General features: G+C 72.9%; 382 protein-coding genes, 4 tRNA genes, 1 other RNA gene, 7 pseudogenes and 1 riboswitch (2 of these 395 only partly in view). Of the genes and pseudogenes, 203 read left to right on the top strand and 191 right to left on the bottom strand.

Features of this window, described 5'->3' with window-relative positions:
* A protein-coding gene (locus tag CFP65_RS42120; protein WP_158702197.1) for a toxin glutamine deamidase domain-containing protein crosses the window boundary here: on the bottom strand, window positions 1-2,494 show its 5' portion. 536 nt of this gene lie to the left of the window's left edge; 2,494 of the gene's 3,030 nt are visible here — the first part of the coding sequence; its start codon is at window positions 2,492-2,494; the stop codon falls past the left edge of the window.
* Window positions 2,495-2,644: 150 nt separating this feature from the next.
* Window positions 2,645-2,974, bottom strand: a complete 330-nt coding sequence (locus CFP65_RS16140) for a WXG100 family type VII secretion target (RefSeq protein WP_104816756.1) — start codon at window positions 2,972-2,974, stop codon at window positions 2,645-2,647.
* A 154-nt stretch (window positions 2,975-3,128) separates the two neighbouring features.
* Here CFP65_RS16140 and CFP65_RS16145 point away from each other — a divergent pair, with 154 nt between their 5' ends.
* Window positions 3,129-4,043 (top strand): hypothetical protein, encoded by a 915-nt coding sequence (locus tag CFP65_RS16145; protein WP_254552418.1) that lies wholly within the window; start codon window positions 3,129-3,131, stop codon window positions 4,041-4,043.
* Window positions 4,044-4,071: 28 nt separating this feature from the next.
* Here CFP65_RS16145 and CFP65_RS16150 read toward each other — a convergent pair whose 3' ends face one another.
* Together CFP65_RS16150 and CFP65_RS16155 are read right to left on the bottom strand one after the other, a co-directional pair.
* Window positions 4,072-5,241 (bottom strand): NADH-quinone oxidoreductase subunit D, encoded by a 1,170-nt coding sequence (locus CFP65_RS16150; protein ID WP_371682535.1) that lies wholly within the window; start codon window positions 5,239-5,241, stop codon window positions 4,072-4,074.
* Between the two features lie 5 nt (window positions 5,242-5,246).
* Window positions 5,247-6,275 carry an SAM-dependent methyltransferase gene (locus tag CFP65_RS16155; RefSeq protein WP_104816758.1) on the bottom strand — a complete coding sequence of 343 codons (1,029 nt, stop codon included), beginning with the start codon at window positions 6,273-6,275 and terminating at the stop codon, window positions 5,247-5,249.
* Window positions 6,276-6,369: 94 nt separating this feature from the next.
* On the opposite strand from CFP65_RS16155, the gene CFP65_RS16160 reads away from it, so the two are divergent.
* The 18 genes and pseudogenes from CFP65_RS16160 (at window position 6,370) to CFP65_RS16240 (ending at window position 27,047) form a co-directional block, all read left to right on the top strand.
* The gene (locus tag CFP65_RS16160; RefSeq protein WP_104816759.1) at window positions 6,370-7,581 is read left to right on the top strand and encodes a sensor histidine kinase; all 1,212 of its coding nucleotides are present in this window, start codon (window positions 6,370-6,372) and stop codon (window positions 7,579-7,581) included.
* Window positions 7,582-7,677: 96 nt separating this feature from the next.
* Window positions 7,678-8,361: a response regulator transcription factor gene (locus tag CFP65_RS16165; protein ID WP_104816760.1), complete on the top strand. Its 684-nt coding sequence runs from the start codon at window positions 7,678-7,680 to the stop codon at window positions 8,359-8,361.
* A 153-nt stretch (window positions 8,362-8,514) separates the two neighbouring features.
* Window positions 8,515-9,729 carry a sensor histidine kinase gene (locus CFP65_RS16170; RefSeq protein WP_104816761.1) on the top strand — a complete coding sequence of 405 codons (1,215 nt, stop codon included), beginning with the start codon at window positions 8,515-8,517 and terminating at the stop codon, window positions 9,727-9,729.
* 170 nt (window positions 9,730-9,899) lie between these two features.
* Window positions 9,900-10,820: a Rossmann-like and DUF2520 domain-containing protein gene (locus tag CFP65_RS16175; protein ID WP_254552419.1), complete on the top strand. Its 921-nt coding sequence runs from the start codon at window positions 9,900-9,902 to the stop codon at window positions 10,818-10,820.
* Window positions 10,820-11,710 (top strand): pantoate--beta-alanine ligase, encoded by an 891-nt coding sequence (gene panC / locus CFP65_RS16180; protein WP_104816762.1) that lies wholly within the window; start codon window positions 10,820-10,822, stop codon window positions 11,708-11,710. The genes CFP65_RS16175 and panC overlap by 1 nt, the downstream gene beginning before the upstream one ends.
* Before the next feature lie 56 nt (window positions 11,711-11,766).
* Window positions 11,767-12,261 (top strand): aspartate 1-decarboxylase, encoded by a 495-nt coding sequence (gene panD / locus CFP65_RS16185; RefSeq protein WP_104820921.1) that lies wholly within the window; start codon window positions 11,767-11,769, stop codon window positions 12,259-12,261.
* A 16-nt stretch (window positions 12,262-12,277) separates the two neighbouring features.
* A complete protein-coding gene (locus tag CFP65_RS16190; protein WP_104816763.1) occupies window positions 12,278-13,954 on the top strand; it encodes an L-aspartate oxidase in 1,677 nt (558 codons plus the stop codon).
* 4 nt (window positions 13,955-13,958) lie between these two features.
* On the top strand, window positions 13,959-14,921 hold the full coding sequence (nadC, locus tag CFP65_RS16195; RefSeq protein WP_104816764.1) for a carboxylating nicotinate-nucleotide diphosphorylase: 963 nt from the start codon (window positions 13,959-13,961) through the stop codon (window positions 14,919-14,921).
* Window positions 14,922-14,947: 26 nt separating this feature from the next.
* Window positions 14,948-15,733, top strand: coding sequence for a type III pantothenate kinase (locus CFP65_RS16200; RefSeq protein ID WP_104816765.1), 786 nt, complete (start codon window positions 14,948-14,950; stop codon window positions 15,731-15,733).
* A 115-nt stretch (window positions 15,734-15,848) separates the two neighbouring features.
* Window positions 15,849-16,526, top strand: a complete 678-nt coding sequence (locus tag CFP65_RS16205; protein WP_104816766.1) for a hypothetical protein — start codon at window positions 15,849-15,851, stop codon at window positions 16,524-16,526.
* Between the two features lie 118 nt (window positions 16,527-16,644).
* Window positions 16,645-18,030, top strand: coding sequence for a hypothetical protein (locus CFP65_RS16210; protein WP_104816767.1), 1,386 nt, complete (start codon window positions 16,645-16,647; stop codon window positions 18,028-18,030).
* Window positions 18,031-18,123: 93 nt separating this feature from the next.
* Window positions 18,124-19,656: pseudogene (gene lysX, locus CFP65_RS16215) on the top strand (bifunctional lysylphosphatidylglycerol synthetase/lysine--tRNA ligase LysX); the annotation flags it as partial.
* Window positions 19,653-19,808, top strand: coding sequence for a hypothetical protein (locus CFP65_RS39750; RefSeq protein WP_168219603.1), 156 nt, complete (start codon window positions 19,653-19,655; stop codon window positions 19,806-19,808). The pseudogene lysX and the gene CFP65_RS39750, both read left to right, overlap by 4 nt.
* A 115-nt stretch (window positions 19,809-19,923) precedes the next feature.
* A complete protein-coding gene (locus tag CFP65_RS16220; protein WP_104816769.1) occupies window positions 19,924-20,334 on the top strand; it encodes a BlaI/MecI/CopY family transcriptional regulator in 411 nt (136 codons plus the stop codon).
* A gap of 11 nt (window positions 20,335-20,345) precedes the next feature.
* Window positions 20,346-20,882: an amino-acid N-acetyltransferase gene (locus CFP65_RS16225; protein ID WP_104816770.1), complete on the top strand. Its 537-nt coding sequence runs from the start codon at window positions 20,346-20,348 to the stop codon at window positions 20,880-20,882.
* A 92-nt stretch (window positions 20,883-20,974) separates the two neighbouring features.
* A complete protein-coding gene (locus CFP65_RS16230; RefSeq protein WP_104816771.1) occupies window positions 20,975-21,328 on the top strand; it encodes an Lsr2 family protein in 354 nt (117 codons plus the stop codon).
* Window positions 21,329-21,813: 485 nt separating this feature from the next.
* Window positions 21,814-24,330, top strand: coding sequence for an ATP-dependent Clp protease ATP-binding subunit (locus CFP65_RS16235; RefSeq protein WP_104816772.1), 2,517 nt, complete (start codon window positions 21,814-21,816; stop codon window positions 24,328-24,330).
* A 434-nt stretch (window positions 24,331-24,764) separates the two neighbouring features.
* Window positions 24,765-27,047 carry an immune inhibitor A domain-containing protein gene (locus CFP65_RS16240; protein ID WP_104820922.1) on the top strand — a complete coding sequence of 761 codons (2,283 nt, stop codon included), beginning with the start codon at window positions 24,765-24,767 and terminating at the stop codon, window positions 27,045-27,047.
* Window positions 27,048-27,114: 67 nt separating this feature from the next.
* Here CFP65_RS16240 and CFP65_RS16245 read toward each other — a convergent pair whose 3' ends face one another.
* The 3 genes from CFP65_RS16245 to CFP65_RS16255 all read right to left on the bottom strand — a co-directional run bounded on the left by CFP65_RS16245 (window position 27,115) and on the right by CFP65_RS16255 (window position 31,648).
* Window positions 27,115-30,030: an NACHT domain-containing protein gene (locus CFP65_RS16245; protein WP_104816773.1), complete on the bottom strand. Its 2,916-nt coding sequence runs from the start codon at window positions 30,028-30,030 to the stop codon at window positions 27,115-27,117.
* Complete coding sequence (locus CFP65_RS16250) at window positions 30,030-30,344, bottom strand: trypco2 family protein (RefSeq protein WP_104816774.1); 315 nt, start codon at window positions 30,342-30,344, stop codon at window positions 30,030-30,032. The genes CFP65_RS16245 and CFP65_RS16250 overlap by 1 nt, the downstream gene beginning before the upstream one ends.
* Before the next feature lie 62 nt (window positions 30,345-30,406).
* Window positions 30,407-31,648 (bottom strand): low specificity L-threonine aldolase, encoded by a 1,242-nt coding sequence (locus CFP65_RS16255; RefSeq protein WP_371682423.1) that lies wholly within the window; start codon window positions 31,646-31,648, stop codon window positions 30,407-30,409.
* A 139-nt stretch (window positions 31,649-31,787) separates the two neighbouring features.
* On the opposite strand from CFP65_RS16255, the gene CFP65_RS16265 reads away from it, so the two are divergent.
* Together CFP65_RS16265 and CFP65_RS16270 are read left to right on the top strand one after the other, a co-directional pair.
* Window positions 31,788-32,246: a VOC family protein gene (locus tag CFP65_RS16265; protein WP_217368164.1), complete on the top strand. Its 459-nt coding sequence runs from the start codon at window positions 31,788-31,790 to the stop codon at window positions 32,244-32,246.
* 120 nt (window positions 32,247-32,366) lie between these two features.
* Entirely contained in the window at window positions 32,367-33,134 is a 768-nt protein-coding gene (locus CFP65_RS16270; RefSeq protein ID WP_104816776.1) for an alpha/beta hydrolase, read from the top strand.
* 45 nt (window positions 33,135-33,179) lie between these two features.
* Here CFP65_RS16270 and CFP65_RS16275 read toward each other — a convergent pair whose 3' ends face one another.
* Window positions 33,180-34,730, bottom strand: coding sequence for an aldehyde dehydrogenase family protein (locus CFP65_RS16275; RefSeq protein WP_104816777.1), 1,551 nt, complete (start codon window positions 34,728-34,730; stop codon window positions 33,180-33,182).
* Between the two features lie 302 nt (window positions 34,731-35,032).
* Between CFP65_RS16275 and CFP65_RS40195 the strand changes: the two genes are divergently transcribed.
* A complete protein-coding gene (locus CFP65_RS40195) occupies window positions 35,033-35,845 on the top strand; it encodes a M23 family metallopeptidase (protein ID WP_158702198.1) in 813 nt (270 codons plus the stop codon).
* A 27-nt stretch (window positions 35,846-35,872) separates the two neighbouring features.
* Here the strand turns inward: CFP65_RS40195 and CFP65_RS16285 are convergent, their stop codons facing one another.
* Complete coding sequence (locus tag CFP65_RS16285; protein WP_104816778.1) at window positions 35,873-36,493, bottom strand: TetR/AcrR family transcriptional regulator; 621 nt, start codon at window positions 36,491-36,493, stop codon at window positions 35,873-35,875.
* Between the two features lie 248 nt (window positions 36,494-36,741).
* On the opposite strand from CFP65_RS16285, the gene CFP65_RS16290 reads away from it, so the two are divergent.
* Window positions 36,742-38,343: an MDR family MFS transporter gene (locus tag CFP65_RS16290; protein ID WP_104816779.1), complete on the top strand. Its 1,602-nt coding sequence runs from the start codon at window positions 36,742-36,744 to the stop codon at window positions 38,341-38,343.
* 71 nt (window positions 38,344-38,414) lie between these two features.
* On the opposite strand, the gene CFP65_RS16295 is transcribed toward CFP65_RS16290, so the two are convergent.
* Entirely contained in the window at window positions 38,415-39,134 is a 720-nt protein-coding gene (locus CFP65_RS16295; RefSeq protein ID WP_104816780.1) for an SDR family oxidoreductase, read from the bottom strand.
* A gap of 58 nt (window positions 39,135-39,192) precedes the next feature.
* On the opposite strand from CFP65_RS16295, the gene CFP65_RS16300 reads away from it, so the two are divergent.
* Window positions 39,193-39,780: a TetR/AcrR family transcriptional regulator gene (locus tag CFP65_RS16300; protein WP_104816781.1), complete on the top strand. Its 588-nt coding sequence runs from the start codon at window positions 39,193-39,195 to the stop codon at window positions 39,778-39,780.
* Between the two features lie 276 nt (window positions 39,781-40,056).
* On the opposite strand, the gene CFP65_RS16305 is transcribed toward CFP65_RS16300, so the two are convergent.
* Window positions 40,057-40,950, bottom strand: coding sequence for an A/G-specific adenine glycosylase (locus CFP65_RS16305; protein WP_104816782.1), 894 nt, complete (start codon window positions 40,948-40,950; stop codon window positions 40,057-40,059).
* A 240-nt stretch (window positions 40,951-41,190) separates the two neighbouring features.
* Between CFP65_RS16305 and CFP65_RS16310 the strand changes: the two genes are divergently transcribed.
* On the top strand, window positions 41,191-42,069 hold the full coding sequence (locus CFP65_RS16310) for a hypothetical protein (RefSeq protein WP_158702199.1): 879 nt from the start codon (window positions 41,191-41,193) through the stop codon (window positions 42,067-42,069).
* Between the two features lie 507 nt (window positions 42,070-42,576).
* On the opposite strand, the gene disA is transcribed toward CFP65_RS16310, so the two are convergent.
* Together disA and radA are read right to left on the bottom strand one after the other, a co-directional pair.
* Window positions 42,577-43,635 (bottom strand): DNA integrity scanning diadenylate cyclase DisA, encoded by a 1,059-nt coding sequence (gene disA, locus CFP65_RS16315; RefSeq protein ID WP_104820924.1) that lies wholly within the window; start codon window positions 43,633-43,635, stop codon window positions 42,577-42,579.
* 172 nt (window positions 43,636-43,807) lie between these two features.
* On the bottom strand, window positions 43,808-45,373 hold the full coding sequence (gene radA, locus CFP65_RS16320; RefSeq protein ID WP_104816784.1) for a DNA repair protein RadA: 1,566 nt from the start codon (window positions 45,371-45,373) through the stop codon (window positions 43,808-43,810).
* Window positions 45,374-45,519: 146 nt separating this feature from the next.
* Here radA and CFP65_RS42125 point away from each other — a divergent pair, with 146 nt between their 5' ends.
* Both CFP65_RS42125 and CFP65_RS16330 read left to right on the top strand, forming a co-directional pair.
* Window positions 45,520-47,622 (top strand): sigma-70 family RNA polymerase sigma factor, encoded by a 2,103-nt coding sequence (locus tag CFP65_RS42125; RefSeq protein WP_158702200.1) that lies wholly within the window; start codon window positions 45,520-45,522, stop codon window positions 47,620-47,622.
* A 236-nt stretch (window positions 47,623-47,858) separates the two neighbouring features.
* A complete protein-coding gene (locus CFP65_RS16330; RefSeq protein WP_104816786.1) occupies window positions 47,859-48,851 on the top strand; it encodes an SDR family oxidoreductase in 993 nt (330 codons plus the stop codon).
* A gap of 91 nt (window positions 48,852-48,942) precedes the next feature.
* Here CFP65_RS16330 and CFP65_RS16335 read toward each other — a convergent pair whose 3' ends face one another.
* Window positions 48,943-50,262, bottom strand: coding sequence for a DUF1254 domain-containing protein (locus CFP65_RS16335; RefSeq protein ID WP_104816787.1), 1,320 nt, complete (start codon window positions 50,260-50,262; stop codon window positions 48,943-48,945).
* A gap of 160 nt (window positions 50,263-50,422) precedes the next feature.
* On the opposite strand from CFP65_RS16335, the gene CFP65_RS16340 reads away from it, so the two are divergent.
* On the top strand, window positions 50,423-51,430 hold the full coding sequence (locus CFP65_RS16340; RefSeq protein WP_104816788.1) for an NAD-dependent epimerase/dehydratase family protein: 1,008 nt from the start codon (window positions 50,423-50,425) through the stop codon (window positions 51,428-51,430).
* A gap of 43 nt (window positions 51,431-51,473) precedes the next feature.
* Here CFP65_RS16340 and CFP65_RS16345 read toward each other — a convergent pair whose 3' ends face one another.
* The 3 genes from CFP65_RS16345 to CFP65_RS16355 all read right to left on the bottom strand — a co-directional run bounded on the left by CFP65_RS16345 (window position 51,474) and on the right by CFP65_RS16355 (window position 55,071).
* Entirely contained in the window at window positions 51,474-52,232 is a 759-nt protein-coding gene (locus CFP65_RS16345) for a DUF4239 domain-containing protein (protein ID WP_104816789.1), read from the bottom strand.
* Window positions 52,233-52,418: 186 nt separating this feature from the next.
* Window positions 52,419-53,468 carry a family 2 encapsulin nanocompartment cargo protein polyprenyl transferase gene (locus CFP65_RS16350; protein ID WP_371682424.1) on the bottom strand — a complete coding sequence of 350 codons (1,050 nt, stop codon included), beginning with the start codon at window positions 53,466-53,468 and terminating at the stop codon, window positions 52,419-52,421.
* A gap of 175 nt (window positions 53,469-53,643) precedes the next feature.
* Window positions 53,644-55,071, bottom strand: coding sequence for a family 2B encapsulin nanocompartment shell protein (locus CFP65_RS16355; RefSeq protein ID WP_104816791.1), 1,428 nt, complete (start codon window positions 55,069-55,071; stop codon window positions 53,644-53,646).
* Window positions 55,072-55,372: 301 nt separating this feature from the next.
* Here CFP65_RS16355 and CFP65_RS16360 point away from each other — a divergent pair, with 301 nt between their 5' ends.
* Window positions 55,373-56,410 (top strand): ATP-grasp domain-containing protein, encoded by a 1,038-nt coding sequence (locus CFP65_RS16360; protein ID WP_104816792.1) that lies wholly within the window; start codon window positions 55,373-55,375, stop codon window positions 56,408-56,410.
* Window positions 56,411-56,433: 23 nt separating this feature from the next.
* Here CFP65_RS16360 and CFP65_RS16365 read toward each other — a convergent pair whose 3' ends face one another.
* The gene (locus tag CFP65_RS16365) at window positions 56,434-56,979 is read right to left on the bottom strand and encodes a methylated-DNA--[protein]-cysteine S-methyltransferase (RefSeq protein ID WP_104816793.1); all 546 of its coding nucleotides are present in this window, start codon (window positions 56,977-56,979) and stop codon (window positions 56,434-56,436) included.
* A gap of 72 nt (window positions 56,980-57,051) precedes the next feature.
* Entirely contained in the window at window positions 57,052-57,285 is a 234-nt protein-coding gene (locus CFP65_RS16370; RefSeq protein WP_104816794.1) for a hypothetical protein, read from the bottom strand.
* A gap of 290 nt (window positions 57,286-57,575) precedes the next feature.
* On the opposite strand from CFP65_RS16370, the gene CFP65_RS16375 reads away from it, so the two are divergent.
* A complete protein-coding gene (locus tag CFP65_RS16375; RefSeq protein ID WP_104816795.1) occupies window positions 57,576-58,112 on the top strand; it encodes a hypothetical protein in 537 nt (178 codons plus the stop codon).
* Between the two features lie 103 nt (window positions 58,113-58,215).
* Here the strand turns inward: CFP65_RS16375 and CFP65_RS16380 are convergent, their stop codons facing one another.
* On the bottom strand, window positions 58,216-58,818 hold the full coding sequence (locus CFP65_RS16380) for a superoxide dismutase (RefSeq protein WP_104816796.1): 603 nt from the start codon (window positions 58,816-58,818) through the stop codon (window positions 58,216-58,218).
* Between the two features lie 253 nt (window positions 58,819-59,071).
* On the opposite strand from CFP65_RS16380, the gene tsaD reads away from it, so the two are divergent.
* On the top strand, window positions 59,072-60,124 hold the full coding sequence (gene tsaD / locus CFP65_RS16385) for a tRNA (adenosine(37)-N6)-threonylcarbamoyltransferase complex transferase subunit TsaD (RefSeq protein WP_104816797.1): 1,053 nt from the start codon (window positions 59,072-59,074) through the stop codon (window positions 60,122-60,124).
* Between the two features lie 15 nt (window positions 60,125-60,139).
* On the opposite strand, the gene CFP65_RS42130 is transcribed toward tsaD, so the two are convergent.
* Together CFP65_RS42130 and CFP65_RS16395 are read right to left on the bottom strand one after the other, a co-directional pair.
* Window positions 60,140-61,384, bottom strand: a complete 1,245-nt coding sequence (locus tag CFP65_RS42130) for a transposase (protein ID WP_305778255.1) — start codon at window positions 61,382-61,384, stop codon at window positions 60,140-60,142.
* A 184-nt stretch (window positions 61,385-61,568) separates the two neighbouring features.
* On the bottom strand, window positions 61,569-62,234 hold the full coding sequence (locus CFP65_RS16395) for an SDR family NAD(P)-dependent oxidoreductase (RefSeq protein ID WP_158702201.1): 666 nt from the start codon (window positions 62,232-62,234) through the stop codon (window positions 61,569-61,571).
* Between the two features lie 473 nt (window positions 62,235-62,707).
* Between CFP65_RS16395 and CFP65_RS16400 the strand changes: the two genes are divergently transcribed.
* Window positions 62,708-63,691, top strand: coding sequence for a LuxR C-terminal-related transcriptional regulator (locus CFP65_RS16400; RefSeq protein WP_104816799.1), 984 nt, complete (start codon window positions 62,708-62,710; stop codon window positions 63,689-63,691).
* A 133-nt stretch (window positions 63,692-63,824) separates the two neighbouring features.
* On the opposite strand, the gene CFP65_RS16405 is transcribed toward CFP65_RS16400, so the two are convergent.
* Together CFP65_RS16405 and CFP65_RS16410 are read right to left on the bottom strand one after the other, a co-directional pair.
* A complete protein-coding gene (locus CFP65_RS16405) occupies window positions 63,825-64,064 on the bottom strand; it encodes a hypothetical protein (protein ID WP_104816800.1) in 240 nt (79 codons plus the stop codon).
* Between the two features lie 400 nt (window positions 64,065-64,464).
* On the bottom strand, window positions 64,465-65,397 hold the full coding sequence (locus tag CFP65_RS16410; RefSeq protein ID WP_104816801.1) for a carbohydrate kinase: 933 nt from the start codon (window positions 65,395-65,397) through the stop codon (window positions 64,465-64,467).
* Between the two features lie 170 nt (window positions 65,398-65,567).
* Here CFP65_RS16410 and CFP65_RS16415 point away from each other — a divergent pair, with 170 nt between their 5' ends.
* A complete protein-coding gene (locus tag CFP65_RS16415; RefSeq protein WP_104816802.1) occupies window positions 65,568-66,389 on the top strand; it encodes a hypothetical protein in 822 nt (273 codons plus the stop codon).
* A 14-nt stretch (window positions 66,390-66,403) separates the two neighbouring features.
* On the opposite strand, the gene CFP65_RS16420 is transcribed toward CFP65_RS16415, so the two are convergent.
* Window positions 66,404-66,736, bottom strand: a complete 333-nt coding sequence (locus CFP65_RS16420) for a Nif11-like leader peptide family natural product precursor (RefSeq protein ID WP_104816803.1) — start codon at window positions 66,734-66,736, stop codon at window positions 66,404-66,406.
* A gap of 213 nt (window positions 66,737-66,949) precedes the next feature.
* On the bottom strand, window positions 66,950-69,193 hold the full coding sequence (gene glgX / locus CFP65_RS16425; protein ID WP_104820926.1) for a glycogen debranching protein GlgX: 2,244 nt from the start codon (window positions 69,191-69,193) through the stop codon (window positions 66,950-66,952).
* 367 nt (window positions 69,194-69,560) lie between these two features.
* Between glgX and CFP65_RS16430 the strand changes: the two genes are divergently transcribed.
* Complete coding sequence (locus CFP65_RS16430) at window positions 69,561-70,091, top strand: hypothetical protein (RefSeq protein ID WP_104816804.1); 531 nt, start codon at window positions 69,561-69,563, stop codon at window positions 70,089-70,091.
* Window positions 70,092-70,231: 140 nt separating this feature from the next.
* Here CFP65_RS16430 and glgA read toward each other — a convergent pair whose 3' ends face one another.
* Both glgA and CFP65_RS38955 read right to left on the bottom strand, forming a co-directional pair.
* Complete coding sequence (gene glgA, locus CFP65_RS16435) at window positions 70,232-71,437, bottom strand: glycogen synthase (protein WP_104816805.1); 1,206 nt, start codon at window positions 71,435-71,437, stop codon at window positions 70,232-70,234.
* 39 nt (window positions 71,438-71,476) lie between these two features.
* A complete protein-coding gene (locus CFP65_RS38955; RefSeq protein WP_158702202.1) occupies window positions 71,477-71,647 on the bottom strand; it encodes a hypothetical protein in 171 nt (56 codons plus the stop codon).
* Between the two features lie 319 nt (window positions 71,648-71,966).
* Here CFP65_RS38955 and CFP65_RS42135 point away from each other — a divergent pair, with 319 nt between their 5' ends.
* The 4 genes from CFP65_RS42135 to CFP65_RS16455 all read left to right on the top strand — a co-directional run bounded on the left by CFP65_RS42135 (window position 71,967) and on the right by CFP65_RS16455 (window position 76,365).
* Window positions 71,967-73,322, top strand: coding sequence for a tetratricopeptide repeat protein (locus CFP65_RS42135; RefSeq protein ID WP_104816806.1), 1,356 nt, complete (start codon window positions 71,967-71,969; stop codon window positions 73,320-73,322).
* Between the two features lie 67 nt (window positions 73,323-73,389).
* Window positions 73,390-74,751, top strand: coding sequence for a helix-turn-helix transcriptional regulator (locus CFP65_RS16445; protein ID WP_104816807.1), 1,362 nt, complete (start codon window positions 73,390-73,392; stop codon window positions 74,749-74,751).
* Between the two features lie 84 nt (window positions 74,752-74,835).
* Entirely contained in the window at window positions 74,836-75,333 is a 498-nt protein-coding gene (locus CFP65_RS16450) for a GNAT family N-acetyltransferase (protein ID WP_104816808.1), read from the top strand.
* A gap of 99 nt (window positions 75,334-75,432) precedes the next feature.
* Window positions 75,433-76,365, top strand: coding sequence for a 2-dehydropantoate 2-reductase (locus CFP65_RS16455; RefSeq protein ID WP_104820927.1), 933 nt, complete (start codon window positions 75,433-75,435; stop codon window positions 76,363-76,365).
* 210 nt (window positions 76,366-76,575) lie between these two features.
* Here CFP65_RS16455 and CFP65_RS16460 read toward each other — a convergent pair whose 3' ends face one another.
* The 3 genes from CFP65_RS16460 to CFP65_RS16470 form a co-directional block, all read right to left on the bottom strand.
* Window positions 76,576-77,217 carry an RraA family protein gene (locus tag CFP65_RS16460; RefSeq protein WP_104820928.1) on the bottom strand — a complete coding sequence of 214 codons (642 nt, stop codon included), beginning with the start codon at window positions 77,215-77,217 and terminating at the stop codon, window positions 76,576-76,578.
* 84 nt (window positions 77,218-77,301) lie between these two features.
* On the bottom strand, window positions 77,302-78,075 hold the full coding sequence (locus CFP65_RS16465) for a formate/nitrite transporter family protein (protein ID WP_158702203.1): 774 nt from the start codon (window positions 78,073-78,075) through the stop codon (window positions 77,302-77,304).
* 223 nt (window positions 78,076-78,298) lie between these two features.
* Entirely contained in the window at window positions 78,299-79,243 is a 945-nt protein-coding gene (locus CFP65_RS16470; protein WP_104816810.1) for an SDR family oxidoreductase, read from the bottom strand.
* 119 nt (window positions 79,244-79,362) lie between these two features.
* Between CFP65_RS16470 and CFP65_RS16475 the strand changes: the two genes are divergently transcribed.
* Both CFP65_RS16475 and CFP65_RS16480 read left to right on the top strand, forming a co-directional pair.
* Window positions 79,363-79,929, top strand: coding sequence for a TetR/AcrR family transcriptional regulator (locus CFP65_RS16475; RefSeq protein WP_104816811.1), 567 nt, complete (start codon window positions 79,363-79,365; stop codon window positions 79,927-79,929).
* 37 nt (window positions 79,930-79,966) lie between these two features.
* Complete coding sequence (locus CFP65_RS16480) at window positions 79,967-80,449, top strand: nuclear transport factor 2 family protein (RefSeq protein WP_104816812.1); 483 nt, start codon at window positions 79,967-79,969, stop codon at window positions 80,447-80,449.
* A 61-nt stretch (window positions 80,450-80,510) separates the two neighbouring features.
* On the opposite strand, the gene CFP65_RS16485 is transcribed toward CFP65_RS16480, so the two are convergent.
* Window positions 80,511-80,587 (bottom strand) — tRNA-Thr (locus CFP65_RS16485).
* Between the two features lie 289 nt (window positions 80,588-80,876).
* Here CFP65_RS16485 and CFP65_RS16490 point away from each other — a divergent pair.
* The 3 genes from CFP65_RS16490 (at window position 80,877) to CFP65_RS16500 (ending at window position 83,394) form a co-directional block, all read left to right on the top strand.
* A complete protein-coding gene (locus CFP65_RS16490; protein ID WP_104816813.1) occupies window positions 80,877-81,968 on the top strand; it encodes an ABC transporter ATP-binding protein in 1,092 nt (363 codons plus the stop codon).
* Window positions 81,969-82,130: 162 nt separating this feature from the next.
* Entirely contained in the window at window positions 82,131-82,568 is a 438-nt protein-coding gene (locus tag CFP65_RS16495; RefSeq protein ID WP_104816814.1) for a hypothetical protein, read from the top strand.
* A 55-nt stretch (window positions 82,569-82,623) separates the two neighbouring features.
* Window positions 82,624-83,394: a nucleotidyltransferase family protein gene (locus CFP65_RS16500; RefSeq protein ID WP_104816815.1), complete on the top strand. Its 771-nt coding sequence runs from the start codon at window positions 82,624-82,626 to the stop codon at window positions 83,392-83,394.
* Window positions 83,395-83,478: 84 nt separating this feature from the next.
* Here CFP65_RS16500 and CFP65_RS16505 read toward each other — a convergent pair whose 3' ends face one another.
* The 7 genes from CFP65_RS16505 to CFP65_RS16535 form a co-directional block, all read right to left on the bottom strand.
* Window positions 83,479-85,116: a DoxX family membrane protein gene (locus tag CFP65_RS16505; protein ID WP_104816816.1), complete on the bottom strand. Its 1,638-nt coding sequence runs from the start codon at window positions 85,114-85,116 to the stop codon at window positions 83,479-83,481.
* A 155-nt stretch (window positions 85,117-85,271) separates the two neighbouring features.
* A complete protein-coding gene (gene rlmB / locus CFP65_RS16510) occupies window positions 85,272-86,270 on the bottom strand; it encodes a 23S rRNA (guanosine(2251)-2'-O)-methyltransferase RlmB (RefSeq protein ID WP_104816817.1) in 999 nt (332 codons plus the stop codon).
* Window positions 86,271-86,385: 115 nt separating this feature from the next.
* Window positions 86,386-87,780 (bottom strand): cysteine--tRNA ligase, encoded by a 1,395-nt coding sequence (gene cysS, locus CFP65_RS16515; protein ID WP_104816818.1) that lies wholly within the window; start codon window positions 87,778-87,780, stop codon window positions 86,386-86,388.
* An 81-nt stretch (window positions 87,781-87,861) separates the two neighbouring features.
* Window positions 87,862-88,254 (bottom strand): PPOX class F420-dependent oxidoreductase, encoded by a 393-nt coding sequence (locus CFP65_RS16520; RefSeq protein ID WP_104816819.1) that lies wholly within the window; start codon window positions 88,252-88,254, stop codon window positions 87,862-87,864.
* Window positions 88,255-88,365: 111 nt separating this feature from the next.
* Complete coding sequence (ispF, locus tag CFP65_RS16525) at window positions 88,366-88,920, bottom strand: 2-C-methyl-D-erythritol 2,4-cyclodiphosphate synthase (RefSeq protein ID WP_254552420.1); 555 nt, start codon at window positions 88,918-88,920, stop codon at window positions 88,366-88,368.
* Complete coding sequence (ispD, locus tag CFP65_RS16530) at window positions 88,910-89,692, bottom strand: 2-C-methyl-D-erythritol 4-phosphate cytidylyltransferase (protein WP_104816820.1); 783 nt, start codon at window positions 89,690-89,692, stop codon at window positions 88,910-88,912. Before ispD ends, ispF begins: the two co-directional genes overlap by 11 nt.
* A gap of 273 nt (window positions 89,693-89,965) precedes the next feature.
* Window positions 89,966-90,448, bottom strand: a complete 483-nt coding sequence (locus tag CFP65_RS16535) for a CarD family transcriptional regulator (protein WP_030255707.1) — start codon at window positions 90,446-90,448, stop codon at window positions 89,966-89,968.
* 488 nt (window positions 90,449-90,936) lie between these two features.
* Here CFP65_RS16535 and CFP65_RS16540 point away from each other — a divergent pair, with 488 nt between their 5' ends.
* Window positions 90,937-91,641: a DUF461 domain-containing protein gene (locus tag CFP65_RS16540; protein WP_104816821.1), complete on the top strand. Its 705-nt coding sequence runs from the start codon at window positions 90,937-90,939 to the stop codon at window positions 91,639-91,641.
* A gap of 69 nt (window positions 91,642-91,710) precedes the next feature.
* On the opposite strand, the gene CFP65_RS16545 is transcribed toward CFP65_RS16540, so the two are convergent.
* Window positions 91,711-92,406 (bottom strand): response regulator transcription factor, encoded by a 696-nt coding sequence (locus CFP65_RS16545; protein WP_104816822.1) that lies wholly within the window; start codon window positions 92,404-92,406, stop codon window positions 91,711-91,713.
* Window positions 92,403-93,710 (bottom strand): cell wall metabolism sensor histidine kinase WalK, encoded by a 1,308-nt coding sequence (locus CFP65_RS16550; RefSeq protein WP_104816823.1) that lies wholly within the window; start codon window positions 93,708-93,710, stop codon window positions 92,403-92,405. Before CFP65_RS16550 ends, CFP65_RS16545 begins: the two co-directional genes overlap by 4 nt.
* 257 nt (window positions 93,711-93,967) lie before the next feature.
* Here CFP65_RS16550 and phoU point away from each other — a divergent pair, with 257 nt between their 5' ends.
* Both phoU and CFP65_RS39755 read left to right on the top strand, forming a co-directional pair.
* A complete protein-coding gene (gene phoU, locus CFP65_RS16555; RefSeq protein ID WP_104816824.1) occupies window positions 93,968-94,645 on the top strand; it encodes a phosphate signaling complex protein PhoU in 678 nt (225 codons plus the stop codon).
* A 186-nt stretch (window positions 94,646-94,831) separates the two neighbouring features.
* Window positions 94,832-94,978, top strand: coding sequence for a hypothetical protein (locus CFP65_RS39755; protein ID WP_168219604.1), 147 nt, complete (start codon window positions 94,832-94,834; stop codon window positions 94,976-94,978).
* Between the two features lie 86 nt (window positions 94,979-95,064).
* On the opposite strand, the gene CFP65_RS16560 is transcribed toward CFP65_RS39755, so the two are convergent.
* Window positions 95,065-95,823: a phosphoglyceromutase gene (locus CFP65_RS16560; protein WP_104816825.1), complete on the bottom strand. Its 759-nt coding sequence runs from the start codon at window positions 95,821-95,823 to the stop codon at window positions 95,065-95,067.
* A 177-nt stretch (window positions 95,824-96,000) separates the two neighbouring features.
* Here CFP65_RS16560 and CFP65_RS38960 point away from each other — a divergent pair, with 177 nt between their 5' ends.
* A complete protein-coding gene (locus CFP65_RS38960; protein ID WP_158702204.1) occupies window positions 96,001-96,174 on the top strand; it encodes a hypothetical protein in 174 nt (57 codons plus the stop codon).
* A 30-nt stretch (window positions 96,175-96,204) separates the two neighbouring features.
* Window positions 96,205-97,926 carry a recombinase family protein gene (locus CFP65_RS16565; RefSeq protein ID WP_104816826.1) on the top strand — a complete coding sequence of 574 codons (1,722 nt, stop codon included), beginning with the start codon at window positions 96,205-96,207 and terminating at the stop codon, window positions 97,924-97,926.
* 61 nt (window positions 97,927-97,987) lie between these two features.
* Here CFP65_RS16565 and CFP65_RS16570 read toward each other — a convergent pair whose 3' ends face one another.
* Both CFP65_RS16570 and CFP65_RS16575 read right to left on the bottom strand, forming a co-directional pair.
* Window positions 97,988-98,173 (bottom strand): hypothetical protein, encoded by a 186-nt coding sequence (locus tag CFP65_RS16570; protein WP_104816827.1) that lies wholly within the window; start codon window positions 98,171-98,173, stop codon window positions 97,988-97,990.
* Window positions 98,174-98,290: 117 nt separating this feature from the next.
* Window positions 98,291-98,686 carry a hypothetical protein gene (locus CFP65_RS16575; protein WP_104816828.1) on the bottom strand — a complete coding sequence of 132 codons (396 nt, stop codon included), beginning with the start codon at window positions 98,684-98,686 and terminating at the stop codon, window positions 98,291-98,293.
* 213 nt (window positions 98,687-98,899) lie between these two features.
* Between CFP65_RS16575 and CFP65_RS38965 the strand changes: the two genes are divergently transcribed.
* The 36 genes from CFP65_RS38965 to CFP65_RS16740 all read left to right on the top strand — a co-directional run bounded on the left by CFP65_RS38965 (window position 98,900) and on the right by CFP65_RS16740 (window position 125,431).
* Complete coding sequence (locus tag CFP65_RS38965) at window positions 98,900-99,082, top strand: hypothetical protein (protein ID WP_158702205.1); 183 nt, start codon at window positions 98,900-98,902, stop codon at window positions 99,080-99,082.
* Window positions 99,079-99,381 carry a hypothetical protein gene (locus tag CFP65_RS16580; RefSeq protein ID WP_104816829.1) on the top strand — a complete coding sequence of 101 codons (303 nt, stop codon included), beginning with the start codon at window positions 99,079-99,081 and terminating at the stop codon, window positions 99,379-99,381. The genes CFP65_RS38965 and CFP65_RS16580 overlap by 4 nt, the downstream gene beginning before the upstream one ends.
* Window positions 99,378-99,809, top strand: coding sequence for a hypothetical protein (locus CFP65_RS16585; RefSeq protein ID WP_104816830.1), 432 nt, complete (start codon window positions 99,378-99,380; stop codon window positions 99,807-99,809). Before CFP65_RS16580 ends, CFP65_RS16585 begins: the two co-directional genes overlap by 4 nt.
* On the top strand, window positions 99,806-100,021 hold the full coding sequence (locus tag CFP65_RS16590; RefSeq protein WP_104816831.1) for a hypothetical protein: 216 nt from the start codon (window positions 99,806-99,808) through the stop codon (window positions 100,019-100,021). The genes CFP65_RS16585 and CFP65_RS16590 overlap by 4 nt, the downstream gene beginning before the upstream one ends.
* A complete protein-coding gene (locus CFP65_RS16595) occupies window positions 100,018-100,689 on the top strand; it encodes a hypothetical protein (protein ID WP_158702206.1) in 672 nt (223 codons plus the stop codon). Before CFP65_RS16590 ends, CFP65_RS16595 begins: the two co-directional genes overlap by 4 nt.
* Window positions 100,686-101,747 (top strand): DNA cytosine methyltransferase, encoded by a 1,062-nt coding sequence (locus tag CFP65_RS16600; protein ID WP_104816833.1) that lies wholly within the window; start codon window positions 100,686-100,688, stop codon window positions 101,745-101,747. The genes CFP65_RS16595 and CFP65_RS16600 overlap by 4 nt, the downstream gene beginning before the upstream one ends.
* 57 nt (window positions 101,748-101,804) lie before the next feature.
* A complete protein-coding gene (locus CFP65_RS16605) occupies window positions 101,805-102,725 on the top strand; it encodes a helix-turn-helix domain-containing protein (RefSeq protein WP_104816834.1) in 921 nt (306 codons plus the stop codon).
* Complete coding sequence (locus CFP65_RS16610; RefSeq protein WP_104816835.1) at window positions 102,725-103,411, top strand: hypothetical protein; 687 nt, start codon at window positions 102,725-102,727, stop codon at window positions 103,409-103,411. The genes CFP65_RS16605 and CFP65_RS16610 overlap by 1 nt, the downstream gene beginning before the upstream one ends.
* Complete coding sequence (locus tag CFP65_RS16615) at window positions 103,408-103,794, top strand: hypothetical protein (RefSeq protein WP_104816836.1); 387 nt, start codon at window positions 103,408-103,410, stop codon at window positions 103,792-103,794. Before CFP65_RS16610 ends, CFP65_RS16615 begins: the two co-directional genes overlap by 4 nt.
* Window positions 103,791-104,192, top strand: a complete 402-nt coding sequence (locus CFP65_RS16620; RefSeq protein WP_104816837.1) for a hypothetical protein — start codon at window positions 103,791-103,793, stop codon at window positions 104,190-104,192. The genes CFP65_RS16615 and CFP65_RS16620 overlap by 4 nt, the downstream gene beginning before the upstream one ends.
* 85 nt (window positions 104,193-104,277) lie before the next feature.
* Window positions 104,278-105,111: a hypothetical protein gene (locus CFP65_RS16625; protein WP_104816838.1), complete on the top strand. Its 834-nt coding sequence runs from the start codon at window positions 104,278-104,280 to the stop codon at window positions 105,109-105,111.
* Between the two features lie 117 nt (window positions 105,112-105,228).
* Window positions 105,229-105,597, top strand: a complete 369-nt coding sequence (locus CFP65_RS16630; protein WP_104816839.1) for a hypothetical protein — start codon at window positions 105,229-105,231, stop codon at window positions 105,595-105,597.
* A gap of 151 nt (window positions 105,598-105,748) precedes the next feature.
* Window positions 105,749-106,063 (top strand): HNH endonuclease, encoded by a 315-nt coding sequence (locus tag CFP65_RS16635; protein ID WP_254552421.1) that lies wholly within the window; start codon window positions 105,749-105,751, stop codon window positions 106,061-106,063.
* A 212-nt stretch (window positions 106,064-106,275) separates the two neighbouring features.
* The gene (locus tag CFP65_RS16640; RefSeq protein ID WP_104816841.1) at window positions 106,276-106,767 is read left to right on the top strand and encodes a P27 family phage terminase small subunit; all 492 of its coding nucleotides are present in this window, start codon (window positions 106,276-106,278) and stop codon (window positions 106,765-106,767) included.
* Window positions 106,736-108,307 (top strand): terminase TerL endonuclease subunit, encoded by a 1,572-nt coding sequence (locus tag CFP65_RS16645; protein WP_104816842.1) that lies wholly within the window; start codon window positions 106,736-106,738, stop codon window positions 108,305-108,307. Before CFP65_RS16640 ends, CFP65_RS16645 begins: the two co-directional genes overlap by 32 nt.
* A 19-nt stretch (window positions 108,308-108,326) precedes the next feature.
* The gene (locus tag CFP65_RS39760) at window positions 108,327-108,482 is read left to right on the top strand and encodes a hypothetical protein (protein ID WP_168219605.1); all 156 of its coding nucleotides are present in this window, start codon (window positions 108,327-108,329) and stop codon (window positions 108,480-108,482) included.
* A 146-nt stretch (window positions 108,483-108,628) separates the two neighbouring features.
* Window positions 108,629-109,756 (top strand): phage portal protein, encoded by a 1,128-nt coding sequence (locus CFP65_RS16650; protein WP_254552422.1) that lies wholly within the window; start codon window positions 108,629-108,631, stop codon window positions 109,754-109,756.
* Window positions 109,756-110,445 carry an HK97 family phage prohead protease gene (locus tag CFP65_RS16655; protein WP_104816844.1) on the top strand — a complete coding sequence of 230 codons (690 nt, stop codon included), beginning with the start codon at window positions 109,756-109,758 and terminating at the stop codon, window positions 110,443-110,445. The genes CFP65_RS16650 and CFP65_RS16655 overlap by 1 nt, the downstream gene beginning before the upstream one ends.
* Window positions 110,446-110,561: 116 nt before the next feature.
* Window positions 110,562-111,920 carry a phage major capsid protein gene (locus tag CFP65_RS16660; RefSeq protein WP_104816845.1) on the top strand — a complete coding sequence of 453 codons (1,359 nt, stop codon included), beginning with the start codon at window positions 110,562-110,564 and terminating at the stop codon, window positions 111,918-111,920.
* Window positions 111,921-111,995: 75 nt separating this feature from the next.
* Window positions 111,996-112,331 carry a hypothetical protein gene (locus tag CFP65_RS16665; RefSeq protein ID WP_104816846.1) on the top strand — a complete coding sequence of 112 codons (336 nt, stop codon included), beginning with the start codon at window positions 111,996-111,998 and terminating at the stop codon, window positions 112,329-112,331.
* Window positions 112,332-112,336: 5 nt separating this feature from the next.
* Entirely contained in the window at window positions 112,337-112,864 is a 528-nt protein-coding gene (locus tag CFP65_RS16670) for a hypothetical protein (protein WP_104816847.1), read from the top strand.
* Window positions 112,865-112,879: 15 nt separating this feature from the next.
* On the top strand, window positions 112,880-113,764 hold the full coding sequence (locus CFP65_RS16675) for a hypothetical protein (protein ID WP_104816848.1): 885 nt from the start codon (window positions 112,880-112,882) through the stop codon (window positions 113,762-113,764).
* Window positions 113,764-114,246 (top strand): hypothetical protein, encoded by a 483-nt coding sequence (locus CFP65_RS16680; protein WP_104816849.1) that lies wholly within the window; start codon window positions 113,764-113,766, stop codon window positions 114,244-114,246. Before CFP65_RS16675 ends, CFP65_RS16680 begins: the two co-directional genes overlap by 1 nt.
* A gap of 10 nt (window positions 114,247-114,256) precedes the next feature.
* Window positions 114,257-114,478, top strand: coding sequence for a hypothetical protein (locus CFP65_RS16685; protein WP_104816850.1), 222 nt, complete (start codon window positions 114,257-114,259; stop codon window positions 114,476-114,478).
* A gap of 19 nt (window positions 114,479-114,497) precedes the next feature.
* Window positions 114,498-115,445, top strand: coding sequence for a phage tail tube protein (locus CFP65_RS16690; RefSeq protein WP_254552423.1), 948 nt, complete (start codon window positions 114,498-114,500; stop codon window positions 115,443-115,445).
* Window positions 115,446-115,455: 10 nt separating this feature from the next.
* Complete coding sequence (locus CFP65_RS16695; RefSeq protein ID WP_104816852.1) at window positions 115,456-115,911, top strand: hypothetical protein; 456 nt, start codon at window positions 115,456-115,458, stop codon at window positions 115,909-115,911.
* A gap of 41 nt (window positions 115,912-115,952) precedes the next feature.
* Window positions 115,953-116,111 (top strand): hypothetical protein, encoded by a 159-nt coding sequence (locus CFP65_RS39765; protein WP_168219606.1) that lies wholly within the window; start codon window positions 115,953-115,955, stop codon window positions 116,109-116,111.
* Window positions 116,104-116,601: a hypothetical protein gene (locus tag CFP65_RS16700; RefSeq protein WP_104816853.1), complete on the top strand. Its 498-nt coding sequence runs from the start codon at window positions 116,104-116,106 to the stop codon at window positions 116,599-116,601. Before CFP65_RS39765 ends, CFP65_RS16700 begins: the two co-directional genes overlap by 8 nt.
* Window positions 116,602-116,625: 24 nt before the next feature.
* Entirely contained in the window at window positions 116,626-119,217 is a 2,592-nt protein-coding gene (locus tag CFP65_RS16705) for a phage tail tape measure protein (protein WP_104816854.1), read from the top strand.
* Between the two features lie 19 nt (window positions 119,218-119,236).
* A complete protein-coding gene (locus CFP65_RS16710) occupies window positions 119,237-122,680 on the top strand; it encodes a hypothetical protein (RefSeq protein WP_104816855.1) in 3,444 nt (1,147 codons plus the stop codon).
* A gap of 14 nt (window positions 122,681-122,694) precedes the next feature.
* A complete protein-coding gene (locus CFP65_RS16715; RefSeq protein ID WP_104816856.1) occupies window positions 122,695-123,231 on the top strand; it encodes a hypothetical protein in 537 nt (178 codons plus the stop codon).
* Window positions 123,224-123,505, top strand: coding sequence for a hypothetical protein (locus tag CFP65_RS16720; RefSeq protein WP_104816857.1), 282 nt, complete (start codon window positions 123,224-123,226; stop codon window positions 123,503-123,505). Before CFP65_RS16715 ends, CFP65_RS16720 begins: the two co-directional genes overlap by 8 nt.
* A gap of 95 nt (window positions 123,506-123,600) precedes the next feature.
* Window positions 123,601-124,122 carry a hypothetical protein gene (locus CFP65_RS16725; RefSeq protein ID WP_104816858.1) on the top strand — a complete coding sequence of 174 codons (522 nt, stop codon included), beginning with the start codon at window positions 123,601-123,603 and terminating at the stop codon, window positions 124,120-124,122.
* Window positions 124,119-124,844 (top strand): peptidoglycan-binding protein, encoded by a 726-nt coding sequence (locus CFP65_RS40200; RefSeq protein WP_217368165.1) that lies wholly within the window; start codon window positions 124,119-124,121, stop codon window positions 124,842-124,844. Before CFP65_RS16725 ends, CFP65_RS40200 begins: the two co-directional genes overlap by 4 nt.
* A gap of 21 nt (window positions 124,845-124,865) precedes the next feature.
* Window positions 124,866-125,120 carry a hypothetical protein gene (locus tag CFP65_RS16735; RefSeq protein ID WP_104816859.1) on the top strand — a complete coding sequence of 85 codons (255 nt, stop codon included), beginning with the start codon at window positions 124,866-124,868 and terminating at the stop codon, window positions 125,118-125,120.
* Window positions 125,117-125,431, top strand: coding sequence for a hypothetical protein (locus CFP65_RS16740; RefSeq protein ID WP_104816860.1), 315 nt, complete (start codon window positions 125,117-125,119; stop codon window positions 125,429-125,431). Before CFP65_RS16735 ends, CFP65_RS16740 begins: the two co-directional genes overlap by 4 nt.
* Before the next feature lie 60 nt (window positions 125,432-125,491).
* On the opposite strand, the gene CFP65_RS16745 is transcribed toward CFP65_RS16740, so the two are convergent.
* On the bottom strand, window positions 125,492-126,802 hold the full coding sequence (locus tag CFP65_RS16745) for a transcriptional regulator (protein ID WP_371682536.1): 1,311 nt from the start codon (window positions 126,800-126,802) through the stop codon (window positions 125,492-125,494).
* 181 nt (window positions 126,803-126,983) lie between these two features.
* Here CFP65_RS16745 and CFP65_RS16750 point away from each other — a divergent pair, with 181 nt between their 5' ends.
* The 5 genes from CFP65_RS16750 (at window position 126,984) to CFP65_RS16775 (ending at window position 130,256) form a co-directional block, all read left to right on the top strand.
* Entirely contained in the window at window positions 126,984-127,517 is a 534-nt protein-coding gene (locus CFP65_RS16750; protein WP_104816862.1) for a hypothetical protein, read from the top strand.
* A complete protein-coding gene (locus tag CFP65_RS16755) occupies window positions 127,517-127,888 on the top strand; it encodes a hypothetical protein (protein WP_104816863.1) in 372 nt (123 codons plus the stop codon). Before CFP65_RS16750 ends, CFP65_RS16755 begins: the two co-directional genes overlap by 1 nt.
* A 23-nt stretch (window positions 127,889-127,911) precedes the next feature.
* Window positions 127,912-128,109 (top strand): hypothetical protein, encoded by a 198-nt coding sequence (locus tag CFP65_RS16760; RefSeq protein ID WP_104816864.1) that lies wholly within the window; start codon window positions 127,912-127,914, stop codon window positions 128,107-128,109.
* 476 nt (window positions 128,110-128,585) lie between these two features.
* Window positions 128,586-129,098 carry an NUDIX domain-containing protein gene (locus tag CFP65_RS16770; RefSeq protein ID WP_104816865.1) on the top strand — a complete coding sequence of 171 codons (513 nt, stop codon included), beginning with the start codon at window positions 128,586-128,588 and terminating at the stop codon, window positions 129,096-129,098.
* A 183-nt stretch (window positions 129,099-129,281) separates the two neighbouring features.
* Window positions 129,282-130,256, top strand: a complete 975-nt coding sequence (locus CFP65_RS16775) for a hypothetical protein (RefSeq protein ID WP_104816866.1) — start codon at window positions 129,282-129,284, stop codon at window positions 130,254-130,256.
* Here CFP65_RS16775 and hemC read toward each other — a convergent pair.
* On the bottom strand, window positions 130,253-131,188 hold the full coding sequence (hemC, locus tag CFP65_RS16780) for a hydroxymethylbilane synthase (protein ID WP_104816867.1): 936 nt from the start codon (window positions 131,186-131,188) through the stop codon (window positions 130,253-130,255). The two genes, CFP65_RS16775 and hemC, sit on opposite strands and share 4 nt — an antisense overlap.
* An 80-nt stretch (window positions 131,189-131,268) precedes the next feature.
* Window positions 131,269-131,511, bottom strand: a complete 243-nt coding sequence (locus CFP65_RS16785) for a GntR family transcriptional regulator (RefSeq protein WP_104816868.1) — start codon at window positions 131,509-131,511, stop codon at window positions 131,269-131,271.
* Between the two features lie 403 nt (window positions 131,512-131,914).
* Here CFP65_RS16785 and CFP65_RS38970 point away from each other — a divergent pair, with 403 nt between their 5' ends.
* Complete coding sequence (locus CFP65_RS38970) at window positions 131,915-132,163, top strand: hypothetical protein (RefSeq protein WP_158702207.1); 249 nt, start codon at window positions 131,915-131,917, stop codon at window positions 132,161-132,163.
* Window positions 132,164-132,551: 388 nt separating this feature from the next.
* Window positions 132,552-133,766: an MFS transporter gene (locus CFP65_RS16795; protein WP_104816870.1), complete on the top strand. Its 1,215-nt coding sequence runs from the start codon at window positions 132,552-132,554 to the stop codon at window positions 133,764-133,766.
* Here CFP65_RS16795 and CFP65_RS16800 read toward each other — a convergent pair.
* Together CFP65_RS16800 and mshA are read right to left on the bottom strand one after the other, a co-directional pair.
* Window positions 133,763-134,320 (bottom strand): YbjN domain-containing protein, encoded by a 558-nt coding sequence (locus CFP65_RS16800; protein WP_104816871.1) that lies wholly within the window; start codon window positions 134,318-134,320, stop codon window positions 133,763-133,765. The two genes, CFP65_RS16795 and CFP65_RS16800, sit on opposite strands and share 4 nt — an antisense overlap.
* Window positions 134,321-134,514: 194 nt before the next feature.
* A complete protein-coding gene (gene mshA, locus CFP65_RS16805; RefSeq protein WP_254552983.1) occupies window positions 134,515-135,822 on the bottom strand; it encodes a D-inositol-3-phosphate glycosyltransferase in 1,308 nt (435 codons plus the stop codon).
* Window positions 135,823-136,364: 542 nt separating this feature from the next.
* On the opposite strand from mshA, the gene CFP65_RS16810 reads away from it, so the two are divergent.
* A complete protein-coding gene (locus CFP65_RS16810; RefSeq protein WP_104816872.1) occupies window positions 136,365-137,189 on the top strand; it encodes an SAM-dependent methyltransferase in 825 nt (274 codons plus the stop codon).
* 200 nt (window positions 137,190-137,389) lie between these two features.
* Here the strand turns inward: CFP65_RS16810 and CFP65_RS16815 are convergent, their stop codons facing one another.
* A complete protein-coding gene (locus CFP65_RS16815) occupies window positions 137,390-137,935 on the bottom strand; it encodes an O-acetyl-ADP-ribose deacetylase (protein WP_104816873.1) in 546 nt (181 codons plus the stop codon).
* 227 nt (window positions 137,936-138,162) lie between these two features.
* Here CFP65_RS16815 and CFP65_RS42510 point away from each other — a divergent pair, with 227 nt between their 5' ends.
* Window positions 138,163-140,307 carry a SpoIIE family protein phosphatase gene (locus CFP65_RS42510; RefSeq protein WP_371682425.1) on the top strand — a complete coding sequence of 715 codons (2,145 nt, stop codon included), beginning with the start codon at window positions 138,163-138,165 and terminating at the stop codon, window positions 140,305-140,307.
* Between the two features lie 95 nt (window positions 140,308-140,402).
* Here CFP65_RS42510 and CFP65_RS16825 read toward each other — a convergent pair whose 3' ends face one another.
* The 4 genes from CFP65_RS16825 to CFP65_RS16840 form a co-directional block, all read right to left on the bottom strand.
* Window positions 140,403-140,732 carry a DUF2516 family protein gene (locus tag CFP65_RS16825; RefSeq protein WP_371682537.1) on the bottom strand — a complete coding sequence of 110 codons (330 nt, stop codon included), beginning with the start codon at window positions 140,730-140,732 and terminating at the stop codon, window positions 140,403-140,405.
* Window positions 140,733-140,900: 168 nt separating this feature from the next.
* Complete coding sequence (locus CFP65_RS16830) at window positions 140,901-141,428, bottom strand: hypothetical protein (RefSeq protein WP_104816874.1); 528 nt, start codon at window positions 141,426-141,428, stop codon at window positions 140,901-140,903.
* 153 nt (window positions 141,429-141,581) lie between these two features.
* A complete protein-coding gene (locus tag CFP65_RS16835; RefSeq protein WP_104816875.1) occupies window positions 141,582-141,983 on the bottom strand; it encodes a helix-turn-helix domain-containing protein in 402 nt (133 codons plus the stop codon).
* 122 nt (window positions 141,984-142,105) lie between these two features.
* Complete coding sequence (locus CFP65_RS16840) at window positions 142,106-143,107, bottom strand: alpha/beta hydrolase (RefSeq protein ID WP_254552425.1); 1,002 nt, start codon at window positions 143,105-143,107, stop codon at window positions 142,106-142,108.
* 406 nt (window positions 143,108-143,513) lie between these two features.
* Between CFP65_RS16840 and CFP65_RS38975 the strand changes: the two genes are divergently transcribed.
* Complete coding sequence (locus tag CFP65_RS38975; RefSeq protein WP_158702208.1) at window positions 143,514-143,675, top strand: hypothetical protein; 162 nt, start codon at window positions 143,514-143,516, stop codon at window positions 143,673-143,675.
* Between the two features lie 22 nt (window positions 143,676-143,697).
* On the opposite strand, the gene CFP65_RS16845 is transcribed toward CFP65_RS38975, so the two are convergent.
* From CFP65_RS16845 to CFP65_RS16855, 3 genes are read right to left on the bottom strand one after another with little or no spacing between them, the layout of a single operon-like run.
* Window positions 143,698-144,180 carry a GNAT family N-acetyltransferase gene (locus tag CFP65_RS16845; RefSeq protein WP_104816876.1) on the bottom strand — a complete coding sequence of 161 codons (483 nt, stop codon included), beginning with the start codon at window positions 144,178-144,180 and terminating at the stop codon, window positions 143,698-143,700.
* Between the two features lie 53 nt (window positions 144,181-144,233).
* The gene (locus tag CFP65_RS16850; protein ID WP_104816877.1) at window positions 144,234-144,434 is read right to left on the bottom strand and encodes a hypothetical protein; all 201 of its coding nucleotides are present in this window, start codon (window positions 144,432-144,434) and stop codon (window positions 144,234-144,236) included.
* Window positions 144,431-147,865, bottom strand: a complete 3,435-nt coding sequence (locus CFP65_RS16855) for a DEAD/DEAH box helicase (protein ID WP_104816878.1) — start codon at window positions 147,863-147,865, stop codon at window positions 144,431-144,433. Before CFP65_RS16855 ends, CFP65_RS16850 begins: the two co-directional genes overlap by 4 nt.
* A 253-nt stretch (window positions 147,866-148,118) precedes the next feature.
* On the opposite strand from CFP65_RS16855, the gene CFP65_RS16860 reads away from it, so the two are divergent.
* Complete coding sequence (locus CFP65_RS16860) at window positions 148,119-148,730, top strand: YceI family protein (protein ID WP_104816879.1); 612 nt, start codon at window positions 148,119-148,121, stop codon at window positions 148,728-148,730.
* A gap of 109 nt (window positions 148,731-148,839) precedes the next feature.
* Here CFP65_RS16860 and CFP65_RS16865 read toward each other — a convergent pair whose 3' ends face one another.
* Both CFP65_RS16865 and CFP65_RS16870 read right to left on the bottom strand, forming a co-directional pair.
* Window positions 148,840-151,647 (bottom strand): right-handed parallel beta-helix repeat-containing protein, encoded by a 2,808-nt coding sequence (locus CFP65_RS16865; RefSeq protein ID WP_158702209.1) that lies wholly within the window; start codon window positions 151,645-151,647, stop codon window positions 148,840-148,842.
* A 208-nt stretch (window positions 151,648-151,855) separates the two neighbouring features.
* Complete coding sequence (locus CFP65_RS16870; RefSeq protein WP_104816881.1) at window positions 151,856-152,818, bottom strand: LysR family transcriptional regulator; 963 nt, start codon at window positions 152,816-152,818, stop codon at window positions 151,856-151,858.
* A gap of 197 nt (window positions 152,819-153,015) precedes the next feature.
* Here CFP65_RS16870 and CFP65_RS42515 point away from each other — a divergent pair, with 197 nt between their 5' ends.
* A complete protein-coding gene (locus tag CFP65_RS42515; RefSeq protein WP_371682426.1) occupies window positions 153,016-154,326 on the top strand; it encodes an MFS transporter in 1,311 nt (436 codons plus the stop codon).
* A gap of 32 nt (window positions 154,327-154,358) precedes the next feature.
* On the opposite strand, the pseudogene CFP65_RS40980 reads toward CFP65_RS42515, so the two are convergent.
* Window positions 154,359-154,730: pseudogene (locus CFP65_RS40980) on the bottom strand (N-acetyltransferase family protein); the annotation flags it as partial.
* A gap of 206 nt (window positions 154,731-154,936) precedes the next feature.
* On the opposite strand from CFP65_RS40980, the gene CFP65_RS16885 reads away from it, so the two are divergent.
* On the top strand, window positions 154,937-155,749 hold the full coding sequence (locus tag CFP65_RS16885) for a TetR/AcrR family transcriptional regulator (RefSeq protein WP_104816882.1): 813 nt from the start codon (window positions 154,937-154,939) through the stop codon (window positions 155,747-155,749).
* Window positions 155,750-155,834: 85 nt separating this feature from the next.
* On the opposite strand, the gene CFP65_RS16890 is transcribed toward CFP65_RS16885, so the two are convergent.
* Entirely contained in the window at window positions 155,835-157,118 is a 1,284-nt protein-coding gene (locus CFP65_RS16890; protein ID WP_104816883.1) for a GNAT family N-acetyltransferase, read from the bottom strand.
* Between the two features lie 129 nt (window positions 157,119-157,247).
* Here CFP65_RS16890 and CFP65_RS16895 point away from each other — a divergent pair, with 129 nt between their 5' ends.
* Complete coding sequence (locus CFP65_RS16895; RefSeq protein ID WP_104816884.1) at window positions 157,248-157,670, top strand: DNA-binding protein; 423 nt, start codon at window positions 157,248-157,250, stop codon at window positions 157,668-157,670.
* A 47-nt stretch (window positions 157,671-157,717) separates the two neighbouring features.
* Here the strand turns inward: CFP65_RS16895 and CFP65_RS16900 are convergent, their stop codons facing one another.
* The gene (locus CFP65_RS16900; RefSeq protein ID WP_104816885.1) at window positions 157,718-158,593 is read right to left on the bottom strand and encodes an AraC family transcriptional regulator; all 876 of its coding nucleotides are present in this window, start codon (window positions 158,591-158,593) and stop codon (window positions 157,718-157,720) included.
* A 140-nt stretch (window positions 158,594-158,733) separates the two neighbouring features.
* Between CFP65_RS16900 and CFP65_RS16905 the strand changes: the two genes are divergently transcribed.
* Entirely contained in the window at window positions 158,734-158,934 is a 201-nt protein-coding gene (locus CFP65_RS16905; protein ID WP_104816886.1) for a hypothetical protein, read from the top strand.
* 25 nt (window positions 158,935-158,959) lie between these two features.
* Here the strand turns inward: CFP65_RS16905 and CFP65_RS16910 are convergent, their stop codons facing one another.
* Entirely contained in the window at window positions 158,960-160,024 is a 1,065-nt protein-coding gene (locus CFP65_RS16910; protein ID WP_104816887.1) for a trans-acting enoyl reductase family protein, read from the bottom strand.
* A 116-nt stretch (window positions 160,025-160,140) separates the two neighbouring features.
* Between CFP65_RS16910 and CFP65_RS16915 the strand changes: the two genes are divergently transcribed.
* A complete protein-coding gene (locus tag CFP65_RS16915; RefSeq protein ID WP_104816888.1) occupies window positions 160,141-161,133 on the top strand; it encodes a helix-turn-helix domain-containing protein in 993 nt (330 codons plus the stop codon).
* On the opposite strand, the gene CFP65_RS41810 is transcribed toward CFP65_RS16915, so the two are convergent.
* From CFP65_RS41810 to CFP65_RS16945, 6 genes are all read right to left on the bottom strand, one after another.
* Window positions 161,118-162,377, bottom strand: a complete 1,260-nt coding sequence (locus CFP65_RS41810) for a C40 family peptidase (RefSeq protein ID WP_104816889.1) — start codon at window positions 162,375-162,377, stop codon at window positions 161,118-161,120. The two genes, CFP65_RS16915 and CFP65_RS41810, sit on opposite strands and share 16 nt — an antisense overlap.
* Window positions 162,378-162,562: 185 nt before the next feature.
* On the bottom strand, window positions 162,563-163,624 hold the full coding sequence (locus CFP65_RS16925) for a hypothetical protein (RefSeq protein WP_174805542.1): 1,062 nt from the start codon (window positions 163,622-163,624) through the stop codon (window positions 162,563-162,565).
* 48 nt (window positions 163,625-163,672) lie between these two features.
* Window positions 163,673-165,385, bottom strand: coding sequence for a threonine/serine exporter family protein (locus CFP65_RS16930; RefSeq protein ID WP_104820937.1), 1,713 nt, complete (start codon window positions 165,383-165,385; stop codon window positions 163,673-163,675).
* Window positions 165,386-165,685: 300 nt separating this feature from the next.
* Window positions 165,686-166,324, bottom strand: coding sequence for a DedA family protein (locus tag CFP65_RS16935; protein ID WP_217368166.1), 639 nt, complete (start codon window positions 166,322-166,324; stop codon window positions 165,686-165,688).
* Window positions 166,325-166,962: 638 nt separating this feature from the next.
* A complete protein-coding gene (locus tag CFP65_RS38980) occupies window positions 166,963-169,500 on the bottom strand; it encodes a tetratricopeptide repeat protein (RefSeq protein WP_158702210.1) in 2,538 nt (845 codons plus the stop codon).
* The gene (locus tag CFP65_RS16945; protein WP_104816890.1) at window positions 169,497-171,419 is read right to left on the bottom strand and encodes an ATP-binding protein; all 1,923 of its coding nucleotides are present in this window, start codon (window positions 171,417-171,419) and stop codon (window positions 169,497-169,499) included. Before CFP65_RS16945 ends, CFP65_RS38980 begins: the two co-directional genes overlap by 4 nt.
* Window positions 171,420-171,783: 364 nt before the next feature.
* Between CFP65_RS16945 and CFP65_RS16950 the strand changes: the two genes are divergently transcribed.
* Complete coding sequence (locus tag CFP65_RS16950; protein ID WP_104816891.1) at window positions 171,784-172,101, top strand: hypothetical protein; 318 nt, start codon at window positions 171,784-171,786, stop codon at window positions 172,099-172,101.
* A 66-nt stretch (window positions 172,102-172,167) separates the two neighbouring features.
* Here CFP65_RS16950 and CFP65_RS16955 read toward each other — a convergent pair whose 3' ends face one another.
* The gene (locus CFP65_RS16955) at window positions 172,168-173,355 is read right to left on the bottom strand and encodes a TetR/AcrR family transcriptional regulator (protein WP_158702211.1); all 1,188 of its coding nucleotides are present in this window, start codon (window positions 173,353-173,355) and stop codon (window positions 172,168-172,170) included.
* A gap of 158 nt (window positions 173,356-173,513) precedes the next feature.
* Between CFP65_RS16955 and CFP65_RS16960 the strand changes: the two genes are divergently transcribed.
* Window positions 173,514-174,671, top strand: coding sequence for an acyl-CoA dehydrogenase family protein (locus CFP65_RS16960; RefSeq protein WP_104816893.1), 1,158 nt, complete (start codon window positions 173,514-173,516; stop codon window positions 174,669-174,671).
* A gap of 5 nt (window positions 174,672-174,676) precedes the next feature.
* Complete coding sequence (locus CFP65_RS16965; RefSeq protein ID WP_104816894.1) at window positions 174,677-176,329, top strand: class I adenylate-forming enzyme family protein; 1,653 nt, start codon at window positions 174,677-174,679, stop codon at window positions 176,327-176,329.
* Window positions 176,330-176,460: 131 nt separating this feature from the next.
* Here CFP65_RS16965 and CFP65_RS16970 read toward each other — a convergent pair whose 3' ends face one another.
* Entirely contained in the window at window positions 176,461-177,540 is a 1,080-nt protein-coding gene (locus CFP65_RS16970; RefSeq protein WP_158702018.1) for an IS630 family transposase, read from the bottom strand.
* 71 nt (window positions 177,541-177,611) lie between these two features.
* Here CFP65_RS16970 and CFP65_RS16975 point away from each other — a divergent pair, with 71 nt between their 5' ends.
* The gene (locus CFP65_RS16975; protein WP_254552218.1) at window positions 177,612-177,917 is read left to right on the top strand and encodes a hypothetical protein; all 306 of its coding nucleotides are present in this window, start codon (window positions 177,612-177,614) and stop codon (window positions 177,915-177,917) included.
* A 57-nt stretch (window positions 177,918-177,974) separates the two neighbouring features.
* Here CFP65_RS16975 and CFP65_RS16980 read toward each other — a convergent pair.
* A pseudogene (locus tag CFP65_RS16980) lies at window positions 177,975-178,978 on the bottom strand (IS5 family transposase).
* A 185-nt stretch (window positions 178,979-179,163) separates the two neighbouring features.
* On the opposite strand from CFP65_RS16980, the gene CFP65_RS16985 reads away from it, so the two are divergent.
* Window positions 179,164-179,385 carry a hypothetical protein gene (locus CFP65_RS16985; protein ID WP_104816895.1) on the top strand — a complete coding sequence of 74 codons (222 nt, stop codon included), beginning with the start codon at window positions 179,164-179,166 and terminating at the stop codon, window positions 179,383-179,385.
* Window positions 179,386-179,418: 33 nt separating this feature from the next.
* Here the strand turns inward: CFP65_RS16985 and CFP65_RS16990 are convergent, their stop codons facing one another.
* The 4 genes from CFP65_RS16990 to CFP65_RS41815 all read right to left on the bottom strand — a co-directional run bounded on the left by CFP65_RS16990 (window position 179,419) and on the right by CFP65_RS41815 (window position 182,667).
* Window positions 179,419-179,688, bottom strand: coding sequence for a hypothetical protein (locus CFP65_RS16990; RefSeq protein ID WP_104816896.1), 270 nt, complete (start codon window positions 179,686-179,688; stop codon window positions 179,419-179,421).
* Between the two features lie 83 nt (window positions 179,689-179,771).
* The gene (locus CFP65_RS16995) at window positions 179,772-180,437 is read right to left on the bottom strand and encodes a TetR/AcrR family transcriptional regulator (RefSeq protein WP_104816897.1); all 666 of its coding nucleotides are present in this window, start codon (window positions 180,435-180,437) and stop codon (window positions 179,772-179,774) included.
* Window positions 180,434-181,906: an MFS transporter gene (locus CFP65_RS17000; protein WP_104816898.1), complete on the bottom strand. Its 1,473-nt coding sequence runs from the start codon at window positions 181,904-181,906 to the stop codon at window positions 180,434-180,436. Before CFP65_RS17000 ends, CFP65_RS16995 begins: the two co-directional genes overlap by 4 nt.
* A 161-nt stretch (window positions 181,907-182,067) precedes the next feature.
* Entirely contained in the window at window positions 182,068-182,667 is a 600-nt protein-coding gene (locus tag CFP65_RS41815; RefSeq protein WP_104816899.1) for a TetR/AcrR family transcriptional regulator, read from the bottom strand.
* A 110-nt stretch (window positions 182,668-182,777) separates the two neighbouring features.
* Here CFP65_RS41815 and CFP65_RS17010 point away from each other — a divergent pair, with 110 nt between their 5' ends.
* From CFP65_RS17010 to CFP65_RS17030, 4 genes are all read left to right on the top strand, one after another.
* Window positions 182,778-184,352, top strand: coding sequence for an MFS transporter (locus CFP65_RS17010; protein WP_104816900.1), 1,575 nt, complete (start codon window positions 182,778-182,780; stop codon window positions 184,350-184,352).
* Between the two features lie 596 nt (window positions 184,353-184,948).
* A complete protein-coding gene (tatA, locus tag CFP65_RS17015) occupies window positions 184,949-185,224 on the top strand; it encodes a Sec-independent protein translocase subunit TatA (protein ID WP_104816901.1) in 276 nt (91 codons plus the stop codon).
* A 431-nt stretch (window positions 185,225-185,655) separates the two neighbouring features.
* Window positions 185,656-186,951: a hypothetical protein gene (locus tag CFP65_RS17020; RefSeq protein ID WP_174805543.1), complete on the top strand. Its 1,296-nt coding sequence runs from the start codon at window positions 185,656-185,658 to the stop codon at window positions 186,949-186,951.
* A 227-nt stretch (window positions 186,952-187,178) separates the two neighbouring features.
* A complete protein-coding gene (locus CFP65_RS17030) occupies window positions 187,179-187,631 on the top strand; it encodes a potassium channel family protein (RefSeq protein WP_168219608.1) in 453 nt (150 codons plus the stop codon).
* 307 nt (window positions 187,632-187,938) lie between these two features.
* On the opposite strand, the gene CFP65_RS17035 is transcribed toward CFP65_RS17030, so the two are convergent.
* The 3 genes from CFP65_RS17035 to CFP65_RS17045 form a co-directional block, all read right to left on the bottom strand.
* Window positions 187,939-189,621, bottom strand: a complete 1,683-nt coding sequence (locus CFP65_RS17035; RefSeq protein WP_104816903.1) for a protein kinase — start codon at window positions 189,619-189,621, stop codon at window positions 187,939-187,941.
* 403 nt (window positions 189,622-190,024) lie between these two features.
* Complete coding sequence (locus tag CFP65_RS17040) at window positions 190,025-191,176, bottom strand: hypothetical protein (RefSeq protein ID WP_104816904.1); 1,152 nt, start codon at window positions 191,174-191,176, stop codon at window positions 190,025-190,027.
* Window positions 191,173-192,027 carry an RNA polymerase sigma factor gene (locus tag CFP65_RS17045; RefSeq protein ID WP_104816905.1) on the bottom strand — a complete coding sequence of 285 codons (855 nt, stop codon included), beginning with the start codon at window positions 192,025-192,027 and terminating at the stop codon, window positions 191,173-191,175. Before CFP65_RS17045 ends, CFP65_RS17040 begins: the two co-directional genes overlap by 4 nt.
* A 205-nt stretch (window positions 192,028-192,232) precedes the next feature.
* Between CFP65_RS17045 and CFP65_RS17050 the strand changes: the two genes are divergently transcribed.
* Both CFP65_RS17050 and CFP65_RS17055 read left to right on the top strand, forming a co-directional pair.
* Window positions 192,233-192,961 (top strand): hypothetical protein, encoded by a 729-nt coding sequence (locus CFP65_RS17050; protein WP_104816906.1) that lies wholly within the window; start codon window positions 192,233-192,235, stop codon window positions 192,959-192,961.
* 40 nt (window positions 192,962-193,001) lie between these two features.
* Complete coding sequence (locus CFP65_RS17055) at window positions 193,002-193,712, top strand: tyrosine-protein phosphatase (RefSeq protein WP_254552428.1); 711 nt, start codon at window positions 193,002-193,004, stop codon at window positions 193,710-193,712.
* Window positions 193,713-193,764: 52 nt separating this feature from the next.
* Here the strand turns inward: CFP65_RS17055 and CFP65_RS17060 are convergent, their stop codons facing one another.
* On the bottom strand, window positions 193,765-194,337 hold the full coding sequence (locus tag CFP65_RS17060; RefSeq protein WP_104816907.1) for a GNAT family N-acetyltransferase: 573 nt from the start codon (window positions 194,335-194,337) through the stop codon (window positions 193,765-193,767).
* Window positions 194,338-194,474: 137 nt separating this feature from the next.
* Here CFP65_RS17060 and CFP65_RS17065 point away from each other — a divergent pair, with 137 nt between their 5' ends.
* Entirely contained in the window at window positions 194,475-195,122 is a 648-nt protein-coding gene (locus tag CFP65_RS17065) for a class I SAM-dependent methyltransferase (protein ID WP_254552429.1), read from the top strand.
* Between the two features lie 78 nt (window positions 195,123-195,200).
* Here CFP65_RS17065 and CFP65_RS17070 read toward each other — a convergent pair whose 3' ends face one another.
* Window positions 195,201-195,680, bottom strand: coding sequence for an NUDIX hydrolase (locus CFP65_RS17070; protein ID WP_104816909.1), 480 nt, complete (start codon window positions 195,678-195,680; stop codon window positions 195,201-195,203).
* 92 nt (window positions 195,681-195,772) lie between these two features.
* Window positions 195,773-196,051, bottom strand: coding sequence for a hypothetical protein (locus tag CFP65_RS17075; RefSeq protein ID WP_104816910.1), 279 nt, complete (start codon window positions 196,049-196,051; stop codon window positions 195,773-195,775).
* 235 nt (window positions 196,052-196,286) lie between these two features.
* Between CFP65_RS17075 and CFP65_RS17080 the strand changes: the two genes are divergently transcribed.
* Complete coding sequence (locus tag CFP65_RS17080) at window positions 196,287-198,635, top strand: lysylphosphatidylglycerol synthase transmembrane domain-containing protein (RefSeq protein ID WP_104816911.1); 2,349 nt, start codon at window positions 196,287-196,289, stop codon at window positions 198,633-198,635.
* A 3-nt stretch (window positions 198,636-198,638) separates the two neighbouring features.
* Here CFP65_RS17080 and CFP65_RS17085 read toward each other — a convergent pair whose 3' ends face one another.
* Window positions 198,639-199,589: a YafY family protein gene (locus tag CFP65_RS17085; RefSeq protein ID WP_104816912.1), complete on the bottom strand. Its 951-nt coding sequence runs from the start codon at window positions 199,587-199,589 to the stop codon at window positions 198,639-198,641.
* Window positions 199,590-199,687: 98 nt separating this feature from the next.
* On the opposite strand from CFP65_RS17085, the gene CFP65_RS17090 reads away from it, so the two are divergent.
* Window positions 199,688-201,139 carry an MFS transporter gene (locus CFP65_RS17090; RefSeq protein WP_104816913.1) on the top strand — a complete coding sequence of 484 codons (1,452 nt, stop codon included), beginning with the start codon at window positions 199,688-199,690 and terminating at the stop codon, window positions 201,137-201,139.
* On the opposite strand, the gene CFP65_RS38985 is transcribed toward CFP65_RS17090, so the two are convergent.
* The 6 genes from CFP65_RS38985 to CFP65_RS17115 all read right to left on the bottom strand — a co-directional run bounded on the left by CFP65_RS38985 (window position 201,136) and on the right by CFP65_RS17115 (window position 208,146).
* Window positions 201,136-201,303 (bottom strand): hypothetical protein, encoded by a 168-nt coding sequence (locus CFP65_RS38985; RefSeq protein WP_158702212.1) that lies wholly within the window; start codon window positions 201,301-201,303, stop codon window positions 201,136-201,138. The two genes, CFP65_RS17090 and CFP65_RS38985, sit on opposite strands and share 4 nt — an antisense overlap.
* 142 nt (window positions 201,304-201,445) lie before the next feature.
* The gene (locus tag CFP65_RS17095; RefSeq protein ID WP_104816914.1) at window positions 201,446-202,135 is read right to left on the bottom strand and encodes a 4'-phosphopantetheinyl transferase superfamily protein; all 690 of its coding nucleotides are present in this window, start codon (window positions 202,133-202,135) and stop codon (window positions 201,446-201,448) included.
* A gap of 110 nt (window positions 202,136-202,245) precedes the next feature.
* Window positions 202,246-203,886, bottom strand: a complete 1,641-nt coding sequence (locus tag CFP65_RS17100) for an NRAMP family divalent metal transporter (RefSeq protein ID WP_104816915.1) — start codon at window positions 203,884-203,886, stop codon at window positions 202,246-202,248.
* A 323-nt stretch (window positions 203,887-204,209) separates the two neighbouring features.
* Window positions 204,210-204,387: riboswitch (M-box (ykoK) riboswitch) on the bottom strand.
* A gap of 59 nt (window positions 204,388-204,446) precedes the next feature.
* On the bottom strand, window positions 204,447-205,259 hold the full coding sequence (locus CFP65_RS17105) for a pentapeptide repeat-containing protein (protein ID WP_104816916.1): 813 nt from the start codon (window positions 205,257-205,259) through the stop codon (window positions 204,447-204,449).
* Between the two features lie 137 nt (window positions 205,260-205,396).
* Window positions 205,397-207,358, bottom strand: a complete 1,962-nt coding sequence (locus tag CFP65_RS17110; RefSeq protein WP_104816917.1) for an ABC transporter permease — start codon at window positions 207,356-207,358, stop codon at window positions 205,397-205,399.
* Window positions 207,355-208,146 carry an ABC transporter ATP-binding protein gene (locus tag CFP65_RS17115; RefSeq protein ID WP_104816918.1) on the bottom strand — a complete coding sequence of 264 codons (792 nt, stop codon included), beginning with the start codon at window positions 208,144-208,146 and terminating at the stop codon, window positions 207,355-207,357. Before CFP65_RS17115 ends, CFP65_RS17110 begins: the two co-directional genes overlap by 4 nt.
* Window positions 208,147-208,356: 210 nt before the next feature.
* On the opposite strand from CFP65_RS17115, the pseudogene CFP65_RS17120 reads away from it, so the two are divergent.
* Window positions 208,357-209,142 (top strand): annotated as a pseudogene (locus CFP65_RS17120) (IS5 family transposase).
* Between the two features lie 313 nt (window positions 209,143-209,455).
* On the opposite strand, the gene CFP65_RS17125 reads toward CFP65_RS17120, so the two are convergent.
* Together CFP65_RS17125 and CFP65_RS17135 are read right to left on the bottom strand one after the other, a co-directional pair.
* Window positions 209,456-210,721, bottom strand: coding sequence for a transposase (locus CFP65_RS17125; RefSeq protein WP_104816919.1), 1,266 nt, complete (start codon window positions 210,719-210,721; stop codon window positions 209,456-209,458).
* A gap of 1,366 nt (window positions 210,722-212,087) precedes the next feature.
* The gene (locus CFP65_RS17135; RefSeq protein ID WP_104816921.1) at window positions 212,088-219,437 is read right to left on the bottom strand and encodes a ricin-type beta-trefoil lectin domain protein; all 7,350 of its coding nucleotides are present in this window, start codon (window positions 219,435-219,437) and stop codon (window positions 212,088-212,090) included.
* 418 nt (window positions 219,438-219,855) lie between these two features.
* Between CFP65_RS17135 and CFP65_RS17140 the strand changes: the two genes are divergently transcribed.
* A complete protein-coding gene (locus tag CFP65_RS17140) occupies window positions 219,856-222,936 on the top strand; it encodes a VCBS repeat-containing protein (RefSeq protein WP_104816922.1) in 3,081 nt (1,026 codons plus the stop codon).
* Window positions 222,937-223,043: 107 nt separating this feature from the next.
* Here CFP65_RS17140 and CFP65_RS17145 read toward each other — a convergent pair whose 3' ends face one another.
* Complete coding sequence (locus CFP65_RS17145; protein WP_104816923.1) at window positions 223,044-223,652, bottom strand: LysE family translocator; 609 nt, start codon at window positions 223,650-223,652, stop codon at window positions 223,044-223,046.
* A gap of 60 nt (window positions 223,653-223,712) precedes the next feature.
* Here CFP65_RS17145 and CFP65_RS17150 point away from each other — a divergent pair, with 60 nt between their 5' ends.
* Window positions 223,713-224,312: a phosphoribosylanthranilate isomerase gene (locus tag CFP65_RS17150; RefSeq protein ID WP_104816924.1), complete on the top strand. Its 600-nt coding sequence runs from the start codon at window positions 223,713-223,715 to the stop codon at window positions 224,310-224,312.
* Between the two features lie 316 nt (window positions 224,313-224,628).
* Window positions 224,629-225,516: a LysR family transcriptional regulator gene (locus CFP65_RS17155; RefSeq protein WP_174805545.1), complete on the top strand. Its 888-nt coding sequence runs from the start codon at window positions 224,629-224,631 to the stop codon at window positions 225,514-225,516.
* 129 nt (window positions 225,517-225,645) lie between these two features.
* Here the strand turns inward: CFP65_RS17155 and CFP65_RS17160 are convergent, their stop codons facing one another.
* Both CFP65_RS17160 and CFP65_RS17165 read right to left on the bottom strand, forming a co-directional pair.
* Entirely contained in the window at window positions 225,646-226,284 is a 639-nt protein-coding gene (locus CFP65_RS17160) for a disulfide bond formation protein DsbA (RefSeq protein WP_104816925.1), read from the bottom strand.
* Window positions 226,285-226,560: 276 nt separating this feature from the next.
* Entirely contained in the window at window positions 226,561-227,490 is a 930-nt protein-coding gene (locus CFP65_RS17165; protein ID WP_104816926.1) for a helix-turn-helix transcriptional regulator, read from the bottom strand.
* 197 nt (window positions 227,491-227,687) lie between these two features.
* On the opposite strand from CFP65_RS17165, the gene CFP65_RS38990 reads away from it, so the two are divergent.
* The 3 genes from CFP65_RS38990 (at window position 227,688) to CFP65_RS17175 (ending at window position 232,438) form a co-directional block, all read left to right on the top strand.
* A complete protein-coding gene (locus CFP65_RS38990; RefSeq protein WP_158702214.1) occupies window positions 227,688-227,903 on the top strand; it encodes a hypothetical protein in 216 nt (71 codons plus the stop codon).
* A gap of 41 nt (window positions 227,904-227,944) precedes the next feature.
* Window positions 227,945-229,066: an MFS transporter gene (locus CFP65_RS38995; protein WP_158702215.1), complete on the top strand. Its 1,122-nt coding sequence runs from the start codon at window positions 227,945-227,947 to the stop codon at window positions 229,064-229,066.
* A 357-nt stretch (window positions 229,067-229,423) separates the two neighbouring features.
* Window positions 229,424-232,438 (top strand): NB-ARC domain-containing protein, encoded by a 3,015-nt coding sequence (locus CFP65_RS17175; RefSeq protein WP_104816927.1) that lies wholly within the window; start codon window positions 229,424-229,426, stop codon window positions 232,436-232,438.
* 121 nt (window positions 232,439-232,559) lie between these two features.
* Here the strand turns inward: CFP65_RS17175 and serA are convergent, their stop codons facing one another.
* The 3 genes from serA to CFP65_RS17190 form a co-directional block, all read right to left on the bottom strand.
* The gene (gene serA / locus CFP65_RS17180) at window positions 232,560-234,179 is read right to left on the bottom strand and encodes a phosphoglycerate dehydrogenase (protein WP_104816928.1); all 1,620 of its coding nucleotides are present in this window, start codon (window positions 234,177-234,179) and stop codon (window positions 232,560-232,562) included.
* A 150-nt stretch (window positions 234,180-234,329) separates the two neighbouring features.
* Window positions 234,330-236,789, bottom strand: a complete 2,460-nt coding sequence (locus CFP65_RS17185) for an ABC transporter permease (RefSeq protein WP_104816929.1) — start codon at window positions 236,787-236,789, stop codon at window positions 234,330-234,332.
* Window positions 236,783-237,535 carry an ABC transporter ATP-binding protein gene (locus CFP65_RS17190; protein WP_254552430.1) on the bottom strand — a complete coding sequence of 251 codons (753 nt, stop codon included), beginning with the start codon at window positions 237,533-237,535 and terminating at the stop codon, window positions 236,783-236,785. Before CFP65_RS17190 ends, CFP65_RS17185 begins: the two co-directional genes overlap by 7 nt.
* 289 nt (window positions 237,536-237,824) lie before the next feature.
* On the opposite strand from CFP65_RS17190, the gene CFP65_RS17195 reads away from it, so the two are divergent.
* The 14 genes from CFP65_RS17195 to CFP65_RS17260 all read left to right on the top strand — a co-directional run bounded on the left by CFP65_RS17195 (window position 237,825) and on the right by CFP65_RS17260 (window position 281,154).
* Window positions 237,825-238,613 carry a 4'-phosphopantetheinyl transferase superfamily protein gene (locus tag CFP65_RS17195; protein ID WP_104816931.1) on the top strand — a complete coding sequence of 263 codons (789 nt, stop codon included), beginning with the start codon at window positions 237,825-237,827 and terminating at the stop codon, window positions 238,611-238,613.
* A gap of 95 nt (window positions 238,614-238,708) precedes the next feature.
* Window positions 238,709-238,921, top strand: coding sequence for an MbtH family NRPS accessory protein (locus tag CFP65_RS17200; protein WP_104816932.1), 213 nt, complete (start codon window positions 238,709-238,711; stop codon window positions 238,919-238,921).
* Between the two features lie 143 nt (window positions 238,922-239,064).
* A complete protein-coding gene (locus tag CFP65_RS17205; protein ID WP_104816933.1) occupies window positions 239,065-244,056 on the top strand; it encodes a non-ribosomal peptide synthetase in 4,992 nt (1,663 codons plus the stop codon).
* The gene (locus CFP65_RS17210) at window positions 244,053-264,290 is read left to right on the top strand and encodes a non-ribosomal peptide synthetase (protein ID WP_104816934.1); all 20,238 of its coding nucleotides are present in this window, start codon (window positions 244,053-244,055) and stop codon (window positions 264,288-264,290) included. Before CFP65_RS17205 ends, CFP65_RS17210 begins: the two co-directional genes overlap by 4 nt.
* Window positions 264,291-264,381: 91 nt before the next feature.
* Entirely contained in the window at window positions 264,382-265,347 is a 966-nt protein-coding gene (locus tag CFP65_RS17215; RefSeq protein ID WP_104816935.1) for an ornithine carbamoyltransferase, read from the top strand.
* Complete coding sequence (locus CFP65_RS17220; protein WP_104816936.1) at window positions 265,344-266,606, top strand: MFS transporter; 1,263 nt, start codon at window positions 265,344-265,346, stop codon at window positions 266,604-266,606. The genes CFP65_RS17215 and CFP65_RS17220 overlap by 4 nt, the downstream gene beginning before the upstream one ends.
* A 195-nt stretch (window positions 266,607-266,801) precedes the next feature.
* Window positions 266,802-267,767, top strand: coding sequence for a TauD/TfdA family dioxygenase (locus tag CFP65_RS17225; RefSeq protein WP_104816937.1), 966 nt, complete (start codon window positions 266,802-266,804; stop codon window positions 267,765-267,767).
* Complete coding sequence (locus CFP65_RS17230; protein ID WP_104816938.1) at window positions 267,764-268,720, top strand: TauD/TfdA family dioxygenase; 957 nt, start codon at window positions 267,764-267,766, stop codon at window positions 268,718-268,720. Before CFP65_RS17225 ends, CFP65_RS17230 begins: the two co-directional genes overlap by 4 nt.
* A 13-nt stretch (window positions 268,721-268,733) precedes the next feature.
* Window positions 268,734-269,531, top strand: coding sequence for a thioesterase II family protein (locus CFP65_RS17235; RefSeq protein ID WP_104816939.1), 798 nt, complete (start codon window positions 268,734-268,736; stop codon window positions 269,529-269,531).
* A 1-nt stretch (window position 269,532) separates the two neighbouring features.
* Window positions 269,533-275,508, top strand: coding sequence for a non-ribosomal peptide synthetase (locus CFP65_RS17240; RefSeq protein WP_104816940.1), 5,976 nt, complete (start codon window positions 269,533-269,535; stop codon window positions 275,506-275,508).
* Window positions 275,509-275,560: 52 nt separating this feature from the next.
* Entirely contained in the window at window positions 275,561-277,354 is a 1,794-nt protein-coding gene (locus CFP65_RS17245) for a fatty acyl-AMP ligase (RefSeq protein ID WP_158702216.1), read from the top strand.
* Entirely contained in the window at window positions 277,351-279,093 is a 1,743-nt protein-coding gene (locus CFP65_RS17250; protein ID WP_104816942.1) for an acyl-CoA dehydrogenase family protein, read from the top strand. The genes CFP65_RS17245 and CFP65_RS17250 overlap by 4 nt, the downstream gene beginning before the upstream one ends.
* Window positions 279,083-280,816, top strand: coding sequence for an acyl-CoA dehydrogenase (locus CFP65_RS17255; protein ID WP_104816943.1), 1,734 nt, complete (start codon window positions 279,083-279,085; stop codon window positions 280,814-280,816). Before CFP65_RS17250 ends, CFP65_RS17255 begins: the two co-directional genes overlap by 11 nt.
* Before the next feature lie 65 nt (window positions 280,817-280,881).
* Window positions 280,882-281,154 carry an acyl carrier protein gene (locus tag CFP65_RS17260; RefSeq protein ID WP_104816944.1) on the top strand — a complete coding sequence of 91 codons (273 nt, stop codon included), beginning with the start codon at window positions 280,882-280,884 and terminating at the stop codon, window positions 281,152-281,154.
* A gap of 57 nt (window positions 281,155-281,211) precedes the next feature.
* On the opposite strand, the gene CFP65_RS17265 is transcribed toward CFP65_RS17260, so the two are convergent.
* A complete protein-coding gene (locus CFP65_RS17265; protein WP_104816945.1) occupies window positions 281,212-281,973 on the bottom strand; it encodes an AfsR/SARP family transcriptional regulator in 762 nt (253 codons plus the stop codon).
* Window positions 281,974-282,227: 254 nt separating this feature from the next.
* Between CFP65_RS17265 and CFP65_RS17270 the strand changes: the two genes are divergently transcribed.
* The 6 genes from CFP65_RS17270 (at window position 282,228) to CFP65_RS17295 (ending at window position 289,117) form a co-directional block, all read left to right on the top strand.
* Complete coding sequence (locus CFP65_RS17270) at window positions 282,228-282,683, top strand: hypothetical protein (RefSeq protein WP_217368167.1); 456 nt, start codon at window positions 282,228-282,230, stop codon at window positions 282,681-282,683.
* Window positions 282,684-282,849: 166 nt separating this feature from the next.
* Window positions 282,850-285,861, top strand: a complete 3,012-nt coding sequence (locus tag CFP65_RS17275) for an AfsR/SARP family transcriptional regulator (protein ID WP_104816947.1) — start codon at window positions 282,850-282,852, stop codon at window positions 285,859-285,861.
* A 197-nt stretch (window positions 285,862-286,058) separates the two neighbouring features.
* Window positions 286,059-287,093 carry a 2,3-diaminopropionate biosynthesis protein SbnB gene (gene sbnB / locus CFP65_RS17280; RefSeq protein WP_104816948.1) on the top strand — a complete coding sequence of 345 codons (1,035 nt, stop codon included), beginning with the start codon at window positions 286,059-286,061 and terminating at the stop codon, window positions 287,091-287,093.
* A 46-nt stretch (window positions 287,094-287,139) separates the two neighbouring features.
* The gene (gene sbnA / locus CFP65_RS17285; protein WP_104816949.1) at window positions 287,140-288,108 is read left to right on the top strand and encodes a 2,3-diaminopropionate biosynthesis protein SbnA; all 969 of its coding nucleotides are present in this window, start codon (window positions 287,140-287,142) and stop codon (window positions 288,106-288,108) included.
* Window positions 288,109-288,209: 101 nt separating this feature from the next.
* A complete protein-coding gene (locus tag CFP65_RS17290; RefSeq protein WP_104816950.1) occupies window positions 288,210-288,791 on the top strand; it encodes a YbaK/EbsC family protein in 582 nt (193 codons plus the stop codon).
* 119 nt (window positions 288,792-288,910) lie between these two features.
* On the top strand, window positions 288,911-289,117 hold the full coding sequence (locus CFP65_RS17295) for a hypothetical protein (protein WP_104816951.1): 207 nt from the start codon (window positions 288,911-288,913) through the stop codon (window positions 289,115-289,117).
* 139 nt (window positions 289,118-289,256) lie between these two features.
* On the opposite strand, the gene CFP65_RS17300 is transcribed toward CFP65_RS17295, so the two are convergent.
* The 13 genes from CFP65_RS17300 to CFP65_RS17360 all read right to left on the bottom strand — a co-directional run bounded on the left by CFP65_RS17300 (window position 289,257) and on the right by CFP65_RS17360 (window position 307,328).
* Window positions 289,257-289,330 (bottom strand) — tRNA-Thr (locus CFP65_RS17300).
* 90 nt (window positions 289,331-289,420) lie between these two features.
* Window positions 289,421-290,083 (bottom strand): leucine efflux protein LeuE, encoded by a 663-nt coding sequence (leuE, locus tag CFP65_RS17305; RefSeq protein ID WP_104816952.1) that lies wholly within the window; start codon window positions 290,081-290,083, stop codon window positions 289,421-289,423.
* A gap of 99 nt (window positions 290,084-290,182) precedes the next feature.
* Complete coding sequence (locus tag CFP65_RS17310; RefSeq protein ID WP_104816953.1) at window positions 290,183-291,778, bottom strand: alpha/beta hydrolase; 1,596 nt, start codon at window positions 291,776-291,778, stop codon at window positions 290,183-290,185.
* Between the two features lie 158 nt (window positions 291,779-291,936).
* Window positions 291,937-293,064, bottom strand: coding sequence for a hypothetical protein (locus CFP65_RS17315; RefSeq protein WP_104816954.1), 1,128 nt, complete (start codon window positions 293,062-293,064; stop codon window positions 291,937-291,939).
* Between the two features lie 214 nt (window positions 293,065-293,278).
* The gene (locus tag CFP65_RS17320) at window positions 293,279-294,478 is read right to left on the bottom strand and encodes a DNA polymerase III subunit delta' (protein ID WP_104816955.1); all 1,200 of its coding nucleotides are present in this window, start codon (window positions 294,476-294,478) and stop codon (window positions 293,279-293,281) included.
* Window positions 294,479-294,771: 293 nt separating this feature from the next.
* On the bottom strand, window positions 294,772-298,104 hold the full coding sequence (tmk, locus tag CFP65_RS17325) for a dTMP kinase (protein ID WP_104816956.1): 3,333 nt from the start codon (window positions 298,102-298,104) through the stop codon (window positions 294,772-294,774).
* Window positions 298,105-298,261: 157 nt separating this feature from the next.
* Window positions 298,262-301,174 carry a type I DNA topoisomerase gene (topA, locus tag CFP65_RS17330; protein ID WP_104816957.1) on the bottom strand — a complete coding sequence of 971 codons (2,913 nt, stop codon included), beginning with the start codon at window positions 301,172-301,174 and terminating at the stop codon, window positions 298,262-298,264.
* A 744-nt stretch (window positions 301,175-301,918) separates the two neighbouring features.
* Window positions 301,919-302,416, bottom strand: coding sequence for a DUF3592 domain-containing protein (locus CFP65_RS17335; RefSeq protein WP_158702217.1), 498 nt, complete (start codon window positions 302,414-302,416; stop codon window positions 301,919-301,921).
* A 331-nt stretch (window positions 302,417-302,747) separates the two neighbouring features.
* Window positions 302,748-304,301, bottom strand: a complete 1,554-nt coding sequence (locus tag CFP65_RS17340; RefSeq protein WP_104820943.1) for a methyltransferase — start codon at window positions 304,299-304,301, stop codon at window positions 302,748-302,750.
* Window positions 304,302-304,542: 241 nt separating this feature from the next.
* On the bottom strand, window positions 304,543-305,307 hold the full coding sequence (locus tag CFP65_RS17345; RefSeq protein WP_104816959.1) for a hypothetical protein: 765 nt from the start codon (window positions 305,305-305,307) through the stop codon (window positions 304,543-304,545).
* 369 nt (window positions 305,308-305,676) lie between these two features.
* Window positions 305,677-306,045, bottom strand: a complete 369-nt coding sequence (locus CFP65_RS17350) for a cyclophilin-like fold protein (RefSeq protein WP_104816960.1) — start codon at window positions 306,043-306,045, stop codon at window positions 305,677-305,679.
* 172 nt (window positions 306,046-306,217) lie between these two features.
* Window positions 306,218-306,637 (bottom strand): ATP-binding protein, encoded by a 420-nt coding sequence (locus tag CFP65_RS17355; RefSeq protein ID WP_104816961.1) that lies wholly within the window; start codon window positions 306,635-306,637, stop codon window positions 306,218-306,220.
* Window positions 306,638-306,986: 349 nt separating this feature from the next.
* The gene (locus CFP65_RS17360) at window positions 306,987-307,328 is read right to left on the bottom strand and encodes an STAS domain-containing protein (protein ID WP_104816962.1); all 342 of its coding nucleotides are present in this window, start codon (window positions 307,326-307,328) and stop codon (window positions 306,987-306,989) included.
* A gap of 219 nt (window positions 307,329-307,547) precedes the next feature.
* On the opposite strand from CFP65_RS17360, the gene CFP65_RS17365 reads away from it, so the two are divergent.
* On the top strand, window positions 307,548-310,055 hold the full coding sequence (locus CFP65_RS17365) for a DEAD/DEAH box helicase (protein ID WP_371682427.1): 2,508 nt from the start codon (window positions 307,548-307,550) through the stop codon (window positions 310,053-310,055).
* Between the two features lie 180 nt (window positions 310,056-310,235).
* On the opposite strand, the pseudogene CFP65_RS41000 reads toward CFP65_RS17365, so the two are convergent.
* The 8 genes and pseudogenes from CFP65_RS41000 to ssd all read right to left on the bottom strand — a co-directional run.
* Window positions 310,236-310,655, bottom strand: a pseudogene (locus CFP65_RS41000) (Rv3654c family TadE-like protein); the annotation flags it as partial.
* Window positions 310,656-310,707: 52 nt separating this feature from the next.
* Entirely contained in the window at window positions 310,708-311,061 is a 354-nt protein-coding gene (locus tag CFP65_RS17375) for a TadE family type IV pilus minor pilin (RefSeq protein WP_254552431.1), read from the bottom strand.
* A 163-nt stretch (window positions 311,062-311,224) separates the two neighbouring features.
* Window positions 311,225-311,407, bottom strand: coding sequence for a DUF4244 domain-containing protein (locus tag CFP65_RS41005; RefSeq protein WP_256387310.1), 183 nt, complete (start codon window positions 311,405-311,407; stop codon window positions 311,225-311,227).
* Between the two features lie 255 nt (window positions 311,408-311,662).
* Window positions 311,663-312,178 (bottom strand): type II secretion system F family protein, encoded by a 516-nt coding sequence (locus CFP65_RS40205; protein WP_158702218.1) that lies wholly within the window; start codon window positions 312,176-312,178, stop codon window positions 311,663-311,665.
* A gap of 290 nt (window positions 312,179-312,468) precedes the next feature.
* Window positions 312,469-313,575 (bottom strand): type II secretion system F family protein, encoded by a 1,107-nt coding sequence (locus CFP65_RS17390; protein ID WP_254552432.1) that lies wholly within the window; start codon window positions 313,573-313,575, stop codon window positions 312,469-312,471.
* Window positions 313,576-313,709: 134 nt separating this feature from the next.
* Window positions 313,710-313,841, bottom strand: coding sequence for a hypothetical protein (locus tag CFP65_RS41820; RefSeq protein WP_256387276.1), 132 nt, complete (start codon window positions 313,839-313,841; stop codon window positions 313,710-313,712).
* Window positions 313,841-315,058 carry a TadA family conjugal transfer-associated ATPase gene (locus CFP65_RS17395; protein WP_254553002.1) on the bottom strand — a complete coding sequence of 406 codons (1,218 nt, stop codon included), beginning with the start codon at window positions 315,056-315,058 and terminating at the stop codon, window positions 313,841-313,843. Before CFP65_RS17395 ends, CFP65_RS41820 begins: the two co-directional genes overlap by 1 nt.
* 140 nt (window positions 315,059-315,198) lie before the next feature.
* Window positions 315,199-316,317 carry a septum site-determining protein Ssd gene (ssd, locus tag CFP65_RS17400; protein WP_104816966.1) on the bottom strand — a complete coding sequence of 373 codons (1,119 nt, stop codon included), beginning with the start codon at window positions 316,315-316,317 and terminating at the stop codon, window positions 315,199-315,201.
* Between the two features lie 810 nt (window positions 316,318-317,127).
* Here ssd and CFP65_RS17405 point away from each other — a divergent pair.
* Window positions 317,128-317,970, top strand: coding sequence for an HAD family phosphatase (locus CFP65_RS17405; RefSeq protein ID WP_104820947.1), 843 nt, complete (start codon window positions 317,128-317,130; stop codon window positions 317,968-317,970).
* A gap of 562 nt (window positions 317,971-318,532) precedes the next feature.
* On the opposite strand, the gene CFP65_RS41010 is transcribed toward CFP65_RS17405, so the two are convergent.
* Window positions 318,533-319,615 carry an oxidoreductase gene (locus CFP65_RS41010; protein ID WP_254552433.1) on the bottom strand — a complete coding sequence of 361 codons (1,083 nt, stop codon included), beginning with the start codon at window positions 319,613-319,615 and terminating at the stop codon, window positions 318,533-318,535.
* A gap of 271 nt (window positions 319,616-319,886) precedes the next feature.
* Here CFP65_RS41010 and CFP65_RS17420 point away from each other — a divergent pair, with 271 nt between their 5' ends.
* Window positions 319,887-320,873 (top strand): ATP-binding protein, encoded by a 987-nt coding sequence (locus tag CFP65_RS17420; RefSeq protein WP_104816967.1) that lies wholly within the window; start codon window positions 319,887-319,889, stop codon window positions 320,871-320,873.
* A gap of 466 nt (window positions 320,874-321,339) precedes the next feature.
* Window positions 321,340-323,697 (top strand): SulP family inorganic anion transporter, encoded by a 2,358-nt coding sequence (locus tag CFP65_RS17425; protein WP_104816968.1) that lies wholly within the window; start codon window positions 321,340-321,342, stop codon window positions 323,695-323,697.
* Window positions 323,698-323,757: 60 nt separating this feature from the next.
* Here CFP65_RS17425 and CFP65_RS17430 read toward each other — a convergent pair whose 3' ends face one another.
* Window positions 323,758-324,222, bottom strand: a complete 465-nt coding sequence (locus CFP65_RS17430; protein ID WP_371682428.1) for a hypothetical protein — start codon at window positions 324,220-324,222, stop codon at window positions 323,758-323,760.
* Between the two features lie 528 nt (window positions 324,223-324,750).
* Here CFP65_RS17430 and acs point away from each other — a divergent pair.
* Window positions 324,751-326,706, top strand: a complete 1,956-nt coding sequence (gene acs / locus CFP65_RS17435) for an acetate--CoA ligase (RefSeq protein ID WP_104816970.1) — start codon at window positions 324,751-324,753, stop codon at window positions 326,704-326,706.
* Between the two features lie 178 nt (window positions 326,707-326,884).
* On the opposite strand, the gene CFP65_RS17440 is transcribed toward acs, so the two are convergent.
* A complete protein-coding gene (locus tag CFP65_RS17440) occupies window positions 326,885-327,946 on the bottom strand; it encodes a serine hydrolase (protein WP_104816971.1) in 1,062 nt (353 codons plus the stop codon).
* A gap of 450 nt (window positions 327,947-328,396) precedes the next feature.
* Between CFP65_RS17440 and CFP65_RS17445 the strand changes: the two genes are divergently transcribed.
* The 6 genes from CFP65_RS17445 to CFP65_RS39005 all read left to right on the top strand — a co-directional run bounded on the left by CFP65_RS17445 (window position 328,397) and on the right by CFP65_RS39005 (window position 334,708).
* On the top strand, window positions 328,397-329,911 hold the full coding sequence (locus CFP65_RS17445) for a sensor domain-containing protein (RefSeq protein ID WP_104816972.1): 1,515 nt from the start codon (window positions 328,397-328,399) through the stop codon (window positions 329,909-329,911).
* A gap of 142 nt (window positions 329,912-330,053) precedes the next feature.
* Window positions 330,054-330,698 carry a response regulator transcription factor gene (locus CFP65_RS17450; RefSeq protein WP_104816973.1) on the top strand — a complete coding sequence of 215 codons (645 nt, stop codon included), beginning with the start codon at window positions 330,054-330,056 and terminating at the stop codon, window positions 330,696-330,698.
* Window positions 330,699-330,981: 283 nt separating this feature from the next.
* The gene (gene nhaA / locus CFP65_RS17455; RefSeq protein WP_104816974.1) at window positions 330,982-332,277 is read left to right on the top strand and encodes a Na+/H+ antiporter NhaA; all 1,296 of its coding nucleotides are present in this window, start codon (window positions 330,982-330,984) and stop codon (window positions 332,275-332,277) included.
* 252 nt (window positions 332,278-332,529) lie between these two features.
* Window positions 332,530-333,006: a phage holin family protein gene (locus CFP65_RS17460; protein WP_104816975.1), complete on the top strand. Its 477-nt coding sequence runs from the start codon at window positions 332,530-332,532 to the stop codon at window positions 333,004-333,006.
* A gap of 186 nt (window positions 333,007-333,192) precedes the next feature.
* Window positions 333,193-334,248 (top strand): alpha/beta fold hydrolase, encoded by a 1,056-nt coding sequence (locus CFP65_RS17465; protein WP_104816976.1) that lies wholly within the window; start codon window positions 333,193-333,195, stop codon window positions 334,246-334,248.
* Between the two features lie 211 nt (window positions 334,249-334,459).
* Window positions 334,460-334,708, top strand: coding sequence for a hypothetical protein (locus CFP65_RS39005; protein WP_158702220.1), 249 nt, complete (start codon window positions 334,460-334,462; stop codon window positions 334,706-334,708).
* 172 nt (window positions 334,709-334,880) lie between these two features.
* Here the strand turns inward: CFP65_RS39005 and CFP65_RS17470 are convergent, their stop codons facing one another.
* From CFP65_RS17470 to nth, 4 genes are all read right to left on the bottom strand, one after another.
* On the bottom strand, window positions 334,881-335,582 hold the full coding sequence (locus tag CFP65_RS17470) for a metal-dependent hydrolase (protein ID WP_168219609.1): 702 nt from the start codon (window positions 335,580-335,582) through the stop codon (window positions 334,881-334,883).
* A 154-nt stretch (window positions 335,583-335,736) separates the two neighbouring features.
* Window positions 335,737-336,921 (bottom strand): MarP family serine protease, encoded by a 1,185-nt coding sequence (locus CFP65_RS17475; protein WP_104816977.1) that lies wholly within the window; start codon window positions 336,919-336,921, stop codon window positions 335,737-335,739.
* 160 nt (window positions 336,922-337,081) lie between these two features.
* Entirely contained in the window at window positions 337,082-337,804 is a 723-nt protein-coding gene (locus CFP65_RS17480; RefSeq protein ID WP_371682429.1) for a CoA pyrophosphatase, read from the bottom strand.
* A gap of 99 nt (window positions 337,805-337,903) precedes the next feature.
* On the bottom strand, window positions 337,904-338,731 hold the full coding sequence (nth, locus tag CFP65_RS17485; RefSeq protein ID WP_104816979.1) for an endonuclease III: 828 nt from the start codon (window positions 338,729-338,731) through the stop codon (window positions 337,904-337,906).
* 237 nt (window positions 338,732-338,968) lie between these two features.
* On the opposite strand from nth, the gene CFP65_RS17490 reads away from it, so the two are divergent.
* From CFP65_RS17490 to CFP65_RS17500, 3 genes are read left to right on the top strand one after another with little or no spacing between them, the layout of a single operon-like run.
* The gene (locus tag CFP65_RS17490; protein WP_104816980.1) at window positions 338,969-339,568 is read left to right on the top strand and encodes a dihydrofolate reductase family protein; all 600 of its coding nucleotides are present in this window, start codon (window positions 338,969-338,971) and stop codon (window positions 339,566-339,568) included.
* 29 nt (window positions 339,569-339,597) lie between these two features.
* Window positions 339,598-340,395 carry an alpha/beta fold hydrolase gene (locus tag CFP65_RS17495; RefSeq protein WP_104820949.1) on the top strand — a complete coding sequence of 266 codons (798 nt, stop codon included), beginning with the start codon at window positions 339,598-339,600 and terminating at the stop codon, window positions 340,393-340,395.
* A gap of 58 nt (window positions 340,396-340,453) precedes the next feature.
* Window positions 340,454-340,699: a GNAT family N-acetyltransferase gene (locus CFP65_RS17500; protein ID WP_104816981.1), complete on the top strand. Its 246-nt coding sequence runs from the start codon at window positions 340,454-340,456 to the stop codon at window positions 340,697-340,699.
* Between the two features lie 387 nt (window positions 340,700-341,086).
* Here the strand turns inward: CFP65_RS17500 and CFP65_RS42520 are convergent.
* The 15 genes and pseudogenes from CFP65_RS42520 to CFP65_RS17570 form a co-directional block, all read right to left on the bottom strand.
* Window positions 341,087-341,590: pseudogene (locus CFP65_RS42520) on the bottom strand (trypsin-like peptidase domain-containing protein); the annotation flags it as partial.
* 10 nt (window positions 341,591-341,600) lie between these two features.
* Window positions 341,601-341,930, bottom strand: a pseudogene (locus tag CFP65_RS41015) (CU044_2847 family protein); the annotation flags it as partial.
* Window positions 341,931-342,304: 374 nt separating this feature from the next.
* Window positions 342,305-343,135: an ABC transporter permease gene (locus CFP65_RS17510; RefSeq protein WP_158702221.1), complete on the bottom strand. Its 831-nt coding sequence runs from the start codon at window positions 343,133-343,135 to the stop codon at window positions 342,305-342,307.
* A 5-nt stretch (window positions 343,136-343,140) separates the two neighbouring features.
* Window positions 343,141-343,908 (bottom strand): ABC transporter permease, encoded by a 768-nt coding sequence (locus CFP65_RS17515; RefSeq protein ID WP_158702222.1) that lies wholly within the window; start codon window positions 343,906-343,908, stop codon window positions 343,141-343,143.
* Entirely contained in the window at window positions 343,905-344,894 is a 990-nt protein-coding gene (locus tag CFP65_RS17520) for an ABC transporter ATP-binding protein (RefSeq protein WP_104816984.1), read from the bottom strand. Before CFP65_RS17520 ends, CFP65_RS17515 begins: the two co-directional genes overlap by 4 nt.
* Window positions 344,894-346,111 (bottom strand): hypothetical protein, encoded by a 1,218-nt coding sequence (locus CFP65_RS17525; protein ID WP_158702223.1) that lies wholly within the window; start codon window positions 346,109-346,111, stop codon window positions 344,894-344,896. Before CFP65_RS17525 ends, CFP65_RS17520 begins: the two co-directional genes overlap by 1 nt.
* Entirely contained in the window at window positions 346,108-347,016 is a 909-nt protein-coding gene (locus tag CFP65_RS17530; RefSeq protein ID WP_104816986.1) for a hypothetical protein, read from the bottom strand. The genes CFP65_RS17525 and CFP65_RS17530 overlap by 4 nt, the downstream gene beginning before the upstream one ends.
* Window positions 347,013-348,251: a pitrilysin family protein gene (locus tag CFP65_RS17535; protein WP_104816987.1), complete on the bottom strand. Its 1,239-nt coding sequence runs from the start codon at window positions 348,249-348,251 to the stop codon at window positions 347,013-347,015. The genes CFP65_RS17530 and CFP65_RS17535 overlap by 4 nt, the downstream gene beginning before the upstream one ends.
* A 327-nt stretch (window positions 348,252-348,578) precedes the next feature.
* Window positions 348,579-349,262, bottom strand: coding sequence for a 2OG-Fe(II) oxygenase (locus tag CFP65_RS17540; protein WP_104816988.1), 684 nt, complete (start codon window positions 349,260-349,262; stop codon window positions 348,579-348,581).
* An 82-nt stretch (window positions 349,263-349,344) separates the two neighbouring features.
* A complete protein-coding gene (locus CFP65_RS17545; RefSeq protein ID WP_104816989.1) occupies window positions 349,345-350,298 on the bottom strand; it encodes a helix-turn-helix domain-containing protein in 954 nt (317 codons plus the stop codon).
* 361 nt (window positions 350,299-350,659) lie between these two features.
* The gene (gene truD / locus CFP65_RS17550; RefSeq protein ID WP_104816990.1) at window positions 350,660-351,730 is read right to left on the bottom strand and encodes a tRNA pseudouridine(13) synthase TruD; all 1,071 of its coding nucleotides are present in this window, start codon (window positions 351,728-351,730) and stop codon (window positions 350,660-350,662) included.
* Window positions 351,731-351,883: 153 nt separating this feature from the next.
* Window positions 351,884-352,573: a 2OG-Fe(II) oxygenase gene (locus CFP65_RS17555; RefSeq protein ID WP_158702224.1), complete on the bottom strand. Its 690-nt coding sequence runs from the start codon at window positions 352,571-352,573 to the stop codon at window positions 351,884-351,886.
* A gap of 11 nt (window positions 352,574-352,584) precedes the next feature.
* Window positions 352,585-353,229, bottom strand: coding sequence for a hypothetical protein (locus tag CFP65_RS17560; RefSeq protein WP_104816992.1), 645 nt, complete (start codon window positions 353,227-353,229; stop codon window positions 352,585-352,587).
* On the bottom strand, window positions 353,223-354,455 hold the full coding sequence (locus CFP65_RS17565) for a histidinol-phosphate transaminase (RefSeq protein WP_104816993.1): 1,233 nt from the start codon (window positions 354,453-354,455) through the stop codon (window positions 353,223-353,225). The genes CFP65_RS17560 and CFP65_RS17565 overlap by 7 nt, the downstream gene beginning before the upstream one ends.
* Window positions 354,442-355,785 carry a radical SAM protein gene (locus CFP65_RS17570; RefSeq protein WP_104816994.1) on the bottom strand — a complete coding sequence of 448 codons (1,344 nt, stop codon included), beginning with the start codon at window positions 355,783-355,785 and terminating at the stop codon, window positions 354,442-354,444. Before CFP65_RS17570 ends, CFP65_RS17565 begins: the two co-directional genes overlap by 14 nt.
* A gap of 177 nt (window positions 355,786-355,962) precedes the next feature.
* Between CFP65_RS17570 and CFP65_RS17575 the strand changes: the two genes are divergently transcribed.
* On the top strand, window positions 355,963-357,372 hold the full coding sequence (locus tag CFP65_RS17575; protein WP_104816995.1) for a hypothetical protein: 1,410 nt from the start codon (window positions 355,963-355,965) through the stop codon (window positions 357,370-357,372).
* 126 nt (window positions 357,373-357,498) lie between these two features.
* On the opposite strand, the gene CFP65_RS17580 is transcribed toward CFP65_RS17575, so the two are convergent.
* The gene (locus CFP65_RS17580; RefSeq protein ID WP_104816996.1) at window positions 357,499-358,119 is read right to left on the bottom strand and encodes a 2OG-Fe(II) oxygenase; all 621 of its coding nucleotides are present in this window, start codon (window positions 358,117-358,119) and stop codon (window positions 357,499-357,501) included.
* A 42-nt stretch (window positions 358,120-358,161) separates the two neighbouring features.
* Window positions 358,162-358,914: an SDR family oxidoreductase gene (locus CFP65_RS17585; RefSeq protein ID WP_104816997.1), complete on the bottom strand. Its 753-nt coding sequence runs from the start codon at window positions 358,912-358,914 to the stop codon at window positions 358,162-358,164.
* 253 nt (window positions 358,915-359,167) lie between these two features.
* On the opposite strand from CFP65_RS17585, the gene CFP65_RS17590 reads away from it, so the two are divergent.
* The 11 genes from CFP65_RS17590 (at window position 359,168) to CFP65_RS17640 (ending at window position 376,039) form a co-directional block, all read left to right on the top strand.
* The gene (locus tag CFP65_RS17590; protein ID WP_104816998.1) at window positions 359,168-360,352 is read left to right on the top strand and encodes a hypothetical protein; all 1,185 of its coding nucleotides are present in this window, start codon (window positions 359,168-359,170) and stop codon (window positions 360,350-360,352) included.
* Entirely contained in the window at window positions 360,349-361,080 is a 732-nt protein-coding gene (locus tag CFP65_RS17595) for a tyrosine-protein phosphatase (RefSeq protein WP_104816999.1), read from the top strand. The genes CFP65_RS17590 and CFP65_RS17595 overlap by 4 nt, the downstream gene beginning before the upstream one ends.
* Complete coding sequence (locus CFP65_RS17600; RefSeq protein ID WP_104817000.1) at window positions 361,077-362,210, top strand: GNAT family N-acetyltransferase; 1,134 nt, start codon at window positions 361,077-361,079, stop codon at window positions 362,208-362,210. The genes CFP65_RS17595 and CFP65_RS17600 overlap by 4 nt, the downstream gene beginning before the upstream one ends.
* A gap of 217 nt (window positions 362,211-362,427) precedes the next feature.
* Window positions 362,428-363,462: a helix-turn-helix transcriptional regulator gene (locus CFP65_RS17605; RefSeq protein ID WP_158702225.1), complete on the top strand. Its 1,035-nt coding sequence runs from the start codon at window positions 362,428-362,430 to the stop codon at window positions 363,460-363,462.
* A gap of 67 nt (window positions 363,463-363,529) precedes the next feature.
* Window positions 363,530-366,427 (top strand): helix-turn-helix transcriptional regulator, encoded by a 2,898-nt coding sequence (locus tag CFP65_RS17610; protein WP_104817002.1) that lies wholly within the window; start codon window positions 363,530-363,532, stop codon window positions 366,425-366,427.
* A 298-nt stretch (window positions 366,428-366,725) separates the two neighbouring features.
* A complete protein-coding gene (locus CFP65_RS17615) occupies window positions 366,726-368,546 on the top strand; it encodes a putative Ig domain-containing protein (RefSeq protein WP_305778274.1) in 1,821 nt (606 codons plus the stop codon).
* Between the two features lie 428 nt (window positions 368,547-368,974).
* Window positions 368,975-370,318 carry a nucleotide sugar dehydrogenase gene (locus CFP65_RS17620; protein WP_104817004.1) on the top strand — a complete coding sequence of 448 codons (1,344 nt, stop codon included), beginning with the start codon at window positions 368,975-368,977 and terminating at the stop codon, window positions 370,316-370,318.
* Between the two features lie 386 nt (window positions 370,319-370,704).
* Window positions 370,705-372,090 carry a glycosyltransferase gene (locus CFP65_RS17625; RefSeq protein ID WP_104820950.1) on the top strand — a complete coding sequence of 462 codons (1,386 nt, stop codon included), beginning with the start codon at window positions 370,705-370,707 and terminating at the stop codon, window positions 372,088-372,090.
* Between the two features lie 100 nt (window positions 372,091-372,190).
* Complete coding sequence (locus tag CFP65_RS17630; RefSeq protein WP_254552435.1) at window positions 372,191-374,293, top strand: polysaccharide deacetylase family protein; 2,103 nt, start codon at window positions 372,191-372,193, stop codon at window positions 374,291-374,293.
* Window positions 374,290-375,165: a hypothetical protein gene (locus CFP65_RS17635; RefSeq protein ID WP_104817005.1), complete on the top strand. Its 876-nt coding sequence runs from the start codon at window positions 374,290-374,292 to the stop codon at window positions 375,163-375,165. The genes CFP65_RS17630 and CFP65_RS17635 overlap by 4 nt, the downstream gene beginning before the upstream one ends.
* A 199-nt stretch (window positions 375,166-375,364) precedes the next feature.
* The gene (locus CFP65_RS17640) at window positions 375,365-376,039 is read left to right on the top strand and encodes a Crp/Fnr family transcriptional regulator (protein WP_104817006.1); all 675 of its coding nucleotides are present in this window, start codon (window positions 375,365-375,367) and stop codon (window positions 376,037-376,039) included.
* Window positions 376,040-376,151: 112 nt separating this feature from the next.
* On the opposite strand, the gene CFP65_RS17645 is transcribed toward CFP65_RS17640, so the two are convergent.
* From CFP65_RS17645 to CFP65_RS17660, 5 genes are all read right to left on the bottom strand, one after another.
* Window positions 376,152-376,979: an MBL fold metallo-hydrolase gene (locus CFP65_RS17645; RefSeq protein WP_254552436.1), complete on the bottom strand. Its 828-nt coding sequence runs from the start codon at window positions 376,977-376,979 to the stop codon at window positions 376,152-376,154.
* On the bottom strand, window positions 376,976-377,146 hold the full coding sequence (locus CFP65_RS39010) for a hypothetical protein (RefSeq protein ID WP_158702226.1): 171 nt from the start codon (window positions 377,144-377,146) through the stop codon (window positions 376,976-376,978). The genes CFP65_RS17645 and CFP65_RS39010 overlap by 4 nt, the downstream gene beginning before the upstream one ends.
* A 26-nt stretch (window positions 377,147-377,172) precedes the next feature.
* Complete coding sequence (locus tag CFP65_RS17650; RefSeq protein WP_254552437.1) at window positions 377,173-378,078, bottom strand: NUDIX hydrolase; 906 nt, start codon at window positions 378,076-378,078, stop codon at window positions 377,173-377,175.
* A 187-nt stretch (window positions 378,079-378,265) separates the two neighbouring features.
* On the bottom strand, window positions 378,266-378,727 hold the full coding sequence (locus CFP65_RS17655; RefSeq protein ID WP_104817008.1) for a RidA family protein: 462 nt from the start codon (window positions 378,725-378,727) through the stop codon (window positions 378,266-378,268).
* Complete coding sequence (locus tag CFP65_RS17660) at window positions 378,727-378,885, bottom strand: DUF4177 domain-containing protein (RefSeq protein WP_100889483.1); 159 nt, start codon at window positions 378,883-378,885, stop codon at window positions 378,727-378,729. Before CFP65_RS17660 ends, CFP65_RS17655 begins: the two co-directional genes overlap by 1 nt.
* Before the next feature lie 328 nt (window positions 378,886-379,213).
* Here CFP65_RS17660 and CFP65_RS17665 point away from each other — a divergent pair, with 328 nt between their 5' ends.
* Together CFP65_RS17665 and CFP65_RS17670 are read left to right on the top strand one after the other, a co-directional pair.
* Complete coding sequence (locus CFP65_RS17665; RefSeq protein WP_104817009.1) at window positions 379,214-380,230, top strand: ArsA-related P-loop ATPase; 1,017 nt, start codon at window positions 379,214-379,216, stop codon at window positions 380,228-380,230.
* A complete protein-coding gene (locus CFP65_RS17670) occupies window positions 380,227-381,393 on the top strand; it encodes an ArsA family ATPase (protein WP_104817010.1) in 1,167 nt (388 codons plus the stop codon). The genes CFP65_RS17665 and CFP65_RS17670 overlap by 4 nt, the downstream gene beginning before the upstream one ends.
* A 95-nt stretch (window positions 381,394-381,488) precedes the next feature.
* Here the strand turns inward: CFP65_RS17670 and CFP65_RS17675 are convergent, their stop codons facing one another.
* Window positions 381,489-381,812 carry a WhiB family transcriptional regulator gene (locus CFP65_RS17675; RefSeq protein ID WP_174805546.1) on the bottom strand — a complete coding sequence of 108 codons (324 nt, stop codon included), beginning with the start codon at window positions 381,810-381,812 and terminating at the stop codon, window positions 381,489-381,491.
* 400 nt (window positions 381,813-382,212) lie between these two features.
* Here CFP65_RS17675 and CFP65_RS17680 point away from each other — a divergent pair, with 400 nt between their 5' ends.
* Window positions 382,213-384,459 (top strand): transglycosylase domain-containing protein, encoded by a 2,247-nt coding sequence (locus CFP65_RS17680; RefSeq protein ID WP_104817012.1) that lies wholly within the window; start codon window positions 382,213-382,215, stop codon window positions 384,457-384,459.
* Between the two features lie 150 nt (window positions 384,460-384,609).
* Here the strand turns inward: CFP65_RS17680 and CFP65_RS17685 are convergent, their stop codons facing one another.
* Window positions 384,610-385,065 (bottom strand): GatB/YqeY domain-containing protein, encoded by a 456-nt coding sequence (locus CFP65_RS17685; RefSeq protein WP_104817013.1) that lies wholly within the window; start codon window positions 385,063-385,065, stop codon window positions 384,610-384,612.
* A 246-nt stretch (window positions 385,066-385,311) separates the two neighbouring features.
* Here CFP65_RS17685 and CFP65_RS17690 point away from each other — a divergent pair, with 246 nt between their 5' ends.
* From CFP65_RS17690 to dacB, 3 genes are all read left to right on the top strand, one after another.
* Window positions 385,312-386,253, top strand: coding sequence for a metallophosphoesterase (locus CFP65_RS17690; protein WP_104817014.1), 942 nt, complete (start codon window positions 385,312-385,314; stop codon window positions 386,251-386,253).
* Between the two features lie 100 nt (window positions 386,254-386,353).
* A tRNA-Pro gene (locus CFP65_RS17695) sits at window positions 386,354-386,427 on the top strand.
* A gap of 376 nt (window positions 386,428-386,803) precedes the next feature.
* Window positions 386,804-388,366, top strand: coding sequence for a D-alanyl-D-alanine carboxypeptidase/D-alanyl-D-alanine-endopeptidase (gene dacB / locus CFP65_RS17700; RefSeq protein ID WP_254552438.1), 1,563 nt, complete (start codon window positions 386,804-386,806; stop codon window positions 388,364-388,366).
* Between the two features lie 57 nt (window positions 388,367-388,423).
* On the opposite strand, the gene CFP65_RS17705 is transcribed toward dacB, so the two are convergent.
* Entirely contained in the window at window positions 388,424-389,326 is a 903-nt protein-coding gene (locus CFP65_RS17705; protein ID WP_254552439.1) for a sigma-70 family RNA polymerase sigma factor, read from the bottom strand.
* Window positions 389,327-389,557: 231 nt separating this feature from the next.
* Here CFP65_RS17705 and CFP65_RS17710 point away from each other — a divergent pair, with 231 nt between their 5' ends.
* A complete protein-coding gene (locus tag CFP65_RS17710; RefSeq protein ID WP_158702227.1) occupies window positions 389,558-390,904 on the top strand; it encodes a glycosyltransferase 87 family protein in 1,347 nt (448 codons plus the stop codon).
* 248 nt (window positions 390,905-391,152) lie between these two features.
* Here the strand turns inward: CFP65_RS17710 and CFP65_RS17715 are convergent, their stop codons facing one another.
* Complete coding sequence (locus CFP65_RS17715; protein WP_104820954.1) at window positions 391,153-392,001, bottom strand: DUF3626 domain-containing protein; 849 nt, start codon at window positions 391,999-392,001, stop codon at window positions 391,153-391,155.
* A 174-nt stretch (window positions 392,002-392,175) separates the two neighbouring features.
* On the opposite strand from CFP65_RS17715, the gene CFP65_RS17720 reads away from it, so the two are divergent.
* Together CFP65_RS17720 and CFP65_RS17725 are read left to right on the top strand one after the other, a co-directional pair.
* Entirely contained in the window at window positions 392,176-393,315 is a 1,140-nt protein-coding gene (locus tag CFP65_RS17720; protein ID WP_104817017.1) for a nitrous oxide reductase family maturation protein NosD, read from the top strand.
* A 57-nt stretch (window positions 393,316-393,372) separates the two neighbouring features.
* Window positions 393,373-394,422: a methyltransferase gene (locus CFP65_RS17725; protein WP_254552440.1), complete on the top strand. Its 1,050-nt coding sequence runs from the start codon at window positions 393,373-393,375 to the stop codon at window positions 394,420-394,422.
* Window positions 394,423-394,487: 65 nt separating this feature from the next.
* Here CFP65_RS17725 and CFP65_RS17730 read toward each other — a convergent pair whose 3' ends face one another.
* Genes CFP65_RS17730 through CFP65_RS17760 form a run of 7 tightly spaced genes read right to left on the bottom strand, consistent with a single transcriptional unit; the run spans window position 394,488 to window position 399,627 of the window.
* Window positions 394,488-394,808, bottom strand: coding sequence for a TcmI family type II polyketide cyclase (locus CFP65_RS17730; protein ID WP_104817018.1), 321 nt, complete (start codon window positions 394,806-394,808; stop codon window positions 394,488-394,490).
* Between the two features lie 6 nt (window positions 394,809-394,814).
* A complete protein-coding gene (locus CFP65_RS17735) occupies window positions 394,815-395,270 on the bottom strand; it encodes an SRPBCC family protein (protein ID WP_104817019.1) in 456 nt (151 codons plus the stop codon).
* A 1-nt stretch (window position 395,271) separates the two neighbouring features.
* Window positions 395,272-395,514, bottom strand: coding sequence for an acyl carrier protein (locus tag CFP65_RS17740; RefSeq protein WP_104817020.1), 243 nt, complete (start codon window positions 395,512-395,514; stop codon window positions 395,272-395,274).
* Window positions 395,515-395,550: 36 nt separating this feature from the next.
* Window positions 395,551-396,792: a beta-ketoacyl synthase N-terminal-like domain-containing protein gene (locus tag CFP65_RS17745; RefSeq protein ID WP_104817021.1), complete on the bottom strand. Its 1,242-nt coding sequence runs from the start codon at window positions 396,790-396,792 to the stop codon at window positions 395,551-395,553.
* Window positions 396,789-398,054 carry a beta-ketoacyl synthase gene (locus tag CFP65_RS17750; RefSeq protein WP_104817022.1) on the bottom strand — a complete coding sequence of 422 codons (1,266 nt, stop codon included), beginning with the start codon at window positions 398,052-398,054 and terminating at the stop codon, window positions 396,789-396,791. The genes CFP65_RS17745 and CFP65_RS17750 overlap by 4 nt, the downstream gene beginning before the upstream one ends.
* Window positions 398,051-398,491 (bottom strand): cupin domain-containing protein, encoded by a 441-nt coding sequence (locus CFP65_RS17755; protein ID WP_104817023.1) that lies wholly within the window; start codon window positions 398,489-398,491, stop codon window positions 398,051-398,053. Before CFP65_RS17755 ends, CFP65_RS17750 begins: the two co-directional genes overlap by 4 nt.
* Window positions 398,492-398,523: 32 nt before the next feature.
* A complete protein-coding gene (locus tag CFP65_RS17760) occupies window positions 398,524-399,627 on the bottom strand; it encodes a SchA/CurD-like domain-containing protein (RefSeq protein ID WP_104817024.1) in 1,104 nt (367 codons plus the stop codon).
* Window positions 399,628-399,876: 249 nt separating this feature from the next.
* Here CFP65_RS17760 and CFP65_RS17765 point away from each other — a divergent pair, with 249 nt between their 5' ends.
* The gene (locus tag CFP65_RS17765; protein WP_104820956.1) at window positions 399,877-401,373 is read left to right on the top strand and encodes an FAD-dependent monooxygenase; all 1,497 of its coding nucleotides are present in this window, start codon (window positions 399,877-399,879) and stop codon (window positions 401,371-401,373) included.
* Here the strand turns inward: CFP65_RS17765 and CFP65_RS41825 are convergent, their stop codons facing one another.
* Window positions 401,374-404,112, bottom strand: coding sequence for an AAA family ATPase (locus CFP65_RS41825; protein ID WP_104817025.1), 2,739 nt, complete (start codon window positions 404,110-404,112; stop codon window positions 401,374-401,376). It abuts the gene before it with no gap.
* A 114-nt stretch (window positions 404,113-404,226) separates the two neighbouring features.
* Between CFP65_RS41825 and CFP65_RS17775 the strand changes: the two genes are divergently transcribed.
* Both CFP65_RS17775 and CFP65_RS17780 read left to right on the top strand, forming a co-directional pair.
* Complete coding sequence (locus CFP65_RS17775) at window positions 404,227-404,589, top strand: nuclear transport factor 2 family protein (RefSeq protein ID WP_104817026.1); 363 nt, start codon at window positions 404,227-404,229, stop codon at window positions 404,587-404,589.
* Window positions 404,590-404,615: 26 nt separating this feature from the next.
* Complete coding sequence (locus CFP65_RS17780; RefSeq protein WP_104817027.1) at window positions 404,616-406,442, top strand: prolyl oligopeptidase family serine peptidase; 1,827 nt, start codon at window positions 404,616-404,618, stop codon at window positions 406,440-406,442.
* 5 nt (window positions 406,443-406,447) lie between these two features.
* On the opposite strand, the gene CFP65_RS17785 is transcribed toward CFP65_RS17780, so the two are convergent.
* From CFP65_RS17785 to ffs, 10 genes are all read right to left on the bottom strand, one after another.
* Window positions 406,448-407,221 carry an SURF1 family protein gene (locus CFP65_RS17785; protein WP_104820957.1) on the bottom strand — a complete coding sequence of 258 codons (774 nt, stop codon included), beginning with the start codon at window positions 407,219-407,221 and terminating at the stop codon, window positions 406,448-406,450.
* Window positions 407,222-407,283: 62 nt separating this feature from the next.
* A complete protein-coding gene (locus CFP65_RS17790; protein ID WP_104817028.1) occupies window positions 407,284-408,393 on the bottom strand; it encodes a hypothetical protein in 1,110 nt (369 codons plus the stop codon).
* Entirely contained in the window at window positions 408,386-409,009 is a 624-nt protein-coding gene (locus CFP65_RS17795) for a SigE family RNA polymerase sigma factor (protein WP_371682430.1), read from the bottom strand. Before CFP65_RS17795 ends, CFP65_RS17790 begins: the two co-directional genes overlap by 8 nt.
* A 208-nt stretch (window positions 409,010-409,217) precedes the next feature.
* Window positions 409,218-410,498 (bottom strand): aspartate kinase, encoded by a 1,281-nt coding sequence (locus tag CFP65_RS17800; protein ID WP_104817029.1) that lies wholly within the window; start codon window positions 410,496-410,498, stop codon window positions 409,218-409,220.
* Between the two features lie 326 nt (window positions 410,499-410,824).
* A complete protein-coding gene (locus tag CFP65_RS17805) occupies window positions 410,825-411,469 on the bottom strand; it encodes a DUF5063 domain-containing protein (protein ID WP_104817030.1) in 645 nt (214 codons plus the stop codon).
* Window positions 411,462-412,061 carry a recombination mediator RecR gene (gene recR / locus CFP65_RS17810; protein WP_104817031.1) on the bottom strand — a complete coding sequence of 200 codons (600 nt, stop codon included), beginning with the start codon at window positions 412,059-412,061 and terminating at the stop codon, window positions 411,462-411,464. Before recR ends, CFP65_RS17805 begins: the two co-directional genes overlap by 8 nt.
* A 200-nt stretch (window positions 412,062-412,261) precedes the next feature.
* A complete protein-coding gene (locus tag CFP65_RS17815; protein WP_104817032.1) occupies window positions 412,262-412,591 on the bottom strand; it encodes a YbaB/EbfC family nucleoid-associated protein in 330 nt (109 codons plus the stop codon).
* Between the two features lie 104 nt (window positions 412,592-412,695).
* The gene (locus CFP65_RS40000) at window positions 412,696-413,193 is read right to left on the bottom strand and encodes an N-acetyltransferase (protein ID WP_174805547.1); all 498 of its coding nucleotides are present in this window, start codon (window positions 413,191-413,193) and stop codon (window positions 412,696-412,698) included.
* Between the two features lie 24 nt (window positions 413,194-413,217).
* Complete coding sequence (locus CFP65_RS17825; RefSeq protein WP_104817033.1) at window positions 413,218-415,569, bottom strand: DNA polymerase III subunit gamma and tau; 2,352 nt, start codon at window positions 415,567-415,569, stop codon at window positions 413,218-413,220.
* 61 nt (window positions 415,570-415,630) lie between these two features.
* An RNA gene (gene ffs / locus CFP65_RS17830) (signal recognition particle sRNA small type) lies at window positions 415,631-415,727 on the bottom strand.
* A 130-nt stretch (window positions 415,728-415,857) separates the two neighbouring features.
* Here ffs and CFP65_RS17835 point away from each other — a divergent pair.
* The 3 genes from CFP65_RS17835 to CFP65_RS17845 all read left to right on the top strand — a co-directional run bounded on the left by CFP65_RS17835 (window position 415,858) and on the right by CFP65_RS17845 (window position 416,764).
* A tRNA-Ser gene (locus CFP65_RS17835) sits at window positions 415,858-415,942 on the top strand.
* A gap of 127 nt (window positions 415,943-416,069) precedes the next feature.
* Window positions 416,070-416,348, top strand: coding sequence for a CopG family transcriptional regulator (locus CFP65_RS17840; protein ID WP_104817034.1), 279 nt, complete (start codon window positions 416,070-416,072; stop codon window positions 416,346-416,348).
* The gene (locus tag CFP65_RS17845; RefSeq protein WP_104817035.1) at window positions 416,345-416,764 is read left to right on the top strand and encodes a hypothetical protein; all 420 of its coding nucleotides are present in this window, start codon (window positions 416,345-416,347) and stop codon (window positions 416,762-416,764) included. The genes CFP65_RS17840 and CFP65_RS17845 overlap by 4 nt, the downstream gene beginning before the upstream one ends.
* Window positions 416,765-416,970: 206 nt before the next feature.
* Here CFP65_RS17845 and CFP65_RS17850 read toward each other — a convergent pair whose 3' ends face one another.
* The 3 genes from CFP65_RS17850 to CFP65_RS17860 all read right to left on the bottom strand — a co-directional run bounded on the left by CFP65_RS17850 (window position 416,971) and on the right by CFP65_RS17860 (window position 419,589).
* Window positions 416,971-417,684 (bottom strand): DsbA family protein, encoded by a 714-nt coding sequence (locus CFP65_RS17850; protein ID WP_104817036.1) that lies wholly within the window; start codon window positions 417,682-417,684, stop codon window positions 416,971-416,973.
* A 90-nt stretch (window positions 417,685-417,774) separates the two neighbouring features.
* Window positions 417,775-418,791: an RNA polymerase subunit sigma-70 gene (locus tag CFP65_RS17855; protein ID WP_305778256.1), complete on the bottom strand. Its 1,017-nt coding sequence runs from the start codon at window positions 418,789-418,791 to the stop codon at window positions 417,775-417,777.
* Between the two features lie 57 nt (window positions 418,792-418,848).
* A complete protein-coding gene (locus CFP65_RS17860) occupies window positions 418,849-419,589 on the bottom strand; it encodes an SDR family oxidoreductase (protein WP_104817038.1) in 741 nt (246 codons plus the stop codon).
* A 232-nt stretch (window positions 419,590-419,821) separates the two neighbouring features.
* Between CFP65_RS17860 and CFP65_RS17865 the strand changes: the two genes are divergently transcribed.
* Window positions 419,822-421,846 (top strand): SMI1/KNR4 family protein, encoded by a 2,025-nt coding sequence (locus CFP65_RS17865; protein ID WP_104817039.1) that lies wholly within the window; start codon window positions 419,822-419,824, stop codon window positions 421,844-421,846.
* Between the two features lie 42 nt (window positions 421,847-421,888).
* Here the strand turns inward: CFP65_RS17865 and aspA are convergent, their stop codons facing one another.
* From aspA to CFP65_RS17885, 4 genes are read right to left on the bottom strand one after another with little or no spacing between them, the layout of a single operon-like run.
* A complete protein-coding gene (aspA, locus tag CFP65_RS17870) occupies window positions 421,889-423,301 on the bottom strand; it encodes an aspartate ammonia-lyase (RefSeq protein ID WP_104817040.1) in 1,413 nt (470 codons plus the stop codon).
* Window positions 423,302-423,341: 40 nt separating this feature from the next.
* Window positions 423,342-424,385: an asparaginase gene (locus CFP65_RS17875; protein WP_104820959.1), complete on the bottom strand. Its 1,044-nt coding sequence runs from the start codon at window positions 424,383-424,385 to the stop codon at window positions 423,342-423,344.
* 11 nt (window positions 424,386-424,396) lie between these two features.
* Window positions 424,397-425,854, bottom strand: coding sequence for an amino acid permease (locus CFP65_RS17880; protein ID WP_104817041.1), 1,458 nt, complete (start codon window positions 425,852-425,854; stop codon window positions 424,397-424,399).
* On the bottom strand, window positions 425,851-426,528 hold the full coding sequence (locus CFP65_RS17885) for a FadR/GntR family transcriptional regulator (protein WP_104817042.1): 678 nt from the start codon (window positions 426,526-426,528) through the stop codon (window positions 425,851-425,853). Before CFP65_RS17885 ends, CFP65_RS17880 begins: the two co-directional genes overlap by 4 nt.
* Window positions 426,529-426,755: 227 nt before the next feature.
* On the opposite strand from CFP65_RS17885, the gene CFP65_RS17890 reads away from it, so the two are divergent.
* Entirely contained in the window at window positions 426,756-429,227 is a 2,472-nt protein-coding gene (locus tag CFP65_RS17890; RefSeq protein WP_104817043.1) for a right-handed parallel beta-helix repeat-containing protein, read from the top strand.
* Window positions 429,228-429,284: 57 nt separating this feature from the next.
* Here CFP65_RS17890 and CFP65_RS17895 read toward each other — a convergent pair whose 3' ends face one another.
* Window positions 429,285-429,602: a helix-turn-helix transcriptional regulator gene (locus CFP65_RS17895; RefSeq protein ID WP_174805549.1), complete on the bottom strand. Its 318-nt coding sequence runs from the start codon at window positions 429,600-429,602 to the stop codon at window positions 429,285-429,287.
* A gap of 86 nt (window positions 429,603-429,688) precedes the next feature.
* On the opposite strand from CFP65_RS17895, the gene CFP65_RS17900 reads away from it, so the two are divergent.
* From CFP65_RS17900 to CFP65_RS17910, 3 genes are all read left to right on the top strand, one after another.
* Window positions 429,689-430,039 (top strand): VOC family protein, encoded by a 351-nt coding sequence (locus CFP65_RS17900; RefSeq protein WP_104817044.1) that lies wholly within the window; start codon window positions 429,689-429,691, stop codon window positions 430,037-430,039.
* 218 nt (window positions 430,040-430,257) lie between these two features.
* A complete protein-coding gene (locus CFP65_RS17905; protein ID WP_104817045.1) occupies window positions 430,258-431,217 on the top strand; it encodes an LPXTG cell wall anchor domain-containing protein in 960 nt (319 codons plus the stop codon).
* A gap of 176 nt (window positions 431,218-431,393) precedes the next feature.
* On the top strand, window positions 431,394-431,828 hold the full coding sequence (locus tag CFP65_RS17910) for a DUF1772 domain-containing protein (protein ID WP_104817046.1): 435 nt from the start codon (window positions 431,394-431,396) through the stop codon (window positions 431,826-431,828).
* Between the two features lie 115 nt (window positions 431,829-431,943).
* Here CFP65_RS17910 and CFP65_RS17915 read toward each other — a convergent pair whose 3' ends face one another.
* Complete coding sequence (locus tag CFP65_RS17915; protein ID WP_104817047.1) at window positions 431,944-432,669, bottom strand: TetR/AcrR family transcriptional regulator; 726 nt, start codon at window positions 432,667-432,669, stop codon at window positions 431,944-431,946.
* Window positions 432,670-432,776: 107 nt separating this feature from the next.
* Between CFP65_RS17915 and CFP65_RS17920 the strand changes: the two genes are divergently transcribed.
* Together CFP65_RS17920 and CFP65_RS17925 are read left to right on the top strand one after the other, a co-directional pair.
* Window positions 432,777-433,856 (top strand): alpha/beta fold hydrolase, encoded by a 1,080-nt coding sequence (locus CFP65_RS17920; protein ID WP_104817048.1) that lies wholly within the window; start codon window positions 432,777-432,779, stop codon window positions 433,854-433,856.
* A gap of 73 nt (window positions 433,857-433,929) precedes the next feature.
* A complete protein-coding gene (locus CFP65_RS17925; RefSeq protein ID WP_254552442.1) occupies window positions 433,930-435,159 on the top strand; it encodes a metallophosphoesterase in 1,230 nt (409 codons plus the stop codon).
* Here the strand turns inward: CFP65_RS17925 and CFP65_RS17930 are convergent.
* Window positions 435,143-435,808, bottom strand: a complete 666-nt coding sequence (locus CFP65_RS17930) for a response regulator transcription factor (protein WP_104817049.1) — start codon at window positions 435,806-435,808, stop codon at window positions 435,143-435,145. The two genes, CFP65_RS17925 and CFP65_RS17930, sit on opposite strands and share 17 nt — an antisense overlap.
* The gene (locus CFP65_RS17935) at window positions 435,809-437,086 is read right to left on the bottom strand and encodes a sensor histidine kinase (protein WP_104817050.1); all 1,278 of its coding nucleotides are present in this window, start codon (window positions 437,084-437,086) and stop codon (window positions 435,809-435,811) included. It abuts the gene before it with no gap.
* 135 nt (window positions 437,087-437,221) lie between these two features.
* Here CFP65_RS17935 and CFP65_RS17940 point away from each other — a divergent pair, with 135 nt between their 5' ends.
* Both CFP65_RS17940 and CFP65_RS17945 read left to right on the top strand, forming a co-directional pair.
* Complete coding sequence (locus CFP65_RS17940; protein ID WP_104817051.1) at window positions 437,222-437,989, top strand: ABC transporter ATP-binding protein; 768 nt, start codon at window positions 437,222-437,224, stop codon at window positions 437,987-437,989.
* Entirely contained in the window at window positions 437,986-440,319 is a 2,334-nt protein-coding gene (locus CFP65_RS17945; RefSeq protein ID WP_104817052.1) for an FtsX-like permease family protein, read from the top strand. Before CFP65_RS17940 ends, CFP65_RS17945 begins: the two co-directional genes overlap by 4 nt.
* A gap of 67 nt (window positions 440,320-440,386) precedes the next feature.
* On the opposite strand, the gene CFP65_RS17950 is transcribed toward CFP65_RS17945, so the two are convergent.
* The gene (locus CFP65_RS17950) at window positions 440,387-441,223 is read right to left on the bottom strand and encodes a helix-turn-helix transcriptional regulator (RefSeq protein ID WP_104817053.1); all 837 of its coding nucleotides are present in this window, start codon (window positions 441,221-441,223) and stop codon (window positions 440,387-440,389) included.
* Window positions 441,224-441,375: 152 nt separating this feature from the next.
* Between CFP65_RS17950 and CFP65_RS17955 the strand changes: the two genes are divergently transcribed.
* The 3 genes from CFP65_RS17955 (at window position 441,376) to CFP65_RS17965 (ending at window position 443,942) form a co-directional block, all read left to right on the top strand.
* A complete protein-coding gene (locus CFP65_RS17955; protein WP_104817054.1) occupies window positions 441,376-442,137 on the top strand; it encodes an SDR family oxidoreductase in 762 nt (253 codons plus the stop codon).
* A 106-nt stretch (window positions 442,138-442,243) separates the two neighbouring features.
* A complete protein-coding gene (locus CFP65_RS17960; protein WP_104817055.1) occupies window positions 442,244-443,059 on the top strand; it encodes an aldolase in 816 nt (271 codons plus the stop codon).
* 121 nt (window positions 443,060-443,180) lie between these two features.
* Window positions 443,181-443,942 carry a MerR family transcriptional regulator gene (locus CFP65_RS17965; protein WP_104817056.1) on the top strand — a complete coding sequence of 254 codons (762 nt, stop codon included), beginning with the start codon at window positions 443,181-443,183 and terminating at the stop codon, window positions 443,940-443,942.
* 51 nt (window positions 443,943-443,993) lie between these two features.
* Here CFP65_RS17965 and CFP65_RS17970 read toward each other — a convergent pair whose 3' ends face one another.
* The gene (locus tag CFP65_RS17970) at window positions 443,994-444,851 is read right to left on the bottom strand and encodes a helix-turn-helix transcriptional regulator (RefSeq protein WP_174805550.1); all 858 of its coding nucleotides are present in this window, start codon (window positions 444,849-444,851) and stop codon (window positions 443,994-443,996) included.
* A 128-nt stretch (window positions 444,852-444,979) separates the two neighbouring features.
* Here CFP65_RS17970 and CFP65_RS17975 point away from each other — a divergent pair, with 128 nt between their 5' ends.
* Together CFP65_RS17975 and CFP65_RS17980 are read left to right on the top strand one after the other, a co-directional pair.
* Window positions 444,980-445,864: an alpha/beta fold hydrolase gene (locus CFP65_RS17975; RefSeq protein WP_104817058.1), complete on the top strand. Its 885-nt coding sequence runs from the start codon at window positions 444,980-444,982 to the stop codon at window positions 445,862-445,864.
* Window positions 445,865-446,025: 161 nt separating this feature from the next.
* On the top strand, window positions 446,026-446,802 hold the full coding sequence (locus CFP65_RS17980) for a hypothetical protein (protein WP_104817059.1): 777 nt from the start codon (window positions 446,026-446,028) through the stop codon (window positions 446,800-446,802).
* A gap of 62 nt (window positions 446,803-446,864) precedes the next feature.
* Here CFP65_RS17980 and CFP65_RS17985 read toward each other — a convergent pair whose 3' ends face one another.
* The 4 genes from CFP65_RS17985 to CFP65_RS18000 form a co-directional block, all read right to left on the bottom strand.
* The gene (locus CFP65_RS17985; RefSeq protein ID WP_371682431.1) at window positions 446,865-447,755 is read right to left on the bottom strand and encodes a GNAT family N-acetyltransferase; all 891 of its coding nucleotides are present in this window, start codon (window positions 447,753-447,755) and stop codon (window positions 446,865-446,867) included.
* A 311-nt stretch (window positions 447,756-448,066) separates the two neighbouring features.
* Window positions 448,067-448,717: a TetR/AcrR family transcriptional regulator gene (locus CFP65_RS17990; protein ID WP_104817060.1), complete on the bottom strand. Its 651-nt coding sequence runs from the start codon at window positions 448,715-448,717 to the stop codon at window positions 448,067-448,069.
* Between the two features lie 128 nt (window positions 448,718-448,845).
* Window positions 448,846-450,489 (bottom strand): alpha/beta hydrolase, encoded by a 1,644-nt coding sequence (locus tag CFP65_RS17995; RefSeq protein WP_104817061.1) that lies wholly within the window; start codon window positions 450,487-450,489, stop codon window positions 448,846-448,848.
* 144 nt (window positions 450,490-450,633) lie between these two features.
* A complete protein-coding gene (locus tag CFP65_RS18000; protein WP_104820963.1) occupies window positions 450,634-451,146 on the bottom strand; it encodes a DinB family protein in 513 nt (170 codons plus the stop codon).
* A gap of 135 nt (window positions 451,147-451,281) precedes the next feature.
* Between CFP65_RS18000 and CFP65_RS18005 the strand changes: the two genes are divergently transcribed.
* The gene (locus CFP65_RS18005; RefSeq protein ID WP_104817062.1) at window positions 451,282-451,872 is read left to right on the top strand and encodes an HhH-GPD-type base excision DNA repair protein; all 591 of its coding nucleotides are present in this window, start codon (window positions 451,282-451,284) and stop codon (window positions 451,870-451,872) included.
* A gap of 132 nt (window positions 451,873-452,004) precedes the next feature.
* Here CFP65_RS18005 and CFP65_RS18010 read toward each other — a convergent pair whose 3' ends face one another.
* Window positions 452,005-452,823: an SDR family NAD(P)-dependent oxidoreductase gene (locus tag CFP65_RS18010; protein WP_104817063.1), complete on the bottom strand. Its 819-nt coding sequence runs from the start codon at window positions 452,821-452,823 to the stop codon at window positions 452,005-452,007.
* Window positions 452,824-453,047: 224 nt separating this feature from the next.
* A complete protein-coding gene (gene pyrB, locus CFP65_RS18015; RefSeq protein WP_104817064.1) occupies window positions 453,048-454,094 on the bottom strand; it encodes an aspartate carbamoyltransferase in 1,047 nt (348 codons plus the stop codon).
* Between the two features lie 274 nt (window positions 454,095-454,368).
* Between pyrB and CFP65_RS18020 the strand changes: the two genes are divergently transcribed.
* The 3 genes from CFP65_RS18020 (at window position 454,369) to CFP65_RS18030 (ending at window position 457,094) form a co-directional block, all read left to right on the top strand.
* Entirely contained in the window at window positions 454,369-455,139 is a 771-nt protein-coding gene (locus CFP65_RS18020; RefSeq protein ID WP_104817065.1) for a rhomboid family intramembrane serine protease, read from the top strand.
* 138 nt (window positions 455,140-455,277) lie between these two features.
* The gene (locus CFP65_RS18025; protein ID WP_104817066.1) at window positions 455,278-456,450 is read left to right on the top strand and encodes a hypothetical protein; all 1,173 of its coding nucleotides are present in this window, start codon (window positions 455,278-455,280) and stop codon (window positions 456,448-456,450) included.
* Between the two features lie 119 nt (window positions 456,451-456,569).
* On the top strand, window positions 456,570-457,094 hold the full coding sequence (locus tag CFP65_RS18030; protein ID WP_104817067.1) for a hypothetical protein: 525 nt from the start codon (window positions 456,570-456,572) through the stop codon (window positions 457,092-457,094).
* An 87-nt stretch (window positions 457,095-457,181) separates the two neighbouring features.
* Here the strand turns inward: CFP65_RS18030 and CFP65_RS18035 are convergent, their stop codons facing one another.
* Entirely contained in the window at window positions 457,182-458,846 is a 1,665-nt protein-coding gene (locus tag CFP65_RS18035) for a helicase HerA-like domain-containing protein (RefSeq protein ID WP_104817068.1), read from the bottom strand.
* 170 nt (window positions 458,847-459,016) lie between these two features.
* Between CFP65_RS18035 and CFP65_RS18040 the strand changes: the two genes are divergently transcribed.
* A complete protein-coding gene (locus CFP65_RS18040) occupies window positions 459,017-459,313 on the top strand; it encodes a type II toxin-antitoxin system VapB family antitoxin (protein ID WP_104817069.1) in 297 nt (98 codons plus the stop codon).
* Window positions 459,314-459,551: 238 nt separating this feature from the next.
* Window positions 459,552-460,328, top strand: a complete 777-nt coding sequence (locus tag CFP65_RS18045) for a LytR C-terminal domain-containing protein (RefSeq protein ID WP_158702228.1) — start codon at window positions 459,552-459,554, stop codon at window positions 460,326-460,328.
* A 102-nt stretch (window positions 460,329-460,430) separates the two neighbouring features.
* Here the strand turns inward: CFP65_RS18045 and upp are convergent, their stop codons facing one another.
* Window positions 460,431-461,066: a uracil phosphoribosyltransferase gene (gene upp, locus CFP65_RS18050; protein WP_104817071.1), complete on the bottom strand. Its 636-nt coding sequence runs from the start codon at window positions 461,064-461,066 to the stop codon at window positions 460,431-460,433.
* Between the two features lie 162 nt (window positions 461,067-461,228).
* Here upp and CFP65_RS18055 point away from each other — a divergent pair, with 162 nt between their 5' ends.
* Window positions 461,229-461,373: the 5' portion of a hypothetical protein gene (locus tag CFP65_RS18055; RefSeq protein WP_104817072.1), read on the top strand. 80 nt of this gene lie beyond the right edge of the window; 145 of the gene's 225 nt are visible here — the first part of the coding sequence; its start codon is at window positions 461,229-461,231; the stop codon falls past the right edge of the window.

Consider the following 461,373-nt stretch of genomic DNA (forward strand, 5'->3'; position numbering starts at 1 on the left):
TGGCGCGGCCGCTCTCGCGCGGGCCGCCACCGTTGATCGCCTCGGCCCAGTCGCCCGCGCGCGGGTCCGGGTGTACGGCGTAGGAGCCGTCGGCCGCACGCGGCACCCGCCGCTCCACCTCGCGCTGGTGCGCCGGGTCGACCGGCCCGAGCCCGCCGGGCAGGCCGTACGGACGGCTGTCCGTGCTCCGCTCGCGCTTCTCCACGGGCGGCGGCGGGGCCGGGCGGGTGTACGCCTGCACCACCAGGTACGCGGCCGAGACCTGCCCGGGCTCCACCGGGGCGCTCCAGGCGCCGGCCGGGGCGTCGGGCCGACGCCCCGGCAGCGGCTGGTCGGCGTAGCCCCGGAGCGGGCCGGGCGCCGAGGTGCCCAGGCCCGGGGCGGCGACCGGCCTGGCCACGCCCGGGCGGGCGTCCTGCACCGGGAGGCCGACCACGGCGCCGGTGGTGCTGGTGGCACCCGGGGTGCCGGTGCCGCCCGCGCTGCCCGCGCTGCCCGCGACCGGGCCGAGTGGCACCGCACCGCTGCTGCCCGCGCCGCTGCTGCCCGGGGCGCCAGCAGCGCCGGGGGCACCGGCGGCACCCGGCGCACCGGCCGGGGGCGCACCGGGGGTGACCGGGCCGCCGGCCACGGGCGCGCCGGTCACCGGAGCGCCGGCGACCGGGCCGGCCCCGACGCCGGCCACCGGGCCGGTGGCGATCGGCGCGCTCAGCGGGCCGCCGGTGACGGGCGTACCGACCGGGCCTCCGGAGACCGGCAGACCGCCGCCGACCGGGCCGCCGCCGAGCGAGACGCCGCCCGACTGGCTGCCGCCCGGGTCGGGCCGGTAGCCGCCGCCGGCCGGGCCGGAGGCGTCCACCGAGCTCCACGGGTCGCCGGCGGCCGGCGGCGCGCTGGGCGCGGGCGGCAGCGGGGCCGTCCCGAGCGAGTCGGTGTGCACGCTCGGCGGGCCGGCCGGGGCCGGCGGGTCGGGCAGCGGGTGGCTCGGGCCCTGGTAGCCGCCACCACCGCCACCGCCCACGCCGCCCGCGCCGTAGCCGCCGCCGTAGTCGCCGCCACCGCGGTGGCCGCCGCCGTACGAGCCGCCGCCTCCGCCACCGCCGCCGCTGGTGGCCACGGTGGGCGTGGGGGTGGTGTCCAGGGTCGGGGCCGGGGTGGTGGTGAGGTCGACCTGGGCGGGGCCGAGGCCCAGGTGCAGGCCGTTGCCGGGCTTGGTCGACAGGCCGGTGGGGCCGGTGGGGGTGGTGGTGCTCTTGGTGGTCAGGTCGGTCAGGGGGTCGACCGGCGGGGTGCCGTTCGGGTCGGTCAGCGGCAGCTGGTTGCCCTGCTGGTCGAACCGGGGCTTGCCGGCGAGCCCGGGCGGGGTGGGGTTGGTCGGGCCGGTGCCGGTGGGGCCGATGCCGTACGGGTCGGTGCCGCTGACGGGCTTGCCGGTGGCGTCGAAGAGCTGCGGCTTGCCGTCCTTGCCGAGCAGCGGCTTGCCCTGGGCGTCGAGGTCGAGGGTGAGGCCGGTGCCGCCCACCGCGCCGTCGGTGCCGACCAGCACGGGCTTGCCGTCCGGGCCGGTCAGCGGCTTACCGGTGGTGTCCAGCGCGACCCCGGCCACCGGGTTGCCCTGGCGGTCGGTCAGTTCTATCTGGCCCGAGGAGTCGAGCACGGGCTTGCCGTTCTGCCCGACCGCCACGGTGATCCCGGCCACGCCGGGCACGGCCGTGCCGTTCTGGTCCAGGAAGACCGGCTGGCCCTGGGCGTCGGTGCGCACGGTGCCGTCGCGGCGCAGCGCCACGTGCAGGGTCTGCATCCCGGCCACCCCGAGGGCGCCGCTCTTGACCCCGGTGGTCAACACGCTCTTGGCCGGCAGGTCGCCGGCCCGGGCGTCCACCTTCAACTGCCCCGTGCCGAGCCGCTCCAGGGCGATGACGGCGGGCTCCTTGAGGGCGGCCCGCAGCTCGTGCTCCAGCCGGTCGGCCAGCCCGTCCAGCAGCGCGCCGACGTGCAGCTTGGCCACCTCGGTCTCGGCCGCCTCGCCCACGTCGGCGACCACGCCGGTGACGGCCTTGGCCACGCTGCCGAGCACCCCGCCGCCGAGCGCCTGCTTGGCCTTGTCACCCAGCGAGTCGGTGGCCTTGAGCTGGTCGGCCAGCGAGTGCAGCGCGGCGACGATGCCGGCCTTGCACTCGTCCACCGCCACGGCGGCGTCGTCGAAGGCCTTGGCCAGCAGCTCGGCCGCCGCCCGGGCGTCGTCCAGGTGGCCCCGGCCGCCGTCGGCGAAGGCCCGCCAGTGGTCGGCGAAGGCGTCCACCGAGCTGCCGGAGTTCTCGGAGGTGACGCGCTGGGCCGAATCCTGGCCGCGGCGGCCGAGCCGCTCGGCCTCGGCGCCGAAGTCGCGCCAGAGGGCGGCGGCCCGGCGCAGCCCGTCCTCGTCCGCCTCGGGCCACTTGTGGCTGGTCTTCGCCATCACCGGGACGAGGTCCTCGGGCAAACTCCGGGACACGTGAGTCCCCCTTCGGGTTCGACGGTTGGTACGAGGGGCGGCGCCGCGCTCCGGCGGCCACGCCGAACGCGGGCCTCGGGCATCAGCCGAGACGCGCCAGGCGCGGGGGCAGTTGCAGCGCGCCGCCCCGGTGGTCGGGGTGGGGCGGGGTCAGCGGGTCAGGCCCGCGGTGATCTCGTCCTCGGTGCCGCTGGTGCTGTCGGCCATCGCATGCAGGCCGGAACCGACCACGCGGAGCTGGTCCGCCAGTCCGTTCAACCCGGCCACCAGCTGGGGCTGCGCCTCCTGCCAGGCCGCGCCGAAGCCGTGGCCCGGGGCGTCCGTGCCCCAGGGCGTGCCGAGGTCCGCGAAGCCCTGCTCCAGGGTCATCGCGGCCCGGTTGAAATCGTTCGAGATGGACTCGAACTCCTTGCCCTCACCGTGCAGTTCCCAGGGCTTGAGGAGGAATCCGCCGCCCCCGCCCACCGCGTTCGCCGCCATCCGTGCACTCCCCCGTCATCGTCCGTCCGGCGGCGCCATCCTAGGCCCCGCCCCCGGGGGCGCCGCAGGGGTGGCGCCTCTTTCTCACGGCAGCTTCACGACCTGCCCCGACGGGCACCGCCCGACCGCCACCCACAGGCCATACCCTTACCGGGTGGCAGCAGAGACCCCGAAGCCCCTGAAGAAGTCCAACAGCGGCAAGAACAGCAAGAGCACCACCGGCGCCAAGGGCACCAAGGCTCCCAAGAAGCAGAAGAACCCGGTCGACCTGGGCATGCCGGCCCCGCTCCCCGAGGTCGGGCTCGACTTCGCCCGGGCCTGGGTGGAGTTCGCCGACCCGGCCGACGAGGAGCAGGTCTTCCGCTGCGACCTGACCTGGCTGACCTCGCGCTGGGGCTGCATCTTCGGCAAGGGCTGCCACGGGATCCGGCCCGGGCGCGGCGAGTCGGACGGGTGCTGCACGCTCGGCGCGCACTACTCGGACGAGGAGGACGAGCAGCGGGTGGCCTCCCACGCGGCCCGCCTCACCCCGGCCGACTGGGAGCTCTTCGAGCACGGCACCGACGCCAAGGGCCGGATCAAGCTCGACGGCGGCATCACCATGTTCGACGAGGACGGCGACCGCCAGACCCGCCGGGTCGACGGCGCCTGCCTCTTCCTCAACCGCCCCGGCTTCGCCGGCGGCGCCGGCTGCGCCCTGCACTCGCTCGCCCTGCGCGAGGGCAAGGAGCCCCTGGAGACCAAGCCCGACGTCTGCTGGCAGCTCCCGGTCCGCCGCACCTACGACTGGATCGACCGCCCCGACGACACCCGCTACCTCCAGGTCACCATCGGCGAGTACGACCGCCGAGGCTGGGGCCCCGGCGGCCACGACCTCCACTGGTGGTGCACCAGCTCCCCCGAGGCCCACAACGGCCCCGACCCGGTCTACGTCTCCTACCGCCCCGAGCTCACCGAACTCATGGGCCCCGAGGGCTACGCCGTCCTCGCCGACCTCTGCGCCCAGCGCATGGCCTCGGGCAGCGACCGCACCCACGCCCCCCACCCGGCCGACGGCTTCGACGCCTGACCCGGCCGGCGGGGGGCCGGCCCGGGGCCTACTTGTCGATGTCGCCGACCACGAAGAACATCGAGCCGAGGATGGCGACCATGTCGGCGACCAGGGTGCCGGGGAGCAGCTCGGTCAGGGCCTGGATGTTGTTGTAGGAGGCCGAGCGGAGCTTGAGGCGCCAGGGGGTCTTCTCGCCGCGGGAGACGAGGTAGTAGCCGTTGATGCCGAGGGGGTTCTCGGTCCAGGCGTAGGTGGCGCCCTCGGGGGCCTTGAGCACCTTGGGGAGGCGGAGGTTGACCGGGCCGGGGGCGAGGGTGGCGAGCTTGTCGAGGCAGGCGTCGGCCAGGTCGAGGGAGTTGGCGGTCTGCTCGATCAGGCACTCGAAGCGGGCCAGGCAGTCGCCCTCCTCGCGGGTGACCACGGTGAGCACCTCGCGCAGCTCCGGCGAGCCGTACGCGAGGTAGGGCTCGTCCCGCCGCAGGTCGAAGTCGACCCCGCTGGCGCGGGCGATCGGGCCGCTGACCCCGTACGCGTGCACGTGCGCGGCGGAGAGCACGCCGACCCCGGCGGTGCGGCCGCGGAAGATCTCGTTGCCGAGCACCAGGTCCTCGAAGACCGGCAGCTGGGCGCGGACGGTGGCCACGGCGGCCCGGACGCGGGCCAGCCAGCCGGCCGGGACGTCCTCCTTGAGGCCGCCGACCCGGTTGAACATGTAGTGCATCCGGCCGCCGGAGGCCTCCTCCAGCACGTGCTGGAGCTCCTCGCGGCCGTTGAAGGCGTGGAAGACCGGGGTGATCCCGCCGAGCTCCAGCGGGTAGGAGCCGAGGAACATCAGGTGGTTGAGCACCCGGTTGAGCTCGGCCAGCATGGTGCGGATCCAGACCGCCCGCTCGGGCACCTCCATGCCGAGCATCCGCTCGACCGAGAGCACCACGCCCAGCTCGTTGGCGAAGGCGGAGAGCCAGTCGTGCCGGTTGGCCAGCATGATGATCTGCCGGTAGTCCCGGGCCTCGAAGAGCTTCTCGGCGCCCCGGTGCATGTACCCGATCACGGGCTCGGCCGCGAGGATCCGCTCGCCGTCCAGCACCAGCTTGAGCCGCAGCACACCGTGGGTGGACGGGTGCTGCGGGCCGATGTTGAGCACCATGTCGGTGGTGCCCAGCTCGCCCGTCACGTTGTCGGCCCCGGCGCCGATGCCGACCGTGGTCTCCCTGATGAGGCTCATGAGGGGAGAGTCTGCCACCCATCGAGCCCCCGCAGGGCTTCCGGTACCGGCATTCGGACCGTCTGTGTCAACCACCGGAAGCCGCCGAGCCCGGCCGGATCGGTCAGCTCGGCCGACTCCCCCGCGCCGCCGAGCGCGCGCAGGTACGCCACCGGGTCGGTGGAGGCCAGCTCGAGCGGCGGGCGCCCGCCGTCCACGCCGAGCGCCCGCAGCGCCGCACGCTGCGTCGTCCACAGGCTGTGGAGACCGGGCGCCGCCGCCGAGTCCAGTGCCACGTGCGCCGTCACGTCGCAGGAGCCGTCCGGCACGGGCTCCACCTCGCGGCCCGCGCGGAAGCCGGCCAGGGTGCCGAAGAGCGGACGGTCGGCCCGGGTGTGCGCGTAGTCCACGGCCACGGCCAGGCCGCGCTCAAGCCCGGCCACAGCGCCGCGCCAGGCGGCGTCCCGGCTGCGGCCGAGCTCGACCCGGGCGCCGGGCTCCTCGGCGGGCCACCAGCGGGCGGCCCACTCGGCGTCCGCCCCGGCCACCGGCGCGGCCAGCCGCTCCTCCCCGGCGGGGGTCACCTCCACCAGCCGGAGCACCCCGTCCTCGTCCACCTCGGCGATGTCCAGCGGCACGTTGTCCAGCCACTCGTTGGCGAAGAGCAGCCCGGCGAAGCCGGTGGGCACCCGGTCCGTCCACTCCACCTCGGCCGGCACCCCGGCCGGCCGCTCGGCCACCTCGACAGCCACCGGCCGCAGCCGGCCGCCCAGGTCGCCCCGGTCGTCCAGGCCGCCGACCGCCGCCAGCACCCCGGTGAGCAGCTCGCCCCGCCCGGCCCCCACGTCGACCAGGGTGATCACCTCGGGTCGGCCGAGCTCCCGGTCCACCTCGCGCAGGAGGCGGGCGACCGCCCCGGCGTAGTGCGGGGAGGCGTGCACGGAGGTGCGGAAGTGGCCCACCGGGCCCTCCGGCCTGCGGTAGAAGCCGCTGTCGGGCGCGTACAGGGCCTGTTCCATCGCGGTCTGCCACCGCTGCCAGCTCATGCCCGGACGGTACCGCCCTCTCCACCTTGGGGAGTAGGCCGGATCGCCCTCGCGGCGGACCTGGAAGCCCCCCCGCGCTGCCTACGCTTGTACTGTGCATCGACTCAACGCCTGGCTCCGCCGTCACCCCATGGTGGTCGACTCCGCCTGGGCCTTGCTCGTGCTCTTCTTCGGGGCGCTCTCCGACATCGACCAGGGCGGCTCCTGGCAGCTCGGGGCCGGCCTGCTGGTCTCGCTCGCCGTGGCCGCCCTGATGGTGGTGCGCCGCAAGTACCCGAACCTGACCACCGCCGTCGGGGTGGCGCTCGGCCTCTCCCAGATCGCCTTCAACATCATCCCGGGCGCCTCCAGCATCGCCTACCTGGTCTTCGCGTACACCGCCGCCGCCTTCGGCGCCCCCTGGGCCTCCCGGATCGCGCTCGGCGTCGGGCTGACGGCCGGGCCGCTGACGGTCTGGCGGTTCTTCTACGTCGAGGAGGACCCGGCGGGCAGCAGCCCGCACGGACTGGCCCAGTCGGCCTTCCTCGCGGCCCTGCTCTCCACCCCCTTCGTGCTCTGCTGGGCCTGGGGCCGGCTGACCCGCGTCCGCCGGGCCTACCTGGTGGAGCTGGAGGACCGCGCGGCCCGGCTGGAGCGCGAGCGGGACGCCCAGGCCAAGGTGGCCGTGGCCGCCGAGCGGGCCCGGATCGCCCGCGAGCTGCACGACGTGGTCGCGCACAACGTCTCGGTGATGATCGTCCAGGCCGACGGCGCCGCGTACGTGATGGACAACTCGCCCCAGCAGGCCAAGGAAGCGCTGGGCACCATCGCCGCCACCGGGCGCCAGGCGCTGGTCGAGATGCGCCGCCTGCTGGGCGTGCTGCGCACCGCCGACACCGCCGACGAGTACGTGCCGCAGCCCGGCGTCGAGGAGCTGCCCGACCTGCTGGAGCAGGTCCGCACGGCCGGTCTGCCGGTCTCCTTCTCCACCACCGGCGAGGCCCGCGACCTGCCGCGCGGCGTGGAGCTGACGGTCTACCGGATCGTCCAGGAGGCGCTCACCAACGTGCGCAAGCACGGCGGCCCCGACGTGCGGGCCAACGTGGCCGTCGACTTCCGCGACCGCGAGCTGGAGGTGCTGATCGAGGACGACGGCCGCGGCTCCACCGCGGAGCAGCTCGCCGCGGGCGGCACGGACGGCCTCGGCCACGGCCTGATCGGCATGCGCGAGCGGGTCGGCATGGTCAGCGGCAGCCTCGACGTGGGCCAACGCCCCGGCGGCGGCTTCCGCATCCGCGCCGTGATGCCCCTCAAATCCGGCAAATGAGCGCCATCGCCAGGGGCGCGGGGAACTGCGCGGCCCACCCCGCACGTCGCCGCAGCTGAAAAGCCTCGATCCGCTTGCACTATCCAGGAGCCCCAATTGACCATCCGCGTCATGCTCGTCGACGACCAGGAACTGCTCCGCACCGGCTTCCGGATGGTGCTCCAGTCCCAGGGGGACATCGAGATCGCCGCCGAGGCCGGCGACGGGCAGGAGGCGCTCGCCGTCCTGGAGCGCGCCGAGGTGGACGTGATCCTGATGGACGTCCGGATGCCCCGGCTGGACGGCGTCCAGGCCACCCGCCGGATCTGCCTCACCGAGGACGGCCTGCCCCGCGAGGGGGCCCCGCACGTGCTCATCCTGACCACCTTCGACCTGGACGAGTACGCCTTCGCCGCGCTCAAGGCCGGGGCCAGCGGCTTCCTGCTCAAGGACGTGCCGCCCACCGAGCTGGTCGCGGCCATCCGGGCCGTGCACGGCGGGGACGCCGTGGTCGCCCCGACCACCACCCGCCGGATGATCGACCGCTTCGCCCAGGTGCTGCCCACCTCCCGCGAGACGCCCGGCGCCGCCACCCTGGCCCCGCTCACCGAGCGCGAGCGGGAGGTCTTCCTGCTGGTGGCCCAGGGCCTCTCCAACGGCGAGATCGCCGCCCGGCTCACCCTCTCCGAGGCCACTGTGAAGACCCACGTCGGCCGGATCCTGGCCAAGCTCGGGCTGCGCGACCGCGTCCAGGCCGTGGTGCTCGCCTACGAGGCGGGGCTGGTCCGGGCCGGGGAGTGAGGGCCGGATGCTGACGGGGTGCAGCCGCCCGGCTACGGAACTCGGGGCTTTCCGGGCGAATCGGACTGATGTACCGTCCCGTGAGTTCCCCTTCCGACGGCCGGGCTCCGCACTCCGACGGCCGAGCCCCGCGCCAAGACCCCGGGATGTCCCATGACGGCTGTGCCCCCGGCCGCCCCGCAGGTCCGCTTCCTCCGCCTCCTCGGCCGGATCCTCTGGCGGCCGAACTCCCGCTGGCACCAGCGCGCGGTGGACCTGCTGCTGGTGCTCCCCGCCGGGCTGGACGCCGCCCTCAACTACCCGCCGCCCCGCGACTGGAGCTTCTGGGCCTCGCTCGCGGCGGCCGGCGTGCTGCTGCTGCGCCGGCGGCTGCCGCTCTGCGTGCTGCTCGCCACCCTGCCCGGCCTGTACGCCGGCCGGGCGCTGATCGCGGCCATGGTCGCGGTCTACACGGTGGCCCGCTCGGCCCGGCCGACCTGGCAGAAGGTGCTGGCGGCCGCGCTGGTGGTGACCGGCTCCTTCATACCCTGGCCGATCAGCGACATCACCAAGATGACCGCGAGCGACATCTGCCAGCAGCTGATCTACGCCGTGATGCTGGGCGCCGGCCCGGTCTGGCTCGGGCTGCTGGCTCAGACCCGCAAGGACCTCTCCGACCGGGTGGCCGAGCTGGCCGCCGTCCGCGACCAGGAGCGGGCGCTGCACGCGGCGGCCGTGCTGGCCAAGGAGCGGGCCCGGATCGCCCGCGAGATGCACGACGTGGTCTCGCACCAGGCCGGGCTGATCGCCGTCCAGGCCGGCGCGCTGGAGGTCACCTCCCAGGACGCCCGGGTCAAGCAGGTCGCGGGCACCCTGCGCGGGCTGGCCGTGGCCACCCTGGAGGAGCTGCGGTCGATGATCCTGGTCCTGCGGGCGGCCGGCGCCGGCCCCACCGAGCTGGCCCCGCAGCCCCGGCTGGCCGATCTTGCCTCGCTGGTCGCCGCCTCCGAGGTGGACGCGTCCCTGCGGATCGACCTGGCCGGCCGCACCGTCCCCGAGCCGGTCGAGCGGGCCGCCTACCGCACCGTCCAGGAGGCCCTGACCAACGTGCGCAAGCACGCCCCCGGCGCCCTCACCTCGGTGACCGTCGAGGCCGACGAATGCAGTTTGAACGTCGCCGTCCGCAACGGAGTCCCGACCGTCGAGGCCCCGGCCGTGCCGCTGCCCGGCGGCCGCCACGGGATCGTCGGCCTGCGGGAGCGGGCGGCCCTGCTGGACGGCGAACTGACGGCTCAGCCGAGGCACGACGGCGGGTTCGACGTACTCCTCCGCGTTCCGTTGCAACCGGTTAGGGGCGCGGGGAACGGCGCGGCCAGCCCGGCACGCTGAAGCAGTCTTACGCCGAGAACCACTTGCACTGTCCGTTGCTGGTGCAACTGACTGCCGACGGGAGATGACGAGTCCGCTGCTCCCGACCTCGCGCAGTTCCCCGCGCCCCCGGTGGTGCTCCGGGTAGTGCTGCTGAAGGCCGTCCGGAAACTGCCCGTAGACTTCAAGCCGTGAGCTTCCTGGATCCCTTCGCCGACCCCAGTGATCCCGGGAACCGGCCCGCGCGGCTGGCCGTCGGAGTCGTCGGCACCGGCCGGGTCGGCCCGGCGCTCGGCGCCGCGCTCCAGCTGGCCGGCCACCGGGTGGTCGCGGCCTCCGGGGTGTCGGCGGCCTCCCGGCGACGGGCCGAGGCGCTGCTGCCCGGGGTGCGGCTGGTGACTCCCCCGCAGGTGCTGGCCGCCGCCGACCTGGTGCTGCTGACCGTGCCGGACGACGCGCTGCCGGAGCTGGTGGCCGGGCTGGCCGCCACGGGCGCGGTGCGGCCGGGGCAGATCGTGGTGCACACCTCGGGCGCCCACGGCGTCCGCGTCCTGGAGCCCGCCGTACGGGAAGGGGCGCTGCCCCTGGCGCTGCACCCCGCGATGACCTTCACCGGCACCTCCGTGGACCTGGCCCGGCTGGCCGGCTGCCCGTTCGGGGTGACGGCGCCGGAGGAGCTGCGGCCGGTGGCCGAGGCGCTGGTGGTGGAGATGGGCGGCGAGCCGGAGTGGGTGCCGGAGGAAGTGCGGGCGCTCTACCACACGGCCCTCGCCCACGGCGCGAACCACCTGGTCACCCTGGTGGCCCAGGCCCTGGAGCTGCTGCGCACCGCGGGCGTCGCCGAGCCCGGCCGGCTGCTCGGCCCGCTGCTCGGCGCGGCGCTGGACAACAGCCTGCGCTCGGGCGACGCCGCGCTGACCGGCCCGGTCGCCCGGGGCGACGCGGGCACGGTGCGCCGGCACCTGGCGGAGCTGGGCCCCGCCGCTGCGGACATCGGCCAGGCGTACCGGGCGATGGCCAGGGCCACGGCCCAGCGGGCGGTCCGCAACGGATCGCTCAAGGAAGAGGCGGCGGCGGCGCTGCTGGACGTACTCAACGAGGAGACCCCCTGATGGCACGCGGCAGCAAGCCCGCCCCCAAGCCCCGCAAGACGGTGCTGACCCACACCATCGCCGACTTCGAGCCGGCCTTCTGGCCGGACGAGCAGCCGGTGGACAACGCCGTGGTGATGACCATGGGCGCGCTGCACGAGGGCCACGCCGCGCTGATCCGGGCCGCCCGCAAGCAGGTCGGCAAGGACGGCCGGGTCGCCGTGACGGTCTTCGTCAACCCGCTCCAGTTCGACGACGCCGCGGACCTGGAGCGCTACCCCAAGACGCTGGCCGCCGACGTCCGGGTCGCCGAGGAGAACGGCGCGGACGTGGTCTTCGCCCCGCTGCCGGAGGAGATGTACCCGAACGGCACCCCGGTGGTCCGCCTGAGCGCGGGCCCGATGGGCGAGCGGTTCGAGGGCGCCGCCCGGCCCGGGCACTTCGACGGGATGCTCACCGTCGTCGCCAAGCTGCTGCACATCACCGACCCGGACTTCGCCTTCTTCGGCGAGAAGGACGCCCAGCAGCTGGCCCTGATCCAGCGCATGGTGGCCGACCTCGACTTCGACGTGGAGATCGTCGGGGTGCCGACCGTCCGCGAGGAGGACGGCCTGGCCCTCTCCTCCCGCAACCGCTTCCTCTCCGAGGCCGAGCGCACCCAGGCGCTGGCTCTCTCCCGCGCGCTGTTCGCCGGGCGGGACGCCGCCGCCAAGGGCCCGCAGGCCGTCCGCGAGGCCGCCGCCGCCGTGCTCGACGGCGCCCAGGGCCTCTCCCTCGACTACCTCGCCCTGATCGACCCGGACGCCTTCACCGAGGCGCCGGACGACTTCCAGGGCGAGGCCGTGCTGGCCGTGGCCGCGAAGGTGGGCGCCACCCGCCTGATCGACAACGTCCGCATGATCGTCCGATAACACTCCAAAAAACCGTCGAAGTACGGCATGCACTCACTCCCGGAGGCGTGACCAAGATGCTCCGCACCATGATGAAGTCCAAGATCCACCGTGCCACCGTCACCCAGGCCGACCTGCACTACGTCGGCTCGGTGACGGTGGACCAGGACCTGCTCGACGCGGCCGACCTGCTGCCCGGCGAGCTGGTCCACATCGTCGACGTCACCAACGGCGCCCGCCTGGAGACGTACACCATCGCCGGGGAGCGCGGCTCCGGCGTGATCGGCATCAACGGCGCCGCCGCCCACCTGGTGCACCCGGGCGACCTGGTGATCCTGATCGCCTACGGCCAGATGGAGACGGCCGAGGCGAAGGGCTACGTGCCGAGCGTGGTCTTCGTGGACGCCGACAACAGGATCACCGGCACCGGCGGCGACCCCGCCGAGACGCCCGAGGGCAGCGGCCTGCGCCGCGGTGACCTGACAGAGGGCGGCCCGGCTTCCGGTGGAGGGGCCACCGAATCCAAGGCGTACGGTGACCTGGACACCGCGGCCCTCACCGCGGCGCGCTGAAGGAGCCACTGAAAAGATGTCCGTCTCACATCGCCTGACCGCTCCGGCCCCCGGCTGGACCACCACCACCGACGTGGTCGTGGTCGGCTCCGGCGTCGCCGGTCTCACCGTCGCGCTCAATCTCCGCCAGGCCGGCCTGCGGGCCGTGGTGGTCACCAAGGCGATGCTCGACGACGGGTCCACCCGCTGGGCCCAGGGTGGCGTGGCCGCCGCCCTGGGCGAGGGGGACACCCCCGAGCAGCACCTGGCCGACACCCTGGTCGCGGGCGCCGGGCTCTGTGACGAGGAGGCCGTGCGCACCCTGGTCACCGAGGGCCCGGACGCGGTGCGGCACCTGATCGCCACCGGCGCCGCCTTCGACAAGGGCGCCGACGGCGAGATCCTGCTGACCCGCGAGGGCGGCCACCACCGGCGCCGGATCGTGCACGCGGGCGGCGACGCCACCGGGGCCGAGATATCCCGCGCGCTGGTCGCCGCCGTCCGCTCCGACCCCGGCCTGGAGCTGATCGAGCACGCGCTGGTGCTCGACCTGCTCACCGACGCCGAGGGCCACGCCGCCGGCCTGACCCTGCACGTGATGGGCGAGGGCCAGCGGGACGGCGTGGGCGCCATCCGGGCCAAGGCCGTGGTGCTGGCCACCGGCGGCATGGGCCAGGTCTTCTCGGCCACCACCAACCCGGCCGTCTCCACCGGCGACGGCGTGGCGCTGGCGCTGCGCGCCGGGGCCGAGGTCACCGACCTGGAGTTCGTCCAGTTCCACCCCACCGTGCTCTGGCTCGGGCCGGAGGCCGAGGGCCAGCAGCCGCTGGTCTCCGAGGCCGTCCGGGGCGAGGGCGCGCACCTGGTGGACGCGGACGGCGTCCGCTTCATGGTCGGCCAGCACGAGCTCGCCGAGCTCGCCCCCCGGGACATCGTCGCCAAGGCGATCACCCGGCGGATGGCGGAGCTCGACGCCCAGCACATGTACCTGGACGGGCGGCACTTCGGCGCCGAGATGTGGGAGCAGCGCTTCCCCACCATCCTCGCCTCCTGCCGCTCGCACGGCATCGACCCGGTCACCGAGCCGATCCCGGTCGCCCCGGCCGCGCACTACGCCTCCGGCGGGGTCCGCACCGACCTGCGCGGGCGCACCAGCGTGCCCGGGCTGTACGCCTGCGGCGAGGTGGCCTGCACCGGGGTGCACGGCGCCAACCGGCTCGCCTCCAACTCGCTGCTCGAGGGCCTGGTCTTCGCGGAGCAGATCGCCGCCGACCTGATCGCCCGGCACCGCGCGGGCGAGCTGCCCGAGCGCACCGTGGACGTGGCCGGGGCCCGGGCGGCCCGCAGCGTGCCGCTGCTCGCCCCGGAGGCCCGGGCCCGGATCCAGTGCCTGATGTCCACCGGCGCCGGCGTCATCCGCTCGGCCGCCTCGATGGCCACCACCGCCGCCGGCCTGGCCGAGCTCGCCGCGCAGGCCCACGCGCACGCGGCCGAGGAGAAGCCGGCCGACCCCCGGGTGGAGACCTGGGAGGCCACCAACCTCCACCTGGTCGCCACCGCCCTGGTCACCGCCGCCGCCCAGCGCGAGGAGACCCGGGGCTGCCACTGGCGCGAGGACTTCCCCGAGCGGGACGACGCGCAGTGGCAGCGCCACCTGATCACCACTCTCGCCGTCGCCACCGGCACCCCTGTCAGCACCCCCGAGGAGCAGTAGAACCATGACCCACGTCCACGAGGAACTCCCCATGGCCGACGGCTGCGGCGACGGCTGCGCCTGCGGGGACGCCGAGGCGTACGAGACCGGCCTGGACCCCGCGCTGGCCGAGCTCCTGGAGGAGGCCGGGCTCGACCCGGTCGAGGTCGAGGACATCGCCACCCTGGCGCTGGCCGAGGACCTGGCCGGCGGCGAGGACGTCACCTCCACCGCCACCGTCCCGGCGGAGGCCGTGGCCACCGCCGACTTCACCGCCCGCGAGGCCGGCGTGGTGGCCGGCCTGCGGATCGCCGAGGCCGTGGTCTCGCTGGTCTGCGAGGAGGAGTTCGAGGTCGAGCGGCACGTGGAGGACGGCGCGAAGGTCGAGGCCGGCCAGGTGCTGCTCTCGGTGCGCAGCCGCACCCGCGACCTGCTGACCGCCGAGCGCAGCACGCTCAACCTGCTCTGCCACCTCTCCGGCATCGCCACCGCCACCCGCGCCTGGGCCGACGAGCTGGCCGGCACCAAGGCCGTGGTCCGGGACACCCGCAAGACCACCCCGGGCCTGCGCGCGCTGCAGAAGTACGCCGTCCGCGCGGGCGGTGGCGCCAACCACCGGATGTCGCTCTCCGACGCCGCGCTGGTCAAGGACAACCACGTGATCGCGGCCGGCGGCGTCGCCGAGGCGTTCAAGGCCGTCAAGGCCGCCTACCCCGACCTGCCGGTCGAGGTGGAGGTGGACACCATCGAGCAGATCACCCCCGTCCTGGAGGCCGGGGCCGACCTGATCCTGCTGGACAACTTCACCGTCGAGCAGCTGCGCGAGGCCGTCGCCCTGGTGGCCGGCCGGGCGAAGCTGGAGGCCTCCGGCGGGCTGACCCTGGCCACCGCCCGGGCCGTCGCCGAGACTGGTGTCGACTACCTCGCGGTCGGTGCGCTGACCCACTCCTCGCCGATCCTGGACATCGGCCTGGACCTCCGTTCCTGACCGTCCGCTTCACCAGAAAGCAGCCCATGCTCCTCACCATCGACGTCGGCAACACTCAGACCACGCTCGGCCTGTTCGACGGTGAGGAGATCGTCGAGCACTGGCGGATCTCCACCGATCCGCGCCGCACGGCGGACGAACTGGCGGTGCTGATGCAGGGCCTGATGGGGTCGCACCCCATCATCTCCGCCGAGGACCAGGTCTCCGGGCTGGCGATCTGCTCCTCGGTGCCCGCCGTGCTCCACGAGCTCCGCGAGGTGACGCGCCGTTACTACGGCGACGTGCCCGCGGTGATCGTGGAGCCCGGCGTGAAGACCGGGGTGCACGTCCTCATGGACAACCCCAAGGAGGTCGGCGCCGACCGGATCGTCAACGCGCTGGCCGCCAACCACCTCTACGGCGGCCCGTGCATCGTGGTCGACTTCGGCACCGCCACCACCTTCGACGCGATCAACGAGCGCGGCGACTACGTGGGCGGGGCGATCGCCCCGGGCATCGAGATCTCGGTGGAGGCGCTCGGCCTGCGCGGTGCGCAGCTGCGCAAGATCGAGCTGGCCCGGCCGCGGAACGTGATCGGCAAGAACACCGTCGAGGGCATGCAGTCCGGCATCCTGTACGGCTTCGCCGGGCAGGTGGACGGCCTGGTCGAGCGGATGGCCAAGGAGCTCGCCAAGGACCCGGAGGACGTCCAGGTGATCGCCACCGGCGGGCTGGCCCCGCTGGTGCTCGGCGAGGCGAGCGCGATCGACGTGCACGAGCCCTGGCTCACCCTGATCGGCCTGCGCCTGGTCTACGAGCGCAACAAGGGCTGATCGCCCCCCAGCTGACGGCCGGTCATTGCTCCGCCCTGCGTACGGTTATCGGCCAATCGGGACAAACACGGCCACAATCGTCATAAATCGGACGTACGCCACGTACTGTCAGGTCATGCCTACGCCACACGGATCGCGCGGCGGCATGGCCTTCAGCGCCGACGAAGTCCGGGTGCTGCGCCGTGCTCTCGCCCAAGCCCTGTACCCCGTCCACGCCCCGCACGCGGCCGCCGTCGCCACCCTCTGGGCGGAGGACGTCCAGGAGGCGCTGCGCCTCGCCGAAGCCGTGGACGAGGCCGTCCACGAGGGCGGGCGGCTGCGCACCTTCCTGCTCGCCGACCTGGCCCGCTACCGCGCCGCCCTGCCGGGCAGCGCGATCGGCTACCTGGAGCGCCTGGAGGAGGCCGTCGCCGACGGCTACCTGCCCGGCCCCGAGGACCTCGCCGCCCTGCGGGCCCTCGCCCGCCTCCCCTGCGGCAGCACCGAGCGCTCCCGCCGCTCCCGCCTGGCCGGCCGCTGCCACGCCCTCGCCGAGGCCGAGGTCCGCGAGCGCCTCGCCCTCGGCTCGGGCCAGCGCCACCTCACCGCCGTGCCCAGCCCGGCCACCGAGCCCTTCCCCGCAGACCCCATCCCGACGATCGCAGGAGGACGGCCCCCCATGAGCTCCACCGACACCCCGAAGCCCCCGCAGCCCCCGGCCCGCCCCCAACCCCGCCGGATGCCCACCCCCGCCGAACTCTTCGGCCGCCGCCGCCCCGACCCGGACCCCGAGCCCGAACTCGCCACCGGCTGACCACCCCCGACCGGGGAGGCCGTACCGGGCCTCCCCGTACAACCTTCTGCCGTCCCACGGGTCCTACCGAGCGCGGCCGCACCATCGGCGGTCCGCGACCGACCGACCACGGGGACCCATGGACACCAAGCCACGCTCACGACTCGCCCGCGCCGCTGCAGCCGCCCTCGCCGCCGGACTGCTGACTGCTGCGACCCCGGCCCTCGCGGCCGACCAACCGGGCAGCCCCGACCTGATGATCACCAGCCTCGACGGGGACAACCCCTGGCGACCGATCAGCGCCACCCCTGGGGTCGCTTTCGCTCCGGTCGCGAAGTTCACCAACAAGGGCTCGGCGGCGGCCCCCCAGGTCGTCGTCGAGGCGTTCATCGCCGCCGGCCTCGACTTCGCGCAGCGTTACGCCAACTGCGAGTACGCCACCGAGGGGGGTGGCTACCCCGGCACACTGGCCCTCTGCACCGTCGACTCTCCCATCGAGCCCGGCGGTTCGGCCGCACTGGACGGCCTGACTCTCGTCCCAGCAACCACCGCGACGTCCACCGGCGGCAAGGTGACGATCGGTTCCGCCGAGTCCGCGACCGCCGGAGAGTGGCGCCGGACCCACCACTTCGAGCGCGGCACCGGCCCCCGCCTCACCGTCGGCCGTCCCGAGGGTGCCCCCGCGACGACCCAGGTGGGGAACGGGGGCTACTACCCCCGCGAGTTCTCCGTGGCGGTCGACAACAGCGCCGACTACGCGGCCTCGGCCGAGTGGACCCCGGCAGCAGACGGACGGCGGGGCCGGGTCACGGTGGGGCTGCGCAATGACGGCCCCGGCATCGTGGTCCCCGATCTCGACCGCTACCCCTCGGGTTTCCTCGGCGCTGTCAGCCTCACCCTGCCCCAGGGCGTCGAAGTGACGAAACTCCCCGACAACTGCGGTCCGTTCTTGGACACCGGCCTCCAACCCGTGCCGCACAGGTACCACTGCGCGGTCCCGTGGAAGACCCGGCTCGGGGTCGGCGCCACCAAGAACTACGACATCGAGGTCGCGCTCTCCTCCGGCTTCACCCGTGCCTCGGCAGCCGTCAGCCTGGAGGACGACTACCACGACGGCGAGCACCAGCACCCCGACCTGATGTGGTGGGACAAGAACCCCGGCAACGACCGGATCACGCTGCTGCTCGGCGACCAGGCCGCGACCACGACACCCACCCCGGGCCCGCGTCCCACCGCCACGGCTTCTCCCACCGGCACCGTGGCACCCACCACCGGCACGACGCCCACCCGCAGCACGACGCCCACCCGCCCGGCGGCACCCACCACGCCCGCCGCGGCCACCGCGCCCGCCCCGACCACCAGCTCGGCGGCGTCCGTGGCCCCGACCACTCCGGTGCAGGGCCTCGCCTCCACCGGCGGCGGCTCGGGCATGGGCACCACGGCCGCCCTCGGCGGCGGTGCCCTCGCCCTCGGCGGCCTGCTGGCCGTCTGGGCAGCCCGCCGCCGGCGCGGCGCGCACCGCTAGCGAGCACCGATGCCCCGCCACCGGTAATCCTGTGGCGGGGCCCGGTGTAACGGTGGCTACCCTGGTGGGGTGAGCGATCAGAATCCTGCCCTTGCGACCGACGACCTCCCCGAGCAGATGCGCGTCCGGCGCGAGAAGCTGGACAAGCTCCGGGCGGCCGGAGTCGACCCGTACCCGGTCGGCTTCCCCCGGACCAGCACCATCGCGGACCTCCGCGCCAAGCACCCCGACCTGGAGCCGGACACCGCCACCGGCGAGCGCGTCGGCATCACCGGCCGGGTGATCCTGGCCCGCACCGGCGGCAAGCTCTGCTTCGCCACCCTGCGGGACGGCTCCGGCGACCTCCAGGTGATGCTCTCCCTGGACAAGCTGGGCGAGGAGCGGCTGGCCGAGTGGAAGTCGGCGATCGACCTGGGCGACCAGGTGGGCGTCGAGGGCGAGGTGATCACCTCCCGCCGCGGCGAGCTGAGCGTCATGGTCGACCGCTGGGAGCTCACCGCCAAGTGCCTCCGGCCGCTGCCGGACAAGCACAAGGGCCTGACCGACCCGGAGGCTCGGGTCCGCCAGCGGTACGTGGACCTGATCGTCAACCCGGAGGCCCGGGAGATCCTGTACCTGCGCTCCAAGGTAGTCCGCTCGATCCGCCGCACCTACGAGGAGCGCGGCTACATCGAGGTCGAGACCCCGATGCTGCAGCCGGTGCACGGCGGCGCCAACGCCCGCCCGTTCACCACGCACATCAACGCGTACGACATCGACCTCTTCCTGCGGATCGCCCCGGAGCTCTACCTCAAGCGCCTGGTGGTCGGCGGCGCCGAGAAGGTCTTCGAGATCAACCGCAACTTCCGCAACGAGGGCGCGGACTCGACCCACAACCCCGAGTTCACCTCGCTGGAGTCCTACGAGGCGTACGGGGACTACAACACCCAGGCCGAGCTGATCCGCGAGACGATCATCAACGCCGCGCGGGACGCGCTGGGCACCACCGTGGTGCGCGGCATCGGCCCGGACGGCGCGGAGCACGAGATCGACCTGGCCGAGCCCTGGGCCGAGGTCAGCGTCTACCCCGGCATCTCGGGCCACCTCGGCACCGAGATCACTCCGGACACCACGGTGGAGGAGCTCCGCAAGCTCGCCGACGCCGCGGGCGTGCCGTGGGAGAAGGAGTGGGGCCACGGCCAGATCGTGCTGGAGATGGTCGAGCGCCTGCTCGAGCACAACGCGATCAAGCCGACCTTCATCAAGGACTACCCGACCGAGGTCTCCCCGCTCACCCGCCAGCACCGCTCGGTCGCGGGCGTGGCCGAGAAGTGGGACCTGGTCATCTTCGGCACCGAGATCGGCACCGCCTACTCCGAGCTGGTCGACCCGGTCGAGCAGCGCGCCCGGCTGACCGCCCAGTCGCTGCTGGCGGCCGGCGGCGACGTCGAGGCGATGCAGGTGGACGAGGACTTCCTCCGCGCCCTGGAGTACGCGATGCCGCCCACCGGCGGCCTCGGCCTGGGCGTCGACCGCCTCATCATGCTGCTCACCGGCAAGAACATCCGCGAGACGGTGCTCTTCCCGATCGTCAAGCCCGAGGCCAAGGCCGCGGCCAAGGCCGCCGAGACCGAGGAGTCCGAATGAGCTACATCTCCGCGATCGTCCCGCCGCTGGTGATGGCGATCGGTTTCGGCTTCCTGGTGCGGGCCATCATCCGCAGCCAGGGCGGGGCCCAGAAGGGCAAGGAGGACGCCGCCGCCGAGGCGATGGCCCGCACCGCCCGGGCCGCCGAATAGCGGCCGCAAACCCACGGAACGCCCCGCGCGCCGTCGCCCCCACCCGGGGCGGCGGCGCGCCGGTTTGCCCGCAGAAGCAAATTTTGTCCGAATCATTCCCTATCCTGGCCGGACTATGGTGCGGCAACTCGGAGAACTCGAGAACGAGGTCATGACCAGGGTGTGGCAGTGGAACCGCCCGGTCACCGTTCGCGAGGTTCTGGACGATCTGCGGACGGAACGCGATATCGCCTACACCACCGTGATGACGGTGCTGGACAAGCTCCACAGAAAGGGCTGGCTCCGCCGCGAGCAGGCCGGCCGGGCCTATCGCTATGAGGCGGTCTCCTCCCGGGAGGCTTACACCGCCGCCTTGATGAACGAAGCCTGGGCCACGAGCGACAATCCCGCCGCCGCCCTGGTGCACTTCTTCGGCATGATGTCCCCGGAGCAGCGCGAGGCGCTTCGGGACGCCCTGCGGGTGGTGCCCGAGCAAGTCGACGGATCCGGGGATACCGGCGAGACTTCCGAGCCGCCCACGCGATAGCGTCACGGCCCATGGAGGTCACCATCCGCCGGGCGCGGACCACGGACGTGCGGGCAGTGCGGCGCCTGATCGACAGCTACTCGCGGGACGGCATTCTGCTGGACAAGCCCACGGTCGCGTTGTTCGAATCCGTACAGGAGTTCTGGGTCGCCGAGCGCGACGACAACGGCGTGGTGGTGGCCTGCGGCGCACTCCACGTGATGTGGGAGGACCTGGCCGAGGTCCGCACGCTCGCCGTCGACCCGGCCTGCCACGGCCTGGGCCTGGGCCACCAGCTGTTGGAGAAGCTGGTGCAGACCGCGCGCTGGCTGGGCGTCCGTCGGATTTTCTGCTTGACGTTCGAGGTGGCCTTCTTCGCGAAACACGGTTTCGTCGAGATCGGCGAGCTCTACGAAACCGACGATGGTACGACAGACCCGGCGGCGATCGCTACGGATGTCTATGCGGAACTTCTGCGCTCGTACGACGAGGGCGTGGCGGAGTTCCTGGACCTGGAGCGGGTGAAGCCCAACACGCTGGGCAACTCGCGCATGCTGCTGCACCTCTGAGCGGCCCGTTGCCACCGAGGGTTTGTGTTTTCCGGAAAAAGACGCTTTGCTTTCCTCAAGGCATTGGGTCGTTTACGCGGAAAGGGAAGCCCGTGGCTCAGAGGGTGCAGGTCATTCTTGAAGACGATCTCGACGGCGGTTCGGCGGACGAGACGGTGACGTTCGCCCTCGACGGCGTTGCCTACGAGATCGACCTCACGAGCGAGAACGCGGACAAGCTCCGTGGTCTGCTCACTCCGTACGTGGACAAGGGCCGCAAGCAGAGCGGCCGGCTCACCAGCGCCCGCCGGGCGCCGGCCGGGCGCGGCGCGGGCCGCAGCGCCGCCGGTGCGGCGGACACCGCCAAGATCCGTTCCTGGGCGAAGGAGAACGGCTTCGAGGTCAACGACCGCGGCCGCGTGCCCAGCACCGTCCGCGAGGCGTACGAGCGCGCCAACGCCTCCTGACGGGAGCGGTCGGCGTTCGGGGCGTGAGGGAGGCATCCCCACGCCCCGCGGGCGTTCCCGGGCCCGGGCGGCCCGCGGGGCTGCTCCTCGGGCGGCTCCCCCGTGGGACTCTCGGCGGGACTCCTCGGCGGGACTTCTCGCCAGGCGAACAAGGCTGCCGGTGAAACTACGGGAATCTCGCCGCGATACCAGGTATGAATGCAGGTGGGCAGGGTCGTCGGCACTGTCCGAACCGCACTGCGCGTCCTCCTTCCCACGCCGCCGTCGGGCCTTGTTCGCCGTTGGCGTAGCGGAATCGGGTGCTTCGGCCCCCGTGGTGGGAACACCGTCTCCCAGCATCAGGTTGGGAATGGTGTCGGCTGGTCGCGCAGCAGTTTCTCCCACGCGAGTGGGGCCCATGCCGCGCCGCAAGCGGGACTAGCATGCGGGAGGACAGGGCGGGGACAGTCCCCGAACTGGCCGACCGCTCTGAGGAGCGATAAACGATGTTCGAGAGGTTCACCGACCGCGCGCGGCGGGTTGTCGTCCTGGCTCAGGAAGAAGCCCGGATGCTCAACCACAACTACATCGGCACCGAGCACATCCTCCTGGGCCTGATCCACGAGGGTGAGGGTGTCGCCGCAAAGGCCCTGGAGAGCCTCGGGATTTCTCTTGAGGCGGTCCGCCAGCAGGTCGAGGAGATCATCGGCCAGGGCCAGCAGGCCCCCTCCGGCCACATCCCCTTCACCCCGCGGGCCAAGAAGGTGCTGGAGCTCTCGCTCCGCGAGGCCCTCCAGCTGGGCCACAACTACATCGGCACCGAGCACATCCTGCTCGGCCTGATCCGCGAGGGCGAGGGCGTCGCCGCCCAGGTGCTCGTGAAGCTCGGCGCCGACCTCAACCGGGTGCGCCAGCAGGTCATCCAGCTGCTCTCCGGCTACCAGAGCGGCTCCAAGGAGTCGGCCACCGCCGGCGGCCCCGCCGAGGGCACCCCCTCCACCTCGCTGGTGCTCGACCAGTTCGGCCGCAATCTGACGCAGGCCGCCCGCGAGGCCAAGCTCGACCCGGTGATCGGGCGCGAGAAGGAGATCGAGCGGGTCATGCAGGTGCTGTCCCGCCGCACCAAGAACAACCCCGTGCTGATCGGCGAGCCCGGCGTCGGCAAGACGGCCGTGGTCGAGGGCCTGGCCCAGGCCATCGTCAAGGGCGAGGTGCCCGAGACGCTGAAGGACAAGCAGCTCTACACGCTCGACCTCGGCGCCCTGGTGGCCGGCTCCCGCTACCGCGGTGACTTCGAGGAGCGCCTGAAGAAGGTGCTCAAGGAGATCCGCACCCGCGGCGACATCATCCTGTTCATCGACGAGCTGCACACCCTGGTCGGCGCGGGCGCCGCCGAGGGCGCGATCGACGCCGCCTCCATCCTCAAGCCGATGCTGGCCCGCGGTGAGCTCCAGACCATCGGTGCCACCACGCTGGACGAGTACCGCAAGCACCTGGAGAAGGACGCCGCCCTCGAGCGCCGCTTCCAGCCGATCCAGGTCGCGGAGCCCTCGCTGCCGCACACCATCGAGATCCTCAAGGGCCTGCGCGACCGGTACGAGGCCCACCACCGGGTCTCGATCACCGACGCCGCCCTGGTCGCCGCCGCCACCCTGGCCGACCGGTACATCTCGGACCGCTTCCTGCCGGACAAGGCGATCGACCTGATCGACGAGGCCGGCTCCCGGATGCGCATCCGCCGGATGACCGCGCCGCCGGACCTGCGCGAGTTCGACGAGAAGATCGCCGACGTCCGCCGCGAGAAGGAGAGCGCGATCGACGCGCAGGACTTCGAGAAGGCCGCGTCGCTGCGCGACGACGAGAAGCAGCTCCTGCAGGCCAAGGCCAAGCGCGAGAAGGAGTGGAAGGCCGGCGACATGGACGTCGTCGCGGAGGTGGACGAGGAGCTCATCGCCGAGGTCCTGGCCACCGCCACCGGCATCCCGGTCTTCAAGCTCACCGAGGAGGAGACCTCGCGTCTGCTCCGCATGGAGGACGAGCTGCACAAGCGCGTCATCGGCCAGAAGGACGCCATCAAGGCGCTCTCCCAGGCCATCCGGCGCACCCGTGCGGGCCTCAAGGACCCGAAGCGTCCCGGTGGTTCGTTCATCTTCGCCGGCCCGTCCGGCGTCGGTAAGACCGAGCTCTCCAAGACGCTCGCCGAGTTCCTCTTCGGCGACGAGGACGCCCTGATCGCCCTCGACATGTCGGAGTTCAGCGAGAAGCACACCGTCTCGCGGCTCTTCGGCTCGCCCCCCGGCTACGTCGGGTACGAGGAGGGCGGCCAGCTCACCGAGAAGGTGCGCCGCAAGCCGTTCTCGGTCGTCCTCTTCGACGAGGTCGAGAAGGCCCACCCGGACATCTTCAACTCGCTGCTGCAGATCCTGGAGGACGGTCGCCTGACCGACTCCCAGGGCCGGGTCGTGGACTTCAAGAACACCGTCATCATCATGACGACCAACCTCGGCACCCGGGACATCTCCAAGGGCTTCAACCTGGGGTTCGCGGCCACGGGTGACAGCACCACCGGGTACGAGCGGATGAAGGCGAAGGTCGGCGAGGAGCTCAAGCAGCACTTCCGCCCCGAGTTCCTCAACCGCGTCGACGACATCGTGGTGTTCCACCAGCTGTCCGAGGAAGACATCATCCAGATCGTCGACCTCATGATCGACAAGGTGGACAGCCGCCTCAAGGACAAGGACATGGGCCTGGAGCTCAGCGTCGAGGCGAAGAAGCTGCTCGCCAAGCGCGGCTACGACCCGATCCTCGGTGCCCGTCCGCTGCGCCGCACCATCCAGCGCGAGATCGAGGACCACCTCTCCGAGAAGATCCTCTTCGGCGAGCTGCGCTCCGGCCAGATCGTCGTGGTGGGCGTCGAGGGCGAGGGCAAGGAAGCGAAGTTCACCTTCCGCGGCGAGGAGAAGTCCCCGGTGGCCGACAGCCCCGCGGCCGTCACCACCGCCGGCCCGGATCTCACCAAGTAACACCGCAAGCGCACAGAAAGGCCCAGGGCCCCGGCACTCCGCCGGGGCCCTGGGCCTTTTCCGTCCGCTTTTGGTTTACCTGGCGTCACATTTACCTGGCCATGGCGGTGTGATGAACCGCACGGGGATCCCCGCCGTTCGGCGGGTAGCCAGGCTGGTTCGAACACGACGCAGGCCCTGTTTGCCACACCCTGGCATGCTCTTGACTGAAAATCAGATGAGAAGTTGGCGCGGAGGATAGCGCCGTGACCATGTCATGGTCAAGGTCTTTCTTTTTTACCCTCTCTTGGATCGAATGTCCTCCACCTGTCTTTCATTGGTTCACCGGCTACGGCTAACAGCCGTGCCGGTATGGGGAGGACGTCACCACCTTGAAGATATCCACGAGGAGTGTCGCGGCGTCCGCCGCCGTGGCAGTCATCGCCTCGCTCGGCATGATCCCGGCATCGGCCACCGCCGCCCCGGCCACCGTTGCCGCGCACGACCCGGCCGGTCCGGCCAGCCAGGTCGACTACGACCTGCCCGGCCCGCTGACCGCCACGGTCAAGGCCCAGCAGGAAGAGGCCACCAAGCAGCTGCTGAACGGCACCGCCAAGATCGAAGAGCACGGCGGCGGCACCAGCATCAAGCTCGGTCCTGAGAAGTACGTGGAGCTGGCACGCCAGCGCACCGACAAGATCTTCACGATTCTCGTCGACTTCGGCGACCAGGTGGACAACACCACCAAGACCGCCGACGGCAAGGTCAAGTACGGCGGCACCCCCGGCCCGGCGCACAACCAGATCGCCAAGCCGGACCCGGCCACCAACAACTCGACCGCCTGGCGGGCCGATTACAACCAGGCCCACTACCAGGACCTGTACTTCAGCCCCGACAAGCCCTCGATGAAGACCTTCTACGAGCGCCAGTCCTCGGGCCGGTACTCCGTCGACGGCCAGGTCACCGACTGGGTCCGGGTGCCGTGGAACGAGGCCCGCTACGGCTCGGACTACTGCGGCAGCCACGTCTGCAACAACGCGCAGGACCTGATCCGCGACGGCATCAACGCCTGGGTCGCCGACCAGAAGGCCAAGGGCCAGACGGACGCTCAGATCAAGGCCACGCTCTCCCAGTACGACCAGTACGACCGGTACGACTACAACCACAACGGCAACTTCAACGAGCCGGACGGTTACATCGACCACTTCCAGATCGTGCACGCCGGTGAGGACGAGTCGGCCGGTGGCGGCGCGCAGGGCACCGACGCGCTCTGGGCCCACCGCTCCTACGTCTACGCCGCCCAGGCCGGTCAGACCGGCCCCGAGGGCAACAAGCTCGGCGGTACCCCGGCCGGCAACACCGGCATCTGGATCGGCGACTACACCATGCAGCCCGAGAACGGCGGCCTCGGTGTCTTCGCCCACGAGTACGGCCACGACCTCGGTCTGCCGGACCTGTACGACACCTCCGGCAGCGGCATCGACAACTCGGTCGGCTTCTGGTCGCTGATGTCGTCGGGCTCCTGGCTCGGCGAGGGCAAGAACGAGATCGGCGACATGCCGAACGACTTCGACGTGTGGAGCAAGCTGAAGCTCGGCTGGCTCAACTTCGCCACCGCCACGGCGGGCAAGACCTCGACCCACACCCTCGGCCCGGTGGAGTACAACACCGACAAGCCGCAGGCCCTGGTCGTCAACCTGCCCAAGAAGACGGTCACCACCACCATCAACACCCCGTTCGCGGGCACCGGTGAGTGGTGGAGCGGTTCCGCGGACAACCTCAACGTCACGCTGACCCGCGACCTCGACCTGACCGGCAAGACCGCGGCGACCCTGTCCGCCAAGGGCTGGTACGACCTCGAGCAGGACTACGACTACGGCTACGCCGAGGTCTCCACCGACGGCGGCGCCCACTGGACCGCCATCGACGGCACCTTCAACGGCAAGGCCATCGCGAAGGACGCGGCCGGCCAGCCGGCGCTGACCGGCTCCTCCGCCGGCCAGTGGGGCGACCTGTCGTACTCGCTGAACGCCTACGCCGGCAAGGCCGTCAAGGTCCGCTTCCACAACACCACCGACGGTGGCGTGCACAACCCCGGCTTCGCCCTGGACAACATCTCGGTGACCGCCGACGGTTCGGCCGTCTTCTCCGACGACGCCGAGAAGGGCGCCAACGGCTGGACCGCCAGCGGCTTCTCGATCATCTCGGGCAAGTTCTCGAAGGACTACGACCAGTACTACCTGGCGGAGAACCGCCAGTACGTCTCCTTCGACTCGACCCTGAAGACCGGCCCGTACAACTTTGGCTTCGCCTCGAAGCCGAACTGGGTGGAGCACTACGCCAACCAGAACGGCCTGCTGATCTGGCTCTGGGACACCTCCCAGTCCGACAACAACGTCACCAACCACCCGGGCAGCGGCCTGATCCTCCCGATCGACTCGCACCCGACCCCGCTCAAGTGGGGCGACGGCACCTTCATGCGCCCGCGCCTCCAGGGCTACGACTCCCCCTTCGGCTTCGAGAAGACGGACGGCCTCAAGCTCCACAAGGCCGACCAGCTCACCTCGATCTACCCGTCGGGCGGCGTCCGTTCCTTCAACGACCACACCGTGTCGTACTGGAACGCGGCCACCCCGTACAGCAGCGTCAAGGTCCCGGACACCCACACCGCCATCACGGTGCTGTGGGAGAGCCTGGACAAGATGGAGACCACCGTCCAGGTGAAGGTCATTCGCTGACCCCGTCTCACATCTGACGTACCGTGGCCCCCGGTGGAGTTCGCTCCGCCGGGGGCCGCTTCTTTCGCTACGCGAGGTCGAGTTCGATACCGTGCCGCTCGGCGAAGACGGTGTACGCCACATTGGTGGCGGGGTCGTCGGTGGTGACGACCAGACGCACCAGGTTCGGGAACTGCCGGTGGATGAGCTCCGGCGGACACCGCCCGTCGACACCGCCGACCACGAGCCGTTCGACGTACGGGCTCAGCTCTCGATCCCCCCAGGCGGCCAGTCTGCTGGCGCCCACTTCCAGCTCACGCAGGCTGGTGGCTTCCGGCAGACCATCCAACGTGCCCACCCCGGAGCAACTCAGGATGTCCAGCACCCGCAGCGCGGGCCAGCCGGCCAGCGGGGTGAGGTCGACCGGGGCACGCATCCCCAGCAACGCCAGCTCCGTCACGCTCCCCGCCAGGGCTGCCCACTGCGCGCTGTCCGCTACCCCATCGCCGTACAGGAGCACCCGGTGCACCGGGGACAGTTCCCCGACCTCGGACAGCTGGGTAGCGGAACTGACCTCCAATCGCAGCCGGGACAGGTCGACGCGACTGAGCACCCGACGGGCGAACTCCCGGTGGTCGAAGGCGTCCCACTGCCGCACGATGCCGCCGGCGGGGAATCCGGAATCGGCGGCTTCCGCCAAGAGATCCAGCGCCTGGGGCCCACCCACCAGACCGGCGACGTCGAAGGCGATCGCTCGCGGGCCACCCGCGCGAAGTGCCTCCCGCAGGATCGGGATCATGTCCTCCCCGACCAGGGCGAACAGTTCCCCCGCCAGGTCGAGCAGGGCCATGGACCGCCACCCGTCCGCGACCCCGGCGAGTACCACCTCCCGTGTCTCGGAGCCGATCTCCGGTGCGTACGGGAGGCAGCTCCCCGCCATCAGGTGCAGTCGCGCGCGGAAGCCCTCGTCCGGCCCCGCCTCGGCCACCCGCAGGATCTCGTTCAACAGGCTGTCCCGGTCGGACTTTCCGCAGTGGCCGACCGTCAAGCGGATCACGTCGTGCCACTGCTCGTCCCAGGCACGGGAGGCCAGCACACCGAAGTCCCGTTCCTCCTTGAACTCGATGGCCGCCAGGTAGTCCTGGAAGGTGCGGTGGACGAACTGGAAGGTGTCGACACTGGTCTGGGCGAGCAGGCCGGTGCGGTTGAGCAGGTGGAGGTAGACCTGTTCGGCATTGCCCTGTCGCGCGACGCTGGGCAGGTCCCGCAACGCCTTCTCGATGTTGAAGACGGCGTCCTCCCGAGTTGCCTCGGCCTTGCTGTTGCGGACCATCCAGTTGGCCAGCCGGCGCAAGATCGCGATCTGCTCCTCTTCGGAGAGCCGAAGCTGCTCGGGGCCGTCCACCCGCCGGGTCTCGTCCCGCTTGACCAGCATCATGGTCATCGCGTCCCGGTAGATCTCCATCCGCCGCTGCGGCAGCACCCCGGCCGATTCACGATTCAGCGCACAGAGCATTGCACAGAGCAGTGGACTGTCCGCCAACTGGTTCAGCTCCGAGGACCGTTGGAGCGCGCGCAGCAGGCCTGCCTGATCCTGCTCGATCTCCCGGCGCCAGGCGGCCGCCTCCTCCGGGGTGTGGCGGGCGGCCAGGGTCTCGGCCAGGGCCGCCCGGTGCCAGCGCTCGATGAAGAGCGTCCGGTCGGTGTCGTTCATCGGCCGCAGGGAGAGCTCGGTGAAGTCGAGGTGGTCGAGCCAGCCCGGCGGCACGGCGGCCGGACGCACCGTCGCCACTGTCCACAGCTGTGGATAGTGGTCGAGTAAGCGCTCCAGCCACTCCAGAGCCTCGTCCCGCTGGGCGGCCGGCACCTCGTCCAGACCGTCCACCAGCAGCAGGGCCCGGCCGCTGCCCAGCACCCGGTGCGCCCAGCCCACCGGCTGGCGGTCCGCGCACATCCGGTCGTCCAACCGTAGGAACTCCTCCGGCCTCGGCTGCATCACGCCCTGCCGGAAGAGCTTGCGCAGTTGGAGCACCAGCGGCACCCGGTGGTTGAGCTCCGCGAGCTCGGGGCCCATCGTGCCCGCGGCGGCGTGCACGGCCAGCCACTGGACCAGCGTGGTCTTGCCGGAGCCGGCCTGGCCGCGCAGCAGCACCCGGCGGCGACCGGCCAGCAGGTGCTCGACCCGGCCGGAGCCCACGTGGTGGCGGGCCTCGGTGCGGGCGGCTTCAAGGCTGAGGTACGCGGTGTCGAGCTCCCAGCCCCGGCGGTTGGACTGGCGGAGGCCGAAGATGCGGATCCGGCCGTAGTCGGCGCGGACGGCCTCGGCGTGCTCGCGCTCGAAGGCGGCGTCGGCCAGGTTGGTGGCGGTGATCCGTTCGACCCTGGGCATGGCGGCGAGGTGGGCGTCGAAGGCGGCGGCCAGCGGTGGCGAGGTGAGGATGCGGTGAGCCGGGACGACGGTCAGCTGGGAGCTGCCCCAGGTGCTCGGCTCGTAGTCGCTGATCACCACACCGAGCAGGTTGTCGTCACGCAGCAGGACGGCCCCGGAGAGCCCGGCCCAGGGGGAGCCGGCGTCGGCGCCGACGGGCGGGTGCTGGTCGAGGGAGAGCAGGTGGCGGCGGCTGTTGAGGCCGCTGCCGGGGGTGAGGGAGCCGAACGCCTGGAAGCTGTCCAGATCGGCGCTGCGCCGGCTGGCCGCCGGATACCCGGTGAGGTGGCAGCCGGCCAGCGGTTCCAGGCCGTCGATGCTGACCCATCGGAGTTCGTCGAACTCCGTCGCCGGATGCACGATCGGCTTCTGCGCGAGGAGCAGAGCGACATCCAGCCCCATGTCCCGGCTGACCACCCGGCAGATCTGCCAGCCCGTACCGCCCGGCGAGGCCACCTCCGCCGTGCCCAGGCCGCCGAGCGGATGGGCCGCCGTCAGGACGAGCCTCGGCGTCAGCAGGAACCCGCTGCCCTGCTGCGCCGCCCGGACGGCGACCACCCGTTCCGGGACGGGCATCAGAAGCCGTCCCGGCTACCGAGGTCGGAGTTGCCGATCTCCACCGAGCCGCCGGTGCCGGCGTCCTTCGGGGTGAGCGTGACGGAGATCTTGTGGGCCCGCTGGTGGGCCAGCCCGGCCTCGGCTTCGGCCGACCAGACCAGGGCCTTGATGCCGCCCTTGACCCTGGCGTCCCGCTTCAGCTCGACGGTGAACTCCAGCTTCACCTCGCCCACTTCGAACCGCAGCGGCTGCCCCTCCCCCGCCTCCGCCGCAGCCACCAACTGCCGCCGCACGGCCTCGACCGCGTCCGCCAGCTCGATCCCACTCTCCACGAAGCACCCCCAACCGGCGTCCCCATGGCCGCCGTTCGGGGACGAGCCTAGATCGGAGGGGCCTACAGCAGGGCGAGAAAGCGGGTCATGGCATCGCGGATCTGCTCCTCCGTCCACTCCAGGGCGGGGCCGCAGACGGTGATCTCGGTCATCGAGAGGCCGGGGAGGGGGCTGGGGAGCCAGAGGTTGAAGAGGCTGAGGCCCTGCTCCTCGGCGAGGCGGAGGTTGGCCTGGTTGAGGCGGTCGGCCGGGTACGGCAGCCAGTACTGGAACTGGTGGGTGTGCGGCAGCTCGGGGTGGACGCGGGAGCCGGGGGTGGCGGCCAGGGCCCGGGCGACCAGGGGGGCGTGGTCCAGGTAGGAGTCGAGGAGGGGGAGCTCGCGGTCCAGGCCGGCCAGGGCGCTGAGCACGGTGGGCCACTGCTGGAAGAGCTTGCCGCCGTAGCGGTGGCGCCAGAGGCGGGCCGAGGCGGCGAACTCCTCGTCGCCCGCGAGGGCGGCGCCGCTGAAGCCGCCGAGGGTCTTGTAGAAGGAGACGTAGACGGAGTCGGCGAGGGCGGCGATCTCGGGGAGGGAGTGGCCCAAGTGGCGGGCGGATTCCCAGAGTCTGGCGCCGTCGAAGTGGACGGCGGCGCCGCGCTCGCGGGCTGCGGCCACCGTCGCGGTCAGCTCGTCCCAGCTGGGCAGCACGAACCCGGCCTCGCGGAGCGGGAGTTCGAGCAGGATGGCGTCGAACAGCTCGGCCACGGCGTGGAGTTCGGCGGCGCTGGGCAGCCGGGGCTCGGTGGTCGGCCAGAGGGCGGTGAGGCCGCTGAGCCGGGCGTAGGCGCGGCCCTCGTGCAGCTCGGGGTGGGCGAGCGGGTGGAGGGCGACCGTACCGGTGCGGGTGGCCCAGTGGCGGAGGGCGACCTGCTGGGCCATCGTCCCGGTGGGGAAGAAGACGGCGGCGGGCTTGCCGAGCAGCCCGGCCACCCGCTGCTCCAGCGCGGCCACGATGCCGTCACCGTAGAAGTCGGGCGCCTGATCGAGCCCCTCCCCCTCGGCGAGCTCCGCAAGCAGCTCGCGCATGGTCTGCGGCCGGGGCCCGGTGAGCAGCCGGGTGGCGCCCCGACGCGCGGCGAACCGGCGCTCCCGCGTGACGGCGGGGTCGGCGGGGCCAGCGGGGCCAGCAGGAGCGGCGGGAGCGACTCCCGTGGAGGCGGCCGCGGGGACGGTGGGACCGGCCGGGGCGGACGAGGCGGGCGAGGCGGGCGAGGCGGGCGGGGCGAGGACGGGGGGCGTGGGGGCGTTCTGGGTCTCGGTCACCCCCTGATCGTGTGCCCCGTGGGCGCGCAACGCCAGGCGTGCGCTGGTCGGAGCGGTTTCGCGCCGGAGCTGAGCGGGTGCGCGGCGCTGCGGCGGCAAGCGGCCCGGGCCTGTCGGTGCTGCGGGCTACCTTGGCCGGATGGACGAGTACGCGGTGCCCGTGCTGCCGAGCCGGGATCTGGACGAGACACGCGAGTTCTACGCCCGGCTGGGCTTCGAGCCCCCGGTGCCGGCCTTCGACGGCTACCTGATCCTGCGCCGCGGGACGGTCGAGCTGCACTTCCGGTACGCCCCGGAGACCGACCCGTTCACCACCGCGAGCAGCTGCTACCTCCAGGTGCGGGACGCTGACGCACTGCACCGCACCTGGGCGGCGGTCGGCGTGCCCACCGAGGAGGCGACGGGCAGCCGGCTGCTGCCACCCGTGGGCACCCCGTACCGGATGCGGGAGTTCGCCCTGGTCGACCGCAGTGGCAACCTGCTGCGGATCGGCAGCCCACGACCTGACGACTCCTCAAAAAAGCCTGGCCATGCCGATGATCGGGCTGATAGTTTTCCGTTCGACCGCGACACCGTCGAAGGAGGTGAGACCCCATGACCGCAGTACGCACGTGGGTGCTCCCCCTCTCGTCCCGGTCCGGCGACGCGCAGAGCTGACTGACGGCACTGTCGCCCGGGAGCACCCCGCCACCGCAGGTACTCCCGAAAGGCCACTGCCATGTCTCCCACTTCTTCTTCGCTCCTCTTCGGCTCCCACTCCGTCGCGAACGGCGTGGTCGAGCGTGACTTCACCGTGGGCGGCGTCCCCGGTGTCCTCTGGTCCCCCGCCGGTTACGAGGCCCACGAGCCCGCTCCGCTGGTGCTGATGGCGCACGGCGGCGGCAACGACAAGAAGCACCCCGCGATGTCCGGCCGGGCCGGGCTGCTGGTGCGCGACTGCGGCTTCCACGTCGCCGTGCTGGACGCGCCCGGTCACGGTGACCGGCCCCGCACCGAGCACGACGAGCGCGAGGTGGCCGAGCTGTTCCGGGCCCGGGCGGCCGGCGAGCCGGAGGGCCCGGTGGTGGTCCGGTACAACGCCCACCTGGCAGACCAGGCGGTGCCCGAGTACCGGGCGCTGCTGGACGCGCTGCAGGAGCTGCCGGAGATCGGCCCCGGCGGGCCGGTCGGGTGGTTCGGCATCAACATGGGCACCGCGATCGGCATCCCGTTCGTGGCCGAGGAGCCCCGGATCACGGCGGCGGTCTTCGGCCAGCACTGGCCGCAGCTGCTGGCCGGGCCGGCCGCGCGGATCACCGTCCCGGTCGAGTTCGACATGCAGTGGGACGACGAGCACATCACCCGCGAGGAGGCGCTCGCGCTGTTCGACGCCTTCGGCTCCGCCGAGAAGTCGCTGCACGCCAACTCCGGCCTGCACAAGCAGCTGCCCCGGTTCGAGGCCGAGAGCGCGGTCCGCTTCCTGGCCCGCCACCTCACGAAGGGGTGACCCGGCGGGGCGGCTCGGACCCGAGCCGCCCCGCGGCGGACGGCGCTACCTCGGCGGGTAGAGCGAGTAGGACGGGAAGTTGCCGTAGAGCTTCTCCTCCGCACCGTCCGGGCCGTAGCTGACGGCCCGGACCAGCAGGTCGCCGCCGACGAAGGCGCCCTTCCAGGAGGCGCCGAGCCCGCCGAAGACCTCCTCGCGGTCGCCCCGGCTGCGCGGCTTGTTGATGCCGATCTTGAAGGCCAGCAGGTCGGGGGCGATCCGGTCGGCGAAGGCGAGGTCGTCGGTGGCCAGCGAGGCGACCAGCGAACCGTTGCCCGCGTTCATCGCGGCGAGCAGCTCGGCCTCGGTGTCGACCAGCGCGATCGAGTCGAGCGGGCCGAACGGCTCGGAGTGCTGGAGCGCCCAGCTGGTGGGCGGGTCGAGCAGGGCGGCGGGGGCGAGGTAGGCGTCCGTGGACTGCCCGGGCAGGAAGGCCCCGGCGGCGAGGTCGCCGACGTACAGCGGGACGGCCCGGGCGGTGACGGCGGCGGCGAAGTGGCCGCGCAGTTCGGCGGCCTTGGTCGCGTGGATCACCGGCCCGAAGTCCAGCTCGGGCAGCGGGTCGGCCGGGTCGGCCACGGCCAGCGGGTGGCCGAAGCGCAAGCCGTCGAGCACGCCGAGGTAGGTCTCCAGGAAGGCCGGGAAGAGCGAGCGCTGCACGACGTACCGGGGGTACGCGGTGCAGCGCTGCTTGGCGTACTCGAAGCCCTTGCGCAGGTGGGCGGCGAGGGTCGGCCAGTCGGAGAAGTCCCAGACGCCCCAGGTGTTGAGGCCCTCCTGCTCCAGGAAGTGCCGGCGGTTCAGGTCGGCCAGCGCGGTGGCGGCCTTGCGGCCGTTGGCCCGGCCGCCGACGAAGGCCAGCGCGCCCAGGCCCTCGGCCCGGATCAGCGCGTCGGCGATCCTGCCGCCCTGCCCGGAGAGCAGGGTGACGGGCAGCCCGGCCCGCCGCATCACCGCGTGCGCCAGGGTCAGGCAGTGGAAGCCGCCCTGGGAGGGGGTCTTGGCCACCACCGCGTTGCCCGCGAGCAGCTGCACCAGCTCGGCGTGCACCTGCACGCTCATCGGGTAGTTCCAGCTGGCGATGTTGGAGACCGGGCCGGGCAGCGGGCTGCGGCCGGCCAGCTGCCGGTCGATCTGCTCGAGGTACCAGCGGACGCCGTCCAGCGCCCGGTCCACGTCGGCGCAGGCCAGCCGCCAGGGCTTGCCGATCTCCCAGACCAGCAGCAGGGCCAGCAGGTCGCGCTGCTCGGCCAGCCCCTCCACCGCCGCGGCCACCCGGGCCTTGCGCTCCTCCATCGGCTGCTTGCCCCAGGCCGCGTGCTCCTGGATCGCGAAGGCCACGGCGGCCTGCGCCTCGTCCATCTCCACCCGGGGCGGGCCGGGGATGGGCGTGCCGTCCAGCGGGGTGGTGTGCTCGCCGGGCGTGCCGACGGCCCGCCACTCACCGCGGACGAGGTTGAGCAGGCGGTCGGCGGCGAACGCCTCGGGGGCGGCGCGCAGGCAGCGCGCGTACGTCTCGGACCAGGATGTGCCGGGCTTGAGCTGAAGTGCCGTCATCGGTAGTCCTCCGGTCGGGGAAGGTCCGTCCAGCCTGGCACGCGGGGCCTTGATCCCGGCAGTACGCCGCTCGAACCGGAGGCCCTTCCAGCTCAACGCCGTTGATACGACCGGCCTACTGTCCGTTGATCGGGTGGTTGCTCCATCAGCTTGAAGTTCATACGGCACGATCCCTACACGCCGGGCCGACTACGCGGTTTTCCGATGACCGGCAGTGACCGTTGCTTCGGGTTATCCCCGGCCCGGCGAGCCCCGTGCGGCTCGGCCCCGTGCCGTCCCGATCCACGAGGTGCTGTCACTTGATGCCTTCCGCCGGCTCCCCCACCCGGGCCCCGCTGCGCTCCCTGCTCCGCCCGGCCGCCGCCTGGGTCCGCGACCGGAGTGCGGTGGTCGCCTGCGGCGGGGCCGCGACCCTGGCCTTCGGCGCGCTGCTGCTGCCGGGCTCCGCCTCCGCGCAGACCGTCCGACCCGCCGCCCTCGGCAGCGCCCCGCCCGGCTCCGCCGCCGCCCCGGTCGCACACCCGGTCCGCCCCGAGCCGCCGGCCCTGGTCCAGGTCGCCGCCCCGGCCGCTCCGGTGGCCCGTCAGGTCGCCGCCCCGCCGCCCGAGGCGGTGGCCCCGGCCCCGGGCGCGCCCCTCGCGGCCCCCGCCCCGCCCCCGCCCCCGGCCGCGCCGCCGGCTCCGGCGCCCGCACCGCCGGCCGCGCCCTCCTGGTACTCCCCTGCGCCGGGTGCCCCGATGAGCAACCCGTACGGCACCGAGAACTCCGAGTACCTGGCCGGCTACCACACCGGGGTCGACTTCGCGGTGGACAGCGGCACCCCGCTGCGGGCCGTCGCGGCGGCCACCGTGGTCTCGGCGGGCTGGGGCGGCGCGTACGGGCAGGAGGTGGTGCTGCAACTGCCCGACGGCTACTACGCCGAATACGCCCACCTCTCCGAGCTGGCCGTCGGACCGGGCGAGGACGTGACCGCCGGTCAGCAGATCGGCCGCTCCGGCAGCACCGGCCACTCCACCGGCCCGCACCTGCACTTCGAGATCCGCAGCGCCAACCAGTACGGCGCGGTGACCGACCCGATCGCCTACCTCAGCGCCCGCGGCGTCAGCGACTTCTGACGACCAGGCGGATCGCCGGGGCCGACCTCAGACCGACTCGATCTGCCCGGCGATCTCCAGGGCCACCACCAGCGCGGCGGCCATCGCCTCCGCCTCCTGCGCCTCGGCGGGCAGCGGGCCGACGGCCGCCGCCGGGGTGCAGACCGGATCCTGCTCGTCCTGCTTGAGCAGGAAGAACGCCGAGTTGATGGCGAACAGCGACATGGTGGCGCGGAGCCGGTCCTGGAAGCCCGCCCCGGGGCCGTGCACCAGGCGGATCATCGCCAGCATCCGCTCCTTGAACTCCAGCCCGGCCGGCGAACCGCGCAGCGCGGGCTGGTTCTCGTGGAAGAAGCGCAGCAGCGGCGCCCGCTCGGCCATGCCGGCGGCGAACCGCCGCACCAGCTCGTCGCGGAGCTCCGGCGACCAGTCCTTGCCCTCGCCCCAGGCGATCGCCTCGTCGATGGGCGCGGCCATGCTCTGCACGATGCCGTGGACGATGTCGTCCTTGGTCTTGAAGTGGTAGTACAGCGCGGCCTTGGTCACCCCGAGGCGGTCGGCGATCTCCCGCAGGGAGGTCTTCTCGTAGCCCTGGGAAGCGAACAGCTCCAGAGCCACGTCGATGATCCGCGCCCTGGTGTCGCTGCGGGGGCTCTGCGTCGTACTCATGGCTAGCTGGCCTGCCTCGTGACTACGTCGGGGACTGCTACGGGTCGGTGCGGGGGTGGTACGGAGTGCATTCTCCCTGCCCAGCAGCCCGGTACCGAAACTGGCTTGACGCCCACCTTACGGACAACTTACCGTGCCACCGGACGATTAACTAGCCGGTCGTCAAGTAAGTGAGCGCGAGGCCCATCCGCAGCCGCCCACTCCGCGACCACGCAGACCGGCAACACGCGCACCACGGGAGACCCACCATGTCGCAACAGCAGGTCGAGACTCCGGCGGAGAACCCGCCGGCCGGAGCCGACGGAGCGCTCGACCCGACCCCGCGGTCGCCGCGCGAGATCCGCCTGGTGATGATCGGGCTGGTGGTCACCATGCTGCTGGCCATGCTCGACAACCTGATCGTCGGCACCGCGATGCCGACCATCGTCGGCGACCTGGGCGGCGCCGAGCACCTCTCCTGGGTGGTCACCGCCTACACCCTGGCGACCGCCGCCTCCACCCCGATCTGGGGCAAGATCGGCGACCTCTACGGCCGCAAGGGCACCTTCCTCACCTCGATCGTGATCTTCCTGGTCGGCTCCGCGCTGGCCGGTCTCTCCCAGTCGATGACCCAGCTGATCGGCTTCCGCGCCCTCCAGGGCCTGGGCGCCGGCGGCCTGATGGTCGGCGTCATGTCGATCATGGGCGCGCTGGTCCCGCCGCGTGACCGCGGCAAGTACCAGGGCATGTTCGCCGCGGTGATGGCGCTCGCCACCATCGGCGGCCCGCTGGTCGGCGGCTTCATCACCGACCACCTGAGCTGGCACTGGACCTTCTACATCAACCTGCCGCTGGGCGTCATCGCGCTGGCCGTGGTGGTCGTCACCCTGAAGCTCCCGAAGGTCCGCTCCACCGCGAAGATCGACTACTTCGGCGCGCTGCTGCTCACCACCGGCATCACCTCGCTGGTCCTGATCACCACCTGGGGCGGCCAGCAGTACGCCTGGGGCTCGAAGACGATCCTCGGCCTAATGGCGCTGGCCGCCGCCTCGCTGATCGCCTTCTGCTACGTGGAGCAGCGGGTCGAGGAGCCGATGCTCCCGCTGGGCCTGTTCAAGAACCTCAACTTCACCCTGGTCTCGATCATCGGCTTCATCGTCGGTTTCGCGATGTTCGGTGCGGTCACCTTCCTCCCGCTCTACCAGCAGACCGTGCAGGGCGCCTCGGCGACCAACTCCGGCCTGCTGCTGATGCCGATGATGTTCGGCATGCTGGTGGTCTCGCTGGCCGTCGGCCAGGCCGTCACCAAGACCGGCAAGTACCGGATCTACCCGATCATCGGCACCGCGGTGATGGCCGGCGGCAGCCTGCTGCTCTCCACCCTGGGCACGGACACCACCCGGTTCACCTCGGCCTGCTACATGATCGTGCTGGGCGCCGGCATGGGCTTCCTGATGCAGATCACCATGCTGGTGGCGCAGAACAGCGCCGAGCTCAAGGACATGGGCGTGGCCAGCTCCACCGCCACCCTCTTCCGCACCATCGGCGGCTCCTTCGGTGTCGCGCTGTTCGGCGCGATCTTCAACAACCGGGTGACCTCGACCATGTCGGCCCTGCCGAAGGACCCGGCCCAGGCCGGTGCCTCGCACTCGGAGAAGCTGACCCAGATGGGCCCGGCCGAGCTGCGCAAGCTCCCCGCCCAGGTCCAGGACCTCTACCACCACGCCGTCTCCAACGGCATCCACACCGTCTTCCTCTGGGGTGCGGCGATCAGCCTGATCGCGGTGGCCGCGGCCCTGTTCATGAAGGAGATCCCGCTGCGGGGCGGCCCGGGCCAGGCCAAGCCGGAGCAGCACCTCGAAGCGGTCTGACCTCCGGTCGGGTCCACCCCCGGCACTGCCCCGCGACGCCGCTGCGTCGCGGGGCAGTGCCGTTCCCGCCGTCAGGCGAGGGAGACCAGGCGGGCGCCGCCGTCGGCCTCAATGACGGTGCCGGTGAGGTTGGCGTTGGTGGCGGCCAGGGCCACCACCTCGGCGACCTCCTCGGGGGTGGCCACCCGGCGGGCGGGCAGCGCCCGGGCAGCCTGGGCGAAGTACGCCTCGCGGGCCTCCGCCGGGAGGCCGCTCCACCACGGGGTGTCGACCAGGCCCGGCGAGACGGCGTTGACCCGCAGCGGTGCCAACTCCACCGCGAGCGGCCGGACCAGCGCCTCGACGGCCCCGTTCACCGCCGCGAGGCCGGCCGTGCCGGGGATCGCAGCGCGGGCGCTGATCGCGCTGACCAGGGTGATCGAGCCGGTCGGCGCCAGGTGCGGCAGCGCCGCCTGGACGGTGGTCAGGTGCCCCCAGAACTTCCCCTCGAAGGCCCGGCGGAGCTGCTCCAGATCCAGCTCGGCCACCGGCCCGGCCCCCTCGCTGCTGCTCAGGCTGACCACCAGCCAGTCCAGCGTCCCGATCCCCTCGATCACCCCGGCGATCGCCTCCCGGTCACCGCCGTCGGCCCGGTGCCCGACCAGCCCGGGATCGCTCACGGCCACGGCGGCCAGCCGGTCGGCACTGCGGCCGGCGATGTGCACGGTGGCACCGAGGGCCTGCAGCCGACGGGCGGTGGCCAGGCCGATGCCCGAGGTGCCGCCGACGACCAGTGCGGTCTTCCCACTCATTCGAACTCCCCATTTCGAACCGTGACGTCTCGTCTCGATTCAAGCTAACATCACTGCCATGAACGGACAACCGGCTTCCCCCCAGCCGCCCCGCCCCGGCCGCAAGCGCAGCGAGGAGAGCCGGCTGGCGATCCTGGCGGCGGCCTTCGACCTGATCGGCGAGGTCGGCTACGGCAGCCTGACCGTCGAGGGCATCGCCGTCCGGTCGGGCACCGGCAAACAGACGATCTACCGCTGGTGGCCCTCCAAGGCCGACGTCCTGCTCGACGCCTTGGCCACCAAGGCGGAGCTGTACGTGCCAATCCCCGACACCGGGAGCTACCCGGCCGACCTCCGGGCCTTCCTGACCGCCAGCTTCGCGCTGATCCGGCACCCGCAGATCATCGAGGGCCTACGGGCGCTGATGGCCGAGGCCCAGCTGGATCCCGCCTTCGGCGAACGCTTCCGGGAGTCGTTCCTCCAGCCCCGGCGCGAGGCGCTCGGCGCTGTCCTGCAGCGCGCCCAGCAGCGGGGCGAGCTGCCCGACGGCCTCTCGGCCGACACCATCACGGACATCGTCTTCGGCACGATCTGGTACCGGCTGCTCGCCATCCGCAAGCCGTTCGACGCCCAGCTCGTCGAGGAGCTCACCAGCGCACTGACCTGACCGAAAGGGGCCCGGGCCGGTTGCACTTTCAGGGGCGCGGGGAACTGCGCGGGTGCGGAAGAGTCCGGCCTGCGGCCTCCCGCTTCGCGCCGTTCCCCGCGCCCCTGGACAGTGCAACCGGCTCGATGCGATAGCCGGCAGGTCGGCTTCTTCCGCACGCGCGCAGTTCCCCGCGCCCCTAGGTGGTGCCACTGGCCCGATGTGACAAGTGGCAGGTCGGCTTCTTCCGACCCCGCGCCGTTCCCCGCGCCCCCGATGGTCGCCGCCCCTGGTGGTTCACCTGGGCAGGCGGTAGACCCCCGGGGCCACGGGCTCGACCAGGCCGTCCGTGACGAGGCCGTCGAGGGCTCGGGCGCGTTGGACGGGGTCGGGCCAGACTGCGTCGAGGTGGGACTGGGGGACTTCGCCGTGGGCGTCGCGGAGGACGGCGAGGAGTTTGCCGCGGACCTGGCGGTCGGTGCCCTCGTAGGTCTGGCCGCGGCGGGCCGGGCCCTCGTACGGGGGGCAGCCGGCGGCCTGCCAGGCGCAGTGGCGGCGGAGCGGGCACTCGCCGCACTTGGGGCTGCGGGCCGTGCAGACCAGGGCGCCCAGCTCCATCACGCCGACGGCCCAGGTGGCGGCGGTCTCGGACTCGGTGGGGAGCAGGCCGGTCGCGGTGCGGCGCTCGGCCGCGGTGGTGGCCTGGGCGGGGTACTCGACGCCGGTCACGGCGCGGGCGAAGACCCGGCGGACGTTGGTGTCGAGGACCACGTGGCGCTGGCGGTAGGCGAAGGAGGCCACGGCGGCGGCCGTGTACTCGCCGACGCCGGGGAGGGCCAGGAGGGCGGCGTGGTCCTCGGGGACGCGGCCGTCGTGCCGTTCGGTGATCGCCACGGCGGCGGCGTGCAGCCGCAGGGCGCGGCGGGGGTAGCCGAGCCGGCCCCACATCCGAACGGCCTCGCCGGGGGCGTCGGCGGCCAGGGCGGCGGGGGTGGGCCACTTGGCGAGCCAGGCCTCGTAGGCGGGGAGCACCCGCTTGACCGGGGTCTGCTGGAGCATGAACTCGCTCACCATGACCGCCCAGGGGGTGGCCTCGGCGGTGCGCCACGGGAGATCGCGGGCGTTCGCCTCGTACCAGTCCAGGACGGTCGAGTGGAGCAGCGGGGCGGGGGCAGAGGTGATGGCAACCATGGCCCTTCGATCCTCCCACGCCCGACCACCCACCCGAGCCCGGGTCCGCTCACCCCACCCGAGCCCCACCCGAGCCCCATCCGAACACCCGCCCGGCCGTCCGATCCGGTGCTCGGCGGGCACCCGGAGGTGGTTCGTCCACCTCCCCCATCCGGAGCAAATGGCGGATCATGTGAAAGAAGCGGCGGCAGAGAGGTGTTGATGCGTCAAGGGGCGCACACAGTCTCGTAGAGTTTGCGCGTGCCCTCTCTGCGTCAACCCGTGGGACCGCTGCCGGCTTCGATCTACTGGCGGCGGCGCATCGTCGTGCTCGCCGCACTGCTCGCCGTGCTCGCGCTGATCCTCTGGCTGACCTCGGGTCAGAACGGTTCGGGCGGCAAGTCGGACAAGGCGGCGCTCCCCGCCCCGGTCCAGTCGATCACCCCGGGCGCGACCCCGAGCGGGCCCGCGATCACCAGCCGCCCCGGCGGCGGTTCGGGCGGCGGCGGCACGGGTGCCACCGGCGGCGGCTCCGGCGGCGAGGTGAGCCTCAACGGCGGCACCGGCGCGGGCGGTGGCGGTACGAGCGGTGGCGGCACCGGCAGCGGGGGCAGCAGCTCCGGCGGCAGCGGTACCGGCGGTGGGGGTACGGGCAGTGGCGGTACGGGCGGCGGCTCGGGCGGTTCGGCTGCGGCTCCGCCGGCCACCAACACGGCCGAGGTGATGGCCCTTCCGGTCTGCACCGCCTCGCAGGTGACGCTGGAGCTGGCGCCCTCGCAGAACGCGTACGAGAGCAAGGACAAGCCCAAGCTGCTGCTGACCGTCCGCAACACCTCCACCGCCAACTGCCGGGTGGACCTGGGTCGGACGGCCTCGACCATCGTGGTGACCTCGACCGCGAACGAGCGGATCTGGTCCTCGGGCGACTGCCCGGCGGACCGTCAGAGCACCTGGGTGCAGCTCGCGGCCGACACCGGGCTGACCGAGACCTTCAGCTGGGACCGCAGCCGCAGCAAGCCGCAGTGCGCGACCACCGACGGCAGCGCCGCCCCGGCCGGGAACTACCTCGTGCAGGCTTCGCTCAACGGCCCGGCCGGCGGCCCGGCGACCGCCCGGACCTCGATCCGCCTCGAAGGCTGACCCGGAGGTCGGCCCGGAGGCCGATCCTGAGGCCGGCTCCAAGGCCGGGGCGACGGCAGGCTGGCCAGACAACTGACGCCCCGCCGGAGCACACCGGCGGGGCACTCCGGCGATTTCCGGACAACCTTCGGTTGGTATGAGTACCGACAGGCGGATGCACCGGTCACGCCACCGTGAGAACCGGCGCACTGATCGTCACACAGGCGGCGATGGAGAGACCGGAATGCCCGGTTCATCCGCATTTCAGACGGGCCGGATGGCCGGCGGATGGCCGGAGAACGACGACCCGAAAGACACCTTGTCGCTGGCCCGTCAGAACGAGCACCCTGGTCTCAGCAGCTCGGCAGGCCGCCCCACCGGCCGGCCGGGAAGCCGACGTCTGACGCTCCGGCCCCACCCGGACGTCAGGCGTAGGACCTTTTCCGGCCACCCAGCCCGGCTACCCGAGCCCCGCCGTCCGAGCCCGCCCGACCGGTCACACGGATCGGGCCCGGCCGGGCCGCAGCCTCAGACGTAGCGCTCCAGGATGGACGATTCTGCGAGCCGGGAGAGCCCCTCGCGCACCGAGCGGGCCCGCGTCTCGCCGACGCCCTCGACGGTCTGGAGGTCGTCGATGCTGGCCGCGAGCAGCTTCTGCAGGCCGCCGAAGTGCTCGACCAGGCGCTCGATCACGGTGTTCGGCAGGCGCGGGATCTTGGCCAGCAGGCGGTAACCGCGCGGCGAGACGGCCGCGTCCAGCGACTCCGGGGTGCCGGAGTAACCCATCGCCTTGGCCACCGTCTGCAGGTCGAGCAGCTCCGCGTGGGTGAGCGCCTCCAGGTCGGCCAGCACCTCCGGGACCGTCCGGCCGCGCTTGGCCGCCCGCTCGGGGAAGTAGTCGCGGGCGACCAGCTCGCGCTCGGGCTCGACGCCCTGGATCAGCTCGTCCAGCTGGAGGGCGAGCAGGCGGCCGTCGGTGCCCAGTTCGAGCACGTAACCCGCGATCTCGGTGGCGATCAGCCGGACCATCTCCAGGCGCTGGGCCACGGCGGTGACGTCCCGGACGGTGACCAGGTCCTCGATCTCCAGCGCGGAGAGGGTGCCGGCCACCTCGTCCAGGCGGAGCTTGTATCGCTCCAGGGTGGCCAGCGCCTGGTTGGCCCGGGAGAGGACGGTGGTGGAGTCCTCCAGGACGCGACGGGTGCCGTTCACGTACATCGCGATCAGCCGCATCGAGTGCGAGACGGCGACCACCGGGAATCCGGTCTGCCGGTTGACCCGCTCGGCGGTGCGGTGGCGGGTGCCGGTCTCGTCGGTGGGGATGGTCGAGTCGGGCATCAGGTGCACGCCGGCCCGGACGATCTTGGTGATGTCCTTGTCGAGCACCACCGCGCCGTCGAGCTTGCACAGCTCGCGCAGGCGCGTGGCGGTGAACTCCACGTCAAGGACGAAGCCCCCGGTGCAGATCGACTCGACCGTCTTGTCGAAGCCGAGCACGATCAGACCACCCGTGTTGGCGCGCAGGACGCGCTCCAGGCCGTCCCGCAGGCCGGTGCCCGGGGCGATGGCACTGAGGGAGGCCCGCAGCAGGGCCTCTTCGCGGGAGGACTTGTCCCCCCGGTCGCTGGCTGCCACGTGACTCCTCCGGTCGACCCGGACCGTGTGGCGTGGCGCCCGACGGTCTGTCGCTGCATTACTGCACTTCATGCCAATTAGACAGGGGAAAGTCTAACTGTGTGCGGCAACAACAAGGTCTGGGTCAGAGCAGTTCGTCAGAGTCGAGTGGCTCCCAGCCTTCCATGAGCTCCTCCGCGTGGGCCGGAACGGGCCGCTCGGCGGCCCGACGGGCCAGCTCCAGGGCCCGGGCCGGCGCGTCCGAACGGCCAGGCGCGGCCGGCTCGGCGGCAGCCCCCCGGGGCTCACCGGCCGCCCCGCGCGGCTTGGCGGCAGCGCGGCGGCGGCCCGGGATGGCCCGCAGTGCCTCGCCGATGTCGGCCACCTCGACCACCTTCATGCCCGGCGGCACCTTGCCCGGATCGGGCGGCACCAGCGCGTGGGTGAAGCCCAGCCGGTGCGCCTCGGCCAGCCGCCGCTGCACACCCGTCACCCGCCGCACCTCACCGGCCAGGCCGACCTCGCCGATCGCCACCAGATTGCTCGGCAGCGGCGTGTCGGTCGAGGAACTGGCCACCGCCAGGGCCACCGCGAGGTCGGCGGAGGGCTCGGAGAGCTTCACCCCGCCGACGGTGGCGGTGTAGATGTCCTGCTTGCCCAGCTTGACCCCGCCGTGCCGCTCGACCACGGCCAGGATCATCGCGATCCGGGGCGATTCGAGGCCCGAGGTCGTCCGGCGCGGGGAGGGGATCTGCGAATCCACCATCAGCGCCTGCACCTCGGCCACCAGCGGGCGCTTGCCCTCCAGAGTGACCGTCAGGCAGGTGCCGGGCACCGGCTTGTCACGGCGGGTCAGGAAGAGGCCCGAAGGGTCAGCCAGGCCGATGATGCCCTCGTCGTGCAGCTCGAAGCAGCCGACCTCGTCGGTGGCGCCGTACCGGTTCTTGACGCCCCGGATGATGCGCAGCCGGGCGTGTCGGTCTCCCTCGAAGCTGAGCACCACGTCGACCAGGTGCTCCAGCAGGCGCGGGCCGGCGATCTGGCCGTCCTTGGTGACGTGGCCGACCAGCAGGGTGGCCATCCCGCGCTCCTTGGAGGCCCGGATCAGCGCCCCCGCCACCTCGCGGACCTGGGCCGGGCCGCCGGGCGCGCCGTCCAGCTCGGCGGAGGCGATGGTCTGCACCGAGTCGAGGATGAGCAGCCCCGGGCTCACCTGGTCGATATGGCCGAGCACGGCGCCCAGATCCTGCTCGGCGGCCAGGTAGAGGTGGTCGGAGAGCGCGTTGATCCGGTCCGCCCGGAGGCGGACCTGGCCGGCCGACTCCTCGCCGGTCACGTACAGCGTGCGGTGCCGGTCACTGGCGGCCTTGGCCGCCACGTCCAGCAGCAGGGTGGACTTGCCGACGCCGGGCTCGCCGGCCAGCAGCACCACGGCCCCCGGCACCAGCCCACCGCCGAGCACCCGGTCGAGCTCCGGCACCCCGGTGGAGCGGGCGGTGGCCACCTGCCCGTCGATCTGCCCGATCGGCTTGGCCGGCGAGCTGACCGGCCCGGCCGCGGTGGTCCGGATCGGGACGGCGCCGTACTCCTCGACCGTGCCCCAGGCGTTGCACTCCGGGCAGCGGCCGACCCACTTGGGCAGCTGGTTGCCGCACTCCGTGCAGCGGTACGCCGGGCGGGGCTTGGCGGTGGTCTTGGTACGGGCAGCCATGGCGCCAACCGTAGCGGGTGCCACCGACAGTGCCCGCCCCTCCGCTACCACGGCCCGGCAGCCGAACGACGGTCTTGTTACCCGAAAGAAGTACAACGGCCGGGAACCGCCCGGACGGCGGCGGTGCCCTCTCTACCGTCGGGCGAATGACCACCGGACTTTCACCCCAGGAACCCCCCACCTCCCGGGCGGCGAACGTCGGCCAGGACGCCTTGCGGGGTTATGACCACCACGTGGACGGGCTGTTCACGTACTGCCTCTCGGTGCTCTGCGAGCACGAAGCGGCGGCCGCCGCCGTCCGGGAGGTGCACGCGCTGGTGCTGCGGCACGGCGACCGGCTGGCCGACCCCGTGCTGCTGCGGGCCTGGCTCTACTCGCTGGCCCGGTACTGCTGCCTGCGGCGGCTCGGGCCGGGCGGAGCCCCGGCCGCGACGGGGAAGCCGACCCGGCCACCGGCCCGGCTCCCGGCCGAACTCCTGGCCGAACGGCAGCGTGAGCTGGCCTCGCTGGCCTGGCCGGAGGCGGCGGGCACCTCGCCGGAGCAGCGGGAGGCGCTGGAGCTGGCCGTCCGGCACCGGCTGCGGCCGGCGGAGATCGCCGCCGTGCTCGGCCTCCCGGGCGAGGCGGCCGGGGCGCTGCTGGCGGCGGCGGGCGTGGAGGTCGGGCGGACCCGGGCCGCGCTGCTGGTGCTCGGGGTGGGCAACTGCCCGGTGCTGGCCGAGCTCGGCGGGGTCGGCGCGGAGAGCTGGCGGGGGTGGGTGCTCGGGCCCGCCCTGCGGCGGGAGCTGGTGCGGCACGTCGCCGAGTGTCCGACCTGCCGGGGCACCGCCGACCGGGTCGCGGGCGGTCCCGCCGGCCGGCCCGGGCTCACCGACCTGTCCGGGCTGCCGATGCTGCCCGCGCCGGCCGCGCTGCGGCTGGCGGGGTTGGGCGACGCGGTCTCGGACGGCGGGGCGGGCCTGGGTGCCCCGGGGTATCCGGCGGGGAGCGGCTCTGCGGGGGACGGCTCTACAGGGGACGGCGCCCCGGCCGTGGGCGGGAACGCGGCGAGCGGGAACGCAGGCGGTGGGGCTCCAGCGGGCGGTGGGGCTCCAGCGGGCGGTGGGACTCCAGCGGGAAGTGGGGCTCCAGCGGGGCGGGGCATGCGAGGACGGGCCACGGCGGGGCCGGCGGAGGGCGCGGCGTCGGCGGGTCGGACCGGACCGGGGCGGCGGGCCCGGCGGGAGAGTGCCGGGGCGGTGTTCCACGCCGGGGCGGCGGCCGGGCGGCGGGCGGCCGGACGACGCGGGGCCCGGGAGGAGCGGGTGGAGCCGCCGGAGGTGCGGTTCGACCAGAGCGGGTTCCCCCGGCACCGGGCACCCGGGCGGGCGCTGCGGCCCGGCCCGGCCGTCCGGCAGCGGGTGGTGACCACAGGAGTGGTGGCCGCCGTGCTCACGGCTCCGGTGGTGGCGCTCTGGGTCGCGCACCGGGGTGGGGGCGCGAGTTCGACCATCTCCTCCGTCCGGGTCGACCTGCCGCGGCCGGCCGAGCCGCGGCCGGTCGCCTCCGGCGCGCCCGTCCGGTCCGGCACGGGGGCGCTGCCCCTGCAACTGGCCGCGGCGGCGCCTGAAGAAACGTTGCTGCCGCCCATCCACGCGGCCGTGTCCGTGGCCTCGGCTCCCGGCGCACCGGACGGTGCCGTCACGACCACCCCGGCACCGAACAGCGGTGCCCCCGCACCCGACCCCGGCCAACTGATGGTCGAGGCCAACGACTACGCGGGCCGCACCGTCCTCACTCTCACCAACACCGGTGGCAGCCCGCTCGACTGGCACGCCCTCAGCGATGCCGGTTGGCTCCGGCTCAGCCGCGACTCGGGCACCCTGGAGCCGGGCCAGCGGATCACCGTCACCGTCACCGTCGACGAGGCGAGCGCCCCGCAGGCCCAGTGGACGGCCCACCTCACCCTGCCCCCCTCCCAGGCCGTGGTCACCCTCACCGGCGGCCCCACCCGCCGCGGCGGCGGCCCGCCGACCGTCCCGCCGCCGAGCGAAACCCCCACCCCCACGCCCACGCCCACCCCCACCCCGACGCCGCCTCCGAGCAGTCCCTCCCCCACCGGCAACCCTGCCGGCAGCAGCCCGAGCCCGACGCCGACCCAGGCCCCGTCCCCGGAGCCGACCACCACCACCCCGAGCACGGAGCCCTCCCCCACCCCGACGGCCACCTCGCCGTCGCCCTCACCCACGGGCACCCCGACGGCCGGCTGACCGGACCGGCGGACCGCTCGACCGATTCGTGTCCGTCCCTGCCGTGGCGCGGACGGAAAACCCCTGGTGAGCGGCGAACCTCCGCCACTACAGTGCCCGACGTCGACTGCGACCGGGGGAGGTGGGGTTATGGGTGCCGTGAGCGAGCTTCGCCATGCCCTCATCCGGGTCGCCGTCCGAGGCGGTTCCATGCCGCCGCGACCCGGGCCCCGCCATGCCTTCCGGAGTCGCACATCATGCGCAGTACCCCTTCTCGACCGCTGAGTCTGCTCGTCCTCGGCGGTACCCGTTTCCTGGGCCGCGCCCTCGTCGAGGCCGCACTGGCCGACGGCCACCAGGTGACCTTGTTCAACCGCGGTCGTACCAACCCCGGGCTGTTCCCCGGGGTCGAGACCGTCATCGGCGATCGCACCGAAGACCTGTCAGCGCTGTCCCGGCGCCGTTGGGACGCCGTGGTCGACGTGGCCGGCTACGACCCCCAGGTGGTCGGCCTGTCAGTCGATGCCCTGCGCGGCCGGGTGGGGCGGTACGTCTTCGTCTCGTCCCTGTCCGTCCTCGCGGACCAGAGCACGCCGCAGGACGAGGACGGCGCACTGCTCGTCCTCCGTGCGGGCATGCCGCCCGAGGACGCGTACGGGGCCCGCAAGGCCGCCAGCGAACGGCTGGTGCGTGACGCGTTCGCGGAGCGGGCGTCCATCGTCCGCCTGGGCATGATCGTCGGGCCGCACGATCCGACGGACCGCTTCGCCTACTGGCCGCGCCGCTTCGCCCGCGGCGGGCGCGTGCTGCTTCCCGGCGACCCGACGGATGCCGCCCAGTTCATCGATGTCCGGGACGTCGCCGACTGGATCGTCGGGTGCGTGAGCAAGGAGCGGGGCGGCGTCTTCAACGTGACCGGGCCGACGATCGCCTTCGGCACGTTCTTCGACGCGTGCCGCGCGGCGGCCGGCACACCGGCCGAGACGGTCTGGGTGCCGAGCGAGCGGCTGCTCGCGGCCGGAGCCGATCCCTGGATGGGGGTTCCGATGTGGATCGCCGACCCGGCGTGCGCAGCCATCAACCGGGTCGACGTCTCACGCGCACTGACCGCCGGTCTGACGCTCCGTCCGCTCGCACGGACCCTGGCGGACACGCTCGCCTGGGACAAGGCGCGCGGCAGCCTGCCCCCGGGCCAGGAGGGGCTCAGCGCGGTGGAGGAGCGCCGCCTCCTGGGAGCCCTGACGCACTGACCGCGGCGATCCGAGGGCCGGCCGCCCGTCCGGGACCGGCCCTCACCGGCCCCGGGTGCTCCGCCGACGCACGCGCACCCGGCGATCCGTCTCAGTCCACCGTGGTCAGCGGCGGGAGCTGCCAGCGGCCGTCCAGGGCGGCCGGGCGGGGGCCGTAGATGCGGAGCAGGACGGTGAAGGGGCCGGGCGGGGTGGGGAGCCAGTTGGCGGCCTCGGCCGGGCTGGTCGGCGGGTGGGGTTGGAGGTGGAGGGTGAGGGAGCCGTCGGGGGCGTGGGCGAGGCCGGGGGTGCGGCTGCCGACGGCGTAGCGGGCGGCGGGGTTGGGGACGAGGAGGCGGTCGGGCAGGCGGTAGACGGTGACGGACCAGAAGTGGCGGGCCGGCGGGAGGCCGTCGGCGGGGAAGTGCAGGGTGTGGCGGCGGCTGCCGTCCGGCGGGCGGTGGCCGAGGTCGTCGGCGAGCCAGCCGCCGTACCAGGCCTCCTCGGCGGGGAGGCCGTAGAGGCCGAGGTACGCGCCCATCGCGCGGGCCAGGTAGTCGTCGCCGAGCTGGACGCGGGTGCCGAAGAGGCCGACCGAATCGGTCTGGCCGGCGGCGGCCTCGGTGAGGGTGGCCCGGGCGTCGGCGATGCCCTCCCGGAGGGCCTCGCGCAGCTCCAGCGGGAGCGCGGCCGGCTCGAAGTCGCCGCTGCCGATGCCGAGTTCGGCGAGCCGGCGGCGGAGGTCGGCCTCGGTGGGCAGCGGCGGGAAGAAGCCGAGCAGGAAGTCGAGGAGGACGAACCAGTCCAGGGTCTCCCGGATCTCCTCGCGCCAGACCGGCCAGACCGGGTCCGGTGCGGCGGGTGGCGGTGCGGTGGCGAGCACCGCGCTGAGCGGCCGGAGGGTGCAGCCGCGCTGGAGCTCCTCGACGGCGGGCACGTCCGCCTCGCCCGCCAGGTAGGTGCGACCGATCACGCCGACCAGCTGGGTCTCGGCGCGCAGCACGCCGTCGAAGCCCTGCCGTCCGTCGCCGGTGAAGCGGGGGCCGGCGATCAGGTAGCGGCCGGGCCCGGGGCCGGTGGTCCGGGCCCCGATGAAGCCGACGTACGCGGTGTCGAGGTCGTGCACCGAGAGCAGGTGGTAGCGGTCGCCAAAGTCGGGCACGTCCAGCACCCAGGGCTCGGCCCGCAGGTCGAGCCAGGCCCAGGAGTACGGGGTGTCGGTGCTGGGGGCGATCACGTCGGCGTTGGCCGAGCTGAACGGCTCGGGGTAGTGCCGGAAGACGCCGAACCCGCCGACGTAACGCGGATCCGCCTCGTCGAGGGCCTGGGAGTAGAGGGTGCGGTAGTTCTCCAGGAGCGGGTACCCCCAGATCCACGCCTCGGCGGCGGTCTTGCGGACGGTCGCCGGATCGACGAGGGCCGGGTTGCCCATGGCGCTGCACTCCCCTGTTGCCGGGTATCTTGCCCGTCATTCTGGGGGTGACGCCGCGTCAACCTGGGGAGACGCACCGTCAGCTCCCCCGTCGGCGACCCGGCTCTGCCCTGGGCAGAGGTACTGGCGTGCGAGCGGTGGAGCGGGGAAGCCTTGCCCCATGGACTTCCTCATCCTCGGCGGCTCGAACTTCCTCGGGCGCGCCTACGTGGCACAGGCGCTGGAGCGCGGGCACCGGGTCACCACCTTCAACCGGGGCGTCACCGGCCCCGACCTGCCCGGGGTGGAGGCCGTCCGGGGCGATCGCCACCGTGCCGACGACCTGGCCCGGCTGGTCGCCGGCCGGCGCTGGGACACCGTGGTGGACACCTCCGGCCAGCAGCCGGCCGCCGTCGGGCTGGCCGCCCGGGTGCTGCGGCCGCACGTGCGGCACTACGGGTTCGTCTCCTCGATCCACGCCTTCGCCGACTGGGGCAAGGTGCGGCTGGACGAGGGCTCCACGCTGCACGAGTGCCCGGCCGACACCCCGCCGGACCAGCCGGCCGGCAACCACCTCAAGGCCGGGTGCGAGCGGGCGGTGCTGGCGGAGTTCGGGGCGACCGACACGCTGATCCTCAACTGCGGTCTGCTGATCGGGCCGCACGAGAGCCTGGGCCGGCTGCTCTGGTGGCTGGAGCGGATCGCCGCGGGCGGGCCGGTGGTCGCCCCCGGGCAGCCGGGGCGGGGCATCCAGCTGATCGACGCCCGGGATTTCGCGGCCTTCGGCCTCGACCTGGCCGAACGGGCCGAGACCGGCCGCTACCTGACCACGGCCCCGATCGACAGCTCCACCATGGGCGAGCTGATCGAGGCCTGCATCCGGGCCACCGGCTCCGACGCCCGGCCGGTCTGGCTGGACGACTCGGCCCTGCTGGCCGGGGCGGTCGCCCCCTGGACGGAGCTGCCGTTCTGGCTGCCGGACCAGCCCGACTACACCGCGATCTGGCGCGGCGACACCTCCCGGGCGATCGCGGCCGGGCTGCGCTGCCGCCCGCTGGCCGAGTCCGTGCGGGACACCTGGGCCTGGCTGGCCGAACGCGGCCCCCGCAGCACGCCGTACCTCCAGGGCACCCTGCCGATCGGGCTGGGCGCCGAGAAGGAGCGGGCGCTGCTGGAGGCCGCGCACTGAGCCGACCGGACGGGGTCGGCGGGGTGGTGAACGGACCGATGGGTTAGCGGGGTGGTGGCAGGCGATGCAGGAAGACGTCGAAGGCCGTCGGCTCCACGGCCGTCACCCCCCTGAACGGGAAGTCCATCTCCTTGATCACCAGGAGCGAGATCACCACCAACCCGCTCATGGCCAGCACCATCAGGGTGTGCGAGAGGGTGTTGGAGAGGCCGAACAGGAAGGTGAAGCCGACGGTGAGCGCCGCGCCGGCGATCAGCGCGTCCCAGAGCAGTGGCGGCACCTCGTCGTCGATCTGGTTGAGCCGGGCCCGGCGTTCGGAGGCCAGGTTCTCCAGGTTGGCGACGGCGTGCTCGTAGAGCACCTGCTGCTGCGCGGTGGTCGGGTTGAAGGAGAACACGTCGGAGCGGATCTTGTAGATCAGGTCGGTGGCCTCGGGGCTGGACTGGTGACTGCTCATCAGCTCCCACTCCTTGTCCTTGACCAGGTTGGCGTACGCGAGGGTCTGCTTCTCCAGGTCGGGGCCGAGCGGGGCCGGTAGCTGCCGGGAGATCCAGTAGACGCCGGCCAGTGAGTCGGCCTCCTTGAAGGTGGTCTGCCGTGCCTTGTCGTTGTTCTCCCAGACCGCGATCACCACGAAGGCGAGCAGCACGGCGTAGAGCACGCCGACGGCGGCGAAGATGAACCCGGCGACCTCGTTGTGGCGTTCGCGGACGGGGTGGGGGACGAAGCGCTGGAGCAGGTAGAGCAGTGCGGCGAGCGCCGCGAGGACCGCGACCAGGATGCCGATGTCCTGCCACGTCATGAAGTGGCCTTTCTGACTGCGGTACGGGTTTCTGACGGCGGTGCGAGGCCACGCCGTCGGTACGGCGAGGCCGTCCGGGCATGGCTGCGCCGGGGCCGGGGCGTCGATCGGGACGGCCGGGCCATCGGAAGGCGCGGTGGGGCCGCCGACTGGAGCGGTGGGGTCGTCACCCGGGGCGGCGGGATCTCAGCTGGAGCGGCGGGTGATCAGTTCGGCGAGGGCGAGCAGCTGCTCGGCGTCGGCCGGGTCCTGGACCGCCTCGGTGAGGTGGCCGATCGCGGCGGCCATCCGCTCGCAGGATTCGGCCTGGGCCCAGGCACGGCCGCCGGCGGCGTCCACCGCCTCGGCGGCGAGGAGCAACTCCTGCGGGGTGAGCGGTGCTTGGCTTGCGTAGAGCTCGGCAAGCCGGGCGCCGGCCGGGGTGCCGGATTCGAGGGCGAAGACCACCGGGAGGGACTTCTTGCGGGCGGCCAGATCGGCGCCCACCGGCTTGCCGGTGACGGCCGGGTCGCCCCAGATGCCGATCAGGTCGTCGATCAGTTGGAAGGCCAGGCCGATCTCCCGGCCGAACGCCTCCAGGGCGTCGGCCGCGCGCTCGTCGCCACCGCCGTAGAGCGCGCCGACGGCGCAGGCGCAGCCGAGCAGGGCGCCGGTCTTGGCCTCGGCCATCGCGAGCACCTCGGCGAGGGTCACGTCGCCGCGCTGCTCGAAGGCGCAGTCCTCGCGCTGGCCCTCGCAGAGCTCGACCACGCAGTCGGCCAGCCGGCGGACGGCGGCCGGGGCGGCGGGGTGCGGGTCCTCGGCGAGGACCCGCAGGGCCAGCGAGTGCATCGCGTCGCCGGCGAGGATGGCCTCGGTGGTGCTGAACGCCTTCCAGGCCGTGGGGCGGTGCCGCCGCACGGGGTCGTGGTCGATCACGTCGTCGTGCAGCAGCGTGAAGTTGTGCACCAGCTCGACGGCCACGGCGGGGCGGACGGCCGCCTCCGGCCCGCCGCCGACGGCCCGCGCGGCGGCGAAGACCAGCGCGGGCCGCACGGCCTTGCCGGCCCCGCCCGCCACCGGGGTGCCGTCCGGCTCCCACCAGCCGAAGTGGTAGCCCGAGACCAGCCGCATCGCGCCGGGCATGCCGCCCACCGCCGCGCGCAGGGCCGGATCGACCACCGCCTTGGTGGTGGCCAGCACCTCCGCCGCCCCGTGACCGGTCTGCCGCTCACGCTCCAATGCGAACATTCCCATGTGCATTCCTCCCCCAGAACGACCCGGGCCGCAGAGATGCCCGGGCTGAAAACACGGCGGAGCGCGGCGACGGCTGCCGGGTGAACAAGCCCGGCCGCCTCGCCGCACTCCGCCGCTGCATTCCACTCGCCCTCAGGGGCGAACGGATTTACGAATTGCGCTCGCGCTCGGTCGGTCAATCCCGCGGGCGGGCGACGTCCACGTTCTCCAGGACACCGATCGCGTCGGGTACCAGAATGGCGGCCGAGTAGTAGGCGCTGACCAGGTAGGAAATGATCGCCTTCTCGTTGATGCCCATGAACCGGACCGAGAGGCTGGGCTGGTACTCGTCCGGGATGCCGGTCTGGTGGAGGCCGATGACGCCCTGGTTGTCGGCGCCGGTACGCAGGGCCAGGATCGAGCTGGTGTGGCCGTCGACGATCGGGATCTTGTTGCAGGAGAAGATCGGCACCCCGCGCCAGCCGGGCACCGAGGTGCCCTGCACGTCGACCGGGGTCGGGTAGAGGCCGCGCTTGGAGCACTCCCGGCCGAAGGCGGCGATCGCCTTCGGGTGCGCCAGGAAGAACTTGGTGCCCCGGCGGCGGCTGAGCAGGTCGTCCATGTCGTCCGGGGTGGGCGGGCCGGAGTGGGTCTGGATCCGCTGGTCGTAGTCCGCGTTCTGCAGCAGGCCGAACTCGGCGTTGTTGACCAGCTCGTACTCCTGGCGCTCGCGCAGCGCCTCGATGGTGAGCCGCAACTGCTGCTCGATCTGGTTCATCGGCTGGTTGTAGAGGTCGGCGACCCGGCTGTGCACCTGGAGCACCGTCTGCGCGACGCTGAGCTCGTACTCGCGGGGGGCGAGCTCGTAGTCGACGAAGGTGCCGGGCAGCTCGTGCTCGCCCTCGTGGCCGGCCGAGAGCTCGATCTCGGCCTCACCGTGCTTGTTCTGCGCCTGGCGGGTGCCCGAGAGGTACGCGAGCACCTGGTCGCGCAGCTCCGGGGAGCGGTCGGCGAGCTGCTGGAAGGCGGCCCAGGGCAGCGAGAGCAGGGTGCCGGCCGTGGCGGCCTTGACCGAGTAGTCCCACAGGGCGTCGGGCTGCTCCAGGGCCTCGTCGCCCATGTGGTCGCCGTCGGCGAGCACGCCGAGCACGGTGGAGACGCCGTACTTGCCGGTGCCGATCCGGTTGACCTTGCCGTGCGCGATCAGCACCACGTCGGAGACCGGCTGGCCCGCCTCGGCCAGCACCTCGCCGGCGGCGAACTCGCGCTGGGTGAAGCGGCCGGCCAGCTCGGCGAGCAGCGCGTCGTCCTCGAACCCGCGCAGCACCGGCAGCTCGCGCAGCGAGGGCGGGACGATCCGCACCTCCTGGCCCGTCTTGACGAAGCTCACCCGGCCGCGGCCGACGGCGTAGCTGAGCCGCCGGTTGACCCGGTAGGTGCCGCCCGAGACCTGCACCCACGGCAGCTGCTTGAGCAGCCAACGCGAGCTGATGCCTTGCATCTGCGGCTCGGACTTGGTCGTGGTGGCCAGATTCCGCGCGCCCGCGGTGCCGAGGCTCGTCTGCTGGCGGCCCTCCGGCTGCCCGCCCTGGGCCGGAATACCAGTGCTGGTCTCGGTCGACATGAAAAGCCCTCCCCAACGAGGCATGGGGTAACCGCCCCCACGCCGTTACCGTCCATTGCAAGGTCCATCGTGGGGGTGTCGGGACAGAACTGGCAATCACTCATTCGAGTGGTCGAATATGCCAGACAATTAGCACGAGCAGTTCATTTGAACGAATACTTTTCACTCAAGCGATCGAATGCACCGGAAAGGCCCTGCTCACTCCTTCCCGGCCGCCCAGCGCGCCACACCGCCACTCGAACACCTCTCGCCCCGGGCACCCCCGTGCCGCGCCCCCTCCGGTGACCGCTAAGGTGCCCCCGTGAACGCCCCCGTCCGGGTGTGGCTGAACCGCACCTACGCCGAGAACGTCTTCTTCGTCGACCAGCTCCGCACCGCCCCGCGGCCGGTCGAGATCCACGCCACGCACGTGGATCCGGATTCGCCGGTGCTGGCCGCCGCCGACGTCGGCGCGCTGGAACCGGACGGGCTCGACGGGGCCGCCTACGTCGAGTACGCGCTCGACCACTGCCGCCGGTACGGCATCGACGTCTTCCTCCCCCGGCTGCACCAACTCGCCGTCGCCCTGGCCCGGTCCGAGTTCGAGGCGGTCGGCACCAGGCTGGTCTGCCCGCCCGCCGCCGCGATCGCCGTCTTCGCCGACAAGGCCGACGGCTACCAGGCGATGGCCGCCGCCGGGCTGCCGGTGCCGCCCTGGTACCGCGTCCGCACCGCCGACGAACTCCTGGCCGCCGTCGAGGAATTGGAGGCATCAGGGGAGCGCGCCTGCCTCAAGCCGGCCACCGGGGCGGGCGGCGAGGGCTTCCGGGTGCTCACCCGGGAGCCGTTCGGGCTGGGCCAGTTGGCCGGCCTGCCCGGCGCCGCCGTCCAACTCGACCTGGTGCTGGCAGCGTTGGCCGCCGCACCTGGCGCCGCCGACCTGCTGGTGATGCCCTACCTGGCGGGCCCGGAGGTCTCGGTGGACTGCCTCGGCGCCCCCGACGGCACCCCGCTGGCCGCCGTCGGCCGGAGCAAGACCAGCCGCCGCCGCAGCTTCACCCTCGCCCCCGAATACCTCGACCCCGCCCGGGAGTTGGTGGCCCACTTCGGGGTCTCCTACCTGAGCAACGTGCAGTTCCGCCACCACCACGGCCGGCCCGTCCTGCTGGACGTCAACACCCGGCCCTCCGGCGGGCTGCACCAGCTGCGGCTCTGCGGGCTGAACCTGCCCTGGGCGGCCGTGGCCCAGGCCCTCGGCGAGCCCGCCGGGCCGCTGACGGCCGTGCTGCCCGACGGGCAGGACTACACCCTGGTCTCGGGCGTCCGCCCGGTGCTCCCCCGGCTGGCCGCCGCAGTCTGACCCGGTGGGCCGCACCGGCGGGCTCAGGCCGGGCCCGTCCAGTCCAGGGTGGGGGGCAGCACGCCCTCCAGGGTGAGCAGCCAACGCTTGGTCTCCAGGCCGAGCGGCCCGCCGAAGAAGCCGCCCAGGCCGTCGGCGGCGACCACCCGGTGGCAGGGCACCAGCAGGGCCAGCGGGTTGGCGTGCATCATCTGCCCGACGGCCCGGGCGGCCTGCCCGCCGGTGTCGTTCAGGTCCTCGAACGCACCGCTCAGCGCCGCCAGCCGGCCGTAGGTGACGGTCTCGCCGTACGGCACCTCGGCGTGCAGGGTCTGCAGCACGGTGCGGTGCGGGCCGCTGGCCGACCGCCAGTCGATCGGCAGCTCGAGCCCCCGGCTGCGGCCGGCGAAGTACTCCGCCACCCGCTGCCGGACCACCCCGGCCCGCCACTCGTCCGTGCACTCCGGGCCCTCGACCACCCGGCCGGGCTCCACCTCGAAGGAGGCGGCCGCCACGCCCACCGCCGTCACCCCGAACCACACCGCCCCGCTGGGCAGCGGAGTCTCGACCCGCAGCCAAGAGATCGCCATACCCGGCACGCTACCTCGCCCCACCGACGCCCCGGGGCTGATCCGGAGACTCGGCGGAGACGGCCGGGTGGGTCAGAGGTGGTCCCGGAGGTAGTCGGCCATCCGAGCCGTCCAATCCGCGAGCTGGGCGCGCTCGCACGGCTCCGGCCCGCAGAGGGTGGCGATCTGCTCGGCCGAGAGCCGGCCGCCGCCGGTGGTGGTCATCAGGGAGGAGAGTTCGCGCAACATGGTGGCCAGCCGTTCGGCGTCCCGGTGGCGGAGCATCACCAAGGCGTCGGTGTGGCCGATCGTGACTGAACCTGGCATCACGGCCTCCTAAGAGCCGAGTACGACCCCCGGTCCACCGTACGACCGCCTCCCCGCCGGAGCGACCCGCGACCCGGCAGCCCGATCCCGGTGGCCCTCCGGCCGACGGTCCCGGCGACCCCCAGCCCGACGGCCCGCGCCCCGGCGACCCGGGCCGGACGGCGGCCGGTGCCCCGGACGGCCGACACGCACCGCCGTGTCTCCCGACCCGGGCGGCGGACGGCCCGGTGACGGACGAGGATCGAACCAGGACATAACGTCACAAGCTGCCCACCCTCCGAGGAGATCGGATGCCCCTCACCACTCCGGCCGCCGAGCGGCCGACACTCACCGCCGACAGCTCCGGCCTGGTCGCCGAGATCGAGGCCTACCTCGCCTCGCTGCCCGGGCCGGCCCGCCTCGCGGTGCCGTACGTCTGCCCGCTGGGGTCGACCCGACGGCCCTGGCACGCGGGGTACCCGGTGCCTCGGCGGACGGCGCTCGACCGGGTGTTGCGGCGGCCGGCCCGGCCGGTGCGGGTCAGCGTGGCCGGGCACCTGGAGCTCACCTCGCGCTACCTGGCCGGGCACGGCTGGCTGCAGGGGGCGATGTGGGACCAGGAGGGCCGGGTCTGCCTGCTCGGCGCACAGGCGGCCGTGGTCGCGTACGGCTACGGCACGCCGGTGGAGGCGCGCCGCGCCCGGGTGCAGGTGATGGAGGTGCTGCACGCCACCGGCCGCCCGGCGGCCTCGCCGGACGAGTACAACGACGCGCCCGGGACGCGGCTGGCCGACGTGCACCGGCTGCTGGCGGACGCGGCCGCCCGGGCCCGCGGGCTGGGCATCTGACCGCCTGCTCTCCACCGGACTCCGCCGCACTCCAACGGACTCCAACGGACTCCACGGCACGGCGCCGCCCGGGTGCTGCCGGGCGGCACCGCGCCGGGCCGGGTCAGACGCCCTGGACCGCCGCGAAGCGGGCCGAGACGTCCGTCCAGTTCACGACGTCCCACAGCTTCTCGACGTAGTCGGGCCGGACGTTGCGGTACTGCAGGTAGTAGGCGTGCTCCCAGGCGTCGAAGACCAGCAGCGGGGTGGTGCCCATGCCGACGTTGCCGTGGTGGTCGTAGACCTGCTCGACCACCAGGCGCCGCCCGAGCGGCTCCCAGGCGAGCACGCCCCAGCCGCTGCCCTGGACGCCGGTGGTGGCGGCGGTCAGCTGACCTCGCAGGGCCTCGAAGCCGCCGAGGTGCTCCTCGATCGCCTCGGCCAGCGCGCCCTCGGGGCGGTCGCCGCCCTCCGGGGAGAGGTTCTCCCAGAAGATCGAGTGCAGCACGTGGCCGGAGAGGTGGAAGGCGAAGGTCTTCTCCAGGCCGACCAGATTGCCGTACTGACCCTTGTCGCGGGCCTCGGCCAGCTGCTCCAGGGTGTCGTTGGCGCCCTTCACGTAGGCCGCGTGGTGCTTGGAGTGGTGGAGCTCCAGGATCTCCGCGCTCATCGCGCGCTCCAGCGCGGAGTAGTCGTAGGCGAGGTCGGGGAGCGAGTACGTGCCCATCGGAGGCACCTTTCGGTGGTCGGGGACGATCTTGTCCGGACCACCTTATTGCGAGTCAGTTGCAATAGCGAGAGTATTGCTTCAGCATGTCAGAAGCGGGGCTGTGCCCTGTCGGTCGGCGGGCCGCTCCAGCGGCGCACTCGCCCTTCCTGACACACGGTCGTCTTCCCAACCGGCACCCGCCGGGACACCGGGGCCGGCCCCGCCGGAACGTAGGGCGGCACGGGCGGCACGGGCGGGAAGGACGGGAGGGGTGGCAGGGGTGTCGACGGTGGTCCTGGGGATCGAGTCCTCCTGCGACGAGACCGGCGCGGGGCTGGTCCGGGACGGGCGGCTGCTCGGGCACGCCGTGGCGTCGAGCATGGCCGAGCACGCCCGCTACGGCGGGGTGGTGCCCGAGATCGCCGCCCGGGCGCACGTGCACGCCGTCGCGCCGGTGGTCACCGAGGCGCTGGACCGGGCCGGGCTGGGCCTGGCGGAGGTGGGCGCCGTGGCCGTGACGGCCGGGCCCGGCCTCTCCGGGGCGCTGCAGGTCGGTCTGGCCGCGGCCAAGGGGTACGCCTTCGCGCTCGGGGTGCCGCTCTACGGGGTGCACCACCTGGCCGGGCACGTGGCCGTGGACACCCTGGCGCACGGGCCGCTGCCCGACCCCTGCGTGGTGCTGATCGTCTCCGGCGGACACACCTCGCTGCTGCTGGTCCGCGACCTGGCCCGCGACCGGATCGTCCACCTCGGCGACACCCGGGACGACGCGGCCGGCGAGTGCTTCGACAAGACCGCCCGGATCCTCGGCCTGCCCTACCCCGGCGGGCCCGCGATCGACCGCACCGCCCGGGCCGGCGACCCGGCCGCCGTCCGGCTGCCCCGCCCGCTCAGCGGGCCGGGCGAGGACCCGTACGGCTTCTCCTTCTCCGGGCTGAAGACCGCCGCCGCCCGCCTGCTGGAGCGCCCCGAACCGCCCGCCACGGCCGATCTCGCGGCCGGCCTCCAGGAGGCCGTGGCCGACGTGCTCACCCGCAAGGCCGTCCGGGCCTGCCTCGACCACGGCGTCGGCACCCTGGTGGTGGTCGGCGGCGTGGCGGCCAACTCCCGGGTCCGCGAGCTGGCCGAGCAGCGCTGCGCGGCCGCCGGGCTCACCCTGCGGGTGCCGCCGCGCGAACTCTGCACCGACAACGGAGCGATGATCGCCGCCGTCGGCGACCTGCTGCACCGCGCGGGCGCCCCGGCCGCGCCCTTCGACCTGGCGATCGACCCCTCGGCGCCGCTGGAGTACGCGGCGCTCGGCCGACCCGCCGCCAGGCGGTAGCCCGTCAGGCGGTCGCTACGCCGAGGCGTACTCGGCCGGGGCGTCGTCGAGGACCCGGACGGCGTGCGCCACCGAGGCGAGGGTGGTGTGGCGGTGCCAGCCCTCGAAGGAGCGGCCGACGAACCCGCGCAGGCCGACCTCCTCGCCGACCACCGCCGCGTCCCGCTCGACCCGGCGGGCCAGCTTGGCCAGCCGCAGGAGCTTGCCGGGCGGGGCCGTCAGGTCGGTGAGCCAGAAGTCGGTGGGCCAGGCCCGGTTGTCGCTCCACTCGCCGATCAGGGTGAGGGTGCGGCGGCCGTTCACGTACGGGCCGCCCCAGCTCGGCCGGTGCCGGCCCTGGCGGGCGGCCACCGCCTGGGCCCGGTCGGGGGTCCGCCCGTGCGGGCGCTGCACCCGCACCGCGGCCACCCGGGTGGTGCGGGCCCGGCCCTCCACCGGGTCCCACCACTGCACCGGCCGGAGCAGGGTCCGCACGGCGGCGGCGCTCACCAGGCCCTGGGCCGAGCAGCGTTGGCCGATCCGCTCGGGCAGCACCGAATCGGCGGCGGTGAGCAGGGCGGCCGGGCCGACCCGGGCCAGGAAGGGCAGGCCGGCCGAGGCGCAGGCCTCCAGTACGGGGGTGGCGTCCTCCTCGCCGATCTCCAGGATCACCGGCCGCCGGGGCAGGCCCCAGCCGTCCGCCACCTCCAGCACCACTCGGCCTGCGCACTCGCCGGGGGTGTTCGCGCCCAGCCGCTCGGGGATCTTGGCCCGGCTGCGCCGGTCCTGGTCGGCCAGCCAGCCGGCCGGCAGGTGCAGCCCCCAGTTGACCGGGCTGGAGAGGTGCCGGGAGGCGAGCCAGAGCCCGAAGGACTGCTGGCTGTTGACCAGCCGGCCGGATTCCGGGTCGACCCGCCGGGCCACCCCGACGGTGTGCTCGCCGGCCTTGGGCACCACCATCGAGCGGAGCACCCAGGCGGCGGGCGTGACGGTCAGCTGGAGGTGCCGGGCCAGCGCCTCGCGGACCGGCCGCCAATCCCAGGTGGAGCTGCTGATGAAGTGGTGCATGCTCTGGCCCTCGCCGCCGGGGCCGAGTTGGAGCGCGATGTTGCGCATCGACTTCCGCCCCTCGGCGAGCAGCAGGCCACGGGCGTAACGCTCGCCCTTGGTGCGCTGGTCACTGCGCTGCATCGAGGAGAACACCTCCTCGCAGAGCGCGCCGAGCGAACGCTCGAGCTCGGACTGCGAACGGCTGTCCCGTACCAGACCACCTGTGCTCATGGGAGTCCTGCCTTCTTCTTCTCGGTCCGACAGCCGTCGTTCGAGCGGGCATTCCCCGGGCGGGGAATCGGCCAGTTATTTCTTGTAGTGGCCACATCAATCAACGAATTTCACGAACTCCCCGAGCGCGAAGCGGAGTTCGGTGGAGGCGGCGGCTACCGGTGGCGAGAACGGGCGGCTCCGGTCAGCCCCAAAGCCCGTCCTGGCATATCCCGTCCACCTCGGCGTCCGGTTCGACCGCCGGAATGCCGAGCAGCAGCAGGACGGCGTTGGCGACGGCGTGGTGCGCCGAGGCGGGCAGCTGCGGATCGGCCCAGCCGTTCGGCAGCGGGTACGGGAGCGGCACGGTGTCGATCCGCACCTGGGCCAGTGCCTCCAGCGGTGGCGCGGCCGGCCCGGCCAGCTGGATCAGCCGGCCGCCCCGGCAGGCCGTCGCCAGCACGTCGAGCAGCGCCATCCTCAACTGCGCCCGCTCCTCGCCTCCTTGGCCCGTTTCGCCCGCTGCCTCGCCCGCCGAGACCGCCCCGGCCGCCGTGGTCGGTCCGGCCGCCGCGGCCGATTCGGGCAGCAGGTTGACCAGCAGGTCGAGCGGCCCGAGATCGTGGGTCACGTCGGCCAGCAGTTGCTCCATGCTGCCCCGGTCGGCCAGGTCGACCTGGTACGGCAGCGCCGTCAGGCCGAGACCGGAGAGCTCCTTGCTGAGGTACGCGGCGCTGCCGCCGTCCGCGACCGTGACGATCGCGACGCTGGCTCCCGCCGCCGACAGGCGGCTGCTGACGATCCTTCCGGGCCCGCTCGCCCCGTCGATGACGAGGGCGGTGAGCTGAGCCAGGGGCGGGGAGACGGACACAGGTGGTGCTCCGATCAAAGGCTGTCGTTGTGGGGCACGGACGGTGACGCGTCCGGTTCGAGTCTTGCCGAAGTGGGCTGCCGTGAAAGGCGATCGGCGAGCGGATGCCCGACCGTTGGAGGGGACCGACCGAGCACCGGCGCACTCCCGCGCTACCTTTCCCGCCGGTACACCGCCGTCGCCACTCAATCGGAGTCCACACACCTAGAGAACCACTGTGGATCGCCGGTGTCCGCGTCCTGCCTCGTCAAGAACCTGCCGCGCAGACTCCTGCCAAACGGCCCCGGCGGAACCCGGCTTCCCGAGCCCGCCGGATCACAGCTGTGGTGGATCCGTGCTGTTCACAACTCCGTGATGGGCCTTGCACATTCGACGGATGGCCGAATGTTCGATTAGTGGTAGCCAACCGCTCGGCCAGCACCGCTAAAGTAAGGGCCCGCGCAGTGACGTTTGCGGAACTGGGGGGATTCCAGATGTCCGACGGTGCTGAACTGGACCAGAGATCGCTCGCCGTCTACCGAGCGGTACTGCTGCACAGAGAAGCCGACACCACCGCCCTGGCGAAGCGGCTCGATCTCCCCGAGTCCCAGGTGCGCGAGACGGTTTCCCGCCTGATCGACCTCGCCCTGCTCGCGCCCTCCTGGGAGCACCCCGGCCGGCTGCGCGCCGTGAGCCCGACGCTCGGGCTCGAGGTGCTGCTCCAGCGCGAACAGCAGGAGTTGGCCCAGCGTCAGCACCGGATCGAGCAGAACCGGGCCGCCCTCGCCTCGCTCGCCGCCGAGTACACGGCGCAGAGCCAGGCCGGTGGCCTGGAGGACACCGAGTTGCTGCGCGGCATCGACCAGATCCGCACCCGGCTGGAGACGCTGGCCGAGAGCTGCCTGCACGAATCCCTGGCGTTCCACCCGGACGGCGCCCTGCCGGTCGAATCCATCGAAGCCTCAAGACCGCTGAACGAAAGGGCACTTGCCCGAGGAGTGCGATTCCGCACCATCTACCTGGACAGCGTCGCCCGGGATCGCACCACCCGCGAGCACGCGAAGTGGATGGCCGAACGCGGCAGTGAGATCCGCACCTCGCCCACGCTCCCGATGCGGCTGCTGGTCATCGACGGCACGACGGCGGTGGTCGCCGGGCCTCGTCACCTGGAGCAGCCGACCGCGCTGATCCTGCACAGTCTGGTGGTCGTGCAGGCCATCCGGGCGCTCTTCGAGGCGTACTGGGAGCACGCGACCCCGATGGGACGACCGGTGGTACCGGTCAACGGCGGGCTCACCCCGCAGGAACGCGAACTGTTGAGGCTGCTCGCCTCCGGGCTCACCGACGACGCGGTGGCACGCGCACTGGGCATCGGCGTCCGCACCGAACGGCGGATCGTCGCCGAGCTGATGGAGCGCCTCGACGCCTCCAGCCGATTCGAGGCCGGGGTCAAAGCAGCTCGTCTGAACTGGATTTGAGAGTCAGTCGGGAATGCTGGGGATTTTCTCAGTTTGAAAAACCCTGCGCGCTCCGGACCAGGCGGCTGCCATTCAAACCCACGGCCTTAGGTTACGGGCGAGTTTCGCAGGTCTGTCCGGCTGCTGCGATCGGTCATGCCTGGGGTGCGGCGGGCGGGGTCGGGGTCGGCGACGGGGCCACCTTCGGCCAGGTGAAGTCCACCGGCGCGATCGGGTTCGGTGCGGGCCAGGTGAAGTCCGAACCGACCGCGACCTGCGGCGGAGCCGTGGGCACGGCCTGGGCGGGGACACCGCCGGCCAGTCCGATGACGGCGGCCGAGACGATCGCACCGATCGTGGCGGAGACGGCGGCGACACGCAGCTGAAGAGACATCCTGCTACTCCAAGTCGACGGGGGACGGCTTGAGTTGGAAGAGTCCGGAGATTTCTTTGTCAGGTTTCTCCGGCGTGCAACCAGGACACCACCGCGCCCCCCGCCGTGTCCGCATCCGGAGCGGCCAGGAAGCTGCCCCGCAGACTCCTGCCAAAGCGGGCTCGAACCACCCACAACACCCCCGCCGCACCGGACCGTACGCGGAGCAAGGGCCCCCGCCCTGACCAGCCCCGATACGCCGTACGCGCAGTGCCTCCCCCACTCCGCCCCGCCTCTCCCGCCTTGGCAGCTCGCTGCCTGCCGCCGGCTGGCAGAGAGCTGCCGGACGGGCCCGCCGGGAGCCGTCGGCAGCCCCCTGCCGGTCCAACCGCCGCAGGCTCCCGGGGGGGCGGCCCGGGGTTCAGCCGGCCGGGAGTTCCGCGCGGTTCGGCGGGTTGGCCCCGGGGCGGGAGACGGTGAGGGCGGCGGCGCGGGCCGCGTGGCCGAGGACGGCGGTCAGGTCGGCCTCGGTGAGGGCGGCCAGGGCCGGGCGGGCGAGCGGACCGAGCAGGCCGCGGGTGGCCAGGGCGTCGAGCGTGGCGGCCATGAACGCGTCCCCGGCGCCGACGGTGTCCGCCACCTCGGCCGGGGCCGCCGGCACCTCAGCCCTGGCGCCACCCCGGGTGTGGCCCTCCGCTCCCTCGGCGCCCCGGGTGAGCAGCACCAACCCGACCCCCGACTCCAGCCAGCGGCCGGCCACCTCGCCGAGCGAGCGCCCCGGGTACAGCCAGGCCACGTCCTCGTCGCTGGCCTTCACCACCCCGGCCAGCGCCACCCACCGCTCCACCGCCGACACCGCCGCGGCCGGCTCCCCCAGCAGGGCCGGCCGCACGTTCGGGTCGTAACTGACCGAGGCCCCGCCCGCCAGCCGCTCCGCCAGCGCCCGGGCCCGCTCCCCGCCCGGCGCCAACAGCGCTGCCACCGAGCCCACATGCACATGCGAGGGACGCAACTCGCCGAGCCGGGGCGGCAGCTGTGCCGCGTCGAGCGTCCAGTGCACGTCCAGCTGGTAGGCGGGCTTCCCGGCACCGTCCAGCGTCACCACGGCCGAGGAGGTGCGCTGACCGGGCCCGCCGGCCGCCAGCACCTCCACACCACCGCCCGCCAGGTGCCCGGCGATCAACCGCCCACCCGGATCCTGCCCCAGCTCGGTGAGCAGCGCGGTGGCCCGGCCGAGCCGGGCCAGCCCGTACGCGACATTGGCGGGGCTGCCGCCGGGGTACGTGACCTCGGGCTCACCGGGCCGCCGGACGATGTCCGCGACGCTCTCGCCGATCACCAGGAACTCGCTCATCCCGCCAGCCTGCCACAGCGGGCCGAGAGCGCCCCGGGCCTCGTCAGGTGCGGGCCGCACCCGCCTCGGCACCCGTGTGGTCGGATCCCTGGCCCGAATCGAGCAGGACACGACAGAATGTGCACCTCGGAGTACGAAAGGCGGCTCCGGAGCACCATGGAGGGCCTGCCGTGTCCGTACCCACCGACCAGCCGGGCCCGACCCCACCCGACACCCCGTCGGGCACCGAGAGCAGCCGCGACCTCCTGGTGCGGCTGCGGGAGGGCGCGGCGGCGGCCCCCTCGGCGGAGGCCGCGACGCACCTGCTCGGCCTGGTGGCCCGGGAGCTGACGGCGCTGGTGGGCCGCTACGACCGCGAAGCGTTGATCACCTGGCGGGAGTTGGGGCGGCAGACCTGCCTCGCCGGGGAGACCTCGGCGGCCGTGCACCTGCTCGGCCAGGTGCTCACCGATCTGGCCCAGGCGCTCGGCCCGACCGACCCGGACACCCTCACCGCCCACCTGGAGCTCGCCACCGCCCTCGGCGAGGACGGCGACCCCCGGACGGCCGCCCAGCGGCTCGGCGAGCTGCTGCCGGTGCTGCACGCCGCCTTCGGCCCGGCCGACCCCCGCACCCTCGCCACCCGCTGCCGGCTCGCGGTCAACACCGGCCGGCTCGGCGAAACGGCCGCCGCCTACGCCCAGTTGCACGCCCTGGTCGCCGACCTGCAGCAGCACCTCCCGCCCGAGCACCCGCTGCTCGCCGAGGCCCGCTCGGCCCTCGGCCGGGTGGCCGCCGCCGGGGGCGGCACCCCGGGCGCACCCGCCACCCGGATCGAGATCCTCGCCCTGGTCCACCGCCTGCTGGTCTGGGACTTCGACACCGACGAGGAGGCCACCGCCTGCCTCGACCACCTCGGCCGGCTCACCGGCAAGCGCCACCTCACCGAACGCCTCACCGCCCTCCCCGACAACCTCACCCCGGAGGAGGCCGCCACCGCCCTGCTCGCCTGAGACCCCGCGGAGCCTCAGGCGGTCTGGCCGTCCTCGACCAGGAGGCGGTGCAGCTCGATCTCGGTGAAGCGGCCGGCCACCTTGTCGACCAGGTACTCGAGGTAGGTGGTGCCCCAGCGGTCGCGCCAGAGGCTGCCGATGCCGTCGCCGCCCTCGGCCTCCTTGAGCAGCACGACGGCCATCTCCAGCGCGAGCACCCCGGAGAGGATGTCCTCCGCCGTGAAGTCGTACCCTTCGCTCAGGGCGAGCCGGGAGAGACTGTGCAGATCCCGGTGGCGGTACCGCCGGAGCATCGCGTCGTCGTCCTGGAGCGCGAGCAGGAACTCGGCGAAACTCTGCTGGGACATTACGGTGTCTCCCTTCTCGTCCTACTGCGGTCTTCTCGTCCTACTGCGGTCTTCTCGTCCTACTGCGGTCTTTCGCCCTGCTGCGGTCCACTGCGGGTCCATGCGGTCTGCTGGGGGCCTGGTACGGCCGCACCTGACACGAGATCAGGTCCATGACAAGGGTGGCCCATTCGGCTATTGACGCCCTGTAGCTCCCACATACCCCCGACCGCTTCAGTCGGAGTCGAGCGGGGCATCGGCCGCCACCAGGACGACGATGCTGTGACCCTCGGCCACGTAGCCGAGCCCCTCCACCGGGGCCTCCGAGCCCGGCGGGAGGATGTCCTCCGGCGCGGGCCTCGCGGTGTCGACCAGTCGTAGCCAGGCGCCCCCGCGATCGGCGGGCAGCTCGAACTCCTGGGCCTTGTCAGACATATTGAGGATCAGGTGCAGATCCGGCCGGCCGCCTCGACCGGCCAGCGTTAAGGCCAGCACCCGGGCCTCCGGGTCGTCCCAGCCGGGCTTGCCCAAGCGGGTGCCGTGCCAGACCGCCTCCGACGGCCCGTCGGTCGGCCGAGCCGGCGCACCAGCCGCCCGCACCTCGCCACGTCGCACCGCGGCGGCCTGACTCGCCGCCCGCTCGACGGCCGCGCACTGCGGGTAGAACTGGGCCCGCGACAGCGCCTCGTGCCGCCGCCGCAGCGCGATCATCTCCCGGACGAAGCGCCGCAGGTCCTCCTCCTTGGCGGCCTGGTCCCAGTCCAGCCAGGAGGTCTCGTTCGGCTGGCAGTCGGCGTTGTTGTTGCCGCCCTGGCTGTTGCGGAACTCGTCTCCGGCCAGCAGCATCGGCACGCCCCGGCTGAGCAGCAGCAGCGCCAGGAGGTTGCGGACCTGCCGGGCCCGCAGCCGCTCGACGGCCGGGTCCTCGGTCGGGCCCTCGATGCCGCAGTTCCAGCTGAAGTTCTCGGCCGCGCCGTCCACCCCCGCCTGGCCGTTGGCCAGGTTGTGGCGATGGTCGTAGCTGACCAGGTCGTTGAGCGTGAAGCCCTCGTGGCAAGTCACGAAGTTGACGCTGTTGGTGGGCAGTTGGCCTTGGCCGCGGAACACGTCGGGCGAGCCGCCGAGCCGGTGCGCGAGACTGCGCAGCAGCCCGCCCTCGCCGCGGACGAACCGCCGCACGTCGTCCCGGTACGGCCCGTTCCACTGCAGCCAGCGCTTCCCGGGGAAGTGGCCCACCTGGTAGATCCCGCCGCCGTCCCAGGGCTCGGCGATGATCTTCGCCTCGGTGAGCACGCTGGACAGCTCCACCGCCCAGAGCACCGGCGGCACCTCCAGCTCGGAGCCGCCGTCCCCGCGCGCCAACTCCGAGGCCAGGCCGAACCGGAAGCCGTCCACGTGGTGCTCGGTCACCCAGTACTCCAGGCACTCGATCACCAGCTTGGCCACCGCCGGGTGGTTGGCGTTGATCGCGTTGCCCCGCCCGGTGAAGTCCATGTAGCGGCGGCGGTCCTGCGGCCACAGGTGGTAGTAGGTCTCGTTCGCCTGGCCCCGGAAGCTGATCGTCGGCCCGTTCTCGTCGCCCTCCGAGGTGTGGGTGAAGGTCACGTCGAGGATCACCTCGATGCCGGCCCGGTGCAGCGCCTTGACCATGTCGCGGAACTCGGTGACGTGGGTGCCCGCGAGCGGGTCCGAGCAGTAGCCGGTGTGCGGGGCGAAGAACCCGAACGGGGCGTAGCCCCAGTAGTCGTGCAGCGGGGCGCCGTCCGGCCCGGTGCGCAGCACCCGGCGCTCGTCGAAGTCGAAGACCGGCATCAGCTGCACGGCGGTCACGCCGAGCTCGAGCAGGTGCGGGATCTTCTCGACCACGGCCGAGAAGGTGCCCGGGTGGACGGTGCGGGAGGTCGGCGAGGCGGTGAAGCCGCCCACGTGCAGCTCATAGAGGACGGTCTCGGTGAGCGGGGTGCGCGGGGGCTGCACGCCCTCCCAGTCGTAGCCGGCCAGGTCGACCACGGTGCTGCGCATCGAGGACGCGCAGTTGTCCTCCGGGCCGACCGCCCGCAGCCGGTCCCAGAGCGTGTTGACGTTGGCCCGGGCGTAGGGGTCGAGCAGCACCTTGCGCGGCGCGAACCGGGTGCCCGACTCCCGCGCCGGGCCGGGGCCGTCCATCCGGTACGCGTAGACCTGGCCGGGGCGCAGCCCGGCGACGTGGCAGTGCCAGAAGTGGAAGGTGCGGTGGCGCTCCGGGTCGAGCGTGATCACCCGGCTCGGCGCCGGGGCGTCGTGCGCGTCGAAGAGCAGCAGCTCCACCGAGCTCGCGTGCTGCGAGAAGACCGAGAAGTTCACCCCGCCCGCATCGGGGACGGCACCCAGCGGCTGGGGCCGACCGGGCAGCACCGAGGGCAACGCCGCCTGCCCGAACAGCCCACCGGAAGCACCGGCCGGACGGCCCGGGGCATCCGGCCGACTGTACCTACGCATCGTCATCCTGGTGCCTTTTCCGTTCACGCGATCGCAGCGACCCCTGGAGCCAACCTCACCTGCGGCCTTTCGCACAACTACTGCCATGTGCTGCGTCACCTAGGACCGGCCGTCGCGAACACACTGTCGAGTCACAGTTCAACTCTTCATATGACTTTCAGTCAAGTCATTAGTCAATCGAGAGCGCAGGCCGAACCCGACGGCACCCCCGGCCGGAGGACCGGAGATCGGGCGGTTTCAGCTCCGTGGGAGATATGCGTGACTCATGACGAAAGGGGCCGACATAAGATCCATCCCGGGTGTCAGAATCCTGCGACGCAACGTCGCCCCTTGATCACCTAGTGCGCTATCTTCGACTGTCGGGCCCATGGCCGCCTGGTGGCCGGGGGCCCTGATCGCCAAGGACGTGACCCCGGCCTGCTCGGGGGCATCGGGGGGGGACATGCGAGGGGAAGCGCTACGCGCTGCATTCTTCGATCTGGCGTTGATCTCGTGGGAATCGTTCGAGGCCGCGAGAGCCGCCATTGATCTACATCGGAGTTCGGGGGACCTCCTGGTGCTGATGGTGCCGCATTCTGCCGTGCACCTGTCAACCGACCCGGAAGCGCCTTCCGGTGGCGGCACCCATGCCGTCAGTGACCTCCTGGCAGGGGGTGAGGATTGTCTTCGGATAACCGTGAGCCCGGACGAGGAGCGCGCCTGCACCGTCGTGGAAGCGATGATGAAACTGGGCGTCGACGCCTTCCGCTGTTTCGGCTACGCGGATCACCGCGAAGCCCTGCGCACGCTCAGCGTGGTCGGCAATCCCCGCATCCTGGGCGGCGATCCGGACCTCATGGAATATGCCCGCGCCCAGGGCTGGCCGGTGTTTTCCGCCGCCGCTTCCGCGGCCGGCTGATCACGGTGAGCTGACGCTGCGTCACCGAGCGCGGTCGACCGGCGACCCATCGTACTCGAACGCCGTTTGACAGCGCGAGGTTGACTGCGGCGGGCCCGGGTGGGCCCGCCGCAGCCGACGGCGTCAACCGACTCGCCGACCTACCGGTCGGCGGTGAGGTGCTGGTACACGGCCAGCGTGCGCTCCGCCGCGCCGTCCCAGGAGAAGTCCTGGACGGCCCGCCGCCGGCCCGCCTCGCCGAGCCGAGCCGCCAACTCCGGGTCGTCCAGCAGGACGTTGACCGAGTGCGCCAGGTCGAAGGCGAACCGCTCGCGGTCCACCGGCTCGCCGCTGCCGTCCTCGTGCTGCTCGTAGCGGACCAGCAGCCCGGTGTCGCCGTGCTCGACGAACTCGGGGATGCTGCCGACCGCCGTCGCCACCACGGGCGTGCCGCAGGCCATCGCCTTGAGGTTGACGGCCCCGGTCGCCTCGCGCACCGAAGGGCAGGCGAACAGGGTGGCGTGCGCCAGGAGTTGGCGCATGCCGAGCTGGTCGAGGGTGCTGTTGATCCGGAAGACCCCCGCCCGCCGCCGGCTCAACTCGTCGATCAGCTCGTCGACCTCGCGGGCGACCTCGGGGCTCTTCGGCTGCTCGCAGCAGAGCACCAGCTGGGCGTCCGGACGGAACAGGAAGGCCGCGCGGAGCAGGTGCGGCAAGCCTTTGCGCCTGGTCACCGGGCCGGCGAACATGACGATCGGCTTGGCCGGGTCGATCCCGAAACGGTCCAGCACGGCCGCCCCGTGATCCGGCCACCAGAGCTCGGTGTCGACACCGGGACGGATCACGTGCGTCCGCTCCCGGGCGACCTCGGGGTAGAGCGCGAGGATGGTCTCCCGGGTGGCGTCCGACTCGGCGATCAACGCGTCCGCCTCGTGGGCGGAGGCCCGCTCCATCCACCCGGAGAGCGCGTGCCGCCCGTCCGGCCGCTCCTCGGCGGCCTCGGACTCGTGGCCGGCCCCGAGCAACTCCTTGTCCTGCATGGTCATCACGTGCGGAATCCCGTAAAGCCGCCCGGCGACGTGACCCGCCGCGTTGGTGGCCCAGGTGTGACTGTGCACCAGATCGGCGTCGAAGCAGTCGTCGGCCATCCCCAGCCCCGCGCCCAGGAACTGGAAGGCGCTGTAGCCCTGCTCATGGCCCTCCGGCCCCCGGTAGGCGTACGTGTCGGGCTCCGCCCGCTCGGTGTGGAAACACCGGACCCTGACCCTGATCCGGCGACGCAGCGCCCGGGTCAGCTCGACGGTGTGGCCGCCCGCCTCCCCGCGCGTCTGGGAGGGGTAGTCCCTCGTGAGGAGTTCGACGCGCATCTCGCGTTCCCTTTCTGGCTCAAGCGACCTGCCGGTCCGTCAGCAGCAGCCCTGCTTGCCGTTCTCCGGGGTCGGGCTCGGAGAAGTCACCACGGTGGTCGTGGTGGTGGTGCTCGCCCCGTCAGCCAGCGCGGAGGCCCCCGAAGCGGTGACGGCGAGACCGCTGACGGCGATGGCGACGGCGGCGACGGAGATGGCGATCTTCTTCATGGCTACTGGCTCGACCTTCTGCTGCTCGACTGCGGTTGACAGCTAGAGTCAATCGGCTTTGACAGTGCTTGTCAATCAACTTCACTCAGTCGGTTTACAAGCTGGTTGACCGATGCTGTCCGAGGCGCCCTCGCCCTACTGCCCCTTGCCCCGAGCGGGACGAAGGGGGCAGCTCACCGCCGTCCGACCCGGTGGAGGTCACTTAACAAAGAGCCCCACTCCCCCTTGGCTACGCCTGGTAGATTCTGTAAAAACGACAGTCAAGCGGGTACACCCGAGGCTGGCCGTCAGGGTCACAGGACAGGTTGACCGGAGAACCATGGAGCAGACACAGAGCGGCACCAACGGCATCGGGCAGCGCCTGCGCGAACTACGTCAGCGGAAGGGCCTCAACCAACAGGACCTGGCCTCCGCCGATCTCTCGATCAGCTACGTCTCGCTGATCGAGAACGGCAAGCGGGTGCCGTCTGCTGCCGTCCTCCAGACGCTCGCCGAACGTGTCGGCTGTTCGGTCGAGTACCTGAAGACCGGGCGGGACGACGCCAAGGTCCACGAGCTGGAGCTGAAGATCGCCTTCGGCGACATGGCGATGCGCAACGGCTCCAACGGCGAGGCGCTCCAGTCCTACAGCGAGGCGCTGGCCGCCGCGCCGTTCCTCAGCCCGGAGAAGGTCCGCCGGGCCCGGATCGGCCAAGCCCTCTCCTTCGAGAAGCTGGGCCGGCTGGAGCCGGCCATCCAGCTGCTGACCACCCTCTTCCAGGACCCGGCCACCGTGCCCGGCTCCGCCGAGTGGGCCCAGCTGGCCGTGGCGCTCTGCCGGTGCCACCGCGACGCCGGCGACCACCTGCTGAGCGTCGAGATCGGCGAGCGCGCCATGCGCACCCTCGACGATCTCGGGCTCGACCTGACCGACGACCACATCCAGGTGGGCTCGACCCTGCTCAACTGCTACCAGCGCCGGGGCGACCTGACCCAGGCCCACATCCTGGCCAACCGCCTGATCAGCTCGGCCGAGGGCACCGGCTCCCGGGTGGCCCGGGGCGTCGTCTACTGGAACGCCGCGCTGGTCGCCAGCGAGAAGGGCCACAGCAAAGAGGCGCTCGCCCTCGCCGAGCGCGCGCTGATCCTGCTCGCCGAGACGGACAACGTGCGGCACCAGGCCCTGCTCAAGGAGGTCTACGCCGGCCTGCTGCTGGAGCTGGAAACCCCTGACCTGGACCGGGCCCGGACCCTCCTGGACGAGGCCCACGTGGTGCTCCTGGAGGTCGGCACGGCCTCCGAGCAGGCCAACAGCGAGGCCCTGCTCGCCCAGGCCGCGCTCCAGATGGGTGATTCGCTGCAGGCCGCCACGCACGCCAGCCGGGCGCTCGGGCTGATGCGCAACGACCCGCAGGACGAGGCCGCCCTGCTCCGCGTCCTGCTGGCCAACGCCCAGCACCAGGCCGGGGACGTGGGCAGCGCCGAGACCACGCTGCGGGCCGTCGTCCGTCAGCTCCAACAGATCCCGTCCACCCACACCACCGCCAGGGCCTGGCGCAACGCGGGTGACCTCTGGAAGCTGCTCGGCCGCCTCACCGAGGCCATGGACGCCTACGAGAAGGCACTCGGCCAAGCCGGTGTCCGCGGTCTCCCGGCGCCCACCCCCGTTCCCCGCTTCGTCAACGAACTCAGCTGAGCCCGGTGGCCGTTCGGCGCCCGCCGAAGGGCCACCGACCGAAGCCGACCGGAGGGACGAGGGGCGGATGGACGGCAACACCGCCGGCGAGCCCGGCACCGGCGGCGAGCCCGCCAGAACCACCGGCATCGGCGAGCGCCTGCGCGAGCTGCGCCGGCGCAAGGGCCTGAGCCGGCAGGACCTCGCCTCGGCGGACCTGTCGGCCGAGGCGGTGGGGCAGGTCGAGGACGGCACGCACGTGCCGTCGGCCACCATGCTCCGACGCCTCGCCGAACTGGTCGGCTGCTCGGTGGAGTACCTCAGGACCGGGCAGGACGAGGCCGCCGCCCAGGAGCGCGAGTTGAAGCTCGCCTTCGGCGACCTGGCGCTGCGCAACGGGGGTGACGGCGCAGCGCTGCGAGCGTACAGCGAGGCCCTGGCCGCCGCGCCGTTCCTGACGGCGCAGCAGGTGCGGCGGGCCCGGACGGGCCAGGCCTTCGCCTTCGAGAAGCTGGGGCGGCTGGAGACCGCAGTGCAGCTGTTCACCGCGCTCCTCGACGCCCCGGAGACCGTGCCCGGTTCGGCCGACTGGAGCCGACTGACGGTGGCCCTCTGCCGCTGCCACCGCAACGCGGGGCAGCCGGCCTTGGGCATCGAGATCGGCGAGCAGGCCCTGCGCACCCTCGACGAACTCGGCCTGCCGGTCACCGACGACCACCTGAAGCTCGGCTCGACGGTGCTGAGCTGCTACCGGCGGGCGGGCGACCTCTCCTCGGCGCAGCAGCTCGCCAAACGGCTGATCAGGACGGCGGAGGCCACCGGTTCCCGCGTCTCGCGGGGCGTCGTGTACTGGAACGCGGCGACGGTGACCGCTGCCCGCGGACGCGTCCAGGAGGCACTCGACCTGGCCGAGCTGGCGCTGGCGCTGCTGGCCGAGAGCGACGACGCCCGCCACCTGGCCCTGCTCAAGTCCATGTACGCCTACCTCCTGCTGGAGGCCGGCCCGCCCGCCCCCGCCCGGGCGAAGGCCCTGCTGGAGGAGGCCCATCCCGTCGTCATGGAGACGGGGACGGCCTTCGAGCGGGCCAACTGCGAGGCGCTGCTGGCCCGGGCGGCGTTCCAGCTGGGCGAGACGGAGCTGGCGATCGTCCACGCCGACCGTGCGCTCGACCTCTTCCGCGGCGAGGCCCCGGACGAGGTGGCCGCGGTCAAGGTGCTGTCGGCGCACGCCCGGTACCGGGCCGGTGACGGTCCGGCGGCCGAGGCCCTGCTCGCCGAGTCCCTCACGGAGCTTGACCGGCTGCCCACGACCGACACCACGACCCGCACCTGGCGGGAGGCGGGCGACCTCTGGAAGCTCCTGGGCCGGCTGCCCGAGGCGCTGGACGCCTACGACCGCGCCTTCGCCCAGCTCGGCATGCCCGGCCTCGCCCCCACCCGCGAAGGCTGACCCGGCCGTTGTGGAGCACCGGTCACCCCGGACCGCACCGAAACGGCCTGGTGCCGGCGCCCGGACTTGCCGCATGATCCCGTCATGACGACCAGTGAGCAGGTTTTCGAGCGGCCCGGGGCGGTGGCCGGCCTCGGTGTGCGGGCCGCCCGGGGTGAGGACTTCGGGCAGTGGCGCGAGCTGTACCGGGGGTACGCGGAGTTCTACCGCGTCGCGCAGACGGAGGAGCAGGCGGCGCTGGTCTGGTCCTGGGTGCAGGACCCGGGGCACGAGGTGAACGCCCTGGTCGTCGAGGACGCGGACGGCCGGCTGCTCGGGCTCGCGCACTACCGGACCTTCGCCCGCCCGCTGTCGGCGAGCACCGGCTGCTTCCTCGACGACCTGTTCGTCGCCCCCGCCGCGCGGGGCACCGGCGCCGCCGACCTGCTGCTCGGGCGCCTCGGCGAGCTGGCCGCCGAGCACGGCTGGAGCGTGGTGCGGTGGATCACCGCCGACGACAACCACCGGGCCCGGGGCAAGTACGACCAGGTCGCCACCCGGACGATGTGGATCACCTACGACATGCCGCCGGCCGTCGGCTGAGCCCACCCCGGGCGGGCGGAATACCGCCCGCCCCCGGCCGGTTCACGCTGCGGGAGCGGCGGTTCGACGACAGCGGTACGGGGAGAGGGCGGCGTGGCGATGCGGATCCTGGTCGTGGGGGCGGGAGCCACCGGGGGTTACTACGGCGGCCGGCTGGCGCTGGCCGGGCGGTCGGTGGACTTCCTGGTGCGGCCCGGCCGGGCGGCGGTGCTGCGCGAGCGCGGCCTGCGGCTGGTCGGGTACGGCGAGCCGGGCGAGCTGCGGCCCAGCCTGGTGCTGCCCGGGCAGCTGGACGGCCCGTACGACCTGGTGCTGCTCTCGGTGAAGGCGCCCGCCCTGGCCGGGGCGATCGCCGATCTGGCCCCCGCGGTCGGGCCGGGCACAGCGGTGCTGCCCTTCCTCAACGGGATGGCCCACCTGGACGCCCTGGCCAAGGAGTTCGGCCCGCAGGCCGTGCTCGGCGGGGTGGTCAAGGTGCTCGGCACCCTGGACGACACCGGCGATGTCCGGGTGCTCGGCCCGCTCCCCGGCGGGGCCGCCGCCACCATGACCTTCGGCGAGCTCGACGGCGGCCTGACGCCCCGGATCGAGCTGGTCCGCCGGGAGCTCGCCGTGCCCGGCTTCGAGCTGGACGTCTCGCCCGACATCCGCACCGCGATGTGGCACAAGTGGGCCTTCATCAGCACGCTCGGCGCCCTCACCACCCTGATGCGCGGCTCGGTCGGCGAGATCGCCTCGGCCGGCGGGGCCTGGCTCGGCCCCGCGATCCTGGCCGAGGCGGCGGCGGTGGCCGAGGCCGCCGGCCACCCGCTGCCGGACGCCCTGCTCGTCGGCATCGCCCACGGCCTGCGCAGCACCGACTCCCCCGACACCGCCTCGCTCTACCGCGACACGGCCGCCGGCCTGCCGACCGAGGCCGAGCACATCCTCGGCGACCTCACCGCCCGGGCCCGCGCCCTCGGCGTCCCGACCCCACTGCTCGACCTCGCCACCCTCCAACTCCGGGTCCACGAGGGCCGCCTGGCCGGCTAGCCGGGAGCCCGGGGCGAAGCTGCGGGGCATGAACGCGCCGGGTGCGGACGCGCCGAGGGCACACGGGCCGGGTGCGGACGCGCCGGGTACGGACGCGGCGGGTACGGACGCGCCGAGGGCACACGGGCCGGGTGCGGACGCGCCGGGTACGGACGCGGCGGGTACGGACGCGCCGAGGGCACACGGGCCGGCGGTGGGCCTGTCGGGGTGTCAGCCCTCGAAGCCCACGGCGGCCAGGGCCTGCTCGATCTTCGCGCGGTGGGCCGCCTCCCAGTCGTCCAGGGTCTCGGCGGCCTCCTTGGCCAGGCGGGTGCGGGCGGCGGCCAGGATCTCCTCGCGGCGGGCCGCGGGGACCACCACCACGCCCTCCTCGTCGGCCACCACGATGTCGCCGGGGCCGACCAGCACGCCGCCGCAGCGCACCTGGGTGCCGTGCTCGCCCAGCGCCGCCTTGCTGCCGGGGATCGGGATGGCGCCCCGGGCGAAGACCGGGAAGCCGGCCTCGCGGGCCTCGGCCACGTCGCGGATCAGCCCGTCCAGGACGAAGGCCGTGACGCCCCGGCGCTGGGCCACGGCGCAGACGTTGCCGCCGGCCAGCGCGTAGTCCAGGTCACCGGATTCGGCCACGATCACCGCACCGGGCTCGGCCCGGTAGATCGCGGCGTGCAGCATCAGATTGTCCCCGGGCGGGCACTTGACCGTGAAGGCCGGCCCGGCCACCCGGGCCGACCCGGCCCAGAGCGGCCGGATCCCGATGTCCATCACCTGGGCCCGGCCGAGCAGATCGGCCAGCGTGGTGGTCGGGACGTCCTGGTAGCGGAGGTCCTGCCGGTCGTCGGTGTCGAGTGCCATCGCGGAGACGTCCTTCACGGGTGGTGTCCGAACAACTGCCGGTACAGACGCTAACCCCCGGCGGCGTGACCCGGCAGGCCGGCCCTACGCCGGCCGGGCCGGGCGGCCGGCCACCCAGTAGGCGAGCCCGACCAGCACGGCGCCGCCGACCGCGTTGCCCGGCACCACGTACAGCAGGGTGCGCAGCAGGCCGCCGACGCTCGCCGACCCGTCGAGCACGCCCAGCGCGTAGAGGGCCATGTCGGCCACGCAGTGCTCGAAGCCAACCGCGACGAAGACCAGCACCGGCAGCCAGAGCACCAGCGCCTTCGCCCCGTCCCCCTCGACCCGGCCGAACATCCAGACCGCCAGGCAGACCAGGAAGTTGCAGAGCACCCCGCGCCAGAACAGCTCCCCGCCGCCGAGCGCCTCCTTGCCGTGCACCAGCTCCGCCAGCATCCGCTGCGCCGCCGGCGCGGCCAGCACTCCGGAGGCGTGCACCAGGGCCGCGAAGCCGAACGCCCCGGCCAGGTTGCCCAGCAGCGAGAAGCCCCAGCTGCCGGCCAGGTCGCGCCGGCCCGTGCGGCCGGCGAGGGCGCCGACCGTCATCACCAGCACGTTGCTGGTGAACAGCTGCGCCCCGGCGAACATCACCATGGTCAGCGCGATCGGGAAGACCGCCCCCTCGACCAGCTTCACCCAGGGCGAGTGGCCCGCCACCAGCGGCGAGACGGCCGCGAGCAGCAGCACCTCGCCCACCCCGATGAACGCCCCCGCGAGCATCGAGGAGACCAGCATCCGTCCGGGGCTGCGCAGTTCGGCGGCCTTGCGGACGGCGGTCTCCGCCGTGGCGTCGAGACTCTCAGCTACACCGATCACGACCCCGACGCTACTGCGGCCGCACCGGCCGCCACCCCCGACGAACGCCCCCTCCGCCAGGGACTTGGGTCACTTCCACGGCCCGTGGACGACGGCCCCGTGGGCGAGAGGCCCGTGGACGAGGGGCCTGTCGGCGAGGGGCCGCGAGGTCGGCGAAGGTGGGGTGGCGGCGGTGGGCACCGCCGCCCGCACCCCGGCGGCCGTCCGCCACCGGGCCGCCTGCTCAGCTGACGGCTGCCGCGCCGGCCGCGAAGTAGTGGCCCGCGTCGAGGTCGGCGATCAGGCCCGGGTGGGTCGGCGCCCAGCCGAGCAGCTCGCGGGTGCGGTCGGCGGCGACCGGGTTGTCCAGGCCGATGAAGGGGGCCAGGAACCCGAAGTACTCCGCCGTCCGCTCGGCCGGGACGGCCTCGGCCTTCAGCCCCAGGCCCCGCCCGATCGCCTCGGCGATCTCCCGATGGGTCACGCCCGTGTCCCCGACGGCGTGCAGCCTGGAGCCGGCCGGGGCCTGCTCCAGGGCGAGCCGGAACACCCGGACGGCGTCCAGGGTGTGGCAGGCGGGCCAGCGGTTGGCGCCCTCGCCCGGGTACCCCGCGTACCCCGCGGCCCGGGCAAAGCCGATCAGCGCGGGCGTGAAGCCGTGCCGGTCCAGGTCGCTGTGCACCAGCGGCGGCAGCCGCACCGCCGAGGAGCGCACACCGGCCCCGGCCATCGCGACCACCAGGTTCTCGGTGTCGGCCCGGGGCCCGGCCGGGGCGGCCTCCTCCTCCGTGCTCGGCCGCTCCGCCCGGCCGCCGGAGCCGCCGGAGCCGCCGAGCGCGAGCGTCAGCGTGCCGGAGGCGATGACCAACGGCCGGCCGGAGCCGGCCAGCGCCTCGCCGAGCGCCGTGACCGCCCGCCGGTCGGCCGCGACGGCGTCCAGGAAGCCGCCGGTGCGCATCTCCTCGTGCTTGAACGCCAGGTGGACGACACCGTCGGCGGCCGAGGCGGCGGCGCGCAGACCGTCGAGGTCGTCGAGGTCGCCCCGGCGCACCTCGGCGCCGAGCGCGGCGACGGCGGCCGCCGAGGAGTCGGAGCGGGCCAGGCCGGTGACGCGGTGCCCGGCGGCGAGCAGCTCCGGGACGAGGACGGAACCCAGGTGACCGGAAGCACCGGTGACGAAGACGTGCATGCGAGAGACCTCCCGGACGCGTTCGGCCACCCGCCAGTGGACGGGGCGGCCGAGCTGATGTCACTTGATGACGTCACTCTACGCCTGATGTCATCAAGTGTCATCACTATGATGAGGGCATGGGTAGATGGGAGCCGAACGCGCGAGGCCGGCTGGGGCAGGCCGCGATGGAGCTGTACGCCGAGCGCGGCTTCGACCAGACCACCGTCGCGGAGATCGCCGAACGGGCCGGCCTGACCGCCCGGACCTTCTTCCGCCACTACGCCGACAAACGCGACGTGCTGTTCGGCGGCACGGCGCCGCTCACCGCCGCGGTGACCGGCGCCGTGGCCGCGGCCCCGGCCGGGGCGCGGCCCTTCGCCGTGGTCGGCCTGGCCGTGGAGGCCGCCGCCGAGCTGATCCAGCAGGCGCCCGAGCAGGTGGTGCTGCGCCAGGCGATCATCGACGCCCACCCCGAGCTGCGGGAGCGCGAGCTGGTCAAACTCGCCGACCTCGCCACCGCCCTCGCCGTCGCGCTCACCGACCGCGGCCTCGACCCCTGGCCCGCCCGCCTCGCCGCCGAGGCCGGGCTGGCCGCCTTCCGGGTCGCCTTCGCCCGCTGGATCGCCGACTCCGCCGCCGGCCCGCTGACGCTCGCCGTCCGCAACTCCTTCGAAGACCTGACGGCCACCGTCACCCCGGCATAGGTTGCGATCACCAGCCGATCCGAACCGGAGGACCCGCATGTCCGACTCACCGTCAGCTGACGCATCCTCAGTACAGCTGCTCACCGACCGCGTTGCCGTGATCGAGACGGTGGACGCGATCTTCGACACCTGTGACGCCAAGGACTGGGCCGCCAACCAGGCGCTCTTCGCCGACAAGGTCACCGTCGACTTCACCAGCCTGGCCGGCGGCGAGCCCGCCGAGGTCACCGCCGCCCAGCTGGTGGACGGCTGGCGGGCCGGCCTGCACGCGAAGAAGCAGAGCTTCCACCTGGTCGGCCACCACCGCGTCACCCTCGACGGCGACACCGCCGAGGTCCACGCCAAGGGCTACGCCCACAACCTGCTCGCCGCCGAGCTCGGCGGCGGCATGTGGGAGGTCTGGGGCAACTACGCCTTCACCCTCACCCGCACCCCGGGCGGCTGGAAGGCCACCGCGATGACCTTCACCGCCCAGCACACCCGCGGCGACGAGGCCGTCCGCACCCACCTGCTGCCCTGAGCCCCGCAGGAACGAGCTCGGCCCCGCGCCTACCCGAGGCGCGGGGCCGAGCGTCGTGCCGTGGAGCCCCCTGTCGGATTCGAACCGACGACCACCTGTTTACAAGACAGGTGCTCTGGCCAGCTGAGCTAAGGAGGCACGGTGACCGTCCGCGGCGGACCACGGCGGCACCGGAGCGCAGTCTACCGGGCTGGGGCGGGGTGGTGCAGGCAGATCCCGCGGAGTGATCGCCGGGGCGGGGCGGCCGGTCGTGACCGGAACGATGCCGAAAAACCGGGAGCGGGGGCTGACAAGGCCCGGGGCGGGAGGTAGCGTCGCGGGGAGCTGTCGTCTGCAGTGGTACAGACCACTCGCGGGCGGCGGTGGACAATCCCACCCTTTACTCGGATCGTCCGGCACGTTCCTGCCGGTGAAGGAGAGCACAGCCATGGCTTCTGTCACGTTCGACAAGGCGACCCGCCTCTACCCGGGCGGCACCAAGCCCGCCGTGGACGCCCTGGAGCTGCACGTCGAGGACGGCGAGTTCCTCGTCCTCGTCGGCCCCTCGGGCTGCGGCAAGTCGACCAGCCTCCGCATGCTGGCCGGCCTGGAGGACGTCAACGGCGGCGCCATCCGGATCGGTGACCGCGACGTCACCCACCTGCCGCCGAAGGACCGGGACATCGCGATGGTGTTCCAGAACTACGCGCTCTACCCGCACATGACCGTCGCCGACAACATGGGCTTCGCCCTGAAGATCGCCGGCGTCAACAAGAGCGAGATCCGCGCCAAGGTGGAGGAGGCCGCGAAGATCCTCGACCTCACCCAGTACCTGGACCGCAAGCCCAAGGCCCTCTCCGGTGGCCAGCGCCAGCGCGTCGCGATGGGCCGCGCGATCGTCCGCGAGCCGCAGGTCTTCCTGATGGACGAGCCGCTGTCGAACCTCGACGCCAAGCTCCGCGTCTCGACCCGCACCCAGATCGCCAGCCTGCAGCGCCGCCTGGGCATCACCACGGTCTACGTCACCCACGACCAGGTCGAGGCCATGACCATGGGCGACCGCGTCGCGGTGCTCAAGGACGGTCTGCTCCAGCAGGTCGACAGCCCGCGCAACATGTACGACCGCCCGGCCAACCTCTTCGTGGCCGGCTTCATCGGCTCGCCCGCGATGAACCTGGTCGAGGTCCCGCTGGTCGACGGCGGCGTGAAGTTCGGCGGCTCGGTCATCAACGTCTCCCGCGAGGAGCTGGCCGGGGCCGGCGCCGACAAGACCGTGACGGTCGGCATCCGTCCGGAGCACTTCGAGATCGTCCCGGCGGGTGGCGTCGAGGGCGTCGCGGTGACGGTCAACGTGGTCGAGGAGCTCGGCGCCGACGGCTTCGTCTACGGCACCACCAAGATCGGCGGCGAGGACAAGGACATCGTCGTGCGCGTGCACGGCCGCCAGATCCCGGAGAAGGGCGCGACCGTCCACGTCGTCCCGACCGGCGGCGAGACCCACGTCTTCTCCACCAGCACCGGCGCCCGCCTCAGCGCCTGACGCAGGCCGGGTCGCGGGGTGCACGGACGAGACCGTGCACCCCGCGACCCGCAGCGGCGTTCACCCGTACGTCAACACGGTGGAGGGATAAACCGGGACACGCCTCACTCAATGGTGTAACGGAGTGCATCCGGGGCCCCACCCACCGCTACTCTCCTGAGCGTGAACCAGCTCGTACGCCGCATCGGCCAGACCGTCGCCCTCACGCTGCCCGTGGTCCTGGTGACCACCGGTACCCTCGCCGTCACCCGCGTCCCGTGGGCACCGCCGACCGGGCTCGACCAGCAGGTGGTCGCCGCCTCCAGCGGGGCCGGCACCATCGGCCGCACCACCACCCCGAGCAACACCCAGGGCCTCGCCCCGCAGGACGCCCTCCGGGTGGACGCGATGGACGAGCTGCGCGACCACAACCCGGGCACCGCCCTCGACCTGGTCGAGCGCACCATGCGCGAGAACCCCGCCCTCACCCCGTACTGCACCTCGATCGTGGCCGACCTCGGCCGCGCCGCCGTGCGCAAGTACCAGGGCGACGTGCAGCGGGCCCGCTCCTTCGCCCGCCCGGTCTGCGACGGCTCCTTCGCCAACGGCGTGACCGGCTGACCGGTCCTCGCCGAGCGGCCCGGCCGCGGCCCGCGGGGACCCTATTGTTCTCGCTATGACCGATTCGACGAGCCCGACCAGCCGTCCCGCCACCGCCCCCCCGGCCGTCACCCAGGCGGTGATCCTGGCCGGCGGCCAGGGCTCCAGGCTGCGCCCGTACACCGACGACCGCCCGAAGCCGCTGGTCGAGATCCCCGGCACGGGGACGCCGATCGTCGGGCACCAGCTCGCCTGGCTCGCCGAGGAGGGCGTCACCGACGCCGTGATCTCCTGCGGCCACCTGGCCGAGGTGCTCCAGGAGTGGCTCGACAAGACCGACCTGCCGCTCAACGTCCGCACGGTCGTCGAGACCGAGCCGCTCGGCCGGGGCGGCGGGCTCAAGCACGCCTCCCGGGCGCTGCCCCGCCCCGAGGAGCCCTGGTACGCCACCAACGGCGACATCTGGACCCGCTTCTCGCTGCGCGACATGGCCGCCTTCCACCACGAGCGGGACGCCGTGGCGACGCTGGCCCTGGCCCGGCCCCGGATCCCCTGGGGCGCCGTGGAGACCGACCAGTTCGGCAACGTCCTCGACTTCATCGAGGCCCCGCCCTCGCCCTTCCTGATCAACGCCGGCCTGTACGTCTTCGGCCCGGCCTTCCGCGAGCTGCTGCCGGACGTGGGCGACCACGAGCGCACCACCTTCCCCCAGCTCGCCCGCAGCAAGCAGCTGGCCGGCTACCAGCTCCCGCAGGGCTGCTACTGGCGCGCGATCGACACCGCCAAGGACCTCACCGAGGCCGCCAAGGAGCTCGCCTCCGGCGCCGGCCGCGCCACCGTGGCCTGACCAGGAGTCAGAAGGACCGAGGCTCAGAACGACCGAAGGGCTGGACGCCTGAGCGTCCAGCCCTTCTCGGTGCCTACGGCCGGGTCAGACCGCCCCGGCCGGGTGGGCGGGCCCCTCCGGGGCCGCCAGGCCCAGCAGCGGGGCGCTGCCGAGCACTCCGCCGATCAGCCCGGGGCTGCTCGGCGAGCCGGGCTTGCTGGGCGAGGTGCTGCCCGGCGAGCCGGTGTGGCCGGAGCCCGAGGAGCCGGTGGTGCTGCCCGAGGAGGTGGAGCCGGTGGAGGAGGAGCCGGAGCTCTTCTCCGCCTTGGGGCTCTGGTGCGCCTTCGGGCTGTGGCTGGCGCTCGGGCTGGGCGAGGCCGCCGGGGAGGGCGGCGCGCTGGGCGTGGCCGAGGGGGCGGTGCTCGGGGTGGCCGACTGGGACGGCCCGTTGCTCGGCCAGACCGGGGAGCCGTAGTCGGTCGGCGGCTTGGCCGGGCCGGGGCTGGTCCGCCCGCCGGTGCGGACGGCCGCACCGAGCATCGACCCGGTCAGCATGGTGAGCCCCACCACCACGGTGGTGACGACCAGGCCGCGCCGCAGCACCCGCCGCCGGAGCGCGGCCGGAGCGCCGTCCCCGTACCGGCGCCAGGCCTCCAGCGCGATCCGCCCGTCCAGCGAGCCGAACGGCGCGCCGGCGATCAGCAGCGGGCTCCAGGCCGCCAGGAAGATCAGGTCGGGGGTGTCGTAGACCGGCACCGTCCGCCAGCTGACGGTGAAGAGCAGCGCGGCCGAGAGCAGCATCGCCGCCCCGGCGGCCACCCGCTGCCAGAGGCCGAGGATCGACAGCACGCCGACCACGACCTCGGTGAAGGCCACGCCGAGCCCCGCCCCGACCGGGTGGGCCATGGCGAAGTCCAGCAGCGGCTGGGCCACCCGCCAGGGGTGCAGCGAGCCGAGCCAGCGCATCATCGAGCCGCGGTCGCCGCCGTCGAAGTACACCGGGTCGCACAGCTTGCTGAACCCGGCGTAGACCGAGAGCGAGCCGAGCACCACCCGCAGCGGCAGCAGCACCAGGCCCAGGTCGACCTTCCGACCGGGGTACCAGGCGTGCTTGGAGTCGCCGGCCGTGACCTCCGGCAGCTCCCCGCTGGGCGCCCAGGGCTCCGCCCCGGGGCGCCGCCCGCCGACCGGCGCGAGCGTGCCGGCCGGCTCGGCCGGATCGCCCGGGGGCGGCCCGGACTGCCGGGGCACGGCCTGGCCGCGCCCGGGCGCGGCCGGGGCCTGCGCCGGGAGCTGCTGGGTGTCCTCCAGGCCGACCGGCGCGGCGGGCGCGGGCACGGTGCCCCGCCGGACGGCCTCGAGCAGCTGGGTGGCCGCGAGGTCGCCGGGGGCCGCCTGCCCGGTCCAGGTGACGGTGGTGACCCGGCCCTTGCGCCGCGGCGTGCCCAGGGCGGTGCCCGCGACACCGGCCAGCGCGGGCAGCTGGGCGCTGTCCACCACCACCTGCGGGGTGACCAGCGGCCGGGCGGCGAAGCTCTGCATGCCGTACGGGTCGCCGAAGGCGGCACCGGCCGGGGCGTCGATCAGCGGGGCCACCGGGGTGGCGAGCCTGATCTTGAAGCTGGCCTGGGTGCTGCTCAGCTTCGCCGGGTCGGACGGGACCTTGACCGTGTTGAGGCCGGGGTCGGAGTCTATCCCCGCCGGGCCGCCCCGCCCGGGGCGCCGAGGTGTTCTGGTGTCCACACCCGTCTAACCGGGTGACGCCCGGTTAGGACACTCTCCCGGGTGGATTCCCGGCGGAGATTGAAGTGATCATGCGCAAACCGAACGAGACCGACCGAGCCTGACCAGGCCCGATCGGTCTCGCTTCGGATTGCGCTCCCGGATGTGCTCCGGGATCAGTCGCGGGCGGCGGCCCGCAGGCGGGCGGCCTCGTACAGCACGATGCCCGCCGCGACACCGGCGTTGAGCGACTCGGTCAGCCCGGACATCGGGATCCGGACCCGCATGTCGCAGGTCTCGGCGACGAGCCGGGAGAGGCCCTTGCCCTCGGAGCCGGCCACGATCACGACCGGCCCGGCCAGCAGCTCCAGGTCGCCGATCTCGGCCTCGCCGTCGGCGGCCAGGCCGACGACCATCAGACCGGCCTTCTGGTACGACTCCAGGGTGCGGGTCAGGTTGGTGGCCCGGGCCACGGGGAGGCGGGCGGCGGCGCCGGAGGAGGTCTTCCAGGCACCGGCGGTCATGCCGGCCGCGCGGCGCTCGGGGATGACCACGCCGTGCGCGCCGAAGGCGGCGGCCGAACGGACCACGGCACCGAGGTTGCGCGAGTCGGTGACCCCGTCGAGGGCGATGATCAGCGCGTCCTCGTTGTTGTCGGCCGCGTCGGCGATCAGGTCGTCCGGGTGCGCGTACTCGTACGGCGGCACCTGGAGCACCAGGCCCTGGTGGTTCATGTTGCCGGTCATGTTGTCCAGCTGGACGCGCGGCGCCTCCATCAGCGGGACACCGCGCTCGGTGGCCGCCTGGAGGGCCTCCCGGGTGCGGTCGTCGGTGTCGATGAACTGCTGGACGTACAGGGCGGTGGCGGGCACGTCGCCGCGCAGCGCCTCGACCACCGAGTTGCGGCCGAAGACCAGCTCGGCCGAGCCCGCGCCACCGCGGCCGCCGCGGCCGCCGGCGCCGGCGCGCCGCATGCCGGCCCGCGACTTGGCGTCCATCTCGCGCTTGACGGCCGCGTTGGCCTGGCGCTGCTTGATGTGGCCCTTGCGCGCGGAGGCCGGCGGCGTCGGGCCCTTGCCCTGGAGCGCCTTCCGGCTGTGGCCGCCCGTCCCGACACTCGCGCCCTTCTTCGATCCGGGGTTGCGTCGGTTCCTACGCTGGCTGTTGCCGGCCATGCCTGTACTTCCTGTCTGTCCGTCACACCCGACGACCGGACGGCCTCAGGCATGCTCTGCGTCATGCGGATGGGCCGCACCTACCGGTGCGGCCCACCCTCACCCCTGTGCGGGGTTACTGGTTGTTGATCGTCCAGCGCGAGCCGGACGGGGTGTCCTCGATCACCAGACCGGCCGCGGTGAGCTGGTCCCGGATGGCGTCCGAGGTGGCGAAGTCCTTGCGGGCCCGGGCCGCCTGGCGCTGCTCCAGCACCAGCCGGACCAGCGAGTCGACCACGCCGTGCAGGTCGTCGCCCTTGGCCGCGCCCGCCCACTGCTCGTCCAACGGGTCGAGACCCAGTACACCGAGCATCGCACGGACCTCGGCCAGACGCGCCACCGCGTTCTCCTTGTCGCCCGCGGTCAGGGCGCTGTTGCCCTGGCGGACGGCGGTGTGCACCACGGCCAGCGCCTGCGGCACGCCGAAGTCGTCGTCCATCGCCTCGGCGAAGGCCAACGGCACCTCGGGCGCCGCGTCCACCGCGCCGCACTGCTCGACCACGCGCTGGATGAAGCCCTCGATCCGGGCGAAGGCCGTCTCGGCCTCGCCCAGCGACTCCTCGCTGTACTCGATCATCGAGCGGTAGTGCGGGGCCGAGAGGTAGTAGCGCAGCACGATCGGGCGCCAGCGCTGCAGCATCTCGGAGACGAGCACCGAGTTGCCGAGCGACTTGCTCATCTTCTCGCCGCTCAGGGTGACCCAGGCGTTGTGCACCCAGAAGTTCGAGAACTCGTCGCCGAAGGCCTTCGACTGCGCGATCTCGTTCTCGTGGTGCGGGAAGATCAGGTCGAGCCCGCCGCCGTGGATGTCGAAGGCGGAGCCGAGGTACTTGTGCGCCATGGCCGAGCACTCCAGGTGCCAGCCCGGGCGGCCGCGGCCCCACGGGGTCTCCCAGCTGGGCTCCCCCTCCTTGGCCCGCTTCCACATCGCGAAGTCGCGCGGGTCGCGCTTGCCCGTCTCGCCCGCGCTCGACGGCTGGCGCAGGTTGTCCAGCTCCTGGTTGGAGAGCTCCAGGTAGTCCGGGTAGGTGGTGACCGCGAAGTAGACGTTGCCGTCCGCCTCGTAGGCGTGCCCCTTCTCGATGAGCGTGCGCATCATCTCGATCATCTCGGGCACGTGCCCGGTGGCCCGGGGCTCCACCGAGGGCCGCAGGCAGCCGAGCTGGTCGTAGCCCTCGTTGAAGGCGATCTCGTTGGTGTACGCGATCTGCCACCACGGCACGCCGGTGTCGTGGCTCTTGGCGATCACCTTGTCGTCGATGTCCGTGACGTTCCGGACGAAGGTGACCTGGTAGCCGCGGTAGGCGAACCACCGGCGCATCACGTCGAAGTTGAGGTTGGACCGGATGTGTCCGATGTGCGGGGCCGCCTGGACGGTCGCGCCACACAGGTACATGGAGACACAGCCCGGTACAAGCGGGACGAAGTCGCGTACCTGGCGGGTGTTGGTGTCGTACAGGCGAAGGCTCACAGCGTCAAGCGTAGTGGGCCCCGGGGGGTGCCCCGCCACCTTTTCCGGGGCGGGGCACCGACTTCTTCCCTTTACCGGTCGTCAGTTCATGCCGACGACCTTGCGCGGAGTGACCCGGCAGACCACCCGGACGTCCTCGGGCCCGTCGTTCTGGTAGTCGTGGCCCAGGTACTTGCGGGAGAGCTCGTCGATCAGCTCCCGGCCGCCCTCGGTGGTCATCTCCACCTCGCCGCGCACCTCCACGTAGGTGTAGGGCGTCTCCGGCGGGTTGACCACGACCGAGACCCGCGGGTCCCGCGCCATGTTGAGGTGCTTGCGGCGGCCTTGGACGGTGGAGAACAGCACGTCCTCCCCGTCCCGCTTGACCCAGACCACGGAGGCCTGCGGGCTGCCGTCCGGCTGGATGGTGGAGACCACCACGAAGCTCTTGTCGTCGAGCAGTGCCTTCGCCTTGTCGGAGAGTTGCGCGGCCATGCGGGTGCCCTCTTCCACTCGGGCCGGCCCGGCGGCCGGCGGGTTCCGCCGACCACGCTAGCCACTGGGGGCCCACTGGCCGAGGGGCCGCGCCGCTCCCCCGAAAAGCCGTCAGACCTCGTACACCAGCGCGGTGGCCAGCGCGGCCAGCCCCTCCGCCCGGCCGGTCAGGCCCAGGCCGTCGGTGGTGGTGCCGGAGACCGCGACCGGCGCGCCGACGGCCGCCGAGAGCACGGCCTGGGCCTCCTCCCGGCGCTTGCCGACCTTCGGGCGGACCCCGATCACCTGGACCGAGACGTTGCCGATCTCGAAGCCCGCCGCGCGGACGATCCGGGCCGCCTCAGCCAGCAGCGTCACGCCGGAGGCCCCGGCCCACTCGGGGCGGTCGGTGCCGAAGTGCGCACCCAGGTCACCGATCCCGGCGGCCGAGAAGAGCGCGTCGCAGGCCGCGTGCGCGACCACGTCGGCGTCCGAGTGCCCGGCCAGGCCGTACTCGGCCCCGGGCCACTCCAGGCCGGCCACCCAGAGCGGGCGCCCGGCCTCGAAGGCGTGCACGTCGGTGCCGATCCCCACCCGCGGGAGCGGCCCACGGGGAATCGGCGGGGTGCTCCCCGGCGTGTCGGCCGGCGCGTCGGTCGGGGTGTCGGTCGGGGTGTCAGAAGCCATCGGAAGCCCTCCTCCGGGCGAGCACGGCCTCGGCGAGCACGAGGTCGAGCGGACGGGTCACCTTGAACGCCTCCTCGTGGCCGGGCACCACGACCACCTGGCCGCCGTAGTGCTCGACCAGGCCGGCGTCGTCGGTGACCGGCGGCAGGGTGCCGACGGCCTCGTCGACCAGCGCCTTCTCGTGCACCTCGCCGAGCGTGGCGCGGCGGAAGCCCTGCGGGGTCTGCACCGCGCGCAGGCTCGCCCGGTCGGGCGTGTCGAGCACCGGCTCGGGCGCGCCGGGCTGCGGCACCACGCGCTTGACGGTGTCGGCCAGCGGCACGCCCGGCACCACGGCCTGCGCCCCGGCCCGGACGGCGGCGGCCACCGCGTCCACCACGTCCACCGGCACCAGCGGGCGGGCGGCGTCGTGCACCAGCACCACCTCGAACTCGGCCGGCACCGCGGCCAGCCCGAGCCGCACCGACTCCTGGCGGGTCGCCCCGCCGGCCACCACCCGGATGTCCTTGCCGTCCAGACCGTGGCTGTCCAGCAGCGCGGCGACCTCCGCCACGCCGTCGGCGGGGGCCGCCACCACGACCAGCCCGACCGCCCGGCTGCGGGCCAGCGCCCGGACGGCGTGCACCAGCAGCGGCACGCCCCCCAGTTCCCGCAGGGCCTTCGGGGCGCCCGGCCCCAGCCGCTCCCCTCGCCCGGCGGCGGGGACGACGGCTGCTGCGACTGCTGCTGAGGCGTTCAGGTTTCGCTCCTTCGGCGAGGTGGGTATGGCCATCTGTGCGTCACCCCGGGCCCCTTCCAACCCCCGTGGCGCGCGGGCAGTACGTCACAGGTGCGGGTGAGCCCGGTCAGCGGTGGGCCCGGCGAGCCCTCGGAGCGCACGGCACGGCTCCCGGGCAGCCGCCCGGGTATGCCGAAGCGCCCGGCATGACGACCCGTCACCTGACCTTACGCGACCAGGTGACGCACCGGCATCGGGCGCCTAGGCATGATGATGAAAAGCGTGGACCGAAGCCCCCTCAGCGGGCGCTCCGGCCGGTACGCGGACTCAGGAGGCCAAGACCTCGTCGAGCAGCGTCTCCGCCTTGTCCTCGTTGGTGTTCTCAGCGAGCGCGAGCTCGCTGACCAGGATCTGCCGAGCCTTGGCGAGCATGCGCTTCTCGCCGGCCGACAGGCCGCGCTCACGCTCACGACGCCACAGGTCGCGGACGACCTCGGCGACCTTGATGACGTCGCCGGAGGCCAGCTTCTCCAGGTTCGCCTTGTACCGGCGGGACCAGTTGGTGGGCTCCTCGGTGTACGGTGCACGAAGCACCTCGAAGACCCGGTCCAGACCGTCTTGGCCTACTACGTCACGCACGCCGACGAACTCGGCGTTCTCAGCGGGCACGCGGAGCGTCAAGTCTCCCTGCTGCACCTTCAGCACCAGGTAGGTCTTGTCCACACCCTTGATCTGGCGAATTTCGATGGCCTCGATCAGTGCGGCCCCGTGATGGGGGTAGACCACCGTGTCGCCAACCTTGAACGTCATGTGACAGGACCCCTTCCGTGGCTTTCCAGAATAACACGCTTTTCAGTGTGTCCGAAGGGCGTTTTCGCAGGTCAGGGCCGGTCTCGGGGCTTGACAACCACCCCCATGGCGTGCTGCGGCCAAGGCCTCGCGAAGGCTTCCCGCAGGTGGGAGGTGGTACGGACACCTGACGAAACCTCTGGAAAGACTGCCGAAACCATGATTTGATCTTGAGTTTTTGCTCCACCCTCCGGCTGGATCCGGCCTCGATCGTTATCCGACCGCGTGACGGTGCTCACCCGACCCCTTCCGGCCCACCCGCCCCGGCAGCCGCGGCCGCCCGTCCGGGTACGTACCGGGACAGCCGTTCGAGTACGGCCCGGGCGCCGTCCGAGCGCCGTCCGGGGGCTCGGTGCGCGACACGGGGCCACCCCGTGAGAGCCGGATATGTGCGGTCGGTAACCTGAGCCGTGACCACCCGACCTGAGATCCAAGGAGAAGCCGCCGCCGTGAGCCGCAGCCTTCGACGCGGCGCCCTCGCCGCCATCGTTCTCGCCGCGATCGTCCCGCTTTCCGCCTGTGCCGCCGGGAACACCCCCGACACCCTCCAGGTCAAGCCGGACAACGCCGCCACCTCGATCGGCAACACCCTCAAGCTCAACAACATCGTGGTGGTGACCAAGGCCGACGCCGTCGCCGAGCAGCCCGGCCCGGCCAACGTCACGGTCAACATCAGCAACCAGGGCTCCACCCCGGAGACGCTGAAGTCGATCGCCCTGGGCGGGGGCGCGAGCGCGACCTTCACCGACGCCAAGGGCGCCACCGTGCCCGAGATCGTCATCCCGGCCGGCGGCTCGGTGCTGCTCGGCGGCCCGGACCAGCCGGAGGCGCACCTGGCCACCGCCGCGGTCAAGGTCGGCGGCTTCACCGACGCCACCTTCACCTTCGGCACCGCCGGCAAGGTCACCTCGGCCGCCCAGGTCTACTCGGCCAAGGGCCCGTGGGAGGCCTTCGGCCCGGCCGCCGCGCCGACCGGCCTGCCCACCCTCGCCGGTGCCTCGGCCTCCGCTTCGGCCTCGGCCTCGGCCGGTGCCACCGCGGGCGCCTCGGCCACCCCGGGCGCCACCCCGAGCGGCTCGGCCTCGGCCACCGCCGGTGCGACCGGCACCCCGGGCGCCACCCCGAGCGGCTCGGCCAGCCCGAGCGCGCACTGACGCAGCGCATGCGGAGGGCCCCCGCCGGTCACGACCGGCGGGGGCCCTCCTGTGCGCTCGGGACGCGGTCTACGGCTCGAACTTGTAGCCGAGGCCGCGCACGGTGACCAGGTAGCGCGGGGCGCCCGGGTCCGGCTCGATCTTGGCCCGCAGGCGCTTCACGTGCACGTCCAGGGTCTTGGTGTCACCGACGTAGTCGGCGCCCCAGACCCGGTCGATCAGCTGCATCCGGGTGAGCACCCGGCCCGCGTTGCGCAGCAGCATCTCCAGCAGGTCGAACTCCTTGAGCGGCAGGTCGACCTTGGCGCCGTCCACCGTCACCACGTGGCGGTCGACGTCCATCCGGACCGGGCCGGCCTCGAGCGCGCCGGGGCCGCCGCCGTCGCCCGCGCCGCCGCCGTCCTCGCCGCGGCGCCGCAGCACCGCGCGGATCCGGGCCACCAGCTCACGGGTGGAGTAGGGCTTGGTGACGTAGTCGTCCGCCCCTATCTCCAGGCCGACCACCTTGTCGATCTCGCTGTCCTTGGCGGTCACCATGATGACCGGGACGTTGGAGCGCACGCGCAGCTGACGGCAGACCTCGGTGCCCGGCAGGCCCGGCAGCATCAGGTCGAGCAGGACCAGGTCGGCGCCGTTGCGCTCGAACTGCTCCAGCGCGTCGGGGCCGGTGGCGGCGATGGCCACCTCGAAGCCCTCCTTGCGGAGCATGTACGAGAGGGCGTCGCTGAACGACTCCTCGTCCTCGACCACCAGTACTCGGGTCACGGTCTAGCCTCCGGGGCAGGAAGGGGTGTGCCATCTAGGGGTGACACAGCTAGGGGTGATGCTGCTTGCGTGGCTCCGGGCTGCTCCGGCGCCGGGGCCTGCCCGGCGGGGAGTCGCACGGTGAAGGTGGAACCCTGGCCCTCGACGCTCCAGACCGAGACGGTGCCGCCGTGCGAGGCGGCCACGTGCTTGACGATCGAGAGGCCGAGGCCGGTGCCACCGGTGGCGCGCGAGCGGGCCGGGTCGACCCGGTAGAACCGCTCGAAGATGCGCTCCCGGTCCTTCTCCGAGATGCCGATGCCCTGGTCGGTCACCGATATCTCGATCAGCTCGCCGTCGGCCTCGCCGAGTGCGGCGGCGCTGGAGATCCGTCGGGTGGCGATGGCCACCCGGGTCCGGGGCGGGCTGTAGTTGACGGCGTTCTCCACCAGGTTGCCCAGCGCGGCGGCCAGCTGGCCGCGGTTGCCGTGCAGGTAGAGCCCGCCGATGCCGCCGGCCGCGATCAGGATCTGCTTGGCGGCGGCGGGCTGGCGGCAGCGGTCGATGGCCTCGGCGATCAGCTCGTCCACCGGGACGGGCTCCGGGTCCATCAGCAGCTGGTCGTCCTGGACGCGGGAGAGGTCGATGATCTCCTGCACCAGGCTGGCCAGCCGGGTGGCCTCGATCTGCATCCGGCCGGCGAAGCGCTGCACCGCCTCCGGGTCGTCGGAGGCGTCGGCCACCGCCTCGGAGAGCAGCGAGAGCGCGCCCACCGGGGTCTTGAGCTCGTGGCTGACGTTCGCCACGAAGTCACGGCGGACGGCCTCGATCCGGCGGCGCTCGGTGAGGTCCTCGACCAGCACCAGCACCAGCCGGGAGCCCAGCGGGGCGACCCGGACGGAGACGGCCAGCGGGTCGGCGGCGCGGGCCGCGCCGGGGCGCGGCACCTCCAGCTCGACCTGGCGGATCTCGCCGTCCCGCCGGGTGGCCCGGGCCAGCCCGAGCATCTGCTCGACGGCCATCGCGCCGCCCCGCACCAGGCCCATCGCGTACGCCGCCGAGCTGGCCTTGACCACCTCGTCGGCCTCGCCGAGCACGATCGCGCAGGAGCGCAGCACCGAGAGCACGGTGTCCACCCCGGGCGGCAGCGGCGGCTCCTGGGCGGGCGCGGCGCTCAGCCCGCTCCGGGCACCACCGCCGGTGCCGTTGTTCTTGCCGCCCCTTGCCTGCTCGCGCTCGCTCCACCGGAAGGCGATGGCAGCCGTGAGGCCTACACCGAGCCCGGCTATGGCGCAGGCAGCGGCGGCGGCCACGTTCACGTCCATACGGCCAGCGTAAGCGCAACGCGGTGGGCCGCCCCCAGGGTGTGATCAAGGCATCCGCCGGGCGTTGCCGAGAATTCACCTTCAGGTTCCCGCTCATTAACTGTGCGGGTCGTCCGTGGTCGCCCGAACGGACCAGTCTGGTGGACATCAGCCCGTGTGGGCAGGGTGGAGCGTACGATTCGCGCCACCCGCAGCGAAGTGGTCATACGAGATGACCGGTCGGCACCGCCACCGACACAGCTTCTGAGGAGAACAGCATGCGCGACGTGTACCACGAGGAACTCGACTCGATCAGCGACAGCCTGGTCGAGATGGCCCGCCTGGTCGGCTCCGCCATGGGCCGCGCCACCACCGCGCTGTTGGACGCCGACCTCGCCCTGGCGGAGAGCGTGATCGCGGCCGATGCCAAGGTCAACGCGCTCCACCACGACCTGGAGAACCGCGCGATCGATCTGCTGGCCCGCCAGCAGCCGGTCGCCACCGACCTGCGCATCGTGGTCACCTCGCTCCGGATGAGCGCCGACCTCGAGCGCTGCGGCGACCTCGCCCGGCACGTGGCCAAGGTCGCCCGGCTGCGCTTCCCCGAGACGGCCGTCCCGGCCGACCTGCACCCGATCGTCCTGGAGATGGGCCAGCTCGCCCAGCGCCTGGTGGCCAAGGCCGGCCAGGTCATCGCCACCAAGGACGTGGACGCCGCCCTGGAGCTGGAGCGGGACGACGACGCGATCGACGCGCTGCACCGCGAGCTCTTCTCCCACCTGCTGGACGACCGCTGGCAGCACGGCATCGAGACCGCCGTGGACGTCACCCTGGTCGGCCGGTACTACGAGCGCTTCGCCGACCACGCGGTCTCGGTGGCCAAGCGCGTGGTCTTCCTGGTCACCGGCGAGCACGCGGGCGACTTCGTCGCCGCCCAGGACGCCGCCGCGGAGTGACCACCGGCCACGACCGGCTGCCGGTCTCCGGTTGAAACCCGCACTCCGTGCGCCCTCGGTGGTCCGCCACCGGGGGCGCACGGGGCGTGTAGCGGCCCGCACCCGCGCGCCCGTTGACGCCTCATCAGCGGCGGGATTCACTCGAAGCATGGGCACCGCCGCGTGCCTGGATCGAGGAGGACCGCCATGCAGGAAACCCCGGACACCACGGCCGTCGCCGCCGTCGAACCTCCCGCACCCCGCCTGCTGCCACTGCTCGCCGCCGGCTGCGGGTGCGGTCCGGGTTGCGGCTGCGGCTGCCAGGCGGGCGCGCCCTGCCAGTGCGGCGGCTGACGGCCCCCAGCCGGCCCGGCGGCTGACCCCGGGACCGACGACGGCCCCTCGCCCGTGCGGGCGAGGGGCCGTTCCGGCAAGAGGAGTTACTTCTTGCCCTGGTTCTTGACCGCCTCGATCGCGGCGGCGGCGGCCTCCGCGTCGAGGTAGCGGCCGCCCTTGGCGAGCGGCTTGAAGTCGGCGTCGAGCTCGTAGACGAGCGGGATGCCGGTCGGGATGTTCAGGCCCGCGATGTCCTCGTCGGAGATGCCGTCGAGGTGCTTGACCAGAGCGCGCAGGCTGTTGCCGTGCGCCGTGACCAGGACGGTCTTGCCGGCCGCCAGGTCCGGGACGATCGAGTCGTACCAGTACGGCAGCATGCGCTCGACGACGTCCTTGAGGCACTCGGTGCGCGGACGCAGCTCGCTCGGGATGTCGGCGTAGCGGGCTTCACCGGCCTGCGAGTACTCGTTGTCGTCGGCCAGCACCGGCGGCGGGGTGTCGTACGAGCGGCGCCACAGCTGGAACTGCTCCTCGCCGAACTCGGCCAGGGTCTGGGCCTTGTCCTTGCCCTGGAGCGCACCGTAGTGGCGCTCGTTCAGCCGCCAGCTGCGGTTGACCGGGATCCAGTGACGGTCGGCCTTGTCCAGGGCGATCTGCGAGGTGCGGATGGCGCGGCGCAGCAGCGAGGTGTGCACCACGTCCGGGAAGAAGCCCTCGGAGGCGAGCAGCTCGCCGCCGCGCGCGGCCTCCTTCTCGCCCTTCTCGTTGAGGTCGACGTCGACCCAGCCGGTGAAGAGGTTCTTCTGGTTCCACTGGCTCTCGCCGTGGCGGAGCAGGATCAGTCGGTAGGTCGTGTCAGCCATGCGCCCCAGCTTAGTGGAGGCCGAAATCGGGTGGCCGGGCCGTAGGTCCCTGAGTAAGCTGCGCGCTGGCACCCAGCCTCTTACCTGCGGTGCCGTCACCGCTGAGCGCCCCGCAGCATGCCGCTGAGCGCCTCGCACCGTTCCGTTCAGCGGACCACCACCCCGGGGGAGCACCGCATGCCCAGGCCAGCACCGTCCGAGACCGGCTCCGCCCCCCGTGCCGGAGGGCGGCTGCGGGCGAGCGTGCTGGAGGCGGTCGGCGGGCTGCCGAGCTCGTTCTGGTGGCTCTTCGTCTCCACGCTGGTGAACCGGATCGGCGGGTTCGTCCTCACCTTCGTAACCCTTGCTTAAACCGTACGATCGGATGATCAAGGGGGAGCTATGACTTCAACGACCGTTGCGGATGTGCGGGCCGCCGATCCCGCCAACCCGTACGCCGGACTCCGGGGCGGAAGCTACGCCCGCAAGAGCGCCTACCAGGGGAAGAAGGCGCGTAAGGGCGAGTCCGTGCGCGAGCAGCTCGACGCGAACAACCTTGACGCCGGGAGGCTCGGCGTCAACGTGGTCGAGGAGTTCATCGACGACGACCGCTCGGCATCCCGGCACGGCGCCAACGCCGAGCGCGAAGACTTCGAGCGCATGATCGAGTGGATCGAGACCGGACGGCTCGACATCGCGTTCGCTTGGGCATCGACTCGCTTGCAGCGCGACCTCGCGGTGTACGTGCGACTCCGTGACGCCTGCGCCAAGCACGGTGTGCTCTGGTGCGTCGGTGGCAAGGTCTACGACCTGACCAACAAAGACGACCGGTTCCGGACGGCGATCGACGCGGTGATCGGCGAGCGGGAGGTCGACGAGCTTCGGGCGAACGTCATGCGGTCGCTTCGGGCGAACGCGGTGGCCGGCAAGCCGCACGGCAAGAGGACCTACGGATACCGCCGCGTCTACGACGAGCACACCGGTGCCTTCCTGCGCGTCGAGAAGGAGCCGGCCGAGGCCAAGATCGTTAAGGAGATCAGCGAGCGAGTGGCGGGGGGCGAGGCGTACCTGCGGATCGCCCGCGACCTCGACCGTCGCGGAGTCCAGCCGCCGGCGCCCGAATGGACCTGGCAGCAGGTCAAGCGGCTCGCCGAGTGGCACGAGGGCTTGCCGAAGAACAAGGAACTCGCGCCGGCCACGATCCAGCGGATCAAGGATCATGCCGACCTACAGGCGGAGGCGCAGGAGCGGCTCGCCGCTGGCGAGGAGGCGCTCGACATCTCCCGCGACTTCAACGCTCGCGGGGTGCCGATCATCATGTGCCGGTGGCAGCCGCCGACCATCGTCGAGTTCGCCCAGCACACCCGGTACCTCGGCGTGCGGACCCACCACGGCGAGGTGACCGCCGAGGAGGCGTGGCCGGCGGTCGTGGACAAGGCGACCCATGCGCGGTGCGTGATGACCATCAAGTCACGCAAGGGCAAGCGGCGTTGGAACACCCGGCCCGGCGCGACCAAGCGTTGGCTGTCGGGCTCGATGATGTGCGATGTGTGCAGTCAGCCTGTCGGCTCGGACCTCAAGGACACCGGGCCTAGGTATGGCTGCGTCCAACCTGGGCAAGGCGACGAGAAGGGGTACCACGTCAGCGCGAAGACCGAGGATGTCGACCCGTTCGTATTGGGCAAGTTGCTGGACTGGCTCGCCAATCCGGCGTTCATCGCGGCGTTCACGCAGGGCGACGGGGAACTCGTCAAGCAGATCGAGGAGGCCGAGGCCGAGGCCGCGTTGCTGTCGGCGCAGCTCGACGAATTCATCGCCGAGGCGGGGGCCGGCCGCCTGTCCGCGCGCGCCCTGGTGGCCGTCGAGGCCGACTATCTGCCCAAGATCGAGGAGGCCAAGCGGAAGGCGCAGGCGCTGCGGGCGCCGTCCGTGGTCCGCGACTTCGCTGGCGCGACCCGTGAGGATCTCGAAAAGGCTTGGCCTGCGCTCAAGTTGGAGCAGCAGCGGTTGATCGCCGCGACGTTGCTCGACGTTCGCCTCAAGCCGCGCGGCAACAGCGGCAAGCGCCTTGAGGTGCACGAGTACGTGAGCGTCGAACCGCGTCGCATGCAGCTCGCCGCGTAGGCGGAAGCCGAAAGGGCCGGACAGCGTCTGCTGTCCGGCCCTTTCGCTATGCGTGGACGCCTCACGAGTCGCCGCCCCCGCCCGGTCCTGGGCAGCCGTCTGCCAGCCCGTTGAGCGCCGTCTCGATCGCGGCGGCGCCGGTCGCCGTGATGTGCCGGTCGTCGACCGTGAGCACGAGGTTCTCGTCGGTGGCTCTGACGACGGCCGGGGCTCCGGAGTCCAGTCGGGTACGGCGGACCTTGATCATTCGGTGTACTTCCCCCTTTGGAGCATGGCGCAGACTCGATTCGTACACAGTTTCGAACCGAGCTTCGTCACAGTACCTCCCGGACCGGCGCAGGTCACCCGCGTTCTGGTCAAGTTTTCAACTGGACGAACCTCCAGAGCCGGCCGCCCAGTTGCGCAGCAGTTCCTCGACCTTCGGCATGTCCGCCGGGCGCAGTCCGGGAACATGGGCGACGACGACAGCGGCCCCGGGGGTGGTTGCATCGAAGGGGTCGCCGGCCGTCAGGCCGATGTACTGCTCGGCGGCGGCGGCCTGTACCTCGCGGACATCCTTACCGAGGGCGGCGGCGACGGCCCGCACGATCCATGGCGAGATCTTGACCTGCTCGGCATGGGCAATCTTCCAGAGCGCGTTGTGCGTGAGCTGCTGGCCCGTCTTGGGGTCGATCGCCGTCTCTGCGAGCTTGCGGTAGGTCACCTCTTCGCCCGTGGTCGCTTCGCGCACCATCTCGGCGAACGGGGTGGATTCCCACATCGTTTCTCATCTCCGTTCGTGTCGCGTTACGCGAACAGCTCTATTGAAGCGCACATGCCGCTGGTTCAACCACTTGGGATATGCGTTGACGCGCACTATCGGCCGTCCTAGCGTGGATCTTGTCTCGAAACGAAGACAGACGGGGGGCCCTGAGCTGCACGTTCACACCTCCTGCATGTCTTCGTTCTGCAACAAAGACGCGAGGGGGAGCCGATGAACACCGATGATCACGCCGCCCGACCTGCGGGAACGCAGACGTGGCCGGATCCGAGCGACGCGCAGGTGTCGCTCGTCGCACGCATCCTCGGACCCCACATCCGGAAGGCGCGGGCCGAGCGCCTGGCCGCCGAGCAGGCCGCCGCCGGCCGCCCGGCCGTTGAGCGGGTCGCGGCATGAGCGCCGCTCAGCAGGTCGTCGAGTTCCTCGGCCCGCCGCCGGTCGCCGAGACCAAGCACACCCGGATCGCTCGGGCCCTGCGGGGCCGGCCGTCCGAGTGGGCGGTCGTCCAGCGGGCCGCGAGCATCGGCCGGGCCGCGTCGGCGGCGCAGGCGATCCGCTCGGCGCGGCTGCACGCCTACGAGCCGGCGGGTGCCTTTCAGGCTGTCGCGCGGACCGTGCAGGGCGAGCACCGGGTCTACGCCCGGTACGTCGGCGAGCAGGCGCAGGCCGTGGCCGACGGGGGTGTCGCCGCGTGATCCGCGCCCACCTTCACCCCGACCGGCACACCGTCCGGCTCGACGCCACCGACGCGGCCGAGCGGCTGCTCGACACCGTCGCGTTGGCGTTCGCCGCCGACGAGCAGGGCGTCGCCGATCTGCTGCGCGAGCTGGCCGAGGCCGCCGACCACCACCGTGCCCGCCGGGGCGACCCGCGGGCGACGGAGCACGGCCGGGAGTCGGCCGCCGCCGCGCTCGACGCCTACCGCGACGACACCCGCCAGGGGATCCGGCACACGGTCGAGCGCCGCCGCGCCGACCTGCTCGACACCCTGCCGGCGACCTGCGGCCTGCTCGCCGCCGATCTCACCTGGCGCACGTCCCTCGCGCTCGCCGACCAGCTGCGCGCCCTCGCGGCGCAGACGGTCGCCGGGAGCCGCGCAATCGAACTGGAGTCCGAAGCATGAGCGCGACCGACCAGCCCGACCCGTCGGCGGCGCGGCCCGGCGAGCTGTTCATCGGCGCCGCCACCGTGGCCACCACGGCCGAGGAGGTACGGCAGGTGTGGCGGCAGGCGCACGCCGCCGGCCAGCCGCAGTGGTACCTCGACCTCGTCGCCGGGATCGGCCGCACCAAACCGGGCGCCCGCACGGCCGACACCATGGCGGGTGCGGCGTGACGCGCCCCCGGGTGTGCGGCCTCGACCTGTCCCTGACCGCCTCCGGCGTGGCCGGGGCCAACTGGGCCCGCACGGTGGCCAGCAGCGGACACCGCGACGACTCGTTCCTCGCGCGCGGCACCCGGCTGCACCGCCTCGCCGGCGGCGTGGTCGCCCTGGTCGGCCGTTGCGACCTGGCCGTCGTCGAGGGCCCGGCCTACAGCCGCACCACCGGATCGGTCTGGGACCGCGCCGGGTTGTGGTGGCTGGTGGTCGACGCCCTGATGAGCCGTGGGATCCCGGTCGCGGTGGTCGCGCCGACCGCGCGGGCGAAGTACGCCACCGGCCGCGGCAACGCGTCGAAAGCGGCGGTGGTCGCCGCCGTGCGCCGTACCTACCGGGTGCCGGTCGCCGACGACAACCAGGCCGACGCGTTCACGCTCGCCGCGATGGGGCTCGACTGGCTCGGCGAGGCGCTGGTCGAGGTGCCCGCCGGTCAGCGGTGCGCGCTCGACCACGTCGCCTGGCCCGCCACGGCCGGCCCCGCGCAGCTCGCCCTCGACGGCGGCGCCGTGCCCTACCTCGACACCGTCGAGCCGGTGCGCCGCCCGCGCCGCCCGGCGCCCGTCGCCGTGCCCGACCTCGGCCCGTGCCCCGGTCAGCTCGATGCCCTGGCGGTGGTCGAGTGAGCGGCGATCTTCGGATCGGGTCGCTGTGCAGCGGCTACGGCGGGCTCGACATGGGCGTGCAGCGGGTGCTCGGCGGCTCGGTGGCCTGGCACTCGGACATCGACCCCGGGGCGCAGCGCATCCTCGCCCACCACTGGCCCGACACCCCCAACATCGGCGACCTGACGGCCGTCGACTGGGCGGCGGTCGAGCCGATCGACCTTCTCACGGGTGGCTATCCCTGCCAGCCGTTCAGCACGGCGGGACGCCGGAGAGGAACCACGGATGACCGGCACATCTGGCCGTACATCGCCCACGCCCTTGGGGTACTACGACCCCGATTCGCACTGTTTGAGAACGTGGGCGGACACCTTTCCCTGGGATTCGACACCGTCCTCGCCGACCTTGCCCGCCTCGGGTGGGATGCGGAGTGGGTGTGTGTACGCGCGTCCGATGTCGGCGCGGCCCACCAGCGCCGCCGGCTGTTCATCCTGGCGTGGCCTGCTGCCGACGCCGACGGCGACGTTCGTGCAGGACGTGATCACGCCCGAGCGGTGGCTCGCCCGGCGGGCCAGGATGCGTGCGCGGCACGGGGGTTCGAGCGACATGGGGTTGCCGCTCGGTCTGGCGGTGCGGCTGCTGCCGACGCCCACGGCGACGGAGGCGAGCGGGCCCGGACACACGTCGCAGGGCGGCCTCAACCTGCGGACCATGGTCAGCCTGCTACCGACCCCGAGGGCCAGCGACGGGAGCAAGGGGAGCCCGAACCAGCACGGCAGCAAGGGGGATCTGACTCTCGCGTCGGCGGCGTACCGGATTGGGGCGCCTACAGCGCGGCGGTCGCGGCGTGGGAGAGCCTCACACGTCCCGCACCCCGACCAACTGACGATCGAGGACGCCTGAGCCCGGCGTTCGTCGAGTGGCTCATGGGTCTTCCCGAGCACCACGTGACCGGTGTTCCCGATCTCAGCCGGGCCGCCCAGTTGCACGCGCTCGGCAACGGCGTGGTTCCCCAACAGGCCGCCCACGCACTGCGGTTGCTGCTCGACCGCGCTGCGCCCGCGCTCCCGCCCGGCTGACCGGGCCGATGCCCAGCACTCTCCTGATTCTCTCAACTTCCGCTAGGAGCACGACAGATGAGCCACTCGGCCCGCGATTGGGTCTGGGAGCGGTCTCGCACGCGCGGCACCGCCCGGCTGGTGCTGCTCTCGCTGGCCGACCACGTCACCGGCCCCGAGTGCCTGGCCTACGGCAGCACCCGTTCGCTGGCCGGGCGCACCGGGGCGGGCGAGCGCACCGTCGTGACGGCCGTCGACCGGGCCGTCGCGCTCGGCGAGCTTGAGGTCGTCGCGGGGCGGCGCGGGCCGCGCGGCGAACGCGTCTACCGCCTGCCGCACGCGGTCGGTTGGGTGCCCGGCGCCGCCGGCCAGGCCGAGCCCGACAGCCCCGAGCAGCCCGGTGAGGGGTGCGGAAACGGCACCGGTGGGGGTGCGGAAACGGCAGGGCAGGGGTGCGAAAACGGCATGAGCGGGGGTGCCGAAACTGCACCCGGCGCGAGCGGCGCGTGCAAAAGCTGCACCCCCGGGGGTGCAGAAACGGCAGGTCGGGGGTGCGAAAACTGCATGGGTGGGGGTGCAGTTTCAGCACCCCAGAACCTGAGTGAACAGAAAGGAACGGTAGAGGAACAGGAGCAGCGCGCGGGCGCGCGCGAAGCCTCCGCCTCCGCTGCTGCCCGCTTCGCTCTGCCCGTCGGCTGGGAGCCCGACGACGCGCTGATCGGCTGGGCCGCCGTGACCGGCCACCTGCAACGCCTCGGCGTCGAGGGCATCGACCGGGCCACCGCCAAGTGGCTGACCCACCGGGCCGCCGCTCCGGCCCGGACGGCCGAGCAGTGGCGGGCCGACTGGCGGCAGTGGATCGCCCGTGAGCGCACCGGCCCACAGCTTCGGGCCGTGCCCGACGGCGCGAGCACCGGCACCGGCACCCGGGCCGGGCGCAACGCCCAGCTGTTGCAGGCCGCACTCGCCGAACTCAACGCCCAAGGGGGGCAAGCCTGATGACTCCGAACGAGGTCGCCGCACTGCTGGCCTACGTCGCCGAGCTGGACCCGCGCACCGCCAACAGCAACCAGGACGAAGCCGCCGAGCAACTGCGCCGGTGGGTCGACCTGTTGCGCGATGTCCCGGCCACAGCGCCGGACGGCTGGGACGCCGCCGCCGTGGTGCGCCGGCACGTGACCGAGTCGCCGTACCGGATCCTGGCCGTCGATGTCACCCGCCCGTGGGCCGCGCACCGCCGCTCGCTGCTGGCCCGGCACACCGACCCGACCCCGCCGGTGGACCCCGACGACGTGGCCGCCTGGCAGGCCGCGATCCGGGCGCAGCGCGACGCGGTCGCCACCGGCCGGGCCGCGCCGAGCGCCTCCCGCGAACTGACCAGCGGCGCCCCGCACCCGGCCGTCGCCGCCCGGATCGCCTCGGCGGGCAGCCCGCTCCCGGCCGGGGCCGCCGAGGCGCTGCGGCCCTACCGCCCGGCGAAGGTCGCCCGGGAGACCGCCGCCGTCGAGGGCCGGGGCGACGAGCTGTCCGTCGCCTGCCCCTGGTGCCGCGCCCCGGTCGGCGAGCAGTGCCGGCGCCGCACCAACCGCGGACCCGACCGCGCTGGCACCTGGCACCGCCGAGCCACCGTCCACCCCAGCCGCCGAGACGCCGTCCGGCCCACCCGCAAGGAGAGTGCCGCATGACCCGCCACCGTCGCCGCGCCCGCACCAACAGCACCCACAACCAGACCGCCTACCGGCTCACCGCCGCGTGGCCGTCCACCACCCGGCCGACCCTGTTCCAGACCACCGACCGGCGCCGCCTCGACAAGGTCGCCCGCCAGCTCGCCGGAGCCGGCGCCACGGTCGACATCGAGGAGCACACCGGCCACGGCGCGTGGACCGCGCTCCGCCGGTTGGAGCCGACCCGGGCGCAGCGCCCGCGCACCACGGCCACCCGGCCGCACGCCGGCAGCGCCGAGGAGCACCTCGACGGGGTCGAGCGACTGATGAGCCGCCCGCCGATCCCGCGCGACGGCGGCAAGCCGACCGCGCGCACCGTCGCCCACGGCCGGGGGATCCGATGAGCGCCCCGGACCGCGCCGATGTCACCGTGCTGCTGCACCTGGTCGAGCGGGCCGAGCGCGGCGCCCTGCTGCCGGGTGAGGCCGTGATCCTGCGCGAGGGGATCCGCGACCTGGCCGTCTACCGGGAGTGGTGCGGCGAGTGGAGCCGGATCGTGGACGACGGCCGACGCTACTTGCACGTGATGCGCCGGGCGCTTCGCCGCGCGGTCGCCAGGGCGCAGCGCGGCCGGCAGGCCGAACTCGAGGTCGCCCGACTGCGCGCCGCCACCGCCAACACGGCCGAGCCGGACGGGCAGGCGTACGAGGCGTTGCTCGCGGCCCAGTTGCTCGACGGTTTCGCGCTCGCCCGCGCCGCCCGCCGCCTCGAACCCGTCACGCGACGGTCGGCGGCCCCCTGACCGGCCTGGGCGCCCCCGTAGGCCGCAGAGGGGCGCCCAGGCTCACCAACCCGTTCCACCCGCACCAGACCGGAGAGAGCGCACCGTGTACCAGCCCGCCGACATCCACCGAGCCGCCGATCAGCTGCGCACCGTCCGCACCGAGTGGGCCGCGCTGTTGATCGCCGTTGAGACCCCGCCCGCCGCTGCCTGGCCGCCGGCGCAGCTCTCCACCCACCTCGCCCAGCAGCAGGCCGCCGAGGCCGACCTGCTCGTCGCCGACCGGGCCCCGCTGACGCTGCGCCAGCACCCGGCGCCGGCCAACCTGACCGCGCTCGACGCCGCCGTGCGCGTCGAGGGGCTGCTGTTCGACCTGGCCGACACCCTCGCCGCCGCCGCGCAGCGCCCGATCGGCCGCCGCCTGGTGTCGAGTGTCGGGCGGCCGGAGGTGTGGGCCGACGACGAGGCCGACGCCGCCGACCCTCGCCGCTGGCGCTTCCGCAGCCCGACCGACCCGGGATCCCGCCGCCACGGTCTGCACTTCGCCGCCCTGTGGGTCGAGGGCCGTCTCCTTGATGAGGACACCGAGCCCGAGCGGCACCTCGACGGCAGCGAAGCACCGGCCTTGTTCGCGCGGCTGCCCGAGCACCTGCGGCACGAGACGATCCGCGTCGCGCGGCAGTGCGAGCGCCTGGTGCTGCGGGTGCTGGAGTTGGACGAGCGCGAGACCCCGGTCGAGGGGCGGCCGTGCCCGTGGTGCGGCGGTGCACTGACCCTGCACACCGCCGCCGACCAGGCGCCCCGGGTCACCTGCGACGGTGGCAGCGGCTGCTCGGCCGCGGTACCGCTGGACAACCGCGGACGCCGGGTCTGGGGCGCGGTCGACCTGCTCACGCTGATCGAAGCTCTCAACGAAGCGGTGGCCGTCCGGGCCGCCTGACAGCCCGGCCGCGCCGGCGGACAATCGGACGTGTCGGGGGCACCACCTACGCTTCCACCGTGGCAGCGGACGACCGGGCCGTGCAGCACCCCCGTACCGAACCAGGAAGGCGCCACCGTGACCGAGAGCACCGAGCAGCCCGTCGCCGTCTACACGAAGCGGCCCGCCGGCTCACCGAGGCTCGTGACCGAGCCGGCGCAGCGCGGCGCGAGCCAGAGACTGGCCGAGCAGATGCTCACCCTGATGGTCGAGCACGACCACCAGCGGGCCGAGGACATGCTGCGAACCGTCAAGGACGGGGCGGCGGCCGGCCGGTACGCCGAGTGGCACCTCGACGCGGCGATCGTCGAGGCGCACCAGGAAAACGGGCTGCCCGTCGAGGACATCGCCGCCGCGCTGGACCTCTCCGAGGACCACGTGCAGGACGTGCTCGACCAAGCCGAAGGACAGGACGACGAAGGCACTTGCGCCGTGACCCAATCGTGATCTAAAGTTCGAAGCGCTTCCGGCGTGCCCGGATTCCACGAACTTCCGGCCCGTCACCAACTCCCTGGTGGCGGGCCGTTCGCATGCCCGGGGCCAGCCCCGGGGAGTACGACCACCGGGGGGTGAGATGCGGCGACCACGCCCCTGCCTGATGTGCAGCAGGCTCACCCGCAACCCGAGCCGGTGCAACGACCACCAGGCCGAATGGCAGGCCCGACAGGACCAGCTCCGGGGCAGTGCCTCGAAGCGCGGTTACGGCTCGGCCTACCGCCGCACCGCCGCCGCCGTGGTGGCCAAGCACCGCGCCCAGTACGGCGACTGGTGCCCCGGCTGGGGAGTCGCGGCCCACGCCTCCGCCGACCTGACCGCCGACCACGTGGTGCCGAAGTCCGCCGGCGGCACCGACGAGGCCGCCAACCTGTCGACGCTCTGCCGATCCTGCAACGCGCGCAAGCACAACCGGTGACCCCACACAGGCTGTTGTCACACTGAGTGAGTGAGACCCCCGTCGTGGCCGCATACCGGGGGGTGGGTAGAAGTCGCGGGCATGATCATCCCCGGACCCGGCCCCGTGGGCGAAAGTTTTTCGTACGGGTTCACCGGCGTTTTTTCGGCCCGGGTGACCGGCTGACCGCACCGCGTAGCCGGTCGCCGTGAGTGACCGGGGGTGGTGGTCGCATGCCCGGACCACTCCCCAAGCCGGCCGAGGAGAGGCAGCGCCGCAACGCCCGCGACCTGGGCGCCGTGGTCGCGCCGACCGGCGACGTACCGGCGGCCCCCAGTGAGCTGGGCGCCGAGGCGGTCGCGGCGTGGTCGGACTACTGGGGCGACGTGGTCGCCGGCGTGGTCCGCCCGGCCGACACCTCGCTCGCCGTGCGGTGGGCCCGCAACCTCGACCGGTATCACCGGATCCTCGAACTGGCCGACGCCGAGCCGGTCACCATCGGCTCGACCGGCCAGCCCAAGGCGAACCCGCTGTACGACCTCGCGTACAAGATCGAGGCCAGCGTGCGGGCCGACGAGGCGCAGCTCGGGATCGGCCCGCTGGCCCGGCTGCGGCTCGGGGTGAAGCTCGCCGAGGCGCAGACCTCCCTCGCAGACCTGGCCGCCGACATCGACGCCGAGGGGGTGAGCGCCGATGACGACCCGCGCTCACTCCTCGGCCTATGAGGTACTGCCGTGGCCGGACTCCGTCCCGGTGCCGCTGTCCGCCCCGCCGCTCACCACGGCGCCGAGCGACGGCCCCAAGGTCATCAGGTGGATCGAGCGCCACTGCCGCTACGGGGAAGGCGACAAGTTCGGGCAGCCGGTCAAGCTTGAGCTGTTCCAAAAGCTCTTCCTGATCATGCTGTTCGAGCTGCGCCCGGACGGCACCCGCCGCTACCGCCGGGCCCTGCTCGAAGTGCCCAAGGGCAACGGCAAGACCCCGATTGCCAGTTGGGTTGCCGCCTACCTGTTGGCGACACAGCGGTCGGCCGTCATCCCCGTGGCAGCCGCCTCCTACGACCAGGCCGAGATCCTGTTCGGCGACCTGCGGACCTCGATCGACGAATCACCCACCCTGGCAAGGCTGTTCCACACCTTCGAGGGCGAGGTGCAGGTCGCCGGCGGCCCCGGCCGGGCCTACAAGGTGGCGGCCGTCGCCGGAACGAACGACGGCCAACGGCCCTCGGCGTTCTTCGCCGACGAGATCCACGAATGGACCGGCAACAAGGGCCGCGTGCACCTGGTGATCGCCAACGGAGCGGCGAAGCGCGCCGGTTCGCTGGTCGTCAACACGACCACCCCCGGGGCCGACCTCGACAGCTTCGCCGGCAAGCTCCACGAGTACGGGCTCAAGGTCAACAGCGGTGAGATCGACGACCCCGAGTTCCTGTGCGTGATCTGGGGCTGCCCGGAAGACCGTTACGACCTCACCGACCCCGACAGCCCCGGCTTTCAGGACCGGCTGCACCAGGCGATCCGCGACGCCAACCCGGCCGCCGACCGCTTCCTGAGTGTGCCGGACGTGGCGTCGCGCTTCTACCAGATCGCCCGTCACGAGTGGGTGCGCTATCACCTGGGGATGTGGACGACGGTCGCCGAGCGGTGGCTGCCGGCCGGTGCCTGGGAAGCCTGCGAGCGCCCCGGCCCGGTGCCCGACGGCACCGAGGTCTGCCTCGGGTTCGACGGGTCGTACAACGGCGACAGCACCGCGCTGGTGGTCGTCTCCTGCCCGACCGACGAGGGTGAACTGCCGCACGTCGATGTCGTCGCCGCGTGGGAGCGCCCCGAGTCGCTGGTCGGCGAGTGGCGAGTGCCGATCCTCGAAGTAGAGGACGCGATCCGGGCCGCGTGCCGGACGTGGACCGTCCGGGAGATCGTCTGTGACCCCTACCGGTGGGCCCGCACCTACCAGGTACTCGAAGACGAGGGCCTGCCCATCGTCGAGTTCCCCCAGTCGCCCTCTCGCATGGCGCCGGCCACCGCACGGTTCTACGAGGCCACCACCAACGCCCAGTTGACCCACTCCGGGCACCCCGCGCTCGCCCGCCACCTGGCCAACTGCGCGATCAAGGTCGACGCCCGCGGCAGCAGGCTGGCCAAGGAGCACCGCCACTCCACCCGGCGCATCGACCTCGCGGTCGCCGCCGTCATGGCGCTGGAACGCGCCTGCCAGACCCCCGAAATCCAGCCCGCCCCGCAGTTCTGGAGCTGGGCCGACCTGTGAGCCGAGGGGGTGGTGCACCGTGCGACCCCGCCTGACCCGCCAACAGCTCTCCGACCTGCTCGACGTGGCCGGCCTGGCCGTCCTCGACGCCGCCGCCTGGTGCTGGTGCCCGATCGCCGGGCTGGTCGTGCTCGGCGCCGCCCTGCTGCTGGCCGGGTGGGTGATCGACCGGTGAGCCTGCTCCGCCGCGCCGCCCGCACCCGCCCCGAACGGCGCTTCTACGCCCCGCAGTCCTCGGCCGGCGACCCGTGGGCCATCCCGTCCAACGGCTCGTTGGCCGCCTTCACGCCGAGCGGCGTCCCGGTCACCGAGGACACCGCCATGAGCCTGCTCGCGGTCGCCGCGTGCGTGCGGATCCTCTCGACCAAGATCGCAGGGCTACCGTTCGACGCGATCCGGATGCGCGGGCCGCTGCGCGAGACCATCGACCCGGGCCCGATCATCGTCAGCGATCCATTCGGCGGCGCCAACAACGTGGCCTACCCTTCCCGCCGGGTCGGCTTCGGTCAGCTCATGGTGTCTCTGCTGCTCCGCGGCAACGCCTACTGCCTGGTGCTGGCCCGCGACGCGCTCGGCCGCCCGACCCGCTTGCAGGTGCTGCACCCCGACCGGGTGCGCTGCGGCTGGGATCCGAAGGGATCCGGGCAGCGCGTCTACCAGGTCAACCGCAAGACGGTGCCCACCGAGGACATCGTGCACCTGATGGGCATGTCCCACCCCGAGGCCGCCACCGGCATGAGCCTGATCGCCTACGCCCGCAACGCGATCTCCCTCGGCCTCGCCGCCGAAGAGTTCGGGGGCCGGTTCTTCGGCAACGGCGCTCACATGTCCGGCATTCTCGAAGTGCCGGGCGACCTCGACAAGGAACGCGCCCGCGCCCTCAAGGAATCGTTCACCGCCTCGCACGCCGGGCTACAGAACGCCCACGCGATCGGTGTTCTGTCCGGCGGCGCCCAGTTCAAGCCCATCTCGGTCAGCCCCGAGGACGCCCAGTTCCTCGGCACCCGGGCCGCCCAGAACTTGGACATCGCCATGTTGTTCGGGGTGCCTCCGCACATGCTCGGCCAGGTCGACCGAACTACGTCGTGGGGTACGGGAATTGAGCAGCAGAGCCTCGGATTCCTGCGGTACACCCTCGAAGCGTGGACGGGCCTGTTCGAGGACGCATGGTCGGCGATGCTTCCCCGCCCGCACGTGGCGATGTTCGACCTCGACGCGCTGCTCAGGACCGACACCGCCGGGCGTTTCGCCGTGTACACCCAGGCCAGGACGGCCGGGATCATGACGCAGGACGAGATCCGGGCCCGCGAGAACCTGCCCCCGCTGCCCGACGGCAAGGGTGCCGACATCAACGCGCCGCTGAATTCCTCGGCGTCCCCGAAAGCCGACGGCGCCGACCCGGGCGCCGCTACGGCGAAATCCGACGCTGCGTCAGGAATGGAGCCGTGATGGATCTCAGCGCCCGCAACACCGCCCCGTGCGCGATCGAGCGCCGGTCGATGCCGTTCCGCGGAGTCGAGCTGCGCTCGAAGCCGAATGGGACCGGCGGCGAAACCCTCCGGTTCGAGGGGTACGCGTGCGTCACCGAGACCGGGTACGAAATGCAGGACTGGCTCGGCGAGTTCACCGAAGTCGTGCGGGCCGGTGCGTTCACCCGCACCCTGGCAGACAATGCGGACGTGCCGTTCCTGCTCAACCACTCCGGAATGACTTTGGCCCGCACCAAGTCGGGCACGCTGCGGCTGGCGGAGGACTCGACCGGCCTGCACACCGACGCCGACCTCGACCCGGCCAACCCGGACGTGCAGGCGCTGCGCTCGGCGATGTCGAGGGGTGACCTCGACGAGATGAGCTTTGCTTTCTGGGTCCGCTCGCAGCAGTGGTCACCGGACTACTCGCAGCGCGATATCCTCGACGTGGACCTCAACCGCGGCGACGTGTCACTCGTCAACTACGGTGCTAATCCTGCGACTTCGGCGCAGATGAACGCCCGCGACGCCGAGTTCGTGCAGCGGCTGACCGCCGACCAGCGGCGCGAGCTGTTCGACCGCCTCGCGGTCGAGTTCGCCCCCGCGCCGCCGGCCGCACCGGCCGGGCTGCGGCTGTGGCAGGCCCAGGCTGCCGCCCTCGGCCTCTGAGTCACTCTCCCCATCGACCGTCCCGACGGCCACCCGGCCGCCGGGCGCTTCCGCCTGCGCCGGCGCGGTCGACGCGCGGCCAGGCGATCCACCAACTCACCCAGGAGGAGCGCCAGTTGTCCGCGCTTATCACTTCCCTCATCGAGCGGCGCGGCCAGATCAAGGCCGACCTTGACGCGCTGCTCGCCACCCCTACCGCCGAGGCCCGCGACCTGACCCAGGCCGAGGCCGAGACCTTCAACACGACGGTGGCCGAGATCCGAGGTCTCGACGAGCGGATCGACGAGCTGACCGAGCAGGCCGAGCGCGACCGCAAGGCCACCGAGACGGCCCGGAAGTTCGCCGCCGCCGCCGAGCACCGCAGCCCCGCCGACCTGCGCGTCGTCGAGCCGCAGGTGTACCGCTCCGGCGCCGGCGGCACGTCGTACTTCAAGGACCTGTTCCTCGCCACCCGCAAGGGCGACGTGGGCGCGGCCGACCGGCTGCGCCGCAACGACAGGATGGCCGCCGAGATCCGCGCCGTCTCCACCACCAACGGTCAGGGTGGCGAGTTCGTCCCGCCGGTCTGGCTCGAAGAGAGCTTCGTGCGCATCGTGCGCCCTGGCCGGGTGACCGCCAACCTGTGCGTCAAGGGCGAGATCCCGGCCGGCACCGACAGCCTGACCATTCCCAAGATGGTCACCGGTACGGTCGTGGCGCCCCAGGTGGCCCAGAACACGGGGGTCCAGCAGACCGACATCACCACGACCAGCATCGCGGCCTCGGTCAACACGGTGGCCGGCGGTCAGACGATCTCAATGCAGCTCGTCGAGCAGAGCCCGTTGAACATCGACGACCTGATCCTCGAAGACCTGGCGAACGACTACGCGCAGAAGCTGGACGCGGGACAGGTGCTCGGCGGGACCGGCACCGGCGGCACCGCCATGGGCCTGCTCAACCTGGCCGGCACCATCCCGGTCACGTGGACCCAGGCCACCCCGGCGCTCGGCGGCGCGGGCGGCCTCTACTCCAAGGTCGCCAACGCCATTCAGCTGATCACCTCGACCCGGTTCCAGACCCCGACCGCGATCGTGATGCACCCCCGGCGCTGGTGGTGGGCGGTGTCCCAGTCCGACGCCCAGGGCCGCCCGCTGGTGGTCCCCAACGCCGGACACCCGATCAACAACATGGGCACGCTCGACAGCCTCGACGCCGAGGGCCCCGTCGGGTCGATGCTCGCGCTGCCGGTCTACGTGGACGCCAACATGCCCACCAACCTCGGCGCCGGCAACAACCAGGACGCGATCCTCGTCGGCCGCTTCCGGGACTTCTACCTGTGGGAGGGCGACATCCGCGCAGAAACGTTCCAGCAGACCTACGCCCAGAACCTGAGCCTGTTCGTGCGGCTCTACAACTACGTCGCGTTCCAGGGCGCCCGGTACCTCTCCGCGACGGCGCTCATCACCGGCACCGGCGCCGTGAACCCGACGTTCTGACCCATCCCCACACCCCGGGCCCGGCCGCCTCCCCGGCGGCCGGGCCCGACCCAACTCCCGGAAGGTGCATCACCGTTGAACCCGATCAACTACGCCAAGGGGCTGCTCGACGAGTTCGAGGGCGCGCTGCGCACCGGCTCGACCAAGCTCGCCGCCGAGATCAAGGCCGAGCTTGAGAAGATCGCCCCGCACGCCCGCCGGGCCATCGCCGACCTGCACGGCGTCGTCGAGGACAAGATCGTCAAGCTGCCCGACGGCACCGAGGCCGAGAACAAGCTCGTGACCGACATCAAGGCCGTCGGTGTCCGACTCGACGAGGTACTCGCCCCGAAGACCACCAAGGCGGCGACGAAGAACCCGACCGGCTTCACCCCGCCGACCGGCCCGGCCGACACCCCGCCTGCGGCGTAGTCGCGGTGGCCCGCTCGGACCCGCTCCGCCACCACCTGCGCCGGGTCCGCTCCCAACACCGGGCCCGCCGCCCGCACACCGGGCACCGCTCCCACGTCGGCAGCACCCACCGCCGCCGCGCCGGCGCCCACGGCCACCACCACAAGGCCGCCCACCACCACCGGCGCCACCACCCGCGCGGCCCGCGCGCCCACCACCTCAAGCACCACGCCAAGGGCAAGCACCTGCGCCACGCGCACCGGGTCCGGCACGCCGGCCGCCACCGGCACCGCACCCACGTGCAGCACCGGCGCCACCAGCGCCGCGAGCACCGCCACGCCGCCCACCTGCACCGCAAGCGCCGAACTGCCGCCCACCGCCGGACCCTGCACCACCACCGCCTACAGGCCGCCCACCAGCGCCACCGGCGCCGCCGCCACATGGCCCGCCACCAGGCGGCCCACCACCGCCGGCACGCCGCCGCCCACCACCGCGGCGCCCACCACCAGCACCGGCGCGGCCAGGCCCACCGGAGCAACCGCCGCTACCGGTAGAGGAGGTGAGCCGCCGTGGCGCCGCTGATCTACTTCACCGGGCAGGACGTGGCCCTGTCGGTGACCGTCCTCGACGACACCGGCACCCCGGCCTACGGGTCGCCGACCGTCCTCACCGTCACCGCCCCCGACGGCACCGTGACCACGCCCCCGACCGTCTCGACCGGCGTCGGCACCTACACCGCGATCGTTCCCGCCGTCGCCCACCCGGGCGTCTGGGTCTACCGCTGGACCGCCACCAACCTGGGCGTGGCGTTCGCCAGCGAGGGCCAGTTTCAGGTGCGGCCGATGTCGATCGAGCAGATCGTCGACATAGCCAGCGTCCGCGCACACCTCAACATCCCCCAGAACACGACCAGTTCGGACGACGAGCTACAGGGGTTCATCCTCGCGGCCGGGGAGTTGGCGAGGGATGTCTGCGGCCCGTTCCTGCCCGAGCAGCACGTGCAGTGGCTGGACGGCGGCGGCCCCACCCTCGAACTCGACTGGCTGCCCCTGGCGAGCATCCAGTCGGTCACCGAGTACTACGGGCAGGCGGCGTTCCCCATTACCGAGCAGCCCCTCGGCAGCCAGACGAACGCGTTCGCCTTCACCGCCGACTACGCCACCGGCACGCTGGTCCGCCGCACGTTCGGCGGGCAGGCCGCGCTCTGGGCCGTCGGCACGAAGAACATCAAGGTGGTCTACACCGCCGGACGGGCCGGGCAGGTCCCCTACACCGTCAGGCTCGGCGCGCTTGAGCTGATCCGCCACCTGTGGCAGCTGTCCCAGCAGGGCGGCCGGCCCCGATGGGGCGGCGCCGCGGACGGCGGCGACACGCACGTGCCGATCGGGTTCGCCATGCCCGACCGGGTCCTCGAACTCTGGGGCCCCTACCGCCGCCCGCCCGGGATCGCCTGATGACGACCCCGCTCGGCGCCATCCCGGCAAGCTCGATCACGGCCGCCCGCGCGTGGATCCTCGCCCGCCTGCAAGCCGTCCTCACACCAGACCCCGCCTCGCCGTCGAGCGAGCTGCTGGTGTGCGACGGCGGCCCCGGCCCCTACCAGCCCGACGACATCGTGAGCCTGGGCGACACCCACCAGACCTACGCCCCCGAGTCCGGCGTCGGATCCGGCGGCGCCGGGTGGCTGCGCGAGGACTACCAGCTGCACATCACGGTCGACGTGTACCGGGGCGGCGACAACCCCGACGCCACCTTCGCCCGCGCTCGGACGCTCGCCGACCTGGTCGTCGCCGTCGTGCGCTCCGACCCCTCCCTCGGCGGCGCGGTCGACCGCGCCCGCCCCGCCACCGCCGCGCACTCGACCGGATGGGACGAGGCGCACAGCGGCCGGCACGTCGAGATCGACCTCACGGTCGACTGCCTCAAGACCATCTAGGACGCCTCCCTTGCCTGCCTTCCTCTACACCGGCCCCGACGACGGCCGGTACTACCCCACGCTCGGCATCACCCCGACCCCGGGCCAGACCTACGAGCTGGCCGCCGACCCCGGCGACGGCGCATGGACCCCCGCCCCGTCCCCGCCGGCCACCCGCGCACGGGCCGCCACCACCACGACCGCCACCGCCGACCCGGCGGCCGAGCCCGAGGAGGTGACCGCCAGTGCCTAAGCCAACTCACCTGGCAGCGTTGGGAGTTGCGACCGAGGCCCCGGCCACGCCGGGCACCCCGGCCCCGCCGACCATGTGGGTGCCGTGGAAGACCTGCACCCCCAAGGACATCGTCAACGTCTCCGAGGACAAGGGCATCCGGGGCGCCCCGGTCGAGACCTTCGGCATCGTGCAGGGACAGAAGGGATCCACGCTCGACCTGGGCGGCGACCTCTTCGCCGACTCCTTCGGGCACGTGCTCGCCGGTCTGCTCGGCGACGTGGTCACCACGGGCGCCGCCGCGCCGTTCGCGCACGTCTTCTCGGTGCTGTGCACCGGCGACACCCAGGGCGTCAGCAAGACATGGACGATCGTCGACCCCAACCTCGGCGCCTGGCAGTACCCGGGCATCCGCTGGAACGAGATCACGATCAAGTGGAACGCGGACGGATTGGTGGAGTGGAGCGCCAAGGGGGACGGGTGGGCGTTCGTCACGCTCGCCTCGCCGCCCGCTCCGGCGCAGGGCGCCCTCAAGCCGTTCGCCAACTGGCCTGTGATCACCAAGCTCGCCGGTGTCCAAATCGGCGTACTCGAAGGCGAGTTGAGCATCAAGCGCAAGCTTGACGTGATCCGCGCGGCCAACGGCACCCAGAACCCGGTGTCGGTGTGGGGCGGCGACATCGGCGTCGAGGGCAAGCTGACCACGATCATGGAGGACTCGACGCAGCGCGCCGTCTACCAGGCGTCCACGGTGCAGAGCCTCGACGTGTCGTTCTCCCAGGGCGCCGGCGCCACCGCCAACGGCCTGGCCCTGCGGTGCAGCCAGATCTACTACCCCGAGGCCACCCCGAGCCCGTCCAAGGACTACTGGGAACTCCCCATCAGCTACAAGGCAATCGCCAACGCCGCAGACGCCGGCGCGTCCGGCGGCTACTCCCCGATCAAGGCGACGCTGACCAACGCGCTGCCGAGCGGCACCTACAAGTAGGAGAGACACAGTGAAGCGCGTCAACCTCACATCACAGGCCGGGAGTTGGGTCGATCTGCGGGAGCCGTCGGAGGTTCCCGAGCGGCTGCGGCGCCCGGCCCGGCGCTTGCAGCTGAGCCTCGCCGCCAACCCCGCGTTCGCCTCGGTGATCAAGGACGCCTCGGCCGGCGGCGCCCCGCGTTCGGTCGAGGACATCGACGAGAACGAGGCGCTCGCCATGGCCCAGCAGATGGGTACCGAGGCGTTCGACGCCATGGATCAGCTCAACGACCTGTCGGTCGTCGGCCGGGTCATGGGCTGGAGCTTCGACGCCCCGGTGACCACCGAGGCGTTGCAGGACCTGCCCGGCGCCGTCTACGACGAGCTGCGGGCACTGTGCGCCGACGGCGCCCTCGACACCGGCCTCGACCTGCGCCCGACCCTCGACGAGGCAAGCCCTACCGCGCCCTCTACCGCCTCCGCGTAGCGATAGAGGGGAAGTTCACCTACACCGCCGACCAACTGCCCATGGAGCAGTACCGCGACTGGCGGCTGTGCCAACTCGTCGGCCCGCCCCACACCTGGGAAGACCTCCCGGCCGAGCGCCTCGACTGGCTGCTCGCGGTCGACGACGCGGTCGCCCAGGCCCGGCACAACGTGCAGCAGGACGGGGGCAGCGATGGGTGACGAGGACAGCCTCGGCAGCCGGGTGAGCGGCGTCCGCGAGATCGGCGAAGCCCTGACCCGGATGGAACGCCGAGTAGACGCCGCCACGATCAAGGCACTCAAGGCCAGTCAGCGGGTGACCCGGACCGCGATCAAGGGCCGGATGCGCGGCCGGCCCCGGTGGGGCCACCGGGGCGCCTCGGCCCGCACCGGCGCGAACGTCACCGTCGACCGGACGCAGGGGCGGATCACTCGCGCGGGCGGCCCTGGCAAGCTGTCGGGCGCGCTGCTCGCCTCGATCCGGTCCTCGAAGCAGCCCCGCCGCAAGGGCGACGCCCTGTCCGCCGCCGTGATGTCCGGCGGCGCCGGCGGCCCGCAGAACCTCTACAAGAAGCACGTGGAAGCCCGGTTCCCGTACTTCAAGACCGGCGCCGAGGCGGCAGAGAAGAAGCTTCCGAAGATCTGGGAAGACCTCTGGCGCGACGCCGTGCACGGCCCCGACAGCAGCTAGACAGCGGTCGGGAGGTGAACCCAAATGGGCTCCCTCCCACCGGTGTTCATCGAATTTCTCGGCAAGGCGACCGGCCTCTCGGCCACCGCCGCAGCGGTCAAGGCCGAGCTTGCCGAGGTCAAGGCCGAGGGCGGCGGCAACCTCGCCGGACTCGGCGCCGTCGGCACGGCCGCGCTCGCCGGAATCGGCGCGGCGGCGGCCGGCGCCGCCGTCCACGCCGTCCACATGGCGGCCGACTACGAGACCGCCCTCACCCGGGTTCGTACCGGCGCCGGTGAGGCGGCCGGGAACATGCAGCTCGTCTCCAACGGCGTGTTGCAGATGGCCGGCCAGGTCGGCCAGAGCACCGAGCAACTCACCAGCGGTCTCTACACCGTCGAGTCGGCCTCGTTCCACGGGGCCGACGCGTTGACGGTGCTGCGCAACGCGGCGATGGGCGCCAAGGTCGGTGCGGCGGACTTGAGCACCGTCACCGACGCGGTCACCACCGCGTTGAATGCTTACAAGCTGGGCGCGAGCGACTCGGCGGCGGTCACGAACAGCTTGATCGCCACCGAAGCCGAGGGCAAGACCAACTTGGAAGCCCTGGCGGCCAGCATGGCCAACGTGCTGCCGGCGGCCTCGGCCGCGCACGTCGGGCTGCAAGAAGTCCTCGGCGCCATGGCCACCATGACGGCGCAGGGCACCCCGGCCGCCGTCGCGGCGACCTACCTGCGCCAGACGATCGGCGCCCTGTCCAACCCGAGCGGCAAGGCTGCGCAGGAAATGCAGTCGCTCGGCCTCAAGGCGATCGACGTTTCCCAGAACCTCGGGAAAAAGGGCCTGGCGTCCACGCTGGAAATGCTCACGGACGCCATCAAGTCCAAAATGGGGCCCGCCGGAACGGTCCTCGTCGAGCACCTGCAAAAGGCGGCGAAGAACAGCACCGACTTTCAGAAGGTGCTCGCGCAGCTTCCACCCGCGCAGCAGACCTATATCGGCGCGCTCGCCAATATGGTGGGCGGAACCAAGTCGATGCAGGCCGCCCTCGAATTGACGGGCAGCCACCTCGCGGATTTCAAGGCAAATACGGCCGGAATTGCCGAGCACGTCAAGGCCGGTGGAAATTCGATCGAGGGCTGGGCGGACGTACAGAAAACATTCAACCAGAGGTTGGCCGAGGCCAAGGCAGAGGCGGAGGCGCTCGGGATCAAGATCGGGCAGAAGCTCATGCCGGCGGTGTCCGCCGTGCTCGGCGGAGTGATGGCCACGGTCCAGTGGTTCCAGAAGCACCACGACGCAGCGATCATGGTCGGCGGCGCGCTCGCCGGCGTACTGGCGGTCGGGCTCTACATGGCGGCCACGGCCGCGTGGGCGTTCACGGCGGCCCTGCTCGCCAACCCGCTGACGTGGATCGTGCTCGCGGTCGCGGCGCTCGGCGCGGCGATAGCGTGGCTGGCCGTCCACTGGTCGAGCGTCTGGGCCGGGATCAAGAAAGTCGCGCAGGTGGTCGCCGCCCTGGTGGTCGGTGCCTTTGTTTTTTTGGCCGCAGAAACGTTTCGCCTCTGGCGGATGATCACGGGCGGAGTGTCGGCAGCCTGGCACGGGATCGCCTCTTTTTTCTCGGCGGCCTGGCATTTTGTCGCCGATCCGGCGGTCGCAGCCTGGCGGTGGATCGAAAACACCACGACGGCGATCTTCGGCCGGGTGACCGCTTTTTTTCGCAAATGGTGGCCGCTTCTGCTGGTGATCTTTGCCCCGCCGATCGCGCTTTTGCTGGCTATCTGGAATCACTGGCACAAACAGATCATCGGCACTGCGCTGGCAGTCTGGGGCGCCGTGTCCGGCTTTTTTGTGAAAACCTGGCAGGAAATCTGTTCGCTGGCCTCGGCCGGCTGGCGGATTTTTAAGCAGGTCGTGATCACGCCCACGCTCGAACTCTGGTCGTGGCTTTCCGGGCTCTGGACCGGGGCCGTTGACTGGCTGGCCGCCAAGTGGGCGCTCATCCACGCCGTGGCGCTGCTGGTCTGGCGGAAAATCCGCTCGGCTGTGATCGACCCGCTGCTCGACGCCTGGCACTCCGTCACCGACACAGCGGGCCGCATCGGCTCGGCGATCTCCGGGGCGTTCGGCCGAGCCAAGGACGAAGTCATGCACTACGTCCACGAGTTCGAGGACTTCGGCTCGAACATCGTCCAGGGGATCGTGCGTGGGATCTCGGGCGCCGCCCACTGGGTGACGGACAAGATCAAGGGGCTGGCGAACGATGCGCTGAAGTCGGCGAAGTCGTTCCTTGGCATCAACAGCCCCAGTCGCGTGATGGCCGACGAGGTCGGCCAGTGGATCCCGCACGGGATCGCGGCCGGTGTCGCCGAACACGCCCACGTTGCCGCCGGTGCCGTCGCCCGGCTGTCCGCCGGCCTCTCGGCGCAGACCGTCACCCCGAACCTGTCCCTCGCAGGCGCCAACTCCACTGCTGCTGCTGGCGGTTACGGCGGAAGTGCGTCGGCGGTCGAGGTGACGACGATCGTCCAACTCGACGGCGCCGAGCTGTTCCGTGCGGTGCAGCCGCACGCCCTGCGCAACGACCGAAGGAACCCCCGGGCCGGTCTCGTCTACGTGCGGGCCGCCCACTGACCAGAAGGAGGTGCCCACGGTGACCGCGCAACTCGGCGCCCTGGTCGACCAGTTCGCCGGGACCGCGCTCAACTCGGCGGTGTGGAACCAGTCGTCCGCCGGGGCCGTTGGGATCGACGCCCCGGGCCGCGCCTACGTGACCGTCTCGGCCGCCTACCCGGCGCTCGGCTCGGGCCCGTGGGACGGCACCGGGCAGGCCGTCTACGCCAAGGTGACCCCCGCCCCGGCCGGGGCGGGGGGCGCCGGCGTGCAGACCCTGTTCAAGGTCCAGCTCGACGGCAACAACTCGGCGTACCTGGTGGTCAGGCCCGGGGTGTCGTTTCAGGCGTTCGTCTACAACGCCGGGACGGCGAGCGCGGTCAACCTGCCCGCCTACGACCCGACCGCGCACGCCTGGTGGCGCATCCGGGAGACCGGCGGTTCCTTCGTGTTCGAGGCGGGGCCGGACGGCGCCGCCTGGTCGACGCTGGCCACGCTCGCCCACACCTGGCCCGTGACCGCCGTCTCGTTCTTCTACATCGCCGGGACGTTCGACGGCACGCTCGGCGGCGCCGCCTACCTTGAACACCTGAACACCCCGCTCGGCGCCGCCGGGACGCTGCCGGCGTGGCCGCGGATCAGCTTCGGCGTGGCGTTCAACGTCGGCGGCACCCAGTCCGGCACCCCGTACTGGACCGACCTCACCGCCCGACTGCGCGACAGCTGGACCGCCACCCAGGCCGGGCGGCAGTACGAACTCGACGCCGTGCAGTCCGGGACGGCGACGGTTACCCTCGACACCACCGACGGCGCGCTCGACCCGACCAACCCGGCCGGCCCGTACTACGGGATGATCCGGCCGTTCCGCCGGGCCCGGCTCGCCGCCACGTGGCCGCCGTCGCGCAACTGGCTACCGCAGGGGCTGGCGAACGGCACCTCGACCGCCGACACCCAGCTGACCGGCGGCAGCCGCACCGTCGCCACGGCCGCCCCCGCGCCCACCGGGCACACCCGGGCCGTCGCCTGGTCCTACCCGGTCTTCTCGGGCTCGGTCTCCTGCGGCCTCGGCGCGACCACGGCCGCGTTCACCTCCTGCGACCAGGACGCCGTGCCCGTCCTCGGCCAGCCCGGCCAGGCACCCGGCCAGCAGTGGACGTTCAGCGTCTACGCCTCGATCGCCACCGGGGGCCCGGCGGGGCTGCAACTGAGCGGGCGAATCAGCTGGTACCGGCAGGACGGCACCCGTATCACACCGAGCGACAGTGCCCCGGTGACGCTGCCCACCGCCCCGGGCTGGACCCGGATCACGGTGACCGCCGCCGCCCCGGCCGGCGCCGTCTGGGCCCGGGTCTCCCTGATCTCCCCGGCCACCACCGTGACCACCGTCGCGGGCACCGTCTACCTGACCGGCTGGCAGTTCGAGCAGTCCGCCACCGTCAGCCCGTGGACCGACCCGGGCGGCACCTTCGCGCTGTGGGGCGGCTACGTCGAGCGGTGGCGCCAGCGGTGGCCCAAGGGAGTGGCCTACGGCACCGTCGAGGTCGGGTGTGTCGACGCGCTCGCCGGAATCGCCCGCCTGACCCTGCAACCGAGCTTGCAGCAGACCCTCGCCGCGCTCGGCCCCAGCATGATGTACGCCTTCAACGAGCCGGCCGGCGCAACCCAGTTCGCCGACGCGACCGGCCGCCGCACCGCGCGGCTGCCGCTGGCTGCACCCTCCGGCGCGGGAAGCGCCACCATCACCAGCGGAACCACGGTGCAGGGCGCCGGATCGGTCGGCAACGCCGGCCCGGTGGTCACCATCACCAACCCCAACCCCGGGCAGATCGTCAGCCAAGCCGGGATGTACATCGGCCCGCCGCCGAGCGGACCGTTCGGGCCGCCCGCCACCGGCGGGTGGACGAGGATCATCTGCTTCCGCACCACGGTCACGCCGTCCAACCGGATGGCACTGTGGACGAGCTTCGCCCCCGGTGCGGCCGGCGGCACCGGCTCGAAGGCGTACATCGAGCTGTTCATCGACAGCTCGGGCCACTTCAACGCCGCCCTGTCCAACGCCGACGGCAGCGCGACCAGCTCGTTCGGGGTGTCCGACGTGTTCTGTCCCAACGGGGCATGGCACATCGGGATCGTCCAACTCAGCAGCGACGGCAAGACGTTCACCGTCGCGTGCGACAACTTCGGCTACCAGGACAGCACCACGGGCGATTTCCATCCGACCGGCTGCACCACCGAGTCGATCGGCGGCCTGGTCATCGGTTCCGCCTCGTACCTGCTGTACTCCGGCGACCTGGCATACGCGGTCGAGATCCCGTACGAGATCAACAACGACAGGGCATTCGACATCGGAGTCGGGTTCTCGCTCGGCTGGTCGGGCGACACCTCGACCCAGCGCGCGCAGCGGATCCTCACCATGGCCGGGTACCCCGGTCAGCTCGCCTCCCTCGACGGGGTCGAGGTGATGGGCCCGGCGAACCTGGCCGGGCAGAACGCGGGCGCCGCGTTGCAGGTGGTCGCCGATTCCGAGGCCGGGCAGGTGTACGCGGACCCGTCCGGCGTCGTCACGCTGGCCGGCCGCCGGTGGCGCTACCTGCAAGCCACCCCCGCGGTCGTCTTCGGCGACGGCCCCGGGGAAGTGCCGTACCTGGGCGACGTGTCGGTCGACCTCGACCCGGATCACGTCTACAACACGGTGCAGGTCACCAACCAGGTGGGCGCCGGGGCCGAGCAGCCGCCGGACACCTTCGCCTCGAACAGCGTCTCCGCCGGGGAGTACTTCCCGTCGAGCCTGGCCCGCACGATCAACGTGCAGGACCAGGGCGAGCCGCTGTACGCCGCCCAGTACCTGGCCGGGCAGTACGCCGAGCCGCAGCCGCGCGTGTCCCGCGTGACGGTCGACCCCAGCAGCAACCCCGGGCTGTGGCCGGCGCTGCTGGGCCTTAGCTTCGGCACCCGGGCCAGGCTTAACCGGCGGCCCAACGCCTCGCCGAACGCGATCCAACTCGACACCTACGTCGAGCAGTTGGAGTGGAAGGGCGACGACCAGGGGCAGCTGCAGCTCTCGTTGCAGCAGTCCGCCGCCGCCCCGTACTCGGGGTGGCTGATCGCCGCCGCGCTGCACACCACCCTCGCCGCCCCGGCCACGGCCGGCGCGTCCACCGTCACGCTGGCCGCGCTCACCGGCTCGGCCGCCAACTCGGCCGCCTCCGTGCTGCCGGGCGGCACCGTGCTGACCGTCGGGTACGGCACCGCCGGGGCCGAGACGGTGACCGTCGCCCCGGGCGGCGTGGCCACCACCACCCCTGGCTACACCAGCGTCGCCGTCACCCTGACCGCGCCGCTGGCCCGCAGCCACGTCGCGGGCGAAGCCGTCTGCCAGCCCCTGCCCGCCGGCGTAACGCTGCCCGGCACGGCCGCCTACCCGGCGAGCCTCGACCCGGCCGCCACCCTCACCGCCACCGGCGGACCCCGGGCCGCCTACTGAGAGGAGGACCGCCCTTGACCGGCCTCCCGGTCACCACCCCCTACAGCTGGAGCGTCGCCGACACGTTCACCGCGAGCATCGGCAACGGCATCCGCGACCAGCTGACTTTCCTGCAAAAGCCGCCGAACTTCGTCGGCTACCAGGGCGTCACCCAGAGCCTGGGCAACCAAGTGTGGACCCCGCTCGGCCTCGACCAGGCCCCGACCGACCCGTACGGCGGCCACTCCACCACCACCAACACCAGCCGCTACGTCTGTCAGAGCGGGGTGGGCGGCTGGTACACCGTCTGCGGCGTCTACACCCCCAACGGCAACTCCACCGGGTTCCGGGCCGTCCGGATCCAGGTCAACGGCGCGCCCGTGCCCGGCCTCGGGGCTTATCTGCCGTCCATGGGCGCCGAGTTGGGGGTCGTCACCCCCACCAAGGACGTGTTCCTCAACCCGGGCGACTACGTCGAGGTGTGCGGCTGGCAGTCCAGCGGCGGCAGCCTCGGTACCGCCATCGACCCCGACATGCGCACCGGTCTCTGGCTGAGGTACTCCCATGCCTGACGAACTCAACTTCACACCCACCTGCGCCAGTTGCTCACTCCCGCCGGTGGTCCAGTGGCGGCGCCGCTCCGCCGACGACCCGACCCACACGGTCACCGTGCTGGCCTGCGCAACCCACGGCATCACCCGCGACCTGGCCGCGCACGTCCACGCCGCCGACTGCACCGCGCCCGACCCGGCGCACCTGCCCGGCTGCGGCTGCACGGTCGAGCCGCTCGACCCCGAGCCGGCGTTCGCCGTCGCCGCGCCGGTCGCCCTGCCGCCGGGCTGGTGACCGCACCGCACCCCGCACCGCCCCGCCCCCGTGCCACTCCGGCCCGGGGGCTTTCCCATGCCCGGAGACCCCTTGACCAGCCACTACCCGACCGCATGAGCCGGCTGACCGCCCTCGACGACAAGCTCGCCGCCGCCGTCACCCGCGCGTTCGGCAGCATGCCCGCCGCCTACCTGCTCGCCCTCTACAGCCTGCTCCCCCTCGCCCTGCCCGGCGCACAGACCGCCCTCCTGTATTGGTCCAACTGCGTGCAGCTGATCGCACTGCCGCTGCTGATGGTCGGTCAGAACGTGCTCGGCCGCGCCGCGGAACAGCGCGCCGCCGAGACCCACGACGCCGTACTCGCCGAACTCGCGCTGCTGCGCGCCCTGGTGGCTGCGCCCGCCGACCAGCCGCCGGCGCAGGCACCCACCGACCCCACCACCCCGAAGGGATCCGCCATGCCCGACCGACCCGTCGACCCCCACCTCGACCAGGCGGCCCAGGCCGCCGCCCTCACCGAGACCCACAACGGCCCCACCGAGCCCGACGAGCAGCAGCTGCTCGCCGCCCAGTTCGGCGCCCCCAACTCCGCCGGCGTCTACGGCGCCCCGACCCCCGAGGGGAACCCCGCATGAGCCTCGACACCATGGTCGCCGCCGCCGAGCGCACCCTCGGCCTGACCGGCCGCCCGAACTACATCACCACCGACTACGCGTCCCGCGACGGCGCCGAGTTCGCCGCCGCCCCCTGGTGCGACGAGGGCGTGACCTACTGGGCCCGCGCCAGCGGCGAGTACGACGCCGTGTGCTTCGGCACCGACTACGCGTACACCGTCGCCCACGCCGCCCGCTTCGACCAGGCCGGCCAGTGGCACCCCGGCACCGACGGCATCACCCGCGGTGACGTGGTGTTCTTCGACTGGGCGGGCGGCGACGAGATCGCCGGTATCGACCACGTCGGGCTCGTCACCGGCACCTCGGGCGGCTACGTCTACACCGTCGAGGCCAACACCGCCGACTCCGTGGCCCGCCGGGTGCGCACCGCCGGCGTGATCGTCGGATACGGCCGTCCCGCCTACACCGACGCCTCGCCCGCCCCGGCCGCACCGGCCGCACCGGCGGCCCCGGCCTGGCCCGGCCGCGTCCTGGTCAACACCAGCCCCATGATCCACGGCGACGACGTGCGCACCTGGCAGCAGCAGATGCGCAACCGCGGCTGGAACCTCTCGGTCGACGGCTGGTACGGCCCCGCGAGCGCCGCCGTAGCCCGCGCCTTCCAGACCGAGAAGGGGCTGACCCCCGACGCCGAGGTCGGCCCGATCACCTGGGCCGCCGCATGGACCTCCCCCATCACCTGACCCGAAAGGACAACCCGACCCGTGACCGACTCCACCCGCCGCACCCTCCGCACCGCCGTGCAGACCCTGCTCGGCCTGCTCACCGCCCTGCCCCTGCTCGTCTCCACCGCCGGCCTGCCCGCCACCCTGCCCGGCCTCGGCGTCGCCCTCGCGGTCGCCACCGCCGTGACCCGGGTCATGGCCCTGCCCGTCGTCGAGAACCTGCTGCCCACCTGGCTGCGCACCCCGACCGCGGCCCCGGCCGCGCCGACCACCCCGGAGGTCACCACCGAGTGAGCCCCGCGACGACCGACGGGCAGCTCGACACCCTCGCGCTCTGGTGCGGCGCCCTCGTCGCCGTCACCAGCGCCGCCGGCCTGCTCTGGCGCATCACCCGCGCCCTTCACCACCTGGTGCGCCGAGTCGAGGACGCCGTCACCGACTGGGCAGGCACCGAGGAGCACCCCGGCGTCATGACCCGACTCGACCGGATCGAGCACCGCATCGGCGCGATCGAGTACCAGCTGCACCCCAACAGCGGCACCTCGCTGCGCGACGCCGTCGACCGCGTCGACCAGCGCACCGCCCGCCACCTCGACCCCCCGTAGACAGCACCGCGCCCCCGTACCGGCTTCGTGCCGGTACGGGGGCGCTTCTGTCGTTTGCCGTCAGGCGGCGGCGAGGTCGCGCACCCGATCGTTGAAGTCGGCGACGAGCGGGTGCGCACCGAAGGGCACCATGCGCCGCTGTACGTCCTGCACGGCTTCTAGGCTGCGACTCGAACTCACCTGTCCGGACAGCCGGATAGCTCGGAGACCGGCAGCGTGTGCCGCTTCTAGGTCCCGCCGCTGGAGGTGCGACACAGCGAGTGCAGCTTGCGACATGGCGCCACGTCGGGCACGCCCCTGTGCACGGGCGAAGTCGATCGACCGTTGTGCGTGCTCAGTTGCCGCATCTGGCTGGTCGAGGTCCCGGAAGGCGTTGGCGTACTCGCCATGAAGATAGGCGCCGTCGATGAACTTCGCCCACTCGGGTTCAGTGTCTGGGCGGACACGCTCGAAGGCTTTTTCCGACTGCGCCACGGCGTGTGCTGCTGCCGCGCTGTCCCCAAGGGCCGCGAGGGCTCGGGCTTCAAGGGCCCAGAGGTCGGCGAGGCATGCGGCCGAGTCCGCGTTGACGAGGCCGAGACGGCCAGATTGGGCAAGGCGACGCCCCTCGGAGGGGTCACCTTGCAAGGTGGCCTGATCGGCCATCCCGGCGAGAACGTGCGCCCCCAACGCGGGGTCGTTGGACTCCTGCGCGAGGCGGAGCGCTTGGATCAAGTACCGCTGTGCTGTGCCGTGTTCGCCGTCGTCGTAGGCCATCCACCCCAGGAGGTAGGTCTGTTCAGCCGCCGCTGCGCAGAGTGCCTGGCGAACATCTTCCCCGTGCGTTCGACGGAGCAGCGGGTACACATGTTCGTTCATGTACTCGGTGAGCAGTTCACGACCCCCTGCTCCACCGCCCCGCATCACATCCATGTTCTGGAACTTGGCGAACATGTTCCGCACACTGGTCACGTCTTCCAGGCGGACCCGCGGGCCCGGCGCCGGCGCCTGATCAAGGGTCTGCAACAGCCAGTCGCGTGACGGGCCGGTGCCAGCTACGGCGATGAACGGCAGAGCCGCCAGCAGGTTCCTGCGGTCCTTGTCCACATCCACTCTCCCCAACTCCGTGACCGACTCGACCGTCTCTCCGAACGATGCGGCGTAGACCAGGGATCGGTCAAGGTCCGGCAGGCCCCCGAGGCCGAGGTCGAAGGTCGTCACCCGGTAGCCGAACCGCTCGGAAAATACGTCCGCAAGGATGCGCGGCACGGGCTCGCGGGGCTGCTCCCCTTCGAGCCAACGCCGCACCCTGGTGGTGTTGGGGTTGATGTGACGGTGCCCGTAGCGCAACGCCTGTACGTGTACTTGTCGGGCTAACTCGCCCTTGCTCATGCCGGACCGCGCGAGGTAGTCCGCAAGCCTCTCGTTTGGCTGCGCCACAGCGCGGCCTCCCTCCGGTCGTGGGTCGAATTCGACACGGTTCGACACCCCTTCGCAGGCTACCGGTCAGTGACGCCCTGGCGTTGGCTGATTGCAACACGTTCACTGCGGCGAGCGACGAAGGAGTGAATCCGTGTCTGACTCTTTGCTGTCCCGCCTCACCGGGGAGCAACACAGACAGGTCGAGGCGAATCAGCGGAAAGCCCGCTCGGCCCTTGAAGAGTTCCGTAGCGCGACCGAGGCCGCCGGTTGCCCGCTGCCCTCGCTGGCGGTCGACAGCCCCTCGGTCGTGACGGGCCTGGTGCTGGTCCTGTTGGGCGGTGCGCTTCCGGATGTGATCACGCGGCTGGCGAAGGTCATCCGAGCTGGTGTTGCCGCCCTCGCCGCAGAGGAGGGGGCCGCCCAGGCGGCCGAGGACGGGCCCGCCGGCTCGGTCTCGCTGATGTGGACCCCCTACGACGGGCAGTTGGTACTCGACTGCGAGCGCGACCAGGTGGGCGTGTTCCAGCGTGCGGAGGGTGCCCGGTTCGTCCTCGCCCCGGTGGTTGTCGGGAGCGGGTGTGACTGGCTGGCCGATCCGCTCAAGGTCCGTGCCGCGGACGCGAACGACAGGGTCCGGGCCGAGGCGTCGGTGTTGAACGCGAACAGCAAGAAGAGGGTTGGCTGATGAACGAGATCAGCGTGACGGGAACCCCGAAGCTCATCCTTCCTGGCTCGCCGGGGATCAAGGTCCCGGCGCACTCCGACTGCGGAGCGACGGCCCGCGCCAGGGTCGACGACCGGGTGACGCGCTTCGGTGACTGGACTTACCGGGAGGACCCCGCGCCCGGGGACGAGCCGGCGGTCTACGTCATGGTGTGCAAGGGGACGGCCGCCGACGGTACCCCCTGTGGGCTGGAGTCGGGGCCGCTCCGCACCGCCGAGGAGGCACGCGAGTGGACCCGCAAGCACACGCAGTTCAGCGACGCGCGACACCGTAAGTACCGGCTGATCGCTGACGTGCCGTTCGAGATGGTCCCCAAGGTCGAGCCGCTGTGAGAGTGCTTCGGATTCGCGCGGCGATGGTCCTCGGCGTTGTCCTGGTCGCGGTCACCCTCGCAATGGTGGCCGCCCTCGCGCTCGACCCGTCCCTGTTCTGGTGGGTCCTGGTGCTGGTGCTCTTCATCGGTGTTCCAGTCGGTGCGGACCTGGCGAAGGTGGCCGAGCGGCGTACCCGGATGCGGATCAAGGTCCGTCACGTGTGCGACCCGGGCTCGTGACCGTCGCCGAGGCGGTCCCGGTTCTCTCCGAGATTCGGTCTGCGCTGCTCCCGGCGCCACCGAACGAGGACGACGGGAACGGGTGGACGCTCGGGGACTGCTGGCTCTACTGCGGGCGCACCTCGGTCCGCGTGCTCTGGCTCGGCACCGTCACAGCCGCCGGAGGAATCCACGCAGCACTGCACGCCTGCGCCGAGTGCATCGCTCGACTCCACGGCAAAGCGGTCACTGCGACGGTCGAGCGCGACGCCCCGGCGACCGACACGGGCCGCCGGGCCCGGCACGCGCGTCCCAAGGTGCCCCGCCCGCTCTGGACCACATGGCTCCGCCTCCCGAGCGCCGACCCGACCCCATGACTCCCGACGCTGCCTGCGCCGCGCCGGGCTGCACAACCCCCGCCCCGGTGACGTGACTTGTGGACCACGGACGACCGGGGCGGGGCTTCTCCGGATATCTCTCACGAGGGGGCAACTGCCTTGGCACACAGCGATATTGACCCGGCTGCGATCCCGGCCCGCCGTATCGGCGGCCTGGCGCTGCTGACCTACGGCGACACGGTCGGCATGGTGCTGCCGAACTACAAGCTCGACCAGGGCGAGAACCGGTGGCAGCTCCCCGGCGGGGGCGCACGCCGCAACGAGAGTGCCGCCACGGCCGCCGAGCGCGAGTTGCAGGAGGAAACCGGCCTGGTGCGCCGGCTGACGCACCTCCTCCTGTCCCCGGACTGGATCGAGGAGAACGAGGAGACCCAGGCGCCCGAGGGGTACAACTTCGTCTTCGACGGTGGCGAGTTGACCGTCGCCGAGGCGGAAGCCGTCGCCGTTCCCGAGGCCGCGCGCCGGGAGCTGATCGAATTCGCCTGGGTGCGGATCCCCAACTTGAGCAGGTACTGCAAGCCGTACCAGGAACGGCGCATCCGGCTCGCCCTCACCCACCGCCGGGCCGGGCTCCGGATGCCGTTCACGGCCCACGGCGTGCCGCTCGGGTAGGCACCCCTAGACCGCCCGCTCTGGTCACGCGAAGCACGCAACGCCACCAACCCCCGGCGTGCGGCGTGCCGTGCCTCCCCCGGCCGTGACCAGGGCGGGCCCTGCAACCCCCGTTCCGGCGGGCGGGAAGGGTCAACACCCCGCCGGAACGGGTCCTCACCACAACAGAAGAGACGAGGGATCATGAGCGCAACCACGCACACCCCCCGTACTGCCGGAGCGAACAGCCCCCTCCGGAGCACTGCCGCCGTCCGGGCGCTGCTGGAGGGGCCGGCCATCACCCCGGCCGACCTGTCCATGGTGCTGCTGGTCACCGAGGACGACCAGGCGAGCCGGCCCATGCCGACGGTGACCGTCGCCGGAATCCCGGCCGTCGTCCGTGACTGCGCCCGGCTCGGCATCCGAAGCGTCAAGATCTTCGCCGAGTCGACGCAGCGCGACGACACCGGCAGCGTCTCGCTCGCGCCGGATTCGCTCATGGCCCGCGCGGTGCACGCGGCGAAGGATGCCGAGCCCGACATCGCGGTCATGACGGAGACCTGCCTGTGCAGCTACACCACGGGCGGGCTCTGCTACCTCACCGGGCCAGGCGGACGGCCGGACCTGTCGGCCACCATCGAGGTGACAGCACGGCAGGCCGTCGCCCACGCCGAGGCGGGCGCGGACATCATCGGCCCGGCGTCCATGGTCCTCGGCACCACCCGGGGGGCCCGCGACGCACTCGACCAGGCCGGCTACGACGCGCGATCCGTCATGCCCCACGTGATCTACCACAGCACGCTCTACGACGGGTTCCGCCTCACCATGGGCGCCACCCCGAACGCCGGCGCCGATCGGGCGTTCCAGATCAACCCCGGCAACGGCGACCAGTTCCTCGACTCCGCGCTGCGCCTGGTCACCGACGGCGCCGACATGCTGTTACTGGAGCCCGCGCTGTTCACCGCGGACATGCTCCGCGACCTCAAGGCCCGAACCCTGGTCCCACTGTTCCCGTTCTCCGTCTCGGGCGAGTACACGACGCTCGCCCCGGTCGACCCGGCCACCGGCAACAGGGACATTCGGACGCTGACCGAGCTGTGCACCACCCTGCGCCGGGCGGGCGCCGCCGCCACCGTCACGTACGGCGCGGTGGAGATCGCCCGGCGGCTCAACAGCTAGACCACGGCGGCGGGCCGGATCCCGTCGAGGATGGACCGCGCGCCCTGGTCGACCAACTCGGCGGCCAGGGCGCTGCCCAGCTTCTCCGGCTCGCTCGCAGGACCCGTCAGGCTGCCGCTGACCCGCTTCTGTCCGTCGAGGGACGTGACCTGAGCGAAGAGGGAGAGCCGGCCATCCGGCAGCGTCTCGGCGTAGGCGCCAACCGGCACACTGCACCCGCCGTGCAGCTCGGCGAGCAGGGCCCGCTCGGCGCGCACCTCGGCGTCAACGGCAGCGTTACCGACGGTCGACAGCACGTCCCGGATCGGCTGGTTGTCCTCACGGACCTGCACCCCCAACGCACCCTGCCCGGGGCTCGGCGGGAACTGGTCGAGCGGCAGCAACTCCCCGATGGCCGATTCGAGTCCGAGCCGGCGAAGCCCTGCGGCAGCCAATACCACCGCGTCGAGGCCCATGGTTTCGATCTTCTTGAGCCGTGGCGGAACGTTCCCCCGGATCGGCACCACCTCAAGATCCGGGCGCACCGCGAGGAGCTGAGCAATCCGGCGAGGGGCGCCGGTACCCACCCGCGCGCCCTTCCGCAGCCCGGCGAGCGTCGACCCGCACAGCGCGTCCCGCACGTCCTCGCGGCCCGGCGGCGGAAGCAACATCAACCCGTCCGGGTTGGCCGTCGGAAGATCCTTGAGAGAGTGGATCACCACGTCAACATCACCGCGAACGAGGGCCGCCTCCTGCTCGGTGCTGAACGCGGACCCGCCGCTGACCGCGCTCACGCTCGACAACAGCGACCGACGGTCCTTGTCGCCGCCTTCGAGGATCACCCGGTGGGAGAACGTCGTATCCGGGAAGCGCTCGCGCAGCGGGGCTAGGTACTCGCGGACCTGCGCTTTCGCCAGGTTGCTTGCGCGCGAGCCGACCAGGAACGTAGGCACGGGGACCAACTCCTAGAACTGACAACGAGTCAGCTCAATGGTAGGCCCCGCAACACCATCGAACTCCGGTAGGGCCGGGTCTACCGCTCGCTCGGATCCGTCACGTACGAGCCCATGCCGAACTCGGTCCTGACCAGCTTCTTGCCGCGCAGCTCGGTGAACACCTTCGCTGCCGTCACTTTGGCGACCGAGAACTCGTCCTCGATCATCCGGCTCGTGATGAGGCAGCCGGGCGTGTAGCCGTCGACCCCTTGGTCGATTCGCTCGGTGATCTTGGCGGCGATCTGCGGCCACTTCGGGCGGGTGGGGTCGAGGTCGGTCACGAGTCAACCGTATCCGGCTACATGGCGCCACGCCTGGCTACTGCCAGCGATAGGGAGCTATGGACAGGTGTAGGGAGGTCCGTTATTTTCAAGGAAAACAGAAACCCCCGGAAGCCGATTAGGGCCGGCCGCCGGGGGTCACACCGCCGAATGCTTATAGGGAGCACTCGACATGTCGGACCTTACCTTTTGGCTGTGGTTCACCACAGCCGCGGGCGCCATCACAGCGGCAACGATCTTCGCGCTGTGGCTCACTGCCGAACCGACCGGCCGCCACCGGGCAGGCACCCCCGTACCCGCCGCCGTGCGCCATGTTCCCGCGCCAGCGAACCACCGCCAGGAGCCGGTACGGCCCCCGGTGACCGCGCCCAAGCCGATCCCGGCACCCACCACCTTGCCCACCATGGAGCGCACCCCGCCCGCCGGCCCGACGCGACAGCAGATCAACACTGCGGCGGTCGAGCGGGAGCTGCGCGTCAGGTGGACTCCCGCCGCGCCCTCGGGCGAGGGCGTCGTTCCGCTCTGGTACGCCCACCGCGAGGCGGAGCAGCAAGCGCGAAGGTGGCAGGCACTCCACGCCGCCGAGGCGAACCACCCCGACACCGGGTACACCTACAAGGAAGCGCACCACCTCGCCGGGGCGGCGGCCTGATGACCCTCGCCGCCACCAGGAAGCCCACATGCGGCGCCCCGCGACCCGGGCAATACGCCGGCGCCCCCTGCGGACGTAACCCATTCCACCCGGATGACCACGAGAACGCCCTCGGCGAGACGTGGCCCCGCCTGGCCCCGGTGCGCTGCGCCCGGTGTGGCGGGCCAGCCCCCACACCGGTCCCGATCGGCCACCAGGAAGCCCCCAGCGGCCCCGGTCACACCCGTTGGGCCTGCTCGGCGGACTGTCCCGAGTAGACACTGCTTCGAACATCTGACAGCCCCGCTCGGCACTCGCCGGCGGGGCCTTTGTCTGAACGGTTCCGGCCAAAGTAGCCGCCTACCGGGCGGCCATCGCGTATCGTTCGGTCTAAGCAAGAGTCACCTTCCTGGCCCTCTACCTGACCACCGTCCGGGGCTACTCGGCCTCGTACGCCGGCCTGGTGGTCTCCCTCTTCGGCCTCGGTTCGGCCGCCGCCTCGCTCGGCGCCGGCGTGCTCACCGACCGGGTCGGCCGGCGGCCCACCCTGCTCTGCGCCCAGCTGGCCACCGCCGTCTTCACCGCGCTGCTCGGCCTGGTCCACGACCCGACCGCGATCGCTGCGGTCTCCTTCCTGTTCGGCCTGGCCAGCAACTCCTCCCGGCCCGCGATCGCGGCGATCATCGCCGACGTGGTGCCGGCCGAGGACCGGGTGCGGGCCTACGCTCTCAACTACTGGGCCATCAACATCGGCTTCGGCGTCTCGGCCGCCGTGGCCGGCCTGATCGCGCTCCACGGCTACCTGCCGCTCTTCCTGCTCGACGCGCTCAGCACGCTGCTCTGCGCGGTGGTGGTCTTCGTCAAGATCCCCGAGACCCGCCCGGAGGCCCCGTCGGCCGGCTCGGCCGGCTCGACCGGTGCTGCGAGCGCCGACGGCTCCGGCTCCGGCTCTGCGGCGGAGCCCGAGATCGGGCTGGGCCGGGTCTTCCGGGACACCCCGTTCATGGGGCTGGTCGCGCTCAACCTGGTGCTCGCGCTGGTGGCCAAGCAGTGCGACAGCACGCTGGCCGTGGACATGGGCCAGGCGGGCCTCTCCGCCGACCAGTTCGGCCTGGTGGCCAGCCTGAACGGGCTGCTGATCGTGCTGCTCCAGCTGCCGGTCACCCGGCTGATCGAGCACCGCAACCGGACCGGCGTACTGGTGGTCGCCGCGCTGCTCACCGGCTGGGGCTACGGCCTGACCGCCTTCGCGGGCAGCTCGATGGCCTTCTTCGCGCTCACCGTGGTGATCTGGACGATCGGCGAGATCGTCTACACCCCGAAGGTCATCTCACTGGTCGCCGAGCTCTCCCCCACCCACGCCCGGGGCCGCTACCAGGGCGTCTTCTCGCTCTCCTGGTCACTCGCCGCCTTCGCCGGCCCGGCGGCCGGCGGCTACCTGCTCGAACACTCGGGGAACGCCGTGTGGGCGGCCTGCGCAGTGTGCGGCACGGCCGCCGCAGCCGGGTTCGTCCTGCTGGGGCGCCGGGCGGCTCCGGACACCACCGCCGATGCCGCGGTGGCGGCAGCGGCGGCGGCAGCGGCAGCGGCAGCGGCAGCGGCCGAGGAGCCGGTGAAGGCTTAGGGCTTCGTCGCTTCGGCCTGGCCGGGCTCGGTCGTGTCGGCCTCGCCGGGCTTGGGGCCGGCCAGGTGGGCGAAGGCCTCCAGGTTGCGGGTGGACTCGCCGCGCTTGGTGCGCCACTCCCACTCGCGGCGGATGGCGGTGGCGAAGCCGAGTTCGAGCAGGGTGTTGAACGGCTCGTCGGCGTTCTCCAGGACGGTGCCGAGCAGCCGGTCCACCGCCTCCGAGGTCAGCGCCTCCAGCGGCAGCCGCCCGGCCAGGTAGACGTCACCCAGCGAGTCGATCGCGTACGCGACGCCGAACAGCTTGGTGTTCCGCTCCAGCAGCCAGCGGTACACCCCTTCGTGGTTCTCGTCCGGCCGCCGGATCACGAAGGCGTTCACCGAGAGCGTGTGGTCCCCGACCCGCAGCGCACAGGTGGTCGAGAGCTTCCGCGTCCCCGGCAGCGTCGCCACCACCGTGTACGGATCCGTCACGGCCGGCTCCCAGGCCGCCCCGGCCTCGTCCAGCGCCGCCCGCAGCAGCCCGAGGGCTTCGTCCTTCGTCCCAGTCACCATGCCTAGAAGCTATACCGGGGGCGGCACCACCGGGGGCGCGGGGAACGGCGCGGTCCGCCCTGCACTCTGACGCAGTCTTACGCGCATGCCCACTTGCACCATCCGTTGACGGCGCAACTGGCTACCTCCTCGAGATGGCACGTCCGCTTCTTCCGGCCGCGCGCAGTTCCCCGCGCCCCCATGAGATGCCCGTGTCAGGCCGGACGGCGCAAGCTGCGGTGCATGGCCCCCGCGTACACCTCGGCCGTCGCCGCCGCCGCCGTGTCCCAACCGAAGGCCGCCGCGTGCCGCGCCGCGGCGGCACCGCGCTGCTCGACCAGCGCCTGGTCGGTCGCGTACGGGAGCAGCGCCCGGGCCCAGTCCGCCGGGTCGTGGCCGTGCACCAGGGTGCCGGTCTCGCCGTCCCGGACGGCGACCGGGAGGCCGCCGACGGCTGCGGCGACCACGGGGGTGCCGCAGGCCTGGGCCTCCAGGGCGACCAGGCCGAAGGACTCGCTGTACGAGGGCATCACCAGGGCCGTCGCCGCGCGGTACCACTCGGCGAGCTCGCGCTGGCCGACCGGCGGGTGGAAGCGGACCACGTCGGAGAGGCCCAGCTGGGCGGAGAGCTTGTGCAGGCTCTCGGGCTTGGCCAGCCCGGTGCCCGAGGGGCCGCCGACCACCGGGACGACCAGCCGCTCGCGCAGCTCGGGGCGGCGCTCCAGCAGGACGGCCACCGCCTTGAGCAGCACGTCGGGGGCCTTGAGCGGCTGTATTCGCCCGGCGAAGAGCAGCACCGCCGCGTCCTGCGGCAGGCCCAGCCGGGCCCGGGCCGCCCCGCGGTCGGCGGGGCGGAACACGTCGAGGTTGACCCCGGGGTGGACCACGGCCAGCTGGTCGGGGCGGGCCGCGTAGTAGTGGGAGAGCTCGCCGGCCTCCTCGGCCGTGTTGGCGATCAGGCGGTCGGCGGCCTCGACCACCTGGGTCTCGCCGATCACCCGGGCCGCGGGCTCGGGGGTGTCGCCGGCGGCCAGCGCGGCGTTCTTGACCTTGGCCATGGTGTGCATGGTGTGCACCAGCGGCACGCCCCAGCGCTCGGCGGCCAGCCAGCCGACCTGGCCGGAGAGCCAGTAGTGCGAGTGCACCAGGTCGTAGTGGCCCGGGCGGTGACCGGCCTCGGTGCGCAGCACGCCGTGGGTGAAGGCGCAGAGCTGGGCCGGCAGGTCCTCCTTGAGCAGACCCTCGTACGGACCGGCCGTGACGTGCCGGACCAGCACCCCGGGGGCGAGCTCGACCAGCGGGGCGTCGTCCGAGCTGACCGCCCGGGTGAAGACCTCGACCTCGATGTCGAGCGCGGCCAGCCGCTTGGCCAGCTCGACGATGTAGACGTTCATCCCGCCGGCGTCGCCAGTGCCCGGCTGGTGCAGCGGGGAGGTGTGCACGCTCAGCATCGCGATCCGGCGCGGCCGACGGGCCGCCCGGCTGCCGACCAGCGCCTGCAGCCGCCCACGACCGGTGGACAGACTGCCGGACAAGCTGCCGGACAGGCCGGTCGAGAGCGGATTCTGGGCACGGCGGATCGACCGTGCGGGGTGCTGCGTCACCTGGCTGAAGCCTCCTCTTGCTCCCCGGGTGCGGGCTGCTCGCCACGCTCTTGCTGGGCCGTGCCGTCTTGCTGTCGTGCCGTCGTGCCGTGGTCGTGCCGGGCCGTTCTCCCGCTTGCTCTTCGTCCGTGTCCTGCTGCGTCCTGCCAGTGGTACGGGTGGTGCCAGGCCAGCCTGGAGGGGCTGGTGGGACTCGGCGATGCCAGTGCCGCTCCGCGCGGCCGCCCCGCCGCCGATCGCACATGCGGAAGCCCGCCCGGGCGGGCGCCCACCCGGTGGCATTCGTCCAGTGTGCCAACCATCCGGACGGCACCTGCTATTCCCGCCTCGCCGAAGGAGATCATCCGGGCCCCGGCGGGGGCGCGAGCCCGCCGGGCGCCGGGGCTCGGGCCCGCCGGGCTCCGGGGCGCTTGCTCGCCAGGCGCCGAGCCCCGGGCGGGGCGCCGCGTAGGCTGCTGGGCATGGCCGCCTCGTTCGACTCCGCTCCCAGCCGTGGGCGCTCCGCCCGCCCGGTCGGGACGGTGACCCGGGGCACCACCAACACCAACCGGCTGCGTCGGATGGACCGCTGGATCGCCCATGCCCTGGGCCCGGCGCTGCGCTCGGCCGCCGCGCCGCCCACCGCCGTGGACCTCGGCTACGGCGCCGCGCCCTGGACTGCCGTCGAGCTGGCCGGCCGACTCCGGGCCGTCCGGCCGGACACCCGGGTGGTCGGGATCGAGATCGAGCCGGCCCGGGTGGCGGCGGCGCTGCCGTACGCCGACCCGCCGCTGCTGACCTTCCGGCGCGGCGGCTTCGAGGTGCCGCTGGACGGCGGCACCGCGCCGCTGCTGATCCGGGCCGCGAACGTGCTGCGGCAGTACGAGGAGTCAGCCGTGACGGCGGTCTGGGAGCGGCTCTGCGCACGGCTCGCGCCGGGCGGTCTCCTGGTCGAGGGCACCTGCGACGAGATCGGCCGCCGGCACGTCTGGGTCGCACTCGGCCCCGAGGGCCCCCGCACGGTCACCTTCGCCGCCCGCCTCGGCGGCCTCGCCCAGCCCTCCGACCTGGCCGAACGGCTGCCCAAGGCGCTGATCCACCACAACGTGCCGGGGCGTCCGGTGCACGCCTTCCTCACCGAGTTCGACCGGGCCTGGGCCGCCGCCGCGCCGTACGGGGCGTTCGGCGCCCGTCAGCGCTGGGCGGCGGCCTGCACGGCCCTGGCCGGGAGCTGGCCACTGGTCGACGCCCGGGGCCGGTGGCGGCAGGGCGAGGTCACCGTGCCGTGGAGCGCACTGGCCCCCTGACCGGCCCGCCTCGCCCCACCCTTCTCCCTACCGTTCGCCCCGCCGTTCGCCCTGTCATGGGGCCTCCCGGGTCGGCCCGCGCAGATTCACTCGAACGAGCTATCGAATTTCTCTGGCGTGTTGACGGTCGATCACGCCACCATGGACTCGGCCGCACGAGCCCGCCGCGCGCCTCCTCCCGCACCGCCGGTGAGGCGTCGTCAGCTCCTCTGCCCCAGCTCGCGCTCCACCTGCTCGAACGTCTCGTACGTCGCCTCACCGAACAGCACGAACCTGACCTCTTCCAGCTCACCCCGCGCGTCCGCCAGCGCCTCGGCCACCGCCGTGAGGGCGATCCGCGCCGCGTCCTCCACCGGCCAGCCGTAGATCCCGGCCGAGATCGCCGGGAAGGCCATCGAGCGCGCCCCCAGCTCCACCGACACCCGCAGCGACTCCCGATAGCAGGAGGCCAACAGCCCAGCCCGCTCCTCGTACTCCTCCGCCCGGTAGACCGGCCCCACGGTGTGCACCACCCAGCGGGCCGGCAGCCGGCCCGCCGTGGTGGCCACGGCCCGGCCGGTCGGCAGCCCCTTGCCGTAGTGCCCGGCGCGCAGCGCTCGGCAGTCCGCCAGGATTTCGGGGCCGCCCTTGCGGTGGATCGCCCCGTCCACCCCGCCGCCACCCAGCAGCGAGCTGTTGGCGGCGTTCACCACCACGTCCACTTCCTGCTGGGTGATGTCACCCTCGACCAACGTGATCTGCGTCACCGCTCCGACCTCTCCTCCGCCACCGTCCCCGGCCGCTCCACAGCGGGCCGGTCACCCCATCCGTCCGCCGTCCCGACAGCGTGGCACTTACCACATCACCGGCGTCGGCCTGAGAATTCATCGGAGATCACGTTATGGTCGCGAGGAACTCCCAGACATACGGTGCCAGGCGGGCACTCCGGGCCGACGCCAACCGTTGCCCAGTCTGGAATAGGGAGGAACAACCCATGCCCGCTACGGGTGACGGGCGGGCCCCGGGCTCCGCGCACCGGACGGGCACCCAGGCCGCCGTGCTGACGGGTACGGCCGCCGGTGCCGACCGTCCGGCGGAGCGTGCCGCCGAGCGGGGCGCCGAGCGAGGCGCCGACCGCCCGCTCAAGCACACCTCTCCCGAGCGCACGGACCACTCCCCGGCCCATCCGGGCGCGCACTCCAGCTCCCCCGCCGCACACCCGGGCCTGCACCCGAGCGCCCAGGCGGCCCTGCACAACGGCCCGCACGCCGGCGTCCTGCCCGGCCCGGCCGGCCACCCGCCGGCCCACCCCGGTGCCCACGCGGCCGCCCTGCCCGGCCCCGCCGCGCACCCCGGCGTGCTGAGCACCAGTCACACCACGGCCCACACCACCAGCCACACCACCGGCCACCAGGCCGGCCACACCGCCGAGCGCGGCTACCTCACCGACCACGCCCCCATCGGCCCGGCCCGCCAGCGCACCGAGCAGCTCCCGGCCCAGTCGACCGGCCGTGCCCCGGCCACCGCGCTCCCGATCTCCCCCGCCCGCGCCCCGGGCAAGACCGGGGGTCCCGCCGCCGGCCGAGTCAGCGCCCCGGGCAAGACCAGTGGAAGCCCGGCCTCGCCCCCGCTCTCCGGCTGCGCCGAAGACCGCTGCGACCCGGCCCCGGCCCGGGGTGCCACGGCGGCCACCGGCCCGGGCGGCCGCCCGGCCGAGGCGGACGGCAGGCCCATACCGCGTCCGCGGGTCACCGCCCCGGCGCACTCCGCCCTCGCGCCGGACGCCGTGTTCCGCCTGCTCGTCATCGAGGACGACGCCTCCGACGCCGCCCTGATCGAGCAGTTGGTCACCGACAGCGGCGCCGCGATCGAGTTGCACTGGGCACGTGGCATCGAGCAGGCCGCGCTCCGGCTCACCCCGCTGCCGACGGCCGTCCGGCGCGGCCGCCCGCGCGGCGCCGACTTCAACTGCGTGCTGCTCGACCTCGCGGCCCCGGCCGACCTGCCGCACCCCTCGGACGGTTCGAACGGGCTGGAGGGGCTGCACGAGCTGCTCCGCCGGGCCCCGCAGACCGCCGTCGTGGTGCTCACCGACGCCGCCGGGTCCGAGCTCGGCGCCGCCGCCGTGGCGGCCGGCGCCCAGGACTTCCTGGTCAAGCACGAGACGGACGGCCCGCTGCTGGCCCGCGCCCTGCGGTACGCCGTCGAGCGCAAGCGGGCCGACGAGTCCCAGCGCCGCCTGGTCGAGGCCGAGCTGCGCGGGCAGGAGAACGCGCGGCTCCAGCGCCACCTGCTCCCCACCCCGCTGCTCGACGGCGCCAATCTGGCCTTCACCCGCCGGTACCGCCCCGGCCGCCGCCGGGCCCTGCTGGGCGGCGACTTCTACGATGCCGTCCGCACCCCCGACGGCGCCGTCCACGTGGTCATCGGCGACGTCTGCGGCCACGGCCCGGACGAGGCCGCGCTCGGCGTCGCGCTGCGGATAGCGTGGCGCACCCTGGTCTTCGCCGGGCTGACCGGCGAGAAGCTGCTGACCACCCTCCAGCACGTCCTCGAGCACGAGCGCCGCAGCGACGAGATCTTCGCGACGCTCTGCATGCTCGTGCTGCACCCCTGCCCCTCCGCCGAGGCCGCAGCCGCAGCAGCAGCCGCAGCCGGAGAGATGGCCACCGACGAGATGGCGGCCGGCGAGATGGCAGGCGGCGCCACCGCACCGGGTGGGCAGCGGCTGGAGCGCGCCGAGCTGTACCTGGCCGGGCACCCGGCCCCGCTGCTGCTCTCCCCCGGCGAGCGGCCCACCCTGCTCCCCGCCGAGCAGGCCGGGCCCGCGCTCGGGCTGCTCTCCTGCGACGACGGGCTGGCCGTCTGGCCGGCCCAGCAGCTGGAGCTCCAGCCCGGGTGGAGCCTGCTGCTCTACACCGACGGCCTGGTCGAGGGCCGGGTCGGCGCCGGCTCCCGCCGGCTGGGCCAGGACGGCCTGGTCGAGCTGATCGGTGACCACCAGGCCGCCGGGCTCACCCGGGGCCGCCTGGTCGACAGTGCCATCGCCGAGGTGGAGGAGCTCAACGGCGGCGCCCTCACCGACGACGTGGCCGTCCTCCTCCTGGAGCGGAACCCGATCCCGCTGATCATGGGCTGACCACCTGGGCCGAGCATCGCGGCACCGAAGACGGGAGGGCCCGGAGCAATCGCTCCGGGCCCTCCCGTCTTCGGTCGGTCCACCGACCCGCGGCTCTACCAAGGGCCGTACGGGCCCATGTTGCGCTTGTCGCCACCGCTGCCCCGGCCGGTCACCTGCCGGACGGCGGGGCGGACGTCCACCACGTAGACGATCGAGGCCACCAGGCCGATCAGCGTGAGCGGCCCGAAGACGCTGGCGCCGAGCAGCAGGTCCAGCCCGAGGGCGAGGCCGAGGATGATCAGCCAGAACTGCTTGGTCTTCTTGTCCACCGCCCGGAAGGCGTCCTCCCGGCGCGTCAACGCGTCCGCGAAGGCGAACAGCTTGAACCCGACCATCGCCGTGGCCAGCCACCAGAACGGGTTCAGCAAGTCGACGCTCAAGATCGTCAGCACTGTGGTCTCCTCACCTCGGCTCCGGCCACTCCGCCGCCATCGTGGCACGACAGCCCGCCACCACAGGGGACAACGTACCGGCCGGGGCCGGTGTGCCCGGCCTGTTCGGTTCCGTGCCGCCCGGCCTCGAACGGCTGGGCGGGGTGCTCACCCGGCGGCTTACTTCTCCGCCACGGGCTTCCGGGCGCGGGGCGCGCGCTTGACCGGGGTCGGCTGCTCGGCGGCGGGGGCCTCCTCGACGATCTCCACGTCCACGACCTCGATCTCGACGGCCTCCTCGGCCACGGCCGCCGGCTGCTCCGCCTTCGCGGGCTTCTCGCCGTCCACCACGGCCTTGCCGCGCACAGCCAGCTCGTCGTAGACCTCCATCGCCTTGACGGCCAGCTCGGCCGCCCGGCCGACCTGCTGGAGGGCGAAGGTCTGCGCCTTCTCCTGGAGCGACTTGAGGTCGGTCGGCAGCGTGGTGACCGACTCGGTCACCTTCGCCTGCGCCTCGACCAGACGGGTCTGCGCCTCCTGGAAGCGGGCGGTGGCCTTCTCCTGCGCGGCCTTGCGGTCCATGGCCAGCGCCTCGACCTTGCCGGGCACCTCGCGGAGCTTCTCGTAGGCGAGGTCGCCCGCGCCCGCCAGGGCGTACAGCGGGGTCGGGTCGCTGAGGGTCTTCTTGATCTCGTCGGTGATCGGCATGACCGGTCCTCCCTATCCGCCGACAGCACCGCTCTGGCCTGCCGGATCCCCGTGCCCGCCGAGGCGGCGGCGCACGTTCTCACTCATCGCACTTGCTCGTCGAACTCGCTTGCCGAACCTGCTTGCCGAACCTGCTGGTCGAGGTCCGGGCCCTCAGGCGCCGGCCTCGGCCCCGGGGGCCGGCTTCGCCGGCTCCGCCGGTGCGGGCGCCGCCTTGTTCTCCTTCAGGAAGGCGTCGTACACCGCCAGCAGTGCCTGCTTCTGCTGCCCGTCGATCAGGGGGTCGGCCAGGATCGCGGCCCGCAGTTCGAGCCCCTCACCCTGCCGCTCCTCGAGGATCCCGGCCTGCACGTACAGCGTCTCGGCCGAGATCCGCAGCGCCTTGGCGATCTGCTGGAGGATCTCCGCACTCGGCTTGCGCAGCCCGCGCTCGATCTGGCTCAGGTACGGATTGGACACCCCGGCGGCCTCGGCCAGCTGGCGCAGCGAATACTGCGCGTTCCGCCGCTGCTCCCGGATGTACTCGCCCAACGACCCGACGTTCAGTGAAGCCATGCCGTCAGTCTGCCCCGCCCTGCTTGCAATTGCAAGCACAGTGTTAGCGGACAGCTCACCCGACGGTGAGTCTGCACGGTGGACGGCCAACCCGGGCCGGCGCGTCGCCCGTCCTGCCGCCGTCAGTCGGTGGCCAGGAGGCGCTCCAGCCAGCTGTGGCGCGCCGCGACCGCGGCTCTGCTGATCCGCGCCTCGGGGACGTCCAGGTCGAAGGCGTGGATGCCACCTGCCCACACGTGCAGCTCGGCGCTGCCGCCGGCCTGCCAGATCCGGCTCGCGTAGGCGATGACCTCATCGCGCAGGCACTCGGCGGAGCCGACATCGAGGAACGCGGGCGGCAATCCGGTCAGGTCGGTGGCGCGGGCGGGCGCAGCGTACTGCGGCACGTCCGATGCGCCCTGCAGGTCGCCGAGGAGCGAGTTCCAGCCGAACCCGTTGTAGCCGCGGTCCCAGAACTCGAACCCGTCCATCTGGAGGGCCGAGGCGCTGTCGTTGCGGTCGTCGAGCATGGGGCACATCAGCAGCTGGCCGAGCAGGCTGGGGCCGCCCTTGTCGCGCACGGTCAGGGCGAGCGCGGCGCTGAGGCCGGCGCCGGCACTGAGGCCCGTGACGACGATGCGTTCCGGGTCGATGCCGAGCTCGTCCGCGTGATCGGCGGCCCACAGCAGACCGGCGTAGGCGTCATCGATCTGGGCCGGGTACGGGTGCTCGGGCGCGAGCCGGTAGCCGACCGAGATCAGGGTGGCCCCGAACCGCTCGGCCATCCCGAGCGGTTGATCCAGCCCGCTGTGGTGGTCGTTGCAGAAGAAGCCGCCGCCGTGCAGGAAGTAGAGCACCGGCCGAGATGCGGGCGCGTCCTTGGGCGTGCATACCAGCAGCGGGATCTCGGGGGCGCCGTCCAGGCCGGGCACCGAGAGTCGGGAGACGGTGAAGCGGCCGCCCTGGCTGAGGTCCTCGATCGCCGCCACGGCGGCAGCGCCCTCTGCGCGGATGCCCGGCAGCATCTCGAGGCTCATCGGCGCCGAGTCCTGCTGCTCCGCCCGGTAGGCGTCGAAAGCGATCTGGAGTTCGCCGTCAAGCGGAACGGGCACAGCGGGTACGGACTTCCCCGGTTCAAGATTCACGCGCGCACGCTAACTTCCCCGTCTCCTTCGAGCCAGTCGATTTTCGGCGCCCCGCCGATCCGGCTGGCCACAAAGGCCGGCCGTCTACGGTGCACAGTCACGCCGGCCCCGGGTGGACCGGGGCCGGGGAGGAATCCTGGAGACTGATGGAGTGTCGAACGCGGCACGGACGGGGCTGGGCACGGGGGGCCGACTCATCGCGGGTCAATGGAGACGGCGGGTCGTAGCGGTCGCGCTGGCGGGGGCGGCCGTGCTCGCCGTCGGTGGGTGCTCGCGTGGGGGTGGCACGGGCGGGACGGGCGGGACGGGGGTCTGACCTCGCACCCACCCGCACTCGACTCCGGCCCTGCGCCGCCCTGCCCGGCGCGAGAACCTCCCCGAGCTCGGCCCCGGCGGCTTCCGGGAGTTGGAGGTCAGGGACGGGAAGGTGCTGATGGCCCGGGCCCAGGGCTGCCAGGGCGCCGACTGGGTGCAGGTCTCGGTCGTCCCCGCCACGCAGGGCGACACCTCCAAGGCGTCCGGGGACTCGGTGGCGGCCGTGAAGGAGATCTACCGCCGGTTGGGGTGAGCCCCGGGGCAGCCGGGGCGGGTCAGTGGAGGTCGAGGACGCCGACGGTCTGGTCGCCGCTGAGTTCGCCGGTGGGGCGGAAGCCGAGGGCGAGGTAGAAGGCTTCCGGGCCGTCCGGGCCCGGGTGCCAGGTGGTGGTGAGGGTGGTGCCGCCCCGGCGGCGGATCTCGGTCGCGACGGCCTCGACCGCGAAGCGGCCGTAGCCCCGGGCCTGGGCGTCGGCGGCGATGTTGAGGCGCCAGAGGCCCGAGCGGAGGTCGCTGCCACTGCCGTCGCCCGCGAAGTCGATGTCGAGGAAGGCCATCAGGAAGCCCACCACGCGGTCGCCGTCGAGGATCAGCCGGGGCCAGGCCGTCTCCGGGTGCACGTAGGCCTCGGCGAGCGACTTCGCCACCGGGGCGACCAGGTGCTCCTGGTCGGGGCGGACGCGCAGGGCGAGCGCCGCGTCCAGGTTGTCCGGGGTGAGCGGTTCGAGGCGGAGCAGGCCGGGAGTGCTGGTGGTCATGGCAGCACCCTAGGCGAGTGGATCAACTGCTTTTCGGCCCGGAAACGCCCAGGTCAGTCGCGGTGGGTGAAGCGATCGTAGGCAGGGGCGAGCACGGCGGCGAGGTCGCGGCCGCCGTACTTGATGCCGGACGCTCCGAGCTCGGTGAGGGCCGTGGCCGGGGGCGTCGCGGGGGCGGGTGGGTGGACGGCCTCGGTGAACGGGAAGCTGCTGTCCCAGAAGCCGGCCAGCGGGTTGCTGCGTTCGGTGCTCACGGAGTCTCCAAGTCGGCCGAGAGGGCGATGAGTTCGCGGAGGGCGCCGGTGGAGAGCTCGGTGATCCACCGTTCGCCCTCGCCGACGGCCGCCTCGGCGAGGGTGCGCTTGGCCTCGATCAGGTCGCCGATCCGCTCCTCGACCGTGCCGACGCAGACAAGCCGCCGCACCTGGACGTCCCGGCGCTGCCCGATCCGGAAGGCCCGGTCGGTGGCCTGGTCCTCGACGGCCGGGTTCCACCAGCGGTCGAGGTGGATGACCTGGTTGGCGGCCGTGAGATTGAGCCCGGCGCCGCCGGCCTTGAGCGAGATCAGGAACACCTGCGGCCCGTCGGGGGATTGGAAGCGGTCCACCAGTTCGTCGCGGCGGCGCTGCGGGGTGCCGCCGTGCAGGTAGAGCACCTCCTCACCGAGCCGTTCGGCCAGGTGGGGCTGGAGCCGGCGGCCGAACTCCGCGTACTGGGTGAAGACCAGCGCCTTGTCCCCCTCGGCCAGCGCCTCGGCGAGCAGCTCCTCCAGCCGGGTGACCTTGCCCGAGCGCTCCCCCAACCGCGAACGGTCGTGCAGCAGTTGGGCCGGATGGTTGCAGACCTGCTTGAGCTTGCCGATCGCGGCCAGCACCGTGCCCTTCCGCTCCACCCCCCGGACGCCCTGCACCCGGTGCAGCAGATCGGCGACCACGGCCTGGTAGAGGCCGGCCTGCTCGGCCGTGAGGTGGCACCAGACGGTCAGCTCCTTCTTGGCCGGCAGCTCGGCCGCCACCGCCGGATCCGATTTGAGCCGGCGCAGCACGAAGGGGGCGGTGAGACGCCGGAGTTGGTCCGCCACTGCGGCGCTGCCACCCTGCTCCATCGGCACCGCGAACCGTTCCTTGAACGACTCGGCGGTGCCGAACAGGCCCGGGTTGGCGAAGTCCAGGATGGCGTGCAGCTCGGCGAGCCGGTTCTCGACCGGCGTGCCGGTGAGGGCCAGCCGGTGGGCGGCCTGCAGCGAACGGACCGCGCGGGCCTGGCCGGTGGCCGCGTTCTTGATGTGCTGGGCCTCGTCGGCGATCACCCGACGCCAGGTGGTCTGCCGCAGCTGGGCCAGGTCGCGCTGCACCAGGCCGTAGGTGGTGATCAGCAAGTCGACTCCCTGGGTGGGGAGTTCGGTGCGGTCGGCGCCGTGGTGGACGTGCACCCGCAGGCCCGGCGCGAACCGGGCGGCCTCCCGCTGCCAGTTGCCGACCAGGGAGGTCGGGCAGATCAGCAGGTTCGGCCCGCCGGTGCCGTCCCGCTGCTCGATCGCCAGCAGGGCGAGGGCCTGGACGGTCTTGCCCAGGCCCATGTCGTCCGCGAGCACCGCCCCGAGGCCGAGGCCGGTGAGCGTGTGCAGCCATGCCAACCCCCTTGCCTGGTAGGGGCGTAGCGTGGTGCCGAAATCCGGCGGGAGCTCCGGTGCGACCGGGGCAGCCGGGGGCGCGTCGGCTTCGGAGCGGCCTGCCCCGGGGCGACCCGCTCCGCTGCTCCGCCCGTCGAGCAGGTCGCCGAGCGGGCCGGTGGCGCGGACCGCCGTCACCGGCAGGCCCGCTACCGACACGCCGTCGGCCAGGGCGAGCCGCAGCACCTCGGGGGCGGCCATCACGCCCGCCCCGCGCCGACGGAGGAAGTCGAGGGCCGCCGAGATCTGCGCGGGGTCGACCTCCACCCAGCGTCCGCGCAGCCGGACCAGCCCCTGCTGGGCCGCCCCGAGATCCTGCAACTCCCGCTCCGTCAGCTCGACTTCGCCGAGGGCGAGCTGCCACTGGAACGCCACCACGGCATCCCGGTCGACCTGGCTGATCCGCTCGACCGAGCCGGGAGCGGGGGCCGGCGCCGCCGTGAGGGTCAGCCCGAGGCGCGGACGCTTCTGCCACCAGGCCGGCAGCAGCACCCCGAACCCGGCCTCGGCGAGGGCCGGTGCCGCCGAACTAAGGAACTCCAGCGCCCCAGCCCGATCCAGGTCCATTCCGGTCGGGCGGGCGAGCCTGAGCGCCGGGGCCAGCTCCGGGCGGCGGAGCGCGGCGCGGCTCAGCTCGGCAGCGAGGGCCTCGGTCGGGTCGGCCGCGCCAGTCGGGTCGAGGCGGCCGCCGGCCGTGGAGCGGCTCGCCGGCCCGGGGCCGGAGAGTCGGGCGGAGTGGTGGGCGGAGCGGGGGGCGATGGCCAGGGCGAGGGCGGCTGCGGCCGGGCCGTCGGCCCAGAGGTCGGCGGCGGAGAGAAGGAGGGAGGGCTGGTCGACGGCTTGGACCAGGAAGTCGAGCCGCCAGCCCTCGTCGGAGCCGGGTTCGATGGCTGGAGCAGCGGGGGCGCCGGGGGCGGCGGCCGTGGTGTGGTCGAGCGAGCTGTCGTCGGTGGCGCCGAGCGGCTCGGAGAGGCGGAAGCAGAGGCGCAGCGGGCTGTCGGGATCGGGGGCGCCCGCAGACCAGGAGGCGAGGCGTTCGCGGATCTCCTCGGCCAACTCGGCCGCGCCGGCGGCCGATTGGGGCAGGGCGAGGCGGCCGTCGGGGGCGTACAAGGCGGCGAGCCAGGCTCCGAGGAGCGGATCGCCGGGAGGCGCCGAGGGCAGGGGCAGGCCGTCGAGGGCGACGCGGGCCTCCTGGTCGACGAGCACGTCGAGCAGTTCGGCCACCAGCGCGGTGGCCGTGGGGCCGATGGCGGCGCGGGGTGCGGGTCGGGCGGCTGCGCCACCGGCCGGGGTGGGGCTCGGGGCCGGGCGGTGTTCGGCACGGAGGACGGGTGGGCAGCCGGCGGCCAGGGCGGCGGCCTCGCGGCGGGCGGGGGCGTCGAGGGCGGGTTGCCAGTGAGCGGTGAGGGTGGCGTGGTGGCTGCGGAGGGCGGGGAGCAGGCGGCCCCGGCCGACCAGGCGCCAGGCGAGGTCGTGGACGGCGGTGAGCCAGCGGAGGGAGGAGCCGTAGGCGACCTCGACCGGACCGAGGTCGGGGAGGTCGGCGGTGGCCACCGACCAGTGGGGGTCGAAGAGTTCGCCGAGGAGCTGGGCGGCCTCGGCGGGCGGGAAGAGCAGCACCGGCACCCGCCAGGGCGTCGGCCCGAAGCCGGGGCTGACCGCGCCGACCGGGAGCTGGGGCGAGGGAGTGGGGGCGTCGCCGAGGGTGGGCAGCAGCAGGGTGGCCCAGCGCTCGGGGGCCTGCCCGGCCAGCCAGCCGAGGCCGGGCCCGATGCCGGCCAGCAGCCGGGCGACCTCGCCGGCCGGGCAGGCGAAGGGGTGGGCCTGGGGTTCGGCCGACTGCAGCACCCCCGGGCCAACTGCGGCCCCAGCGGGGCCGACTGCGGACCCGGCGGGGCCGGCCGGACGAGTGGGGCGGCTGCGCGGACGGGGGGAGGCGAAGGCTCGTGCGCTCTCCGCCCAGAGGGCGAGCCTGCCGTCCGCGCGCCAGAGGGCGTGCAGGGCGTACATGGGGAGCCTCCCGGGGGCGCGTGTGGACTCGCTTCACCCTAGCCCGCACGGCCGACAGCGCCTGGTCGGCGGTGCCCGGTCGGCGGCCATCGACGCTGGTCGGAGCGGCATACCGGCGAGGCCGGACGGCCAGGCGCGGCGGGGAGGTGGAAAATTCACCCGAGTTTGTGGTTGAAAATTGAACCAGATGCGCCTATGGTTGGAGCCATCAAGTTGAAGCCTAAACAAACGGCTTCGGACCCCAGGAGGAGCCATGGGCATTTTCAACCGCACCAAGAACGAGACCGCCACCGTCGCCACCCCGGCCGTCGCCGAGGGGCCGGGGCTCGGGCACCTGACCGGTGACTACGCCGTGGACACCACGCACAGCTCGATCGGCTTCGCCGTGCGGCACGCGATGGTGACCAACGTGCGCGGCACCTTCGCCGAGTACGAGGGCAAGCTGCACCTGGACGGCGACAACCCGGCGAACTCCTCGGCGGAGCTGGTGATCAAGGTGGCGAGCATCGACACCAACCAGGCCCAGCGCGACGAGCACCTGCGGACCGGTGACTTCTTCTCCGCCGAGACCTACCCGGAGATGGTCTTCCGCAGCACGGCCGCCGAGCGCCTGCGCGGCGACGCGTACCGGATGACGGGCGACCTGACCATCAAGGACACCACCCGCCCGGTCACCCTCGACCTGGAGTTCACCGGGCAGGCCACCGACGCGTACGGCGTCGACCGGGTCGGCTTCGAGGGCAGTGCCACCATCGACCGCACCGCCTGGGGCCTCAGCTACAACGCCGCGCTGGAGACCGGTGGCGTGCTGATCGGCGAGAAGGTCAAGCTCACCTTCGACATCTCCGCCGTCAAGGCCGCCTGACCCGCACGCACACGGCACGCCGTACGTACGGCTGCACCCATGGCTCGCCCCCGAACGGAAGTTCCGTCCGGGGGCGCCGTCGTGCTCGGGGTCGGGGCGGGATCGGGACTCAGTCGTTCTGGTAGTAGCCGAACAGGTCGGTCACCAGGTCGATCGACTGCAGGCCGCCATTCCAGAGGTCGAACAGGCCGTACGGACCCGGGGTGGCCTGGACGAAGTTCGGCACGACCTGGCCCGGGAGCCAGTTCAGCGAGGAGACCGTCGGGCGGACCGGCGGGTTGGCCCCGTAGCGGTAGTCGGCCTCGGAGTTGGCGTCCGGCGCGACGGTCAGGTAGCCCGGGCTCTTCGTGTTGGTCACGGTGGTGTTGACCGCGAAGGAGGTCTTGTCCGGGGCGCTGCCGCCGGGGTTCAGATAGATGTTCTTGCCCCCCGGGATCGGGCCGTAGTGCCAGGACGGCCCGCGGGTGTCCAGCACCCGGGTCGGGTTGACCGGCAGGTAGGCGCTCCCGCCGGAGTCGCCGTAGTAGCCGACCACGTCGACGATGACGTCGGAGGCACCGCCGCCGTCGTAGATCCGGATCTGGCCGTCGTCGCCGACCGGGACGATGACCGCGTTGGCGATGGTGTGGTCCTGGCCGAAGTTGACGTTCGAGGCGACCGGGCGGGCGGCGCCGTCCGGGTAGGCGGTCAGGAAGCCGGGGGCCTTGGTGCCCGTGACGGTGACGTTGAGCGCGACCGCCGTGACACCGGTGGTGGGCAGGGCGCCGCCGGCCGCGCCCGCGATCTGGACCGCGAAGGACTCGCCGCCGCCGAGCTGGCGCCGGGCCGCGCCGGTGCCGTTGCGGGTGTCGACCAGCCGCTTGGGGGTCACCGGCGTGTAGCCGGCCGCCGCGGCGCGGGTGAAGTAGCCGCTGATGTCGGCGACCACGTCGACGGTGCCCTCGCTGCCGTTGTACAGCTCGACGTAGCCGTCCTCGCCGACCGGCACGATCGCCAGGCCCGGCACCGTCTGGCCCGGGACGAAGTTGACGTTCGAGGTGGCCGGACGGGTGTGGCCGGCCGGGAAGGCCGTCAGGTAGCCGGGGGCCGTGGGCCGGGTCACCGTGAGGTTGAGCACGGCCGCCGTCACACCCGTCGGGATGCCGCCGTTGCCGCCGATCCGCACCCGGACCGAGCTGCGCGGCTGGACCACCGTGGCCGGTCCGCCGGTGCGGGTGTCGAGCAGCCGGGCCGGGCCGTACGCCGCGTACTCCGAGCCCGTGGTCGCCACCTGGACCGAGTTGGTGACGGCGTTGCCGTCCTGGTCGCGGTCGGTGACCGTGACGGTGTACGTGCCGAGCTCCTGGTAGCTGTGCGGGGTGGTGAGCTTCATCCCGCCCGGCTCGGTGCCGGTGAAGCCGGCCCGGGCCACCGGGGAGCCGTCGCCCCAGTCCACGGTGAGGTACTGCGGGCGCGGCGCGCCGGCGGCCTTGACCTCGAGGGTGATGCCGAAGGCGCTGGTGTCGGTGGCGGTCAGGCCGACGGCCAGGCCCGGGTTGGTGCTGAGGTACTTGACCGCGCCCCGGTCGGGGGCCTGGCCGTAGGCGCTGCCGTAGTAGTCCGTGGCGAGCGCGCCGGGGGCGGCCGGGTTGGCCGAGCCGATCGCGGCCGAGCCGGCCTGGAGCGTCAGCGCGATGGTCTCCAGGCGGTCGGGGCCGGTCGCGGCGTTCACCGGGCCGACGGTGTCGAGCGTGTCGTGCTCGGCCTGGGTGCGCCCGCCGAGCGGCTGGGCGGCCCGGAAGGCGGCCAGGGTGGCGTAGTCGGTGCCCGCCCAGCGGTACGGCGCGGTCGCGTCCGTGGGGGTCTCGCCGACGTAGAAGTCGTTGTAGTCGGCCGTGGTGCCCGCGGCCGAGGCCTCGGCCACCGTGATGTGCGGTGCCCAGGGGAGGTCCCTGCCCGCGCAGTAGGCCGCGCCGCCGCCGAGGGCGGAGCCGCTGACCTCGTCCTCGATCAGGTTGTTCTGGATGCTCACCGCCGTGGAGGCGCCCGCCACGTCCACCGCCGAGGCGCAGCCGCGCTGGATGGTGTTGCCGGTGACGTTCAGGCCGACCACGTCGGTGGCCTTGACCCCGGCCGCCGCCAGCAGGTTGCCCGCGACGGTGACCCGTCTCGCCCCGGACGCGACCGCGATCGCCGTGCGGCCGCCCGAGCCGGGGTCGGAGTAGTAGGCCTCGCCGGTGTCCACGTAGCTGCGGCTGACGGTCACGTCGCTGGAGGCGCCGTCGATGGTGACGGCCGCCGCGGTCTGCTCCGCGCTCAGGTATCCGGAGTCGAGGGTGACCCGGGTGGAGCCGATCACCTGGACGGCGGGCGCGTTGCCCCCGTACAGGGCCAGGTGGCCGACCGTCACGTCGCTGACGCCCTTGAGGGTCAGCACGGGCCGGCCCAGGAGCTTGTCGGTCGACGCGAGCCGGGCCCGGTCCGTCCCGAGGATCGAGATGCCCGAGGTGGTGACGGTGACCGCCTCCGAGCCGGTGTACGGACCGTCCGTGCCGCTCACCTGCACGGTGTCGCCCGACACCGCGACGTCCACCCCGTGCTGGAGCGAGCAGTACGGGCTCGCCTCGCTGCCGTCACCGGTGTCGGTGGCGCAGAGGCGGCTGGTCACGTGGATCGTCCGGCCGGTGCCGGCCGCGCGGGAGCGGACCGGGTCGGCGGCGGGCCGCTGCACCCGGACGGACTTGGCCGCCGGGCTGCTGACGGTCCGGAAGGCCGCGGGCTTCGGCAGCTCCGTGGCCACGCCGGCCGGCGCACCGGCCGGGCTGCCCGCGGCCGTGGGCGTGCGCGACGGGTCGGCCGCGAAGGCCGCTCCCGGGACGAAGGAGGAGATGACGGCGATCGAGGCGGCCGTCACCGCCAGCCGGCGAGGACGAGACACGAGCCCCCCAGGGTGTTCATGATCCGTTCTGCTGAACGGCGAGTGCACAGCGTACAAACCCCGTCGATCTTTCCCGCACCGAGGGCTCCGCCTTGCTCCGTGGGCTCCCTTCGAACCCGAACAAGACCGGGCCAATGGGACATTACGCCGCCTGGATCATGAGTGATCGGTCATGGTTGAGGCGGGGGCCGACCGGGTGGCCCAGGATTCAACCCAGCAGCTCGGCGTCGGCTGCGGGGAGCCAGCTGCCCGGCGGGCGGCGCAGCCAGCCCTCGCGGGCGCCGAGCTCGCGGGCGGCCGTCCGCAGGGCCGCCAGGCCGGGGTGGCGGCAGCCCGGGCGGTGCACCAGGCTGACCAGGCTCAGCGGGACGGGGGCCACCAGCGGCCGGACCACCGCGCCGGGGACGACCGGGCCGCCGGTGGTGGTGAGCATCGCCTCGCCGTGCCGCCGGAGGTAGTGCGCGAGCTCCGCCTCGCCGACCGGCGGGGTGTGCGGCCCGGCCGCCGTCAGGCCGTGTGCCGCCAGGAGCAGCCGGCCGAGGTCGGTCCACTCGGTGGTCGCCGGATTGCCCGCGCAGATGTCCACCGGATGCCCGGCCAGCGCTGCCACCGACACCTCGGGGTGGGCCGCCAGCGGGTGGCCGAGCGGCAGCAGCACCGCCATCGGCTCCAGCCGGACCGGCTCCTGCACCAGCCCGGCCCGCAGCTCGGCGGGCAGCCCGGCGTACCGGCCGTACCCGACGTCCAGCCGGTGTGCCGCCAACTCCCTTGCCGCAGCGGCCAGTCCGCCGTGGTAGCGGGCCAGCAGCTCGCCGCCCGGCAAGGCCGCCCGGGCGGCGGCGAGCAGCCGGTCGGCGGTCAGGTCCTCGCCGGTGACGTCGCTGTTGAGGTCGACCAGCAGCGGGCCGGGGTCCGGACCGGCCGCGATCTCGTCGTGCAGCGCCAGGAGTCGGCGCACCTTGGGCAGCAACTCGCTTCCGGCTTCGGTGAGTTCGACACTGCGGGTGGTCCGGGTGAACAGCTCGCACCCCAACGCCCGCTCCAAGGCCCGGATGTCCCGGCTCAGCGCCTGCTGCGCCAGGTGCAGCCGGCTGGCGGCACGGCCGAAGTGCAGCGTCTCGGCGGTGGCCGCGAAGCCGCGCAGCAGGCGGGGGTGCAAGTCCTGGGGCATCCGCGCAGGCTAACAAGCCGCTCCGGGCACCGGGCGGTCGGGATTGACACCACAGGTGCGTCAATCGCCCCGAACAGGTGTTGGACCACTCGACGCCCGGGCCGCGAGGCTGGCACTCCGGCCGAGGAGGCCGGCGCTCCGGCCGAGGAAGCCGGCACCCCCACCCCCCCCCGCCTCTCCGCCTGCCCTGGAGCTCCGTGTTCGCCTCGTACCGCCGCCTGTTCGCCCTGCCCGGCGCACTCGCCTTCACACTGAGCGGCCTGCTCGGGCGGCTCGCCTTCTCGATGACCGGGGTCAGCACCGTGCTGCTGGTCACCGCGCGCCGCGACTCCTACGCGCTCGCGGGGGCCGTCACGGCCGTCGGCACGGTGGCCACCGCGCTCGGACTCCCGCTGCTGGGGCGGCTGGTGGACCGGTACGGGCAGCGGCGGGTGGCCCGGCCGGGGGTGCTGTGCGCGCTCGGGCCGCTGCTCGGACTGCCGCTCTGCGCGTACACCGGCGCCCCGGCCTGGACGCTGCTGCTCTGCGCGGCGGCGGCCTCGGTCCTGCCGAACCTCGGCGGGATGGCCCGGGCCCGATGGGCCCACCTGCTCCGGGCGGACCCGGCCGCCCGGCAGACCGCCAACTCCTTCGAGCAGGTGCTGGACGAACTCTGCTTCACCGCGGGCCCGGTACTCGGCACCCTGCTCTGCACCACCCTGCTGCCCGAGGCCGGGCTGCTCGCCGCCGCCGCCCTCGGCTGCACCGGCACCCTGCTGTTCGCCGCCCAGCGCCGCACCGAGCCGCCGGTCACCCCGGCGGCCGACCGGGCCACGAACGGCGCGCTGCGGGTGGGCGGGCTTCGGGTGCTGGTACCGGCCTTCTTCGCGGCCGGCCTGGTCTTCGGCTCGATCGAGGTCAGCACCGTCGCCTACGCCGACGCGGCCGGGCAACGGCCGCTGGCAGGAGGGCTGTTGGCGATGATGGCGGCCGGCTCGGCGGTCTCCGGCCTGCTGCTCGGGTTGGCCCGCCCGCGCCGCTCGCCGGCCGCCCGGCTGCTGGCCGGGGCGGCGGCGATGGCCGCGCTGCTGCTGCTCCCGCTGGCGGCCGGACTGGCCGGGGCCGGGCCCTGGCTGCTGGCCCCGGCGCTGCTGCTCGCCGGGGCGGGCACCGCGCCGACCATGGTGGCGGGCCTGTCGCTGGTCCAGGAGCTGGTGCCCGCAGGGCAGTTGAACGAGGCGATGGGCCTCACCGTCTCGGGGATCCTGGCCGGCATCTCCACCGGCGCGGCCCTCGGCGGCACGCTGGCCCAGCACACCACCGGCGCCGGCACCGCCGCACCGGGCCTCGGCTACGCCCTGCCCGCCGGGGCGGCCCTGCTCGCCCTGCTCACCGTGCTGCTCGGCTACCGCCGGCTGCGCCCGGCCGCCGCCGCGCCGGGCCAGACGTACTCGTACTCCGCCACCGTCGTGCCGTCCGGCAGCACGCGCGGCCGCTCGGCCGTCCGCACCCCGCCCTCGCGCTCGTAGAAGGCCACGGCGCGGGTGTTGGCCGCCAGCACGTCCAGGTGCAGCGCGGCGGGCCCGGCCTCGGCGCGGGCCGCCCGGAGCAGCCGGGCGCCGATCCCGCCGCCGGTGCGGCCGGGCCGGACGAAGAGGCTGTCCAGCAGCACCCGCCCGTCGCCCTCGGGGGTCAGGTAGGCGAAGCCGGTCAGCTCGCCGTCCGGCCGTTCGGCGAGCAGCAGGACGGGGGTGAGCTCGGGTGCGCCGTAGTCCACCGTCAGCCGCAGCGGCCAGAGCTCGCGCCACTGGTCCAGGGCGCCACCGGCCTCCGGCGGACCGCCCGCCATGACCCGGAGGGCGGCGATGTGCAGCTCGGCCACCCGGTCTGCGTCGGCCGGACCGCCGGGGCGGACGGCGTGTTGCATGATCATGTGATGAGCCTCCCACGGTAATCACTTGAGAACGCTCCGAGCATGGGCCTAGAGTCCTCCCCGGGACGGTTTTGAACATGTTCGAAACTGAACCGGACCGGGCGCTCGGGGGCATTCGGTCGCGCCGGGGCCACTGGCCAGCCGTGTACGGGGGTCTCGGCTGGCCGGTCGGCCCCCGCGTCGGCGGGCGCCGGTAGGCTCGCCCCGTGGACGACGCAACTGAGCCCGGTGCACCTGGGACCGGTGCGCCCGAGGCCGGTGCACCCGAAGGCGGTGCGCCCGGGCCCGGCGGCGCAGCCGCGGAGCTGCCCGGCGGCCGGGCCCGCCCCAAGAGCGACAAGAGCGAGGCGACTCGGGCGCTGATCCTGGAGACGGCCATGCGGCTGTTCCAGGAGCGCGGCTACGAGAAGACCACCATGCGCGCGATCGCCACCGAGGCCGGTGTGTCGGTCGGCAACGCCTACTACTACTTCGCCGCCAAGGAATTCCTGATCCAGGGGTTCTACGACCGGATGACCCACGACCACGCGGTGGACGCCCGCCGCCGGATGGCGCACACCCGCGACTTCGCCGAGCGCCTGGACATCGCCCTGGTCTCCTGGCTGGACACCGCCGCGCCGTACCACGAGTTCGCCGCCCAGTTCTTCCGCACGGCCGCCGACCCGACCAGCTCGCTGAGCCCGTTCTCCAACGAATCCCACCCGGCCCGGGCCACCGCCGTGCAGCTCTTCCGCGAGGTGCTGGAGGGCTCCGAGCTGGCGCCCAAACTGGACGCCGAGCTGGCGGAGCTGCTGCCGGACGTGCTCTGGCTGCACCTCATGGTCGTGGTGCTCTACTGGGTCTTCGACCGGACTCCGGACACCGAGCGGACCAGGGAGTTCGTCCGCCGCTCGACGCCGACGGCCGCCCGGGTCATCAACCTCTCCCGCTACCGGGTCTTCCGGCCGATCGTCCGGGACGCCAAGGGGCTGATCCAGGACTTCATCCTGCCCACCATCGGCAAGACCGCCGTGAAGTAGGCGCGAGCCGTGAAGCAGGCACGAGCCGTGAAGTAAGCGCGAGCCGTGAAGTAAGCGCGAGCCGTGAAGCAGGCGCGACCGGTGCTCAGATCATGTCCGGGTTCCAGGCCCGGATCGGGGTGTGCAGCAGCTGGTCCAACCGCCCGGCGGCGCCGGGAGCCCGCTCGGTGAGCAGGGTGGCGGCGGCCAGGCGGGTGGCGGTCTCGGTGCCGAGGTAGAGGCTGGAGAGCTCGCCCACGCCGAGGGCGAGCTCGGGGGCCTCCTCGGTGGGCGCGCAGCGGCCGGTCCCGTCCGGGGCCGCTTCGAGGGCCCAGCGGCCGGCGGTCCAGCCCTGCGGGTCGGTGAGGTCGAGCACCACCCGGCCGGGCGCGGCGTAGCTGCGCGCGGCGAAGGCGGCGGGCAGGTCGAGCAGCCGGAGCCAGGTCATGTCGGCCTGGGCGGCGTGCGGCCGGGCGCCGCGCGGGTTGCGCAGCAGCAGCGGCAGCGGGTCGTCCGGGCCGAGCTCCTCGGCCTCGACGTGCCGCACCCAGTCGACCGAGAACACCAGCTGCCAGAGGGCGTTGGCGGTCGGCCGGTCGACGGCGAGGAAGTCGAGCACGGTGAGCGTGCAGTTGGGTGAGGCACCGTCCCAGTCGCCGTTCACCCGGTAGCTGACCAGGCCGGTGACCTGGCCGTCCGCGTCCCGGTGGAGCACGTTGAACGGCTCCTTCCACTCGCGGTTGGGCAGTAGGTGCAGCCCGGTGGCCAGCTCCCACCAGTGGTCGGGGCGGCTGAGCGCGCCCGGCTGGGTGCGCCGCCACCGCTCGTGCAGCTCGGGCGCCAGCTTGCGGACCTCCTCCAGCGGGGCGAAGTCGACCCGGCCGCCCGCCGGGGTCGGCAGGCCCGGCCGTAGCCCGCCCGAACGCTGGAGGTCGACCATCAGGCCGGCCGAACGCTGGGCCGGGCCGAACCCGTAGCGGCCGTAGATCCCGTACTCGGCGGCGGTCAACACTGCGGCCACGCTGCCGCGTTCGCGTGCGGCGGCCAGGTCGCCCTTGATCATCCGACTGAGCAGGCCGCGCCGCCGGTGGGTGGCGGCCACCGTCACGCCGGTGATCCCGTCCACCGGGACGGCGGCGCCGCCGGGCACCGTCAGCTCCAGGTCGTAGCTGCGGTAGGTGGCCACGTAGCTGCCGCCCGCCGTGTGGTCGACGGCCGCCAGCCAGCGGCCCGGCTCGAACATCCGGCGGCGGGCCTCGGTGCCGTCGGCGTGGTGCGGGGTGAGGAACCCCCGGAGCACGGCGCGGTCCCACTGCGGGAGCTCCTGCTCGGTGACGGGGCGGATCTCGATGCCGCCCGTACCGGGGCGAACTGGCGTTTCGTCGACCATCCGGACACGGTACGACGCCCCGTCAGGCCGCGGCATCCGGTTTTACGCCCCCGCGCACGGGATCGTGCAAACAACCTGTTCACAGTAATCCGTTGACACGTCACCATGGCATCGCAGACGCTGACATGCATGACGACCAACGACCTCTTCACCGCGCCGGATCCGGAGCAAGCCCGCGCGCAGCGGGTGGCCGCCGCACTGTTCCGGATCGCCGAGCGCCACGGGGCCACGCCCGGCCAGGTCAGCCGGCAGACCAACCCGCACCTGCTCGCGCCGCACGAGGCCGTCCGTCTGGTGGCCTTCCTGCTCAGCGGTGCCGCCCTGCTGGAGGAGGGCGAGCCCGAGCTCGACCAGGCCGACATCACCGCCGCACTGAGCCTGCTGCCGCTGGTGCGCGCCGAGTTGGACGAGCTGGAGGCCGGCCTGCTCCAGATGGCCCGGGGCCGGGGCCTGAGCTGGCCCGACATCGCGTTCGGCCTCGGCCTCGGCACCCCGCAGGCGGCCCGCCAGCGGCACGAACGGCTGGCCGCCCGGGTCGCGGAGCAGGAGTGACCGACCCGGGCGACGGGGCCTCAGGTGCATCAGGTGCCTCAGGTGCCTCAGCCGATGGAGCCCCGCTCGACCGGGATCCAGAGCTGGGAGTCGGACTCCTTCCAGTCCGCGGTCGGGCGGGTCCGCAGGATCTCCGGCCCCTCCCGGATCACGAACGGGTTGGACGGGAACCACTGGGTGAAGACGTCCCGCCACATCTCCTGGAGCGCCTGCGGGTAGGCCCCGGTGTTCTCGAACACCGCCCAGAGCCCGGCCTCGATCACCAGCGAGTCCAAGCCGTCCGGGACGGGGTGCGACGCCTCGGTCAACACCGCGTGGTAGTAGTCGAGTTCGACCCCCTCCTCGCGACTGTCGGAGAGGTGCTGGACGACGGAGAGGATGCCCTCCGGCTCCTGACTCGAGAGGGCCGTGATCCGCTGCACCTCCTCCGGGCCGACCGACTGGATGAGCTCGGCGATGTGCGGGTTCACCCCCTCGTGGATCAGGGGCACCCGCGCCTTGCGACCGACCACCCGCAGTTCGGGCTTCTCCACGATCCGGTACCGCATACTGCTGCTCCCTTCGATGACGAGTCGGAAGGACATCCGGGGCTGCGAGTCCAGTACGGCCCCCTGCCGGCGCGCTTCGCCCGGCCCGGTGCCGTGCATGGCACGGAACGCCCGGGCGAACGCCTCGCCGGAGCCGTAGCCGTACCGGACCGCGATCTCCAGCAACGTCCGCTCCCCGGCCAGCACTTCGGCCCCCGCCAGCGTCAGCCGGCGGCGTCGGACGTACTCGGAGAGCGGCATCCCCGCCAGCGCGGAGAACAGGCGCCGGAAGTGGTACTCCGAGGTCACCGCGATCCGGGCCAGCTCGGTTACCTCGATCGTGCCGTCGAGGTGCTCCTCGACGTACGCCATGGCCTGGTTCAGCCGCTCCAGCACTCCGGGCTCCTTCCCTTGTGAGCTCCACCGTAGGAAGGGCCCACTGTGCCGCACCCGACATCCGGTGCCCGCTTCGGTCGGGTGCGGCCCCGCTGTGCGGCGGGTACCGGACGGGTACGGAGCGATGGGAGGATCACGCCATGATCGGTGTGCTGTTGGTGGGAGTGCTGGTGCTCGTGCTCGGCGGGTGCGGCTGCGTGGTCTGGGCCGCGCGCGGCGGGCCGCCGTGGACGCACCGGGTGGCGGCGGCCACGCAGGCGGCCGGCTCGCTGGTGCGGTGGTACTCGCGCGAGCAGCGGCGGGTGGACCGGCGGCGGCGCGACTCCGTCGAGGACGGCTGAGCGGCGGGCGCGGGCAGCGCCCGGTTCAGAGCGTGGCGGTGAGCCTCGGGGCGAGGGCGCGGAGGAAGTCGGCGGCGTCGAAGAGCCGGCCGGCCGAGGCGAGGCCGGCGGCGCGGGTGCGGCCGGTGCGGATGCGGTCCAGAGCCTCGACCACCAGGGGCGCGGTGATGGCGTAGATGTCCTGCCCGCTCGCCGCCGCGCGGCGCTCCACCCCGCCCGCGCGGACCCGGACGTCGACCAGGAAGGTCTGCGCCGAGCGGCCGAGCCCGTCCACGGCGGTCGGGGCCGGGGTACCCGGGGCCGCCAGCTCACCGGCCGCCTCGGTGGTCATGTAGGTGCGCACCTCGGGCACCGCCAGATGGCTCGGGATGGTGACCACATCGGCCATGGTGAACTCGCCGAGCACCGTACGACTGCCCATCGACTCGGAGAACTCCCAATCCAGCCGGGGAAGTTCGCCCCTCAGGTACTCCAACTTCCCCCCGCTGTACCGGACTCGGCTGCCACCCCGGCGCTCCCGGGAGACGGCGCCGGCCGCCCGGGTGCCCTCGGTGGGGTGCCATCCGCTCAACCCGTAGGCCACGTGCACCTCTTCGGCCGCACTCAGATCGCCGAGCGCCGCCGTGGCGAGCAGATCGCCGAGGCCGCCGAAGAAGGCCATCGCGGGCAGCACCACCACCCCGGCCGCCAGGGCCCGGTCGGCGTACCGGGCGAAGGTGTCGACATTGGCCTCGATCTCGGCCGCCACGTCCAGGTACGGGATGCCCGCCCGTAGCGCCGCCTCCACCAGCGGACCGGCCGTGGTGGCGAACGGTCCGGCACAGTTGATCACCGCCGCCGCGCCGGCCAGCGCCCGGTCCAGCGCGCTCGGATCGTCCACCGCCGCCGGCCGGACGGCCAACTCGCCCTCCCCCAAGCCGACATGGCCGGCCGCCACCGCACGCAGCCGCTCCCCGTCCCGGCCGGAGAGCACCGGCCGGTACCCGCGCACCAGCAGCTCCGCCACCACGAACCGGCCGGTGTGACCGGAGGCCCCGTACACCACGACCGACTCCGACTCCCCTGTGGCGTGCGCGAGTTGCCCTGTCATGCCCTGCTCCCTGACGTTCTTCCGCGGCCCCGTGCCGCCTCCGTGGCCACCATCCTGGCCGCCGCAGCCACCCCGGCACGAGTGTCCTGAACGACGGCCTCCGTACAATTCGGGCCATGGATACGGGGAGCAGGGGAGACCGGGTCGCGCTGGCCGTCACGGAGGGCATGCTGCACTTCGAACTGGCCGTGGCCCACGAGGTGTTCGGGTCACGGCCGGCCGCCGTGGCCGGGCCCTGGTACCGGCTGTCGATCTGCGGGCCGGGGGCCGTGCGGGTGGGGCGGTTCCTGCTGGAGCCGGACGCCGGGCTGGACGGGCTGGCCCGGGCCGACACCGTGATCGTGCCCGGCTGGGCCGATCCGGAGGTGGCGCCGCCCGAGGAGCTGCTGGCCGCGCTGCGTGCGGCGCACGCGGCGGGGGCCCGGGTGGCCTCGCTCTGCACCGGGGCCTTCGTGCTGGCCGCCGCCGGGCTGCTGGACGGGCGGCGGGCGACCACGCACTGGGCGCACACCGGCGAACTGGCCGACCGGCACCCGGCGGTGGCGGTCGACCCGGACGTGCTCTACGTGGACAACGGCAGCGTGCTCACCTCGGCCGGGAAGGCCGCCGCGCTGGACCTCTGCCTGCACCTGGTGCGGCTCGACCGCGGCGCCGCGACGGCCAACGCGGTGGCCCGCCGCCTGGTGGTGCCACCGGTCCGCCCCGGCGGCCAGGCCCAGTACGTCACCACCCCGGTGCCCGCCCGGCCCGACCACCCGCTGGCCGCCCTGCTGCCCTGGGCCTTGGCCCGCCTGGACCAACCGCTCACCGTCACCGACCTGGCCCGCCAGGCCGGCCTCAGCCCCCGCCACCTCAGCCGCGGCTTCCGCGCCGCCACCGGCACCTCCCCGCTCCAGTGGCTGCTCACCCAACGCATCCGCCGCGCCCAGGAGTTGCTCGAGCAGAGCGACCAGAGCATCGAGGCCGTGGCCGCCGCCACCGGCTTCGGCACCGCCGCCACCCTGCGCCGCCACTTCCACCGCACCGTCGGCGTCCCCCCGGACACCTACCGCCGCACCTTCCGCACCCGCGAATCAGCGGAAGGACGGGTCGGCTACGGGCGGGCGTAGAAGTCGGGGCGGCCCATGATCCAGAGGCTGGCCTGCTTGATGGCCATGCCCGGGCGGGGAGCCTCGATCATCTGGTCGTCGCCGATGTAGAGGGCCACGTGGTAGATGTCGGCGGCGCGGCCGGTGTGGGTCCAGAAGACCAGGTCGCCGGGGCGGAGTTGGCGGTAGCCGACGGGGGTGGATTCGGCGTACTGGTCGGCGGCGAAGTGCGGGAGCTGCCTGCCGCCGTGGCGCCAGGCCATCATGGTCAGGCCGGAGCAGTCGTAGCCCTCGGGGCCCTCGCCGCCCCAGATGTACGGGAGACCGATCCGGGCGCGGGCGAAGGCGATCGCGGCCTCGACGCCGCCGGCCGACCAGATCGAGCGCTCGGCCGGGCGCTCCGGCGCGGCCTCGGCGGCGGCTGCTGCTGCGGCGGCGGCGGCCGCCCTGGCCGCCTCCTCGGCCTCGCGGGCGGCGATCGCCTCCAGGGCCTCGCGCCGCTGCCGCTCCAGCTCGACCGTGGTGGAGCGGGCCTTGGCCAGGGCGGCGAGCAGCTGTTCGCGTCGCTTGGCGATGTCGGCCACCTCCGCCCGCTGGGCCGTCAGCCGAGCTTTGGCCTGCTGCTCGGCGCGGCGGACGGCCTCGGCCGCCCGGTCGGCCGCGGTCACGCTGTCGCGGGCCTCGGTCTCGGCCTTGGCGGCGGCCGCGGCGGTGCCGGTGGCGGCGTCCAGGATGTCGCGGGTGCGGGCGCCCGCGATGCCGACGGCGGCGGCCCGCTCGGTGAGCGAGCGGGGGCCGTCGGCGGCCAGCATGGCGTTGAGCGCGGAGAGCTCGGGCCCGGCACCCTGCCGGTAGGTCTCGGCGGCCAGCTCGGCGGCCCGGTCGGCGGCCTCGGCCCGCTCGGCCTCGGTGGTCTTGGCCTTGGCGGCGGCGGCCGTGGCGGCGGTGCGGGCCTTGGCCAGCCGGGCCTGGGCGCCGTTGTAGGCCTCCACGGCCTGCTCGGCCACCCGGCCGGCCTGCTCCAGATCGGCCTGGGCCGCCGTCAGCCGGGCCTCGATCGCGGTGCTGTCGGTGGCCCGGGCGTCGGCCTCGGCCCGCGAGCGGGCGATCTCCTCCTCGGAGGGGTACGGGTCGTCGGCCGGGCTGAGCAGGCCGGCCGCCGGGGCGGTCTCGGGTGCGAGGTCGGGTGCGGCGGCGGCCGCCGGCAGCAGGCCGAGGACACCGGTGAGGGCCAGCAGGAGCGTCGGCAGCAGTCTGCGTGTCATGGGACAGCCCTCTCTCACCCGCCGCCTGACGGACCGGCAAATATCTCATCAGGTGACAATTTGGTCACTCGCCGTAATATTCTCAGAGCTGACGGCTGCTCAGCGCCATCCCCGTGCGGCCACCCGGGTGAGATGTCGGATTTACCGACCTGCTGGAGCAATCGGACCGGCCAGTGCGGTGGGGTTCAGCGGCGCGGCTGGGGGTGCGGGAGTCGCGGGTGCCGGTAGCGGGAGTTGGCCACGCCCTCGGTGGTGCCCGGCCGTACGGCGAAGCTGCGGCTGCGCCCGGCCCGTACCGCCCGCTGCCGTCGCCGCGCCGCGCCTTGGCGGACCGATTCGCCGGCCATCGGGACGGCCGGAGCGGTGGGAGTCGCGCGGCGGTCGGCGAGCCGGGCCGAGCGGCGGGCGAGCGCCCGGGCCGAGTGGGCGTCCAGGTGGGCAGTGGCCCGGGCGGCCATCCGCTCGGCGATCCGGTGGGTGGCCGTGTGGTGGGCCGGCACCTTGTCCGGCGCGCCCGCGATCAGGTCGAAGAGCCAGGTGCGGGCCCGGTCCACCCGTCGGTGCAGCAGGCGCTCGCGGCGCACCGCGCGGGCCCGGCGGCGCGGCCGGGTGCCGTAGAACCAGCGCGCCCACGGGCTGCTCGGCCGGGCCAGCCGGACGGCACCGATCCAGGAGAGGCCGGGCACCATGATGCCGAGCAGCCCCGTCCAGACCTTGCCCTTGAGCAGCGCGACCACCGAGGCCAGCGCGTTGAAGGAGATCACCGCGACCAGACCCCAGCGCCCGGCCGTCATCGGTTCGGTCTGGCCCGGCACCACGCCGAGCGGCACGTACCCGGTGAGCAGCAGCGCGGTGAACAGGATGCCGAAGATCACCGCGTCCACCGACTTGCGGCCCTGTTCGCTCCAGTACACGTCGTCCAGGTGCAGGATCAGCGCGAACTCGTCCAGCACCAGCCCGCAGCCGATGCCGAAGCAGAGCCCGAACCAGTCGATCCACGGGTGGTGGCCGTTGGTGGCGAAGGCGCCGACCCCGCCGACCAGCAGGAAGCCCAGGCCGAAGACCATGTGGTGGATGTGCAGCCCGCCGGGGGTGATGTTGCCCGGCCACCAGCGCACCTGGGCCCGGATCATCCGCACGCTGAACCGGATGAACAGGAAGGAGCTGATGAAGCCGACCAGGAGCAGGAAGAGCGGCTGCTTGTGGGCGTCCACGATGTGGGTGCGGTAGGTCTCCATCAGGTCCATCAGTGGTGCGCCCTCCTTCCCGTCGGTGGCATCCGGTACAACGCCCGGTCAGAACCCCCGGGTGCGCTTGGCCGCCCGGCGCGGCACCAGCAGGTACGGCGCGAGCGAGCGGTCGGCGCCCGGCGTGCCGACGCCGGGGCCGCGCAGGCCGGTGGCCCGGCCGGGCAGCTTCATGAACAGACGCGCGATCTCGCCCCCGAGGTTCACCCCGACGGCCAGCGCGAGCGCGATCGCCGCCGCCCGGGCCACCGAGGCCAGGCCCACGTCGGGCTGGCTCTGGGTGAAGGCCAGCATGCCGAGGTAGAGCGCCGAACCGGGCATCAGCGGGCCGAGCGCGGCGGTCACGTACGGCAGCGAGGAGGCCGCCCGGTAACGGGCCATCAGCTGGCCGAAGAGGCCGACCAGGCCGGCCGCGATGCCGGTGGCGATGATCGCGGAGACGCCCGCGTTGCGGGTCAGCACGCCGAAGACGGACCAGCCGACGCAGGCGTTGAGGGTGACGAAGGCGAGATTGCGGCGGTCGGTCTGGAGCAGTATCGCGAAGGCCGCGGTGAGCACCATCGCGGCGACCAGCCGGACGGTCGGGTCGCTGTCCACCCCGCCCAGGCTCTCGCCCGGGTTGAACTTGGTGTGGATGCTCAGCCCCGCGTAGAGGATCAACATGACGCCGATGATGATGCCCGCGACCAGGTAGAGCACCTCCAGCAGCCGGGCCGCGGCGGTGATGTAGAAGCCGGTCAGGCCGTCCTGGACGGCGGCCACCAGGGCCCGTCCGGGCAGCAGCGCGAACAGCCCACCGGTGATCACCACCGAGCCGCGCAGCCCGTTGGCGGGCAGGCTGGTCAGGATCACCCCGGAGAGCGCGGCGGGCATCGCGGCGATCACGAACTGGTAGAACTCCGGCAGCCCGCGCTTGGCGATCGTCGCCGCCAGCCGGTCGCCGAGGATCGCGGCCACGAAGGCGTTGGCGAAGACCAGCCAGGCCTTGGCGTCCACCTTGCCGCCGACCAGGAAGGTGGCCGCCCCGGCCAGCAGCCCGGTGGCCAGCACCAGCAGCCAGGTCGGGTACGGGTGCCGGTTGCGGCGGATCTCGGCGAGCCGGCGGTAGGAGTCGTTGACCGAGAGCCGCTCGGCGGTGATGTCGGCGACCAGCCGGTAGACGGCGGCGAGCCGGGTGTAGTCGGAGGTGCGGCGCCGGACCACCCGGTCGGCGGTGACCGGCGGCTCGACCAGCGAGGGCTGGAAGGAGATGCCGATCAGCGTGAAGGTCACCTGCGGCTCGCAGTGGTCGAGGCCGTACGCGTGCGCGATGCCGAGCATCGCGGCCTCCACGTCCTCGGCCGCCTCGCCGCTGGCCAGCAGCAGCTCGCCGATGCGCAGCGTCAGGTCGAGGATGCGGGGCACGTTCTTGAGCGCCGCCTCGGGCTTCTGCTCGCGCTGGGTGCGCTCGTAGGCCGGGCGGTCGGCCATCGGGGTGCGCAGCAGGGTGCGCATCCGGTCCGGCCAGGGGGCGGCGCCGGGGGCGCCCTTGCGCAGGGCGCTCACGTCGATACCGGTCGGCGGGGTGAGCGGGCCGGCGCCCGGCGGCATCGAGTAGCCGACGGCCCGCCACTCCTCGTCGGAGAGGGTGTCCTCGGCCACCGACATGGTCGGCGGGGTCCGGCGCAGCGGGGCCGGTTCGGGCTCGGGCTCCGGCTCCGGCTCCGGCTCGGGCTCTTGGATGGCCGGTCGGAGCAGGCCTTCGGTCTCGGCCGGGGGCATCACCAGCGGCACCGAGACGGTGGTCTCCACCGGCGGGGTGTCCGGGCCCAGCAGTCCCTCGGTGGGCGGGGCGTCCCGGGGCGCCACGGGGGCGGGCCGCTCCGGCGTCCCGCCCCTGAACTTCTTGCCGCCGCCCGGTCGACCCCGGCCCCGCTTCGGCACTGCCTCTCCTCGCCGCCCCTGGTGACCACCGGTCACCGTCTCGCTCGTCGTGCCCCACCTTGCCCGAAAGGCGGCGCGGACGCACATGTACGAAACGGACAGTTCGCCCCGGCCCGGCCGGTGGCGCCCGGTACGGCCTCAGTCCACGGCCGGGCGGCCCGCCCGACGGGCCCTCAGCAGCTCGACGGCGACCGGCACCGCGGAGACCAGCACGATGCCGACCAGGATCAGTTCGATGTTGTCCCGGACGAAGGCGATCTGCCCCAGGAAGTACCCCAGCACCGTCACACCGGCACCCCAGAGCACTCCGCCGAGCACGTTGTACCGGACGAACCGCCGGTAGTCCATGCCGCCCACCCCGGCGATGACCGGCGTGAACGTCCGCACCACCGGCACGAACCGGGCCAGCACGATCGCCTTGGGCCCGTGCCGGTCGAAGAACCCGGTCGCCTTCACCACGTTCTCCTGCTTGAACAGCCGCGAGTCGGGCCGCCTGAACAGCCCCGGCCCGACCTTCCGCCCGAACACGTACCCCACCTGGTCGCCGGCCACGGCCGCCACCACCACCAGCCCGGCCACCAGCCAGAGCGGCTGCGGCAGCGTGCCGCCGGCCACCAGCAGCCCGGCGGTGAAGAGGAGCGAATCGCCCGGCAGGAAGAACCCGACCAGCAGGCCGGACTCGGCGAAGACGATCGCCAGGATGCCGATCAGCCCGAAGGTGGAGATCAGCGTGGTCGGATCGAGCCAGTCGGGGCCGAGCGAGAGGCTGGTGGTCACGGGCAGGGACTCCTGACGGCGCGGCGACACTTGGCAAAGGAATAGTAAAGCAATGACCAAGGGTTGCCCTGGCGTCGCTGGTCAGGGCCCGGAGCGGCGCTGGCCGGAGCCCGCTTGGCAGCGCGGCCGGGCAGGGCCCGTACGGCGGCGGCGGCCGGGGCCCGCGTCGGCGCGTCCGGCCGGAGCCCGTAAGACGGCGCAGCCCGGCGGAGCACAGCGACGCCGGCCAGGCTCGCGGCGGCGCAGGCGGGGGGAGCCCGCTTGGCAGCGCGGCCGGGCGGAGCCTGGGACGACGCCACCGGTCAGGGCCGCGTCGGCGCAGCCGGGCAGAGCCCGTAAGACGGCGCAGCCCGGCGGAGCACAGCGACGCCGGCCGGGGGCGGCGGCGCGGCCCGGCGGAGCCTGGGACGACGTCACCGGTCAGGGCCGCGTCGGCGCAGCCCGGCGGAGCCCGTAAGACGGCGCAGCCCGGCGGAGCACAGCGACGCCGGCCGGGCCTCGCGACGGCAGCCCGGCGCAGCCCGGGACAACGTCACCGGTCAGGGCCGCGTCGGCGTCGGGCGGAGCCCGTGTGGCGGCGGCGCGGCCGGGCGGGGCCCGTGCGGCGGCGGCCGGGGTCCGCGTCGTGGTGCGGCTGGTCAGAGTCCGTAGCGTTCGGCCGTCTCGTGGTGGGGGGTGGGGTCCGCGCCGGCGGCTTCGGCGAGGTCGGTCCAGCAGAGGGGGTGGATCCAGGCGGCCGTGTGGCGGTGCAGCTCGGTGTCGGCGGCGGCGGCCGAGCCGGTGGGTGGGACGCCGAGGGCCGCGTAGATGCCGGGGAGGGCTCCGTCCGGGTCCGCCGGGTCGGCGACCGCGTACTCCGGGCCGCTGTAGACCCAGACCGCGTAGCCGGCCGCGCGCAGCTCGTCCCGCAGCTCCAGCCACTGCGACTCGCCGGGCCAGACGCCGTCCAGCCAGTAGGTGGTCCAGCCGGCCGGGTCGAGCAGGGTGAGCAGCTCGAAGACCGGCCGCCAGCCCTCCGCCTCGCCCGGGGCGGGCAGTTCGTTGAGCCGGGCCGGGGCGAAGACCACCAGGTCGCGGTGGTTGAGCGGCACCTCCTCGCCGAGCACCGGCAGGATCCGGGCGGTGGCGGGGCCGGTGCGCAGGGCAGGGAGGTCGGTGACGGTGCCGTTGGTCCGGGTGGTCCGGACGGTGACCAGCTGCCACTCCTCCTCCACCGGGCCGCTCTCCTGCTCGAAGTCCAGCCCGAGCAGGGCGCCGGCGGAGCGGACCACCGCCCAGTCGCGGTTGGCCGAGGCGGCGGTGACGAGGCCCCAGAGGTCGGGCTCCTGGACGGTCCGGTGCAGCTCGTCCGGGCCGGCCTGCCCGGCGGGCAGCGCGTGCTCCAGCAGCTCCTGCAGCAGCCGCTGGGCCTCACCGTGCTCGCCGAGCCTGGTCGCGGCCGAGGCCGCCAGCCGCCGCGCGTTGACCGCCTCCGGCCGCAGCACCAGCAGCGCGGTGCACTGCTCCACCACCTCCCGCCACCGCCCCTCGGCCGCCGCCCACCGGGCCCGCGTCCAGTGCGCGTCGGCCGGGCTGCCGCCCAGCTGCCACTCGGCCAGGCGCCGCACCCCGTCGCCGTCCCCGGCCCGGACCAGCAACTCGGCGAGCACCCGGGAGGTCTCCACCTCACCGGTGCGGGCGCCAGGGGCGGTGGGAGGCGGAGCGGAGGCAGTGGAGTGGGTGAGGCCGGAGGCGGCTGCGGCGGCTGCGGCTGCGGCGACTGCGGGATCGGTTTCGCTCACCGTGCCGGGCCCGCCGCCGGAGCCCACCCCCGCTACGGACCGGCCGTCGGAGGCGCCCTCGGCCCCCGGCGGGGTCAGGCGGTGCCAGAGGAGGTCGGTGGCGGGGCGGTCGAGGCCGAGGGTGGCGAGGGTGGTGGCCAGGTGGATGGTGGCGGTGGGGTCGGTGGGGAGGCGGGTGCGGGTGGCGTCGAGCAGGTCGGCGGCGTGTTCGGGGTCGGTGGTGAGGAGGTCGGCGGCCTGGTCGGGGGCGGTGGTGAGCAGGTCGGTGAGCCAGGGGAGCAGGTCGGTGGCGGGGAGTTCGGGGCGGGGCAGGGCGAGGGCCGCGCTGCGGGTCTCGGCCAGGCGGTCGGTCACGCCCTCGGTGCGGCGCAGCTGGGCGAGCTTGCGGTCGGCCTCGCCGCAGAGGGTGAGGGCGATGGTGCGGGCGCCGCGCCGGACGGCCAGCCGGGCGGCCGTCAACAGCAGGTCGAGGCAGGGGCGGTGGGAGCCGGCGCGGTCGAGGTAGCCGGCCCAGCGGGCCAGCCGGGCGCCGAGGTCGGCGTCGTTGGGGTGGGCCCCGGCGTTGACCAGGGCCTCCACGGCGGCGGCCCAGCGGTGCCGGATGTCGGGGTAGCGGTCGGCCTCGCCGGGCTCCGGCAGGAGTTCTAGGGCGGCCTCGTGGCGGCCGAGCTCGGCCAGCAGCAGGGCGCGGCCGACCGCGAGCTTGCGGGTGTCGTCCTCGTCCGGTCTGCGCCCGGCGGAGATCTCGGCCAGCTCGGCGGTGTCGTAGGCGGCCAGCGCCTCCTCCTGGCGGCCGAGCCGTCGAAGTGCGGAGGCCCGGCTGTGCCCGAAGGCCAGCGAGACGGCGCCGCCGGCGGCCTGGATCCGGCCCTGGGCCCGGTCGAGGTGGGCGAGTGCGTCGGCGGGCCGGGCGTCGTCCTCCAGGGTGTCGGCGTACTCGCGGGAGAGGCAGTCGAAGCAGGCCCGGCCGGGCTCGACCCGGGCCAGCGTCTCTTCCAGCACGGCGAGCCGCTCGGGCACGTAACCGGGGCCGTCGATGTTGGCGTGGCAGATCGTGAAGTCCTGCACCGCGCAGACCGACTGCGGGCAGGCGGCGGTCTCCTCGCGGTGGGCGTACTCCAGCAGCGAGACGGCCTCGGCCAGCGCGGCCTCGCCCTGGTGGCGCTTGTTGAGCAGGCTCTGCAGCCGCCAGTGCCGCAGGAACACCTCGACCCAGGGCAGGCCCAGCGCGCGGGCCGAGGCCAGCGCCTCGGGGTAGAGCGCGTCCAGCTGCTCGTCGCGGCCCTCCACGGCGTGCCCGGCGATCTCGGCGATCGCGCCGGCCAACCGGTGGTGGCCCGCCTCGGTCAGGGAGCCGTGGGTGTCCTGGACCCAGGCCCAGATGTCGCTGCTCACGCGTCCGCCTTCGGCTCGAAGTGCTCGCTGGAGTGGGGGTCGGTGGGTGCGGTCAGGGCCGCGACGGCGGTGGAGATGCCGGTCAGCGCCGCCGTCAGATCGGCCCCGGAGTCGGCCGGGCCGGTGGCGCCGGCGGCGGCCATGATCACCTTGACCGAGCGGAGCAGCCCGGCCGCCGTCGCGCTGCCGGTGTGCCCGGCGCGGTAGGCGGTGAGCAGCCGGTCGACGGCGGGCGAGTCGAGGTTGAGGTAGAGCCGGGCCCGGACGGCGCCGTCGGTGCGGGCGGTGAAGGAGCGGGCCAGCCGGAGCGCGGCGGAGGGGATCCGGGCCGCAGCGGCGCCGTCCTCCAGCCGGGCCTTGAGCTGGGCGGCGCGATCCGGGACGAGCACCAGCGGCAGGCCGGGCGGGTCGAAGCGGGCGGGCACCAGCTGCTCGCCCTCCCCCGTGAGCGCCGCGCTCAGCCAGGCCGTCTCCTCCTCGGCCAGCGGGCGGTCGGGCTCGCGGAACAGCTCCTCGGTGCCGCTCTCGCCGCCGAGTTCGACCAGCCGGCAGCCGCGCAGGGCGGCGTAGCGGCGCAGGAACGGCAGCACGGCGTACCGGTCGCCCCGGGCGATCGGCACCCGCATCGCGCGGTAGAGCATCTCCTCGAAGCCGCCCTCGCCGCCGAGCGCCACGTGCACGGTGCCGGAGCCGGCCGCCCGCAGCGCGCCGGCGGTGAGCTCGCCCTGCGAGCTGGGCACCGGGACGTCGTCGGCGAGCAGGGTGAAGAGCCGCTCCTCGCAGAGCGCGGCGCCCAGCAGCTCCTGGCCGTGCCGGGCCAGCACCCGGCGCCAGACCTCGGGCCGCAGCCGGGCGGTCTCGTACAGGCCGTCCACCACGGCCTCGGTGAGGGCCTGCCGGAGCGCGCGGTAGTGCTCGTCACGCTGGAGGTCCTCGCGGCTGGCGGTGGGGGTGAGCCGGTCGGATTCGATCACCCCGCCGATGAAGCCGGCCCAGCTGGGCAGTAGGTCGCGGGCGTCCTCGGTGAGCAGCATCCCCCGCAGGTAGACGGCGAGTTCACGGTTGTCGCTGGAGCCGTAGGTGGCGCCGTCCTGCACCCAGAGCAGGCCGACGGCGTCGGTCGGGCCGCCGGGGGCGGGGGTGACCGGGAAGGCGGTGAGCGGTTCGAAGCGGCGGCCGAAGGCGGTGGCGAAGCGCATCCGCGCGGCGTACTCGGCGGGCTCCGACCGGGCCGACTCCAGCCCCTGCCGCCAGGGCACCGCCACAGCGTTGACCGGCCGCTCGTCCTCGCCCACGTAGACCGGCACCGAGAGCAACACGCAGTAGCGGGCGAGGACTTCGCGCAGCGTGTCGGGCTCGGCCAGCGCGGCGTGCTCGGGCTTGAGCAGCAGCTCGACCACCGTGCCGGGGGTGCTGCGGGCCGCGCAGGGCGCCACGGTGTACTGCTCGCCACCCCGGCTGCGGTACCGGTGGCCGAGCGCGGGCTCGCGGTGCGAGGTGGTGGTGACGGTGACCTCCTCGGCCACCGAGAAGGCGGAGAGGAAGCCCAGCCCGAACGCGCCGATCAACTCCTTGTTGCCCGTCAACTCCCTGAGCATGCGGGTGTATCCGGTGCCGACGGTGGCCAGGTAGGCGTGGATCTCGGGCTCGGTGAGGCCGGCCCCGGTGTCCTCGACCGAGACGGTGCGGCGGGCCGGGTCGGCGTGCACCCGGATCACCGGGTCGGCGGCCGCCTCGGGGGCCTCCAGCGCGCGGCGGGTGTGCGAGTCGTGGGCGTTCTGGACGAGTTCGCGCAGGGCGACCAGCGGAGTGGAGTAGAGATGCGTGGCCAGGACCCCGACCAGGCCGCCGAGATCGACCTCGGTCGTACGCAGAGTGGTGTGCTCGGGCGGCTGTTCCGGACGGTGCTCCTCAGACATGGGACCACATCCTGCCAGTAAGACAATCAGCCGACCAGCATTTTGCATTCCCGCTACCGGGCCCCGACGACCCCTCCCCCGGTCAACCTGGAGTTGACGAATCGTGGTCAGCCGAACTGCTGGTCCGGACATCGGAAATCACGGCCATTCGGGGGTATTTCGGCCCTCCCGCACATCTTCCCCACCCGCCGTTCGTTCAGGGGTTATCCCTCTGCTGTGACTCCTTCGAGCGAACGCCGCCGCCTGGCATTGAACTCAATCGGCCTAGTGGGGAATGCTGTTCGTGCGACGTCAGGGAACGGCGCGGGCCGGAGCGGCCACTCCACCGGCGCCACATTTCGCACCAGTTAGCAGGGAGACCACTGTGTCCCGTATTCGCGCAGCCGCCGCCGTCACCGCCCTCGGGGCTTTCCTCCTGGTCGGCATCGGCACCGCCTCGGCCGACAACGGCGCGGGCGCCGACAACAACTCGAACAGCAGCGTGGTGAGCAACACCGGCTCCGGCAACATCGTCGGCAGCATCGAGGGCAACGGGAACGGGAGCCAGCAGAGCGGCACCGGCTCCGGCGCCGCCAACCAGAACACCAACGTCGGCGTCGCGGGCAACTCCGGTGGCATCGGCGTGATCCAGGGCAACGGGAACCTGTCCCACAAGGTCTACTACCCGTTCGTCCTCTACTAGGCCGGCCCGCCTTCCCGGACGCACCGGCGCGCCCCGAGCCCCAAGGCCCGGGGCGCGCCCCCGCGTTCAGCCCCCGGCGATCTCCCGGTCGACCGGGCGGGGCACCCCTAGGACCGTCCGCCCCAGCAGCACCAGGCACTCGCCCAGCTCCGGCCGCAGACTGTGCGGCCGGTTCCGCACACCGTCGTTGACCAGGGCGAACATCGCATGCACCCGGATCCGGGCCTCCGCGCTGTCGAACTCGGGGCGGGCCCGCTGCAGCGACCCGACCCAGACCCGCAGGAAATCCCGCCGGAAGTCCACCGCCACCCGGCGGTCCGGCTCCGCCAGCCGCTCGGTCTCGCTGAGCATCGCACCCAGGTAGTGGCTGTGCCGCCGGGCGAAGTCCACGTACGCGCGCAGCCCGGCCTCCAGGCCGCCCGCCGTGACCGCCCCGACCACCTCCTGCCAGAGCCGCTCGCGGCTGCGCACCAGCGCGGCGGCCAGCAACTCGGCCTTGGTGGCGAAGTGCTTGTAGACGCTCGGCCCGGCGATCCCGACCGCCGCGCCCAGCTGATCGGTGCTGACGTTGTCGAACCCGCGCTCGTGGAACAGCCGGACGGCCGCCACCAGCAGCTCCTCGCGACGCGACTCCGGCAACGCCGACTCGGCCGCCCCTGCCGATGGTTGGGGATCCTCCGACAGGCCGGAGAGCTCGGCGCCCAGCAGGTCCTCGCCGATCCCGCGCAGCAGCTGGACGAACCGCCGCCGGGGTGGCGCGAAGGTGTGGTACGAGAGGCTGCCGTAGGCGGAGAGCACCGACCAGACCAGCAATTCGGCGTCCTCCCTGGGCAGTTGGGGCCTGGCTGCGCCGAGCACGCCGGCCGCCTCGGCCACCTGGGCCCGCAACTCCCTTCGCAGAGCAGCCCGTTGGGCAGCCGGCAGCAGACGGGCTTCGCGCTGCCAGAGCGTGCCGAACCCCCGGTGGTCCACCGCCGCCGCGGCCAGCTCGGCGCAGAGCGGGCCGGGCCCGGCCGCGCCCGCGCGGGCGGCCGACCGCAGCGCCGCCAGCTCGCGCAGCAGCACCTGCCGCAGCAGCTCGGGCTTGCCCCGGAAGTGCCGGTAGAGCGCCGGGGCGGTGATGCCCACCTCGGCCGCCACCTCGGCCATCGAGGTCTGGTGGTAGCCGTACCGGTGGAAGCGCGTACCGGCCACCTGGAGGATCAACCCCCGGCGCCCGGGCGGCCGCCGTACCGCTGCACGCTCACCGGACACCCGCACACCCCCTGCTCCACAGCTCCTGCCCCAGGGTAGCAAGCATTCACTTTCCGAGCCCGACGGCTTGATTTCCCGGGCCCGCGATGCTGGACACACCTGGCTACCGGGGATTAACTTGTCTGGCGATCAACCGGCACCACGAAGGGAGCGCCACCGTGCGCCGCACCGTGTTCACCGAGGACCACGAAGCCTTCCGCGCGACCATCCGGGACTTCATCGCCAAGGAGGTCGTCCCGGTCTACGAGTCCTGGGAGGCCGACGGTCACCCGCCGCGCGACTTCTACCGCAAGCTCGGTGCACTCGGCGTGTACGGCATCGAGGTGCCCGAGGAGTACGGCGGCGCCGGCGAGAGCGGCTTCAAGTACCAGGCCGTGGTCAGCGAGGAGTGCGCCCGGGCCGGCGTCACCTTCGGCTCCTCCGGGGTGCACACCGGGCTGGTGCTGCCCTACATCCTGGAGTACGCCACCGAGGAGCAGAAGCAGCGCTGGCTGCCCGGCTTCGTCTCCGGTGACATCATGACGGCGATCGCGATGACCGAGCCCGGCGCCGGCTCCGACCTCGCCGGCATCAGCACCACCGCCAAGCTCTCCGCGGACGGCACCCACTACGTGCTCAACGGCGCCAAGACCTTCATCACCGGCGGCGTGCTCGCCGACCTGGTGCTGGTGATCTGCCGCACCGCCCCCTACGACCCGGCCGACCGCCGGGCCGGGCTCTCCATCCTCTGCGTGGACACCACCTCCGAGGGCTACGCGGTGGGCCGCAAGCTCAAGAAGATCGGCCTGCGCACCTCCGACACCGCCGAACTCTCCTTCACCGACGTCAAGGTGCCGGTGGAGAACCTGCTCGGCGAGGAGGGCAAGGGCTTCTCCTACCTCACCCACAACCTGGTGCAGGAGCGCCTGGCCATCGCGGTCGGCGCCTACGCCTCGGCGGCGGCGGCCGTCCGGTTCGCCGTCCAGTACGTCAAGGAGCGCAAGGTCTTCGGCCAGGCCGTGGCCGAGTTCCAGAACACCAAGTTCAGCCTGGCCGACTGCCAGGCCCAGGTGCTGGCGCAGCAGGCGATGGTCGACCAATCCCTGGAGCTCTACCAGCAGGGCGAGTTGACGGTGGCCGACGCCGCCGCGCTGAAGCTGTTCTGCACCGAGTCGGCCTCCGAGGTGATCGACAAGTGCCTCCAACTGCACGGCGGTTACGGCTACATCCTGGAGTACCCGATCGCCCGGCTCTACACCGACAACCGGGTCTTCCGGATCTACGGCGGCACCAGCGAGGTCATGAAGACCATCATCGCCAAGTCGCTCGGCCTGTAGCCGACATGTCCGCCGCCGACCGGCCCACCGACTCGCTGAGCCAAGTCACCCGCGTGCAGGCCGCCCTGCAGGCCCCCGGGATGCCCTTCGAGACCGAGCGCACCCCGGCCGGCCTCCGCTACCGGCACGCCCCGCGCACCCTCGGCGAGTTCCTGGTCGGCACCCTGGTGCACGGCGAACGCCCCTTCCTGGTGGCCGAATCCGGCAGCTGGACGTTCGCCGAGCACCACGCCACCGCCACCGCCCTGGCCCGGTACTACCGCAGCACGCTCGGGCTGCGGCCGGGCGACCGGGTGGTGATCGCCATGCGCAACCTGCCCGAATGGCAACTGGCCTTCTGGGCAGCACAGTTGGCCGGCCTGGTGGCGGTGCCGCTGAACTCCTGGTGGCAGGCCGAGGAGTTGGCGTACGCGCTTCAGGACTGCGAGCCGGGCGTGGTGGTGGCCGATCCGGAGCGCGCCGAACGGATGGCACCCTGGCTGGCCACCCACCGCACCCCGCTGCTGACCGTGGCCGAGATCGCCGCGATGCGGACCGAAGTACCGTACGACATCGCCGAGTTCGGCGCCGTCCCGGCCGAGGCCGAGGCGACCGTGCTCTACACCTCCGGCACCACCGGCCGGCCCAAGGGCGTGGTGGCCGACCAGGCCGCCTGGTGCGCCGCGCTCACCTCGCCGCGGTTCTTCTCCGCGACCTCGATCCTGCTCACCGGCGGCGACCCGGCCACCGCACCCGTGCAGACCGCCCTGCTGACCTTCCCCTTCTTTCACGTGGCCGCCTTCACCACGCTCTTCCCGCTGATGTCGGCCGGCGGCACCGCCGTGCTGATGCGCAAGTGGGAGGCCGCCACCGCGCTCCGGCTGATCGCCGAGCACCGGATCACCACCTACGTGGGCGTGCCCACCACCGCCCTCGGGCTGCTCGACGCGGCGGACGCCGCCGGGGCCGAGCTGCCCACCCTCCGGATGATCAACACCGGTGGCGCCGCCGCCCCGCCCGAGCTGGCCCGGCGGGTGGCCCGCCGGTTCGGCGGCCGGGTGGAGGCCCGCAACGGCTACGGCCTCACCGAGACCTGCGGCGGCGTGATCGCCAACGTCGGCCCCCGCTACCTGGAGCACCCCGACTCGGTCGGCCGCCCCTCCCCCGCCCTGGAGATCCGGATCGCCGACCCCGGCGGCCGGCCGCTGCCCGACGGCGAGGTCGGCGAGCTCCAACTGCGCGGCCAGGCCGTCTTCCGCGGCTACCGCAACAACCCCGAGGCCACCGCCGCCGCCTTCGCCAACGGCTGGTTCCGCACCGGCGACCTGGCCCGCGTCCAGGACGGCGAGGTCTACGTGGTCGACCGGCTCAAGGACCTGGTGATCCGGGGCGGCGAGAACGTCTACTGCGTCGAGGTCGAGGGCGTGCTCTTCGACCACCCCGAGGTGGCCGAGGCCGCCGTGCTCGGGCTCCCCCACCCCACCCTCGGCGAGGAGGTCGCCGCCGTGGTCGTCCTCCGCCCCGGCGCCGCCGTGGACGCCGAGGGCCTGCGCAGCCACGTCGCCGCACACCTGGCCGCGTTCAAGGTGCCCGCCCACCTCACCCTGCGAAGCCTGCCGCTGCCGCGGAACGCGACGGGCAAGGTGCTCAAGCGCGCCCTGCGCGAGGAGCTGGGCTGAGGCGGGCCCGTCCGACCGTCCGGCCGTCCGCGCGGGAGCGCCGGGCCGCACCCGGTACCGGGCCGCACCGGAGGGCCGCGCCGCGCGGGTATGACTAGTGCTGCTCCGCGGAAGTTCGTGGAGGGTGTTGATCAGGCGGCTTTGAGCGGGGTGCCTTCGTAGGTCCACCGGTAGGGCCTTGCGGTGTCGTTGTGCCCGATTACGTAGGCCTGCAGCTTATCGATCAGGTCGTCGCGGCTGGAGAAATCGCCGTGCCGCACGACCCGGCGGGTCAGGGCGGAGAAGAACAGTTCGACCTGGTTGAGCCACGAGGCGTGCGGCGGGGTCCACCGGACGTGCCAGCGCGGGCGGGCCGCCAGCCACGCTCTGGTGTGTCTGGCCGTGTGAGAGGAACCGTTGTCGAGCACGACGTGGATCTCCTTGCCTGGGGCGATCGCCCGGTCGAGTTGCTCCAGGAACGCGGTGAAGGTCACCGCGTCGTTACGGGTGATCACCTCGGTGAGCACCTCACCGGTGCAAACATCGAGCGCGGCCACGAGGGAAGCCGTGCCGTGGCGCCGGTACTCGAACTCCTGCCTGACCGGCTCGCCGGGCCGCGCGGGACGCCCAGGACAGCGGCGCGAGCGGGCGGCGATCGCGGTCTTCTCGTCGATCGAGAGCACCACCGCTCCCTCGGGCGGATCCAGGTAGAGGGCGCACACCTCGGCGGCCCGCTGCCAGAAGTCCGGGGTGTCCCGCCGGGTGAGCCAGCCTCGCACCTTGTGCGGCTTCAGGTCTAGGCCGGCCAGGATCCGGCCGACCTGGGAGGCGGAAACCGGCGCGAAGCACGTGCCGGCCACCCGCCGGGCGATGGCCCGGTGCGACCAGGTCGACTCCGGATACGGCGGCGCGCTGGTCGCGGTGGCCACGATCGCCACGCGGACCTCGGGCCCGTACGATCGCGGCCGGCCCGAGCGTTCGGCGTCCCGCAGGCCGCCCAGACCCAGGGCTGCGAACCGCCCCCGCCACTTGCGCACCGTGTTCACGCTGACGTCCAGCTCCCGGGCGATCGCGCCGTTGGCGAGTCCGTCCGCCGCCGCGAGTACGATCCGGGCCCGCAGCACCACCCGCACCTCGGACTTCGCCGAAGCCACCGTCCTCACCAGCCGCTCACGGGCCTTGGCCTCCAGCACCACCGCAACCGCCGTCCCCGCCCGTCGCCCACCATGCACGGCCAACGATCATGGCGGGCCGCCGCCGCACCCGGCAGGATGGGCCCGTGCCGAAGAATCCGCCGGAATCTATGCAGCACCACCTACGCCAGCGCCTGAACCGCCACGCCCGCGAACGCTGGCCGCACGTGGACGCCATCGGGGTCCGCTTTCGCGCCGGATTCGCCTACCTGGCAGCCGAGTTGCCCGGTGGACAGAGCCTGCCGCTGTGTCGCCTGCGCTTCACCGGCGTGCTGCACACCTGGGGCTTCGCCCTCTACCTGGCCAGCAGCGACAGCTACAAGGACAACATCCTGCCCAGCGAACTACCGGCCGGCTCCCCCGAGGAAGCCCTCGACTGCGCGGGCGACCTCTACCTCAGCGGACTGGCTATCTGATCAACACCCCTCCACGAACTTCCGCGGAGCAGCACTAGGGCACGTATTCGGTTGTGATCACGGGGCGGTTTTGGTGAGGTCTTTGATCCAGATCATCGCGCCGCGGAGGTGGAGGCCGGCGAGGTAGCTGCCGGGGGTCTTGTCGTATCGCGTGGCGATGCCTCGCCAGGCCTTCAGCTTGTTGATCAGGCGCTCGACGGTGTTCCGCTCCCTGTAGAGGTCGGTGTCGTGGCTGACGGGCCGGCCGCCCTTGCTGCCTTTCTTCTTCCGGTTGGCGGCCTGGTCCTTCTTCTCGGGGATGACCGCCTTGATACGGCGACCGCGCAGGTGGGCGCGGTTGGCGCGGGAGGAGTAGGCCTTGTCCCCGGCGACCGCGTCGGGCCGGGTGCGGGGGCGGCCGACGGGCCCGCGGACCCGCACCTTCTCCAGGACGGGGATGAACTGCGGGCTGTCGGCGGCCTGCCCCTCGGTCAGAATGAACGCCAGCGGGCGGCACCTGCGCTCGCCGGCGACGTGGACCTTGCTGGTCTGTCCGCCTCTGGAGCGTCCGAGCAGGGCGGCCTTCAGGCGGAGCCTTCGCCTGCGTCGGACGCGTCGGAGCTCGTCCCGTTCCGGGTCGTGTGCGGTGTCCTGTCCGTCTTGTCCCTGCGGGCCGCCCCTTTTTGCCGGGCCTTCTCCGCCTCCTCGGCGGCCTTCTCCAGGTCGGCGAGCGTGTCGGGGTCAAGGTGCATCCCGGCGGCGTCGTGGTGGGCCCGGATGGTGGTGGAATCCACGCTGACCAGCGAGAGGTCCACCTCGCCCCGTCTGGCGGCTTCCGTGATCGCGCCCTCCAGCAGGGCCTCGAACACCCTGGCGTCCCTCCACTGCCGGAAGCGGTTGTGGACGGTCGACCAGGCGCCGAACTCGCTCGGCATCTCCCGCCACTGGCCGCCCGTCCGAAACCGCCAGATCACGCCCTCGAACTGGCGGCGCAGCCGCTCGGGGTACGGGCCGTACTCGCCGATCGGCAGGTACGGCTCGATGAACTCCCACTCGGCATCGGTCAGTTGCACACGCGTCACACAACACGATCTACCGGATCAGGCACGAGCGCGAGGGCGAAACCCACAAAGTGATCACAACCCGATACGTGCCCTAGTGGGGGCGGACCGGCGTGGCGGCACGGGCCGGGCGGGGCGCGATCGTCGAATGGGGCTCGGCGGCGCGATCCCGGCCGCCGAGTCCGTACTGTCCGGAGGTCCACCGCATGTCCGTACCCGTCCGCACCCACAGCCTGATCGGCACCGTCCTGGTCGGCACCGCCCTGACCGGCGGCCTGCTGCTCGCCGGGGCGGTCACCGCCCCGGCCGCCACCGCCGACACCCACCACGGCGCCGGGCCGCTCGCCCGGTCCTCCGTCCACCACGGCCCCTCGCCGAGGCTCGACCGGGTGGACACCGTGGCCGCCACGGCAGCCGGCCAGGCCTGACGGTCGGCCCGGGCCAGTTCGGGTCGGCCCGGGTCAGTTCGGGGAGGCTTCGCCCTGGTGGCGCCAGGCGTCCAGGCCGGCCATCGAGGCGGCGCGGGCCTGGTTGAGGGTGCGGGCCGCCAGCTCGCCGGGCGGGGTCTCCAGTTGCTGGACCCAGCCCCGGCCGGCCGAGGCCAGCGCCACGCCGACGATCACCGTGCCGGCGAGGCCGATCATCGCGCCGACGCCCGTGAGCGCGGCCCCGGCCGCCAGCAGGTGGCGGTTGACCTGGAATCCACCGATGAACTTCTGATTGGTCGCCATGCCTCCACCTTCGAGGCGCCCCCGGGAGCTCGCAACCGGCCGGGGTGCGGCGGAGGGACGGCCGGCGGGACCTGCCGCGCCGGTCAGCCGGTGAGTTCGGTCGGCGGGTGGATCCGGCGCGCGACCAGGGAGTCGTCCGCCGGACGGTGGGCGAGCGGGGTGTCGGACGGGCGGAAGCCGGCCAGCACCAGCGAGACGTAACGCCGCCAGGCCCCCGGGGCCTGGGCGGCGGTCTCGTCGATCACGCTGCGGATGGCGAGCACCCCGAGGTAGACGTCCGTCAGGGTGAGGTCCGTCCGGACCTCACCGGCCGAGCGGGCCCGGTCGAGCAGCCGGGCCATCAGCGCCCAGAGCTCGGCCCGCTGGGTGTCCACGTCGGGCGGGACGGCCTGCCAGAGCCGGGAGAGGCCGCCGTGGTGCGAGGACATCACGGTGCCGATGTGCCAGAGCACGCTCTCCAGACCCGTGCCGCCGCAGGGCTCGGCCGCGGCGGCCCGGGTGTGGGTCAGGATGTTCTCGAGGATCTCGTCGTACAGCGCGGTGATCAGCGCGTCCTTGGTCGGGAAGCGCCGGTACAGGGTGCCCATCCCGACCCCGGCCCGGCGGGCGATCTCGTCCACGCCCGCGTCCGGCCCCTGCTCCGCGAAGACCTCCCAGGCCGCCGCCAGCAGCCGGGCCCGGTTCTGCGCCGCGTCACGGCGCAGCGCCCTGGGCTCCGGAGTGGTGCGGCCTTCGGAGGCTTCGGTCATGCGGGGGCGGACTCCTTGTCTGCGGCGGCCTGCGGGCCCGGCTGCGGCGCCCCGGCTCCCCGGCCGGCGCCGCCGGGGCGGGCGGCGGGGATGAGCACCGCGGCGGCGGCCGCGAGCACCGCGGCTCCGGTCAGGAACCAGAAGGTGCGGGTGTACCCCGCGTCCGTCGGGAAGGGGTGCGCGGCCGTGACGCCGTTGGCCAGGATACTGGCCCCGATCCCGCTGCCGATCGCGCCGCCGATGGTGCGGATGTTGGCGTTCATGCCGCTGGCCACACCGGTCTGCTCGGCCGGGACGGCCTCGACCACGATCGAGGACATCGAGGAGAAGGCCAGGCCCATGCCGATGCCCATCAGGCTGGAGGCCAGGTAGATCTGCCAGCCGTGGCTGTGGCCGAGTGCCAGCACCAGGAACGGCGCCACGGTGATCAGGCCACCGGCGATCAGCACCAGCTTGGACCCGAAGCGGGCGGCCAGCGGGCCGGTGAGCACGCCCAGCACGAACATGCCCAGCGTCATCGGCAGCATGTACACCCCGGATTCGGTGATGCTCGCGGTGAAGCCGTACCCGGCGAGCTTGGCCGGGGTCTGCACCAGCTGGGGCAGGAAGGTCATCGCGGTGTACATCACCACGCCGAAGAGCAGCGCGACCAGGTTGGCCGTCCAGACCGCCGGGATCCGCATCATCCGCATGTCGATCAGCGGGGCCGAGGAGCGCAGCTCGACCAGCACCCAGAGCACGGCGACCACCACGGCGGTGGCGAACAGACCGAGGATCCGGGCCGAACCCCAACCCCAGTCCGGCCCCTCGCTGACGCCGAGCAGCAGCGCGACCAGCCAGACCGAGAGCAGCACGGCCGCGCCCCAGCTGATCTTGCCCGGGGTGCGGACCGGCGACTCGGGCACGAAGAAGAAGGTGGCGACGGTGGCCACCGCCGTCATGATCATCGGGAACCAGAACAGCCAGTGGTAGTCGAGGTGGTCGACGATCGGCCCGGCCAGCAGCAGGCCGAGCCCGCCGCCGACGGCCGTCAGCGCGGCGGTGACGCCCACCGCCCCGCGCACCTTGGCGGCCGGGAACTCGTCCCTGATGATCCCGAACGCGAGCGGCAGCACACCGCCGCCGAGCCCCTGGATCACCCGGGCGACGACCATCGAGCCGACGCTGTTCGAGACCCCGGCCAGCGCCGAACCGGCGGTCAGCGCGACCAGGGTGACCAGCAGCATCCGCTCCTTGCCGGCCCGGTCGCCGATCCGGCCGAGGATCGGGGTGGCCACCGAGGCCGAGAGCAGGTACGCGGTCATCAGCCAGGTGACGGTCTCCTGCGAGGTGTGCAGGTGCTCCATCAGGGTGGCGAGCACCGGCACGACCATCGACTGGAGCAGCGAGTAGGCACCCACGCCGAGGAGCAGCACGGCGAAGGTGAGGTGGTAGCGCGGACGGGCGGCAGCCCTGGAAGTCCGTGGCATGGCGGTGCGTCCCCCCGAGGACGGAGCAGGTAAGCGGAGCTGCTGCTCCGCATCGCGGAGGCTAACAGAAGCGGAGAATCAGCTCCGCATCGGTGCCCCGATGCGCCCCGGCGGTGCGCCCGCATGCCCCCACCGGGGCCGCCCCGAGACCTACTCCGGAGCTACTCCGGGACCTCCACCGGCCGACCGAGCACCCGGGCGGAGGCGAGCTGCAGGCCCTCTAGGAACAGCTCGCCGGTCGGCGCCTGCTCGGGGTCGAGCAGCCACTGGATCGCGTAGCCGGCCAGCAGGGCCTGGTAGAAGGTGCCGAGCGCGTACTCCTCCTCGCTGTCGGGCACCTCGCGCTGCCCCTGGAACATCGCGGCCAGCGCGAGCCGGGCCATCCGCTGGGCCCCGGCCAGCACCTGCCTGAGCTCGGGCGTGCGGTCGATCTGGGCGATCGCCTCGCACTGGGCCGCCCAGAGCCCCCGGTACTCGACGAAGGTCTCCCCCACCCGCCGCCAGGTGGCGACGAACCGCTCCTCCGGAGTGACCGCCGCCTCGGCCGCCGCCAGGACCGCCGCGTCCACCGCCTCGCCCCACTCCTTGGTGGCCTCCATCATCGCCGCGTTGAGCAGCGCCTCCTTGGAGCCGAAGTGGTAGCCGATGGCCGCCAGACTCACCCCGGCGGCCGTGGCGATGTCCCGGGCGGTGGTGCGGCCGTACCCCTTCTCGTAGAGGCAGTGCTTGGCGCCGGCCAGCAGGTCTTCTCGATTTCCCATGCCGCGAGCGTACGCGAGGACCTGGACAGATGTCTTGCACGGATGAGTGAGACGATCGATTTAGACATACGTACTAGACAGGCGTCTGACACGTCCGTACAGTCATCGGCATGACCGCAACCCACGGCCTCGCAGGCCGCCGCGAATGGACCGGCCTGGCCGTCCTCCTGCTCCCGACCCTGGTGATCGCGATGGACATGGGCGTGCTCTTCTTCGCCGTCCCCTTCATCGCCACCGACCTCCGGCCGAGCGGCACCCAGCAGCTCTGGATCATGGACATGTACTCGTTCCTGCTGGCCGGGCTGCTCATCCCGATGGGCGCGCTGGGCGACCGGATCGGGCGGCGGAAGCTGCTGCTGCTCGGGGCGGCCGGCTTCCTGGTCTCCTCGCTGCTGGCCGCCACCGCCGACGGGGCGGGGCAGCTGATCGCGGCCCGGGCGCTGCTCGGCGTCACCGGGGCCACCCTGATGCCCTCGACGCTGGCGCTGATCCGCAACATGTTCCACGACCCCAAGCAGCGGCAGGGGGCGCTGGCCGCCTGGGGCGGCGCAATGATGGCCGGGGCCACCCTGGGCCCGGTGATCGGCGGGCTGCTGCTGCACTCCTTCTGGTGGGGTTCGGTCTTCCTGGCCGCCGTGCCGGTGATGGCGCTGGTGCTGGTCTCGGCCCCCGCCCTGCTGCCCGAGTACCGGGCCGAGCGGCACGGCTCCTTCGACCTCCTGGGCGCCGTCCTCTCCATCACCGCCGTGCTGCCCCTGGTCTACGGCGTGAAGACGCTGGCCGTGGACGGCCTCGCCCCGCTGCCCGTCCTCGCCCTGGCCGCCGGGCTCGGCACCGCCGTCCTGCTGGTGCACCGCCTGCGGAGCGCCGCCCACCCGCTGGTCGACCTGGCCCTCTTCCGCAACCGCACCTTCTCCGGCGCGATCTCGGTCAACACCGTGGCGATGTTCTCGATGATGGGGTTCACCCTCTTCACCTCGCAGTACCTGCAGCTGGTGAAGGGGTTCAGCCCGCTGGCCGCCGCGCTCTGGGGCCTGCTGCCCAGCGTCGGGGTCGGCGCCGCCGCCGGGCTGACCGGGGCGCTGGCCGCCAAGGTGCGGCCCGCCCCCCTGATGGCCGGGGGCTTCCTGGTCGGCGCGGCCGGCTTCGCCCTGATGACGCAGGTCTCGCCGGACTCCCCGCTGGCCCTGGTCCTGGTCGCGGCGGGCGTGCTCGCCGCCGGCACGGTCGGCACCATGACCCTCACCGCCGAGATGGTGGTCTCCGCCGCCCCCGCCGAGCAGGCGGGCGCCGCCTCCGCTACCTCCGAGACCGCCAGCGAACTGGGCAGCTCGCTCGGCATCGCCCTGCTCGGCGCGGCCGGCGCCGCCGTCTACAAGGCGCACACCGCACTCCCGGCGGGCCTGTCCGCCGACGCCGCCCGGGCCGCCCACGACACCCTCGGCGGAGCCGTCACCGTCGCCGCCCAGCTCCCCGGCCAGGCCGGCACCCAGCTCCTCGACACCACCCGCGCCGCCTTCACCGACGGCATGCACCTCGCCGCCGTGGTCGGGCTGCTCTGCATGATCGGCGGCTCGGTGGCCGCGCACCGCCTGCTCAAGCACCTGCCCGCGACGGGTTCGGCCGGGGCGGCCGGGGCGGCCATCTCAGTCGGGTCGGAGGAAGGGGTCGACCTGGCGGCCTGAGGCGGGAGGCGGCGCGAGCAGCCAAGTACGCGAGTACGCGAGTACGCGAGTCATGGGGATCCCCGGGGCGACGGACCACCGTCGGCCCGGGGCTCTCGCGTCCACCGGTGACGGGCAGCGGGTCCGGCGGGGAGTGGCGGTGCAGGTCGTCGGAGGCGGCGGGAGCGTCTCCACTCCGGGGTGCGGTGTTCGTTGCCGGGGCCGGGTGTGTGCTTCCGGGGCCGGGTGTGTGCTTCCGGGGCCGTTCCGGACCGGATCTGACGGAGTCAGCGGGCCTCCTCCGGGCATCGGCGGGGTGACGGGCCCGGCGGCGCGGGTGCGGGTGGTGGGGCGGGTGCGGGGCTCGAGGCGGGAGCTCGGGGCGCCGCGTCCTCGCAGGTGGCACCGGATCGCCGGGCGGTGCACCGGGTACCGGTCCGCGCTGCGCGGCCCCCGCCACGTGCAGCGGTGGCACCCCACGCGTCTTCTGGTCTTTGACTGCCGTTTCCCGACCGGTGTATACGTTCGGCGCTGCCGCCAGGCATACTGGCCAAGAGACCGGGCAAGCTCGCTCGGCTGTGAAACGGCGAGAATTCCGAAGGGACCGGTGGTCAGGGATGCTGCGCAACGGTCTGGAGCCCTGGCACCTCCTGGTGGTGCTGGCTGTGATCATCCTGCTGTTCGGCTCCAAGAAGCTGCCCGAGATGGCGCGCGGGCTGGGCAAGTCCATGCGCATCCTGAAGGCCGAGACGAAGGCGCTCCGCGACGAGGACACCCCGGCCGAGTCCGCGAACTCGACGGCCGCCTCGACCGAGCAGGCCCGCCCCGCGGTGGCCCCGACGAACGTCACGAAGGCCGAAGAGCCCTCGACGAAGTCCACGACGACCGCCTGATCCAGGCACAGTCCTCGTACCGGACTCCTCCGGGACTCGTACCGGACTTCGAGCCCCCGATCCGTCAGCTGACGGGCCGGGGGCTTCGTCGTACCCGTCCCCGGACCGGGCCGGCCGTCTCGGCGCGGGGCCACCGGGCCGACTGGGCGTCAGCTGCCGAGTGGCCGTCAGTGCCGATCTGGGATCTCCTGGGGGCACCCACGTGCAACGTACCCGGATCCCGGAGGTGACGGATGGCGGACGGCCGCCCCGAGGCTGGTCCCGAGACCGGGCCCGAGACCGGACCGGGGGCTGGACCGGGGGCCGGACCGGGGGCCGGACCCGGGGTCGAACCAGGGGCCGGACCCGAGCGATTCACTGACGCCGCCGACTCTGTTAGCGCTGCCACCGCTGCCACCGCCGGCGAGGCTGCCGAAGCCGCCCAGCTGGCCGTGCTGCGGGAGCGCGTCGGTGAGCTGGAGGCGGAGGCGGAGGCGGCGCGATCGGGCCGGGTCGCGCCGGGTGGAAGCTCCGCCGATCGGGTGGGGCGGCGGCGGGTGCGGTCGTTCTGCGCCGTGCTGCTGGTGCTGCTGGCCTGCGTGCTGACTCCGCTCGGATTGGTGTCCGCGTGGACGAAGAGCGAGGTCACCGACACCGACCGGTACGTGGCGACGATGGCGCCGCTGGCCAACGACCCGGCGGTGCGGGCGGCGGTGACCGACCGGGTGACCACGGTGGTGATGCAGCAGCTGCCGGTCGACTCGCTGCTGGGGTCGGTGGCCCCCGCCGACCGGCCGCTGCTCGACGCCGCCCTCGGCAGGCTCGGTTCGACCCTCACCAACGGCCTCACTTCGCTCGTCCACAGCCAGGTGGAGAAGGTTGTGGACAGTGATGCCTTCGCCGCCGTCTGGGTGACCGTCAACCGCCAGGCCCACGACTCCGTGGACCGGATGCTCACCGGCCAGGGCGGCGGGGCCGTCCAGCTCCAGGGCAACTCTGTGACGCTCGACCTGGCCCCGCTGATCGACCAGGTGAAGGACCGTCTGGTCGCCGAGGGGATCGGCGCCGCCGCCCACATCCCCGAGGTGCACACCGAGTTCACCCTCGTGCAGTCGGACTCCGTCGCCAAGGCCCGCACCGGCCTGCGACTGCTCGACCTGGCCGGGTTCTGGCTCCCCGTTCTGGCACTGCTCTGCGCCGTCGGCGGCGTCCTGCTCGCCGTCCGCCACCGGCGCGCCGCCGTGACGGCCGCCCTCGGCATGGCCGCCGGCGCCGCCCTGCTCGGCATCGGCCTGACCGCCTTCCGCGCCCTCTACCTCGACAAGCTCCCGGCCGGCGTGGACCAGGACGCCGCCGCCGCGATCTACGACGCCCTGACCCACTACCTCCGGACGACCGTGCGCGCCGTGATCCTGCTCGGCGTCCTGGTCGCCCTCGGCGCCTGGCTGAGCGGCGCCGGCCGCCGGGCCGGGCAGCTGCGGCAGCTCTGGCAGGCCGCCTTCGCCGCCGTCCGGCAGACGGCCGAACGTTTCGGCCTGCGGCTGGGCCCGGTCGGACGCTTCGTCCACCGCTGGAAGCAGCCGCTCGGCTGGCTGGCCGTCGCGGCGGCCGTGGTCGTGCTGGTCTGCTGGGACTATCCGAGCGGCGCGGTGCTCGGCTGGATCGGCCTGGTGCTGGTCGCGGTGCTCGGGCTGCTCGAGTTCCTGGATGAGCCGGGGTCGTACGGACGGGCGGGTGACGGGGTGTGAAGGAGCGGCCGGGCAGTGGGGGGAACGGCCGCCGCAGGGGCGGCCCGGTTCGGAAGGGCGAGGAACAGCGGGGCGGGTCCGGCGGGTACGGCAGGCCCGGCGGGCGCGGCGGGTCCGGCGGGTACGGCAGGCCCGGCGGGTCCAGCGGGCATGAAGGGCATGGCGCGCTGGCGCGGGGGTGGTGGAAGACCCGGGAGTGGTCGATCGGGCTGGGTGGGCCGGCGCTGGTGACGGTGGCGTACTTCCTGCTGCCGCTGGGGCTGTTCGGGCCGCAGCGGCCGATGACCAGCTGGGCCACGTTCGCCCTGGTGCTGATCCTGGTCGCCGGGCTGCTGATCCGTCAGATCCAGCGGGACCTGTTGGGGCTGCCCGGCCGACCACTGGTCACCATCCTGCTGCTCAGCTGCGTGGCGTTGGCGAGCTTCGCGGCGGCGTACCTGGCGCTCAGCCGGGACGGGCAGTTCAACGGGCTGCGGACCCGGGTGGACGCGCTCTACTTCACCGTGATCACCCTGGCCACCGTCGGGTTCGGGGACGTGGTGCCGGTCGGGCAGGAGGCCCGGGTGGTGGTGATGCTCCAGATCGTCTACAGCCTGGTGTTCCTGACCGCCGGGGCGACGACGATGACGCGGCGGCTGCGGAGCCTGGTGGAGATCCGGGCCCGGAGCCATCATCGTTGAGCGGACGGATGGCGGCTGCGCGCCGACGACTGACCGCTGGCGACTGACCGCTGGCGGATGGCAGCCGACAGATGACGGCTACCCGATGACGATTGCCAGATAACGACTGACAGATGACGGATTTCCAACGGGCGACGACCGTTGACCGGCATCGGCGAGCAGCTGACAGACGTCGGCCGACCAGTACCGGCGGGCAGCTGATGAACATCGACTGACAGACGTCGGCTGACGACATCGGCGAGCAGCTGACGGATATCAGCTGACGAATACCAACCGACGGACATCAGCTGACAGATTTTGAAATCCGTCAGCCGTTCGACTGGTCGCCACCGAGCCAGTCCAGCAGCCCGCCTATCGGGTCGCCCGACTGCTGGGAGCTCTGCTGGCCGGGCTGCTGCTGGCCACGGGTGGGCTGCGGGTGGAGGGTGGCCTGAACCGAGTTGATCTTGGTGAGCCAGCTCTGGGCCGTGGGCCCGTCGATCGCGTGCTTCTTGGCCAGGGCCCGGACCAGGGTGCCGGCCGCCCGGAGGGACTGGTCGGCCTTGGCCGGCTGGTGGTCGCCGATCGCGGCCGAGGCGTCGTCCAGGAGCCCGAGCAGGTCGCCCTGGGCGCCGCGTTCCTTGGCGAACTGGGCATCGCCGATCGCCGCGCCGAGTGCCGCGAGCATCGCCGCCGGCCCGGTCTTGGCCGACGGGGAGGCGCTCGGGGTGCGGCTCGCCGAGGGTGAGGGCGAGGGGGACGAGGTTGGGGTGTCGGCGGCCGGGGTGGCCGGGGCCGTCGCCGGGATCTTCGGCTTGGCCGTCGGCTGCTCAGGGGGCCCGCTGAAGGCGAAGGCCGCGATCGCCGCCGCTCCGCCGACCACCGCGAGACCGATGCCCGCCAGCATCAGCGGGCGGCGGCGGCCGCGGCCGGGCGGTTCGGGGTCGTAGGTCGGCGGCAGCGGCACCTGCGGGGGCAGCAGGGAGGTGTGCTGCTGCGTGCCGTACCCGGTGGCGGGGAACCCGTTGGTGGCGTAGCCCGGGTGGCCGGCGGCGGGGTGGGCCGTGGTCGGGAAGCCCGGGTGGGCGGCGGTCGGGAAGCCGGTGGCCGTGGGCGTCTGCGGGGGCAGGGCCTGGCTGGCGAGGAGTTCGGCCGTGCGGTCCTGGGCGGCGGTGACCGGGACGGCGGCGAGGAGTTCGGCGCGGGCGGCGGCGGCGTCGGCGGGGCGTTCGGCCGGGTCCTTGGCGAGCAGGCGCAGGATGGCCGCGTCCAGCGCCGGGGGTATGTCCGGGCGCAGTCGGGAGACCGGGGCGGGCAGCTCGTTGACGTGCTTGAAGGCGATCGCCACCGGGGCGTCGGCCGTGAACGGCGGGGCGCCCGTGAGCATCTCGACAAGCACGCAGCCCACCGCGTAGAGGTCGGCGCGGCCGTCCAGTTCGGCGGCCATCGCCTGTTCCGGGGAGAGGTAGGCGGCGGTGCCGAGCACGGTGGCGGTCTGGGTCAGCTGGGCGCCCGCCGAGCTGCTGGCCCGGGCGATGCCGAAGTCGACGACCTTCACCCCGCCGTCGTTGGTGATCATGATGTTGCCCGGCTTGATGTCCCGGTGCACCAGCCCGGCCGCGTGCGCGACCTCCAGCGCCTCGCAGACCGCCGCCGCCACCCCGACCGCCCGTTCCACCGGCATCCCGGTCGGCGGGTGCTGCCCGTCGCCCGCCAGCAGGTGGCTGAGCGAGGTGCCGCTGACCAGTTCCATCACGATGTACGGCGAGCTCTGGTCGACGCCCGAGTCGAAGACCATGACGATGCGCGGGTGCACGAGCATCGCGGCGTGCTGGGCCTCGCGGAAGAAGCGTTCGGCGAAGCGGGGGTCGTCGGCGAGGCCGCCGTTGAGCACCTTGACCGCCACCTGGCGGCCGAGCACCCGGTCGAGGCCGCGCCAGACGGTCGCCATGCCGCCGACACCGATCACCTCGACGAGCTCGTACCGCCCGTTGAGTGCGCGTCCGATCACCTGGCACTGCTCCCCTCAGAAACCCGGCCGGAGGCTCCGGGTCGCCTCGTGCACCTGTGCACGATAGCGGCCGAAGCGCGGGACTGGGCCCGGGTGGCCTCCGTACGGCAGCCCGGGACGGCGGCCGGGCCAGGGCCGGCGGCAGGCGTGGGCGGGGAGGACGGCAACGGCCTTCTTGCCGGGAGGGCGGTGGACACGGGGGAGCCCACCGACCTCCCGGGGTCTTGGTCCGGCCGCTCGGCGCGGCCGGGTGTGCAGCGGCCCGGCCTGCGGGGGCCGGGTGTGCAGCGGCCGCGCGCACCGCGGCCCGGCCTGCGGGGGCCGGGGCCACGGGGGCCTGGTCTGCACCGGACGGGCGACGAGCCCGGGGGGATTCGCTCGCCGCCCGTCCGGAGTCTTTCGCTCACCCCACCAGGACGCCGCCCGGCAGCAGGGGCGCCGGCCCGGTCGTGGGGGTGAGCAGGGAACCCGGGCGGCCGGGCAGCGGCAGCAGGCCGGTGAGGGCCTGGTTCAGCTGCGGCACCTGCGCCGGGAGGGTGGTGCGGATCTCGGTGCCGACCGCACCCACGGCACCCACGGCACCCGTGACCGCACCACCGACCGCGTCCACCGCGCCTGTGGCGGTGCCGACCGCCCCCTGGGCGAGCTGGGCGGCCTGGGACGGGAGGGAGCGGGCCGGGAGGTCGGTGGCGGGGTGGTCGTGGTCGGCCTTGGTGGGCGCGCCGCCCGGGTCCTTGTGGGTGGGCTCGGCGGTGGGGCCGTGGTCCTTGGGCTTGCCGAGGAGGGTCGTGCAGTAGGCGTCGACGTGTTCGGCGCCCTCGGCGGACTTGACCAGCGGGGCCAGCGCCGGGTCGGTGAGGATCTGCTTGGGCTTGGCGCCGGCCGACTCGCGCTCCTCGAAGGTGCGGCAGAGGTCGGCGTCACGGGCCGTGGCCGGGCCGTCCTCAGGGCGGGTGGACGGGGAGGCCGAGCCGTTCGGCTGGTCCGGGTGGCCCGGGGCGGCCGAGCTGTGCGGGGCCGGCGCGGCCGGGGTGGGCTTGGCCGCGATGCCGGGGCCCTCGGAGCGGGTGCCCGTACCGCCGGGGCGGGACGGGGTGGCGGCGCCATGGGCGGAGTCGGAGGAGGCGGGCGGGGCGGCCACCGGGACCAGGTCGCCGCCGCTGCCGCGGCCCAGCATCGAGGGCAGGGCGCCCAGGTTGCCGGTGCTCGCGGCCACCGCGACCCCGCCGAGCGCCGTGAGCGCGAGCGCGGCGAGCAGGGCCTTGGCGCTCTTCGCGCTCAAGGCCCGCGCGGGCGCGGTGCTCGCCATGCGTCGTCTCCGGGGTGCAGGGGCAGGGGCGGGGGTGCGGCGGGCCTGCCGGAACGCCGTCAGCGCCTGCTCCTCCCCCGGCAGCTCGGCCGGCCCGGCTGCGGGTGCAGCGGCGGCGGCGAGCAGCCCGGCGAGGGCGGCGTTGTCGGCGAGGGCGGCCGGACCGCCCGACGTGTCGGCCACGCTGCCGTCGAGCAGCCGCTCGGCGGTGGCGCGGTCGATCCGGCGGGATCGGTTGGTGCTCATCTCATGTCCTTCAGCGTCGCGGCTCTGGGTTGTGTCACACCTCGGTCGGGGGAATCCGGAGATTTTTCCGGGGCCCCTCGTGAGGTGGTACTCCCCCGTGCGGCGGTGCCGCCGGCGGCCGCGGTGCCGCCCTCGCGGACGGACTCGGCGCGCTGGCGCGGCACGCCGTCGGCCGGGGTGCCGCCGGGCTGGTCCAGGAGCTTGGCGAGCCGGCGCAGGCCCCGGTGGGCCGCCATCCGGACGGTGCCGGAGCGCTTGCCCAGCACCTTGGCCGCGGTCTCGGCGTCGAGGTCGAGCACCACCCGGAGCAGCACGGCCTCCGCCTGGTCCTTGGGGAGCCGGGCGATCAGGGCGAGCGAATCGGCCGTGGAGACGGTGGCCAGGGCGCTGCCGGCGGTGTCCTCGGCGGCCGTCAGCTCGGCCAGGTACTCGAACGGGAGGTCGGCGACCGGCCGCCGCCGGACCTTGCGCAGGTGGTCCATCGCCCGGTTGCGGGCCACCGTCGCGGCCCAGCCCCGGAAGGCGTCGCCGTCGCCGCTGAAGCCCGCGAGGTCGCGGGCGATCTGGAGCCAGGTCTCGGAGGCGATGTCCTCCGCGTCCTCGGGCCCGCCGCCGACCAGCACCCGCAGGTAGCGGAGCAGCCCGGGCTGGACGGCCCGGAAGAGCTGCCGGAACGCGGCCTCCTCCCCCGCCTGCGCCGCGAGGACGGCGGCGGTCAGCTCCTCCGCCGTCGCGGCTGCGGCTGCGGACGGACCGCCGCTCGCGGTGGTGGGTGTTGCCGGTGATATCGGGTCGTCGACCGCTCTGTCGGCGCCCGGCCCCTGGGGCTCTGCGATGTGCACCTGCCACATGATGCGGCATCCGGCGTGTTGTTCGTCTGTGACTGGTGAGTAGGGACCGGCAGGGCCCAGGGCCCGTGCTTCGGGGACGAAAGTCCTGACAGTGGCTGTCATTCGCCCGCAGCAGTCAAAGGCGCCCCCGACCTACGTTGGGAGAGACGGCTGAAGACCCGCCGTCCACCCCCTTCCCCCGTGCCTACTCCGGTCTGGAGCTGTGATGACGACTGCCCGTGAACTCTTCGCCCAGGGGATGCGCGAACACTTCGCGCCCGCCCTGCGGGCGATGGGGCTCACCGGCTGGCGGCACTCCTTCAGCCTCCCGGACGAGGCCCACTGGGCGCTGATCGGCGTGGAGGTGCTCGAACCCGCCGGGGTAGGTAGCGATACCGATGCCGACGGCGCCCTCCGGTACACCCTCAACCTCAGCCTGACCGCCAAGGCCGCCTGGAGCGGCCGGCCGCTGCGGCCGGATCCGAACACCGTCAGCGGCCTGGAGCTGTGGCGGGCCCGGATCGGCGAGCTGCTGCCGGTCGGCGAGGAGGTCTGGTGGTCGGTGACCCCCGGGCCGCGCTGGCTGGTGGCGGTGGAGGACTCGGTGGCCGCCGTCCGGCACTACGGCCTGCCCGAGCTGATCCGGCGGGTCGGCGCCGACCACGGCACCGAGCCGTACCTCTCGCCGCGCGAGCTGGAGGACGTCAACGCAGCCCTGGCCACTGCCGCCGTGGCCCGCATCCAGCGGGCCGAGCTGGCCGACAAGGCGCTGGTGCTGACCGGCGGCTGGAGCCGGGCCGACCGGGTGGCCGAGCAGGTGCTGCGCGGCGTGGCCGAGGGCTTCCTCACCGCTGGGGACGAGCGGTTCACCTCGGTGCGCTGCCGCGACACGCTCGGGCGTGAGCTGTGGCACGTCCAGCCGGCGGAACCGCCGGAGCCGCAGCCCCTGTCCTGAGGGGTGGGGCCGGACGGTCCCGTGTGACGGGGGGATTTTCGTGATCGACGAGCTTGGCACCGGTCTGCGCCGACTGGAGTGGGACGGCTGCCTGAACGTCCGGGACCTCGGCGGGCTGCCGACCACGGACGGCGGCCGGACCCGGGTCGGCTCCCTGGTGCGGGCCGACAACCTGGACCGGCTGACCGCCGAGGGCCACGCCGCGCTGGTCGGGTACGGCATCCGCACCGTGATCGACCTGCGGGACGCCGAGGACCACCGGCCGCTGCTGCCGCCGGCGGCGGAGATCCGGCTGGTGCGGGTGCCCTTCGACCGGCTGGCCGGGCCCGAGTGGTGGGCCCGCTACGGCGAGCTGGACGGCACCCCGCTCTCCTTCCTCCCCTACCTGACGCACTGCGCCCCCGCCGTGGCGGCGATGGCCGCCGCCGTGGCCGAGGCCGGGCCGGGCGGAGTGGTGGTGCACTGCGGCGCGGGCCGCGACCGGACCGGGCTGGCCGCACTGGCCCTGCTCGCCGCCGTCGGGGTGACCGAGCGGGCCGTGGTCGAGGACTACCGGCTCAGCGCCGCCAACCTGCGGCCGCTCTGGGCGGCGCTGGGCCGCCCCGACCAGCAGGAGGCCGTCGAGGCGCTGCTGCAGCGGCACGGCGTGACCGCCGAGCAGGAGCTGGGCGCGGCCTGGCACGCGGTGGCCGCCGGCGCCGGCGTCCCCGCACACCTGCGCGGGGCCCTGCGACAGCGGCTGGTCGGCTGAGCGGTCCACCAGCGGGCGGCCCTGCCAGAGACGACCCTGCCAGAGGCGGGTCCTACCAGAGGCGGTCGATCAGGCCCGGGTAGAGCGGGATGCGGGCGTTCTCGAAGGCCGGGCGGGCCGCGAGCGCCTCGGGGCTGCAGAAATCGGCCATCACGGTCTTGGCGAAGCCCGGGCTGTCGCTCGGGAACGGGTCCTCGGGGGTACCGCCGAGGATCACCGAGCCCGGCAGGGGCTGCCAGCCGGCCCCCTCGTAGAACGGGCGGAGCCGGTGGTCGCAGGTGAACAGGCCCAGGTCGGCGCCGGAGCGGCGGATCCGGGCCAGCGCCTCCTCGACCAGCCGGCGGCCGTGGCCGCGGCCCTGGTGGGCCCGGTAGGTGGCGACGGTGCTCAGGCCCAGGGCGCGGAAGACCCGGCCGGCGTGCTCGAAGTCGGTGGTCAACAGGTCGAGTGCGGCGAGCAGTTGCCCGTCCTCGTCGACCAGGAGCAGCGTCTGCGGGTCCAGTTCGGGGTCGTGGCTCAGCCCCGGGTCAGGGTCACCGCTCGGCCAGGCCTCTTCCTGGAGCGCCCAGACCTGGGCGCGGAGGGCAGGCGGCACGGCGGCCTCGGGGTAACTCAGGATGTGCACGGGCCCCTCGGTGCTCGGGTTTCGGTCAGTGTCCGGAGAAATCCGGTGGCGACCGGCCGGACGGCCTGCCGATACTGCGGATTATGGTCGATTTCGCGAATTTTGACGCACGTGGGTACCGGACGGTGGACGTCCGGGTGGGGTACGGACAGTGGGTCGGCAGTTACGAGCAGACGGTCGAGGACGCGATGGACCTCGGCGTGCTGGAGAAGTTGGCGGTGCCGCAGTGGAGTTCGGTGCGGTTGGCGGCCGATCTCGGCTGCGGGACGGGCCGGACGGGGGCCTGGCTGCGCCGGCGGGGCGTGGCGACGGTGGACGGGGTGGACCTGACGCCGGAGATGCTCGCGGTGGCCCGGGCCCGGGGCGCGCACGGGCGGCTGGTCGAAGGAGACCTGACGGACTCCGAACTTCATTCCGGTGCCTATGACTTGGTGATCTCCTCGCTGGTGGACGAGCACCTGTCCGACCTCGGCCCGTACTACCGGGAGGCCTGGCGGCTGGCCGCGCCCGGCGGGCTCTGCGTGCTGGTGGGCCTGCACCCGCACTTCATCATGACCGCCGGGATGCCCACCCACTTCACCACCGCCGAGGGCGAGGATCTGGCGATCACCACCCACGTCCACCTGATCAGCGACCACGTGACGGCCGCCCTGGCGGCGGGCTGGCAGCTGGTCGAGCTGCGCGAGGCCGTGGTGGGCGAGGAGTGGATCGCGCTCAAGCCGAAGTGGGAGAAGTACCGCAGCCACCCGGTCTCGGCCGCCTACGTCTGGCGCAAGCCGGCATAAGGGCACCTACGCCTGGCGCAAGCCGGTGTAAGGGCACCTACGCCTGGCGCGAGTCGGCCGCCTGGGCGAAGGCGCTGCTCAGAAGCCCGAGTTGGGGCTGGTGACCACGCGGACGCGGCCGTCGGCGCGGGCCTGCAGGCCCGCCTCGAGGCGCAGCGCGCGGGCCGGGCCGAGCAGGGTGAGGGCCTCGGCGGGGGTGGCCCAGCGGTGGTCGTCGAGTTCGCCGGCCGGCAGGGTGATCGGGGTGTCGGCCGGGACGGTGCCGAGGTCGAAGAGGAAGTGGCAGGCGGGGTAGGCGAGTTCGCCCGAGGGGTGGGTCCAGGCGACCACCAGGAGCTCGCCCGCCTGCTTGGTGATGCCGGTCTCCTCGAGGAGTTCGCGGCCGGCGCACTCCTGCGGGCCCTCGCCCGGGTCGACGGTGCCGCCGACGAACTGCCAGTGCTCGCGGTAGCCGGCCTTGACGATCAGCACCCGGCCGCTCTCGTCGGTGATCAGGCAGCCGGCGGCGGCGTACACCCTGGTGAGCGAGGCGAGCCACTCGTCGCGGGTGGTGAGCATGGCGGACCTCCGGGTGCACCGTACGTGGGCGGCTGCGTGGTTGGTGACATCCGCTGCATCGTACGGGCCCCGGAGGCCTGACGGATCATCGGTCAGTGCGCGGAGTGCTTCTCCGCGCCGCGGTGCCGGTGACCGGGCAGCTCGGCGTGGTGGGCCGAGCCGGTGAGCGGGGTGGCCGAGCCGACGGCGCGGCGGCCGCCGTGGGTGAAGGCGATGTCGCCCAGGTAGGGGGCGCTGCCCGCCGCCTTGATGCCGTCGGTGTGCCGCTCGGGTGGCAGCATGCCGGGGTTGGCGGCCATGCCGCGTCGCTCCAGCAGGTCCTGGGTGCCCCGGCGGAGTTTGATCATCTTGCCCGTCGATCGCATGGTCATCGTCGACCTCCCTTCGGTGCCCCGCCCGCCGGGCGGACTGCGCGGCGGCGCGGACACTCGGGCTGATATGTCCGGATTGTAACCTCGGTTCGGCCCGCCGGGCAGGCCGGCCAGGGTGCCGGGGCGGGCTGGTCACGGAGCCGGGGAGACCTGATGTGGCCGGGTCGGGCGGTCATCCGGGTATGGGAGCATGCCCCGCGTGCCAACGGTGATACAAGATGAGGTTTCCAGAGCGGTGCCGGCCGCCCCGGAGCAGCTCCGGGCCCGCCACCCCGCCACGCTCGTCCGCGCGCTGACCGGTTCCCTCGCCGTCGGCCTCACCCTGCTGCTCGCCTCCGGCGCCCAGTCCACCGCCGACGGCCTGACCGCCGACGTGGCCGAGGGCACCGGGCGGATGCCCTGGGCGCTGGGCAGCCCGACCGGAGTGGTGGCCGCCGCCGCCCTGCTGGTGCTGCCGCTCGCCTACGCCGCCGGGCGGGTGGCCCGCCGCGCCCACCGGGGCCTGGCCGAGGGGGTGGCCGCCGCGGTGCTCGCCTACGGCCTCTCGCTCGCGCTGGACGCCGCCCTGATCCACCTGGACGTGCTGCGCGGCGAGCACGGCGGCGACGCCGTGTACGGGCACCTGGCGCCCGTGCTCGCCTTCCTCACCACCACCGGCGCCCTGCGGCAGCCCCGCTGGCGCACCGCGCTGGCCGGGGTGCTGGCCGTGGCCGGGCTCTCCGGGCTGGCCACCGGGCACGCCACCCCGCTCTCCCTGGTGCTGGCCCTGCTGCTCGGCTGGACGGCCGGGCACGCCACCGGCTACGCCCTCGGCGCCCCGCTCTGCCACCCCAGCCGGGCCCAGCTGCTGCTCGCGCTGGTCCAGGCCGGCGCCCGGCCCGAGCAGGCTCGCCGGGTGGCGCCCGGCCGGTACTTCGTCACCCAGCTGGACGGCCTGCCCGACCTCGACGTGCTGGTGCTCGACCAGCGGGCCCAGGCCAGCGGCTGGCCCGGCCGGCTCTGGCGGCTGCTGCGGCTGCGCGCCGAGCTCACCCCGAAGGGCCTGCGGCCGCTGCGCACCGGCCTGGAGCACGAGGCCCTGCTGGCCTACGCCGTCACCGCCGCCGGGGTGCGCACCCAGCAGCTGGCCGCCACCACCGGCCTCGGGCCGGACTCCGCGCTGGTCGCCTACCACCACGTGCCCGGACGCACCCTGGCCGACTTCGCCGAGTACCGCGGGGACACCGGAAGCGAAGGGGACGACGGGCTGCTGACCGACGCCTGGGAGCAGGTGCGGCTGCTACAGCGGCGGCGGATCGCCCACCGGGCGCTCTCCCCCGAGACGGTGCTGGTCGGGCCCGGCGGCCAGGTGCACCTGGTCGGGCTGGCCGAGGGCGAGATCGCCGCCGGGGAGCTCCAACTCCGGCTGGACGTGGCCGGCATGCTGAGCACGCTGGCGCTGCACTTCGGCGCCGAGCGGGCCGTGCGGACCGGCGCCGAGGTGCTCGGCAAGCACGCGCTCTGCTCGGCTCTGCCGCTGCTGCAGCCGATCGCGCTGGCCCCCGCCACCCGCTCGGCGCTGCGCAGCCACCCCGAACTGCTCGGCGCCGTCCGGGAGTCGGTGCTGCGGGACGAGCCGAAGGCGGAGTTCCAGCCCGTCCGGCTGGAGCGGCTGCGGCCCCGGACCCTGCTGACCGTCGGGGCCGGGGTGCTGGCCGGCTTCCTGCTGCTCAACTCGCTGTTCGGCAGCAAGCTCAACCCGGTGCGGGCGCTGGCCGGCGCCGATCCGTTCTGGCTCGGGCTGGCCGTGCTCGCGTACCTGCTCAGCTACCTGGCCGCGACCTGCGGGTTCGTCGGCTTCGTGCCCGAGCGGCTGCGGTTCGGGCGGGCGGCGGCCGTGCAGGTCTCCGGCTCCTTCGCCAAGCTGGTCTCCCCCGGCGGGGTCGGCGGGGTCGCGCTCAACACCCGCTTCCTCCAGTGCAGCGGCATCCCGACCGGGCAGGCGCTCTCCAGCGTCGGGGCTGGGCAGCTCGCCGGGCTGGTCCTGCACCTGCTGCAACTGGCCTTCTTCGCCACCCTGTTGGGCCAGGCCCCGGCCGCCGACGGGGCGCTGCCCTCGGCCGGGGTGCTGGCCGTCACCGGGGCGGCCGGGAGCACGCTGGCCCTGGTGGCCGTCGCGGTGCCCTGGGTGCGGCGGCGGGTGGCCGGACTGCTCCGGCCGCTGCGGGCCGAGGTGCTGCCCCGGCTGCTCGACCTGGCCCAGCAGCCCGGCAAGCTCGCGCTCGGGGTGGCCGGGCAGTTGGGCGTCTCGCTGGCCTTCGTGGCCTGCCTGTACTGCTGCGCCGCCGCCGTCGGCCAGCACCTCTCCTTCGTCGCGGTGGCGGTGGCCTTCCTGGCCGGCAACGCGATCGGCTCGGCCGCGCCGACCCCCGGCGGGGCCGGGGCGGTGGACTACCTGCTGCTCGAAGGGCTGGTGCGGACCACCGGGATGGACCGGGGCGCGGCGCTGGCGGCCGTCACGCTGTTCCGGATGCTCACCTTCCTCGCGCCGGTGCTGCCCGGCTGGGCCGCCTTCGCCTGGCTGCAGCGGCGGCGGGCGATCTGAGCACTACCCGACCGCCTCGGTGAGCCGGGCCGCCATCGCCCGGAGGGTGGTGGTGAGCTCCGGGGGCTGGTGCACCTCGAAGGCGCAGCCCAGGGTGGCCAGGCGGACGGCCAGCCAGTCCAGGGAGTCGACGGTGAGCTCCAACCGGCAGCTGGTGGCGGTGAGTTCGGTGAGCTCGCCGGGGCCCACCCGGCCGGCCAGTTCGGCGGCCGGGGCGTGCAGGGTGACCACGGCCCGGTGGGTGGGGCGGCCCGCGAAGCGGGCGGCCACGTAGGCGGCGGCGTCCTCGGCCGGGAGTTCGCGCGGGGTGACCCGGGCTCCGGTGGCGAAGGGCTCGGTGAGCCGGTCGACCCGGAAGATCCGCCAGTCCGCGCGGTCCAGGTCGTAGCCGAGCAGGTACCAGCGGCGGCCGGTGGCGACCAGCCGGTGCGGCTCCACCACCCGGCGGCTCGCGGCGCCGTCGGCCGCCAGGTAGGCGAACCGCAGCCGCTCCTGGGCGGTGGTGGCGTTGGCCAGTACCGTGAGCACCTCCGGATCGACCCGGGGCCCGCCGCCGCCCAACGCCAGCGGCACGGTGGCCGCACTGATCGCCCCGACCCGGTGCCGGAGCCGGGCGGGCAGCACCTGGACCAGCTTGGCCAGGGCCCGCACCGCCGCCTCCTCGATGCCCTCCACCGCACCCGAGGCCGCCGAGCGCAGCCCCACCGCGATGGCCACCGCCTCCTCGTCGTCCAGTAGCAGCGGCGGCATGGCGGCCCCCGCCACCAGCCGGTACCCGCCCTCGGGCCCCCGGCTGGCCTCCACCGGGTACCCGAGCTCGCGCAGCCGCTCCACGTCCCGGCGGATCGTCCGGGGGCTGACCTCGAGCCGGTCGGCCAGCTCGCTGCCGGGCCATTCGCGCGGGGTCTGGAGCAGCGAGAGCAGGGCCAGCAGCCGTGCGGGGGTGTCCGTCATGGGATCCAGGATGGCGCAAGTAGCGGACAGGACCTGTCCTATACGACCCCTACTGTCGGAGACCTCGCAGGGCAACGCACCGAGGAGCTGAGAGAGACATGTCTTCCACCACCACCGAGGCCGGTGACCGGCGGCGCTGGCTGGCGCTCGCCGTGGTGATGACGGCCAGCCTGATGGACCTGGTCGACGTCACCATCGTGAACATCGCCATGCCGAGCATCCGGCAGGAGACCGGCGCCTCGTTCAGCCAGCTCCAGTGGATCACCGCCGGGTACGCGCTGGCCTTCGCCGTCGGCCTGATCACCGGCGGGCGCCTGGGCGACGTCTACGGCCGCAAGCGGCTCTTCCTGCTCGGCATCGGCGGCTTCACCGCCGCCTCCGCGCTCTGCGGGCTGGCCACCGGGCCGGACATGCTGGTCGCCTCCCGGGTGCTCCAGGGCGGCACGGCCGCGCTGATGGTGCCGCAGGTGCTGGCCATCATCCACTCCACCTTCCCCGCCGAGGAGCGCGGCAAGGTGTTCGGGATGTTCGGCGCGATGGTCGGCCTGGGCGCGACGCTCGGGCCGCTGCTCGGCGCGCTGCTCACCGAGTGGGACCTGTTCGGGCTCGGCTGGCGGCCGATCTTCCTGGTCAACCTGCCGATCGGCCTGCTCGGTCTGGTGCTCGGCCTGCGGTACGTGGACGAGTCGCGGGCGCCGCGCGCGCTCAAGCTCGACCTGGTCGGGATGGCGCTGGTCACCGCCGCGCTGCTGATGCTGCTCTACCCGCTCACCCAGGGCCAGGAGGCCGGCTGGCCGCTCTGGGGCTTCCTGCTGATGGCCGGCAGCGCACCGGTGTTCGCGGCCTTCCTGGCCTACGAGCGGGTCAAGGTGCGGCGGGACGGCTCGCCGCTGGTGGAGCTCTCGCTGTTCCGGGTGCGCAGCTTCGCGGCGGGCATCGGCGTGCAGCTCACCTTCGGTGTGGTGATGGGCATCTTCTTCCTGGTCTGGACGCTCTACATGCAGATCGGCCTCGGCTGGAGCCCGCTGCGGGCGGGGCTGACCGGGGTGCCGTTCTCGATCGCGGTGTCGGTGGCGGCCGGGGTCTCGGTGCAGAAGCTGGTGCCGCGGTTCGGGCGGCGGGTGCTCCAGGCCGGGGCCGCGCTGATGGCGGTGGGCGCGCTGGTCTACCTCGCGGAGTCCGCGCACTACGGGCAGGCCGTCTCCTCCTGGCAGATGGCCCTGCCGCTGGTGCTGATGGGCGGCGGAATGGGCCTGATCGTGGCGCCGCTGACCGACTCCGTGCTCTCCGAAGTGCCGCAGGAGCACGCCGGTTCGGCCTCGGGCCTGGTCAACACCACCCAGCAGCTGGGCGTGGCCCTGGGCCTCGGGCTCTCCTCGGTGGCCTTCTTCGGCTCCGTCCACGGCGGGATCGTCTCCGCCTTCGGACACGCGCTCTGGTGGGTGGTCGGCGGCCTGGTGCTCCTCTTCGCCCTGATGTTCGCACTGCCGGGGCGGGGCGCACCGGCAGCGAAGCAGGACGAAGAGGTACGCGAACTGGTCAGCGTCTAGCGGCAGTTGCCCCGATCGGGGCGGGTGTTCGGGATCAGGCGGAAGGTGTTGGCGGCGGCGACCCCGGTGGGGCGGTGGATCGGGGCGCCGGGGACGGGGGCGAAGCCCGCGGACGGCCGGGCCTGGGCGGCCGGGGTCGGGCGGGGCGTGGAGACCGGGTTCAACTCAACTCCCTTGGGCCGGACGGCCGGGAATGCGGCCGGGAGACGAGATTAGGCCGGGCCCGGGAAATGCGACAAGGGATGACGACCCATCGATATCCGCAAGGAATTCGATGGGTTTTTCATAGCCGCAGCTGAGAGGAATTCAGAGTGCCTCGACCACCGGCGGTTCGGTGGCCACGACCACCGTGGTGGCGTCCAGGGCGGGGTCCGTCCAGTCCAGGAAGTGCAGGTCCAGGTGGCGGCTGCGCAGCGGGCCCGGGGCGGAGAGCGGGAGGGCGGAGAGGTCGATCTCGCCCATGGTGTCCAGGGTGGTGCGGCCGATCTTGATCAGCGCCTCCTTGCGGACCCACTGGCGCAGGAAGGCCTCCTCCGGATCCGGGTGGGCCTGGATGAGCGCGATCTCCGGGCCGCTCAGCACGCGCTGCAGGACGGCGAGGTCCAGGCCACCGCGCTGGGGCAGTTCGACGTCCACGCCGACCCGGCCGGTGCCGACGGCGGCGGCCACCACGCCCCGGGTGTGCGAGAGGCTGACCTCCAGCCCGGGGTGGTCGGGCAGGTAGGGCTTGCCGTGGTCGGTGAGGCCGCAGTCGGGGCAGCGCTGGGCCAGTGCCAGCGGGCCGGTGGCCGCGCCGCCCGCCGAATCGAGCAGCCGGGCGGCGACGATCCGGACCAGCAGGTGGGCCGCGACGAAGTTGCGGCGGTCCTCCTCCCGACGGAACCGCTCGGACCGCCGGTGCTCCAGCTCGGTGAGCCGGTACCGGGCCGCCTCGGGGTGCGCCAGCACGTCCTCGCTGGCCGCCACCATCACCAGCGGCCCCGTCACCCGCGCCATGGCCCCCGCCCCCTCCGTATCCGGCCCCGCCCGGCACGGGCGAAGGGCGGCCCGGTGCCGGGCCGCCCTAAACGATCTCATCCTCCGGGGCCGGTGTGGCCCAGGGGGCCTCAGTTGGCCAGTGCGACCTGGACGAGCTTGACAACCACCAGGATCATCGCGACGAGCAGGTAGCCGCGGAGCGCGCCCATGCCGAGCTTGTACGCGGTGGAGACCTTGGGCTTGGTCAGCGTCTCCAGCGGCGGCATCCGCCAGTCCTCGCGTCCGGTGCGGTCGATCCGGTCCTCCTTGGTGCCGGTGCGGCGGCGGGTGAAGGAGTACCCGGCGGCCAGCACGCCGACCACGCCGCAGACCGCCATGATCCGCATGATCGCCCCGGCACTGATGTCCGGGAAGAGCACGGCCGCGGTGAGGATCACCGAGAGGGTGACCAGCACGCCGACCACGGCGGCGGTGAAGGCGTTGGTGCGCGGGCCGTTGACCCACGGGCCGAGCACCTCGCGGTCGTTGCAGAGCAGCAGCAGGAAGACGCTCGCGGAGGGCAGCAGCACCCCGGCCAGGGTCTGCACCCCGGCGGTGAGCAGGCCGAGCGGCGAACCGGGGATGAGCACGATGACGGCGGCCAGCCCGACCAGACCGGCGTACACGGCGTAGAAGCCCTTGGCGCCCTTCACCCCGCGGTGCAGCGAGTGCTTGATGCCGAACACGTCGCCGATCGCGTACGCGGTGGAGAGCGAGACGGCGAAGGCGCCGATGATCGAGGCGTCCAGCAGGGCGATCGCGAAGAGCACCCCGGCCAGGTGGCCGGCCCGCTCGGCCACGCCGTGGATCACGCCGGCGGTGTCGGTGAACTGCCCCACGCCCTCGGTGCCGGCGAAGGCGGCGGCGGTGAGGCCCATCATGGCGCCCGCGCCGACCACGACCACGGCGATGCCGATCCAGAGGTCGATCTTCTCGTACTTCATGAAGCGCGGGGTGATCCGCTTGTCGATCACGTAGCTCTGCTGGAAGAACAGCTGCCAGGGGGCCACGGTGGTGCCCACGATGCCGATGATCAGCAGCATCACGGCGGAGAGCCCGCCCGAGCCGCCCGGTAGGTTCGGCACCACGAAGTCGTGGGCCATCTGCGAGGTCTTCGGGTGGATCATGAAGTAGACCGGCACCAGCAGCAGGGAGGCCGCGCAGAGCGCCATCGCGACCCGCTCGAACCGCTGGAAGGAGCCGGTGAAGGCGGAGGCGATGATGATCGCGGCGGCCAGCACCACGGCCCCGGCCTTGGGCAGGCCCAGGTAGCCGGCGGCCAGCGTGACGCCGATGAACTCGGTGACCAGGGTCAGCGCGTTCAGCAGGAAGAGGTCGATCACCGAGAAGGCGCCCCAGAACTTGCCGAACCGCTCCAGGATCAGCCGGGCGTGGCCCACGCCGGTGACGGCGCCGAGCCGCAGCACCATCTCCTGGTTGACGTAGAGCACCGGGACGAGCAGCAGTAGCGTCCAGAGCAGGTGGGTGCCGTAGTTCTGTCCGGCCTGGCCGTAGGTGGCGAAGGCGCCGGCGTCGTTGTCGCCGACCATCACGATCAGGCCGGGGCCGACGATCGCCAGCAGGGTCTTGAGCTTGGCGGACAGGCCCTGGCGGGGCGCGTGGTCGTCCAGCCGGATGGTGCCGAGGGCGCCCTTGATGTCGCCGAGGTGGGCGTCGTCGAGGACGGCGGCGGTGTTGGTGGTGGGCGGGTTGACGGTGGTCGTGGTCATGGTGGCCTCCCTTGCTCCCCTGCCGGGGGCGCGTGGGGGCACGCGACAGCGACTCCCCGCGCGGGCAGCACCGATCGCGCCCGGGCATGCCGAGGCGCGCCAGGGCGTGCCAGGACATGACGGTGCGTCAAAGCGCTGCGACAGGAAGGGAGTTACCGCGTGCCGGTGGAGTACGTGGAGTACGAGGACAGGCGGAGTCGGGGCCGTTTGTGGCCCGGACTAGTACTGCTGGGATCCATGTCTCTCGCCTCCTTCCGGCCGGGGCGCACAGATGTGCGCCGCACGAACACGGCAAGGAGCGGCCAGCCCCCCGGAAAAGGGGCGGCACACCCCAACTCGTCAGAGCTTTGGCACTTCACGGCGTGATCCCGCTGCCTGAGCGGGAAGCCACTTGGGATCAACCCTTAAGTCGGGAAGATCTGTCCTGAACCTGGGCGTCTCTCGACGTCGTCGGGTCAGTGGCCTGTGTCCGTGAAGACGCCTCACCGAACGAGGTGCCTTTCAAACCTCACCAAGCGTAGCCCCTCCCAGGGAACGCCCAGACCACTTTTACCGAGGATTTACCAGTGGGAGGGCCTGGTCAGTGCGGCCGGGAGCCGGGTGGCGGCATCGCCCTTGGCCGCGTCCAGCTGGGCCTGGAGCAGGAAGAGAGCCCCCGTCAGATCCGCCCCGCGCAGGTCCGCGTCGCGCAGGTCGGCCCCGGTCAGGTCGGCCTCGCGCAGGTCGGCCCCGCCGAGGTCGGCGGCGATCAGGTACGCCCCGCGCAGGTTGGCGCCGCGCAGGTTCGCGCCGCGCAGCTTGGCGCCGATCAGGTCGGCGCCGCGCTGGTTGCGCTTCTTGCCGGGCACCCCGGCGCGGGCCAGCTCGCCGGCCTCCGCGAGCAGCGGGCCCACCTCGGCCCGCAGGGCGGGCACGTCGGCCGCGACGACGGTCTCGGCGTCGGCCAGGCTGAGCTCCCGGATCGCCTCGTACCGGGCGCGCAGCTGCGGGTGCACCTTGCGGGCGGCCGGCAGCTCCAGCGCCTCGGCCAGGTAGCGCAGCAGCTCGTGCAGCTGGCGCACCACCGGGAAGACCTCGAACATCTGCCGGGCCGTCTCCGGCGAGCTGCGCCAGTCGGTGCCGCCGAAGGTGATCTGCGAGACCTTCTGCCCCGCGCCCAGGCAGTCGAAGACCGTGCAGCCGGCGAAGCCGCTGGTGCGCAGCTTGGTGTGGATGCCGCAGCGGAAGTCCTGCTGCAGGTTCTTGCACGGCTGGCCGGCCGACTTGTTCACCGCGAAGTCGGCCGACTTGGCGAAGGGCAGCGCGACGCAGCAGAGGGCGAAGCAGTTCGCGCAGTCGGCGCGCAGCTCAGGGGCGGTGGTCAGCTCGGGCATGACTCCACTGTACGCAGCCGCCGGGCTGCTCCCGGCGGCCCTGGGGCGGGGGCACCACTGGGGGCGCGGGCACTGCGCGATCAGCCGTCCACCTCCGTAGCGGGCTGGTCGCGCAGCGCCCCGCGCCCCCGTTCTGTCTACGCCCCGGCCAAGGGGGCCCGCAGGGCCAGGCGGGCCGGGAGCAGGCTGGCGATCAGGGCGAGCACCAGGCAGACCGCGGTGGCGCCGGCCAGGGTGGACCAGGGGAGGTCGAGGTTCGCGCTCCCGCCGGTGGGCAGGATGCGGTTCTCGATCAGCAGGACCGTCGCGTACTGGGTGACCAGGGTGACGATCAGGCCGAGGGCCGCCGCGGTGGCGACCACCAGGGTGGTCTCGACCGCGACCACCCGCAGCACCTGCCGGCGGGTGCCGCCGGTGAGGCGCAGGGTGGCGAAATCACGGAGGCGGTCACCGGTGGACATCATCATCGTGTTGACGATCGCGATCAGCGCGTAGAGCAGGGCCGGGCCGAGGATCGCCAGCATGGAGATCCAACCGTTCTTCGTGGTCCGCTCGTTGTGGGCGTCGATCCAGGCGCCGCCGGCGGTGATCCGGGCCCCGGCCGGCTGGGCGGGGACCTGGTTCGCGGCCAGGTAGGCGACCGAGACGGCCGACGTGGCGGGGACGGCCGACGTGGTCGGGACGGCCTCGCGGGGGATGACGATCTCCGGCAGGTGCGGCAGCAGGTGGTGCACCTGGGCGACCAGCTTGAGCGGGACGGTGGAGCCGTCGGCCAACCGGGCGTCCAGCACGTCGCCGACCTGCCAGCCGAAGACCCTGGCCATGTCCTCGGAGACCGCGACCGTCCGGCCGTGCAGGTCCGCCAGCGAACCGGCGTCGGTGGCCAGGCTCCAGGCCGAGCGAAGGTCGCCGTCCACCAGCAGGCCGTCCTCGGGGATGGGCAGGTCGGTCGGGCCGGCCACCGGGCGGGGCTGCTCGGGCGTCAGGTGAGTGAGGCTGACCGTGCCGGCCGTGGTCAGCTGCGCACCCGGCAGGCTCCGGAGCGCGGCGAGGGCCTCCGACGGGATCTCCCGGTCGGTCGGCTCGACCACGTACCCGGCCTTGAGCACCGCCCGGCCCTGGGCCGCCATCGCATCGCTGAACGCGACCGTGCCGCCGACCACCGAACCGGCCAGGCCGATCACCAGGAAGACCGGGGTCGCGGTGGAGACGGTGCGGCGGATCGCCGCCAGCGCGTTCTGCCGGGCGATCAGCCCGGCCGCTCCCGGCAGCAGCGGCACCAGCACGGTGAACAGCCGCACCAGCGGCGGCACCAGCACCGGCGCGAGCAGCACGATGCCGAGCACCGCCATGACGTCGAAGAGCAGCGCCCACTGCGGGGTGGTCTCCGGATCGCGGGACTGCGGATCGGCCAGCATCGAGGCGGGCATGTCGATGAAGGTGTGGAGGGTGTAGCCGAAGAGGCCGAGGAAGACCACCACCGCGATCCAACGACCCGCCGGCATCACCTTCTTGTCCACCGCGACCTCGCTCAGCGCCTCCACCGGGCGGACCCGGCCGGCCCGGCGGGAGGCCGCGAACGCACCGAGCAGCGCCACCGCGAGCCCGCCGGCGGCGGCCAGCAGCAGGGGCAGCAGGGCGGGTTCGGCCCGGAAGCCGGCCGGTGCGGCGCCCTGGTCGCGGAGCCAGGCCGCGATGGCGGGGGCCACCACGAGACCGAGCGCGCAGCCGGCCAGCGCCGCCGCCACGGCCACCACCACGGCCTCGCCGAGCACCAGGGCCCGCACCTGCTGGGGCGTGGCGCCGACCGCGCGCAGCATCGCCGTCTCCTGGCGGCGCTGCGCCACGGCGAAGGCGAAGGTGGAGGAGACCACGAAGACCGAGACGAAGCCGGCCATCGCGGCCATGAAGCCGACCAGCTTGTGCAGCGAGGGCGCACCGGGCAGCGAGTCCTCGCCCATCGTGGTGTTGAGCAGCAGCCCGGCCGCCGCCATCACGGCTACGCCGAGCGCCAGTGCGAGGAAGGAGCCGAGGAAGGCCAGCCAGCGCCGCCGGAGGGTCGCGGCGGCGATGGGCAGCAGGAGCCGGAAGCCGTTCACCGGTTCCCTCGCTCGTCCTGTGCGGCCGGCTCGGCCTGTGCGGCGCGCTCGGCCCGGGCGGCCTCCAGGTTGGTCATCCGCTCGGCGACGGTCTGCGGGTCCGGCGCGTCCAGCAGGTCGACCACCTGGCCGTCGGCGAGGAAGAGCACGGTGTCCGCGTAGGAGGCGGCCACCGGGTCGTGGGTGACCATGACAGTGCTCTGGCCCTGCCGGTCGACCAGCGAGCGCAGCAGGGTGAGCACCTCGCGGCTGCTGGTGCTGTCCAGCGCGCCGGTCGGCTCATCGGCGAAGAGCACCCGCGGGGCGGTGATCAGCGCCCGGGCTATCGCCACCCGCTGCTGCTGCCCACCGGAGAGCTGGGAGGGCAGGTGGCCGGTCCGCTCGCCGAGGCCGACCTGGGCCAGCGCCTCCTTCACCTTCGCCGCGTCCGGCTTGCGGCCGGCCAGCCGCAGCGGCAGGCCGACGTTCTGCTCGGCGGTGAGCGCGCCGAGCAGGTTGAAGGACTGGAAGACGAAGCCGAGGCGCTCCCGGCGCAGCTCGGTCAGCGCCTTCTCGTCCAGCGTGCCCAGGTCGATCCCGTCCACCGTCACCGTGCCCGAATCCGGCCGGTCCAGCCCGGCCGCACACTGCAGCAGCGTGGACTTCCCCGACCCGGAGGGCCCCATGACGGCGGTGAAACTGCCCCGCGCGAAGCCGACCGTCACCCCGCCGAGCGCTGTCACGGCGTTCTGGCCGTCGCCGTAGCTGCGGGTGACCTGCTCCAGGCGCACCACGTCGTTCTTGTTCATGATCGACTTCTTATCAGGCAACCCCACGATCGGTCGCACCATTAACGGGCAGGGGCGCCCGCGTGGGTACGGAACGTACGGCCCGCTTCTGCCAGGTATCGCGCAGTTCGCCGCACCCTGCTCGCCCGGTAGCCACCACGGCCAGTCGACACGCTGCCGTCATTTAGATGCCATCTCATTTGGGCGGTTGAGTAGACTCCGGGTGTGCTGATCGTTGAGCGTCTGGTGCCGGACGAGTTGTGGGAGCTGTTCCAGTTGGTGGTGCCGGAAGCTCCGGTACGTCCGCAGGGCGGTGGCCGGAGGCGCCACGGGGACCGCGAGGTGTTGGCGGCGATTGTGTTCGTCGCGACCTCGGGCTGTACCTGGGCCCAGTTGCCGCACTGCTTCGGCCCGTCGGGGCCGACCGCCCACCGGCGCTTCACCGAGTGGAGCAAGGCCAGGGTGTGGGCCAAGCTCCACCGGGTCGTCCTGGACGAACTCGGTAGCCGCGGCGAACTGGACTGGTCGCGGTGCGCGGTCGACTCGGTCAACATGCGGGCCCTGAAAAGGGGGACCTGACAGGCCCGAATCCTGTCGATCGGGGCAAGTACGGGTCAAAGATCCACTTGCTCACCGAACGCACCGGTCTACCCCTCTCCCTCGCGATCTCCGGGGCCAACGTCCACGACAGCCAGGCCCTGATCCCGCTCACCGACGCCATCCCGCCCATCCGCTCCAGGCGCGGCCCCAGACGACGCAGGCCCAGCAAACTGCATGGCGACAAAGCCTACGACCACCGCTTCATCCGCTCCTACCTGCAACGGCGTCAGATCCCGGCTCGCATCGCCCGCCGAGGCATCGACTCCTCCCCAGCGCCTTGGCCGACACCGCTGGGTGATCGAGAGAACCGTCGCCTGGCTGAACGGCTTCCGCCGACTCCACCGCCGATACGAGCGCAAGGGAGACCACTTCGCAGCCTTCGCCAGCATCGCCGCAGCCGTCATCTGCTACCGCTGACTTTCCAAATGAGATGACTTCTTACTGCCGCCAAGACGGCCAGAGACCCCACCGAAGTGATATTCCGGTGGGGCCTCTGCTCATTAAATCTCTATCGGACGGAGCCTCCCATCTCCCAGCAGCGATTCTCACCCCCCTTCAGAAATCCACTCAGACTGGCCTGATGCGCCTGATTTCAATGAGCAGGGAGAACACCAGGGCGAGAACCCGTGGCAGGGTCTCGTCGCCCGTCTGACGGAGGTGGTGCCGGGGGCGAGGGCCTGGGACGCTCACGCGGCGGGTTCACCACCAAGACATCCGATGGCGTTAAGGGTCAAGCAGCGATGACCAGTTCGAGCTTCGGCAGGACTGGGAAGGCCGTGGTCTCGCTGTAGGTCGTGCCGGTGGCCAGGCAGTGGTGGAGGCAGCCCAAGAAGCGGTTGTAGAAGTTGCGCTGGGCAGAGGTGTGGCGGTCGCCCGCGTCTCTCCGTCGGTCGTAGTGGGCCCGGGCGCCGGGTGACGCCCGCAGTGAGCCGAAAGCCGAGACAAAGCCGACGGCTGCGAGTCTCTGGTTCTTGACCCGGCGGACCATGACGGTGCGGCTCTTGCCGGAGGCCCGGGTGACGGGTGCCGATCCAGCGTAGGCCTTGAGCGCCTTGGCATCGGCGAAGCGGGTGCGGTCGTCACCGATCTCGGCGAGCACCCATGCGCCGCTCAGGGCGGCCAGTCCGGGGAAGCTGGTGATGATCGCCGCGTCGGGGTGCTTCTCGAACAGCTCGACCGAGGCCTCGGCGAGCTCGTCCGCGGCCACGCAGGCGGCCTCGAACTTCCCCAGCAGGGCTACGGCCTGGCGCCCCATCGCTCTCTCAACCATCGGGAGCTGGCGCATCTGCGGAACCCGCAGAGCGGCATGCAGACGCTCGACCTCATGGTCGATCCCGCGCTGACGGCCGGCCCGCTTGAGCACGGCCCTCAACTGGGCGCGGGTGAGCCGAGCTGCCTGTTCCGGGGTTGGTGCGGCAACCAGCAGGGTGCGGGCAAGCGGCGCGGCTAGACCGCCCCTGAGGGCCTCGACGGCGGCGAGGTAGCCGGGGAAGTACTCGCGCAGGTGGGAGCGAAGCTTGTTGCCGGCCTGGGTCCGGTCCCAAACTGAGTCTTGCTGGGCGAGGGCCAGAACGGCGATGGCCTGGGCGAGTTCGCTGTCGGCCGGCAGCTGGCGGCGGGCGTCGGCGTCGGTTCGCAGGATGTTCACCAACACCATCGCGTCGAGGGGGTCGAACTTCTTGCGCGAGACGCTGTGCCGCTCGCGGTAGCGGGCTGCGGCCATCAGGTTGACTGGGCCGCTCGCCCGCAGGCAGGCCACCAGCAGGCCGCGGGAAGTCTCGATCACGACCGGTATTCGGTCGTCGGGGCTGTCGCTGTGCTCGACCAGGAGGCCGAGCAGCAGCTGCAGGCCGGCTGCGTCGTCGTCGATCCAGGCCCGCCCGAGGAGCTTGCCATCGCCGTCGACCACCGCGACGTCGTGGTGGTCACTGGCCCAATCGATCCCGCAGAACACCCTTGTGGGCGCTTCCCACGTCCTTTCGACTGATGCACATATTCGCTGGTCAAAGCCTGTGCGGAGGCACGCGACTTCCTAAAGGAAGGGCTCCGGGCCCGTCATCCGATTGGTCGTTCGTGACCCCAGCTGACCGCAGGGGCCTCGGTCTGCGGAGGAGCTCGGAGGCGTCCCGGTGAGGTGTGAGGTGCACCCTGTGGAGGGCTCGGACCACAAGTATTCGGTCAACCGCAGTCTTGGGTGGTGATCGGCCGACACCCGGAGGCCGGCTCTTGGTGAAGGCGCGCCGTGGTCCATCTTGTGGCTCTGACCTGGTGCCGACTGATCACCACCGAAGACAAGCGGACGGGTCTGTGATCCGCTGGCTTCGGTTCCCATTAGGTCCACCTGAGCGCGGACGGCCGCTGCCGCCTGCTGTCCCTGGTCGTCACCGCGGGGCAGCGGGCGGACTGCACGCACTTCGAACCGGTGCTGGAGAAAATCCGCGTCCCGAGGACGGGACCGGGCAGGCCCCGAAGAACGCCCGACAGCCGGGCCGCCCGCCTGCGCAAGGGCTCACGAGGCAGGCGGCCCCCAGGCTTCGACGACGACAGGTACAGGAAGCGGAACACCGTCGAACGGGCCATTAACAAGCTCAAGCACTCGAGGGCGGTCGCCACCCGATACGACAAACGCGGCTGACCGTGCCAGTTGCGCGAGAAGCAGACGAGCCGCACGCGCGCGTGCGGCTCGGGACGTGCGTTAGGAACCAACGGGTGGACTTCGCTGCGATCTGGACGAGCAACGGAAATCCCTTCAACCGACTCGGCGATCGCCCCTCGCCACGACGCCCGACGGCGGCATCCACCTCTCCGGTCTGCCTCGGCATCGGAAAGCCGCCTATATTTCGCCGCTACGATCCCTACGAATACCCGTGGCGCTCACTCCACTCTCTGATCGGCACTGACGGCCCGCCAGAATATCCGGCGGGCCGTCGCAGCAAACAGAATCAGAGCCCGCGTGTCCAAGGCTAGCCATACTCGTGAACAGGTTCACCCCTACACCGAACCAGCGTTTGGCTGGCCATGCAATAGGCGCCAGGAGCTTCGAAGATTCCTCCGAATATTTACACGAGAAGCATGACGAGGACAACAGCCGCAAAGAACACAAAGAATGCCGCCACTAGGCGCATGACAAGGAGCTTAGTGGGCTCGATATCGCCGACATCACGCGACTCCATGCGACGCACGAGCATATCGGCCCATCCCTTGTAATTGAATGAGACCAGCACACCGCCTCCACCAGCAACAATCACCCAGAAGATCAGAAATATATTCCGCGACACGAAGCCTCCCAAAGCATAGAGCTCGTAGAAAATTCATCAGGCTCCAGGCCGGGGTGGAGAATTTTCTCCGCCCCGGCCACATCCTCACCCCAATGTAAACAACCTCTTTGTTATGGTGTTGTCAAATCCGATTCCGGCGCCCACCCCGAGCCCGAGACCAAATCCCGCAGTTGCGGAGCCGACTGAATCCCCTCTCGAGTTCGCCGTTCCGATCGCCTGCTCATACTGCCCATATACCCCCAGGCCATCTCCACCAGCGAAACTCAAGGAAGCCCCCTTGCCTGCTAGCTGGTCGAACCCATCCGCATTGCCGGCGACCCGCCCGACTGCCACAGCCGCCCCGTCTCCACCAACCTGGATACCCGGACTGGCCGTGAGACCAAAATCCACCTTCCCGTCCGGTCGCTTCACGGAAACAAAACAGACAGACCCGCCGACACCCACAGTGACCATCGCGCCACCGCTGACACAGTATCCCGTCGTACTTGTCACGCGCTTGACACTGGCACGTAGGATATCGAGCCCCTCGAGTGCATTTCCAAGGATGTCATTCCGAGCCCGCTCTTGCGCCTTCCTTGCCTCCTCTGCCTCTGCTTTCTTCTTGCGCTTTTCCATCTCCTTCGGGTCCGTGTCGCTGTACATCTTGCTCATGAGATTCAGGAACTGCTCGTCATCTGGGCTGGTGATTCCGAGGATGTGGCATAGGGTTTCACAATCCAAACCACGGTCGCCGCGTTGCGGCCTAGACACGTCCGATTCTGTCCCGTGCGTTCCTATTGCCATTCCGGGGTTCTGCCCGTACCCGCCGCACTCGTCACGAGGACACAAGCCGCTGGGGTCACTCTGGTTGACGGGGTTGTTGTTGCTGTAGGCGTAGCCGTTCCACTGCTGCGGGCTGGCTGCGTCGAGGACGGGGTCGGAGCTGATGAATCGCCCCAAAGCGGGACTGTACTCACGCGCGCCCAGGTTGGTAAGGCCTGTGGTGTCGTCCTGGGTACCGTTGACGAAGCCGTGGTCGCTGGGCCAGGCGCCGAGGACGGGCTGGGTGCCGCGGGACTCACCGAAGGGGGTGGTCATGCGGCGGGTGAGGGCACGGGTGTTGGCGTCGACGGTGTCGGTGGCCGTGCCGTGGGGGTCGGTGTACTGGTAGGAGAGGGTCTCGGTGCCTCCGGTGGGGCTGACGCGGACGGTGGTGGGGGCGGAGCCCATCGTGTAGTAGCGGGTAGCGCTCTTGATGGAGCGGTCGGCGGCGAAGGTCAGCTGGTCCGCGCCGAGGTAGAGCGTGGTGGTCTGGTCGTCGGTGCGGGTCAGCTGGTTGCCAGCCGCGTCGTAGGTGTAGGAAGTGGCGTGGATGCCGGAGGCGTTCCACCGCTGGTTGTAGGCGGTGTTGCACCGCCAGATCGCCAGCGGGGCGCCGACGCCACTGCCGTTGGTGGAGTCCGCGCACAGGCCCGTGCCCGGGTTGAACAACGTGCCGTCCGCGCGGGGCTGCCAGACCTGACTGGCGCTGCCGTCGCAGGCCGCGAGGCGGACGGGGCTCAGGGCCGCTTGGGCTCCGGAGATCGTCGCGCACTTGCCGCCGAGCTGGAACGAGGTGCCCTGGTAGGACCACTGCTGGCCCGCCACCGACGGGTCACAGTTCGCCAGCACCACTTGCTGGTTGGGGTCCGTGCTGGCGGAGGTGCCGTCCCAGCAGGTGTTGGACGGGCTGGTGAGCATGACCGTCGCCACGCCACCGAGCGCCCAGTGCTGGTTGAAGGCGTTGTTGCAACGCCAGACCGCCAGCGGTGCGCCCGGGCCGGTCCCGTCCGTCGAGTCGGCGCACAGACCGGTGCCCGGGTTGTAGAGCGAACCGTCCGGGCGGGACTGCCAGAACTGGCCGGCGCTGCCGTCGCAGTTCGCGAGCCGGACCGGGCTCATGGTGCCCGTGCCGATGACGGCCGCGCACTTGCCGAGGGCCCGCAGGGTGCCCGACTGGTAGCTCCACTGCTGGCCCGCCGAGGACGGGTCACAGAGCGCCAGGATGATCTGCTGGCCGGAGTTGGCGTTGGCCGCCGTGCCGTCCAGGCAGGTCGAGCCACCGCTGGTGACCGCACCCGAGGTGGGCGGGGTGGTGGTGAGGCTGCTGACCTTGCCGGTCGCGTCCCAGGTCAGCTTGGTGTTGGCACCGTTGCTGCCGGCGATCGTGGTCGGCTGGCCGGTCTGGTCGTAACTGTAGGTGCTGGTCGGTCCGGAGCCGGACTTGGCCGTACGGACCTGGTGCGGGGAGGTGCCCGGCGTGCCGGACGGGCTGTACGTCTCGGTGGTGGTGACGTCCTTGGCCGCCGCGCCGGTCACGTCGTGATCGGTCTTGGTGAGGCGGTTGCCCAACTCGTCGTAGGAGTAGGACTGCCAGTAGGGCGCCGTGCCGCCGATCCGCCCCGCCGCCGAACCGGCTGCGGGCGGGTTGCTGTTGACGCACTGTCCGGTGTTGCCCACCGAGGGGCTGGCCGCGATCTGGACGCCGCCGGTGTCGGACCAGGCGTCCGTCAGCCGGCCGAGGTAGTCGTAGGCGTAGCACTGGGTGTCGACACCCGTGGTGCCCTGGACGTTGCGCACACCCGTGATCCGACCTGACAGGTCGTAGGCGTAGGTGGCGTCCTCGGAGAAGGCGGTGGTGTCGTCCTCCTTGGCCATGACCGCCTCCAGGAGGCGACCGGTCGAGGGGTCCCAGTTGTTGGTGACCACCAGCTGGTTGGGGACGGCACCCATGGTGGTGCGCATCGGCTGGCCGAGGTGGGTGTAGTCGACCCAGCTGACCATCCTTGACTTGCCGAACATGGTCATCGGCAGGCCGGAGGCGCTGTAGGTGTACTTCACCGTCTCGGCGCTCAGCGCCCCGGTCGCCGGGTAGTCCGTCGAGTCGAGGGTCTCGGTGATCGGGAGGTAGTGGTTGGTGGTGGTGTAGCTGACCGCCTGCATCGAGGAGGTGGCCACCACGTTGACCGTGGTGGTGGTCGGCTGGTAGCCGGTGCTGTAGCCGCCGACGACGGTCTGCGAGGTGAACTGGGTCGTGTCGGTACCGGTGCCCGGGTACTTCGCCGAGGAGGCGAGCTGGCCCCGCACATTGCTGGTGCCGTCCGGGACGGTGTCGTAGGCCCAGGTGGCGAGCAGGTTGCCGGTGGCCGAATCCAGACGCTGCTGGGTCGGTCGGCCGAGGGCGTCGTAGCCGTGCCAGACGACCTGGCCGCGCGAGTCCTTACTGGTGACCAGCTGGCCGTTGTCGTCGTAGCTGCTCTGACTGGTGCCCGTGTCCGGGTCGGTCGAGACGGTGACCTTGCCCTGCTGGTTGTAGCTCGTGGTCCAGCTGTTGGAGGTGCCACCGGTACCGTGGCGACCGACCGAGTCCGTCTGGGAGACGGAGCGGCCGAGCGCGTCGTAGCGGTAGCTGGTCTTGTCGACGCTGCCGGAGTCACCATCGGTGATGGTGCCGGGCAGGGTCGGCGTGTGCCACTGCCAGAGCTCGGCGGTCTTGCCCCGGGCGTCGAGCAGCGTGGTGGTCGGGTAGGACCCGCTGGGCGGAGTCCGGTCGACCGCGTCGGTACCGCGGTAAGCCGTCGTGGTCACGGCTTGGGCCGTGCCCAGGCCGTACCGCGTGGAGGTGATCTCCCGGCCCATGCCGTCGTAGGTGACCAGCGTCGCGGCGGGCGTGGTCTTGTCCGCCGGGCTGAACACTCCGGAGCCGGGCACACCGGTGCCGTCGAAGTACGGCGCCGACACCTTGTAGGCGTGGCCGACCGAGTCGTAGGCCGTGTCCGAGACGATGCGGGCCCCGGCGGTGCCGTCGGACGGCGTCGCCTGGTCCTGGAAGATCCGCATCATCGAGTCGTAGATCTTGAAGTCGACCGCGTAGGTCTGGTCCAGCTGCAGGGTCTCGGTCTTCACCGTGGACGGCTGGTTGGTCGACACCACGTAGGTGAAGCGGGCACTCGGCGTGCCGGCGTTGCTCGCCTTGGGGTGGGTCGCGGCCCAGCCGGCCGAGATCCGGCCGAGGCTGTCGTAGGTCATGCTGACGGTGCGCTTGTTGGCGTCCACCGTGGAGAGCGGGAGCGCCCGCGCCACGTCCAGCACGGTGTCGGTCTTCCAACCCATCGGGTTGGTGATCTCCACCTGGTACGGCAGGGCCTTGGTGGCCGGGGTGTAGTCGGTCTGGGTCAGTGCACCGAGCGCGTCGGTGACGGACCGGGTCCGGCCGTACTGGTCATAGGTCGTGACGGTCGGCTTGGTCCACACCGCGTTGCCAGCGCCGTCGAACTCCCGGACCGACTGCGAAGCAGTCACGTCACCGGCGTTGGCCGGGTCGATGGTCTGCGGGGTCGGCGAGCCGTAGGAGAACTTGCTGTCGGTCAGGACCGTGGCGGCGGACGCCGCCGTCCCGCAGCCTCCGGCGAGGGTGAGCACCTCGGCGCGGTAGCTCAGCATGTGGCGGTTGGAAGCTGCGGTCGCGTAGGTGGTGCTGGTGCAGGACCTCGGGGTCAGCGTATTGGCCACCGGGTTGCCCGAGCCGTCGACCTCGCCCTTGTCGTCCACCGTGGTGGTGAGACCGGTCGCGGGGTCGTAGGCGGTGTCGGTCTCGGTGATCCGCCAACCGCCCGTGTGGAGCAGTGAGCGGGTACGGGCCACCGAGGTTCCGGTGAAGCGCGCCGTCGGGTTCGGCAGGGCCGGAGTCTCCGTCGGCACCGCACCGGTGGCCGTCGGGCTCGACACCCAGGGGGTGTTGACGGTCTGGCTCACCGGCGAGCCGCCTGCCCCGGTGTAGGTGGTGGTCTGGAACACCATGCCCGCCACGGCGGGGTCGTCGGTGATCTGCTCGCCGAAAGCGTTGGTGAGCTTGCGGATCGGGCGGCTCTGGTCGCCGGTCAGGTCACCGGAGCGACCCTGGAAGTACTCGGTGGCGCTCTGGGTCACCGGTGCGCCGACCGGACCGACCCGGGTGATGATCTTCGAGAAGCCGCCGAACCGGTCCCAGGTGCGCTGGTTGACCGGAGTGAACGGGTTGTCGTTGTGCAGCCAGGCCGGCTTGCCCTGGCTGTAGTCGAAGGTGGTGGTCTTCGGCGCCGGGGTCGGCTGGAGGCCGGACTGGTCGGACTCGTCGACCTGGGTCACCGGGTACTTGTAGAACCAGTCGAGGATCGGAGCGTCGTAGCCGGTCGGCGTCCACCGCACCGGGTAGCAGAGCTGGTCGTCGTTCGACTCAGCGGGCAGCGCGGCCCGGTTGCACGGATTGTCCTGCGCGTAGGTGACGGTGATCGACTCACCGGATTCGGTGGTCAGCCCGCCCAGGCGGTACCGGTTGAGCGGCAGCACGTTGCTGGGGCTGATCGAGCCGGCGACCCGGTTCGGCTTCGGCTGCTTGCTGGTGAAGGTCACCGGCGGCAGCGGCGGAGCACCGGGCCCACCACCACCGGTGTCGGTGCCGGTCCGCTGGATCTGGTCGAGCCAGAGGGCCGGGCTGGTGGTGTCGTGCGGGTCCGGGTAGGAGTGCGAGAGGTTGTACGTGTCCACCGGGCGGTAGGCACTGGTGGCGGAGTCGTACACCTCGGTCTTGATGCTCGACAGCCGCTTCGTCGTCCAGAAGCTCGGCCCGTAGTTGGAGCAGCTGGAGGAGTCGCAGTTCTGGTCGTACGGCACGTCCTGCCAGTGCGCGGCCGTGGCGCTGGAGAGCGTCGCGGTGCTGCAGTCGATCGTGTCCGTGTGCGTGGTGTCGGTGTTGACCGTGTTGGCACAGCGCTCGGCCGAGGTGAAGGTGACGCGGGCGGCCGGAGTGCCCGGGTAGTCGGCGACCTGCTGGCCGTACGTGATCTGCTGGAGCGACCCGCTGCGGACGTACTGCTTCAGCACGTGGAACGGGCCCACGGCGTAGTAGTTGGTCTCGGGCTGGTAGCTGAAGGCCGTCACGTTGTTGTGGGTGTCCACGACGAAGTCGAGGTTCCACCGCCAGCCGACGTTGCTGCCGCAGCGCGAGTTGGCGAAGGTCGTGTCGTTGCAGGGCTCACCCGGATCGTTCCCATAGACCGGGACGCCCCAGGCCGACTGGGTGGAGCTGTCCGCGGTGGTGAACCCGTTGCCGGTCGGCAGGTGGGTGGCTCCGAAGTAGTACTGGACGCCCTTCTGGTCCGTCAGACGGAAGTACTCACCACCCTCGAGGCCGTTCGGGGCTCCGCCGAGCAGCTCGATCTTCGAGCCGTCGTCGTTGGCCAGGTGGAGGGCACCGGAGCCGGAGTCCTTGATCACGTCGCCGGAGTGGCTGCCGAGCGACACGGACAGGTGCTCGTCGGGCTTGCCGACGAAGCACTGGTCGTAGTCGCCCTTCTGACCGTCCTGGTCACAGGAGCGGAACGACCGCTCGATGTAGCCACCCGCTGCGAGCTCCCAGCCGTCACCGACCTGTGATGCCTGCGGGGAGGTGGCAGAGGTCCGCCCGTCCACGGTGGCGGAGTTGTAGCTCAGTACGACGGACGGTGCAGCACCACCCACAGCTGGTGGAACCTTGATGTCATACGACCAAGTGAACGAACCGGAGTTGTTGACAGCCCACTTGGACGACGGCGACAACGATGTCACCGCGAAGGAGCCAGAGCCACTGCCAGCGCTGGTGGCGCCGCTGGGTGCCGTGGCCGCCAGAACCAGCGGCCCAGGAGTCGAGGCAGCGGCTACCGCGCGAGACTGCACGGCGGCGCCACCGGATGTCGGAGCCGCGGCCGTGGGCAGGTCGACATCGGCCACCAGGCGCTTGCCGACCGCGTCGTTGGCCGAGGAAGCCACCGGGGTGGTGGTGCGGCACTGCGCCTGGTCCGGCGTGGTGAGCGCACAGGCCGGGAGCTGGACGAGCTGGAGCCGGCTGCCCCAGTTGGCACCGTAGGCGTCCTTGAAGGCCGAGTAGTCCAGCTCGAGCGAGACTCGTCCGCCGCTGCTGTCCGACGGGGTCACGGTGAAGACCGGCCCTCTGACGCCTGCCTGCTCACCCCTGGCCCGGTCCAGCATGGCCACCTGGACGGAGGCCGGAGTGGCTGCCGCTGGTGCCGCCAAGGCGCTCTTCTGTCCGGTCTTCGCGGGTAGCAGACCCGCAGTCAGGCTGCCGGACGGGCCGATCTTCAGGGCCGTACCCGGCACCTTGACCGCAGCGGGCGCTGCCTTGCCCGCCACAGAGCTCGTGCGGGGGGCGGCTCCGCCGCCCGAGCCGACGGTGACCTTCACCGACGCCGCGGCCGGCCAGCCGACCGCCTGGGCCTTGGAGTTGGTGAGACGGTCCGGTGAGGCTGCGCGGGCCGGAAGGGCCTGGTTCACACCCGGCACCGCCGACTGTGCGGGCAGTGGGCCCGGGGACCAGAGGTCGGTCGGACGAGTGGCGGCCGCGAACGCGGGGGTGGCGACCGATGATGCGATCAGCGCCATGGCCAACCCTGCGGCGAACCTCCCACCCCAGGATCCGACTCTGTTATTCGACTGTTTCAAAACTCCCCCACAATAGGTTCCAGCATTGCAGACATCGACGCTACCTGGGGGCAACGACAGCGTTTCTCGATCTCTCGAGAGAAGCATGCGAAACGTTCTCGTATCGTGACCACATCGGCATTGTCCCATCCGAATTGCCCCCATATGGATCCATCCAGCACAGTCCGACCCGATATTCCTGACAGTGGCACAGAAATCCCGATTGACAGCCGACTTGACCTGCAGTGTTTCTGATATCCCTTTACTACGAGGCCCGGAGACTGGCTAAATTTCCCCCGTAGCCATCCCCTTCGGACGGGACGTCATGAAGATCAGATCAGCCAGCGTCACAATTGCCATTTCCCTGATATCGACCCTGGTGGCCACTCAGGCCGCACACGCGGACACGAACCGACCGGCCGACCGGTCTGCAGTCAATGTCGCCGCCGCCACGGATGCCGCCGTCGCAAAGGCGCGTAATTCCGGCAAGCCAGTCGACATCCCCGAGGCCACCGACGCCTACAAGACCGTCGCCGCGCTCCCCGACGGGCGGCTCACCGCGACCATGTCGGCCACCCCGCAGCGCGCGTCGAAGAACGGCAAGTGGGTGCCGATCGACACCACCCTGCGCAAGAACCAGGACGGCACGTTCTCGTCCGCCGCGACCGTCAACCCGCTGAGCATCTCGGGTGGTGGCAAGGGCCCGCTCTACACACTCAACAACGGCGGCCGTCACCTCTCCGTAAGCTGGCCGACGGCCCTGCCGACCCCCGAGGTCAGCGGTGGTAGCGCCACCTACCGCGAGGTGCTGCCCGGAACGGACCTCAAGCTCGTCGCGGGCCCCGAGGGCGGGGTCTCGGAGCTGCTCGTGGTCAAGACCCCCGAGGCCGCGCGGAACCCCGCGCTGTCGGAGCTGAGCCTCAAGCTGGACACCAGCCCCGGGCTCACCGCCACCACCGACCCGGCGAACGGCCCGCAGATTGTCGGCCCCGACGGCACTCCGGTGTTCCGTTCACCTGCTGCCACCATGTGGAGCGCCGGTCAGACCGCGCCCGCCGCGAGCCCGTCCCTGGCCGCACGGCAGGCGCCGGCGGAGGCCCCGGCCGCCTCGGACGCCCCGCTCCCCACCGCCAAGGTCGGCAAGGTGGCCACCACCCTGGACGGTCACGGGCACATCAAGCTCACGCCGGACCAGCGGCTGCTCACCGACCCCACGGTCAAGTTCCCGCTGACCATCGACCCGCCGTGGGTGCCGTGGAGCGCGAACAGCAACGCGTGGACGATCATCGACAGTGCGTTCCCGGACCAGAACTACCTCAACGGGAACATGAACCCCGAGGACCCGGGAGTCGGCTACCAGGGCTGGCAGGCTCCGTTTTCCAAGCGCGAGGCGCTCTACCAGTTCTCCGTGGGCTGGCTCGGTTCAAGCCACGTGTACCGCGCGGCGCTGAACACCACCCAGACCACGTCCGCCGACTCCAGTTGCACCCAGTACCCCATCTCGGTGGACAGCACCAAGGTGATCAACACCGGCACCACCTGGCACAACGACCCTGCCGTGCTCGCCCACCAGGACAGCCAGCCCGTCGGCGGCACCGGGTGTGGAGCCGGCACCGTCTCGTTCAACGTCCTCCAAGCCGTCCAGAACGACGGCGGAGCGGGTGACGACCAGGCGGGGACAGTCACCTTCCTGCTCTCCGGTGACGAATCCGACACCGCCCGCAACGGCTGGAAGCGCTTCGCGAAGACGGCTTCCCTCACCGTGACCTACAACCGGGTGCCCAACGCCCCCACCTCCACCGTCGTCTCCCCTGCCCCGGTGAACGGCAACGCCGCCGACCCGCAGGGATGCAACCAGAACGGCGGCTACGGCTGGTACGGCAAGATCGTCGGTAACCTGACGTTCTCCGCGAAGGTCTCCGACCCCGACGGGGGCGCCCAGAACGTCAGCGCGCAGTTCGGCGTCAACGACAACACCACCGGCCGCGACGTGGTCACTCTCGGCAGTTCCGGCTCCACCGGCAACAGCGTGTCCGGCGGCGGCGGTACCAGCAGCATCGCCGTCCCCGGGTCGTCCTTCACCGACGGGCACCTGTACTCCTGGCGAGCCAAGACCACGGACACCATCGACGTCTCCGCCCAGTCGCCGAACTGCCACTTCTACCTCGACACGACGGCCCCGAACAGCCCGACGGCAAGCACGCCGAACGGCATCCAGACCGTCGGCAAGCCCACCACCATCCGCCTAACAGGGGCGGGCGACCCGGCCCCCACCGGCGGTGCGGCCAGCGGGGTCAGCTACTTTATCTACACCACCAGTGGTGACGCCTCCGACCTGACCGGCGGCCGGGGTACCAAGCTCGCCCCCGGGAACTCCGACTTTACGATCCAAGGCAACACCTGGGGGGCGAACACCGTCTGGTTCGCCGCTGTGGACCGGGCCGGGAACATGAGTGCCCCCGCCAGCTTCACCGTCAACGTCCCGGACGACCTGAGCTCCAACGTCTACCCCGGCGACATCAATGGGCTCTCCGACGCCAACGGGCTCAAGCACCCGGACATGCTGGCCGTGGACAACAACGGCGGCCTGCGGCTCTACGACATCACCCAGGACTCCAGCGCTTCCGGGTACGCCGCCAGCAACATCGACTCCCCCAATGGCGTCGACTGGAGCAACACCTACCTGGCGCACCGGGGCAGCTACAGCGGTAACCGCTTCGACGACCTCTTCGCGATGCACAAGGGTGCCGGCCAGCTCTACCTGTACGTCAACCAGTCGACCCAGGGTGCCTTCAACCCGGCGACGGACAAGTATTTCGCTACGGCAAACACCGGACGGCTCCCGGTCCTGCGTCCGACGTGCGATGCCGGCGACTGCACCGGTTACAGCGACACCTGGGCGAGCGTCACCCAGTTGCTCGTCCCCGGTGACCTGACCGGGGATGGCATCCCCGACCTGCTGACCTACGAGACGTACAACGGGGTCCGCGCTCTCTGGCTGTACCCGGGCAACTTCGGCGGAGGTGCGCTCGGCTCCCCGCAGAAGGTCGCCACCACGCTGAGCGGCGGCACCGCCGCCGCGCTGAACGACGGCATGTTGATGGCGCCGGGCGACGTCAGCAATGACGGCATCCCGGACCTGTGGTTCCGTTCCAAGGCCAGTGGCGCGATCTACCAGTTCACCACCGCCCGCAACGGCTCCACCATTACGTTCACCAACGACACCAGGATCGGCGAGCTGGACCCGACGTCCTCCCCGCTGGTCACCTCGCTCGGTGACATCAACGGGACGACCCCGTCCTTCGCCGACCTGTTCGCGACCAACACGGACGGCAAGCTCTACTTCTGGCTCGGCCAGCAGCCCACTGCCAGTGACTACCACGCCTTCGGCAACTCCATCGTCAGGGGCCTCAGCGGCTGGAACTCCATCGTCAACATCGAAGGAAACATGGTCTCCTGACCTGATCCACCCGAGCTGACGCTCCGATGGCCCCGTCTCCGATCCGGAGGCGGGGCCATCGCGCGTCTCCGCGACCTGGGGCCCCTGAACACGCGAGACCGCCGTGCTCAGGCCTCCAGGGCCAGTGCGCCCGCCAGGGCTGCGAAGGCTGCTGCGAAGCCGCGGCGCAGACCGTTGGTGACGCGGGGGCTGGCGGCGATGCGGTCGCGGAAGGCGGCGAAGCGGCCGTAGGCGGTGAAGGCCAGGAAGGTGAGCAGCATGAAGACGCCGCTCAGCTCGGTCATCTTCAGCCAGGCCGTCGGGGTGCCGGCCGGGACGAACTGGGGGAGGAAGGCGAAGAAGAAGACGGTCAGCTTGGGGTTGAGGATGTTGATCAGGACGCCCTTGGTGATCACCTGGCGAGCCGGGCGCGGGGCCGTGTCCTGCTCGGTGACGGTGAGCGCGGTGCGGTCGCGCAGGGTGCTCCAGGCCATGTACAGCAGGTAGCAGACCCCGGCGTACTTGAGCGTCTGGAAGGCTGCCGCACTCGCGTTCAGCAGCGCCGCGAGGCCCGTGACGGCGGCCACCAGGTGCGGGAGGATGCCGAGGGTGCAGCCGAGGGCCGCCACCGTGCTCGCCCGCGCGCCCCGGGCCAGCCCGGCGGCCACCGTGTAGAGCGCGCCGGTGCCCGGCGTCACCACGATCACCATGGACGTCAGCAGGAACTCGACCGTCATCTCGTCTCCCCCGTACGGCAACCCGTGCCCCCGGCACCCGGTGCAACTAGAGTGAGCGGCATGTTCGTCAAGGTGTGCGGGGTACGGACGGCAGCGGACGTCGAGGCGGTGGTCGCGGCCGGAGCCGACGCGGTCGGGTTCGTGCTGACCGCGAGCGTGCGGCGGGTCGAGGCCGAGTGGGCGCGCGAGTTGGCCGCCGCCGTGCCGCCGGGCGTGCTCACCGTCGGGGTGGCGGCCGGGGTGCCGGCCGCCGAGGCGGCCCGGCTGGCCCTGGTGGCCGGGGTGCAGGCGCTCCAGCTGCACGGCGACTACCCGCGCGAGGCCTTCGCCGAACTGGCCGACCAGCCATTCCGGTTGATCCGTGCCACCGCCCTGACCGGGACCACCGAGCTCACCACCGGCGCCTACGGCGAGGACTACCTGCTGCTCGACTCCCCGGTGGCCGGCTCCGGCGAGCGCTGGGACCTCACCCCGCTCGCCCGCACCGCCCCCACCGGCCCCTGGCTGCTGGCCGGTGGCCTCACCCCGGCCAACGTGACCGCCGCGATCACGGCCGCCCACCCCTGGGGCGTGGACGTCTCCAGCGGCGTCGAGGCCACCCGGGGCGTCAAGGACCACGCCCTGATCCACGAGTTCGTGGCCAAGGCCAAGGCCGCCTGAGCGAGTAGCGGGCCTCCCCCGGCAGGGCGGCCGGGCCGGCCGCCACGTCCTGCGCGAACCGCCGGCCCGGGCGGCCGGCCACCCCCTCGTGCGCAGGTCCTGCACGGCCTGGGAACCCCCCGTGCCCGTGGCCCCGGTGACCACGATCACGGCTTGAACTCCCCTCGACAAACCCTTGGCGGTACCCGACTGTCCGCCAAACGGACGATGCCAGTGGCACGATGGACGATCAAGATCGGTGTGCCGCAGGGCCCATCAGCCCGGCTCATCGATCCCAGCCACGGAACACCACCACCGGCAAACGGGGAGAAGGTCGTTGGACCTGACCGAGATCGAGACCTTTCTCATCCTCAGCGAGGAACTGCACTTCGGCCGGACCGCCGAACGCTTACACCTCTCGCAGTCCCGGGTCAGCCAGCTGATCCGGACGCTCGAACACCGCATCGGCGCACCGCTGTTCACCCGCACCAGCCGGCGGGTGGCGCTGACCCCGCTGGGCGAACACGCCCGCCGCGGCCTCGGCGCGGCCTACGAGGGCCTGCGGGCCAGCTTCGAGGAGGCCTGCGCCACGGCGCGCGGGGTGGTCGGCACCCTGCGGGTCGGCTTCCTGGGCTGCCTGGGCGGGCCGCCGCTCGCGGACGCCGTCTCGGCCTTCGGAAAACGGCACCCGGCCTGCGAGTTGAGCGTGCACGAGGTCACCTGGACGGATCCGTACGGGCCGCTGCGGGAGGGGCAGATCGACGTGCTGCTGACCCTGCTGCCGGTGGACGAACCGGATCTGCGGGTCGGCCCGGTGCTCGCCTCGCACGAGCGGGTGCTGGCCGTCGGCACCGAGCACCCGCTGGCCGGGCGCACCGGGGTGGACGTGGAGGAGCTGGTCGACTGGCCGCTGCTCGACGGCCCGACCGAACTCCCGGAGGCCACCAGGCTCGACCTGTTCCCGGCCTTCACCCCGCTGGGCCGCCCGCTCAGCCGGCGGTCGGGCGGGCGCACCTACCAGGAGGCGTTCCACCGGGTGGCCGCGGGCGAGTTGGTCTGGGCGACGCACGCGAGCCTGTTCCGGCTCTACCGGCATCCGGGGGTCACCCACCGCCCGCTCACCGGCCTGGCTCCGGCCAACGCCGCACTGGTCTGGCCGAGCGCGGGCGAGAACGCCAAGATCCGCGCCTTCAGCGCACTCGCCGCCCAACTGGCGGACGACTGAAGGATGCTGGGGGAATGACCGAGGGCGCCCCAGGGGGGATCGATCCCCCCCTGGGGCGCCGTGGGCTCGACCGGGCCGGTGAGCGCGGGAGCGGCCGCCGCCCACCCCGGCCCGGAAGGTGTCGCGGTGTCAGCTGAAGTCGAGGGACCCGGTGCGGGTGCGCTTCAGCTCGAAGAAGTACGGGTAGCGGGCGAGGGCCAGGGCGCCGTCGAAGATCTTGACGGCCTCCTCGCCGCGCGGGATCTTGCTGAGCACCGGGCCGAAGAAGGCGACCCCGTCGAGGTGGATGGTCGGCGTGCCGACGTCCTCGCCCACCGGGTCCATCCCCTCGTGGTGGCTGCGGCGGATCTCGGCGTCGTGCTCGGTGCTCTCCGCCGCCTCGAGGAGGGACTCGGGCAGCTCCAGGGCGGCCAGCGCCTCCCGGGCCACCTCCAGGTAGTCCTTGTTGCCCCCCGGGTGGATCCGGGTGCCGAGCTCGGTGTACAGGTCGCGGAGGACCGCGTCGCCCCGCAGCTGCCGGGCGGCCGCCACCACTCGGATCAGGCCGAGCGACTTGTCGACCAACTCGCGGTACCAGTCCGGCAGTTCGCGGTTCTCGTTGAGCACGTACAGGCTCATGACGCGGAAGTTAACGTCGATCTCGCGGAGCGCCTCGACCTCCAGGATCCACCGCGAGGTGATCCAGGCGAACGGGCAGACCGGGTCGAAGTAAAAGTCGACCCTCGGCCGGCCCTCGGCGGTCGTGGCGAGTGTGGCGTTCTCGGTCATGCGGTCTCTCCAAGAGGCGTTCTCGTGCCCGTTCACGGCGGGCCCGGCGAGCCCCCCGACGGCCGGAGGATCGGGCGGAACTCCGATCGTGCGGCCGTCGGTGAGTCTAATTTCAGCAGCGGCGCTCCCACGCGTGAATAAGCCACGGATTGTCGACACCAGGGCAGTTCGTCGTTTCCCCCACCCCCGGGACGAGGGATTCCCGGACCGGAATCGGGGCCCGCGAAGCCACCCCGACCTGGCCGGGCACCGGGCGGCCGATCCGCCGATACTCCGTCAACTCGACGCCCGGGCTGGGCCGGTTGCGGCGAGGGCCGGGAGGTCGTCGAACCCGGCCATGTCCCGGCGGTGGTCGCCGTCGAAGCCCATCAGGTAGCCGAGCTGGAACCGGTGCCGGGCCCCGAACTCCTCCTTCAACCGGGCGACATGGGACTGCAGCGAGCGCTGACTGAGCCCCAGCCGGCGGGCGATCTCGCGGTCCGATCGGCCCTCCACCAGGAGCTTGCAGATCGCCTGCCGCACGGCGGGGATCACCTCGGCGGCGGCCTGGGCGGCCGAGCCGGGGTGGAACGGGAAGCGGGCCGCCCGGTCCCAGGTGCGGTCGAAGGTGTCGGCCAGGAAGCGGACCACCGAGCGGTCGGTCACCATGGCGGCCTGGGTCCGGTCCTCACCGGCGGGAGCACCGGGCGGGGCGTCGGAGGAGGGGATGAAGGCCACCGCGCGGTCCACGATGACCACCTGGTCGAAGAACTCGGGCAGCGTGCGCACCTGCGCGCCGAGGCGGGTGACCACCCGGACGTACTCCTTGGTCGGCTCGTCGAAGCGCGAACTGTGCCGGTAGAGCGTGCGCATGGCCACCTGACGACTCAGCAGCGAGCGGACGGCCTCCGTCGCTTCGGCCGGTCCGGCCCCCGGCCGGGGGCCGTCCGGCTGGGCGGTCAGCACCTCGTGCTCGGCGCCGTCCAGCGCGGCCCCGATCTCCGCGTCGATCGCCGGCCGCCCGACCAACTCCCTGACCGGCGGCGTCGGCTCGCCCCCTGCCCGGCCTTCCCCCGGGCGCCCCTGAGCCGGGCCGGACCCGACGGGCGGCAGGGCCGACCCGGCGGCGTGGTCGACGCGTCGGGACAGGTCCGCGAGGGCGTCGGCGATGTCGCGGAGCGAGCCGCCGGAGATGTCCGTTTGCTGCCGGTCCGTGTTCACTTGCATACCTCGCTTCCTGGAAGGTGCGGCAATCCGAACCACGGTAGAGCTACCGCCCGGAGTCGGGGAGCGGGAGAGTGGGCGCAGCGGGCCCGCCGGACCACCGGAATTCACGCGGGGCGCGGAATGCGACTCCGCTCGCCGATTACGGAGATCGCCGCAGTTCGGAGCCGGTGCGCATTCGACCGAGGGAGCAGATTTCCATGACCCGGGAAGTCGCCGTCCAGGCCCATTCACTGGCGATTGCCACGATCGCTCTCGCGGTGTTCGCGCTCACCCTCGCGGCGGTCGTCGGCACGGTGGTCTTCGCCGGAATTCCGGCCGGCGACCGGGCCAACCAGGGCTCGGACGCGGGGCGGAGCTCGGCCACCGGCCGGACCGCGGAGACCGGCCGGCACGCGGCGCATCCGCCGGCCTGAATGCCGGAGAATCCGGTCGGTGCCCGAATGGGACCGTTCACATGAGGGCCGGCCTCCTCGCGCTCGGCCTCGGCACCTTCGCGGTGGGCACCGACAGCTTCGTCCTGGTCGGGATGCTGCCGCAGGTGGCCGGGTCACTGCACGTCAGCGTTCCGGCCGGCGGGCAGGTGATCATCGCGTACGCGCTGGCGCACGCCCTGCTCTCGCCGGCCGTGGTGGCCGCCCTGCGGTGGCCGAGTCGGCCCGTGCTGCTCACCGGGCTGGGGCTGCTGGTGCTGGGCAACCTGCTCACCGGGCTGGCGCCCGGGTTCGGGGCGGTGGTCGCCTGCCGGATCCTGGCCGCGCTGGGCGGGGCGCTCTTCCTGCCGATCTGCACCGTCACCGCGGTGTCCACCGCCCCGCCGCCGCTGCGCGGGCGGGCGCTCACCGTGGTGCGGGGCGGCTCCGCGGCCGCCGCCGCGCTCGGCATCCCGCTGGGCGTCGTCCTCGCCAGACTGGCCGACTGGCGCCTGGCGATGTACTTCGTGGCGGGCGTCGGCCTGCTCGCCACCCTGGCCATCGCCCGTTACACCCCGGGCATCCCGGCCACCGCGCCGATCCATCCGGCCCGAGGCCTCGCCCCGCTCGCCGACCCCCGGATCGGGCGCTCGCTGCTGATGACCACCCTGCTCTTCTGCGGCCTCTTCACCCCCTACAGCTACGCCAGCGGGCTCTTCCACCGCGGCGCTCCGCTCGCCCTGGTGCTCGCCTGCTGGGGCGCGGGCGCGCTGGCCGGCCTGCTCACCTCGGCCCGCCTGACCGACGTCCTGGGCAGCCGCCGCCTGATCCACCTGGCCGCCCTGCTCTCCCTGACCGCCCTGGCCCTCACCCCCTGGTCCGCCGACCGCCTCCCCCTGGCCCTGGCCACCGCCCTGGCCTGGGGCTTCGCCGCCACCGTCCCGCTGATCCCGATCCAGCACCGCCTGATCGCCTACAACCCCGCCGCCGCCCCCTTCTCCATCCTGCTCACCTCCACCGCCACCTACCTCGGCCTGGCCCTCTCCGCCACCACCGGAGCCCTCCTCCTCACCTTCGCCTCCACCCACTACCTCGGCCCCACCGCCGCCGCCCTGATCCTCCTCGCCCTCGCCCTCGACCACCCCCTCCGTGCCAGTCCGGCCTGATCAAATCCGCCGACAACCGTCCGGCGGAATCGACGGGAGAGAGCTGCTCATACCCACGGGAGAGGCTCACCAGGTTTTCGGTGACCACAGCGACCAGAAAACACCCGATGGGAGAGCAGCTCGTCGCCGAATACCTTTCGAGAATGGCCGCTCCGCGAGATGGAGCGGCCATTTCCGTATGCTCCCGCACCGCTGCTCAGCCCTTCATGTCACCGTACGGACCGAGGAAGCACTCGCACCTGCGCACCGATCAGATCCAGCCAGCTTCCACTATCGACGATGGCGACAACCGACGTGCTCTGACAGCTGCCTGGTGGAGCATCAGATCCCGCCCCTACTCCAAAGGAGAACGTACACATGTCCGAACGTGGAGGCCAAGCTGCCGCCAACGGGTTCCAGTACCAATACCTGGTGACTCTCGAAGCCCTGCTTGAGTCCGCCGAGAATGCCCCCACTGACGTCGTCGCAGCCGTGATCGAGCCAACCCACCTGACTGCGAGGGTTCGCTGGAGCGCCACCGCGGGATCGGCAGAAGATCCTGACGCTGTCGACTTCCTCCTGGTGGACGCGGATCACCAACCGGTCGTCGCAGCCCAGGTCAAGTCCGGCGGCCCGGGCACATTGATTCATGCACCCACCGCATTCGCCGCGCTGCTGCGCATGGTTCGGTCCCACCCGAGCGCCCGATCCTACGAGCTCATCACCAACAGGAAGCTGCACCGCAAAACCGCAGACCTGCATCAGCTCCTCACCAGTGGGAAGGACCTCGAGTACATCAGGGGTGAACTGAAGGAAATCCTGAGTCTCAGCTCGCAGAAGACGGAGCCGGACAACCTGAGCGACATCGAACTGCTCGGCCTCAGCCGTTCGAGCATCCGTACCGACATCCGCGACCGCCACGAGCTGCGTGACCAATTACGTGAACGGATTCGGCGTTACCGACTGAATCACCGGGAAGGGCTGGGTCCCAGTACGGCCGGGCGGATGTCCAACCACTTGGTGTCCGAGATCCTGCAACGCGCCTCCGGCGGGTCGGACGGCGTGTTCACCCTCGACGACTTCCGCGCGGAGCTCCTGACCAGCAGTCCGTACCTGGCACACGACCTCGGAGCCTTCGACTGGGGCATCATGGTCGGCCCGGTGCCTGCCGCCCCCGCTCTCCCCCGACTCGATCTCATCGCTCGCATCCGCGGCTCCCTCCACGCCGTCGCCGACGGCCGGTCCGTGGCAAGCTGCGTCCTTCTCGGACTCTCCGGCATGGGGAAGACCAGCCTCGCGGCCTCCTATGCCCATGACCTGGCCGATTCCTACGACCAGATCTTCTGGGTCAACGCCGAAAGCGACGCGACATTGCTGGTCTCGTTCAGGTCGGTGCACGACTGGCTGCTTCCGCGGCACGCCGATTCCAGCAGTGACGAGTCCCAGCTCCGCGACCGGGTCCGCGCCCTCCTGAGTTCCTCGGCCGAGCGCTGGTTGATGATCATCGACAACGCTGCCGACCAACGCCGCCTCCAGTCCTGGCTGCCCACCAGCGGCCGTGGCCACGTGATCATCACCTCGACCAACCAGTCCGGTTGGGCCACTCACCCGCACCGAATCGACGTGCAGCGGCTCACTCCGGAAGAGTCCTCCGCCCTGGTCCACCGCCGCCTCGGAGCCGCCTCGTCCCCGACCGACTCCGACCGGTGTGCGGCCTCCGACCTCTCCTCGACCATGGAGCACTGGCCACTCGCCTTGGAGCTGGCCTGCGGCTACCTGGCCGGCTGCGAACGCGGGCTCGACGAGGTCCCCAGGTATCTGAAGAAGATCCGGGATCTCGCGCTCGACCATCGAGCCTCCATCCCGGCCGGTTACCCTGAGACGCTCGTCGGAGCGATCCGGCTGGCTCTGACCCGGGTCGCTGGTCCCCACAACCGTCAACTGCCGGACGTGCCGTCCGTCGCGCTGGCCTCGATCGGCGTGGCGGCCTACTTCGCCTCCCGGCAGATCCCGGTCCAGCTGATGCTCGCTGCGGTGACCGTCCCCCGGGAAGTCGTGCTGGAGTACGACGTCACCCTACCGGTGGTGCTGCAGGACGATCCCGACAACACCTACAGCGCTGACGAGGTGCACCGCGCGCTCCGCTCCGAGTCCCTGGTCCAACGGGACGAGCCACTGTGCACCCATCCACCGCAAGAGTGGTCGGCAGCCCATCAGGAAGAGATCGACGACACCATCAGCGTCAACGAGATCGTCCAGCAGGTGGTGCGCGGTCTGCAGGAGCGGTCGGGAGACATGGGTCCAAGGCTGAGCCAGGCTGCTCTGCACGCCCAAATCTGGCTGACCGCCTTCATCGAGCACGCGGACGAGACTCACCTGCTCGCCGTACTTCCCCATGTCCAGAGCCTGGCGGAACACGCCGGACGCCTGAACCTCTCTTCAGACGACATTGCTCTCCTCTGGGGCAATCTGGGAGGCGTCTACTACGCCAGGGGCGAGTACGAAGCAGCCAGGAACGCGTTCGAGGCAGAGCTCGCCTACATCTTGCAACGGAACGCCCCTGCACCGGTGCTCGAACTCAAGATCAGGGGATCGTTGGCTGAGCTCGCCCGCTTGGAGAAGCGCTCGGTCGAGGACTTGGTGACGCACCTGAACCGGGTACGTGTCCTCGCCGAACAGCTCAGGCACTCGCGACCCAGGGAAGTCGCCGATGTGGTCGCCAACGCCCTCACCACCCTGCGCGAAGCCACCCACCGCCACAGTCAAGGCAGCGAAGTGTCCCGCCTCATCACCGAGTTCACCGAACTCCAAGCCACGACACCGACGACTCCGGGAGCACGCGCCTTGACCGAACTGCACCGGATCAACGAGGTACTGAGCCAAGTCGGTTCCCCCGACGGGCACGCGGAAGAGCAGTGTCGCGCGCTGCTCGCCGACGCAGGACTGCCCCTCCTTCAACGAGTCCAGGTCGCCGGTCTCCTTGCCGAGAGCCTTGCTTTCCAAGAGCGCTGGACCGAGGTCTTCAGTGCGCTCGAACAGCTGGAGGACTACACCCGCAAGTCACCGCTTGGCCGGCAGAGCATCGCCATGACTCTCCACAACATCGGGCTGGCCGCCGGCCTGCGCTCGGCGCACGACCTCGGCGACTGCCACGAGATCGTCACCACCGTCCTCAGGATCAGCTCCCTGTTGGACGAGAAGCACCTCAGTCTCGATCCAGCCATGCCGCTGAAGTTGAAGATCCTGCGGCTGCTGGACGCCACGAAGGCCGGCGACACCGCTCGGATCGACGAGCTGAACCGAGAACTCCAGCACGCGGAAACCACCGGCCGGTTGTCTGCCGACCACGAAGCAGGGTGGCGCCATCTCCTCACGGCCGTGGCCCGGCGCTGACCGCTCGCAGCACGGAGAGGGGCCAGGTCGGACGGTGTCCGACCCGGCCCCTGCACTGATCCGCTCTCGGGATTCGCACGCAGTCGGCGCGGTGCTTCGCACCTAGGGTTGTCGGGCGGGCTCAGGCGGCCGCCTGGACGCCGCTCTCCGCGCGGACGGCCCAGCTGTGGGTGGCGTCGATCAGCAGGGCCGCGTCGGCGAGGGTGTCGGGCTGCACGCTGGAATCCAGGGCCAGCGCGGCGAGCGCCGAGCCGCCGGTCTCGTGCCGGGCGACCTGCATCGCGGCGATGTTCACCCCGGCCTCGGCGAAGCGCTCGCCGAGCGAGCCGACGGCACCCGGACAGTCGGGGTAGCGGAGGAAGGCGAGGTCGCCGGTGAGCGGCAGGTCGAGGGTGTGGCCGAGGGCCGCGACCAGCTTCTCCTGACGGCGCAGCCCGGAGAGCGTCGCGGTGAAGGAGACCACCCGGCCGTCGGCGAAGATGCCCTCCAGGGTGACGGTGCCGTGGTGGTCCGGGGAGGCCGGCGAGGTGACCAGCCGCAGGTCGAGGCCGCGCTCGCGGGCCCGCAGTGGCGCGTTGACGTAGCTGACGGCGGAGCCGGTGACGATCTCCAGGACGCCCTTCAGCGCGGCGAGTTCGAGCGGCGCGGTGGAATGACCGGCGGGCTGCCCGGCCACCTCCAGGGTCAGCTGGGCGGGCGTGTCGCCGGCCGCCGCCGCGAACACCCGGCCGAGCCGCTCGGTCAGCGGCAGCCAGGGCCGCAGGTCCTCCTCGACCGCGCCGCCCTGCACGTTGACGGCGTCCGGGACGTGCTCGCCGGCCAGCGCCCGGCGGACGGAGTCGGCCACCGAGACGCCCGCCTTCTCCTGCGCCTCCGCCGTGCCCGCGCCCAGGTGCGGCGTGGCCACCACCGAGTCGAGGCCGAAGAGCGGGGAGTCGGTGCAGGGCTCGACCTCGAAGACGTCCAGGCCCGCCGCCGCGACCCGGCCGGTCTTGAGGGCCGCGTACAGCTCGTTCTCGTCGACGATGCCGCCGCGCGCCGCGTTGACGATCCGCACCCCCGGCTTGACCTTGCGCAGGGCCTCGAAGCCGATCAGGCCGACCGTCTCGGCGGTCTTGGGCAGGTGCACGGTGATGAAGTCGGATTCGGCGAGCAGCTCGTCCAGCGAGACCTTGCGCACGCCCAGGTCGGCGGCCCGGGCGGGCGTCACGTACGGGTCGTACGCGATCACCTCCATGTCGAAGGCGGCCATCCGGCGGGCCACCAGCGCGCCGATCCGGCCGAGGCCGACCACGCCGAGCACCTTGCCGGAGAGCTCGACCCCGGTGAAGCGGCTGCGCTGCCAGGAGCCGCCCTTGAGCGAGGCGTCGGCCTGCGGGATGTGCCGGGCGACGGAGAGCAGCAGGCCGATGGCGAGCTCGGCGGCGCTGACGATGTTGGAAGTCGGCGCATTGACCACCAGGACCCCGGCCTCGGTGGCGGCCGGGACGTCCACGTTGTCCAGGCCGACACCGGCCCGGGCGATCACTCTCAACCGTGGCGCGGCGGCGATCGCCTCGCGGTCCATCCTGGTCGCACTGCGGACCAGCACGGCGTCGGCCTCGGCCAGTGCGGCGAGCAGCGCGGTGCGGTCAGTGCCGTCGCAGTGGCGCACCTCGACGTCCGGGCCGAGGGCGACCACGGTGGCCGGGGAGAGCTCCTCGGCGAGGAGGACGACGGGGCGGGAAACGGAGTTCTTCACGGGGAACCTCTTCCAAGTGGGGCGTTGACCAAATAGGGGCGCGGGGAACTGCGCGAGCTCGGAAGGCAACGACCTGTGCCCTACCGTTTCGCGCAGTTCCCCGCGCCCCTGGGTGCTGCAACTGACTGCGTGCTGTTGGCGCCCGAGGCGCTACTCCCGCATGCCGAGCACCTCGATCGGCCGGCGCTGGGTGACCCGCCAGGCGGAGACCACGGCGGCGGCGACGGCGACCGCCGTGCACAGCGCACCGACCTGCCAGATCGGCGTCCACGGGACGGTCAGCGGGACGCCGTGGACCAGTTGGACGAGCGAGAGCCGCTGGGTCGCGACCACGGCGGCGCCGGCGACGGCGGCCAGGATGGAGCCGATCACCACCGCGAGCAGCGATTCGGCGCCGACCACCCGGAGCACCTGGGACTTGGTGGCACCGGCCAGGTTGAGGGCCGCGAGTTCGCGGCGGCGGCCGGCCGCGGCCATGATCAGGGTGTTGGCCACCGAGATCAGCGAGTAGCCGACCGAGATGCCGAGGATGACGGTGGCGGCGGTCTGGGTCTGCGCCTTCTGCTTGGCCTTCATGGCCTCGAAGTACACCGCGACCGGCGCCGCCTTGACCGGCTGGCCCTTGAGGGCCGCGGCCAACTGTCCAGCGGCGGCAGCGGAATCGGTGCCGGAGGCGAACCGCACCCAGGCGCGGTCCGGGCCGCTGCCGGTGGAGGTGTGGGCCGAGGAGAGGAAGGTCGCGTCGGTGCCCAGACCGGTCTGGACGATCGCGGCGATCTTCAGCTCGGTCCTGGAGCCGTCCGGCAGCCAGGTGACCAGGCGCTGGCCGAGCGTCAGGTCGTCGCCCTTGGCGGTCTTCTGGTCGACGACGATGAAGCCGTCGTCCAGGTGCTCGAGCGAGCCCTCGATCACCTTGGGGGTGAGCGCGCTGCCGAGCGCGGCGGGGGCGACGGCCTGGCCGGTGAGCGAGTCGAGCACCTGGCCGTCGGTGTTGGCGATGTAGATCCGCATCGGCGCCACGGTGGTCACCTCGGCGCCGGGCACGGCCGCCAGCGCGGCCACGGTCTCCGGGGCGAGCTGCTTGCCGCCCTTGGGGGTGACCACGTAGTCGGCGTGGGTCTGCTGCCTGGCCTGGTCGACCTTGGTGCGGTCGCCCGCGGTCTGGACGCAGAGCATGGTGGCCACCAGGCCGACCGCGACCACCACCGGGGCCACCGTGGCGGCGGTGCGGCGGCGGGAGTTGAGGGTGTTCTGCCGGACGATCAGCGGGCCGGCGCCGATCTTGCTCAGCGGCCAGGTGGCCAGCCGGGCGATCGGCCGCAGGATGACCGGGGCAAGCAGGGCGAAGGCGCCGGTGTAGAGCAGCGGCACCATGCCGTACTTGCGCGGGTTGACGGCCGAGACGGCGGAGGTCGAGGAGATCGACCAGCCGGTGATCACGGCCGCGACCAGCAGGCCGAGGCCGAGCACCCAGCGCATCGGGGTCATCGACTTGGTGCTGGCGGCCGCGTCGCGCAGCGCCTCGACGGGCCGGACCCGGGAGGCGCGCAGCGCGACCGAGCCGGCGCCGGCCAGCGCCGCGCCGGTGCCGATCAGGAAGGCGATCAGCAGGGCGATCGGGTTGAGGCCGATCTCGAACCAGCGCGGGGCGACCCCGTTGTCGATCATCCAGGTGTTGAGCCGCCCGGAGGCGATCGAGCCGAGCACGCAGCCGACCAGGGCGGCGCCCAGGCCGATCAGCGCGGACTCCGCGACGACCATCTGCCGGACCTGCTTGGGCGTGGCGCCGACCAGGCGGAAGAGCGCGAGCTCCCGGCGGCGCTGGTCGACCACGAAGGCGAAGGTGGCGATCACGATGAAGACGGCGACGGAGGCGGCGATCACGGTGGTGGTGCCGGCCATCGCCTGGGCGTTGGTCAGCGCGTCGGCGCCGCCGGACGGGTCCGGGTCGGCATTGCGGCGGTCGTCGCCGGAGAGCACCAGCGGGCCGTCGCCGACGGCCTTGCGGACGCTGTCCTCGGAGGCGGTGGAGACCAGGGCGTTGACCGGCGGGGAGAGCTTGGCGGCCTGGCGGTCGGTGAAGAAGAGCGCGTCCTCGAACCAGACCTGGTCGGTCACGCCGACCACGGTGTACTCGCCGCGGCTCCGGTCGGTGGCCACCTTGAGGTGACGGCCGACCAGGTCGGCGGGGGCGCCGCCGACCACGATCTCGTCGGCCGCGGCGGGGGCCCGGCCGGCGGTGAGGTGGTACGGGGTGAACGCGGCGGCCGACCAGCCGTGGCCGACGGTCGGGGGCACGGCGAGGCCGGTGTCCTGGAGCAGGACGTCGAAGGAGCGGTCCTCCGTGACCTGGCCGGCCGCCGCCGCGCGGGTCACCAGGTCGGCGGAGAGCTGGGCGGGCAGCTTGGCCGGGTCGCCGCGCGGGTCGGCGGGGACGACCACGGTCTGGGCCGTGGCGAAGCGCTGCGGTCCGTCGTGCGGGGTGCCGATGGTGGCGGCCAGGGTGAGCGCCATCATGGCGATCATGCCGGTGCCCAGGGCCAGGGCGATGAAGGCTCCGGCGAAGCTGACCCAGCGGGTGCGCAGGGTGGCCAGGGCGATGTTCAGCACGGGGCCACCTCGAGCCTGGCCATCCGGGCGGCCACGGCGTCGGCGGTCGGGCGCTCCAGGGTGTCGACCACGGCGCCGTCGGCCAGGAAGACCACCTTGTCGGCGTAGGAGGCGGCGACCGGGTCGTGGGTGACCATGATGATGGTCTGGCCGTGGTCGGCGACGATCCGCTGCAGCAGCGAGAGCACGTCGCGGGAGGTGCGGGAGTCGAGGGCGCCGGTCGGCTCGTCGGCGAAGAGCACCTCCGGGCGGGTGACCAGGGCGCGGGCGATGGCCACGCGCTGCTGCTGGCCGCCGGAGAGCTCGCTGGGCAGGTGGTCGGCGCGCTCGGCCAGGTTGACGTTGCGGAGCACCTCCTCGACGTCGGCCGGGCGCGGCTTCTGGCCGGCCAGGCGCATCGGCAGCTCGACGTTCTGGCGGGCCGTCAGCGAGGGCATCAGGTTGAAGGACTGGAAGATGAAGCCGATCCGCTCGCGGCGCAGCAGGGTCAGCGCGGTCTCGGACATCCGGCCCGGGTCGACCCCGGCCAGCACGACCTGGCCGCTGTCCACCTTGTCGAGGCCGGCCGCGCACTGCAGCAGGGTCGACTTGCCGGAGCCGGAGGGGCCCATGATCGCGGTGAAGGTGCCGGAGTGGAAGTCCAGGGTGACCCCGTCCAGGGCCGTCACCTGGTTGTCGCCGCTGCCGTAGGCGCGGCGCGCCTCGGTCAGGCTGACCACCGCGTCGGTCCACCGGGCCGCACTCACGGCCGACTCCGACGCCTCGCGCCGTCCGGTCCTCTTCTTGTCGAACACATTCTCGCCTATTCGTCGGGGGGCGTCGGGGGTTTGTCGGTGAGCCGTCAGGTGACGGAGTGCGCGCCTCGGCACACGGCTACCAGAGCTACGGGACCGGTCTATACGAGGCCCATACCCGCTGGCCGGGCACCGACCGGCCCTCGTATGGACGGTCGATAGCACTCGGATAGCAGCCTCATAGCGGGTCTGCCCAGGCTGGGGCACGTTCCGATCACCCGCACCACAACGGAGGGGAGCTGTGGCAAGCCACTCACTGACCAGAGGTGAGGAACTGACCGGCCCGCACCCGACGGAGACCTTCGCGGACGGCGCGGCGCACATCTGGCTGGGCACGTCCGTCGACGAGGTCGCACCGGAGGAGCTGGCCCTGCTGTCCGCAGCCGAACGCAACCGCGTCCGCCTGCTGCACGGCAAGTCCGCGGCCGCCTCCTACGCGGCGGCCCACGTCGGCACCCGACGGATCCTGGCCGGCTACCTGGACACCGACCCGGCCGAGCTCAGGCTCGGCCGGACGCTCTGCCCGGAGTGCGCCGACCCGGCCCACGGCCCGCCGAGCGTGGTGTGGCCGCCGACCGGGCTGACCTTCAACCTCTCGCGCTCGGACGGGCACTGGCTGCTCGCCGTCACGGCGGGCCGGCAGATCGGCGTCGACCTGGAGGCCAAGCCCAGGGTCGACCCGGAGCTCACCGCCCCGCTGGCCTTCACCGAGCGGGAACTCGCCCACCTGCGCGCCCAGACCGACCCCGCCGCCCAGCGGGCGGTCTTCCTGCGCTGCTGGACCCGCAAGGAGGCGGTCGTCAAGGCCGTCGGCGTCGGCCTCGCGGCGGACCTCTGCCGGATCGAGGTCCACCCCCAACTGCCGGGACCGGTGCTCGTCGACTACGGCGTCGCCCCCGGCCCAGGCCGCTGGATCCTCGAGGAACCGGACATCGGCCCGGAGCTCTACGGCGCACTCGCCCGCGAACAGGGCAGCACCGGCGAGGTCCTGACCCACGAGTACGGCGTCGACCGGCTGCCGGGTGCGTGACCCGCGTCATCGCCCGCTTAGAGAACGAATATTGGCCGCCCGGACAGGCTCTGGGAGAGGCCAGGAACCCAACAACGCGATTGATGGAGAACCCCATGAGTGAGCAGAACGTCGACAACCGGCTCTACAAGGTCGTCCTCAACCACGAGGAGCAGTACTCGATCTGGGCCGCCGACCGCGAGCTGCCCGGCGGGTGGCGCGCCGAGGGCACCGAGGGCGACCGCGAGACCTGCCTCGCCCACATCGACGAGGTGTGGACGGACATGCGCCCGCTCAGCCTGCGCGAGCGCATGGCGACGGCCGGCTGATCCACCGCCGTCCACCGACCCAGCCCCCATCCGGGCCCGTGGTCCGGACGGTACCGGGAGGCCCTGCGCCAGGGCGCCCCTTCCGGCTCCGTCCGGACCAGACACACCGAAGCAGAACGATCCACGGACCAGGAGCTCCAAGCATGAATGCCGAGTCACGGACGGGTGCGCGCCAGGACGAGCCCCTCCTCATCAGTTCGCTCGTCGCGCGCCAGGCGTCGCTGACTCCGGATGCGGTCGCGGTCGTCGAGGGGGACCACACCACCACCTACGCCCAGCTCGACGCCCGCGCCAACCAGCTCGCCCACTACCTGATCTCGCTCGGCGTCGGCCCGGACGTGCCGGTCGGCGTCTGCCTCTACCGCGGCCTGGACCTGGTCGTCGCCCTGCTCGGCGTCTGGCGGGCCGGCGGCGCGTACCTGCCGTTCACCCCCGACCTGCACCCCCAGCTGCTCACCAAGTTGCTGCGCCGCACCGGCGCCGGCATCGTGCTGACCGAGACCGAGACCGCCGGCGTGATCCGGGGCGCGGGTGCGCGCCCGGTCATCCCGGACGCCGTCCGCTCCGAGCTGGAGGCGCTGCCCACCGAGCTGCCCGCCGTCGCCGCCCACCCGGCGAACGCCGCGTACATCCTGCACACCTCCGGCTCCACCGGTGAGCCCAAGGGCGTCGTGGTCAGCAACGCCGGCATCGCCAACCGCGTGGCCTGGGCCGTCGGCACCTGCGGGCTCGGCCCCGAGGACCGGGTGCTGCAGAAGACCACCGTGACCTTCGACGCGCACTGCTGGGAGGTCTTCGGGCCGCTCACCAGCGGTGGCGCGGTCGTGCTCGCCCCGCTCGGCGCGGAGAGCGACCCGGCCGCCATGGTCGGCGCGATCCGCGACCGCGGCGTGACCGTCCTGCAGGTGGTGCCCTCGGTGCTCCGGCTGATCGCCGAGGAGCCCGCGCTGGCCGACTGCGCCTCGCTGCGCCTGGTCTTCTCCGCTGGTGAGCCGCTGCACGCCGAGCTCGTCCAGCGGGTGCTGGAGAAGGTCTCGGTGACGGTCTGGAACACCTATGGCCCCACCGAGTGCTCGATCGACGTGACGGCCCACCAGGTCGACCCCGCCCAGCTCACCGGCCCGATCCCGATCGGCCGCCCGATCCGCGGCCTGCGCGCGCTGGTCGTGGACCAGGCCGGCCGCCCGGTCGGCCCCGGCACCGCCGGCGAACTGCTGGCCGGCGGCACCGGTGTGGCCCGCGGCTACTTCGGCCGTCCCGCGCTGACCGCCGCCAGCTTCGTCCCCGACCCGTTCGCGGGCGACGGCTCCCGGCTCTACCGCACCGGTGACCGCGTCCGCTGGCGCCGCGACGGCGTGCTGGAGTACCTGGGCCGGATCGACGACCAGGTCAAGGTCAACGGCGTCCGGATCGAGCCCGCCGAGGTCGAGCACGCCCTCGCCGCCCACCCCGGGGTGACCGGCGCGGCCGTGGCCGCGTACGAGGCCCCGGACGGCGGCAAGCGGCTCGCCGCCTACCTGGTGGCCCGGCCCGGCCTGGAGCTCGGCGAGCTGCGGCAGTTCCTGCTCCAGCGCCTGCCGGCCAGCCAGATCCCCAGCAGCTTCGTACTGCTCGACGCGCTGCCGCTCGGCTCGACCGGCAAGGTCGACCGCCGCGCCCTGCCCGTCCCCGGCTCGCTGGACGCCGCCGGGCGCCCCGTCCACCGGGCCCCCGTCACCCCCGCCGAGCGCGCCGTCGCCGCCACCTGGCAGGAGGTCCTCAAGATCGACCAGGTCGGCCTGGACGACGACTTCTTCCAGCTCGGCGGCACCTCGCTGCAGCTCACCCGCCTGGTCTCCCGGCTGCGCGCCGCCACCGGCGCCGACGTCCAGCTGCGCGGCTTCTTCGGTGCCACCACCCTCTCCGCCCAGGCCGAGCTGCTCTCCGCCGGGCAGCCCCAGGGCCCGCGTCCGGTGCCGCGCACCGGCCCGCTGCCGCTCTCGTACGGGCAGCAGCGCCTCTGGTTCGTCGACCGGATGAACCCCGGCGGCCCGGAGTGGGTGGCCGGCATCGTGCTGCGGCTGACCGGCGAGGTCACCGCGGCGGCCGCCCAGCTTGTGCTGGACTCGCTGGTCGAGCGGCACGAGGCCCTGCGCACCCGCTTCCCGCTGGTGGACGGCGAGCCCGTCCAGGTCATCGACCCGCCGGCCCCCGTCACGCTGCGGGTCTCCACCGGCGACGTGGAGCACTTCCACGCCCTGCTCGGCGAGGACCAGGCGATCGGCTTCGACCTGGCCACCGGGCCGCTGCTGCGCGCCGTGCTGGTGCACAGCCCCGAGCCCGGCGGCGACAGCCGGCTCGGCATCATGCTGCACCACATCGCCACCGACGGCTGGTCCACCGCCGTCCTGGAGCGCGAGTTCCGCGAGCTGCTCGACGCCCACCGCACCGGCCGCACCGCCGACCTGCCCGCCCTGCCGATCCAGTACGCGGACTACGCCGCCTGGCAGCAGAAGCAGCTCACCGACGACGTACTGCAGCGCGAACTCGCCCACTGGCGCGAGGAGCTGGCGGGCTTCACCCCGCTGGAGCTGCAGACCGACCACCCCCGCCCGGCGATCCGCGACGGCCGCGGCTCGGTCGTCCCGTTCGAGGTGCCCGCCGAGGTCGCCGGTCCGTTCCTGGAGCTCGGCCGCAGCAAGGGCGCCACGCCGTTCATGGCGCTGCTCACCGCGTACGCCACCGTGCTCGCCCGCCACACCGGCCAGTGGGACGTGCCGGTCGGCACGCCCGTCTCCGGCCGGGACTGCCCCGAGACCGAGCACGTCGTCGGCTTCTTCCTCAACAGCCTGGTGCTGCGCTGCCGCCTGGACGCCGGGCTCTCCTTCGAGCAGGCCCTGGCGGCCGTCCGGCAGAGCGCCACCACCGCGTTCTCGCACCAGGATCTGCCCTTCGACCGGCTGGTCGAGGACATCGCCCCCGAGCGCGACCTCTCCCGCACCCCGATCTTCCAGGTCGCCTTCGACCTGCACGACGGCGAGTTCAACGGCCTGATCGACGAGCAGGACGACCCCGAGCTGCTCAAGCGCCTCTGGCAGGCCACCCACACCGACCTGACCCTCAACCTCCGTACCCAGCCCGATGGTTCGCTGATCGGCGGCCTCGAGTACGACAACCGGCTGTTCGAGGAGGGCACCGTCGCCCGGCTGGCCGGGCACCTGTGCCGCCTGCTCGCCGCGGCCGTCGCCGCCCCCGCTCAGCCGCTCGCCGAGCTGCCCATCCTCAGCTCCGAGGACCTGGCCCAGCTGGCCGTCTGGGGCACCGCCCCGGGCGAGCAGCCGGAGCTGACCGTGCCCGAGCAGATCGCCCGGCAGGCCGCCGCCACGCCGGAGGCCGTCGCGGTGGCGGGCGAGGGCTTCTCCCTCACCTACGCCGAACTCGACGCCGCCGCCAACCGGTTGGCGCACCACCTGACCGAGCTGGGGGCCGGCCCGGAGCGTGCCGTCGGCGTGCTGCTCGACCGCGGCGCCGAGCTGGTCACCGCTCTGCTGGCGGTCTGGCGGGCCGGCGCGGCGTACATCCCGCTCGACCCGTCCTTCCCGGCCGAGCGGATCTCCCGGATGCTCGACGAGGCCGGCGCGGCCGCCGTGGTCACCGGCCACGGCCACGCCGACCGCTTCGACGGCGCCCGCCCGCTGGTCGACCTCGACCGTGACGCCTCCGGGCTCGCCGCCCTCCCGGCCACCGCGCCCGCCGCCCCGGCCGACCCGGACGGGCTGGCCTACGCCATCTTCACCTCCGGCTCGACCGGCCGCCCCAAGGGCGTCGCCGTCTCGCACCGCGGCCTGGCCAACCACGTCCGCTGGGCCGCCGCCGAGTTGGCGGGCAGGGGCGAGGGCGGCAGCGCGCTGTTCTCCTCCGCCGCCTTCGACCTGGTGGTGCCGAACATCTGGGCGCCGCTGACCGTCGGCCAGCGGGTCTGGATCCTGCCGCAGGACCTGGACGGCCAGGAGCTCGGCCGCCGCCTGGTCGAGGCCGGCCCGTTCAGCTTCCTCAAGCTGACCCCGGGTCACCTGGAGATCATCACCCACCAGGTCACGGCCGAGCAGGCCGCCGCCCTGGCCGGGGTGGTCGTGGTGGCTGGCGAGGCCCTGCCGGGCACGCTGGCCGACCGCTGGGCCGGCTGGCTCGGCGCCGACCGGCTGGTCAACGAGTACGGCCCCACCGAGGCCTCCGTCGGCACCTGCATCCTCCCGCTCACCGCGCCCGTCGGCTACGACACCGTGCCGATCGGCCGGCCGCTGCCCGGCATGATCATGCGGGTGCTGGACGAGACCATGCGTCCCGTCCCGGTCGGCGCCCCCGGCGAGCTGTACGTCGGCGGCACCGGGGTGGCCCGCGGCTACCTCGGCCGCCCGGCGCTGACGGCCGAGCGCTTCCTTCCGGACCCGTACGGCGAGCCGGGCAGCCGGCTCTACCGCACCGGCGACCAGGCCCGCTGGCTGCCCGAGGGCGTGGTCGAGTTCCTCGGCCGCAACGACGACCAGGTCAAGGTGCGCGGCTACCGCATCGAGCTCGGCGAGGTCCGGGCCGCGGTGCTCGACCACCCGGCCGTCCGGGAGGCCGCCGTGGTCACGGTGACCCAGCCCTCCGGCGGTCTGGCGCTGGCCGCGTACGTGGTGCTGGACGGCGAACTCCCCGACCTCGCCGCGCACTGCGCCGCCCGCCTGCCCGAGTACATGGTGCCGACCAGCTTCACCGAGCTCGCCGCGATGCCGCTGAACGCCAACGGCAAGGTCGACCGGGGACGCCTCCCCGACCCGGTGCCCGCCGAAGCCGAGGCCGCGGAGCAGACCGGCCCGCGCAACATCGTCGAGGAGCACATCCTCGGCATCTGGACCGAACTGCTGGGCGTGCGCGTGGGCGTGCACGACAACTTCTTCTACACCGGCGGCAACTCGATCCTGGCGATCCGGCTGATCGCGAACCTGCAGGACCTGTTCCAGCTCGACCTTCCCGTCCGCGTCATCTTCGAGGCCCCGACCATCGCCGGTCTGGCGCTGGTGGTCGAGGAGCGGATCCGTACCGAAATCGACCAGCTTTCCGACTCCGAGATCCAGGCGGACTCGATCCTTCCGAAGGAGCACCACGCATGAGCACCGACGCGAGCGCATCGGTCCCGGTGAGCACCGCGCAGTCGCTGCGCGAGAGGCTGCTGCAGGACCGGCTGGCGGGCCGCCGGGCCGCCGGCGCGGCCGCCGGTCGCACCGGGATCCGCACCGCCGACCGCAGCCAGGACCTGCCGCTCGGCCACGGCCAGCAGCAGATGTGGTTCCTCAACCGGCTGGAGCCGGAGAGCAACGAGTACCTCGTCCCGCTGGCCCTGCGGCTGCGCGGCGGCCTCGACCGGGACGCGCTGGCCCGGGCCTGGCAGCAGGTGCTGGACCGGCACGAGATCCTGCGCACCCGGTACGCCGCCGTGGACCGCTCGCCGGTCCAGGTGATCGACGCCCCGGCCCCCGTCGAGCTGCCCGGCATCGACCTCTCCGGCCTGGGGGCGGAGCGCCGCGAGGCCGCCGCCCTGGAGCTGCTCACCCGTGAGCTGGCCACCCCGTTCGACCTGGCCGAGGAGTGGCCCGTCCGGGCGGTCCTGCTCCGGCTCGCCGAGGACGACCACGTGCTCGGCGTGGTCTTCCACCACATCGCCTGCGACGCCTGGTCCACCGGCGTGTTCGGCGCCGACCTGAGCGAGTTCTACTCGGCCGCCGTCCAGGGGCGGCCGGCCGCCCCGGCCGCCACCCAGATCCAGTACGCCGACTACGCGCTCTGGCAGCGCGAGCAGCTGGCCGGCCCCGAGCTGGAGCGCCAGCTCTCCTACTGGCGCACGCAGTTGGCCGAGATCGAGCCGACCGACCTGCCCGCCGACCGGGCGCGCCCGCTGATCCGCACCCACCAGGGCGACGAGATCACCTTCCCGCTGGCCGAGGGCCTGGCCGACCGGGTCCGCGCCCTCGCCAAGGCGCACAACACCACCCCGTACGTGGTCTACCTGACCGCCTTCCAGGCGCTGGTCTCCCGCTGGACGGGCCGCACCGACGTGCCCGTCGGCACCGTGGTCTCCGGCCGCAACCGGCCCGAGCTCCAGCACCTCATCGGCTACTGCATCAACAACCTGGTGGTGCGCGCCCGTTGGGAGGGCGACCCGTCGTTCTCCGAGCTGATCGCCGCCGGGCGCGGCGCGGTGCTGGACGCCTTCGACCACCAGCAGGTGCCGTTCGCGCAGCTGGTCGCCGAGCTCGCCCCCGAGCGCGACCTCTCCCGCACGCCGTTCTACCAGGTCGCCTTCACCATGCACGAGGAGCGGCTCGCCGCCTTCGACTTCGCCGGGCTGGCCGCCGAGCGCTTCGGCGAGGGCGACGGCGTGGCCAAGTGCGACCTCACCCTGCAGCTGCTGACCGCCCCGGACGGCAGCCTGAGCGGCCAGTTCCTGTACTCCACCGCGCTGTTCGACCGCAGCACGATCGAGCGCTTCGTCCGCCACCTGACCCTCCTGCTCGAGAGCGCCACCGCCGACCCGGCGCTGCCCGTCTCCCGGCTGGGCCTGCTGGACGCGGCCGAACTGGCCGTGGTCATCGAGCAGTCGGACGGCGACGCGCACCTGGTGACAGACACGGCCCACCGGCTCTTCGAGCAGTGGGCCGCCACCACCCCCGACGCTCCGGCGGTGGTCGCGGGGGCCACCGCCCTGACCTACGGCGAGCTGAACGAGCGCGCCAACAAGATCGCCCACCTGCTGCGCGCCGCCGGCGCCGGCCCCGACCAGCTGGTCGGCGTCTGCCTGGAGCGCGGCGAGCACCTGCTGCCCGCCCTGCTCGGCGTGCTCAAGTCCGGCGCCGGCTACCTGCCGCTCGACCCGGCCGCCCCGGCCGACCGCCTGGCCTACGTGCTGCGGGACGCCGACACCGCCCTGCTGCTGACCACCACCGACCTGGCCCCGACGCTCGACTTCGACGGCCGGCTCGTGGCGCTGGACGAGAACGAGGAGCTGGCCGGCCTCCCGGCCACCGACCCGGAGCCGCTGGCCGGCCCGGACAACCTGATCTACACCATCTACACCTCGGGCTCGACCGGCCGCCCGAAGGGCGTCCGGCTGACCCACGCCAACGTGGTGCGGCTGATGAGCACCGCGCACGAGCACTACGGCTTCACCCCCGCCGACGTGTTCAGCATGTCGCACTCCTTCGCCTTCGACGTCTCGGTCTTCGAGATGTGGGGCGCCCTGGCCCACGGCGGCACCCTCGTCGTGGTGCCCACCGAGACCACCCGCTCCCCCGAGGACTTCCTCGACCTGCTGGTCGCCGAGCGGGTCACCGTGCTCTCGCAGACCCCGACGGCCTTCCGCTCGCTGGTCGCGGCCGCCGCCGACGGCGACCCCCGGATCGACGAACTCGCCCTGCGCGCCGTCGTGTTCGCGGGCGAGAAGCTGGAGATCCCGGAGCTGCGCCCGTGGACGGACCGGCTCGGCCTGAGCCGGATCGCCCTGGTCAACATGTACGGCATCACCGAGACCACGGTGCACTCCACCTACTACCGGATCACCGAGCGCGACCTGGCCACCGACGCGGGCAACGCGATCGGCCGCCCGCTGGCCGACCTGCGGATCCACCTGCTCGACCGGCACGGCAACCCCGCCCCGATCGGCGTCCCCGGCGAGATCCACGTGGCCGGCCCCGGCGTGGCCCGTGGCTACAGCAGCCCGCGGCTGACCGCCGAGCGCTTCGTGCCGGACCCGTTCGCGGGCGACGGCTCCCGGCTGTACCGCTCCGGTGACCTGGCCCGCCGACTGGCGGACGGGAGCCTGGAGTTCCTGGGCCGGATCGACGACCAGGTGAAGATCCGCGGCTACCGGATCGAGCTCGGCGAGATCCAGGCCGTGCTGGCCGCCCACCCGGGCGTGCGCCAGGTCGCCGTGGTCGTCCGCGAGGACCTGCCGGGCGACAAGCAGCTGGTCGGCTACCTGGTGGCCGGCGAGCAGCAGCCCACCCCCGAGGAGCTCGCGGCGCACGCCGCCACCTCGCTGCCCCCGTACATGGTGCCCGCCGCCTACGTGCTGCTGGACGCCCTGCCGCTGACCACCAACGGCAAGCTGGACAAGCGCGCGCTGCCCGCGCCGGACCGCGACGCGCTGCGCGGCCGCCGGGAGTTCCGGGCCCCCCGGACGCTGGAGGAGCAGCGGATGGCGGCCGTCTGGCAGTCCGTCCTGGGCGTCGACCGGGTCGGCGTGGACGACGGCTTCTTCGACCTCGGCGGTGACTCCATCCGGGCCGTCGCCCTGGTCGGCGCGCTGCGCGCCGAGGGCTTCGACCTCGCCGTCCGGGACGTCTTCGTGCACCGCACGGTGGCCTCGCTGGCCGCCCTCGCGGGCGGCCGCGGCGCCGTCGGCGAGGAGGCCGGGGTCGAGCGGTTCGCGCTGATCCGCGAGGCCGACCGGGCCGCGCTGCCGGCCGACGCCGTGGACGCGTACCCGCTCTCGCAGAACCAGATCGGCATGCTGGTCGAGATGCTGGCCGACGACAGCCGCAACCTCTACCACAACGTCACCACCTTCCGAATCAACGACGAGCAGCCGTTCTCGCTGGCCGCCTTCCAGGCCGCCGGCGCAATCCTGACGGATCGTCACGAGATCCTGCGCACCTCGATCCACCTCTCCGGCTACTCCGAGCCGCTCCAGCTGGTGCACGCCGCCGCCACCCTGCCGGTCGGCGGGCGCGAGCTGCGCGGGCTCACCGCCGAGGAGACCGCCGCCGAGCTGCAGGCCTTCTCGGCCGCCCAGCGCGCCGAGCTCTTCGACCTGGCCGTGCCCTCGCTGATGCGCTTCTACGTGCACGACACCGGCGACGGCGGCTACTGGATCTCCGCCACCGAGTGCCACCCGATCCTGGAGGGCTGGAGCCACCACTCCCTGCTGATGGAGCTGCTCGAGGTCTACGGACGCCTGCGCGACGGCCTGGAGCTCGAGCCCCACCTCGCCCCCGCGCTGCGCTTCGCCGACTTCATCGGCGCCGAGCGGCAGTCGCTGGAGTCGGCGGAGGACCGCGCCTTCTGGCGGTCAGTCGTGCAGGAGAACAGCCGGTTCGACCTGCCCGCCGACCTCGGCGACAGTGCCGGTGACGGCGCCAAGCTGCAGGTCGAGGCCTCCTGGGCCGATCTGGAGGCGGACCTGCGGGAGCTGGCCGTGCAGGCCGACGTGCCGCTGAAGAGCGTCTTCGTCGCCGCCTACGGCAAGGTGATGAGCCAGCTCACCGAGGAGGCCTCGTTCTACGTCGGCCTGGTCTGCGACGCCCGCCCCGAGGTGCTCGGCGCCGACCGGGTGTACGGCATGTACCTCAACACCGTCCCGTTCGCCTTCGACCGCACCGCCCGCAGCTGGCGGGCGCTGGTGCGCCAGGCCTTCGACCGCGAGGTGGGCTTCTGGCCGCACCGCCGGTACCCGATGCCGGCCATCAGCCGGGAGGCCGGAGCCGGCCGCCGCCTGGTCGACGTGTTCTTCAACTACCAGGACTTCCACCAGCTGGACTCCGGCCTGATCGGCCTGGACGGCAGCGACGACAGCCCGACCGAGTTCCCGCTGACCATCTCCTCGCGGGCCGGCCACATCATCCTGACCGCCGACAGCCGGGTGCTCGGCCGCGCGGCCTGCGAGCGGATCGCGGGCATGTTCCGCAGCGTCCTGGCGGCGATGGCCGCCGACCCGGACGGCGACGCCCGCGCCGCCCACCTGCCCGCCGGCGAGCGCGAACTGCTGCTCGGCGACTGGGCGGTGACGCCCGGCGAGCCCGCCGGGACCTCCACCCTCGCGCTGGTCGAGGCGCAGGCCGCCCGCACCCCCGAGGCCCTCGCCGTGACGGCGCGCGGCCCGCTCGGCGAGCAGCTCGACTCGCTCTCCTACGCGGAGCTGGACGCCCGCGCCAACCGCCTGGCGCACCGCCTGCGGGCGGCCGGGGCCGGCCCGGAGTCGGTGGTGGCCGTCCGGCTGCCGCGCGGCACCGAGCTGCTGGTGGCCCTGCTGGCCGCCTGGAAGACCGGCGCGGCCTACCTGCCGATCGACAACTCCACTCCCGACGCGCGCAGTTCGTTCATGCTGGCCGACGCGGCGGTGGCCGCCCTGGTCACCGAGGGCGAGACCGCCGACCGGCTGGCCGGCTCGGCACCCGCCTCCACCGCCCTCGTGGCGATCGACCGGGAGGCCGAGGCGATCGCCGCCCTCCCGGCCACCGCCCCCGAGCGCACCGAGGACCTGGACACCCTCGCCTACCTCATCTACACCTCCGGCTCCACCGGCCAGCCCAAGGGCGTCCAGATCAGCCACCGCGCCCTGGCCGGCTACCTCGGCTTCGCCGCGGCCGACTACCTGGACCAGCAGGCCGAGCAGGGCGGCACCGCGCTGTTCTCCTCGGTCGCCTTCGACCTCGTCGTCCCCACCCTGTGGGTGCCGCTGACGGCGGGCCGCCCGGTGCACGTCTACGCCGAGGAGCTCGACCTCGCCGACCTCGGCCGGGCCCTCACCGCCGCCGCGCCGTTCGACTTCCTCAAGCTGACCCCGGGCCACCTCGAGCTGCTCGAGCGCCAGTTCGGCGACTCGGCGGCCGGCCTGACCCGCACCCTGGTGGTCGGCGGCGAGGCGCTCTCCGCCCGCAGCGCCGCCCGCTGGTGCGCGCTGCTGGGCGGCGGCCGGGTGGTCAACGAGTACGGCCCGACCGAGGCCACCGTCGGCAACTCCGTCTTCGACATCCACGGCGAGATCGCGGCCGAGACCGCCCCGATCGGCCGCTCGGTGCCCGGCACCTCGATGTTCGTCCTGGACGAGCACCTGGAGCCCGTCCCGGCCGGCGTGCCCGGCGAGCTCTACATCGGCGGCGCCAACCTGGCCCGCGGCTACGCCGGCCGCCCCGGGATGACCGCCGAGCGCTTCGTCCCGGACCCGTACGGCGCCCCCGGCGCCCGCCTCTACCGCACCGGCGACCTCGTCCGGCTGCTGCCGAGCGGCGACGCCGACTTCCTGGGCCGCCGCGACGACCAGGTGAAGATCCGCGGCTACCGGGTCGAACTCACCGAGATCGAGGCCGTGTTGGCCGCGGCCCCGGGCGTCGAGGAGGCCCGGGTGGTGGTCACCACCACGGGCGCCGACCCGATGCTGGTCGCCTACCATGTGGGCGTCGGCGCCGAACTCGCCGAGTACGCGCGGCAGTTCCTTCCCGAGTACATGGTGCCCGCCGCCTTCGTGGCCCTCGACCGGATCCCGCTGACCGCCAACGGCAAGCTGGACAAGGCCGCGCTGCCCGCCCCCGACGGCAGCGCGCTGCGGGCCGGCCGCGAGTACACCGCCCCGCGCACCTCGCTGGAGCGGCAGATCGCCGGCCTCTGGGCCGAGGTGCTCGGCGCCGAGCAGGTCGGCATCGAGGACAGCTTCTTCGACCTCGGCGGCGACTCCATCCGCGCCGTCTCGCTGGTCGGCCGGCTCCGCGCCGAGGGCCTGGACCTGGGCGTCCGGGACGTCTTCGGGCAGCGCACGGTGGCCGGTCTGGCCGCCGTCCTGGCCGGGCGCTCGGCCGTCACCGAGGCCGACTCCACCGTCGCGGCCTTCGCGCTGATCGGCGCCGCCGACCGCGCGAAGCTGCCCGAGGGCCTCTCCGACGCCTACCCGCTCTCGCAGAACCAGCTCGGCATGCTGGTCGAGACCCTGGCCTCGGACAGCGGCAACACCTACCACGACGTCGCCTCCTTCCTGATCGCCGACGAGCGGCCGTTCGAGCTGGACGCGTTCCGCCGGGCCGTCGAGCTGGTCGGTCAGCGGCACGACATCCTGCGCACCTCCTTCGACCTCGAGGGCTACTCCGTCCCGATGCAGCTGGTGCACCGGGCGGTCGAGATCGAGACCGGCCTGGCCGATCTGCGCGAACTCCCCGCGCAGCTGCAGAAGATCGAGCTGGAGTGCTTCGTCGCCGACGAGCAGGCCCGGGTGTTCGACGTGGCCGAGGCCAAGCCGATGCTGCGCATCTTCGTGCACCTGCACGACGACGCCGGCTGGCGCTGCACCTTCACCAAGAGCCACGCGACGCTGGACGGTTGGAGCTACCACCTGTTCCTGACCGAGCTGGTCGAGTGCTACCGGCAGCTGCGGGACGGTCTGCCGACCCAGCCGGCCGAGACCGGCACGGCCCGGTTCGCGGACTCGGTGGCGGCGGAGCTCGCCGCGCTGGGCTCCGCGGAGAGCCGCGGCTACTGGCAGGACGTGGTGGAGAACAACGCGCGGCTCGCGCTGCCGGCCGTCTGGCACGGCGACCTCTCGCAGCCGGCGCAGAAGGTGCGCTCGGGCCTGCGCTTCACCGACCTGGAGCCCGGCCTGCGGGCCACCGCCGCCGCGGCGGGCGTCTCGTTCAAGAGCGTGCTGCTGGCCGCCCACCTCAAGGTGATGAGCCAGCTCACCCACGAGGCCACCTTCCAGACCGGCGTGGTCTGCCACACCCGCCCGGAGGCCCCGGGCGCCGAGCGGCTGCTCGGCATGCTGCTCAACACCGTCCCGTTCGCCTTCGACCGCGAGGCCCGCACCTGGCGCGAGCTGGTCACCGCCGTCTTCGACGGCGAGGCCCGGATGTGGGCGCACCGCCACTTCCCGATGCCCGTCATCCAGGCCGACCTGGCCAAGGGCAGCCGGCTGATCGACGCGTTCTTCAGCTACCTGGACTTCGCGGGCGTCGACTCGGAGGAGATCACCGACGAGAGCACCGGCGGGGCCGGCGGCCTCAACACCAGCTCCACGGAGTTCTCGCTCGGCGTCACCACGCTCAACAACATCCTGACCCTGCGCACCAATTCGCACGCGATGTCGCAGGAGAACGCGGACCGGCTGGCGGGCATGTACCGCGCCGTCCTGGAAGCCATGGCAACCGATGTGGACGGAGACGCCCGTGCGGTGTACCTGCCGGATGGTGAGGCACAGTGGCTGCAGGAGGCTGCGCCTGGTCTGGTGGCGGACTACGGCACGCAGACGGTGCCGGAGCTGATCGCCGCTCAGGCCGAGCGCACCCCGCACGCCCCCGCCGTCCTGGCCGGCCCCGACTCGCTCAGCTACGCCGAGCTCCTCGCCCGCGCCGACCAGGTCGCCGCCCGCCTGCGCGCCGCCGGGGTCACCCCGCGCTCCGTGGTGGGTGTCGTGCTGGACCGCGGCCTGGACCTGCTGCCCGGCCTGCTCGGTGTCTGGCGGGCCGGTGCCACCTACGTGCCGCTCGACCCGACCTACCCCGCCGAGCGCCTCGGCCACACCCTGCGCGACGCCGCGGCGGCCGCCCTGCTGACCTCCGCCACCTACGAGAGCGAACTCGGGAAGGTCTTCGATGGTCCTGTCGTACGTGCGGAGAAGGATGCGCCTGGCCTGGCGGCTGAGGCGCCCGCGACCCACGCCGACCTCGCCGACCTGGCGTACGTGATCTACACCTCCGGCTCCACCGGCCGCCCCAAGGGCGTCCAGATCCCGCACCAGGGCCTGCTCAACCACCTCGGCTGGGCCGCCCGCGACCTCGCGAGCCACGGCGAGGGCGGCTCCGCCGTCTTCTCCTCCGTCGCCTTCGACCTGGTCGTCCCGAACGTGTGGGCCCCGCTGCTCACCGGACGCCCCGTCCGGATGCTCCCCCAGCACCTCGAGCTCACCGACCTCGGTGCCGAGCTGCTGGCCGGAGCGCCCTACAGCTTCCTCAAGCTCACCCCCGGCCACCTGGAGATCCTCAGCCACCAGATCACCCCCGAGCAGGCCCACACCCTCGCCCACCAGATCGTGGTGGCCGGCGAGGCCCTGCCCGGCGCCCTCGCCGCCCGCTGGATCGACTGGCTCGGCGACGACCGTCTGGTCAACGAGTACGGCCCCACCGAGGCCTCCGTCGGCACCAGCATCAACCCGCTCGCCGCTCCCCAGGCCCCCGGCATCGTGCCGATCGGCAAGGCCCTGCCCAACCTGCGGATGCACGTCCTCGACCAGCACCTGCAGCCCGTCCCCGTCGGCGTCCCCGGCGAGCTCTACGTGGCCGGCACCGGACTCGCCCGCGGCTACGGCAACAACCCCGCCCTCACCGCCACCCACTTCGTCCCCGACCCGTTCACCTCCGAGGGCGCCCGCCTCTACCGCACCGGCGACCTCGCCCGCCTGCTGGCCGACGGCAACGTCGACTTCCTCGGCCGCCTCGACCACCAGGTCAAGATCCGCGGCCACCGGATCGAACTCGGCGAGATCCAGACCACGCTGGCGGCCCACCCGGCCGTCCAGGACGTGGCCGTGATCGCCGACGAGCCGAACCCCGGCGACAAGCGCCTGGTCGCCTACGTGGTGGTCGACGGCGAGCTGCCCGACCTGGCGGCGCACTGCGCCACCACCCTGCCCGAGTACATGGTCCCGGCCGTCTACGTCCCGCTGGACGCCCTGCCGCTGACCGCCAACGGCAAGCTGGACCGCGCCGCGCTGCCCGCCGCCGACGAGGTGGCGACCCGCTCGTACACCGCGCCCCGGACGCCGGTCGAGCAGCGGGTCGCGGCGATCTGGGCCGAGGTGCTCGGCCTGCCGAAGATCGGGGTGCACGACGGGTTCTTCGAGCTCGGCGGCGACTCGATCCGGGTGATCGCCCTGATCGGCGCGCTGCGCGCCGAGGGAGTGGACGCCGCCGTGCGCGACGTCTTCGAGCACCGGACGGTCGCGGGGCTGTGCGAGGCCGTCGCGGGCCGCTCGGCACTGGGCCGCCAGGCCGAGCCGGTCGCCCCGTTCGCGCTGATCGGCGAGGCCGACCGGGCCAAGCTGCCGGCCGGGGTCACCGACGCGTACCCGCTCTCGCAGGTGCAGATCGGCATGCTGGTCGAGATGCTCCCGGGCTCGGACACCGCGGCGTACCACTCGGTGGCCGCGCACCGCGTCCAGGAGAACGCCCGCTTCTCCGAGCCGGCCTTCCGCGCCGGGCTGGCCACCGTGCTCGCCCGCCACGAGATGCTCCGCACCTCGATGGACCTGGCCGGCTACTCCGTCCCGATGCAGCTGGTGCACGCCGAGGTGGCGCCCCCGCTGGCCGTGCACGACCTGCGCGGCCTCGGCGCCGAGCAGCGGCGCAGCGCACTGAAGGCCCTGCTGGAGCAGGAGAAGGCCGCTCCGTTCGACCTGGCCGCCGCTCCCCTGCTGCGGGTGACCATCGCGCTGGAGAGCGACCAGGCCTACTGGCTGACGCTCACCCAGCCGCACGCCACCCACGAGGGCTGGAGCCACCACGCGCTGCTGGGCGAGCTGCTGACCGCCTACCGGGACAACCGGGACGGCCGGGAGCCCGCGCCCTGGCAGGGCAGCCCGGTCCGCTACGCGGACTTCATCGCGGCCGAGCTCGACTCGCTGGCCTCCGAGGAGGACCGCGGCTACTGGCAGTCCGTGGTGGACGGCCGGGTGCCGTTCGCCCTCCCCGAGGGCTGGGCCGACACCGAGCAGCCGCGCGAGGAGTACGACCATCGGATCAGCCTCGCCGACCTGGCCGAGCCGCTGCAGGCGCTCGCCCAGCGGGCCCGCACCTCGGCCAAGAGCGTGCTGCTCGCCGCGCACGTCAAGGTGATGGCGCAGCTCAGCGCCGAGCCCGGCTTCCACTTCGGCCTGATCACCGACGCCCGCCCCGAACTGCTGGGCGCGGACAAGGTCTACGGCATGCACCTGAACACGCTGCCGTTCGCGGTGGACCGCCCCGCCGACAGCTGGCTCGGGCTGGTCCGGCAGGTCTTCGACCAGGAGATCGCGCTCTGGCCGCACCGCCGCTACCCGATGCCGGCCGTGGCCCGGCTGCGCGGCGGCGGGGAGCGCCTGGTCAACGTCATCTTCAACTACTTCGACTTCGCGAAGGTGGACGCCGGCTCGGTCGGCGACGGCCCGCGGGTCGGCGACTCGCAGACCGAGTTCGACCTCACCGTGCACTGCAGCCGCGAGCACATCTCGCTCAGCACCAACACCCACGTGATCAGCCGGGCCGCCGCCGAGCGGTTGGCCGGGATGTACCGGGCCGTGCTGACCGCGATGGCCGCCGACGCCGAGGGCCCGACCGCCGGCGCCTTCCTGGCCGAGGCCGAGCGCGCACTGCTCCTCGAGCAGTGGACGGCCACCTCGGCCCAGCCGGTCGAGGCCGACGTGCCCGCCCTGCTGGAGTGGCACGCCGCCGTCTCCCCCGACCGGACGGCCGTGGTGGACGACCACGGCTCGGTCAGCTACTGGGAGTTGAACGAGAACGCCAACCGCCTCGCGCACCACCTGGCCCGCCTCGGCGTCGGCCCGGAGCGCGTGGTCGGCATCTGCGCCGAGCGCTCGATCGAGCAACTGACCGCCATCGCGGCGGTGTTGAAGGCGGGCGGCGCGTACCTGCCGATCGACCCGCGGCTGCCCGCGGAGCGGGTCTCGTACCTGCTCCAGGACGCGGACGTGCAGGTGCTGGTCACCGAGGGAGCCTCGGCCGAGCTGGCCGCCGGCGCGGACGTCCGACTGGTCCTGCTTGACCGGCCGCAGGAGTGGGCCGAGGAGTCGCCGGAGAACCCGGAGCCGACGGCCACCCCCGACAACCTCGCCTACACCATCTACACCTCGGGCTCGACCGGCCGCCCCAAGGGCGTGCTCGTGCACCGGCTCGGGATGGGCAACCACCTCTGGGCCAAGATCGAGGACCTGGCGCTGACCAGCGCCGACACCGTGACCCAGAACGCCTCGCTGAGCTTCGACATCTCGGTGTGGCAGATGTTCGCGGCGATCGCCGTCGGCGGCCGGGTGCGGATCACCGCGCCGGAGACCGCGCTCGACCCGACCGCGCTGTTCGGCCAGGTCGTGCAGGACGGGGTCACCATCCTGGAGGTCGTCCCCTCGCTGCTGCGCTCCGCGCTCGACGCCTGGGACGCGGGGGCCGAGGCCCCCGAGCTCCCGCTGCTGCGCCGGGTGATGGTGACGGGCGAGGAGCTGCCGGCCGAGCTGTGCCGCCGCTGGTTCGCCCGCTACCCGCAGATCCCGCTGGTCAACGCGTACGGGCCGACCGAGTGCTCGGACGACATCACGCACGCCCAGCTGACCGGCCCCGAGCAGGTGACCAACGGCCGGGTGCCGATCGGCGCCCCCGTCCGCAACTTCCGGCTGCACGTGCTCGACGAGCACGGCGACCCGGTGCCGCTGGGCGTGCCCGGCGAGCTCTACGCGGGCGGCGTGGGCGTGGCCCGCGGCTACCTGGGCCGACCCGGCCTGACCGCGCAGCGCTTCGTGCCGGACCCGTTCGCGGCCGACGGCAGCCGCCTCTACCGCACCGGCGACCTGGCCCGCTGGCGGGCCGACGGCAGCCTGGACTTCCTCGGCCGGATCGACGACCAGGTCAAGGTCCGCGGCTACCGGATCGAGCTGGGCGAGATCGAGGCCGCGCTGGCCGAGCACCCGCTGGTGCGCCAGGCCGTGGTGCTGCTCCGCGAGGACACCCCGGGCGACAAGCGCCTGGTCGGCTACCTGGTGCCGGCCGGCGAGGAGACCGCCGGGCCGCGCGAGCTGCGCGAGTGGCTGGCCCGCTCGCTGCCCGCGTACATGGTGCCGGTCGCCTTCGTCACCGTCGACGCCGTCCCGCTCTCCGCCAACGGCAAGCTGGACCGGCGCGCCTTGCCGGCCCCCTCGCACGAGGCGTTCACCCAGGACGAGACGGTGGCCCCGCGCACCCCGTTCGAGCAGCAGGTCTGCGCCATCTGGCAGGACGTGCTGGACACCGACCGGCTCGGCGTCGAGGACAACTTCTTCGACCTGGGCGGCGACTCCATCCGGGCCGTCTCACTGGTCGGCCGGCTGCGCGCCGAGGGCTGGGACGCGACCGTCCGGGACATCTTCGACTCCCGCACGGTGGCCCGCCTCTGCGAGCAGCTGGCAGACCGTCCGCTGCTGACGGCCGAGGACCGACGCCTCGTCCAGCCGTTCGAGCTGGTGCCGGAGCAGGACCGGGCCGCGCTGCCCGGCGGCCTCGCCGACGCCTACCCGATGACCCAGAACCAGGTCGGCATGCTGGTCGAGATGCTGGCCGACAGCAGCCGGAACGTCTACCACATCGTCAACACCTTCCGGATCAAGGACGAGACGGCCTTCTCGCTGGACGCCCTGCGGCAGGCGGCCGAGCTGCTCGCCGCGCGGCACGAGGTGCTGCGCACCTCGATCCACCTGACGGACTTCTCCGTCCCGATGCAGCTCGTCCACCCGAGCTCGCGCATCCCGGTCGGCATGGCCGACCTGCGCGGGATCGAGCAGGAGGAGGCGGTCGGCATCCTCCAGGAGTACGTGGCCCGCCAGCGCGCCGAGATCTTCTCGCTCACCAGCGCCCCGCTGCTGCGCATCCACGTCCACCTGGAGAGCGACGACGCCTGGTGGCTCACCTTCACCCAGTGCCACGTGGTCACCGAGGGCTGGAGCTACCACCTGCTGCTGATGGAGCTGCTTGAGACCTACCGCAGCCTGGCCGCCGGCCGGGAGCCGGAGTTCACCGCGCTGCCGGAGGTGCGCTTCGCGGACACCGTCGCCGTCGAGCTCAAGGCCGTCGCCGGCACCGAGGACCGGGAGTACTGGGACCGGATCATCGGCGGCCACACCCCGCTGCTGCTGGTCAACCAGGGCGCCGACACCACCACCGAGCCCAAGCCGGTCTACGGCCAGGTGCCGTTCGAGGACCTCGGGGCGCGGCTGCGCACCCTGGCCTCCTCGGCCGAGGTCTCGCTCAAGGCGGTGCTGCACGCCGCCCACCTCAAGGTGATGAGCCAGCTGACCGACGCGCCCGCCTTCCACTCGGGCCTGGTCTGCGACACCCGCGTCGAGGAGCTCGGCGCGGACCGGGTGTACGGGATGTACCTGAACACCGTGCCGTTCGCCTTCGACCGCGGCGCCCGCACCTGGCGCGAGCTGGTCCAGGGGGTCTTCGCCCGCGAGGTGGAGATGTGGCCGCACCGCCGCTACCCGATGCCGCTGATCCAGCGCGCGGCCCGCGGCGAGCGCCTGGTCAACGTGTACTTCAACTACCTGGACTTCCACCAGGTGGACAGCGACATGGTCGACACGGGCAAGCGGATCAGCAACGCCCCCGTCGAGGCCGGCATCGGCCTCACCGTCCACAACCGCGGCGACCGGCTGCACCTCAGCAGCCACTCCGCCGCCATCAGCGCCGACAACCTGGAAAGGATCGCGGGCATGTACCGAGCAGTGCTGGAACAGATGGCACAGGACCCGGAGGGCGACGCCCTCACGGTGTACCTGCCCGCCGGCGAGCGCGAGCGGCTGCTCGGCGGCGAGGGCCGGGCCGTCACCGCCGACGCGGGCCTCACCCTGCACCGGATCTTCGCCGAGCAGGCCGCCCGGACGCCGGACGAGCCGGCCGTCACGGCCGGCGGCACCACCCTCACCTACCGGGAGGTGGACGAGCGGTCCAGCCGGCTCGCGCACCGCCTGCAGGCGCTCGGCGCCGGCCCGGAGAAGCTGGTCGGCGTCTGCCTGGAGCGCGACGAGCACCTGATCCCCACCCTGATCGGCGTGCTCAAGTCCGGCGCCGGCTACCTGCCGCTCGACCCGGTCAACCCGGTGGACCGCCTCGCGTACATCGCCGAGGATGCCCGCACCGAGGTCGTGGTGACCACCACCGCCTGCGAGCCGAAGCTGCGCGAGTTCTACCGCGGCAGCGCCGTCGTCCTGGACGACGCGGCCGAGGCCGAGCTGATCGCCGCCCAGCCGGTGGCGCAGCCGCTGAACGCCGGCGGCGCCGAGCACCTGGCGTACACCATCTACACCTCGGGCTCGACCGGCCGCCCCAAGGGCGTCCAGGTGACGCACACCAACGTCGCCCGGCTGGTCTCCACCGCCCAGGAGCACTACGCCTTCGACGACTCCGACGTGTTCAGCATGTCGCACAGCTACGCCTTCGACGTCTCGGTCTTCGAGCTCTGGGCGGCACTGGCCAACGGCGGCCGGGTGGTCCTGGTGACCGCCGACACCGCCCGCTCGCCGGAGGACTTCCTCGACCTGCTGGTCGACGAGGAGGTCACCGTGCTCTCGCAGACCCCCACCGCCTTCCGCTCGCTGGTCACCGCGGCCGTGGCCGACGACCCGCGGATCAAGCAACTCTCGCTGCGGGCCGTGGTGTTCGCCGGCGAGAAGCTGGAGATCCCGGAGCTGAAGCCGTGGGTCGAGCGCCGCAGCCTCGGCCGCACCGCGCTGGTCAACATGTACGGCATCACCGAGACCACCGTGCACACCACCTACCACCGCCTCACCAAGAAGGACTTCGCGGCGGACGCGGGCAACGCCGTCGGACGCCCGCTGAGCGACCTCAAGGTGCACCTGCTGGACACCGCCGGCAGCCTCGTGCCGGTCGGGGTGCCCGGTGAGATCCACGTGGCCGGCCCCGGCGTGGCCCGCGGCTACAGCAGCCCGCGGCTGACCGCCGAGCGCTTCGTGCCGGACCCGTTCGGCGAGCCCGGCTCCCGGATGTACAAGTCCGGCGACCTGGCCCGCCGCAAGTCCGACGGCAGCCTGGACTTCCTCGGCCGGATCGACGACCAGGTGAAGATCCGCGGCTTCCGGGTCGAGCTCGGCGAGATCGAGTCCGCGATCACCGCCCACCCGCTGGTCAGCCAGTCGGTGGTGGTGCTGCGCGAGGACGAGCCGGGCGAGAAGCAGCTGGTCGGCTACCTCGTCCCGCTGGGCGAGGAGCTGCCGGAGGCCGCCGAGCTGCGCGAGCTGCTCGGCCAGACCCTGCCCGAGTACATGGTGCCGGCGGTCTTCATGGCCCTGGAGGCCATCCCGCTGACCACCAACGGCAAGCTCGACAAGCGCGCCCTGCCGGCCCCCGGCGCGGACGCGATCCGGGTCCGCCAGGAGTACGTCGCGCCCGCCACCCCGCTGCAGCAGCGGATCACCGGCATCTGGCAGCAGGTGCTCGGGGTCGAGCGGATCGGCGTCGAGGACAGCTTCTTCGACCTCGGCGGCGACTCCATCCGGGCCGTCTCGCTGATCGGCGCGCTGCGCGCCGACGGCCTCGACGCCACCGTCCGGGACGTCTTCACCCAGAAGACGGTGGCCGGCCTCGCGGCGGCCCTGGACGGGCGGCGCGAGATCTCCGAATCCCGCACCCGGGTCACCCCGTTCGGCCTGATCGACGCGGCCGACCGCGACCGGCTGCCCGCCGACGTGGTCGACGCCTACCCACTGACGCAGGGTCAGACCGGCATGCTGGTCGAGATGCTGGCGGGCGAGGGCAAGCAGGACTACCACATCGTCAAGACCGTCGGCCTCTCCGCCGAGGAGCCCTTCGACGAGCCGGCCCTGCGCCGCGCCCTGGCCGAACTGGCCGCCCGGCACGAGATCCTGCGCACCTCGATCGACCTGGAGTCGTACGCGCTGCCGCTGCAGCTGGTGCACGCGACCGCCGAGGTCCCGCTCGAGGTCATCGACTCCACCCACCTCACCGCGGCGGACGAGCCGCAGGTGCTGGGCGCCTTCCTCGACCGGGAGGCGGCCACCCCGCTGGACCACCGGGTCGCGCCGCAACTGCGGGTGTTCGTGCACCGGTTGTCGGGCGGGCGCTGGCAGATCACCTTCTCCCAGTCGCACGTGATCCTGGACGGCTGGAGCTTCTACCAGCTGCGGGTCGAGCTGCTCGGCCTCTTCCGCGCCCACCGGGACGGGCAGCAGCCCGAGCCGTACCAGGCGCCCGGGGTCCGCTTCGCGGACTTCGTGGCCGCCGAGCGCCGGGCGCTCGCCTCCGAGGCCGACCGCTCGTACTGGCGCTCGGTGATCGAGGACCACCCCAAGTTCACCCTCCCCACCGCGTGGAGCGGCGCCCCGGAGGGCCAGGGCGAGGTGATCCGGCAGCTGGTCGAGTTCCCCGACCTGCTGCCCGACCTCGAGTCGCTGGCCTCCCGGGCCGGCGTCCCGCTGAAGAGCGTGCTCTTCTCGGCGCACCTGAAGGTGATGAGCCAGCTCACCCACGAGCGGAGCTTCTTCAGCGGCCTGATGTCCCACACCCGGGCCGAGCTGATCGGCGCCGACCGGGTGGCCGGCATGAGCCTCAATGCGCTGCCCTTCGCCTTCGACCGCGAGGCCCGCACCTGGCGCGAGCTGGTCGCCTCGGTCTTCGACGGCGAGACCCGGATGTGGGAGCACCGGCACTTCCCGATGCCCGCCATCCAGAACGAACTGGGCCACGGCACCCGCCTGTTGGACGCCTACTTCAGCTTCATCGACTTCGACCAGCCGGAGGAGGGCCCGGCCGACCGCCGGCTCGACTTCTGCTTCAGCTCCAACGAGTTCCCGCTGACCGTCGCCGTCCAGGCCGGCCGGCTCACCTTCCACACCAACTCGCACGCGGTGTCGCAGGAGAACGCGGACCGGCTGGCGGGCATGTACCGCGCCGTCCTGACCTCGATGGCCGCCGACGTGGACGGGGACGCCCGGGCGGTGTACCTGCCGCAGGGCGAGGCGCAGCAGCTGCGGGAGTCCGCGCCCGGTCCGGTCGCGGACTACGGCACCGCCACGGTGCCGGAGCTGATCGCGGCCCAGGCCGAGCGCACTCCGGACGCCCCGGCGGTGCTCGCCGGCACCGAGTCCGTGTCGTACGCGGAGCTGGTGGCGCGGGCCGACGAGGTCGCGGGCCGGCTGCGCGGCGCCGGGGTCACCCCCGGTGCGGTGGTCGGCGTGGTCCTGGACCGCGGCCTGGACCTGCTGCCCGGCCTGCTGGGCGTCTGGCGGGCCGGTGCCACCTACGTGCCGCTCGACCCGACCTACCCCGCCGAGCGCCTCGGCCACACCCTGGCCGACTCCGGCGCCGCCGCCCTGCTGACCTCCGACGCGTACCGGAGCGAGCTCGGGCAGGTCTTCGCCGGCCCGGTCGTGGGTGCGGAGCAGGGGGCGCCCGGCCCGGCCGTCGACGCGGCCCCGGCGGTCGCCGACCTCGCCGACCTGGCCTACGTGATCTATACCTCCGGCTCCACCGGCCGCCCCAAGGGCGTCCAGATCCCGCACCAGGGCCTGCTCAACCACCTCGGCTGGGCCGCCGAGGAACTCGCCTCGCGGGGTGAAGGCGGTTCGGCGGTGTTCTCCTCCGTCGCCTTCGACCTGGTCGTCCCCAACGTGTGGGCCCCGCTGCTCACCGGACGCCCCGTCCGGATGCTGCCGCAGGACCTCGAACTCACCGACCTCGGTGCCGAGTTGCTGGCCGGAGCACCCTACGGCTTCCTCAAGCTCACCCCGGGGCACCTGGAGATCCTCAGCCACCAGATCACCCCCGAGCAGGCGGGTGCGCTGGCCGAGGTGATCGTGGTGGCCGGCGAGGCCCTCCCCGGCACCCTCGCCCAGCGCTGGATCGACCGGCTCGGCGCCGGCCGCCTGGTCAACGAGTACGGCCCGACCGAGGCCTCCGTCGGCACCAGCATCAACCCGCTGACCGGGCCCGTCCCCGCAGGCATCGTGCCGATCGGCAAGGCCCTGCCCAACCTGCGGATGCACGTCCTCGACCAGCACCTGCAGCCCGTCCCCGTCGGCGTCCCCGGCGAGCTCTACGTGGCCGGCACCGGACTCGCCCGCGGCTACGGCAACAACCCCGCCCTCACCGCCACCCACTTCGTCCCCGACCCCTTCGGCGAGCCGGGCGCCCGCCTCTACCGCACCGGCGACCTCGCCCGCCTGCTGGCCGACGGCAACGTCGACTTCCTCGGCCGCCTCGACCACCAGGTCAAGATCCGCGGCCACCGGATCGAACTCGGCGAGATCGAGTCGGCCCTGACCGCGCTCCCCGCGATCGAGCAGGCCGTGGTCCTCGCCCTGGGCGAGGACGGCGAGGACCGGCGCCTGGTCGCCTACGTGGTCGCCACCGGCGAGCTGCCTGACCTGCGGGCCGCGCTCCTGCAGCGGCTGCCGGAGTACCTGGTGCCGGCCGTCTACATCCCGCTGGCCGAACTGCCGCTGAACGCCAACGGCAAGGTCGACCGGCGCCGGCTGCCCGACCCGGCGGCCGGCCCCGAGCGGGAGTTCGTCGGCCCGAGCACGCCGACCGAGCACACCGTCGCGGGCATCTGGCAGCAGGTGCTCGGCTTGGAGCAGGTCGCGGTGGACCGGAGCTTCTTCGAGCTCGGCGGCCACTCGATCCTGATCATCCAGGTGGTCTCGGAGGCCCTGCGGGCCGGGCTGCCGGTCTCGCTGATGATGCTGTACCAGAACGAGACCGTCGCCGAGCTGGCCGCCGCGGTGGACGCCGTGCTCGAGGTCAAGGCAGCGGAGGCCAAGGTGGCGGCAGCCGCGGCGGCCAGGCCCGCCCGCGTCCTCGGACGCGACGAGGTGCCGGCCGAGCGGATCGTCGAGGCGCTGGCCGAGCACCGGGTGCCCGGCGCGAGCATCGCGGTGATCCGGGACGGCGAGCTGGTGGCCGTGGACGGCTACGGCGTGGCCGAGGCCGGCACCGACCGGCCGGTCACCGAGCGGACGGCCTTCCCGGTCGGCTCGGTCAGCAAGCACCTCACCGCGCTGGGCGTGCTGCGCCTGGTGGACGAGGGCGTGCTCGACCTGGACGTGGACGTCAACCGCTACCTGACCACCTGGCAGGTGCCGGGCGGCGCCGAGGACCAGCCGATCACCCTGGCCCACCTGCTGGGCCACCTCTCCGGCCTCAAGGTCGTCCCCAGCGGCCGCTACCCGCGCGGCACCGAGCGGCTCCCGGCCCTGGCCGACCTGCTGCGCGGCACGGCCGGCCCCCGCCACCCGGCGGTGGAGCGGGAGCTCGCCCCGGGCGAGGCCTTCCGCAAGGCGAACATCCACTTCTCGGTGCTGGAGCAGGCCGTGGTGGACGCCACCGGCGAGGAGTTCCCGGAGCTGATCGACCGGCTGGTGATCCAGCCGCTGGGCCTGCGGGACACCGGCTACCGGCAGTCCTTCCCGCAGGGCCGCGAGGTCGCCCTCGGCCACGACGCGCAGGGCGCGCCGCTGCCGGGCGGCTGGGACGTCCGGGTGGACGTCGCGGCGGCCGGCCTGTGGAGCACCGCGGCCGACCTGGCCAAGGTCGCCCTGGAGGTCCGCCGCTCCTACCTGGGCCGTCCGCTGGCCCTGCTCTCCCCCGCCGCCGCGACCCGGCTGCTCTCGCCGAACCGCGACAGCTTCTACGGCCTCGGCACGGTGGTGGACGCCACCGGCAGCGACCCGTGGTTCGGCCACGCGGGCGAGCTCGACGGCCACCGGGCGATGACGCTGTGCCAGGTCGGACGCGGCACCGGCTTCGTCGTCCTGACCAACGGCGAGGCGGGCGACCGCCTGAACGGCCTCTTCACCGCGGCCGCCGGCCTCCGGTAGTCGGCCGAGCAAGCAGAACAGGGGTGCGGGAGGCCGCACGAAACCGTGCGGCCCCCGCGCCCCGGGCCTCCCTCGAAAGGACGACGTCACCATGACCGCCCGACACCTGATCTCCCTCGACGACCTCACCGACGCCGACCTGCGCTCCATCCTCGAGCGCGGGGTCTCGTACTCCGCCGGCCTGCTGCGCCACGAGCGCCCGCTCGCGGACACGGTCGTCGGCGTCTACTTCCGCAAGACCTCCACCCGCACCCGGACGGCGTTCTCCGCCGGCAGCCTGCGGCTCGGCGGCCAGATCGTCTCCTACGGGCCCGACGACCTGCAGCTCAACACCGGCGAGACCACCCAGGACACCGGCGAGGTCTTCTCCCGGATGCTCGACGTGCTGGTCGCCCGCACGGCCGGCGACCCGGCCGAACTGCGCGGCTGGGCCGACCAGGAGCGGATGTCGGTGGTCAACGCGATGAGCGCGGACGAGCACCCGACCCAGGCGCTCACCGACCTCACCACGCTGCTGCGCCACTTCGGCCGGATCGAGGGCCTGCGGGTCCAGTACGTCGGCGAGGGCAACAACACGGCGGCCGCACTGGCCCTCGCGCTGGCCCGCTTCCCCGGCACCCACCTGGAGCTGCGCACCCCGCCCGGCTACGGCCTCACCGAGGACGTGCTGCGCCGGGTGGCCCGCTCCGCGGCCCTCAGCGGCGCGAGCCTGACGGAGTACCACCACATGGACCGGCAGGAGGGCGGCTTCGACGCCGTCTACACCTCCCGCTGGCAGACCACCGGGACGAGCAAGCCGGACGCCGACTGGCGTGCCGTCTTCGCCCCCTTCCAGGTCACCGGGGAGCTGCTCGCGCAGAGCCCGGCGGCGATCTTCATGCACGACCTGCCCGCCCACCGGGGGGACGAGGTGACGGCGGCCGTCCTGGACGGTCCGCGCAGCATCGCCTTCGACCAGGCGGCCAACAAGATGTACAGCGCGATGGCGGTACTGGAGTGGTGCCGCCACGGAATCACCGCGGGTACCGCGGCCCCACTGACCGAGGCGAGCCGATGACCCTGCTGGAAGAGCCCCCCGTCACCACCGTCGAGCCGCCGGTCGCCACCGAGCCGCCGCCGCTGCGCAAGAACCGCGACTTCCGCCTGCTCTGGCTGGGCGCCGGCCTCTCGCTCTTCGGCGGCCGGGTCAGCGCCGTGGCGTACCCGCTGCTGGTGGTCTGGAACGGCCACTCGATCATGCAGGCCGGTCTGGTGGCCTTCGCCGCCCAGCTGCCCAACCTGACGGTCCAACTGCCCGCCGGGGTGCTGGTCGACCGCTTCGACCGGCGGCGGCTGATGATCGCCTGCGACCTGGCCGCCTTCCTGGCGATGGCCGGCGTGGTGGCCTCGCTGGTGTCCGGCCTGTTCTGGCTGCCGCTGCTGATGGCCGCCGCCTTCGTGGAGAACACCGCGACGATCTTCTACCGGCTCGCCGAGCGGGCCGCCGTGCGCAACGTGGTCCACCCGGACCACCTGTCGGCGGCGTTCTCGCAGAACGAGTCGCGCGGCCAGGCCGCCGGGATGCTCGGCAACCCGACCTCCACCGCCCTGTTCGCGGTGCTGCCCTGGCTGCCGTTCCTGGTCTCGGCCCTGGGCCGGGTGCTGGCCTTCCTCGGGCTGGTGGCGATCCGGACGGAGTTCCAGCAGCCCCGCAAGGCCGCGCCGCGCAACCTGCGGGCCGAGGTCGCCGAGGGCGCGCGCTGGCTCTGGGGCCAGCGGTTCATGCGGGCCGCGGTGGCGCTGGTCGCCGGCACGAACGTGCTGTTCCAGATCATGGGCCTGGCCCTGGTGGTGATCGTCAAGCAGCACGGCGGCTCGCCCGCCACGCTCGGCGTGGTCGGCGTGGTCTCGGGCCTCGGCGGGGTGGCCGGCGCGATGTCCGGCTCCTGGTGGATGAAGCGGTTCAGCCCCTCGAAGATCGTGATCGCCGCGTTCGCGCTCTGGACCCTGCTGATGCCCTCCGTGGCGCTGACCGGCAACGTCTTCGTGCTGGCGGCGCTGTACGCCGGGATGAGCGCGGTCGGCGCGGCGATGAACGTCACGGCCGGGGTCTACCAGTCCCAGGTCTGCCCGGACGAACTCCAGGGCCGGGCGGCCAGCTTCGCCGTCCTCGCCTCCTCGGGCGCGAACTCGCTCGGTGCGCTGAGCGCCGGTCTGTTCCTCAGCGTCTTCGGCCCCGCCCACACCGCCCTGGGCGTCGGCGCGGTGATGGCGGCGATCCTCGTCCTCGCGGTGGCCAGCCCGGCCGTGCGCAGCGCGAACAAGATCATCGCCTAGGCACGCGACAGGGGCGCGGGGAACTGCGCGAAATCGGCAGGGCACAGGTCGTCGCCTTCCGAGCTCGCGCAGTTCCCCGCGCCCCTGTCGTGGCTGACCCAGTCCGTATACGCACGGCAGGCTGGGAACCGGAAGAAATATAGGGCTCACCAGCAGAGTGACCAGGGCATGGCCACTACTGGAGAGAGCTGACACATGAGCGCGGACCTGAACTGGCTGCCGGCCGAGATCCACCCCTCGGACATCGGCGCCGAGGCCAGCCCGTACGGACTGATCGACCACCTGCAGCGCCTGGAGGACCTCGAGGGCCTGCTGGTCGCGAACAAGGCCCTGGTCTTCCGGGGCTTCGGCGTCACCCCCGGTGAGCTGGACAAGGTCTTCGACCTGCTGCTGCCCAACCGGCTCGCGTACGTGCACGGCAACTCGCCGCGCACCAAGGTCGGCAAGAACGTCTACACCTCGACCGAGTACCCGCCGGAGTACACCATCTCGATGCACAACGAGATGTCCTACGCCCACCAGTGGCCGGCCCGGCTGGCGTTCTACTGCGAGATCGCGGCCGAGACCGGCGGCGCCACCCCGGTGGTGGACGGCGTCCGCTGGCTGGAGGCGCTCGACCCCGAGATCCGCGAGTCCTTCAAGGACGGGGTCCGCTACAGCCAGAACCTGCACAGCGGCTACGGCCTGGGCAAGAGCTGGCAGCAGACCTTCGAGACCGAGGACCGCGACGAGGTCGAGGAGTTCCTGAAGACCTCGCAGGCCACCTGGGAGTGGAAGTCCGACGGCGCGCTGCGCGTGCACCAGGTCCGCCCCGCCACCACCCTGCACCCGACCACCGGCACCGAGGTCTGGTTCAACCAGGCCGACCAGTGGCACCCGGCCGGCCTCGGCGACGAGACCGCCGCCACCCTGGCCCGCATCCTCCCCGCCGACGAGCTGCCGCAGTCCGTGACGCTGGCCGACGGCACCCCCATCCCGGCCGAGCACGTCGAGCAGATCCGCGACCGCGGCCTCGACTCCGCCGTGGACGTCGACTGGCGGACCGGCGACCTGCTGCTGATCGACAACGTCCTGGTCGGCCACGGCCGCCGCCCGTTCACCGGCAGCCGCCGGGTGCTCGTCGCGATGTCGGACCGCGTCCAGGACGGGGCCTCGGCATGACCACCGTGCAGGCCCCCGAGCAGCTGCTGCCCTACCTGGTCGAGGCCGACGGCACCGCCTCCGTCACCGAGGTGATCGCCGCCCGCCGCGCGGAGCTGCGCGCCGAGCTCGGCACCCGCGGCGCGGTGCTGCTGCGCGGCTTCGAGGTGGGCGGGGTGGACGGCTTCGACCAGGCCGTCCGCGCGCTCTCCGGCGAACCGCTGAAGTACTCGGAGCGCTCCTCCCCGCGCAGCTCGATCGCCGGCAACGTCTACACCTCCACCGACTACCCGCCGGACGAGGAGATCTTCCTCCACAACGAGAATTCCTACCAGGCGAGTTGGCCGCGCCACCTGTACTTCTACTGCGTCACCCCGCCCGAGACGCTGGGCGCCACCCCGCTGGCCGACATCCGCCGGATCCACGCGGCGATCGACCCCGCGGTGCGCGAGGAGTTCGCCCGCCGCAAGTGGATGGCCGTGCGCAACTTCCACCCGCAGTTCGGCGTGCCGTGGCGCTCCGTCTTCAACACCGAGGACCGGCCCACCGTCGAGGCGTACTGCGCCGAGCGAGGCATCGCCGTCGAGTGGCGCGGCGAGGACGGCCTGCGCACCCGCACCGTCCGCGACGCGATCCACCGCCACCCGGAGACCGGCGAGGACGTCTGGTTCAACCACATCACGCTGTTCCACCACAGCACGCTCGCCGAGGAGGTCCAGGAGGGCCTGCTGGAGCTGTTCGGCGAGGACGACCTGCCGAGCAACACCTACTACGGCGACGGCGGCCGGATCCCCGACGAGGTGATGGACCACCTGCGGGCCTGCTACCGCGCCGAGACCACCCGGTTCGACTACCGGCAGGACGACATCCTGGTGATCGACAACATGCTGGTCGCCCACGGCCGCGAGCCGTTCACCGGCCCCCGGAAGATCGCCGTCGCGATGACCGACCTCCACGACCCGTCCACGAAGTAGAGGGCCCGATCCCGTGCTGTCGCAGAAGACCTCGCCCTGGCTGCGCACCTTCGTGCCGCGTCCCGCACCCGCCGTCCGGCTGATCTGCTTCCCGCACGCGGGGGGCGCCGCCAGTTCCTTCCGGGCGCTGGCCGGGCTGCTGCCCGAGACCGTCGAGCTGACGGCCGTTCAGTACCCCGGCCGGCAGGACAGGTTCCACCACCCGTTCGTCACCGACATGACCGAGCTGGTGGACGGGATCACCGAGGCGGTGGTGCCCCGGCTCGACCGCCCGACGGCCTTCTTCGGGCACAGCATGGGGGCCACCGTGGCCTTCGAGGTGGCGCGCCGGCTGCGGCCGCGCTTCCCCTCCCCGCTGCTCGGCCTCTTCGCCTCCGCCCGCAAGGCACCGGACGCCTGCCGCCCGACCGGCATCCCGTTCGCGGAGGACGACGAGGCCGTGCGCGGCTTCATCCACGAGCTCGGCGGCGCGGGCGTCGAGCAGTTGGAAGACCCGGAGCTGTGGCGGCTGACCCTGCCCATGCTGCGCAACGACTTCCTGCTCGCGGAGCACTACCGGTACGCCCCCGGCCCGCCGCTCACCTGCCCGATCACCGCCGTGGCGGGCGAGCAGGACGCCCGGTTCACCCCCGCCGACGCCCAGCGCTGGGCGAGCCACACCATCGGGGCGTTCGAAGCCCACTCCCTGCCCGGCGGCCACTTCTACACCGAGGAGCGGCCGCAGGAGCTGGCCGCCCTGCTGGCGGACGCCCTGGAGCGGCTGGCCGGCCCGCTCGTGCCCTCGCGCCCCCTCACCCGAACGGTTGGCTGACATGCCTGACGCACGCACCGTGCGCCTCCCCCTGACCGCGGCCCAGGCCGGCGTCTGGGCCGCGCACCAACTGGACCCGACCGGACGCCGGTTCGCCATCGGCGAGTACCTGGAGATCGCCGAGGAGGTGGACCGCGAGCTGCTCGACATCGCCTGGCGCACCGTCACCGCCGAGAGCGAGGCGCTGCGGACCCGCTCGGTGGTCCAGGACGAGGACGGCAGCCTCCGCCAGCTGATCGACCCCGAGCACGGCGCCCCGCTCACCCACCTCGACCTCTCCGCCGAGGAGCAGCCCGAGCAGACCGCGCTCGCCCTGCTGCGGGCCGAGCTGGCCCGCCCGGTGGACCTGGTGGCCGGGCCGCTCTCGGCCGCCGGGCTGATCAGGATCGGCGAGGGCCGGTACTGGTTCCACCACCGCTACCACCACATCGTCACCGACGGCTACGGCTACTCCCTGGTGCTCAAGCGGCTGGCCGCCGTCTACACCGCGCTCACCAAGGGCGAGCTGCCCGCTCCCTCGCCGTTCAGCCCGCTCGGCGTGCTGCTCGACCAGGACGCCGAGTACCGCGCCTCGGAGCAGTTCGCCGCCGACCGCGCCTACTGGACGGGCCGGTTCGCCGACCGTCCGATGCCCGCCCGGCTGGCCCGCCGCGCCGTCCGGCTGCCCGCTCCCGCCGAGGGACACCCGCAGCGGCTGCGCGCCACCGGCGGCCTGGACGCCGCGACGATGCGCGGGCTGCGCACCACCGCCCGTGCCGCACAGACCAGTTGGCTGACCGTCGCGGTCGCCGTCACCGCCGCCTACCTGCGCCTGATGACCGGGCGCGACGACGTGGTGCTCGCCCTGCCGGTGACGGCCCGCGCCACCACCGAGGCCCGCCGCACCCCCGCGATGGTGACCAACACCGTCTCGCTCCGCCTCGAGGTGCCGCTCTCGGCCAGCCTGACCGAGCTGATCCCGGCCGTGGACCGGGAGATCCGCGCGGCGCTCGCCCACCAGCGCTACCGCCACGAGGACCTCTGCGCCGATCTCGGGCTCGCCGGCCACGACTTCGGCTTCCTCGGCGCCATGGTCAACGTGCTCAGCCACGACACCACCGTGGTCTTCGGCCACCGGCGCACCATCGTGCGCAACCTCTCCTCCGGCCCGGCCCTGGACGTCACCGTCGGCCTGTACGACCGGGCCGAGGGCGACGGCGCCTGGCTCGCCGTCGACGCCGACCCCGCGTACTTCACCGCGGAGGAGCCGGCCGGCCACCTCGACCGCTTCGGCCGCCTGCTGGCCGACGCGCTGGCCCGCCCCGAGGCCCCGATCGGACTGCTCGACCTGCTGGGCGAGACCGAGCGCCGCGAGCTGCTCGAGGAGTGGAACGACACCGGCTTCGCCGAGCGCGGGCTCTGCCTGCCCGCGCTCTTCGAGGAGCAGGCCGCCGCCACCCCCGAGGCCGTCGCCCTCGCCACCCCCGACCGCAAACTGACGTACCGTCAACTCGACGCGGCGGCAAACCGGTTGGCGCACGAGCTGATCGCCGCCGGGGTCGGCCCCGAGCAGTTCGTCGCCCTCGCGCTGCCGCGCTCCCCGGAGTCGCTGACGGCCACCCTGGCGGTGCTCAAGGCCGGGGCCGGCTACCTGCCGGTCGACACCTCGTACCCGGTCGAGCGGATCGAGCGGATGCTCACCGACGCCGCCCCGGCCGTGGTGATCACCGACCTGGCGACGGCCGGCGGGTTGAGCGGGCGCCTGCTGGTCGTCGACGAGCCGGCGCAGGCCGCCCGGATCGCCGCCCGCCCCGCCACCGCGCCCACCGACGCGGACCGGACGGCCCCGCTCACCCTCGCCCACCCGGCCTACCTGATCTTCACCTCGGGCTCCACCGGCGTGCCCAAGGGCGTCGTGATGCCGCACCGCGGCGTCGCGAACCTGGCCGCCGACCACCACCCCCGGCTCGCGCTCGGCCCCGGCAAGCGCCTGCTGCAGCTGCTCTCCCCCAGCTTCGACGCGGCCGTCCAGGACATCTGGCCGGCCCTGCTCTCCGGCGCCACCCTGGTGCTCGCCCCGCAGGGCGGCCTGCTCGGCGAGGAGCTCGGCGCCTTCCTCGCCGAGCAGCGGATCACCCATGTCGCCATGCCCCCGGTCGTGTTGGCGACCATCCCGCCCACCCAGCTGCCGCAGCTGGAGTCGCTGATCACCGGCGGCGACGCGCTGGAGACCCACCTCGTCCAGCGCTGGCACGCCGGCCGCGCGCTGCGCAACCACTACGGCCCCACCGAGGCCAGCTGCACCGTCTCGGTGAGCGGCCCGCTGGCCGGCGAGGGCATCCCGCACATCGGCGGCCCGATCGGCAACACCCGGCTGTACGTGCTCGACGAGCACCTCTCCCCCGTCCCGGACGGCGTGGCCGGCGAGCTCTACGTGGCGGGCGCCGGGCTGGCCCGCGGCTACCTCAACCGGCCCGGACAGAGCGCCGACCGCTTCCTGCCCTGCCCGTACGGGCCGCCCGGGGAGCGGATGTACCGCACCGGCGACCTGGTGCGCCGCACCGCCGAACGCCGGCTGGAGTTCATCGGCCGCGCCGACGGCCAGGTCAAGATCCGCGGCTACCGGATCGAGCTCGGCGAGATCGAGGCCGTGCTCGGCCGCGCCGACTCCGTCGCCGACGTGATCGCCGTCGCCCAGGGCGAGAGCGCCGACGACCGCCGTCTGGTCGGGTACGTGGTGCCCCGGCCCGGCGCGGTCGCCGACCCCGCCGCACTGCGGGCCCTGGTCGGCCGGTCGCTGCCCGACTTCATGGTGCCCGCCGCGATCCTCGTGCTGGACGCCTTCCCGCTCACCCCGAACGGCAAGATCGACCGCAAGGCGCTGCCCGCCCCCGACTTCGCCGCCGGCAGCTCCACCGCCAAGGCGCCCCGCACCGAGACCGAGCGGCTGCTCTGCGAGCTCGCCGCCGAGGTGCTCGCCGTCCCCGCCATGGGCGTGGACGAGTCCTTCTTCAACCGCGGCGGCGACTCCATCCGCGCCATCCAACTCGTCGCCCTCGCACGGAAGTCCGGCCTGGAGATCACCGCCGGCGACGTGCTCAAGCTCCGGACGCCCGAGGAGATCGCCCGGGTCGCCCGCGCGGTCGACCCCGGCGCCGCGGCCGAGCCAGCCGGGGCCGGCACCGGGCCCGTCCCGCTCATTCCGATCACCGGCTGGCTCGCCGAACTCGTCGGCTCCGCCGACCGGATCGCCGGATTCAACCAGTCGATGCTGCTGCGCGCCCCCGCCGAGGCCGACCCCGCCCGGCTGGCCGCCGCCCTGCAGCGGATCACCGACCACCACGACGCGCTGCGGCTGCGGCTCACCGTCGCACCGGACGGCGGCTGGAGCACCGAGATCCGCCCGGTCGGCGCGGTGGACGCGGCCGAGGGCCTGCGCCGGGTCGACACGGCCGGCCTGGCCGGGCCCGAGCTGTCGGCCCGGATGCGGCAGGCCGCCGAGCAGGCCCGCGCCGAGCTCGACCCGACCGCCGGGCGGGTGCTGCGGGCCGTCTGGTTCGACGCCGGCCCCGGGCAGGCCGGACGGCTGCTGCTGGTCGTCCACCACCTGGCCGTCGACGGCGTCTCCTGGCGCATTCTGCTGCCGGACCTCCAGGAGGCCTGGCAGGGCGCCGAGCTAGCCCCCGTCCGTACCTCGCTGCGCGGCTGGGCCACGGCCCTCGCCCCCGCCGCCGAGCAGCGGTCGGCCGAACTCGGCCACTGGCTCGACACCCTGGCCACCCCCGACCCGGGGCTCGGCGAGCGCCCGCTCGACCGCAGCAGCGACACCGCCGCGCGCGGCCGGGAGCTGCGCCTGACCCTGGCCCCCGCCGAGGCCGGGCCGCTGCTCACCGACCTCCCCGCCGCCTTCCGGGCCGGCGCCGACCACGTGCTGCTCACCGGCTTCGCCCTGGCGCTGCGCGAGTGGCGCCGCCGCCACGGCCGGCCGGCCGGCTCCGCCGTCCTGCTCGACCTGGAGGCACACGGCCGCCAGGAGCTCGCCCCCGGCCAGGACCTCTCCCGCACGGTCGGCTGGTTCACCAGCCTGTACCCCGTCAGCGTCGACCCGGGCCCGCTCGACTACCGGCAGGCGCTGGCCGGCGGCCCCGAGCTCGGCCGGGCGCTCAAGCTGGTCAAGGAGCGGCTGCGCACCCAGCCCGGCGACGGCCTCGGCTACGGCCTGCTGCGCCGGCTCGACCCGGCGGCCGGTGCCGAGCTGGCCCGCCACGCCGCGCCGAAGGTCTCCTTCAACTACCTGGGCCGGTTCGCCGCCGACGGCGGTTCGGGCGACTGGAGCGTCGACCCGGTGCCGCCGCTGGTGGGCGGCGCCGACCCGGCCATGCCCTTCGCCCACGAGCTGGAGGTCAACGCGATCGCCTGGGACGGCACCGAGGGCACCACCCTGGAGGTGGCGCTCTCCTGGCCGGACGGTCTGCTGGCCGAGGCCGAGGTCGCCGAGCTCGCCGAGCTGTGGCGCGGCGCCCTCGGCGCGCTGGCCCGGGCGACCGGCGGCGGCCTGACCCCCTCCGACCTGCCGATGGTCGAGCTCACCCAGCCTCAGCTGGAGCAGCTGGAGCAGTGGTACCCGGAGCTGACCGACGTACTGCCGCTCACCTCGCTTCAGGAGGGCTTCCTCTTCCACACCCTGATCGACGGCCAGGACACCGACGCCTACGTCACCCAGCTCAGCCTGGAGCTGACCGGCCCGCTGGAGGCGGCCGCCCTGCGGACCGCCGCCGAACGGCTGCTGGAGCGCCACCCCGCGCTGCGGGCCGGCTTCCGCTACGACGGGCTCGCCGCGCCCGTCCAGGTGATCGCCTCCGGGCAGCAGCTGCCTTGGGCCGAAGTCGACCTGACCGACCTCGCCGGCCTCGACGCCGGGCGGCAGGAGGCCGAGGCGGCCCGGCTGGCGGCCGAGGAGCGCTCCCGGCCGTTCGACCTGACCCGGCCGCCGCTGCTCAGGCTGCTGCTGCTGCGCCTCGCCCCCGACCGGCACCGGCTGCTGATCAGCAACCACCACATCCTCTGGGACGGCTGGTCGACCCCGGTCCTGGTGGCCGAGCTCTGCTCCCTGCTCGCCCGGCCGCACGCCGCACTGCCCGCGGCCCCGCCGTTCGCCGGCTACCTGGAGTGGCTGGCCGGCCAGGACGCGGAGGGCGCCCGCACCGCCTGGGGCCGGGCGCTCGCGGGGGCGCAGCCGACCCACCTGGTGCCGGAGGCCGCCCACGGCGAGCCGGTGCTGCACCGGCAGGTCCGCACCGAGCTGTCGCCCGAGCTGACCGCCCGGCTGACGGAGCTGCTGCAGAGCAGCGGAGTCACCGTCAACACCCTGATCCAGGCGGCCTGGGGGATCTTCCTGGCCCGCACCAGCGGCCAGGAGGACGTGCTCTTCGGCACCTCCGTCTCCGGCCGCACGGCCGAGGTGCCCGAGCTCGACCGGATGGTCGGGATGCTCACCAACACCCTGCCCGTCCGGGTCGAGCTGCGCCCCGAGGAGTCGGTGCTCGAGCTGCTCGCCCGGCTCCAGGAGGAGCAGCTCGCGCTGATCCCGCACCACCACCTCGGCCTGTCCGAGATCCAGCGGGCGGCGGGCGGCGGGCCGCTCTTCGACACCACCATGGTCTGCCTCAACTACCCGCTGGACCCGGCCGCGTTCGACGCCGCGCTGAGCGGCTCGGGGCTCGCCCTGACGAGCCTGGACGCCGCCGACGGGACGCACTACCCGCTGCGGCTGGCCGCCATCCCGGGGCCGGCGCTGCGGATCTGGCTGGGCTACCGGCCCGACCTCTACTCGGCCGAGGAGGCCGAGCAGCTGTCCGACCGGATCCACCGACTGCTGGAGACGGTGGCCGACGCCCCGCACACCGCAGTCGGGGAGCTCGACATCCTCACCGCCGAGGAACGGGCCCAGCTGCTCGTGGACTTCGGCGGCTACGACTGGGGCGGCTATGGCGGCTGACCGCACGCGCCCCGACACAGACCGGACCGACGACCTTCTGAAGGAGGCACCCATGACCATCGACATCACCGGCCACGCGACATTCGCCGCGGCCTTCACCGCCCAGGTCGCGGCCCAGCCGGACCGCCTTGCCGTCGCCGTCACCACCGGCTCGGCCGACCCGGCGCCGCAGCTGCTCAGCTTCGCCGAGCTCGACCGCCGGGCCCGGGTCCGCGCCCGGGAGCTCTCCGCCCGGCTCTCGCCGGGGGCCCGGGTGATCCTGGCGCTGCCGACCTCGGTCGAGTTCGTCGAGACGTACACCGCCTGCCTGCTGGCCGGCCTGGTGGCCGTGCCCGTCCCCGTGCCGGGCCGTTCCTCGCACGCCAGCGGGCGGGTCGGCTCGATCATCCAGGACTGCTCGGCCGAGCTCGTGCTCACCCTGGCCGAGGAGGTGGAGACCCTGGCCGGCTGGCTGTACGGGCAGGGCCTGGGCGAGGTGGCCTTCGAGGCCGTCGCCCCGGTGCCCGCCGACGCGGACGCCTCCGACTGGACGGCCCCCGTGCCGGCGGCCACCACGATCGGCGTGCTGCAGTACAGCTCCGGCTCGACCGGTACGCCCAAGGGCGTGATGCTCAGCCAGGGCAACATCGTCGCCAACGTCCAGGCGCTCGCCGACTGCTGCGAGCTGGGCCCGGAGGACCGCTTCGGCGGCTGGATCCCGATGCACCACGACATGGGCCTGTTCACCCAGCTGAGCGCCGGCCTGCTGCTGGGCCTGGGCTGCGTGCTGATGCCCCCGGGCGAGTTCGTCAAGCGGCCGATCGAGTGGCTGCGGGTGCTCGACGCCTACGACGTCACCGTCTCGGCCGGCCCGGACTTCGCCTTCGACCTGAGCACCCGCCTGGTCACCGAGGAGCAGCTGAAGACCGTCGACCTGTCCAAGCTGCGGTCCGTGCTGAACGGCTCCGAGCCGATCCACGCGCCCACCCTGGCCGCCTTCTCCGCGCGGTTCGCCGCCGCCGGGCTGCGGCCCGAGGCGGTCGCCCCCGGCTACGGGCTGGCCGAGGCCACGGTCTTCGTCTCCTGCAAGGCCCCGGCCCCGCAGCCGACCGTGCTGACCGTCGACCCGGCCGCCGCCGAGCGCGGCGAGCTGCTGGTCGCCGCGCAGGGCCGGCAGATCGTCGGCTGCGGCGTGCCGACCGGCCTGGAGGCCCGGATCGCCGACCCGGAGACCGGGCGGGAGCTGCCCGCCGGCCGGATCGGCGAGCTGTGGCTGCGCGGCCCGAGCGTGGGCCACGGCTACTGGAACCGGCCCGAGCAGAGCGACGCGGTCTTCAACGCGGTGCTCGACCCCGCCGAGGGCGAGCCGACCAGCGGCTGGCTGCGCACCGGTGACCTCTGCTGCCTGATCGGCGGCGAGCTGTTCATCACCGGCCGGCTCAAGGAGATGATGGTCGTCCGCGGCCGCAACCTCTTCCCGCAGGACCTGGAGCAGGAGGCCCGCGCGGCCAGCCCGGCGCTCACCGGCTTCTTCGGCGCGGCCTTCGCCGTCCCCGCGCCGGACGAGCGGGTGGTCCTGGTCCACGAGGTGGCCCCGGCCACCCCGCGCGAGGAGCTGCCGAAGGTCGCGGGGGCCGTGCGGCAGCGGCTCAGCGCGGTGCTCGGCGCACCGGCGCGCAACGTGGTGCTGGTCCGCCGCGGCTCGATCCGCCGGACCACCAGCGGCAAGATCCAGCGCACCGCCATGCGGGACCTCTTCCTGGCCGGCGAGCTGACCTCCGTCCACTGCGAGCTGGAGCCGGCCGTGGAGCGGCTGCTCGCCGAGGCCCGCCCGGCCGAGGCCGTCCTGGTCGGCGGTGCCGCGTGAGCACCACCCGGCTGCGCCCCTCGCAGGCGCTGGACCGCTGGCTGGACGAGGCGGAGGCCGGCCCCGGGCTCGGCACCGCCGCGCTGGACCGCGCGGAGGAGTTCCCGGCGAGGATCGTCGAGCGGCTCGACGCCTTCGAGCTGCCCGCGTACTACGTGCCGGCCCAGTGGGGCGGCGAGTTGGACGACCACGAGGAGCTGTTCCGGCTCTGGCGCGCGGCCGCCCGCCGCGACGTGAGCGCGGTCGTGGCGCACGGCAAGACCTACCTGGGCGCCGTCTCGGTCTGGCTGACCGGCTCCCCGGAGCAGTGCGAGCAGACCGCGGCAGCGATCCTGGACGGCGAGCGGATCAGCTGGGCGCTCTCCGAGCCGGAGCACGGCGCCGATCTGCTGGCCGGCAGCGTCACCGCCCGTCGCACAGCGGCGGGTTACACCCTGGACGGCACCAAGTGGCCGATCAACAACGCCACTCGGGGCAGCCGGCTCACCGTGCTGGCCCGCACCGGCGAGCAGGGCGGCAGCCGCGGCCAGAGCCTCTTCCTGGTGGACAAGTCCGAGCTGGGCGAGGGGAGTTACCAGCTGCTGCCGAAGGCCCGGACGCACGGGGTGCGCGGGGTGGACATCAGCGGGATCGCCTTCGAGGGCGCCGAGCTGCCCGAGCGGGCGCTGCTCGGCGCGGAGGGCGGCGGCGCCGAGACGGTGCTGCGCGCCCTGCAGCTGACCCGGACAATGTGCTCGGCCCTGTCGGCCGGCGCCGGCGAGCACGCACTGCGGATCGTCGTCGGCTTCGCCGCGGAGCGGATCATCCAGGAGCAGCCGCTCATCACCCGCCCCAACGTCCGTGCCGTACTGGCCCGTTCGGCCGCCCTGCTGGCGGCCGTGGAGGCCGCGGCGGTGCACGGCAGCCGCTCGATCCACGCCCTGACCGGTGAGATGAGCGTGGTCTCCGCCGTGGTCAAGGCGCTCGCGCCGAGCCTGGTGGACGGCGTGATCACCGACCTGGCGGAGGTGCTCGGCTCGCGGGCCTTCCTGGCCGAGGAGTACGCCGAGGGCGCGTTCCAGAAGATCCAGCGCGACCACCAGGTGGTCGCCATCTTCGACGGCTCCACCGTGGTCAACCGCAACTCCCTGATCAACCAGTTCCCGCGGCTGGTCCGGGGGTTCGCCGCCGGCACGGCCGACGCCGAGGGGCTGGCCCGCGCCGCCGCGCTCGACGCCGCCCCGGGCCCGCTGGACTTCGACCGGCTCACCCTGCTCTCCCGGACGGGCTGCAGCACCGTGCAGGCCCTGCCCGCCACCGTCGAGGCGCTGGCCGGTCTCGGCGCGAGCGATGAACTCCAGCGCCAGGCCAAGGCCTTGGTCGCCACCGGCGACGAGCTGCACCGTCGGATGGCCGACGTCCGCCCGAGCCCGCGGCCCTCGATGGCCTCCTTCGAGCTCGCCGCGGCGTACGAGACGCTGTACGCGGCCGCCGCCTGCCTCCAGCTCTGGACGGCCAACGCCGCCACGGCCGCCGGCCCGCTCTGGGAGGACGCGCTCTGGCTGCGCGTCACCCTGCGCGAGCTGCACCTGCGCCTGCTGAAGCAGCTCGGCGAGGCCCGCCCGCCCGTCACCGAGGAGGACACCCGGCTCACCGACCAGCTGGTCGACCGGATCGCCCAGGCCGTCGCCGACGGCACCCCGCTCACCCCGCTCGGCCAGCCGACCGGACAGCCGACGGAGACGCCCGATGCTGCTTGAGACCCCCGTACCCGTGATCGAAGGGACCGGGAACCGCGCCGACCTGCTCGACACCCTGCTCGGCGACCCCTGGGACGAGGCCAACCCGGTCGGCTACCCCGAGATCCTCGCCTCCGACGAGCGGCAGGAGATGTTCCCGGCCGGTGAGCGCTACCTCGACACCTTCGGCCTGAACGCCGAGTTCGTCCCGGTGGAGCACGGCGGCCGGTTCACCCAGGTCGACCGGCTGGCCGAGATCCTGCGGACGGTCTGGCGGCGCGACCCCTGCCTCGGCCTCGGCTACGGCTTCAGCTCCTTCATCGCCTCCGTCAACCTGTGGAGCGCGGGCACCGCCGAGCAGCAGCGGGCCGCGGCCGAGCTGCTGCTCTCCGGCCGCAAGATCGCCTCGGTCTACCACGAGCTCGCCCACGGCAACGACTTCTCCCGCGCCGAGTTCGCCGGCAGCCGCGGCCCGGACGGGGGCTGGCTGCTCAACGGCACCAAGGACGTGGTCACCAACTTCCAGCGCTCCGCCGCCCTGGTGGTGTTCACCCGGACCGACCCGGCCCGCGGCAGCCGCAGCCACAGCCAGTTCTTCGTCCGCAAGGACGGCCTGCCCGAGGGCGCGCTGGAGTACCTGCCGCGGTTCCCGAGCTCCGGCATGCGCGGGGTGCAGCTGGGCGGCGGCGAGTTCACCGACTGCCCGACCCCGGCGAGCAGCCTGCTGGGCGCCGAGGGCCAGGGCATCGAGACGGCCCTGCGCTCCTTCCAGCTCACCCGCTCCATCCTGCCCTCGATGTGCGCGGGCATCCTGGACAGCGGCATCCGGACGGCGCTGAGCTGCGCGCTGGACCGGCGGCTCTACGGCGACACCGTCGCCGCGCTGCCCTACGTGCGTTCGGTGATCGCCCGGGCCTTCGCCGACCTGCTGGCCGTGGACGCGCTCTCCACCGTGGTGCTGCGGGCGCTGCACCTGCTGCCCTCGGAGACCGCGGTCTTCGCCTCCGCCACCAAGTACCTGGGCTCGCGGATGCTGATCGACGCGATGGACGAGCTGCGCACCGTGCTCGGCGCCCAGGGCTTCCTGCGCGAGGGCCGGTACGCGATCTTCCAGAAGCTGCACCGCGACCTGGCCCCGGCCGGGTTCGGCCACGCCTCCCGGGCCGCCTGCCAGGTGACCATCCTGCCGCAGCTGCCCCGGCTGGCCCGCCGCTCCTGGTTCACCGACGCCTCGGCCCCGGCCGCGCTGTTCCGGATCGGCACCGCGCTCGACCCGCTGGACTTCACCGCGCTGGCGGCCGGCTCGCCGCGCAGCGACGGCCTGAGCGCGGCCCTGGTGGAGATCAGCGAGCAGTGCCCGCCGGACACCCTGGTGGGCCGCCTCGCCGCCCGGTTCCGCGCCGAGCTGGCCGCGCTGCGCGAGGAGTGCGGCCGGCTCGCCCCGCGCGACATCACCATCGGCGCCTCGCCGCAGGCCTACGCCCTGGCCGGCCGGTACACCGTGGTGCTCGCGGCGGCCGCCTGCCTCGGCGTCTGGTGGCACGGCCGCGACACCGCCCGGCCGCCGCTGGACGAGACCTCGCTGGCCGCCGCACTGGACCGCCTGGTCGGACGCCTCGACGGGCCGTCCGTCCTGACCACCGCCGAGCGCGAGGCGGTGGAGGAGGAGATGTTCCGCTCCGCCGTCCGGCGCCTGGACGACCGCCGGCTCTTCGACCTGACCGCACGACGCATTCCCGGCTGACCCAGGGCCTGTCCGGCCGGACAGGCCCCAGCCCCACCACCGACTCACTCCCGAGGAGACACCCCATGTCCGACACCATCACCGCCACCCCGCAGACCCCCGCCGAGATCCGCGACTGGCTGGCCCAGCGGGTCGGCTACTACCTCGAGCGCCCGGCCGCCGACATCGACGGCTCCGTCCCGCTCACCCAGTACGGCCTGGACTCGGTCTACGCCTTCGCGCTCTGCGGCGACATCGAGGACACCCTCGACCTGCCGGTCGACCCGACCCTGGTCTGGGACGTGGACACCGTGGACGCGCTCTCGGCCCACCTGGCCGAGCTGATCGCCGCCCGCTGAATGCGGAGAAGGGGCGCGGGCCCCTTGCGGGTCCCGCGCCCCTGGTGGAGCCGCGCGTCAGGAGACGAGCTGGTGCGGCATCACCGTCCGGACCTCGCCGGTGAGGATGCCCTCGTAGGTGCGGGTCAGCAGCCGGCCCGGCTCCACGCCGAGCTCGTCGGCCAGCAGCCGGCGGCCGTCCAGGTAGAGGTTCATCGCCTCGGCCTGGCGCTCGGAGCGGTAGAGCGCGGTCATCAGCAGGGCGCGGAAGCGCTCCCGCATCGGGTAGTGCGCGACCAGGCCGGTCAGCTCGGAGACCAGCTGGCGGTGGCGGCCGAGGATCAACTCGACCTCGATCCAGGCCTCCAGGGCCTCCAGCCGGGCCTCGTCGAGCTGCGGACGCTCGGCGAAGACCAGGTGGTCGGTCACGTCGGCGAGCGCCTCGCCGCGCCAGAGCGACAGCGCCGCGCGCAGCTGCTCGGAGGCGTACTCGTACCGCTGGGTGCGCAGCGCGCGCATGCCCTCCTGGGCGTGGCTGCCGAACTCGGTCAGGTCGCAGACCACGTCCTCGGCGATCAGCCGGTAGCCGGTGCGGATCCTGACCAGCGGCACGTCCGGTCCGAGGCGGCGCCGTAGTCTCGACGCGTAGGTGTGGATCTGCGCGCCGGCCGTGCTCGGCGGCGCGGTGTCCCAGAGCATGCGGCTCAGGTGCTCGTCCGAGAGCGTGCGGCCACCGGCCAGCACCAGCGAGGCGAACATCGTGCGCTGCTTGCTGCCGCTCAGCGTGTCTTCCTGCCCGTCGGTCCAGATGTGGACGGGGCCGAGGATTCGGAACTCCATGATCTTTCGTCTTCTCTCGCCGGGTGCCCTCGCAGAAGCTGCGCGGACTACTGTGTGGGGCCTTGCCAACCAGAGCCGGACAGGGCGGTCCCACCGGCTCCTTCGAGCCGGGTGGGGCGTGGGGGTCCCGCCGACGGAACAGAGACTATGAATCCTCTGCATCGGCTCGATATTGGCTCGATATCGACCCGCGCCAGCCCCCGGCAGTACCCTTCCCCGGCCCGTCCCCAGACCTCCCACCAGCACGATTGGTCGTGAGCATGTCCAAGACCCCGCCCTTCGACCCGCCGCTGCTCCGGGCCGCCCGGCTCAGGTTCCCGCTGCTCGGCTCCCCGCTGGTCAGATCCCGGCGGACGGTCGGCGGGGTGCTGATCGCGCTGGCCGTGCTGCTCGCCGGCTGGATCCTGCTGCTCGGCGCCCAGACCCGGGGGCAGGTGGAGGTCAGGAACTGGGGCGTGGTCTGGATCGGCATGGACCTCGCCCAGGTCGCCGGCCTGGCCGTCAGCGGCTACCTCCTGCTGCGGCGCTCCCGACTGGTCAGCCTCTCCGCGGCGGCCGCCGCGACGCTGCTGCTGCTCGACGCCTGGTTCGACGTCATGACGGCGGCGGGCGGCGCCGAGTGGTACACCGCCCTGGCGATGGCCCTCCTGGTGGAGCTGCCGGCGGCCTGCGGCCTCGCCCTGCTTTCCCGCATCGCCCTGGATTGGTGATCCCGCCCCCTGTTCGCACGCCTCCCCCCACCCGGCCCCCGGGATTCGCATCACCGCCGGAACCCCGACATAACGCCCGACATGCACATCCGGACGTGACTATTCCAGTACGGCAGGTAGTGTGATCTTCAACGGGGAAGCATGTTTGTCGATCAGGGGGGACTGATTGGACATCCAGGTTGAATTCGGGATCCTGGGGCCGCTATCGGCCGCAGTGGACGGCCGCCGGATCGGTGTGGGCGGCCCGAGGCAGCGGACGATCCTCGCGCTGCTCCTGCTGAGACCGGGCCGGGTCGTCTCGGTGGACGCCATGGTGGAGGCCGTCTGGCAGGGGGACCCGCCGGCCACCGCCCGCACCCAGGTCGCGATCTGCATCGGCGCACTCCGCAAGACCTTCAAGGCCGAGGGCTGCGGCGACGAGGTCATCGTCACCGCCCACCCCGGCTACCAGCTGAACCCCGCCGTCGTCCGGGTCGACCTGCTCGAACTCCAGGAGCTGACGGCCGCCGCCGACCAGGCCGTCGGACGCCGCCGGACGGCCGAGGCCGCGGCGCTGTACGAGCGCGCGCTCGGCCTCTGGCGCGGCCCGGTGCTGGCCGGCGTCACCGGCCGGGAGATCGAGGACGAGGCCGCCCGGCTCGAGGAGGTACGGCTGGCCGCCTTCGAGGGCGCCGCAGCCGTGCAGTTGACCCTCGGTCAGAACCACGAGGTGATCGGCCGGCTCACCCCGCTGGTGCAGGAGCACCCGCTGCGCGAGAACGCGCGCCACTCGCTGATGCTCGCCCAGTACCGCGCCGGCCGGCGGGCCGAGGCGATGGAGACCTTCCGGGACGGCCGCCGGCGGTTCATCGACGAGCTGGGCCTCGAACCGGGCGCCGCCCTCCAGCAGTTGCACGACGCGATCCTGCGGGACGACCCCTCGCTCACCCCGCCCGAGGCGCCCGCCGCCGAGCAGGCCGAGCCCGCCGAGCCCGCGGCCGCCGCGCCGGCGCCCGAAGGGCGGCCGACCCCCTCCTTCCTGCCGCCGAACGTGCCCGCCTTCACCGGCCGCGGCGCCGAGACGGCGGCGCTCGACCGGCTGATCGGCGACCGCTCCGACGACCAGCCGCCCGCCATCGCCTTCATCACCGGCGTCGCCGGGGTCGGCAAGACCGGGCTCGCGGTGAACTGGTCCCACCGGGTCGCCGGGCACTTCCCGGACGGCCGGCTCTTCGCCGACCTCTGCGGCCACGACGAGACGGACGAACCCACCGCCGCCGCCGACGTGCTGAGCCGCTTCCTGCGCGCCATGGGCGTGCCCGGCGAGCAGATCCCGGCCGAACTCGACGAGCGGATCTCGCTCTACCGCAGCGTGCTGGCCGACCGCCGGGTGCTGGTGGTGCTCGACAACGTCCGCACCATCGGCCAGATCCTGCCGCTGCTGCCCAACAACGGCCGCTGCTGCGTGGTGGTCACCAGCCGGGAGCCGCTGGAGCAGCTGATGCTCCGCTACGGCGCCGTACGGGTCCAACTCGGCGTGCTGCCACCGGCAGAGGCCGTCGAGCTGCTCGCCAGGATCGTGCCCGAGGGCCGGATCGAGGCCGACCCGGTGCAGGCCGCCCGGCTGGGCGAGCTCTGCGACCGGCTGCCGCTGGCCCTGCGGATCGCCGCCGCCCGGCTGGCCTCCAAGCCGCACTGGACGGTGAAGTACCTGGTCTCCCGGCTCGCCGACGAGCGCCGCCGGCTGGACGAGCTCAGCCAGGGCGAATCCCGGGTCCGCGCCAGCTTCGCGCTCAGCTACCGCTACCTGCCCAAGGACGCGGCCCGGCTCTACCGGCGGCTCGCCCTGGTCGACGTGCCCGACTTCACCCCCTGGGTGGGCGCGGCCCTGCTCGACGTCGACGCCTTCGAGGCCGAGCGGCTGATGGAGCAGCTGGTGGACGTCCAACTCCTCGAGGTGGTCGGCGGCGACACCACCGGCCAGCTGCGCTACCGGATGCAGAACCTGCTGCGGCTCTTCGCCAAGGAGCGGGTGCTGCAGGAGGAGAGCGAACGGGACCAGGCCGAGGGCCGCGACCGCGCGCTGCGCAGCTGGCTGACCGTCGCCGAGCAGGCGCACGCGCGCGAGTACGGCGGCCACTTCGGGATCGTCCACGGCGCCACCCCCCGCTACCCGGTCGAACCCGAGCTGGTCGAGGAGCTGATCGCCACCCCGCTGGACTGGTTCGAGGCCGAGCGGCTCTCGCTGATCGCGGTCATCGACCAGGCCGCCCGGCTCGGCCTGGACGACCTCGCCTGGGACCTCTGCATCTCCACCGTGGTGCTCTTCGAGACCCGCAACTACGTGGAGGACTGGGAGCTCTGCGCCGAACGGGCCCGCGCCGCCGCGCAGGGCACCGGCAACCTGCGCGGCCAGGCGGTGATGCTGGCCACCCTGGGGGCGGTGCGCACCCGGATGCTGCGCCTGGACGAGGCCGTCGCCTACCTGGACGCCTCGCTCGCCCTGTTCGAGCAGGTCGGCGAGGAGCACGGCCGGGCCATCGCGCTGCGCGCGCTGGCGATCATCGACCACACCAGGGGCGACCTGGCCACCTCCGGCCGGCGGCTGACCGAGGCCACGGAGCTCTTCCGCCAGGTCGGCGACCTCTCCTCGGAGGCGCACGCCCTCGGCTACCTGGCGCTGGCCGAGCTGGCCCAGGGCAGGCCGAAGGAGGCCGTCGAGATCAGCCTGGAGTCGATGCGGATCTCCCGCCTGATCGGCGAGACCCGGGGGGCGGCGCAGGCCGCGTACCGGCTCGGCCGGGCCTACCTGATGGACGGTCAGCCGGAGCTGGCGGAGGCCTCCTTCGCCGAGGCCGGCCGGATCGTCCGCGAGAAGGGCGACCGGCTCGGCACGGTCTACGCCCAACTCGGCCTGGGCGAGACCAGGTTGTCCATGGGCCTGGCCATCGAGGCGGAGGGCGACCTGCTGACGGCACTGGAGGTCGTGCGGCAGATCGACAACCCGCTGGCCGAGGGCCGGGTCCGCCACACGCTCGGCCTGGTCTGCCGCCGGCTCGGCCGGATCGCCGACGCCCGCGGTCACCTCGAGGCCGCCTGCGAGCTGTTCCGGCTGGCCGGCTCGGCCGCCCGCGAGCTCGCCGAACAGGACCTGGCCGAGCTCGACCCCACCCCCCGCAAGGAGCTGGCCGGCTGCTGAACCGCCCCTCCCGAGAGCCCCGTACCGGATGTCCGGTGCGGGGTTCTCGCGTTTCAGGAAATGACGAGAAAGTATGCGTGATCCATAGCGGATATATGTCTTCCTGCTAGATGTTTTGCATAGCTTGCATGACATCGAGAGCGAAGTCGAACGGCGGCTTCGCGGTCCGACGGATATTCCGAGTTACGGAGTCCCTCATGTCCCCAACCAGCACGGCCCCCCCATTCGCCGTGATATCCGGCGCCCAGGTGCACGGCGTCCTCGACGACCGGAAGAAGGAGGTGGTCGAGCTGGTCGAACAGGCCTACCGCATCCACGGCGAGGGCGACACCGTGAACCCGCCCTCGTACTTCCTGCGCTTCCCCGACCGCCCCAGCTCCCGGATCATCGCGCTGCCGGCCTCCATCGGCGGCGAGGTGCGGGTGGACGGGCTGAAGTGGATCTCCAGCTTCCCGGAGAACGTCGCGGCCGGGATCCCGCGCGCCTCGGCCGTCCTGATCCTCAACGACCACGAGACCGGCTACCCGCTGGCCTGCCTGGAGAGCTCCATCATCAGCGCCTCCCGGACGGCCGCCTCGGCCGCGCTGGCCGCCGACCGGCTCACCGCCGGCCAGGAGCGGCCGCGCCGGATCGGCTTCATCGGCGTCGGCCTGATCGCCCGCTACATCCACGCCTACCTGGCCGGCACGGACTGGACCTTCGACTCCGCCGGGGTCTTCGACCTCTCCGCCGAGCACGCGGAGGGCTTCGCCGGCTACCTGGCGGGCACCGACGGGGTCGGCGAGGTCACCGTGCACGAGAGCGCCGAGGCGCTCATCCGCAGCAGCGACCTGGTGGTCTTCGCCACCGTGGCCGGCGCCCCGCACATCCACGACCCCGAGTGGTTCTCGCACAACCCGCTGGTCCTGCACGTCTCGCTGCGCGACCTCGCCCCCGAGGTGGTGCTCGCGGCGACCAACATCGTCGACGACGTCGAGCACAGCCTGAAGGCCGACACCTCGCTCCACCTGGCCGAGCAGCAGACCGGCCACCGCGACTTCGTCGACGGCACGCTGTACGACGTGCTGACCGGCGCGGTCACCCCGGCGGCCGACCGCCCGGTGATCTTCTCGCCGTTCGGGCTCGGGGTGCTCGACCTGGCGGTCGGCAAGCACGTCTACGACTCCGTCCGCGCGGCCGGCGAGCTGGCCGTCGTCGAGGACTTCTTCCACGAGATGCGCAGATACGGCTGATCCGTGATGAGAACTCATCCAGTTGTGCCCGAATCCGGGAGGGACCGTGCCGATCATCTCGGCTCCGCAAGACTTCAGTGAGAACGAACTGTTCGTCGACCTGCGAGCCAGCGTCGGAATTCCGCTCTACCTCAAGTGCGAGGGGCTGAATTTCGCCGGGTCCATCAAGCAGAAGGCCGCCGTGTCGATGATCGAGGCGGCGGAGCGGGCCCAGCGCCTGAACTCCGACTCGATCCTGGTCGAGTCCTCCTCGGGGAACCTCGGCGTCGCGCTCAGCATGATCGCGGCCAGCAAGGGCTACGGCTTCCTCTGCGTGACCGACTCCCGCTGCAACCTCGCCACCCGGCGGCTGATGGAGGTCTTCGGCGCGCGGGTGCACACCGTGACCGAGCCGGATCCGGTGGACGGACTGCTCGGTGCCCGGATCAACTACGTCCGCCAGCTGGTGGCCGGTGACGACCGGTACGTCTGGCTCAACCAGTACCTCAACGCCAACAACTGGCGTGCCCACTACCGCTGGACGGCGCCCGCGATCGCCGCCCAGTTCCCCGACCTCGACGTGCTCTTCGTCGGCGCCGGCACCACCGGCACCCTGATGGGGTGCGCCCGCTGGTTCAAGGAGCACCGGCCGAAGGTGCGGATCGTCGCGGTGGACAGCGTCGGCTCGGTGATCTTCGGGGCCGACGCCGGCCCGCGCATGATCCCCGGCCTCGGCGCGGCCGTCCGCCCGGCGATGCTCGACGAGAAGTACGTGGACGAGGTCCGCTGGGTGCCGGAGGTCGACGCGGTGCGGATGTGCCACCGACTGGCCGCCCGCGGCTTCCTGTTCGGCGGATCAACCGGGACGGTCGTCGCGGGGGCGGCCGAATGGCTGGCCGATCACGACGCCTGGGACCTCACCGCCGCCGCCATCTCGCCCGACCTCGGCGAGCGGTACCTCGACACGGTCTACCAGAGCAACTGGGTGCAGGACATCTACGGCCCGCACGCCCTGCGGCAGACCGAGCTGGTCTGACCGGCCCGAGGCACGGCCCGTTGTCCCGCCCCGACGCACCAGCCCAGCCCAGCCCAGCCCAGAGCACGACGAGCCCGACCACGACGAGGGAGAGCACCGAGATGACCGCCGCGCTGCTGGAGAGCACGTCCGTCGAGAGCGGGCACCGCGCGCTGTTCGACCTGTTGACCGGGGCCGCCGCCGACCACCGGCTGATCGACCACCCGCCGGAGGGCCGCACCGACCTGGCGAGCGCGCTGCGCGGCCACCACGTGCGGCAGGCCGCGAAGTGCATCGTGGTGCGGGTGAAGCTGGACGGCAAGACCGTCCGGTACGCGCTCACCGTGGTCGCCGGCGACCGCCGGGTCGACTTCGACGCCGTCGCCCGGCTCTTCGGCGGCCGGCGGGCCGGCTTTGCGGACGGGCCCACCGCCGAGCGGCTGACCGGCTGCGTCAGCGGCTCGATCATCCCGTTCTCCTTCCACCGGGACCTTTTCCTGGTGGTGGATCCGGAGCTGCTCGCGCACGAGGAGATCTATTTCAACGCCGGCCGGCTGGACCAGTCGGTGGCGCTGGCCACGGTCGATTATCTGGAACTGGCCGCTCCACTTGTCGAGGAGGTGGCGGTCCGACAGATCCCGTCCGGCGAGCGCGAGTTCGACTCCCCGGCGGGGAGCCGGTCGCACCTCGCTGACCAGTGCTGATACCGCCGTTATCGACCTCGGGAGGGACCGAAAACGAAACGATAAAGGATCGAAGTCGGGGCTCCGTAGCTTCTTCCTCGTCAGCAGGAAACGCCACGCCTCGTCGAAAAAGGGTTGAGATGCGCCTCTCTGGTAGCAAGTTCGTCAAGCGGACCGTCGTCGCCGTGTTCGCCCTGACCGTCGCCTGCACCGCGGGCGCCGTCGAACTCGCCGGGAACCTCGACCACTCGGCCCGCTCCGCCGCCGTCATCCTGGCCGACGGCGACCCCACGCCGGCCCCGGCCGCCGCCCCGGTCGTGCCGGCCAACCAGGAATGGGGCCACTGATCCGCCCCGACCCACCAGGACAGAAGGCCGCCGCAGCCGAACCCCCGGGCTACGGCGGCCTTCGCCGCCCCCGGGCCACCACCCCCGCCACACAACCAAAAGGCCCAGGTCACGGACTACGTGACCTGGGCCTTCGCTGAGCCGCTTTCGGGATTCGAACCCGAGACCTACGCATTACGAGTGCGTTGCTCTGGCCAACTGAGCTAAAGCGGCAACCGCTGCACCGGGGGCACCACAGGGTGGAACCTCACTGGCAACGCGGGCCAGTCTACACGGCTTCCGCCGGTGATCCGTACCGGGTTGTCAGGCGGAGGAGACGGCGAGCTTCAGGGCGAAGCCGGCGAAGAGCATGGCGACTGCGCTGGTCAGCCCGGCGGAGAGGCGCTTGCGGCGACCGAAGGCGGCGGCCAGGGCGGTGCCGGTGAAGATCAGGGTGGTCAGGTAAAGGACGCTGAAGGTCTGGAGGATGCCGCCCAGGAGGATGAAGGAGAGGGCGGGCTTGGAGTACCCCGGGTCGACGAACTGGGTGAAGAAGGAGAGCAGGAAGAGGATGGCCTTCGGGTTGAGCAGGCTGATCGTGAGCGCCCGGCGGAACGGCCGCTCGACGGTGGCCGGCGGCTCCACGGGCGAGCCGGCGGCGGCTGCCGCCGCGGCGGCCCGCCGCTCGCGCCAGAGCTGCCGCGCCGCGCGCAGCATGCCGAACCCGATCCAGAGCAGGTAGGCCGCGCCGCCGAACTTCACCACGGCGAAGACCGCCGGGTTGGCCTTGAGCAGCGAGGTGGCGCCCAGGGCGGTGAGCGAGATCAGGATCGAGTCGCCGACGAAGACCCCGGCCGCGCCGCGGAAGGCGGTGCGGACGCCCCGCCGGGCGGCCACCGAGAGCACGTAGAGCGAGTTCGGGCCGGGCAGCAGGACGATCACCAGGGCGCCGAGGACGTAGGTCGCCAGGTCGTGGACTCCGAACACGGTGCAGCTCCTCAGCCGTCCTCAGTGCGATGGGCGGACCATCGTACATTCGGATGACCGATCGGTTGAACCACGAACAACCGAGCAGGTCAGGTCGGCCTACTTCGAGCAGCGCGTCCCCGTCGCGGGCGCGTCCCCGCCCAGCAGGTACCGGTTGACCGCCCCGTCCACGCACCCGTTGTGCCGCCCGTAGGCGGTGTGGCCGTCGCCGTCGTAGGTGAGCAGCCGCCCCGCCTCCAGCTGGGTGGCCAGCGCCTGGGCCCACGCGTACGGCGTGGCCGGGTCCCGGGTGGTGCCGACCACCACGATCGGCACCGAACCCGCCGCCCGCACGGTGTGCGCGGCCCCGGTCGGCTTGACCGGCCAGTACGCGCAGCCCAGCGCCATCCAGGCCATGTCCCGCCCGAAGTGCGGCGAGACGCCCTCGAAGGCGGGCACCGCCTGCCGCACCTCCTCCGGCCCGGCGAACGGCGCCGGCAGGTCGAGGCAGTTGACGGCCATGTTGGCGAACATCAGGTTCGGGTAGCTGCCGTCCACCGCGCGCTCGTAGTACGAGTCGGAGAGCCGGAGCAGCCCGCTCCCCTCCCCCGCCTTCGCGGTGGCCAGCGCGCTGCGCAGCTGCGGCCAGAGGAACTCCGCGTACATCGCCTGGATCACCCCGGTGGTGGCCTGCGACTCGGTCAGCCTGCGGTCGCCGTCGGTCGGCAGCGGGTGCGCGTCGATCTGCTTGAACAGCGCGTCCAGCTGCTGCCCGGCCTGCTCCACGGTGGAGCCGAGCGGGCAGTCGTCGTGGCTCACGCAGTCCTTGGCGAAGGCCGCCCAGGCGGTCTCGAAGCCGCCGGCCTGCGCCTTGTTGCCCGCGATCGCGTCCAGCGAGGGGTCCATCGCGCCGTCCAGCACCATCCGGCCGACCTTGCTCGGGAAGAGCCCGGCGTAGGTGGCGCCGAGGAAGGTGCCGTAGGACTTGCCCAGGTAGCGCAGCTTCTCGTCGCCGAGCAGCGCCCGCAGCACGTCCAGGTCGCGCGCCGACTCCACCGTGCTGACGTGCCCCAGGAAGGCCCCCGACTTCGCCTGGCAGGCCGCCGCGAACTCCTTGTCGGCGGCCACCAGCGCGTCCGTCTCGGCCTGGTCGTCGGGGGTGATGTCCACGGCGGTGTACGCGTCCATCCGGTCACCGCTCAGGCAGGTCACGGGGCTGCTCCGGCCGACCCCGCGCGGGTCGAGCCCGACCAGGTCGTACGCGGCGCGCACCCCCGCGTCGTACCCCTTGGCCACCGACTCCACGTAGTCCACGGCCGAACCGCCCGGGCCGCCCGGGTTGAGCACCAGGGAGCCGACCCGGGCGGCGGTGCCGGTGGACCGCTTGCGGACGGCGGTGAGGGTCAGGTCCGAGGCGGCCACCGGGTGGTCGTAGTCCAGCGGCACCTTGAACGTGGTGCACTCGAACTCGCCGTCGCAGGTCTGCCAGGCGAGCTTCTGCCCGTAATACGCCGCCAGCGCGGCGGCGGGCTGCGCCGGCAGCGGCTCCAGCGGGGCCACCCCGGGCACCAGCCCGTCCGCCGAGGACTTGGTCGAGGAGGGCGCCGTGCCGCCCCCGCCCGAACCCCCGGAACTGCACCCCGCCACCAGCAGCCCGGCCGCCGCCAACACCGCCGACACCCGCCGGACGGACCCCAACGGCCGGGCAGCACGCATCGCGGTTCTCTCCTCAAGCGTCGGGGGGCTGCCGGTCACCGACCGACAAGGGCTGAGCGTAACGCCCGGCCCACCGCTGCCCGCTGACCGGACCGCCCCGACACGGCAGATGGAGCACGCACCCCGCCGCGCGCCCCTCCCCCGCCGGATGCGCGCGCTCAGCCCGCCGGGTGGGCCAGACTCTCGGCCAGGTACTGCACCGCGACCCGCACCAGCCGCAGCCGCTCCCGCTCGGCCGAGTAGTCCTCCACCACCTCGGAGAGCTTCACCTGGGCCTGGGCCGCCCGGCCCTGGCCGGCCTTGAGCGCGGTCTGGAGGCGGTGCGCGGCCTCCTGCCCGTCCTTGTCCCGCTTGGCGGTGGCCAGCAGCAGCTTGGCCGGGTCGGTGCCCGGGGCCGCCGCGCCGGCCTGGGCCAGCGCCGCCGCGTCGAACCGCCCGGAGACGGCGGCCGCCGCGCCGTACAGGTCCGGCCGGGCCAGCGCCGCGGCGGCCGCGCAGGGCGCGCCGCCCTCCACCCCGAGCACGGCCCAGCCGCCCGGGCCGGCGGGCAGGGTCCGGAAGGCGGCGCCGACGGCGGCCCGCAACGCCGCGTCGTCGGCGATCGCCTGCGGCGCGGCGGCGACCAGGTCGCAGGGCTTCGCGGTACCGGTCGGCGACTCCGGCGCGACCACCACGAACGGCCGCGCCCGGCCCAGCTTCACGGCCGAGGCGACCCCGTCGAAGACGTCCGGCAGCTCGGTGTCGGCCGTGGTCCTGGCGCCGCCGGCGTGCAGCACGATCACCGGGAACCGCGCCTGCTGGTCCTCCTTGTACTGCGCGGGCAGCCAGACCCGCACGGCCCGGGGCCGCCCGTCCGGCCCGGCCACCGCGCCCTCGAGCAGCTCCCCGTCCGCCGGCTTCCCGACCGACTTGAACTGCACCGGCGCAGCGGCCGGGGCGCTCGGGGAGGCCACCGCCGAAGGCGCGGCCACCGCCACGGGCTTCACCGCGTCCACGGCCGGCACCGCGGCCCCGGGGGCGCTGCCCGGCCCGGCCGCCACCACCCGCGCCTCGGCGTCCCCCAGCACACCCCGCCCACCCAACGCCAGCGCCACCGTCAACGCGGTGACGCCCATCCCGCAGACCACCACGCCCCCGGCCCGCAGCAGCAACGGCCGCTGCTCGACCACCAGCTCGTAGGTCCGGGCGGCCTTCAGGTCCCGCCAGCGGAGCAGCACGCCCCGCGCCAGCCAGAGGCCGAGGAGGCCGGTCAGCAGCAGGGGCAGGACGAGGAGCGGACGGGGCATGGGGCGCACCACCTCGGGAGAACCGGCACCGGTCGGCCCCGGCGCACCGCGCCCGAACCTTGGCGTACTCGGTCCACAGGGTGCACAACGAACGCCCCGACACCGCTCGGGCTCCCGGAGGGGCGGCCCGGTTTCACTCGTACGAGTGGTCAACCGGTCGGCCGACCCACCCACCGACGCCCACCGATGCCCCACCCGATGCCCCGCTGCGGCCTCAACCGGCCCGGAGGGCCACCGTCATCGCCTCGACGGCCAGCAGCGGATCGACGTTCCGGTCCAGCGCGCGGCGGCAGGCCAGCACCGCCTCGATCCGGCGCAGGGTGTTCTCGGCCTGGCCGGAGCCGGCGACCCGGTCCAGCGCGGACCGCTGGTCCTCGTTGGCCAGCGCCCCGGTCGAACCCAGCTGGAGGGCCAGCACGTCCCGGTAGAAGCTCAGCAGGTCGAGCAGGGCGACGCCGAGGGTCTCCCGCCTGGTCCGGGTGGCGCGGCTCTTCTGCCGTTTCTCCAGCTCCTTGGCCGCCCCGGCCAGCCCGCGCGGGGCCCGGCTGCCCTCGACGGCGCCGTACGCGGCCCGCAGGTCCTCGGTCTCCTTGGCGTCCCGGGTCTCGGCCAGCGCCTCGGCGTCGGCCTTGGCGGTGTCGACCAGCCGCTGCGCGGCGGCCAGGCAGCCTCCGATGTCGGCCACCTCGAGCGGGATCCGCAGCACGTCCAGCCGCCGGGTACGGGCCTGCTCGTCCACGGCCAGCCGCCGCGCCCGGTCCACGTCACCCTGGCCGGCCAGCGCCGCCAGCCGGGCGGTGCCGGGCTCCACGCCGTCCCGCCGGACCAGCATGTCGGCCACGGCTTCGGCGGCGGGGGTGCGCAGCACCAGCAGACGGCAGCGGGAGCGGATGGTCGGCAGCACGTCCTGCACGGAGGGCGCGCAGAGCAGCCAGACCGTCCGGGGCGAGGGCTCCTCGACGCCCTTGAGCAGCGCGTTGGCGGCGGCCTCGGTGAGGCGGTGCGCGGCGTCCACCAGGATCACCGACCACTTGCCGCCGGTCGGGTAGCTCGCGGCCCGCAGCACCAGGTCGCGCATGTCGCCGACCCCGATCGAGAGGCCGTCCGTCCGGACGTACTTGACGTCGGCGTGGCTGCCCGAGAGCACGGTGTGGCAGCCCTCGCAGAACCCGCAGCCGGGCTCGCCGCCCAGCTCCAGATCAGGGCTGGTGCACTGCAGCGCGGCGGCGAAGGCCCGCGCGGCCGTGGTCTGACCGGCCCCGGGCGGGCCGGTGAAGAGCCAGGCGTGCGTCATCAGCGAGGCATTGCCACCGGGCGCCGCCCCACCCGTCACGGTGGCCCGGGCCGCCCGCGCGGCGGCCGTCAGCTGCTCGACCACCCGATCCTGCCCGACCAGGTCGTCCCACACACTCACGCCGCACTCCCGCCGATCGACCCGCGTCCGAGCCGAGCCTAACCCCGCCGGCCGACACCCCGGTCCCACCCGAGCCGCTAGGGACGGCGCCGCGCAGCGCTCCGCCGCCGACCGACCGCGCAGCCCTCCGCCGTCGGCCGCCGGTACGCCCGGCAGCCGGGCCACGCGGCCCACTGCCGACCCGCTGCCGATCCGCCCGGCGGCCGAGCCACGCGATCAGCAACCCACTGCCGAGCCGCTGCCGGCACGCCCCGCAGCCGAGCCACGCGGTCGGCGACCCGCCAGGGACCGTGCTACTTCCGCCCGCCCCAACGCTTGCGGCCCTTGCCGGGCGGCTCCTCCTCGCCGTCCCAGTCGGCCCACTCGTCCCGCGAACCGAGCAGCGTGTCGGTCAGGCTCGGCAGGTCGTCCAGCGGGGTCTCCTCGGCCCACTCCGGACGCGGCCGGGGCTCCACCACGGGCTCCACCACGGGCATCTCCCGGGTCTGCTCGGCCTCGCCCGGCCGCGTGCCCGACTCCTCCCGCCACAGGCCCTGCGGCACCCGGTCCTCCGGCGCCAGCGGCACCCGGGGCAGCACCGACGTCTCCGCCGCGTCGCCCTCGGGCTTCACCACGGGCAGCACCGCGGTCTCGTCAGCAGCGGCCCGGCCCTCCGACTTCACCACCGGCAGCACGGCCGTCTCGTCCGGCGCAGCACCCGTCACCCGGGGCAGCACCGAGGTCTCATCCGCCGAACCGGCCGACGCGCCCTGGCCCGCCTTGCCCACGCCACGCCGAGCGGATTCCGCGGCTGCCGCCTCCCTCGCTGCCGCCTTCTCCGCAGCCGCGACGGCGGCACGGCGGTCCTGCTCCGAGATCTCCCGGGTGGCCTGCTCGACGCCCTCGCCCTCGGCAGCCTCGCCCTGGGTGACCTTGCCCAGCTCCATCGTGGCCCCGGCCGCACCGGCCGCCTTCGTAGCGGCCTCCGCAGCCTCTGCGGCCTCCGCCGCCACCACCGCGGCCGCGGCCAGCCGCGCCGCCTCGGCGCGCTGCAGGGCCTCCTCGGCCCGGCGGCGCTGCTCGGCCCGCTGGATGTCCCGCTGCCGCTGCAGCTCGGCCTGCGCGGCGGCCTCCGCCGCCAGCCGGGCCTGCTCGGCCTCCTCGGCCTTCCGGCGGGCCTCCTCCGCGGCGCGGCGAGCAGCCTCCTGCTCGGCCTTCCGGGCGGCCTCCGCCTCGGCGGCGAGCCGGGCCTCCTCCGCGCGACGGGCGGCCTCCTCGGCGGCGACCCGACGGGCCTCCTCCGCGGCGAGCCGCTCCTTCTCAGCCTGCTCGGCCCGCAGCTCCTCCAGCAGGGCCTGCTGCTTGCGCGCGGCCTCCTCGGCCTCGGCCTTCTGCCGGGCCTCCTCGGCGGCGCGGCGCTCGGCCTCGGCCTTGGCCTGCCGCTCGGCCTCGACGAGGGCGGCCTTCTCCTTCTCGGAGAGCGGCAGCTCGCGGTCGAGCCGGTGGCGGATCGCGGTGGTGACGAAGGCGGGCTGCTGGCTGCCGTCCACCACCAGGTAGCGCGAGGGGTCGGCGGCGGCCAGCGCCAAGAAGCCGGCCCGCACCCGGGAGTGGAACTCGGTCGGCTCGGACTCCAGCCGGTCCAGCGCCTCGGTGAAGCGCTCGCGGGCCGCGTTCGGGTCCACGTCCAGCACCACGGTCAGGTCGGGGACGAGCCCACCGGTGGCCCAGCGCGAGATCCGGGCCACCTCGGTGGCGGCCAGGTCGCGCCCGGCGCCCTGGTAGGCGATCGAGGAGTCCATGTACCGGTCGGTGATCACCACGGCGCCGCGCGCGAGCGCGGGGCGGATGACGTTCTCGACGTGCTCGGCCCGGTCGGCGGCGTAGATCAGCGCCTCGGCCCGGTGCGAGAGCCCGGTGTTGCCCACGTCCAGGACGAGGGCCCGCAGCCGCTGCCCGATCGGGCTGCCGCCGGGCTCGCGGGTGAGCACCACCTCGTGGCCCTTGCCGCGGATCCACTCGGCGAGCGCGTTGGCCTGGGTGGACTTGCCGGCGCCGTCGCCGCCCTCCAGAGCGATGAAGAAGCCGGTGCCGGTCACCCGGTGCGGGGCCGGCTCGGCGCTGCCGCGCAGCGAACGGACCAGCTCCTGGCCCAGCGGCACGGTGCCCCGCTGGTCGTCGGTCTTGACCAGCACCAGGGCGGCCAGCGCGGTGGTCAGCAGACCGGCGGTGGCCACGGCCAGCGCCGCCCCGCCGTGGATGAAGGTGAACCCGCCCGGCTTGATCTCGCCGTAGCTCACCTGGCCGTACGCGGCGGCGATCAGCGGCATGCCGACCAGCGCGGCCCCGACCACCACCCGCAGCACGGCGTACAGGTGCTCGGTGACCTTGGGCAGCCGCAGCTCCTCGACCTCCTGGGCCAGCAGGGTGCGACCGGTGGCCACCACCACGCCGGCGGCGAGCCCGGCCAGCACGGTGAGCAGCAGGACGAGGACGAAGTCGAAGACCAGCCCGGCCAGGATCAGCGCGAGCCCGGCGGTGAGCAGGGCCAGCGCGAGCAGTCGGCGGCGGGAGAGGCCGGGCAGGGTGGCCCGGGTGATCCGGATGCCGATCGCGGGGGTGCCGGTGGCGGCCAGCACGAGCAGGGCGTAGCCGATCGGACCGGCCCGGTGGTCGACGGCGGTCAGCAGCCCGAGGGCGGCGACCCCGGCCATCGAGGCGTAGGCGGCGGCGACGGCGAAGGTGAAGTACGGGGCGGAGCCGGTGCGGCCCTTGCTGAAGGCGGGGCCGGGGGTGGCGTCGGTGGGGGCGCGCAGGCCCTGCAGCGGGGAGCGCGGGCCGGTGCGGACCTCGGCGGGCAGCTCCTGGAGGTAGACCAGCACGGCGGAGGCGGCGAACAGCACGGCCGCGCCCAGCCCGGCCACGGTCACCTGGTGGGCCCGCAGCCAGTGGCCGCCGAGGGCGGCGACGGTGTTGTTGACCAGGGTCAGGGCGGTCAGCACTACGGCGGCCAGCGGCAGCACGGCCCAGCCGGTGCGCTGCTCGACGGTGCGGACGGCGTCGAGGCTCGCGGCGGAGGGCCGCTGCTCGGCGGCCGGTGCGTACTGGTCGGCCACCGGGAGCAGGCCCGGTACGGCGGCGTCCTTGGCCAGCGCCCAGATCCGCTCGGCCGCACCGGCCACGAAGGCGGTGGCGAGCAGCGGGTAGACGGCGGAGCCGCCGGTCCAGGTGAGCCACCAGGGCGCGAGGCCGAGCAGCACGGCACGCAGCGCGTCCGCGCCGAACAGCACCCAGCGCCGGTCCAGCTTGCCGGCCACCAGTCCGTGCAGCGGGGTGAGCAGCGCGGCGCCGAAGATCAGGGTGGCGAGCAGCCTGGCGGCGAGCACGGCGGCCACGGCGAGCGCCTGCGCCCGGTACCCGTGCCCGAACAGGCCGGTCCCGAACGAAGCGGCCCAAGTCAGCGCGAGCAGCACCAGGGTGCCGAGCCGGTCACCGGTGCCGCCGACCAGCTGGGCCGTCCAGAGCCGCCGGTACGGGCGCTGACGGAGCAGCGCCCGGGCCCGCTCGCCCGGCGTACCGGCCGGGGCGACCTCGGGCAGCTCGGGTGCGCCGGTGCTCGTGGGGGTGGGCTGCTCCTCGCTCGTCATACCGTCAGGGTAGCGGTCGGCGCCTCCCGCAAAAGGAGGTCGGACCCTCCGGAACCCCGGTCATGACAGGGTTGTGACGCGTCAGGGGCCCGTACTCGCCCTCGAGTACGAGCCCCTGACGGGCACCGGCCTACGGCCGGCCGGTGTGAGCCACCGCTCAGCTCTCCTCGGCGGCCGTGGTGGCCTTCTCGGCCACCGCCTTCTTCGCCGCCGTCTTCTTGGTGGCCGTCTTCTTGGCCACGGTCTTCTTGGCGGCGGTCTTCTTCGCGGCGGTCTTCTTGGCCGCCGTCTTCTTGGCCGCCGTCCCGGTGGCGCCGGTCTCGCCCGCGGCTGCCTTGGCGGCCGTGGCCTTCTTGGCCGTGGTCTTCTTCGCGGGGGCCTTCTTGGCGGCCTTCTTCACCGGGCCGCGGGCGCGCTTCTCGGCCAGCAGCTCGTAGCCGCGCTCGGGCGTGATGGTCTCCACGTCGTCGTCCTTGCGGAGCGTCGCGTTGGTCTCGCCGTCGGTCACGTACGGGCCGAACCGGCCGTCCTTGACCACCACGGGCCGCTCGCTGACCGGGTCGGTGCCCAGCTCCTTGAGCGGCGGTGCGGCGGCGGCCCGGCCACGCTGCTTGGGCTGGGCGTAGATCGCCAGCGCCTCCTCCAGCGTGACGGTGAACATCTGCTCCTCGCTGGTGAGCGAGCGGGAGTCGGTGCCGCGCTTGAGGTACGGGCCGTACCGGCCGTTCTGCGCGGTGATCTCGACGCCCTCGGGGTCGTTGCCGACCACGCGGGGCAGCGAGAGCAGCTTGAGCGCGTCCTCGAGCGTGACGGTGTCCAGGGACATCGTCTTGAGCAGCGAGGCGGTGCGCGGCTTGACCGCGTTCTTGCCGGTCTTCGGGGTGCCCTCGGGGAGGATCTCGGTGACGTACGGGCCGTACCGGCCGTCCTTGGCCACCAGCGGGTTGCCGCTGACCGGGTCGGTACCCAGCTCGTAGTCGCCGCTGGGCTTGGCCAGCAGCTCCTCGGCGAGCTCGACGGTCAGCTCGTCCGGCGGCAGCTCGTCGGGGATGTCGGCGCGCTGACCGGGCTCGCCCTCGACGGCGGCGGCCTTCTCCACGTACGGGCCGTAGCGCCCGACCCGGAGCGTGATGTCCTCGCTCAGCGGGAAGGAGCTGATCTCGCGGGCGTCGATCGCGCCGAGGTCGGTGACGAGCTCCTTGAGGCCGCCCAGGTGGTCGCCGTCGCCGTTGCCGGCGTCGGCGGCGCCGCCGGTGGTGACGCCCTCGCCCTCGGCCTCGCCGAAGTAGAACCGCTTGAGCCACGGCACCGACTGCGCCTCACCCGCGGCGATCCGGTCGAGGTCGTCCTCCATCCGGGCGGTGAAGTCGTAGTCGACCAGGCGGCCGAAGTGCTTCTCCAGCAGGTTCACGACCGCGAACGAGAGGAAGGAGGGGACGAGGGCCGTCCCCTTCTTGAAGACGTACTTGCGGTTGATGATCGTGTCGATGATCGAGGCGTAGGTGGACGGGCGGCCGATCTCCCGGTCCTCCAGCTCCTTGACCAGGCTGGCCTCGGTGTACCGGGCCGGGGGCTTGGTCGCGTGGCCCTCGGGGTTGAGCTGCTCGGCGGCCAGCGGGTCGCCCTCGGCGACCTGGGGCAGCCGGCGCTCGCGGTCGTCCAGCTCGGCGTTCGGGTCGTCGGCGCCCTCCACGTAGGCCTTGAGGAAGCCGTGGAAGGTGATGATCTTGCCGCTCGCGGAGAACTCCACCGCCCGGCCGTCGGCCGAGGTGCCGCCGACCTTGACGGTGACGGACTGGCCGACGGCGTCCTTCATCTGCGAGGCGACGGTGCGCATCCAGATCAGCTCGTAGAGCTTGAACTCGTCGCCGCCCAGCGCGGTCTCGGCGGGGGTGCGGAAGCGGTCGCCGGAGGGGCGGATCGCCTCGTGCGCCTCCTGGGCGTTCTTGACCTTGCTCGCGTAGGTGCGCGGGGCGTCGGGCAGGTAGCTCGCGCCGTACAGCTGGGTGACCTGGGCGCGGGCGGCGGCGATCGCCGTCTCCGAGAGCGTGGTCGAGTCGGTACGCATGTAGGTGATGAAGCCGTTCTCGTACAGCTTCTGGGCCACCTGCATGGTCCGCTTGGCGCCGAAGCCCAGCTTGCGGCTGGCCTCCTGCTGCAGCGTGGTGGTGCGGAACGGCGCGTACGGCGAGCGGCGGTACGGCTTGGACTCGACGCTGCGGACGCTGAACGCGGTCTGCTCCAGGGCGGCGGCCAGCGCGCGGGCGGCCTGCTCGTCCAGGTGCAGGGTGTTGGCGGTCTTCAGCTGCCCGTCGGGGCCGAAGTCGCGACCGGAGGCGATCCGGCGGCCGTCGACGGTGGTCAGGCGGGCGGCGAAGCTCTCCGGGTTCGCGGCGTCGGCCGGGGTGCGGCCGGTGCCGAAGGTGCCCGTCAGGTCCCAGTACGAGGCGCTGCGGAAGGCGATCCGCTCGCGCTCCCGCTCGACCACCAGACGGGTGGCCACGGACTGGACGCGGCCGGCCGAGAGCTTCGGCATGACCTTCTTCCAGAGCACCGGCGAGACCTCGTAGCCGTAGAGGCGGTCGAGGATGCGGCGGGTCTCCTGGGCGTCGACCAGCTTCTGGTTGAGCTCGCGCGGGTTGGCGACGGCCTCCTGGATCGCGGCCTTGGTGATCTCGTGGAAGACCATCCGCTTGACCGGGACCTTGGGCTTGAGCACCTCCTGGAGGTGCCAGGCGATGGCCTCGCCCTCGCGGTCCTCATCGGTGGCGAGGAAGAGCTCGTCGGACTCCTTGAGCAGCGCCTTGAGCTTGGAGACCTGCGACTTCTTGTCCGCGTTCACCACGTAGATCGGGGCGAAGTCGTGGTCGACGTCCACGCCGAGACGGCGCACCTCGCCGGTGTACTGGTCCGGGACCTCGGCGGCCGTGCCGGGCAGGTCGCGGATGTGCCCGACGCTGGCCTCGACGACGTAACCGGGGCCGAGGTAGCCCTTGATCGTCTTGGCCTTGGCCGGCGACTCGACAATGACGAGTCGCTTGCCGTGCGCGGTCTCGCTGCTCGGGGACACCTTCGCTCTTCTCTCCCGGTCGTAACGTCTGCCGTAACGTCTGGCTGGCGGCGCGGTCGGCGACGGGGAGGCTTCCGCCCGACCCACCACCGATCGGAGCTGCCGCTGCGCGACGGCCCCACCAGCGGAGTGTGACCGTACCCTGGCCACCCTTGTCAAACGGACCGATCCGCCAATTTCACCGGCAAGGCCCACCCACGCCACTCGAACGGTAACCCGATGCCGCGCCTTTTCGCTGCGCGGACAGGGCGTTCACGCCCTACCTACCAGCCCGGGACACCCCGGACCAACCGATTTCGGCCGCCACTCTCCCCGGGCAAGGTTGCCTGCGGCTCTATCAGCTCCCGACCTCCCAGCTCAGCCCGACCACGGCCCTCGGCCCTCGCCGGAAACCGGAGCGCGCGCCTCCGACCCGCCCCCGAGCCGCCCGATCGGGCCCGTCGGACCCCGTCGGGCCCACCACATCCGGATGTCGCGACTCCGGACGGAGCTGCCAGCTGCTGCGTCGGCGGGTCTCACCGGTGGCCAGGGCGAGCTTCGGCGGTGACTCCCGTTGCCCGGCCTTGGCCAGGCACACCCGGGCTCGGCAAGGCCGGGCCCGGGCTTGGCCAGGAAATTACCCGGCGGAGCAGCAGACCGGGCGACCCCGACTCGGTCGGCCCCGTCCGAGGGGTACTCCCGCCGACGGGTACTCCCGCTAACGGGTGCTGCAGCCGAGGAGTGCTCCGGCCGACCGGGCCCCGGCTACTTGGCGAGGAAGGAGGAGAGCAGGCTCAGGCCGCCGGCGAGGGTGCTGGTGCCGAGCAGCGCCCAGAAGATGTCACTTGGTAGCGCGGAGATCGCCTCGCCGGTGGCGAGCACCACTCGGCTGGGCCGCCGGGCGTCATACGAGACCTGGACGATCGCGCCGGGCGCCAGCGTCACCGGACGGCGCAGCGAGGTGATCCCGCGCGGCCGGGCCAGCACCGACTCGCTCCGCGTCGCCTCCCCGGTGGCCGCCCCGGCGAGGCCCACCGACGGCAGGGTGGAGTAGCTCAGCAGCGGGGCACTGTCGAGCTCGCCGTACGGGTCGCCGTAGGGCTCGCCGTAGGGGTCACCATCGGCGACCACCCGGGCCGAGACCGAGACGCCGTGTCGGCGCAGGTGGTGGCGAAGGCGCAGTTCGAAGGCGCACCAGAGCAGCAGAGCGCCGCCGAAGAAGGTGAGAACCACTCCCGCGCTCATCGCCGTCGGCGTCTCCACCGCTCGTCTCCCTCGCTCGCCGTCCGGTGGTCACCGGACTGTCCACAGCCTTGTGGACGGAGCGTGACAGCCTGTGGACAACCAGGGACTGACGTTCGACGTACGTCAGGCATCGCCCTGGAGACCACCGGGTGAACTGGCTGCCCTCCGGCACCCCGCCACCTGCCTCCGACGGGTCTCACCGACCGGACTCCCGAGCCTTCGCCCCGCCTGCCCGGCCGCCCGGAATCCCGCCTCAGGCGCCGCCCCCGCCGTCTCACTGAGTGAGACGGCGGGGGCGGCGCCTGAGGCTACGGAGCGGCGCCGAAGCAGCCCGGGTCGGACGGTGTTCCTACCGAACCGGAGTGATGAACCCCTGCTCGGTCAGCATCCGCAACGACTCCGGCACCCTGTCCCGCAGCACCACGCGGTCCTCACCCAGCAGCTGGGCGATCGCGTCGACGATCTCCCCGGCGGAGAGCGTCCCGTCGCAGACCCCGACGAAGCCGGCTCCGACGGTGTCCACCTTGGTCGCCCGCCGCATGCCCCGGTTGTGACGGAGGATCACGTGCTCAGGGTCCTCCGCGCCGGGGGCGCCCACCTGCTCCTGCACCACCTCGTCGGCCAGCACGTACCGGGCGGCCAGCAGGCCGGCGTCGTCCTGGGCCCGCAGGAAGTCCTGCCGGTCGAACCAGCTCTCGATGTGCGGGCCCAGCGGCTGCTCCACCGAGTGCGGCCACTCCTCCACCCGCACGGTCGGCCGGTCCGCCCCACCGGCCCGCAGGGTGATCCAGCCGAAGCCGATGCCCTCCACCCGCGCCGCCTCGAAGGTGTCGAGCCACTCCTCGTACCGGGTCTGGTAGTCGGAACCGGGGCCACGGTGGTCGCCACCGTCCCGCAGCCACAACTCGACGTACTGGGCCACGTCCTGGACGTCACGCTGGACCACCCACGCGTCCAGCCCGGTGCCCGCCACCCAACCGGACAGCCGGTCCTGCCAGTCCTCGCCCTTGACGTGCTGCCAGTTGGCCAGCAGGTGGCAGTAGCCACCCGGCTCCAGGTGGGCCGCCGCGCCCCTGACCAGGCTCCGGGAGAGGTCGTCGCCCGCCATCCCGCCGTCGCGGTAGACGAACCGGCTTCCCGGCGAGATCACGAACGGCGGGTTCGAGACGATCAGGTCGAACTTCCGGTCCGCCACCGGCTCGAAGAGGCTCCCCTCTGCGAAGTCCGCGTTCTCGAAGCCCGAGAGCGCGAGAGTCAGCTTGGTGAAGTGCAGTGCCCGGGGGTTGAGGTCGGTCGCGGTGATCCGCTGGGCGTGCCGCGCCGCGTGGAGCGCCTGGACCCCGGACCCGGAACCGAGGTCGAGAGCCGCCCGGACCGGACGCCGCACCGCCAGGTTGGCGAGCGTGGTCGATGCCCCGCCGACCCCGAGCACCAGGTCCTTCCGGGCAACGCCCTCGGCGGTCTCACCGGAGCCGATGCCGCCGGCTCCGCCGACCGCGCACCCCAGGTCCGACACCACCCACGCCTCGGCGCTGGGAAGCCCTGCCACCTCGTTGGCGTACGGTCGGATGTCCACCGTGGCGCGCACCGCGTCGGTGGCCGCCTGCCCCGGCCCCGAGCCCCTGGTCAGCCAACCGTCCGCGAGGCAGTCCTCGATCGGGAGCGCTGCGGCCGCCGCCGCGTACGGGACGGCCTGCTGCAGCAGGAACAGCCACACCAGCGTCTCCAGCGGGCTCCCGCCCCGAGTGGCTCGCAGCGCGGGCACCGCCTCGCTGCGGGCCAGAGCGGCGTAAGCCGTCGGCCCGAGCAGGTCGAGGCAACCGTCGGCGGTGAAGGAGGCGGCGAGCAGCGACTCGCGGAGCTTCGCGAGGCGGGCGGGGTCAAGAACGGGGCTACTGGTCACCACCCCATTGTCCCGCCTGTCCCACTCCACCACCGCCGTCACCCGGCCAACCGTCGCTCAGCACTGCCGGGCAGCAACGCCGGGCAGCAACTCCGTCGCCCGGCCGATCACCGGTCAGCAGAGCCCAGCAGCAGCGGCTGCACAGGCCGTCTGCCGATCGGGTACCCCCACGCCCGGCCTCCGACACCGAGGTACTGAGGTGCTCGTCGGCGGCGGTCGGCGGTCGCGGGCTGAGTGGGGCTCAGCTCTGGGAAGGCGAAGCGGCCGGGGAGGAGGGTATGAGCGGCGCGGTGGAGCCGGGGGTGGCGGGAGCGGCCGGGGTGGAGGCTCCGGGGGCGGGCGTGCCTGGTGCGGCGGCCGGGGTGCCGGCGGCGCCGGATGCGGCGGGAACACCCGGTGTCGCGGTGGAGCCGGTGGCACCGCCGCCTGCCGACGCGCCCGCTGCGGGGCTGGCCGAGCTGATGGCGTGCTCCGACTTGCAGCCGGGCTGCTTCGCCATGGCCGTCGCCAGATCGCCGCTCTGGAGCTTGCCGAGGGCGTCCGTCGACTGCTGGGCGAGCCGCTGCACCTGGTCGCCGATGCTGCGCAGGCCGTCCGCGAAGCGGGCCTGGTCGTTGCTCGGGAGGGTGGTGAGCTTCTTCTGCACGTCCAGGTAGCCCTGGGCGGTCTGCTTCAGCTCGCCCACCGCGTCCTGCTGGAGCTTGGCGCCTTGGTCGATCTTGGGGGCGCCGGCCTTGTCGATCGCCTCGGCCAGCTTCTGGTCGGTATCGGCCAGGATCCCGAGATCGGTGGCGAGGCGCTTCTGGAGGTCGGCCGGGCCCTCCCCCTGCTTGACGGCGCCGGTGTCGGCCAGCGCCGTACGGGACTTGGCGATCGGGCTCTGCGCGGCACCGCAGACACTGGTCGCCCAGGAGTTCAGCTGGGCGGTGTTGTCGCTACCGCACGCGACAGCACCGAATGCCAGCAGCGCGCCCAGCGCGGGTACGGTCAGCAGTCGCTTGTTCACCGGAGAGCCCTTTCGGTTTCGGTTCGCAGTTGCGGTGCTCGACGTCCGTCGTCGATCACCGCACCGGTGCCGACCAGCGCCGTCGGCCACCGGCACCGACAGCGGCCGTCAGCTCCGGCCTTCGATCAGCGAACCTACACGCCCGCCAGAGCACCCCGCAGTCGTGCTGGAACGACAGTGGTGGCACCACCTCTCCCCTGCACCTGCCACCACCCCTGGGCCGTCCCCGCCACCGCCCCGGGCCCGACGGCCACCCGGTACCGGCCAGCAACGCCCCATTCGCGGTGCCGGCGCATGGCTCGATTCCGACCCCGGCCCGCCCGCGCGGGCCCCGGCCCGACCACGTGCCCAACCGCCGGGCTCAGCCGCTCAGGCCCGCTCCACACTGATCGGATCTCCGCCCCGGACGGTCCTCAGCACCAGTGGGTCACCGTCCAACTCGCCGAGGACGTTGCACGGGCTGGCCAGCCGGCACTCGTCACCGCGGGAAATCGGCGTGGGGCCGAAGGGGAGCGCCAGGCTGTCGCCGTCGGTCCAGAACGCGACCGTCCCCGGGGCCACCACCTGCTGGGCGTCCTCCTCGCGCGACACGCTGACCGGGGTCTCGAAGTAGACCTCGTCGCCCCAGGTGCTCGCCGAGGAGCGGATCGGCAAGGCCTGCCAGAGCCGCTCGGCGGTGGGGGTGGCGCGAAGGGTGGCCGTCGCCTGTCCGGCGGGCCACAGGATGCGTATCCGCATGGGGTGTCCTTCTCTCGAACCGAACCGATCGCGCCCGAGAGCAGAGAACCGCCTTCTTCAACATTTTGTCAACCAGGGGGTGCTCGCACTACCCGCACCGCATCGCGCTGCGCGGCCGGGCCCGGTGGCGGGGTCCGCCCCTGGGACCTGCACCCCGGTCAGGCGGCAGTCGTCAGTCGTCGTCCGAGGACACCAGGACCGGCCAGCTCATCCGGATCAGGCCGCCTTCGGCGCCGCTGGTGACCTCGACCTCCTCGACCAGGGCGGTGATCACGGCGAGGCCGAGCGCGTCCTCGTCCGCGTCGTCACCGTCCGCCGCACCGGCGACCGGGAGTCCGATCGGGCCCGCCTCGTCCTCGACCTCGATGAGGAAACGCTTCTCCTGGTCGGTCAGCGCGACGCGCACCGCGCCTTCCACGCCGACCCGCTGATGCAGGCTCACCGCCCGCGAGCACGCCTCGCCGACCGCGAGCCGCACCTCGTCGAGCACCGACTCGTCCACCCCGGCGCGGCGCGCCACCGCTGCGGCCACCAGCCGCGCCGTGCGCACGTGCTCAGGAAGGGCGCTGAATCGAAGTTCGACGGTTGCCATGTCTCCCTCTCCGGGGTAGCTCCCCGGGTCACGCCACCGTTGTACGGACACCGGGCGAAGCCGGGCTCCGGCAGGTCGACGGGAACGGACTCCCGCCGACCTGCCGAAGGCGGCGCGTTGAAGGACGTGCGAACGCTAGGGCGCGTCGCACGAGTGCAATCGGAAGTCGGCCCGCCCGCGGGTCCACGCGGATCGGCGGCAGAGCCCGCGCGTTGCACGGAGGCTCCGCACCGGGCCGGGCACGGACGGCACGCGGTGAACCGCGCGCCGGACAAGCTCGGACGTCCCGCGCCCGGGTACGGGCGAGACCGGGGCGACGGCGCTCCGCCGTCGCCACCCGGACCGACGGTCAGTCAGTCGCCGCGACGGCTTCCTCGACCGAGTTGTGGATCGGGAAGACCTTGGTCAGGCCGGTGATCCGGAAGATCTTCAGGATGCGCTCCTGGTTGCACACCAGACGCAGCGAACCCTCGTGCGCACGCACCCGCTTGAGACCGCCAACCAGGACACCCAGCCCGGTCGAGTCGAGGAAGTCCACGCCCTCCATGTCGACGATCAGGTGGTAGTTGCCGTCGTTGACGAGCTCGACCAGCTGCTCCCGCAGCTTGGGGGCGGTGTACACATCGATCTCGCCACCGACCTCGACAACCGTGCGGTCGTCGATGTTGTGGGTCGACAGGGACAGGTCCACGGAACCTCCAGCACCTTGCCTTGCTACGTCATTGCGATCCTGGCCGGATGGCCGTCACCGCTGGGTCGCAGGCGGGGCGCGCCACAGCGCTGCGTGGTGAGCCTCGACGTTGCGACCCTCGGCCATGCGGCCGTCACGGCTTCATTCAACCACCTGCGACCATGCCCGCACGATGGCTTGGAGCGATTCTCCGTCACTCCGATGACACACTGGGTCCCCATGCCGCCCAGCCAACGCCCGCCCGAGGCCCTGCTCACCGCGCTGTCCGCGGGCAGGGCTCGCGCCGACCGTCTCACTCATACGGAGCACCTTCCCGCCCGCGAGGCTCGATATGCCTTCTGGCCTCCCGGGATCCGCTCCGAGGTGATCGCGGCCGCCCACGAGCTGGGCGTGACGCAGCCGTGGGCACATCAGTCCGAAGCAATGCAACTGGCTGAAACCGGTCAAACTGTGGTGATTGCCACAGGCACCGCCTCGGGCAAGTCGCTGGGCTACCTCGCCCCGGTGCTGAGCGCACTGCTGACCGGTACCGAGGCGCCCAACGGGCGGGGCGCGACCGCGCTCTACCTAGCGCCGACCAAGGCACTGGCCGCCGACCAGCGCCGCCGGGCCGCCGAACTCGTCCCCGGCCGGGTCCGTGCCGCGCTGTACGACGGCGACACCCCGCCGGAGGAGCGGGAGTGGGTCCGGCAGTACGCCTCGTACGTGCTCACCAACCCGGACATGCTGCACCGGGGCATCCTCCCCGCCCACCCGCGCTGGGCCTCCTTCCTCAAAGCACTCAAGTACGTGGTCATCGACGAGTGCCACACCTACCGGGGAGTGTTCGGCTCCCACGTCGCGCAGGTGCTGCGGCGGCTCCGCCGGCTCTGCGCTCGGTACGGCTCGAGCCCGACCTTCCTGCTTGCCTCGGCCACCACGGCCGACCCGGCCACCACGGCGCAGCGGCTGACCGGGCTGCCCGCGGTGGCGGTCACGGAGGACGCCTCCCCGCGCGGCCCGCTGGTCTTCGCGCTCTGGGAGCCTCCGCTCACCGAGAACGTCGGCGAACACGGCGCACCGGTCCGCCGGACGGCCACGGCCGAAGCCGGCTACCTGTTGACCGAACTGGTCGAACGGGGCACCCGCACCGTTGTCTTCGTCCGGTCCCGGCGGGCGGCCGAACTCGTCGCCCTCCAGGCCCAGGACCAACTCGGCTCGCCGCTCGCCGCCCGGGTCGCCGCGTACCGGGGCGGATATCTGGCCGAGGAACGACGGTCGATCGAGCGCGACCTGCACTCCGGGCGGCTGCTAGGGCTCGCCTCCACCTCGGCGCTGGAGCTCGGCGTGGACGTCTCGGGACTCGACGCCGTCCTGATGGCCGGCTACCCGGGGACCCGCGCCTCGCTCTGGCAGCAGGCAGGCCGGGCCGGGCGGGAGGCCCAGGGTGCGCTGGCGGTACTGATCGCCCGGGACGACCCACTGGACACCTACCTGGTGCACCACCCGGAGGCACTGTTCGCGACCCCCGTCGAAGCGACCGTGCTCGACCCCGACAACCCGCACGTCCTTGCTCCGCACCTGTGCGCCGCGGCTGCCGAACTCCCCCTGACCGATGAGGACCTGACGCTCTTCGGCGCTTCCACGGCGCAGCTGCTGCCCGTCCTGGAGCAGCACGGCCTGCTGCGCCGCCGCAGCGACGGCTCCTGGTACTGGACCCGTCGCGAGCGGGCCGCCGACGCGGTGGACCTGCGGGGCAGTGGCGGGAGTCCGGTGCAGATCGTCGAGGCGGAGACCGGCCGGCTGCTGGGCACGGTCGACGCCGCAGCCGCGCACACCACCGTGCACGACGGTGCCGTCCACATCCACCAGGGGCGGACCTACCTCGTCCAACACCTGGACCTGGAGACCTCGGTCGCCCTGGTCCAGCGGGCCGACCCGCCCTACACCACCTCTGCCCGCGACATCACCTCCATCTCGGTGCTCACCACGGACGCGACCGTCGCCTGGGGCGAGGCGCAGTTGAGCTTCGGCTCGGTGGAGGTCGTCAACCAGGTGGTCGGGTATCTCCGGAAGCGGATCGCCACCGGCGAGATCATGGGCGAGAGCAAGCTCGACCTGCCGCCCCGGACCCTGCGGACCCGAGCCGTCTGGTGGTCCGTCACCGAGGACCAACTGCTCGACGCGAACATCCCGTACGACCAACTGCCCGGCGCCGCGCACGCGGCCGAGCACGCCTCGATCGGCCTGCTGCCGCTCTTCGCCACCTGCGACCGCTGGGACATCGGCGGGGTCTCGGTGCCACTGCATCCCGACACCCAGCTGCCGACGGTCTTCGTCTACGACGGACACTCGGGCGGCGCCGGCTTCGCCGAACGCGGCTTCCAGCGGGCCGAACAGTGGCTGGCCGCGACTCGGGACGCCATCGCCGCCTGCGAGTGTGCCCGCGGCTGCCCCTCCTGCGTGCAGTCGCCCAAGTGCGGCAACGGGAACGACCCGCTGGACAAGGCCGCTGCGGTCCGGCTGCTCAACGTGCTCCTCGCGGGTGCGCCCGGCAGCGGGGGGCCGACCGATGCCGGGAGCGGGTTGGCAACTGACGCCGGGAGCGGGTCGGCGGCTGAGGCTGGGGGTAAGCCGACTGACGCTGGGAGTGAGTCGACTGAAGCCGGGGGTGGGTCGGCTGAAGCCGGAATCGAGGCGACGATCGATGCCGCGGGCCGGGAGACGGCTGACCACGAGGAAGGGTGAGCGGGACAGGGCGGGCTGGTCCGATCCTGTCGTGCAGCTCTCCGGGAGGCTTGCGCGCTCACTTCGGCTGAGCGGGGGACCACTCAGTGGGTGGTCCCCCTGCTCACCCGGCGAGCCGTGGCGCATGCCCACCTCCAGGGTGAGCTCCTCCGGTCCCCAGGCCCAGACCGGGCCTGCTCGGGCCCGTGCCTTGGCCGGACCGGTCGGCACCGGCAGGCCGGTGGTGGGCACCTCGGTGACCACCTCGACATAGTCGGCGTCCCAGTCGACCTGGCAGGAGACCAGGGTGGCCCGGTGTTCGGCGGCGATGCGGGCGGCATGTCCGCAGCCGCCGTCCGGCTCCAGCAGCAACCGGTCAGCGGCTGCCAAGGCGGCCAGGTCGGCGGCCGATTCGGCCCGGTGACGCGCCACGACTGCGGAGCCGAGAGCCAGGCTGACCGCGAAGACCACGCACCCCAGCATGGCCAGCGAGACCAGCCAGATCGTCGCCGAACCGGTGTCCGGGCCCGTTGCCCACGCGGTGCGCCGCCTCCGCACACCTGGTGCGGTGCGAGCGGGCTCCGTGGTCGGCACGTCCCGTGTACTCCGTGCGGCTCTCATGGGTCGGTTCCTCCTCTCTGCCGGTCGCCCCGGGGTCGTTCGGTACGGCGCTTCACCAGATCCGCGCGGACACCGCGCGCTGGTACGGACTGGCGAGGGGAGCGATCTCGTCCTCACGTTGTGCTGCCGCCGTGGCGGTCAAGGTGAGTGACAGCACCGAGCCGAGACGGCCCGGTCCGAGACACGGCGCCTCGACCGTCACCCGGACCGTCCCGCCCTCCTCGGCCAGCTCGACGCTCGCCCCGGCAGGTGCGGCCTGCAGTGCCAGGGCGACCGCGTCCGGGTCGCCCCTGGCCGCGGCCCGAGCCCCCACCCGGGCCGCGTCGACGCACCGGATCTGCCCGGCTGCCGCGACCACTCCCCAGACCAGCATCGCGGCGAGCAGCACCAAGGCGGGGAGCGCCACTGCGGTCTCGGCCGTGACGAACCCGCCGTCCCCGCACAGCCACCGCCGTGGCTTCGCCCACGGCTCTGCAGCTGCCGGTGGCCCTGCCGCTGCCGGTGGCCTCGCCACTACCGGTCGGTGCGGGCGCCGTGCCGGCGGTCGCGCGCTCCTTGCCCGCTGGGGCTCAGACCGCATGGAGCGCCCGGTTCAACAGGTCCGACAGGGCACCCGAGACCGTCCCGCTTGTCACGACCTTGTAGAGGATCGCGGCGAAGGCACAGGCTGCGACCGTACCGATGGCGTACTCCGCGGTGGCCATGCCCGCGTCGCCGTAGGCGAGCTGGGCGAAGGCGCGCTTGGCCCGCACCGGGAGTCGGCGCTGGAACCGGGACCGCAGTCGGGACCGGAGTCGAGGCTGGATCGTCTCCTCCCGACGAGCGGGCAAGGGCCGGCCCTGGGCGGTACTGGAGGCCGACGGGGCGGTGGTGGTGATCGCGTTCGTCATGGTGAGTCCCTCTCGGTTCGGTGTTGCGATGGGTGTTCGTGCGATCGGTGTTCAGGTCTCGGCGTCGAGATAGCGGCGAGGTCGAGACGGCAGCGAGACGCGCTCCAAGACGACCGGTCAGACCCGTTGGGCGAAGAGCGCGGTCAGCCCCATCACCACCGGCGTGACGCCGATGAGGACGAAGGCCGGCAGGAAGCACACCCCCAGCGGTGCGGTGGCGAGCACACCCGCTCTCCGCACTCGCGCGTGCGCGGCACGTCTGGCGGTGGCTCGCTGGGCTTGGGCGAGTCCGGTCAGCGGGGTGGCAGGTGGGGCTCCGCTGATGCTCGTCCGCACCAGGCAGCGGGCCATCGGTGCCAGGGGCGGGCAGTCCTCGCCCAGCCGCTCCCAGCAGAGCTCAGGAGGTGCCCCGAGGGAGAGTTCGGCTGCCGTGGCCGTGAGCCGTTCGCGCATCGGTGACCCCACGCTCGCAGCGACGGCAGCCGCCGCAGCGGCCGGCGAGGAGCTGGAACCGAGGCAGGCGGCCAGCAGTTCGGCGGTCAGCGGCAGCTGACCGGCCAACAGCTCCTGCTCCCGTTCCTGCCGACGCCTGGTAGGCGATCTCGGCCGGGGCAGCCACCGGCGTACTGCCATGGTGAGCAGCACTCCTGCAACGATCCCCGTCGGACCGCCGACCAGTGCCGTCGCTCCGAACCCAGCGATCAGCGGCGCCGCCCACTCGACCATCCACCACTGACGCCGCCCGGACGGCCGCCGACTCCGCTTCAGGAATCGTCCTCGGCGGCCTTGGGCATCGCCTTCGAGACCACCTCCGGCGCCTTGGCGCAGGAAGTCGATCCGTCGTCGCGTCCTCCGGCGCCGGGCGAACTCCAGCAACTCTGTCGCCGTACCCTCCAGAGCCAGCTCGATCAGCACCCCTCTGCTCATCGGACCGCCCCCGTCCGTGCCCCGGGCTTCAACCGGGCGCGGTGACCCGCAAGCCGTGCCCGCGGGCGCCGCGTACGGGAGGCTCGCGCCGTCACGGACCGGAGACCGAGTCGGGTGTCCTCCGATCCGGCGGCCCGGGGCCTCGCACTCGCCACCGGCGCTCCCGAACTCGCTTCCCAGGCAGGCGCGGTTCCTACGGACCGCGCCTTCGCGCCGACAGGTCGAGGCATCGACGACCTCGGGCCCGAGGCCCCCGGAACAGTGGACGGTGCAGCCTCCGGCTGCCAGAGCGTGGGCTCGGCCACTGCTCGGATGATCCGGTTCGTCCAGGCCAGGCCGATGACCTCCAGCGCGACCCCGGCGGCGAGGCAGAGCAACCCCGCCGGTGTGTGCAGCAGGACTCGGACCGGCCGGGCACCGAGGGCAGCCCCCAGCAGCAGGCCCACCAGCGGAAGAGCGGCGAGCACCGCGACGGTCGCCCGGGGAGCGGCCAGCTCACCGGCGATCTCCTCGGCCAGCGAGCGCTCGGCCCGTAGGGCGTCCGCGACCTGGTCGAGCCCGGTGGCCAGGCCGACGCCGCTCTCGGCCGTGATCTGCCAGCACGCGGCGAGAGCCGCACCACCTCGGCCACCAGGGAGCTCGGCGAGCCCTCGGAGCGCCGCCGGGGTGTCTCCCCCGTAGCGGCCGGCGGCGAGCCTGGTGGTGCTCGCTGCACCGAGCCCGTCGCGGAGCGAGCTGCCGCGTGAAGTGACGGTGTGCAGGGCCTGCTCCGGAGTCGAACCACTGCGCAGTTCGGCTGCGAGGCCCTCGCAGAGCTCGATCACCGAGGTGGTGCGTCGGCGGGCCTCGGCGGTCTCTCGTCGGCGGCGGCACCACCGCCGGAGTGGCAGCACGGCGGCCACCGCTCCCATGGCTGGGACCGGTGAGGCCGTGGCCCGGGCCAGGAGGAGGCCGACCGGCAGGAGCAGCAGCTCCGCCACCAACCAGGCCGGTCGGCGCCGCCTCAGCCGGACCGCCCACCCGGCGGTGCCGCGCTGCGTGGGTGCGCCGACGAGACCGACGGCCCGCCGGACCGTCCGGGACCGTCGCCGCAGTCTGGCCACGGACGAGCCGGCACTCCAGAGAAGGCCGGACAGGCAGCCCGCGACCATGGCCCACCGGGCCCAAGTCGTCGGCACGAGCCAACGTGCCAAGCGAGTCGCCGGAAGTACGCCGCAGAGCGCGGCCCAGTGGATCGTCACGCCCGCCCCTCCTTCCTCGGTCCTTGGAGCAGCCGCCAGGCGACGCCCGCCGCCACACAGAGCGCCAGCACCCAGCAGTCCTGGATCTCCCAGAGCTTCAGCTCGGCCAGCTCGCCCGCCGCGTCCATCACAGCTCCCTCGGCAGCTCGACGCCGCGCAGCGCGCAGCGCTCCCAGAGCCGTCCCCAGCCGGGCCCGGCGATGCAGCCGCCGTAGGCCGTGAACGCCACGGCCTGGGATGTTTCGGCGAGGCCGTGTGCGTTCTCGACAAGGACGTGGAGCTCGGCGACCCTGCGCAGACCGGTGGCCGGCTCGCGGACCAGATGCACGATGACGTCCAAGGCCGAGCGGAGCTGGCTGTGCAGGGAGAGCCGGTCGAGCCCGGCGAGCGCGCCGAGCGCCTCCATGCGGGCGGGCACGTCGGTGGCGGTGTTGGCGTGGACGGTGCCGCAGCCGCCTTCATGGCCGGTGTTGAGCGCGGTGAGGAGATCGCTTGCCTCCGCACCCCGCACCTCTCCGACCACCAAGCGGTCGGGCCGCATGCGCAGCGCTTGCCGCACCAGATCCCGGAGGGTCAGCTCGCCGAGGCCCTCCTGGTTGGGCGGGCGGCTCTGGAGCCGCACCACGTGGGGGTGATCGGGGCGGAGCTCGGCGGAGTCCTCCGCCAGGACGATCCGCTCCGCCGGGCCGACCAGGCCCAGCAGCGCAGCCAGCAGGGTGGTCTTGCCGGTGCCCGTGCCGCCGCTGATCAGGAGGGAGAGCCTGGCCTGCAGGACGCCGGCGAGCAGCGTCGCGCCCAGCGGCGGTACGGCCCCCGCCGTGACCAACTCTTCGAGGGTGAAGGGGTGGGAGCGGCAGACCCGGAGCGAGATGTGGGTGCAACCGGCGGCGATGGGTGGCAGGACGGCGTGCAGCCGGGTGCCGTCCGGCAGACGGGCGTCGACCCAGGGCCGGGCGTCGTCGAGTCGGCGGCCCGCTGCCGTGGCGAGACGGTGGGCGAGGTGGCGCACGGCCTCGTTGTCCGGGAACCGGATGCCGGCCACCCGCTCCAGCCCGGCTCCCCGGTCGATCCACACCTCGTCAGGCCCGTTGACCAACACGTCGGTCACGCCGGGCGTCACGAGTAGCTCGTCCAGCGGCCCTGCGCCCACGAGCTCGGCGTGCAGCGCCCGGACGGCGTCCAAGGTGTCGCCGCCGCCGAGCGGGGGCCGGGCTGCCCGGAGGGCGGCCGCGACCGAACCGCTGGTCGGCTGGGCACCCGCCTCGGCGAGCCGCAGCCGCACCGCGTCGATCAGGGCGGCAGCCCGGTCCTCGGCCGGGCTCAGCCGACCCTGCTCGGCCTCCAGAACGGGGGCGACGGGCAGCGACGGGTCAGGAAGGGCCGGGGGACGGGCCCGCTGCCCCAGAGGGCGCCGGTGGGGCCCTGCGGGGCTGCGCCCCTCCGCCTCCCGGGCATCGGCCCGGCCTCGCCCACGCAGACGGTCCGTCACAGCTGGCCTCCTTCGATCGTCGGGACGGGGGCGGGCGGCATCACTTCGCTGAGGAAGCCACCGCAGAAACGGGCCAGCGGACCCTTGGCGCGGATGCCCGGGGGCGAACCGCGCTCCACGTCGAGCGGCAGGCCGGGCTCGGGAGGGAGCTCCCCGGCGAGCTTGAGCCCGAGGTGACGGGCGATCTCGCCACCGGTGAGCCCGGTGGGTCCCGGCACCCGGACCACCACGCGCAGGTCCGCGAGGCGCATCCGGGCAGCGGCCACGACACGATCGGCGGCGGCCAGCGCCCTCAGCTCGGCGGGGACGACGAGCAGCCCCGCATCGGCCTGTTCGAGTGCCTGGCCGGCCGCCGCGTCGAGGTGCCGGGGCAGGTCGAGGACGACCAGCCCACCGCGCCGCCGTGCTGCGGCCAGGACGCTCCGCATCGCCTCGGGCGGGATGGCGAGCGTGTCGCCCCTGTCCCAAGAGAGTGCCGTCAGGTGGTGCAGCTCGGGCAGGGCTTTGGCCAGCTCGGTGCCGTTGACCCTGCCCCGGGAGCCCGCGAGGTCGGGCCAGCGGAGCCCGCCGGCCGTCTCGCCGCCGAGCAGGATGTCGAGGCCGCCACCGAGCGGGTCGGCGTCGATGAGCATGGTGCGGTGGCCGAGTCGGGCCGCCGTGACGGCCAACGCGCAGGCCAGGGTGGAGGCACCGCCACCGCCTCGACCGCCCAGCACCGCGACGGTCAGGGCCGGCGGGCCCACGCCCTCGGCCGCATCGGCGATCCGGTCCAGCAGCCAGGCCTGGGCGTCCGGCAGGAAGAGCACGTGCTCGGCGCCGAGCTGGACGGCGCGGACCCACACGTCGCCGTCGTCGAGATCGAGCCCGAGGAGCAGGACGCCGGCCCGGCGGGTCAGGCCCGCGCAGCGCTCGGCCAGGTCGTCGCCGACCAGGACGAGTTGAGCTGCCTCCCACTCGGCCCGGGGCGGGGGCGTGGTGAGCAGCTGGGGCTCGGCTCCGGCTGCGGCGCAGAGCCGGAGCAACTGCTCGGCCAGCCCGGCGTGCTCGGTGACGATCAGCGGGCCGGAGAGCTCGGCCCGGTCGGTGGGACGGTGGTCGGTGATCGGTGTCGACATCGGCTGTCTCCCCCGTGAGGTGCTTGTCCAGGGGCGGTCCGTCGGGCCGCCCCTGCCGATAGGGCACCGCCCGCTGCTCCGGGGAGAACGGCCGGTGTCCGAGCACCACGGTGGGGGTCGGAGGCGGAATCCGTCAGTCCTCACTCGATTGCCTGTGGACAACCGGGGGGTGTGGATAACTCTGTTCACTCGACCGGGGGTATTTGCGCAAATAATTTGACGCCGGTGACGGCATGCCTTCAGCTGATGACAGAGCGAAAGCGGAAGGGGTCACGACAACTTCTGCCGAAGATCTGGCGAAGTGCCGTCAGGTCTCCCGGAAGAGGCCCGGCCGATGACTCGGACTTACCCGGAAGATGACTCCGAGTTGTCCGGATCTGGACACGGAGTCATGTCTCATTCCCGAGAAAGGAGATCACCCAGAGTGACGATCATGATGGCGAACACACCCCTCCCGGCGGCCTCGCCAGCCGGTCCGCAGCCCCTGGAGTCGACACCCCCACGGGCCCGAAAGCCCCGAAAAATGGCCCCGGACATGCGACGACCCCCGCCGGGGGGGAGAGCGGGGGTCGTCTATCCACGGCCCGACTCGGGGGGGAGGAGCCGGACCGGGTTAGCACGGTCGCGAACGATCCGTGACTTCCATGGTGTACCCGAGAGGCCAGAAACACAAACCCGCACGCACAGGAGTACGCCGAATGGCGGGGTGTTCCGAGTCGCCCTCTATCCTGGGTTCCCGTGGACACCACCGAGAACGCCGACATCGCGGACCACGACGGGAACTCTGCACCCGGATCCGCGTCGAACGACATCGCGCCCACCCCCGCACACTCCGGACGCCACCCGTTCGGCGTAGCGCGGACTGCCGCTTTCTTCGATCTCGACAAGACGATCATCGCCAAGTCGAGCGCCTTGGCATTCAGCCGCCCGTTCTACCAAGGGGGCCTGATCAACCGTCGGGCCGTCCTCAAGAGCGCCTACGCCCAGTTCCTCTTCCTGGTCGGCGGGGCGGACCACGACCAGATGGAGAAGATGCGGGAGTACCTGTCCGCGCTGACCCGGGGCTGGAACGTCCAGCAGGTCCGCGAGATCGTGGCGGAGACCCTGCACGGGCTGATCGACCCGATCATCTACGACGAGGCCGCCTCGCTGATCGAGCAGCACCACGCGGCCGGCCGGGACGTGGTCATCGTCAGCAGCTCCGGCTCGGAGGTGGTCGAACCGATCGGCGCGCTACTCGGGGCCGACCGGGTCATCGCCACCCGCCTCAAGATCGAAGACGGTCGGTACACCGGTGAGATCGACTACTACGCCTACGCGGAGAACAAGGCCGCCGCCATCCGGGGGTTGGCCGAGACCGAGGGCTACGACCTCCCGGCCTGCTACGCCTACAGCGACTCGATCACCGACCTGCCCCTCCTGGAGGCCGTCGGCCACCCGTCCGCCGTCAATCCCGACCGCGCCCTCCGCAAGGAGGCCGTGGCCCGCGAGTGGCCGGTGCTCGTCTTCGATCGCCCGGTCCAACTGCGCCGCAGGCTTCCGGAGTTCGCCGCGCCAAGCCGCTCGGTGGTGCTGACGGTGGCCGCCTGCACGGCCGTCCTGACCGCCGGCGTGCTCTGGTACGCGGCTCGCCGCCAACGCCCACTAGCCTGACCACCCCGAGCGGGCACCGGCGGGGTCGGCCGCAGACCCGGGGCCCGGGCCGACCGCAGACCCGGGCCCCGACCCGACTGCAGACCCATTCCCACCGCGCGCCCGACACCTCACCCAATCCGGCGATTCGGGCAAAAGGTAAAGACTTCTCGTTTCGGGTTTCCCTTTCCCCGGATCCGCGATAGAACTGAATTACGGCCCGCGAGACCCGGTCAGGATCCAGAGAGGTCAAACCGACAACGCAGTTACAGGCCCACGGACCGACGCACAGACAACTGAGCACCCACATGCAGCCGACCCGCTGTCGGGCCGCCGCACCAGGTGAACGGGCAACGATCCCCGCCTGATGGGCACTTCCGGTGCATGCTTGGTCACTCGGTCACCTGTGCCAGTGGCGGCACCCACGCTCCATCGGGTGCCGCCGCATCCATGTCCGGGCCCTGCCGCCCGCCCCTCCCGCGCCCGTGCGCAACGCCGCGTGGCCGCCGGCTGTCACCCGCCGCTACGGACTCGCCCACCATCGGCGAGCCCGCACGACCGTCCCACGTCAGACCGTCCCGCGTCAGACCATCCCGCGCTGCATCGCCTCGCAGACCGCCGTGCTCTCGCGAACACCCAGGCGCAACGCGACACCGCAGTGGGCGATCCAGGCGGCCATCCCTTCGGCGGTGCCGCTGAGGTACCCCTGGAGCGCCTGCCGGTAGGCGGCCGTGCCGAGTTCGACGAAGCCGACCTCCGCCGGGCAGATCGCCTTCGGGTCGAGGCCCTCCGCGATCAGGACGATGCGCTGCGCGGCCCGCGCGACCACGCCGTTGTGCGAGCCGAACGGGCGCAGCGCCAGCAGTTCGCCGTGCACGACGGAGGACACCACCAGCGCGGGCGTCCCCCGGAGCCCGCGCTCCACTCGGTCCACCAGCAGCCGGGAAAGCTGGTCGAGCCGGGCCGCCGCCTCCTCGGCCGAGGGCGCATCCGGCAGCGGCGCAGCACCAGCGGCGGTCGCCCCACCAGCCCCCGCAGTCCCCGCACCACCCGAACCCGCCGCACCCGCCGCACCCGCCGCACCCGCGGATCCCGCCGCCTCGCCGTGAGCACGGTCGACCTCGGCGTCATCGGCCTCGGCACCGTCCACGTGACCGCCGGGCCCCTCGTGCTCGCCGTCGTGCCCGTCCTGGTCGCCATGAGCGTGGGACGGGTCCCGAGGCAGGCTCTCGGCGGGTGCGAGCACGGTGGGGAACAGTTCGTCGACCGGCTCCCCCTCCCGCCGGGGCCGACCGGCCGACAGGTCCGCGTCCCCGACGGCGAGCAGGTGGAGCCGCGCCAGCACCTGGAGCGGCGAGTGTCGCCAGACGCTCAGCAGCTGCCCCGCCTCCGAGGAGATCCGGAGCGCGCCACCGATGATCCGGGCCTCGGGGTCCGCGCTGAAGTCGCTGCGGCGGCGCACCTCCTCCAGCGGCCAGTCCGCGCCGTCGAGGGCGGCGGAGGCCCTGGCCCCGCGCAGCGCGGATTCGGAGGTGACCTCCGCCGCACGGCGGCGCATCACGCGGTGCCCGTAGAGGCGGTCGACGGCCTTGCGCACTTCGGCGACTGCCTCAGGCACGCCGGGGAGCTCGGCCAGTGGGGCGAGGGGATCTGTTCCAGTGCTCACCTACCCGAGAGTAATGACTCCCCCGGCACCACCGACACAGCAACCCCGCCATCACCCGTTCGAGGCAATCTTCGCTTCCCACCCCTGGGGCACCCCAAACCACCGTTAGCATGGCCACTATCGGAGACGATAACGATTTCCAACAGACTCGGCACATACTCCCACCACGAGATCACACGAGATCGCCCGCCCTTCGGAGCCGCCGGCCACACCGGGGCGCCGGATCCCACGGGCAACGGCGGAGCAGCGCCGAAGAGAGCCGGAGACTCAGATGAAGATCGCGTTCGTCGGCAAGGGCGGCAGCGGGAAGACCACGCTGTCGGCGCTGTTCATCCGCCACCTGGCCGCCGCAGGCCGTCCAGTGATCGCCGTGGACGCCGACATCAATCAGCACCTGGGCCCCGCACTCGGCCTGACCGACGATCAGGCCGCTGCCCTCCCCTCGCTGGGCGCGCACTTGCCGGAGATCAAGGAGTACCTGCGCGGGGACAACCCCCTGATCGGCTCCGCCGAGGAGATGATCAAGACCACTCCCCCCGGGCGGGGCTCGCGGCTGCTCCGGATCGTGGAGGAGAACCCGGTGTACGCGAGCTGCGCCCGCCCGATCGCCCTCGACGAAGGATCGGTGCGCCTGCTGGCCACCGGCGCGTTCGCCGAAGAGGACCTGGGGGTCGCCTGCTACCACTCCAAGGTCGGCGCGGTGGAGTTGCTGCTGAACCACCTGCTCGACGGCCCCGACGAGTACGTGGTGACGGACATGACGGCCGGCTCCGACTCCTTCGCTTCCGGCCTGTTCACCCGCTTCGACCTGACCTTCCTGGTGGCCGAGCCGACGCGCAAGGGCGTCTCGGTCTACCGGCAGTACAAGGAGTACGCCCGGGACTTCGGCGTCGCGCTCCGCGTGGTGGGCAACAAGGTGCAGAGCCCCGAGGACCTCGCCTTCCTCCACCGCGAGGTGGGCGACGACCTGCTGACGGTCTTCGGTCAGTCCGACTGGGTCCGCAGGCTGGAGCAGGGCGCCGAGCCCCCGCTGAACACCCTGGAGCCGGCCAACCGCACCGTCCTCGAGCAGCTGAAGGCCACCGCCGATCAGGCGCACGGCACCCGCGACCCCGAGCGCTACACCCGGCAGGCCGTCACCTTCCACCTGCGCAACGCGGAGAGCTGGGGCAACGCGAAGACCGGCATCGATCTCGCGACCCAGGTCGACAAGGGATTCGTGCTCGGCGTGGACCAGCTGGACGTCGCACACGCCTGACCCCCGAGCGCCACGGCGCGCTCCGACACCACCGCGCGTTCCCGGTGCATCCCCGGCGCCGAGCCGCCAGTGCCGAACACCCGGCACCATGACACCCGCCGACGCCACAGTGCGTCCGCATGAGGGCCGATCACTCCCCCAGGAGCTGGTCAGCCCTCGCTGTGCGCTATTCCCCGGGTTTTGGTTACCACTCGTAGGGATGAAACATCAGCTCGACCCGACCCCTACGAACTCACCCTGTGCAAAGATTCCATTACTCTGAGTTTACCGATTCTTGATGGTCCTGGCCCGGACGTGACCCCTGCCGTCCTGCCCTGACCGCGCGCAGGCACCACCGCACCGCAGCTCCCCACACCGAAGCACCCCACGCAGCACCGCCGTACCCATCGGCGCACCCCTCACCGCCGCCCCGCGGACAGCCGTACTCGGGGCGGTCGTCTCCGCTACCCCGAAAGGACCAGTCACCGTGACCTTGGACATCTCGAGCGCTCCCATCGCCTCAGACACCACCGACCACGCGCCGCCGCATGGCGTTGGGCAGCCGCCCGCCGCGCGCTCGCCCTTGAAGTCACTGCTGGCAGCAGACCTGCCGGCCTCCATCGCGGTCTTCCTGATCGCCGTCCCGTTCGCCCTCGGCATCGCCCTCGCCACCGGGGCCCCGCTCACCGCCGGGCTGGTCGCAGCGGCCGTCGGCGGCCTGGTCGCCGGGGCGCTGAGCGGCACACCGCTCCAGGTCAGCGGCCCGTCGGCAGCGCTGACAGTGATCACAGCCGGCCTGATCGCCCAGTACGGCTGGCAGGTCACCTGCGCCGTCACGGTCGTGGCCGGCCTCTGCCAGCTGCTGCTCGGCGCGCTGCGCGTGGCCCGCACCACGCTGGCCGTCTCCCCCGCGATCGTCCACGGGATGCTGGCCGGGGTCGGGCTGACCATCGCCATCGCCCAACTGCACGTCGTGCTCGGAGGCTCGCCGCAGAGCTCCGCACTCGCCAATCTGCTCGCCCTGCCGCGCCAGCTCTCCGGCCCGCACCTCCCGGCCCTCGCCGTCGGCGCGGTGGCCGTGGCAGTGCTCTGCGGCTGGCCCCGGCTGGGCCGCCTGCCTGGTCGGGCCGGGCAGCTCGGCGCGAAGCTGACGCGCGTGCCCGCCGCCTTGGTCGCCGTCACGGCAGGCACCACGCTCTCGGTCGGCCTCGGGCTCACCCTGGCCCGGGTGGAGCTCCCCTCCTGGAGCGAACACGGCCTGGCTTCCCCACCAGCTCTCGACGTGCTCGGCCGCCACTGGCCCACCCTGCTCGGTGCCGTGCTGACGGTCACCGCCGTCGCCAGCGTCGAATCATTGCTCTCTTCCGTCGCGGTCGACCGCCTCTCGCACCGGTCGAGCGACCTGGACCGCGAGCTGCGGGGCCAAGGCGTGGCCAACGTGGTGGCCGGCCTGCTCGGCGGACTGCCGATCGCGGGCGGTGCCGTCCGCAGTTCGGCGAACGTACGGGCCGGAGCCGCCGGCCGTTGGTCGGCCGTCCTGCACGGTGCCTGGGTGCTGCTGGCCGCACTGCTGCTCGCGGGCGGGCTGCGGCACATCCCGCTGGCCGCACTGGCCGCACTGGTGCTGGTGGTCGGCGTCCAGATGGTCAGCTTCGCGCACATCCGGCGGGTGCACCGGCACCGCGAGTTCCCCGTGTACCTCGCGACCGTGCTCGGCGTCTTCCTGCTGGGCGTGCCCATCGGCGTGGCCGTCGGCGGCTCGGTGGCCGTCCTGCTCGCGCTCTACCGGCTGACCAGGGCCCACGTCGACGTGGCTGCCGAGGCCGACGGCTCGTACCAGGTGCGCACCCACGGCCCGCTGACCTTCGCGGCCGTCCCGCGGCTGAGCCGGGCCCTCGCCCTGATCCCGTCCGGTGCCCGGGTGACGGTCCATCACGACGGCTCCTTCCTCGACCACGCCGCGTACGAGCAGTTGCACTCCTGGCGGACGGGACACCAGGCCACCGGCGGTTCGGTGGCCATGCTCACCGAGCGCCACGACGACGAGGTGCTCGACCCGGACGGCACCGTACGCTCCGGCAGCTCGGCCGGCCCGCACCGCTGCCGCGCCTGGACGCCCTGGGTCGGCCACCACTGCATCGACCAAGGTGAGGACGATCCGCACGTCCGGCTGCTGGACGGTGTCCGCGGCTTCCAGCAGCACACCGCCCCCCTGGTCCGGCAGGAGCTGGCCCGACTCTCCCGCGAGGGCCAAACCCCCTCACAGCTCTTCCTGACCTGCTCCGACTCCCGGCTGGTTACCAGCATGATCACCAGTAGCGGCCCCGGCGACCTCTTCACCGTGCGCAACGTCGGCAATCTCGTTCCGGCTCCCTACGAGCCGGGGGCGGCCGACGATTCGGTGGCCGCCGCCGTCCAGTACGCGGTCGAGGTGCTCCAGGTGCGCAGCATCACCATCTGCGGCCACTCCGGCTGCGGCGCGATGCAGGCCCTGCTGGACGGGGTGCACGAGGTACCGGGCACACCGACCCCGCTGGCCCGATGGCTGCGTAACGGCCGGGGCGCGCTGTCCCGCCTCAAGCGGGCGCCCGCCGAGTTCGAGGGTCGGTCGGTCGTCGACCTGGTCGAGCAGCTCTGCATCACCAACGTGGTGCAGCAGTTGGACCAGTTGCTGGCCAATCCGGCCGTCGAGCGGCGTGTCGAAGAGGGCAGTCTCCAACTGGTCGGCATGTACTTCGACTTCGCGACCGCGCAGGCGTACGTGCTCGACCGGGAGAGCCGTCGGTTCTCCCCGGTGGCCGTCTCGGCTGGGCCCACCAAGGAGACTGACGTGCTGGCGGCCTGAGGAAGTCGGGGTGGCTCGGCCTCATCAGCCGAGCTACCCCCACCCCAACTTCACTACTCGTCAGTGCCGTAGGAGCCGGGTCAGGTCGCCCGGCGTCACGTAGCCGGGCCAGCGGTGGTCGTCGAAGAGCTGGACACCGGCGTCGTGGTAGCACTGGTCCACGAGTTGGGAGCAGATCATGTGCTTGCTGCTCATCACGTAGCCCTTGAACAGCGGGCTGACGGGCAGGTGCAGGTGGTGGGTGGCCAGCGCGAAGTAGTCCATCACGCTGTAGGGAGTGCCGAGGTAGCCGCGCGCCGCCGCCACCACGGCCTCTCGCTGCTCGTCGTCCAGGGGAATGCGGCCGGTGGACCAGAGCATCGGACGGCCTTCGTAGCCGGCCAAGGATCCGGTGGAAGCGCCGCCGGGCTCGCCTTCGACGAGTTCACCGTCACCGACGTAGACGAAGGCGTGCTCGAAGTCGGAGAAGCCGTCGCCGTTCAGCCACTGGCCGACGCGGATCAGTCGCCCCGCGCTGCCGGACATCCGGACGACGGCGAAGTCACCCGGGAGCGGAGTGGGTAGCGGCGCTTCAGAGGTTGCTGAGATGGGAGGGGTCGCGGGTGTTCCGGGCATGGCTGCACCCCCAGGCGAGGAGCGGTGCGCTGACGGATCGGGCCGCGAGCGTCCACAACGGCCCGTGTTGTCAGTGGAGTACCGCACCGACAGCTCGTCAAGGTGTCCGGCAGCGCACTAATCGGGCGAGCGCTCCCCACCCTGCCTCGCGCGCCGACCCGAGTGCGCTCACCACCCGACAGGTCCCACCAGCAACACGCCGAGGCAACGGCTCGTCGCCGGAGGGGCGGTGGAGCTGCGGCTTCTCCGGGGAACCCCCGCGGCCCGGCAACCGGCCCGGGACGGCCTGACCCGCAGGTCGGTCAAAGGTCTACACCAATTCCTCGGTCCCTCTTGTCAACATGCCGGTTGGCCTGGTGAGCTGTGCGCTGGGACACACGGGACAATCCCTACGCACGGGATAACCCGGCAGATGAAGATCTCGATGAGGAGTGTGCGTTGAGCAACGAGAGCCTGGCCAACCTGCTCAAGGAGGAGCGGCGCTTCGCTCCGCCCGCGGAGCTGGCCGCTGCCGCCAACGTCACCGCGGACGCCTACGCGCAAGCGTCGGAGGACCGCCTCGGCTTCTGGGCTGAGCAGGCCCGTCGGCTGACCTGGGCCGTCGAGCCCACCGAGACCCTGGACTGGTCGAACCCCCCGTTCGCCAAGTGGTTCGCCGACGGCACCCTCAACATCGCCTACAACTGCGTCGACCGCCACGTCGAAGCCGGCCACGGCGACCGCGTCGCCATCCACTTCGAGGGCGAGCCCGGCGACAGCCGCTCCATCACCTACACCCAGCTCAAGGACGAGGTCTCCCAAGCCGCCAACGCCCTCCTCGAACTCGGCGTCACCAAGGGCGACCGCGTCGCCATCTACCTCCCGATGATCGCCGAAGCCGTCATCGCGATGCTCGCCTGCGCCCGCATCGGCGCCACCCACTCCGTCGTCTTCGGCGGCTTCTCCGCCGACGCCGTCGCCTCCCGCATCCAGGACGCCGACGCCAAACTCGTCATCACCGCCGACGGCGGCTACCGCCGCGGCAAGCCCTCCGCCCTCAAACCCGCCATCGACGAAGCCCTCACCAAGGTCGACGGCGTCGAGAAGGTCCTCGTGGTCCGCCGCACCGGCCAGGACACCACCTGGACCGAGGGCCGCGACGTCTGGTGGCACGAGATCACCGCCCGCCAGTCCACCCAGCACACCCCCCAGCCCCACGAGGCCGAACACCCGCTGTTCATCCTCTACACCTCCGGCACCACCGGAAAGCCCAAGGGCATCCTGCACACCTCCGGCGGCTACCTCACCCAGGCCGCCTACACCCACCACGCCGTCTTCGACCTCAAGCCCGAGACCGACGTCTACTGGTGCACCGCCGACATCGGCTGGGTCACCGGCCACTCCTACATCGTCTACGGCCCCCTCGCCAACGGCGCCACCCAGGTCGTCTACGAAGGCACCCCCGACACCCCCCACCAGGGCCGCTTCTGGGAAATCGTCCAGAAGTACGGCGTCACCATCCTCTACACCGCCCCCACCGCCATCCGCACCTTCATGAAGTGGGGCGACGACATCCCCGCCAAGTTCGACCTCTCCACCCTCCGGGTCCTGGGCAGCGTCGGCGAACCCATCAACCCCGAAGCATGGGTCTGGTACCGCAACCACATCGGCGCCGGCAAAACCCCCATCGTCGACACCTGGTGGCAGACCGAAACCGGCGCCATGATGATCAGCCCCCTGCCCGGCGTCACCGAGACCAAGCCCGGCTCCGCCCAACGCGCCCTACCCGGCATCACCGCCACCGTCGTCGACGACGAGGCAGGCGAAGTCCCCAACGGCTCCGGCGGCTACCTCGTCCTCACCGAACCCTGGCCCTCCATGCTGCGCACCATCTGGGGCGACGACCAGCGCTACATCGACACCTACTGGTCCCGCTTCCCCGGCCGCTACTTCGCCGGCGACGGCGCCAAGAAGGACGAGGACGGCGACATCTGGCTGCTCGGCCGCGTCGACGACGTCATGCTCGTCTCCGGCCACAACATCTCCACCACCGAAGTCGAATCCGCCCTCGTCGGCCACCCCGCCGTCGCCGAGGCCGCCGTCGTCGGCGCCACCGACGCCACCACCGGCCAGGCCATCGTCGCCTTTGTCATCCTGCGCGGTACCGCCACCGACAGCGAAGACCTCGTCGCCGACCTGCGCAACCACGTCGGCAAGACCCTCGGCCCCATCGCCAAGCCCAAGCAGATCAAGGTCGTCAGCGAACTCCCCAAGACCCGCTCCGGCAAGATCATGCGCCGCCTCCTCCGCGACATCGCCGAAGGCCGCGAAGTCGGCGACACCACCACCCTCGCGGACTCGACGGTGATGAACCTCATCCAGTCCCAGCTCCCCTCCGCCCGCAACGGCGCCTGACCCCGCCCGAGCACGCCAGTGCCGCCTCCTGCCCCCACCGGGGCGGGAGGCGGCACCGTTTCACCGCTCGAACGGCGTCACTGGCCGACCGTCAGCTCCCCCGTCTTCAGCTCGCCGACCGCCGAACACCGACCACCGAGCCGTCAGGCGTCAGCCGTCAGCCGTCAGCCGTCAGCCGTCAGCCGTCAGCCGGTGAAGTGGACAGACGACGCAGCAGTTCGTACGCCGTCTGGGTGAACCTCCGACGCAGCCCTGGCACGGTGCTGGCCATCGCGACGAGCCCCACCTGCATCGCCGGGTTGAAGCCGACGAAGGCCGAGAAGCCCCGGGTCGAACCGCTCTGGTAAACCGCCTCGCCCTCCTCGCCGAGCGACCGCTGGTTCCAGATCAGGCAGATCCTCGCCCCGGACCTCCGCCGTTCGATCCGCGGCCGGGAGACGTCCCGCAGCGCGCCCCGCAGCGACCCTGCCGAACCGGACCACTCCGGGATCTGGACGGCGTCCACCGAAAGGTGCGCCTGGAGGAAGCGCAGCATGTCGTCCGCCGTCGACCGGAGCGCCGCCGCGCCCGGCAGCGCCGGAAGCCGGAACGAGGGCACCCGCCGCCCGCGCCGGTACCCGGTGGCCGGCTCCCGCCCCGGGCCGCAGGACGTGTCGATCAACCCGAGCGGCCCGCAGACCCTACTGGCCAACAGTTCCTCGTAGCGCTGCCCGGCCGCGTGCTCCAGTACCAGGCCGAGCAGTCCGCAGCCGAGGCTCGAGTACCGCACCTGACCACCCGGTGTCCCGCGCACCGGCGTGCGCGGCAGGGCCCGCATCAGGTGCGCGGTGCTGTAGGTCGCGTACGGGTTGGTGAACCAGCGCGGCACCGCCGCCGGGGTGAGGCCGACCGGCAACCGGGGCAGCCCGGAGGTGTGGGTGGCCAGGTGGAGGAGGGTGATCGGACGTTCGTGGGGGTACCCGGGGACCGATCCGGCAGGCAGGTACTGGTCGATCGGGTCGTCGTACCGGACTTCGCCGCGGGCCACCATCTCGGCCAGCAGCAGGGCGGTGAAGGTCTTCGTCACCGAACCGAGTTCAAAGCGGGTGTCAGCTCGGACCGGCCGCTCCCCCGCGTGGTCCGTGTAGCCCCGGCAGGCCACCGTCCGTTCGTTGCCCCGGATCACCGCGACGGAGACTCCGCCGTTCGGGGAGGCGCTGTTGAACAGCGGCCGGAGCAGCCGGGCCAGCTCCGGTGACATCACCGGGACGGGCGGTATCGCCGGAGCGGGGGCGGACGACACGGGAGGAGCGATCTGGACGCCCGCCCCTCCCGGCAGTATGTGGATGGGTTGCTGACTGAGCATGAGCTGCCTCCGCATCGGAGCGCACCGCCGGATAGAGGGGAGTGTGAGGCGGTGCGTGCCACCGACGATAGGTTCGCCTCACCAACCCCGCATCCGACCGACGCCGTCCGGGCGAGCGCACGATCAGCGCACGTCGGAGCGCTCCCGAGCGAACAGCGGAGCGGAGACGGAACGCTCCCGCTCGACACGGCCGGGCCCGGGACCCTGGCCTTCGTGCTGGCACCACCACCGAAGACGGGTGGTAGCTCCCTCGTCAGGGGCACCGCCCGAACGGCAGGGTTGAGCCATGACGAAACACGGCCCACACACCACCCTCCGCCCCTCCCACCACGATCGGCTCAGCCCATGACCACCACCCCACAGCCGCACCCGCAACCACCACCGGCACCGCCTCCGTCCCCGGCCCCAGCCCCGTCCCCGTCCTCACCCCGGGCATCTGCCCGCCCTCCGACTGCGGCCGGCCCGCTCATAGCCTCCGAAGCTGTCCTCAAGCGGCTCTTCCGGGAGCCGTTCGCCGCCCGCGCCTGGCGTGAGCTGCTGTACTCCCTGCTCAGCCTGCCCCTCGCTCTCCTGGGCTTGGTGCTGGTGCTGGTCACGGTCCTGTTCGGTGTGGGCTCGGCCGGGCTGCTGCTGATGCCGCTGCTCGCCCTCACCCTCGCCGCAGACCGGGCCTTCGGCCAGCTCCAGCGCTCGCTCGCCCGGGCATTGCTCGGCATCGACATACCCACACCTGCCCGCATTCCCCGGCACCCCGGCCTGTCAGGTCTCCTCGGACAACACCTCGGCGACCCGGCGGCCTGGCGTACCGTCGGCTACCTCGCCCTCCGCGTACCGCTCGGTCTCCTCGAGTTCCTGTTCGGCTTCGTCTGGTGGGCGTACGGGGTGATCTTCATGCTCTATCCGCTGCTCTGGAAACTGGAGCCCGTGCACGAGGTGGACGCCCACGGCGTACCGCACAGCTTCGGCATCGCGCTCAACGGCTTCTACTTCGACACCTGGCCCCGCGCCCTGCTCGTGGTGCTGGCCGGCGCCCTGCTCATCCTGGCCTCCCCCTGGGTACGCAGAGCACCGCTCGCCGCAGACCGCCGCCTGATGGTCTGGCTGCTCGGCCCCACCCGTACCTCCCTCCGCCTGGTCCACCTCACCGAGACCCGCGAGCACGTCATCAACGAGGCGGCGGCCACCCTGCGGCAGATCGAGCGCGACCTGCACGACGGGGCACAGGCCAGGCTGGTGGCGCTCGGGATGCGGCTGAGCCGGGCCGAGCGCGGGCTGGCCAAGGGCGACGTCGACAAGGCTCAAGAGCTGCTGCGCGAGTCCCGGGAGGAGACCAAGGAGATCATCCAGGAGCTGCGGGAACTCGTCCGGGGCATCCACCCACCCGTCCTGGACGCGGGGCTGCTCGCGGCCCTGACCACCCTGGCGGCCAGGTCGATGATCCCGTCCACGGTCCAGGTCGAACTGGCCCGACGGCCTACCGCCGCAGCCGAGACGATGCTGTACTTCGCCGCCGCCGAGCTTCTCACCAACGCGGCCAAGCACAGCGGGGCCCGACAGACAGCGATCACCGTCCACGACATCGACGGAGCCGTTCTCCTGACGGTCACCGACAACGGCGCCGGCGGAGCCCGGCTCGACAGCGGCGGCAGCGGCCTGCGCGGCCTGTCCGAGCGCATCCGAGCCACCGACGGCACCCTCACCATCGCCAGCCCACCCGGCGGCCCCACCACAGTCACCGTGAGCCTTCCCGACCGCTCACCGCCCACACCCCCATCCCCTCCACCCACTCACCCCGACCCGGCCCAAGCCCAAGCCCAAACCCAAGGCCGGCCCCAGTCCAACTCCAAGTCCCACCGGTGAGCCGCCGCACACCCGCGCACCCATCCACCCACACGCCCACGCACCCCGACCCACCGTCAGCAATCGCTAGCCTCGGTCCGGCACACCAACCAACCGCCCACCACTGGGTCACCGGGTGGCGCAACAGAACAGGAGCAGCCCGATGCGGGTAGTGGTAGCGGAGGACACGGCGATCCTGCGAGCCGGGCTGGTCCAACTGCTGGAGGACGAAGGCCACCAGGTGACCGCAGCCGTCGCGGACGCCGAGCAGCTCAGGGCCGCCGTTCTGGAGCACAAGCCCGACATCGTCGTCTCAGACATCCGGATGCCACCAACCCATACGGACGAGGGCCTCCGGGCAGCGATCGAGCTGCGGGCCGAGCAGCCGGACTTGGCGGTGCTGATCTTCTCCCAGTACGTGGAGGCGCAGTACGCGTCCAGGCTGTTGGCCGGTGGTTCGGCCGGGGTCGGCTACCTGCTCAAGGAGCGGGTGCTCGACGCCCAGGATTTCATCGACGCGCTGGAGCGGGTCGCCGCCGGCGGCACCGCACTGGATCCGGAGGTGGTGAGCCAACTCGTCAGCGCCGGCCCGAGCCGCACCACCGTCGCGGAGCTCAGCCCGCGCGAGCGGGAGGTCCTGGGCCTGATGGCGGAGGGCCGCTCGAACTCAGCCATCGCCACCCACCTGGTGGTGACCGAACGCGCCATCGAGAAGCACGTCGCCAACATCTTCCTGAAGCTCGATCTGCCCGTTTCCTCCGACAACCACCGCCGGGTGCTCGCCGTGCTCCGCTATCTCGGAGCCTGACGAGCCTGACGACCACGCCCCAGCCCCCCGCCCCCACGCCCCCGAGCCAGGCGCGCCCAGCCATGCCCGCCCGACCAAGCGAACCCCGTCCGCTCCTCCCCACCGACTGATGGCCCAACACTCCGGAATCAATGACCATAAAATGCGACAAACCGGATATCGCGCCCACGGCCCACTTAGACTGTTAAGGACGTAACAAGGATTCTGAGGCGCGCCGGGAAGTCTGGTCGGCACTGCACCACCGGTGTATCCACCCGCAGCTCCCGCCTTGGAGGTCCCCGTCGTGGCCAGCCCGCCGCCCACCGAGCGTCGCCAGTTCCTCGGACGGCTGTCGCTCCCCGAGCGCACCTACATCACGAACGCCCTCCGCACCGAGACCGTCGGCGGCGTCCTGCTGTTGATCGCCGCCCTGATCGCCCTCGTCTGGGCGAACGTCTGGCCGCACGCCTACGAGAGCGTCCTCGACTGGACGGTCGGCCCCTCCGCCCCGCTCCACCTCGACCTGAGCCTGGAAGCCTGGGCGAAGGACGGGTTGCTGACGATTTTCTTCTTCGTGGCGGGCATCGAGCTGAAGCGCGAGTTCGTCGCGGGCGAGCTGCGCACACCCAGCGCGGCCCTGTTGCCGGTCATGGCCGCCGTCTGCGGGGTGACGCTCCCCGCCGTCGTCTTCGCCCTGGTCAACAGCGGATCCGGCGGCCACCTCGGCGGTTGGGCCATCCCGACCGCCACCGACATCGCCTTCGCCCTCGGGGTGCTCGCCGTGGTCGGCACCCACCTGCCCTCCGCCCTGCGGGCGTTCCTCCTCACCCTCGCCGTGGTCGACGACCTGATCGCCATCCTGATCATCGCGATCTTCTACAGCTCGGGGATCAAGTTCTGGGCGCTGGGGCTCTCCTTCGCCGGCCTGGTGCTCTTCTGGTTCCTGCACCGGCGCGGGGTGCACGGGTGGTACCTCTACGTGCCGCTGGCCTTCGTCATCTGGGCACTGATGCACGAGAGCGGGGTGCACGCCACGGTCGCCGGTGTGGCGATGGGCCTGCTGCTGCGCTGCCACACCGAGGGCGACGAGAAGCACTCCCCCGGCGAACACATCGAGCACTTGGTCCGACCGCTGTCGGCCGGGTTGGCGGTGCCGGTGTTCGCCCTGTTCGCCGCCGGAGTGACGATGGATGGTGCGGCCCTGCGCGCCGTCTTCACCCAGGCCACCCCGATCGGCATCATGCTCGGCCTGCTGGTCGGCAAGACCGTCGGCATCTTCGGCGGCACCTGGCTGACTGCCCGCCTCACCCGGGCCGAGCTCAACCCACAGCTCAAGTGGGCCGACCTGTTCGCCGTCTCCACCCTGGCGGGCATCGGTTTCACCGTCTCCCTGCTGATCAGCGAGCTGGCCTTCCCCGGGGATCCCGACCTCGCCAGCCGGGCGAAGGGCGCGGTGCTGGTCGGTTCGGTGCTCTGCGCGCTGATCGCCACCGTGCTGCTCAAGCTGCGCAACCGCCACTACCGCCGGCTCTGCGAGGAGGAGGATCGCGACGAGGACGGCGACGGCATCCCGGACATCTATCAGCAGCCCACCCACTGAAGCCCACTGAAGCCTGCTAAAGCCGCTGGAGCCGCTGAGCCCTGCCGGGCGCGCAGCAGCCGCCGAACACGCTGAACCCCATCCCGCACACCCGACTCCCCTGCCCCGGGCCGGCGAACACGTCCCCTCCGAGTGCCCCGCCCCGGGTGACACACCCTCTTCAGGCCCCCCGGAGTGGTGCCTGACTGTCCGGTAGGGGCATGATTCTGAGCTGTCGACCTATGCAGAGACCGCCCCGAAGGAGAACCGCTGATGCCCGCAGGAGCCGCAGACCCGTCCAGCAACGGCCGGGCGCCCTACGAGGGCGAGCGTTCGGTGGGCCAGTTGTTCGCCGCGGCGACCGCCGATCTCTCCGCCTTGGTGCACGACGAGATCGCGCTCGCGAAGGCCGAGATCCGACAGGACGTCAAGCGCGGCGTCGCCGGCGGGGTCTCGATCAGCGTCGCCGGCGTGGTTGCGCTGGCCTCGATCCCGATGCTGAGCTTCGCCGCCGCGTACGGCCTCCAGGCGCTCGGTCTGACCCTCGGCTGGTCCTTCCTGATCGTCGGTGGCGCCTACCTCCTGCTGGCCGCCCTGCTGGGCCTGCTGGCGCTGCGTTCGTTCAAGAAGATCGAGAAGCCGCACCGCACCATCGCGGGTGTCCAGGCCACCACGGACGTCCTGAAGAACGCCCGCCCCCGCCCCGCCACCCAGGAGGAGATCGACCGGGGCCTCGGCCGCATCAAGTAACACCGGTCCGGTCGTCCCGGCCCGACCGCCCGCCCGACCGACCGCCCGAGGCACTCGCCCCGCCGCCGCTCCACCACCGCCCCACCGCCTCTCCGCCGCCCCGCCGCACCCCGGCGGGGCCGAGCGTTCACCGGCGTGTCGAGTGCCGGGGGCGAGTTCTCGTCCCGGGTGTGACAGGCTCTCGGTATGCCGTTGGACCAGAAGCCCGCACCCGCCGCCGAGCCGCGGCCCGACCGCCCCCAGGGCGAGCCCGCCCGGCCGAGTCGGCCCGCCGAGCCCGACCAGCTCACCCGGCCGGTCGAGCGCACCGGCCCGGCCGAGCCCGCCGAGGCGGCGCAGGCCGGCTGGAGCGTCCGCGCGGAGGGCCCCTGGACGCACCGCGACCTGGCGGCCAACGGCGCCCGGTTCCACATCGCCGAGGTAGGCGACGGTCCGCTCGTCCTGTTGGTGCACGGCTGGCCCGAGTACTGGTGGGCCTGGCGCCACCAGCTCACCGCGCTGGCCGAGGCCGGCTTCCGGGCCGTCGCGCTCGACCTTCGCGGGATGGGCGGCAGCGACCGCACCCCGCGCGGCTACGACCCCGGCAACCTGGCGCTGGACATCACCGGCGTGATCCGTTCGCTGGGCGAGCGGCGGGCCCACCTGGTCGGGCACGCCACCGGCGGTTCGCTGGCCTGGGTGGCCGCCGTGATGCGCCCCTCCGTGATCCAGAGCCTCACCGTGGTCTCCGCCGCCCACCCCCGCCAGCTGCGCCGGGCCCTGCTGACGGACCGCCGGCAGATCGCCGCCTTCGACCACGTGCTGGGTTTCCAGCGGCCGTGGATACCGGAACGCCGGCTGGTCGCCGAGGACGGCGCCCTGGTCGCCGAGTACCTGAACGCCTGGACCGGCCCGAACCGCCTGGACGAGGAGGCGCTGGCCGCCTACCGGCAGGCCATCCAGATCCCCAGCACCGCGCACTGCTCGATCGAGCCGTACCGGTGGCTGCTCCGGTCGATGGCCCGCCCGGACGGCATCCAGTTCGCCCGCCGGATGAAGAAGCCGATCTCCGCGCCCACCCTGCACGTCCAGGGCGCCGCCGATCCGGTGCTGCTCGCGCACACCGCCCTCGGCGCGGGCGAGTACGTGGCCGCCCCGTACCGCTGGCGGCTGCTGCCGGGCATCGGGCACTTCCCGCACGAGGAGGTGCCGGAGCAGTTTTCGGCCGAGTTGATCAGCTGGGTGCAGCAGCACAAGGGCTGACCGGCGGGCCGGGAGGGAACGGAAGTGCAAGGGTGGGCCGGTGGGCGCAGAGCCGGCGCGCGGGGAGCGGCACCACGGGTCACATCGCTCCCGGCGCACCACCCCTGCACATCGGTTGACATGCACTCATATGACAATCGCATAGGCCATTTGGGTCAACTGCGGGCGATTACTCCCCACGGCCCACGGGCATCCATCCGGTATGACCTGGATGCCCGATCGCGAAGCCGCCCCGCGCCGACGCCGCCGCGGTAGCAGCTCGCCGAACCCCGCACACACCCCGGCGCTCGGCGTCACGCACGACTCGTACGCCCCCTACGACTTCGCGCCCCACGACCCGCGCGCCCTCCATGACGCCCTGGAGCGCCAACGCCGCGCCGGTGCCCACCGAATGGGCATCCCGCGCATCCTCGGCCGCCGAGCCCGCTGGGTCGGCGCCCGGTTGCGGCGCGAGGGATAACGGCCCGAGCGGCCCGGGCGACACAGCAGCCGCCAGCACCAGCCGGGCCGGAGCAAGCACGAAGACACCGGAGAGACGGAACGGGCCGGGCCCCCGCAGTGCGCGGGGGCCCGGCCCTCGTCCGTGCCGCCAGGGGCGGGGCCACCGGGATCGCCGGTGGCCCGGGGGTGGGTCAGCTGACCACGGTGGGGCCGAGGAAGGCGAAGCCCAGCATCAGGAAGGTCACCACGCTCATGATCGGGACCAGGACGTTGGTCTCCATCTTGTTGCCGGTGCGCTTGATCAGCACGATCTCGTAGCGCTCTTTGTGCGGCCAGAGCAGCGGGGCGCCCATCTTGGTGAGGCAGTCGCCGAGCAGGTGGGCCAGGGTGCCGAGGGCCACCGCGTACGGCAGCCAGCCCGGGGCGTCGGTGAGGAACCGGTCGAGCACCACCGTGCCGAGGACGGCGAGGCCGACCACGGTGATCCAGGTGTGGTGACCGTGGCCGGGCACGTGGGCGTTGAGCGCCTTGAGCCCCATGGCCAGCAGGAAGAAGGTCATGCCGAGGGTGAACCAGCGCCCGCCGTAGGACACCCCCGCCCAGGTGCCGCCGCCCATCAGGGCGACGAAGAGCAGCGAGTGGGTGGCGTGCCGGTGCCCGCCCGAGACCCAGGCCACGAAGCGGCAGAGCAGCTTGGAGACCGGCCCGAGGAAGTTGGCGATGGTGCCGTCGTGGTGGTCGAGGTCAGGGAGCAGCGCCGCGCCTGCGGCGAGCAGGGTGCCCATCAGGATGTCGGCCGGCCGCAGATGGGTACCGAGCAGCAGCGGCGGCAGGAACGGCGCGGAGACCGCGTACAGCATCGCGCCACTGACCGCGTGCGAATGACCCATCATGGTGGTTCTGACCTCCCGTCGGACCCGTTCCGAGGCTGCTCGGGTTGAGCCGAACGGGTGAGCGCCGCCGACGCTACCAGGTGGAGCTGACGCTCCAACGGATCAACGACCGTCGAGCCGACGATGGGTCAGGAGAACTCCTGCGGAGAGGGGGTCAGAGGGCGCAGCCCTCGGTGTCGACCCGGGAGGTGGCCGTCAGGCTCTGCCGGGCGTCCTCGCGGACCTCGTCCGCCGTCAGGACGTACCCGGTGTCCTGGCTGTCCAGGGACTTGGCGAAGACCACCCCGTACACCTGGCCGTCCGGGCTGAGCAGCGGTCCGCCGCTGTTGCCCTGGCGGACCAGGGAGCGGATCGAGTAGACGTCGCGGACCACCTGGCCGCGGTGGTAGATGTCCGGCCCGTTGGCCTGGATCCGGCCGCGGACGCGGGCCGGCTGGACGTTGAAGGCGCCGTTCTCCGGGAAGCCCGCCACGATCGCGCTGTCGTTGGTCTTGGCCTGGCCGGCGAAGTCGAGGGCCGGGGCATCGAGTTTGGGGACGTCCAGGACGGCGATGTCGCGCTGCCAGTCGTAGCGGATCACCGTGGCGTCGTAGAGCCGACCGTTGCCGCCGAGTTGGACAGTGGGTTCGTCGACACCCCCGACCACGTGGGCGTTGGTCATCACCCGGTGCGGGGCGAAGACGAAGCCGCTGCCCTCCAGGGTCTTGCCGCAGGCCGTGGCCGTGCCGACCACCTTGACCAGGCTCTGCCGGGCCCGCGTCACCGCCGGGCTGCCCGCCAGCGCCGGGTCCGGTGCCTCGACCTCGGTGATCGGCTCGTGCTCGAAGGGGTTGAACACCTGGGGGAAGCCGTTGCGGGCCAGCACCTTGGTGAAGTCGGAGAACCAGTTGGGCGCGTCGGCCGGCAGCGCGCTCTGCACCGTGCCCAGCACCTGGGAGGTGCGGACCTGCTTGGAGACGGTCGGCAGCGAGGTGCCCGCGAGTGCCGAGCCGATCAGCCAGGCCACCAGCAGCATCGAGATCACGTTGACCACCGAGCCGCCGACCGCGTCCAGCTTCTTCGCCCTGCCCCGGCCGATCCGGCCGCGCAGCTTCCAGCCGAAGTGGGTGGTGATCGCCTGGCCCACCGCCGCGAGCACGATCACCACGACCACCGCCACCACCGAGGCCGTGGTGCCCGGACTGAGGTGGCGCAGCAGCAGCGGCAGCAACTGGACCGCGATCAGCCCACCGCCCAGGAAACCCAGGACGGAGAGCACACCCACCACGAAGCCTTGCCGGTAACCGGACACGGCGAAGCCCACCGCCGCGGCGATCAGCAACAGATCCAGGACATTCACCCCGATACCCTCCCACGGCCACGCCCCCGGAGGGCACCGCGCGCCGGTATTCACCACCGCTCGTGCTGAAGACGGCGTGGCGGGCACCGATGGTTGCGGGCCCGGCCGTTGCGGAGCTGGTCAGGAGCCTGTGCCGACGGTCAGGAGCCCGTGCCGACGGTCAGGAACCCTTGCGGGCGCTCAGGTCCAGCGCGTCCGCGGAGAGGGTGAGGGTGCGGCCGCGGTCCCAGGGCTGCTCCAGACCGCTGAAGTGGAGCACCCGGTCGATCACCCCGGCCGTGAAACCCCAGACCAGTCGGCCGCCGACCTCGAAGGCCGGGCCGAGGTGGCCGGAGGGGTGCTTGAGCCGGGCCCGGTTGGCCGGGTCGGTGAGGTCGGCCAGCGGTACCCGGAAGACCGCGCCGGTCTCGCCGAGGTCCACCGGGGAGACCGGCGACTCGTGCCGCCACCAGCCGAGCACGGTGGTCACCACGAAGCGGCTGACCGGGATGTAGAGGTCCGGCAGGGTCGCGAAGACCTGCACCCCGCTCCGGTCGAGACCGGTCTCCTCCTCGGCCTCGCGCAGCGCGGCCCGCACCGGCCCCTCGCCCGCCGGGTCACCGTCCTCCGGGTCGAGCGCCCCGCCCGGGAAGGAGGGCTGCCCGGCGTGCGAGCGCAGGCTGCGGGCCCGCTCGATCAGCAGCAGGTCCGGCCCGGTCGGCCCCTCGCCGAAGAGCATCAGCACCGCCGACCGCCGACCGCCCTCGGCCGGCGGCAGGAAGTTGCTCAGCTCCTCCGGCCGCACCGTCTCCGCCGCCGCGCGCACCGGCAGCAGCCACTCCGGCAGCCCGTCCCGCTCGATCGCGCCCACCGCGCCCCCGCTCCCGGCCGTCCCGCTGCTCACCACTGCTCCGTCACCTCTCGCGTCACGTCCGGCGCCACTTCCCACGTCAGTTCTCGCGCCACTTCCCACGTCAGTCCGCGCGTCAGTCCGCGCGTCACTTCAGACCGACTGCCCCGGCCGCAGTAGCGGCGCCGGAGCGGCCGGCAGGCCCGGGTAGTCCGCCGGGGGCTTGAGCCGCTGCCCCGGCTGGCCGCCCTTCTCGTACTTCAGCAGCGTGGCCGCCTTCGCCGGATCGGTCTCGCCCTCGCCGTAGGAGGGGCAGAGCGGTGCGATCGGGCAGGCGCCGCAGGCCGGCTTGCGGGCGTGGCAGATCCGGCGGCCGTGGAAGACCACCCGGTGCGAGAGCATCGTCCACTCGGACTTGGGGAAGATCTCGGCGACCACCGCCTCGACCTTCACCGGATCCTCCTCGTCCGTCCACCCGAACCGCCGGGCCAGCCGCCCGAAGTGGGTGTCCACGGTGATCCCCGGGACGCCGAACACGTTGCCCAACACCACGTTAGCCGTCTTCCGGCCCACGCCGGGCAGGGTGACCAGGTCCGCCAGCGTGTTCGGCACCTCGCCGCCGAACTCGTCCCGCAGCGCGATCGAGAGCCCGATCAGCGACTTGGCCTTGGCCCGGAAGAAGCCGGTCGGCCGGATGATCTCCTCCAACTGCTCCGGCACCGCCGCCGCCAGGTCCTCCGGGGTCGGGTACGCGGCGAACAGGGCCGGCGTGGTCTGGTTCACCCGCAGGTCCGTGGTCTGCGCCGACAGCACCGTGGCCACCAGCAGCTGGAAGGGGTCCTCGAAGTCCAACTCCGGGTGCGCGTACGGGTAGACCTCTGCCAGCTCCCGGTTGATCTTCCGCGCCCGCCGCACCATCGCCAGATGCGACTCGGGCTTGCGCGGTTTCGGCGCCGCTTTCCGGACCTTGCTCTCTGCCATGAAGGCAGGTTACGCCGGATGGCGACGGCTCCAGGTGAGATCTCCGAGGCCGACCCGACCGGTCGTCCGGTACCACGGCCGCCGGTCGTCATGGCCGGTCGAGCTCGACGTTGAGCCCGGCTAAACGCATCTTCGTGGATCGTGCGTTGATCACGTTCGCCGCGCAGGAGATCGTTTCCGGGCAGGCGGGGCCACCGTGGCCCCGGCCGGGCCGCACGTGACGGCCAGGAGAGGACCATGGACCAGAACACCGGGAAGATCACCCACTTCGTCCACCAGTCGCTGGACGGATTCATCGAGGGGCCGAACGGCGAGTTCGACTGGCCGGCCATGGGGTCGGAACTGTCGGAATACGCGCACTCCCTCACGACGAGCGCCGACGTCTTCCTGTACGGCCGGCTCGTGTGGGAGCTGATGGCCGGCTACTGGCCCCGCGCCGAGGAGTTCTCCACCGACGAGTACGACCTCGCGTTCGCACGGGTGTGGCGGGAGGCGCCCAAGGTGGTCGTCTCCACGACCCTGACGAGCGCCGACTGGAACACCCGGGTGATCAACGAGAACGCCGCCGAGGAGTTGGCGGAACTCAAGCGCGGTGGCGCCCACCTGCTGCTGTTCGGCGGCTCCGCGCTCGCCGCCCACCTCACCGAGCGCGGGCTGATCGACGAGTACCAGATCTTCGTCCACCCAGTGGTCCTCGGCGGTGGCAAGCCGGTCTTCGGCAGCCCGCAGCAGCGGTTCGGCCTCGACCTGGTCGAGGCCCGGGTCTTCGACGGCCAGGTGACCCTGCTGCGCCACCGGCCCACCCGGGCTGCCGCCGGGGCCTCGTACGGATCGTGACGGGCCCGACCGCGAGCGACCGCGGAGCGGTGCCGTGGACACCGCGGACCTTGTGTCGGGACGGTGTACGGCTGCACTGTCGAGAGTGGGGCAGCGGCCCGGCCCGGCCCGTGGTCATGGTGCACGGACTGGCCGGTCAGGCGGGTGAGTGGGCGTCGGTGGCCGACGCGCTCGGCCGGGAGCGGCGGGTCGTCGCGGTGGACCAGCGCGGTCACGGCCGCTCCACCCGGCGCCCGGACGACGTCTCCCGGGCCGCGTACGTGGCTGACCTGATGGCGGTGGTCGACCAACTCGGCCTCGAACAAACGGTGTTGGTAGGTCAGTCGCTCGGCGGGCACACGGCGCTGCTCGCGGCGGCTGCGCACCCCGGCCGGTTCGGCGGTCTGGTCCTGGTCGAGGCCGGGCCCGGGGCCGCCCCCCGCGTCCAGCACGAGGTCGCCGCGATGCTCAAGGCCTGGCCGGTGCCCTTCGCCTCCCGCGCGGCCGCGGCCCGCCTGCTCGGCGGCGGCCCGGTGGGAGCCGGCCTGGCGGACGGGCTGGAACAGCGGGAGGGCGGCTGGTGGCCGCGCTTCGACCGTGACGTGCTGGTCGCCTCGCTCGCCGAGAACGCGGTCAAGTCCTACTGGGACCAGTGGGCGGCCATCAGCTGCCCCACCCTGCTCGTCCTCGGCCAGCACGGCATCATCCCGCCCCGCGAGACCGCCGACATGCTCACCCGCCGCCCCGCGACCATGGCCGTCAGCATCCCCGGCGCCGGCCACGACCTCCACCTGGAGCGCCCCGACGCCCTCCACCAGCTGGTTTCCGACCTGCTCGCGCGCCTGTGACCAGCCCGTCCGACCCATCGTCAACTGACATTCCCCCACTCGCCGGAGGAATCCACCCATGCTCGAAGGCGACAGTGTCCGGCTGCGCGCGCTGCGCGCCGAGGACGCCGAGCATCACCTGCGCCGGCGAACCGACAACGAGCGGGCGGTGCGCGCGTTCACCCGGCTCGGCTTCCGCGAGGAGGGGCGGCGTCGCCAGGCCGTCCAGCCGGCGGGGCGGTACCACGACCGGGTGCTCTTCGGCCTGCTGCGCGAGGAGTGCACCGCACCACCGGTCGCCCGGACACGGCCCGACCTGGCCTGACCCACCCCACCCGGGCACGCCGACCGATCTCCGACGAACGACAAGGAAGCACCGATGACTCAGACGCTCTCCACCCCGACCCCTGCAGCGCCCGCACCGGACCGTCCCGCCGCTCCATCGCTCCTGCTCGCCGGTGCGATGGCGCCGGACCTCGTCCAGGGCGGGGATCCGGTGCAGCTGGTCGGCCCACTCCCGGCGGCCCGCCCCCACGGGGAGGGCCCCCGCACGGAGGGCCCCCGCCGGGAAGGTCCCCGCAGGAAGGGTCTCTGGGAAGACGGCCGGGACGGCGGCGGGCAGACCGAGCACCTCCCGCAGCGGCGCCAGCGGGGTCATCCAGCCGCCCACCGGATCGGCGTCGTCCTCGGTGCCCTTGACCACGCCGACCACCCGGCCGCCGACCGGTTCGAGCAGCATGCTCCCGCTGAGGCCCTTACGGATCCAGCCGTTGCCGAGCCGGACGAACTCACCGGCCCGCCCGACCACCGTCAGCCGGGCGGAGTCCGGCTGCACGCCCGGCGAGGGCGTGGCGGTGGTGAACCCGTACGCCGTCAGCTGGGTGCCGGTGGCCGCCTCCGCCGTGGCGAGGACCGCCGCCGGACGGATCGCTCCGGGCTGCGGCAGGTGGAGGAGGGCGAGGTCGGGGGCAGGGAAGTACGTGCTGTCGGCCGGCCGGTTCGGCGGCCAGAGCGTGACCGACCGGGCCTCCTCCGGGCCGAGGGCGCCGTGCACCGTGAGCGGCCAACGGCCGTGCACCACATGGGCGCAGGTCACCACGAGCCCCTCCCCGAGGTGGAAGCCGCTCCCGAGGAACGCTCCCGCCTCGTCAGCGAGCCAGACGGCAGGGTCGTGCGGCGCCGCGGCCCGGAGGCCGGCGCCGCTTCTGATCACCACCCGGGCCGCCCTAGGCGGTGGGGCCGGCGGTCGCGGAGCCGGCGGCGCCGGCCGAACTGGTGCCGGCAGCGTCAGCGGTGGGGCCGGCGGTGCGCTCGGTGGTGCGGTCCCAGTTGAGGCGGACCACCAGCGCGGCCTCGCCACCGGCCTCCGCCAACACCCCGATCAGCCGTCCGGACTTGACCGAGAGGGTCAGGCCGAACTCCACCTCGAAGGTCGAGGGATCGCCGCACTCGGCCGCCGTGTCCTTGGCCCACTGCCCCACCGCCCGGACGGTGCTGCGCACCTCGTCGAAGGTGTGCCGCACCGCCGTGGAGACGGCCCCGGCGTCGCCGGAGTCGCGGACCGGACGGTCGTCCCGGACCTCGGCCTACAGGATCGCGCCGTCGCCGAGGTCGATCTCGATCGTCCGGTCGGTGGTGCCTGTGGTGCCAGCCATGCACGTCACGCCCCTGGAAGGTCGACTTGTGGTGCACACATACGGGCCCGAGCCCGGAAAACGCCTTGTCCTTTGTCCGCCAACTCACCTGGCGGGCAGTCAGGTTAGCGCACCGAGGAGCCCGTTCCCACGGGATATCCGCGGGCCCGTCACTGGATCGTTACGAGGGTCTTCGAACGATTCCCGGAAACGTCGATCCCCCACCCGTGTTCGAACCAAACGGAATTGACTGGCATTCAGGAAGTGCAGTGAAGTGAGCCGTCCGGTCGGTGTTTTCAGCCGGCGTAGTCGAAGGAGCCCCGGCGACGGCCGCGTTGGCGGACGGTGGCGGTGGCCAGGGAGGCCGCCGCGAGCCAGGCGAGGCCGGTGAGCAGGGTGAGGGCGGCGGCCCGGGCGACGGTGGCGGCGCCCTCACCGGCGACCACCGCGCGGACGGCGGCCAGGGCGTGGGTGAGCGGGAGGGCCGAGGCGACGGCCTGGACCCAGGCGGGCCAGAAGGTGACCGGGACCTGGACGCCGGCGATCGCCATCATCAGCAGGTTGCAGCAGGTGGAGATGACGTTGCGCGAACCGGGCAGGCCGATCGCCAGGGCACCCAGGAAGAGGCCGATCCCGTAGGTGCTGAACGCCGTGGCGAGGATCAGCAGGGCCAGCACCGGGAGTTGGGCGAGCGGGGTGTGCACGCCGAACAGCGGGGCCAGCAGGAAGAGCGAGACGGCCGAGGTCAGTGCGCCACCGAGCGGGGCGTGCAGCCCGCGTCCGAACAGCACCGTGCTCATCGGCGCCGGCGCGGCGGTGAGCAGCGCGAGGGTGCCGTCGTACCGCTCCCGGACGCCGGCCGCGACCACCGTCATGGTCTCCATCACGCAGACCATGACGGCGTTGCCGACCACCAGGTAGTGCATCTGCTGCTCGGAGCCGAGCAGCTTGCCGATCAGGGCGAAGAAGGTCACCTGGGAGAGCATCCGGCCGAGCCAACCGAAGGTCCAGGTGCGCCAGTTGTGGGTGTGCCGGTACTCGGCCGAGGCGGCGACCGCCGCGTACCGGACGATCCGCAGCTGCTTGAGCAGGGTCTGGATGAGGTGCTGGGTCAGGTTCTGGGTCATGGTGGTCACACCTCCGCGAGGGTGCCGGCGGCCTTGGCCCGGCGCAGCATGGTGCCGATCGCCAGGATCCCGGCGGCGGCGCCGGCCAGGCCCAGGGCCGCGATGACGGCGAGCGAGCGGGCCGCGTCGGGGACCGGCCCGGGGGTCAGGGTGCGGCGCAGCAGCTCCGCGCTCCAGGTCAGGAACACCACCGAGGAGAGCGGGCGCACCCAGACCGGCAGCATCGAGATCGGGACGAGCACCCCGGCCAGCAGGTAGAAGGGGTAGGTGAGGGTGTTCTGCATCAGCCGGGCGTTGGGCGCGAGCACGAACAGCGCCGACATCAGCGTCGCGGTGCCGGCCATGGCCAGCGAGGAGACCAGCAGGCAGAGCACGAACAGCGGCCCGTGCTCGATGCTGAGCGAGACCCCGAACACGCCCTTGGCCACCAGCCAGGCCTCGCCGATGCTCAGCAGGCTGATCGTGGTGACGGCCGTGATCCGGCCGAGCACCACGGTGGCGAGCCGGGCCGGGGTGGCGATCAGTGCCTCCAGGGTGCCCCAGGACCGCTCCTTGGTGATCACCTCGCCGGCGATCAGCAGGGCCATGTCCCAGAGCGTCATCAGCACCGGCGCCATGATCGAGTACGGCGCCAGATCGCGCCGTCCGGCGTACTCGCTGATCGAGAGCAGCACCAGGGTGGTCAGCGGCGTCCGGACGAAGATCAGCAGGACGTCGGGGCTGTGGCGGGCCAGGGTCAGCTGGAAGCGGACCGATCCCCAGAACGTGATCACGCGCTCACCTTCATCTTCCGCTCGCCGATCACCCGGACGTACAGCTCCTCCAGGCTCGGCGGCCCCGTCCGGACCGTGCTGACCCCGGCCTCGACCAGGCAGGTGAGCACCTCGCGGGTCGCCTCGGCGGAGTCGGTCTCCACGCACAGCTCGCCCTCGGGTCGGCCAGTCCGGACGGCCGTGCCCGGCAGTTCGCCGATCCGCGCCACGAGGGCGGCGGGCACGCCCGTCGCCTCCACCCGCTCGCCGGAACCGAGCAGCTCGGCCAGCCGGCGCGGATCGCCGCTGGTCAGCACCCGCCCCCGGTCGATCAGGGTCACCTCGTCGCAGACCGCCTCGGCCTGGGCCATGTCGTGGGTGGTGATCAGCACCGTCCGCCCCTCCGCCTTCAGGCGGCCGACGAAGTCGCGGAAGCTGTTGGCCGCGACCGGGTCCATCCCGGTGGTGGGCTCGTCCAGGAGCAGCACCTGCGGGTCGCCGACCAGGCCGCGGGCCAGGTGGAGCCGCTGCTTCATGCCCCGGGAGAAACCGTTCACCTTGTCGTCTGCCCGGTCGCTCAGCCCGACCTCCTCGAGCAGCTCCTCGACCTTGGCGCGCAGTCCGCGGCCGTACAGCCCGTACAGCGCGCCCCAGAGGTCGATGTTCTGGCGTGCCGTCAGTCGGCCGTAGAGCCCGCGGTCGCCGCCCAGCACGATGCCGATCGCGCGGCGCACCGCGAGCGTCTCGGTGGCCACGTCGTGGCCCAGGATGCGGGCCCGGCCGCCGGTCGGCAGCAGGGTGGTGGAGAGGATCTTGCAGAGCGTGGTCTTGCCGGCCCCGTTGGGCCCGAGCAGGCCGTGCACCGAGCCGCGCGCCACCGAGAGGTCGAGCCCGTCGAGCGCGGTCACCTCGCGGGCCTGGGAGCCGCGGCCGGTGGTGAACACCCGGCGCAGGCCCTCGATCAGGACGGCGGGTTCGGTGCCGCTGGGGGTGGTGGTCGGGGCCATCAGGTGTCCTTCCCGGGGCGGTCGGCGGGGTGGCGGGCGGAGTGCGGGGCGGGGTGCTGCGCGGGGTGCGGGGCGGGGTGCGGGGCGGGGCACTGCTCCTGGTCCGGCTCGCCGAGATCGGCGAGGACGCGGAGGGCGGTGTCGTAGGCGGCCTGGGTGACGAGCTCGCCGCAGACCAGCAGGTAGTCGCCGATCGGCGTGCGGAGCAGACAGACGCCCTCGGCGTCGTGGCGGTGGGCGCGGGTGAGGCCCGGGCGGGCGGCCGGGGTGCCCAACGGCATTCCGTAGACCGGGAGTCCGGCCGCGAGCCGACCCTCGACGGTGGCGCTCGCCTGCGACGGCCGCTCAGCCGGCTGCCGGGCGGCGAGTTCGGCGGCGGCCGGGGCGTCGAGGGCCCGGAGGTAGGGGTCGAGCTGCTCGGCCTCGGTGCCCTCGCGGGTCTGGGCCAGCAGTTCGCGGAGCTCGGGGGCCAGGTGGTGGCCGGTGGCGGCGGTGGCCAGCGCCTCCGGGGTGAGGCGGTCCGGGGCGGCGAACAGCACCAGCACGTCGACCACGTCCTTGGCGTGGAACGGCCGTTGGAACCGCTCCTCCGCCAGGCTCAGCAGATCGGCCGGCCAGGGGGCGGCCGGCAGCGTGCGGTGGGGCGACACCGGCCCGCCCGGGGTGCGCGGGAACGGCAGGGTGGCGAGCTCGACGTTGTACGGGCGGTCGAGGAAGTCGTCCTCGGCGGCCCAGTGCAGCCCGAGGGTGAGGTCGGTGCGGTCGCCGTCGCGGCTCAGCGCCAGGTCGGCGCGGTCCAGCGGCACCCGCTCGGCGATCAGCACGGCGGCCCGCCAGAGCTCGTCCTCGCCGGGCAGGACGAGGTCGAGGTCACCGACCGGGCGGAGCAGTGGCGCGGGGTAACGCTCGCCCAGGGAGAGGCCCTTGACCAGCCGGACGGGCAGTTCGGCGGCGAGTCGGGCGTACAGCTCCGCGTAGCGGGCGGCCCGTTCGCGGGCCCGGCGGAGCAGGTCGCGGGAGCCGGACCCGATCGGCAGCCCCTCGGCGACGGCGGCCGAGACGACCAGCTGGGGCAGGGCCGAGGAGGCCTGTTCGGCGCGGCGCATCAGGGTGCGGGCGGTCTCGTGCGCCTCGACGCCGAGCAGGTGGCGCAGCAGCTCCAGGGTCACCGGGCGGAGGGGCGGCGGGGGTGGTGCGGTGGACGCAGTGGCGGTCATGGGGCGGCCGCCGGGGTGGGCCCCGGTGCGGGGGCGGGGGCGGGGGCGGGGGCCCACCAGAACTCGTGGGCGAGGTGCCAGCCGCGGGCGGTCAGGGCGGTGACGATCCGCCAGGTGTCGCGGCCACCGGTGGCCGGGTCCTGGTCGTGGCTGTGGACCACGTTGCCGAGCAGGGGCTGGCCCAGGGTGTGGGCGTGGACGGCGGCGGCCCGGCTGAGGACGGCGGTGGCGAGGCGGACGTCCTCGGTCTCCTCGATCAGGATGTCGACCAGTTCGGTGACCCGTTCGGCGAGTGGCTCGGTGACCGATTCGGTGACCGACTCGGCGGGTGGTTCGGTGAGTTGTTCGCCGGAGGTCTCGTCCGCCTGGCCGACCAGCAGGGTGGCGTGGCCGACGGTGCGGCCGGCCCGGCGGACCACCAGGGAGAGGCGGCCCGGCCGGCCGAGGATGGCCTCGGCGATGCCGTCTGCGGTGGCCTCCGGTGCCGCGTGGCCGGTGTCGGCGGCGCCGCGCAGCAGGGCCCGGGCCAGCCAGGCCCGGACCAGCGGGTCGTCCTCGGCGGTGGCGGGGGCCACCTCGAAGGGGTGCTCGAGGTCGGGCAGGCCCGTCGGGTCGGTGCAGCGGAGGTAGCTGAGGCGGCGGCGCCAGGGCGCCGGGAGCTCGACCCCGGCCGGGGCGCGCAGCAGGGTGCTGGCGGTCTCCGGGCACTCGGCGTGCAGCGCGGCCCGGACCAGGTCGAGCCGGGCCGGATCGGCCAGCAGGGACGGCTCGGCCTGCTGGATCAGCACCTGCTGCTCACCGGTGAGCGGGTCGGTGTACGGGCCTGCCGTCACCTCGCCGAAGAGGTCCTCGGCTGCGGCCGTGGCTGCGGCTCCGGCCGTAGCGGTAGCTGCGACCGTGGTCACGAGGCGTCCGGGCGGACGGCGACCACCAGGTTGGCGCGCAAGGTGGCGGCAGCGGCGGCGAGTTGGGGGCGGGTGACGGCACGCAGGTCGGCTCGGGCCTGGGTGAGGGACCAGTCGAGGGTGCCGGCGCGGGTGTGCATGGCGATCAACTGGGCGTGGTCGAGCGGGGATTCGGCCTGGAGGACGAGCCGCATCTCGGCCTTGCGTCGGGCGGAGTCGAAGTCCTCCTCGGTGAGCCGGCCCTCGGCGAGGTCGGCGAGCAGGCCGTCGACGATCTCCACCAGCCGGTCGGCGTTCTGCGGCTCCACGCCGGCCAGCAGGCGCCAGACGCCGGTGTCGGAGTACGAGCGGTTCCAGGACTCGAAGGAGTACGAGAGCGCTTCCTCGCCGCGCAGCTTGCGGTAGAGCAGCGAGGAGGGGCTGGAGCCGAGCAGGGTGGCGATCAGCTTGTAGGCCGCCTCCTCGGAGCTATTCAGCTCGCAGGAGCGGGCGGCCAGGCAGACCCAGGCGAAGTCGCGGTCGAGCGGCCAGCGCGGGAGGCTGGTGTCGGCGGCCGGCAGCGGCGCGAAGGCGGGCGCCTCGGCGGGCAACTCGGCCGGGGCGGCGGTGAGTTCGGCAAGCAGCTCGTCCAGGCCTTCGATCGGGCGTGGGCCGACCACGACCAGGGCCCGGGGGCGGTGCAGGAAATCGCGGCGGTGCTCTCCCTCGACCTCGGCGACGGTGAGCCGCTTGAGCTCCTCGATGTCGCCGCCGATCGGGCGGCTGAGCAGGTGGCCGGGGAAGAGCTTGGCGAAGACGGCGTCCTGGACCAGATCGGCCGGATCGGCGGCAGCGGTGACCAACTCCTTGACCACCACCTCGCGTTCGCGGTCGAAGATCGCGTGGTCGAAGACGGGCGTCAGCACCGAGCGGAGCATCGCGGGCGCCGCCACCTCGGCGTCCTCGGCGGCGACCTGGGCGTAGAAGAGCATCGTCTCCAGGCCGGTCTCGGCGTTGGTCTGACCGCCCATCCGCTCGATCTGCTCGGCGAAGGAGTGGCGGCCGCCGGCCGGCAGCGAGAAGAGCAGGTGCTCCAGCAGGTGGGCCACCCCGCTCGCGCCCTCCGGGTCACGGCGGGCGCCGTGGGCCACGGCCAGGCAGAGGCTGGTGGTCTGGAGGCGCGGGTCGTAGACGCCGATCACCGGCGTCCGGACGCCGCCCGGCGCGGGTGCGAGCGCAACTGTCGTGGGCGTCATGGGTTTTCCTTCCTCGGCGGTACGGGACTGGTGGGACAAAAAGGCGGTGCCGCCACGGAGCGAACCCCGTGGCGGCACCGATGTACCCCGATGGGTACCAGGCCCTGGGTCAGGCCTTCTTGGTGATGACCTTCTCCAGGCGGGGGGAGACGAGGGCGACGTGGTTGCGGGTCATGTTTCTCTACCTTTCTCAGCGGAATTCGCTCGGGTTGTTTTCCGCCTTTCCGGGGACTTTTCGTTCCCCGTTCCGGCGATGCCTCATTCCAGCATTTCCGCCGAGCGCCCCTCAAGGGGCGGCCCGCATTCTTTCCGTGGGACGGAACGAATTCACCGTTCGGTGAGGTGGAGCAGCAGGACCTTGCGGTCCTCGACCACGGAATCGGCCACCGGGGAGACGGCGTGCCAGGAGAACTCGGACGGGCACATCACGATCGACTCGCCCGCCCGGGGCAGCACCCGGCGCCGCACGTCGGCCACGTCGGCCGAGCCCAGGACCAGGAAGTGGCCCGCGTGCTCCTCGGGCCAGTGCGCGTTGAAGTACCAGGTCTGGGTGACCAGTTTGTCGAGGCGGTCGGTGTGCGGGTCGATCCAGGCGCCGGCCGGGTAGCGCACGGCCCGGATCTCCAGCGCCGCCGCCGACACGTCGCGGCCGGTCAGCTCGCCGACCGCCGCGCGGTACTCGGGCGAGGCGAGTGACTCCACCAACTCCCGCCAGCTCGGCGTGAGTCGGCGCAGCGCCTCGGGGTCGGGCCGGCTGTCGTGGACCAGGGTGAGGTTGTCGGTGCGGTAGCCCTTCTCGCCGGGCCGCAGACTCACCCGCTCGGTCCGGGTGAAGCCCTCGGCCGGGAACTCCTCGACCAGCCGGTCGAGCAGCTCGGGGCCGAGCATCCCGTGGACGGTGCCCCAGGCGAACGGTGCGTCGTGCAGGGCGGCGGAGCGGAGGGCGGCGAAGTCGACGCCTGCCGGGGTGGCTGGCACGGAGGTGCCGGGGACGGTCTGGACGGTGGTCATGGTGGTGTCGGGGTCCTTCGGTACGGGGATCGGTGGGCGCGGCGGCGCCGAGGCGCACCAGGTGCGACGGGAGTGCGGGGGCTCAGGCGGTGCCGCTGTAGGCGCGGGGGTCGAGCTGGGCGGAGAGGCGGGCCGTCAGGGTGCGGGCGGTGTCGCGCAGGGCCGCCGCGCTGCCGCGGCGGTCGCCCGCGTCGGCGACACCGACCAGGCAGAGGGCCGCCAGCAGGCCGGCTCCGTCGACCCGGACGGAGCAGGCGAGGACGGACTGGGCCTGCTGGGCGTCCGCCAGGGAGACCACCGGGCCGACCGAGACCGGGGTGCGGGAGCGGCCTGCGGCGTCCACGGCCGGGCCGAGCCGGCGGGCGGCGACCACGCCGCCGCGCGGTGCGGCGGCCTCGACCGGGCGGCCGGGTCGGCCTGCACCGGCTGCGGCCGGGCCGCTCGGGCGGACCGCGCGGCCGGCCAGGCCGGCGGCTGCGGCTGCGGCTGCCAGGTCCGGGGTGCGGGCCGAACGGGTGCCCGGGGCGGCGGGCGGGGGGATCTCCGGGGTGCGGACCAGGCGGCCGGCGGTGGACTGGTCGGCACCCTGGGCCACGGCGTGGAAGAGGCGGCGGGCGGATTGGCGGGCGGTCCAGTCGCGGGCCTCGTCCTCCGGGCCGACGGCGCCCTCGCGGAGCAGGTGGACGATCTCCGGGCCGCGCGGCACCGACAGGTAGGCGGTGGCACCGGAGATGCCGTGCAGGCGCTGGAGCAGCGGCCGGGCCAGGATCCGGATCCGCTGCTCGCGGGAGGAGCGGACCCCGAGCACGTGCATCTGGGGCCCCAACTGGAGCCCGACCTGGCCTCGTTCGAGGAAGCCCGAGTCGAGCAGCTCGCCGACCAGCCGGTGGGCGGTCGGCTTGGGCAGCTCGGCCCGGCGGGCCAGCTCGGAGAGCGAGAGCTCCAGGTCGTCCGGACCGAAGGAGTTCAGCAGCGCCAGGCCACGGGCCAGCATCGAATCGCGTCGACGGGGTGCGGGGGTGGTGGAAGTCAGCATGATGGGGATCCCGGAGGTCGGAGAGGGGTACGGCCGCCCCGGCTGTCGCCGGACGGCGGGAGCGGCCGATCGGGGCCTTCGGTTCTGGATTCTGCCCAGCCACCCCGGCCCCCGGAAGGCACGCGAGCCTGCCTGAGCAGGACATTTCCGGTTCCGGACACGCCTGTGAGCCGGGCCCCCGGCCCGGCTCCACCTGCGCGTCAACCCTCGTGGATCTCCGGTCTGTTCACCGTTCACCCGTCACGTTCACCGGGCGTCGGCCCGGACACAGCACGGCGGTCCCGCCGACCGGCCCGGTGCGGGCGGATCGGCGGGACCGCAGTGCACTTGCTCAGCCCCGGTGGAGGCCCTGGTGCAGGCCCTATTGGAGGCCCTGGTGGCCTTGGAGGCCCTGGTCGAGCCGGCCGAGGAACTGGGCGACCACGTTGGTCGCGTAGCAGCCGGACGGCAGCATGAAGGAGAGCGTGCACTTGGACCGGCCCTGGTGCAGCTCGTCCGGCTCCACCGGCCCCAGCGTGAGCACGGTGTGCAGCACGGTGGGGCGGCGGGAGACCCGCATCCGCAGCTCGCCCTCCGACCAGCGCCACTTCTCGTACGCCAGCTCCGGCTGATCGGCCAGCACGGCCAGCGCGGGCCGGGCCGTGGTCGGGAAGAGGTAGCGCAGGCCCTCCCGGTCCACCGCCGCCGCCTCCCCCGGCTCGGCGGCCGCCGCCAGCAGGCCGGCCAGCTGCTCGTTCCACAGGTACGAGGAGTGGGCCGTCCGGTAGAAGGCGGTCACCCGCTGGTCCAGCTGCGCGAAGAACTCCCGGGCGTCGCCCCGGTGGGCCAGGGCGCGGGCGCCCTCGGCGGAGCCGGAGGTACGCAGCAGCGCGAAGGCCGTCTCCTGGTCCTCCGCGAGCAGGGCGGCGCCGATCAGGTGGGTCACCCGGGGGCCGCCCGGGACGCCGAAGCGCTGGGTGTCGTAGTAGTTGGCGAAGGCCAGGCCGGTCTCGCCCCGGGGGATGCCGCGCAGCTGCTCGGCCAGCCCGTCCTCGATCGAGCGCAGGGTCAACCGGAAGGCGTTGCCGAGGAGTTCGCCGATCTCGATCCGGCGCTCGGCCGGGCCGAGCGAGGCGAAGGAGAGCCAGCGGCCCTCGGTGGCGGAGTCGCGGTTGAGCCGCTCCAGCAAGGCGGCCGGGGCCTCGCCGTCCACCGAGACGGTCTGCTCGGTGACGCCGTCCTCGTCCTTCAGACCCGCCGAGGAGACGGCCTCGGCGGGCAGGTCGAGCGCCCGGGCCAGCAGGTCCATCGCCTCGAAGGTGGTGTAGCCGCGCTTGCGCAGCCGCAGGTGGTGGTGCCTGCCGCCACCGCCTCCGGCCCGGGGTGCGGCCAGGGCCGGCACCTCGTGGACCAGGAAATCCTCGGGCACTGCCTTCAGTACGGGAGTCCCCATGATTTTCCTGCCCCTTCCGGGTGTTCGCCTCAGGTATTTTCAGCGAGATCGGCGCTCCGGAGGATCTGGGCGCGCGCTGGTCCCGGTCATTGCCAGGGAGAAAGGGTGTTCACGCCGACCCCGCGCGGCTCACCGATCCCGCTGGACCAGACATTAGTAGCGGTGCGATTCCTCGGCCACGACCGGTTCCGTCGGGTGGAATCCCCCGGGGCGCAGGAATATCACCTGTGCGGAGAGCCGGGCCGCACCCGGATTCGCCGGGCCGGCCTTCTCCACCGCGTGCCAGGAATTCCCGCTGCGCACCAGCACCACGCTGGTGTTGTCGGCGGGCGCCACTCGGCGGGCCACGTCCGTCACCGCGCCGGAGCCGAGCAGCAGCAGGTTGCCGCCCCACTCCTCGGGCCAGGGCCGGTTGAAGTAGAAGACCTGGGTGACGAGCTTGCTCTCCTTGTCCACGTGCGGGTCGAGCCAGCAGTCGTGCGGGTAGCGCCAGAGGTTGACCTCCACCGGGCTCTCGGCCAGGTCGATCCCGGTCAGCTCGGACAGCTGCGCGCGGTACGCGGGCCCGGTCACCTCGGCCAGGAACTCCCGCCAGGGTTCCGGTAGTTCAGTCGCCTCGGACTCATCCGCCGGGTGCAGCACGCGCGTCCACATGGTGTACGTCTTCTGTGGATCGGCGCTGCTCACCTTGGTGAAGCCGGCCTCGGGGAAGCTCGCGCGCAGCCGCTCCGCCTGCGCCGGCTCGAAGGTCTCGTCCAGGTGGTAGTAGTCGAAGGGTTCGCGCACCGCCCGGGCACGGGCCAGGCGCACGGACGGGGTGGTCAGGGGGCTCGCCGTCGGCATGGGGCTCTCCATCAGGTGGTCGGGGCAGGGGCGATCGGGCTGCCGCAGCTGCAGGTGTCGGCCGCCGCGCCGACCGGCCGGGGCGGACAGGCGGCGAGCAGCGGCCGGAGGTCGGCGAGCGCCCGCCGGGCCTGGCGGCCGGTGTGGCAGACGATCACCCGGCCGGGGTACTCGGCCAACAGCAGCCGTATGGCGCGGAGTTCGCGACGGCGGAAGCCGGTCACCTTGCGCAGCAGGGCCGACAGGTCGCGGACCGGGGCGTCCTGCGGGTCGAGCCCGCTGGGCAGGTACTCGCCGCTGCCGGGGCCGCCGCGCCGCAGGCGCAGGCTGCGGCGGAGCACCCGCCAGGCGCAGAGCAGGGCGGGCGGGTCGAGCAGCACGGCGATCTCGGCCCGGGCGAGGCGCTCGGGGATGGTGGCGAGGTGGTTGCCGTCCACGATCCACTGCTCGCCCGCCGCGAGGCCGGCCACCTTGCGGCGCCACTCCTCCTCGGGCGTACGGCGCCAACCCGGGCCCCAGTACAGGTCGTCCAGGTGGTAGAGCGGCAGCCCGGCCCCGGCCAGCGCATGGCAGAAGGTGGACTTGCCGCTACCCGGGCTGCCGATCACGGCCACCCGGCCCACCAGCCCCGGAGTGGCGGCAAGGGCGGTCACCACGACCGGCTCCGGGCGGGGTGCGGGCTGGGCGCCGGGGCGACGCGTGACCGCGCAGCGGAGGCGGCGGTCGCGGCGATGATCCCGGCGACCTCGGCCATCGCCGCCGGGCCGGCCAGCGAGATCCGCAGGCACTCGGCCAGGCCGGGCACCTCGGTCAGCGCGCGGACCCGGTAGCCGTGCCGGAGCAGCGTCTCGGCCGTCTCGATCGGGGCGGTGCGCGAACCGGTTTGGAAGGTCACGAAGTTGGCGCCCGGGTCGAGCCGGCGCCAGTGCGGGCGGGCCCGCTCCACGGCCTCGGCGAAGCGGGTGCGGATGGCCCGGACGTCCGCCCAGACTCGCTCGAACTCCTCCTGCTGGTCGAGCAGTTGCCGGAGCAGGGCGAGGGCCGGACCGGAGACGGTGCTGTCCGGGCGGTAGCCGGCCAGGTGGGTGGTGATCTCCTCCCGGGCGAAGACCGCGGCGACCCGGGCCCCGGCCAGGGCGTGCGACTTGGAGAAGGAGCGCACCACGACCAGCCGGGGGAAGCGGCTCAACAGCGGCAGGTGGGTCAGGCCGGTGAACGCGCCGTAGCACTCGTCGATCACCAGCAGGTGGCCGTACCGGTCACAGGCCTCGGCCAGCCGCAGGACCTCCTCCTCGGTGGCCAGCAGCCCGGACGGGCTGGCGGGGTTGGTGAGCGCGACCACGGCGGGCGGGCTGGTGCGGACGGCCGCCAGCAGCGGCCCGAAGTCCAACCGGGGCGGGCTGCCGACGACTTGGGGGCAGGCCGTGACCGGCACCCCGCGCAGCCGGGCGTAGTACCGCCAGGCCTCGAACGAGGGCTCGGGGAGCAGGAGTCGGCCCGCGGGCACGGCGAAGGCGTCGGTCAGCAGGCCGATCGCGCGGTCCGAACCGGCCGTCAGCAGGATCCTGCCCGCCGGGAGGCCGTGCCGCTCCGCGAGGGCGGCCGAGACGGCGTCCTGGAACGGGTAGGAGCGCGCCTCGCGCAGGTCGATCCCGGCCAGCGCCCGGGCCACCAACCGGTCGGCCTCCGGGTGTTGGAGCTCGCAGCTCTTGAGGTTGAGCACCCCGGCCGGGTGGCTGCGCGGCGGGTGCGAGACCGTCAGCGCCGAGGGCCGGACGGGGAAGTCCGGCCCGGGGCCGGGCGCACCGACCGTCCGGCCGTCGAACCCGCCGTCGGCCCGCTCGGCGAGCGCTCCGCCCACCAGGGGCTCAAGCGGGGACATGGTCGGGGTGCAGCGGGACGGATTCGTACACCGTGGTCAGCCGGCGCTCGGCGCCGAACATGAAGGCGTACCAGGCGGCGCGCCGCTCGGCCTCGACCGGGTCGCCGGAGCCCGGCTCGGCGATCAACTGGCGGTTGTAGCGGCTGATCTCGGCCGTGCTCAGCGCCGGGGACATCGCGTGGTACGGGGTGTACATGGTGGGCCGCACCCGGGCGCCGACCTCGCGGGCGGTGGCCACCGTGCGGGCCACGCCGGCCGGGGTGGTGCCGGGCAGGCCGACGATCACGAAGGCGTTGAGCTCGATGCCGGCCTGCTCGCACCACCGGGCCACCGTCCGGAACCGGTCGTCCTCGATGTGCTTGGCCCGCGGCAGGGTGCCCTGGGCGTCGGTCTCCAGCGTCTCCAGGCCGACCGAGATCCGGACGCAGCCGGCCCGGCCCATCAGGGTGACGAGCTCCTCGGTCAGGTGGTGCACGGTGGTGGCGCACTTCCAGCGCGGCTGCACCGGCCCCTCGATGAACCGCTCGCAGAGCTCGCGCACCCAGCGCTTGTCCAGGGTGAACGTGGGTGCGTAGAACGCCACGTACTCGAAGGGCAGTTGGGCGTAGGCCTGCTCGATGTACTCGACCACCCGGTCGACCGAGAGCCGGCGCTCGCGCAGCCCGAAGATCGCTGGCACCTCGCAGAAGTCGCAGTTGACCGGGCAGCCCCGGGCGGCCGGCACCACCAGCTCGCGGCGGAAGGGGATGCCGCAGAACTTGTGGTCGTCGTTGAAGTACAGCCGGTCGTGGGCCGCGTAGGGGATCTCGGCCACGTCCGGCAGCGTCCACTCCTCGGCGGGCAGCGTCTCGCCCACCTGGCGCGGCACGAGCCACTCGGTGCCGACCCGGACGGCCACGCCCGGCAGCGCCTCGGCCAGGCCGCCCTCGGCGACCGCGCTCACCACGTGCGCGACCCCGCACTCGTAGTCGCCGGACTGCACGATCGCGTCCAGGTCGTAGCGGGTGAAGTGGCCCGGGTTCATGCTGCTGAGCCGGCCGAAGGTGACCACCGTGCTCTGCGGCGACAACTCCCGCACGTAGGTGAGGAACCGCTCCAGGCCGTCCACCGCGTCGAAGTCGTTCATCACCGCGACGACCTGGTAGTCGCCCTGGAAGAGCAGGTCGCCGACGGCCTTCCAGTTCATGTTCAGCACCCCGGCGTCGACCACGTCCACCCGGCTCACCCGGGGGTCGCGGCGCAGGTGGCCGGCCGTCATGAAAGCCGGGGTGTGGTGGCCGGCGTTGAAGTAACTCGGCACGTGCGGTGGCCAGATGACCAGAACTTTCACGGGGATCACTCCTGCGGTCGGGGCGGTCCGGACATGGTGGGCGCCGGTGGCGCGGCCACGGAAGCCGTGTTCCGCGCGGCGAAACCGTGCACAGACCGTGCCGCCGGGCCGCCCGTAGGGTGACGGCACACCCTCACCCGCACTCCGCCGACCCAGCCCGCCGGAAGGACCCTTCGCATGCAGACCCACGCCCCCGCCGGCGCCGCCGCCCTCCTCGAACGCCCCGCGCCGCCCCGGCTGCCCGCCGACTGCTGGGAGGTCGAGCGCACCGGGCACCCGGCCGGGGCCGTGGTGCGGCCGGCCGGATTCAAGCACCTGCTCGTCCCGCTGCTCGCCGCCTCCTGCCTGGCCGAGCGGCCCTGGCGGATCACCAACGTGCCCGACATCGCCGACACCCGAGTGCTCGGCGCGGTGCTGCGCGAGGTGGGCGCCGAGGTGCACCACGACGCCGGGGCGCAGACCCTCACCGCGCACGGCGCCGGGGTGACCGGCCAGCACATCCCCGAGCACCTCTCGGGCCAGGTCCACGGCGCGGTCTACCTGTTGCCCGCGCTGCTGGCCGCCACCGGCCGGGTGGCCTCGGGCTCGCACGGCGGCTGCTCGATCGGCGACGGCGCGCAGGGTCAGCGCCCGCTCGCCCACCTCGCGGCCGTGATGGAGCGGTTCGGCGCGCGGTGCCTGACCGGCCCCGGGCAGTTCGCCGCGACCGCGCCGGCCGACGGGCTGCGCGGCGCGGTGATCGACCTGGCCGAGTTCGCCGTCCGCGAGCCCGTCACCGGCACCCTGACCGGCCCGCACTACTCCGGCGCGACCAAGACCGCGCTGCTGCTCGGCGCCGTGGCCAAGGGCACCACCCTGCTGCGCAACCCGTACCCCAAGGCCGACGTGACCGAGCTCGCCCGCGCCCTCGGCGCGGCCGGGGTGCCGGTCCGGATCACCCCCGAGGAGATCGAGCTCCAGGGCCGGGGCGGCCCGCTCGGCGCGGCCGAACTGCGGCTGCCCTCCGACCTGATGGAGGTGCTCACCTACGTCTCGCTGGCCGTCTGCCTCGACACCGAGACCCGGGTGCTGCTCGACCGTCCCGAGGCCGTCCGCGCGGGGCTGGCCCCCGAACTCGCCTGCCTGGAGCAGATGGGCGTACCGCTGAGCTGGGACGGCGAGCAGCTGCGGGTGCGGCCGGTGGACCGGGTCGCGCCGGTGGACGCGATCGCCGCCTCGCACCTGCTCTACAGCGACGCCCAGCCCCTGCTGGCCCCGGTGCTGCTGCGCGGCACCGGCCCCTCGCGGCTCACCGACACCGTCTGGGGCGCCAGGTTCGGCTACGCCGAGGGCCTGCGCCGGCTCGGCGCCGACCTCACCGTCGACGGCTCCCGCCTGCTCGTCCGCCCCAGCCGGCTGCGGCCGGTCGGCGGCGACCTGTACGGCGGCGACCTGCGCGCCGTGATGGCCCTGGTGCTCGGCGCCCTGGCCGCCGGCGGCCGCTACCGGGTGCACGGCGTGGGCCACTTGGCCCGCGGCTACGCCCACCTGCCGGAGAAGCTCCGGCTGTTCGGCGCCGAGATCCTCGAGCCGGGGCCGAACGGCTGAGCCCGACCTCGCAGGCCGGTGGCCCGGGAGCACGGCGCTCCCGGGCCACCGGCCTGCCCGAAGGCGCCCGTACAGAGCTGTGGCCCGCTCCGGTCGGAGCGGGCCACAGCTCGATGCGGGGGTGGGTCAGCGCCACATCTCGACCTGCACGGTGTACCGGTACTCCGGCGCGGTCGGCGCGATCGGGGCCACCGCGTGCCAGGAGGCGTCGGAGCGGGCGAAGACCACCGAACGGCCGCCGCCGGGCACCACCGAGGCCACCGGCGGGGAGCCCGGCGAAGGGTCGGCGCGGACCTGGAAACTGCCGCCGTCCGCCTCGCACCACTCCTCGTTGAGGTAGAAGACGTGGGTGGCCCACTTGTCGGCCTTGTCGGTGTGCGGGGAGACACCGTCACCCGGGCCGAAGACGAAGACGCCCAGGTCGATCGGGCAGTCGGCGGTCTCGGCGCCGACCGCCTCCTCGACCCAGGCGCGGTACGCCCCGCCCAGCACCGACTCGGCCAACTCCCGCCACGCCGGGCCCGCTTGGGCAAGGCCGGGCAGCGGCTCACCCCGGGAGACCAGCGGCAGCACGTACATCCCGTACTGCTTGTCGCCGCCGGCGGCCCGCTCGATCCGGCGGAAGGCGTCCAGCTCCGGCAGGTCGGCGCGGAGCCGCGCCCGTGCACCGGCGGGCAGCAAGTCCTGGGCCAGGGCCCAGCGGTAGGGCTCGGTCCGGGTGTCGAGTGGGGCATCGAGCGAGAGCATGGTGACTCCTTGGGCTACGGGGGCGGGGGGCAACGACCACGCTCACAGCGGTTGTTCGGGGACGCGCGGGCCGTGGCTGACGATCGGGGTGCCCTCGCTGCCGGGCTCGCGGCTGCGCAGGATCTGGAGCTCCTGGAAGGGCTCGGTCTGCTCGCGGGTGGCCCGCCAGATGATCCCGGCCACCTCGGCCGGGTCCATCATGGTGCCGAAGTCGAGCTCCAGACCGGTGTGGAAGTCGGGCACGGCGAGCCCGCCCGGGTTGATCACGGTGACCCGGTTGGCTGGGTCGGCGGCCACCAACTCCGGTACCAGGCTGCGGCTCACGTGGGCCTGGGCGGCCTTCAGCGCGCAGTACAGCGACTCGTTCTCGCGCCGGCGCCAGCCGGAGGAGGAGGCGATGGTGATCAGGTGCACGCTGGACGGCGCGGTGCTCAGCACCCGGCGCAGCAGCCGCAGCGGGCCGGTGAGCAGCAGACTGGTGAGGCCCTCGATCTCCGCGTCGGTGGTCTCCACCAGCGGCTTCTTCAGGAAGGCCCCGGCCACCCAGAACAGATAGAGCGGGCCGGGCAGTTCGAGGTCGGCGGCGTCGACGCTGGCGGGGTCGGTCAGGTCGAGCTCGCGCAGGGTCAGGCCGGCGGTCTCGGCCGCGTCCAGGGTGTGCACGGAGCGGCCGTAGACGTAGGTGTCCAACCCGGCTTCCCGTGCCTGCAGGGCGAGTTGGCGACCCAAGCCGCGGGTGCCGCCGATGACGGCGGCCACCGGGGCGGCGGGGGCGGGCGGGGTGACGGCGTTCACGGGCGGTCCTCGGGGTCGGGGGCGAACTCCAGCAGCAGGAAGGGCGGCCGGTCGGCGAGGCGCTGGTGGCCCAGGGCGGACAGGGCCCTCGCCTCCGCACTCGGCCCGCCCACCTTAGGAGCGCCCCCGGCCGGTCACGAGGAGCTGTTCCAGGGCGCGGAACACCGGGTGCGGACGACCCGGCCGCCGGTTCAGGATGGCGCGACACCGGCATCGGAGGCCGGGACGAACTCGCCTACCGAGAGGGGCACTTGTGTCAGCCGAGCGATGGAGCGGCGCACCCGGCACCGACGGCTTCACCCTGTCGCGGTGGGGCGCCCGGGTATCCGTCGACAGCGACCTGCCGGGGCTGAACGGCCTGATCGGCGGCCTGCTCGACCCGTACTTCCCGATCACCCCGGGCATCGAGGACGGCGCCGATGCCACGGCCGTGCGGGTCACCGTCCGCCGCACCGACCGGCTGCCGGTCGACCCGGACGACCTGGCGGCCGTCCCGCGCAGCCCGCAGCTCTGGCTGGACGAGAAGGGCCCCCGGTTCGTGGTGCTCGACCACCGCCCGGACCGGGCCGTGCTGCTGCGCGACAACGAGGCCGACAGCGACCCGGTGCTGATCACCGCCACCCCGCCCGGCCGGCTGCGGATCGACGTCACCGACGACGGCCCGGGCACCCGGCGCGCGGTGGTCCGGCTGCTCACCTTCCTGCTCTGCGGCCAACTGCACGCCGCCGGTGTGCCCGTGCTGCACGGCTCGGCGGTGGCCCGGAACGGGCAGGCCGTGCTGATCGCCGGCCCCACCAACGCGGGCAAGTCCACCCTGGCCTTCCTCGCCGCCACCCTGGGCGGCTGGGACTTCGTCTCGGACGACTCGCTGCTGGCCTGGCGGGACGGCCCCGAAGGCGCCCTGCGGGTCAGCGGGATGCCCCGGCGGATGGGCATCAGCGTCGGCAGCCTGCTCACCCACCCGGCCCGGGCCGCCTTCGAGCGCCACCCGCTGCGCCGCTACGACGGCACCCCGATCGGGGCGCTGCCCAGCTCGCCCGCGGACGCCTGGTCCCGGGAGACCCGGGTCCGGCTGTACTGCGACGTGGACGAGTTCGCCGCCGTCACCGGCGTCGCCCTGGAGCAGAACGCCACCCCGGTCGCCGTGGTGCTGCCCACCGCCGACCCGACCGTCTCCGGCTGGCGGATCGAGCCGGCCGAGGACGCGGACCCGCTGGAGCTGCACCCCACCGAGGGCCGCAACCTGCGGCACTACGTGGACTACCTCCACCTGCTGCCGCCCCGCGAGGCCGACGCGCGGGCCCGGGCCGAGGTGCTGGACGGGCTGCGCCGGCTGCCGCGGGTCCGGGTCCGCTACGGTCCGGACGTGAACGCCGACTTCCCCCGGTTCTGGGACGAGGTCACCGCCGCGCTGGGCCTGGCGGCGGTCCCGGCATGACGGCGACCACCACCCCGGGCGTCAACTTCCGCCCCGTCCGGGCCACCGGCCTGCGGCCGGGCCGCCTGCTGCGCAGCGCCGACGTGACCGCCTTCACCGAGCGGGACGCCGCCGAGCTGCGCGACCGGTACGGCATCCGGACGGTGATCGACCTGCGCACGCCCCGGGAGTCCGACCGCTACGGCGTGCCGCAGGCCCTGATCGACGCGGGCATCCGCTGGGTCCAGGCCCCCGTCACCGGCTACGCCAGCACCCCGATCGACAAGCCGCGCCCGACCTCGCAGGACGTGGTCCGCTACTACCACGGCATGCTCGCCGAGGCCGACCCCGCCTGCTGGCGCGAGCTCTTCCACCAGCTGGCCGAGGCCGCCGCCGAGCCCTTCCTGGTCTGCTGCCACTGCGGCAAGGACCGCACCGGCGTGGTGGTCGCCGCCCTGCTCGAACTGGCCGGCTGCCCGGCCGGGGAGATCGCCCTCGACTACGGCGCGAGCGCCGTCGACCTGGTCGCCCAGGTCGACCGCTTCGCCGACAAGTGGACCCGCCGGGGGCACACCCGCGAGGACTACCTGACCCGGATGCGGACCGCACCCGAGACCCTGGCCGACTGGCTGGGCGAAGTACGGGAGCAGCGCGGCGGCCTGGTGCCCTTCCTGCGCGAGCGCGGCGTGGCCGAGGCCGATCTGGCCCGACTGCGGCGTGAACTGACGGACGGCGGGGAGCAGCGGTGACGGCCGGCCCGGCAGCAGCGGCGACGGCCCGCACCGCGTCGGCCACCCCGCAGGCGGTCCAGGCCGGCACCGCACCGACCACCCCCCAGGCGGTCCAGGCCGACACGGCACCGACCGCGCCGCAGGCCTGCACCGCACCAACCACCCCGCAGCCCGGCGGCGCAGCCGGCCCGCAACCGCTGGTCGAGCCGCTGCCCCGGGAGGTGTGGCGGCGGGCGCTGGCCGAGGACCCGCTGGCGCTGGTGACGCAGACGCCCGGGTGGCTGGACGCGATCCTCGACACCGGGGAGTACCGGGAGGCCGGGCGCTGGTACCGGTGGGCCGACGGGCGGGAGCTGGCGCTGCCGATGGTGCGGCCGGCGGACGGCCGGGGCGGGGCGCTCGGGTGGCCCAAGGAGTGGGGGATCGGTGGGGTGGTGGCACCGGGGCGGCCGGTCACGGCGGCCGAGGCGCGGGCGGTGTTCGCGGACCTCGGGCGGCTGGACGGCCCGGCGGTGCTGCGGCCGAGCCCGCTGACGGACGGGGTCTGGCGGGCGGCGGCCCCCGCCGGGGCCGGGCTCACCCCGCGCGTGACGTACATCGTGGACCTGACCGGCGGCTTCGACACCGTCTGGCGGGAACGGTTCGCCGGGCGGGTCCGCACCCAGGTCCGCAAGGCCGAGTGGGCCGGACTGAGCGTGGTGCGCGGCAACGACCCGAGGCTGCTGGCCGACTTCGACCACCTCTACCGGCTCTCGGTGCGCCGCTGGGCCGACCAGGAGGGCACCGACCACGCCACCGCGCTGGCCCTGGCCGACCGCACCAACCCGTACCGCAACTTCGCCGCCGTCGCCCACCGGCTCGGCGCGGGCTGCGAGCTCTGGCTGGCCTACCTCGCGGGCGAGCCGGTGGCCGGCCTGGTCACGCTGCTGCACGGCCGGCACGCCAAGTACTGGCGCGGCGCGATGGACAAGCCCGCCGCCGCCGCGACCGGTGCCCCCACCCTGCTGCAGGCGCTCGCCCTCCGGGCGGCCTGCGAGCGCGGCTGCCAGTGGTACCACATGGGCGACAGCCGGGCGGGCGACGCGGTCTCCCGGTTCAAGCTCGGCTTCGGCGCCACCGCCCACCCCGGCGCGATCTACGCCCTCTGACCAGCCGCCGCCCGCGGCCGCCGACCGGCCGCGATCCACGCGCGGTGACCACCTCCGAGCTGCACCGACACCGCCGGCCCCGGGCCGAAGATCCTGCGTTGATCAGCCGTTGACCGGCCCCTGGCACCGTTCCTCACGGAGGAGCCCGGGCCGAACGCCCGGCCCCCGACGACGGCCGGCCCATCGGCCGGGGAGACAGGACCGGGAGGAGCAGATCGTGGTAACCAGCCTCGACACCGTAAGGAATCCCCTGGCGTGCCTGGGGGTGGACACCCTCTCCGAGCGGGTCTACCGGTCACTGCTGCTCCACCCCGGCGAGCGGGCCGCCGAGCTCGCCCGACGGCTCGACGCGCCGGAGCACCAGGTGCGGACCTGCCTGGACGGGCTGGCCGACCTGTCGGTGGTCCGGCCGTACGGGGAGCCCGGCGCGGGCTACTACCCGGTCGGGCCGGAGCGGGCCATGGCCCTGCTGCTCGGGCGCCGCCAGGCCGAACTCGCCGCGCACCAGCAGCGGATCGAGACCGCCCGGGCCGCCGCCGCGCAGCTGATCGCCGAGTGCGCCGACCACTACCCGAACTCCGTGGCGGGCGAGGAGGTGGTGCCGCCCTGGGACACCCCGGGGCTGCTGGCCGAGCTCGGCCACCGGGCCCACCGCGAGGTGCTGGTCTTCGCCCCGCACGGCACCGGGGCCACCGCCGACTCCCCCGCCGGCGACCAGACGGGCGACCCGACGGCGGATCAGGAGCTGCTCGCCCGGGGCGTGCGGCTGCGCACCGTCCACCTGGACAGCGTGGTGCACAACCCGCCGGCCCGGGCCCGGCTGGCCCGGCTCAGCGAGCGCGGCGCGGCGGTGCGCACGGCACCGGTGCTGCCGCTGCGGATGACCATCTTCGACCGCCGGACGGCGGTGCTGCCCAGCGGCCCGGGCGAGGACCGGCCGGGCACGGTGGTGCTGCGCCGGCCGGGCGTGCTGACCGCGCTCTGCGCGCTGTTCGAGGGCACCTGGGCCGACGCCACCCCGCTCGGCCGCCCGGCCGCCCCGACCGCGCAGGGCCTGAGCCGGCAGCAGGCCCAGACCCTCGAACTCCTCGCCGACGGCCTCACCGACGAGGTGATCGCCAAGCAGATGGGCGTCTCCTCCCGCACCATCCGCCGGATCGTCGCCGAACTCCTCCAGCAGCTCCAGGCCCGCAGCCGCTTCGAGGCCGGCCTGCGCGCCGTCCAGGCCGGCCTGCTCCCGGCCCATCCCTGAGGCCCACCAGGAAGCCGTCCGACCCGAAGGACTAGACCACTCGCGCCGTCCGGGGGAGACTTCCCCCATGAGCGACGCGACGGCCTTGCTGGGGCGCGACGAGCTGCTCGGGCATTGCCGGGCCGGGCTCGCGGACGGCGGTGGGGTGCTGCTGACCGGCCCCGCCGGGATCGGGAAGTCGGCGGTGCTGGACGCCTTGGACGCCGAGGCGTCGCAGGCGGGCACCCTGGTGCTGCGCAGCAACTCCTCGGCGGTGGAGGCGAGTCTGCCGTACCTGGCGCTGTACGACCTGTTCGCCCAGCCGGTGGCCGAACGGGACGGCCTGCTCGCCCCGCACCTGCGCGCCGTGCTCGACGTGGTGCTGCTGCGCTCCCCCGCCGACGGCGCCGCCACCGACCAACTCGCCATCCGGGTGGCCGTGCTCGAACTGCTCCGGGCCCTCGCGGCCGACCGGCCGGTGCTGCTGGTGCTGGACGACGCGCACTGCCTGGACCCGGCCAGCGCCCTGGTACTCGGCTTCGCGGCCCGCCGGCTCCAGCACCACCGCACGCAGAGCCGACTACCGGGCCACCGGGTGCAGTTCGCCGCCGCCGAGCGGCTGGCCGAGGGCCGCGAGCCGCGCTGCCTCGGGCTGCTGCCCGAACCCCGCACCGAACTGGCCGTCAGCACCCTGCCCGGCCCGGTGATCGGCGAACTGCTGCGCACCCGGCTCGACCTGGCCCCCACCGACCGGATCTCCGAGCGGATCCAGACCGCCAGTGGCGGCAACCCCTACTACGCGCTCGAACTCGCCCAGTCGGCCCTGCGTTCCCGCACCCCGGTGCAGACCGACGAGCCGCTGCCCGTCCCGGACCACCTGCGCGCCCTGCTGGCCGACCGCCTGGCCGCCCTCCCCGGCCCGGCGCTCGGCCCGCTGCTGCTGGCCGCGGCCGCCGCCCGCCCGGACCGCCGCCTGCTCGCCGCGGCCGACCCGGGAGCCGAGCCCGAGCCCGGAGCCGACGCCACCCCACCGACCTCACCCACCCAGTCGGCCCCCTCGGCGCCGTCGGAAGTGCTGGCCACCGCCATTGCCGCCGGGGTGCTGTCCGAGGGCCCCGGCGGCGAACTGCGCTTCGCCCACCCCCTGTTGCGCGAGATCATCTACGCCGACGCCACCCCTGAGCATCGCCGGTCCTGCCACGCCACCCTCGCCCGGCTTCTGGACGACCCGTTGGAGCGGGCCCGGCACCGGGCACTGGCCGACACCGGCTCCCCGACCGTCGGCGAACCGGCAGAACTGGCACAGGAGTTGGCCGATGCAGCCCGGATCGCCGTCAGCCGGGGCGCTCCCGGGCTGGCTGCCGAACTCTCCCAGCTCGCCGCCGAACGCAGCTCCCACCAACCGGAGTTGGCCGCCGAACGGCAGCTCGCAGCGGCCCGGCACGCCTATGACGCCGGGCTGGCCGAGCAGGCCCGGGCGGCCTGCGAGACGGTGCTGCGCGGACCGAGCCGGGCCGCCCGGGTCGGCGCCCGGCTGCTGCTGGTCGAGCTCGCCGGCGGCGACCGGGCCGGAGTGCCCGCCCTGCTCGACGCCGCCGAGGCCGACGCGGCGGACGACCAGCGACTGCGCGCCGACGTCCAACTCCACCGGGCCAACCAGTCCTTCAGCACCGGCCGGATCGAGCAGGGCCTGACCGCCCTGGCCGAGGCCGAGCGGCACGCCGAACTGAGCAGGGACGTCGACCGCCAGATCGAGGTGATCGCACTCCGCGCCCCCATCCAGATGCAGTACGGCCAGGCCCCGCACCACCAACAGCATCAGCAGCAGACTCAGCAGCACCGGGTCCGCCACTCCCCGGCCGAGGCCGGCCGGGAGCTCCGCCGGGCGGCCGAACTCGCCGCCGGTCGGCCCGCCTTGACGGCGGCGGCGGTGCAGGTCCGGTGCTGCCTGGTGATCTGGCTGCTGCGCTGCGGGGAGACGGCCGAGGCGGTGCAGGCGGTGACGGCGCTGCGCCGGGACGTGGAGCACGCCGGCCGGGTCAAGGACCTGGCGGACGTGCTGCACCTGGTGGCCTCGGTGCACGAGCGAGCCGGGCTCTGCGCCCAGGCCCACCAGGCCGGCGAGTTGGGCGGTCGGATGCGGGCCGAGTTCGGTGCCACCCAGGGCCCGGCCCTGGTGCTGAGCGCCGCCGCCGAGCTCAACGGCGGTACCGCCGAGCGGGCGGCCGAGCTGGCCGGGGCGGCGCTGAGCGCGGGCGAGCGGACCGGGGACACCGAGTGGACCGGGTACGCGCACGGGCTGCTCGGCCGTGCCGAGTTGCTGCTCGGGCGGCTGCCGCAGGCGGCCGAACACCTGGGCAGCTGCCGGGATTCGCTGCGCGGCCTGGGCTTCACCGACCCGGCGCTCTTCCTGGTGGACGCCGATCTGGTCGAGGCGCTGGCCCGCACCGGCGCGGCCGAGCGGGCCGAGGCGGTGCTGGCCGAGGCCGCGGGCGAGGCGCAGCGGCTGGACCGCCGGGTGGTGCGGCTCGGCCTGGCCCGGGGCGGGGCGCTGCTGCGCGGCCTGGCCGGCGACCCGCGCGGCGCGGCGGACGCCCTGCGGGCGGCCCTGCCCGCCGCGCACCCGTACCCGCTGGAGCTGGCCCGGGCCCGGCTGACCCTCGGCGAGCTGGAGCGCCGGGCCCGCCGCCGGGCCGCCGCCCGGACCGAACTGCGCACGGCGGCGGGCCTGTTCGCCACGGCCCAGTGCCTGCCCTGGCTGCGCCATGCCCGGGGCCAGCTGGCCCGGCTGGACAGCCCCACGGCGGCGCTGAGCGAGCCGGAGCGCCAGATCGTGGAGCTGGTCGAGCAGGGCGCGACCAACCGGCAGATCGCCGCCGCCCTGCACGTCTCGGTGAAGGCGGTGGAGGGCTGCCTGACCCGGCTCTACCGCCGGTACGGCATCCGCGACCGCACCCAGCTGACCCTGCGCCGGATCGCCGGCTGAACCTGCCCGTACCCTCCCGCGCCACCGCAAGGGTGACCCCTCGACTTTGCAACCGAAGGTCAAGGGTGGCGATCTGACTTCGATTCATTGACCGTACATAGCCATCGGATTACGTTTCCGCTCGGCCCGGGGACACGACAGCACCCCCACTCCACCCGGGCCCGGTCCGCCCCCACCCAGGGGCCACTTCAGGAAAGGAATCCGAGTGGACACGACCCATTCGGTACGCCTCGGACGGTCGGCGCTGCTCTCGGCCGTCGGGCTGTTCGTCGCGCTGACCTCCTCCGCCTTCACCGGCGTGGCCGTCGCCGGGCCGGCCACCCACGCCGCGGCGCCCACCGTCACCCGCTCCTGCGCCGCGCCGTCCCACCCGGGCGAGCTGGCCTGCCTGGCCCTCAAGCGCACCGACCTGCACGGGCTGGCCGCCTCCGGCTTCGGCCCGTCCGACCTGACCAGTGCCTACAGGCTGCCGGCCGGCGGCTCGGGCCAGACGGTGGCGATCGTCGACGCGATGGACGACCCGAACGCCGAATCCGACCTGGCGGCCTACCGGTCCAACTACGGCCTCCCCGCCTGCACCACCGCGAACGGCTGCTTCAAGAAGATCGACCAGAACGGCGGCAGCAACTACCCGACCGCCGACACCGGCTGGGCGGGCGAGATATCGCTCGACGTCGACATGGTGAGCGCCGTATGCCCGTCCTGCCACATCCTGCTGGTGGAGGCCGCCTCGGCCAACCAGGACGACCTCGGCACGGCCGTGAACCAGGCCGTGGCCCAGGGCGCCAAGTTCGTCTCCAACAGCTACGGCGGCTCGGAGGACTCCACCGTCACCTCCGCCGACGCCGCCTACTTCAACCACCCGGGCGTGGCCATCACGGTCAGCGCGGGCGACTCCAACACCGGCGCCGAGTACCCGGCCACCTCCCAGTACGTGACCGCCGTCGGCGGCACCGCGCTCAGGCGGGACTCCTCGGCCCGGGGCTGGAGCGAGACGGTCTGGAAGACCAGCTCCTCCGAGGGCACCGGCTCGGGCTGCTCGGCCTACGTCGCCAAGCCGAGCTGGCAGAAGGACACCGGCTGCTCCCGCCGCGCGGAGGCGGACGTCTCCGCCGTGGCGGACCCGGCCACCGGCGTCGCGGTCTACCAGACCTACGGCGGCTCCGGCTGGTCGGTCTACGGCGGCACCAGCGCCGCCGCCCCGATCATCGCGGGCGCCTGGGCGCTCGCGGGGGCGCCGGCCGCCGGCGACAGGGCCGCGCAGTACCCGTACCTGCACACCTCGGCCTTCAACGACGTGACCTCGGGCAACAACGGCTCCTGCTCGATCTCGTACATCTGCACCGCCGGCCCCGGCTACGACGGCCCGACCGGTCTCGGCACCCCGAACGGGGTGAGCGGCTTCACCGCCGGCGGCGCCGGCAGCGAGACGGTGACCGTGACCAACCCGGGCGACCAGGCCACCAAGGGCGGCGGGGCCGTCTCGCTCCAGATCACCGGCAGCGACTCGGCCGGCAAGTCCCTGACCTACAGCGCCACGGGCCTGCCCGTCGGGCTCTCGATCAGCTCCTCGGGCCTGATCACCGGCACGCCCACCGGCTCGGGCAGCTCCACGGTGACCGTCACCGCGAGCTCCGGCACCGCCTCCGGCTCGACCAGCTTCACCTGGACGGTCGGCAGCGGCGGCGGCGAGACGGTCACCTTCCGCAACCCGGGCACCCAGAGCACCGCGGCGGGCACCGCCGTCTCGCTGCAGATCGCGGGCAGCGACTCGGCGGGCAACGCCCTGACCTACAGCGCCACCGGCCTGCCCGCCGGGCTCTCGATCAGCTCCTCGGGCCTGATCACCGGCACCCCGACCACGGCCGGCAGCTCCACCGTCACGGTGACGGCCACCTCGGGCACCGCCTCCGGCTCGGTGACCTTCGGCTGGACGGTCACCGGTGGCGGCGGCACCGGCTGCGGCAACCTGCCGGCCTGGAGCGCCGCCACCTCCTACGTGCCGAACGACCAGGTCTCCTACAACGGCCACAAGTGGCTCTCCACCTGGTACTCCACCGGGGCCACCCCGGGCGCGCCGGCCTCCTGGGCCGTCTGGTCCGACCAGGGCGCCTGCTAGCCGCCATCACCCCTGGGTGCCCCGCCCCGCCGCCTCCCCGGCCGGGCGGGGCACCCGCGCGTTGTGATGGTTCGTCAGATGGTTGTGGAGCACAGTCCGCCCCTTGTGTCAGCTCCGTGAAGGGCGAATTCCGTCACAGGGGGAATGATCTCAGTTGGATCACACTTTGGGGCGTCTGGTAAGGCAGTTCGAGCCTTACCGCGAAGTAACAGTACGACATATCGGACTAAGTCCGGCTAAAAAACCACGGTGAAGCCGAACTCATGAACGTCCAGGCGCATTTGCCAGTGTCGCCACCCACACCACATCCTTCCCGAATGGGACGAATCTCGGGTGGGGCCGTCCGCCGTACACCCCGGATCGACTCAGCCCTCGGAGCGGCCGACCCCTGTTCGGCGCCTGCCCTCACCACTGCCCGTGGAGATTCCATGCCCACATCCAAGACCGCGCTCGCGGAGCCCGTACCGAGCGCCGCAGCCACCGCCCTCCCCGGCCAGCGCCTCGGCGAAGACCGCACGGAGCTGCCGACGGTGGCCGTGATCGGCCTCGGCTACGTGGGCCTGCCCAGCGCCCTGGCCCTGCTCGCCGCGGGCAGCCAGGTGATCGGCATCGACGTCAGCACCCACCGGCTGGACGCCATCCGCCGCCAGGACGTGGACCTGCTGCCCTCCGACCTCGACCGGCTGGCCGAGTACGTCAGCGACCCGCGCCTGACCCTCACCGCCGACCCGGCCGCGCTGGCCGGGGCCGACGCGGTGATCGTCTGCGTGCCCACCCCGGTCGACGCCCACCTGGTGCCCGACCTCGGCGCGCTCGCCGGGGCCTGCGCCACCGTGGTCGAGCACGCGGTGCCGGGCCAGCTGCTGATGCTGACCTCCACCACCTACGTCGGCACCACCCGCGACCTGCTGGTCGAGCCGCTGGCCGCGCGCGGTCTGACCGCGGGCACCGACATCCACGTCGCCTTCTCGCCCGAGCGGATCGACCCAGGCAACTCCCGCCACACCCAGGACAGCACCCCGCGCGTGGTCGGCGGGGTCGCCGAGCGCTGCACCGAGCTGGCCGCCGAGCTGCTCGCGCTGACCGCTCCCTCGGTGCACCGGGTCGGCTCGCCCGAGGCCGCCGAGATGAGCAAGCTCTTCGAGAACACCTTCCGGGCCGTCAACATAGCCCTGGCGAACGAGTTCGCCGACAACTGCCGGGCACTGGACCTCGACCCGATGGAGATCATCGAGGCCGCCGCCACCAAGCCCTACGGCTTCATGCCGTTCTTCCCCGGCCCGGGCGTGGGCGGGCACTGCATCCCCTGCGACCCGCACTACCTGCTCTGGCAGCTGCGCAAGCTCCGGGTCTCCTCCCCGCTGGTCGACACCGCCATGACGGCCATCGCGAGCCGCCCCCGCCAGGTGGTCAACCGTGTCCGCGAGCTGCTCGCCGAGCGGGGCGTGCCGCTGGCCGGCGCCCGGGTGCTGATCTCCGGCGTGGCCTACAAGCCGGGCGTCGCCGACCTGCGCGAATCGCCCGCACTGGAGATCATCGAGGAGCTCGCCGCCCTGGGCGCCGAGGTCTCCTTCAGCGACCCGCTGGTCACCTCCGCCCGGATCCACGGCGAGACCGTGCAGGGCGTGGCCGACCCGGCCGCCGAGAAGTGGGACCTGGTGGTCGTGCACACCGTGCACCCCGGCGCCGACCTCGGCTGGCTGGCCGAGCACGGCAAGGTGCTCGACGCCACCTACCGCCTGGCCGGCCTCCCCTCGAAGGCGGTCGTGTGAGCCTCCCGCCCTCGCCGGAGCGCGGCTTCTTCGAGCCCCGCCAGCCCGAGCCCGAGCAGCAGCCGTACGAGTCGTACCAGCCCTACCCCTCGCACGCCGAGTTCAGGGGTTACAACGACGAGCAGAGCCACGTGCCGGACGGGTTCGTCCCCGCGCCGGACCGGTCGTGGAGCTACCAGACCCCCGACCACGAGCCGGTCAGCGAGCGCACCCAGCAGCTGCGCAGGCTCCGCCCGGAGGACCTGCCCGGGCAGGCCGGGCCGGCCGAGCCGATCCGGCTGAGCAAGCCGCAGGCCCAGCCCGACCCGGTGGCCGGCCGGGTGCTGCCCTGGCTGCCCGAGGGCGTGCGGGCCAACGCCCGCAAGCCCGGGCCGCTCGGCCGCGCGATGGACGGGATGGACCCGGCCGTCCGGCACGGCCTGCGCCGGGTGCTGACCCTGCTCTGCATCCTGCCGCTGCTGCTCCTGCTGGCCCGGGAGGCCCCGCGCCTGCCGCAGAGCCCGCTGGTGCTCGGCTACGGCTTCATCGTGCTGCTCGGCACCATCGCGATGATCTACATCGCGTACAGCAAGTACGAGGACCCGTCCGTGCGCGAGCTGCGCAAGCGCCCGCGCAAGCTGGACGGCTTCCCGGTGCTCAAGCCCAACCCCCGGGTCAGCTTCCTGCTCGCCGTCAAGGACGAGGAGGACGCGATCGAGGACTGCGTCCGCTCGATGGCGGACTCGGACTACCCGGACCTGCAGATCATCGTGGTGGACGACCTCTCCGAGGACGGCACCCGGGACGTGCTGCGCCGGCTGGAGGCCGAGCTCGGCATCACCGTGCTCTACCTGGAGAAGAACCTCGGCAAGAAGCACGCCCTGGTCAAGGCCTGCGAGATCGCCGACGGCGACATCCTGGCCTTCACCGACTCGGACTGCATCCTGGCCCCCGACGCGCTGCGCAAGTGCGTCGAGGCGATGGTCCGTCACCCCGAGCTGGGCGCCGTCTCCGGCCACTGCCGGGCGCTCAACGCGCCGGTCTCGATCTTCACCCGGGCCCAGGACGTCTGGTACGAGGGCCAGTTCCGGATCGCCAAGGCCGCCGAGTCCACCTTCGGCTCGGTCACCTGCGTCTCCGGCCCGCTGGCCGTCTTCCGCAAGGAGGCCGTCTACAACTACTTCCCGGCCTGGGCCGGCGACCGCTTCCTGGGCGCGCCGTTCCGCTTCGCCACCGACCGCCAGCTGACCGGCTACGTGCTCGGCCAGAAGTGGAAGGGCAAGGCGCTCAAGCGCCAGTACGCCGACTCGCCGTTCGTCACCGCCGAGGACTACCCCGAGCGCCAGTGGCGGATCGGCTACGTGCAGTCCGCCCGGGTGTGGACCAACGTGCCCGCGCGCTTCCGCCCGTTCATGAAGCAGCAGATCCGCTGGAAGAAGAGCTTCATCCGCAACCTCTGCTTCACCGGCACCTTCATGTGGCGCCGCGGCCTCGGCCCGGCCCTGCTCTACTACGGCCACGCCCTCTGGGTGGTCGCCGCCCCCGTGATGGCCTTCCGCCACCTGGTCTGGGCGCCGATCCACGGGATGGCCTTCCTCACCCTGCTCTACCTGTGCGGGGTCATCCTCAAGGGCCTCATCTGGGGCCTGGCCTTCAAGATCGACAACCCGGGCGACACCCGGTGGCGCTACCGGCCGGTGATGAGCCTGCTCTCCTCGGTGCTGCTGGCCTGGCTGCTCCCGTACTCGATGGCCACCATCCGACGCGGCGTCTGGTCGAGGAGTGCCACGTGAAGAACGCCCTGACCAACCTGGCCAAGGGGATCGCGGCCGTGCTGACCACCGCCTTCGTGATCGCGGTCTACGCGATCGTGCTCTCCCGAGGGAGCCTGCTGTGAGCGCCCGTCGCACCGCCCCGATGAAGCGGGGCGTGACGCACTGGGTCTCCCGCCTGGTGCTCGCCTGCGCCGCGCTCGCCGTGCTGGCGATGCCGTTCTACGCGGGCTGGAAGTACTACACCTTCCGCCGGGACGTCACCCCGCAGGTGGCCCCGCCGGCGGTGAAGCTCGACCACGCCGCGATGGCCTCGTTCACGGCCGGCAACGGCAAGCTGCCCGAGACCGCCGCGCCCGTGGTGCTGACCTTCCACGACATCAACCCCAAGAGCGAGAGCCCGTACATCATCACGCCGCAGGCGTTCGACGAGCAGCTCACGGCGCTGGAGGCGGCGGGCTACCGCAGCCTCACCACCGACGAGTTCGTCGACTACCTCAAGGGCGGCCCGGCGCCGAAGCGTTCGGTCTACATGACCTTCGACGACGGCACCAACGGCCTCTGGGTCTACGGCGACCGGATCCTGGCCAAGCACCACATGCACGCGGCCTCGTTCCTGATCTCCGGCCGGGTCGACCACAACCGGCCGTACTACCTCTCCTGGGAGGAGATCTCCCGGATGGCCGCCTCCGGCCGCTGGGACTTCCAGGACCACACCTTCGACCTGCACTGGCGCGGCGCGGTGGACGCCAAGGGCACCGAGGCCTCCGCGCTGGCCAACCGGCTCTGGCTGCCCGCCGAGAACCGGATCGAGACGGTCGCCGAGTACCAGGCCCGCTTCACCAAGGACATCACCACCTCGATCGCGACCATGGCCGCGCACGGGCTGCCCAAGCCGCTGATGTTCGCCTACCCGTTCTCGGAGACCAGCGAGCGGGCCAACCTGCCCGTCCCCGGTCCCTCCCTGCAGGGCATGCTGGAGCAGCACTTCGTCGCCACCCTGACCGACGTCTCCAAGCGCGAGCTGCCCGCCAGCCGCCGCGCCGCCGGGGCCCGCCAGGTGCAGCGCCTGGAGGTCTACCAGAAGACCACCGCCAAGAGCCTGCTGGACGAGATCGCCCAGTGGACCCAGGTGCCGCCGGTCGCCGACGACCCGCTGAACCAGCCCGAGAGCTGGGTGCACAACGACGGCACCCAGGCCAAGGAGATCGGCGCGCTCACCGGCGCCGGCCCCTACCCGGGCACCAATGGCTACGTCTCCGCCGAGTACCTGCCGCTCACCTCGGCGGACTGGAACGACTACTCCACCGAGGCGACCATCGCCGACCTGGCCGACGACAACAACATCGGCCTGACCGTCCGCTCCGGCAGCGGCGAGCCGCTGACCGTCAGCCTCAGCCGCTCCAACGTGGGCGTCTTCCGGGGCTCCGGCGACAAGCGTGAGCAGGTCGCCACCAAGCCGCTGGTCACTCAGCCGCAGCACAAGCTCAAGGTCACCGTGAACGGCAGCACCACCAAGGTGCTGGTCGACGACCGCACCGAGCTGGCCTACACCTCCAAGGTGACGGGCACCGAGGCCACCGGCGGCATCGGCCTGAGCGTGCGCAACGGCGCCAACAGCGCCCACTGGCCCAAGTTCACCGAGCTCAAGGTCTCCCAGACCCCGCCCACCGGCGGCAACGGCGCGACCTCGCTGACGGTGGCCAAGGCCGTGCTGCTCGACCCGGGCGCCGCCTGGGAGTCCGCCCCCGGCGACCCCTCGGGCATGAAGATCGGCGGCGACGGCCTGGCCCCGCAGGGCCTGGCCCTCTCCGACTACGCGGCGTACGAGCAGGCCCGCACCTCGGGCTGGACCCAGTACACCGTGCGCGGCACCGTCGGCCGGCTCAACACCCCGCAGGTCTCCGGGGCGATCTGGGTCCGGGTCGGCAGCGCCGACGCGATCAGCGTGGAGGTCTCCCGGCGCGGCCTGCGGGTGCTCTCCGGCAGCGCCGACAACCGCAAGGTGGTCGACACCAAGTCGCTGGCCGACGCCGACCACCACGACATCACCATCACGGTCGGCAGCCAGGCCACCTGGATCACCGTGGACGGCACCGTCCACCTCCAGCTCGCCGCCAAGGGCGAGACCGGCGGCGTGGCCTTCTCGGCGTACCGGGACGTCACCCGGCACGCCTGGCCCACGGCCCGGAACTTCAAGGTCGTCCCCGCGGAGGTTCTGTGAGCACCCCCCTGCACGACACCCCCCAGCCCGAGACGGCCGCCCCGCAGGAGCCCAAGCCCTCCCGCCGGGGCCTGCTGATCGGCACCGCCGCCGCCCTGGTCCTGGGCGGCGGCGCCCTGGCCGCCTACGAACTGCTGGGCAGCTCGGACGACGGTGACAGCGACGACGGCACCACCGAGTTCAAGGCCAAGTTCGCCGGCACCGGCCTGGTGACCAACGAGTACGCCTTCCGCAGCCCGAACGCCAAGGACGCGCACGACAGCCCGGACTGGGTGGTCACCAGCGGTTCGCTCTTCACCCGCAACGGTGACGGCTGGACGGGCGTGCCGGACGGCCAGTCCCCCGGCGCCTCCTCCAGCCAGCACAACGGCTCGGCCGTCTTCCGGCTGGTCACCAAGCGGCGCGACTTCGGCGACTGCACCGTGCAGACCCAAGTCCGGCTCCAGCCGCCCACCACCACCTCCCGCACCCCCAAGCAGGACTGGGACGGCGCGCACATCTGGCTCCGCTACCACAGCCCGGACCAGCTCTACGCGCTCAGCTTCCGCCGCCGGGACGGGGTCGTGGTGATCAAGCGCAAGACCCCCGACCCGCAGGGCATCGGCGCGGCCGGGGAGCAGGGCGACTACGTCACCGTGGCCGAGGGCAAGGCCGCCTTCCCGTACAACGAGTGGCACACCGTCTCGGCGAGCGCGGTCAACCACAAGGAGGGGGTCCGGTTGATCCTGTCGATCGACGGGCACACCGTGCTCGACACCATCGACAAGGACCCGCTGCGGATCACCGGAGCCGGCGGCGTCGGCCTGCGGGTCGACAACACCGACCTCGACTTCCGGGGCTTCACCGCCGTCCCGGCAGCCGCGGCACTCTGATCGGGTCCGCCCTCACCGGCGGACCCACTCGGGGCTCGGACGGGGGCCGTCACGCTCTGATGGCGGCCTACCGTCCCCCTTGCCCCACCCCCTCCTCATATGATCGGAGTGACATGCGTCATCCTTGATGCTGCATGTCATGCGTTTCAGGGGTACCGGCATGAGGACAGGTACCGCCCCAACCACCAGGAGGATGCACGTGGACGACGTTCTGCGGCGTGCCGCGCTGTTCGCGGCTCTCGACGACGAGCAGGCCGGCGAGCTGCGCGCCTCCATGACCGAGGTCACGCTCGCCCGTGGCGAGTCGCTGTTCCACGAGGGCGACCCGGGCGACCGGCTCTACGTCGTGGCCGAGGGCAAGGTCAAGCTGCACCGCGCCTCGCCCGACGGCCGCGAGAACATGCTCGCCGTGCTCGGCCCCAGCGAGATGATCGGCGAGCTCTCGCTCTTCGACCCGGGCCCGCGCACCGCCACCGCCACCGCCCTCACCGAGGTCAAGCTGCTCGGCCTCGGCCACGGCGACCTCCAGCCCTGGCTGCACGCCCGGCCCGAGGTCTCGGTCGCCCTGCTGCGCGCCATCGCCCGCCGGCTGCGCCGCACCAACGACTCGATGTCCGACCTGGTCTTCTCCGACGTGCCCGGCCGCGTCGCCAAGGCCCTGCTCGACCTCTCCCGCCGCTTCGGCGTGCAGTCCGAGGAGGGCATCCACGTCGCCCACGACCTCACCCAGGAGGAGCTCGCCCAGCTGGTCGGCGCCTCCCGCGAGACGGTCAACAAGGCCCTCGCCGACTTCGCCGGCCGCGGCTGGCTCAAGCTGGAGGCCCGCGCCGTCGTCCTGATGGACGTCGAGCGCCTGTCGCGCCGCAGCCGCTGATCTCTTTGGCTGTGCGCCCGCAGGGCGCACAGCAGGGGCGCGAGGAACTGCGCGACCAGCCACCCATCACGGTGAAGCTGTTGCGCCGTTCCCCGCGCCCTTCGCGCTGTGGTTACTCGGGGATCAGCCCGTGCTCCGCCAGATACTGCATCTGCGCCCGCACCGAAAGCTCCGCAGCCGGCCACAACGCCCGGTCCACATCCGCGTACACCCGAGCCACCACCTCCTCGGCCGTACGACACCCCGCCTCCACCGCCGTCTCCACCTGAGCCAGCCGAGTCGCCCGGTGCGCCAAGTAGTAATCGACGGCGCCGAGGGCATCGACCAACACCGGCCCGTGCCCCGGCAGGATCGTCCGCACGTCCCCCGCCGCCGCCACGGTGTGCAGCCGCCGCAGCGAGTCCAGGTAGTCCCCCAGCCGCCCGTCCGGGTGCGCCACCATCGTGGTGCCCCGCCCGAGCACGGTGTCCCCGGTGAGGACGGCCCCCTCGGCCGGCAGCTGGAAGGTGAGCGAATCCGCCGTGTGCCCCGGCGTGCCCAGCACCCGGATCTCCAACCCGCCGAGCTCGATCACCTGACCGCCCCGCAGGCCCTCCGACCCCAGCCGGTGCGCCGGGTCCAGCGCCCGCACCTCGGTGCCGGTCAGCTCCGCGAACCGTGCCGCGCCCTCCGCGTGGTCGTGGTGCCCGTGGGTGAGCAGCGTCAGCCCGACCCGCTGGCCGCGCTGCTCCGCCACCTCGATCACCCGCCGCAGGTGCGCCTCGTCCAGCGGCCCCGGATCCACCACCACGGCCAGGTCCGAACCGGGCTCGGCGAGCAGCCAGGTGTTGGTGCCGTCCAGGGTCATCGGCGAGGGGTTCGGCGCCAGCACGCAGTACGCGCGCGCGCTCGCCTCCCCGCCGACGGTGTCGACCGGGTCGCCAGGCAGCAGACCGCTCACCGGCCACCTTCGAGGTGCCGGCCGAGCTCGCGCTCCAGCAGCCGCTGCGTGTACTGCTCGGCCAGGGCCGCCGCCGGCTCGGGCGAGCGCGGAGTCAGGCTCCGGGCCACCAGCGCGCGGGCGGGTATCGGGCGGAGCGTCCGGGGAGCCACGTCGTTGTGGATCATCGGGCTGGTTCCTTCCTCGAACGGAATCAGGTGTGGGGAGTCACAGGGGTCTGAGGGGTCTCGGAAGTCTCAGGAGTCTCAGGAGGATAGTGCCCGTCGATGGTCAGCTCGTCATACCCCGACCATCGCACCGTGATCCGGTCCCCGGCGACCTCGGCCTCGCCGAGCACCTGCCGGATCCGCCGGTCGGCCGCAGCGGCCACCGCCGCCTCCGCCGTCGGATGCGGCAGCAGCTCGCGCAGCACGGTGACGGTGGGCGGCATCATCCCGTACTCGCCCTCCGCGTACCCCCGCACCGCCTCGGCGGGCGCCAGCCAGACCGTGCGGTCGGCCTCGCCGACCTCGGCCGCGGCCTGCTGCCCGGCGGGCATCCCGGCCACGAAGAACCAGGTGTCGAACCGCCGCTCCTCGAAGGCCGGCGTGGTCCAGCGGGCCCAGCCCGCCAGCAGGTCACTGCGGAGCACCAGCCCGCGAGAGCGGAGGAACTCGGCGAAGGAGTACTCGCGCGCCTCCAGGGCCGCCTGCTCGGCCGCCCAGGCCCAGGGCTCGACCAGCGTCTTCTCGTCCGGGCCGGCCAGCAGCACGCCGGCCTCCTCGAAGGTCTCCCGGACGGCCGCGCAGACGACGGCCTGCGCCGTCCGGGTGTCCGTGCCCAGCCGCTCGGCCCACTCCTCCAGCGAGGGCCCGGCCCACCCCAGCTCGGCCTCGGCGTCCCGCGGGTCCACCCCACCACCGGGGTACGCGTACATCCCTCCCGCGAAGGCCATCGAACTCCGCCGCCGCAGCAGGTACGCCTCCGGCCCCGCCACCCCGTCCCGCAGCAGCACCACCGTCGCGGACGGCTTCGGCACCGGCGGAACGGCCGCCCCGGCAGCCACCGCCCTGATCCGGGCGGGCCAACCGGTCGGCATGAGCATCGGAGGGTGATCCATAATCCGGATGCTACGAACGGCGCTGCCGCACGTCTAGGGGCGCGGGGAACTGCGCGACCAGCCCGGGAGCTTGCCGTACCAATGCAGAGATGCCCACCTGCACCGTCAACGGATAGTGCAAGTGGGCATCTGCGTAAGACAGCGGACTGCGCAGGGCCGGCCGCGCCGTTCCCCGCGCCCCCGGTGGTTACCGTACGCGGACCTGGATCTCCACCTCGACCGGCGCGTCCAGCGGCAGCACCGCGACACCCACCGCGGAGCGGGCGTGCACGCCCGCCTCGCCCAGCGCAGCGCCGAGCAGCTCGCTCGCGCCGTTGATCACGCCCGGCTGGCCGGTGAAGTCGGGGGCGGAGGCGACGAAGCCGACCACCTTGACGACCTGTTCGACCTTGTCCAGGTCGCCGATGACGGACTTCACCGCGGCTAGGGCGTTGAGCGCGCAGATCTGGGCGAGCTCCTTGGCCTCCTCGGGGGTGACCTCGGCGCCGACCTTGCCGGTGGTGGGCAGCTTGCCCGAGACCATCGGGAGCTGGCCGGAGGTGAAGACGTACTCACCGGTCCGCACCGCCGGGACGTACGCGGCGACCGGGGCCGCCACCTCGGGGAGGGTGAGGCCGAGCTCGGCCAGCTTCTGCTCCACCTTGCTCATCAGTTCTTCTCCCGCTTGAGGTAGGCAACCAGCTGCTCGGGGTTGTTCGGGCCGGGAACGACCTGAACGAGCTCCCAGCCGTCCTCGCCCCAGGTGTCGAGGATCTGCTTGGTGGCGTGCACGAGCAGCGGCACGGTGACGTATTCCCACTTGGTCATGGCGCTGACTCTAGACGAGCGGCGGCCCGCCGCGCCGGTTCCCCCGTCCCGCCGCCACCCGGCCGCCGTCCCGCCACCGGAGGTGCCGGTGGGGCGGACGGGTGTGAGGTGAGCCACAAAGCGGGCCGGATTCGGCCCGGCTGCACCAGTGCTCCCGGCATCCGGCCCGGCCGCTGGTTACCCTCGCGGGAAGGGCACCTGGCGGTGCCGGTCCTTCGGAGACGGACGGAGACGGAGCGTGGCGAGCACCCCCGGCCCACCGGACGGGAGCCAACCGCAGGAGAGCCCGCAGGATCCTCCCCGGGAGACGGGCCCCGACTGGGAGGGCGTGCGGCTGCACGTGGTCAGCGGGAAGGGCGGCACCGGCAAGACCACCGCCGCCGCCGCGCTGGCCCTGGCGCTGGCCGCCGACGGCGGCCGCACCCTCCTGATCGAGGTCGAGGGCCGGCAGGGCATCGCCGAGCTGTTCGGCATCGCCGCCCTGCCGTACGAGGAGCGCAAGGTGGCCACCATCTCCCGGGCCCGGCTCGGGCTGCCGGGCAAGGGCAGCGGGGAGGTGTACGCGCTCGCCATCGACACCGAGCAGGCCCTGCTCGAGTACCTCGACATGTTCTACAAGCTCGGCCGGGCCGGGAAGGCCCTGCAGAAGGTCGGCTTCGTCGACTTCGCGACCACCATCGCCCCGGGCGTGCGGGACGTGCTGCTCACCGGCAAGGCCTGCGAGGCGGCCCGGCGCAAGGGGCCGGACGGCAGGCGGGCCTACGACGCGATCGTGATGGACGCGCCGCCCACCGGACGGATCACCAGGTTCCTCAACGTCAACTCCGAGGTGGCCGGGCTGGCCCGGTTCGGGCCGATCCACGGCCAGGCGCAGGCGGTGATGCGGGTGCTGCGCTCGCCCGAGACGGTGGTGCACCTGGTCACCCTGCTGGAGGAGATGCCGGTCCAGGAGACGGTGGACGGGGTGGCCGAGCTGACGGAGGCGCAGCTGCCGGTCGGCGGGGTGCTGGTCAACATGGTGCGCCCGCCGGTGCTGGACGCCGCCGCCGTGGCGGCGATCGACGGCGACCACCGCGAGGAGGTCGCGCTGGCCCTGGGCGAGGCGGGCCTGGGCGGCCGGTCGCGTTCGGCGGCCACCGTGCGGGCGGCCGTGGAGCCGCTGCTCGACCCGCTGCTCGCGCAGGCCCGGGAGGCCGCCGAGCGGGTCGAGCTGGAGCGGGAGCAGCGGGCCGACCTCCAGCAGCTGCGGCTGCCCACCTACGAACTCCCGCTGCTCGGCGAGGGCGTGGACCTCGGCGGGCTCTACCGGCTGGCGGGCGAGCTGAAGCGGCAGGGAGCGGCATGAGCGGCAAGGGCACCGCGCCGAAGCTGGACGTGGACGCGCTGATCGACAACCCGAAGACCCGGATCGTGGTCTGCTGCGGCTCGGGCGGGGTCGGCAAGACCACCACCGCCGCCGCGATCGGGCTCCGGGCGGCCGAGCGCGGCCGCAAGGTCGTGGTGCTGACCATCGACCCGGCCCGCCGGCTGGCCCAGTCGATGGGCCTGACCGAGCTGGACAACACCCCCAGACCGGTGAACGAGGTCGCCGGCCCCGGTGAGCTCCAGGCCATGATGCTGGACATGAAGCGGACCTTCGACGAGGTCGTGCTGGCCCACTCCGATCCGGAGCGGGCCAAGGCGATCATGGAGAACCCGTTCTACCAGTCGCTCTCCGCCGGGTTCGCCGGCACCCAGGAGTACATGGCGATGGAGAAGCTCGGCCAGCTGCGCTCGGCCGAGCTCTGGGACCTGATCGTGGTCGACACCCCGCCCTCGCGCTCCGCGCTGGACTTCCTGGACGCGCCGAACCGGCTCGGCTCCTTCCTGGACGGCAAGATCATCCGAATGCTCACCGCCCCGGCGAAGGTCGGCGGGCGGAGCGCGATGAAGTTCCTGAACGTCGGGATGGGCCTGCTGACCGGCACCCTGGGCAAGATCTTCGGCACCCAGCTGCTGACGGACATCCAGACCTTCATCAGCGCGACGGACTCGATGTTCGGCGGCTTCCGCGAGCGGGCCGACCGCACCTACCAGCTGCTCAAGGCGCCGGGCACGGCCTTCCTGGTGGTGGCGGCCCCGGAGCGGGACGCGCTGCGCGAGGCGGCGTACTTCGTGGACCGGCTGGCGGCCGACTCGATGCCGCTGGCCGGCCTGGTGCTCAACCGGGTGCACGGCACGGGCGCCCCGCAGCTGACGGCGGAGCGGGCGACGGCGGCGGCGGAGGCCCTGGAGGAGAACGGCTCGCAGTCCGCCTCGGCGGCGGCCGAGACGCTGGCGGCGGGCCTGCTGCGGCTGCACGCCGAGCGGATGCAGGTGATGGACCGTGAGCGGCGCACCCGGGACCGGTTCGTGTCGGTCTACCCGGACGTGCCGATCGTCGAGGTGGGCGCCCTCGCGGGCGACGTGCACGACCTGGCGGGTCTGCGCGAGATCGGCGAGCGGTTGGGGGGCGGCGGGGAAGCGTGACCCTGACCGTTCGGGCACCGGCGCGTGGCCGGTGCGGCACTGGCCCCGGCCGGTGGGGCGGCCTGGGCACCTGACGGGAGGAGACCCGGTGGGCCTCAGACCGCCTGGGCGTAGTCGGTGAGGATGATCCCCGTGGCCAGGGACTCCTCGTACTCCGTCCGTGCCGTCTCCAACAGGCGACGCCAGGACATCACCGTCGGCCTACGGCGCAGCAGCGCCCTGCGCTCTCGTTCGGTCATGCCCCCCCAGACACCGAACTCCACGCGGTTGTCGAGGGCGTCAGCCAGGCACTCCGTGCGCACGGGACACCCGCTGCACACCGCCTTGGCGCGATTCTGCGCCGCCCCCTGGACGAACAACTCGTCCGGATCACTAGTGCGGCAGGCTGCCTGCGCACTCCAGTCGTCTACCCAGCCCATCCCGGCGCCGTCCTCTCCCGAATCGGGGCTCCCCCACGGCGGCAACGGCATATTCACCGTTGCCAGTTGAGGACGTTACGGAAGAACTGCAGAGAGCAACAGCCCTGCTGTGCCCAATCTCAAATGACCCGATCGGACTATGGGTATCTGACACCTCACTCGTTGGAGTGATCGCAGGTCGCAGCCCTTGCCAGGGCCACCCGGACCACTCTCGTCACGCTCTGCCATGCCCGCGCGGGCGACCGGGGGTGCAAATCAACCCGGAACACGCCAAATCGGGCAAAGCTCATCACTCACAAGAGTGATGAGGTTGAACGGAGTGCAGCTGTCGCAGTGTTGTGACAAGCGTAGGCGAACACCTGCCCCCATGTCCGTGATTCCGGCACGTAGTCTTCTCCCCATGGCACCTCAGCGACCCGCGGGATCCCCGCTTGACAAGGCCGGCCTCGGAGTGAAGCTCCTGGGCGTCAGTGTGCTCGCCGGGATCCTGGTGGCCGGCATGGCCCTCCCGGCCGTCGGCACGCTGGGTCTGACGGCGAAGGACGCCGCGGACAGCCTCGGGAACCTGCCCGACGACCTCAAGCGCCCGCCGCTCTCCCAGGCGTCGTACATCTACGACAACAAGGGCAACGAGATCGCCAAGGTCTTCGACCGCGACCGCACGGTGCTGACCAAGGACCAGATGGCGCCGATCATCCGCCAGGCGCAGGTCGACATCGAGGACAACCGCTTCTTCGAGCACGGCGCCGTCGACGTCAAGGGCATCCTGCGCGCGATCGGCAAGAACGCCGAATCCGGCTCCGCCAGCCAGGGTGCCTCCACGCTGACCCAGCAGTACGTCAAGAACGTCTTCGTCGAGCAGGCCGGTGACGACACCGCCGCCGTGCAGGAGGCGCAGCGCAAGACCCTGGGCCGCAAGATCCAGGAGCTCAAGTACGCCATCAAGCTGGAGCAGGACCTCTCCAAGGACGAGATCCTCACCAACTACCTGAACATCACCTTCTACGGTCACCAGGCGTACGGCATCGAGGCGGCGGCCAACCGCTACTTCAGCAAGAGCGCCAAGGACCTGAGCATCCCCGAGGCCGCCATGCTGGCCGGCCTGGTGCAGAACCCGACGGCCTACGACCCGGTGCTGCACCCCAAGGCGGCCCAGACCCGCCGCGACACGGTGATCAACAAGCTGCTCGAGTACAAGCACATCACCCCGCAGCAGGCCAAGGACGCGCTGGCCGCCCCGCTGGGCATCCAGTACCACGAGCCGCTGAACGGCTGCATCACCGCCAAGAACGGGATGGGCTTCTTCTGCGACTACGTCCGCCACGTGGTCAAGCTCGACCCGGTCTTCGGCAAGTCCGCCGCCGACCGGCAGAAGCTGTGGAGCCAGGGCGGGCTCAAGATCTACACCACCATCGACCCGGACAAGCAGGCCGCCGCGTACAGCGCCGTGACCAAGCGGGTCTTCCCGACCGACGACGTGTCGGCCGCGATGACCATGGTCAAGCCGGGCAGCGGCGAGATCCTGGCGATGGCCCAGACCCGCCCGTACGGCCTGGACGCCAAGCAGCACCAGACCGTGCTCAACCTGAACGTCGACCTCGCCATGGGCGGCGGCAGCGGCTTCGCCCCCGGCTCGACCTTCAAGCCGATCCTGGCCGCGGCGGCCCTGGAGAACGGCACACCGATCACCCAGACGTACCCGGCGCCGCAGAAGATGGACTACCCCAAGATGTCCACCTGCAACGGCACCTGGAACGAGAAGGGCGTGCCGGTCGAGAACGAGAGCAAGAGCGAGGTCGGCCCGTTCTCGATGAACGAGGCCATGGCCAAGTCGGTCAACACCTACTTCGTGCAGATGGCGCAGGACGTCGGCCTCTGCCCGATGAAGCAGATGATCAACAAGGTCGGCATCAAGAACCTCGCGAGCGGCGCGGCGATCAAGGAGGTGCCCTCCTCGGTGCTCGGCACCCTGGAGGTCAGCCCGATGAAGATGGCCGGCGTCTACGCCACCTTCGCCGCGCGCGGCCTGCACTGCGACCCGATCGCGATCAGCTCGGTGGTGGCCGCCGACAACAAGAAGCTCGACGTGCCGCAGGCCAACTGCACCCAGGCGATGTCCCAGTCCACCGCCGACGGGGTCAACACGCTGCTCAAGACGGTGACCGAGAAGGGCACCGCGGCCAACATCAAGCTCGACGGCCGCGAGTTCGCCGGCAAGACCGGTACCACCGACAACCGGTACGCCGCCTGGTTCGACGGCTACACCCCCGACCTGGCCACCGCCGTCTGGCTCGGCGGCCCGTCCGGGAACGTCTCGATGCGTGACATCCGCATCGGCGGCCACTACCGCGACCAGGTCTACGGCGCCGACGGCCCCGGCCCGATCTGGGCCGACGCGATGAACGACGTGGTCGACGGCACGCCGAAGTCCACCTTCACCCTGGTCGATATCCCGGTCCCCACCCCCACCCCGGACCCGAACGCCTCCCCCACCGACACCCCGTCGACCCCCTCCAACGACAACGCCAACAACGCCGGCGGCCTCATCGGCGGCGGCTTCACCCTCCCGCCCGGCTTCATCGGCGGCGCCAACGGCGGCCCCTCCACCCCGCCCACCGGCAAGCCCACCAAGCCCGGCCACCACTGACCCGAGCATCGGAAAACGCCCGAGGGGCGCCCTCGACCGTTCGTGGTCGGGGGCGCCCCTCGGGCGTTTCGTCCGGAGTCTCGGAAGGGCAGCGGCACGGTGGAGCCGCCTGGCGGAGTGCCCGGGCCACCGCGCAGTGATGCCGGCGGCTCAGCCCAGGAGGGCGGCCTTCACGGCGGCGGCGACGCGGCCGCCCTCGGCCAGGCCCTCGGTCTTGGGCTTGACCAGCTTCATCACGGCACCCATCGCCTGCGGGCCGGAGGCGCCGCTCTCGGCCACGGCGGCGGCCACGATCGCGGCCAGCTCGGCGTCGTCCAGCTGCTTGGGCAGGTAACGGGCCAGCACCTCGCCCTCGGCGCGCTCCTGCGCGGCCGACTCGGTGCGGCCGGCCGTGTCGAAGGCGGTGGCGGCCTCGCGCCGCTTCTTCGCCTCGCGGCCGATCACCTGGAGCACCTCGTCGTCCGAGAGCTCCCGCTTCTCCGTGCCCGCCACCTCCTGCGCCGTCACGGCGGTCAGCGTCAGCCGCAGGGTGGACGAGACCAGCTCGTCCCGGGCCTTGATCGCAGCCGTGAGGTCATCCCGCAGCTGCTCCTTCAGGGTAGTCATGCCGTGATTCTGACATTTGCCCGGTTCGATCACCTCCCCTTTATCCCCGCACGCCCTCCCCCCGGCCCACCCCGGCCGTGAACTGCGCGAACTCCGCCGGCGAGGTGACCACGTCCTGCCCGGCCAGCAGCATCGGCAGCGGCGCCTGCCCCCGCATCTCCCGTCCCCGCCCCCTCCACCTGACTGAGACTCAGCCCGCTCGTACCGGCGTGTCGCCGCCGCCCCGGCGTCTGCGACCATGGACCGATGCGACCGCTGTACTCCGTACCCCTCGGCATCGCCGCCACCGGCGCCGCCTGCCTCGCCTACTCCGCCGGATACGAGGTCCGTTCCTTCCGGCTCCGACGGGTCGAAGTACCGATCCTGCCGAAGGGCGCCCGGCCGCTGCGGGTCCTCCAGGTGTCCGACATCCACATGGTCACCGGGCAGGGCAAGAAGCAGCGCTGGCTCCAGAGCCTGGCCGGCCTGCGCCCGGACCTGGTGGTCAACACCGGCGACAACCTCTCCGACCCGCTCGGCGTGCCGGCCACCCTGGACGCGCTCGGCCCGCTGATGGAGTTCCCCGGCGTCTACGTCTTCGGCTCGAACGACTACTACGGGCCCGCCAAGAAGAACCCGGCCCGCTACCTCAAGGCACTCAAGACCGGCGTGCACGGGCTGAACAACCCCGACGGGACCCGCAAGCGCGGGATCACCGGCGCGGTGCACAACCCCTGGCAGAAGCTCCGCGACGGCTTCGACGCGGCCGGCTGGCTCGACCTCAACAACACCCGCGGCCGCCTCACCCTCGGCGGCCTGGAGGTCGAGTTCACCGGGCTCGACGACCCGCACATCCGCCGCGACCGCTACCAGGACGTCACCGGCGGCCCCTCCGCCGACGCCGACCTCTCCCTCGCCGTGGTCCACGCCCCCTACCTCCGGGTCCTGGACGCCTTCACCGCCGACCGCTACCCCTTGATCCTGGCCGGCCACACCCACGGCGGCCAGCTCTGCGTCCCCTTCTACGGCGCCCTGGTCACCAACTGCGACCTCGACGCCAAGCGGGTCAAGGGCCTCTCCGATCACCGCGCCGGCGGCCACCGCTCCTACCTCCACGTCTCGGCCGGCTGCGGCACCAACCGCTACACCCCGGTCCGCTTCGCCTGCCCCCCGGAGGCCACCCTCCTCACCCTCACCCCCCGCCCCTGACCCCCCAGCTCACCCCACCGGATACCGATTTTGGTCTCCCGGCCCACGTCCGGTAGAGTTCTACTCGTTGCGCCGGACACGGAAGCAACAACAGCAGGACCGGGGTGTGGCGCAGCTTGGTAGCGCGCTTCGTTCGGGACGAAGAGGCCGTGGGTTCAAATCCCGCCACCCCGACCCAGTAGTAAGACTCAGGGCCCTATCGGAGAAATCCGGTAGGGCCCTGAGTCGTTCTGCGCGTCTGACTGAGTGACTGTCCCTCAGGGTCGGGCTCGAGTACCCGACGAGCTGTGAGATCTCCTCCAGGGGTGCACCGGATCTTCGCCCCCGACTCATCCGGGCGGCCGCCTTCGACCAACCGAATGATTTTCAGACTCCACGCCGTCAGCACGGGGCTCGGCAGTCCCGCCCCCCGGAGTTCGCATGCCTACCATGCGCCGTGAGCGCCCTGCACAGACCGGGGCTTCCGCCTCCAGAAACGGCTGAACGAATGAGATCAAGGATCCGTGGTCGGCTTCGGGCCTGGGCCACCATCGGTGTCACGCTCGCGGTCGTGGCAGGTACAGCCGCCGCCGCACCTACGGAGAACCCGCCCAGCGACCTCGGGCCCGACATCACGGCGATCATGGACAAGCCCGCGTACAAGCACGCGCAGTGGGGCCTGCTGGAGATCGACGCCGAGAACGGGCACGTCGTCCACTCCAGGTACCCCGACCAGTTCTTCATGCCGGGTTCGACCGTCAAGCTGATCACCATCTCCGGTGCCTGGCACGACCTCGGCCCGGACCACCGCTTCACGACACCGGTGAACGCGGTCGGCCGACTCAACGGATCGACCCTCACCGGCAACCTGGCGCTCGTCGCCCAGGGCGACCTCACCATGGGCGGCCGGACCAAGCCGGACGGGTCGGTCGACTTCACCCCCATCGACCACACCTACGCCGACGACGTCCCGGGCGCCACCCTCACACCCGAGGACCCGCTCGCCGGCCTGGACCAGATCGCCCGGCAGGTCCGCGACTCGGGCATCACCACGGTCGACGGTGATGTGGTGATCGACGCACGGCTGTTCACGCCCCCGCCGATGATCACCCCCCAGCCGACGCCCCTCATGATCAACGACAACGTCATCGACCTGCTGAGCACGCCGACCTCCCCCGGGCAGCCCGCCCAGCTGAGCTGGCGCCCGCAGGTCGCGCCGTACCGGGTCACCACCACCGTCCGGACGGTGGAGGCCGGTGGCACCACCGACATCCAGGTCTCCGCGTCCCCCGACGGCACGGCGATCACGCTCTCCGGCACGATCGCCGCCGACGCCCAGCCCGCCCTGAAGAACTCCCGGATCCAGGACCCCAACGCCTTCGGGCGCACCGCCCTGATCGAAGCCCTGGGCCGCGCCGGGGTCACCGTCACCGCCCCACCCACCGGGCCCAACCCGGACAGCACGCTGCCCGCCTCGTACACCGGCGATCAGCAGGTGGCCGCCTTCGTCTCACCGCCGTACCGCGACTACGCCAAGCTGATCCTGAACGTCAGTCACAACCTCGGCGCCAACCTGGCCCTGTGCAACATCGCCGCGAACCACGGCAGCAAGGACTGCTTCGACGCCTTCCCGGTCATCCACGACTTCCTCGCCCGTACGGCGAACGTCGACCCGACCCAGTTCCAGCTGACGGACGGACGCGGTGACGTCCCCGTCGACCGCGTCACCCCCACCGGGCTCAACCAGCTGCTCGCGTACTGGCTGCGTACCCCCGACGCGGATGCGTTCCGCACCTCACTGCCGATCCTCGGCGTGTCCGGCACGGGTGCGCTCTACTGCACCACCGACTGCCCGGCCAAGGGCAAGGTCTTCGCCAAGCCCGGCACCATCATCGGCGGCGACCTGCTCAACCAGCAGATCGCCATCAACGCGCAGACGTATGCGGGATACCTCCAGGCGGACGACGGCCACCTCTACACCTTCTTCGTCGGCGTCAACGGCGCGGCGGCACCGACCATCCAGGGATTCTTCGACACCAACGACGACGTCGACCAGATCGCCGTCATCCTCCAGCAGGAGGCGTGCGCAGAACGCGAGGCCGGCCGCTCGCACCACGGGCAACTGCGCCCCTGACACCGCTTCTGACATGTGTGGACGACCTCAGCCGGCGGGCTGCTCTGAAGGACCGGCTCAGGGGGCGAAGGCCGAGAGGTCGAGGGCGGCGAGGCGGGCGGGGTCGGTGAGGACGGTGATGTGGGTGATGAGGCCCGCGTGGACGGTGAAGGACATGACGGAGAGGGGGCCGGCCGGGGAGATGACGACGGCGCCCGGGGTGCCGTTGATCAGGGCGGGGCGGGCGTAGGGGGAGAGGGAGCCGAAGGTGACGGCCTGGGAGGAGACCAGGGCGGCGCCGGTGAAGGTGACCGGGCGGCGGTGGCGGCCGGCGGCGCCGTCGGCGCGCAGGACGACCTCGGGGTGGAGCACGGAGACGAGGGTGTCGAGGCGGCCGTCGCGGGCGGCCGCGAAGAAGGCGTCGACGACCTCGCGCTGACGGGCCAGGTCGGGGTCGGGGCTCGGGGCGCCCTCGCGGACGCGGCGGCGGGCCCGGCTGGCGAGCTGGCGGGTGGCGGCCGGGGTCTTGTCGATCAGCGGGGCGATCTCCTCGAAGGGCACCGCGAACATGTCGTGCAGCACGAAGGCCAACCGCTCGGCCGGCTTCAGGGAGTCGAGGACCACCAGCAGGGCCAGCCCGACCGCGTCGGTCAGCAGCGCCTCGTGCTCCGGGTCCACCCCGCTCTCGGGGCTGATCACCGGGTCGGGGATCCGCAGGTCCAGCGGGTCCTCGCGGCGCTGCTCGCGCGAGCGCAGCATGTTGAGGCAGACCCGGGCGACCACGGTGGTCAGCCAGCCGGCCAGGTTCTCGACCTCGCTGACGTCGGTACGGCTGAGCCGGATCCAGGCCTCCTGGACGGCGTCCTCCGCCTCGCTGAACGAGCCGAGGGTGCGGTAGGCGACCGCGCGGAGCCTGGGCCGCTGCGCCTCGAAGCGGTCCGCCAGCTCCGGCCCGGCCATGCCCTCGGTCTGCTCGCCCATCGCGTTCCGCCCCCTCCGGTCCCCCGACCACTCACCCCCACTCTCCCGCATCCATGATCACCGCGTCGCACCGCCCCCGCCGCGATGCGACCACCGGAACGCGGCCCCGGAAGCCGCCGTGATGCAATGGCCGGTGGGGCCGGCGACGGTCCGTGGACGGACCGTCCGCCTACCGCTCGGGGGAGCCCAGTCATGCCGTACACCGCCCTGCCCGGTCCAGTGACTGAACACATGTCCAGAGCAGCCGGCGGGTTGGCCCGGCGGCGGACCCGGTGGGCGGTGCTCGCCCTGGTGGTGGCCGCGGCCCTCGCGGTCCGCGTGCCGGGCCGGTGGTTCGAGACCGTCGACTACCTGCTGTTCCTGCACCCCTGGTACGAGCACATAGCCACCCACGGCGGCTTCCACGCGCTCGCCGACACCGGGTTCGCCGACTACAACGTCCCGTACCTGTACCTGCTGGCCGTGCTGACCCACCTGCCGGCGGTGCCGCCCCTGCTCGGCATCAAGGCGGTCTCGGTCGGCTTCGAGCTGCTGCTCGCCTTCTTCGTGTACCGGATCACCGGGCTGCGGCACCCGGGCCGCCCGGGCCTGCCGGTGCTCGCGGTGGCACTCACCCTGCTGCTGCCCTCGGTGGTGGTCAACGGCGCCTGGTGGGCGCAGTCGGACGCGGTGTTCGCCGCGTTCGTGCTCGGCGCCGTCTACCACGTGCTGCGTCAACGGCCTTGGTGGGCCTGCACGTTCTTCGGGCTGGCGCTGGCCTTCAAGCTCCAGGCGGTGTTCGCCTTCCCGTTCCTGCTGGTGATGCTGCTGCTCGGCCGGGTGCCGTGGCGGGCGCTGCTCGCGGTGCCCGCCGTCTACCTGGCGCTGGACCTGCCCGCACTGCTGCTCGGCCACGAACCGGTCGCCCTGTTCACGGTCTACGCCCGGCAGACCACCACCTACGGCGGCCTGACTCTCAACGCGCCCTCGGTCTACCAACTGCTGCCCGACCCGGCCGATCCGGACCTCGCCCGGCGGCTCGGCATCCTGGCCACCGCCGGGGTGGTGCTCACCCTCGCCTCGCTGGGCGTGTTCTGCCGACGCGGGCTGGACACGATGTACTCCGGAGGCAGCGAAAGGCATCTGACGGGCCGTCATGTACTGCTGACGGCGACCGTCTCGGTGCTGGTCACGCCCTTCCTGCTGCCCGCGATGCACGACCGGTACTTCTACCTGGCAGACGTGTTCACGCTGCTCGCGGCCTTCGAGCTGCCCCGGCGGCTCTGCTGCCTGCCGGTGCTGCTGCAACTGGCCTCGTTCGGCTCGGACTTGATCTACCTGCGGCACCCGTGGGCGGCGCCCAACCCGATGCCGCAGATGGCCGGCTACGCGGCGGCCGTGGCCCTGGCGCTGGCCGTCCTCCTCCGGACGACGGCCGGGGAGTTCCGCACCGAGCGCACCAGGCGGACCGAACGCACCCGGCGCACCCGGCCAACCGGGGCCCCGGAGCGGCCGAGGACGGCGGAGCCCAGGACCGTCACGGGCCCCAGCCGGAGTCCTCGTCGGACGGTGAGTGCTCGCCCACCTGGGCGGCCGTGAGCTTCCGGACCATCGCGCACACCTCTTCCACCGGGAGTCGGGGGCGGTGCTCCGCCCCCGACTCCCATCCTGCCGAGGTGAAGCCGCGCCGGGAAGCGAGGACCGGCGGAGGTCTCGTGCCACGGAATGCCACAGAGGTCGGGCCCGGACGCATAAGCGGTCATACAAGGACTTACAGGGTCGAATCACCGCTGACGGCCCACCGCTGACGGCCCACCGTCGAGGGCGCGCACGAACTTGGATGAGCGTCAGCTCCCGTAGCGGGCCAGGTAGTGCCAGACCCGCTTCAGGTCCTGCGGGTCGTACGCGCCGGTCCGGACGGCCGCGCCGATGATCCGAGGGTCGAGCAGGCCGTCCTCGGCGATCTCGGCGCCCAGCTCGACGTACTCCGGGCCCCGGAAACCGGGGTGGCGGCGCAGCTCGGCGACGGTGAGGCGGAAGCCGCCGTGCCACTCCACCGGGCAGGGCAGCCGGGCGGCGGCGGCCTCGACCTCGGTGCCCCGGTAGCAGGGGTCGAGCACGATCGCCTCCACGTGATGCTCGAAGAGCACCGGCCCGTGCACCTGAGCCTCGATGTAGTCGTCCAAGGCGTCCGGCTCGTCCGCCTCGGCCAGGGCCACCAGGCCGAACTGCTCGGCCACCCCGAAGGACTCGGGCTCGGCCACGCTGTCCGGGTAGCAGAAGGTGGCCCGGGCCAGGGTGTCCGGCGTCAGCCGCAGGTGAGCCGACCCGAAGCGCGGGGCGGCGCCGAACGGGCGCCGGCGGTGGTTGAGCGCACCGTAGACGGGACGCTCGGCGGCGGGCGCCGCGTCGTACGCACCGCCGAAGATCCGACTCTCCCAGCGCCAGCGGTCCCCGCCGGGGTGGGCGGTCAGACCGCCGTTGCCGGTGCCGGTGACGAACTGCGAGCGGTAGACCCCGTCCTCGGCGAAGGCCGCGAGGATGCCGCGGCCGGTCACTGCCCGGTCCGGGTGGAAGTTCATCGTCAGCCGCAGCGCGCCGTCCACCGGCCCACCCGCCAGTGACCGCGCCGCCACGTGCGCCAGCGCCCGCCGGGCGGGTGTGGCGGCGTCCCCGTGCGTCCCGGTGTCCGTCATCGCCGCAGTCTGCCGCAGCCGGGCCGGCGGGTGCACCCGGTTTCGGCCCCGGAGGCTCGGTGTCACCGTGCGGACACTCTGAGTGGCAGCACCCCCGCATTCCCCATAGCTTCGAGCGGGTGCCTCCGCGCGCCCACGGCCCCGCAGCGAACCAGGAAGGCAGGCCACCACCCCATGCCGAGGCGACCGTCACCCCTACTCCCGGCGGCCGCGGCCGCCGTGCTCACCTGTCTGGCCCTGGCGCCGCCCGCGCATGCCGCCGCGCCCACGGGCACCGGCGGCACGCGCTGGCACGTCGTCCACCCGGGTGAGTCGATCCAGCAGGCCGTGGACGCGGCCCGGCCCGGCGACGGCGTGCTGGTGCTGCCGGGCACCTACCGGGAGAGCGTCCGGATCACCACCCCGCACCTCACCCTCCAGGGCCTCGGCCAGGACGCCGTCCTCACCCCTCCCGAGGCCCCCGCCACCTCACAGGCCACCCCGCAGGCCGGCCGGCGCAGCGAGCAGCCGCCCGCCCCGCCCGCCGGGTCCTGCGCCGCCGCCGGCCACGGCATCTGTGTGGACGGTACGGCCGCCGCGCCGCTGCCCGGCGTCACGGTGGCCACGCTGACCGTCCGGGGCTTCCCGAAGAACGGGCTGGACGCCTCCGGCACCGACGGCCTCCAGGTGCACGGCGTGCTCGCGCTGGACAACGGGCAGCAGGGCATCAGCGAGGAGAAGTCGGTGCGGTCCGTGGTCCGGGACAACGACGCCCGGGGCAACGGGCAGGCCGGGGTGTTCCTGGCCAACGCCGCGTACGAGGAGGGCGGCGCGATCGACACCCGGGGCTCGGTGATCAGCGGCAACCGGCTGAGCGGCAACCGGCTCGGCGTGGTCGTGCGGCGGGCCCGGGAGCTGACCGTGGCGGCCAACGAGGTGCACGGCAACTGCGGCGGGGTCTTCGTCATCGGCGACGAGAACCGGCCCCGGGCGGGCGCGCTGACGGTGCGCGGCAACCACGTGTACGAGAACAACGCCTACTGCCCGCCCAACCCCCGGCTGGGCTTCATCCAGGGCAGCGGGATCCTCTTCACCGGCGCCGAGGACAGCCTGGTCACCGAGAACCGGGTCGAGGACAACACCGGCGACTCGTCGATGTCCGGCGGGATCGTGCTGCTGCGCAGCCTGGTCGGCTCGCCGAACTCGGGCATCACGGTGACCGACAACCTCGTGCTGCGCAACGGCCCGGCCGACCTCGCCGACCGCGACACCGGCTCCGGCAACACCTTCGCCCGCAACACCTGCGCCGTCTCCGAACCGGCCGGCCACTGCTGACCCACCACTGACCCACTCCCCACCCCGAACTGCCAACCACCCCCCAGGGAAGGCCCCATGAGCACCACCGCTCCCCCGAACGCGAACCCCTCCCCCACCCCCGGCTCCACCATGCGGCTGCGCGAACTGGTCTTCGGCGCCGCCTGCGCCGCCGCCCTGCGCGCCGCCGCCTCGCTCCGGATCGCCGACGCGCTCGGCGAACAGCCCATGACGGTGAACGAATTGGCCGACGCCGTCGGCGTCGAGCCGAGACCGCTGCGGCGGCTGCTGCGCGCGCTCTCCTGCTACGGCGTCTTTACCGAGACCGGCGAGGACAGCTACGCGCACACCGACATGTCCCGCCAACTGCGCGAGGACGCACCGGACAGCCTGCGCTACATCACCCTCTGGTGCACCGAGCCGTGGACCTGGCAGGCCTGGCCCCGGCTGGAGGACGCCGTCCGCACCGGCCGCACCGTCTTCCCCGAGCTGTACGGGCGGGAGTTCTTCGACTACCTGCACAGCGGCGAGGCCGAGGACTCGGCCCGGGTCTTCGACCAGGCGATGACCCACTCCAGCCGGCAGTCCGCCGCCGATCTGGCCGGGTACCTCGACCTCAGCGGGATCGGCTCGGTGGCCGACATCGGCGGCGGGCAGGGCCAGGTGCTGGCCGGCCTGCTGGCCAAGCACCCCCAGCTGCGCGGTACCCTGCTCGACCTGCCCAAGGTGGTCGAGCACGCCGACCCGCGGCTGCGCCCGGGCGGTGAACTCGCCGACCGGGCCCGGCTGGTGGGCGGTGACTGCCGGGAGGCCATCCCGGTGGAGGCCGACCTCTACATCATCAAGAACATCCTGGAGTGGGACGACGAGAGCACCCGCCGCACGCTGGCCAACGTCCGGGCCGTCGCCCGGCCCGGGGCCCGGCTGGTCGTGGTGGAGAACCTGGTCGACGACAGCCCCTCGATGCGCTTCACCACCGCGATGGACCTGCTCCTGCTGCTCAACGTCGGCGGCGCCAAGCACTCCCGGGAGAGCCTGCTCGCGCTGCTCACCGAGGCCGGCCTGCGGGTCACCGGAGTGCACCCGGTCAACCCGTACCTGCACGCCTTCGAGGCCGAGATCGGCTGAACCGGAGAGCACACGAGTGGGGCGCGAGGCTTCGAGCCTCGCGCCCCACTCCGATGACCGGCCCGCTACCGCTCCCAGCGGTAGAACTCCCGGGCCATCGCGTCCTTGGGCTCCCGCCAGGTGGCCGGGTCGTACGCCTGGACGTAGGCGGTGAGTTGCTCACTGACCGAGCGGAACTCGGGGTGGGCGACGTGCTTGGCCACCTCCGGGCCGGGCGCGCGCTCGGCCTCGATCAGGTGCAGGTAGAGGTCGCCGAACTGGAACAGGCTGCGGCCGGTGACGCCGATCAGGTGCGGGAGTTCGCCCTGGTCGGAGGTCTCGAAGACCCGGGCGATGTCGGGGGCCGCGCCGGGCTTCATCCGGGCGACGATCAGGGCACGGTGCACGGCCGATCAGTCCTTCCCGACTCGCGCCTCGACCTTGGCCCGGATCAACTCCATCTGGACGCGCGAGTTCTGGTTGATCCGGTCGGTCATCCCGGCGTCGTCGATCGGGGCGGTGGGCTTCATCGCGAAGTCCTGCACCCAGCGCATGTGGGTGCCCTGCGGCAGGTCCTGGTACTCCCAGCGGATCTCCATGAACTCGAACGGCCCCGGCTCGACCCGGCGGGCCCGGACGGCCAGCCCCGCCCGGTCGGTCTCCCGCTCGGAGACCCAGCTCCAGATCTGGCCGTTCTCGTCCGGGTGCATGGTGAGCCGGAAGCGGGTGAGCGCGTCCTGCCGGTCCAGCACCTCCACCGAGGCGTACTCGCTGAAGAGTTGCGGCCAGCTCTCCAGGTCGTTGGTGATCTCCCAGACCAGGTCGACCGGGGCGTTGATCAGGATCGCGTTGTCGGTGTGGCCGGGCATCTCAGACCCCCTTCACGGCGGCGGCGTTGACGTTGTCGAGCAGCTCCGCGGGGGTGCGCGGCAGCTCGCTGCCGAGCTTCAGGCCGTGCCGGTTCTCCAACTCGGCGACCAGGCCGAGCACGCCGAGCGAATCCACTCCCAGTTCGTCGAAGCCGATCCCGGGCTCGCCGATCCGGTCCGGGTCGACGGTGACGCCGGCCTTGGTGTGGATGAGGTCGGCGAGCTGGGTGTAGGTGAGGTCCATCGGAGTTCTCCCAAAGAGCAGTAGGAACAACGGATTTCAGTACGGGCGGCGCAGTACGAGCGCCGAGTTGGAGCCCATCAGCCCCCGGCTGAGCACCAGGGCGGTGCGCAGCTCGGCGGCGCGGGCGAAGCCGGTCACCAGGTCGATGTCGAGGCCGTCGCGGAGCGCGGTGACGCCCGGGGTGGGCGGGATCAGGCTCTGCTCCATGGCGAGCACGGCGGCGGCGGTGTCGATCAGCGGTGCGCCGCAGTAGGCCCGGCCGGTACCGGACTTGGGCGCGGTGACCGGCACGTAGGCGGCGTGTTCGCCGAGCGCGTCGGCCAGCGCGAGGGCCTCGGCGAGGTCGGCCTCGGGGACGCCGAGGGCGTCGGCGAAGACCACGTCGACCTCGTCGGGGGCGCAGTGCGCCTCCTCCAGGGCGCCCCGGATGGCGTGGGCCAGGCCCTCGCGGGAGGCGGCCCAGGCCGAGGCGCCGGTGAAGGTGGCGGCATGGCCCGCGAGTTCGGCCCGGATCCGGGCACCCCGGCCGCGCGCGGTGGCCTCGTCCTCGACCACGAACATCGCGCCGCCCTCGGCCGGCACGAAGCCGCTCGCGGCCGGGCTGAACGGGAGGTAGGCGCTCTCCGGGTCCTCGGCCAGGCTCAGTTCGGGGTAGCCGAGCTGGCAGACCACCGAGTACGGGGCGAGCGGGGCCTCGGCGGCGCCGACCACCACGGTGTCGGTGCCGCGCCGGATGGTGCGGGCGGCGTGGGCCAGCGCGTCCAGGCCGCCCGCCTCGTCGCTGGCCACCACCCCGCAGGGGCCCTTGAAGCCGCCGCGGATCGAGATCTGGCCGGTGGAGGCGGCGTAGAACCAGGCGATCGACTGGTAGGGGCCGACGAACTGCGGCCCCTGGCCCCAGAGTTGCTGGAGCTCGCGCTGGCCGAACTCGCCGCCGCCGGAGCCCGCCGCGGTGACCACGCCGATCGCGAACGGCGAGCCGGCCTCCCGCTCGAACCGGGCGTCGGCCAGGGCGAGGTCGGCGGCGGCCATCGCGTAGTGGGTGAACCGGTCGGTCTGCACCAGGTAGCGGCCCTCGACCGCCTCCTCGGCCTCGAAGCCGGTGACCTGGCCGGCCACCCGCAGCGGCAGCCGCTCGCAGCCCTCCCGGGTGACCGGGCCGAGCACGTTGCGACCCTCCCGGGTGGCCTTCCAGAAGTCGTCCGCGCCGACCCCGTTGGGGGAGATCACGCCGATGCCGGTGAGCACGGCCCGGCGGCCGGGCAGGATCGCCGTCATGCCGCCACCCCCGCCTGCCGGAGCAGCACGGCCGACTGGAAGCCGCCGAAGCCGCTGCCGACCGAGAGCACGTGCCGCAGCCGGGCCGGCCGGGCGGTGCGCGGCACGTAGTCGAGGTCGCACTCCGGATCCGGCGTCTCGTAGTTGGCCGTGGGCGGCACCACCTGGTGCATCAACGCCAGGACGCAGGCGGCGAGTTCGATCGCGCCGATGGCGCCGAGCGAGTGGCCGACCATGGATTTGATCGAGCTCATCGGCGTCGCGTAGGCGTGGGCGCCGAGCGAGCGCTTCACGGCGGCGGTCTCGTGCCGGTCGTTCTGCTTGGTGCCGGAGCCGTGCGCGTTGACGTAGTCGATCTCGCTGCCGTCCACCCGGGCGTGGGCCAAGGCCCGGTCGATCGCCTCGGACATCTCGCGTCCCTCCTGGGTCAGCCCGGTCATGTGGTAGGCGTTCCCGTAGGTGGCGAATCCGCCGATCTCGCAGTGCACTTGGGCCCCTCGGCGGCGGGCGTGGCCGAGCTCCTCGAGGATCAGCACCGCCCCGCCCTCGCCGAGCACGAAGCCGTCCCGGTCCGCGTCGAACGGGCGGGAGGCGTGCGCCGGGTCGTCGTTGCGCTCGGAGGTGGCGTGGATGGCGTCGAAGCAGGCCACCGTGATCGGGGAGATCGGCGAATCGGCCGCCCCGGCCACGCAGACGTCGGCCCGGCCCTCCTCGATCGCGTGGAAGGCGTAGCCGATCGCGTCCAGGCCCGAGGTGCAGCCGGTGGAGACGCTCTGCACCGGCCCGCGCGCGCCCACCCGCTCGGCCACCGCCGAGGCCAGGGTGGAGGGCGAGAAGGCCCGGTGCAGGTGCGGATCGGCCCGGCGCGGGTCCACCGCCCAGCGCGCGCCGCCGTCGCTGACGGCGGTGTAGTCGTGCTCCAGCCGGGTGGTGCCGCCCACGGCGGTGCCCAGCGAGACCGCGACCCGCCAGGGGTCCAGCGCCGCCAGATCGAGCCCGGCGTGGCGCACCGCCTCGTCGGCGGCGGCCAGCGCGAACTGCACGTACCGGTCGGAGCGGGCCACCGTGGCCGGGTCGAGCCCGTGCGCGGCCGGGTCGAAGTCGCATTCGGCGGCGATCCGGGACCGGAAGCCGGTCGGGTCGAAGAGGGTGATGCCCCGGGTCGCCGTCCGGCCGGCGGTCAGCTGCTCCCAGAACGCGGGGGCGCCGATCCCGCCGGGGGCGACCACGCCGATCCCGGTGACGGCCACCCGCCTGGTCATGCGACGACCTCGCTGGGCGCGGGGTGTTCCGGCGGCGGGGTGGCGGCCTCCGGCGCCTCCTCGGTGCTGACGTGCCCGAGCTCGGGGCGCGGGGCGAGCGGGCCGAGGTGGAAGACCATCCGGGCCTCGGTGCGGCCGACGTTGCGGAACCGGTGCCGCATGTCGACGGGGATCATCAGCCCGTGGTCCGGCCGCAGCCGGTGCGGCTCCCCGTCCAGGTCCACCTCCAGCTCGCCGCTGACCACGTACACGAACTCCTCCGAGTACGGGTGGTAGTGCTCGGCGATCCGCTCGCCCGGCCGGACGATCGCCAGCCCCATGAAGCCGCTGGTGGAGCCGACGGCGGTGGGGGTGAGCAGGGGCCGCAGCTCGGCACCGTGGCGACGGTTGGACGGCGCCTCGTCGATGTGCAGGATGCGGGGGTGCGGAGTGGTCATCTCGGGCTCCTCAAGCTGGGCGAGATCGGGGATCAGGCGTCTTTCGCGCGGCGGTCGGTGAGCAGCGCCATCGAGCAGTCGGCGGCGAACCGGGCCAGGCCGGCCGGGGTGCGCAGGTCGTGGCCGACGGGTGCGGTCAGCCGGGCCAGCACCGCGACGGCCCGGGGGCCGACCACGCCGAGGGCCAGCGCGGGCACCGTCTCGGGCTCGGCGGTCAGGTCGACCACCCGCACCACGGTGTCCTCGCGCTGGAAGACGGTGCTGCCCGCGAACGGGTGACCGCCCTCGCGGACGGCGAGCGCGTCCTGGCGGGCCAGCAGTGCGGCCACCGCCGCGCCGCAGCCGGGCCGAACGGGGTACTGCAGGGCGTACCGGGTCACCGTGCCGCGCGGCTGCTCGGCCGCCGTGTGGTGCACGGCGGGCAGTGCGGCCCGCATGAAGAAGGCCCTCGCCGACTCCGGGTCGGCCAGGTCGCGGTGCTGCTCCAGGTACGGGTTGATCGCCTCCTCCACCGCCCGCACCTCGGGCTGGGCGGCCACGTGCCGCAGGGCGGCAGCCAGGTCGCCCTCGACCTCCACCGAGCGGACCACCCGGTTGCCGCGCAGGAAGAGGGAGGTGCGCAGCAGCCGGGTGTGGTCGTCCACCCGGGCGGCCGGGGAGCTGTAGCCGGAGAGGATCCGGGCCACCTCGGGCTCGCTGCCGGGCTTCACGGTGAAGGTCAGCGCGTGCCGCACGGTGCCGTCCAGCACCGGGGCCTGGGTGGAGTCGAAGGTCTCCTCGCCGGAGGTCTCCCGCATGATGCTGAACCGCAGGCTCCGGGTGTCCCGGACGCAGCCGTGCAGCGGCCGGACCATCGCGCGGTGGGCCTCGCTGTCCACCCAGGCCAGGAACGGCTGCGCGCTCTCCCATTCGCTGGTGATCAGCCACTGCGAGGGGTCCTCGATCGACTGGCAGAGCTGGTCGGTGACGTGGCCGGGCACGGCCGCGACCTGGTGGCGGAGCTGCTCGTAGGCGGCCAGGAAGCGCTGCTGGGCGCCGTCCATGACGTCGCAGAGCAGCACGACGCGGAGCCTGGTGCGGGTGGCCGCGGAGCGGCCGGCCGGGGAGTGGGTCAGGGTGCTCACGGGGGTGGTCATGTATCCGTCTCTCCTTGGACGTCCACGGCGGCGGCCCGGCCGGACCGTGGCGGGTGACCGGGCGTGACGTGCTGCCGGTGACTGGTCCGGGAGGGGCGATCGACGCTCGGTGACCGCCGCTGAAACCTGAGGTCGATCGTGCGGGGAGCATCCGTACCGCGCGAGAGCTGGAAGCCATCCGGGCGAACGGCGCGGCGGGCGGGCGTCCTGGCCGAGCGGCTTCGGGCCGGAGGGCCGAGGGTGGACGGCATGAACGCTGTGGAGACTGAGGTGGACGTGGTGAAGACTCCGGTGCTGATCGTGGGGGGCTCGTTGGTGGGGCTCTCCGCCTCGCTCTTCCTGGGCCGGCTCGGGGTGCCGCACCTGCTGGCCGAGAAGCACGCCGGCACCTCGCACCATCCGCGCGGGCGCGGCAACAACGTCCGCACCATGGAGCTGTTCCGGGTGGCCGGGGTGGAGGACTCGATCCGGGCCGCCGCCTCGGTGCTCGCCGAGAACCACGGCATCCTGCAGGCCGACACCCTGAGCGGGGCCGAACAGGAGTGGCTCTTCAAGGAGATCGACCCGGGCGGCGCCCTGGCGAAGTTCAGCCCGAGCGGGTGGTGCCTGTGCAGCCAGAACGACCTGGAGCCCGTACTGCTGCACCGCGCCCGGGAGTTGGGCGGCGACCTGCGGTACGGGACGGAGCTGGTGAGCTTCGAGCAGGACGCGGACGGGGTGACGGCCCTGCTCCGGGAGCGGGACGGCGGAGCCGAACGGACCGTGCGGGCCCAGTACTTGATCGCGGCGGACGGACCGCGGAGCCCCGTGCGGGAGGCCCTGGGGATCGGGCAGACCGGGCGCGGCGACCTCTTCCACAACGTGTCGGTCACCTTCAAGGCGAAGCGGCTGGCGGACGTGGTCGGCGACCGGCGGTTCATCGCCTGCTACCTGACCGATCCGGCCGGGGCCGGTGCCCTGCTGCCGGTGGACAACCGGGAGCAGTGGGTCTTCCACCTGCCCTGGCACCCGGAGACGGGCGAGGAGTTGGACGCCTTCACGGACGAACGGTGCATCGCGCACATCCGGGCGGCGGCCGGGGTGCCGGACCTGGAGGTGGAGATCACCGGTCGGGCGCCGTGGCACGCCGCGGAACGGGTGGCCGAGCGGTACTCGGCCGGGCGGGTCTTCCTGGCGGGCGACGCCGCGCACGAGATGTCGCCGACCGGGGCGTTCGGCTCCAACACCGGGATCCAGGACGCGCACAACCTGGCCTGGAAGTTGGCTGCCGTGCTGGGCGGTTGGGCCGAGGCGGGGTTGTTGGAGAGCTACGGGCGGGAGCGACGGCCGGTGGCGGTGGCCACGGCCGCGCGGGCCGCCGAGCGGTCGGCGGAGCACCGGCACCCCGGGTACGCGGCCCTGCCGGGAGCCGGGCGGCAGCAGAACGTGCTGGCGGTGGCGCTCGGCTACCGGTACGCGGAGCCGGTGATCCCGGAAAAGTTCGAGCCGGGTCGGGTCGTGGTGGGCGGCCGGGCCCCGCACCGGTGGCTGCCGGACGGGCGGTCGACGCTGGACCTCTTCGAGGGGTCGTTCACCTTGCTGGTGAGTTCTCCCCAGGCTGTGGACAGCGGTGCGGTGCCGTTGCAGGTGGTGGAGGTGCCCGGGGTGGAGGGGGCCGTGCTGGTGCGGCCGGATGGGTTCGTGGCTTGGGCCGGGGAGGATGTGGGCGAGGTCCGGGGGGTGTTGGAGGGGCTGTTGGGGCGCTGATCACCGAGTGCACGCCCCAGGGGATGCCCTCGCGGTCCCCGAGCCCCTGGGGTGGCTGCTCTGCTCATCGAAGAATCCGGTCAGCTCCCCCCGTCCTGCGACTCCCAGCTTCGGGTAGGCCTTGTAGAGGTGGTGGCCCACCGTGCGGGGGCTCAGGAAGAGTTGGGCGGCTATGTCGCGGTTGGGGAGGCCCTGGGCGGCCAGGCGGACGATCTGGAGTTCCTGTGGGGTGAGGGTGGCCAGGGGGCCGGTGGGCGGGGTGGCGGGGGTGGGGGTGCCCGTGGCGGCGAGCTCGGTGCGGGTGCGGGCGGACCAGGGGTGGGCGCCGAGGCGGTCGAAGGTTTCGAGGGCCGCGCGCAGCGGGGTACGGGCCTCGGTGCGGCGGCGGGTGCGGCGGAGCCACTCGCCGTAGAGCAGGGCGGTGCGGGCCTGTTCGAAGGGGCGGGTCGGCGCGTGCTGGTCGAGGGCGGCCAGGTAGGCGGATTCGGCCAACTCCTCCGGGCCGAGCAGGGCTTGGCAGCGGAGGCGGAGGGCATGGGCCCAGGGCTGGTCGGCGGCGGTGGCCCAGCGCTCCCAGCGCTGGTGGGCCTCGGCGGCCGCCTCCGGGGTGCCGAGGCGGACGGCGGCCTCGACCAGGTCGGGGACGGCACGGGTGGCCGAGACGTGGTGGCGGTAGCGGCCGCCGGTCAGCGTGCCGAGGCGGTCCAGCGCGGCGGCGGCCCGGCCGTGGCCGAGGTCGAGCAGGGCAAGGGCCCACTGGGCCCAGGGGTGGCCGGCCGCCTGGGCCGGGCCGGGGGCGTCGAGGGCGGCGGCGGCCAGCTCGGCGCAGGTCTGTTCTTCGCCCGCGATGGCCGCCACGTAGGCCTGCAGGCTCCGGAGTTGACTGACCCACTGACGCTGGCCGGTGTCCATGGCCAGGGCCAGGCCCTCGGCGGCGGTGACTTCGGCGTCGCGGTGGCGGCCGTGGAAGAGCTCGGCCTCGGCCTGGAAGAAGAGCAGGGTGGGCAGCGGGCCGACGGCTCCGGTGGTGCGGGCCTCGGCCGCGAGCTCGGCGGCCAGGCGGTGGGTCTCCTCGTCCCGCCCCAGGATCAGGGTCGCGCCGCAGACCTGGACCAGATCGCGCGGTGCGGCGCCCGCCCGGCGGGCCCGGTCGATCACCTCGGCGGCCGGCGGCAGGGCGGGGGCCGGGCGGCCGAGCAGGGGCCGGGTGACGGCACTCAGGTACTCGGCGAGCGGTGCGGCGGGGTCGGTGGACGGCAGTGCGAGGGTGGACAACTCGTCGATGACGGTGCCGAGTTCCGGCTCACCGAGGTACCAGGCGACGTGGAAGGCCTGGAGCAGCAGCCGGGCGCGGTCGCCTCCGACGGACTCGCTCCGGGCTCCCGCCAGGAGGAGCTCGTACGCCGCCGGGTGGTCACCGCGACGGAAGTGGGCGGTGGCGCGGGGGCCGGTGAGGAGGGGGGTGGCGGCGGGGGTGCGGGCGAGGGCGCGGGTGGCGAGGGCTTCGGCCTGGTCCAGATCGCCGGCCTCGGTGGCCGATTCGGCGGCGAGGACCAGGCGGTGGGTGGCCAGGGCGGGGTCGGGGGTGAGGCGGGCGGCGCGTTCGAAGGCGGCGGCGGCACCGGCGGGGCCGCCGCGGGCGGCGGCTGCGGTGGCGGTGCGGGCGAGGGCGTCGGCGAGGGCCGCGTCGGGGCCGGTGGCGGCCAGGGCCTGGTGCCAGGTGCGGCGGTCGCCCGGTGGGCAGGCTTCGGCGAGGGCCCGGTGGGCGGCCAGTCTGGCCGACAGTGGCGCCCGTTGGAGCACGGCGGCGCGCAGCAGGGGGTGCCGGAAGAGCAGGCGGTGGTCGGCCGTGACCCGCAGGACGGCCTGCTCCTCGGCGGGCGGCAGGCTGTCGGGGCCGACGCCGAGGGTGGCGGCGGCCCCGAGGACGGTGTCGAGTTCGCCGCTCTCCTCGGCCGCCGCGACCAGCAGCAGGGTCTGGGTGGCGGCGGGCAGCCGGGTGATCCGGCCGTGGAAGGCCAGGCCGAGGCGGCCGGTGAGCGGGACGGTGCCGGGGCCGGAGCCGGGCGGTTCCAGGGCGAGGGCGGCGGGGAGTTCGATGAGGGCCAGCGGGTTGCCGTGCGCCTCGGCGAGCACCCGGCGGGCGATCGCCTGGGGCCGGCCGGCGAGCAGCTCGGCGGCGGCGGTCGGGGCCAGCGGGCCGACCGGCAGTTCGGCCAACCCCGGGGCAGGGAAGGCCCCTTGATCGTCCCGGGCGGCGAAGAGCAGCACCACCGCCTCGGCCCGGAGCCGGCGGGCGGCGATCAGCAGGGCCTCGGCGGAGGCGCCGTCCAGCCAGTGCGCGTCGTCCACCAGACACAACAGGGGCTGCTCGGTGGCGAGTTCGGCGAGCAGGCCGAGGGTGGCCAGGCCGGTGAGCAGCCGGTCGCCCGGGCCCTGCTCGGCCAGGCCGAAGGCCGCCTCCAGGGCGCGGCGCTGCGGGCCGGGCAGCGCGGACAGCCGGTCGGCCGCCGAGCCGAGCAGCAACCCGAGCCCGGCGAAGGGCAGTTCGGCCTCGCTCTCCACCCCGGCCGCCCGGATCACCCGGAACCCCTCGGCCCGTTCCTCGGCATGGTCGAGCAACGCGCTCTTGCCGATGCCCGGTTCACCCCGCAGCACCAGCGCCGCGCTCCGCCCGTCCCGGGCCTGTGCCAGCAGCCGGTCGACGACCTGCTGCTCCCCCGCTCTCCCGTACAGCATGACCAGGACTCTAGTCAGCTACGTCATCCGGTACCTATCCCTGACCGATTCGCCGCCACCCCGCCCGCCCGTACCTTCGGAGCACAAGGACAACACACCACCGAGGAGCCCGAGATGACCGACTTCCAGCAGCTGGCCGAGCGCTACATCGCCACCTGGAACGAGACCGACCAGCCCACCCGCCGCAAGCTGATCGACGAGCTGTGGGCCGAGGAGGGGCGCTACACCGACCCGCTGGTGGACCTGACCGGGCGGGAGGCGATCGACGGGGCGATCGGAGCCGTGCAGGCACAGTTCCCCGGGTTCGTGTTCACGCTCGGGCCGGTGGACGCGCACCACCACGTGGGGCGGTTCACCTGGCTGTTGGGGCCGGCCGGGGAGGAGGCGCTGATCGTCGGGTTCGACGCCGTGGCGGCGGACGGGCAGGGGCGGATCACCAGTGTGCTGGGCTTCCTGGACCGGGTGCCGGGCGCCTGAGTGCGGGGGCTTGGTTGGATGGGGGCATGAGCGAGGAGATCAGTACCGTCCCCGGCTGGGAGCAGCGGTTCCGGGCGCCCCGGGTGGGCCTGCCGGGCTGGGCCGAGGACGCCCCCGAGAAGTCCCTGTACGTGTCGAACCTGACCGGCGTCTACGAGGTGTACGCCTGGGACCGGGGCACCGACACCCACCGCCGGGCCACCGACCGGGCGCACGGCACCACCGAGGCCGAGCTGAGCCCGGACGGCGAGTGGATCTGGTGGTTCGACGACCGGGACGGTGACGAGCTGGGCGTCTGGCGCCGCCAGCCCTTCGCGGGCGGCGCCGACGAGGAGGCCGTCCCGGGGGTGCCCGCCGCCTACTCGGCGGGCCTGGCGCTCGGCCGGGACGGCACGGTGGTGGTCGGCTGCTCCGCCGACGAGGAGGGCAGCACGCTCTACCTGCGCCGGCCGGGCGCCGAGGCGGTGGAGGTGCTCTACCGCCATCCCGAGTACGCCGGCGTGGGCGACCTCTCCTTCGACGGCTCGCTGCTGGCGATCGACCACACCGAGCACGGCGACGCGATGCACTCCGCGCTGCGGGTGGTCCGCACCGCCGACGGCTCCACGGTCGGCGAGCTGGACGGGGTGACCGGCGCCGAGCTGCCGCTCGGCTACGCCTGCCTGGGCTTCGCCCCGGCCGTCGGTGACAGCCGGCTGCTGGTGGCGCACCAGCGCCGGGGGCGGTGGGAGCCGATGCTCTGGGACCCGGTCACCGGGGCCGAGACCGAGCTGCGGCTGCGCGGCGCCGAAGGCGAGGCCGAATCAGGATCGGGCTTCCCCGGTGACCTCTCGGCGCAGTGGCGGCCGGACGCCGCCGCCCTGCTCGTCGAGCACGAGTACGAGGCCCGCAGCGAGCTGTACTCCTACCGCCTGGAGACCGGTGAGCTGACCCGGCTGGACACCCCGCGCGGCACCATCGCCGGGGCCACGCCCCGGCCGGACGGCACGGTGGAGTTCCTCTGGTCCTCGGCCGCCGAGCCCGCGGCGGTGCGCTCGACCAGCGGCGCGGTGGTGCTGCGGGCGGCCGGTGAGCAGCCGGCCGGCTCGGTGCCGGTGGAGGACGCCTGGGTGGACGGGCCGGGCGGGCGGGTGCACGCGCTGGTGCAGCGCCCGGCGGGCGAGGGCCCGTTCCCGACCGTCTTCGAGCTGCACGGCGGCCCGACGTACCACGACACCGACGCCTTCGCCTCGGGCCCGGCGGCCTGGGTCGACCACGGCTTCGCGGTGGTGCGGGTCAACTACCGGGGCTCCACCGGCTACGGGCAGGCCTGGACGGACGCGCTGCGGGAGCGGGTCGGCCTGATCGAGCTGGAGGACGTGGCGGCCGTCCGCGCGTGGGCCGTCTCCTCCGGGCTGGCCGATCCGGCCAAGCTGGTGCTCTCCGGCGGCTCCTGGGGCGGCTACCTCACCCTGCTCGGGCTCGGCACCCAGCCGGAGGCCTGGGCGGTGGGCCTGGCGGCGGTGCCGGTGGCCGACTACCTGACGGCCTACGAGGACGAGATGGAGGCGCTGAAGTCGCTCGACCGCACGCTCTTCGGCGGCACGCCCGAGGAGGTGCCCGAGCGCTGGGCGGCCTCCTCGCCGCTCACCTACGTCGAGGCCGTCCGCGCTCCGGTCTACCTCTCGGCCGGGGTCAACGACCCACGCTGCCCGATCCGCCAGATCGACAACTACGTCGACCGGCTGGCCGCGCTGGGCAAGGAGCACGAGGTGTACCGCTTCGACGCGGGCCACGGCTCGCTGGTGGTCGAGGAGCGGATCCGCCAGCTCCGGCAGGAGATCGGCTTCGCCCGCAAGCACCTGGGGCTGTAGCGACCTCAGGCCAGGCCGAGGCGGCGGTCCTCCACCGCCTCGGCCTCGCGGCGCACCAGGCGGAACCACATGAAGACCACGAAGGCCGCGAAGACGAACCACTCCAGGGTGTAGCCGAGGTTCTGGAAGGCCCGCAGGCTCAGGCCGTCCCCGCCCTGGGGCTGCACGGTGGGCACGGCGGTGAGGCCGGCGGCCGGCTGGTCGGAGGCGATCCAGCCGTCGTAGACGGGGTAGGGCAGCAGGTTGACCAGGGCCGCCGGGCTGATCGTGCCGAGCTGGCCGGTCGGCAGGCCGCCGGCCACCGCGCCGTTGCTGCCGCTGCTCTCCGGGGCCTGGAGCCGGCCGGAGACGGTCTGCTCACCGGCCGGAGCGGCGGGCACCGCGGGGGCAGCGGCCTGGCCGGGGGCGCCCGGGGCCCAGCCGCGGACCACCGCGACGGCCCGGCCGTCGGCGGTGCGCAGCGGGGTGAGCACGTAGTAGCCCTGCCTGCCGTCCAGCGTGCGGTCCGGGACGAGCAGTTGGTGCGCCTGGTCGTACCGGCCGGTCGCGCTGACCGGCTTGCCGACGGTGTCGGTGCCGACCAGCGGGCTGGCGGCGGTGAGCACGCCGTCCAACGACACGGGCGGGCCGGCCGCCGTGCTCGCGCTGCCGTGGTGGCTCGACGCCCGCGCCTCGAAGCGGCTGAGCTGCCAGGAGCCGAGCCAGAGGCAGACCACGATGGCGACCAGGGCGACGGCGGTGCCGCCCAACCAGCGCGGACTCAGGAGGAATCGGTACACACCCACCACCGTAACCACCTTCACGCCGCGCACCGGCACCTGGGGTGCCGGTGCGCGCGGGATCACGGCGGCTCGGGGGCCTGCCCGGCCTCGATCTCCACCGGCGCGGCGCGGTAGACGGTCGCGCCGCAGGTAGTGCTGAGGGTGAGGCTGGCGGCGGCCGAGCCGCCGGTGGGCGGGGTGTGGGTGAGCGTGTAGGTGGTGGCCAGGCCGCCCGGGTCGACCGGGGTGTCGGTCGGGCTGGGGCTGGCGGTGGGCGAGGCCGGCGCGCTGGGCGAGGGATCGGCGGCGGGGCTCGGCGAGTCGGCCGCCGCCACCCGGGGCCGGCGGTCGGCGCCGGTGCCCGCGTTGGCGCAGGAGGACTCCGGCACCCAGGCGAACTGCACCTGGTAGCCGTCCTGCGGGTCGAGCTTGAGCACGGCCGGGGCGGTGGACGGGTCCGGCAGGTTCACCGGGTCGCCCGGGTGGTAGTCGGCCACCTGCACCTGCTGGCCGCCACCGCCGGAGTCGACCCGCAGGCTGCCCTGGCCGGTGATGGTGCAGGAGTGCCCGGAGACGTTGTAGACGGTGAACGAGCCGTAGGTGCGGCCCTGCGCGTCCGCCGGGGACTGCTGGGCCGTGCCGTGGCCGAGGTCGCTGCGGCGGCAGGCCGGAGTGCTGGTGGGCGTGCTGGAGGGCGTGCCGGCCGCCGTGGTGCTCGGCGCGCCGCCGGAGCCCACGGACTGGCCGCCACCGCTGCCGCTGCCGCTTCCCCCGCCGTCGGAGGAGGAGCTGCTGCCGGCCGTGGGGCTGCCGGTGGGGCTCTCGCTCGCCGAGGCCGAGGGGCTGGCCGAGGAGGCGGACGGGCGCGGGCTGCTCGGCACCGGGCTGGGCGAGGTGGACCAGGCGTCGCCGCCCTGCGCGAAGGTCGCGGCGGTCTGCGGCTCGCCCGGGTGGTTCATCAGGTGGGCGCCGGAGAAGCTCGGCACCGCCACGGCGAGCAGCATCACGGCCGCCACCGCGCCGGTGGTCAGGTGGTGGCGCCGGGCGCGGCGGCGCGGCACTTCGTAGCGGATCCGGCGCAGCGCGTCCGGAGCGGGCTCGAGCTGGTCGGCGTAGCCGTGGAAGAGGGCGCGGACGGCGTCCTCCTCGCCGAGCGGGCCCGGCGGCTTGCCGTACTGGTCGTCAGCCACGGGTGGCCTCCATCCGCTGGCGCAGCGCCGCGAGGCCCCGCGAGCCGTAAGCCTTCACCGAGCCGACCGATATCCCGAGGGCGTCGGCGGTCTGGGCTTCCGTCAGGTCGGCAAAGTACCGCAGCACCAGCACCTCGCGCTGACGGCGCTGCAGACCCTTGAGCGCCGCCTTGAGTTCGTCGCGCTCCAGCGCGTCGTACGCGCCCTCCTCGGCGCTGGCCATGTCGGGCATCGGCTTGGGGGCCAGCCGCAGGCCGAGCAGGCGCCGGCGCAGGGTGGAGCGGGAGAGGTTGACCACGGTCTGGCGCAGGTAGGCCAGGGTCTTCTCGGGCTCGCGCACCCGGGAGCGGGCGGCGTGCACCCGGATGAACGCCTCCTGCACCACGTCCTCGCAGGAGGAGAGGTCGTCCAGGAGCAGGGCGGCCAGCCGCAGCAGCGAGCGGTAGTGGGCCTGGTAGGTCGCGGTGAGCAGGTCGGTGGTCGCGCCGAGCGGCTGGATCTCCTCCAGCACGTACGGCCCCTCGGCGCCGGGCGAGGACCCGCCGCCCGCGCTGCCCGGACCTGCCGGCTCGACCGGTGTCGTCGGTACGACCTGGTTGATCACGCGCAGGCCCAACGGTGCCACTCTCACCGGGCGTGCCCCCACCATCACGTTTGCCACGCCCGTTCGACCCGCCACCCGCCCGGATGGTTGTACCCGGTGCGGAACTTTTTTCGGCAGGCCGTTCTCGAGGGCCGATGAGGGATTGTGACACCCCGGACCCGGTGTGCGCCTCCCCCTTTCGACGGGGGGGAGACGCCCTACCGGGTCACGTCACCGCAGGTCAGCGGCCGGTGCCGCCGTACACCACGGCCTCGTCACTCTCGGTGTCGAGGCCGAACGCGGTGTGCACGGCGCGGACGGCCTCGTTCACGTCGTCGGCGCGGGTGACCACCGAGATCCGGATCTCCGAGGTGGAGATCAGCTCGATGTTGACCCCGGCCTCGGAGAGCGCCTCGAAGAAGGTGGCCGTGACGCCCGGGTTGGAGCGCATGCCGGCGCCGACCAGGGAGATCTTGCCGATCGCGTCGTCGTAGCGCAGCGACTCGAAGCCGATGCCCTCCTTGACCCGGCCCAGCGCGTCGATGGCCTTCTGGCCCTCGGTCTTGGGGCAGGTGAAGGAGATGTCGGTGAGGCCGGTGGACGCCTGGGAGACGTTCTGCACCACCATGTCGATGTTGACCTCGGCGTCCGCGATCGCGCGGAAGATCCGGGCCGCCTCGCCCGGCTTGTCCGGCACGCCGACGACCGTCACCTTGGCCTCGGACGTGTCGTGGGCGACTCCGGAGATGATGGCCTGCTCCATCTCGCCCCCTTCGGGCTTGTTCGGGTTGTCGTTGCTGACGATCGTCCCGGGAAGACCCGAGAAGGACGAGCGTACGTGAATCGGGATGTTGTAGCGGCGGGCGTACTCGACACACCGGTCGAGCAGCACCTTGGAGCCGGACGAAGCCAGCTCCAGCATGTCCTCGAAGCCGATCCAGTCGATCTTGCGGGCCTTCTTCACCACGCGCGGGTCAGCGGTGAACACGCCGTCCACGTCGGTGTAGATCTCGCAGACCTCGGCGCCGAGCGCGGCGGCCAGCGCCACCGCGGTGGTGTCCGAGCCGCCCCGGCCCAGCGTGGTGATGTCCTTGCTGACCTGGGACACGCCCTGGAAGCCGGCCACGATCGCGATGTTGCCCTCGTCCAGGGCGCTGCGGATCCGGCCCGGCGTCACGTCGATGATGCGCGCCTTGTTGTGGACCTGGTCGGTGATCACACCGGCCTGGCTGCCCGTGAAGGACTGGGCCTCGTGCCCGAGGGATTTGATCGCCATGGCCAGCAGCGCCATGGAGATCCGCTCCCCGGCCGTCAGCAGCATGTCGAACTCGCGTCCGGCAGGGATGGGTGACACCTGCTCAGCGAGTTCGATCAGCTCGTCCGTCGTGTCGCCCATCGCGGACACCACGACGACGACCTCATGGCCGGCCTTCTTGGTGTCAACGATTCGGCGGGCTACGCGCTTGATGCCCTCGGCATCCGCAACGGATGAGCCGCCGTACTTCTGCACGACAAGGCCCACGTGCGCTCCTCGACTTGTGTCGTAGTCGGGGGCCCCAAGGCCCCCGCACCCCCGGGTGGCGGGGGTTCTGCGGTCGGCGCCAGTCTAACGAGCGGGGCCCGGCCGACCGCCGCATTCCATATGGTGAGACGTCAATATCGCCTGGTGATCACCGGTGCGCCGGCCCGGCAGGCAGCCCTGCGGGCCGGGCCGTACGCAGACGGAAAATCCTCCGGTCCGCGCCCGCCGGGCCCCGGATTTCACCGTGCGGCGGCCTCGGCGGGATCTACGTCACACCACGCCGCCCGGGCGTGTTCCGGCGCGTTCCCCGGTGTGTTCCGGCGGGGTCAGAGGCCGAGCTCGGCGGCCATCAGATCGCCCGCCTGCTGCTCCAGCTGCTCGTCCGTCAGCCCGTCGTCGTCGGTGTCCGCACCGTCCGGCACCGCCCCGATCGGGCTGTCCAGGCGCACGTGCGCGATCAGCGACTGCAGCGCGCGCAGCACCGCCGTGCAGGTCGAGCCCCAGTTGGAGAGGTAGGAGAACTGCCACCACCAGAGCGCCTCGCTGACCCGGCCCTCGCGGTAGTGCGTCAGCCCGTGCCGCAGCTCGCTGACCACCCCGGCCAGGTCGTCCGAGATCCGGAAGGCGTTCGGCTTCTCCGGCGGGCCGTACGGGTCGAAGACCTCGTGGTAGACGTCGATCGGCGCCAGCAGTTCGGCCAGCCGCTCGCGCAGCTCGATCCCGTCCGGCTCCGGGCCGGCGTCCGGCTCGAACCGGTCCTCCGGCACCACGTCCTCGATCGCGCCCAGCCTGCCCCCCGCGAGCAGCAGCTGGGAGACCTCCAGGAGCAGCAGGGAGACGGCGCTGCCGGGCTCGTCGCCCTTGGCCACCTCGGTCACGGCGAGCACGAAGCTCTCCACCGAATCCGCGATCTGCACCGCGAAGTCGTCCGGCTCCTGCTGGTGGGTGCTGCTTACCGTACGGTCAGACATCGAGCAGTCGTCTCCCTTCGAAGGCCCGGCCGAGGGTGACCTCGTCGGCGTACTCCAGATCCCCGCCGACGGGCAGTCCGCTCGCCAGTCGGGTCACCTTGAGGCCCATCGGCTTGCAGAGCCGGGCCAGGTAGGTGGCGGTCGCCTCCCCCTCCAGGTTGGGGTCGGTGGCCAGGATCAGCTCGTTGACCGTGCCGTCCGCGAGCCGCGCCAGCAGCTCCCGGATCCGCAGGTCGTCCGGGCCGACGCCCTCGATCGGGCTGATCGCGCCGCCCAGCACGTGGTACCGGCCGCGGAACTCGCGCGTCCGCTCGACCGCCACCACGTCCTTCGGCTCCTCGACCACGCAGATCACCGCGAGGTCGCGCCGCGGGTCCAGGCAGACCTTGCACTGCTCGGCCTCGGCCACGTTGCCGCAGACCACGCAGAACCGGACCTTCTCCTTGACCTCGAGCAGCGCGTGCGCCAGCCGCCGGACGTCCGTCGGGTCGGACTGGAGCACGTGGAAGGCGATCCGCTGCGCGCTCTTGGGCCCGACGCCGGGCAGCCTGCCCAACTCGTCGATCAGGTCCTGAACCACGCCCTCGTACACGTCACGCCTTTCCTCGGTGGACCCCGGTGCTCCGCAGCACCGGTGCTCGCCGCTCCGGTTGTGCCCCGGCTGTGTGTCCGGTGCCATCATCCAACGATTCGGGCGCCGGACACAGCGTCCGACGCCCGACCCGCGCATAAATCACAACGATCGCGAGCTGCGATCGGCTCCCGCCGGGGCTCCGGGCGGAGCCTGCCGGGTCAGAACGGGAGTGCCCCGCCGAGGCCCTGGGTCAGCGGGCCCATCCGCTCGCTCTGCAGCTTCTGGGCCGCCGCGCTGGCGTCCCGGACGGCCGCCAGCACCAGGTCGGCCAGCGTCTCGGTGTCCTCCGGGTCCACCGCGGCCGGGGCGATGGTCAGCGCCACCAGCTCGCCGGCGCCGGTCACGGTCGCCTCGACCAGGCCGCCGCCCGCCGAACCGCTCACCTTCGTCTCCGCCAGCTCGCGCTGCGCCTTGCCGAGCTCCTCCTGCATCTTCTGCGCCTGCTTGAGCAGCTGCTGCATGTTGGGCTGGCCGCCACCAGGGAACACGGGTCTCTCCTGCCTGTCCTGCGCCGCGCACGGGCTGTGCGCCGTGCGCTCTCACGTACCGTCCCGCCCGAGCCTACGCCGAGCCCCGCCCCCGGTGAGCCGGATCACCGGGGCTCGACCGCTCCACCGGGACGTCCAGCGTCGGCGGTTCGGAGTCGGTGGTGCGGAGCGGACGATTCGGGGTGGTTCAGTGCGGGCGATCGAGAGCGGGCGATCGAGAGCGGGCGCTCCAGTTCGATCTCCGAGGAGCTGCGGTCGAGCGGGTGCGGGGAGCTGCGGCCGGTGCGGCGGAAGCCCCGGCGCTCGTAGCAGGCGATCGCCCGGGCGTTGGCCTCGTGCACCTCGAGCCGGATCCGGGGCGGGCCAACCGGCCGGCCGGCCGGCATCCGCAGGCTCAACGAGCGGCACCGCTCCCGGTCGGCGGCGGTCACCCGCCCCAGCCGCAGCCTGCCGACCGGCTGCCGCTCGCCGTCGACCTGCGGCTCACCGGCCACCTGCTGCTCGCCGGCCACCTGCTGCTCGCCGTCGACCTGCGCCTCGCCGGCCACCTGCTGCTCGCCGTCGACCTGCGCCTCGCCGGCCATCTTCTGCTCACCGTCCATGCCGCGGCCCCCGTCCGCTCCGGCTCACCTGTTGTGGTGAATCTCCTCCAGCACGGTGGCCCCGAGCTCCCGGAGGATCAGCTCCTGGCCGGAGACCGCGTCCTCGCGGGGCGCCGAGGCGGCGGGCGCCGAGGCGTACGCCTCCTCGTCCTCCGGACCGGGCTCGTAGCCGTAGTCCTCCGGCTCGGGCGGGGCCTGGTACTGGCTCTGCTGCTGGGCGGCCGGGGGCTGCGCCTGGACGGCCTGGCCCTGCGGCGGAGCGACCGGCTGGGGCTGCGCCTGAACCTGCGGTTGAGCCGACGGGGCCGGGGGCTGGTACGCCTGCGGCTGGGCCGGAGGCTGCGCATGGGCGGGTGCCTGCGGTTGGAACGGCTGGCCCTGCCCCTGCCCCTGCCCCTGGCCCTGGCCCTGGAACGGCTGGGCGGGGGGCTGCGGTGGGCGTTGCTGCTGGGCTCCCCAGCCGGCCGCCGCCTGCTGGGCCGGGGCGGGAGCGGTGGAGCCGCCGCCCGAGGGGTCGATGATGCACTCCACCCGCCAGTCGACGCCGAGCGCGTCGGTCAGCGCCTGCTTGAGCACGTCGTCGCTGTTGCTGCCGACGAAGCTGTCCCGGGCACCGGCGTTGACGAAGGAGATCTGGAGCGTGGAGCCGTCGAACCCGGCCACCTGCCCGTTCTGGCTGAGCAGGATCCAGGTGAAGCGACGGCGGTTCTTCACCGCCTCCAGGATCTGCGGCCAGAGCTGACGCACCTGGCCGGCGCCCTGCTGCGCGCTCGCCGAAGGCCCGGCGGCGGCAGGCGGCTGCACCGGCTGCGGGGCGGCGGCCTGCTGCACCGGCGGCACAGGCTGAGCCTGCGGAGCCTGGGCAGCCTGGACTGCTTGGGCGACAGGCGGGGCGGGCTGCTGCAGGGCGGCCGCACCGGGGGCGCCGAAGCTGCGCGGGATCGGCCAGGCACCCGGGGCCGGCGCACCGGCGGCGGGGTGCTGCTGCTCGGGGGCCGGCTGGACGGGCTGCATGGGCTGGACGGGGGCTGCGGGCTGGGCGGGCGGCGGGGTGAACACCGGAGCCGGTGCAGCCTGCACCGGCGCGGCCTGCATCGTCGGCGCGGGGGGCGCCTGTACGGGCGCCGCCGGAGCCTCGGCCCCGGCACCGGCCCCCGCACCAACCCCGGCACCGGGCACGAAGCCGGCCCCGATCGGGGCGGCCCCGATGCCACCCACCGCCGCGCGCCGCTCCAGCTTGTCCAACCGGGCGAGCAGCGAGAGCTCGTCGTCGTAGGCGCCGGGCAGCATCACCCGGGCGCAGATCAGCTCCAGCTGGAGCCGGGGGGCGGCGTTGCCGCGCATCTCGGTGAGGCCGGTGTTGGCGATGTCGGCGGCGCGGCTCAGCTCGGCGGCGCCGAACCGGTCGGCCTGGGCCTGCATGATCGCGATCCGGTCGGCAGGGGCGTCGATCAGCCCCTTCTCGCCGGCCTCCGGCACGGTGGCCAGGATCACCAGGTCGCGCAGCCGCTCCAGCAGGTCGGTGACGAAGCGGCGCGGGTCGTGCCCGCCCTCGACCACCCGGTCGATCACCTGGAAGACCGTCGCACCGTCGCGGACGGCGAAGGCGTCCACCACCTCGTCCAGCAGCGCGGAGTCGGTGTACCCGAGCAGCGCGGTGGCCATCTGGTACGTGACGCCGCCCTCGTCCGCCCCGGCGAGCAGCTGGTCCATGACCGACATCGAGTCACGGACGGAGCCGGCCCCGGCCCGTACCACCAGCGGGAAGACCGGGTCCTCCACCTGGATCTGCTCGCGGCCGCAGACCTCGGCCAGGTAGTCGCGGAGCGTGCCGGGCGGGACGAGGCGGAAGGGGTAGTGGTGGGTGCGGGAGCGGATCGTCCCGATCACCTTCTCGGGCTCCGTCGTCGCGAAGATGAACTTCAGGTGCTCCGGCGGCTCCTCGACCACCTTGAGCAGCGCGTTGAAGCCGGCCGAGGTCACCATGTGGGCCTCGTCCAGGATGAAGATCTTGTACCGGCTGTGCACGGGGGCGAAGAACGCCCGCTCGCGCAGCTCGCGCGCGTCGTCCACACCACCGTGCGAGGCGGCGTCGATCTCGATCACGTCGATCGAGCCGGGGCCGCCGGTCGCCAGGTCGGTGCAGGACTGGCACTCGCCGCAGGGCGTGGGCGTCGGGCCCTGGGCGCAGTTGAGGCAGCGGGCCAGGATGCGGGCGCTGGTCGTCTTGCCGCAGCCGCGCGGACCGCTGAACAGGTACGCGTGGTTGACCCTGTTGTTACGCAGGGCCTGCTGGAGCGGAGCGGTCACGTGCTCCTGCCCGATGACCTCGGCGAAAGTCTCGGGGCGATAGCGGCGGTACAGGGCTAGGGACACGCCACCGACGATATCGGGACCAACCGACAAACGGAGACCACGTCCGCCCCTGGCCCGGGAACGCAAAGACCCCCCGTGCACCCGTCAGAGCCCTCTTACCCTTGCTGCCTTCCGGCCCTGGGGGGGTTCAGAGAGATAACGCCACACGAGGGGCTGCCCCCAAGACTACCGGATCCCCGCCCCGCCCCGGACCACCCACCCCGCCCTCTCATCCCCAGGCACCCCCACCCGGACCACCTGCGGAACCGTGGTCGCGAGCACCCCGAAACATGTACTAAGCTCTCCCACGGAGGATTCGCCTAGAGGCCTAGGGCGCACGCTTGGAAAGCGTGTTGGGATAAAACCCTCACGAGTTCGAATCTCGTATCCTCCGCCGGCCGAAAGCCCGGACTGCTGCGAAGCGGTCCGGGCCTTCGTCGTTGTGTGGCCACGGCCCGATCGTTCGGAGCGGGCACGGCAAGGTCGGTACATCCTGAACTATGGCGAATATGGTGACCTGTATGGCATCCAAGAAGGTCACCGTCACGCTCCCCGAGGAGCTGCTGGACGAGATCCGCGCGGACAGTGCCGACCGCGGCCTCTCCGCGTACGTCGCTGACGCCCTCCGGGCCAAGCGCGACCGCGACCGCTTGCAGGAGTTGGTCGTGTGGCTGGAGGAGGAGCACGGACCGGTCCGCAGTGACGAACGTGCTGCCACCTACGCAGAGCTGGACGACCTGGACGCGGAGCACGATCGGCGCCGGGCGGCACGTGGCGAGAACACTGGTGCAGCCGGGTGAAGAAGCGCGGCGAGGAAGTCCGGCGGCTCCGGGTCTTCGTACTGGACAGCGAGGCCCTGTCGCTCGCGGTTCGCGGCGATCGCATGATGATCGCCCGGCTCGGCCTCGCCGCCCGCGGCGAGGCCGAGATCGTCACCTCCCCCATGACCCTGGTCGAGGCGTACGACGCTCGCACCACGGAGCAGCGCTGGGACTGGGTACTGTCGCGGGTGAACGTCGCCGATCTGGGCAAGGACGAGGCACGGCAGGCCCGTCGGCTGCTGGCGGACGCCGGCCTGCACGGGCACAAGTACGCCATCGCCGCCGTGCTCGCGGTGGTCGCGCTGCAGCAGCAAGGGCAGGTCACGGTCTTCACGTCCGACCCGGAGGACCTGGAGAGGTTGCTACCGGACCACGTCGTGGTGGCGAAGGTCTGACTGCCTGCCCTCTCACCTCCTACGGCCCGGCGTCGGAGCTTCGGTATCGGTGCACCTACGAGACCATGCGAGCCCGCCGCATGAGCCTGGGAGCCCGATCGGCGGCGAACCCGCCGTTTTCCTCCGACAGGACTTGCACTGTTATCAGTTTCGAAGTAGCCGGATCTCAGCTGCGCCGCGGAAGGACGCCAAGGCGGCCCCGCTCCCTACTGCTGGGGCAGTGCGCAGCCGTCCGGGCCGCAGGCCTGTGCGTCGCCCCCGCCGACCGGGATCAGGGGCAGCGGCACCTGGCTCTCCCAGGCCTGCTCGAGCGCCCGGGCGAACGTTTCCACGGGCTGGGCGCCCGACACTCCCAGGCGGCGGTCGAGGACGAAGAACGGCACGCCCGTCGCCCCCATCGCGCTCGCCGTCGCCTCGTCCTCGCGCACGGCATCCGCGTACGCCTCCGGATCGGCCAGCACCGCGGCCGCCGCCTCGCCGTCCAGCCTCGCCTCGACGGCCAACTCGACCAGCCGCGCCGTCGCGAACGCCGAGCGCTCCTCGGCGAAGTTGGCCCGGTACAGCACGTCCAGCAGCTCCGCCTGCCGCCCCTGCTCCTTGGCGAAGTGCAGCAGCCGGTGCATGTCGAAGGAGTTCGCCGCGTCGCGCCCGCCGCTCAGGTACGGCAGCCCCTCCCCGCGCGCGTTCTCGGCGATGTGTCCCTCCGCCGCCTCGGCCTGCTCCAGGCTCAGCCCGTACTTCGCCGCCAGCAGCGGGATCACCGGGCGGGCCGCCCGCGGCGCGTGCGGGTCCAGCTCGAACGAACGGTGGACGACCTCCACGTCCTCGCGGTGCTCGAAGCCGGCCAGGGCCTGGTCGAACCGGGCCTTGCCGATGTAGCACCACGGGCAGTTGATGTCGCCCCACACCTCTACGCGCATGGCGTTGCACTCCTTCCGACCTTGCGCGGACCTCCCGCACTCACGCCAGCAACTATCTTCATGGAATGAATATTTCCAGATGTAAAATATTCATGGTTGCGCGGGGGCAGGGGCGGGGGCAGTGGCAGGGGCGGACACGAAGGTCGGCACCAGGCTCGGGTCGTTGAACGCCGTGATGCGGGCGACGCGGGCGCCGATCAGGGTCAGGACCTGGACGCCGTAGGGCTCGTACCGCCCGTGGCCCGCGTGCCGGTGGATGACGAAGGCGGACTGGCCGTTGGCGCGGGTGGGCGTCAGTTGCCAGCGGTCGGGGCGCAGCACCCGGTCGGCCAGGAAGCCGAGGACGGCGCGGCGGCCGGTGAACCAGGTCGGGGTGGGCGGCATCTCCAGCTCCACGTCGGCGCGCAGCAAGGTGACCAGCGCGGCGGGGTCGGCCCGGGTGAACGCATCGACGTAGCGGTCGAGGAGGGTGCGCCTGGTCTCCTCGTCCGGCTCGGCCAGGCCGTCCTCGACCGGGCCGGCCTCGGCCAGCCGGGCCCGGGCGCGGCGGAGCGTGCTGTCGACGGCCGCCGTCGTCGTGTCGAGCATCTCGGCGACCTCGGCGGTCCGGAACCCGAGCACGTCGCGCAGGGTCAACACCGCCCGCTGCCGGGCGGACAGCATCTGGAGCGCGGCGATGAAGGCGAGCCGGACTCCCGTCCGCCCGGCCACGATCGCCGCCGGGTCGCCGGCACCGAGGAGGCCGTCCGGCGCCGGCTGGAGCCAGGCCACCGCCGGTTCGCGGGGGGCCACGGCCGCGCGGTGATCGTCCTCCGGAGCCGCCAACCCCGACGGCAGGGGCCGCCGGGTCCGCGTCTCCAGCGCCGTCAGGCAGGCCCGGGTGGCGATCTTGTACAGCCACCGCCGCACCGAGGAGCGCCCCTCGAAGCCGTCGAACCCGCGCCACGCCCGCAGATAGGTCTCCTGCACCTGGTCCTCGGCATCGTGGATCGAGCCGAGGATCCGGTAGCAGTGCGCGAGCAGTTCCGGCCGGAAGGGCTCGGCCAGGGCGGTGAAATCGGCGTTCGACGGCATCGCGGTTCCTCGTTCGGAGTGCGGCAAGGCCACTGTAGGCGGGGAGGTGGGCGGGAAGGTGGGAAGCGGGGTGGGCGGCGGGAGGTGGGCTCAGCCGAGCGGGGTCAGGCCTCCTGCGCCGAGCCGGTACTCCGCACCGCTGTCCGGGTCCCCGGCCAGTTCCACGACGGCCTTGCCGACCTGCTCCAGGTGGAGGATGGGCTGCCGTCGCTCGATGAAGGCCGCCCGGTCGAGACCCGCCCGTGCCGCGTAGCCCGTGACGCCGGCCGCGCCCACCCCACCGACCGGGGTCAGGTCCGGCAGCACCGTGACGAACCGGATGCCCAGCCCGGCCCGCTCGGACTCCTCGGCGCCGTACTGGCGCAGGTAGCGGACGGCGGCCTTGGCGGCGGCGTACCCGCCACTGAGCGGGGAGCCCGCCAGGGCGGCCCCGCTGGACATCGACAGGACCAGGCTGCCCGGCGCCAGCGGCTCCCGCAGCGCCGCCCCGGTCCAGGCGAACACGTGCCGGGTGTCGACCTCCCAGGTGCGGCTGAAGGTCGCCCAGGTCTGTTCCTGCACGGGCGCCATGTGCGGCACGGCCCCGGCGTTGAGGACGAGCAGGCCCGGGCGGTGCGCGCGGATCACCTCCGCGGCGAGCGTTTCGTCGGTGGCGTCGGCGGTGACGGGCGTGAAGCCCTCGCCGAGTTCGTCGCGTACGGCGCGCAGCGCCTGCCCGCCGCGGGCGATGCCGATGACCTGGGTGCCCCCGGCAACGAGCGCGGCGGCGATCGCGCGCCCGAAGCCACGGCTGGCACCGGTGACCACTGCGGTCTGAACGGGATCTGACATCGGAGACTCCTCGGCACTGGTCGGATTCGCTACCTGTCCAGACCAGCGGCGGGCGGGAAAACCGTCGCCTTCGAGGAAAGATCTTCCGGAGCCGGCGGAGAGCCCCGAGCTACGCGGTGGGAGGGGGCGGGCGACCGTCGGCGGACGCCGCCATCTCGCCGACGAGCCTGTCACCGCCTGGGCATAGGGTGCGACCCCGACGAACAGTCGTCGATCTCGCGGAGGTTGACCCGTGGTGGCGCACCTGAGCCATGTCCCCCGATCCTGCACGGCATCCTGGCTGCTGCCCGACGGACCGGAGTACTTCGTCCCGGAGTTCACCTCGGCCGCGTGCGCGGCGGCGCGTTCGGTACCGGCCGAGGACGAGGCTCGACGCGAAGCCGTCGGCCAGGCCCTCGTCCACCTGCTGGACCACGGTTTCGCGATCCGCCCCGAGGTGGCCCGCACGATCGTGGAGCTCGTGCCCGAGCAACGGGCGGCCGCAGCGGCGCAGTTGCGCGTCTACAGCGCCGACCGGATGAACGACCGGGCGCGTATCCCGTATCCGCAGCAGGACGTCTCCGAGGCGAGTTCCGCCGCGCTGCTCACGCACATCGCCCTGGCGGTCCTGGACCCCGAGGAGCTCCCGGCGGCCCGAGGCCGCTTCCGGGACACCGATGACGTCAGGGCCGCCGTCCACAGCGCCGCACTCGCCCGGCTCGGCCCGGAGCCGAGGGAGGACGCCCTGGCCCGGCTGACGGCGTGCGCCGCCCGGACTCGGACCCAGGTGCCGGCGTCGATGCTGCGCCTGGCGCTCGAGGACGGGACGTGGTCGGCGCTGGTCTCGCTGGCGCTGTTCCCGGACGAGTGGAGGTCACCGCAGGGCCCGGTGAGCGAGCTGCCCGAGTTCGTCCCGTCGGGGTGCGCGGCGGCACGCGGGATGCTCGCCCGGGACGCGGGGCAGCGCGAGGCGATCGGCCGGGCCCTGGTCGACCTGCTGGATCTCGACTTCGTCAGCCGCATCGAAGCGGCCCGCGCCATCGTGGAGCTCGTGCCCGAGCAACACCTGCGCGCAGCAACGAAGTTGAGCGGATACCTGGCGAACCTCCCGGACGACCCGGCGCTGGTCCACTCTCTCCACAAGGATCTCTCCCCCACCGCTCCCGCCGCGATGGCCACCCAGATCGCGCTGGCCGTGCTCGACCCCGAGCAGGCCGAGGCGGCGCGCTCCCGGCTCCGGCTCACCGACAGGCGCGTGGAGCCCTTCTTTGCCGCCGACTACGCCCAGCTCGGACCGCGGCACACCGGTGACGTGCTGGCCCGGATGGCTGCGCGGCCGACACCCGGGCGGGTGCAGCAGATGTTCACGCTGAGCCCGTACGTGGATCGGCGGCAGGTTTACGAACTGCTGCACGGTGTGGTCGCCGCCGGCGTGCCGGTCGGTCTCCTCGCGAGGCCACTGACCGTACTGGAGCCGGCCGAGCGTCCCGACGCGGTGCGACTGGCGCTGGCGTCCTTGGTGCTGAGCCCGAAGGAGTACCTGGTCACGGGCGGCGACAAGGACGTCGTGGCGGCGGTGCTCGAGGCCGGTCCTGAGTTCCAGGGCCAGGTCACCGAGGCGCTGTGGCAGGTCGTCCGGAAGCTGCCGCTCAACCGGAGCGTGCGCCGCCAGGCCGCGGCACGGCTCGGCTCGGCCGACCGCGAGGCCGCCGAATGGTTCCTGACCGGCCCGGACTCCGAGAGTGCGCGGCTGGAGCGCGCGGCGGTGGCCGAGGCCTGGCGGCGGATCGAGGAGGCGCTGACGGTGCACGCCCCGGCGCTGCTGGGCGGCCTGGCCGCACCGGCGAGCGCCGAGGAGATCGCCAGGGCCGAGGCGCAGCTCGGATATCCGCTGCCGGTCGACTTCGCGGCCTCGTGCATGATCCACCGTGCGGTCGACATCCCGGGAGCGGGCCCAGACGACTGGATGCACTGGGACGTCTCCGAGCTCGCCGGGATACGCGACAACACCGCCGACGACTGGTCCTCGCCGGCCTACGTCCCGCTCACCGAGGAGGGCGACGGCTCCCACGTGGTCCTGGACCTTGACCCCGAGGGGGCACCGGGCCGGCTGATCTACTCGGACCAGGGCTGGGACCCTGACCCGGGTGACGAGCGGGCTCCGAGCTGGCTGTCCGTCCTGGAGTCCTTCGCCGACAACCTGAAGGCGGGCCGCTACCGGTACAGCGTCTACGACGCGGCCACCGGCGCGGGCGAGCTCCTCCACGAGGACCTCTGACAAGCGGCCGCACCACCGCAGGAGCCCGCCCGGCGGCCGGGGTCAGAGCTGCGGCGAACCGCTGCCCGCGAGCACCTCGGGCCGCAGCAGTGCCTGCAGCCGCTCGGCCGGCAACAGGCCCTTCTCCAGCACGAGTTCGGCGACGCCGCACCCGCTGGCGAGGGCCTCCTTGGCGATGGCGGTGGCCGCCTCGTAGCCGATGTGGGGGTTGAGGGCGGTGACCAGGCCGATGGAGTTCTCCACGGCCGCCCGCAGCTGCGCCTCGTTCGCCGTGATCCCGGCGACGCACCGCTCGGCGAGGGTCAGGCAGGCGCGCTCCAGGTGCGTGATGCTCTTGGAGAGGGAGTGCAGGATGACCGGCTCGAAGGCGTTCAGCTGGAGCTGGCCCGCCTCCGCGGCCATGGTGACGGTGACGTCGTTGCCGATCACCTCGAAGGCGACCTGGTTGACGACCTCGGGGATCACCGGGTTGACCTTGCCGGGCATGATGCTCGAACCGGCCTGCACCGGTGGCAGGTTGATCTCGTTCAGGCCCGCACGCGGCCCGGAGGACAGCAGCCTGAGGTCGTTGCAGGTCTTGGAGAGCTTGACGGCGACCCGCTTGAGCACGCCGGACATCTGCACGAAGGCGCCGCAGTCCTGGGTGGCCTCGACCAGGTCGGCGGCCGTCACCAGCGGAAGGCCGGTGATCCCGGCCAGGTGGCGGCGGGCCGACTCGGCGTACCCGGCCGGGGCGTTGAGGCCGGTACCGATCGCCGTGGCGCCGAGGTTGATCTCCTGGATCAGCTCGACGGCCTCCGCCAGCCGGCTGCGGTCCTCGTCGATCATGACCGCGTACGCCGAGAACTCCTGCCCCAGCGTCATCGGCACCGCGTCCTGGAGCTGGGTGCGGCCCATCTTCAGGACGTCGCGGAACTCGACGGCCTTGGCGGCGAAGGCGCCCTGGAGCACGGCCATCGCCTCGAGCAGACCGCGCACGGCGAAGACCGTGGCGATCTTGACGGCGGTCGGGTAGACGTCGTTGGTGGACTGGCCGAGGTTGACGTCCTCGTTCGGGTGCAGGTGCTGGTACTCGCCCCGGGCGTGGCCGAGCAGTTCCAGCGCCCGGTTGGCGACGACCTCGTTGGCGTTCATGTTCGTCGAGGTGCCGGCGCCGCCCTGGATGACGTCGACGACGAACTGGTCGTGCAGCCTGCCGTCGCGGATCTCGCGGCAGGCCTCGACGATCGCGGCGGCCTTCGCCGGCTCAAGCAGGCCGAGTTCCTCGTTGGCGAGGGCCGCGGCCTCCTTGACGGCGGCGAGGGCGTCGATCAGGTGCGGGTACGCGGAGATCGGCGTCCCCGAGATGGGGAAGTTCTCCTTGGCGCGCAGGGTGTGCACGCCCCAGTACGCCTCGGCGGGTACGTCGCGGTGGCCGAGCAGGTCGTGTTCGCTGCGGTGGGCTGCTGAGCTCATGGCGGTGCGGGCCTCCTTCGGAGGGGGACGGTGCGCGCGGTCAGAGGTACGTGGGGGTGCGCGGGTCGAGCGCGGGGACCGGTCGGACGGCGCCGACCGGCCGGCCGCCGCCGAGCAGCGGTTCACCCGCGAGCTCGGCGAGCGCCGCCGGGTCGACGCCGGCGCGGGCGAGGGCGGCGGCGACGACCGGTACGCGCGCCCGGTTCGCCCCGTCGGAGATCTTCACGGCGACGGCCCGGCCGTCCGGCAGGGCGGCGACCTGGACGCCCTCGAAGCCGTCCTTGGTGAGCAGCCCGGGCACCGCGCGCATCAGCGCGGCCACGTCGCGCCCCGACCCCGAGGCCATCTCGGCGTGCTCGCGCATCGCGTCGGCCACCCGGGCCTCCGGGGTGCCGGCCGGCGCGGTGGTGATCCGGGCCGCCGCACGGGCGAGCCCGTGCAGCGAGACCGCGAACAGGGGTGCGCCGCAACCGTCGACGGTGACCTGGGCGATCGCCTGCCCGGTGAGGTCCTCGACGGTCTCGGCGATGGCCCGCTGGAGCGGATGGGCGGGGTCGAGGTAGTCCTTGGGCGACCAGCCGTTGAGCGCGCAGGTGTGGAGCATGGCCGCGTGCTTGCCGGAGCAGTTCTGCGCGAGTCGGGACGGCAGGCGCCCCTCGCGCACCCAGGTGTCGCGCACGACGGGGTCGTAGGGAAGGTCCGGGATGTTGCGCAGGTCGTCCTCGCCGGCCCCGGCCAGCTCCAGGATGCGACGGGTGCCGGCGAGGTGCCGGGCCTCGCCGGAGTGGCTGGCCGCGGTCAGGGCCAGCAGCTCCCCGTCGAGCGGCAGCCCCGCCCGTACCATCGCCACCGCCTGCAACGGCTTGAGCGCCGAGCGCGGGTAGAAAGCGCCTTCGATGTCACCGAGTTGGAGTTCCACGGCCGAGTCGGCACCGAGGATGACGACCGAGCCGTAGTGGACGCCTTCGACGACTCCACCGCGGACGAGCTGGGCGACCGGCGCGTGGCGGGGCTCCCGGATCACCGGCGGTCGAGCCTGAGCCTGAGCCGGAGACGAAGCCGGGGCTATCGAACTTCCGTACAGCACTGCGTGGTTCACCCGTTCACCTTGGAGGACTTCGCCCGGGCGACCCGCCCGCGTACGCCGTACCAGCCGGCCACCAGGGCGGCGGCGATCAGCGGCACGCACAGCACGGTGGTGCGGCCGGCGCCGCCGTCGGCGTACATCAGGACGAACACGGAGAGCAGAAAGCCGAGCGTGACGATCTCGGTCCACGGGGAGCCGGGCAGCCGGTAGCTCGGCCGGGAGAGTTCGCCCGCCTGCGTCTTCCGCCAGAACAGCAGGTGACAGATCATGATCATGCCCCAGGTGGACAGGATGCCGATCGCCGCGAAGTTGAGCACGATCTCGAACGCGTCCGCCGGGACGACGTAGTTGAGGCCCACCCCGAGGACGCAGATGCCGCTGGTGAGCAGGATGCCGCCGTAGGGGACCTGGGTGCGGCTCATCACGCCGGTGAACTTCGGCGCCGAGCCGGACATCGCCATCGAGCGCAGGATGCGCCCGGTGGAGTACAGGCCGGAGTTGAGCGAGGACATGGCCGCGGTGAGCACGACCAGGTTCATCACGGCACCCGCCGCCGGGACGCCGATGTGGGAGAGGACCGTCACGAACGGGCTCTGGCCCGCAGAGTACTTGTCCCAGGGCAGCAGCATCGACAGCAGGACGACCGAGCCGACGTAGAACAGGCCGACCCGCCACATGATCGAGTTGATCGCCTTCGGCAGGATCTTCTCGGGGTTCTCGGTCTCGCCCGCCGCGACGCCCACCAACTCGACGGAGGCGTAGGCGAAGACGACGCCCTGGATGATCAGCAGCATCGGCAGCACGCCGTTGGGGAAGACCCCGCCGTGGTCGGTGATCAGCGACGGGCCGGGGGTGGTGCCGTCGACCGGGTGCCGGGTGACCAGCAGGAAGACGGCGATCGCCATGAAGATCAGCAGGGCGCTGACCTTGATGATGGCGAACCAGAACTCCATCTCGCCGAAGATCTTCACCGAGATGAGGTTCACGGTGAGGACCACGGCCAGGGCGACGAGCGCGATCACCCACTGCGGGATGTCGGAGAACAGGCCCCAGTAGTGGGTGTAGGTGGCCACGGCGGTGATGTCGGCGATGCCGGTGGTCACCCAGTTGAGGAAGTACATCCAGCCCGCGGTGTACGCGCCCTTCTCACCGAGGAACTCCCGGGCGTAACTGACGAACGCGCCGGAGGAGGGCCGGTAGAGGACGAGTTCGCCGAGGGCCCGGACGACGAGGAAGGCGAAGACGCCGCAGACCGCGTACGCGACGAAGAGGGAGGGGCCGGCGTCGGCGAGACGGCCGCCCGCGCCGAGGAACAGGCCGGTGCCGATGGCACCGCCGATGGCGATCATGTTGACGTGCCGGGACTTGAGGGACTTGCTGTATCCCGCGTCACCGGCGTCGACGTGACCGGACGAGGTGCGGGTGTCCGCCTGGGCGGACTCTTCCTGCAGGGACTGCTCGCTCACGCCTCGGATCTGCCTTCCGTGAGGATGTCCGTGCGCCCGGGGCGCACGATGTCGGTGAGGGTCGTCTCGACGCAGTCGAGGTGGTGGGCCATGGCCGCGACCGCGTCGTGCTGGGAGCCGTCCACCAGCGCCTCGACGATCGCCCGGTGCTCGCGGTTGGACTGCTCCCGCCGGCCTCCGAGATCGTTGAGGAAGGCCGACTGGCGGGCGAGTGCGTCCCGGATCTCCTCGATGATCCGGCGGAACACCGGGTTCTGGGCCGCCTCGGCGACGGCCAGGTGGAAGAGCGTGTCCATCGCGACCCACGCGGTGGTGTCGGTCTCCTGCTCCATCCGGTCCAGCAGGTGGGCCAGGTGGTCGAGGTTCTCCGCGGTGCGGCGCAGCGCCGCGTAGCCGGCGACCGGGATCTCGACGTGTCGGCGCACCTCCAGCAGGTCGCTGGCCGCGTAGTCGCCGAAGGTGGGGTCCTCGACGGTGCTGGCGATGACGAAGGTGCCCTTCCCCGTCTTGGAGACGGTCAGCCCCATGGTCTGCAGGGCCCGCAGGGCCTCGCGCAGCACCGGGCGGCTGACCTCCAGGGTGCGGCAGAGCTCCGCCTCGGAGGGGAGCTTGTCACCGATCACGTAATCGCCGCGCTCGATGGCGTGGCGGAGGTGGGTGAGGACCGCTTCCATGGCGCTGACTCGCCGCAGTCTCCCGCCACCTGTCTGGCTGTCTGACAGGTTCACGGGAGTGATACTCCGGTTAACGGGAGGTGACTGTCAAGGGATCGGTGGCGGAAGAAGTCCCACCGACTCCGGCTGACCGCCGGCCTGGCCGGCGAGGGGCGGCCACCGCGTTCCGGCACTGCCGTGGTGCGAACGCGCTTCAGGCGGCGCCCGGGGGGACGCAGGGGCCGCGCGTGGACGGCAAACCCCGTCCCCTGGACGGCGGTTGCCAGGCACCTTCGTGTTTCCCCGGCCCTGGATTCACCAGCGCGGAGCGACGTGAGAGGATCCGCCTGCGCTGCCCGGCAGCGCACGGCATCCGCCATGAGCGGACCTCACAGGGGGACACCATCAGAACTCGGATAGGCGCCGTCAGCGGCGCCCTCGTACTCGGCGCGCTCGCCCTGCCGGCCCTCGGCCAGGCAAGTGCCTCCGCCGTCGTCACCGACCTCTACGTCAGCAACACCGCCGGCGCCCACTGCTCCAACTCCGGTACCGGCACGCAGGCGCAGCCGTACTGCACCATCTCGGCCGCCGCGGCGGTCGTGCAGCCCGGCCAGACCGTGCACGTCGGGGTCGGCACCTACCCGGAGCAGGTGGACGTCACCCGCTCCGGCACCGCCGGTGCGCCGATCACCTTCACCGGCACGGGCTTGGAGTACAACAACGGGACCTTCGTCGGCAGCGGTCCCGGGACCAAGGCGCCGACCGCGTACGCCTTCTCGCTCTCGCGCGTCCAGCACGTCCGGATCAAGAACTTCTGGACGAGCGGCAGCTCCGGCAACGTGCTGGTCGACGGCTCCTCGGACATCGGTCTCTCGGGCAACCAGGTCGAGGGCTGGTACCAGGCCCCGGCGATCCACGTCACCGGCTCCTCCAGCACGGTGACCATCGCGCAGAACCGCTCGATGGGCGGCCCCGGCTCCTTCGGCCAGGTGGACCCGGGTGCCCAGGGCGTGGTCATCGCCACGAACGTCATCACCACCGGGTCCAGCATGGACGGCCGGCCCGCCCTCTCCGTCGACGGTGCCCCCGGGACCGTCGTGGTGAACAACACCGTGTCCGGCGGCTGCGCCGACGCCCTGGACGTCACCGGTGCGGCCACCGGCACCGTGATCGAGAACAACGTGATCTCGACCGGCGACGCCGACAACCACATGAACAAGCTCTGCGCCACCGCGGCGAACTTCGTCGGGCTGAAGGTGGACCAGGCCGCCGCGGTCGGCACCAAGGTCGCGTACAACGTCTTCGACGACAAGGACGGCAGCCCCGCCTACGACTGGGCCGGCACCAAGTACGACACCGTCGCGGGCTTCGCCGCTGCCGGTGGTCAGGGCTCGCACGACATCATCGGCAACAGCGAGTACCGCTGGACGGAGGAGCCCGGCCAGCCGGCCTCCCCGCTGATCGACTCCGCCGACGAGAACGCGCCGGGCCTGACCGCCGGCGACCAGCACGGCAACCAGCCGGTGGACGACCCGTACACGCCCAACACCGGTACCGGCAAGGGCATCCGCGACCGCGGCGCGTACGAACTGGGCAACTTCGGCACGTACTACAACCCGCTCGGCCCGGTCCGCCTGCTCGACACCCGCAACGGCACCGGCGGCACGGCCGGCGCGGTCGCACCCGGCGGCACCGTCGAGCTGCCGGTCACCGGGATCGCGGGCGTCCCGGCCACCGGGGTCACCGCAGTCACCATGAACGTGACCGTGACCGCCCCGACCCGGGCCGGCTACCTCACGGTCTACCCGCACGGCGACGAGCGCCCGCTGGCGTCCAACCTCAACTGGGCCGCCGGCCAGACGATTCCGAACCTGGTGACCGTGCAGGTCAAGGACGGCAAGGTCTCGTTCTACAACGGCAGCACCGGCACGGTGCACCTGGTCGCCGACCTGTTCGGCTACTACTCGACCTCGGGCAGCAGCTACAAGTCCACCGCCCCGGTACGCATGCTGGACACCCGGAACGGCACGGGCGCCCTGAAGCAGGGCCACCAGATCGACCTGCAGGTCGCGGGCGTCGACGGTGTCCCGGCCCACGGCGTCTCGGCGGTGACCCTCAACGTCACCGTCACCGGGCCGACCTCGTACGGCTACCTGACCGCCTACCCGCACGGCACCGGCCGTCCGACCGCCTCCAACCTCAACTGGACCCCGGGGCAGACGATTCCGAACCTGGTCACCGTCCCGGTGGTCGACGGCAAGGTCTCGCTCTACGCCGGGGGCGGCAACGGCTCGGTCCACGTCGTCGCCGACCTGGCCGGCTACTTCCTCAAGGGCGGCGGCACCTACCACGCCCAGACTCCGCAGCGGGTGGCCGACACCCGGACGGGCTACACCGCCGGCGGCTCGGGCGAATGGGTCGCGCCGAAGCAGATCGGCCCCGGCCAGACCCTGAACCTGTGCGTGACCTGCGGCCTGCAGAACGGCACGGCCGTCACCCTGAACGTCACGGTGACCAATACGGCCGCCCCCGGCTACCTGACCGTGTACCCGATGGGCACCAACCGACCGCTGGCCTCCAACCTCAACTGGGTGGCCGGCCAGACCATCCCCAACCAGGTGGTGGTCCAGCCGGACAAGATCGGCGCCGTCTCCATCTACAACGGCAGCCGGGCCCCGATCGACCTGGTGGTCGACGAGAGCGGCTACCAGGTCGGCTGACCGACCGCGCACCACTGCGCGAAGGCCCGGACTGCCTCTCGGCAGCCCGGGCCTTCGTCATATCGCCGGCGCACTGGCGGGTTCGTCCAACACGGCGTCCAGCAGGCGGGGGAAGCGGGCGTCGAGCTCCTCGCGGCGGAGCGTGACCAGCCGGGTCTTGCCGCTCGTGCGGACGGAGATGACGCCGGCCTCGCGCAGGATGCGCCAGTGGTTCGACAGGGTCGAGCGGGGCACGGCGATGCCCTCCGGGCTGCACGTGGACTCGCCGTCCGTGGCCAGGCGCCGGAGGAGTTCCAGTCGCACCGGGTCGCCGAGGGCGTGCAGCACGGTGGCCATCTCGACGTCGGCGAGCTGGGGTTGGGGCAATGGGCGCACGCGCTTCCTCCTTCTGGGATCTGCGCCTATGATGCCCGACAGTTCGATAGTTCGAGAAAGTCGAATTGATCTCGAGAGGTGGAACGATGAAGACACTGGCCACGCTGGCCCGGCTCTACGTGGCCGACATGGACCGGGCGCTGCCCGCCCTGCGCGCACTGACGGGCGAGGACACCCGCATGCGGTTCCCGCACCGCGGCGTGGAGGTGGCGGGCATCGGGGGCTTCCTCGTCGTCGCCGGCCCCGATGCGGCCCTCGCGCCGTTCCGGGACGTGCAGAGCACCGTGCTCGTCGACAGCCTCGACGGGTTGCAGGAACTGATCGACACCTGCGGAGGCGAAATCCTCTCCGGCCCCGACCGGGTGCCGACCGGACGCAACGCCACCGTGCGTCACCCTGGCGGTGTCATCCTCGAGTACGTCGAACACTCCGCATGACGAGGTGGCGGCCTCGGCCGACGGGGCACCTGCGGCGGGCGCGGTGAAGGAACGCCGGAGCGCCGTGACGGCGCTGTGACGGTTGGCGTACGGCGCGCGGAAGATCGACTGGAAGTATTTTCCCTGCGCGACGGACTGCACCGGGGGAACGAAGACGGTCAGGGAGGCGCGACACCACATCAACTGGCCAGTACCACGCCGTCCTTGGGGGGACCATCATGACCATGCACCGCCTCGCGCCGTCCGTTGCCGCCACCGTTGCCGCCGCCGCGAAGAAGACCGCCACCATGAAGAAGGCCGCTGCCGTGGCCGCGCTGACGATCGCCGTCACCGGGGTGGCGAGCGGGGCCGCCTGGGCGGGGCAGTACCCGGTGGTGCCGTGCTCCGACGTGAAGCTGCCCGGGGAGCAGCCGGTGGCCGGGGGCGCCGTGCACCACGGGTCGCCGACGATCACGGTGAGCAGCCTGCGGAAGGCCGTCGTGCACGGCGACTCCGTTTCGTACGAGGTGCGGCTGACCGAGACCAACCACACCGGGGCCGCGTACCGGCACCTGACCGCCGCGCCGGTGCTCTTCACCCAGTTCGGCGTCATGGACACCTCGAACACCCGGGTGTCCTGGCTGCACGACGGCAACTCCGTCGCGCTGCCGACCAAGATGGGCTGCGACCCGTCCGTCTGGGTCACCTCGGCCGCGCTGGACACCCCGCTGGCGGACGGCCAGTCGGTCTCCTTCGACCTGGTGATCAGCTCCTCGGTGTCGGCGGCGGAGAAGATGAAGGAACTGACCGTGACAGCCACCGGCGAGGCGGACGGCGGCGAGGTGCTGAACAGCAACCAGATCACCATCGCCAAGCTCACCCCGGCGCCCGCGCAGCCGACCACCCCGCCGGCCGAGCAGCCCATCACGCCGGCCACCCCGACCGCTCAGCCTGCCAAGCCCGCTCAGCAAGACGCCGTGCCCGCCGCCCTCACCACGAAGACCAGCCCGACGCCCGCCGCGCCCGCGCCCGCGCCCGCCGCCGCCTCGGCGACGCCGGTGGCCGCCCAGACGGCCTCGCTGGCCTCCACCGGGGGCGGCAGCCACAGCACCGCGCTGATCGCCGGTGCCGCCGCCCTGCTCGCCGCCGGAGCGGCCGTGCTGTTCGGCGTCAAGCGCCGGGCCCGCCATGGCAACTGACGCCGCAGGAAGCACCCAGGCCGGCCCCGAACGGGGCCGGCCTTCGTCGTGCGCGCGGGGAGGACCATCACTCGGGCTTGGATTCCTAGCAATGCTAGACATCCGGGCGGGCATGCATCTAGCATCGACACAGAAGCTAGCGTTGCTAGAAAACGGAGCAGGGCCCGGGAGGGGACATGCAGCACGCACTCGCCGTCGTCACGGTGGTGGTGGTCGGCCTGCTGGTGGGGGTGGAGTTCGCGGTGGCGGTCTTCGTCAACCCGATCGTCGACGGACTTCCGCACAACAGCGGCCTGGTCGCCCGTAGTTCGGGAGCCAGGCTGCTCGGGCGGGTGATGCCGTTCTGGTACATCGGGTCGGTGCTGCTCGCCGGCACCTGGGCCGGGGTGGCGGCCAAGCCGGTGGCGGGAGTGGCGGCCGGGCTGCTGGTGCTCAGCGTGCTGATGTCGGTCGCACTGCTGGTGCCGATCAACTCCCGTGCGGCGCAGTGGACTCCAGAGACCGCGCCGGCCGACTGGCGCGAGCAGCTGGGCCGCTGGGACCGCCTGCACTACGTACGAGTGGCCGTCATCGTGACCTCGTTCGTCCTGCTGGTCCTCGCCCTGGCCTGAGCAGGGCGCCACCGACCAGACGGCAGCACGGGAGCACGGCAGTGCGCCGGCGCACCATCGACCGGCGAGCAGCCGGCCCGGGCCGTCAAGTCACCTGGCCCGGGCCGCCGTTGCGTCAGGAGCGGTCGATGAGCACCTGCACTCCGTCGAGGATCCGGTCGAGGCCGAACTCCAGCGGGTCGGCCTCCAGCGGGGCGGGCTCGAAGGCGCCGGCCGCGATGGCGCGGGTCAGGGCGGGGAAGCGGTCGGCGTGGCGGGTGAGGAGTTCACCGGTGAGGCGGTTCCACTCCTGACTGTGGGCCTCGTCGAAGGCGAGCAGCTGCTGGACGTGGGTGCGGACGAAGCCGGCCACCAGGATGAAGATCCGTTGCTGCCGGCCGGCCGACAGGCCGGTGGGGGCCAGAGCCGCGAAGGCCGCGTCCAGCCAGCCGAGTTGGTTTGGGCCCATGAGCTGGCGGCGCATCGCGGTAGCCGTCAGCAGCCAAGGGTGGGCGCGGTGGACCTGCTCGGAGCGGCGGGCCCACTCGACCAGCTGCGGCCGCCAGCCGGCGCCCGCCCCCGACAGGTCGGGCGCCTCGGCCAGCACGGACTCGACCATCAGCTCGACGAGTTCGGCCTTGCCGGGCACGTAGCGGTAGAGCGCCATCGCCGACACCCCGAACTCCGCGCCGACCTTGCTCATCGAGACCGCGTCCAGCCCCTCGGCATCGGCGATCGCCACCGCCGCCTCGGCCAGCCGCGCGGGCGTCAGGCTCGGCTTGGGGCCGCGCGTCGGCTGCCCCTGCTCGCCCCAGAGCAGCGCGATCCCCGCGCGCAGGTCGCGCGCCTTCTCCTTGGCCATGAGGCCCACCCTCCCGATCGGCGGTCCGCGGTGCCCGTTGACACCACCTGGAACTGTATATACCTTAAACGCAACTGCTGACGCCGTAAACAGTTGGGGGAACCGCCATGCTCGCCACCGTCCTCACCGCCTCCGCCGCCCTGCTCGCCGCGCCCGCGGCCGGGCTGCTCGGCTACCGCCAGGCCAAGCGCGCGCTGAGCGCGAAGCGCCTGCGCATCACCACTCCGAACGGCATCGACGAGGCCGGCTTCGTCCGGATCGGCGGCATCGACCAGTGGGTCTCCGTCCGGGGCGAGGACCTGGCCAACCCGGTGATCCTGGAGATCCTGGGCGGCCCCGGCGCGTCCAACCAAATCTTCGCCCCCCGCACCCGGGCCTGGGAGCGCCACTTCACCGTGGTCCGCTGGGACATGCGCGGCGCCGGGCACACCTTCGCGGCCGGCGGCCCCGCCGGGCAGGGCGAGCTGAGCCTGGACCAGCTGTACCGGGACGCCCTGGAGGTCACCGAGCACCTCCGGGCCCGGCTCGGCGTGGCCAAGCTGCTGCTGGTCGCCAACTCGATGGGCACCGTGCTCGGCCTGCGGCTCGCCCGCAACCACCCCGAGCTGTACTCCGCGTACGTGGGCACCGACCAGAACGTGGTGGCCGGCGGGCGCGAACGCACCGCGTACGAGGGCCTGCTGGCCCGGCTCGAAGCCGCCGGGAAGATGAAGGAGCTGGCGACCGTCAAGGCCCTGGGCGCCAAGACGCACTGGAGCGCGCAGGAGCGCGACCTCTACAACAAGCTCGTGGTGACCACCGACCCGCTCTCCTACGACACCATGAAGACCGTGGTGGTCCGCTCGCTCTGGTTCTCCCCGCTGCACACCCTGCGCGGCCTGCGCGCGTACCTGAAGGCGATGCAGTTCAGCGCGCCGCTCGCGGCCGAGGCCGCCACCGTGGACGAGTGGGCCGAGGGCACCGTCTTCGACCTGCCCTTCTTCGTCATCCAGGGCGCCGAAGACGTGCTCACCCCGCCCGAGCCGGCCCGCCGCCTCTTCGCGGACGTGACCGCCCCCGTCAAGAAGTTCGCGCTGATCGAGGACGCCGGCCACTTCGCGTCCTTCCGCCGCCCGGCTCGCTTCCTCGACCTGCTGCTCACCGAGGTCCGCCCGGTGATCACCGCGACGCCGGTCGCCACGGGCTGAGTCCGCCAAGTACGGGGCCGGGTACGGTACGTGGGAAGCCCGGTACCGGGCCGGCGGAGGCGAGGGCGGCGCAGTGACGGACAGCGGGACGATCGAACCGGAGCAGGCCACGGAGCGGGCCGCCGAAGCACCCGCGCGCGGGCGGCGGCGCGGGCCCGTGCTCAGGCGGGTGGCCGTGCTGGTGCTCGTGCTGGTGCTGCTCTGCCTGCCGCCTTGGTGGACGCTGTTCGGCCCGGCGGCCGGCTGGCCGGGGCCGGTGACGGCGGCCGGGACGGCCGTGCTGGTCGCCTGGATGGTCTCCTTCCCGTTCCTGATGATCGCGGGCCACGGGCGGCGGCGGTCCGACCGGGCGGCCCGGTTCGCGGACACCAGCCTCGGGGTGGTCTGGGTGCTGTTCACCTGGTCCGTGCTGGGCGGGCTGGCCGGCCTGGCTCTGACCGCGCTCGACCTCGGCGGGGCCGACCGGGGGCGGATCGTGGCGGTGGCGGTGGCCGCCGTCGCGGCCGGGCTGCTGGGGTGGGGGCACCACGAGGCGATGCGGGTGCCGCGGGTGAAGCGGGTGGACGTGCACCTGCCCCGGCTCGGCGCCGGCCTGGACGGGACGAAGGTCGTGGTGCTGGCCGACACCCACTACGGGCCGATCGACCGGGCCGCCTGGTCGGCCCGGGTCACCGAGGCGGTGAACGCGCTCGACCCGGACGTGGTGGTGCACGCCGGCGACATCGCCGACGGGACCCCGACGCAGCGCCGGGCCCAGTCCGCCCCGCTCGGCGCCGTCCGGGCCCGGCTGGCCCGGGTCTACGTGACCGGCAACCACGAGTACGGCAGCGAGGCCCAGGGCTGGCTGGACCGGATGGCCGAGCTCGGCTGGGAGCCGCTGCACAACCGCCACCTGGTGGTGGAGCGCGGCGGCGCCGCCCTGGTGCTCGCCGGCGTTGACGACGTGACCGCCGAGCACTCCGGCCTGGCCGGCCACCGCACCGACCTGACCGCCGCCCTCGCCGGGGCCGACCCGGCCCACCCCGTCCTGCTGGTCGCCCACCAGCCCAAGTACGTCCCGCACGCCGCGGCGGCCGGCATCGACCTGCAGATCTCCGGCCACACCCACGGCGGCCAGATCTGGCCCTTCAACTTCCTGGTCCGGATCGACCAGCCGGTGGTCCACGGCCTGAGCCGCCACGGCGAGCGCACCCAGCTCTACACCAGCCGAGGCGCCGGCTTCTGGGGCCCGCCCTTCCGGGTCTTCGCCCCGAGCGAGATCACCCTGCTGACCCTGCGTTCCGGCCTCAGCGCTCCGGAGTGACCAGGCCGTGGTCGTAGGCCATGATCACCAGGTGGACGCGGTCGCGGGCCCCGAGCTTGGCGAGCAGGCGGGTGACGTGGGCCTTGACGGTGGCGGGGCTGATGAAGAGGGCCTCGGCGATCTCGGCGTTGGCGAGGCCACGGGCGATCAGGGTGAGGACCTCCTGTTCGCGGTCGGAGATGCCGGGGACGTCGGCCGGGGCCAGCACCGGGGTGGCCGTGGCGGTGCGGGCGGTGAACTGCTCGATCAGGCGGCGCGTGACCTTGGGCGCGATCAGGGCGTCGCCGGCGGCCACCACCCTGACGGCGGTGACGATGTCGTCCAGGGCCATGTCCTTGACCAGGAACCCGGCGGCGCCGGCCCGCAGGGCGCTGTGCACGTTCTCGTCGTTGTCGAAGGTGGTCAGCACGAGCACCTGCGGCGCCCCGGTCTCGGCGGTGATCAGCCGGGTGGCCTCGATCCCGTCCGTGCCGGGCATCCGGAGGTCCATCACGACCACGTCCGGCGCCAACTCCCGTGCCAGCCGGACGGCTTCGGCGCCGTCGGCGGCCTCGCCGACCACCTCGATGTCCGGGATGTCGTTGATCACCATCACCAGACCGGCGCGGATCAACGGCTGGTCGTCGGCCAGGACGACACGGATCGGCATTCAGACCTCCGTCGGTAGCGGCAGCCGGGCGGCCACCCGGTAGCCCCCCTCGGGGCGCGGTCCGGCCGCGAACTCGCCGTGCAGCAGCTCCACCCGGTCACGCATCCCCGCGACACCGTAACCGGTGCCGCTGCCCTTGCCGTGCCCGGCCCCGCTGTTGACGATCACCACCGACAGGCCGTCGGCCGCGTACTCCACCGTGACCCGGCACTGCCGCGCGGCCGAGTGCTTGACCACGTTGGTGACGGACTCCTGGATCAGGCGGAAGGCGGCGAGGTCCACCTCCGGCGGCAGCGGCCGCCGCTCGCCGTGCCACTGCACGTCCACCCGCACGCCGGCCTCCCCGACGTTCGCCACCAGCCCCGCCAACTCCGCCAACCCGGCCGGTGGAGCGGCCGGTTCGGCCGCGTGCAGGGCACCGAGCATCCGCCGCAGCCCGGCCAGCGTCTCCCGGCTGGTCGACTCGATCGCGCCGAGGGCCCGGCGGGCCGCCTCCGGCTGGGTCTCGATCACCCGTTTCGCGGCCCCGGACTGGAAGGCCACCACGCCGATGCTGTGCGCCACCATGTCGTGCAACTCCCGGGCGATCCGCAGCCGTTCGGCCGTCACCGCCTGCTCCGCCGCCCGATCGCGCAACTCCCTTGCGTGCCGGTGCTCCTGGCGCCGCGCGTCGCCGAGCACCCAGGCCACCGCGACCATCATCAGCACCACCGCCTCCACCGAGGTGCCCACCCGCAGACCCAGCGCCACCCGCACCCCCAGGTACCCGAACAGCCCGAGCAGGCTGACCCCGACCGCGCCGAGCGAGACCCGGCGCGGCACCGCCGCCGCGACGGTGCCGAGCGCCACGCAGACCGGCAGGTACTGCTCCGGCGCGACGCTGGTGGTGTGGAACGGCCCGTTGGTGAGCACCAGCGCGGAGGCCGTCAGCGCGGCAACCGACCCCAGTGCGGCCCCCTTCGCCGGTGGCGCCTCGGCAGCCGGTACCGCCTCGGCAGCCGGCGCGGCCCTGACCGTCGCCGGCGCGGCCTTGACCAGGGCCAGCAGCACGCAGCCCGCGGCGGCCAGCGCCATCGCGAACAGCAGCATGGCCCACTCGCGGGGCATCATGGAGAACGGTGCGATCTGGTCGCTCTTCTGCCCCCAGGGCCTCAACCCCTCACCGGGCCAACGGATCTGGACCAGGAAGGAGTAGAGCGTGGAGAGGCACCAGGCGAGCGCCGTCCAGCCGGCGGGCGGGACGCGCCGCAGCGGCGCCGGAGACGGGGTGGCTGACATGCGGCGATCGTAACCAGCCGCTCCCCCCGGGCGAATCGGCCCACGGTCCTACACCCGTGGGCGACATCCGTGCCCGCCCGGCTGTGGACCGGGCTCCGATGCCGGTGGGCCCAGCCGGGCGGCACCGTACTCCCCATGACGAAACGGCCCACCCCCCTGCAGGCTCCGAGCTCGGAGCCGACCCGGCACGACCACCACGGCGAACCCGTGGTCCGACTCACCGACGTGCGCAAGGACTTCGGCGACCACGCGGCGCTGGACGGCGTCTCACTGGAGGTCCACGCGGGCGAATCGGTGGCCGTGATGGGGCCCTCCGGCTCCGGGAAGTCGACGCTGCTGAACCTGGTGGCCGGGCTCGACCGGCCGAGCGCCGGGTCGGTGGTGGTCGGCGGGCAGCGGCTGGACGGGCTGAACGAGAAGGGCCTCGCGCTGTTCCGGCGCCACCGGATCGGCATGGTCTTCCAGTTCTTCAACCTGCTCGACGACCTGCCGGCCCTGGACAACATCGCCCTGGCCGGGCAGTTGACCGGCCGGCGGACCAAGGCCGCCCGGGCCCGGGCCCTGGAGCTGATGGGCGAGCTCGGGATCGCCGACCGCAAGGACGTGCACCCGGCCGCACTCTCCGGCGGCGAGCGCCAACGCGTCGCCATCGCAAGAGCGTTGATGAACGAGCCCGCCCTGCTGCTGGCCGACGAGCCGACCGGCGCGCTGGACAGCCGCTCCGGCGAGCAGGTCATGCGGCTGCTCACCGACCTGAACCGGCTCGGCCAGACCCTGCTCCTGGTCACCCACGACCCGAGGCTCGCCGAGCAGTGCGCCCGGCGGGTCGTCGAGGTCGCCGACGGCCGGATCGCCCGGGACCGCAGTACCGCTGCCACCCACGGCACGGCGGTGACCCGGTGAGCGCCGTCCGGCGGGCCGCCGGTGCGGCGGTGCGGCGACGGCGGCTGCAGACCTTCGTACTCGGCCTGGTGGTCCTGGTCTCCAGCGCGATGGCCGTGGCCACCCTGGGTCTGCTGGCCGCCATGTCGGGGCCCTTCGACCAGGCTTACGACGCCGCCCACGGGCCGCACGTGGTCGCCGAGTTCGACCCCGCCAAGGCCACCCCGGACCAGCTGACCGCCGCCGCCAAGGCGCCCGAGGTGACGGCCTTCGCGGGCCCGTACCCCGAGACCGTCCTGCACTCGCCCACCCTGACCGGTGCGCACCCCCTCGGCCTGAACGGCTCGCTCACGGTGGTCGGCCGCGACCGGCCGGACACCCCGGTCGACACCCTCCGGCTCTCGGCCGGGCGGTGGCCGAGCGGCCCGGGCGAGATCGTGCTGGACGTGCCCGGCCGGCTGGGCGTCGACCTCTTCGACACCGAGCGACACGTCACCGCGCCCGGCGGCATCGACCTCAAGGTGGTCGGCTACACCAGCTCGGCCGGGCAGTCCGCCGGCGGCTGGGTCACCCCTGGCCAGGCCAGGGCCCTGCACGCGGACTCCACCCAGATGCTCTACCGCTTCCGACACGCCTCCTCCGAAGCCGAGTTGAAGAGCGGCCTGCGCGCCGCCACCGAAGGCCGGCCCGCCGGGGCGCTGACCGGCACCGCCTCCTACCTCGCACTCAAGGCCAACCTCGCCAAGGGGCCCGGCACGTACGTGCCCTTCCTCACCGTCTTCGGCCTGCTCGGCCTGGTGGTCTCCGTCCTGATCGTCGGCAACGTGGTCAGCGGCGCCGTGGTGGCCGGCTTCCGGCACATCGGCATCCTCAAGTCCCTCGGCTTCACCCCGCACCAGGTGACCGCCGTCTACCTGGCCATGGTCACCGCTCCGGCGGCCGTCGGCTGCGTGCTGGGCACCGCGCTCGGCGGGGTCGTCGGCGGCCGGCTGGCGCGGCAGGCGTTCTGGGGCATCTCCGGCGCCGACCTGGTCCGCGACTCGGCCGGTGTGCCCGGCTGGGTCTACCCGGTGGTGCTGCTCGGGATGCCGCTGCTGGTCGCGGTCTCGGCCCTGCTCCCCGCCCTGCGGGCCCGCCGCCTCCCGGCCGCCGTGGCGATCAGCGCGGGCAGCACCCAGCAGACCGGCCGGGCGCTCACCGTCCAACGCCGGCTGGGTGGTTCGGCCCTGCCGCGTCCGGTGAGCCTCGGCCTGGGCTGGCCGTTCACCCGGCCGGGCCGGACGGCGCTGACCCTCTCCACGGTGGTACTCGGCGTCACGACCGTGACCATGGCCCTCGGCCTCTCGGCCTCCGTCATCACGTACGGCCAGTCCCAGCAGCAGGCCGACACGATCCAGGTGCAGGCACAGGTCGCCGACCCGGGCTTCGACCCGGTCGCCGCCCAGCACACCGACGCCCAACTGACCGCACTGATCCGCCGGTTGCCCGGTACCGAGCACGTCCTGCTGGAAGCGCCGTTGGAGACCCGGACGACCGGCTCCTCGGGCACCGTCCGGGTCGGGATCCAGCAGGGCGACACCGCCAACCTGCACGCCGACCTGGTCCGGGGTCGCTGGCCCAGCGGGCCGGGCGAGATCGCGGTCTCCTCCGAGTACTGGCACCAGCACCAGGCCGCCCTGGGGCAGACCCTGACCCTGGTGGACGCCGCCGGGCAGCCGGCCCAGGAAACCATCGTCGGTGAATCCTCCGGGGGCTGGGACGTGACCAGCGTCGAATGGGACCGGTTCGTCCGGCTCAGCCCGGGCCACCGCGCGATGACCTTCTCGATCCAACTCGCCAACGGCACCGACCCGGTGGCCTACGCAGCCAAGGTCTCCGCCCTCGACCCCGGCCTGCACGCCACGGTCAACGGCGGCGCGGACACCCTGCAGAAGGTCATCATCAGCGTGGTCTCCACGCTCACCCTGATGCTGATCGTCGTCTCGGCGCTCGGCGTGCTCAACACCGCCGTGCTCACCACCCGCGAACGCCGCCGCGACCTCGGCATGCTCAAGTCCGTCGGCATGACACCCCGCCAGCTCCTCGCCATGGTGATCACCTCCACCACCGCCCTCGGCGCCCTCGGCGGCCTGCTCGGCGTCCCCCTCGGCGTGCTGACCCACCGCCTGATCATCCCGATCACCGGCCGCAGCACCGGAGTCGACCTCCCCGCCTCCCTCCTGCACGTCTGGCACTGGCCCCTCCTCCTGCTGCTCACCCTGAGCGGCGCCGCCATTGCCGCCCTGGGCGCCTACCTCCCGGCCCGCAGCGCGGCCCGCGCACCGGTCGCGGCGGTGCTACGGACGGAGTGAGCCGGGCAGTGAGCCGGGCACGGCCGTACTGCGGGCGGAGTGGCCCAGCCCCTGGATTTCCGGATCCCTAGAGCAGGGCGAGCCGCTCCGCCGTCGGCGAGCCCGGGGTGACGGTGTAGGCCACCAGCAACTGGTCCGGATCAGCCGGCAGTTGGAGTGTCTCGTAGCCGAACTCCAGCTCGCCGACCGCCGGGTGGACCATCCGCTTCAGGCCGTAGGTCTTCTCCTTGACCTGGTGGTCGGCCCAGAGCCGGCGGAAGTCCGTGCTCTTCAGCGAGAGTTCCCCGACCAGGGCGGCGAGGGCCGGGTCCTCCGGATGGCGACCCGCGTCCAGACGCAGGTGGGCGACGGTCTCGGCGGCGATGGCGGGCCAGTCCGGGTAGACGGTGGGCGCGGCGGGGTCGAGGAAGACCTGGCGGGCCTGGTTGAGTTCGGCCGGGGCCTTGGCGGCGAAGCCGGCCACGGCGTCGGCGAGCCGGTTCCAGGCGAGCACGTCCATCCGGCGGCCGAGCACGAAGGCCGGGGCCGCGGTCATCGAGTCGAGCAGCAGCCGCAGACCCGGACGGACGGTCTGCCCACCGCGTCCGCCGGTGCGCCCGGCAGCCGGACGGGCCGCCCCCGAACCCCCGCTGCCCGCCGGGCGGATGAGCGAGCGCAGGTGCTCCTGCTCGGTGTCGGTGAGCTGCAGCACCCGGCAGACCGCCGTCAGGACGGACTCGGAGACGTTCCGGCCCCGGCCCTGTTCGAGACGGATGTAGTAGTCGACGCTGACCCCGGCGAGTTGGGCCACCTCCTCGCGGCGCAGCCCCGGCACCCGGCGGCGCCCGTACGGCGGCAGGCCCACGTCCTCCGGGCGGATCCGGGCGCGTCGGGTCTGGAGGAAGCCGCTCAGGTCGTTGTCCACCCTCCGAGCCTACGGCCGGTCCCGGCGCGGATCCTGGTACTGGCAGACCCAGGAACGGCGCAGCCCTGGGTGTCCGCTCCGGCCCCACGCAGAGTTGACCCGCCACCGGCCGCACCGGCCGCCGGCCCCGACTCACCGCAGGAGAAGCAGAGATGAGCTACGCCACCCTCGCCGGCCGTACCGCCGTGGTCACCGGAGCCGCCAGCGGCATGGGTGCGGCCACCGCCCGGCTGTTCGCCGCGCAGGGCGCCCGGGTCGCCCTGCTGGCCCGACGGGCCGACCGGCTGGCCGAGTTGGCCGCGAAGATCAGCGCGGACGGCGGCCAGGCCCTGGCCGTCCCGGTGGACGTCACCGACCAGGCCTCGGTGAACGCGGCAACCATGGCGGTCCACCAGGCGTACGGACTGGTCGACCTGGTGGTGAACAACGCCGGGGTGATGCTGCCGAATCCGGTGGCGGCCGGCCGGATCGACGAGTGGACGCGGATGGTGGACACCAACCTCACCGGCGCGCTGCGGATCGCCCGCGCCTTCACCGCCGACCTGCTCGGTGCCGCCGCCGAGGGCCGCACCGCCGACCTGGTCAACGTCTCCTCGATCGGCGCCCACGTGGCGTTCCCCAACTACGCGGTGTACGGGGCGACCAAGGCCGCGCTCACCCAGCTCTCGGCGGGGCTGCGCACCGAGCTCGGCCCGCGCGACGTCCGGGTGACCAACATCGAACCCGGTCTGACCGCAACGGAGTTGGGCGACCACCTGGACAACCCCGCACTGGCGGAGCAGCTTCAAGGCATGCACGAGGCGATCGGCGCGCTGAGCGCCGAGGAGATCGCCGACCTGATCGGCTTCGTGACCAGCCGCCCGGCCCACCTCAACCTCAGCCAGGTGGTCGTCCTGCCGACCCGCCAGGCCTGAGAGCGCCGGCCTGAGCGCGCAGGCCTGCGGACTCGAGCCTGCGGGCTATCTTGATCACCGTGTCCCGCGTTCCCGCACGTTCCCGAACAGAAGGAGTGACCCGGCGATGGCCGAGACCCTGACCACCGGCAAGGCGGAGCTGGTCGACCAGGCCCACCGCAGGATGCGGACCGCACTGCCGGACCACGGCTTCACCCTCCGCCAGCAGCTCGCGCTCACCTGCCGGATCCTCTTCGACGCGGGCCACGACTCCGGCCTGGCCGGCCAGATCACCGCCCGGGCGGAGCGGCCCGGCACCTACTACACCCAGCAGCTCGGCCTCGGCTTCGACGAGATCACCGAGGACAACCTGCTGCTGGTGGACGAGGACCTCAACGTCCTGGAGGGCGAGGGGATGGCCAACCCGGCCAACCGCTTCCACAGTTGGGTGTACCGGGCGCGGCCGGACGTGAACTGCCTCATCCACACCCACCCCCGGCACGTCTCGGCGCTGTCGATGCTGGAGACGCCGCTGGTCGTCTCGCACATGGACCTCTGCCCGCTGTACGAGGACTGCGCCTTCCTGCCGCAGTGGCCGGGCATCCCGGTCGGCAACGAGGAGGGCGAGCTCATCGCGGCCGCGCTCGGCGACAAGCGGGCCCTCCTGCTCGCCCACCACGGTCAGTTGGTGGCCACCGCGAGCGTCGAGGAGTCCTGCGTGCTGGCCGTGCTGGTCGAACGGGCCGCCGAACTCCAACTGCTGGCCTCCGCCGCCGGACCGATCCGTCCGATCCCCGCCCCGCTCGCCCGCGAGGCGCACGACTGGACCTCCACCCCGACCCGCAGCCGGGCCACCTTCGCCTACTACGCCCGCCGCGCGCTGCGGGCCGGCCATGGCGACGCACTCTCCGCAGCGACGGCCGCGGACGGCCACGGACGGTGACCGACCCCCGTCCGGCCCGGATCACCGACTCACCGGTCGGCTCGGCTTGCGCTTTCCGCTACGTCAACTCCTACCGTCGTAGTCGGGCCGGAGGGACCGGCCCGGCGACGGGAGGCCGGCGATGAGCTGGGCGATCGCGGAGGTGGCCCGGATGTCCGGGGTCACCTCGCGCACCTTGCGGCACTACGACGAGATCGGGCTGCTGCCACCCGCCGGGATCGCGGCCAACGGGCACCGGTACTACGAGGAGGCGGACCTGCTGCGGCTGCAGCAGATCCTGCTGATGCGCGAACTGGGCCTGGGGCTGCGCGAGATCCAAGCCGTGCTGGACAGCCAGGTGGACCGGGTGGCGGTGCTCCGCGAGCACCACCAGCGGCTGCTCGGCGAACGGGACCGGCTGAGCACGCTGGTCCGCACGGTCGGCCGCACCATCGCCGAGCTCGAAGCAGCGGAAGGAAGGGACGAGACAGTGAGCATCAACCGGCCGGAGAACCTGTTCGAGGGCTTCGACTCCTCGACGGTGGACGAGGAGGCCCGGGAGCGCTGGCCGAAGCAGTGGGAGCAGTCCCGGCGCGCCGTCCAGGGCATGACCCCGGCGGAGATGGAGCAGTGGCAGCGCGAGGTGACCGCGCAGATGATCCGCCTGGCGGAGCACATGGTGGCCGGGGTGCCGGTCGCCGACCCGGTGGTGCAGGCCGAGATCGAGACGCACTACCAGGGCATCTGCCGGTTCTGGACCCCGAACGCCTGCGCCTACCGAGGCCTCGGCCAGACCTACGTGGACGACCCGAGGTTCCGGGCCAACTACGACAAGATCGCCGAGGGCCTGGCCGAGTACCAGCGGGACGCGATGGCCGTCTACGCCGAGGCCCACCTGAGCTGAGCCGGCCCCGCACAGGGGTCGGGGCCGGCTCGACCGTCGGTACCGCCCTACCTACCGGGCGCCGAACACCTGGGTGCCCACCACATCCAGCAGAGCCAGCCGTCCGGCCGCGTCGCCGCCCGGGGGCGGGGTGTAGAGGACCAGTCGCTGGTCGCCCTCGGGGGCGAGCAGCACCTGGCAGTCCAGGTCGACCGGGCCGATCACCTCGTGCAGCACCCGCATCCGGGTGTGCCGCCGGACGGCGACCTCGTGCAACTCCCAGAGCGCCGCGAACTCCTCGCTCGCGTCCAGCAGTCGGGCGACCAGCCGGGCGGCGGCGGGGTCCCCGGCGCGGCGCCCGGTGGCGGCCCGCAGGTCCGCCACGTGCAGCCGGCTGTAGTGCTCGTGCTCGGCTGCCGGGTAGGCGGCCCGCACGGCGGGGTCGGCGAACCAGCGCCAGACCACGTTCCGGCCGTGCTCCGAGACGGTGCAGACCCCGCCGAGCAGCGCCCGCGCGATCTCGTTCTGGGCCAGCACGTCACCGAGGTCGCTGAGCACCTGGGCCGGCGTGGTCGGCAGCTGGTCCAGCAGGTGCAGCAGGGCGGGGCTCACGTGATCGCCCGAGGCCCGTCCGGCGGGCGGCTGGTGGCCGGCCAACAGGTAGAGGTGGTCCCGGCCGTCGGTGCTCAGCCGCAGCGCCCGGGCCAGCGCGGCGAGCAGCTGGGGCGAGGGCTTGGGGCCGCGGGCCTGCTCCAGGCGGGTGTAGTAGTCCACCGACATCCCGGTGAGCTGGGCGACCTCCTCGCGCCGCAGCCCCGGCGTCCGCCGCCGCGCGCCGGCGGGCAGCCCGACCTCCTCGGGACGGACCCGCTCCCGGGAGCAGCGCAGGAAGTCGGCCAGTACGGCGCGGTCGATCGTCATGTGGATCATCCTGCCGAAGCCGCCGCGCGGTATCCAGGGACTCCCGATCCCAGGCTGAGCGGGTCTCTCCCACCCCCTCCGGCCCGACGGCAGGCTGATCACCACCGAAGCCCGCCCCGAACCGACCGGAGCCCACCATGACCACCCTCGCCACTCCCGCCGCCACCACCCCCGCCACCGCCGCCCACACCGTCTCCACCCACACCGTCTCCACCCACACCGCCCGGGTCACCTACGACCTCACCCTCCCCGCAGCCGAAGGCTCCCCCGCGCCCACCCTGGTCCTGGTGCACGGCACCGGATCGGCCGGCGCCGCCCTGACCTGGGGCCAGCTGGCCCCCCGCTTCGCCGAACACCGGGCGGTCGTCACTCCCGACCTCTCCGGCACCGACCGCACCACCGACGACGGCGCCCCGCTCACGGTCGAGGGGCTCGCCGCTCAGGTCACGGCGGTGATCGAGGACCTCGAACACGGACCGGCGGCCGGCCGCGGCCCGGTCGACCTGCTCGGTTTCTCGATGGGCGCCCCGGTCGTCGCGGCGGTGGCCGCACTCCGGCCGGACTTGGTGCGACGGCTGATCCTGGTGGCCGGCTGGGCCCACACCGAGGGCGACGAGTACCTGCGCAACCTGTTCACTCTCTGGCGCACCCTGGGCCCGCTCGACGCCGAGGCCTTCGGACGGAGCGTCAGCATGACCGGCTTCAGCCGGGGGTTCCTCAACACCATCGGCCGCGACCAGGTCGAGCAGCTGATCCCCAACCTGCCGCCCACTCCCGGCACGCTGCGCCACGTCGACCTCGACACCCGGATCGACATCCGCGCGCTGCTCCCGCTCGTCCAGGCCCCGACCCTGGTGATCGGCGGCACCGAGGACGCCACCGTCCCGGTCGAGCAGACCCGCGCCCTGCACGCGGCGATCCCCGGCAGCTCCTACGCCGAACTGCCCGCCGGCCACGTCCTCTTCTTCGAGCGCCCCGAGGAGTTCCGCGCCCTGGTCGAGGACTTCGTCGACGCTCCCTGACCGCCGAGACCGCGGTGGCCGCCGAGACCGCGGTGGCCACCGACCGTGCCTGCGCCGGAAGTTCACCCCTCCGTCGACGAACCGTTCCCCCTCGGCCGCGCTCCCGAGATCGGATGGGCCGGGACCCCACCGCCCCCGAACCCCAGGGACGACCCACCGTCATGGACCGCCGTACCTTCGCCATCTCGGCCGCCGCCGCAACCGCCATCGCCGCCTTCGCCACCCCCGCCGAAGCCGCCTCGACCGCTGGAACCTCCTCGACCGACCGGTCGAAGCTCCGCCGCCAGTTGCTCGACACCCTGGCAGCCGAACTCGACGACCGCGCCACCGCCGCCGTCGAGGTCCCCCGGATCATGGACGTCTGCCTGGACTGGGCCCCGCCGACGGTGGCCCTCGAGTCGGTCGACTTCCTGCTCGGGTACAGCTTCGGCAACCGGGCTCCGGCGGACGGTGGCGACCCGGCCAAGGTGCGGTACGAACCGGGGCCGGTGAACGAGAGCCTGGCCGACACCGTGGCCCGAATCCACCGCCGCCGACCGGTCCCGGTGTACGCGCAGTGGGAGATCGCCCACTTCCTCACCACCAAGCACGGCCTCAAGGACGTCACCTCGATCGAACCGGTGGTCGCCCCCGACGGCACCATCACCTACCTGAGCACCTACGGCGTCGCGGCCCAGGTGCTCGGCCTGCGCAAGCACCTCCCGGGCGGCCCCGGCACGGCGGGCGTGATCGGCTTCCGCGACCACGTGAAGCGCCGCGTCCTCACCACCCGCCTGGCGGGCCTCCCCACGGCCGGTGCTCCGGCCGGCCACCGCATGCCCGGCACCTACGACCCCCAGTCGGGCCAGGCCTGGACCCGCAGCCGTCAGCTCTACCTCGTCCACGACATGGCCGCTCAGCTCCAGATGCTCGAACAGCAGCTGATCGCCGGCGCCTGACCCGCCCCCACCGGGGCCCGGACCTGCCCAGACGGCCCGGACTGCCCGGACTGCCCGGTCCGCTACAGGTCGCGCCGGTAGTGGTGCACGAGGTGCGTCGGACGGTAGCCGAGCGCGTCACTGATCCGCCGCATCGCGCGGTTCTCCTCGGCGGTGTCGGTCAGCAGACCCGCCAGCTCGGGGTACCGCTCTCGGGCGTGCCGGATCGACGCCACCTTCATCCACCGCGCCAGACCCCGGCCCCGGTGCTCGGGCAGCACGGCGGTGCCGTAGTGCTGGGCATCACCCGACTCCCCGGCCGGCGTGACCAGTTCGGTGAAACCGACGATCGCGCCGTCCGACTCGTCGACCACGGCCACCGTGTGCAACAGGTCGCCCCGGTCGGCGACCACCCCGACCACCCGCCGCAGCCGCGCCAGGTCCCAGGACGTCCGGTCGGGGGCCAGCTCGCCCAACGGCATGTCATGGGTGGCCCGCCGCGAGGCGAGGTAACTGTCGGCGAGGGCGTCCGGGACCATGCCCGCCCAGTCGACCAACCGGTAGCCCCGGTGCGGCTCCCGCTCCGCCGCCACCAGGGCTGCGAGGTCAACCCCGGCGAGGTCCAGCCTGGCGAAGTGCAGGGTCAGCGCCCGCCGGAACCCACTCGCCTCGAAGAAGCCCGCCCCGGGGCTCCCGCCCGTCGCCTGCCCGAGCAGGTACTGCCACCCGTCCTGGCGGGCGGCTTCTAGCGCGGCGGCCAGCAGCTGGGTACCGATCCCGGTACGGCGTTCGGCGGGGTGGACCTGGATCTCCAGCTCGCCGAAGTGGGTCTGGTCCTCGGCCGTGGACACCCGCAGGTACGCGGAGCCGACGGGGTGGCCGTCGGGAGCGGCCGCGAGCCAGGCCAGGCGGTGGCCGGCGACGGCGGGCTCGGGGTCGATCAGGGCGGTGAGCTGGACTTGTGCGGGCACCACGGCTCCAAGTCTGGGCACTGAAAAAGCACGGTCGCATCTTTACGACGGGTGCAACTTTGCGACCGGCGAACTCGGCGCCTCAACCGATTTTTACTACCGGCGCAAGTTTCTTCTCGGCGCAAGCTTGCCGCCCGCACAACCTTGCACTGCGGGCAGCTTTACGCCGTGGGCAGCCCTGCCCTGCGGGCAACTTTGCGCGCGAGGAACCTTGCGCCGTGGGCAACCCTGCAAAGCCAGCAACCTTGCGCCCCATGCGATCTTACGGTCGGGGCAAACTTACACTCGACGCAAGGTTGCCTTCAGCGCAAGTGTCAGCGCCGAGCTGGCTCCGGGTAGCTGCCGAGCGCGGCGGCCAGCAGGTCGAAGGCCCGGGCAGCCTCCGGCGCGACCGTCTCCGCGATCCGGTCGTCGCTCCGGCCGGCCAAGGTGAGCTCCTGGACCCGGTCGAAGAGCAGCCGGGCCACGGCGGCACCGAGCGCAGCGGCCGTCCGGTCGGCGAAGCCGGGGTGGCCATTGGGCGCGGCGGTGTCGTCGGCCAGCGCGGCAGCGAGGGCCGCCTCCCGGAGGTCGTGCAGGTCGCGGAAGCCCGCCGTGAGGGTCGGGCTGTCCGTCACCATCCGGGCGAACGGCGCACCGGAGAACCCGGCCACCGGATCCCGGGCCTCCAGCGCCGTGGTGAACTGACGGCGGAGCGCCGAGGCCATCGACTCGCCCTCCTCCCTGGCGAGCACCGCGTGGGCCAGGCTCTGGACGAACGCCTCGTGGCGGTCGAGCGCCAGGTCCTCCTTGCGCGGGAAGTAGTTGGTCACCGTCTTCTTGGCGACCCGCGCGGCCTCGGCAACCTCGGCGATCGTCGTCTGCTCGAAACCCTGCTCGACGAAGAGCCTGACCGCCTGCTCCGCGATCAGACGCCTGGTCTCCAGCTTCTTCGATTCACGGAGGCCCAAGATCTCGTTACCCATGGGGCAATCTTAGGCTCGTGGCAAGTTTCACCCGAGGCCACCACGCCCGGCCGCGACACCGAGTCACCAGTGCGCGTTGCACTGCCGGGGCGCGGGGCTTTCCCAGCAATGCGCCGGTGCACGACAGTTCACCCCCGCAGGTGCCGCAACACCGCCTGCACCGACGTGTCCACGGCCCACCGCACCAGTTCCGGTCCGTCCAGCGTCTCGAAGCCGTGATGTCCCCCCGGCACCTCGACCAGCTCCACCCGGCTTCCGTTCTCGGCCGCCGCCGCGCGGAACTTGTCCACCGTCCCGGCCAGTTCGGGTTGCTCCAGCTCGACCGTGGTCAGCACGATCGGCAGTTCGCCCGCCCCCGGCAGGGCCTCCACCGGACGGTACCGGCGGTCCACCATGCCCCAGCTCGGCAGTGGCGCGAGCACCGGGTAGGTCAGGGCGACCACCCGCAGCCAGGAGGGCGGTTCGGCGAGCCACCGCGCCGAGAGCAGGCTGCCGCCGGAGAAGAACCAGAGCGCGATCCGCTCACTGTCCACCCGTGGGTCGGCCCGGAGGAGTTCGACAGCCGCCGCCACGTCCTCCGCCGCCTGCGGGTAGTCGGTGAGGCCGTGCAGCCCGTGGTCCACCACCGCGCCGATCACGCCGAGGCTCGCCAGGTACCGGGCCTGGCCGACGAAGTCCGGCCAGTCGCGTGGGGTGGGTTCGACCCCGGCCGGCACCGGTCCGCCGTGGACGTAAAGGACTGCCGGCAGCGGCGGTTCGCCTGCCGCCGGGAGCCGCTCGGGCAAGTGGAGGTCGAGCCGGACCTCCGGATGGGCGAGCCGTTCGCGCCGCACCTCCGGCACCGGGAACGCGAACGGGCGCAGATGGGGCGGCAGTTGGTCGGCCGGGGCAGCGGAGATCCGGTGCCCCTCCCCCGCCCCGGCGGCAAGCAGGGCCGCAGCCAGCTCAGCGGGAGCAGAGAGCATCGGCCAGTGCCCGGTGGGCAGTTCGAAGAAGGTGACCTGGTGGTCGACCAGCCGGACGAAGTCCGGGTGCCCCATCCGGACCATCGCCTCGACCATGGCAATGGTGATGCCGTTGGCCGTACAGAACACCCCGGTGGTCGGCACCTGCGCCCCCGCACCGGTCAGCCGGAGCGGTTCGGTGAGCGTGGCCAGCGGCTGCGGAGCCGCCCGCCGCACCAACTCACCCACCTGGGCCGCGCTCAGCCCCTCGGTCGCCCCCAGCCCACCCCACTCCGCCACCGTCCCGGGCGCCGGCAGTACAGCCGCACCACCCTCGACCCCCACCCCCACCCCCGCACCAGAGCCGGGCCGGTCCGGGGAGTCGGGCTGCTCCACCAGTGCCCGCAGCCCGGCATCGGGCAGCAGCGCCGACGCCCGGTCGCCGTCCTTCGGCATCCCCGCATCCAGGTGCACCACCCGACGGACCCGCCCCGGCCGACGGTCGGCCGCCCCGAGCACCGGATGGATCGCGTAGTCATGGGCCACCAGCACCAGTTCGGACTCCGGAGCCCGGTCGATCAACCCGACCAGCTCAGCGATGTGGGTCTCCAGACCCACTTCCCCCGAGACCGAGACCGAGACCGAGACCGAGACCGAGGCCGGGTCCAGGTCCAGGGCCGAGCCCTGGGCCGGAGCAGGCCGCTGCTCCCCCATCCCGCTGAGCGTCACCGGGTACGCCGCCGCACCCGCCGCCCGCAGCCGTTCGGCCACCTCCTGCCACACCCACGCACCGGTGAAGTGGCCCGGCACCAGCACGTACCCCGTCATGACTGTCTCCTCCGCGTAGCCGCACGGGTCCTCGCCCGTACCCATGGCCGGTTCTGCGTTCGGTGCGGGCGACCCCCGTCCGCCCGCACACCTGCACGCTAGGAGCTCCCCTTGGGGGAGGTTCAAGCTTCCGGCCGGGCGGAGTCAGCCCATGCTCTTCGCCCCGTCGAGGGATTCGCGGATGATGTCGGCGTGGCCTGCGTGCTGCGAGGTCTCCGCGATCAGATGGAGGATCACCCGCCGGGCCGACCAGGCCGTACCGGGCGGGAACCAGGGCTTCACCGGAAGCGGCTGCGGCAGGCCGAGCTCGGGCAGCGTGGCGATCAACTCGTCTGTCTCCGCAGCCACTTGTTCGTAGGCAGCGAGCAGGCCGGCCAAGGTATCCCCCTCGGCCATCCGGAACTGTCCCTCCCAGTCGACGGGTTGGGCCTCCATGGCCTCGGCCCCACCGACCACGAAGCTCCGCCAGCGAGCCTCGACCAGCGTCACGTGCTTGATCAGCCCACCCAGGCAGAGCGCGCTCACGGTGGTCCGCTCTGCGGCCTGCTCGTCGGTGAGGTCCCGGCAGGTGCGCCGGAGCAGGCCCCGGTGCTTGTCCAACGTCTCGATCAGCTCGGCCCGCTCCGCAGCGTCCGGCAGTTGAGGTGTCGTCGTCATGGCCTGCACCCAACCACAGCCCGGCGCGGGCACTGAGCTCGGCGCGCCGCCGTCGCCCACCCAGGGACGCCACCATCGGCTGGGCACGGCGCGCCGCCGTCGGCCGAGCACGGCCGTTCGGGGAAGATGGGCGGTATGGAGCACACCATTCGGCTCGCCCAGCAGCCCGAGGCGGACGCCCTGCTCGGCCGCAGTCCGCTCGCGGCCCTCGTCGGCATGCTGCTCGACCAGCAGGTGCCGATGGAAAAGGCGTTCACCGGCCCGTACGTGATCGCCCAGCGCCTCGGCCGGGAGGACCTGGACGCGCACGAGATCGCGGCGTACGACCCCGAGGCGTTCGCCGCGCTCCTCTCCGCCAAGCCGGCCGTGCACCGCTACCCGGGCTCGATGGCCAAGCGGGTGCAGCAGCTCTGCCAGGCGCTGGTGGACGAGTACGAGGGCGACGCGGCGGCCGTCTGGGCGGGTGCCGCCACCGGCGCCGAACTCCTGGCCCGCCTCAGCTCACTCCCCGGGTACGGGAAGCAGAAGGCACAGATCTTCATCGCCCTGCTCGGCAAGCAGTACGGAGTCCGACCGCCCGGCTGGCGCGAGGCCGCCGGGCTCTACGGTGAACAGGGCTGCTTCCGCTCGGTAGCCGACATCACCGGCCCCGAATCCCTCGCCGAGGTCCGCAGCTTCAAGCAGGAGGCCAAGCAGGCGGCGAAGAAGAAGGCAGCGGAGGGGTAGGGCGGGGGCGGGTAGGCACCCGGGCTGGCGGGCTGGCCGAGACCGCACCCCAAGCAGCCCAGTCCAGCCCCGCCCAGCCCTAGCCCGCCGCACACCGCACACCGCAGACAAGCGGCCAGCCCGTAGCCGGGCCTAACGACCCAGCACCACGCCACCGTTGACCCCGATCACCTGCCCGGTGAGGTAACCCGCGCCAGGCGAGGCCAGGTAGCCGATCACACCGGCGACGTCGGCGGGGACACCGGCCCGGCCGACCAGGGTTTCGGCGACCTTGGCGGCATGGAACTCCTCCGTCCAGCCCTCGCCGAAGATCTCGGTCTCCGCGATGTAGCCGGGGGCGACCAGGTTGACGGTGATGCCGTCAGGGCCGAGTTCGCGAGCCAGGCCGAAGGCCCAGCCGTGCAGGGCGGCCTTGGCCGCCGCGTAGGCCCCGGCCGAGTGCGGGCCCGCCCCGCCGCGCTGGGCGGCGGTCGAGCTGACCACGATCAACCTGGCTCCTGGGCGCCGGAGTTGGCCAAGCAGGGCACTGGTGAGCAGGACGGCCGATAGCAGGTTGGCCTCCAGGCCGCTTCGCCAGGAGGCGGCCAGGGCGGCCAGACTGCCGTCCACCGGAGCGGTGACGCGGGCACCCGCGTTGTTGACCAGCACGTCCACCGGGCCGTACGCGGCGATGGCCGAGGCCGCCCGCGCGGTCGCCTCGGGGTCGGTGAGGTCGACGACCAAGGGGATCACCCGGCCTTCGCCGACCGCCGCGCCGATCTCCTTGCGGGCCAGCTCCAGCGCCTCCGCCCTACGGCCGAGGATCACCACCCGGCAGCCCCCACGGGCGAGTTCGGTGGCGATCGCCTTGCCGATGCCCGAACCGCCGCCGGAGACCACCGCGAGCCGCCCGACACCACCGCCCTGACCCGCCACATCCGCATGATGTGTCGTCAACTGATGCTCCGCCATGTGCCGTTCCCCCAGGGCTCGCGACGCGCCCCCCGCGCCGGATCGCCCGTCAGTGTAGCCAGGCCACACCACGATCCGACGGAGGAAAGCGGAACCGGTGCCTCAGGGCGCGTCGCCCTGAGCCAACGGTCAGCGAACACCGGTCAGCGGACACACCGGTCAGCGAACACCGGCAGCGGGCCCCGACCAGGGGCCCAGCCAGGGAGCCCAGCCGGCAACCTCGGTCAGATGGTGTTGTTGCGGTAGAACGGCGCGTCCTCCGGGCCGGTGAAGGCCGGGCGGTACCAGTTGGCCTGGCGCAGCGAGCCGCGGATCTCGTCGGCCACGCCCAGGACGGAGGCGAAGAGCGCCATCCGGGCCGGGATGCCGTTGTCGGTCTGGCGGAAGATGGCCAGGCGGTGGTCCGAATTCAGGTCCGTGGCCAGGTCGTTGGAGCCCGGACGGCTGTCGCGCGGGAGCGGGTGCAGGATCACCGCGTCCTCGCGGCAGACCCGCTCGACCAGCGCGCGGTCGATCCGGAACTCGTCGCTGTACGGCAGCGGCTTGTCGGCGAACCGCTCGGTCTGGAGCCGGGTCGCGTACACCACGTCCGCCTCGCGCAGGGCCAGCGCGGGCTTGTCGCTCACCTCGACCTGGTGGCCGCGGGCGGCGGCCAGCTCCAACAGCTCGGCGGGCATGCCGAGTTCCTCGGGCGAGACGCAGACGATGGTCATGTTCTCGTACCGGGTGAGCAGCTTCATCAGGGAGTGCACGGTGCGGCCGTGCAGTAGGTCGCCGACCAGGGCGATCCGGCGGCCGTCCATGGTCTTGCCGAGCCGGTCGAACTCGCGGTGCAGGGTGAAGGTGTCGAGCAGGGCCTGGGTGGGGTGCTCCCCGGCACCATTGCCCGCGTTGACCACCGGGATGTTGGTCGCGGCGGCGAACTCGTGGATCGAGTCGACCTCCGGGTGGCGCATCACCACCAGGTCGCAGTAACCGCCGACCACCCGGGCGGTGTCGGCCAGCGACTCGCCCTTGGAGATCGAGGTCACGCCGGTGCCGGTGGTGCTGGTCACGGCGCCGCCGAGCCGCAGGAAGGCCGACTCGCAGCTGAGCCGGGTACGGGTGCTCGCCTCGAAGAAGAGGCTGGCCAGCACGGCGCCCTCCAGCACCCGCGTCACCTGCTCGCCCCGGGCCACGGGCACCAACAGGTCCGCCAGTTCGAAGAGCCGCTCCAGTTCGTCCCGGTCGAAGAGGTCGCTGGAGAGAATGTGCTTTCCGGTCAGTGACATGGCGGCTCTGACTTCCTCTGTAGTACGCAGTTGTCCGACTCGGCGCGGCTGGCCACGCGCCGCCAGTGTACTGGGGCAACGGCTTCGCGAACGTTTTGCGAAATGCCGCCCCAGAGCCCGGACGGGCGATACCGCGGGGATACGGCGGTGATACGGCAGGGATGCCAGAGGGATACGGCGGCGATACGGGTGTGGGCATTCGGCTGCCGTTTCGCACGAATTCGTGCCGCCAATTCCCTCCCGCCCGCAGGTGGACGCCCGTAGAGTCGATGCCATGGTGATGCGGGAATCCTCCTCGACCGGTCCGGACGAGCTGCCGGCGAAGATGATCGCCGAGGCGCGGCGGGCCTTCTTCGTGATGTTCGCCCTGCTCTGCGCGGTCTGGGCCGTCCAGGTGGCCAACTGGGCCGACGACTACGACCTCACCCGGCAGTACGGCATCGTGGCGCACCAGCCCGGCCGGCTGGTGGACGTGTTCGCCGCGCCGTTCCTGCACCTCAACTGGCAGCACCTGGAGGGCAATTCCGGGCCGCTCTTCGTCTTCGGCTTTCTGGCGGCCCACCGGGGCGTGAAGCGTTTCCTGGGGCTGACGTTGCTGGTGGCGCTCACCAGTGGCGCGGCGGTCTGGCTCTTCGAGCGGGACGACGTGGTCACCGTCGGGGCGAGCGGGGTGATCTACGGATACTTCGGTTATGTGGTACTTCGCGGCCTTTTCGACCGGAATCTGATCGACTCCCTGATCGGCCTGGTGATGGGCGCCTCTTTCGCCTACATCCTCACCACGGCCGTCCCCGGCACCCCCGAGGTCAGCTGGCTCGGCCACCTGGGCGGCCTGGCCGGCGGACTGGTCGGCGCCTGGGTCTTCCGCGACCGAAGCGACCGGAGAAACCGAAGCAACCGGAGCGACCGGAGGAAGCAGGGCGAGCAGGACGCCCGAAGCGAGCCGGACCCCCAGCCCACCACCCCGAACCAGTCCAAGGGCCCCAAGACCGCCGACGGCGACCGCGCCGCGCTGCTCAAGGAACTCGACGATCTCGGGCTCTGACCCGGAAGACCCACCGACCCGGTGGGCACGCGCTAGCCCGAACGGGCAGTCCACCCGTCAGGTATAGACCAATCCCCGGCGGCCCGGCTAGCGTGGTGCCCACCCCGTCACCCGCACCACCTGCTCCGGAGCCGCCCCGTGGAGTCCTCCGTCCTCGCCTTCGCGACCGACCTGCTCGACGAGGGGCCCGACACCTTCTTCGGCAACCTCACCGACCGGGCCGGGGTGGGCGGCGTCACGCTGGCCTCGGTCTACCACGAGGCCCGGGACGTGTTTCCGCACAACCCGCACCGGGTGGTCCGCTACCTGGAGCCCGGCGCGGCCTACTTCCAGCCGGACGCGGCCCGCTGGCGGGGCCGCCGGCTCGCGCCCCGGCCGAGCACGGCGATCGGCGACGCCGACCCGTTCGCGATCGCGGCGGAGCAGGCGCAGCGCCGCGGCCTCAAGCTGCACGCCTGGACGGTCTTCTGCCACAACGACCGGCTCGGCTTCGAGCACCCGGACTGCGCCCCGGCCAACGCCTTCGGCGACCGCCACCTCACCGAGCTCTGCCCGGCCAACCCCGAGGTCCGCGAGTACGCGACCACGCTGGTGGCCGAGCTGGCCCGGTACGGGGTGGACGCGATCCGGGCCGAGTCGCTGCACTTCCACGGCCTGCGGCACGGCTACCACCACGAGCGCTACTTCGAGCAGCTCGGGCCGGTCACCGAGGCGCTGCTCGGGCTCTGCTTCTGCCCGCACTGCCTGGCCGCCGCGACGGCGCTCGGCGTACCGGCCGAGGAGGTCCGCCAGGCCGTCCGGGCCGAGCTCCGGGCCCGGTTGGCGGACGAGCACCGGGCGGTGGAGCCGGCGCCCCTGGACGAGCTCGCGGACGGCACGGTGGCCGCGTACATCGACGCCGCCGCCCACACCGTCACCACGCTGACCGCCGAGGTGGCCGAGGCGGCCGGCCAGGCCGGTCTGCGGCTGAGCTTCATGGACGGCGGCGGCCCGGGCAAGGGCTGGCTCTCCGGCATCGACCTGCCCGCCCTCGGCAAGGCGGCCCACCAGATCGAGACCCTCGGCTACGCCAAGACCCCCGAGGCCGTCCGGGAGAAGATCGCCGCCTTCGCTCTGCACGGCATCCGGCCCGAGGAGATGGCGGTGATCCTCCGCCCGATGGCCCAGGACTGCGACGGCCCGGAGAACCTCGCCGCCAAGCTCAGCGCCCTGCGCGAACTCGGCGTCCCCGAGGTGGAGTTCTACAACTACGGTCTGATGCGGCTCTCCTCCATGGACCGGATCGGCGCCGCCCTGCGCCAGGCCGGCTGAATTGCCGTCACCCCCGCACTATGACAACCGTCATAGCGGAGTGGTGACCCTGCACCCTGCTGCCCGGTACCGCCTGGGCGGCAGGATGAGGATCACCACAACGGACCACGGGGGCGGACATGAACATCCTGAAGAACCTGAAGCAGCGCCGGCAGCAGACCGCGCAGGTCGACCTCACCACCGTCGACCCGTCGGAGAGCCGGCTGCCGGTCTGGTTCTTCGGGTTCGAGGGCGTCCTGGCGGGCGCCTTCGACATCCTGAAGGCCTTCCCGCACGCCTGGCCCGCCCTGGTGGTGCTCGGCCTGGTCAACATCACCGTCTCGCTCACCATGCTGCGCCGCCGGGTCCGGCTGGCCAAGGCCCTCTGGCGCGGCAAGGAGACCCGCAAGGTCGCCTTCGGGCTGCTCGGCCTGCGCCTCGGCAGCCACGCCCTGCTCCACCTGGCCGACTTCGCCGTCACCTCCGTGCTCGGTCACCTGGCCTTCGCCCTGGTGATGGCCACGGTGACGGTCGGCCTGCTCGCCTGGACCCAGGAGATCGCCCTCCGCGCCCTGGCCGCCCAGCGCGCCAAGGCCACCGAAGCCGCCGCGCCCGCCGCGCCCGCCGAGGCCGACACCACCGACGAGCTCACCATCGCCGCCTGAGCAACCACAGCAGACCCAGCAGCCCGGGTAGCCCGAGCAGCCTCAGCTACCCGAAGAACCACCTTCACAGCGCCGGCGGAGCAGCCCTCACCGCCGGCGCTTCGACGTGCCGAAGATGCTCCGCGAGATCTCCCGCCCCAGCTGCGTCCCGGCCGATCGGGCGAAGGACTTGAGCGCCGGGCTGTTGAGCAGGCTCCCCAGCAGCCCGCCCTCCTCGCCCTGCCCGCCCGACCCTCGCCGCTCCACCGGAGCCTCCGGGGCCGGCGCTTCCGAGGCCGGAACCTCCGAGGCCGACGGCTCCGACGGCACCGCGGCGGCAGCGGCCCGCGCCGCCAACTTCTCGTACGCCGACTCCCGGTCCACCGCCTCCCGGTAGCGGGCGTTGAGCGGGGAGGCGTCCACCGCAGCCCGCAGGGCCGCCTCCTCCACCGGGCCCATCAGCGACTGCGGGGCCCGCAGGCGGGTGGCGGCCACCGGGGTCGGAGCGCCCTTCTCGGAGAGCACCGTCACCACGGCCTCGCCGGTGCCGAGTTGGGTGAGCGTCTCGGCCAGGTCGTAGGTCGACCTGGGGAAGGTGGAGACGGTCGCCTTGAGCGCCTTGGCGTCCTCGGGGGTGAAGGCCCGGAGCGCGTGCTGCACCCGGTTGCCGAGCTGGGCCAGCACGTCGGCCGGCACGTCCTTGGGGGTCTGGGTGACGAAGAAGATGCCCACCCCCTTGGAGCGGATCAGCCGCACGGTCTGGGTGATCGCCTCCAGGAAGGCCTTGGACGCGCCCTTGAAGAGCAGGTGGGCCTCGTCGAAGAAGAAGACCAGCTTCGGGCGGTCGAGGTCACCGACCTCGGGCAGCTCCTGGTAGAGGTCGGCCAGCAGCCACATCAGGAAGGTGGAGAAGAGCCGGGGCCGGTCCTGCACCGCGGGCAGCTCCAGCACCGAGACCACGCCCCGGCCGTCGGGGGCGAGCCGGAGCAGCTCGGCGGTGTCCAGCTCGGGCAGGCCGAAGAAGGCGCCGGCGCCCTCGTTCTCCAGCAGGGTCAGCGAACGGAGGATCACCCCGGCGGTGGCGGCGGAGAGGCCGCCGATGCCCTTGAGCTCCTCCTTGCCCTCGGGGGAGGTGAGGAAGGTGATCACCCCGGCCAGGTCCTTGAGGTCGTCGAGCTCCCAGCCCTTGCGGTCGGCGTAGTGGAAGACCAGGCCGAGCGAGGCCTCCTGGGTCTCGTTCAGGTCGAGCACCTTGGCCAGCAGCAGCGGCCCGAAGCTGGTCACGGTGGCCCGGACGGGGATGCCCGTGCCCTGCCCGCCGAGGGCGTAGAACTCGGTCGGGCAGCCGACCGGCCGCCACTCCTGGCCGACCTCGGCGGCCCGGCCGCTGACCCGGTCGCCGGGGGTGCCGGGGGCGGAGATGCCGGAGACGTCGCCCTTGATGTCGGCGAGGAAGACCGGCACGCCCTGGGCCGAGAGCTGCTCGGCGATCAGCTGGAGCGTCTTGGTCTTCCCGGTGCCGGTCGCGCCCGCGACCAGGCCGTGCCGGTTGAGCACCGCCAGCGGCACCCGCACCTGCGCCTCGGGGTAGGCCGTGGCGCCCTGCAGCACCGCGCCGAGGTCGAGCGCGGGCCCGGTGAAGGCGTACCCCTCGGCGATCCGCGCCGCCACGGCGGCGGCATCGGCGGCAGGGTCCGCGGCATCGGCGGCAGGAGGCTCACCGGAAGGAGCGGCGGACTCACCGGAACGAGTGGCGGGCTTTTCGGCGGTCATGGCGAGGGTCTCCGACCAGAGGAGGGGGCGGACGGGGGCAGACAGGGGCGGACGGAAGCGGATCGGGCGATTCTCAATCGGGCAATTCCTATGTAATCGCTACAAATCGCCGAACGCAGGCCAGGCCGCGCTTGCTGGGCCTGACGGCGCGGTGACGGTAGGCTTTCCGTGTGATCTTCAAGCGCATCGGCAACGCTCGGCCGTACCCGGATCACGGCCGGACCAGCACCCGCCAGTGGGCGGACGTCGCGCCGCGTCCGGTGCGGCTGGACCAGCTGGTGACCACCAAGGGTCAGCTCGACCTGGAGACCCTCCTCGCGGAGGACTCGACCTTCTACGGCGACCTCTTCGCCCACGTGGTCAAGTGGCGTGGTGACCTCTACCTGGAGGACGGCCTGCACCGCGCCGTCCGGGCTGCGCTCCAGCAGCGCCAGGTGCTGCACGCCCGCGTCCTCGAGATGGACTGACTCCCCCTCACCGCCACGCGCCACCCCGGCGGCCGTGCCGGTACATCCTTTCGAGTGCCGCCGTACTCCAGATGATGATCATTTTGTACCTTCGCAGTCGGAGTGGCATTAATCTTCCGAGTACGGCCGACGTCGGTGCGTCACGCCCGCCCGGCCGCACCCGTCACTGGCCTGCACTCGCGTGGGCCCCACCCGTCACCGAGCCTGCCCAGGCGCGAGGGGGACACAGACTGTGAGCATGTTGACTCCCCAGGGGTTGAAGGGGAAGCAGTACCGGATCACCGGCAACTCGTACCCCCGCCTCGGCCGCCCGCCGCGCAAGAGCAAGAAGGTGTTGGCCGTGCTCGGCTCGCTGCTCGCGCTGGCGCTGATCGCGCTGGGCGGCGTGCAGCTGGTGGACATCTTCACCGGCAAGGGCAAGCACGCCACCGCCCAGGCCTGCGCCACCCCGAGCACCTCCGGCAAGCTGCTCGCGGCCCCGGTCGCCGCCTCGGGAGCAGCACCGGGAGCCGCTTCGGGCGCACCGAACGGCGCCCCCAAGGCCACCGGCGCCCCGGCCGCCCCGGGGGCCGCATCCGCCGCCCCGGGAGCGGCACCCGCCGCTTCGGGAGCGGCACCGGCCGCCACCAGCACCGCCGTTCCCCAGCCGCAGACCGTCACGGTGAACGTCTACAACGCCACCGGCAAGGCCGGCCTGGCCGCCCGCACCGCCGAGGAGCTGAAGAAGCGCGGCTTCGCGATCGGCAAGGTGGGCAACGCCCCGGCCGCCCTCGACAAGAAGGTCACCGGCACCGCCCAGGTGGTCAGCGGGCCCGCCGGGATCGGCGCCGCCACCCTGCTCGGCTCGCAGGTGGCCACCCCGGTGACCACGGCCGACACCCGGGCCGACGCCACCGTCGACTTCGTGATCGGCGACGGCTACGCCGCGCTGCTCGACCCGACCCAGGCCGCCGCCGCGCTGGCCCTGGCCACCAAGCCCTCGCCCTCCGCCTCCCCGGGCCCGGGCAGCTGCTGAGGCGCCGGCAGGCCCCCTGACAGCCCGAAGGGGCGCGAGTCCGTGACTCGCGCCCCTTCCGTCGTTCCGGACTCCCGGGGAGGCCCCGGGAGCGGACCCGGGTCAGCCGGCGGTGCCGTACAGGCGGTCGCCCGCGTCGCCCAGGCCAGGCACGATGTAGCCGTTCTCGTTGAGCCGCTCGTCCAGCGCGGCGGTGACCACGGTGACCGGCAGGCCGGCCAGCTCGCGCTCCATCACCTGGACGCCCTCCGGCGCGGCCAGCAGCACCACGGCCGTGACGTCGGTGGCCCCGCGCTCGATCAGCATCTTGATCGCGGCGACCAGCGTGCCGCCGGTGGCCAGCATCGGGTCGAGCACGTAGACCTGACGGCCGGAGAGGTCGTCCGGCATCCGGGTCGCGTAGGTGGAGGCCTCCAGGGTCTCCTCGTTGCGGACCATGCCGAGGAAGCCGACCTCGGCGGTCGGGAGCAGGCGGGTCATGCCGTCCAGCATGCCGAGGCCGGCCCGCAGGATCGGCACCACCAGCGGACGGGGGTAGCTGAGTCGGGTGCCCGTGGTGACGGCGACCGGGGTGGTGATCTCCACCTGGTCCGTCCGGACGTCCCGGGTCGCCTCGTAGGCGAGCAGGGTGACGAGCTCGTCGGTCAGCCGACGGAAGGTCGGCGAGTCGGTGCGCTCGTCGCGCAGGGTGGAGAGCTTGTGGGCCACCAGGGGGTGGTCGACGACATGGAGACGCATGGTTCGACCATAACGGGCACCGGTACACACGTACGACACCGCCGAACCGGCCACGCGGGAGCCGCCGCCCGCGCCTCGCCCGACCCGGCCGGTTCACCGATATGTCCGAACCGAGACCTTTCCTGTGGTATCAACCGCACTCTTCTGGGAAAGTCGGCTCGTATGAAGAGCAACCCGGATACCGGAGCCGCTTCTCCCGAGGCCCCCGCCGAGACCCACGCCGAGACCGAGCGCCCGCCCGAGAGCGAGGCCGAGCGCCGACGGCGGCGGGCCGTCTTCCTGCGGGAACTCGCCGAAGCGCGCGAAC

The organism is Kitasatospora sp. MMS16-BH015, from assembly GCF_002943525.1.
Lineage (GTDB): Bacteria > Actinomycetota > Actinomycetes > Streptomycetales > Streptomycetaceae > Kitasatospora.

Coding starts and splice junctions, on each gene's coding strand:
- CFP65_RS16140 (WP_104816756.1), bottom strand. CDS start 2,974: ATGGCGGCGAACGCGGTGGGCGGGGGCGGCGGATTCCTCCTCAAGCCC.
- CFP65_RS16155 (WP_104816758.1), bottom strand. CDS start 6,275: ATGAGCTGGCAGCGGTGGCAGACCGCGATGGAACAGGCCCTGTACGCG.
- CFP65_RS16170 (WP_104816761.1), top strand. CDS start 8,515: ATGACGGCTGTGCCCCCGGCCGCCCCGCAGGTCCGCTTCCTCCGCCTC.
- panC (WP_104816762.1), top strand. CDS start 10,820: ATGGCACGCGGCAGCAAGCCCGCCCCCAAGCCCCGCAAGACGGTGCTG.
- panD (WP_104820921.1), top strand. CDS start 11,767: ATGCTCCGCACCATGATGAAGTCCAAGATCCACCGTGCCACCGTCACC.
- CFP65_RS16190 (WP_104816763.1), top strand. CDS start 12,278: ATGTCCGTCTCACATCGCCTGACCGCTCCGGCCCCCGGCTGGACCACC.
- nadC (WP_104816764.1), top strand. CDS start 13,959: ATGACCCACGTCCACGAGGAACTCCCCATGGCCGACGGCTGCGGCGAC.
- CFP65_RS16200 (WP_104816765.1), top strand. CDS start 14,948: ATGCTCCTCACCATCGACGTCGGCAACACTCAGACCACGCTCGGCCTG.
- CFP65_RS16205 (WP_104816766.1), top strand. CDS start 15,849: ATGCCTACGCCACACGGATCGCGCGGCGGCATGGCCTTCAGCGCCGAC.
- CFP65_RS16210 (WP_104816767.1), top strand. CDS start 16,645: ATGGACACCAAGCCACGCTCACGACTCGCCCGCGCCGCTGCAGCCGCC.
- CFP65_RS39750 (WP_168219603.1), top strand. CDS start 19,653: ATGAGCTACATCTCCGCGATCGTCCCGCCGCTGGTGATGGCGATCGGT.
- CFP65_RS16220 (WP_104816769.1), top strand. CDS start 19,924: ATGGTGCGGCAACTCGGAGAACTCGAGAACGAGGTCATGACCAGGGTG.
- CFP65_RS16225 (WP_104816770.1), top strand. CDS start 20,346: ATGGAGGTCACCATCCGCCGGGCGCGGACCACGGACGTGCGGGCAGTG.
- CFP65_RS16235 (WP_104816772.1), top strand. CDS start 21,814: ATGTTCGAGAGGTTCACCGACCGCGCGCGGCGGGTTGTCGTCCTGGCT.
- CFP65_RS16240 (WP_104820922.1), top strand. CDS start 24,765: ATGATCCCGGCATCGGCCACCGCCGCCCCGGCCACCGTTGCCGCGCAC.
- CFP65_RS16245 (WP_104816773.1), bottom strand. CDS start 30,030: ATGCCCGTCCCGGAACGGGTGGTCGCCGTCCGGGCGGCGCAGCAGGGC.
- CFP65_RS16265 (WP_217368164.1), top strand. CDS start 31,788: ATGGACGAGTACGCGGTGCCCGTGCTGCCGAGCCGGGATCTGGACGAG.
- CFP65_RS16270 (WP_104816776.1), top strand. CDS start 32,367: ATGTCTCCCACTTCTTCTTCGCTCCTCTTCGGCTCCCACTCCGTCGCG.
- CFP65_RS16275 (WP_104816777.1), bottom strand. CDS start 34,730: ATGACGGCACTTCAGCTCAAGCCCGGCACATCCTGGTCCGAGACGTAC.
- CFP65_RS40195 (WP_158702198.1), top strand. CDS start 35,033: ATGCCTTCCGCCGGCTCCCCCACCCGGGCCCCGCTGCGCTCCCTGCTC.
- CFP65_RS16285 (WP_104816778.1), bottom strand. CDS start 36,493: ATGAGTACGACGCAGAGCCCCCGCAGCGACACCAGGGCGCGGATCATC.
- CFP65_RS16290 (WP_104816779.1), top strand. CDS start 36,742: ATGTCGCAACAGCAGGTCGAGACTCCGGCGGAGAACCCGCCGGCCGGA.
- CFP65_RS16295 (WP_104816780.1), bottom strand. CDS start 39,134: ATGAGTGGGAAGACCGCACTGGTCGTCGGCGGCACCTCGGGCATCGGC.
- CFP65_RS16300 (WP_104816781.1), top strand. CDS start 39,193: ATGAACGGACAACCGGCTTCCCCCCAGCCGCCCCGCCCCGGCCGCAAG.
- CFP65_RS16305 (WP_104816782.1), bottom strand. CDS start 40,950: ATGGTTGCCATCACCTCTGCCCCCGCCCCGCTGCTCCACTCGACCGTC.
- radA (WP_104816784.1), bottom strand. CDS start 45,373: ATGGCTGCCCGTACCAAGACCACCGCCAAGCCCCGCCCGGCGTACCGC.
- CFP65_RS42125 (WP_158702200.1), top strand. CDS start 45,520: ATGACCACCGGACTTTCACCCCAGGAACCCCCCACCTCCCGGGCGGCG.
- CFP65_RS16330 (WP_104816786.1), top strand. CDS start 47,859: ATGCGCAGTACCCCTTCTCGACCGCTGAGTCTGCTCGTCCTCGGCGGT.
- CFP65_RS16335 (WP_104816787.1), bottom strand. CDS start 50,262: ATGGGCAACCCGGCCCTCGTCGATCCGGCGACCGTCCGCAAGACCGCC.
- CFP65_RS16340 (WP_104816788.1), top strand. CDS start 50,423: ATGGACTTCCTCATCCTCGGCGGCTCGAACTTCCTCGGGCGCGCCTAC.
- CFP65_RS16345 (WP_104816789.1), bottom strand. CDS start 52,232: ATGACGTGGCAGGACATCGGCATCCTGGTCGCGGTCCTCGCGGCGCTC.
- CFP65_RS16350 (WP_371682424.1), bottom strand. CDS start 53,468: ATGGGAATGTTCGCATTGGAGCGTGAGCGGCAGACCGGTCACGGGGCG.
- CFP65_RS16355 (WP_104816791.1), bottom strand. CDS start 55,071: ATGTCGACCGAGACCAGCACTGGTATTCCGGCCCAGGGCGGGCAGCCG.
- CFP65_RS16365 (WP_104816793.1), bottom strand. CDS start 56,979: ATGGCGATCTCTTGGCTGCGGGTCGAGACTCCGCTGCCCAGCGGGGCG.
- CFP65_RS16370 (WP_104816794.1), bottom strand. CDS start 57,285: ATGCCAGGTTCAGTCACGATCGGCCACACCGACGCCTTGGTGATGCTC.
- CFP65_RS16375 (WP_104816795.1), top strand. CDS start 57,576: ATGCCCCTCACCACTCCGGCCGCCGAGCGGCCGACACTCACCGCCGAC.
- CFP65_RS16380 (WP_104816796.1), bottom strand. CDS start 58,818: ATGGGCACGTACTCGCTCCCCGACCTCGCCTACGACTACTCCGCGCTG.
- CFP65_RS42130 (WP_305778255.1), bottom strand. CDS start 61,384: ATGAGCACAGGTGGTCTGGTACGGGACAGCCGTTCGCAGTCCGAGCTC.
- CFP65_RS16400 (WP_104816799.1), top strand. CDS start 62,708: ATGTCCGACGGTGCTGAACTGGACCAGAGATCGCTCGCCGTCTACCGA.
- CFP65_RS16405 (WP_104816800.1), bottom strand. CDS start 64,064: ATGTCTCTTCAGCTGCGTGTCGCCGCCGTCTCCGCCACGATCGGTGCG.
- CFP65_RS16410 (WP_104816801.1), bottom strand. CDS start 65,397: ATGAGCGAGTTCCTGGTGATCGGCGAGAGCGTCGCGGACATCGTCCGG.
- CFP65_RS16420 (WP_104816803.1), bottom strand. CDS start 66,736: ATGTCCCAGCAGAGTTTCGCCGAGTTCCTGCTCGCGCTCCAGGACGAC.
- glgX (WP_104820926.1), bottom strand. CDS start 69,193: ATGCGTAGGTACAGTCGGCCGGATGCCCCGGGCCGTCCGGCCGGTGCT.
- CFP65_RS16430 (WP_104816804.1), top strand. CDS start 69,561: ATGGCCGCCTGGTGGCCGGGGGCCCTGATCGCCAAGGACGTGACCCCG.
- glgA (WP_104816805.1), bottom strand. CDS start 71,437: ATGCGCGTCGAACTCCTCACGAGGGACTACCCCTCCCAGACGCGCGGG.
- CFP65_RS38955 (WP_158702202.1), bottom strand. CDS start 71,647: ATGAAGAAGATCGCCATCTCCGTCGCCGCCGTCGCCATCGCCGTCAGC.
- CFP65_RS42135 (WP_104816806.1), top strand. CDS start 71,967: ATGGAGCAGACACAGAGCGGCACCAACGGCATCGGGCAGCGCCTGCGC.
- CFP65_RS16445 (WP_104816807.1), top strand. CDS start 73,390: ATGGACGGCAACACCGCCGGCGAGCCCGGCACCGGCGGCGAGCCCGCC.
- CFP65_RS16450 (WP_104816808.1), top strand. CDS start 74,836: ATGACGACCAGTGAGCAGGTTTTCGAGCGGCCCGGGGCGGTGGCCGGC.
- CFP65_RS16455 (WP_104820927.1), top strand. CDS start 75,433: ATGCGGATCCTGGTCGTGGGGGCGGGAGCCACCGGGGGTTACTACGGC.
- CFP65_RS16460 (WP_104820928.1), bottom strand. CDS start 77,217: ATGGCACTCGACACCGACGACCGGCAGGACCTCCGCTACCAGGACGTC.
- CFP65_RS16470 (WP_104816810.1), bottom strand. CDS start 79,243: ATGCACGTCTTCGTCACCGGTGCTTCCGGTCACCTGGGTTCCGTCCTC.
- CFP65_RS16475 (WP_104816811.1), top strand. CDS start 79,363: ATGGGTAGATGGGAGCCGAACGCGCGAGGCCGGCTGGGGCAGGCCGCG.
- CFP65_RS16480 (WP_104816812.1), top strand. CDS start 79,967: ATGTCCGACTCACCGTCAGCTGACGCATCCTCAGTACAGCTGCTCACC.
- CFP65_RS16490 (WP_104816813.1), top strand. CDS start 80,877: ATGGCTTCTGTCACGTTCGACAAGGCGACCCGCCTCTACCCGGGCGGC.
- CFP65_RS16500 (WP_104816815.1), top strand. CDS start 82,624: ATGACCGATTCGACGAGCCCGACCAGCCGTCCCGCCACCGCCCCCCCG.
- rlmB (WP_104816817.1), bottom strand. CDS start 86,270: ATGGCCGGCAACAGCCAGCGTAGGAACCGACGCAACCCCGGATCGAAG.
- CFP65_RS16520 (WP_104816819.1), bottom strand. CDS start 88,254: ATGGCCGCGCAACTCTCCGACAAGGCGAAGGCACTGCTCGACGACAAG.
- ispF (WP_254552420.1), bottom strand. CDS start 88,920: ATGGCTTCTGACACCCCGACCGACACCCCGACCGACGCGCCGGCCGAC.
- ispD (WP_104816820.1), bottom strand. CDS start 89,692: ATGGCCATACCCACCTCGCCGAAGGAGCGAAACCTGAACGCCTCAGCA.
- CFP65_RS16535 (WP_030255707.1), bottom strand. CDS start 90,448: ATGACGTTCAAGGTTGGCGACACGGTGGTCTACCCCCATCACGGGGCC.
- CFP65_RS16550 (WP_104816823.1), bottom strand. CDS start 93,710: ATGGACGTGAACGTGGCCGCCGCCGCTGCCTGCGCCATAGCCGGGCTC.
- phoU (WP_104816824.1), top strand. CDS start 93,968: ATGCGCGACGTGTACCACGAGGAACTCGACTCGATCAGCGACAGCCTG.
- CFP65_RS39755 (WP_168219604.1), top strand. CDS start 94,832: ATGCAGGAAACCCCGGACACCACGGCCGTCGCCGCCGTCGAACCTCCC.
- CFP65_RS16560 (WP_104816825.1), bottom strand. CDS start 95,823: ATGGCTGACACGACCTACCGACTGATCCTGCTCCGCCACGGCGAGAGC.
- CFP65_RS38960 (WP_158702204.1), top strand. CDS start 96,001: ATGCCCAGGCCAGCACCGTCCGAGACCGGCTCCGCCCCCCGTGCCGGA.
- CFP65_RS16565 (WP_104816826.1), top strand. CDS start 96,205: ATGACTTCAACGACCGTTGCGGATGTGCGGGCCGCCGATCCCGCCAAC.
- CFP65_RS16570 (WP_104816827.1), bottom strand. CDS start 98,173: ATGATCAAGGTCCGCCGTACCCGACTGGACTCCGGAGCCCCGGCCGTC.
- CFP65_RS16575 (WP_104816828.1), bottom strand. CDS start 98,686: ATGTGGGAATCCACCCCGTTCGCCGAGATGGTGCGCGAAGCGACCACG.
- CFP65_RS38965 (WP_158702205.1), top strand. CDS start 98,900: ATGAACACCGATGATCACGCCGCCCGACCTGCGGGAACGCAGACGTGG.
- CFP65_RS16580 (WP_104816829.1), top strand. CDS start 99,079: ATGAGCGCCGCTCAGCAGGTCGTCGAGTTCCTCGGCCCGCCGCCGGTC.
- CFP65_RS16590 (WP_104816831.1), top strand. CDS start 99,806: ATGAGCGCGACCGACCAGCCCGACCCGTCGGCGGCGCGGCCCGGCGAG.
- CFP65_RS16605 (WP_104816834.1), top strand. CDS start 101,805: ATGAGCCACTCGGCCCGCGATTGGGTCTGGGAGCGGTCTCGCACGCGC.
- CFP65_RS16610 (WP_104816835.1), top strand. CDS start 102,725: ATGACTCCGAACGAGGTCGCCGCACTGCTGGCCTACGTCGCCGAGCTG.
- CFP65_RS16615 (WP_104816836.1), top strand. CDS start 103,408: ATGACCCGCCACCGTCGCCGCGCCCGCACCAACAGCACCCACAACCAG.
- CFP65_RS16620 (WP_104816837.1), top strand. CDS start 103,791: ATGAGCGCCCCGGACCGCGCCGATGTCACCGTGCTGCTGCACCTGGTC.
- CFP65_RS16635 (WP_254552421.1), top strand. CDS start 105,749: ATGTGCAGCAGGCTCACCCGCAACCCGAGCCGGTGCAACGACCACCAG.
- CFP65_RS16640 (WP_104816841.1), top strand. CDS start 106,276: ATGCCCGGACCACTCCCCAAGCCGGCCGAGGAGAGGCAGCGCCGCAAC.
- CFP65_RS16645 (WP_104816842.1), top strand. CDS start 106,736: ATGACGACCCGCGCTCACTCCTCGGCCTATGAGGTACTGCCGTGGCCG.
- CFP65_RS16650 (WP_254552422.1), top strand. CDS start 108,629: ATGAGCCTGCTCGCGGTCGCCGCGTGCGTGCGGATCCTCTCGACCAAG.
- CFP65_RS16655 (WP_104816844.1), top strand. CDS start 109,756: ATGGATCTCAGCGCCCGCAACACCGCCCCGTGCGCGATCGAGCGCCGG.
- CFP65_RS16680 (WP_104816849.1), top strand. CDS start 113,764: ATGACGACCCCGCTCGGCGCCATCCCGGCAAGCTCGATCACGGCCGCC.
- CFP65_RS39765 (WP_168219606.1), top strand. CDS start 115,953: ATGGAGCAGTACCGCGACTGGCGGCTGTGCCAACTCGTCGGCCCGCCC.
- CFP65_RS16700 (WP_104816853.1), top strand. CDS start 116,104: ATGGGTGACGAGGACAGCCTCGGCAGCCGGGTGAGCGGCGTCCGCGAG.
- CFP65_RS16705 (WP_104816854.1), top strand. CDS start 116,626: ATGGGCTCCCTCCCACCGGTGTTCATCGAATTTCTCGGCAAGGCGACC.
- CFP65_RS16720 (WP_104816857.1), top strand. CDS start 123,224: ATGCCTGACGAACTCAACTTCACACCCACCTGCGCCAGTTGCTCACTC.
- CFP65_RS16725 (WP_104816858.1), top strand. CDS start 123,601: ATGAGCCGGCTGACCGCCCTCGACGACAAGCTCGCCGCCGCCGTCACC.
- CFP65_RS40200 (WP_217368165.1), top strand. CDS start 124,119: ATGAGCCTCGACACCATGGTCGCCGCCGCCGAGCGCACCCTCGGCCTG.
- CFP65_RS16745 (WP_371682536.1), bottom strand. CDS start 126,802: ATGAGCAAGGGCGAGTTAGCCCGACAAGTACACGTACAGGCGTTGCGC.
- CFP65_RS16755 (WP_104816863.1), top strand. CDS start 127,517: ATGAACGAGATCAGCGTGACGGGAACCCCGAAGCTCATCCTTCCTGGC.
- CFP65_RS16760 (WP_104816864.1), top strand. CDS start 127,912: ATGGTCCTCGGCGTTGTCCTGGTCGCGGTCACCCTCGCAATGGTGGCC.
- CFP65_RS16775 (WP_104816866.1), top strand. CDS start 129,282: ATGAGCGCAACCACGCACACCCCCCGTACTGCCGGAGCGAACAGCCCC.
- CFP65_RS38970 (WP_158702207.1), top strand. CDS start 131,915: ATGGAGCGCACCCCGCCCGCCGGCCCGACGCGACAGCAGATCAACACT.
- CFP65_RS16800 (WP_104816871.1), bottom strand. CDS start 134,320: ATGGTGACTGGGACGAAGGACGAAGCCCTCGGGCTGCTGCGGGCGGCG.
- CFP65_RS16810 (WP_104816872.1), top strand. CDS start 136,365: ATGGCCGCCTCGTTCGACTCCGCTCCCAGCCGTGGGCGCTCCGCCCGC.
- CFP65_RS42510 (WP_371682425.1), top strand. CDS start 138,163: ATGCCCGCTACGGGTGACGGGCGGGCCCCGGGCTCCGCGCACCGGACG.
- CFP65_RS16830 (WP_104816874.1), bottom strand. CDS start 141,428: ATGCCGATCACCGACGAGATCAAGAAGACCCTCAGCGACCCGACCCCG.
- CFP65_RS16835 (WP_104816875.1), bottom strand. CDS start 141,983: ATGGCTTCACTGAACGTCGGGTCGTTGGGCGAGTACATCCGGGAGCAG.
- CFP65_RS16845 (WP_104816876.1), bottom strand. CDS start 144,180: ATGACCACCAGCACTCCCGGCCTGCTCCGCCTCGAACCGCTCACCCCG.
- CFP65_RS16855 (WP_104816878.1), bottom strand. CDS start 147,865: ATGTACGCCCTGCACGCCCTCTGGCGCGCGGACGGCAGGCTCGCCCTC.
- CFP65_RS16860 (WP_104816879.1), top strand. CDS start 148,119: ATGGGCATTTTCAACCGCACCAAGAACGAGACCGCCACCGTCGCCACC.
- CFP65_RS16870 (WP_104816881.1), bottom strand. CDS start 152,818: ATGCCCCAGGACTTGCACCCCCGCCTGCTGCGCGGCTTCGCGGCCACC.
- CFP65_RS16890 (WP_104816883.1), bottom strand. CDS start 157,118: ATGGTCGACGAAACGCCAGTTCGCCCCGGTACGGGCGGCATCGAGATC.
- CFP65_RS16895 (WP_104816884.1), top strand. CDS start 157,248: ATGACGACCAACGACCTCTTCACCGCGCCGGATCCGGAGCAAGCCCGC.
- CFP65_RS16905 (WP_104816886.1), top strand. CDS start 158,734: ATGATCGGTGTGCTGTTGGTGGGAGTGCTGGTGCTCGTGCTCGGCGGG.
- CFP65_RS16910 (WP_104816887.1), bottom strand. CDS start 160,024: ATGACAGGGCAACTCGCGCACGCCACAGGGGAGTCGGAGTCGGTCGTG.
- CFP65_RS16915 (WP_104816888.1), top strand. CDS start 160,141: ATGGATACGGGGAGCAGGGGAGACCGGGTCGCGCTGGCCGTCACGGAG.
- CFP65_RS41810 (WP_104816889.1), bottom strand. CDS start 162,377: ATGACACGCAGACTGCTGCCGACGCTCCTGCTGGCCCTCACCGGTGTC.
- CFP65_RS16925 (WP_174805542.1), bottom strand. CDS start 163,624: ATGGACCTGATGGAGACCTACCGCACCCACATCGTGGACGCCCACAAG.
- CFP65_RS16930 (WP_104820937.1), bottom strand. CDS start 165,385: ATGCCCCCGGCCGAGACCGAAGGCCTGCTCCGACCGGCCATCCAAGAG.
- CFP65_RS16945 (WP_104816890.1), bottom strand. CDS start 171,419: ATGTCTGAGGAGCACCGTCCGGAACAGCCGCCCGAGCACACCACTCTG.
- CFP65_RS16965 (WP_104816894.1), top strand. CDS start 174,677: ATGTCCGCCGCCGACCGGCCCACCGACTCGCTGAGCCAAGTCACCCGC.
- CFP65_RS16975 (WP_254552218.1), top strand. CDS start 177,612: ATGCAGCACCACCTACGCCAGCGCCTGAACCGCCACGCCCGCGAACGC.
- CFP65_RS16985 (WP_104816895.1), top strand. CDS start 179,164: ATGTCCGTACCCGTCCGCACCCACAGCCTGATCGGCACCGTCCTGGTC.
- CFP65_RS16990 (WP_104816896.1), bottom strand. CDS start 179,688: ATGGCGACCAATCAGAAGTTCATCGGTGGATTCCAGGTCAACCGCCAC.
- CFP65_RS16995 (WP_104816897.1), bottom strand. CDS start 180,437: ATGACCGAAGCCTCCGAAGGCCGCACCACTCCGGAGCCCAGGGCGCTG.
- CFP65_RS17000 (WP_104816898.1), bottom strand. CDS start 181,906: ATGCCACGGACTTCCAGGGCTGCCGCCCGTCCGCGCTACCACCTCACC.
- CFP65_RS41815 (WP_104816899.1), bottom strand. CDS start 182,667: ATGGGAAATCGAGAAGACCTGCTGGCCGGCGCCAAGCACTGCCTCTAC.
- CFP65_RS17010 (WP_104816900.1), top strand. CDS start 182,778: ATGACCGCAACCCACGGCCTCGCAGGCCGCCGCGAATGGACCGGCCTG.
- tatA (WP_104816901.1), top strand. CDS start 184,949: ATGCTGCGCAACGGTCTGGAGCCCTGGCACCTCCTGGTGGTGCTGGCT.
- CFP65_RS17040 (WP_104816904.1), bottom strand. CDS start 191,176: ATGAGCACCAACCGATCCCGCCGGATCGACCGCGCCACCGCCGAGCGG.
- CFP65_RS17045 (WP_104816905.1), bottom strand. CDS start 192,027: ATGTGGCAGGTGCACATCGCAGAGCCCCAGGGGCCGGGCGCCGACAGA.
- CFP65_RS17050 (WP_104816906.1), top strand. CDS start 192,233: ATGACGACTGCCCGTGAACTCTTCGCCCAGGGGATGCGCGAACACTTC.
- CFP65_RS17070 (WP_104816909.1), bottom strand. CDS start 195,680: ATGCTCACCACCCGCGACGAGTGGCTCGCCTCGCTCACCAGGGTGTAC.
- CFP65_RS17075 (WP_104816910.1), bottom strand. CDS start 196,051: ATGACCATGCGATCGACGGGCAAGATGATCAAACTCCGCCGGGGCACC.
- CFP65_RS17085 (WP_104816912.1), bottom strand. CDS start 199,589: ATGACGGACACCCCCGCACGGCTGCTGGCCCTGCTCTCGCTGCTCCAG.
- CFP65_RS17090 (WP_104816913.1), top strand. CDS start 199,688: ATGTCTTCCACCACCACCGAGGCCGGTGACCGGCGGCGCTGGCTGGCG.
- CFP65_RS17095 (WP_104816914.1), bottom strand. CDS start 202,135: ATGGCGCGGGTGACGGGGCCGCTGGTGATGGTGGCGGCCAGCGAGGAC.
- CFP65_RS17100 (WP_104816915.1), bottom strand. CDS start 203,886: ATGACCACGACCACCGTCAACCCGCCCACCACCAACACCGCCGCCGTC.
- CFP65_RS17105 (WP_104816916.1), bottom strand. CDS start 205,259: ATGCCCGAGCTGACCACCGCCCCTGAGCTGCGCGCCGACTGCGCGAAC.
- CFP65_RS17115 (WP_104816918.1), bottom strand. CDS start 208,146: ATGAACAAGAACGACGTGGTGCGCCTGGAGCAGGTCACCCGCAGCTAC.
- CFP65_RS17135 (WP_104816921.1), bottom strand. CDS start 219,437: ATGGCGCTGATCGCATCATCGGTCGCCACCCCCGCGTTCGCGGCCGCC.
- CFP65_RS17145 (WP_104816923.1), bottom strand. CDS start 223,652: ATGACGGTCGAGTTCCTGCTGACGTCCATGGTGATCGTGGTGACGCCG.
- CFP65_RS17150 (WP_104816924.1), top strand. CDS start 223,713: ATGTTCGTCAAGGTGTGCGGGGTACGGACGGCAGCGGACGTCGAGGCG.
- CFP65_RS17160 (WP_104816925.1), bottom strand. CDS start 226,284: ATGACCGAGAACGCCACACTCGCCACGACCGCCGAGGGCCGGCCGAGG.
- CFP65_RS17165 (WP_104816926.1), bottom strand. CDS start 227,490: ATGCAAGTGAACACGGACCGGCAGCAAACGGACATCTCCGGCGGCTCG.
- CFP65_RS38990 (WP_158702214.1), top strand. CDS start 227,688: ATGACCCGGGAAGTCGCCGTCCAGGCCCATTCACTGGCGATTGCCACG.
- CFP65_RS38995 (WP_158702215.1), top strand. CDS start 227,945: ATGAGGGCCGGCCTCCTCGCGCTCGGCCTCGGCACCTTCGCGGTGGGC.
- CFP65_RS17175 (WP_104816927.1), top strand. CDS start 229,424: ATGTCCGAACGTGGAGGCCAAGCTGCCGCCAACGGGTTCCAGTACCAA.
- CFP65_RS17200 (WP_104816932.1), top strand. CDS start 238,709: ATGAGTGAGCAGAACGTCGACAACCGGCTCTACAAGGTCGTCCTCAAC.
- CFP65_RS17205 (WP_104816933.1), top strand. CDS start 239,065: ATGAATGCCGAGTCACGGACGGGTGCGCGCCAGGACGAGCCCCTCCTC.
- CFP65_RS17210 (WP_104816934.1), top strand. CDS start 244,053: ATGAGCACCGACGCGAGCGCATCGGTCCCGGTGAGCACCGCGCAGTCG.
- CFP65_RS17215 (WP_104816935.1), top strand. CDS start 264,382: ATGACCGCCCGACACCTGATCTCCCTCGACGACCTCACCGACGCCGAC.
- CFP65_RS17220 (WP_104816936.1), top strand. CDS start 265,344: ATGACCCTGCTGGAAGAGCCCCCCGTCACCACCGTCGAGCCGCCGGTC.
- CFP65_RS17225 (WP_104816937.1), top strand. CDS start 266,802: ATGAGCGCGGACCTGAACTGGCTGCCGGCCGAGATCCACCCCTCGGAC.
- CFP65_RS17230 (WP_104816938.1), top strand. CDS start 267,764: ATGACCACCGTGCAGGCCCCCGAGCAGCTGCTGCCCTACCTGGTCGAG.
- CFP65_RS17240 (WP_104816940.1), top strand. CDS start 269,533: ATGCCTGACGCACGCACCGTGCGCCTCCCCCTGACCGCGGCCCAGGCC.
- CFP65_RS17245 (WP_158702216.1), top strand. CDS start 275,561: ATGACCATCGACATCACCGGCCACGCGACATTCGCCGCGGCCTTCACC.
- CFP65_RS17255 (WP_104816943.1), top strand. CDS start 279,083: ATGCTGCTTGAGACCCCCGTACCCGTGATCGAAGGGACCGGGAACCGC.
- CFP65_RS17260 (WP_104816944.1), top strand. CDS start 280,882: ATGTCCGACACCATCACCGCCACCCCGCAGACCCCCGCCGAGATCCGC.
- CFP65_RS17265 (WP_104816945.1), bottom strand. CDS start 281,973: ATGGAGTTCCGAATCCTCGGCCCCGTCCACATCTGGACCGACGGGCAG.
- sbnB (WP_104816948.1), top strand. CDS start 286,059: ATGTCCCCAACCAGCACGGCCCCCCCATTCGCCGTGATATCCGGCGCC.
- CFP65_RS17290 (WP_104816950.1), top strand. CDS start 288,210: ATGACCGCCGCGCTGCTGGAGAGCACGTCCGTCGAGAGCGGGCACCGC.
- CFP65_RS17295 (WP_104816951.1), top strand. CDS start 288,911: ATGCGCCTCTCTGGTAGCAAGTTCGTCAAGCGGACCGTCGTCGCCGTG.
- CFP65_RS17310 (WP_104816953.1), bottom strand. CDS start 291,778: ATGCGTGCTGCCCGGCCGTTGGGGTCCGTCCGGCGGGTGTCGGCGGTG.
- CFP65_RS17315 (WP_104816954.1), bottom strand. CDS start 293,064: ATGCCCCGTCCGCTCCTCGTCCTGCCCCTGCTGCTGACCGGCCTCCTC.
- tmk (WP_104816956.1), bottom strand. CDS start 298,104: ATGACGAGCGAGGAGCAGCCCACCCCCACGAGCACCGGCGCACCCGAG.
- CFP65_RS17350 (WP_104816960.1), bottom strand. CDS start 306,045: ATGCGGATACGCATCCTGTGGCCCGCCGGACAGGCGACGGCCACCCTT.
- CFP65_RS17355 (WP_104816961.1), bottom strand. CDS start 306,637: ATGGCAACCGTCGAACTTCGATTCAGCGCCCTTCCTGAGCACGTGCGC.
- CFP65_RS17365 (WP_371682427.1), top strand. CDS start 307,548: ATGCCGCCCAGCCAACGCCCGCCCGAGGCCCTGCTCACCGCGCTGTCC.
- CFP65_RS40205 (WP_158702218.1), bottom strand. CDS start 312,178: ATGGCAGTACGCCGGTGGCTGCCCCGGCCGAGATCGCCTACCAGGCGT.
- CFP65_RS41820 (WP_256387276.1), bottom strand. CDS start 313,841: ATGGACGCGGCGGGCGAGCTGGCCGAGCTGAAGCTCTGGGAGATCCAG.
- ssd (WP_104816966.1), bottom strand. CDS start 316,317: ATGTCGACACCGATCACCGACCACCGTCCCACCGACCGGGCCGAGCTC.
- CFP65_RS17420 (WP_104816967.1), top strand. CDS start 319,887: ATGAAGATCGCGTTCGTCGGCAAGGGCGGCAGCGGGAAGACCACGCTG.
- CFP65_RS17430 (WP_371682428.1), bottom strand. CDS start 324,222: ATGTCCGGCAGCGCGGGGCGACTGATCCGCGTCGGCCAGTGGCTGAAC.
- CFP65_RS17440 (WP_104816971.1), bottom strand. CDS start 327,946: ATGTCACCGGAGCTGGCCCGGCTGCTCCGGCCGCTGTTCAACAGCGCC.
- CFP65_RS17445 (WP_104816972.1), top strand. CDS start 328,397: ATGACCACCACCCCACAGCCGCACCCGCAACCACCACCGGCACCGCCT.
- CFP65_RS17450 (WP_104816973.1), top strand. CDS start 330,054: ATGCGGGTAGTGGTAGCGGAGGACACGGCGATCCTGCGAGCCGGGCTG.
- CFP65_RS17460 (WP_104816975.1), top strand. CDS start 332,530: ATGCCCGCAGGAGCCGCAGACCCGTCCAGCAACGGCCGGGCGCCCTAC.
- CFP65_RS17465 (WP_104816976.1), top strand. CDS start 333,193: ATGCCGTTGGACCAGAAGCCCGCACCCGCCGCCGAGCCGCGGCCCGAC.
- CFP65_RS39005 (WP_158702220.1), top strand. CDS start 334,460: ATGCCCGATCGCGAAGCCGCCCCGCGCCGACGCCGCCGCGGTAGCAGC.
- CFP65_RS17470 (WP_168219609.1), bottom strand. CDS start 335,582: ATGATGGGTCATTCGCACGCGGTCAGTGGCGCGATGCTGTACGCGGTC.
- nth (WP_104816979.1), bottom strand. CDS start 338,731: ATGGCAGAGAGCAAGGTCCGGAAAGCGGCGCCGAAACCGCGCAAGCCC.
- CFP65_RS17490 (WP_104816980.1), top strand. CDS start 338,969: ATGGACCAGAACACCGGGAAGATCACCCACTTCGTCCACCAGTCGCTG.
- CFP65_RS17500 (WP_104816981.1), top strand. CDS start 340,454: ATGCTCGAAGGCGACAGTGTCCGGCTGCGCGCGCTGCGCGCCGAGGAC.
- CFP65_RS17510 (WP_158702221.1), bottom strand. CDS start 343,135: ATGACCCAGAACCTGACCCAGCACCTCATCCAGACCCTGCTCAAGCAG.
- CFP65_RS17520 (WP_104816984.1), bottom strand. CDS start 344,894: ATGGCCCCGACCACCACCCCCAGCGGCACCGAACCCGCCGTCCTGATC.
- CFP65_RS17525 (WP_158702223.1), bottom strand. CDS start 346,111: ATGACCGCCACTGCGTCCACCGCACCACCCCCGCCGCCCCTCCGCCCG.
- CFP65_RS17535 (WP_104816987.1), bottom strand. CDS start 348,251: ATGACGCCCACGACAGTTGCGCTCGCACCCGCGCCGGGCGGCGTCCGG.
- CFP65_RS17540 (WP_104816988.1), bottom strand. CDS start 349,262: ATGACCACCGTCCAGACCGTCCCCGGCACCTCCGTGCCAGCCACCCCG.
- CFP65_RS17545 (WP_104816989.1), bottom strand. CDS start 350,298: ATGCTGACTTCCACCACCCCCGCACCCCGTCGACGCGATTCGATGCTG.
- truD (WP_104816990.1), bottom strand. CDS start 351,730: ATGGGGACTCCCGTACTGAAGGCAGTGCCCGAGGATTTCCTGGTCCAC.
- CFP65_RS17555 (WP_158702224.1), bottom strand. CDS start 352,573: ATGCCGACGGCGAGCCCCCTGACCACCCCGTCCGTGCGCCTGGCCCGT.
- CFP65_RS17565 (WP_104816993.1), bottom strand. CDS start 354,455: ATGTCCCCGCTTGAGCCCCTGGTGGGCGGAGCGCTCGCCGAGCGGGCC.
- CFP65_RS17575 (WP_104816995.1), top strand. CDS start 355,963: ATGCAGACCCACGCCCCCGCCGGCGCCGCCGCCCTCCTCGAACGCCCC.
- CFP65_RS17580 (WP_104816996.1), bottom strand. CDS start 358,119: ATGCTCTCGCTCGATGCCCCACTCGACACCCGGACCGAGCCCTACCGC.
- CFP65_RS17595 (WP_104816999.1), top strand. CDS start 360,349: ATGACGGCGACCACCACCCCGGGCGTCAACTTCCGCCCCGTCCGGGCC.
- CFP65_RS17610 (WP_104817002.1), top strand. CDS start 363,530: ATGAGCGACGCGACGGCCTTGCTGGGGCGCGACGAGCTGCTCGGGCAT.
- CFP65_RS17620 (WP_104817004.1), top strand. CDS start 368,975: ATGCCCACATCCAAGACCGCGCTCGCGGAGCCCGTACCGAGCGCCGCA.
- CFP65_RS17625 (WP_104820950.1), top strand. CDS start 370,705: ATGGACGGGATGGACCCGGCCGTCCGGCACGGCCTGCGCCGGGTGCTG.
- CFP65_RS39010 (WP_158702226.1), bottom strand. CDS start 377,146: ATGATCCACAACGACGTGGCTCCCCGGACGCTCCGCCCGATACCCGCC.
- CFP65_RS17650 (WP_254552437.1), bottom strand. CDS start 378,078: ATGGATCACCCTCCGATGCTCATGCCGACCGGTTGGCCCGCCCGGATC.
- CFP65_RS17655 (WP_104817008.1), bottom strand. CDS start 378,727: ATGAGCAAGGTGGAGCAGAAGCTGGCCGAGCTCGGCCTCACCCTCCCC.
- CFP65_RS17660 (WP_100889483.1), bottom strand. CDS start 378,885: ATGACCAAGTGGGAATACGTCACCGTGCCGCTGCTCGTGCACGCCACC.
- CFP65_RS17670 (WP_104817010.1), top strand. CDS start 380,227: ATGAGCGGCAAGGGCACCGCGCCGAAGCTGGACGTGGACGCGCTGATC.
- CFP65_RS17675 (WP_174805546.1), bottom strand. CDS start 381,812: ATGGGCTGGGTAGACGACTGGAGTGCGCAGGCAGCCTGCCGCACTAGT.
- CFP65_RS17680 (WP_104817012.1), top strand. CDS start 382,213: ATGGCACCTCAGCGACCCGCGGGATCCCCGCTTGACAAGGCCGGCCTC.
- CFP65_RS17685 (WP_104817013.1), bottom strand. CDS start 385,065: ATGACTACCCTGAAGGAGCAGCTGCGGGATGACCTCACGGCTGCGATC.
- CFP65_RS17690 (WP_104817014.1), top strand. CDS start 385,312: ATGCGACCGCTGTACTCCGTACCCCTCGGCATCGCCGCCACCGGCGCC.
- CFP65_RS17705 (WP_254552439.1), bottom strand. CDS start 389,326: ATGGGCGAGCAGACCGAGGGCATGGCCGGGCCGGAGCTGGCGGACCGC.
- CFP65_RS17710 (WP_158702227.1), top strand. CDS start 389,558: ATGTCCAGAGCAGCCGGCGGGTTGGCCCGGCGGCGGACCCGGTGGGCG.
- CFP65_RS17715 (WP_104820954.1), bottom strand. CDS start 392,001: ATGACGGACACCGGGACGCACGGGGACGCCGCCACACCCGCCCGGCGG.
- CFP65_RS17720 (WP_104817017.1), top strand. CDS start 392,176: ATGCCGAGGCGACCGTCACCCCTACTCCCGGCGGCCGCGGCCGCCGTG.
- CFP65_RS17725 (WP_254552440.1), top strand. CDS start 393,373: ATGAGCACCACCGCTCCCCCGAACGCGAACCCCTCCCCCACCCCCGGC.
- CFP65_RS17735 (WP_104817019.1), bottom strand. CDS start 395,270: ATGCCCGGCCACACCGACAACGCGATCCTGATCAACGCCCCGGTCGAC.
- CFP65_RS17740 (WP_104817020.1), bottom strand. CDS start 395,514: ATGGACCTCACCTACACCCAGCTCGCCGACCTCATCCACACCAAGGCC.
- CFP65_RS17745 (WP_104817021.1), bottom strand. CDS start 396,792: ATGACGGCGATCCTGCCCGGCCGCCGGGCCGTGCTCACCGGCATCGGC.
- CFP65_RS17750 (WP_104817022.1), bottom strand. CDS start 398,054: ATGACCAGGCGGGTGGCCGTCACCGGGATCGGCGTGGTCGCCCCCGGC.
- CFP65_RS17755 (WP_104817023.1), bottom strand. CDS start 398,491: ATGACCACTCCGCACCCCCGCATCCTGCACATCGACGAGGCGCCGTCC.
- CFP65_RS17760 (WP_104817024.1), bottom strand. CDS start 399,627: ATGACCACCCCCGTGAGCACCCTGACCCACTCCCCGGCCGGCCGCTCC.
- CFP65_RS17765 (WP_104820956.1), top strand. CDS start 399,877: ATGAACGCTGTGGAGACTGAGGTGGACGTGGTGAAGACTCCGGTGCTG.
- CFP65_RS41825 (WP_104817025.1), bottom strand. CDS start 404,112: ATGCTGTACGGGAGAGCGGGGGAGCAGCAGGTCGTCGACCGGCTGCTG.
- CFP65_RS17775 (WP_104817026.1), top strand. CDS start 404,227: ATGACCGACTTCCAGCAGCTGGCCGAGCGCTACATCGCCACCTGGAAC.
- CFP65_RS17780 (WP_104817027.1), top strand. CDS start 404,616: ATGAGCGAGGAGATCAGTACCGTCCCCGGCTGGGAGCAGCGGTTCCGG.
- CFP65_RS17805 (WP_104817030.1), bottom strand. CDS start 411,469: ATGTCTGACCGTACGGTAAGCAGCACCCACCAGCAGGAGCCGGACGAC.
- CFP65_RS40000 (WP_174805547.1), bottom strand. CDS start 413,193: ATGGACGGTGAGCAGAAGATGGCCGGCGAGGCGCAGGTCGACGGCGAG.
- CFP65_RS17840 (WP_104817034.1), top strand. CDS start 416,070: ATGGCATCCAAGAAGGTCACCGTCACGCTCCCCGAGGAGCTGCTGGAC.
- CFP65_RS17850 (WP_104817036.1), bottom strand. CDS start 417,684: ATGCGCGTAGAGGTGTGGGGCGACATCAACTGCCCGTGGTGCTACATC.
- CFP65_RS17860 (WP_104817038.1), bottom strand. CDS start 419,589: ATGTCAGATCCCGTTCAGACCGCAGTGGTCACCGGTGCCAGCCGTGGC.
- aspA (WP_104817040.1), bottom strand. CDS start 423,301: ATGAGCTCAGCAGCCCACCGCAGCGAACACGACCTGCTCGGCCACCGC.
- CFP65_RS17885 (WP_104817042.1), bottom strand. CDS start 426,528: ATGGAAGCGGTCCTCACCCACCTCCGCCACGCCATCGAGCGCGGCGAT.
- CFP65_RS17900 (WP_104817044.1), top strand. CDS start 429,689: ATGAAGACACTGGCCACGCTGGCCCGGCTCTACGTGGCCGACATGGAC.
- CFP65_RS17905 (WP_104817045.1), top strand. CDS start 430,258: ATGACCATGCACCGCCTCGCGCCGTCCGTTGCCGCCACCGTTGCCGCC.
- CFP65_RS17910 (WP_104817046.1), top strand. CDS start 431,394: ATGCAGCACGCACTCGCCGTCGTCACGGTGGTGGTGGTCGGCCTGCTG.
- CFP65_RS17915 (WP_104817047.1), bottom strand. CDS start 432,669: ATGGCCAAGGAGAAGGCGCGCGACCTGCGCGCGGGGATCGCGCTGCTC.
- CFP65_RS17920 (WP_104817048.1), top strand. CDS start 432,777: ATGCTCGCCACCGTCCTCACCGCCTCCGCCGCCCTGCTCGCCGCGCCC.
- CFP65_RS17930 (WP_104817049.1), bottom strand. CDS start 435,808: ATGCCGATCCGTGTCGTCCTGGCCGACGACCAGCCGTTGATCCGCGCC.
- CFP65_RS17935 (WP_104817050.1), bottom strand. CDS start 437,086: ATGTCAGCCACCCCGTCTCCGGCGCCGCTGCGGCGCGTCCCGCCCGCC.
- CFP65_RS17940 (WP_104817051.1), top strand. CDS start 437,222: ATGACGAAACGGCCCACCCCCCTGCAGGCTCCGAGCTCGGAGCCGACC.
- CFP65_RS17955 (WP_104817054.1), top strand. CDS start 441,376: ATGAGCTACGCCACCCTCGCCGGCCGTACCGCCGTGGTCACCGGAGCC.
- CFP65_RS17960 (WP_104817055.1), top strand. CDS start 442,244: ATGGCCGAGACCCTGACCACCGGCAAGGCGGAGCTGGTCGACCAGGCC.
- CFP65_RS17965 (WP_104817056.1), top strand. CDS start 443,181: ATGAGCTGGGCGATCGCGGAGGTGGCCCGGATGTCCGGGGTCACCTCG.
- CFP65_RS17970 (WP_174805550.1), bottom strand. CDS start 444,851: ATGATCCACATGACGATCGACCGCGCCGTACTGGCCGACTTCCTGCGC.
- CFP65_RS17975 (WP_104817058.1), top strand. CDS start 444,980: ATGACCACCCTCGCCACTCCCGCCGCCACCACCCCCGCCACCGCCGCC.
- CFP65_RS17980 (WP_104817059.1), top strand. CDS start 446,026: ATGGACCGCCGTACCTTCGCCATCTCGGCCGCCGCCGCAACCGCCATC.
- CFP65_RS17990 (WP_104817060.1), bottom strand. CDS start 448,717: ATGGGTAACGAGATCTTGGGCCTCCGTGAATCGAAGAAGCTGGAGACC.
- CFP65_RS17995 (WP_104817061.1), bottom strand. CDS start 450,489: ATGACGGGGTACGTGCTGGTGCCGGGCCACTTCACCGGTGCGTGGGTG.
- CFP65_RS18000 (WP_104820963.1), bottom strand. CDS start 451,146: ATGACGACGACACCTCAACTGCCGGACGCTGCGGAGCGGGCCGAGCTG.
- CFP65_RS18005 (WP_104817062.1), top strand. CDS start 451,282: ATGGAGCACACCATTCGGCTCGCCCAGCAGCCCGAGGCGGACGCCCTG.
- CFP65_RS18010 (WP_104817063.1), bottom strand. CDS start 452,823: ATGGCGGAGCATCAGTTGACGACACATCATGCGGATGTGGCGGGTCAG.
- pyrB (WP_104817064.1), bottom strand. CDS start 454,094: ATGTCACTGACCGGAAAGCACATTCTCTCCAGCGACCTCTTCGACCGG.
- CFP65_RS18020 (WP_104817065.1), top strand. CDS start 454,369: ATGGTGATGCGGGAATCCTCCTCGACCGGTCCGGACGAGCTGCCGGCG.
- CFP65_RS18030 (WP_104817067.1), top strand. CDS start 456,570: ATGAACATCCTGAAGAACCTGAAGCAGCGCCGGCAGCAGACCGCGCAG.
- CFP65_RS18035 (WP_104817068.1), bottom strand. CDS start 458,846: ATGACCGCCGAAAAGCCCGCCACTCGTTCCGGTGAGTCCGCCGCTCCT.
- CFP65_RS18045 (WP_158702228.1), top strand. CDS start 459,552: ATGTTGACTCCCCAGGGGTTGAAGGGGAAGCAGTACCGGATCACCGGC.
- upp (WP_104817071.1), bottom strand. CDS start 461,066: ATGCGTCTCCATGTCGTCGACCACCCCCTGGTGGCCCACAAGCTCTCC.